446 protein-coding genes, 5 tRNA genes, 5 pseudogenes and 1 riboswitch (1 of these 457 running past the window's edge) are annotated in these 454043 nt (G+C 64.9%); of the genes and pseudogenes, 276 read left to right on the plus strand and 180 right to left on the minus strand.

Translation table 11 applies throughout. The annotated features are described in order from the left end of the window. Positions 1-161 precede the first annotated feature (161 nt). Positions 162-704, plus strand: coding sequence for a hypothetical protein (locus NFC73_RS00005; RefSeq protein ID WP_254746521.1), 543 nt, complete (start codon positions 162-164; stop codon positions 702-704). A 9-nt stretch (positions 705-713) separates the two neighbouring features. Here the strand turns inward: NFC73_RS00005 and NFC73_RS00010 are convergent, their stop codons facing one another. Beyond that, positions 714-1178: an Lrp/AsnC family transcriptional regulator gene (locus NFC73_RS00010; protein ID WP_056345240.1), complete on the minus strand. Its 465-nt coding sequence runs from the start codon at positions 1176-1178 to the stop codon at positions 714-716. 159 nt (positions 1179-1337) lie between these two features. Here NFC73_RS00010 and pdhA point away from each other — a divergent pair, with 159 nt between their 5' ends. The 3 genes from pdhA to NFC73_RS00025 are packed head-to-tail and all read left to right on the plus strand — an operon-like array spanning position 1338 to position 5118. Continuing rightward, positions 1338-2555 carry a pyruvate dehydrogenase (acetyl-transferring) E1 component subunit alpha gene (gene pdhA / locus NFC73_RS00015; protein ID WP_254746524.1) on the plus strand — a complete coding sequence of 406 codons (1218 nt, stop codon included), beginning with the start codon at positions 1338-1340 and terminating at the stop codon, positions 2553-2555. Beyond that, positions 2552-3664, plus strand: a complete 1113-nt coding sequence (locus NFC73_RS00020) for an alpha-ketoacid dehydrogenase subunit beta (protein ID WP_254746527.1) — start codon at positions 2552-2554, stop codon at positions 3662-3664. Before pdhA ends, NFC73_RS00020 begins: the two co-directional genes overlap by 4 nt. Before the next feature lie 2 nt (positions 3665-3666). Further along, positions 3667-5118, plus strand: a complete 1452-nt coding sequence (locus NFC73_RS00025) for a dihydrolipoamide acetyltransferase family protein (RefSeq protein WP_254746530.1) — start codon at positions 3667-3669, stop codon at positions 5116-5118. 12 nt (positions 5119-5130) lie between these two features. On the opposite strand, the gene NFC73_RS00030 is transcribed toward NFC73_RS00025, so the two are convergent. From NFC73_RS00030 to NFC73_RS00040, 3 genes are all read right to left on the minus strand, one after another. Further along, entirely contained in the window at positions 5131-6711 is a 1581-nt protein-coding gene (locus NFC73_RS00030) for a tetratricopeptide repeat protein (protein WP_254746533.1), read from the minus strand. Positions 6712-6775: 64 nt separating this feature from the next. Beyond that, on the minus strand, positions 6776-7078 hold the full coding sequence (locus NFC73_RS00035; RefSeq protein WP_254746535.1) for a hypothetical protein: 303 nt from the start codon (positions 7076-7078) through the stop codon (positions 6776-6778). Beyond that, positions 7075-7383 (minus strand): hypothetical protein, encoded by a 309-nt coding sequence (locus tag NFC73_RS00040; RefSeq protein ID WP_254746537.1) that lies wholly within the window; start codon positions 7381-7383, stop codon positions 7075-7077. The genes NFC73_RS00035 and NFC73_RS00040 overlap by 4 nt, the downstream gene beginning before the upstream one ends. A gap of 151 nt (positions 7384-7534) precedes the next feature. Here NFC73_RS00040 and NFC73_RS00045 point away from each other — a divergent pair. From NFC73_RS00045 to NFC73_RS00055, 3 genes and pseudogenes are all read left to right on the plus strand, one after another. Then, a pseudogene (locus NFC73_RS00045) lies at positions 7535-7975 on the plus strand (2-oxo acid dehydrogenase subunit E2); the annotation flags it as partial. Positions 7976-8138: 163 nt separating this feature from the next. Further along, positions 8139-8612, plus strand: a complete 474-nt coding sequence (locus NFC73_RS00050) for a sensor histidine kinase (RefSeq protein WP_254746539.1) — start codon at positions 8139-8141, stop codon at positions 8610-8612. Between the two features lie 159 nt (positions 8613-8771). Then, complete coding sequence (locus NFC73_RS00055) at positions 8772-9242, plus strand: M23 family metallopeptidase (protein WP_254746541.1); 471 nt, start codon at positions 8772-8774, stop codon at positions 9240-9242. 49 nt (positions 9243-9291) lie between these two features. On the opposite strand, the gene NFC73_RS00060 is transcribed toward NFC73_RS00055, so the two are convergent. After that, positions 9292-9723, minus strand: a complete 432-nt coding sequence (locus NFC73_RS00060) for a hypothetical protein (RefSeq protein ID WP_254746543.1) — start codon at positions 9721-9723, stop codon at positions 9292-9294. Between the two features lie 134 nt (positions 9724-9857). Between NFC73_RS00060 and NFC73_RS00065 the strand changes: the two genes are divergently transcribed. The 5 genes and pseudogenes from NFC73_RS00065 to NFC73_RS00085 form a co-directional block, all read left to right on the plus strand. After that, on the plus strand, positions 9858-10049 hold the full coding sequence (locus NFC73_RS00065; RefSeq protein ID WP_254746545.1) for an ATP-binding protein: 192 nt from the start codon (positions 9858-9860) through the stop codon (positions 10047-10049). 283 nt (positions 10050-10332) lie between these two features. Further along, positions 10333-11307: an EAL domain-containing protein gene (locus NFC73_RS00070; RefSeq protein ID WP_254746547.1), complete on the plus strand. Its 975-nt coding sequence runs from the start codon at positions 10333-10335 to the stop codon at positions 11305-11307. Positions 11308-11390: 83 nt separating this feature from the next. Further along, positions 11391-13865: a sensor domain-containing protein gene (locus tag NFC73_RS00075; RefSeq protein WP_254746549.1), complete on the plus strand. Its 2475-nt coding sequence runs from the start codon at positions 11391-11393 to the stop codon at positions 13863-13865. A gap of 42 nt (positions 13866-13907) precedes the next feature. Beyond that, on the plus strand, positions 13908-14276 hold the full coding sequence (locus tag NFC73_RS00080; RefSeq protein WP_254746551.1) for a DUF7793 family protein: 369 nt from the start codon (positions 13908-13910) through the stop codon (positions 14274-14276). Positions 14277-14682: 406 nt separating this feature from the next. Beyond that, a pseudogene (locus tag NFC73_RS00085) lies at positions 14683-15480 on the plus strand (dihydrolipoamide acetyltransferase family protein); the annotation flags it as partial. 131 nt (positions 15481-15611) lie between these two features. Here the strand turns inward: NFC73_RS00085 and NFC73_RS00090 are convergent. Further along, the gene (locus NFC73_RS00090) at positions 15612-16037 is read right to left on the minus strand and encodes a DUF302 domain-containing protein (protein ID WP_254746554.1); all 426 of its coding nucleotides are present in this window, start codon (positions 16035-16037) and stop codon (positions 15612-15614) included. Between the two features lie 108 nt (positions 16038-16145). After that, positions 16146-16403, minus strand: coding sequence for a metal-sensitive transcriptional regulator (locus NFC73_RS00095; protein ID WP_141141385.1), 258 nt, complete (start codon positions 16401-16403; stop codon positions 16146-16148). Positions 16404-16524: 121 nt separating this feature from the next. Here NFC73_RS00095 and NFC73_RS00100 point away from each other — a divergent pair, with 121 nt between their 5' ends. The 8 genes and pseudogenes from NFC73_RS00100 (at position 16525) to NFC73_RS00135 (ending at position 23087) form a co-directional block, all read left to right on the plus strand. Then, complete coding sequence (locus NFC73_RS00100; RefSeq protein WP_254746557.1) at positions 16525-17142, plus strand: rhodanese-like domain-containing protein; 618 nt, start codon at positions 16525-16527, stop codon at positions 17140-17142. Continuing rightward, positions 17139-17897, plus strand: coding sequence for a sulfite exporter TauE/SafE family protein (locus tag NFC73_RS00105; RefSeq protein WP_254746560.1), 759 nt, complete (start codon positions 17139-17141; stop codon positions 17895-17897). The genes NFC73_RS00100 and NFC73_RS00105 overlap by 4 nt, the downstream gene beginning before the upstream one ends. Before the next feature lie 35 nt (positions 17898-17932). Next, positions 17933-18274, plus strand: a complete 342-nt coding sequence (locus NFC73_RS00110; RefSeq protein WP_254746563.1) for a rhodanese-like domain-containing protein — start codon at positions 17933-17935, stop codon at positions 18272-18274. A gap of 33 nt (positions 18275-18307) precedes the next feature. Further along, positions 18308-18604: a rhodanese-like domain-containing protein gene (locus NFC73_RS00115; RefSeq protein WP_254746566.1), complete on the plus strand. Its 297-nt coding sequence runs from the start codon at positions 18308-18310 to the stop codon at positions 18602-18604. Between the two features lie 57 nt (positions 18605-18661). Next, a complete protein-coding gene (locus tag NFC73_RS00120) occupies positions 18662-19024 on the plus strand; it encodes a thioredoxin family protein (RefSeq protein WP_254746569.1) in 363 nt (120 codons plus the stop codon). Positions 19025-19134: 110 nt separating this feature from the next. Beyond that, positions 19135-20541: an MBL fold metallo-hydrolase gene (locus NFC73_RS00125; RefSeq protein ID WP_254746571.1), complete on the plus strand. Its 1407-nt coding sequence runs from the start codon at positions 19135-19137 to the stop codon at positions 20539-20541. A gap of 51 nt (positions 20542-20592) precedes the next feature. Further along, positions 20593-21769 (plus strand): annotated as a pseudogene (locus tag NFC73_RS00130) (multicopper oxidase family protein). 31 nt (positions 21770-21800) lie between these two features. Beyond that, entirely contained in the window at positions 21801-23087 is a 1287-nt protein-coding gene (locus NFC73_RS00135; protein ID WP_254746573.1) for an MFS transporter, read from the plus strand. Between the two features lie 87 nt (positions 23088-23174). On the opposite strand, the gene NFC73_RS00140 is transcribed toward NFC73_RS00135, so the two are convergent. After that, positions 23175-23315, minus strand: a complete 141-nt coding sequence (locus NFC73_RS00140) for a hypothetical protein (RefSeq protein ID WP_254746576.1) — start codon at positions 23313-23315, stop codon at positions 23175-23177. Between the two features lie 282 nt (positions 23316-23597). Here NFC73_RS00140 and NFC73_RS00145 point away from each other — a divergent pair, with 282 nt between their 5' ends. From NFC73_RS00145 to NFC73_RS00160, 4 genes are all read left to right on the plus strand, one after another. Further along, a complete protein-coding gene (locus NFC73_RS00145; protein WP_254746578.1) occupies positions 23598-24959 on the plus strand; it encodes a hypothetical protein in 1362 nt (453 codons plus the stop codon). 204 nt (positions 24960-25163) lie between these two features. Further along, positions 25164-25238: riboswitch (cyclic di-GMP riboswitch) on the plus strand. A 22-nt stretch (positions 25239-25260) separates the two neighbouring features. Next, the gene (locus tag NFC73_RS00150) at positions 25261-25644 is read left to right on the plus strand and encodes a hypothetical protein (RefSeq protein WP_254746581.1); all 384 of its coding nucleotides are present in this window, start codon (positions 25261-25263) and stop codon (positions 25642-25644) included. Between the two features lie 97 nt (positions 25645-25741). After that, positions 25742-27325, plus strand: coding sequence for a signal peptidase I (locus NFC73_RS00155; RefSeq protein ID WP_254746584.1), 1584 nt, complete (start codon positions 25742-25744; stop codon positions 27323-27325). 195 nt (positions 27326-27520) lie between these two features. Then, complete coding sequence (locus tag NFC73_RS00160; protein ID WP_254746588.1) at positions 27521-27994, plus strand: sensor histidine kinase; 474 nt, start codon at positions 27521-27523, stop codon at positions 27992-27994. A gap of 324 nt (positions 27995-28318) precedes the next feature. On the opposite strand, the gene NFC73_RS00165 is transcribed toward NFC73_RS00160, so the two are convergent. Next, positions 28319-28459: a hypothetical protein gene (locus NFC73_RS00165; RefSeq protein WP_254746591.1), complete on the minus strand. Its 141-nt coding sequence runs from the start codon at positions 28457-28459 to the stop codon at positions 28319-28321. A 166-nt stretch (positions 28460-28625) separates the two neighbouring features. Here NFC73_RS00165 and NFC73_RS00170 point away from each other — a divergent pair, with 166 nt between their 5' ends. From NFC73_RS00170 to NFC73_RS00180, 3 genes are all read left to right on the plus strand, one after another. Continuing rightward, the gene (locus NFC73_RS00170) at positions 28626-29441 is read left to right on the plus strand and encodes an MBL fold metallo-hydrolase (protein WP_254746594.1); all 816 of its coding nucleotides are present in this window, start codon (positions 28626-28628) and stop codon (positions 29439-29441) included. A 72-nt stretch (positions 29442-29513) separates the two neighbouring features. Then, a complete protein-coding gene (locus NFC73_RS00175; RefSeq protein WP_254746596.1) occupies positions 29514-30095 on the plus strand; it encodes a DUF7793 family protein in 582 nt (193 codons plus the stop codon). Between the two features lie 112 nt (positions 30096-30207). Then, the gene (locus NFC73_RS00180) at positions 30208-30993 is read left to right on the plus strand and encodes a response regulator transcription factor (protein ID WP_254746598.1); all 786 of its coding nucleotides are present in this window, start codon (positions 30208-30210) and stop codon (positions 30991-30993) included. Between the two features lie 27 nt (positions 30994-31020). On the opposite strand, the gene NFC73_RS00185 is transcribed toward NFC73_RS00180, so the two are convergent. After that, positions 31021-31317, minus strand: coding sequence for an Hpt domain-containing protein (locus NFC73_RS00185; protein ID WP_254746601.1), 297 nt, complete (start codon positions 31315-31317; stop codon positions 31021-31023). A 584-nt stretch (positions 31318-31901) separates the two neighbouring features. Further along, a complete protein-coding gene (locus NFC73_RS00190; protein WP_254746603.1) occupies positions 31902-32285 on the minus strand; it encodes an ArsR/SmtB family transcription factor in 384 nt (127 codons plus the stop codon). Between the two features lie 394 nt (positions 32286-32679). On the opposite strand from NFC73_RS00190, the gene NFC73_RS00195 reads away from it, so the two are divergent. The 3 genes from NFC73_RS00195 to NFC73_RS00205 all read left to right on the plus strand — a co-directional run bounded on the left by NFC73_RS00195 (position 32680) and on the right by NFC73_RS00205 (position 34605). Beyond that, positions 32680-32928: a hypothetical protein gene (locus NFC73_RS00195; protein WP_372494522.1), complete on the plus strand. Its 249-nt coding sequence runs from the start codon at positions 32680-32682 to the stop codon at positions 32926-32928. Positions 32929-32997: 69 nt separating this feature from the next. Next, positions 32998-34377: an EAL domain-containing protein gene (locus tag NFC73_RS00200; RefSeq protein ID WP_254746607.1), complete on the plus strand. Its 1380-nt coding sequence runs from the start codon at positions 32998-33000 to the stop codon at positions 34375-34377. A gap of 84 nt (positions 34378-34461) precedes the next feature. Further along, a complete protein-coding gene (locus NFC73_RS00205; protein WP_254746609.1) occupies positions 34462-34605 on the plus strand; it encodes a hypothetical protein in 144 nt (47 codons plus the stop codon). A 437-nt stretch (positions 34606-35042) separates the two neighbouring features. Here the strand turns inward: NFC73_RS00205 and NFC73_RS00210 are convergent, their stop codons facing one another. Genes NFC73_RS00210 through NFC73_RS00220 form a run of 3 tightly spaced genes read right to left on the minus strand, consistent with a single transcriptional unit; the run spans position 35043 to position 37131 of the window. Next, positions 35043-35825, minus strand: a complete 783-nt coding sequence (locus NFC73_RS00210) for an ABC transporter permease (RefSeq protein ID WP_254746611.1) — start codon at positions 35823-35825, stop codon at positions 35043-35045. Further along, positions 35822-36562, minus strand: coding sequence for an ABC transporter ATP-binding protein (locus NFC73_RS00215; RefSeq protein WP_254746613.1), 741 nt, complete (start codon positions 36560-36562; stop codon positions 35822-35824). Before NFC73_RS00215 ends, NFC73_RS00210 begins: the two co-directional genes overlap by 4 nt. Next, positions 36559-37131: a TetR family transcriptional regulator gene (locus NFC73_RS00220; protein WP_254746615.1), complete on the minus strand. Its 573-nt coding sequence runs from the start codon at positions 37129-37131 to the stop codon at positions 36559-36561. The genes NFC73_RS00215 and NFC73_RS00220 overlap by 4 nt, the downstream gene beginning before the upstream one ends. 271 nt (positions 37132-37402) lie before the next feature. Here NFC73_RS00220 and NFC73_RS00225 point away from each other — a divergent pair, with 271 nt between their 5' ends. Continuing rightward, the gene (locus tag NFC73_RS00225; protein WP_372494523.1) at positions 37403-38830 is read left to right on the plus strand and encodes a MinD/ParA family protein; all 1428 of its coding nucleotides are present in this window, start codon (positions 37403-37405) and stop codon (positions 38828-38830) included. 295 nt (positions 38831-39125) lie between these two features. Here NFC73_RS00225 and NFC73_RS00230 read toward each other — a convergent pair whose 3' ends face one another. Beyond that, on the minus strand, positions 39126-39878 hold the full coding sequence (locus tag NFC73_RS00230) for an SDR family oxidoreductase (RefSeq protein ID WP_254746620.1): 753 nt from the start codon (positions 39876-39878) through the stop codon (positions 39126-39128). Positions 39879-39888: 10 nt separating this feature from the next. Next, a complete protein-coding gene (locus tag NFC73_RS00235; RefSeq protein WP_254746623.1) occupies positions 39889-40386 on the minus strand; it encodes an SRPBCC family protein in 498 nt (165 codons plus the stop codon). A 153-nt stretch (positions 40387-40539) separates the two neighbouring features. On the opposite strand from NFC73_RS00235, the gene NFC73_RS00240 reads away from it, so the two are divergent. The 3 genes from NFC73_RS00240 to NFC73_RS00250 all read left to right on the plus strand — a co-directional run bounded on the left by NFC73_RS00240 (position 40540) and on the right by NFC73_RS00250 (position 41463). Beyond that, the gene (locus tag NFC73_RS00240; RefSeq protein ID WP_305884497.1) at positions 40540-40695 is read left to right on the plus strand and encodes a type II toxin-antitoxin system Phd/YefM family antitoxin; all 156 of its coding nucleotides are present in this window, start codon (positions 40540-40542) and stop codon (positions 40693-40695) included. Positions 40696-40701: 6 nt separating this feature from the next. Further along, positions 40702-40968 carry a type II toxin-antitoxin system RelE family toxin gene (locus NFC73_RS00245; protein ID WP_254746626.1) on the plus strand — a complete coding sequence of 89 codons (267 nt, stop codon included), beginning with the start codon at positions 40702-40704 and terminating at the stop codon, positions 40966-40968. A 156-nt stretch (positions 40969-41124) separates the two neighbouring features. After that, positions 41125-41463 (plus strand): hypothetical protein, encoded by a 339-nt coding sequence (locus tag NFC73_RS00250; RefSeq protein ID WP_308292632.1) that lies wholly within the window; start codon positions 41125-41127, stop codon positions 41461-41463. 134 nt (positions 41464-41597) lie between these two features. On the opposite strand, the gene NFC73_RS00255 is transcribed toward NFC73_RS00250, so the two are convergent. Beyond that, positions 41598-41939 (minus strand): hypothetical protein, encoded by a 342-nt coding sequence (locus tag NFC73_RS00255; protein ID WP_254746629.1) that lies wholly within the window; start codon positions 41937-41939, stop codon positions 41598-41600. 120 nt (positions 41940-42059) lie between these two features. On the opposite strand from NFC73_RS00255, the gene NFC73_RS00260 reads away from it, so the two are divergent. Beyond that, positions 42060-43277 carry an MFS transporter gene (locus NFC73_RS00260; protein ID WP_254746632.1) on the plus strand — a complete coding sequence of 406 codons (1218 nt, stop codon included), beginning with the start codon at positions 42060-42062 and terminating at the stop codon, positions 43275-43277. Positions 43278-43835: 558 nt separating this feature from the next. On the opposite strand, the gene NFC73_RS00265 is transcribed toward NFC73_RS00260, so the two are convergent. Together NFC73_RS00265 and NFC73_RS00270 are read right to left on the minus strand one after the other, a co-directional pair. Continuing rightward, positions 43836-44492 carry a signal peptidase I gene (locus NFC73_RS00265; RefSeq protein ID WP_254746635.1) on the minus strand — a complete coding sequence of 219 codons (657 nt, stop codon included), beginning with the start codon at positions 44490-44492 and terminating at the stop codon, positions 43836-43838. A gap of 93 nt (positions 44493-44585) precedes the next feature. Beyond that, positions 44586-45188: a TasA family protein gene (locus NFC73_RS00270; RefSeq protein WP_254746638.1), complete on the minus strand. Its 603-nt coding sequence runs from the start codon at positions 45186-45188 to the stop codon at positions 44586-44588. A gap of 353 nt (positions 45189-45541) precedes the next feature. Between NFC73_RS00270 and NFC73_RS00275 the strand changes: the two genes are divergently transcribed. Beyond that, positions 45542-47014 (plus strand): APC family permease, encoded by a 1473-nt coding sequence (locus tag NFC73_RS00275; RefSeq protein WP_254746641.1) that lies wholly within the window; start codon positions 45542-45544, stop codon positions 47012-47014. Here the strand turns inward: NFC73_RS00275 and NFC73_RS00280 are convergent. Both NFC73_RS00280 and NFC73_RS00285 read right to left on the minus strand, forming a co-directional pair. Beyond that, complete coding sequence (locus NFC73_RS00280) at positions 47011-48447, minus strand: TrkH family potassium uptake protein (protein ID WP_254746644.1); 1437 nt, start codon at positions 48445-48447, stop codon at positions 47011-47013. The two genes, NFC73_RS00275 and NFC73_RS00280, sit on opposite strands and share 4 nt — an antisense overlap. 11 nt (positions 48448-48458) lie before the next feature. Next, positions 48459-50441, minus strand: a complete 1983-nt coding sequence (locus NFC73_RS00285; RefSeq protein ID WP_254746647.1) for an APC family permease — start codon at positions 50439-50441, stop codon at positions 48459-48461. Positions 50442-50651: 210 nt separating this feature from the next. Here NFC73_RS00285 and NFC73_RS00290 point away from each other — a divergent pair, with 210 nt between their 5' ends. The 4 genes from NFC73_RS00290 to NFC73_RS00305 are packed head-to-tail and all read left to right on the plus strand — an operon-like array spanning position 50652 to position 52894. Further along, positions 50652-50981, plus strand: coding sequence for a PadR family transcriptional regulator (locus NFC73_RS00290; RefSeq protein WP_058931552.1), 330 nt, complete (start codon positions 50652-50654; stop codon positions 50979-50981). Position 50982: 1 nt separating this feature from the next. Then, a complete protein-coding gene (locus NFC73_RS00295) occupies positions 50983-51348 on the plus strand; it encodes a DUF1048 domain-containing protein (protein WP_254746650.1) in 366 nt (121 codons plus the stop codon). Beyond that, entirely contained in the window at positions 51345-52133 is a 789-nt protein-coding gene (locus tag NFC73_RS00300) for an ABC transporter ATP-binding protein (RefSeq protein ID WP_254746653.1), read from the plus strand. Before NFC73_RS00295 ends, NFC73_RS00300 begins: the two co-directional genes overlap by 4 nt. After that, positions 52130-52894 (plus strand): ABC transporter permease, encoded by a 765-nt coding sequence (locus NFC73_RS00305; RefSeq protein ID WP_254746657.1) that lies wholly within the window; start codon positions 52130-52132, stop codon positions 52892-52894. Before NFC73_RS00300 ends, NFC73_RS00305 begins: the two co-directional genes overlap by 4 nt. Positions 52895-52933: 39 nt before the next feature. Here the strand turns inward: NFC73_RS00305 and NFC73_RS00310 are convergent, their stop codons facing one another. After that, complete coding sequence (locus NFC73_RS00310) at positions 52934-53842, minus strand: phosphatase PAP2 family protein (protein WP_254746660.1); 909 nt, start codon at positions 53840-53842, stop codon at positions 52934-52936. Positions 53843-54034: 192 nt separating this feature from the next. On the opposite strand from NFC73_RS00310, the gene NFC73_RS00315 reads away from it, so the two are divergent. Genes NFC73_RS00315 through NFC73_RS00330 form a run of 4 tightly spaced genes read left to right on the plus strand, consistent with a single transcriptional unit; the run spans position 54035 to position 58807 of the window. Next, the gene (locus tag NFC73_RS00315; protein WP_254746663.1) at positions 54035-55456 is read left to right on the plus strand and encodes an extracellular solute-binding protein; all 1422 of its coding nucleotides are present in this window, start codon (positions 54035-54037) and stop codon (positions 55454-55456) included. Next, positions 55453-56418, plus strand: a complete 966-nt coding sequence (locus NFC73_RS00320) for a carbohydrate ABC transporter permease (protein WP_254746666.1) — start codon at positions 55453-55455, stop codon at positions 56416-56418. Before NFC73_RS00315 ends, NFC73_RS00320 begins: the two co-directional genes overlap by 4 nt. Before the next feature lie 8 nt (positions 56419-56426). Continuing rightward, positions 56427-57308: a carbohydrate ABC transporter permease gene (locus NFC73_RS00325; protein WP_254746669.1), complete on the plus strand. Its 882-nt coding sequence runs from the start codon at positions 56427-56429 to the stop codon at positions 57306-57308. 26 nt (positions 57309-57334) lie between these two features. Then, complete coding sequence (locus NFC73_RS00330; RefSeq protein WP_254746672.1) at positions 57335-58807, plus strand: glycoside hydrolase family 32 protein; 1473 nt, start codon at positions 57335-57337, stop codon at positions 58805-58807. A gap of 96 nt (positions 58808-58903) precedes the next feature. On the opposite strand, the gene NFC73_RS00335 is transcribed toward NFC73_RS00330, so the two are convergent. The 4 genes from NFC73_RS00335 to NFC73_RS00350 all read right to left on the minus strand — a co-directional run bounded on the left by NFC73_RS00335 (position 58904) and on the right by NFC73_RS00350 (position 62286). Beyond that, on the minus strand, positions 58904-59977 hold the full coding sequence (locus NFC73_RS00335) for a LacI family DNA-binding transcriptional regulator (RefSeq protein ID WP_254746675.1): 1074 nt from the start codon (positions 59975-59977) through the stop codon (positions 58904-58906). Between the two features lie 141 nt (positions 59978-60118). After that, on the minus strand, positions 60119-61315 hold the full coding sequence (locus NFC73_RS00340; protein WP_254746677.1) for an MFS transporter: 1197 nt from the start codon (positions 61313-61315) through the stop codon (positions 60119-60121). 118 nt (positions 61316-61433) lie between these two features. After that, positions 61434-61940 carry an SRPBCC family protein gene (locus NFC73_RS00345; protein ID WP_254746679.1) on the minus strand — a complete coding sequence of 169 codons (507 nt, stop codon included), beginning with the start codon at positions 61938-61940 and terminating at the stop codon, positions 61434-61436. A gap of 13 nt (positions 61941-61953) precedes the next feature. After that, positions 61954-62286 carry an ArsR/SmtB family transcription factor gene (locus NFC73_RS00350; RefSeq protein ID WP_254746681.1) on the minus strand — a complete coding sequence of 111 codons (333 nt, stop codon included), beginning with the start codon at positions 62284-62286 and terminating at the stop codon, positions 61954-61956. 188 nt (positions 62287-62474) lie between these two features. On the opposite strand from NFC73_RS00350, the gene NFC73_RS00355 reads away from it, so the two are divergent. From NFC73_RS00355 to NFC73_RS00370, 4 genes are all read left to right on the plus strand, one after another. Next, a complete protein-coding gene (locus NFC73_RS00355) occupies positions 62475-62876 on the plus strand; it encodes an Hpt domain-containing protein (RefSeq protein WP_254746683.1) in 402 nt (133 codons plus the stop codon). A gap of 83 nt (positions 62877-62959) precedes the next feature. After that, entirely contained in the window at positions 62960-63976 is a 1017-nt protein-coding gene (locus NFC73_RS00360) for a magnesium and cobalt transport protein CorA (RefSeq protein ID WP_254746685.1), read from the plus strand. Positions 63977-63997: 21 nt separating this feature from the next. After that, a complete protein-coding gene (locus NFC73_RS00365) occupies positions 63998-64990 on the plus strand; it encodes an o-succinylbenzoate synthase (RefSeq protein WP_254746687.1) in 993 nt (330 codons plus the stop codon). Between the two features lie 184 nt (positions 64991-65174). Beyond that, positions 65175-67256 carry a PhoX family protein gene (locus NFC73_RS00370; RefSeq protein ID WP_254746689.1) on the plus strand — a complete coding sequence of 694 codons (2082 nt, stop codon included), beginning with the start codon at positions 65175-65177 and terminating at the stop codon, positions 67254-67256. A gap of 131 nt (positions 67257-67387) precedes the next feature. Here the strand turns inward: NFC73_RS00370 and NFC73_RS00375 are convergent, their stop codons facing one another. The 6 genes from NFC73_RS00375 to NFC73_RS00400 all read right to left on the minus strand — a co-directional run bounded on the left by NFC73_RS00375 (position 67388) and on the right by NFC73_RS00400 (position 75519). Further along, positions 67388-69028, minus strand: a complete 1641-nt coding sequence (locus tag NFC73_RS00375) for a glucoamylase family protein (RefSeq protein ID WP_254746691.1) — start codon at positions 69026-69028, stop codon at positions 67388-67390. Beyond that, positions 69025-70974, minus strand: a complete 1950-nt coding sequence (locus NFC73_RS00380) for a glycoside hydrolase family 3 protein (protein ID WP_254746694.1) — start codon at positions 70972-70974, stop codon at positions 69025-69027. The genes NFC73_RS00375 and NFC73_RS00380 overlap by 4 nt, the downstream gene beginning before the upstream one ends. A 35-nt stretch (positions 70975-71009) precedes the next feature. Continuing rightward, positions 71010-71948, minus strand: a complete 939-nt coding sequence (locus tag NFC73_RS00385) for a carbohydrate ABC transporter permease (protein WP_254746697.1) — start codon at positions 71946-71948, stop codon at positions 71010-71012. 4 nt (positions 71949-71952) lie between these two features. Beyond that, complete coding sequence (locus tag NFC73_RS00390) at positions 71953-72894, minus strand: carbohydrate ABC transporter permease (protein WP_256548521.1); 942 nt, start codon at positions 72892-72894, stop codon at positions 71953-71955. Positions 72895-72917: 23 nt separating this feature from the next. Then, positions 72918-74192, minus strand: coding sequence for a sugar ABC transporter substrate-binding protein (locus NFC73_RS00395; RefSeq protein ID WP_254746703.1), 1275 nt, complete (start codon positions 74190-74192; stop codon positions 72918-72920). 235 nt (positions 74193-74427) lie between these two features. Beyond that, on the minus strand, positions 74428-75519 hold the full coding sequence (locus tag NFC73_RS00400; RefSeq protein ID WP_254746706.1) for a LacI family DNA-binding transcriptional regulator: 1092 nt from the start codon (positions 75517-75519) through the stop codon (positions 74428-74430). A gap of 94 nt (positions 75520-75613) precedes the next feature. Here NFC73_RS00400 and menD point away from each other — a divergent pair, with 94 nt between their 5' ends. Then, entirely contained in the window at positions 75614-77308 is a 1695-nt protein-coding gene (menD, locus tag NFC73_RS00405) for a 2-succinyl-5-enolpyruvyl-6-hydroxy-3-cyclohexene-1-carboxylic-acid synthase (RefSeq protein ID WP_254746709.1), read from the plus strand. A gap of 124 nt (positions 77309-77432) precedes the next feature. On the opposite strand, the gene NFC73_RS00410 is transcribed toward menD, so the two are convergent. From NFC73_RS00410 to NFC73_RS00430, 5 genes are all read right to left on the minus strand, one after another. After that, a complete protein-coding gene (locus NFC73_RS00410; RefSeq protein WP_254746711.1) occupies positions 77433-78236 on the minus strand; it encodes an amino acid ABC transporter ATP-binding protein in 804 nt (267 codons plus the stop codon). Between the two features lie 11 nt (positions 78237-78247). Then, a complete protein-coding gene (locus NFC73_RS00415) occupies positions 78248-79039 on the minus strand; it encodes an amino acid ABC transporter permease (protein WP_254746713.1) in 792 nt (263 codons plus the stop codon). A gap of 113 nt (positions 79040-79152) precedes the next feature. Further along, the gene (locus tag NFC73_RS00420; RefSeq protein WP_254746715.1) at positions 79153-79953 is read right to left on the minus strand and encodes an ABC transporter substrate-binding protein; all 801 of its coding nucleotides are present in this window, start codon (positions 79951-79953) and stop codon (positions 79153-79155) included. A gap of 225 nt (positions 79954-80178) precedes the next feature. Then, entirely contained in the window at positions 80179-81525 is a 1347-nt protein-coding gene (locus NFC73_RS00425) for an isochorismate synthase (protein WP_254746717.1), read from the minus strand. Positions 81526-81552: 27 nt separating this feature from the next. After that, positions 81553-82266, minus strand: coding sequence for a GntR family transcriptional regulator (locus NFC73_RS00430; protein ID WP_254746719.1), 714 nt, complete (start codon positions 82264-82266; stop codon positions 81553-81555). A 201-nt stretch (positions 82267-82467) separates the two neighbouring features. On the opposite strand from NFC73_RS00430, the gene NFC73_RS00435 reads away from it, so the two are divergent. The 6 genes from NFC73_RS00435 (at position 82468) to NFC73_RS00460 (ending at position 89364) form a co-directional block, all read left to right on the plus strand. Next, positions 82468-83886, plus strand: coding sequence for an MFS transporter (locus NFC73_RS00435; RefSeq protein WP_254746720.1), 1419 nt, complete (start codon positions 82468-82470; stop codon positions 83884-83886). Next, positions 83883-84899 (plus strand): L-idonate 5-dehydrogenase, encoded by a 1017-nt coding sequence (locus NFC73_RS00440; RefSeq protein ID WP_254746721.1) that lies wholly within the window; start codon positions 83883-83885, stop codon positions 84897-84899. Before NFC73_RS00435 ends, NFC73_RS00440 begins: the two co-directional genes overlap by 4 nt. A 12-nt stretch (positions 84900-84911) precedes the next feature. Further along, the gene (locus tag NFC73_RS00445; RefSeq protein ID WP_254746722.1) at positions 84912-85688 is read left to right on the plus strand and encodes a demethylmenaquinone methyltransferase; all 777 of its coding nucleotides are present in this window, start codon (positions 84912-84914) and stop codon (positions 85686-85688) included. Between the two features lie 5 nt (positions 85689-85693). Continuing rightward, positions 85694-87025, plus strand: a complete 1332-nt coding sequence (locus NFC73_RS00450; RefSeq protein ID WP_254746724.1) for a geranylgeranyl reductase family protein — start codon at positions 85694-85696, stop codon at positions 87023-87025. After that, positions 87022-88122 carry a polyprenyl synthetase family protein gene (locus tag NFC73_RS00455; protein ID WP_254746726.1) on the plus strand — a complete coding sequence of 367 codons (1101 nt, stop codon included), beginning with the start codon at positions 87022-87024 and terminating at the stop codon, positions 88120-88122. The genes NFC73_RS00450 and NFC73_RS00455 overlap by 4 nt, the downstream gene beginning before the upstream one ends. 402 nt (positions 88123-88524) lie before the next feature. After that, positions 88525-89364: a type IV toxin-antitoxin system AbiEi family antitoxin domain-containing protein gene (locus NFC73_RS00460; RefSeq protein WP_254746728.1), complete on the plus strand. Its 840-nt coding sequence runs from the start codon at positions 88525-88527 to the stop codon at positions 89362-89364. Positions 89365-89489: 125 nt separating this feature from the next. Here NFC73_RS00460 and NFC73_RS00465 read toward each other — a convergent pair whose 3' ends face one another. Continuing rightward, positions 89490-89918 (minus strand): hypothetical protein, encoded by a 429-nt coding sequence (locus NFC73_RS00465; protein WP_056344779.1) that lies wholly within the window; start codon positions 89916-89918, stop codon positions 89490-89492. A 13-nt stretch (positions 89919-89931) separates the two neighbouring features. Next, a complete protein-coding gene (locus NFC73_RS00470; RefSeq protein WP_254746730.1) occupies positions 89932-90642 on the minus strand; it encodes a trimeric intracellular cation channel family protein in 711 nt (236 codons plus the stop codon). Positions 90643-90703: 61 nt separating this feature from the next. Between NFC73_RS00470 and NFC73_RS00475 the strand changes: the two genes are divergently transcribed. The 10 genes from NFC73_RS00475 (at position 90704) to NFC73_RS00520 (ending at position 101378) form a co-directional block, all read left to right on the plus strand. Next, positions 90704-91438, plus strand: a complete 735-nt coding sequence (locus NFC73_RS00475) for a sirohydrochlorin chelatase (protein ID WP_254746732.1) — start codon at positions 90704-90706, stop codon at positions 91436-91438. Positions 91439-91581: 143 nt separating this feature from the next. After that, positions 91582-93321, plus strand: a complete 1740-nt coding sequence (locus NFC73_RS00480; protein WP_254746735.1) for a nitrite/sulfite reductase — start codon at positions 91582-91584, stop codon at positions 93319-93321. Further along, positions 93318-94055 carry a phosphoadenylyl-sulfate reductase gene (locus NFC73_RS00485; RefSeq protein ID WP_254746738.1) on the plus strand — a complete coding sequence of 246 codons (738 nt, stop codon included), beginning with the start codon at positions 93318-93320 and terminating at the stop codon, positions 94053-94055. Before NFC73_RS00480 ends, NFC73_RS00485 begins: the two co-directional genes overlap by 4 nt. After that, complete coding sequence (gene cysD / locus NFC73_RS00490; RefSeq protein WP_164205638.1) at positions 94052-94999, plus strand: sulfate adenylyltransferase subunit CysD; 948 nt, start codon at positions 94052-94054, stop codon at positions 94997-94999. The genes NFC73_RS00485 and cysD overlap by 4 nt, the downstream gene beginning before the upstream one ends. Continuing rightward, positions 95000-96421: a sulfate adenylyltransferase subunit 1 gene (locus NFC73_RS00495; RefSeq protein WP_254746741.1), complete on the plus strand. Its 1422-nt coding sequence runs from the start codon at positions 95000-95002 to the stop codon at positions 96419-96421. A 110-nt stretch (positions 96422-96531) separates the two neighbouring features. Then, positions 96532-97698 (plus strand): RtcB family protein, encoded by a 1167-nt coding sequence (locus NFC73_RS00500; RefSeq protein ID WP_254746744.1) that lies wholly within the window; start codon positions 96532-96534, stop codon positions 97696-97698. Positions 97699-97810: 112 nt separating this feature from the next. Beyond that, a complete protein-coding gene (locus NFC73_RS00505; RefSeq protein ID WP_254747510.1) occupies positions 97811-98947 on the plus strand; it encodes an ABC transporter substrate-binding protein in 1137 nt (378 codons plus the stop codon). A 37-nt stretch (positions 98948-98984) separates the two neighbouring features. Continuing rightward, complete coding sequence (locus NFC73_RS00510; protein ID WP_254746747.1) at positions 98985-99710, plus strand: ABC transporter ATP-binding protein; 726 nt, start codon at positions 98985-98987, stop codon at positions 99708-99710. Then, the gene (locus NFC73_RS00515) at positions 99700-100665 is read left to right on the plus strand and encodes an ABC transporter permease (RefSeq protein ID WP_254746750.1); all 966 of its coding nucleotides are present in this window, start codon (positions 99700-99702) and stop codon (positions 100663-100665) included. The genes NFC73_RS00510 and NFC73_RS00515 overlap by 11 nt, the downstream gene beginning before the upstream one ends. 263 nt (positions 100666-100928) lie before the next feature. Continuing rightward, positions 100929-101378, plus strand: coding sequence for an SRPBCC family protein (locus NFC73_RS00520; protein WP_254746753.1), 450 nt, complete (start codon positions 100929-100931; stop codon positions 101376-101378). Positions 101379-101385: 7 nt separating this feature from the next. Here the strand turns inward: NFC73_RS00520 and NFC73_RS00525 are convergent, their stop codons facing one another. After that, positions 101386-101880, minus strand: a complete 495-nt coding sequence (locus tag NFC73_RS00525) for a cupin domain-containing protein (protein WP_254746756.1) — start codon at positions 101878-101880, stop codon at positions 101386-101388. A 75-nt stretch (positions 101881-101955) separates the two neighbouring features. Here NFC73_RS00525 and NFC73_RS00530 point away from each other — a divergent pair, with 75 nt between their 5' ends. The 3 genes from NFC73_RS00530 (at position 101956) to NFC73_RS00540 (ending at position 105625) form a co-directional block, all read left to right on the plus strand. Then, positions 101956-102573, plus strand: coding sequence for a TetR/AcrR family transcriptional regulator (locus NFC73_RS00530; RefSeq protein WP_254746759.1), 618 nt, complete (start codon positions 101956-101958; stop codon positions 102571-102573). A 217-nt stretch (positions 102574-102790) separates the two neighbouring features. Further along, positions 102791-104059: a uroporphyrinogen-III C-methyltransferase gene (cobA, locus tag NFC73_RS00535; RefSeq protein WP_254746762.1), complete on the plus strand. Its 1269-nt coding sequence runs from the start codon at positions 102791-102793 to the stop codon at positions 104057-104059. 99 nt (positions 104060-104158) lie between these two features. Continuing rightward, positions 104159-105625 carry an FAD-dependent oxidoreductase gene (locus NFC73_RS00540; protein ID WP_254746765.1) on the plus strand — a complete coding sequence of 489 codons (1467 nt, stop codon included), beginning with the start codon at positions 104159-104161 and terminating at the stop codon, positions 105623-105625. Positions 105626-105717: 92 nt separating this feature from the next. On the opposite strand, the gene NFC73_RS00545 is transcribed toward NFC73_RS00540, so the two are convergent. The 7 genes from NFC73_RS00545 to NFC73_RS00575 all read right to left on the minus strand — a co-directional run bounded on the left by NFC73_RS00545 (position 105718) and on the right by NFC73_RS00575 (position 112554). After that, on the minus strand, positions 105718-107094 hold the full coding sequence (locus NFC73_RS00545) for an MFS transporter (protein ID WP_254746768.1): 1377 nt from the start codon (positions 107092-107094) through the stop codon (positions 105718-105720). Positions 107095-107218: 124 nt separating this feature from the next. Beyond that, entirely contained in the window at positions 107219-107671 is a 453-nt protein-coding gene (locus NFC73_RS00550) for a MaoC family dehydratase (RefSeq protein WP_254746771.1), read from the minus strand. 1 nt (position 107672) lies between these two features. Next, entirely contained in the window at positions 107673-108872 is a 1200-nt protein-coding gene (locus tag NFC73_RS00555) for a thiolase family protein (protein WP_254746774.1), read from the minus strand. Further along, complete coding sequence (gene fabG / locus NFC73_RS00560; RefSeq protein ID WP_254746777.1) at positions 108872-109648, minus strand: 3-oxoacyl-ACP reductase FabG; 777 nt, start codon at positions 109646-109648, stop codon at positions 108872-108874. The genes NFC73_RS00555 and fabG overlap by 1 nt, the downstream gene beginning before the upstream one ends. Positions 109649-109680: 32 nt before the next feature. Beyond that, the gene (locus tag NFC73_RS00565; protein ID WP_254747511.1) at positions 109681-110835 is read right to left on the minus strand and encodes an acyl-CoA dehydrogenase family protein; all 1155 of its coding nucleotides are present in this window, start codon (positions 110833-110835) and stop codon (positions 109681-109683) included. A 41-nt stretch (positions 110836-110876) separates the two neighbouring features. Beyond that, entirely contained in the window at positions 110877-111308 is a 432-nt protein-coding gene (locus NFC73_RS00570; protein ID WP_254746780.1) for an acyl-CoA thioesterase, read from the minus strand. Further along, positions 111301-112554 (minus strand): CaiB/BaiF CoA transferase family protein, encoded by a 1254-nt coding sequence (locus tag NFC73_RS00575; protein ID WP_254746783.1) that lies wholly within the window; start codon positions 112552-112554, stop codon positions 111301-111303. The genes NFC73_RS00570 and NFC73_RS00575 overlap by 8 nt, the downstream gene beginning before the upstream one ends. 174 nt (positions 112555-112728) lie before the next feature. Between NFC73_RS00575 and NFC73_RS00580 the strand changes: the two genes are divergently transcribed. Next, entirely contained in the window at positions 112729-113640 is a 912-nt protein-coding gene (locus NFC73_RS00580) for a LysR substrate-binding domain-containing protein (protein ID WP_254746785.1), read from the plus strand. A gap of 123 nt (positions 113641-113763) precedes the next feature. Next, positions 113764-114945 carry an acyl-CoA dehydrogenase family protein gene (locus NFC73_RS00585; RefSeq protein ID WP_254746787.1) on the plus strand — a complete coding sequence of 394 codons (1182 nt, stop codon included), beginning with the start codon at positions 113764-113766 and terminating at the stop codon, positions 114943-114945. Positions 114946-115029: 84 nt separating this feature from the next. On the opposite strand, the pseudogene NFC73_RS20920 reads toward NFC73_RS00585, so the two are convergent. Beyond that, positions 115030-115128 (minus strand): annotated as a pseudogene (locus NFC73_RS20920) (DUF1206 domain-containing protein); the annotation flags it as partial. A 150-nt stretch (positions 115129-115278) separates the two neighbouring features. Between NFC73_RS20920 and NFC73_RS00590 the strand changes: the two are divergent. After that, positions 115279-115815 (plus strand): hypothetical protein, encoded by a 537-nt coding sequence (locus tag NFC73_RS00590; RefSeq protein ID WP_254746789.1) that lies wholly within the window; start codon positions 115279-115281, stop codon positions 115813-115815. A gap of 179 nt (positions 115816-115994) precedes the next feature. Here the strand turns inward: NFC73_RS00590 and NFC73_RS00595 are convergent, their stop codons facing one another. The 3 genes from NFC73_RS00595 to NFC73_RS00605 all read right to left on the minus strand — a co-directional run bounded on the left by NFC73_RS00595 (position 115995) and on the right by NFC73_RS00605 (position 119301). After that, positions 115995-117179, minus strand: coding sequence for an AI-2E family transporter (locus NFC73_RS00595; RefSeq protein ID WP_254746791.1), 1185 nt, complete (start codon positions 117177-117179; stop codon positions 115995-115997). A 211-nt stretch (positions 117180-117390) separates the two neighbouring features. Beyond that, a complete protein-coding gene (locus NFC73_RS00600) occupies positions 117391-118071 on the minus strand; it encodes a FadR/GntR family transcriptional regulator (protein WP_254746793.1) in 681 nt (226 codons plus the stop codon). Positions 118072-118077: 6 nt separating this feature from the next. After that, positions 118078-119301 (minus strand): MFS transporter, encoded by a 1224-nt coding sequence (locus NFC73_RS00605; RefSeq protein ID WP_254746795.1) that lies wholly within the window; start codon positions 119299-119301, stop codon positions 118078-118080. Between the two features lie 166 nt (positions 119302-119467). On the opposite strand from NFC73_RS00605, the gene NFC73_RS00610 reads away from it, so the two are divergent. Further along, complete coding sequence (locus tag NFC73_RS00610; RefSeq protein ID WP_254746797.1) at positions 119468-121096, plus strand: CYTH and CHAD domain-containing protein; 1629 nt, start codon at positions 119468-119470, stop codon at positions 121094-121096. 10 nt (positions 121097-121106) lie between these two features. Here the strand turns inward: NFC73_RS00610 and NFC73_RS00615 are convergent, their stop codons facing one another. Continuing rightward, a complete protein-coding gene (locus NFC73_RS00615; protein ID WP_254746799.1) occupies positions 121107-122543 on the minus strand; it encodes a PucR family transcriptional regulator in 1437 nt (478 codons plus the stop codon). A gap of 157 nt (positions 122544-122700) precedes the next feature. On the opposite strand from NFC73_RS00615, the gene NFC73_RS00620 reads away from it, so the two are divergent. Beyond that, complete coding sequence (locus NFC73_RS00620) at positions 122701-124131, plus strand: gamma-aminobutyraldehyde dehydrogenase (protein ID WP_254746802.1); 1431 nt, start codon at positions 122701-122703, stop codon at positions 124129-124131. 28 nt (positions 124132-124159) lie between these two features. After that, complete coding sequence (gene gabT / locus NFC73_RS00625; RefSeq protein WP_254746806.1) at positions 124160-125530, plus strand: 4-aminobutyrate--2-oxoglutarate transaminase; 1371 nt, start codon at positions 124160-124162, stop codon at positions 125528-125530. 120 nt (positions 125531-125650) lie between these two features. Here the strand turns inward: gabT and rarD are convergent, their stop codons facing one another. After that, positions 125651-126595 (minus strand): EamA family transporter RarD, encoded by a 945-nt coding sequence (gene rarD / locus NFC73_RS00630; RefSeq protein ID WP_254746808.1) that lies wholly within the window; start codon positions 126593-126595, stop codon positions 125651-125653. A 135-nt stretch (positions 126596-126730) separates the two neighbouring features. Between rarD and NFC73_RS00635 the strand changes: the two genes are divergently transcribed. The 13 genes from NFC73_RS00635 (at position 126731) to NFC73_RS00695 (ending at position 141662) form a co-directional block, all read left to right on the plus strand. Continuing rightward, a complete protein-coding gene (locus NFC73_RS00635; RefSeq protein ID WP_254746810.1) occupies positions 126731-127726 on the plus strand; it encodes a DNA topoisomerase IB in 996 nt (331 codons plus the stop codon). Positions 127727-127806: 80 nt separating this feature from the next. After that, on the plus strand, positions 127807-129261 hold the full coding sequence (locus tag NFC73_RS00640; protein ID WP_254746812.1) for an FAD-dependent oxidoreductase: 1455 nt from the start codon (positions 127807-127809) through the stop codon (positions 129259-129261). Positions 129262-129329: 68 nt separating this feature from the next. Then, a complete protein-coding gene (locus NFC73_RS00645) occupies positions 129330-130721 on the plus strand; it encodes a helix-turn-helix domain-containing protein (RefSeq protein ID WP_254746813.1) in 1392 nt (463 codons plus the stop codon). Positions 130722-130866: 145 nt separating this feature from the next. Beyond that, the gene (gene exaC, locus NFC73_RS00650; RefSeq protein WP_254746814.1) at positions 130867-132390 is read left to right on the plus strand and encodes an acetaldehyde dehydrogenase ExaC; all 1524 of its coding nucleotides are present in this window, start codon (positions 130867-130869) and stop codon (positions 132388-132390) included. A gap of 188 nt (positions 132391-132578) precedes the next feature. Next, entirely contained in the window at positions 132579-133601 is a 1023-nt protein-coding gene (adhP, locus tag NFC73_RS00655) for an alcohol dehydrogenase AdhP (protein WP_254746815.1), read from the plus strand. Next, positions 133601-134008, plus strand: a complete 408-nt coding sequence (locus NFC73_RS00660) for a DUF779 domain-containing protein (protein WP_254746816.1) — start codon at positions 133601-133603, stop codon at positions 134006-134008. Before adhP ends, NFC73_RS00660 begins: the two co-directional genes overlap by 1 nt. A gap of 175 nt (positions 134009-134183) precedes the next feature. Further along, positions 134184-135698, plus strand: coding sequence for an amino acid permease (locus NFC73_RS00665; protein WP_254746817.1), 1515 nt, complete (start codon positions 134184-134186; stop codon positions 135696-135698). Positions 135699-135871: 173 nt separating this feature from the next. Further along, positions 135872-137245, plus strand: a complete 1374-nt coding sequence (locus NFC73_RS00670) for an MFS transporter (protein WP_254746818.1) — start codon at positions 135872-135874, stop codon at positions 137243-137245. After that, the gene (locus tag NFC73_RS00675) at positions 137245-138222 is read left to right on the plus strand and encodes a C-terminal binding protein (protein ID WP_254746820.1); all 978 of its coding nucleotides are present in this window, start codon (positions 137245-137247) and stop codon (positions 138220-138222) included. Before NFC73_RS00670 ends, NFC73_RS00675 begins: the two co-directional genes overlap by 1 nt. Beyond that, the gene (locus tag NFC73_RS00680) at positions 138219-139286 is read left to right on the plus strand and encodes a zinc-dependent alcohol dehydrogenase (protein WP_254746822.1); all 1068 of its coding nucleotides are present in this window, start codon (positions 138219-138221) and stop codon (positions 139284-139286) included. The genes NFC73_RS00675 and NFC73_RS00680 overlap by 4 nt, the downstream gene beginning before the upstream one ends. Next, positions 139283-140053, plus strand: a complete 771-nt coding sequence (locus tag NFC73_RS00685) for an SDR family oxidoreductase (RefSeq protein ID WP_254746824.1) — start codon at positions 139283-139285, stop codon at positions 140051-140053. The genes NFC73_RS00680 and NFC73_RS00685 overlap by 4 nt, the downstream gene beginning before the upstream one ends. Then, entirely contained in the window at positions 140050-140715 is a 666-nt protein-coding gene (locus NFC73_RS00690; protein ID WP_254746827.1) for a bifunctional 4-hydroxy-2-oxoglutarate aldolase/2-dehydro-3-deoxy-phosphogluconate aldolase, read from the plus strand. The genes NFC73_RS00685 and NFC73_RS00690 overlap by 4 nt, the downstream gene beginning before the upstream one ends. Further along, positions 140712-141662: a sugar kinase gene (locus NFC73_RS00695; protein ID WP_254746830.1), complete on the plus strand. Its 951-nt coding sequence runs from the start codon at positions 140712-140714 to the stop codon at positions 141660-141662. Before NFC73_RS00690 ends, NFC73_RS00695 begins: the two co-directional genes overlap by 4 nt. A 49-nt stretch (positions 141663-141711) precedes the next feature. Here NFC73_RS00695 and NFC73_RS00700 read toward each other — a convergent pair whose 3' ends face one another. The 5 genes from NFC73_RS00700 to NFC73_RS00720 all read right to left on the minus strand — a co-directional run bounded on the left by NFC73_RS00700 (position 141712) and on the right by NFC73_RS00720 (position 146098). Beyond that, positions 141712-142485: an IclR family transcriptional regulator gene (locus NFC73_RS00700; RefSeq protein ID WP_254746833.1), complete on the minus strand. Its 774-nt coding sequence runs from the start codon at positions 142483-142485 to the stop codon at positions 141712-141714. Positions 142486-142538: 53 nt separating this feature from the next. Further along, positions 142539-143171 carry a DUF2461 domain-containing protein gene (locus NFC73_RS00705; protein ID WP_254746836.1) on the minus strand — a complete coding sequence of 211 codons (633 nt, stop codon included), beginning with the start codon at positions 143169-143171 and terminating at the stop codon, positions 142539-142541. Between the two features lie 154 nt (positions 143172-143325). After that, complete coding sequence (locus NFC73_RS00710; RefSeq protein ID WP_254746839.1) at positions 143326-144813, minus strand: catalase; 1488 nt, start codon at positions 144811-144813, stop codon at positions 143326-143328. A 7-nt stretch (positions 144814-144820) separates the two neighbouring features. Then, positions 144821-145303, minus strand: coding sequence for a Fur family transcriptional regulator (locus NFC73_RS00715; protein WP_254746842.1), 483 nt, complete (start codon positions 145301-145303; stop codon positions 144821-144823). 30 nt (positions 145304-145333) lie between these two features. Further along, positions 145334-146098, minus strand: a complete 765-nt coding sequence (locus NFC73_RS00720) for a hypothetical protein (RefSeq protein WP_254746845.1) — start codon at positions 146096-146098, stop codon at positions 145334-145336. A 78-nt stretch (positions 146099-146176) separates the two neighbouring features. On the opposite strand from NFC73_RS00720, the gene NFC73_RS00725 reads away from it, so the two are divergent. Together NFC73_RS00725 and htpX are read left to right on the plus strand one after the other, a co-directional pair. Continuing rightward, positions 146177-147448: an MFS transporter gene (locus tag NFC73_RS00725; RefSeq protein WP_254746848.1), complete on the plus strand. Its 1272-nt coding sequence runs from the start codon at positions 146177-146179 to the stop codon at positions 147446-147448. A 75-nt stretch (positions 147449-147523) separates the two neighbouring features. Beyond that, positions 147524-148390: a zinc metalloprotease HtpX gene (gene htpX / locus NFC73_RS00730; protein WP_254746851.1), complete on the plus strand. Its 867-nt coding sequence runs from the start codon at positions 147524-147526 to the stop codon at positions 148388-148390. A gap of 162 nt (positions 148391-148552) precedes the next feature. Here the strand turns inward: htpX and NFC73_RS00735 are convergent, their stop codons facing one another. Further along, entirely contained in the window at positions 148553-149044 is a 492-nt protein-coding gene (locus NFC73_RS00735; protein WP_104061835.1) for a YajQ family cyclic di-GMP-binding protein, read from the minus strand. Between the two features lie 225 nt (positions 149045-149269). Between NFC73_RS00735 and NFC73_RS00740 the strand changes: the two genes are divergently transcribed. Both NFC73_RS00740 and NFC73_RS00745 read left to right on the plus strand, forming a co-directional pair. After that, positions 149270-149524: a hypothetical protein gene (locus NFC73_RS00740; protein ID WP_141141292.1), complete on the plus strand. Its 255-nt coding sequence runs from the start codon at positions 149270-149272 to the stop codon at positions 149522-149524. A 181-nt stretch (positions 149525-149705) separates the two neighbouring features. Next, positions 149706-149787 (plus strand) — tRNA-Tyr (locus tag NFC73_RS00745). A gap of 108 nt (positions 149788-149895) precedes the next feature. On the opposite strand, the gene NFC73_RS00750 is transcribed toward NFC73_RS00745, so the two are convergent. Continuing rightward, entirely contained in the window at positions 149896-151104 is a 1209-nt protein-coding gene (locus NFC73_RS00750) for a tyrosine-type recombinase/integrase (protein WP_254746853.1), read from the minus strand. Further along, entirely contained in the window at positions 151097-151645 is a 549-nt protein-coding gene (locus NFC73_RS00755; RefSeq protein WP_254746855.1) for a hypothetical protein, read from the minus strand. Before NFC73_RS00755 ends, NFC73_RS00750 begins: the two co-directional genes overlap by 8 nt. Positions 151646-152152: 507 nt before the next feature. Between NFC73_RS00755 and NFC73_RS00760 the strand changes: the two genes are divergently transcribed. The 5 genes from NFC73_RS00760 to NFC73_RS00780 all read left to right on the plus strand — a co-directional run bounded on the left by NFC73_RS00760 (position 152153) and on the right by NFC73_RS00780 (position 154782). Next, positions 152153-152353, plus strand: coding sequence for a hypothetical protein (locus NFC73_RS00760; protein ID WP_254746857.1), 201 nt, complete (start codon positions 152153-152155; stop codon positions 152351-152353). A gap of 616 nt (positions 152354-152969) precedes the next feature. Beyond that, positions 152970-153263 (plus strand): hypothetical protein, encoded by a 294-nt coding sequence (locus NFC73_RS00765; protein WP_254746859.1) that lies wholly within the window; start codon positions 152970-152972, stop codon positions 153261-153263. Then, positions 153260-153979 carry a hypothetical protein gene (locus NFC73_RS00770; RefSeq protein ID WP_254746861.1) on the plus strand — a complete coding sequence of 240 codons (720 nt, stop codon included), beginning with the start codon at positions 153260-153262 and terminating at the stop codon, positions 153977-153979. Before NFC73_RS00765 ends, NFC73_RS00770 begins: the two co-directional genes overlap by 4 nt. Before the next feature lie 3 nt (positions 153980-153982). Next, complete coding sequence (locus NFC73_RS00775) at positions 153983-154387, plus strand: hypothetical protein (RefSeq protein WP_254746863.1); 405 nt, start codon at positions 153983-153985, stop codon at positions 154385-154387. After that, positions 154366-154782, plus strand: coding sequence for a hypothetical protein (locus tag NFC73_RS00780; protein WP_254746865.1), 417 nt, complete (start codon positions 154366-154368; stop codon positions 154780-154782). The genes NFC73_RS00775 and NFC73_RS00780 overlap by 22 nt, the downstream gene beginning before the upstream one ends. Before the next feature lie 96 nt (positions 154783-154878). Here NFC73_RS00780 and NFC73_RS00785 read toward each other — a convergent pair whose 3' ends face one another. Next, positions 154879-155424 (minus strand): hypothetical protein, encoded by a 546-nt coding sequence (locus NFC73_RS00785; protein ID WP_254746867.1) that lies wholly within the window; start codon positions 155422-155424, stop codon positions 154879-154881. 134 nt (positions 155425-155558) lie between these two features. After that, positions 155559-156626: a GmrSD restriction endonuclease domain-containing protein gene (locus tag NFC73_RS00790; protein WP_254746869.1), complete on the minus strand. Its 1068-nt coding sequence runs from the start codon at positions 156624-156626 to the stop codon at positions 155559-155561. 653 nt (positions 156627-157279) lie between these two features. On the opposite strand from NFC73_RS00790, the gene NFC73_RS00795 reads away from it, so the two are divergent. Further along, positions 157280-157711, plus strand: a complete 432-nt coding sequence (locus NFC73_RS00795) for a CBS domain-containing protein (RefSeq protein ID WP_104061841.1) — start codon at positions 157280-157282, stop codon at positions 157709-157711. A gap of 98 nt (positions 157712-157809) precedes the next feature. On the opposite strand, the gene NFC73_RS00800 is transcribed toward NFC73_RS00795, so the two are convergent. Together NFC73_RS00800 and NFC73_RS00805 are read right to left on the minus strand one after the other, a co-directional pair. Then, entirely contained in the window at positions 157810-158808 is a 999-nt protein-coding gene (locus NFC73_RS00800; protein WP_254746871.1) for a LysM peptidoglycan-binding domain-containing protein, read from the minus strand. Positions 158809-159210: 402 nt separating this feature from the next. After that, the gene (locus tag NFC73_RS00805) at positions 159211-159945 is read right to left on the minus strand and encodes a potassium channel family protein (RefSeq protein WP_254746873.1); all 735 of its coding nucleotides are present in this window, start codon (positions 159943-159945) and stop codon (positions 159211-159213) included. 70 nt (positions 159946-160015) lie between these two features. On the opposite strand from NFC73_RS00805, the gene NFC73_RS00810 reads away from it, so the two are divergent. Continuing rightward, positions 160016-160585, plus strand: coding sequence for an acyl-CoA thioesterase (locus tag NFC73_RS00810; RefSeq protein ID WP_254746875.1), 570 nt, complete (start codon positions 160016-160018; stop codon positions 160583-160585). Positions 160586-160603: 18 nt separating this feature from the next. Here the strand turns inward: NFC73_RS00810 and NFC73_RS00815 are convergent, their stop codons facing one another. Beyond that, positions 160604-161404, minus strand: a complete 801-nt coding sequence (locus NFC73_RS00815) for an ABC transporter permease subunit (RefSeq protein WP_254746877.1) — start codon at positions 161402-161404, stop codon at positions 160604-160606. Beyond that, positions 161401-162354, minus strand: coding sequence for an ABC transporter ATP-binding protein (locus tag NFC73_RS00820; protein WP_254746879.1), 954 nt, complete (start codon positions 162352-162354; stop codon positions 161401-161403). The genes NFC73_RS00815 and NFC73_RS00820 overlap by 4 nt, the downstream gene beginning before the upstream one ends. Positions 162355-162515: 161 nt before the next feature. Here NFC73_RS00820 and NFC73_RS00825 point away from each other — a divergent pair, with 161 nt between their 5' ends. Next, on the plus strand, positions 162516-162959 hold the full coding sequence (locus NFC73_RS00825; RefSeq protein ID WP_254746881.1) for a thioredoxin family protein: 444 nt from the start codon (positions 162516-162518) through the stop codon (positions 162957-162959). A gap of 90 nt (positions 162960-163049) precedes the next feature. Here the strand turns inward: NFC73_RS00825 and NFC73_RS00830 are convergent, their stop codons facing one another. Continuing rightward, positions 163050-163328, minus strand: coding sequence for a putative quinol monooxygenase (locus NFC73_RS00830; RefSeq protein WP_254746883.1), 279 nt, complete (start codon positions 163326-163328; stop codon positions 163050-163052). Positions 163329-163456: 128 nt separating this feature from the next. Here NFC73_RS00830 and NFC73_RS00835 point away from each other — a divergent pair, with 128 nt between their 5' ends. Then, positions 163457-165133, plus strand: a complete 1677-nt coding sequence (locus NFC73_RS00835) for an AMP-binding protein (protein ID WP_254746885.1) — start codon at positions 163457-163459, stop codon at positions 165131-165133. Between the two features lie 97 nt (positions 165134-165230). On the opposite strand, the gene NFC73_RS00840 is transcribed toward NFC73_RS00835, so the two are convergent. Beyond that, a complete protein-coding gene (locus tag NFC73_RS00840) occupies positions 165231-165653 on the minus strand; it encodes an ester cyclase (protein WP_254746887.1) in 423 nt (140 codons plus the stop codon). A gap of 195 nt (positions 165654-165848) precedes the next feature. Here NFC73_RS00840 and NFC73_RS00845 point away from each other — a divergent pair, with 195 nt between their 5' ends. Further along, complete coding sequence (locus tag NFC73_RS00845) at positions 165849-167531, plus strand: LuxR C-terminal-related transcriptional regulator (protein ID WP_254746888.1); 1683 nt, start codon at positions 165849-165851, stop codon at positions 167529-167531. Here the strand turns inward: NFC73_RS00845 and NFC73_RS00850 are convergent. From NFC73_RS00850 to NFC73_RS00860, 3 genes are all read right to left on the minus strand, one after another. Further along, the gene (locus NFC73_RS00850; RefSeq protein ID WP_254746889.1) at positions 167524-168327 is read right to left on the minus strand and encodes an ABC transporter permease; all 804 of its coding nucleotides are present in this window, start codon (positions 168325-168327) and stop codon (positions 167524-167526) included. The two genes, NFC73_RS00845 and NFC73_RS00850, sit on opposite strands and share 8 nt — an antisense overlap. Beyond that, positions 168327-169295: an ABC transporter ATP-binding protein gene (locus NFC73_RS00855; RefSeq protein ID WP_254746890.1), complete on the minus strand. Its 969-nt coding sequence runs from the start codon at positions 169293-169295 to the stop codon at positions 168327-168329. The genes NFC73_RS00850 and NFC73_RS00855 overlap by 1 nt, the downstream gene beginning before the upstream one ends. A gap of 96 nt (positions 169296-169391) precedes the next feature. Next, positions 169392-170363, minus strand: coding sequence for a DNA-3-methyladenine glycosylase family protein (locus tag NFC73_RS00860; RefSeq protein WP_254746891.1), 972 nt, complete (start codon positions 170361-170363; stop codon positions 169392-169394). Positions 170364-170494: 131 nt separating this feature from the next. On the opposite strand from NFC73_RS00860, the gene NFC73_RS00865 reads away from it, so the two are divergent. The 5 genes from NFC73_RS00865 to NFC73_RS00885 all read left to right on the plus strand — a co-directional run bounded on the left by NFC73_RS00865 (position 170495) and on the right by NFC73_RS00885 (position 175395). Then, positions 170495-170887, plus strand: a complete 393-nt coding sequence (locus tag NFC73_RS00865) for a VOC family protein (protein ID WP_254746892.1) — start codon at positions 170495-170497, stop codon at positions 170885-170887. A gap of 43 nt (positions 170888-170930) precedes the next feature. Further along, positions 170931-172316: a cystathionine beta-synthase gene (locus NFC73_RS00870; protein ID WP_254746893.1), complete on the plus strand. Its 1386-nt coding sequence runs from the start codon at positions 170931-170933 to the stop codon at positions 172314-172316. Positions 172317-172329: 13 nt separating this feature from the next. Continuing rightward, positions 172330-173493: a cystathionine gamma-synthase gene (locus tag NFC73_RS00875; protein WP_254746894.1), complete on the plus strand. Its 1164-nt coding sequence runs from the start codon at positions 172330-172332 to the stop codon at positions 173491-173493. A 97-nt stretch (positions 173494-173590) separates the two neighbouring features. Further along, positions 173591-174079, plus strand: coding sequence for a winged helix-turn-helix transcriptional regulator (locus NFC73_RS00880; protein ID WP_254746895.1), 489 nt, complete (start codon positions 173591-173593; stop codon positions 174077-174079). Then, positions 174076-175395 carry an MFS transporter gene (locus NFC73_RS00885; protein WP_254746896.1) on the plus strand — a complete coding sequence of 440 codons (1320 nt, stop codon included), beginning with the start codon at positions 174076-174078 and terminating at the stop codon, positions 175393-175395. The genes NFC73_RS00880 and NFC73_RS00885 overlap by 4 nt, the downstream gene beginning before the upstream one ends. Positions 175396-175467: 72 nt before the next feature. On the opposite strand, the gene NFC73_RS00890 is transcribed toward NFC73_RS00885, so the two are convergent. Continuing rightward, positions 175468-178680, minus strand: coding sequence for a glycoside hydrolase family 2 TIM barrel-domain containing protein (locus NFC73_RS00890; protein WP_254746898.1), 3213 nt, complete (start codon positions 178678-178680; stop codon positions 175468-175470). Between the two features lie 173 nt (positions 178681-178853). Here NFC73_RS00890 and NFC73_RS00895 point away from each other — a divergent pair, with 173 nt between their 5' ends. Continuing rightward, complete coding sequence (locus NFC73_RS00895) at positions 178854-179465, plus strand: TetR/AcrR family transcriptional regulator (RefSeq protein ID WP_254746900.1); 612 nt, start codon at positions 178854-178856, stop codon at positions 179463-179465. A gap of 102 nt (positions 179466-179567) precedes the next feature. On the opposite strand, the gene NFC73_RS00900 is transcribed toward NFC73_RS00895, so the two are convergent. Genes NFC73_RS00900 through NFC73_RS00915 form a run of 4 tightly spaced genes read right to left on the minus strand, consistent with a single transcriptional unit; the run spans position 179568 to position 184163 of the window. Continuing rightward, on the minus strand, positions 179568-180776 hold the full coding sequence (locus NFC73_RS00900) for an acyl-CoA dehydrogenase family protein (RefSeq protein WP_254746902.1): 1209 nt from the start codon (positions 180774-180776) through the stop codon (positions 179568-179570). A gap of 9 nt (positions 180777-180785) precedes the next feature. After that, complete coding sequence (locus tag NFC73_RS00905; RefSeq protein ID WP_254746904.1) at positions 180786-182336, minus strand: APC family permease; 1551 nt, start codon at positions 182334-182336, stop codon at positions 180786-180788. A gap of 31 nt (positions 182337-182367) precedes the next feature. Beyond that, on the minus strand, positions 182368-183579 hold the full coding sequence (locus tag NFC73_RS00910) for a glutathionylspermidine synthase family protein (RefSeq protein ID WP_254746906.1): 1212 nt from the start codon (positions 183577-183579) through the stop codon (positions 182368-182370). 2 nt (positions 183580-183581) lie between these two features. Then, complete coding sequence (locus NFC73_RS00915) at positions 183582-184163, minus strand: Tat pathway signal protein (protein ID WP_254746908.1); 582 nt, start codon at positions 184161-184163, stop codon at positions 183582-183584. 171 nt (positions 184164-184334) lie between these two features. Between NFC73_RS00915 and NFC73_RS00920 the strand changes: the two genes are divergently transcribed. The 4 genes from NFC73_RS00920 to NFC73_RS00935 all read left to right on the plus strand — a co-directional run bounded on the left by NFC73_RS00920 (position 184335) and on the right by NFC73_RS00935 (position 188054). After that, complete coding sequence (locus tag NFC73_RS00920) at positions 184335-184988, plus strand: MOSC domain-containing protein (RefSeq protein ID WP_254746911.1); 654 nt, start codon at positions 184335-184337, stop codon at positions 184986-184988. Between the two features lie 409 nt (positions 184989-185397). After that, a complete protein-coding gene (locus NFC73_RS00925) occupies positions 185398-187611 on the plus strand; it encodes a DEAD/DEAH box helicase (protein WP_254746914.1) in 2214 nt (737 codons plus the stop codon). A gap of 235 nt (positions 187612-187846) precedes the next feature. After that, positions 187847-187918: transfer RNA gene (locus NFC73_RS00930), tRNA-Thr, on the plus strand. A gap of 62 nt (positions 187919-187980) precedes the next feature. Further along, positions 187981-188054 (plus strand) — tRNA-Met (locus NFC73_RS00935). Between the two features lie 1266 nt (positions 188055-189320). Here NFC73_RS00935 and NFC73_RS00940 read toward each other — a convergent pair. The 4 genes from NFC73_RS00940 to NFC73_RS00955 form a co-directional block, all read right to left on the minus strand. Beyond that, positions 189321-189638 (minus strand): hypothetical protein, encoded by a 318-nt coding sequence (locus tag NFC73_RS00940; protein WP_254746916.1) that lies wholly within the window; start codon positions 189636-189638, stop codon positions 189321-189323. After that, complete coding sequence (locus NFC73_RS00945; RefSeq protein WP_254746918.1) at positions 189631-191052, minus strand: hypothetical protein; 1422 nt, start codon at positions 191050-191052, stop codon at positions 189631-189633. The genes NFC73_RS00940 and NFC73_RS00945 overlap by 8 nt, the downstream gene beginning before the upstream one ends. Beyond that, entirely contained in the window at positions 191039-191770 is a 732-nt protein-coding gene (locus NFC73_RS00950) for an ATP-binding cassette domain-containing protein (RefSeq protein ID WP_254746920.1), read from the minus strand. Before NFC73_RS00950 ends, NFC73_RS00945 begins: the two co-directional genes overlap by 14 nt. A 75-nt stretch (positions 191771-191845) precedes the next feature. Beyond that, a complete protein-coding gene (locus NFC73_RS00955) occupies positions 191846-192091 on the minus strand; it encodes a hypothetical protein (protein ID WP_141141262.1) in 246 nt (81 codons plus the stop codon). Between the two features lie 539 nt (positions 192092-192630). Here NFC73_RS00955 and yidC point away from each other — a divergent pair. The 3 genes from yidC to NFC73_RS00970 are packed head-to-tail and all read left to right on the plus strand — an operon-like array spanning position 192631 to position 194689. Further along, the gene (gene yidC, locus NFC73_RS00960; RefSeq protein ID WP_372494530.1) at positions 192631-193413 is read left to right on the plus strand and encodes a membrane protein insertase YidC; all 783 of its coding nucleotides are present in this window, start codon (positions 192631-192633) and stop codon (positions 193411-193413) included. A 45-nt stretch (positions 193414-193458) separates the two neighbouring features. After that, positions 193459-194016: a dihydrofolate reductase family protein gene (locus NFC73_RS00965; RefSeq protein ID WP_254746922.1), complete on the plus strand. Its 558-nt coding sequence runs from the start codon at positions 193459-193461 to the stop codon at positions 194014-194016. Between the two features lie 16 nt (positions 194017-194032). Beyond that, on the plus strand, positions 194033-194689 hold the full coding sequence (locus tag NFC73_RS00970; RefSeq protein WP_254746924.1) for an SDR family oxidoreductase: 657 nt from the start codon (positions 194033-194035) through the stop codon (positions 194687-194689). Between the two features lie 114 nt (positions 194690-194803). Here the strand turns inward: NFC73_RS00970 and NFC73_RS00975 are convergent, their stop codons facing one another. Next, positions 194804-196006 (minus strand): ROK family transcriptional regulator, encoded by a 1203-nt coding sequence (locus tag NFC73_RS00975; RefSeq protein WP_254746926.1) that lies wholly within the window; start codon positions 196004-196006, stop codon positions 194804-194806. A gap of 233 nt (positions 196007-196239) precedes the next feature. On the opposite strand from NFC73_RS00975, the gene NFC73_RS00980 reads away from it, so the two are divergent. The 5 genes from NFC73_RS00980 (at position 196240) to NFC73_RS01000 (ending at position 202197) form a co-directional block, all read left to right on the plus strand. Further along, entirely contained in the window at positions 196240-197529 is a 1290-nt protein-coding gene (locus NFC73_RS00980) for an ABC transporter substrate-binding protein (RefSeq protein ID WP_254746928.1), read from the plus strand. A gap of 26 nt (positions 197530-197555) precedes the next feature. Further along, complete coding sequence (locus tag NFC73_RS00985; RefSeq protein ID WP_056344559.1) at positions 197556-198494, plus strand: carbohydrate ABC transporter permease; 939 nt, start codon at positions 197556-197558, stop codon at positions 198492-198494. Then, complete coding sequence (locus tag NFC73_RS00990; protein ID WP_305884498.1) at positions 198494-199378, plus strand: carbohydrate ABC transporter permease; 885 nt, start codon at positions 198494-198496, stop codon at positions 199376-199378. Before NFC73_RS00985 ends, NFC73_RS00990 begins: the two co-directional genes overlap by 1 nt. A 53-nt stretch (positions 199379-199431) precedes the next feature. After that, complete coding sequence (locus NFC73_RS00995; RefSeq protein WP_254746930.1) at positions 199432-201144, plus strand: glycoside hydrolase family 13 protein; 1713 nt, start codon at positions 199432-199434, stop codon at positions 201142-201144. Positions 201145-201228: 84 nt separating this feature from the next. Continuing rightward, complete coding sequence (locus tag NFC73_RS01000; protein ID WP_254746932.1) at positions 201229-202197, plus strand: aldo/keto reductase; 969 nt, start codon at positions 201229-201231, stop codon at positions 202195-202197. Positions 202198-202203: 6 nt separating this feature from the next. On the opposite strand, the gene NFC73_RS01005 is transcribed toward NFC73_RS01000, so the two are convergent. Both NFC73_RS01005 and NFC73_RS01010 read right to left on the minus strand, forming a co-directional pair. Further along, entirely contained in the window at positions 202204-202554 is a 351-nt protein-coding gene (locus NFC73_RS01005) for an ArsR/SmtB family transcription factor (RefSeq protein ID WP_254746934.1), read from the minus strand. Positions 202555-202652: 98 nt separating this feature from the next. Next, positions 202653-203393, minus strand: coding sequence for an aquaporin (locus NFC73_RS01010; protein WP_254746936.1), 741 nt, complete (start codon positions 203391-203393; stop codon positions 202653-202655). Between the two features lie 45 nt (positions 203394-203438). Here NFC73_RS01010 and NFC73_RS01015 point away from each other — a divergent pair, with 45 nt between their 5' ends. From NFC73_RS01015 to NFC73_RS01055, 9 genes and pseudogenes are all read left to right on the plus strand, one after another. Further along, entirely contained in the window at positions 203439-204113 is a 675-nt protein-coding gene (locus NFC73_RS01015) for an arsenate reductase/protein-tyrosine-phosphatase family protein (RefSeq protein ID WP_254746938.1), read from the plus strand. Between the two features lie 151 nt (positions 204114-204264). Further along, positions 204265-204687: an arsenate reductase ArsC gene (locus NFC73_RS01020; protein ID WP_252569627.1), complete on the plus strand. Its 423-nt coding sequence runs from the start codon at positions 204265-204267 to the stop codon at positions 204685-204687. Between the two features lie 39 nt (positions 204688-204726). Beyond that, positions 204727-205704: a thioredoxin-disulfide reductase gene (trxB, locus tag NFC73_RS01025; RefSeq protein ID WP_254746940.1), complete on the plus strand. Its 978-nt coding sequence runs from the start codon at positions 204727-204729 to the stop codon at positions 205702-205704. A gap of 48 nt (positions 205705-205752) precedes the next feature. Beyond that, positions 205753-207138, plus strand: coding sequence for an FAD-dependent oxidoreductase (locus NFC73_RS01030; protein WP_254747513.1), 1386 nt, complete (start codon positions 205753-205755; stop codon positions 207136-207138). 52 nt (positions 207139-207190) lie between these two features. Further along, on the plus strand, positions 207191-207862 hold the full coding sequence (locus NFC73_RS01035) for an arsenate reductase ArsC (protein WP_254746942.1): 672 nt from the start codon (positions 207191-207193) through the stop codon (positions 207860-207862). Then, the gene (locus tag NFC73_RS01040; RefSeq protein ID WP_254746944.1) at positions 207859-208281 is read left to right on the plus strand and encodes an arsenate-mycothiol transferase ArsC; all 423 of its coding nucleotides are present in this window, start codon (positions 207859-207861) and stop codon (positions 208279-208281) included. The genes NFC73_RS01035 and NFC73_RS01040 overlap by 4 nt, the downstream gene beginning before the upstream one ends. 90 nt (positions 208282-208371) lie before the next feature. Further along, entirely contained in the window at positions 208372-209235 is an 864-nt protein-coding gene (locus NFC73_RS01045; protein ID WP_254746946.1) for an HpcH/HpaI aldolase/citrate lyase family protein, read from the plus strand. A 97-nt stretch (positions 209236-209332) separates the two neighbouring features. Then, a pseudogene (locus tag NFC73_RS01050) lies at positions 209333-210004 on the plus strand (DUF2797 domain-containing protein); the annotation flags it as partial. 22 nt (positions 210005-210026) lie between these two features. Further along, entirely contained in the window at positions 210027-210251 is a 225-nt protein-coding gene (locus NFC73_RS01055) for a DUF3188 domain-containing protein (RefSeq protein WP_254746950.1), read from the plus strand. On the opposite strand, the gene NFC73_RS01060 is transcribed toward NFC73_RS01055, so the two are convergent. Together NFC73_RS01060 and NFC73_RS01065 are read right to left on the minus strand one after the other, a co-directional pair. Further along, positions 210241-211914, minus strand: coding sequence for a SulP family inorganic anion transporter (locus NFC73_RS01060; protein WP_254746952.1), 1674 nt, complete (start codon positions 211912-211914; stop codon positions 210241-210243). The two genes, NFC73_RS01055 and NFC73_RS01060, sit on opposite strands and share 11 nt — an antisense overlap. Next, complete coding sequence (locus tag NFC73_RS01065; protein WP_254746954.1) at positions 211911-212291, minus strand: ArsR/SmtB family transcription factor; 381 nt, start codon at positions 212289-212291, stop codon at positions 211911-211913. The genes NFC73_RS01060 and NFC73_RS01065 overlap by 4 nt, the downstream gene beginning before the upstream one ends. Positions 212292-212428: 137 nt before the next feature. Here NFC73_RS01065 and NFC73_RS01070 point away from each other — a divergent pair, with 137 nt between their 5' ends. The 4 genes from NFC73_RS01070 to NFC73_RS01085 are packed head-to-tail and all read left to right on the plus strand — an operon-like array spanning position 212429 to position 215701. Further along, positions 212429-212896: an FAS1-like dehydratase domain-containing protein gene (locus tag NFC73_RS01070; protein WP_254746955.1), complete on the plus strand. Its 468-nt coding sequence runs from the start codon at positions 212429-212431 to the stop codon at positions 212894-212896. 2 nt (positions 212897-212898) lie between these two features. After that, positions 212899-213336: a MaoC family dehydratase gene (locus NFC73_RS01075; RefSeq protein WP_254746956.1), complete on the plus strand. Its 438-nt coding sequence runs from the start codon at positions 212899-212901 to the stop codon at positions 213334-213336. Between the two features lie 4 nt (positions 213337-213340). Next, complete coding sequence (locus NFC73_RS01080) at positions 213341-214612, plus strand: MFS transporter (RefSeq protein WP_254746958.1); 1272 nt, start codon at positions 213341-213343, stop codon at positions 214610-214612. Positions 214613-214633: 21 nt separating this feature from the next. After that, a complete protein-coding gene (locus tag NFC73_RS01085) occupies positions 214634-215701 on the plus strand; it encodes a UDP-N-acetylmuramate dehydrogenase (protein WP_254746960.1) in 1068 nt (355 codons plus the stop codon). Between the two features lie 20 nt (positions 215702-215721). On the opposite strand, the gene NFC73_RS01090 is transcribed toward NFC73_RS01085, so the two are convergent. Further along, complete coding sequence (locus NFC73_RS01090; protein ID WP_254746962.1) at positions 215722-216231, minus strand: hypothetical protein; 510 nt, start codon at positions 216229-216231, stop codon at positions 215722-215724. Positions 216232-216268: 37 nt separating this feature from the next. On the opposite strand from NFC73_RS01090, the gene NFC73_RS01095 reads away from it, so the two are divergent. Further along, entirely contained in the window at positions 216269-217366 is a 1098-nt protein-coding gene (locus NFC73_RS01095) for a winged helix DNA-binding domain-containing protein (protein WP_254746964.1), read from the plus strand. 231 nt (positions 217367-217597) lie between these two features. Beyond that, positions 217598-218575 carry a type IV toxin-antitoxin system AbiEi family antitoxin domain-containing protein gene (locus tag NFC73_RS01100; protein WP_254746966.1) on the plus strand — a complete coding sequence of 326 codons (978 nt, stop codon included), beginning with the start codon at positions 217598-217600 and terminating at the stop codon, positions 218573-218575. A 114-nt stretch (positions 218576-218689) separates the two neighbouring features. Here the strand turns inward: NFC73_RS01100 and asd are convergent, their stop codons facing one another. The 8 genes from asd to NFC73_RS01140 all read right to left on the minus strand — a co-directional run bounded on the left by asd (position 218690) and on the right by NFC73_RS01140 (position 226970). Further along, a complete protein-coding gene (gene asd, locus NFC73_RS01105; RefSeq protein ID WP_254746968.1) occupies positions 218690-219832 on the minus strand; it encodes an aspartate-semialdehyde dehydrogenase in 1143 nt (380 codons plus the stop codon). A 92-nt stretch (positions 219833-219924) separates the two neighbouring features. Then, positions 219925-220143 carry an NF038396 family protein gene (locus tag NFC73_RS01110; RefSeq protein ID WP_254746970.1) on the minus strand — a complete coding sequence of 73 codons (219 nt, stop codon included), beginning with the start codon at positions 220141-220143 and terminating at the stop codon, positions 219925-219927. A 1-nt stretch (position 220144) separates the two neighbouring features. Further along, the gene (locus NFC73_RS01115) at positions 220145-220729 is read right to left on the minus strand and encodes a dihydrofolate reductase (protein ID WP_254746972.1); all 585 of its coding nucleotides are present in this window, start codon (positions 220727-220729) and stop codon (positions 220145-220147) included. Beyond that, a complete protein-coding gene (locus NFC73_RS01120; RefSeq protein WP_254746974.1) occupies positions 220726-221529 on the minus strand; it encodes a thymidylate synthase in 804 nt (267 codons plus the stop codon). The genes NFC73_RS01115 and NFC73_RS01120 overlap by 4 nt, the downstream gene beginning before the upstream one ends. 169 nt (positions 221530-221698) lie before the next feature. Next, the gene (locus NFC73_RS01125) at positions 221699-222667 is read right to left on the minus strand and encodes an NUDIX hydrolase (RefSeq protein WP_254746976.1); all 969 of its coding nucleotides are present in this window, start codon (positions 222665-222667) and stop codon (positions 221699-221701) included. A gap of 10 nt (positions 222668-222677) precedes the next feature. After that, the gene (locus NFC73_RS01130; protein WP_254746978.1) at positions 222678-224927 is read right to left on the minus strand and encodes an RNA degradosome polyphosphate kinase; all 2250 of its coding nucleotides are present in this window, start codon (positions 224925-224927) and stop codon (positions 222678-222680) included. Positions 224928-225075: 148 nt separating this feature from the next. Continuing rightward, entirely contained in the window at positions 225076-226047 is a 972-nt protein-coding gene (gene mshD, locus NFC73_RS01135; protein WP_254746980.1) for a mycothiol synthase, read from the minus strand. 224 nt (positions 226048-226271) lie between these two features. Next, positions 226272-226970: a winged helix-turn-helix transcriptional regulator gene (locus tag NFC73_RS01140; protein ID WP_056344481.1), complete on the minus strand. Its 699-nt coding sequence runs from the start codon at positions 226968-226970 to the stop codon at positions 226272-226274. A gap of 348 nt (positions 226971-227318) precedes the next feature. Between NFC73_RS01140 and NFC73_RS01145 the strand changes: the two genes are divergently transcribed. The 6 genes from NFC73_RS01145 (at position 227319) to NFC73_RS01170 (ending at position 232706) form a co-directional block, all read left to right on the plus strand. Then, positions 227319-228086 carry a permease gene (locus NFC73_RS01145; RefSeq protein ID WP_254747514.1) on the plus strand — a complete coding sequence of 256 codons (768 nt, stop codon included), beginning with the start codon at positions 227319-227321 and terminating at the stop codon, positions 228084-228086. Positions 228087-228256: 170 nt separating this feature from the next. Continuing rightward, positions 228257-228871 (plus strand): nitrobindin family protein, encoded by a 615-nt coding sequence (locus NFC73_RS01150; RefSeq protein ID WP_254746985.1) that lies wholly within the window; start codon positions 228257-228259, stop codon positions 228869-228871. Positions 228872-228945: 74 nt separating this feature from the next. Further along, complete coding sequence (locus NFC73_RS01155) at positions 228946-229668, plus strand: flavodoxin family protein (protein ID WP_254746987.1); 723 nt, start codon at positions 228946-228948, stop codon at positions 229666-229668. 36 nt (positions 229669-229704) lie between these two features. Then, complete coding sequence (gene ygfZ / locus NFC73_RS01160; RefSeq protein ID WP_254746989.1) at positions 229705-230790, plus strand: CAF17-like 4Fe-4S cluster assembly/insertion protein YgfZ; 1086 nt, start codon at positions 229705-229707, stop codon at positions 230788-230790. Then, a complete protein-coding gene (locus NFC73_RS01165) occupies positions 230787-231197 on the plus strand; it encodes an ankyrin repeat domain-containing protein (RefSeq protein ID WP_254746991.1) in 411 nt (136 codons plus the stop codon). Before ygfZ ends, NFC73_RS01165 begins: the two co-directional genes overlap by 4 nt. 3 nt (positions 231198-231200) lie before the next feature. Beyond that, positions 231201-232706: a DHA2 family efflux MFS transporter permease subunit gene (locus NFC73_RS01170; protein ID WP_254746993.1), complete on the plus strand. Its 1506-nt coding sequence runs from the start codon at positions 231201-231203 to the stop codon at positions 232704-232706. A 33-nt stretch (positions 232707-232739) separates the two neighbouring features. Here NFC73_RS01170 and NFC73_RS01175 read toward each other — a convergent pair whose 3' ends face one another. From NFC73_RS01175 to NFC73_RS01200, 6 genes are all read right to left on the minus strand, one after another. After that, positions 232740-233456, minus strand: coding sequence for a GNAT family N-acetyltransferase (locus tag NFC73_RS01175; protein WP_254746996.1), 717 nt, complete (start codon positions 233454-233456; stop codon positions 232740-232742). 90 nt (positions 233457-233546) lie between these two features. Then, positions 233547-234572, minus strand: coding sequence for an ATP-dependent 6-phosphofructokinase (locus NFC73_RS01180; protein WP_254746998.1), 1026 nt, complete (start codon positions 234570-234572; stop codon positions 233547-233549). Between the two features lie 97 nt (positions 234573-234669). Continuing rightward, the gene (locus NFC73_RS01185) at positions 234670-234816 is read right to left on the minus strand and encodes a response regulator transcription factor (protein WP_372494532.1); all 147 of its coding nucleotides are present in this window, start codon (positions 234814-234816) and stop codon (positions 234670-234672) included. A gap of 222 nt (positions 234817-235038) precedes the next feature. Then, positions 235039-235290, minus strand: coding sequence for a PspC domain-containing protein (locus NFC73_RS01190; RefSeq protein ID WP_248759554.1), 252 nt, complete (start codon positions 235288-235290; stop codon positions 235039-235041). Positions 235291-235293: 3 nt separating this feature from the next. Further along, positions 235294-235587: a hypothetical protein gene (locus tag NFC73_RS01195; protein ID WP_254747000.1), complete on the minus strand. Its 294-nt coding sequence runs from the start codon at positions 235585-235587 to the stop codon at positions 235294-235296. A 1-nt stretch (position 235588) separates the two neighbouring features. Further along, positions 235589-237163: a PspC domain-containing protein gene (locus tag NFC73_RS01200; protein ID WP_254747003.1), complete on the minus strand. Its 1575-nt coding sequence runs from the start codon at positions 237161-237163 to the stop codon at positions 235589-235591. A gap of 124 nt (positions 237164-237287) precedes the next feature. Here NFC73_RS01200 and NFC73_RS01205 point away from each other — a divergent pair, with 124 nt between their 5' ends. Then, positions 237288-238706: an ATP-binding protein gene (locus NFC73_RS01205; protein ID WP_254747005.1), complete on the plus strand. Its 1419-nt coding sequence runs from the start codon at positions 237288-237290 to the stop codon at positions 238704-238706. Continuing rightward, entirely contained in the window at positions 238703-239386 is a 684-nt protein-coding gene (locus NFC73_RS01210; protein ID WP_254747007.1) for a LuxR C-terminal-related transcriptional regulator, read from the plus strand. The genes NFC73_RS01205 and NFC73_RS01210 overlap by 4 nt, the downstream gene beginning before the upstream one ends. A 153-nt stretch (positions 239387-239539) precedes the next feature. On the opposite strand, the gene NFC73_RS01215 is transcribed toward NFC73_RS01210, so the two are convergent. After that, positions 239540-240757 carry a pyridoxal phosphate-dependent aminotransferase gene (locus NFC73_RS01215; RefSeq protein ID WP_254747009.1) on the minus strand — a complete coding sequence of 406 codons (1218 nt, stop codon included), beginning with the start codon at positions 240755-240757 and terminating at the stop codon, positions 239540-239542. A 274-nt stretch (positions 240758-241031) separates the two neighbouring features. Here NFC73_RS01215 and NFC73_RS01220 point away from each other — a divergent pair. The 9 genes from NFC73_RS01220 to rplL all read left to right on the plus strand — a co-directional run bounded on the left by NFC73_RS01220 (position 241032) and on the right by rplL (position 247599). Further along, positions 241032-241104 (plus strand) — tRNA-Trp (locus NFC73_RS01220). Between the two features lie 81 nt (positions 241105-241185). Continuing rightward, entirely contained in the window at positions 241186-241470 is a 285-nt protein-coding gene (gene secE / locus NFC73_RS01225) for a preprotein translocase subunit SecE (protein ID WP_254747011.1), read from the plus strand. Between the two features lie 116 nt (positions 241471-241586). Next, positions 241587-242438, plus strand: a complete 852-nt coding sequence (nusG, locus tag NFC73_RS01230; protein ID WP_254747013.1) for a transcription termination/antitermination protein NusG — start codon at positions 241587-241589, stop codon at positions 242436-242438. Between the two features lie 130 nt (positions 242439-242568). Then, on the plus strand, positions 242569-243000 hold the full coding sequence (gene rplK / locus NFC73_RS01235; protein ID WP_024365990.1) for a 50S ribosomal protein L11: 432 nt from the start codon (positions 242569-242571) through the stop codon (positions 242998-243000). Positions 243001-243142: 142 nt separating this feature from the next. Further along, the gene (gene rplA, locus NFC73_RS01240; protein ID WP_058931708.1) at positions 243143-243850 is read left to right on the plus strand and encodes a 50S ribosomal protein L1; all 708 of its coding nucleotides are present in this window, start codon (positions 243143-243145) and stop codon (positions 243848-243850) included. Positions 243851-244000: 150 nt separating this feature from the next. Beyond that, the gene (locus NFC73_RS01245; RefSeq protein WP_254747016.1) at positions 244001-245119 is read left to right on the plus strand and encodes a GNAT family N-acetyltransferase; all 1119 of its coding nucleotides are present in this window, start codon (positions 244001-244003) and stop codon (positions 245117-245119) included. A gap of 8 nt (positions 245120-245127) precedes the next feature. After that, positions 245128-246246 (plus strand): GNAT family N-acetyltransferase, encoded by a 1119-nt coding sequence (locus NFC73_RS01250; protein ID WP_254747515.1) that lies wholly within the window; start codon positions 245128-245130, stop codon positions 246244-246246. Between the two features lie 295 nt (positions 246247-246541). Next, positions 246542-247141, plus strand: a complete 600-nt coding sequence (gene rplJ / locus NFC73_RS01255; RefSeq protein WP_254747018.1) for a 50S ribosomal protein L10 — start codon at positions 246542-246544, stop codon at positions 247139-247141. A gap of 80 nt (positions 247142-247221) precedes the next feature. Beyond that, the gene (gene rplL, locus NFC73_RS01260; protein WP_056344416.1) at positions 247222-247599 is read left to right on the plus strand and encodes a 50S ribosomal protein L7/L12; all 378 of its coding nucleotides are present in this window, start codon (positions 247222-247224) and stop codon (positions 247597-247599) included. A 125-nt stretch (positions 247600-247724) separates the two neighbouring features. Here the strand turns inward: rplL and NFC73_RS01265 are convergent, their stop codons facing one another. Both NFC73_RS01265 and NFC73_RS01270 read right to left on the minus strand, forming a co-directional pair. Beyond that, positions 247725-248222, minus strand: a complete 498-nt coding sequence (locus NFC73_RS01265; protein WP_254747020.1) for an aminoacyl-tRNA deacylase — start codon at positions 248220-248222, stop codon at positions 247725-247727. A gap of 16 nt (positions 248223-248238) precedes the next feature. Further along, positions 248239-249438 carry an acetyl-CoA C-acetyltransferase gene (locus NFC73_RS01270; protein WP_254747022.1) on the minus strand — a complete coding sequence of 400 codons (1200 nt, stop codon included), beginning with the start codon at positions 249436-249438 and terminating at the stop codon, positions 248239-248241. Positions 249439-249681: 243 nt separating this feature from the next. On the opposite strand from NFC73_RS01270, the gene NFC73_RS01275 reads away from it, so the two are divergent. From NFC73_RS01275 to NFC73_RS20680, 9 genes are all read left to right on the plus strand, one after another. Then, on the plus strand, positions 249682-250152 hold the full coding sequence (locus tag NFC73_RS01275; protein WP_254747024.1) for a hypothetical protein: 471 nt from the start codon (positions 249682-249684) through the stop codon (positions 250150-250152). A gap of 296 nt (positions 250153-250448) precedes the next feature. Then, positions 250449-253958, plus strand: a complete 3510-nt coding sequence (rpoB, locus tag NFC73_RS01280) for a DNA-directed RNA polymerase subunit beta (RefSeq protein WP_104062650.1) — start codon at positions 250449-250451, stop codon at positions 253956-253958. 119 nt (positions 253959-254077) lie between these two features. Beyond that, positions 254078-257977: a DNA-directed RNA polymerase subunit beta' gene (locus tag NFC73_RS01285; RefSeq protein WP_254747026.1), complete on the plus strand. Its 3900-nt coding sequence runs from the start codon at positions 254078-254080 to the stop codon at positions 257975-257977. A gap of 422 nt (positions 257978-258399) precedes the next feature. Continuing rightward, complete coding sequence (gene rpsL, locus NFC73_RS01290) at positions 258400-258774, plus strand: 30S ribosomal protein S12 (protein WP_011692814.1); 375 nt, start codon at positions 258400-258402, stop codon at positions 258772-258774. A 1-nt stretch (position 258775) separates the two neighbouring features. Next, a complete protein-coding gene (gene rpsG, locus NFC73_RS01295) occupies positions 258776-259246 on the plus strand; it encodes a 30S ribosomal protein S7 (protein ID WP_011692813.1) in 471 nt (156 codons plus the stop codon). A gap of 69 nt (positions 259247-259315) precedes the next feature. Beyond that, positions 259316-261430: an elongation factor G gene (fusA, locus tag NFC73_RS01300; RefSeq protein ID WP_058931715.1), complete on the plus strand. Its 2115-nt coding sequence runs from the start codon at positions 259316-259318 to the stop codon at positions 261428-261430. Positions 261431-261675: 245 nt separating this feature from the next. Next, positions 261676-262866 carry an elongation factor Tu gene (tuf, locus tag NFC73_RS01305; RefSeq protein ID WP_141141214.1) on the plus strand — a complete coding sequence of 397 codons (1191 nt, stop codon included), beginning with the start codon at positions 261676-261678 and terminating at the stop codon, positions 262864-262866. 156 nt (positions 262867-263022) lie between these two features. Next, entirely contained in the window at positions 263023-267258 is a 4236-nt protein-coding gene (locus NFC73_RS01310) for a hypothetical protein (protein ID WP_254747029.1), read from the plus strand. A gap of 30 nt (positions 267259-267288) precedes the next feature. Then, on the plus strand, positions 267289-267414 hold the full coding sequence (locus NFC73_RS20680; RefSeq protein ID WP_256548506.1) for a hypothetical protein: 126 nt from the start codon (positions 267289-267291) through the stop codon (positions 267412-267414). Between the two features lie 42 nt (positions 267415-267456). Here the strand turns inward: NFC73_RS20680 and NFC73_RS01315 are convergent, their stop codons facing one another. Continuing rightward, positions 267457-268908 (minus strand): GH1 family beta-glucosidase, encoded by a 1452-nt coding sequence (locus tag NFC73_RS01315; protein WP_254747031.1) that lies wholly within the window; start codon positions 268906-268908, stop codon positions 267457-267459. 446 nt (positions 268909-269354) lie between these two features. Here NFC73_RS01315 and rpsJ point away from each other — a divergent pair, with 446 nt between their 5' ends. From rpsJ to NFC73_RS01470, 31 genes are all read left to right on the plus strand, one after another. Then, the gene (gene rpsJ / locus NFC73_RS01320; protein ID WP_038464699.1) at positions 269355-269663 is read left to right on the plus strand and encodes a 30S ribosomal protein S10; all 309 of its coding nucleotides are present in this window, start codon (positions 269355-269357) and stop codon (positions 269661-269663) included. A gap of 17 nt (positions 269664-269680) precedes the next feature. After that, positions 269681-270331 (plus strand): 50S ribosomal protein L3, encoded by a 651-nt coding sequence (rplC, locus tag NFC73_RS01325; protein WP_056344391.1) that lies wholly within the window; start codon positions 269681-269683, stop codon positions 270329-270331. A 4-nt stretch (positions 270332-270335) separates the two neighbouring features. Beyond that, a complete protein-coding gene (rplD, locus tag NFC73_RS01330) occupies positions 270336-270959 on the plus strand; it encodes a 50S ribosomal protein L4 (protein WP_056344389.1) in 624 nt (207 codons plus the stop codon). Beyond that, positions 270956-271261 (plus strand): 50S ribosomal protein L23, encoded by a 306-nt coding sequence (gene rplW, locus NFC73_RS01335; RefSeq protein ID WP_018773664.1) that lies wholly within the window; start codon positions 270956-270958, stop codon positions 271259-271261. Before rplD ends, rplW begins: the two co-directional genes overlap by 4 nt. 29 nt (positions 271262-271290) lie before the next feature. Continuing rightward, positions 271291-272130 (plus strand): 50S ribosomal protein L2, encoded by an 840-nt coding sequence (gene rplB / locus NFC73_RS01340; RefSeq protein ID WP_056344386.1) that lies wholly within the window; start codon positions 271291-271293, stop codon positions 272128-272130. A gap of 12 nt (positions 272131-272142) precedes the next feature. Then, positions 272143-272424 (plus strand): 30S ribosomal protein S19, encoded by a 282-nt coding sequence (rpsS, locus tag NFC73_RS01345; protein ID WP_056344384.1) that lies wholly within the window; start codon positions 272143-272145, stop codon positions 272422-272424. Between the two features lie 38 nt (positions 272425-272462). After that, positions 272463-272828: a 50S ribosomal protein L22 gene (gene rplV, locus NFC73_RS01350; protein WP_185261224.1), complete on the plus strand. Its 366-nt coding sequence runs from the start codon at positions 272463-272465 to the stop codon at positions 272826-272828. Beyond that, complete coding sequence (gene rpsC / locus NFC73_RS01355) at positions 272829-273671, plus strand: 30S ribosomal protein S3 (RefSeq protein ID WP_254747034.1); 843 nt, start codon at positions 272829-272831, stop codon at positions 273669-273671. It abuts the gene before it with no gap. Next, entirely contained in the window at positions 273672-274088 is a 417-nt protein-coding gene (gene rplP / locus NFC73_RS01360; protein WP_056344375.1) for a 50S ribosomal protein L16, read from the plus strand. A 2-nt stretch (positions 274089-274090) separates the two neighbouring features. After that, the gene (rpmC, locus tag NFC73_RS01365) at positions 274091-274420 is read left to right on the plus strand and encodes a 50S ribosomal protein L29 (RefSeq protein ID WP_254747036.1); all 330 of its coding nucleotides are present in this window, start codon (positions 274091-274093) and stop codon (positions 274418-274420) included. Continuing rightward, on the plus strand, positions 274417-274725 hold the full coding sequence (gene rpsQ, locus NFC73_RS01370) for a 30S ribosomal protein S17 (protein WP_056344371.1): 309 nt from the start codon (positions 274417-274419) through the stop codon (positions 274723-274725). The genes rpmC and rpsQ overlap by 4 nt, the downstream gene beginning before the upstream one ends. A 730-nt stretch (positions 274726-275455) precedes the next feature. Further along, positions 275456-275824: a 50S ribosomal protein L14 gene (gene rplN / locus NFC73_RS01375; RefSeq protein WP_024366126.1), complete on the plus strand. Its 369-nt coding sequence runs from the start codon at positions 275456-275458 to the stop codon at positions 275822-275824. A gap of 3 nt (positions 275825-275827) precedes the next feature. After that, complete coding sequence (rplX, locus tag NFC73_RS01380; RefSeq protein ID WP_254747037.1) at positions 275828-276187, plus strand: 50S ribosomal protein L24; 360 nt, start codon at positions 275828-275830, stop codon at positions 276185-276187. Then, the gene (rplE, locus tag NFC73_RS01385) at positions 276187-276768 is read left to right on the plus strand and encodes a 50S ribosomal protein L5 (protein ID WP_056344366.1); all 582 of its coding nucleotides are present in this window, start codon (positions 276187-276189) and stop codon (positions 276766-276768) included. Before rplX ends, rplE begins: the two co-directional genes overlap by 1 nt. A gap of 78 nt (positions 276769-276846) precedes the next feature. Then, positions 276847-277245, plus strand: a complete 399-nt coding sequence (gene rpsH, locus NFC73_RS01390; protein ID WP_056344363.1) for a 30S ribosomal protein S8 — start codon at positions 276847-276849, stop codon at positions 277243-277245. An 18-nt stretch (positions 277246-277263) separates the two neighbouring features. Continuing rightward, positions 277264-277800, plus strand: a complete 537-nt coding sequence (gene rplF, locus NFC73_RS01395) for a 50S ribosomal protein L6 (RefSeq protein ID WP_056344361.1) — start codon at positions 277264-277266, stop codon at positions 277798-277800. A gap of 2 nt (positions 277801-277802) precedes the next feature. Beyond that, positions 277803-278186, plus strand: coding sequence for a 50S ribosomal protein L18 (gene rplR / locus NFC73_RS01400; protein ID WP_056344358.1), 384 nt, complete (start codon positions 277803-277805; stop codon positions 278184-278186). Next, positions 278183-278923, plus strand: coding sequence for a 30S ribosomal protein S5 (rpsE, locus tag NFC73_RS01405; RefSeq protein ID WP_056344356.1), 741 nt, complete (start codon positions 278183-278185; stop codon positions 278921-278923). The genes rplR and rpsE overlap by 4 nt, the downstream gene beginning before the upstream one ends. Positions 278924-278926: 3 nt before the next feature. After that, positions 278927-279133, plus strand: coding sequence for a 50S ribosomal protein L30 (gene rpmD / locus NFC73_RS01410; RefSeq protein WP_056344352.1), 207 nt, complete (start codon positions 278927-278929; stop codon positions 279131-279133). Continuing rightward, on the plus strand, positions 279134-279616 hold the full coding sequence (rplO, locus tag NFC73_RS01415) for a 50S ribosomal protein L15 (RefSeq protein ID WP_104062629.1): 483 nt from the start codon (positions 279134-279136) through the stop codon (positions 279614-279616). A gap of 220 nt (positions 279617-279836) precedes the next feature. Further along, on the plus strand, positions 279837-281147 hold the full coding sequence (secY, locus tag NFC73_RS01420; RefSeq protein WP_254747038.1) for a preprotein translocase subunit SecY: 1311 nt from the start codon (positions 279837-279839) through the stop codon (positions 281145-281147). A 5-nt stretch (positions 281148-281152) separates the two neighbouring features. Then, the gene (locus NFC73_RS01425; protein WP_181037244.1) at positions 281153-281722 is read left to right on the plus strand and encodes an adenylate kinase; all 570 of its coding nucleotides are present in this window, start codon (positions 281153-281155) and stop codon (positions 281720-281722) included. Between the two features lie 71 nt (positions 281723-281793). Then, positions 281794-282621: a type I methionyl aminopeptidase gene (gene map, locus NFC73_RS01430; RefSeq protein WP_254747039.1), complete on the plus strand. Its 828-nt coding sequence runs from the start codon at positions 281794-281796 to the stop codon at positions 282619-282621. A 156-nt stretch (positions 282622-282777) separates the two neighbouring features. Next, the gene (locus NFC73_RS01435) at positions 282778-283797 is read left to right on the plus strand and encodes a P1 family peptidase (RefSeq protein ID WP_254747040.1); all 1020 of its coding nucleotides are present in this window, start codon (positions 282778-282780) and stop codon (positions 283795-283797) included. A 179-nt stretch (positions 283798-283976) separates the two neighbouring features. Continuing rightward, entirely contained in the window at positions 283977-284198 is a 222-nt protein-coding gene (gene infA, locus NFC73_RS01440; RefSeq protein ID WP_009358723.1) for a translation initiation factor IF-1, read from the plus strand. A gap of 69 nt (positions 284199-284267) precedes the next feature. Beyond that, positions 284268-284381, plus strand: a complete 114-nt coding sequence (rpmJ, locus tag NFC73_RS01445; RefSeq protein WP_009358722.1) for a 50S ribosomal protein L36 — start codon at positions 284268-284270, stop codon at positions 284379-284381. A gap of 176 nt (positions 284382-284557) precedes the next feature. Then, a complete protein-coding gene (gene rpsM, locus NFC73_RS01450) occupies positions 284558-284932 on the plus strand; it encodes a 30S ribosomal protein S13 (protein WP_028275004.1) in 375 nt (124 codons plus the stop codon). 52 nt (positions 284933-284984) lie between these two features. Then, positions 284985-285386, plus strand: a complete 402-nt coding sequence (gene rpsK, locus NFC73_RS01455; RefSeq protein WP_018769149.1) for a 30S ribosomal protein S11 — start codon at positions 284985-284987, stop codon at positions 285384-285386. Positions 285387-285518: 132 nt separating this feature from the next. Beyond that, positions 285519-286529, plus strand: a complete 1011-nt coding sequence (locus NFC73_RS01460; protein ID WP_056344331.1) for a DNA-directed RNA polymerase subunit alpha — start codon at positions 285519-285521, stop codon at positions 286527-286529. 77 nt (positions 286530-286606) lie between these two features. Beyond that, positions 286607-287299 (plus strand): 50S ribosomal protein L17, sunset domain variant, encoded by a 693-nt coding sequence (gene rplQ, locus NFC73_RS01465; protein WP_254747041.1) that lies wholly within the window; start codon positions 286607-286609, stop codon positions 287297-287299. Positions 287300-287331: 32 nt separating this feature from the next. Next, on the plus strand, positions 287332-288225 hold the full coding sequence (locus NFC73_RS01470) for a tRNA pseudouridine synthase A (RefSeq protein WP_254747042.1): 894 nt from the start codon (positions 287332-287334) through the stop codon (positions 288223-288225). Here the strand turns inward: NFC73_RS01470 and NFC73_RS01475 are convergent. Then, positions 288222-289859, minus strand: a complete 1638-nt coding sequence (locus tag NFC73_RS01475; protein WP_254747043.1) for a sensor histidine kinase — start codon at positions 289857-289859, stop codon at positions 288222-288224. The two genes, NFC73_RS01470 and NFC73_RS01475, sit on opposite strands and share 4 nt — an antisense overlap. A gap of 283 nt (positions 289860-290142) precedes the next feature. On the opposite strand from NFC73_RS01475, the gene NFC73_RS01480 reads away from it, so the two are divergent. Beyond that, positions 290143-290946 carry a response regulator transcription factor gene (locus tag NFC73_RS01480; RefSeq protein ID WP_254747044.1) on the plus strand — a complete coding sequence of 268 codons (804 nt, stop codon included), beginning with the start codon at positions 290143-290145 and terminating at the stop codon, positions 290944-290946. 4 nt (positions 290947-290950) lie between these two features. Here NFC73_RS01480 and NFC73_RS01485 read toward each other — a convergent pair whose 3' ends face one another. The 19 genes from NFC73_RS01485 to NFC73_RS01575 all read right to left on the minus strand — a co-directional run bounded on the left by NFC73_RS01485 (position 290951) and on the right by NFC73_RS01575 (position 307128). Continuing rightward, positions 290951-291415, minus strand: a complete 465-nt coding sequence (locus NFC73_RS01485) for an Hpt domain-containing protein (protein ID WP_254747046.1) — start codon at positions 291413-291415, stop codon at positions 290951-290953. Between the two features lie 92 nt (positions 291416-291507). Further along, positions 291508-292392, minus strand: a complete 885-nt coding sequence (locus tag NFC73_RS01490; RefSeq protein ID WP_254747048.1) for a type II secretion system F family protein — start codon at positions 292390-292392, stop codon at positions 291508-291510. An 8-nt stretch (positions 292393-292400) separates the two neighbouring features. Further along, the gene (locus NFC73_RS01495) at positions 292401-293333 is read right to left on the minus strand and encodes a type II secretion system F family protein (RefSeq protein WP_254747050.1); all 933 of its coding nucleotides are present in this window, start codon (positions 293331-293333) and stop codon (positions 292401-292403) included. Continuing rightward, positions 293330-294895 carry a TadA family conjugal transfer-associated ATPase gene (locus NFC73_RS01500; RefSeq protein WP_254747052.1) on the minus strand — a complete coding sequence of 522 codons (1566 nt, stop codon included), beginning with the start codon at positions 294893-294895 and terminating at the stop codon, positions 293330-293332. Before NFC73_RS01500 ends, NFC73_RS01495 begins: the two co-directional genes overlap by 4 nt. Further along, positions 294895-296097, minus strand: a complete 1203-nt coding sequence (locus tag NFC73_RS01505) for a CpaE/TadZ family protein (protein WP_254747054.1) — start codon at positions 296095-296097, stop codon at positions 294895-294897. The genes NFC73_RS01500 and NFC73_RS01505 overlap by 1 nt, the downstream gene beginning before the upstream one ends. Continuing rightward, complete coding sequence (cpaB, locus tag NFC73_RS01510; RefSeq protein ID WP_254747056.1) at positions 296094-296864, minus strand: Flp pilus assembly protein CpaB; 771 nt, start codon at positions 296862-296864, stop codon at positions 296094-296096. Before cpaB (NFC73_RS01510) ends, NFC73_RS01505 begins: the two co-directional genes overlap by 4 nt. Positions 296865-296905: 41 nt before the next feature. Further along, positions 296906-297934 carry a pilus assembly protein TadG-related protein gene (locus NFC73_RS01515; RefSeq protein ID WP_254747058.1) on the minus strand — a complete coding sequence of 343 codons (1029 nt, stop codon included), beginning with the start codon at positions 297932-297934 and terminating at the stop codon, positions 296906-296908. Next, positions 297922-298296: a TadE/TadG family type IV pilus assembly protein gene (locus NFC73_RS01520; RefSeq protein ID WP_254747061.1), complete on the minus strand. Its 375-nt coding sequence runs from the start codon at positions 298294-298296 to the stop codon at positions 297922-297924. Before NFC73_RS01520 ends, NFC73_RS01515 begins: the two co-directional genes overlap by 13 nt. Before the next feature lie 89 nt (positions 298297-298385). Then, positions 298386-298613, minus strand: coding sequence for a Flp family type IVb pilin (locus NFC73_RS01525; RefSeq protein ID WP_254747063.1), 228 nt, complete (start codon positions 298611-298613; stop codon positions 298386-298388). A gap of 279 nt (positions 298614-298892) precedes the next feature. Next, the gene (locus NFC73_RS01530; protein WP_254747065.1) at positions 298893-299780 is read right to left on the minus strand and encodes a type II secretion system F family protein; all 888 of its coding nucleotides are present in this window, start codon (positions 299778-299780) and stop codon (positions 298893-298895) included. Positions 299781-299789: 9 nt separating this feature from the next. After that, the gene (locus NFC73_RS01535) at positions 299790-300737 is read right to left on the minus strand and encodes a type II secretion system F family protein (protein WP_254747067.1); all 948 of its coding nucleotides are present in this window, start codon (positions 300735-300737) and stop codon (positions 299790-299792) included. Next, entirely contained in the window at positions 300734-302179 is a 1446-nt protein-coding gene (locus NFC73_RS01540; RefSeq protein WP_254747069.1) for a TadA family conjugal transfer-associated ATPase, read from the minus strand. Before NFC73_RS01540 ends, NFC73_RS01535 begins: the two co-directional genes overlap by 4 nt. Next, a complete protein-coding gene (locus tag NFC73_RS01545) occupies positions 302176-303372 on the minus strand; it encodes a CpaE/TadZ family protein (RefSeq protein WP_254747071.1) in 1197 nt (398 codons plus the stop codon). The genes NFC73_RS01540 and NFC73_RS01545 overlap by 4 nt, the downstream gene beginning before the upstream one ends. Then, positions 303369-304127 carry a Flp pilus assembly protein CpaB gene (gene cpaB, locus NFC73_RS01550; RefSeq protein WP_254747073.1) on the minus strand — a complete coding sequence of 253 codons (759 nt, stop codon included), beginning with the start codon at positions 304125-304127 and terminating at the stop codon, positions 303369-303371. Before cpaB (NFC73_RS01550) ends, NFC73_RS01545 begins: the two co-directional genes overlap by 4 nt. Before the next feature lie 49 nt (positions 304128-304176). Beyond that, positions 304177-305229: a pilus assembly protein TadG-related protein gene (locus tag NFC73_RS01555; protein WP_254747075.1), complete on the minus strand. Its 1053-nt coding sequence runs from the start codon at positions 305227-305229 to the stop codon at positions 304177-304179. Further along, complete coding sequence (locus NFC73_RS01560) at positions 305217-305654, minus strand: TadE/TadG family type IV pilus assembly protein (protein ID WP_254747077.1); 438 nt, start codon at positions 305652-305654, stop codon at positions 305217-305219. Before NFC73_RS01560 ends, NFC73_RS01555 begins: the two co-directional genes overlap by 13 nt. Then, positions 305654-305857, minus strand: a complete 204-nt coding sequence (locus NFC73_RS01565) for a Flp family type IVb pilin (RefSeq protein ID WP_254747079.1) — start codon at positions 305855-305857, stop codon at positions 305654-305656. The genes NFC73_RS01560 and NFC73_RS01565 overlap by 1 nt, the downstream gene beginning before the upstream one ends. A gap of 131 nt (positions 305858-305988) precedes the next feature. Then, positions 305989-306183, minus strand: coding sequence for a Flp family type IVb pilin (locus tag NFC73_RS01570; protein ID WP_254747081.1), 195 nt, complete (start codon positions 306181-306183; stop codon positions 305989-305991). 279 nt (positions 306184-306462) lie between these two features. Then, positions 306463-307128, minus strand: a complete 666-nt coding sequence (locus NFC73_RS01575; RefSeq protein WP_254747083.1) for a prepilin peptidase — start codon at positions 307126-307128, stop codon at positions 306463-306465. Between the two features lie 298 nt (positions 307129-307426). On the opposite strand from NFC73_RS01575, the gene rplM reads away from it, so the two are divergent. From rplM to glmM, 3 genes are all read left to right on the plus strand, one after another. Beyond that, on the plus strand, positions 307427-307870 hold the full coding sequence (gene rplM / locus NFC73_RS01580; RefSeq protein ID WP_058931751.1) for a 50S ribosomal protein L13: 444 nt from the start codon (positions 307427-307429) through the stop codon (positions 307868-307870). Between the two features lie 38 nt (positions 307871-307908). Beyond that, positions 307909-308415, plus strand: coding sequence for a 30S ribosomal protein S9 (gene rpsI, locus NFC73_RS01585; RefSeq protein ID WP_056344277.1), 507 nt, complete (start codon positions 307909-307911; stop codon positions 308413-308415). Positions 308416-308553: 138 nt separating this feature from the next. After that, positions 308554-309915, plus strand: coding sequence for a phosphoglucosamine mutase (glmM, locus tag NFC73_RS01590; RefSeq protein WP_254747085.1), 1362 nt, complete (start codon positions 308554-308556; stop codon positions 309913-309915). Between the two features lie 65 nt (positions 309916-309980). Here the strand turns inward: glmM and mscL are convergent, their stop codons facing one another. The 3 genes from mscL to coaA all read right to left on the minus strand — a co-directional run bounded on the left by mscL (position 309981) and on the right by coaA (position 312275). Continuing rightward, positions 309981-310370 carry a large conductance mechanosensitive channel protein MscL gene (mscL, locus tag NFC73_RS01595; RefSeq protein WP_254747087.1) on the minus strand — a complete coding sequence of 130 codons (390 nt, stop codon included), beginning with the start codon at positions 310368-310370 and terminating at the stop codon, positions 309981-309983. A 64-nt stretch (positions 310371-310434) separates the two neighbouring features. Further along, entirely contained in the window at positions 310435-311304 is an 870-nt protein-coding gene (locus NFC73_RS01600) for a M15 family metallopeptidase (protein ID WP_254747089.1), read from the minus strand. 5 nt (positions 311305-311309) lie between these two features. Beyond that, positions 311310-312275, minus strand: coding sequence for a type I pantothenate kinase (coaA, locus tag NFC73_RS01605; RefSeq protein ID WP_254747091.1), 966 nt, complete (start codon positions 312273-312275; stop codon positions 311310-311312). A gap of 88 nt (positions 312276-312363) precedes the next feature. Here coaA and glmS point away from each other — a divergent pair, with 88 nt between their 5' ends. The 10 genes from glmS (at position 312364) to NFC73_RS01655 (ending at position 329039) form a co-directional block, all read left to right on the plus strand. Beyond that, a complete protein-coding gene (glmS, locus tag NFC73_RS01610; protein WP_254747093.1) occupies positions 312364-314256 on the plus strand; it encodes a glutamine--fructose-6-phosphate transaminase (isomerizing) in 1893 nt (630 codons plus the stop codon). Between the two features lie 616 nt (positions 314257-314872). Next, the gene (locus NFC73_RS01615) at positions 314873-315319 is read left to right on the plus strand and encodes a hypothetical protein (RefSeq protein ID WP_254747096.1); all 447 of its coding nucleotides are present in this window, start codon (positions 314873-314875) and stop codon (positions 315317-315319) included. A 71-nt stretch (positions 315320-315390) separates the two neighbouring features. Next, on the plus strand, positions 315391-315738 hold the full coding sequence (locus NFC73_RS01620) for a holo-ACP synthase (protein WP_056344245.1): 348 nt from the start codon (positions 315391-315393) through the stop codon (positions 315736-315738). Between the two features lie 37 nt (positions 315739-315775). Continuing rightward, the gene (locus NFC73_RS01625; protein ID WP_254747098.1) at positions 315776-317389 is read left to right on the plus strand and encodes an NAD(P)H-hydrate epimerase; all 1614 of its coding nucleotides are present in this window, start codon (positions 315776-315778) and stop codon (positions 317387-317389) included. A 72-nt stretch (positions 317390-317461) separates the two neighbouring features. After that, the gene (glgX, locus tag NFC73_RS01630) at positions 317462-319717 is read left to right on the plus strand and encodes a glycogen debranching protein GlgX (protein ID WP_254747100.1); all 2256 of its coding nucleotides are present in this window, start codon (positions 317462-317464) and stop codon (positions 319715-319717) included. Further along, positions 319714-322056, plus strand: coding sequence for a malto-oligosyltrehalose synthase (gene treY / locus NFC73_RS01635; RefSeq protein WP_254747103.1), 2343 nt, complete (start codon positions 319714-319716; stop codon positions 322054-322056). The genes glgX and treY overlap by 4 nt, the downstream gene beginning before the upstream one ends. Further along, positions 322053-323843: a malto-oligosyltrehalose trehalohydrolase gene (gene treZ, locus NFC73_RS01640; protein ID WP_254747105.1), complete on the plus strand. Its 1791-nt coding sequence runs from the start codon at positions 322053-322055 to the stop codon at positions 323841-323843. The genes treY and treZ overlap by 4 nt, the downstream gene beginning before the upstream one ends. 89 nt (positions 323844-323932) lie before the next feature. Next, on the plus strand, positions 323933-326674 hold the full coding sequence (locus NFC73_RS01645) for an alpha/beta hydrolase family protein (protein ID WP_254747107.1): 2742 nt from the start codon (positions 323933-323935) through the stop codon (positions 326672-326674). Between the two features lie 82 nt (positions 326675-326756). Next, entirely contained in the window at positions 326757-327794 is a 1038-nt protein-coding gene (gene mgrA / locus NFC73_RS01650) for an L-glyceraldehyde 3-phosphate reductase (protein WP_254747109.1), read from the plus strand. 159 nt (positions 327795-327953) lie between these two features. Then, the gene (locus NFC73_RS01655; RefSeq protein WP_056344223.1) at positions 327954-329039 is read left to right on the plus strand and encodes an inositol-3-phosphate synthase; all 1086 of its coding nucleotides are present in this window, start codon (positions 327954-327956) and stop codon (positions 329037-329039) included. A gap of 117 nt (positions 329040-329156) precedes the next feature. Here NFC73_RS01655 and NFC73_RS01660 read toward each other — a convergent pair whose 3' ends face one another. After that, complete coding sequence (locus NFC73_RS01660; RefSeq protein WP_254747111.1) at positions 329157-330116, minus strand: DUF559 domain-containing protein; 960 nt, start codon at positions 330114-330116, stop codon at positions 329157-329159. A gap of 341 nt (positions 330117-330457) precedes the next feature. On the opposite strand from NFC73_RS01660, the gene NFC73_RS01665 reads away from it, so the two are divergent. Continuing rightward, the gene (locus NFC73_RS01665; RefSeq protein ID WP_254747114.1) at positions 330458-331702 is read left to right on the plus strand and encodes an IS110-like element ISArsp3 family transposase; all 1245 of its coding nucleotides are present in this window, start codon (positions 330458-330460) and stop codon (positions 331700-331702) included. A 132-nt stretch (positions 331703-331834) separates the two neighbouring features. Here NFC73_RS01665 and NFC73_RS01670 read toward each other — a convergent pair whose 3' ends face one another. Together NFC73_RS01670 and mshA are read right to left on the minus strand one after the other, a co-directional pair. Further along, the gene (locus tag NFC73_RS01670; protein ID WP_254747116.1) at positions 331835-333523 is read right to left on the minus strand and encodes a formate--tetrahydrofolate ligase; all 1689 of its coding nucleotides are present in this window, start codon (positions 333521-333523) and stop codon (positions 331835-331837) included. A gap of 88 nt (positions 333524-333611) precedes the next feature. Further along, positions 333612-334886, minus strand: a complete 1275-nt coding sequence (gene mshA / locus NFC73_RS01675) for a D-inositol-3-phosphate glycosyltransferase (protein WP_254747118.1) — start codon at positions 334884-334886, stop codon at positions 333612-333614. Between the two features lie 119 nt (positions 334887-335005). Between mshA and NFC73_RS01680 the strand changes: the two genes are divergently transcribed. Further along, entirely contained in the window at positions 335006-335530 is a 525-nt protein-coding gene (locus tag NFC73_RS01680) for a GNAT family N-acetyltransferase (protein WP_308292635.1), read from the plus strand. Here NFC73_RS01680 and NFC73_RS01685 read toward each other — a convergent pair. Next, positions 335527-336969: a family 4 glycosyl hydrolase gene (locus NFC73_RS01685; protein WP_254747120.1), complete on the minus strand. Its 1443-nt coding sequence runs from the start codon at positions 336967-336969 to the stop codon at positions 335527-335529. The genes NFC73_RS01680 and NFC73_RS01685 overlap by 4 nt on opposite strands. Before the next feature lie 71 nt (positions 336970-337040). Here NFC73_RS01685 and NFC73_RS01690 point away from each other — a divergent pair, with 71 nt between their 5' ends. From NFC73_RS01690 to tsaD, 6 genes are all read left to right on the plus strand, one after another. Next, positions 337041-338132: a carbohydrate kinase family protein gene (locus NFC73_RS01690; RefSeq protein WP_254747122.1), complete on the plus strand. Its 1092-nt coding sequence runs from the start codon at positions 337041-337043 to the stop codon at positions 338130-338132. A gap of 78 nt (positions 338133-338210) precedes the next feature. Then, a complete protein-coding gene (gene alr, locus NFC73_RS01695; RefSeq protein ID WP_254747124.1) occupies positions 338211-339419 on the plus strand; it encodes an alanine racemase in 1209 nt (402 codons plus the stop codon). A 17-nt stretch (positions 339420-339436) separates the two neighbouring features. Further along, positions 339437-340015, plus strand: a complete 579-nt coding sequence (gene tsaE, locus NFC73_RS01700; protein ID WP_254747519.1) for a tRNA (adenosine(37)-N6)-threonylcarbamoyltransferase complex ATPase subunit type 1 TsaE — start codon at positions 339437-339439, stop codon at positions 340013-340015. Then, positions 340015-340686: a tRNA (adenosine(37)-N6)-threonylcarbamoyltransferase complex dimerization subunit type 1 TsaB gene (gene tsaB / locus NFC73_RS01705; protein ID WP_254747126.1), complete on the plus strand. Its 672-nt coding sequence runs from the start codon at positions 340015-340017 to the stop codon at positions 340684-340686. Before tsaE ends, tsaB begins: the two co-directional genes overlap by 1 nt. Before the next feature lie 2 nt (positions 340687-340688). Beyond that, positions 340689-341225, plus strand: a complete 537-nt coding sequence (gene rimI, locus NFC73_RS01710) for a ribosomal protein S18-alanine N-acetyltransferase (protein ID WP_254747521.1) — start codon at positions 340689-340691, stop codon at positions 341223-341225. Then, entirely contained in the window at positions 341222-342367 is a 1146-nt protein-coding gene (gene tsaD, locus NFC73_RS01715) for a tRNA (adenosine(37)-N6)-threonylcarbamoyltransferase complex transferase subunit TsaD (protein WP_254747129.1), read from the plus strand. The genes rimI and tsaD overlap by 4 nt, the downstream gene beginning before the upstream one ends. A 140-nt stretch (positions 342368-342507) precedes the next feature. On the opposite strand, the gene NFC73_RS01720 is transcribed toward tsaD, so the two are convergent. Further along, positions 342508-343659 carry a glutamate--cysteine ligase gene (locus tag NFC73_RS01720; protein WP_254747131.1) on the minus strand — a complete coding sequence of 384 codons (1152 nt, stop codon included), beginning with the start codon at positions 343657-343659 and terminating at the stop codon, positions 342508-342510. A 341-nt stretch (positions 343660-344000) separates the two neighbouring features. On the opposite strand from NFC73_RS01720, the gene NFC73_RS01725 reads away from it, so the two are divergent. After that, complete coding sequence (locus tag NFC73_RS01725) at positions 344001-345452, plus strand: glycoside hydrolase family 3 N-terminal domain-containing protein (RefSeq protein WP_254747523.1); 1452 nt, start codon at positions 344001-344003, stop codon at positions 345450-345452. Between the two features lie 101 nt (positions 345453-345553). After that, positions 345554-346372 (plus strand): shikimate 5-dehydrogenase, encoded by an 819-nt coding sequence (locus tag NFC73_RS01730; RefSeq protein WP_308292636.1) that lies wholly within the window; start codon positions 345554-345556, stop codon positions 346370-346372. A 27-nt stretch (positions 346373-346399) separates the two neighbouring features. Here NFC73_RS01730 and NFC73_RS01735 read toward each other — a convergent pair whose 3' ends face one another. Continuing rightward, positions 346400-347629 carry a class I SAM-dependent methyltransferase gene (locus NFC73_RS01735; protein ID WP_254747133.1) on the minus strand — a complete coding sequence of 410 codons (1230 nt, stop codon included), beginning with the start codon at positions 347627-347629 and terminating at the stop codon, positions 346400-346402. Between the two features lie 55 nt (positions 347630-347684). Between NFC73_RS01735 and NFC73_RS01740 the strand changes: the two genes are divergently transcribed. From NFC73_RS01740 to groL, 3 genes are all read left to right on the plus strand, one after another. Next, entirely contained in the window at positions 347685-348068 is a 384-nt protein-coding gene (locus NFC73_RS01740; protein WP_254747135.1) for a hypothetical protein, read from the plus strand. A 209-nt stretch (positions 348069-348277) separates the two neighbouring features. Further along, positions 348278-348574 (plus strand): co-chaperone GroES, encoded by a 297-nt coding sequence (gene groES / locus NFC73_RS01745; RefSeq protein WP_018773735.1) that lies wholly within the window; start codon positions 348278-348280, stop codon positions 348572-348574. Between the two features lie 77 nt (positions 348575-348651). Beyond that, positions 348652-350262 carry a chaperonin GroEL gene (groL, locus tag NFC73_RS01750; protein ID WP_254747137.1) on the plus strand — a complete coding sequence of 537 codons (1611 nt, stop codon included), beginning with the start codon at positions 348652-348654 and terminating at the stop codon, positions 350260-350262. Between the two features lie 99 nt (positions 350263-350361). Here the strand turns inward: groL and NFC73_RS01755 are convergent, their stop codons facing one another. After that, entirely contained in the window at positions 350362-350964 is a 603-nt protein-coding gene (locus tag NFC73_RS01755; RefSeq protein ID WP_254747139.1) for a dihydrofolate reductase family protein, read from the minus strand. A 79-nt stretch (positions 350965-351043) separates the two neighbouring features. Here NFC73_RS01755 and NFC73_RS01760 point away from each other — a divergent pair, with 79 nt between their 5' ends. The 4 genes from NFC73_RS01760 (at position 351044) to NFC73_RS01775 (ending at position 355844) form a co-directional block, all read left to right on the plus strand. Beyond that, positions 351044-352567 carry an ATP-dependent DNA ligase gene (locus NFC73_RS01760; RefSeq protein WP_254747141.1) on the plus strand — a complete coding sequence of 508 codons (1524 nt, stop codon included), beginning with the start codon at positions 351044-351046 and terminating at the stop codon, positions 352565-352567. A gap of 103 nt (positions 352568-352670) precedes the next feature. Then, positions 352671-354323 carry a helix-turn-helix transcriptional regulator gene (locus NFC73_RS01765; RefSeq protein ID WP_254747143.1) on the plus strand — a complete coding sequence of 551 codons (1653 nt, stop codon included), beginning with the start codon at positions 352671-352673 and terminating at the stop codon, positions 354321-354323. 79 nt (positions 354324-354402) lie between these two features. Further along, on the plus strand, positions 354403-354741 hold the full coding sequence (locus NFC73_RS01770; RefSeq protein WP_254747145.1) for a hypothetical protein: 339 nt from the start codon (positions 354403-354405) through the stop codon (positions 354739-354741). After that, positions 354738-355844 (plus strand): flavin-containing monooxygenase, encoded by a 1107-nt coding sequence (locus NFC73_RS01775; RefSeq protein WP_254747147.1) that lies wholly within the window; start codon positions 354738-354740, stop codon positions 355842-355844. Before NFC73_RS01770 ends, NFC73_RS01775 begins: the two co-directional genes overlap by 4 nt. Here the strand turns inward: NFC73_RS01775 and NFC73_RS01780 are convergent. Further along, positions 355813-356781, minus strand: coding sequence for a DUF389 domain-containing protein (locus tag NFC73_RS01780; protein WP_254747149.1), 969 nt, complete (start codon positions 356779-356781; stop codon positions 355813-355815). The genes NFC73_RS01775 and NFC73_RS01780 overlap by 32 nt on opposite strands. A 137-nt stretch (positions 356782-356918) precedes the next feature. On the opposite strand from NFC73_RS01780, the gene NFC73_RS01785 reads away from it, so the two are divergent. The 5 genes from NFC73_RS01785 to NFC73_RS01805 all read left to right on the plus strand — a co-directional run bounded on the left by NFC73_RS01785 (position 356919) and on the right by NFC73_RS01805 (position 364561). Next, positions 356919-359000 carry an acyltransferase family protein gene (locus NFC73_RS01785; RefSeq protein WP_254747151.1) on the plus strand — a complete coding sequence of 694 codons (2082 nt, stop codon included), beginning with the start codon at positions 356919-356921 and terminating at the stop codon, positions 358998-359000. A 222-nt stretch (positions 359001-359222) separates the two neighbouring features. Next, positions 359223-360734: an IMP dehydrogenase gene (gene guaB / locus NFC73_RS01790; protein ID WP_254747153.1), complete on the plus strand. Its 1512-nt coding sequence runs from the start codon at positions 359223-359225 to the stop codon at positions 360732-360734. A 74-nt stretch (positions 360735-360808) separates the two neighbouring features. After that, the gene (locus NFC73_RS01795) at positions 360809-362152 is read left to right on the plus strand and encodes a hypothetical protein (RefSeq protein ID WP_254747155.1); all 1344 of its coding nucleotides are present in this window, start codon (positions 360809-360811) and stop codon (positions 362150-362152) included. Between the two features lie 100 nt (positions 362153-362252). Then, complete coding sequence (locus NFC73_RS01800) at positions 362253-362660, plus strand: hypothetical protein (RefSeq protein WP_254747157.1); 408 nt, start codon at positions 362253-362255, stop codon at positions 362658-362660. A gap of 41 nt (positions 362661-362701) precedes the next feature. After that, positions 362702-364561, plus strand: a complete 1860-nt coding sequence (locus NFC73_RS01805) for an ABC transporter ATP-binding protein (RefSeq protein ID WP_254747159.1) — start codon at positions 362702-362704, stop codon at positions 364559-364561. Positions 364562-364655: 94 nt separating this feature from the next. Here the strand turns inward: NFC73_RS01805 and NFC73_RS01810 are convergent, their stop codons facing one another. Beyond that, positions 364656-366575: a S8 family peptidase gene (locus NFC73_RS01810; protein WP_254747161.1), complete on the minus strand. Its 1920-nt coding sequence runs from the start codon at positions 366573-366575 to the stop codon at positions 364656-364658. Positions 366576-366796: 221 nt separating this feature from the next. Between NFC73_RS01810 and NFC73_RS01815 the strand changes: the two genes are divergently transcribed. From NFC73_RS01815 to NFC73_RS01845, 7 genes are all read left to right on the plus strand, one after another. Next, entirely contained in the window at positions 366797-367933 is a 1137-nt protein-coding gene (locus tag NFC73_RS01815) for a GuaB3 family IMP dehydrogenase-related protein (protein ID WP_254747163.1), read from the plus strand. A gap of 128 nt (positions 367934-368061) precedes the next feature. Continuing rightward, a complete protein-coding gene (locus NFC73_RS01820; protein ID WP_254747165.1) occupies positions 368062-369801 on the plus strand; it encodes a glycerol-3-phosphate dehydrogenase/oxidase in 1740 nt (579 codons plus the stop codon). A 45-nt stretch (positions 369802-369846) separates the two neighbouring features. After that, on the plus strand, positions 369847-370335 hold the full coding sequence (locus NFC73_RS01825) for a PTS sugar transporter subunit IIA (RefSeq protein ID WP_254747167.1): 489 nt from the start codon (positions 369847-369849) through the stop codon (positions 370333-370335). A gap of 59 nt (positions 370336-370394) precedes the next feature. Continuing rightward, positions 370395-371246, plus strand: coding sequence for an SURF1 family protein (locus NFC73_RS01830; RefSeq protein ID WP_254747169.1), 852 nt, complete (start codon positions 370395-370397; stop codon positions 371244-371246). After that, the gene (locus NFC73_RS01835) at positions 371243-371743 is read left to right on the plus strand and encodes a DUF3817 domain-containing protein (protein ID WP_254747171.1); all 501 of its coding nucleotides are present in this window, start codon (positions 371243-371245) and stop codon (positions 371741-371743) included. Before NFC73_RS01830 ends, NFC73_RS01835 begins: the two co-directional genes overlap by 4 nt. A 100-nt stretch (positions 371744-371843) precedes the next feature. Further along, complete coding sequence (gene guaA, locus NFC73_RS01840; protein ID WP_254747173.1) at positions 371844-373433, plus strand: glutamine-hydrolyzing GMP synthase; 1590 nt, start codon at positions 371844-371846, stop codon at positions 373431-373433. Between the two features lie 129 nt (positions 373434-373562). After that, entirely contained in the window at positions 373563-377669 is a 4107-nt protein-coding gene (locus NFC73_RS01845; RefSeq protein WP_254747175.1) for an AAA family ATPase, read from the plus strand. Positions 377670-377688: 19 nt separating this feature from the next. Here the strand turns inward: NFC73_RS01845 and cpaB (NFC73_RS01850) are convergent, their stop codons facing one another. From cpaB (NFC73_RS01850) to NFC73_RS01860, 3 genes are all read right to left on the minus strand, one after another. Continuing rightward, positions 377689-378330, minus strand: coding sequence for a Flp pilus assembly protein CpaB (cpaB, locus tag NFC73_RS01850; RefSeq protein ID WP_254747177.1), 642 nt, complete (start codon positions 378328-378330; stop codon positions 377689-377691). A gap of 204 nt (positions 378331-378534) precedes the next feature. Then, a complete protein-coding gene (locus NFC73_RS01855) occupies positions 378535-378801 on the minus strand; it encodes an FmdB family zinc ribbon protein (RefSeq protein WP_254747179.1) in 267 nt (88 codons plus the stop codon). Positions 378802-378917: 116 nt separating this feature from the next. Beyond that, entirely contained in the window at positions 378918-379538 is a 621-nt protein-coding gene (locus NFC73_RS01860) for a 5-formyltetrahydrofolate cyclo-ligase (protein ID WP_254747181.1), read from the minus strand. A 107-nt stretch (positions 379539-379645) separates the two neighbouring features. Between NFC73_RS01860 and galU the strand changes: the two genes are divergently transcribed. The 4 genes from galU to NFC73_RS01880 all read left to right on the plus strand — a co-directional run bounded on the left by galU (position 379646) and on the right by NFC73_RS01880 (position 382438). Further along, a complete protein-coding gene (galU, locus tag NFC73_RS01865) occupies positions 379646-380551 on the plus strand; it encodes a UTP--glucose-1-phosphate uridylyltransferase GalU (RefSeq protein ID WP_254747183.1) in 906 nt (301 codons plus the stop codon). Positions 380552-380556: 5 nt separating this feature from the next. Next, a complete protein-coding gene (locus tag NFC73_RS01870) occupies positions 380557-381174 on the plus strand; it encodes a GNAT family N-acetyltransferase (RefSeq protein WP_254747185.1) in 618 nt (205 codons plus the stop codon). A 148-nt stretch (positions 381175-381322) separates the two neighbouring features. Next, complete coding sequence (locus tag NFC73_RS01875; RefSeq protein WP_254747527.1) at positions 381323-382228, plus strand: hypothetical protein; 906 nt, start codon at positions 381323-381325, stop codon at positions 382226-382228. Positions 382229-382365: 137 nt separating this feature from the next. Then, positions 382366-382438: transfer RNA gene (locus NFC73_RS01880), tRNA-Ala, on the plus strand. A 318-nt stretch (positions 382439-382756) separates the two neighbouring features. On the opposite strand, the gene NFC73_RS01885 is transcribed toward NFC73_RS01880, so the two are convergent. Then, positions 382757-383734, minus strand: a complete 978-nt coding sequence (locus NFC73_RS01885) for a magnesium transporter (protein ID WP_254747187.1) — start codon at positions 383732-383734, stop codon at positions 382757-382759. 537 nt (positions 383735-384271) lie between these two features. Here NFC73_RS01885 and NFC73_RS01890 point away from each other — a divergent pair. Beyond that, positions 384272-384478 (plus strand): SHOCT domain-containing protein, encoded by a 207-nt coding sequence (locus NFC73_RS01890; RefSeq protein WP_254747189.1) that lies wholly within the window; start codon positions 384272-384274, stop codon positions 384476-384478. Between the two features lie 227 nt (positions 384479-384705). Here NFC73_RS01890 and NFC73_RS01895 read toward each other — a convergent pair whose 3' ends face one another. Continuing rightward, positions 384706-385176: a pyridoxamine 5'-phosphate oxidase family protein gene (locus NFC73_RS01895; protein ID WP_254747191.1), complete on the minus strand. Its 471-nt coding sequence runs from the start codon at positions 385174-385176 to the stop codon at positions 384706-384708. Between the two features lie 276 nt (positions 385177-385452). Between NFC73_RS01895 and NFC73_RS01900 the strand changes: the two genes are divergently transcribed. Both NFC73_RS01900 and NFC73_RS01905 read left to right on the plus strand, forming a co-directional pair. Continuing rightward, positions 385453-385716 carry an SHOCT domain-containing protein gene (locus NFC73_RS01900; protein ID WP_254747193.1) on the plus strand — a complete coding sequence of 88 codons (264 nt, stop codon included), beginning with the start codon at positions 385453-385455 and terminating at the stop codon, positions 385714-385716. Continuing rightward, positions 385716-387164 (plus strand): multicopper oxidase family protein, encoded by a 1449-nt coding sequence (locus NFC73_RS01905; protein ID WP_254747195.1) that lies wholly within the window; start codon positions 385716-385718, stop codon positions 387162-387164. Before NFC73_RS01900 ends, NFC73_RS01905 begins: the two co-directional genes overlap by 1 nt. Before the next feature lie 28 nt (positions 387165-387192). On the opposite strand, the gene NFC73_RS01910 is transcribed toward NFC73_RS01905, so the two are convergent. The 5 genes from NFC73_RS01910 to NFC73_RS01925 form a co-directional block, all read right to left on the minus strand. After that, entirely contained in the window at positions 387193-387639 is a 447-nt protein-coding gene (locus NFC73_RS01910; RefSeq protein WP_254747198.1) for a hypothetical protein, read from the minus strand. Positions 387640-387992: 353 nt separating this feature from the next. Next, the gene (locus NFC73_RS01915) at positions 387993-388739 is read right to left on the minus strand and encodes a glucose 1-dehydrogenase (protein WP_254747200.1); all 747 of its coding nucleotides are present in this window, start codon (positions 388737-388739) and stop codon (positions 387993-387995) included. A 277-nt stretch (positions 388740-389016) separates the two neighbouring features. Beyond that, complete coding sequence (locus NFC73_RS01920) at positions 389017-389514, minus strand: universal stress protein (protein WP_254747202.1); 498 nt, start codon at positions 389512-389514, stop codon at positions 389017-389019. 248 nt (positions 389515-389762) lie between these two features. Beyond that, positions 389763-390296, minus strand: coding sequence for a DDE-type integrase/transposase/recombinase (locus NFC73_RS20930; protein WP_372494541.1), 534 nt, complete (start codon positions 390294-390296; stop codon positions 389763-389765). 219 nt (positions 390297-390515) lie between these two features. Next, positions 390516-390827, minus strand: coding sequence for a transposase (locus NFC73_RS01925; protein ID WP_254747204.1), 312 nt, complete (start codon positions 390825-390827; stop codon positions 390516-390518). Positions 390828-391094: 267 nt separating this feature from the next. On the opposite strand from NFC73_RS01925, the gene NFC73_RS01930 reads away from it, so the two are divergent. Beyond that, complete coding sequence (locus NFC73_RS01930) at positions 391095-391517, plus strand: pyridoxamine 5'-phosphate oxidase family protein (protein WP_254747205.1); 423 nt, start codon at positions 391095-391097, stop codon at positions 391515-391517. A gap of 152 nt (positions 391518-391669) precedes the next feature. On the opposite strand, the gene NFC73_RS01935 is transcribed toward NFC73_RS01930, so the two are convergent. The 7 genes from NFC73_RS01935 to NFC73_RS20830 form a co-directional block, all read right to left on the minus strand. Further along, positions 391670-391957 (minus strand): YegP family protein, encoded by a 288-nt coding sequence (locus tag NFC73_RS01935; protein WP_254747529.1) that lies wholly within the window; start codon positions 391955-391957, stop codon positions 391670-391672. 99 nt (positions 391958-392056) lie between these two features. Further along, positions 392057-392350 carry a universal stress protein gene (locus tag NFC73_RS01940; RefSeq protein ID WP_254747567.1) on the minus strand — a complete coding sequence of 98 codons (294 nt, stop codon included), beginning with the start codon at positions 392348-392350 and terminating at the stop codon, positions 392057-392059. Beyond that, positions 392334-392801, minus strand: a complete 468-nt coding sequence (locus tag NFC73_RS01945) for a universal stress protein (RefSeq protein WP_254747206.1) — start codon at positions 392799-392801, stop codon at positions 392334-392336. Before NFC73_RS01945 ends, NFC73_RS01940 begins: the two co-directional genes overlap by 17 nt. A 168-nt stretch (positions 392802-392969) precedes the next feature. Next, a complete protein-coding gene (locus tag NFC73_RS20820) occupies positions 392970-393188 on the minus strand; it encodes an MDR/zinc-dependent alcohol dehydrogenase-like family protein (protein ID WP_308292638.1) in 219 nt (72 codons plus the stop codon). Between the two features lie 18 nt (positions 393189-393206). Then, positions 393207-393539, minus strand: a complete 333-nt coding sequence (locus NFC73_RS20825; protein WP_308292639.1) for an alcohol dehydrogenase catalytic domain-containing protein — start codon at positions 393537-393539, stop codon at positions 393207-393209. A gap of 125 nt (positions 393540-393664) precedes the next feature. Beyond that, a complete protein-coding gene (locus NFC73_RS01955; RefSeq protein ID WP_254747207.1) occupies positions 393665-394132 on the minus strand; it encodes a pyridoxamine 5'-phosphate oxidase family protein in 468 nt (155 codons plus the stop codon). A gap of 168 nt (positions 394133-394300) precedes the next feature. Then, positions 394301-394546 (minus strand): hypothetical protein, encoded by a 246-nt coding sequence (locus NFC73_RS20830; RefSeq protein ID WP_308292643.1) that lies wholly within the window; start codon positions 394544-394546, stop codon positions 394301-394303. Between NFC73_RS20830 and NFC73_RS01960 the strand changes: the two genes are divergently transcribed. Continuing rightward, positions 394478-396001 (plus strand): GAF domain-containing sensor histidine kinase, encoded by a 1524-nt coding sequence (locus tag NFC73_RS01960; RefSeq protein ID WP_308292642.1) that lies wholly within the window; start codon positions 394478-394480, stop codon positions 395999-396001. The two genes, NFC73_RS20830 and NFC73_RS01960, sit on opposite strands and share 69 nt — an antisense overlap. Here the strand turns inward: NFC73_RS01960 and NFC73_RS01965 are convergent. Then, positions 395972-396682, minus strand: coding sequence for a response regulator (locus NFC73_RS01965; protein ID WP_254747209.1), 711 nt, complete (start codon positions 396680-396682; stop codon positions 395972-395974). The two genes, NFC73_RS01960 and NFC73_RS01965, sit on opposite strands and share 30 nt — an antisense overlap. 224 nt (positions 396683-396906) lie before the next feature. On the opposite strand from NFC73_RS01965, the gene NFC73_RS01970 reads away from it, so the two are divergent. Further along, positions 396907-398292, plus strand: coding sequence for an MBL fold metallo-hydrolase RNA specificity domain-containing protein (locus NFC73_RS01970; RefSeq protein WP_254747210.1), 1386 nt, complete (start codon positions 396907-396909; stop codon positions 398290-398292). A 461-nt stretch (positions 398293-398753) separates the two neighbouring features. Here NFC73_RS01970 and NFC73_RS01975 read toward each other — a convergent pair whose 3' ends face one another. From NFC73_RS01975 to NFC73_RS01990, 4 genes are all read right to left on the minus strand, one after another. Next, positions 398754-399212, minus strand: a complete 459-nt coding sequence (locus NFC73_RS01975; RefSeq protein WP_254747211.1) for a pyridoxamine 5'-phosphate oxidase family protein — start codon at positions 399210-399212, stop codon at positions 398754-398756. Positions 399213-399236: 24 nt separating this feature from the next. After that, on the minus strand, positions 399237-400091 hold the full coding sequence (locus tag NFC73_RS01980; protein WP_254747212.1) for a universal stress protein: 855 nt from the start codon (positions 400089-400091) through the stop codon (positions 399237-399239). Next, complete coding sequence (locus tag NFC73_RS01985; protein WP_372494561.1) at positions 400078-400245, minus strand: universal stress protein; 168 nt, start codon at positions 400243-400245, stop codon at positions 400078-400080. Before NFC73_RS01985 ends, NFC73_RS01980 begins: the two co-directional genes overlap by 14 nt. 122 nt (positions 400246-400367) lie before the next feature. Then, entirely contained in the window at positions 400368-400907 is a 540-nt protein-coding gene (locus NFC73_RS01990; RefSeq protein ID WP_254747213.1) for a DUF5129 domain-containing protein, read from the minus strand. Positions 400908-401150: 243 nt separating this feature from the next. On the opposite strand from NFC73_RS01990, the gene NFC73_RS01995 reads away from it, so the two are divergent. Further along, complete coding sequence (locus NFC73_RS01995; protein WP_254747215.1) at positions 401151-402746, plus strand: ABC-F family ATP-binding cassette domain-containing protein; 1596 nt, start codon at positions 401151-401153, stop codon at positions 402744-402746. A gap of 36 nt (positions 402747-402782) precedes the next feature. On the opposite strand, the gene corA is transcribed toward NFC73_RS01995, so the two are convergent. The 3 genes from corA to NFC73_RS02010 are packed head-to-tail and all read right to left on the minus strand — an operon-like array spanning position 402783 to position 404751. Then, the gene (gene corA / locus NFC73_RS02000; protein WP_254747217.1) at positions 402783-403778 is read right to left on the minus strand and encodes a magnesium/cobalt transporter CorA; all 996 of its coding nucleotides are present in this window, start codon (positions 403776-403778) and stop codon (positions 402783-402785) included. A 1-nt stretch (position 403779) separates the two neighbouring features. Continuing rightward, complete coding sequence (locus NFC73_RS02005; protein ID WP_254747219.1) at positions 403780-404205, minus strand: DUF1761 domain-containing protein; 426 nt, start codon at positions 404203-404205, stop codon at positions 403780-403782. Between the two features lie 9 nt (positions 404206-404214). After that, on the minus strand, positions 404215-404751 hold the full coding sequence (locus NFC73_RS02010; protein ID WP_254747221.1) for an Lrp/AsnC family transcriptional regulator: 537 nt from the start codon (positions 404749-404751) through the stop codon (positions 404215-404217). Positions 404752-404918: 167 nt separating this feature from the next. On the opposite strand from NFC73_RS02010, the gene NFC73_RS02015 reads away from it, so the two are divergent. After that, complete coding sequence (locus NFC73_RS02015) at positions 404919-406160, plus strand: MFS transporter (protein ID WP_254747223.1); 1242 nt, start codon at positions 404919-404921, stop codon at positions 406158-406160. On the opposite strand, the gene NFC73_RS02020 is transcribed toward NFC73_RS02015, so the two are convergent. Continuing rightward, the gene (locus NFC73_RS02020; RefSeq protein ID WP_254747225.1) at positions 406157-406660 is read right to left on the minus strand and encodes an Lrp/AsnC family transcriptional regulator; all 504 of its coding nucleotides are present in this window, start codon (positions 406658-406660) and stop codon (positions 406157-406159) included. The two genes, NFC73_RS02015 and NFC73_RS02020, sit on opposite strands and share 4 nt — an antisense overlap. A 121-nt stretch (positions 406661-406781) precedes the next feature. After that, positions 406782-408068 (minus strand): MFS transporter, encoded by a 1287-nt coding sequence (locus NFC73_RS02025; RefSeq protein ID WP_254747227.1) that lies wholly within the window; start codon positions 408066-408068, stop codon positions 406782-406784. 91 nt (positions 408069-408159) lie between these two features. Between NFC73_RS02025 and NFC73_RS02030 the strand changes: the two genes are divergently transcribed. Together NFC73_RS02030 and NFC73_RS02035 are read left to right on the plus strand one after the other, a co-directional pair. Then, positions 408160-409146 (plus strand): LysR substrate-binding domain-containing protein, encoded by a 987-nt coding sequence (locus NFC73_RS02030; RefSeq protein ID WP_254747229.1) that lies wholly within the window; start codon positions 408160-408162, stop codon positions 409144-409146. Positions 409147-409238: 92 nt separating this feature from the next. Further along, positions 409239-410216: an N-acetylglucosamine kinase gene (locus tag NFC73_RS02035; RefSeq protein ID WP_372494543.1), complete on the plus strand. Its 978-nt coding sequence runs from the start codon at positions 409239-409241 to the stop codon at positions 410214-410216. Here NFC73_RS02035 and NFC73_RS02040 read toward each other — a convergent pair. Beyond that, complete coding sequence (locus tag NFC73_RS02040) at positions 410202-411242, minus strand: pirin family protein (RefSeq protein WP_254747231.1); 1041 nt, start codon at positions 411240-411242, stop codon at positions 410202-410204. The two genes, NFC73_RS02035 and NFC73_RS02040, sit on opposite strands and share 15 nt — an antisense overlap. Positions 411243-411470: 228 nt before the next feature. On the opposite strand from NFC73_RS02040, the gene NFC73_RS02045 reads away from it, so the two are divergent. The 6 genes from NFC73_RS02045 to NFC73_RS02070 all read left to right on the plus strand — a co-directional run bounded on the left by NFC73_RS02045 (position 411471) and on the right by NFC73_RS02070 (position 417233). Continuing rightward, positions 411471-412571: an ABC transporter ATP-binding protein gene (locus NFC73_RS02045; protein WP_305884499.1), complete on the plus strand. Its 1101-nt coding sequence runs from the start codon at positions 411471-411473 to the stop codon at positions 412569-412571. Then, positions 412571-413281, plus strand: a complete 711-nt coding sequence (locus tag NFC73_RS02050) for an ABC transporter permease (protein WP_254747236.1) — start codon at positions 412571-412573, stop codon at positions 413279-413281. Before NFC73_RS02045 ends, NFC73_RS02050 begins: the two co-directional genes overlap by 1 nt. Further along, the gene (locus tag NFC73_RS02055) at positions 413278-414024 is read left to right on the plus strand and encodes an ABC transporter permease (protein WP_254747238.1); all 747 of its coding nucleotides are present in this window, start codon (positions 413278-413280) and stop codon (positions 414022-414024) included. The genes NFC73_RS02050 and NFC73_RS02055 overlap by 4 nt, the downstream gene beginning before the upstream one ends. Next, the gene (locus NFC73_RS02060) at positions 414021-414974 is read left to right on the plus strand and encodes an ABC transporter substrate-binding protein (protein ID WP_254747240.1); all 954 of its coding nucleotides are present in this window, start codon (positions 414021-414023) and stop codon (positions 414972-414974) included. The genes NFC73_RS02055 and NFC73_RS02060 overlap by 4 nt, the downstream gene beginning before the upstream one ends. Positions 414975-415108: 134 nt before the next feature. Then, entirely contained in the window at positions 415109-416329 is a 1221-nt protein-coding gene (locus NFC73_RS02065; protein WP_254747242.1) for a pyridoxal phosphate-dependent aminotransferase, read from the plus strand. A 49-nt stretch (positions 416330-416378) separates the two neighbouring features. Beyond that, positions 416379-417233 carry a polyphosphate kinase 2 family protein gene (locus NFC73_RS02070; protein WP_254747244.1) on the plus strand — a complete coding sequence of 285 codons (855 nt, stop codon included), beginning with the start codon at positions 416379-416381 and terminating at the stop codon, positions 417231-417233. 27 nt (positions 417234-417260) lie between these two features. Here NFC73_RS02070 and NFC73_RS02075 read toward each other — a convergent pair whose 3' ends face one another. Beyond that, positions 417261-417479, minus strand: a complete 219-nt coding sequence (locus NFC73_RS02075) for an exodeoxyribonuclease VII small subunit (RefSeq protein WP_058931826.1) — start codon at positions 417477-417479, stop codon at positions 417261-417263. After that, positions 417460-418785: an exodeoxyribonuclease VII large subunit gene (xseA, locus tag NFC73_RS02080; protein ID WP_254747246.1), complete on the minus strand. Its 1326-nt coding sequence runs from the start codon at positions 418783-418785 to the stop codon at positions 417460-417462. The genes NFC73_RS02075 and xseA overlap by 20 nt, the downstream gene beginning before the upstream one ends. A 203-nt stretch (positions 418786-418988) precedes the next feature. On the opposite strand from xseA, the gene NFC73_RS02085 reads away from it, so the two are divergent. Continuing rightward, on the plus strand, positions 418989-419840 hold the full coding sequence (locus tag NFC73_RS02085) for a hypothetical protein (protein ID WP_254747248.1): 852 nt from the start codon (positions 418989-418991) through the stop codon (positions 419838-419840). Positions 419841-419849: 9 nt separating this feature from the next. Next, positions 419850-420929 (plus strand): 4-hydroxy-3-methylbut-2-enyl diphosphate reductase, encoded by a 1080-nt coding sequence (locus NFC73_RS02090; protein ID WP_141141107.1) that lies wholly within the window; start codon positions 419850-419852, stop codon positions 420927-420929. A gap of 14 nt (positions 420930-420943) precedes the next feature. Here NFC73_RS02090 and NFC73_RS02095 read toward each other — a convergent pair whose 3' ends face one another. Then, the gene (locus tag NFC73_RS02095; RefSeq protein WP_254747250.1) at positions 420944-422152 is read right to left on the minus strand and encodes a DNA recombination protein RmuC; all 1209 of its coding nucleotides are present in this window, start codon (positions 422150-422152) and stop codon (positions 420944-420946) included. A gap of 130 nt (positions 422153-422282) precedes the next feature. On the opposite strand from NFC73_RS02095, the gene ychF reads away from it, so the two are divergent. The 6 genes from ychF to NFC73_RS02125 all read left to right on the plus strand — a co-directional run bounded on the left by ychF (position 422283) and on the right by NFC73_RS02125 (position 430822). Continuing rightward, positions 422283-423368 (plus strand): redox-regulated ATPase YchF, encoded by a 1086-nt coding sequence (gene ychF, locus NFC73_RS02100; RefSeq protein ID WP_254747252.1) that lies wholly within the window; start codon positions 422283-422285, stop codon positions 423366-423368. Between the two features lie 24 nt (positions 423369-423392). Beyond that, positions 423393-425156 carry an ABC transporter family substrate-binding protein gene (locus NFC73_RS02105; RefSeq protein WP_254747254.1) on the plus strand — a complete coding sequence of 588 codons (1764 nt, stop codon included), beginning with the start codon at positions 423393-423395 and terminating at the stop codon, positions 425154-425156. 277 nt (positions 425157-425433) lie between these two features. Next, entirely contained in the window at positions 425434-427119 is a 1686-nt protein-coding gene (locus tag NFC73_RS02110; protein ID WP_254747256.1) for a peptide ABC transporter substrate-binding protein, read from the plus strand. Positions 427120-427243: 124 nt separating this feature from the next. After that, on the plus strand, positions 427244-428173 hold the full coding sequence (locus NFC73_RS02115) for an ABC transporter permease (protein WP_254747258.1): 930 nt from the start codon (positions 427244-427246) through the stop codon (positions 428171-428173). Next, entirely contained in the window at positions 428163-429107 is a 945-nt protein-coding gene (locus tag NFC73_RS02120) for an ABC transporter permease (RefSeq protein ID WP_254747260.1), read from the plus strand. The genes NFC73_RS02115 and NFC73_RS02120 overlap by 11 nt, the downstream gene beginning before the upstream one ends. Before the next feature lie 11 nt (positions 429108-429118). Further along, a complete protein-coding gene (locus tag NFC73_RS02125) occupies positions 429119-430822 on the plus strand; it encodes a dipeptide ABC transporter ATP-binding protein (RefSeq protein ID WP_254747262.1) in 1704 nt (567 codons plus the stop codon). Between the two features lie 117 nt (positions 430823-430939). Here NFC73_RS02125 and NFC73_RS02130 read toward each other — a convergent pair whose 3' ends face one another. Beyond that, the gene (locus tag NFC73_RS02130; protein ID WP_254747264.1) at positions 430940-431785 is read right to left on the minus strand and encodes an SGNH/GDSL hydrolase family protein; all 846 of its coding nucleotides are present in this window, start codon (positions 431783-431785) and stop codon (positions 430940-430942) included. A gap of 270 nt (positions 431786-432055) precedes the next feature. Here NFC73_RS02130 and typA point away from each other — a divergent pair, with 270 nt between their 5' ends. Next, positions 432056-433984 carry a translational GTPase TypA gene (gene typA, locus NFC73_RS02135; RefSeq protein ID WP_254747266.1) on the plus strand — a complete coding sequence of 643 codons (1929 nt, stop codon included), beginning with the start codon at positions 432056-432058 and terminating at the stop codon, positions 433982-433984. An 87-nt stretch (positions 433985-434071) separates the two neighbouring features. Here the strand turns inward: typA and NFC73_RS02140 are convergent, their stop codons facing one another. Further along, positions 434072-434317: a putative acetyltransferase gene (locus tag NFC73_RS02140; protein WP_248759736.1), complete on the minus strand. Its 246-nt coding sequence runs from the start codon at positions 434315-434317 to the stop codon at positions 434072-434074. A 134-nt stretch (positions 434318-434451) separates the two neighbouring features. Here NFC73_RS02140 and fdxA point away from each other — a divergent pair, with 134 nt between their 5' ends. The 3 genes from fdxA to NFC73_RS02155 all read left to right on the plus strand — a co-directional run bounded on the left by fdxA (position 434452) and on the right by NFC73_RS02155 (position 437453). Next, positions 434452-434778, plus strand: a complete 327-nt coding sequence (fdxA, locus tag NFC73_RS02145) for a ferredoxin (RefSeq protein WP_026265673.1) — start codon at positions 434452-434454, stop codon at positions 434776-434778. A 13-nt stretch (positions 434779-434791) separates the two neighbouring features. Next, positions 434792-435940 carry a succinyldiaminopimelate transaminase gene (gene dapC, locus NFC73_RS02150; RefSeq protein WP_256548512.1) on the plus strand — a complete coding sequence of 383 codons (1149 nt, stop codon included), beginning with the start codon at positions 434792-434794 and terminating at the stop codon, positions 435938-435940. Positions 435941-436169: 229 nt separating this feature from the next. Then, positions 436170-437453, plus strand: coding sequence for a citrate synthase (locus tag NFC73_RS02155; RefSeq protein WP_104062127.1), 1284 nt, complete (start codon positions 436170-436172; stop codon positions 437451-437453). A 163-nt stretch (positions 437454-437616) separates the two neighbouring features. On the opposite strand, the gene galE is transcribed toward NFC73_RS02155, so the two are convergent. Then, on the minus strand, positions 437617-438630 hold the full coding sequence (galE, locus tag NFC73_RS02160) for a UDP-glucose 4-epimerase GalE (RefSeq protein ID WP_254747268.1): 1014 nt from the start codon (positions 438628-438630) through the stop codon (positions 437617-437619). Between the two features lie 64 nt (positions 438631-438694). On the opposite strand from galE, the gene NFC73_RS02165 reads away from it, so the two are divergent. Both NFC73_RS02165 and NFC73_RS02170 read left to right on the plus strand, forming a co-directional pair. Next, complete coding sequence (locus tag NFC73_RS02165; RefSeq protein WP_254747270.1) at positions 438695-439306, plus strand: TetR/AcrR family transcriptional regulator; 612 nt, start codon at positions 438695-438697, stop codon at positions 439304-439306. Between the two features lie 97 nt (positions 439307-439403). Continuing rightward, positions 439404-440015 carry a hypothetical protein gene (locus NFC73_RS02170; RefSeq protein ID WP_254747272.1) on the plus strand — a complete coding sequence of 204 codons (612 nt, stop codon included), beginning with the start codon at positions 439404-439406 and terminating at the stop codon, positions 440013-440015. 9 nt (positions 440016-440024) lie between these two features. Here the strand turns inward: NFC73_RS02170 and NFC73_RS02175 are convergent, their stop codons facing one another. Together NFC73_RS02175 and dapD are read right to left on the minus strand one after the other, a co-directional pair. After that, positions 440025-440882, minus strand: a complete 858-nt coding sequence (locus NFC73_RS02175; protein ID WP_372494546.1) for a transglycosylase SLT domain-containing protein — start codon at positions 440880-440882, stop codon at positions 440025-440027. A gap of 7 nt (positions 440883-440889) precedes the next feature. After that, on the minus strand, positions 440890-441930 hold the full coding sequence (gene dapD / locus NFC73_RS02180) for a 2,3,4,5-tetrahydropyridine-2,6-dicarboxylate N-succinyltransferase (protein ID WP_254747276.1): 1041 nt from the start codon (positions 441928-441930) through the stop codon (positions 440890-440892). Positions 441931-441980: 50 nt separating this feature from the next. On the opposite strand from dapD, the gene dapE reads away from it, so the two are divergent. After that, entirely contained in the window at positions 441981-443117 is a 1137-nt protein-coding gene (gene dapE, locus NFC73_RS02185; protein WP_254747278.1) for a succinyl-diaminopimelate desuccinylase, read from the plus strand. A gap of 64 nt (positions 443118-443181) precedes the next feature. On the opposite strand, the gene NFC73_RS02190 is transcribed toward dapE, so the two are convergent. The 4 genes from NFC73_RS02190 to NFC73_RS02205 all read right to left on the minus strand — a co-directional run bounded on the left by NFC73_RS02190 (position 443182) and on the right by NFC73_RS02205 (position 446495). After that, positions 443182-444039, minus strand: a complete 858-nt coding sequence (locus tag NFC73_RS02190) for an amino acid ABC transporter permease (protein ID WP_254747279.1) — start codon at positions 444037-444039, stop codon at positions 443182-443184. Then, positions 444036-444686 carry an amino acid ABC transporter permease gene (locus tag NFC73_RS02195; RefSeq protein WP_056343998.1) on the minus strand — a complete coding sequence of 217 codons (651 nt, stop codon included), beginning with the start codon at positions 444684-444686 and terminating at the stop codon, positions 444036-444038. Before NFC73_RS02195 ends, NFC73_RS02190 begins: the two co-directional genes overlap by 4 nt. A gap of 95 nt (positions 444687-444781) precedes the next feature. Continuing rightward, positions 444782-445666, minus strand: coding sequence for a glutamate ABC transporter substrate-binding protein (locus NFC73_RS02200; protein WP_254747280.1), 885 nt, complete (start codon positions 445664-445666; stop codon positions 444782-444784). 73 nt (positions 445667-445739) lie between these two features. Next, the gene (locus tag NFC73_RS02205; protein WP_104062136.1) at positions 445740-446495 is read right to left on the minus strand and encodes an amino acid ABC transporter ATP-binding protein; all 756 of its coding nucleotides are present in this window, start codon (positions 446493-446495) and stop codon (positions 445740-445742) included. A 117-nt stretch (positions 446496-446612) separates the two neighbouring features. Here NFC73_RS02205 and NFC73_RS02210 point away from each other — a divergent pair, with 117 nt between their 5' ends. The 4 genes from NFC73_RS02210 (at position 446613) to NFC73_RS02225 (ending at position 449464) form a co-directional block, all read left to right on the plus strand. Beyond that, complete coding sequence (locus tag NFC73_RS02210; RefSeq protein WP_254747281.1) at positions 446613-447395, plus strand: LOG family protein; 783 nt, start codon at positions 446613-446615, stop codon at positions 447393-447395. A gap of 23 nt (positions 447396-447418) precedes the next feature. Then, a complete protein-coding gene (locus NFC73_RS02215; RefSeq protein ID WP_254747282.1) occupies positions 447419-447817 on the plus strand; it encodes a DivIVA domain-containing protein in 399 nt (132 codons plus the stop codon). A 62-nt stretch (positions 447818-447879) separates the two neighbouring features. Then, positions 447880-449061: a putative hexosyltransferase gene (locus NFC73_RS02220; protein ID WP_254747535.1), complete on the plus strand. Its 1182-nt coding sequence runs from the start codon at positions 447880-447882 to the stop codon at positions 449059-449061. 235 nt (positions 449062-449296) lie between these two features. Next, the gene (locus tag NFC73_RS02225) at positions 449297-449464 is read left to right on the plus strand and encodes a DUF3117 domain-containing protein (protein WP_009357720.1); all 168 of its coding nucleotides are present in this window, start codon (positions 449297-449299) and stop codon (positions 449462-449464) included. Positions 449465-449547: 83 nt separating this feature from the next. Here NFC73_RS02225 and NFC73_RS02230 read toward each other — a convergent pair whose 3' ends face one another. After that, on the minus strand, positions 449548-450180 hold the full coding sequence (locus tag NFC73_RS02230) for an O-methyltransferase (RefSeq protein ID WP_056343985.1): 633 nt from the start codon (positions 450178-450180) through the stop codon (positions 449548-449550). A gap of 228 nt (positions 450181-450408) precedes the next feature. Between NFC73_RS02230 and sigE the strand changes: the two genes are divergently transcribed. From sigE to NFC73_RS02245, 3 genes are all read left to right on the plus strand, one after another. Beyond that, positions 450409-451026, plus strand: coding sequence for an RNA polymerase sigma factor SigE (gene sigE, locus NFC73_RS02235; RefSeq protein WP_056343982.1), 618 nt, complete (start codon positions 450409-450411; stop codon positions 451024-451026). Positions 451027-451034: 8 nt separating this feature from the next. Then, a complete protein-coding gene (locus NFC73_RS02240; protein ID WP_254747283.1) occupies positions 451035-451928 on the plus strand; it encodes an anti-sigma factor in 894 nt (297 codons plus the stop codon). Between the two features lie 69 nt (positions 451929-451997). Continuing rightward, the gene (locus NFC73_RS02245; RefSeq protein WP_058931859.1) at positions 451998-452408 is read left to right on the plus strand and encodes a twin-arginine translocase TatA/TatE family subunit; all 411 of its coding nucleotides are present in this window, start codon (positions 451998-452000) and stop codon (positions 452406-452408) included. Between the two features lie 30 nt (positions 452409-452438). Here NFC73_RS02245 and NFC73_RS02250 read toward each other — a convergent pair whose 3' ends face one another. Both NFC73_RS02250 and NFC73_RS02255 read right to left on the minus strand, forming a co-directional pair. Next, a complete protein-coding gene (locus NFC73_RS02250) occupies positions 452439-453566 on the minus strand; it encodes an Mrp/NBP35 family ATP-binding protein (RefSeq protein ID WP_254747284.1) in 1128 nt (375 codons plus the stop codon). A gap of 11 nt (positions 453567-453577) precedes the next feature. Beyond that, positions 453578-454043, minus strand: partial view of a DUF1003 domain-containing protein gene (locus tag NFC73_RS02255; RefSeq protein WP_254747285.1) — the 3' portion only. 302 nt of this gene lie beyond the right edge of the window; 466 of the gene's 768 nt are visible here — the last part of the coding sequence; the start codon falls outside the window, past its right edge; its stop codon occupies positions 453578-453580.

The following is a 454043-nucleotide window of genomic DNA, read 5'->3' on the forward strand; positions in this document are numbered from 1 at the left end:
GTGGGAGGAGCTTTTCAGGTGGCTCTCAACCACGCCAATCGTGGCTCTGAACGACACGATCCGTGATCTGGCCAGGTGGCTCTGAAGCGCACGGCACGTGGCTCCCTTGGAAGCCAGTATTCATGTGAGTACCGGCGCTGATGTTCGCTGCGGTGGGGGTTGTGTTCATATCCCTGTTCATTCGAAGCCGCGAGAACTGGTGGGCGGCAATCCCCGGCTCGGTTTTCCTGGGCGTGGCCGCCGTCATCACCGTCACTCAACTCACGGCTGGCAGTGCGGGCGGAGCCTACCTGTTCCTGTTCATGGCAGCCGGATTCGCCGCGGTTTACCTGCGCGAACCGGCCAACTGGTGGGCCCTCATCCCATGCGGGGTGATGTTCACGCTGGCCGTCATCGTGGCCCTCCCGCAGGCGCTCCAAGGCACGCCCGTCGCCGCCGTCCTGTTCCTGGGCCTGGCGGCCACGTTCGGCGTGCTGTCCCTTGTCCCGGTCCGAACTTCCGAGAACACCGGCCGGATGAAGTGGCCCTTGATTCCTGCTGCCGTTCTCGGCGGACTGGGAGTGATCTTCGCTCTCCAGGCTATGGCGCTGCTCATCCCCTTGGAATACGCCGTCTCGGCCGTCACGATCCTGGCGGGGATCGCCTTGCTGGTCTACGCCTACCACTCCTACCGCCACGGACAGGACAAGGCGCACGGCCTCTAATCGCGCGCCCTAACGCGTATCAACATCCTCAAACACCAGGAACGTCTGCGTGTCCTGGACGCCCGGCATGGCCTGCAGCTGATCGAAAATCACCCGCCGCAGGTCGGTGTTGTCGATGGCGCGCACCAGCAGGATCACGTCAAAATCGCCGCCCACGAGGGCGATGTGGTGGACCTCCGGGATGGCGCGCAGCTGCTCGCGAAGCTCACGCCATGAATGCTGGCTCACCTTCAGCGTCACGTAGGCGGAGGACTTCAGCCCCGCCTTGATGGGGTCCACCAGAGCCGTGAATTTGGTCAGCACGCCTTCGCCGGTCAGCCTGGCGATGCGGGTGTACGCGTGGGCCCGGGAGATGTGGACGTTCTCGGCCACCTGCGTCACGGACATCCTCCCGTCCCGGGTGAGTTCGGCGATGATCCGGCGGTCGACGTCGTCCAGCGGCACCTCCCCGGAATCTCCTTCAAGTCGTGCCAATTCGTCCACCGCTCCCGCTCGTTGCCCAGATCACATTTCAATTCGTCTTCCAGAGTAGGTCCATCCGGCGGAACCTTCCACGATTTGGCGAACTACTGGATACGAAACTTCCCCGAGGGCCATACTGGAACCGACTAGTGGCTACAGAAGGACGGACCAATGACGATCTCCGCGGACCACCCTGCGCCGGACCAGGCCCAGCGTTTGCCGGCTGAAGATGCAGTATCCGAAGCGGTGCGCAAGTTCGGCATCACGGTGGAGGACTACATGCTGCCCGCCCGGCACCAGATCCAGATGGTGGACCCGGAGGGACGGCTCAAAGCGGAAAGTGAGCAGGGCACAGAACCCGGCCACGAGTACCCCCTGCCCTCCGATGAGGAACTGCTGGCCGCCTACGAGCAGCTCGTCGTCGGACGCCGTGTCAACGACCAGAACTCGGCGCTCGTCCGCCAGGGCCGGATGGCCGTGTACCCGTCCAGCCACGGCCAGGAAGCCTGCCAGGTGGCAGCAGCACTCTGCCTTTCCGACGGCGACTGGCTGTTCCCCACCTACCGGGATGCCGTGGCGGTCATGGCCCGGGGAGTTGATCCGGTGGAGACCATGACCATCTTCCGCGGTGACTGGCACAGCGGCTACGATCCCTCCAAGCACAAGGTGGGCATCCAGTGCACGCCGCTCACCACCCAGCTGCTCCATGGCGTGGGTGTTGCGCACGCGGCCAAGCTCCGCGGCGAGGACACCGTGGTGCTGGCCATGTGCGGGGACGGCGCCACCAGCGAAGGCGACTTCCATGAGGCCCTGAACTTCGCCGCCGTCTTCCACCTGCCGGTGGTCTTCTTCGTCCAGAACAACAAGTACGCCATCTCGGTGCCGCTGGCGCACCAGTCCGTGGCGCCGTCGCTCGCCCACAAGGCCGTGGGCTACGGCATGGCCGGCGAACGGGTGGACGGCAACGACGTGGTGGCCCTCCTCGCCGTCCTGGACCGGGCCGTGAAACTCGCCCGCGAAGGCTCCGGGCCGCTCCTGGTGGAGGCACACACGTACCGGATGCAGGCCCACACCAACGCCGACGACGCCACCCGCTACCGGCAGGACAGCGAGGTGGCCGAGTGGCAGGCCAAGGATCCGATCAGCCGGATGAAGACGTACCTCACCGGGCGCGGACTGCTGGACGACGACGGCGCCGCGCGGATCGCTGCTCACGCTGAGGACGTTGCCACCCAGCTCCGGGACGGCCTGGGCGAGGACGTCCCGGTGGACCCCCAGGAACTCTTCCGGCACGTGTTCTCCGTGCCCACACCGCAGCTGAAGGAACAGTCGGCCATGCTCGCCGACGAACTTGCCCGCGAAGCGTCATCTGAGGAGTCCGCGAAATGAGTCCCACCATCACCACCTCGTCCGAGGCGAACGGCAACGTCAGCGCGGCAACTGCCCGGGCTGCGGCGTCCGCCGCTTCTGTGGCTGAAGCTTCCGGGCCCCAGCCGGTCACCATGGCCAAGGCCCTCAACACGGCTTTGGCGGATGCCATGCACGCTGATCCGTCCGTCCTGGTCTTCGGCGAGGACGTGGGTCTCCTCGGCGGGGTTTTCCGCATCACCGACGGCCTCACCAAGACCTTCGGGGAGCAGCGCTGCTTCGATACGCCGCTGGCCGAGTCCGGCATTGTGGGCATGGCCGTGGGAATGGCCATGAACGGGATGCGGCCGGTGGTGGAGATGCAGTTCGACGCGTTTGCGTATCCGGCGTTCCAGCAGATCGTCAGCCACGTGGCCAAGATGCACAACCGCACCAAGGGCGCCGTGAAGCTGCCCATGGTGATCCGCATTCCCTACGCCGGCGGCATCGGGGGAGTGGAGCACCACTGCGACTCCTCCGAGTCCTACTACGCCCACACCGCGGGCCTGAAGGTGTTCACGCCCGCCACCGTGGCCGACTCGTACCGGATGCTCCGCGAAGCCATCGACTCGGACGACCCCGTCATGTTTATGGAACCGAAGAAGCTCTACTGGTCCAAGGACCAAGTGGACCTTGAGGATCTCCGGGCACAGCACGTCGCCAACGCGGCAGCCGGGACATCCTCGGAAGGCCGGGCCGCCGTCGCCCGTCCCGGCACCGACGCCACGCTCATCGCCTACGGACCGTCCGTGCCCACGGCGCTGGCGGCTGCCGCAGCTGCTGCGGAGGAGGGGCGCTCGCTGGAAGTCATCGACGTCCGCTCCATCGTGCCCTTCGACGACGAGACTGTCTGTGCTTCCGTCCGGAAGACCGGCCGGGCCGTGGTTATCGCGGAAGCGCACGGGTTTGCCTCCGTGTCCTCCGAGATCGTGGCGCGGGTCCAGGAACGCTGCTTCCACTACCTCGCCGCCCCCATCCGCCGCGTGACCGGATTTGACGTCCCGTACCCCGCACCGAAGCTCGAGCACTACTACCTGCCCGGCGTGGACCGCATCCTCGACGCCGTAGACGACCTCCAGTGGGAGAACTGACCATGAGTGAACCGAAAGTATTCCTGCTGCCCGATCTCGGCGAAGGCCTGACCGAAGCCGAACTGGTCAACTGGCTCGTGTCCGTGGGCGATGAGATCCGCGTGGACCAGCCCATCGCCGAAGTGGAGACGGCCAAGTCCATGGTGGAAGTCCCGTCCCCGTACGCCGGCACTGTGACGGTGCTCCACGGCGAGCCCGGCCAGACGCTGGACGTGGGCAAGCCGCTGATTTCGGTGCTTCCGGTGGGCTCGGTGGTTGAGCCCGCCTCGGTGGTGGAGCCTGCCTCAGTGGTTGAGCCTGTCGAAACCAAGCCTGCGGAGACCGGCGCTGCTGAGACCTACCGCGAGGAGGAGAAGGCCGGGTCCGGAAACGTGCTGATCGGCTACGGGACCCCCGGCGGCAGTGGCGCTGCCCGGCGGACCCGGGCCCCGCGGACAGTTGCTTCGGTGATTGAGCCTGTCGAAATCCCGGATGTGGACATCTCGCTCCTCCGCACGCGCGTCCCGGGCAAGCTCGGCGCCGTCATTTCACCGCTCGTCCGGCGCATGGCACGGGAACACGGCGTGGACCTGGGCAACATTCACGGGTCCGGGGACAGCGGGCTGATCATGCGCCGGGATGTTGAGGCTGTCATCCATCCGGCGGTTGAGGCGAGCCCGGAGGCTTCGGTTTCGGCAGGCTCCACCACCGAACGCCCGGTGGTTGAGCCCGTCGAAACCCAGGGGGCTGTCGATTCCCGCACAGGTCTGGGCATTTCCTCCCGGACGCCTGTCAAGGGTGTCCGGAAGGCCGTTGCCGCGAACATGTCCCGCAGCCGTGCGGAGATCCCCGAGGCCACCGTCTGGGTGGACGTTGATGCCACGGCGCTGGTGGAACTCCGTGCAGGCCTCAAGAAGTCTGATCCGCACAATACGCCGGGGCTGCTCGGGTTCATCGCACGTTTTGTCACGGCCGGGTTAAAACGATTCCCGGACCTGAACACCCGCATCGAAACGGCAGCCAACGGCGCCCAGGAGATCGTTGGCTTCGCCGGAATCAACCTGGGCTTCGCGGCCCAGACGGACCGCGGACTGATGGTCCCCTCGATCCGCAACGCGGACAAACTCAGTGCCCGCGAACTGGACGCGGAGATCCGCCGGCTCACCGCCGTCGTCCGCGAGGGCAAGGCGACACCGGAGCAGCTGGGCAGCGGTACTTTCACGCTGAACAACTACGGCGTTTTCGGGGTGGACGGATCCGCAGCCATCATCAACCACCCCGAGGTGGCAATCCTCGGAGTGGGCCGGATCATCGACAAGCCGTGGGTGGTGGCGGGGGACCTCGCGGTCCGCAAGGTCACCGAACTGACGCTCACGTTCGATCACCGCGTGTGCGACGGCAGCACAGCGGCCGGATTCCTGCGGTTCGTTGCCGACGCGATTGAGAACCCGGCGTCGGTGCTGGCTGACATCTGACCTTCCGCGGGTCTAGTTTTCCACCTCACCCATTTCTGCCTCATGTATGCCGCGATCGCAAAGGCGTCTCTGGATATGAGTGACCAAATTTTCTAAATAAAACTGGACGTCTTGTACGAGGTCGGGCGCTCCGGCCTTCCGCGGTGCAGTGTGATTCCATAGCCACGCGGAAGACGGCCACTGCGGAGGCCCTGGAATTTCGCTGGCCAAGACGAGGGAGTCGTCGTCTCGCCCAATGAGGTGGAGGGCCAGCACCTGATTGACGATTCGAATCTGTGTTCCGTCTCGGCTGAACATCGCGGACTTTCCAAAGGAATGCAATGCAGCCGCGGGGTCAAATGCGATTTGGCAGAAGCCTAAGTTATTCCAGACGACGGCATCCGTGGGCCGCAGTTCGGTGACACCTGTGAAGATTTTCGCAGCTCCTTGAGGGTCACCGCATTGTAGGAGTTCGATGGCGCGGTCTACGAAATGATTCGGATCGAAACCTTGGCTGGGAGTCTCGGCGCTGCTGGAGGAGAGTCGTTGCAGCACCGCATTCGAGATGATGGCGGGTTGAATGACTCGTTCCCCAAGGATCCGCCGCGGAAAGCCGCGGGTCTCGTCTCGTGCCTGCCAATCCCATTCGTGAACAAGCGAAGATTCAGACCAGCCATCAAGAGATGTCTGCGTTAGCCGTGTCCAGAGCCAGTTCCCTGGGTCATCTGAATATTGTGAGGGGTCTAATCCCAGAAACAGATGTTGGTCTGGAACCGATGCTCGGAATACTCGACGATGATCATCGGTGAAAAGGCGACCAAACCACTGGCTAAGCCGAAAAACGAAGTCGGGACTGAAGGCTACGCGCAACAAATCATCCGATGCGATGGCAGTGGACAAGCCTTTATCGCTATCGAGATCGGCAAGCCACGTAGGAAGAACTAGCCTGTGGCCACCTGCGTTGCCAGATCTCGGCCGATGTGTATCCGACAGTAACGGTGCTATTTTTCCATGAATAGACGCGAGGAACTCAGCCCATGGATCCGACTCCAAAAGCTCATTCCCAATCCCGGAGCCGATGAGGCCCAACGCCGTCAACCGGCTGAACGTGGCTCGGGAGACAGCTGCTCTCGCCAACTGCAAACTCAGTCCGGCGGCGGCGCATCTCGGTGTCGGGAAGTCGCGGCGATCTAATTCTGCCCAAATGGCAAGCGGAACGCTTGATTGATCGGTGTGTGTTTCATTGAGGACAATGTTGATGCTGTGGTGGCGCAATGCGAGCAACAACGCAGTGGTTGTCTGCTCAGCGACGGGAAGATCTCTCCCCGCAATGTAAAGTCGAGTTGCATCGAATTCTTCAGCCCCAGCAGCCGCAGATCGCGGGATTTCACGTCCGGTGAGGACAAGGCCACCCAACTGGTGCGTTGCCACCTTCCGTGACGTATCACCGAGAGACTCTGCAATTCCGCGGCACTGCTCGTCGCACGTAGGACCGGTGTCGGTCTCCTCGTAGAAGGGGCAAGTCGGTGTCAGCTTTGGGCGGGTACAGGCATCACCAAAAGCGACGGCAGCGTTGAGAAGAAAGTCCTGACCACGAGCATCGTACTGCTCCATCCGTACCCCTAAATTCCGGTACGTCCGAAGTTACACGACGGTGCAGCATTCAAGAAGCATCGGCTCAGGGATGGGGAGTAATCGTCACAACGGTGATCACGCGGGTTCCCGGGCCGTAATGCCAGAAAATACGCCATGCAGAAGGAGTGTTGTTTTCCACATATGAGTCCCAAACCTCTTCGCCGTTGGTGCCGGCCATGGATGAATACTTGTGTGAATTCAGTCCTGGATGGGACGGATTAGTCTGGAGCCGGCCAAGTGCCCTGCGGACCTTCTTCAGCTTCTTTTCCGCGTGGCCATCACCAGTCAATGCTTCCATCTGCTCAGCCGCTACCCGTGTAAAGCGCAGGTCGAACGGTTCGGTCACTCGTCGTCCTGATCGTCTGCGTACTGGCTGAAGTCGCCCAGGCTCGTGGTCTCGCCGGCAGCGGACTGGAGGAGGCCGAGGCTCACGGCCTCGCGGATTTGAGCGTTCTCCCAGATCAACAGTTCCCGTTTCGGGATGGAGACGAGCGGAGTTAAGAGGATTTCGCCGTCGTCGTTTACGGCAACGGCGTAGCGATCGTCCCTGCGCACCCCGGCCTTGCCGACGGCGATCCTTGAGCGTTCGTCGGCGCTGACTTCCCCGACCGGCACAAATTTGGCAGCGCTGTCCACGGTTTCCTCCCACATGGTTCCTGCATGAATTCTTTGATGATCATACGCCCTGCGTGGGGATTTGCCCATATTCCCATTTGTTACATCGCTTCCTTATCCCTTGCAGCCAGGACGAAGTTTGGTCCTTCCGACGCCTGGACAATGTGAAAGCGCTCAAATCCCGGCGGAGATCGTTGGCTTTGCCGGCATCAACCTGGGCTTCGCGGCCCAGACGGACCGGGGGCTGATGGTCCCCTCGATCCGCAACGCGGACAAACTCAGTGCCCGCGAACTGGACGCGGAGATCCGCCGGCTCACCGCCGTCGTCCGCGAGGGCAAGGCGACACCGGAGCAGCTGGGCAGCGGTACTTTCACGCTGAACAACTACGGCGTTTTCGGGGTGGACGGTTCCGCAGCCATCATCAACCACCCCGAGGTGGCGATCCTGGGTGTCGGGCGCATCATTGACAAGCCGTGGGTGGTGAACGGGGAACTCGCGGTCCGCAAGGTCACCGAACTGACGCTCACGTTCGATCACCGCGTGTGCGACGGCGGCACAGCAGCCGGGTTCCTGCGGTTCGTGGCAAATGCCATTGAGAAGCCGGGATCGGTGCTAGCTGATATGTAGTTTGAGCGACCTTGCCCAAACCTGCTGGAAACCTTTTGCGGAGGTGGGGCTAACTGCCGGAATCCTTGAGCGTGGACGCGCACTCTTGGATCAAGGGCATGCAGTTGCAACCAGACCAAGCATGCGAACAGGCAACAAAGCATGTGAGGGAGCAGGGAACGTCATGAGCCAAGCAGCAGTACTGGAGGCAGGCACCACCGGAAGTGTCATCGCCGAGGATGTCGCCCCGGACTTCCACACCTGGGGGCTTGCCGGCTGCATCTACAGGCTGACAGAGCCGCTACGCCAAGAGGGTGCCGGGGTGCGGCTGGAAACCCCCCACCACGGCATCGAAGTCCCGGCAACTTCCGCGGCGCTGCTCTACCGTGCTGGGCAGGAAATACTCACCAACACTTTCAGGCACTCCCGGGCAACCGAGGTCACCGTCCGGCTCGAGGCCGTCTACCACGGCATCCGGCTGACCATCACGGACAACGGCATCGGCTTCAACCCTGAGCACCAGGGCCTGGCCTCGAGGGACCACGGGTACGGGGTGTGCCTGATGACCATGGCCGTGCACGAGGCAGGCGGCACCATCACCACTGATTCCGCTCCCGGCAGGGGAACCCGGGTGTCCATCACCCTTCCCCTGGACTGACCACGCTCCATGATCCCGGCCGCCGGACCGACGACGGCCCCGGCCCAACAGATTGCATCCAAGCGCGGCCTTGATGGGGAGAATCCATTGGGGAAACATCTGGCCCAGACTTGTGTCCCGCGCAGGTTTCGGCACCGCCGCCTGGCTATCCGGTTGTCCATGGGCTCAGGCACAGCGGTCCTTGCTGTCGGCTTTGCGCCACTGGAACTGGTGCCCAGCTCGCCCTACGGGCTCCGGACCAATCCGATGACAGGAGAGGAAGGGGAGTTTCACTGGGGCGTGGACTTCTCCGCATCCTGCGGAACGCGCGTCCACTCGGCGGATGCCGGCGTCGTGCGGGAAGTGGGATGGCACCAGTGGGGCGGAGGCAACCGGGTGGAAGTTGACCACGGCAACGGCCTCATCACCAGCTACGACCACCTCGAGGGCATCGCCGTCAGGAAGGGCCAGCCGGTGCAGGCCGGCGAAGTCATCGCCAACGTGGGGACCACCGGTGCGTCAACAGGGGCTGTGTCAGGAACCGGACCCGGAACCGACGGCCGTGCCATCCGCCGCCGGCTCTGCCGCACCGCCTGCGCCCTGACGAGGTTCCTCGGCGGCGCGCGGTCGACGGCACTGGTCACGAGCTGACCGCGAGAGCGGCTCGCTTGACCGAGGGCTGACCGAACAGCTGCTCTCTTTACGTTCGCAGAATTCCGGCGACTTCGCGGGCGCGCCCCAAGGCCTGCAACGAGACATTTGCGAGACTGGTTCGCCCCATTGTCCGGTACAAGTCGTGAGCCCACTCAAATTCGGCCGCTGCTTCCTGATAGCGCGCCTCGTCGAAGAGCCGACGGCCGATCTGATGGCGAACGAGTGCTTCCCGTGCCCGTGTGTGTGCCAGGCGGAGGGCCTCTTCCTGCAGTCTTGCCGCTTCATGCCATCGGTACTGGCGCTGATAGGCCTGTGCGAGCACGAGGAGGGGGCGGAACCGGCCTGATGCCGATGCAAGTAACGCGTGGCCTTCTTGGATGGACTCCTCCGTCCGTCCAAGAAGGGACAAGATCCATACCCGTTCCAGTGCCGGACAGTCCTCCAGCCGGCCTTGCATCACTTCGGCGTCCAGCACCACATCACGGAGTGTTGCGGGGTCTGTGGTCCAAACGTCGTCCTCACTTTTCACCAGCTGTGCCGTCCCTCCTGTATCCTCGCCGCCAGAACGACTCTACTGCCCCGACGCCACCGGGCGGCTGATGCACCCCTACAGTGCTTGACCAATCTTGCCGGAAACCAACTTCCGCGGCGCTGCTCTCCCGTGCCGGGCAGGAAATACTCACCAATACTTTCAGGCACTCCCGGGCATCCGAGGTCACGGTCCGGCTCGAGGCCGTCGACCACGGCATCCGGCTGACCATCACTACAAAGGCATCGGCTTCAACGGGTACGGGGTGTGCCTGATGACCATGGCCGAAAGTTGGGTGTGAATAGCAGGGGGATTCAACAAAAAGTCGTTGTAGTCTTCTGTCAGGCTGATGCTGCTGCGCTTCAACGCCGGAGCGGTGCAGGTGAGGTCTGGTGCCGGGCTCAGCCGGCACACGCAGCCATAAAGGAATAGCCGATGCCCAAGGACGAGTCCACTGGTCCAGCAGCCACCGGCGCAAGGCAGTCAGCGGGTCCGGGGGGACCTATCCTACCGCCACAGGCGGCGGAGACTGCCACTCTGCGCGGTCAGGTGCTGGCGTTGATCAATGACGTTCTGACCGACCCTGATCCTGAAGGGGAATGGGCGAGATCGCAGTTGCGGAACCACCTTGCGTCCCACCCGGATGAACCGGAACGGGCACTGCTGGAGCATCTGATGGGAACACGGGAACTGAGCGGTCCGAAGCATCGGCTCGCTGCCCCCGCCGGGCCGGTGGTCACGGAGCGACTTTCGGCTCCGGTCCTTCAGCCGGGTGCCCAGGCCGGAGGCATCCGCAAGAGAATCCAATCAGTACTCGGCAACAGGCTGTTGCTGACGGCGCTCCAGCCGGTATACGAATTGCCCGGCGGACGCATCACCGGGTTTGAAGCGCTGACACGCTTCGTCAGCAGCGACGGAAAGGACGCGGATACCTGGTTCCGGGAAGCCGAGGCCGTCGGCCTCGGCCCCGAGCTGGAGATAGCGGCGCTCGAATGCGCCATGTCCGCCGCGCAGGGGATCCCCCCTCATCTGTTCGTCGCGTTCAACCTCAGCCCTGCATCACTTGCGGACATCCGGGTGCAAGGCATGTTGGAGAACTGCGGCCTGGCGATGGACAAGATCATTATTGAACTCATCGGCCGGGCAAGTGATGAAATCTGGAGCTCGCTCATCCAGGCGCTGGTCCCCTTCCGGAAGTGTGGCCTGCGGGTAGCTGTGGATGGCTCCGGTAAGGGCTTCACCCCTGCTGAGCAGGTTCTCAGCCTCCGGCCTGACATCATCAAACTTGACCGTACCGTCATCGACGGCATCCTTCTGGGAACCGAACGGGATGAGCCTGCCGTGATCGGCCTCGCCAACGAGGTTGGGGCGGTGCTGGCGGCCGAAGGAATTGAAACCGAGACGGAGCTTGCTGCGGTCATTGAACTGGGAATGACCGCGGGCCAGGGCTTTCTGCTCGGCAGGCCCTCGGTGGATCCGCTGGAGTGGTCCGCATGGGTCGTGCAGGCCGAGGCGGCCCCGGCCGAGCCATAGGCAGCTATGCCCCGGGACGTCTACACTTCACCCACACGTGCTGGGCACTGCGGTACCGTTTCGGACAGACCTCGGGGGGATCAATGGCGGGAGAGCATCACGATGACCTTCTGACACAGTCGTTACTGCTGGATGAGATCGGCCAGTCGGTGATCGGCATGGACCGCAACTGGCGGGTCACCTACTGGAACCGTGCATCGGAGCGTCTGTACGGTTTCGGTGCGTCCGAGGTGCTGGGGCTGACGCCTGTTGATCTGGGAATCGTCGGCAGTCTCCCCGCGACGGGTCCGGGTCCGACCGGTCAGGAGATAGTCGACAGAATAGCGCAGGACCAGGACTGGTCCGGGGAGCTGTGGATGCGGCACCGGACCGGGCGGGAGTTCCCGGTCCACGGTACGGTCAGCCCGATCAGGGGCAGGCACACTGTGCCCGTGAGCATCGTTGCCATTTCCAAGGACATCACTGACCGGAAGCACACAGAGGCCATCCTGCGCCGGTTCTCGGCCATGGTGGAGTCCTCCGGGGACGCAATCATCGGGGCTGACCTGACCGGGAAGATTACCAGCTGGAATGCAGGTGCAGCCAGGATGTTCGGCTGGACCTCAGCCGAAGCCGTGGGGCAGACCCACCGCCTGCTCACCACCCGGGATGCCGCGGACTTTAGTGACCAGGTCGCTGCGCGCATCAGCAGTGGGACATTCGTCACAGGAGTGGAGGCCCGGTGGAAACACAAGAACGGGTCCTTGATTGACGTTGAACTGACAGTTTCCCCCGTTTATGGCCAAGAGGGCGAGCGGCTCGGGGCTTCCGCCATCGCCAGGGACATTACGGAGATCAAGCGGTTGAAGTCAGAAGCCGCGGCGGAGCGGCGCCGGCTACTTGCCGCACAGGAGATGGCGCATGTGGGAAGCGTCGAGTACACGGTGACTACCGGGGAGATCTGGCATTCGGAGGAATTTGCCCGGATCCTGGGCATGGGCCCGGGCGAGTCCTCATCGCGGGAGTGGATGCTGGAACGTACCCATCCGGAGGACCGTGAGCCTGTCCGCCAGGTCTGGAGGAGCTTGGAGGCCGGCCAGGGAACCGCGGATTTCGAATACCGGTTCATCAGGGCCGACGGCGGAGAACGTTGGCTGCATTCACGGATCCGGAGCATCAACGGCCCCGACGGGAAACCCCATCGGTTCCTTGACACGGTATTGGACATCACGGACCGCAAGAACGCTGAACAGATCCTGGAATGGCAGGCCCGTCACGATGCCCTGACCGGGCTACCGAACAGGTACCTGATCACCGAGGTACTTCAGGGTTTCCTTGACCGGGGCGCCCGGCCGGTAGTGATGTTCGTCGATATCGACCGGTTCAAACTGATCAATGACGGCATCGGCCATGGAGGAGGGGACAAGATTTTGAGGCTCCTGGGGGACCGCCTGCTGAAGGCGGTCCGGGCCGGGGACACCGTTGCCCGGTTCGGCGGCGATGAATTCATCATCGTTTGCGAGAACATGCTGATGCGCGCCGCCAAGCTGCTGGCTGAACGGGTCAGAGACTGCGTCAGGGCCCCGTTCGAGGTCGATGGCCGGCAGGTTTTTCTTAACGTCAGTGTAGGTATTTCGCTGGCCGGCCCGGACGGCACTGCCGAGTCCATGCTGGGCGGGGCGGACACGGCAATGTACCGGGCGAAATCAACCGGTGGCGACGCGTCGGTCATTTACGACGCGCGGATGACCCGGCAGGCCAGCGGGCGGCTGGATCTGGAGTCCGATTTGCGGGTGGCCCTGGACCGGGGAGAACTGTGCCTGGACTACCAGCCGGTAATGGACCTCGATGCCGACGCGCCCATCGGCTTTGAGGCCTTACTGCGGTGGAACCACCGGGAACATGGCCTGATAATGCCGGACACGTTCATCCCCATCGCCGAAGAGACAGGCCTGATCCTCCCCATCGGCGCATGGGTTCTCCGGGAGACCCTGCGCCAGGTGCAGCAGTGGCGCACGGAGGTGCCTGGTGCCGGCGGCCTCACCGCAGCGGTGAACATTTCCGGGCGCCAGCTCGTCGCGAAGGATTTCCCCGACGTCGTGGAAGCCGCAATTCTCGCCGCCGGCATCGACCCGGCCGCTGTGCATCTGGAAATAACCGAAACAGTGCTCATGGGCGAACCGGACCTGCCCAAGGAGAGCCTGCAGCGTCTGCGCCGACTGGGTTTGGGGATCTCGATCGACGACTTCGGCACCGGCTACTCATCCCTGAGCTACCTCAAATGGCTCTCAGCCCGGACCTTGAAAATTGACCGCACGTTCATCTGGGAACTTGGCATCGATTCTCACGGGGGAACAGTGATCGAACTCGTCGTGGGCATGGCCAAAAGCCTGAAAATGGACGTCATCGCAGAAGGTGTCGAAACCAGCGGACAGCTCACCGAACTCCGCCGTCTGGGCATTACCTTGGCCCAGGGCTTCTTATGGAGCGAGCCGTTGACCTCGGAACAGGTTCCGGCTTGGCTCAACACGCAGACCGCACTTTCGCGCACGCAGGAATTCACACCGCGGGAGGCTTAGGCGTATGCCGCCGGTGGTCAGGGAATCGCTTCGGGGAGGCGTGTGAAGAACCAGACAGTAGAAGGGGAGCGGGCTGCCGTGGATCTGCGCGGCGGCGTCGTTCATCTGCGCTGGACCCATGGAGCCGTGGTGACAGAGGCGGACGTCCGTGACGTGATGGCCAAGGTCAGCATCCTGTGTTCCGGACGCCGCCGCCCCCTGCTGGTCGACATGCACTGGATGGAGGGTTTGGGTTCCAAGGCGCGGGATGCCTTCGCCGGTCGCTGGCCGCTGACCCGCGTTGCCGTCGTCGGGACTTCCCCCGTGGACAATGTCATTCTCGTTTTTTACCTGGCCAGGCACCGGCCTGACTGCCCAACCAGATTTTTTACCTCGACTGCCGACGCCATGGCATGGCTGAAGACAGCGTAGCCGGGCATGCTTTCCTAGTGTCCGTCATTGCGAAGATTTAGCGCCGTGTTTGGTCGGCGTGCCGTCCAGGTCCGAGGGTCCCGTATCAGTGGAAGCCCCTCGCCCAGGGAGGTCTGCGTTCAGGCCGCCAGACGCCGGCAGCCCGACTCCGGCCAATCGCCGGCCGGAGAACACGGAACGAAACGCTCCGACGCACGGACATCCTGTCCTTCATCGGAGGCCACCTTCTCCTCTGCGTCCTGTGTGTCCAGGTTGCGTCCACCCTGGCTATCGCCGCCGCGATGCATCCCGGCGGAACGCCCGTCTGGATGGAAGCGTCGGGTAAATCCCGCCGTCGCCCGGACGGAACCCGTCTTGGTTCAGAAGGCATCCGGACGGTCTGGCCTGGCAGCATCCGGCTGATGCCGAACGCCCAGTGGTTGAGCCAGTCGAAACCCGAGGATCTCGACAGACTCGATCAGCAGAGGCCGTTCCCGGAACGGACGGGCGGACAGGTCTGGGCATTTCCGCCCGGACACCTGTCAAGGGTGTCCGCAAGGCCGTGGCCGCCAACATGTCCCGCAGCCGTGCGGAGATCCCCGAGGCCACCGTCTGGGTGGACGTTGATGCCACGGCGCTGGTGGAACTCCGGGCAGGCCTCAAGAAGTCTGATGCGCACAATACGCCGGGGCTGCTCGGGTTCATCGCACGTTTTGTCACGGCCGGGTTAAAACGATTCCCGGACCTGAACACCCGCATCGAAACGGCAGCCAACGGCGCCCAGGAGATCGTTGGCTTCGCCGGAATCAACCTGGGCTTCGCGGCCCAGACGGACCGCGGACTGATGGTCCCCTCGATCCGCAACGCGGACAAACTCAGTGCCCGCGAACTGGACGCGGAGATCCGCCGGCTCACCGCCGTCGTCCGCGAGGGCAAGGCGACACCGGAGCAGCTGGGCAGCGGTACTTTCACGCTGAACAACTACGGCGTTTTCGGGGTGGACGGATCCGCAGCCATCATCAACCACCCCGAGGTGGCAATCCTGGGCGTCGGCCGGATCATCGACAAGCCGTGGGTGGTGAACGGGGAACTCGCGGTCCGCAAGGTCACCGAACTGACGCTCACGTTCGATCACCGCGTGTGCGACGGCGGCGCAGCGGCCGGGTTCCTGCGGTTCGTGGCCGACGCGATTGAGAACCCGACGTCGGTGCTGGCTGACATCTAGGTGGCACTGGGCGACTCGGGAATTTGCCTCGACGCGAAGTTACGAAGGCCAGCGCCCCATCACCTGGCTTATCTGGACAGGCTCAACCCGGGCACAGCCTTCTCTGCATTTTGCAAGTGCCTACACTTTGGTCAGTTGGAGATGTCCTTTGCATCGCTGAGCCCGGCGAGGGCTTTGCGAAGTCGGGCATCGGCTTCGTCCGCGACCTCCCGGACGGCCGGGCTGTCGCTGAGCTGGACCATGGTTTGTGGGTCGATGGCGTCGATGGTGGTTTCGTGCGCGTTCTTGCCTCGTCTGACAACGACATTGCATGGAAGCAGCGCACCGAGTTCCGGCTCGGCTGCGAGGGCGCGGCTCGCCAGGGTGGGGTTGCAGGCGCCGAGGATTACATAGTCGCCGATGGCGTCGGCGGCGGCGGTGCCGAGTTTGGCTTCAAACGTGGAGCGGACGTCGATTTCCGTCAGTATGCCAAAGCCTTGTTCACCGAGCGCCTCGCGGGTGCGCTGGACAGCATCCTCCCAGGACAGCGGGACGGTAACAGTGTGGGTATAGCTCATGAGCCTGCTCCTCATATGTCGTTACAGATACGGCCGGTTCGGGGTGGGGGCCGAGCCGGGGCAGTTTGGGGGAACCTGCCCCGGCACGGGGTCTGAGGTCCCTGCTTTTCAGGCGAGGGAGAGGAAGAGCTTTTCGAGTTCTTTTTTGTCCATGGTGGTGTCTTCACGGACGATGCACTGCTCAAGGCCGCTGGCGATGATGGCGAACCCGGCCCTGTCCAGGGCCTTCGAGACGGCAGCCAACTGCGTGACGATGTCCTTGCAGTCCCTGCCCTCCTCCAGCATGCGCGTGACAGCTGCGAGCTGGCCCTGGGCGCGCTTGAGGCGGTTGACCACCGGGGTCAGTTCGGTCGGATCGAGTTGCATGAAGTCTCCAAAAGAGTGGGCGTCTTGCCACCAACTATATACCCCATGGGGTGTTTTGCATACCCCCATGGGTATCTGTAATACTGGGTGGGGTATCCACCAACCCCTTCGAGAGGCCCCCATGACTTCCCTTTCTCCATCCATCGCCATTACCGCCCTGGCGCCGGAGTCCTTGCGCAGCTGGATCTCCGATCATCAGGACCTTGTGGTTATCGACGTGCGCTCTGCCGCTGAGTTCGAGTCGATGCACATCCGCGGCTCCTACAACGTTCCACTGCCGCTGCTGTCCGAACACACCGATGAGCTGGCCGACCGCCTGGGCAGCCGGGTCGTCCTGGTCTGTCAGTCCGGCGCCCGTGCCGAGCAGGCGCGTCAGCACCTGGCCGGTTCCGGCATCGATACGGCCTACGTCCTGACCGGCGGAGTCCCCGGCTTCGCAGCAAGTGGTGGCGACGTGGTCAAGGGCAAGGACCGTTGGGACCTGGAGCGGCAGGTCCGCCTCGCCGCCGGGTCCCTGGTGGTTCTGGGCCTGGCCGGCGGCAAATTCGTTTCGCCGAGGATCCGGATGCTTGCCGGCATCATCGGCGCAGGCCTGACCTTCTCCGCGGCCACCAACACCTGTGCCATGGGCCAGGCCATCTCGGCGATGCCATGGAACAAGGCCGCCAAGGAACCCACCCGCGAAAGTGCCATCCTGCAGCTCCCGGTGGCCGAAGCCAAGCAGGCTGCGGCAGCATGATCGCCGCCCTGTCGCTGGGGCTCTTTGTCGGGATTGTCCTCGGTGTAGTCGGTGGCGGCGGCTCGATCATCGCCGTCCCGGCTCTGGTCTACGGTGTGGGCATGAGCCCGGCGGAGGCTATCCCCACCTCCCTTCTGGTGGTGGGGATCTCCTCCCTTGCCGCGCTGATTCCGCGGCTGCGCGAGGGCATCAACTGGCCTGTGGTCCTGATTGTCGGTGCCGCGGGCATCCCCGCCGCGTGGGGCGGGGCTGCTGTAGGCCGGCTTCTGGATCCAAACATCCTGATGCTCGTCTTCGCTGTCATCATGGTGATCGCGGGGGGCCGGATGCTCTTGCGGACCACGGAAACGGAGGGTTCGTGCAGCACGGGGCCCAACCGCGCCTTCCGCTCCTGCGCCCCCAAGGCGGTTGGGGTCGGGGCCCTCGTAGGGTTCCTCACGGGGTTGCTCGGTGTGGGTGGGGGTTTCCTGCTCACCCCGGCTCTCACGCTGTTCCTGGGCCTGCGCATGAAGCAGGCCGTTGGTTCATCCCTGGCCATCATTGTGATCAATTCGGCGGCGGGCTTCGGCGCCCACGCCGCGGGATTTACCCTCGACTGGCCTAGCGTCCTGTCCTTCGCGATCCCGGCGATCCTCGGATCCCTCGTTGCTGCCCGCCTCGCCCGCCACCTGAGCGACAAGCACATCCGCATCTCGTTCGCCGTGCTCATTTTTGCCGTCGCAGCCTGGGTCACTGCGGGCACCGTTACCGCCTGAAATCCACCCCTCGTTCCGAAACAAAGGAGAACACCATGGGCCTCATCAGCTCCCTGAAGAAGGCATTCAGCAAGCCCTACAAAACCATCACGGTCGCTGAGGCGAAGGAACTCCTGGCCTCCGGTGCCGCCTTGATCGACGTTCGCACCGTCCAGGAATGGCGCTCCGGACGGGCCCCGCAGGCCAGCCATGTCCCGCTGGACAGGCTCCGGACCAGCACCACCGGAATCCAGAAGACCCGGCCCGTCATCGCCATGTGCCAGTCCGGGATCCGATCCGCTTCAGCCGCCCGCCTGCTTGCTGAAAAGGGCTATGAGGCGTATTCCCTGCGCGGCGGTATGGGCGCCTGGCTCCAGGCCGGCGAACCCGTCCGCTAAGGACAACAGCCCAACTATCCGAAGGAGAAACCGATGACTGAAATCACCGTCAACGAAGCCGACCAGCGCCGATCCACTGACCGGATCCTCGATGTCCGCGAGGACTTTGAAGTCGCCGAAGGCATGATCCCGGGAGCACTGCACATCCCCATGGGGCAGCTGCAGGCACGACTGTCCGAGATGGACCCCAGAGTCCCCGTCATCGCTGTCTGCCGCAGCGGCAACCGGTCCGCCCGCGTCGCAGACGCACTCAACGGTGCCGGCTTCACCGCCGACACCATGGCCGGCGGCATGATCGCCTGGACCCGCGCAGGCCTCCCCACCACCTGACCACCGGTCAGGACCATGCACCCGATTTAGAGGACACCCGAAGGACACGAACTCGTCATGGCAACCATCGACATCACTGAACAGAACTTCGCCGAAACCCTTGAGAACAACGAGATCGTCTTCGTTGATTTCTGGGCAGCCTGGTGTGGCCCCTGCCGCGTGTTCGCACCCACTTACGGCGCCGCCGCCGAACGGCACGCGGACATCACCTTCGCCAAGGTCGACACCGAAGCCGAACAGGCCCTCGCCGCCGCGGCCGGCATCACCTCCATCCCCACCCTGATGGCTTTCAAGGACAAAACCCTGGTCTTCTCCCAGCCCGGAGCGCTCAACGCCACCGGACTCGAAGAAGTCATTCTGGGCGTAAAGAACCTGGACATGGACAAGCTCCGCGCCGACTCAGCGCAGCACCACCCCTAACATCCCCAACAAAAGACAGCTGCTACACCCAGCATGGCGGCATACCCCCAGGGGTATTAGAATTGATGCAGGAACAGACACGAAACTTCCCCTCATGAAGGAGAGAACCAATGCTTATCGAGCGCATTTACGATGAAGACCTCGCCCAGGCCAGCTACCTGATCGGCTGCCAGGCCAACGGAACCGCAGTGGTGGTTGACGGCCGCCGGGACATCGCGGTCTACCAGGATCTGGCGAAGAAGAACGGCATGAAGATCGTGGCGGTCACCGAAACCCACATCCACGCCGACTACCTCTCCGGCACCCGCGAACTCGCCGCCGCCACGGGCGCGAAAATCTACGTCTCCGGTGAAGGCGGTCCGGACTGGCAATACGAATTCGACGGCGAACGCCTTTACGACGGTGACACCATCACCATTGGCAACATCAGCATCCAGGCCCTCCACACCCCCGGGCACACCCCCGAGCACCTGTCGTTCCTGGTGACCGACGGCGCATTCAGCGACCAGCCCGGCTACCTGCTCTCCGGCGACTTCGTCTTCTCCGGTGACCTGGGCCGTCCGGACCTGCTCGACGAGGCAGCCGGCGGCATCGACACCCGCTTCGAGGGCGCCAAGCAGCTGTTCGCCAGCCTGCGGGACAAGTTCCTGACCCTGCCTGACTACGTACAGGTCCACCCTGCCCACGGCGCGGGCAGCGCCTGCGGCAAGGCCCTCGGCGCCATCCCCTCCTCTACCGTCGGCTACGAGCGCCTCTACGCCTGGTGGGGCCCGTACCTGGCCGCCAACGAGGAACAGGGCTTCATCGATGAACTCCTCGACGGCCAGCCCGACGCGCACGCCTACTTCGGCCGCATGAAGCGCGAAAACCGTGAAGGCCCGGCCATCATGGGCGAACGCGCCCCGCTTCAGGAACTGGACCCGGCCGACGTCGCGAAGGACCTCGCCGAGGACACCGTCACCTTCATCGACACCCGCCCCCACGCCGAAGTCCACGAAGGCACGGTCACTCGCTCACTGAACGTTCCCGCCGGCAAGTCCGTGGCCAGCTACGGCTCCTGGGTGGTCAACCCGGAAACCGACAAGAACCCTCTGGTGCTCTTGGCTTCCGACCAGGAAACCGCGCAGGACATGTGGGACCACCTCGTCCGGGTCGGCATCGACAACGTCGCCGGCTACGTCACCACCCTTGAAGGACTCCCCACGTTCACCCCGAAGCTGATCCAATCCGCCGCCCTCGCCGGCTTCGATGCGGCCATGGTGCTGGACGTCCGCAACCGCACCGAGCACACCGCCGGGAACATCCCCGGCTCCCACCAGCTCAGCGGCGGCCGCGTCATGTGGCACCTCGATGAGCTGCCCACCGAAGGCACCATCGTGACCTACTGCCAGTCCGGGGTCCGGAACTCCGTGGCTGCCAGCGCCCTGCGCCGCGCCGGGTACGACGTCGTCGAGCTCGACGGCAGCTACGCCGCCTGGGACGCCTGGCAGAACTCTGGCCAGTCAGCCAGGGCATAGAACCACCGGCACCAGCGCGTCCCGGCGACGGATACTGGAGGAGGACGGCAGGTGAGGCCGCTGACACGCCGCCAGCTGCTGGCACTGGGTGCGGTCGGGGCCGGCGCTACGGCTGCCGGCGTCGCCGGGCTGTGGCTGACCACCGGCAACGGACCCGGATACACCGGGGGTGAGGACCTGACCGAACCCCAGGTGCTGGCCAGCCGCGACCGGGTGCTGGAGCTGGACCTGACCGCCGCGCTGGCACGGGTCCGGGTCGGCGGGCGGGATGCCTCCGTCCAGGCGTTCAACGGCTCACTGCCCGGTCCGACCCTGCGGGTCCGCGCGGGCGACACGATCCGGGTCACACTGCGCAACGGGCTGCAGGCTCCCACGAACCTGCACGTGCACGGACTGCACGTCTCCCCACAGGGCAACAGCGACAACCCGTTCGTAAGCATTGACCCGGGCGGGTCCTTCGACTACGAGTTCACCCTGCCCGGGGACCACCCGCCTGGTACCTACTGGTACCACCCGCACCGCCACGGGCACGCCGCCGACCAGGTCGCCGCCGGCCTCTACGGGGCCATCGTGGTGGAGGACCCCGACCCGGTCCCGGTCACCCGGGAGCGGGTGCTGGTGGTCTCCGACCTGTCCCTCGACGCTGCCCGCAATCTCGCCGAGGTGGACCAGATGCAGCAGATGATGGGACGTGAGGGAGAGATCGTCCTGGTCAACGGGCAACTCCGCCCGCAACTGCGCGCCGCGCCCGGAGAACGGGAGCGGTGGCGGATCATCAACGCCTGCCCCTCCCGGTACCTGCGCCTGGCACTTGACGGACAGCAGGTCCGGCTGCTCAGCAGGGACTTCGGGCGCCTGCCGATTCCCGAGGACGTCACCGAAGTGGTTCTCGCCCCCGGCAACCGCGTAGAGCTTCATCAACGGACGGGAATTCGACCCCGAACGGCTCGACGAGACGGCCGCAGCCGGGACGGTGGAGGAGTGGACCCTGACCAACTCCAGCCCCATGGACCACCCCATCCACCTGCATGTGTGGCCGATGCAGATCGTCCAGGACGGCGACCGCAACGTGACCAGGCCCAAATGGCAGGACGTAGTCAACGTCCCCGCCCGCAGCCAAGTGAAAGTCCGGGTGGCCTTCGACGACTTCGCCGGCCGCACCGTGATCCACTGCCACATTCTGGACCACGAAGACCAAGGCATGATGGCCACCGTCCAAGCCCGCTGACCGGCACCCCTAACACTGACAGGATCCGCCAATGGCCTTAGGCAACACCCAATCCCGCCAGCAGCCTCGGACAACCGACGTCATCACGCTGGGCCTGCGGCAGAACCTGGCGCAGTTCATGCTCCTCGTTGCCGTCAACGCCCTGGTCGGCGGAACCCTCGGCCAGGAGCGCACGGTGCTGCCGCTGCTGGCTGAGCGAGTCTTCCACCTCGATAAGTACACCTCCGCCCTGACCTATATCCTGGCGTTCGGTCTGGCCAAAGCCGCGACCAACTACTTCGCCGGAACCCTCTCGGACCGTTACGGCCGCAAACCGGTCCTCGTCGCCGGCTGGCTCATCGCCCTCCCGGCGCCCCTCCTGCTGATCTTCGGGCCTTCCTGGGGCTGGATCGTGGCAGCCAACGTGGTTCTGGGCATCAGCCAGGGCCTGACCTGGTCCACCACCGTGATGATGAAAATGGACCTCGTCGGTCCCGAACGCCGCGGCCTGGCAATGGGGCTGAACGAAGCAGCCGGCTACCTCGGCGTCGCAGGCACCGCACTGGCCACCGGCTACATCGCTTCCTCCTACGGACTGCGCCCCGGGCCCTTCCTGCTCGGCGCTGCCTTCATCGCCGTCGGCCTCGGCATGTCCGTGCTGACCATCGGCGAAACACACCACCACGCCAAAGCCGAAGCCGCAGTGCACGTCCCGGTCCACGCCGGCAGCCATGCCGGGCTGAGGAACCGTGAGGTGTTCACTCTGACCAGTTTCCGGGACAAGTCCCTGTCCTCCGTCAGCCAGGCCGGGATGGTAAACAACCTCAACGACGGCCTGGCCTGGGGGCTGTTCCCTGTCCTGTTCGCCGCCGCAGGGCTCAGCATCGAACGCATCGGCATCCTCGCCGCCGTCTACCCGGCCGTCTGGGGCGCCGGTCAACTGATCACCGGCGCCCTCTCGGACCGGATCGGGCGCAAACCGCTGATCGCCGGAGGCATGCTCGTCCAAGCCCTGGCGCTCGGTATGGTCGCCCTCGGAAATGACTTCGGAACCTGGCTTGCCGCCGTCGTCCTGCTCGGTGCCGGCACCGCCATGGTCTACCCCACATTGCTTGCAGCGATCGGCGATGTCGCCCACCCCGAATGGCGGGCCAGGTCAGTCGGCATCTACCGGCTGTGGCGCGACGGCGGGTTCGCCGTCGGCGCCCTGCTCTCCGGCATCATCGCCGACGCCTACGGCATCCCGGCAGCCGTCGCCGTCGTCGCCGGCCTGACTGCGCTCTCCGGCATCATCGTGGCCGCACGGATGCGAGGCAGCGACCACCGCGGCCAGGGATGAACGAGTGGAACCACTTCAAGGACGGATGACCGGGATGCCCAGGTCGGTCGGGCTGACCCAGAATCAAGCGGTCCAGCGACCTCAGCGTCAGACGGCTTCCTCCGCATGCTCAGCGCACCGGACCGTCGCGATCAGCTGGCCACCGCCGTCGGCCTTTATATAGTGGGTCACGTGGTTCGTGATCCTGCCGCAGTGATCGCAGAAGGACGCGTGTTGTTTTGTCTGCATAGCGAGATGTTACGCAGTTCGATGGATTTAAGGCGAAATCCCGGCTAGGAATGTGGATCTCCACATGCGGCCCGGACCGCGTCCCGCATCCCGGAAACTCCAAGGGCCTCCGGAAGATGTCCTCACGATGATCGTGGACAGGGGCAGTGGATACCCGGTATACCTCAACTGAGCACGGACCTCTGCAACATCCGGCAGCAACGGAATTTGCTCCTCACTGAGGATGACCTGGCCGGCGGCTTTCCGGAACTGTTTACCAGGACAATGCGAGGACTCTCGCCAGTGGAGCAGAACCTTCTTCAGGCTGCGGCACTCATTCCCGCCTTTAATATCCTGCTGCTGGAGGATCTCGTCCCGCAGGCCCTCCCGACGGAGCTGAAGAAGTTTGTTGAACGTCACTTTATCGAAGAGAACGACTCCCCGTGGCTTGATCTCCGAGTTAGCGAGGGAGTGCGTCACGTGGTGGCCTCGAGCGTCGAACAGGGCACTGCCTGGACTGCCGGCCAGCAAGTATCGCTGCTCACCAAGGCAGCTCGTTGGGTGAGCGAGAATGCCGTTTCCAGGCAGACGGATGTCCTGGGGCGCGCCCGCGTGTTCCAGGCCGTGCGTTTCCTGGAGGAAGTCTCGAGCCTCGGTGCCGCTGTACCGCAGGCCGCGGTTTCCTTGATCTTTGCCGCCAACAGCGCGGGATACGGCCGGCAGCTTGCGATGGAAGCTGGCCGGGCCGCACGCCATGCTGGCTTATCCGGTCTGGTGTACTCGGTGTGCCAGCTGGAGGGTGACGCCCCAGGAAATCTGGGGGAACGCGACCCTTCCTCGGACGAAGGCTCCGACTGGATGGCCGATCTGGCGCGCGTGGCTGCCGGCGGACGCCTGCTCCTGCGAGGTGAGATCAGGGAATGCCTGAACGTTCTCGCGATCGGGCAGACCAGCGATGAGCCTGAAATCCGTCGCCGAAGGAGGAAACTTGAAGTGCTCGCGGCTCTTCGGAGTGGGAAGCTCGAAACCGCCCGGCACGAGCTGGAGGAAATGGAAGTGGACTGGTGCTCCACGGATGAGCAGGCCGATCTCCTCGGCCACCTCTGGTTTTGGAATGGCAGCTTCATGCGCGCCCGAATGTCTTTTGCCCTAGCCACCCAATATTCCCGGGAACATGGCCGGCACTTGGAGCTCGCCCGGGGCTTGCGCCATCTGGCACGGGTGGAGGAGATCATTGGCACGAGCAACTGCCAGGACGTACTCGAGGAGGCGAGGGAGCTGAACGCCGCACTGGATTCCTCCATCGGCATGGCCCAGGTGGAATCCATCGATGCGCTCGTGGCGGCCCGCCAAGGAGATTCTCAGCGCGCCCACGGACTCCTTCAGTCCTCGCTGGAACGAATGCAGGCGCATTCCGCGGTAGACGATGTGCATGAACTGTGTGTCATCGGGGCCCTGGCCTGCCTCCGGCTCGATGAGCCGGGCAAGCTCCTGTCGTGGTCAACCGCCAGTCACGCAGGGGCGGACTCGAAGCGGCTCTCGGCGGTGGTCCTGGCGTTCATGGGGGAAGCGCCCCAGGGGCTTCCCATGGGGCAGGACAGTTGCGAGTTCGCCAGCCTAGGGGAAGCCAGGGCCGCGTGGCGGCACGTGGCTGGGCTCCGGTGAGATGCCCGCGGATGGCCCCGGCCTCTTTAACGCAGGTTTTCCGCCTCAGACGCAGGTTTTCCGCGATAACTCCAATGAATGGATAGAAGGGCCGAAAGGTTCCCGCAGGACCGTCCAAGATCCCGTCCCGCGGGCGTTTTCGCTTGCTACCTTCGTTTCATCGGTGCACGACAAACCGCAAAGTTCTTCTTCTTCACAACGGTTCACTGATAAAGGCAAACCCGGCGGAAGCCGGGGACGCAAAGCCACGGGACCTGCCAGGTCAGCCGGGCCACCCCTAAACCGAAAGAGAAACATCACCATGCGCAAATCCGCCAAGATCATCACCGCCCTGTCCGTCGCCGGCCTCGCCGTAGCCGCGGGTTCCGCTTTCACGGCGGGCAACACGTTCGCTTCGGATGCCACCAAGCCACTCACCGGTTACGCCACCACCACCGTCAGCGGCGCCACGGTGAACTCGCTCCAGTACAACCTCAATGCAGTGGGCGACAGCATCGATTCAGCCACACTGGTCCTGGCCGGTGACACCAGCACTTCTACCGTCAAGATGAACTACAATGGCGGCACGTCATTTGCGTGTGGTACCGGTACGGTAAGCGGAACCACTACGATCATCACTACCTACACCTGCACGCAGAGCCAGTCCACCAGCGGCCTGACCTCAACGGGCGTCGTCGTCAACTAGCAGCATCCTGCGGGCTGAGGCCGGCCAGACACCCTAAGGGATTCTGGCCGGCCCGGCCCGCTGTTTCTTTTCAGGCCGGATAAGGATGAGGAAAACAGTGCGGCGAGCTTTCTGGGTCAGGGCAGTGGCGATCGTCGCGTTCGCCGGCTGGCTGTGGCTGGCATGGCCTGCGGCACTGGGTGGCCAGACTACTTATCTCAGCACCTTCGGCGACAGTATGGAGCCGCAGTTCCGTGCCGGCGATCTCGGGATCCTTCGTCCTGCAGAGCGCTATGACGTCGGTGATGTGGTGGCCTACAGAAGTGATTTGCTCCAAACCATGGTTTTGCACCGCATTGTTTCCATTGAGGATGGCCACTACACCTTCCAAGGTGACAACAATCCCTGGCTCGATCCGGAGCAGCCAACCAGAGACCAGCTCATCGGTGAACTCGCCGTACAGATCCCGCAAGGCGGGTTGTGGCTCGAACGCCTTACCAGCCCACCCGTCCTCGGCGTCATCGCCTTCGCATTAGTCGCCGGAGGCGGCACGGCCGCCACCACACGCAAATTACGCAAGAAGAGGAGAAGCACCGTGTCCCGCCACATCAGCGACCGCCCCGCCATGCGCCTTTCGGCAGGAGGTCTTTCGGCCGGCATCCTCACCCCGTCGCTTCGGATCCCCGCGGCCGTTCTGGGACTCCTCGGGATCGTAGGCACAGCGCTGGGTGCTGCAGCCTGGGCCGGACCCCTCGACGCGCCGTCGTCCGCCGAGGTCAAGAGCGGCACCAGCATGAAGTTCTCCTACACCGCCGACGTCGGGCGGACCGCCGCCTACGACGGCACCACTGCCACCTCCCCGGACCCGATATTCCGCAAACTGGCCAACCGTGTTGACGTCACCTTCACCTATGAAGGCGATCCGGGAACAGTCGCTGTTGCTGCGGAACTGACCAGCCCCAGCGGCTGGCACTCGACCGTGCCACTGGCCGGCCCGGAGTCGTTCACCGGCAACGGCTACGAAGGCACCGTCACGCTGGACCTCAACGCCCTCGAAGACAAGGCCGAGGCGGCTGCTGCCGTGACCGGGGTCAGCGCCGCCCCCGTATCCATCGCCCTCATGCCGCAAGTGACCACTGAGTCCGGCGCTGAGTTTATGCCCAAACTACCCTTGAACCTGACCCCGCTTCAGCTTTCCCTGACAGGCGGGGAACAGGCCCTCACCGTGACAGACAGCGCCACGAGCCAACAGACCATCCTGGCGCCCAGGACCATTGGACTCAACGGCTGGAACATCACCGCCGCCACCGCCCGCGCCGTGTCCGCCGTGCTGCTGCTCGCGGTCATCGTTGCGGGGACTGTGCTGCTGGTACGGGCACGCCGCGCTGCGCCGCTGGATGAAGCCACGGGCATCCGACGCCGTTACTCATCTCTCCTGGTCCGGGTGCATCCCATGACTGCGCCCCAGGGGCGGCCGGTCATCGACGTGACGAGTTTCGCAACGCTCGCAAAGCTGGCCGAACGCTACGGACTCCTGGTCCTGCACTGGAACCGCAGCGGCGTGGAAACCTTTATTGTGCAGGACGAAAGCGCCACCTACCGCTACCGCGCCGCCGGAGGCCGGGCTGCCGGTGCCGAATCTGATCAGGCGAAGGACGAGAACTTCTTCATGGACGCCGACAGCCCGGAACGGAATGCCTAGCCAGGTACGCAGCGGGTCCTGCCCGGAGGTTCCCGGCGTCGGCCCATCCTTGCCGGAACCTGCTGAAACCCTGCATCGGTACTGGGGCTAACTGCCGGAATTCTTATGGCTGGCGGGGCATGCTTGCCGAAAGGGCGCACCGTATAGCCAGCCAGGCGCACAAAGAACAACACATGCAGGGAAGCAGGGGAAGTCATGAGCCGAGCAACAGCACTGGAGAAAGACCACGCCGGAGGCGCCATCACCGATGACCTCACCCTCGACTTCCACACCTGGGGACTTGCCGGCTGCATCGACCGACTGACCGTACCGCTTCGCCAGCAAGGCGTCTGTGTGCGCTTTGAAACGCCGCACCATGGCGTCGAAATCCCGGCACCATGCGCTGCCCTGCTCTACCGTGCCGGGCAGGAGATTCTTACCAACGCGCTCAGGCATTCCAGTGCAACCGAGGTGACCGTCCGGTTGGAGGCCGTCTACCACGGCATCCGCCTGATCATCACGGACGACGGCATCGGATACAGCCCCGAGTGCCAGACCCCCGCCTCCACACATCATGGGTACGGAGTGTGCCTGATGACCATGGCCGTGCACGAAGCACACGGCACCGTCGGTATTGAGTCCACTCCCGGCAGGGGAACCCGGGTCTCCGTCACCATTCCTTTGGACTGACGACGAATCGTACAGATCCACGTGTCGCGGTGTTCCGATGCCAGAAAACACCCGCCACGGCCGGGACCGCGCTGGGTCCTCCTGCCCTCCAGCAGCGGCGGCACCACCAGTCGTAGAGTATCCGGGGAATGTGCTCTTGGCGCAGGCTGGTGGAAAGCTCGCGCGGCCGCACTTCGTCTTGCGGCAGCGGCTTGTCAAGACCGGTTCGCCGGCGCGGTCAACGCGACGACTTGACGTTCGGATTTGCCGGCATTGAGTTCGCAAGGAGCTGGCCGGGCTCCTATGGCAACTACTCCGTGGCTTCCAGGGAAGCGTGCCTAAGCTTCACGCGGCTTCCCCGGCGTGCTCGACGCACTGGACTTTGGCGATCAGCTGGCCACCGCCGTCGGCCTTTACATCGTGGGTCACGTGGTTCGTGATCCTGCCGCAGTGATCACAGAAGCACGCGTGTTGTTTTGTCTGCATAGCGAGATGTTACGCAGTTCGATGGATTTAAGGCGAAATCCCGGCTAGGAATATGGATCTCCACATGCGGCCCGGACCGCGTCCCGCATCCCGGAAACTTCAAGGGCCCGCGGGTAGAATCGGGGCCAAGAAGAACGCAGTCGCTTTCCGGAGGTACGGAGAAACAATGTCAGAATGGCTCGAAGTCGGCGCGGACAACTACGTGCTGGTCACCGAAGGATCACTGCTGAACACCGGCCTGATTGTGGGCTCCGAGCGGGCCATGGTGGTCGACACCGGCTGCGGGCCGCGGCAGGGGCGCGAGATCATGGACGCGGTGCGGGAGAAGACCTCTTTGCCCCTGGTAGTGGTCAACACGCACGCACACTACGACCACTTCTTCGGCAACGCTGTCTTCGCATCGGACGGCGCCACCGAGTTCTGGGCACACGAAAACTGCGCGCAGGAGATCGACGACCACGGGGACCTCCAGCGCCGGTTCGTGGGAACGCTGGAACCGGAGATGTCCACGGGCGAGGGTGAGAACGTGGAACTGGTGGTGCCCAACGCCATCGTCAAGGACCAGCCCGTGCTGGTGGACCTGGGCGGGATCACCGTGACGCTCTTCTACCTGGGCCGAGGCCACACCGACGGCGACCTCCTGGTGGGAACCCCCACCACTCTCTTTGTGGGCGACCTCGTGGAGCAGGGCGCGCACCCGTCCTTCGAGGACTCCTACCCGGAGGAATGGGCCGACTCCCTGCGCCACATCTCGGCCCTGCGCCACCGCTACGAGTTCCTGATCCCCGGCCACGGCCAGCCGTGCAGCGACCAGTTCGTCAAGACCATGGCCAACACCATGACCACTGCCGTCCGCCAGGCCCAGCAGTCCATCCGCGAAACCCCCACCGACGCCACCAAGGCCATCCCCGTGCTGCCGTACGGCCCGGAGCAGTCACGCTGGTTCATCAAGCGCCTGCAGGAGACGCGGCCGCTGCACTGACCACTGCTTTTGCTCCCAACGGAGTATCCGTGGCTTTCACCGCCACGGTCGGGGAACTTTTTTGGAGACTTTGTGGGGATTCAACCATTGGATGGCGACAAGGACGTAGTCGAACTACACGACGGCGTCGTTTACCTTCGCTGGGCCCCTGGCGCAATGGTGACGGCAAAAGACGCGCGCGCCGTGATGGCCAAGGTCAGGGACCTGTGTTCCGGCCGCCATCGTCCTATGCTCGTCGACATGGCCAGAATGGAAGGCGTGGAGCATAGGGCGGGGGAAATATTTGCCGCCCCCTGGCCGCTGACGCGCACTGCCATTGTGGGCACCTCACCGGTGAACCGCGTCATAGTCAGTTTTTACTTGGCCCGACATTCCCCCGTCTGCCCCACGAGGTTCTTCTCATCCTTCGCCGATGCCATGGCCTGGCTCGGGGTGGCGGCCAGCCATGGACACAAGCCGCAGACGTTCCTGTCAGTCAACGATGCCATGAGTGACGGGACCGGCGACGAAGCGCTGAGCACGCTGGACGCGAACGCCATGCTGAACGCTCTGCTGCGGCGGCTGGAAGAGGCGCTTGCGGAATCGCAAGCCACCGCGAACGGAATGCCCACGTGCGGCGGCGGCCCTAAAATGCAGCATCCGACGGATGCCTGATCGATGAAAGTTCATGCACATCAGTGGCGTTCCTTGTAGCTTAGGGACTGTGGTCTGAATACCGCGCCAGCGCTGGGCTGACAGGGATTCTTCAGATTGACGTGGGGGGGCCATGAGCGACCTGGGTGTGGCTGTAGTAATAGAGGATGACCTGGACATGCGGAACCTGTTGGTGGGTGTGCTCCGTCAATCAGGATTTGAGGTCCATACGGCAAGCGACGGTAGAGAAGGCGTAGCGGCGGTCCGGGAAATACGGCCCGATGTGGTGACCCTGGACGTGGGTCTGCCTGATATTGACGGGTTCGAGGTTCTGCGCAGGATCCGGCAGTTCAGCAACGCCTATGTCGTGATCCTTACCGGAAGGACGGAGGAGCCCGATCTGCTGGAAGCACTCCAGGCAGGGGCCGATGACTACATCACCAAACCGTTCCGGCCCCGGGAGCTGCGGGCGCGGATAGCGACGATGCTGCGCCGGCCACGTCCGCAGACGCTGGACACTACTGCGGCTACGTCCCCTTCGGAACCTTTGCCTCCCCAAGCCGGAGTCGGGCAATCGGTCCTCCGGCACAACGGGTTGGCGCTGGATTACCGGAAACGGACGGCCGCAGTGGGCGGGAAAGGTGTGGAACTGACGCGAAGCGAATTTGATCTCCTCCACGAGTTGCTCCGGGCGTCGGGAGCAGTCCTTTCGCGAGCTGAGCTCGTCCGCGCCGCCCGGGGTGAGTACTATCGCGAGGACGCTTGCATCAGTGACTCCGATGAACGGGCTGTCGAGGTACACATCGGCAACCTCCGCCGTAAGCTCGGCGATAATCCGGAGTCGCCGCTGTGGCTGCAGACGGTCCGCGGCGCGGGCTACCGGCTGGCCAGCCCATCTACGCCCGGCGGGTCCGCGTAACCGCAGGCGCCGCTCCGGAACCGTGGCTTAGCCCCGTTGCTGCCGAAGGTACTGGTGCTGGAGTTCGTTCACCGTGGCAGGGCCATGGATCGAAATCAGAGCCAGGACGGACGCTGCGTGACGGAGGTCGCCATGCCGGACGGCTGCCTCCAGCATCTGAGCATGACATGCCAGGCGTAACCCGCCGACCATAGCGGAGGAGACTTTCAGGCTGATGGCCGCGTCAAGCGCGGCGGCCTGATCCTCACGCTCTAGTGAGTCGACGAGACGGCGCTCCCGCTGCCCCCACAGCGCCGAATAATCCTTCGCAAAGTTCCGTGCCATGTCCGGTCGCCCCAGCTGTTCTTCCAAGGTTTGCAGAACGGTCCTGTCCACCAACGGCAACTCCTCATTGCCAGGTAACGGGGTCAACGTTCCGGCCGGCGCGGAAGTCTCGAGGGCACTTGCGGAGTTCGCACCCCCTGCGGTACTGAAGGGGGCGGATGCTGAAAAGACCATCCTTTGAGGCTACGGCCCCGGCGACGATAAAGCCCCGACTTCGGGTGATACTGCGCAAACCTTGGCCCTCCCTTGAGCGCGTGAAGGATCTGCCGTTGCCGATGAATGCACGTCCAGCGAGGGTGCCGAGCTCCAACCAGGATTTCCCCTTTCGACAGTCTCCACGGCGCGGTGCCACTGTTTCCCCGGATTTTTTGCATCTCCTCAAGGGTTTCCGCAGGTTAGTCCAAGGAACGGATTTATGCGGCCTCCGTACTGTTAGCTTCGAGATGTCGATGGAACGCGGACCGCAGTCCGGTCTGTGTCTTCCTTGGCAGCGGCATCCAGTTGTAGCTGGGGTTGCAACCGCCGCGGGGCCCGCTCAGGGGCTGCCGGGCTTCCTAGCCTGCAGCCTGCGCCATGACCGGTTTCTACCGCTGGGCTTCGTCCGTGACGATGGCGTTTCCCTGTGCACCTGCTTCTGTCTTGGACAGGTGCAGGCTGGCCGACTGGAGCGTGCTTCTCAGCAGCGTGCCGGCTACAGCGAGCAACGGCAGAACCTCGGGGCTGCTGAGCCGGTAGTGGATCTGGCCGTCAGCGCGGGAGGAAACGATGAGCTGCTGCCGACGCAGGACACTGAGGTGCTGGGACAGGTTGGAAGCTTCCAAGTCGGTCGACTTCCGCAGCTCGCTCACCCGCACGGGACCGTCCGCCAACAGCTCCAGCACCCGGATGCGGACTGGATGCCCCAGGGACCTGAACAGGTCCGACTTCGCTTCCGGCATCGCGGCCGGCGCGCTGGATACCTCACTCAAGGGGCACCCCTTCCGTTCTTTCTGGTCTTCTTTTCGTCGGCGGCACTGGTGGCCCATGCTGCCGTCAAGGGACAGACCTGTCTGTCCTATTGACGTAGAGCATACGCCTGGATGGCGTTGATTTTTCATATTTCAGACAGAAGTATCCCGTTTTGCACTTGCGTGCGGCGACGGACCTGAGTCAGACTCTTTAGCATTTGATGAATTCGTAAATTACGTTGATACGACCACATGAGCGGGGGAGCGGATGCAGGGATACGTCCCTGATGCTCCGTGGCAAAGGTGCCGCGCAGGACCCGCAGGCGGAAGGACACTTATGGCCGGAATGTTTGTAGTTTTTGTTGATGCCGACTCCTGTTTCAGGTTCCGGCTGACCGCGCCGGATGGAACCGTCATGGCCGTTTCCAAGGCGTTTGAGGGCAAAGCTGCGGCTGTGGCCGGCATCGCCGCCGTGCGTGAGTACGCCGGCATGGGGCTGATCACGGACCTTTCCGCGACCGCCCGCCCGGCACCCCCGCCGGCGGCACATGACGCTTCCCCTGCCCAGGTCCATGAAATCCGGCGCATACCGGCCGACGTCCACCCCCGTGCTCGGGCCATCCAAGGGGCGGCAGCCGGTTCCCGGTGGGCCGGAGGAACCTAAACACCGCCGGGTTCACCGGACTTCCCCGCACCGGCGCGGCCAGCAGGCTAGCATGGTGAAGGGGTACAAATGGCCAAATCGCGCGGATCGAGCATCCTGTCAATCATCGGCAGTCGCCTGCTCCTGTGTGTCCTTTGCGTGCAGGTGGCCTTCGTACTTGCGATGGCCATCTTCGCCGGAGACCTCGGCTTCCTGGACTCCACCGTGGCACAAGGAATTGTTGGCTCCGCCGCCATAGGGCTGATCTTGGTTGCTGTCGGCGCCGTGGCCACGGGCATCCGCAGCCAAAGCAGGCTGCGTGCCCGGGCCCGGGTCATGACAGACCTCATGCAAACGGTACTCAATGCCACTCCGGACTGGCTCTGGGCCGTTGATGACCGCGGGACTTTCACATTCTCCAGCCGGGCCAGCACCATGCTGCTCGGCTACGACCCCTCCGAGTTGGTGGGCCACCCGATCAGCATGGTGATCAGTCCGGATGAGCTTGCCAGTGCGCGCCGGGCAGTGGCCGACTCCCTGGATGGCCAGGGTTCCGGCTGGACCGGCGTGGTCGTAGCACTCAGGCACCGCAGCGGGGCGCCTGTCTGGATGGAAGTCTCAGGGCGGGCCAGCACTGACCTGGACGGGCTGGATGCAGGGTTCTCAGGGTCCGGCCGGCGGCTTCCAGCGCCCACGGTACGGGCGTACCTCAACGAACGCATCACGGAACGCATCGACAAAACTGTCCGGGACGACCTGATCGTCACCGCCTTCCAGCCCATCCAGGAACTCGCTACGGGCCACATGATCGGCGTCGAAGCCTTGGCGCGCTTTCCCAGCGACGACGGCCGGAGCCCGGACCGCTGGTTCAAGGAGGCCGCCAGCGTCGGCATGGGCGGGGAACTTGAGTTCGCCGCCCTGGAGGCGGCGCTCCACAATACGGCCAAGCTGCCCGAGCACCTGTATGTGGCACTGAACCTCTCGCCCGAGACGTGCCTTGATCCCCGGCTGCCCGGATTCCTGGAACGGTCCGGGCTCCCCGTTGACCGGATCGTCCTGGAACTGACCGAACGGCTGGCCGTGGCTGAGTACGCGCCCCTGCTGGCTGCCCTGGCGCCGCTACGCCGGCGCGGCCTGCGGATAGCGGTTGACGACGCCGGATCCGGCTTCGCTTCAATGCGCCACATCCTCCAGCTGAGGCCGGACATCATCAAGCTGGACCGTAGCCTCATCGCAGGTATCGACAGCAACCAGGGCCAGCGGGCCCTGGGTGCGGCGATGGTCGAATTCGCCAGCCAGATCGGCGCCCGCATAGTGGCCGAAGGCATCGAAACCCCGGCGGAACTCGCAGCCGTCACGGAACTCGGCATGACCTCGGGACAGGGCTACTATCTGGGCCGCCCCACCATCCATGCGGCGGACTGGGCCGCGTGGCACGAAGCCCGCGTCGGCGATTCCGGCGCGCATTGATGGGTGCCAGCAACCCGGCGGCCACAGACGTCACATTGGGCGTGACTTGAGCAAACCTTGAGCCTGTGTTCATAGCCTTGAGGCATGGGTAAGTATGGGGGCACACAGTACGCGCGCGACTCCCGGAGTGAGCTCCGCCGTCGCAGATTTCAGGCTATTTCCTACGTTGCGCTGGCTGCCCTGACAGCGGCCACAGCAGCGGTGGTGGTGCTCGCGCTCAACCGGTGACAGATAGCGGCGCGCCGCGCCGTTGACGCGATTTGTCAATCCCGTGACGGACCGATAGCGTGACCTCTGATCGCATGGGGCATCACTCTAAAGTTCGGAGACCGTTGTGGCTCTAATTGACTATGTTCTGGCGCTGTGCGCACTGTTGGGCACACTGCTGATTCCCTTCGCTGCGATGTACCACGTGCTGCGCCGGAAGCGACGCGCAGTGCGGGTGACCGCCACGAGGAGTATTCGCAGCTAGCCATGCCCTATATCGATATCAACCCGCATAAGGGCCGCCCCAAATGGCAGGCCTACGCCATCCTGGCCGTTCTTCTGGTCCTCACCGCCGGCGTGGTGATCGCCGCGCTCACCCGCGGCTGACCGATCGTGTCATCCTGAGCGGAGCCCAACGCGGGACGGTCCGAACGGTACGCACTTGGCTGCGGCCTTTCTCAACCGGAGCTGATCTGCATGTTCTTCCACCATTGACCGGTAACGGCGATGCCGAGCACGGAGACCGGAACGCAGAGGAAAAGTTGGAGTGGGCTGACCGTTTCGGCGGCCGCCGCGCCGCCCATGCCCATCCACAGCCCGGGCGCTGCATAGGGAAACCACGCCCCGGCTCCGAACGCCGTCACCACCTGCGTGAGGACCACAAGCAGCACCAGTGCGCCGACGCCGGGAAGATAGCCGCGGGCAACGCTGGCCACGACTGCGAGCGGACAGGCCAGCAGGGCTGCCAGCGCCCCACCGCACAATGACTTGGCTGCGGCCACCAGATCATCCGGGCCGGGCGCGCCCAGTCCGATGACGGCACCGGCAAGAAAGGCGACCGCAACGCTGACCAGGCAGAGCAGCAGGGCCCAGAGCAGGATCACCGTAAACTTCGCATAGGCGAGCCGGGCCCGGCTGACAGGCAGGGCAAACAGGCAGGCCTGGGTCTTTTCGGTGAACTCGCGGCCGAAGCACCAACACACCACGAAACCGACGCCCATCAGTGCGCCGACGGACAGAAGCATTCCCACCATGGCCAAATACCCGGCCCAGCCGGCACCTGTCAGCATGGCCGCGGCTTTGAGGCCGATCTGGCTGGACCCTTCGGAGGTCGCGGCGACCATAAAGGCCGCTGCGAGGACCGGCAGGGCGACACCGAGCAGGACGGACACCGTCCGCACCACGGGCGCCCGGCGGAATTTCAGGGCCTCGAATTCCCGGGCCTGCCCGGAAGCGCTCATCCTTGCTCCTGCTCGTGCATGTCCGACTGCAGCACCAGGTCAAAGAACCGGCGTTCAAGGTCCACGGTCCCGGGCTGCAGCGACCCGATGATCCTTCCCCGGTGAAGCACACTGATCCTGTCTGCCATCCGTGCGACCTCATCAAGGTGGTGGCTGGAGACCAGGATGGCGGCGCCCCTGTCCCGGCAGGCCTCCTGGAGCAGCCGGCGGAGGACGATGACACCGCGCGGGTCCAGTGAGTTGGTCGGTTCGTCAAGGACGAGCACATCCGGACCATGGACCAGGGCGGCGGCCAGGCCTACGCGCTGCCGGTTTCCCAGTGACAGCGTCCCGGCGCGCCGGGTGGCATATTGCTCCAGGCCAAGATCAGTTAATGCCCGTCCCGCGGCGGACCCGGCGGCGTCCCGGTCCATCCCGTGCAACCGGGCGGAGCAGTACACATTCTCGCGCGCGGTCAGCTCCGGGTAGGCGAACGGGGTCTCCAGCATCTGCCCGACCCGTGACCATACCTGCGCGCCTGCGCCGGATACGGGGAGCCCCGTCAGGTGAGCCCCGCCCAGGTCGGGTTTGAGCATCCCCAGAAGGATCCTCATCAACGTGGTCTTTCCTGCTCCGTTCAGCCCCACCAGGGCGTGGATTTCCGAGGGCCCCACGTCCAGGGACACGTCGTCCAGGACGGGTATTCCGCCCAAGGCCTTCGATACCCGCTCCGCCTTAATTGCCGCTGACGTTTTCATCGGGTACGCCGCCCTGTCCCGCCCGATTCGCGCATCAGGTCCAAGGCCGTATTCATCCGCTCCCGAAGTTCCTGCCCGTCCGGCGCCGATGCCCAATCCAGCAGGGCGGCCGTCAACCCGCCCAGGCACGCTCCTGCGGCAACCCGTGCTTCAATGCGGCCTACGCCGGTTCCGGTCAGGGCTTCAACGATCAGGTCCTCGGTTCTGCGGTTGTTCTCCCAGATGCCGGCAGCAAGCCGCGTATGGCCTGCTATCAGCCTGATCCTGTCTCTGAGCGCATCGTCGATCGGGTCGGGCACCGAGCTCCACGCGGCCAGCAAGCCCAGCCGGACACGCTCCAACGCCGGCAGCCCGGCGTCCTGGGCGGCAACCAAGTCAGCGATCACCGGATCGTAGGGGTCATCAAAGACCACGGCGTCCTTCGTCGGAAAATACCGGAAGAAGGTCATCTGCGAGACACCGGCCGCGTCGGCGATCTGCGCGACAGTGGTCTCGTCGAAACCCTGTTGAACGAACAGCGCCATGGCCCGCTCCTGCAGGAGCGCCCGGGTGGCAGCGGCTTTTCGCATAACGAAAATGTTAGTCTCTAACATTTAAGGCGGTCAAGAGTTGCGCCCGGACTTTCTCACCGTCGCGTGTTCTTCCACCGGTGTTCCGCCCCTGGACAACCAGCAGGCACAAGGCGGGGGACCGCTGGGTCTTCCGCTCCTACGGGGACATCCGATGCCGGCCGATGCAGCCTCCTGACATCGCAATTCCGCCCCAGCGCCTAGACTTACAGATTGAATCAGTCCGTAAAGTGCCGCAGAACCTTGTGCCGAAAGTCCTGGGGGGACAGACATGCCCGATCCGGCGGATCAGAACGCACGCCCTATCGCAGAAGATGCAGGGCTCCCGCAACCGCCCCGGCGACGCCGTGACCTCCGTCGCGCCGACGGTGCGCTGTCGGATGCCCAGACAGGAACCATGCCAGCTGTAACGCCAGATCTTTCGAGCACCCCCGACGCCGGCACCCCGGTACCGCGCCGCAGTTCCTGGGCGGAGGCGGCGGCCGCCGCCGACCAAGGCAGTCCCGCGCCCTCTGCCCCCGTCTCTGCTCCCATCAGCTCTGTCCCGGCGCCCACCCGCCGGCCGGCCAGGCCGCCGGTGACCCCGCTGCCGCAGGCGGCGCCGCAGGACGGGCAGCCGGCCGAACCGGACTATGGCACCCCCGCAGTGGCGTACGACGGCGACGAAGCCGCGCCGCCGTCGTCGTACCTTCCTGAGGAAGCACTGGAGCCGGCACCGGCGTTCCGGCGCATCCGCCCCACCACCGCGGACATCATCGCCGACAGCCCCATGCCCGACTTCATCAGCTCCCCGGGCCTGTTCGTCAAGGAGCAGAAGCCCCGGCCGGTGGGCGGCGTCCGCGGCGCCCTCTACACGCTCACGGGCGGGGCCTGGAACATGGGCCCCAGCGCCAAGCAGCGCGAGGAGGACGAGCTGGGCCGCCGTATCTCCCGCCAGCTGCAGGGCAGCTACAACACGGCGGTGCTGAGCCTCAAGGGCGGCATCGGCAAAACCTCCACCACGGTGGGCGTGGGCCTGACGCTGGCCGAATTCCGCGGCGACCCGCCCTGCGCCATCGACGCCAACCCGGACTCCGGCGACCTCGTGGAGCGCGCCCTCGGCGAGGGCATCTACCAGCAGGCCAGCCCGCGCACCATCACGGACCTGCTGGCGAACATCGAGGGCGTTGACTCGCTCACCGCGCTGGCCCGGTACATGCACCACGCCGGCCGGCTGCACCTGATCGCGGGGGAGCAGGACCCGGAGGTCTCGGACTCGCTGACCGCCGCCGAGTACCTGCGGATCCGCAAGCTGATCTCCAACTACTACTCCGTGGCCCTGACCGACTGCGGCACCGGCGTGACGCACAACGCGATGAGCGGGATCCTGCAGTCGGCGGACAACATCATCATCGCCGCCGGGTATGCGGTGAGCGGGGCCAAGCGTGCCCGCAGCACCCTGCACTGGCTGGCGAGCCACGGGTACGAGGACCTGGCCCGGAACGCCGTGGTGGTCATCACCGACAAGGAAGAGGTCTCCTCCCGCGTGGACAAGGACGCCATCGAGGAACACCTCGCCGGGATCTGCCGCCAGCTGATCGCCGTACCGCACGACCGCGGTGTGGCCGACGGCGACCTGGTCACCCTGGACGTGCTGAAGCCGGAGACGCGCCGGGCGTACAAGGAAATCGCGGCGTCGATCGTGGACGGGTACCGGTAGGGTTTTTCCTGCCCCGCCTCCCCTTCCCCAACTAGGTAGCAGCAGGTGTCGTTTTGAGCCCTCAAAACGACACCTGCTGCTACCTACTTCTGGGTGGGCGACAATCTTGAGTGAACGCACCCGGCGATCCTTCGCTGATCCTGAGCATCGATCATTAGCGTCAGCGCATCAGCCCTATGAAAGGTGCGTCAACGATGACCATTCTTGAATACCTCACTGGCCTGGCAATCATCCTCGGCTCCCTCATGGGCACCATGGGGCTCGCGGCGGCGGTCATGCGCCACAGGCAGCGCCACTAGGCTGCCGGACGCCTGGCTTCCAGCCACTCGTGAAACGTCTGGAGCCCGACGGCGGAGCCTGCCGCCGGGACCAGGTCACCACTGCGCATGGCCTGACCCATGGCGCCGGGAGCCGGGACCTTCACCACCAGCTTCCGCTGCCCGGATTTGCGCAAGTACTCGCGGACCAGGTCCGCGAGCTGCTCCCGACGGGGCCCGCCAAGATCAGCAACCCGTCCGCGGGGTCCCTGTTCTGCCGCGTCCACTAACGCCTCAGCCACTTCCCGCGCCGCGACCGGCTGAGTGATCATCTGGGGAACCAGGACCACCGGCCCAATCGAGGCGGCGCTGATGGCCATGGGCACAAACTCGTGGAACTGAGTGGACCGCAGGATGGTCCACGGCACCTCTCCGTTCCGGACGGCATCCTCCTGCGCGAGCTTCCCGGCGTACAGCCCCGACGCAGCCTTCTCGATGCCCACGATCGAGAGCGCAATATGGTGCCTGGACTGAACCGCTGCCTCCGCTGCGAGCAGGTTCCGGGTGGCGGCGGTGAAAAAGTCCACGGCCTTCCTGGTGGAAAGCGTCTGGATTCCGGAGACATCAATTACGGTGTCCACACCCTGCAGGGCTTCGTGCAGCCCGCGGCCGGTGACCAGGTCCACGCCTTCTGACCGGGTCAGGCTTGTCACGTCATGTCCGCGGTCCCGGGCAAGAGAGACGACATGCTGGCCAACGGTTCCGGTACCTCCTGGAACGGCAATATGCATGCTCCAGATCCTACGGCCGTCCCTCCACGAGCGCGGCCATTTTGTCGAGGCACTGCTCAAGGCCGCTCTGCGACATGTCCCGGGCCTCCTGGGTGCCGTACCCGCGCTCGGTCATGTGCAGCATGGTGCGCCCGTCACCGACGTCGGTCAGCACCACCTCGTGTTCACCGTCGGCGGGAACGCCATCGGCGGGAATGCCCGCCTCTGCGGGCGTGATGCGGTTGCCCTCGGCGTCGGCGAAGTTGAACACGTAGCGGATTAGACGCAAGGGTTCCAGCTCGGTGATATTCCAGGTGCTGTGCTGCTCGAACCCGCCCCACTCCGCGGGCGCGCGCATCGTCACGAGGATCCGGCCGCCGGGGTGGACATCGGCTTCCGCGCGCGGGCATGTGAAACCTGTGGGTCCCCACCACTGGCGCAGGTCGCCGGGTACCGTCCAGGCCGCCCAGACCCGGCTCGGCGGAGCGTTGAACTCCCTGACCACATCGACGTCAAACGTGCCGGACATGCGAATCCCCCTCTGTAGCTGAGATTGGGCCAACGTATCAGACGTCCCGGTCCGGCGTCCCCGTTTCTTTGGAGCTCTGGAGGTCCGCCGAGACCCATGACCAGGTGGTTATCACCAAGAACGGCGTACCCGCTGCCGTGATCATCGGAACCGATGATATGGGAGGCACTGCAGGAATCACTGTTCTGGCTTTCCCAGCCGAACATCCGGGAAGTCCTTGCCCGGGCCCAACAGGACATAGCCGACGGGAAGGGCCTGTCCGAGGAGCAGATCCGGGCAGAGTTCGGCGTGCCCAAGCACCAGGGCTGAGCCCCCGTGGCATATGAGGTCATTTTCTCGCCCACCGCACGCCGGGACCTGCAGTCGGTACCTCCCCGGATACTGCCGGCCATCATCGAATTCGTCTGCGGCGACCTCTCCAGAAACCCTCAGCGCGTAGGCAAGGCCCTGGAGCGGGACCTGGCAGGCTTCCTCTCGGCTAGGCGCGGCCCCTACCGCGTCCTGTACTCCATTGATGAGGAACACAGCAGCATCAGCATCCTGCGGGTCGACCACCGAGCCGAGGTGTACCGGCCCAGGTAGTCCTGAGTACGCGCTGGGGTGTGCGCGACATATCTGGGCTCAAATGTTGCGCACATCACTTTCGTTACCTACTCTGGATGAGGCTGCAGAGGCGCGGCCCTTGGCCGCAGCGTCGCGGCCTCCCCGGCTGCAGCGTCGCAGCCAAGCAAGGAAGGCATGATCATATTGTCCGAAAAGCTCAGCATTCTTGTCCGTGTAGATCTCGACCATGCGAAGGCCCAGGTTCTCGCCAAGGGCCACGTCACCGTCCACAGCATCCAGGCTCTCTACGTGGTGGTGAAACGCGCCAACGCCTTGAAGCACAACCTGGACCTGGAATTGGACGTGCGGAACGCCCGCGTGGATCCCGAAGCCCTGCGTCAGCTTCAGGTCTGTTCCGAGACCCATCACCTGCCCGCCAGGATCGACCCGCAGCAGACCCATTGCACGCTGAGCATCCTCGCGCCCCGCCGTGCCACCACCCATGCGGCCGAGTTCAGCCACGCCGCAGCCTGACCCGCGACCCCATTAGCGCGAACCGGCAGCTAATGACCTCAAACCTCAGGTTTGTCGTCATTTGCTGCCAGTTCGCGCTTAAAGGCGGGGCTTGACTGTCCGTTCGCGCTGTGGTGGAATGCCGCCGTCGGGGGTTATCCGACAGCGGGAATCCCGCCGGCCAGCTCCGCCGCAGCAGCGAGGGCCCAGCGGTCGTTCTCCGGATCGAAGAAGACCACCATGGATGAATCGGCTTCGCGGGCCTCGTCGAGGGCGAACAGCAGCGCATCCTCCAGATGCTGCGCGTGCTCCAGCCGTTCGGGAAGCCTGCCCGGCAGATCGCCGTCGTCAATGACGACGTGGGCCTTGCCGTCCACGATGACCTTCAGCGCAAAACCCTGGTCCTCATGCAGAGACCCCCGGGTAGATGCGATTTCCGTGACTTTGTCGGCCCGGACCAAGCCGTTGTTGATGGTGCGGATCCACACTTCACCCATGAGACCTCCTTGGCTGTGAGGGGCAGGCGGAAGTGCCCCACAAGGCAAACGTTAGTCCTCGCGGGGCCGCTTGTGACCCCCTGAAAGCTGGCGAATTTCCGGCGGCATAAGATAAATCTGATGACTTCGCCCGGAACCCCGCAGCCGTTCAACTTCCGAAGCATCGCCATACCCGCGTTCGGGCCGGCGCTGCTGTTCTGCATCGGCGAAGGCGCGGTCCTCCCGGTGGTGGTCCTCTCCGCCCGTGACCTCGGCGCCTCGGTGGCGGTCTCCGCGCTGATCGTCACCCTGATCGGGCTCGGCTCGTGGTTTTTCAACCTGCCGGCCTCCCTCATCACGCTCAAGTTCGGCGAACGCTGGTCCATCGTCGGCGCCGCGGGGGTGGGCGCCCTGGCGCTCGCGGCCGCCGCCATGTCATCCATGATTCCCAACGGACTGTGGCTGCTCGCGGTGGCGATGGCCGTCGTCGGGATGGCCGCCAGCGTCTTCAGCCTGGCGCGGCAGAAATACCTCACCGAGGCCGTGCCCGTCCAGTTCCGGGCGCGGGCGCTGTCGACGCTGGGCGGGGTCAGCCGGATCGGCGTCTTCATCGGGCCGTTCATTGGTGCCGGCGTGATGCAGTTCGCCGGGATCGCCGGAGCGTACTGGGTGGGGGTGGCGGGCATGGCGGCCGCCGCCGTTCTGGCGGTGACCATCCCGGACCTGGCGGTCCCGCCAGCGCCCGACGGCGGCCACAAGGGTCCGGAGCCGACGCTGCGGAATGTGGCCGTTTCGCATGCCCGTGTGTTCCTGACGCTGGGGGTGGGGGTGCTGCTGCTCAGCGCGCTGCGCGCGTCCCGCCAGGTGGTCATCCCGCTGTGGGCGGACCATCTGGGCATGGATCCGGCCCAGGCTTCCGTGATTTACGGACTGTCCGGGGCGATCGACATGCTGGTGTTTTACCCGGCCGGCAAGGTGATGGACCGCCGCGGCAGGCTGTTCGTGGCCATCCCGTCCACCATCATCATGGGCATCGCGATGCTGCTGATCCCTTTGTCTGCGTCTTTTGGCGGTTTGCTGCTGGCGTCGCTGCTGATCGGCTTCGGCAACGGCATCAGCTCCGGCCTGATCATGACGCTCGGCGCCGACTTCTCGCCCGACCGCGGCCGCGGCCAGTTCCTGGGGCTGTGGCGGTTCATCGCCGATGCGGGATCAACCGGCGGGCCGGTCCTGCTCTCCGGGGTGACGGCGCTTTCTTCTCTGGGTGCGGGTGTCTCGGCGACAGGCTTCCTGGGGTTTGCCGCGGCCGGAGTGTTTGCCCTTGTGCTGCCGCGGCTGAAGCACCGGCGGAATTACTGACGGTCAGTGCCCCCACCTTTTCGCAGCGCACCACTTCTGCGGCGTCGAGCCGCCGGCCGCCGTGGAGGAGCGACCCCGGGTTGTCGAATCCAAGTTGAGGGCGGGCTTGATCAGCTGCAGGTGTACGTGCGAAGCAGCGGCTGACTGGTCCAAGCGTGAGTGGCGTCTACTTTGTAGATTGCTCGGATTTCGAGCTTGAACAAGACTGTCTGACCGCCCGAGTTTGCCGTAAATACTTGATTTCCGTTGTATGCCAGCGCTTGATCCTTCGAGGACACGGTTCCACCGGCGTCCGCCGTGATCTGTAGTGCGTTCGCGTACGGCAGCGAGCCCGTGGCGGCCAAGGTGACAGTGAGCGTCCTCTTGTTCTGGCTGCAGCTGGCATTCAGCGAAATCGTGGAAGTCGTCGGCGTGTTTAGGGTGGCCGTGGAAATGCCTGTTGACGCTTGGCTGGCAGACCTGAAGGAGGCGCTTGCTGCGGGGGCGAGAATCAGGCCCAGAACGACGACGAGCGTAACGCCAGTGGCCCGGGCCACCCTTGCGGCAGCCGAAGTGCGGCTACCCACTGACTGCTGGTTCCGGGTCCTTGCGCCAGATGGACGCCAGCAATCCAATCACCAGCACGGCCGGTGCGCCGTACATAAGGGTGTTCAGGACAACCGGCTGACGCAAAGTGCGAATGACTTGACCCACATAGGGGACGGTCAGGACGTGCCGGTCAACGGTCGCTCCGTTGAGCGTTGCGGTCCATGGATCTACGCCGTTGTTGGCGTCACCTTTGGTCCGGACAGCCGTCGTCCCGTCCGCATTTGTGATTATCTGCGTGACGCGGTGGGTTTCCACTCGATGGTTCTCAACAGGAATGAGATAAGTGATGACGTCGCCCACTACGATTTCACCCACTGCGGTGGGGACCGTGACCACAACGTCGCCCGCATGGATCAGTGGGGACATCGAGCCGGTGAGCATCGTGGACGTCTGATAACCCAGGGCCCGGGGACCAACAGCGAGGAAAAGGAATGCAAACACTGCCACGACGAGCATCGTCGTTGTGAGGACGTTGGCCCCGCGGCGAAAGCCGGTTTTGACGCGCGACGCAGCCCGTGCGGAGATGAAGGTCCCAGCGCCGCCGCGGGGGGTGCGGGGGCGCTGGGACAGCTCAGTTACCTGGGCGGCGCTGCGTGCCGCTGTCGGAATTTCAGTTACTGCGCTCATCGCTATCCAGCCTTGAGGACGGTCTGTTGGTGCTTCTGGCTATGGGTTCGCTGTGCCGGGTTCGTGACTGCCCCCAACGCACAGGACTGTCTGCTACTTGACTTGGCCCGTGCGCTGCGTCGCGTCGAACGTGAAGCCGATGGTGCTGGTCAGGCCCTGGAAGGTGTCGTCTGCCGTAGAAGGCAGGGAGGTCGTGATCTTGAGCTTGTCCTCAGCACCAGACGTAACGGATGACAGGCCGGTAAGTGCCGTGCCCGAGCCGATGATCGCGCTCTTAGCCAAAATGGTGGACTTGACCCCTGAGCAAGTGTCTTCCGCGGCAGCCACGACTGTCCAGGCTACGGTGCAGGACTCGATGGTTAACTGCAAGCCGTCAGTTGTCTCAGTGGTGAGCTTTGAGGCGACGGTGGGCGCCGTGGTGAGCGTCACGGTGTTCAGGTTGGAGTTGCCAGTATTCTTCAGTGTGGCGAACTTTTCGACGGAGTCACCGGGCAGCAGGCCGGTGACGGCGACACTCAGGGTCCCCGGATCGGTCAGGTCGATATCGACGGTACCGGCGGTTACCTGCTCATCGACCCGTGTCGTGGTTCCCGTGAATGCGCCGTAGGTGCCCATGCCTGCGACTGCGGCGGCGGTGCCCACCAGTGCGACGGAAGCCAGAATCTTGCCGGAAGTGGTTTTCAAGCTGATGCCCATGAGGAGAATCCTTTTCGCCGTTGCCCACCCCCAGGCGGGCCAGCCGCCCCCCAGCGGGCCGACTGTGAATGCCAGGCTCACGTGGGCTGGCAAGAACCACTTTTCCCGACGAGGCGCAACTTACACCTGCGTAATTCCTCAAGATTTTGTCAAGGTTTCTTGACGTTTCCGCAGGTCAGAGGCAGATACCATCCATTTGATGGACTAAAGGGCGGGTTTGTCGGGGTCATGAGCAGGGTTCGTCGCCGTAATTTTCCGGAGTTGCTCGCGCCCGGCTTACTCGTTGCCAAACGAACGCGGAAGGATCACCCTGAAGTTGGCCACGTTGATGGATGAGTGTGGAGGTCAGGGCGATGAGCACCACTTCAGATGACCTGTTTCCGGCAACACCGGAAGCGGAGCCCCACGAGCTCAAGCGGGTCCTTGGCCCCAAACTCCTCCTGCTGTTCATCGTTGGCGACATCCTCGGCGCCGGCGTGTACGCAGTCACCGGAACCATGGCCGGGACAGTGGGCGGCATCGTCTGGCTGCCGTTCCTGCTCGCGTTCGTCGTCGCGACGCTGACCGCGTTCTCCTACCTCGAGCTCGTCACGCAGTACCCGCAGGCGGCAGGCGCGGCGCTCTACACTCACAAGGCGTTTGGCATCCACTTCGTCACGTTCCTGGTGGCATTCGCCGTGGTCTGCTCCGGCATCACCAGCGCCTCCACCTCCGCGAACGTCCTCGCACAGAACTTCTTCGGCGGCCTGAGGATCAACGGCTGGATGGAGGTGCCCGCCCAGGGCGTGATCACCGCCGTGGCCATGGGCTTTATGGTCCTGCTGGCCGCGATCAACCTGCGCGGGGTGGGGGAGAGCGTGAAGTTCAACGTGGTCCTCACCCTGGTGGAGGTCATCGCACTGTGCATCGTGATCGGCGTCGGCTTCTATGTCCTGGCGCAGGGCACCGGGAACCTGGGCGAAATCTTCGTCTTCAACGATTACCAGGACAAAGGCCTGTTCCTGGCCGTCACCGCCGCAACGTCCATCGCCTTCTTCGCCATGGTGGGCTTTGAAGACTCGGTGAACATGGTGGAGGAGACCAAGCACCCCGAGAAGATTTTCCCGCGGACCATGCTGACAGGCCTCGGCATCGCCGTGCTCCTCTACATGCTGGTGGCCGTCTCCGTGGTCAGCGTGCTGTCGCCCACCGAGCTGGAGAACATCCGCGAGGCTGAAGGCGCCGCGCTGCTCGAAGTGGTGCACAAGGGCTCGCCTGACTTCCCCATCGACAGGGTCTTCCCGTTCCTCGCCGTGTTCGCCGTTGCCAACACCGCGCTGATCAACATGCTGATGGCGAGCCGGCTGATCTACGGGATGGCACGCCAGAACGTCCTGCCGCCCGCCCTGGGGAAAGTCCTGCCGGGCCGCCGCACCCCGTGGGCCGGCATCCTGTTCTCCACCGTCCTCGCGCTGGGACTGATCTGGTACGTCACGTCCGACCCCAAGAGCAACATCGTGGCCAACCTCTCCGGCACCACGGCGTTCCTGCTGCTGTGCGTCTTCACCGTGGTGAACGTGGCCTGCCTGGTGCTTCGCCGCAAGCGCGACCTCAGCCGCAAGGTGTTCTTCACCTCGCCCGGGCAACTGCCGCTGCTCGCCACCCTGCTGTGCGCCTTCCTCGCCGGGCCGTGGGTGGGCCGCAACGTCATCCAGTACCAGATCGCCGGGGGTCTGATGGCGATCGGGGTGGTGCTCTGGTTTATCACCTGGCTGATCAACAGGCGGACGAACAGGGCGGAAGGCGAGCCGGTAGGGACCCGGAACATCGGCAAGGACGACGCCTAGCCGATGATGGGGCGTTCCTCAGGCAGGCTGTAAAGGCGGGGTCGGGAGGACAAAGCCAGCGCGGACGCGACCGTCACGGTGCCGATTCTGCCGAGGAACATGAGGGCCATGAGTACCCATTCTGCCGACGGCGGGAGGTTGTAGGTGATGCCGGTGCTCATCCCGACGGTGGCGAACGCGGAGATGGATTCGAACAGCACCTTCTCCAGGCTGTAGTCGGTCACCATCAGCAGAGCCAGCGTGCCGGCCACCACTGCGGCCACCCCGAGCAGTGCGACGGACAGCGCCTGGCGCTGGGACGAGGCGCTGATGGAACGGTGGGCGATGGTCACCTCGTCCCGGCCGCGGACCTCGTTCCAGATGGAGAAGCCGAGGACCAGGAACGTGGTGATCTTGATGCCGCCTGCGGTGCCGGCGCTGCCGCCGCCGATGAACATCAGGATGTTGGTGACCATGAGGGTCTCCGGTGCTGCCGCACCGTAGTCGATGCTGTTGAAGCCGGCAGTGCGGGGGAAGACGCCGCCGGCCAGGGAACCCAGCAGCTTCCCGGTCAGGGACAGCCCGCCAAGTGTTTCGTCCCTGTTCCATTCGAACGCGGCGAAAAGCGTGATGCCAACAACGAGCAGCAGCACGGTGCCATAGACGGTCAGGCGGAGGTGGACGCTCCAGTTCCGGGCTTTGACGTTTCCGCGGAGCAGCTGGATGATGACCGGGAACCCGAGGCCGCCGGCGATGATCGCCAGGCAGATGGGGACGATGATCCAGGGATCCTCCGCGAAGCCGATGAGGTTGTCGCTGTACAGCGCGAACCCGGCGTTGTTGAACGACGAGACGGCGTGGAACACACCGTGCCACAGCGCCGTGCCGGGGTTCTGGTCGTAGGCCAGCCAGAAGCGTCCGGTCAGCACCACGGCGGTGGCTGCCTCGATGCCCACCATGAGCCTGGCCACGCGGAGCAGCACGGCGCTGACGTCGCCCAGGTTGAGCGTGTGCGTTTCGGACTGCGCCACGAGCTGGCCGCGGAGGCCGATGCTTTTGCGGACCAGCAGGGCCAGGAGCGTCGCCAGCGTCATGATGCCGAAGCCGCCCACCTGGATCAGTCCCAGAATCACGGTCTGCCCGAAAGTGGTCCAGTAGGTGGCCGTGTCCACGGTGATCAGCCCCGTGACGCACACGGCCGAGACGGACGTGAACAGTGCGGCCAGCAGGGGATCGGCCCCGGGGTCGCTGCCGGTCCGGGCAACGGGCAGCATCAGCAGGGCGGCGCCCAGGACAATGACGGCCAGGAACGCCAGGGGCACCGACCGGACGGGGTGCGAGAGCGCCCGCCGGATGGCATTCTCCTTGCGGGCCCTGGCCGTCTTGCCAGCCTTGCCTGCCCACCGTGCCGGGCCAGGACCCTTCACTCCGGCGGTGTCGCCCCGTGATGTCATCGGACTGCCCGTCAGCCCACGTGGATGCCGGGGCGGCGGACAGGATCAGGTTCGTTTTCCCTGATGATTTCGCGGACCACGGGGGCGGTGTCGCCCCGTCCCAGCAGCAGGTAGCGCATGAGGTGCGCCAGGGGGTTGCCTTCAGCCCACTCGAAGTACGCGTGCGGCCGGACACCGGTGGCGTCGCGGAGGGCCAGCAGGATGGCGGCGATGGCGTTGGGTGCGGCCGGGCTTTCGGCGCGGAGCACGCGGTGTCCGTCCACTTCGATTCCGCGCACCTCAAGGACATCGCTGAATCCCGAGGGGTCGGTGACCTCGATTTCAAGGAAGATCACATCGGCCGTTCCGGGCACGGGGTTGTTCTCCCGCTGCTCTGCTTCCTTCTCACGGTATTCTGCGGCATCGCGGGCCTGCGGGCGGTTCGCGATCAGGTTGATCCGCCCGTCAAAGTCCAGGGTGTCGGTGATGAACCGGCGGGCTTCGTCGTCGAATTCGATGTTGTGGACCCGGAGTTCGGTGGTGCGGCTGACCCGGGAGACGAGCGAGACCACAATGATGCCCAGGATGAAGAAGCCGGATATTGCGATGCCGTCCGGCTTGGCGATGACGTTGGCCCCCAGCGCATAGAGCAGGATCAGCGTCAGGACGGTGAAGCCGACGGCGGCGCGCCGCCTCTTGCTGCGGGCGGCAGAGATGCTGACCGCAACGGCGCCCGAGACCATCATGGCCAGGATGCCGGTGGCGTACGCGCCGGCCTGGGCGTTGACGTCGGCGTTGAAGCCGATGGTGATCAGGATGCTGATGGCGGTGTACACCAGCACCACCGGGCGCACGGCCCGGGACCAGTCCGGGGCCATGCCGTAGGACGGCAGGTAGCGGGGAACGATGTTGATCAGTCCGGCCATGGCGGAGGCGCCGGCGAACCACAGGATCAGGATGCTGCTGACGTCGTAGACGGAGCCGAAGCCGTTGCCGAGCAGCTCGTGGGCCAGGTACGCCAGGGCGCGGCCGTTGGCCTCGCCGCCTGCCTGGAAGGCCTCGGCCGGGATCAGCACCGTCGTCACAAAACTGCTGCCCAGGAGGTACACGCTCATGATCAGGGCGGCTGCAGTGAGGAGTTTCCGGGTGTTGCGGACGCGGGCGGCCAGGCGTTCCTCGGCGGTGGCGCCGTTGGCCGCGACCAGTGGCATCATGCTGACGCCGGTCTCGAAACCCGACAGGCCCAGGACCAGCAGCGGGAAGGCGAGCAGGGCGGGTCCGGCGATATCGCCGAAGCCGGTGCCGGAAGAGGTGAGCGCCGCGGTCCAGTCAGCCAGGGCACCCGGCTGAGTGACGGCGTCGTACAGTCCCACCCCGATGATGACGGCGTTCAGCACCAGGAAGATGGCGACGAGGGGAATGGCGACGGCCACCGCTTCGGAGAAGCCGAGCAGGAACACGCCGCCCAGAATGAGCAGGAGCACCACCGTGATGAGGACCGCCTGGCCTTCGAGGAAGTGCGGCAGGTAGGGGTTCTCCAGCATGTGGACGGTGGCGTCGGCGGCGGAAAGGGTGATGGTGATGATCCAGGACGTGGCAACGAAGCCGAGCAGGATCAGCACAAAGATCTTGCCGCGCCAGAACGGCAGGAGCCTTTCCAGCATGGCCACCGATCCTTGTCCGTGCGGGCTTTCCTGCGCCACCCGTCGGTACATCGGCAGCATGCCCAGCAGGGTGAGGCCGACGATCAGCAGGGTGGCCAGCGGGGAGAGCGCCCCGGCGGCGAGGGCGGCGATGCCGGGCAGGTAGGAGAGGGTGGAAAAGTAGTCCACCCCGGTGAGGCACATGACCTTCCACCAGCTCTGGGTGGGGGCGTGGTCCTCAGCAGTTTCGGGGCCCACCGGCTGGTGGACGGTGTGTTCGAGCAGCCACCGGGTCAGCCGGTTCCCGGGTTCGCCGTCGGGCTCCGGGTTGGGAACGCTGGCGGGAATGGAGAAGCGGGTGGATGCAGTCAACGGGTTACTTTCTGTACCCCACGCAGGCGGGATCGGGGTGAATAACCAACGGAGCGTAGCACCGGGCCGAGGGGACTTTGCGGGAAAACCCGGGATCTTAACGCATCCTTAACGCCTGCCTGCGCTGATGTTTTGAGGGCTTGCGCTTCCACTACTTAGCACTACTATGTACTAGTAGCTAGTAATACTGAGTAGTGGAGGAGGTGTCCGATGGGCAAGCAGATGACGGAGATGCTCAAAGGAACACTGGAGGGCATCGTTCTTGCCCTCCTGACCGGGAATCCGGCGTACGGGTACGAAATCACCACGCTGCTCCGGGCGCAGGGGTTCCCCGACATTGCTGAGGGCACGGTGTACGCGCTGCTCGTCAGGATCGAGCAGAAGGGCCTGGTGGACGTCGAGAAGCGGCCGTCCGAGAAGGGCCCGCCCCGCAAGGTGTACACGCTCAACGCCCAGGGCACGAAGGAGCTGGACGAATTCTGGAACACATGGAGCTTCCTGTCCGAACGGCTTGAAGAGCTCCGCAAGGGAGGAAAGTGATATGGCAGCGAAATGGATCGAGCTGGTGACCGGCTCGCTCGAGCAGAAGAAGCAGTACAAGCAGGCCAAGGCGCGGCTGGATGCGCTGCCTGAGCCCTACCTCACCGTGGCGAAGGCCTTCAACCGGTACTTCATGTACTACGGCGGGGTCACCGAGGGGGACACCATGGTGCAGATGCTCTCGGACCTCGCGGACCTGTGGGAACGCGCGGCCATCGACGGCACGCCCGTGAGCGAGATCGTGGGCGAAGATCCCATCGAGTTCGCCGATAGCTTCGCCCTGGCATACGGCGGAAAGCGGTGGATCGACAAGGAACGGGCCCGTCTCAACGAGGCGGTCGACAAGGCGAAGGAGACGGAATCATGACCGGCGGACCGGCTATCCGGGTGCAGGGCCTGGAGAAGTCCTTCAAGGACCTGCACGTGCTGCGCGGCGTGGACTTCGAGGTGGCGGCGGGCAGCATCTTCGCCCTCCTCGGCTCAAACGGGGCCGGGAAGACCACGCTCGTGCGCATCCTCTCGACGCTGCTGAAGGCGGACGCGGGAACCGCGACGGTGCACGGCTTCGACGTCGCCGCCAACCCCGGCGATGTGCGCGAGTCCATCAGCCTGACCGGGCAGTTCGCCGCCGTTGACGAAGTGCTCACGGGCCGGGAGAACCTCGTGCTGGTCGCGAAGCTCCGGCACCTGAAGAACCCGGGGGCGATCGCGGACGACTTGCTCGGGCGCTTCTCGCTCACCGAGGCCGGCGGCCGCAAGGCAGCCGAATACTCGGGCGGCATGCGCCGCCGGCTCGACATCGCGATGAGCCTGATCGGCGAGCCGAAGGTGATCTTCCTCGACGAGCCGACCACCGGGCTTGACCCGCAGGCGCGCATCGACGTGTGGCAGACCGTCAAGGATCTCGCCCAGAACGGCACGACAGTGCTGCTCACTACTCAGTACCTCGACGAGGCCGAGCACCTCGCCGACCGCATCGCGATCCTGCACAAGGGCACGATCATCCAGAACGGCACGCTCGACGAGCTCAAGCGGCTGTTGCCGCCGGCCGAGATCGAGTACGTCGAGAAGCAGCCCTCACTCGAAGACGTCTTCCTGGCGCTCGTCGGTGAGACGGCTGAAGAGCAGGAAGAGAAGGAGGCATCCCGATGAGCACCCACGTCCTCAGCGATACCGGCGTCCTCACCGGCCGCTCGCTGCGCCACATCCTGCGCAGCCCGGACACGATCATCACCACCGCGGTCACGCCGATCGCGCTGATGCTGCTGTTCGTGTATGTGCTTGGCGGCGCGATCAATACCGGATCCGACGAGTCGTACGTCAACTACATGCTCCCCGGCATCCTGCTGATCACGATTGCCTCCGGCATCGCCTACACCGCCTACCGCCTGTTCCTCGACATGCAGGGCGGCATCTTCGAGCGCTTCCAGTCCATGCCGATCGCGCGGTCGAGCGTGCTCTGGGCGCACGTGCTCACCTCGCTGGTGGCCAACCTTGTCTCGGTCGCGGTGGTCGTCGGCGTGGCCCTCCTCATGGGGTTCCGCACCGGAGCATCCGTGGGCGCCTGGCTTGCAACCGCCGGCATCCTGGTCCTGTTCACGCTCGCCCTGACCTGGCTGGCCGTGATCGCGGGGCTCTCCGCGAAGACCGTCGACGGCGCCAGCGCGTTCAGCTACCCGCTGATCTTCCTGCCGTTCATCAGCTCGGCGTTCGTTCCGACGGCGACCATGCCGGGCCCGGTGGCCTGGTTCGCCGAGAACCAGCCGGTGACCTCGATCGTGAACTCCATCCGCGCGCTGTTCGCGCAGCAGCCGGTTGGGAACGACATCTGGACCGCACTGGCCTGGTGCGTCGGCATCCTCGCACTCGCCTACGTGTTCGCCATGGCCGCCTACCGGCGCAAGATCACCTAAGGCGCCGGCGGCGCCGGTGTCCGACGGCGGCTGGTGCGCTCAGCGCGTTGGTGCGTCCCGCCGTCGTGCGGCATATGCGAACAGTGACGTGGTGGCCACGGTGGCCAGGTACCCGGCGATCACGATGAGCGAGATGCCGGCCCAAAAGTAGTTGGTGGTGCTGTCATCCTGGAGCGGCCCCGGGGCGATCCTGGCCAGCGAATACACGGCCACCCCCGCGGAAGCCAGCCCGATCACCACCGGCAGCGTGAGCCAGATCTTTGCCGAGCCCACGTGACTGTCGAAGCCGTCCCACACGTTCCACGCCGCGCCGTTCCGGATGATCAGCCAGCCGGCGGGGATCATAAACGCGCCCACCAGAAGGAAGGCCGCGACGACGTCGGCCGGGCGGTGCCACTGGTTGATCAGGGTGGAAACCCCGGAGGCGATGGCGAAGGTGCCGCCCACAAAACCGGCCAGCGGACGCCACCGCGGCGAGGCCATCAGGAACACCGCCGCCGCAGCCGACGCGGCCAGCGTGGTGTGACCGGACGGCAGCGAGTTCAGCTCCAGCGTCACCACACCTTTGTCCGGGCGGGCGGGCAGCACTTCCTTCAGGACCTGCGTGGCGATATTCGCACCGATGCACGCGGTGACTGCGATCCCGGCGGCCGACCACCGCCGTCGGATCACCGTAACAAACAGGACCACGACGGCGGCCACCACCAGCGAGATGGTGGGCAGCCAGTCCAGGAACCCGGTGGCTGCCTTGCCCGCGGGCCCGTGGATGTCCACGGCTTCAACCAGCGCGGATTCGTCGATGTACTGGCCCGTGGTGGTCTGGACGAAGTAGTAGTACGTGGCGGTCAGGCCGACGACGCAGGCGAGCCAGGCGAACGCGAACATAAAGCCGGAGCCCGTGGAGGGGCGGGCCGGGGTCCGCGGTGGTGCCTGGCGTGGAATGGTCATCGGTTAAGGGTGTCACAGAAAGCTGGGAGGCGCTTTCAGCCAACTGGGTAGCAGCAGGTGTCGTTACGGACGCTCAGAACGACATCTAGTGCTACCTAGTTGGGCGGGGTCGCGGCAACCCGGATGTGACACTTGACACGTGTTAGGTCGGCGCCATAAGCTACCTGACACGTGTTAGGAAGGAAAATTGAAATGACCGGTGCCACAACTGGCCGTCTGCGTGAATTCTCGCGCCGGACCGCCCTGGGTGCCCTGGGAGCAGGAATTGTGGGAGCGACGGTGGCATCGTGGCCCCGGCTCTCCGGATCCGACATTCCCGGGCGGGGCGACAACAGCCTCAGCATTGCCATCATGGGGACAGCTGCCGATGCCGCAGCGCGCCAGCGCGCCATCGACGCGTTCACCCGCCTCCACCCGGACATCCGGGTCAAGGTCCAGGCCATCCAGGCCGTGGACTGGAAAGACTTCTTCACCAAAATCCTCACCATGGTGGCCGCCGGCACACCGCCCGACGTCGTCTACGTTGCCACCGAGGGCGCGCAGCTGTTCGCGGACAAGCTGGCCCACCCGCTGGACGAATACCTGCGCCGCGACGCCGCGGACATGGCCGAGTTCTTCGCCGACGTCCACCCCAGCCTGGTGGAGGCCTTTATGTACAAGGGCAGCCTCTTCCAGCTCCCCATGGACTGGAACGCCGCCAACATGTACTACAACACCACCGCCTTCGCCCAGGCCGGGCTGGAGCGTCCGGCGGACGACTGGACCCACGTGGACTTCCGCAACAGCCTCGCCGCCATGCGCAAGGCCCGGCCGACCGACTTCACGCCGTATTACTGGACCAACCGGCTCTTCGGCGGCGTGGTGCCGTGGCTCTACGCCAACGACACCAGCTTCCTGAAGGAGACCCGGTCCACCGGCGGGGACTGGCTCTGGGACTCCTTCTACGCCAACGATCCCTCCCGCAACCTGCGCTCCGGCGGCTACCAGTGGCTGGAACCCAACGCCGACGACCCCCGCGTCTTCGAGACCTTCGACTACCTCCGCGGCCTGGTCAAGGACGGCCTCGGCGTCCGGCCCGAGGAAGGCGGCGGCAGCTCCCTGGTGGGGCTCTTCGCCTCCAACCGGATCGGCACCACCCCGGCCGGCGGCTACTGGGTCCAGGGCCTGCACGAGGCCGGCATGAAGGAGAACGACTACGACGTCGCGTTCTTCCCCAAGTGGCGGAGCCAGCGGCACCAGTTCGGCACGGCCGGCTACGCCATCATGAAAACTGCCAAGGACAAGGACGCCGCCTGGGAATGGATCAAGTTCAGTGCCAGCCGCGAGGCCATGGAGCTGATCTTCCCCAACCCGGTCACCACCCCCGCCCGCCGCTCCATGGTCAACGAGGCGCTGTATTCGGGGAAGGGCCCGGCGCACTGGAAGGTCTTCTACGACACGCTGGACAAGTACCCCACCACCGGCCCCATCCCGGCGCCGCCCCAGCAGGCCGCCGTCGAAACGGCCCTGATGAAAAACGTCTCGCTGGCCGTCAGCGGCGACGAGCGCCAGCTCAAGCAGGCCCTCGAGTCCATGCAGCGCGATCTTGAACTGGCCCTGAGGAGGCAGTCATGAGCACCACCATCCCTCGCCGGGAGCGGCCGAAGCAGGCCGCCAAGGCCGCCAAGCCCGGTACGCCCGTCTCCGCGAACACCGCGTACGGCCGGCACAGCCAGCGCTGGCTCGCCTGGATCTTCCTGGCCCCCACCATCCTGGGCATGGGCCTGTTCACCCTGGTGCCCATCGCGGCGTCGGTGGTCCTGGCGTTCTTCCGCTGGGACATCATCTCCGCCCCGACGTTCGTGGGCTTCGACAACTTCGCCGAAGTGGTCCAGGACCCCACGGTCCGGGTGTCCTTCCTGAACACCATCGTGTTTGTGATTGTGGCGGTGGCGTTCCAGCTCGGCCTGGCACTGGCGCTAGCCGTGATGGTGCAGGAGAAAATGCCGGCCTGGCTGCGGACCTTCTTCCGCTCCGCGTTCTTCTTCCCGCTGATCCTCTCCGCCGCCTCGGTGTCCATCTTCATGCGGTACCTCTTCAACGAGCAGTTCGGCGTGGTCAACTGGTTCCTGTCCCTCGCCGGCATCCCCGCGGTGCCGTGGCTGACCACCCCCGGCGGGTCCGCCGCCGTCGTCATCCTGGTCTATGTCTGGCAGAACTTCGGGTTCTCCTTCCTGCTGTTCATCGGCGGGCTGGCGTCGATCCCCGTGGAAACCTATGAGGCCGCCTCGCTGGACGGTGCCACCGGCTGGCGCAAGCACGTCTACGTCACCCTGCCGCTGCTCAGCCCCACCACCCTGCTGGCGTCCGTGATGGCCATCATCAGCGCGCTCCAGGTATTCGACCAGCCGTACGTCCTGACCCGCGGCGGGCCCGGGGACTCCACCCGCACCGCCGTGATGGTGATCTTCGAATCCGCGTTCCAGCGCCTGGAATTCGGCGAGGCCTCGGCCATCGGCGTGATCCTCACGCTGATCATCATGGCCATCACCGCCGCGCAGTTCCGGCTCAGCAAACGATTCGTCTTCTACCAGTAAGGCCCGCCATGACTACCACTACAGAGCGTGTATCCACCCGCACCCCTGCCGTGCCTGCCCGGTCCCGGCGGAAGCCGAACTGGAACCTGGTCCTCCGTATTGTCCTGCTGCTGATCGCGGCCGTCCTGACGCTGGGGCCGGTGATGTGGACCCTGTCCACCTCGCTGCGGTCGCCGTCGGAATCGTTCAAGCTGCCGCCGTCGTTCTTCCCCTGGAATCCGGACTTCACGTCCTACGCGCAGGTCTTCCGGCAGCTGGACATCGTCCTCCTGGTGCTGAACAGCGCCCTGGTCACCGGGCTCATCGCCGTCGGACAGATGGTCACCGCCGCGATGGCCGGCTACGCCTTCGCCAACCTGAAGTTCCGCGGCCGCGGCGCCCTGTTCTCCATCGTGCTGGCCACCATGATGGTGCCGGTGCAGGTGACCATCGTGCCAGTGTTTATGCTGATCCGCGGCATGGGGCTTTCGGACACCCTCCTGGCGCTGATCCTGCCGGCCATCCCGACGGCGTTCGGCACGTTCCTGATGCGGCAGTACTTTATGGGGCTGCCCACCGACCTCGCGGAAGCGGCATCGATCGACGGCGCCTCACCCTGGCGGACCTTCCGCTCGGTCTACGCACCGCTGGCCATTCCCGGGATGGCGATCGTGGGCATCCTCGCCTTCAATTTCCACTGGAACGAGTTTTTCCGGCCGCTCATCATGACCATCTCGGAACAGAACTTCACCCTGCCGCTGGGCCTCGTTTCCCTGCAGGGCAACCTGGGCACGGGCAGCATCTCCGTGGTGCTGGCCGGCGTTGTCCTGTCCATGATCCCCGCCCTGGTGGTCTTCTTCTTCGGCCAGCGCGCGCTGCAGGACGGCCTCACCGCCGGCAGCGGCAAATAGCCCACACCTCTGAAAGGCTTACTTCCATGTCATCCTCGGACCTCGCCGCCACCGACTTCGCCAGCCTGGCCGCCGCGCACCCCGACCCCGCGTTCCCGCACTTCCACCCCCGGCCCGCCCAGGGCTGGATCAACGACCCCAACGGCGTCAGCCACCTCAACGGCCGCTACCACGTCTTCTTCCAGTACAACCCCGCGTCCGCCCGCCACCACAAGATCGCGTGGGGCCACGTCAGCTCCGCGGACCTGGTCCGCTGGGAGGAACACCCCGTGGCTTTGAGGCCGCAGGACGGCGGGCCGGACGAGTACGGCTGCTGGACCGGTGTGGTGACGGACGACGGCGGCATCCCCACCGCCGCGTACTCGGGCGTGCGCGGCGACGGCGGCCACTCCCAGGTGGTCATCTCCCGCGGTTCGGCGGACCTGGTTTCCTGGACGCAGGACGGGCACGTCGCGGCGTCCATGCCGGCCGATCCCCTGGTCACCGCGGTCCGCGACCCCTTCATCTTCCGCCTCAACGGCAAGCGCTACGCCATGCAGGGCGCGGGGCTGGCCTCCGGCCACGCGGCGCTCCTGCTCTACACGGTGGAAGACCTGGCCGACTGGAAGTACCAGGGCATCTGGCTCACGTCGGAGAACCCGGTCGCTGCTGCCCGGACGCCGGCCGAGATCTGGGAGTGCCCGCAGCTGGTGCGGGTGCCGTCCGGGGACGACGGCGACGCGTGGGTCATGATGTTCTCGCTGTGGCTCTCCGGCGACGGCCACGAGCACGCCAACGGCGTAGGCCACCTCATCGGCTCCCTGGCCGAGGACCCTGCCACCGGGCTGCCGGTGTTCTCCCCGGAGACCGGCGGAAAATCCGACCTGGGCCGCGACTTCTACGCGCCGCAGATCGTGCAGCTGCAGGACGGTGCGGGTGCCGGTGCTGCCGGTGCTCCTGCTTCTTCCTCTGCGCTTGCTGCCCTCGCGGAGCCCAAGGCCCTGCTGTGGGGCTGGGCCAACGAAGGACCGGGGCGGGACGGCCGCCGCGGCCGCAGCCAGGAACAGATCGACGCCGCGGGCTGGGCCGGTGTGCTCACGCACCCGCGCCTGCTGTCCGTGGTGGACGGTGCCCTGGCCGTGGCACCGGCGCCGGAGGTGGATGCCTACCGTGGCGCGCAGCTGGCTGCGCAGGCTGCCGGGAGCGTTGAGCTGCCGGCCTACGCCGAAGCTGTGGTGACCGCCCGCTCCGGTGGGCCGGGCGCGCTGGCCGCGGACGCCGTCGTCGAACTTTCCCTGGTGGCCGATGGTTCGCAGGAGGCTGAGCAAGTGGTGTTCAGCGGGGCGCTGGCGGCGGGGGAGGAGCTGCGGGTGTTTGTGGACGCGTCCCTGGTGGAGGTGTACCGGAGCGGTTCGGTGGCCACCACGCTGCGCGCCTATCCCGTTCCCGGCGAGCGCTGGGTGCTGCGGCTTCCCGAGGGCGCGGCCGCGGACGTCTGGCAGCTGGCACAGCCCGCATAACGTACAACGCGGGGTCACATAATGCCCATCCGGAGGCCTCGGACGGGCATTAAGTGACCCCGCGTTGTGCTGCTGTTGCGGGGACCGGGGACCGGGTCAGGAGGGGACCGGGCCGGTTGACTCGCGCACCACGAGCCGGCACGGGACCAGCGTCTGGCCGGGACGGCCGTGTTCGGCGGGGGCGCCGCCGTCGTCGTAATCCTCCGGCTCCTCCGACAGTTCCCGGAGGAGCCCGGTCATGGCGGCGGCCCCCATCTCCCGCAGCGGGAGGGCCATGGTGGTGAGCGCCGGGACCATGGTGGACGCGATGCGGAATTCGTCGTCGTACCCCATGACGGAGACATCCTGAGGCACAGCCAGGCCCAGCCGGTTGGCCGCGAGCACCACGCCGACCGCCAGCCGGTCGTTCGCGCACACGATCGCCGTGGGCCGGTCCGGCGCAGCCACGCCGTCCAGGAGCTTCATGGCGCCATGGAACCCGGCATCGATGTCCCAGCCGGCTTCGAGGATCCGGCCCGGCCGCACCGGCAACCCGGCGGCCTCAAAGGCCTCCCGATGGCCCTGGATCCGGCGCGGCGCGGCGGGCGTGACGCCGTCACCGGCGAGGAACGCGATGTCCCGGTGGCCCAGCTCCAGGAGGTGCGTTGCCGCCTCCCGGCCGCCGCGGACCTCATCCGGAATGACGGCCGGAACGCCTGCCTCGGGACGGTCATCGAAGCAGTTGGCCAGCACCGACGGCACACGCAGCATGTTGAGCGGGACGTGCAGGGGGCGCAGGCCCACGGTGACATACATCAGCCCGTCCACCTGGCGGTCCAGCAGCGTGGCCACCGCACTTTCATCACGGGTCTCGTCCAGCTCCGTATCCATCACCACGGTGACAAAACCCTGGGACCTGGCCACGGCGTCGGCGCCGGCGATGATATTGCCGTCGAACGGGCTGGTGACCACCTGGTCCGAGACGATCCCGATGATCCGCGACCGGCGGTTCCGCAGGCTCAAGGCGATGGCGTTGGGCGTGTAGTTCAGCGTGGCCGCCGCTTCACGGATCCGGACCTGGCTCTCCTTGGCCACATTCCCGTCGCCGCGTCCGTTCAGGACCAGCGACACCGCGCTGCGGGAAACTCCGGCGAGCTTGGCGACGTCGAGCGCTGTGGCTTTGCGGTTCATACTGGGGTTCCTCCCGCGTGCGGTATTTCCTGCAGTCTACCTAACGCGTGTGAGGTGCGCCCGGACCCGGGGTGCCGACGTTTGAGCCTCTCCCACGTGAGCAATGCAACGCGGGGTCACTTCCTGCCCGAAAACCTTCGTTTATCGGGCAGGAAGTGACCCCGCGTTGCTTGGGAGGTGCGCTTCAGGCAGGCGCGGGAGGCTGGCCGCCGCGACCAGCAGCGCCAGGGCTCCGAGGCCAAACGGGAGGGCGGTAAGTGTGGCGATCCCGCCTACCAGCAGCGGCCCGCCGGCGTCGCCGAGTTCCCGGCCAAGTTCCGCCGAACCCATGGTCCGGCCCATCCGCTCCGGCGGCGTGGTGTCGGCCAGGTGCGCGAAGCCGAGCGGCGTGGCGAGGCCGACCCCAGCGCCAATGGCCGCCGCGGCAATGAACAGCGTGACCGGGCCCGGGGTGAGGGCGATGAGTGCGACACCCGCGGCTGTAAGGAGGAGTCCCGCCGTCGTCCCTTTGTTATCGCTGATGCGGTGCGCGTCCCGCAGCCTGCCGATCCAGGGCTGGGTGAGCACCGACGTGATGGCCAGGACGCTGACCGCGGCCGTGCCGGCAACCGGGCCCAGGCCGTGCCGGGTGGCCAGGGCGGGAATGAATCCGATCGCCGCGCCGAGCGCCCCGGTCGAAGCTGCCAGCACCAGGGTCGGCACCAGGAAGCGCCGCTCGGCGACCTGGCGGGCGAGATCGAGCACGGTGTAACGCTGCCGGGGGAGCGTGGCCAGGTGCGGGACGGACACCAGCACCCACACGGCGGTGGCCGCGGCCAGCACCGAGAGGGCCCCGAACAGCAGGGCAAACCCGCCCGCGAGGATCAGGCCCGCCCCCAGCAGCGGACCGATGACGTACCCCAGGCTCTTCCACGAACCATACCGGCCGAAGTAGGTCCCGGCCTTCTTCCCCGCCGCCAGCCGTGCAACCATCGCGGACGACGCCGGCGAGAACGCCGAAGCCGCTGCGCCCTGCCCCAGCCGCGCGAGTCCCAGCATCAGCGGATTCGCCGCCCAGAGGCCGATCAGCGACAGCACCGCGAAGGCAAGGAGGCCGCCGACGATGACGGGTTTGGTTCCGATCCGGTCGCTCAGGGCGCCGAAGACCGGCTTGAGGAAAACCTCGGAAACGTCATAGAGGGCCAGCAGGATGCCCAGGTTGAGCAGCGTCAGGCCGATGTTCTCGCTCTGCGCGCCCATTCCGGCGGCGATGCTGTGGGCGCCGAACGCGGTGACGAAGCCGGCCGCGTACAGGGGGCTTGAAGCGGGGCGCGTGGCGAGGGGGGCTGGAGTTGTCACACCGTGGAGTGTAACAAGGTCCTCCCACTGCAACGCGGGGTCACCTCCGGCCCAATGATCTTCGTTTATCGGGCCGGAAGTGACCCCGCGTTGCGTTAAGAGAGGGGGATGGGGGCGTTTAGGTGAGGGACGCCGCCAGCTCCTCGATGATCTCGAACTGCTCGCGCACGCCGCCTTCCATGCCGGACTGCGCAATCATGTCCCGGACTTCCTTGCTCCCCGCATCGGTGCGGATCCGCACGGTGGTGGCGCCGCCGTCGGCCCCGTCAAAGGTGACCGTATTAAGCACGGCGCCCTCCTCGCTGTCCGGCGCAGTGCCCGGCATCTCCATGACCTCCGTGTGGACGATCCGCTCGTTGGGCACAATCTCCCGGTAGATGCCGTGGAAGGCAACCTCGAATTCGCCGTGCGCCACCATGACGTACCGCCACGCGCCGCCCACGCGGAAGTCCATGGCCGCCACAGTCATCTCACCGCGCCGGCCGGGCCACCATTTCCTGACGAGTTCCGGCGTTGTCCAGGCCCGGTAAACGAGGTGCGGGGGTGCGTTGAGGGTCCGCGTGATCAGGATTTCCGTGTCGCTGGGGAACGTCACATCCATGGTGCTGCTGCCTGCCTGTGCCATTGTCCTGCTCCTTTCAGTGCTCATCTTTGAGATCCCCCAGCACGTCCTCGAGGAGATCGAACCGCTCCTCCCAGAGGTGCTGGTAGCTGGCCACCCAGTCGTGGATGGGCTTGAGTGCCTGCGGATTGAGCCGGTAGAGCCGCTGCCGGCCTTCTTCACGCACGACGACGGCGCCCACCTCGCGCAGCACCCGCAAGTGCCGCGACACGTGCGGCTGTGCCAGGCCCAAAAGGGTCACCAGCTCGTTGACCGGGCGCTCGCCTTGAGTGAGGGCGTCCAGGATTTCCCGCCGGCGGGGCTCAGCCACCGCGTTGAACGCATCTGCCGTTGTTGCTGCCCGGGCCATGCCGCAATTGTATACCCATATGGATATGCATTGGAAGGGCGGACAGCTCATCTGCCACGCAGTGCCGACGAATTGAAAAGTCGAGTACCAACTACTGATGCTTTCGGCATCCCCGGCCGCATAGCGTCGTATGGGGGACCTGCGAGACGTCCATCGGTACACCGCTTCTGGGGGCAGGAAGGACAGCAATGGCGCCGGACGAGGGCAATGCCCTTCCCCTCCTGGATCCGGATGTCCTGGACCGGCTGCGGACAGAGCTCGAGGACGACGACGGCGTGTGGAAAGTCTTCGTGCAGAACTTCATCGAAAACCTGCCCCACAGGACTGAAAAGCTGCGTCTGACCCTGACCACCGGCGACCTGGCCGGTGCGATGGACGCGGTCCTCAGCCTCAAGACCTCCAGCCAGATGGTGGGCGCGGAGCGCCTGGCCGGACTTGCCATGGAGCTGGAACATGCCCTGCGTCACGAGACCCTCCACTCCGAACCCGCCCGGGTCCTGCCGCGGTTGGCGGCGGACCGCCTGCGCCAGATCATTCGCTGCGCCCGGCAGACCACCAACATCCTGCAGAAGTACCTGCACGCCGGGTGAGGCCCGCCTGCCCGCACTCTGGACGAGTGGGAGCGCGAAAGGAACACTGGGGTCAGGCGATGTTCCCACAAGGAGGCCCGGCCATGACCATCATCGATAACGCGGTGTACGTGGACGGGGTCAGGACGGCGGACCCCGTCAGTTTGGACGAGACGTATTTCGTCCTGAGGCAGCGCGAAGGAATGGCGTGGATAGGACTGTACCGCCCGGACGCCAAGGAAATCAGGTCGGTGGCCGAGGAATTCGACCTGAGCCCCCTTGCCGTGGAGGACGCCCTGGCCGGGCACCAGCGGGCCAAGCTGGAGCACTACGGCGAATGCGTCTTCCTGGTGCTCCGCCCCGCCCGCTACCTCGACGACGTGGAGAAAGTAGAATTCGGCGAGATCCACGTTTTTGTCGGCGCCGATTACGTGATCACCGTCCGCCACGCCGAATCTCCGGACCTGGCAAGGGTGCGCCAGCGGATGGAATCCACGCCGGAGTTCCTCGCCTTGGGCCCGGAGGCCGTGCTGTACGGGATCCTGGACCAGGTGGTTGACGAGTACGAACCCGTGGCCGCGGGTTTGGAGAACGATGTGGACGAGATCGAGGATGACCTCTTCGGCGCCGATCCGGACGTGTCGCGCCGGATCTACGAGCTCTCGCGCCAGGTCATCACCTTCCAGCGCGCCACCAGTCCGTTGGTTGGCATCCTCCAGGCCCTTATGGCGGGAACGCCGGAGCGCGAACCCGGACCCGAGCTGCAGGACCACTTCCGCGACGTGCTGGACCATGTGATCCGGCTGAATGAACGGGTGGCGTCCTTCCGCGCACTGCTGCAGAACGCCCTGGCCGTCAACGCTGCGCTGGTGGCGCAGCGGCAGAACGACGAAATGCGCAAGCTCACCGAATCCAGCTTCGCCCAGAGCGAGCAGGTGAAACGCATTTCGTCGTGGGCAGCCATCCTGTTTGCGCCCACGCTGGTGGGCACCATTTACGGCATGAATTTCACCAGCATGCCCGAGCTGAATTGGGTCTTCGGCTACCCGTTTGCCCTGGGCCTGATGGTTGCCATGGGGCTGGGGCTCTACTGGACCTTCAAGCACAACAAGTGGATTTAGGGCTGCCGGTACAGTGAATCCATGCCCGCCGCCTTGCCCTCCCTGGACGAACTGCTCGCCACTGCCCACGTGGTGAGCCTGCCTATGCGGGTGAAGTTCCGCGGCATCATGGAGCGCGAAACGCTGCTGCTGCGCGGCCCGCTCGGCTGGGGCGAGTTCTGCCCGTTCCCCGAATACGCCGACGCCGAAGCTTCCGGCTGGCTCGCCGCCGCCATCGAGGCCGGCTGGAACGGTTTCCCTTCGCCCGTCCGGTCGCTGATCCCCGTCAACGCCACCGTTCCCGCCGTTTCCGCGGACCGGGTGCCGGAGGTCCTGGCCCGGTTCGGCCGGGTGGACGCGGTCAAGGTCAAGGTGGCCGAGCAGGGGCAGACGCTCGACGACGACGCCGCCCGGGTCGCCGCCGTCCGTTCCGCGCTGCCGGACGCCGCCATCCGGGTCGACGCCAACGGGGGCTGGGACGTCGCGGAGGCCGTCGAGGCACTCACCCGGCTCGCCGCCGTCGGGCTTGAATACGCGGAGCAGCCGGTGCCCACCATCGAGGGGCTCGCCGAGGTGCGGCGGCAGTTGCGCGCCGCCGGGACGCCGGTGCTGATCGCCGCCGACGAAAGCGTGCGCAAGGAATCCGATCCGCTTAAGGTGGCCCGGGCCGGCGCGGCGGACCTGCTGGTTGTTAAGGTCGCGCCGCTCGGGGGAGTGCGGCGCGCGCTGGACATCGTGGCGCAGGCCGGGCTCCCCGCCGTCGTCAGTTCCGCGCTGGACACTTCCGTCGGCATCCGCGCCGGGCTGGCGCTGGCCGCTGCCCTGCCCGAGCTGCCGTATGCCTGCGGGCTGGGGACGGTGTCGCTGTTCGAATCGGACATCACGGTGGATCCGTTGGTGGCCGACGACGGCGCCATCCGCCTCCGCGAGGTCGCCGCCGACGCCGGGCTGCTGGAGCAGTATGCGGCTGCCGCGGAACGCCGCGACTGGTGGCTGGCCCGGCTGGGCCGAGTCCACGCCCTCCTCGCCCCCTGACGCTCTCTCACTTAACGCGGGTTTCTTGCGGACGCTCTCTCACTTAACGCGGGTTTTTGGGCAACGCTCTCTCACATCCCTGCAGGTCACGCGGGGTTAACCGGAACTTCACCCGGCGGACGGCTGGGCGTCGGAACCGGCTGACAGGGTGGCCGGGACCCGATCGTAAATTTGGAGGCACCCCTTGTCTGAAACGACAGCCCGCAAGTTCACCCTGCTGCCCATGCTCGGCCACACCAAGGGCAAGCGCAGCGCCGTCACGTGCGCCTTGAAGTGCGACAACGCCTGCGCCGGCGATGTCTGCAACACGAGTTCCAACAGCTATTTCCGGGACATCGCGTCCGCCACCATGTCCCGCCGCGCCGCCCTGGGCTTCGGCGCCGCCGGTGCGCTCGCCGTCGTCCTTGGCAGCGCCATTACCTCCGCGGAACCGGCAGTGGCCGGCGGCCCCGGGCTGGCCCCCGCCGCGAAGGAGGGCTTCGGCACGTCCAAGCTTCAGTTCACCGCCATTCCCTCGATTGATGCAATGGTGGACGCTGTCACCGTGCCGGAAGGCTTCACCTGGAAGCCGGTCATCCGCTGGGGCGACCCCATCTTCAACGACGCGCCGGAGCTGGACCTGAACAACCAGACGGTTGCAGCCCAGGAAAGGCAGTTCGGCTACAACAACGACTACACGGACATCCTCGAGATTCCGGGCAGCAAGGGCCGCCGCGCCGTTCTGTTCTCCAACCACGAGTACACCAACGACGCCATCATGTTCCCGCCCGCCATGCCGGCCGAGCAGCAGCGCAAAGTGGGAGCAGCCGCGCACGGGCTGTCCGTTGTGGAGCTGGAGCGCCACAACAAGAACCAGCCGTGGACCTATGTCAAGGGCGCGGAACTGAACCGCCGCTACCTGAACAGCACGGTCTACGAACTGACCGGCCCCGCTGCGGGATCTGCACTGGTCAAGACCGTCGAGGACAAGGACGGCCGCTTCATCAAGGGCACCCTGGGCAACTGCGCCGGCGGAACCACCCCTTGGGGCACCATCCTCTCCGGTGAGGAAAACTTCCAGGGCTACTTCGTCGGGAACGGCACTTCCCCCGGAGACAAGCGCTACGGCATCACCAGCAAGCCAACCGCCCGCCAGTGGGAACTGGACGAGGACCGCTGGGACACCCGCAAGCCCGGCTACGGGAACGAGGCCAACCGCTTCGGCTGGATCGTGGAAGTCGACCCCTTCGACCCCACCTCCACCCCGAAGAAGCATTCCTCCCTGGGCCGCTTCAAGCACGAGGGTGCCAACGTCATCATCGCCGAGTCCGGCCATGTGGTGGCCTACTCCGGCGACGACGAGCGCTTCGACTACCTGTACAAGTTCGTTTCCAAGGACAAGTACATCGAGGGCGACCGCAAGCACAACATGACGCTGCTCTCCGCCGGCAACCTGTACGTCGCCAAGTTCACCGGCAACTCACCGGCCACTGAAATCACCGGCACCGGGGCCGTCCCCGCCGACGGTGCGTTCGACGGCATCGGCCAGTGGCTGCCGCTGGTGGTGGACGGCAAGTCCGCTGTTGCGGGCATGACCGTCGAAGAGGTCCTGGTCTACACCCGCCTCGCGGCCGACAAGGTTGGCCCCACCAAGATGGACCGCTGCGAAGACGTGCAGCCCAGCCTCCACACGGGCAAGGTCTACGTGGCGTGCACCAACAACTCGGACCGCGGCAAGGTGGGCAAGGAAGGCGCCACCGAGGTCAACCCCCGCAACCAGAACCGCGACGGCCACATCGTCGAAATCACCGAGACCGGCGACCAGACCTCCACCACCTTCACCTGGAACCTGCTCATGGTCTGCGGCGATCCCAAGCAGGGCGACGTCACCTACTTCTCCGGCTTCCCGGTGGACCAGGTCTCGCCCATCTCCTGCCCGGACAACCTCGCCTTCGACTCCGTGGGCAACCTCTGGATCTCCACCGACGGCGCCCCCTCCGGCATCGGCCGTGCGGACGGGCTCTTCAAGGTCACCTTGGAAGGCGCAGAGCGCGGCAAGGTGGAGCAGTTCCTGGCTGTTCCGCGCGATGCCGAGACCTGCGGACCCGTCATCCACGATGAGGAGCGCACCGTGTTCGTCGCCGTGCAGCACCCGGGCGAGGACGGCACGTTCGAGAAGCAGGTTTCCTTCTTCCCGGACTACGTCACGGAAGGCACGACGCCGGCTCCCGGCCAGGTGCGCGCACCCCGCCCGTCAGTGATCCAGGTGTTCCGCACCGACGCCTAGCCTCACCCACGTACCAGGACGCTCTCTCACGTATTGAGGGTTTTTGGCCAACGCTCTATCACTTCCTGCTGCTCAGGCAGCGGGAAGTGATAGAGCGTTTGGCTTAAAGCGACATTACGTGAGAGAGCGTCCTAGCCGATCAGGCCGGCGCCGAACTCCTCTTCGGCGATGAGCGGCCTGATGACCGCTTCCACCTCGCCCTGAACGAAGTTGCGGCGGATCACGTTGTTGCCGAACACATTGCCGATGGCGCCCAGCACCATGGCCTGGTCCAGCGAGAGGTAGCGCCGGGCGATGGTGCCGGACTTTACGGCCACGGCATCGAAGAACCCGCCGGCGCCATAGGCTGCGAGGTCCCGTTCGATCTTCACCAGGTTGTCATACGCCTCGCGGGGCTCGTACTCCATGGCGAGGAACGCCGCGTGCGGAGTGACCACACCGTCTCCCCAGGCCGGCGTCGGGTTCGTGGCCGGCCGGCAGCCCTCAAAGCCCACGTCAACGCTGGTGCGTTCGACGTCGGACGGGTAGCCGTCGCTGCTCATGCCCAGGATGTCCATGCCCCACTCGGAATATCCGCCGTTGGGGTGGCTGGCGGGGGAGAATCCCCAGTAGCCGTACCTGGCGTCGTCCAGGCCGAACTCGCGCTGCGCCCGGACCGTCAGGGGGTGGTTGACGCCCCAGGCCTTCGGCGCCCAGGTGGATTCCGGCACGAACAGATCCGGCATCAGCGACTCAAACATGTCCCCGCCCCAGCTCGGCACGATCCGCATGCCGCGGTAGGTGTAGGCGCCTTCGAACACGTCGATGCCCATGTAGGTCCGGTGCTCGCCCACTGGCTTCTGCTCCTGCCAGGACCAGTCGCACGTGTCCGGGAAGACCCGCATGGTGGCGAAGTAGTGCGCGGGGGGAAGCTGGCCCAGGGCGATGCCGATATAGCTGGCGATGCGCGGCTCGGAGTTGGTGACGTCGTAGTGGTTCATCGTGTAGAAAACGTCGGGGCCCTTGCCAAGGTAGTTGCCCTGGACCGTCTCCACGGATGGTTTGACGTCGTAGAACCCGCCGCGGAGCAGGCCGGCAGCCACCCCGGGCCGGGCGTCCTTGTTGTAGAAGATCCCGAAATCCATCCTGCCAAGGATGGTGTTGGCCAGCCCGGCGAGCTTCGGCTCGGCGTTGCGGACCACCATGAGGGCCGCGGCGAACCAGCCGTTGTCCACGCTGGACATAAACGGCGCTACGGGGTTCCCGTTCTCGGGCCAGATGGTGATGACCCCGCCGGTGGCTTCGTCGTACCAGTTGTAAAGCATGCCGCTTGGTTCGTGGTGCTTGAGTCCTACCAGCGTGGTGAGGGTGCGCGTCAGTCGGTCGCGGCACTCGTCGGCGCTGATGATGTTCAGCTCCCGTGCCACCACCGTGCTCCACATGTAGCCGCCGATGTTGGTGGGCGACGTAAAACCGCTGCGCTTGGGCGCAGTGATGGACTCGCCGATGTAGTCAGCGGGCAGACCGGTTGCGGGATCGGTCATGGCCACCAAAGACTGCCAGGTGTCGTGCGCCCAGCGGTTGATGATTTTCCGGTCGATGCCCTCATTGTTCCGGGGGCGCGACAGCGGCGATGCCCCGCGGGATGCCGTGGATGCTGCGAGCTGGGCGGCGTAGCCGGGAGTCGCCGTTGCCGCTGCGATGCCGGAAACGGCGAAGGCTGCCGCACCGGCCAGGAGCTGGCGGCGGGTAGCGCTGGAGATTCTGGGGTTCGGCTCGACGTGCTGGTTCATGGGGTCTGTCCTAACGTGTCCGTTGTGGAGGTGGCCGTTGCAGACGCGGCAGACGCGGCCGTGGCCGGCTCCGGCAGGCTCAGGCCGTGTCCGAACGGGAAAAGGGGATCGGCGGTATCGCCGGGGACGTCCGGCCGGGAGGCCCGCACGGCATCCATCGACCGCGGGATTTCGAAGGGAAGGCGTCCTTCGGGCCCAATGCGCCCGAACAGCGCGTCCAGGAGCGCCGTGTCCGAAACACCGAACGTGCCCACCAGGGCCGCGGCAAATCCGGCCAGGGGCGTGAGGATCGCCGGCCGGTCCAGCCGCACGTCAATAATCAGCGGAACCTTTTCGGCCAGGGTGCGGAGCCGGGAGACCAGCCCGGGCGGGAAATCCAGGCTTCCCGCATGGAAGTGCTGCTCCAGGAACAGATCGTCCCGGTGGTCCCACGGCGAATGCAGCCGGATCACCGCAACATCCGCCTCCTCCGGGTCCGGCACCACGGTGCCGAAACCGTCGAGGCTCAGCGGGTCCACGCCCTCGAGGTAGACGGCCGGTGAGCCGGACAGGGGAAGGGAGGGCCCGACGTCGGACGTTCCGTTGGTGAGGACCGTGACGGACCGTGACTGGGCGCGGTGTCCTTCGCGCCGGAATTCGGCGTTCCCCACGATGCTGGCGGCGGCGTCCTCATCCACGAAGGGGTTGTCGAACAGGCCCAGCTGGAATTTCACCAGCAGCAGCCGGCGCGCGGATTCGTCCAACCGCGACTCGCTGACCAGCCCGTCCCGGACCAGGCCGATGAGCAGCTCGGTGCATTCCTCGCCGCCGAACTGGTCCACGCCGGCGTTGAGGATCTTCAGCATGCGTTCGGGCGCGGTGAGCTGTTCAACGCCCCATGCACGGGCCGGCAGGACCTGGTCGCCCACGATGTTGTCGTTGACCAGTTCCCAGTCGCTGAGAACCACGCCGTCGTAGCCGAGCTTGTCCCGGAGCAGGTTGGTGATGATCTGTTTGTTGTAGCCGAAGCCGACCTCCTCCACGGGTTCGCCGTCGAGTTCCACGCCCACCGGCATGCCGTAATAGGGCATGATGGCGCTGGTGTTCTCGGCGATCGCCGCCCGGAACGGGGCCAGGTGCTCGTCGAAGCGGCCGCCGGGGTAGACCTGCTCCCGACCGTACGGGAAGTGCGCATCCTCGCCGTCACGCTGCGGACCGCCGCCGGGGAAGTGCTTTGTGGTGCAGGCAACGCTGTCCGGCCCCAGCTCCGCGCCCTGGAACCCCTGGAGATACTCCACCACGTATTTGGAGCTGAGCTCCGAGTCCTGACCGAAGGTTCCCGCCTGCCGGCACCACCGCGGTTCGGTGGCCAGGTCAACGGTCGGGTGCAGCGCAGCGCGGATCCCGACGGCGGTGTATTCCTGCCGTGCGATCCCGGCGAAGCGGCGGATCAGGTCAGCACTGCCCACTGCGGCCAGGCCGATCGGCTCGGGCCACTGCGAAAAGTGGGCGGCGGTGAACGAGACGCCGGAGTTTTCGATGAACGCATGCCGCGGGTCCGTGGAGATGGTCACCGGAATGCCGTGCGGGGTCTGCGCGGCAAGGGCCTGCAGGGCGTTGCTCCAGCGGGCGGCCTCGCGGGCTGGGCCGAGGGCATGGACGTTGAAGTGGTTCATGAACTTGCCCAGGAGCACGGTGCTGGTGGGCGACTTGCTGATGTTGCCCGGTTGCTCGAGGAGTGTGCCGTCCGGACCGGTTTCGATGACCGTGTGGAACATCAGCCCGGCCTTTTCCTCGAGGCTGAGGCGGGCCACCAGGTCGGCGGCGCGCTCCTGCGGGCTGAGGTCCGGGTTTTCGAAGGGATCCATGATCCCGTTTCCGTTGAGGTCCCGGAAGGCTTTTCCGTCGGCGTTTCCGTCGGCGACGGACGTCCCGGGGCGTGCTTGATTCTGGGTTGATGCAGTCATAGTGGCTCTCTCGGGGAGAAGGGGCGGGGGAGCGGCTACTTGATGCCGGTGGCCGCGACGCCCTGGATGAAGTACTTCTGGAGGGCAACGAACAGCAGGATGATGGGCGTGATCACCAGCACCGAGCCGGCCAGGAGCAGGCCGTAGTCCGTGGCGTTCTGGCCGGTGGAGTAGAGGGACAGTGCCACCGGGAGGGTGTACATGTCCTCGCTCTGCGCCACCACCAGCGGCCACAGGAAGTTGTTCCAGGAGCCTAGGAAGGTCAGGATGCCGAGCGTGGCCAGCGGCGGCCCGCACAGCGGCATCACAATCCGCAGGAACGTGCGCAGCTCGCCGGCCCCGTCGATCCGGGCGGCTTCGATGAGCGAATCCGGGATGCCGGCGATGAACTGCCGCATCAGGAACACGCCCATGGGCGCGGCGAGGAACGGCAGGATCAGGGCCGGGTAGGTGCTGACCATTCCCAGCTTGCTGACCAGGACGAACAGCGGCACAAACGTCACCACACCGGGGACCATCAGCATGACCATCACCAGCAGGAACAGGAAACGTTTGCCGGGGAAGTCCATTTTCGCCAGCGCGTAGCCCACCATGGAGCAGAACAGCAGGTTGCCGAGCACCGTGAACACGGCCACCACAACGCTGTTAAGGAAAAACGTGCCGATCTGCAGCTCGGTGAACCAGACCACAAAGTTCTCCAGCGTGGGCTGTTCCGGCCACCAGGTGATGGGCCGGCGGAGCAGCTCGCCCTGGGTCTTGAACGCGCCGAGCAGCATCCAGGCAAACGGCAGCAGCGTGGCGGTCACGGCCACCAAGAGGGCCGCGTAGATCAGCGCCCGGCGTCCGGACACGCGGCGGCCAGTACGACGGCGGCGGGCCGGGGCGGGCGGCGACGCCGGCACCTGGGTGCCTCCCGCCGTCGTGCGTGCCGCTTGTGCGCGGGGGATGGTTGGTGCGGTTTCCGGGATGGTCATGTCCTCAGTCCTTGGATCGCAGGGCTCGGAATTGGATGAGGCTCAACAGCGCGATGGCCACGAAGAGCACGTAGCTGGCGGCGGAGGCGAGCCCGTATTTGCCGAACCCGAACTGGTTGAACGTGAAGTAGCTGACCGACAGGGTGGAGTCCAGCGGGCCGCCCTTGGTCATCACGAACGGCTCCTCGAAGAACTGGAGGAAGCCCACCGAGAGCAGGACCGTGCCCAGGAGCAGGGTGGGGCGGAGCATAGGCAGCGTGATCTTCATGAAGCGCTGCCAGGGACTGGCACCGTCCACTTCGGCGGCCTCCAGGATGTCCGCGGGGACGGTCTGGAGCCCGGCCAGGAAGATGATCATCAGGGTGCCCAGGTTGCGCCACACGGCCAGCAGGATCAGTGCCGGCATGGACCAGGTGGTGCTGTTGAGCCAGTCCGGGCCGGCGATGCCCACCCAGCCGAGGATGAGGTTCAGCAGGCCGTCCGGCTGGAGGATGAAGCGCCACACCACTGCTACGGCCACGATGCTCGTGACCACGGGAGTGTAGAAGCCTACGCGGAAGGCCGTACGGAAGCGGGTGATGCCGTTGTTCAGGGCCACAGCGAGGGCCAGGGCCAGGACGGTGGTGAGGGGGATGCCGGCCAGCACGAAGTAGGCCGTGTTCAGGATCGAGTGCAGGAACTGTGGATTCTTGAACAGGGCAACGTATTGGTCAAGCCCAACGAACCCAACGGCCAGCGGGTTGTCGATGTCGCGGCTGGTGAAATCCGTAAAGGACATCAGGAACGACGACACCAGCGGACCCAGCATAAACACGCCGAAAATGAGGACGAACGGCGCGGCGAACAGCCACGCGGTGATGGCGTTGCGGCGCCGGCGCGAGCCCCCGGGCCTGGCCTTTGCGCGGGCCGGCGGCCTGCCGGCACCCCTTGAGGTGCCGGCAGGCATCGTGTTGGTGGTGGCAGCCACTGTTACTTCCCGGTGCCGATCGAATCTGCGGCCTGCTGCAGCGACTTCAGCGCTTCGGCGGGATCCTTGCCGGCCTTGACGATCTGTTCGATTTCGCTGTCCGCGGCTGCCGCAACCTGGGTCCAGGTGGAAACGGCCGGCGGGTTGTTGGTGGTCTTCAGCTGTTCGCCGAAGATGGAGAGCTTGCTGTCTGACGCAAGCGACGGGTCCTTCCACGCGCTCTGCTGCGAGGGCAGGTCACCGGTGGCCTCGTACCACTTGAGCTGGACCTCGGGCTTGGACAGCCACTGGAGGAGCTTCCAGGACGCATCGCGGTTCTCGGACTTCTTGAAGACCACCATGTTGGAACCGCCCACGAAGGACGTTGAGGTCTTCTCCTTGGGCATCGGGGCCACCTTGTACTTGTCCTCAAAGCCGGGGCCGCCGGCCTTGTTGAGCAGGCCGACATGCCACGGGCCGCTCATCATCATGGGGGCTGAACCGTCCACGAAGGATGCTTCGGCAGTGGTTCCGGTGGACACGGCCTTGGAGGCGAGCGCGTCAGCGAAGAAGCTGGCGTAGTACTTCAGCGCCTCAGCCGCTTCCGGGGTGTCGAGGGTCCACTTGGTGCCGTCGTCGTTCATCAGCTTGGCGCCGTTGGACCACTGGAAGGGGAGGGTGTCCAGGTAGGAGCCGGCGACGCCGGCGGGCAGCTGGACTCCGTATTTTGCCCCGGCCTTCTCTTTGAGTGCCGTCGCGAGGGCTTTGAAGTCGTCCCAGGTTTCGGGCGCCTTGGTGATGCCGGCCTTTTCCGCGAGGTCGCTGCGGTAGTAGACCACGCGGGTGTCAACGTACCAGGGCACGCCGTAGGTGGTTCCCTCAACCTCGGTGGACTTTACGGAGCCCGGGAAGAAGTCGCTGGTGTCGATCTCCTTCGGTGTGGCGTCGAAGGAGTCGGCGAAGTCGCCCATCCAGGTGGTGCCCATCTGGGCCACGTCCGGGGTGGTGCCGCCGGCGATGGCGGTCTGGTACTTGCTGAGGGCGGCGTCCCAGGGGATGGCCGTGACGTTCACCTTGACGCCGGGGTTCTCGGCTTCGAATTCCTTCAACAGGGCGGGCAGTGCCTCGCCTTCGCTGCCCTGCGCCCACAGGGTGATGGTGCCCGACGCCGGCCCGGAGGCTATGGCTTCGGCCGGAGACGATGCGGTGGGGCCGGCGTCGTTCCGCCCGCAGGCGGTGAGGAGCAGGGCGGCGGCGATGCCGACGGCTGCTGCCTTCTTAGCATTCGGATGGATCATCATTGTTCCTTTCGTGGTTCCGCGGGCCGGCAGGTGGCACGGCGCGGAGGGAGCAGGAGAGGTGGAGCCATCCCGCGAGGAAATATCTAAGCGCTTTGATTCGGTTCGTAAGATCAATCTAAGCGCATTGAATGTGATCTTGGCAACAGCTGGCGCTAACTTTTTTTCGACGACTGGGCGCGAGCGGACACTTGGGCCCCGCCGTCGTGCGGTGGCCGTAAGCCTGACCGTGCGTCTAGCTCGGCTGGCAGCCGCAGCTCTCGCGCAGCACCAACCGCACGGGAAGTTTCAGGTCCACCGGGGGCTTCTCCGGGTGGTCCAGCCGGTCCAGGAGCAGCTCCACCATGGTCCGCCCCATCCGTTCCATCGGCTGCCGCACTGTGGTCAGCGAAGGCCGGATGACCCGCCCCGCGGCGATGCCGTCGAAGCCGGTCACGGCCACCTGCTTCGGCACCGCAACCCCGGCCGCGGCCAGCACATCCATAACAACCAGCGCATCCTGGTCGGTGGCGCAGACAAAGGCCTGCGGCAGGGAGCCCTGGTGGCAGATGGTCCGGACTGTTTCCGCGACGGTGAGCTCGCCGCCCGCGGGATACCGGGGCTCGTGCCGCAGCTTCACGCCCGCAGCGGCGAGGGCGCCCCGGAATGCCTCGAGCCGTTCGTCGTTGTCGGTGGACGGCATGGCGCCGATGAACATCAGCTCGGTCAGTCCATGCCCCTTGATCAGGTGCTCGGTGATTGCCCGCGCTCCGGAAGCGTTGTCCACGGTCACATGGTCCATACCCCGGTTACGAAGGCTCTCCGAGACCTCCACCACGGGGATGCGGCGGGCTATGCGGGCCAGGGCCTCGACAGGAACCGAGCGCGGGAACACGGCCAGCCCGTCAACCCTGCCGGCAATGTCCGACAGCACCGCTTCGTTGTTCGCGGGGTTGCCGCCGCCAACCAGCAGCGCCTGCCCCCGGCGCCAGCACTCCAGTTCGACGCCGCGCTGCACCTCGTCCACGTACAGGGGGAACAGGCGGAGGTTCCCCTCCTCGCGGTCGCCCGGTGCGTCCACGTCGTGCGGCAGGCCGCCCTGCACGCCGGGGCCTCCCGACGGATCCAACAGGTAGTCGTAGGCGAACAGGCCCAGGGCGCCGGTCCTGCCTCGCGCGAGTCCGCGGGCGCTGGCACTGGGCACGTAGCCCAGTTCGTCGGCGGCCGCGAGCACCAGTTCGCGGGTAGACGCCTTGACCTTCTCCGGCTGCCGGAACGTAAAAGAGACGGTTGCGATGGAGACGCCCGCGCGTTCGGCGACGTGGTAAACAGTGGGGCCCTTTGCCATGTGATTCTCCTTCTGCCCCCGAGTCTATGCGCTTAGTACGTGCGCGCGGGAGTCCCGGGGCGGGCAAGCGTCCACAGGATGGCAAACTGGTTCGGTGACTTCCCTGAACTCCCTCGCCGCCGCGCGGATCGCCGTCGACGCCCTGATCGACGGCGGCGTCCAGTACGTGGTGGTCTCGCCCGGATCACGTTCCGCCCCCATGGCCTACGCCCTGGCCGAGGCCGAAGCGGCCGGCCGCGTGGACCTGCTGGTCCGCATCGACGAACGTTCCGCCGGCTTCACCGCCCTTGGCCTGGCCCTGTCCACCGGCTCCCCGGCGGCCGTCCTCACCACCTCAGGCACCGCCGTCGGGAATCTTATGCCCGCCGTGATGGAGGCCAACCACGCCGCCGTCCCGCTCGTGGTGGTGTCCGCTGACCGGCCCGAAGAGCTGCAAGGGACCGGCGCCAACCAGACCACCATCCAGCTGGACCTGTTCGGCGAGCACGTGCGCTTCGCCGCCGACGTCCCTGCCGGCAGCAACCCGCTGCGCGCGGTGGAAACGGCGCTCGCCGCGGCCACCGGAGCGTTTTCCGACCTCGCACCCGGGCCCGTCCAGCTGAACCTGGCGTTCCGCGACCCGCTGGTTCCTTCACCGGGGGAGGGGCTTCCGACGGCGGCCGGGCATCCCCGGTTCCGGATCGGCACCGACCCGCTCACCATGAACCTGCCGCCCGCCCCTGCCTCGCTGGAGGAAAGGCGCACCGTGGTGCTGGCAGGGCACGACGCCGGGCCGGTCGCCGAGGCGTTCGCCCGCGCACACGGCCTGCCGCTGCTCGCGGAGCCGTCCTCAAACGCCCGGTTCGGACCCAATGCCGTGGGCCCGTACCGGCTGCTGCTGGAGCATTTCGGAGCGTCGTCCGCGCTGCCTATCGAACGGGTGGTGATGTTCGGCCGGCCCACGTTGTCCCGCCCGGTTGCCGCGCTGTTGGAGCGTGCCGACGTGCCGTCCGCGCTGTACCAGCCGGTTCCCGTGGCCTGGTATCAGCCGGGCCGGCGCACGGAACTTCCGCTGGAGAACCTGGCCGATCTCGCCGATTTCGCCGGCCGCGGCCCGTCCGACTGGCTGGATGCCTGGCTGCTGGCCGGTGCCGCCGCGCAGCACGCGCTCGACGGCGTCCTGGCCGCCGAGCCAGCCGCTTCCGGACCCTCCGTGGGCGCCCAGGTCTGGCAGCACGCCCGCGGCCAGCTGGTGCTGGGATCCTCCAACGGCATCCGCGACGTTGATCTGGCTGGTCTCCCCGCCGCCGCGCCGGCGGCCACGGTGTACGCCAACCGCGGCCTCGCCGGGATCGACGGCACCATCTCCACCGCCACCGGGATTGCCATCGGCGGCCGCCAGGACACCACGCTGCTGCTGGGTGACGTCACCTTCCTGCATGACGCCGGCGGCCTGCTCCTGGGGTCCGGCGAACCCGAACTTGGGCTCCGGATCGTCGTTTTGAACGACTCCGGCGGGGCAATCTTTGATCTGCTGGAGCACGGGGCTGTGCGTGAATCCGGACGCTACACGGACGCCGTCGAACGGCTCTTCGGCACCCCCCACACCGTGGACATCGCGGCACTCGCGGCGGCGTACGGCGTCGGGCATTGCTCGGTAAGTACGACGGCGGGACTCGCCGAGGCGCTCGCCGCACCGCTGAAGGGGCGCAGCATCATCGAAGTCCGCACCGACCGTGTTGGCCTCCGCGCGCTCCACACCCGCATCAAGGCTGCCGTCGCCGCCGCCGTGTCGGCCGTCGGAGCGTAGGATCCTGCTCGCGGCTGGCTGACGCGTGGAAGACCCTATGACGCGCAAATGCCCTGTCGCTACCGGTATTTCAGTGGCGACAGGGCATATGCGCGTCGACAGGGAGGCGCCGCGTCGAAAGCGGCTACTCCTCGATCTCGATGTGCGTCGGGTCCAGTACCCGGCGCAGGAACTCCTTGGTGCGGGCCTGGGTGGGAGCGGAAATGACCCGCTCGGCCACGCCTTCCTCCACCACAACGCCGCCGTCCATAAACACCACGCGGTCGGCAACTTCGCGGGCGAAGCCCATCTCGTGGGTCACCACCAGCATGGTCATGCCCTCCTTGGCGAGGTTCCGCATGACCGAGAGGACATCGCCCACGGTCTCGGGGTCCAGCGCGGAGGTGGGCTCGTCAAACAGCATCAGTTCGGGGTCCATGCTCAGCGCCCGGGCAATCGCTACGCGCTGCTGCTGGCCGCCCGAAAGCTGGTCCGGGAAGCGGTCGGCGAGGTGCCCCAGGCCCACCCGGTCCAGGTTGTGCTGGGCCACCCGATCGGCCTCTTCCTGGGACCGCTTCAGGACCTTCGTCTGCGCGATGGTGCAGTTCCGCTTGGCGTCCAGGTGCGGGAACAGGTTGAACTGCTGGAACACCATGCCCACCTTGCGGCGCATTTTGTCGATGTCCACGTCGGGGTCTGTGGCTTCGAAGCCGCCCACATGGATGGCGCCCTCGTTGGGCTGCTCGAGGAGGTTGACGCAGCGCAGGAGCGTGGATTTGCCGGAGCCGGACGGGCCGATCAGGCACACCACTTCGCCGGGGGCGACGTCCAGGCTGATGCCCTTGAGGACCTCATTGCTGCCGTAGGACTTGCGGAGGTCCTTGATGGACACTCCGGCCGCGTTGATGGTGCCGGTGTTGCCGGCGGAGGAATTTACGACGTCGTTCATGGCTTCCCTGCCTATCGCTTGGTCCGCGCGGAGCGGCTTTCGAACTTCCGGGCCAGGAGGCTCAGCGGGATGGTGATGACCAGGTAGAAGGCGCCGGCTACGAGGAGCGGCGTCAGGCCTGCGCCCAGGCTGGAGATGCCGTCGCGGCCGAACTTGGTGAGCTCGTACTGCGATGCCGTGAGGCCCAGGACGTAGATCAGCGAGGAGTCCTTGGTCAGCAGGATGACCTCGTTGGTCAGCGGCGGGAGGACAATCTTGAACGCCTGCGGAATGACGATGGACACCATGGCCCGCCACTGCGGCATGCCCAGCGACCGTGCGGCTTCGAGCTGTCCCTTGGGGACGGCCTGGAGGCCGGCGCGGAGGGTTTCGGCGATATATGCCGAGGCCACCATACCCAGTGAGATCATGACCACCAGGGTGACGTTCCACTGGACGCCAAACGCGAGCGGGACACCGTAGCCGAACGCGATGAACACCAGCAGCGCCGGGATGCCGCGGAAGAACTCGATGTAGCCGGTGGCGATCCAGCGGTACAGCGGGAAGCTGGACAGCTTCATCAGGGCCAGCAGCAGGCCGCCGGAGAGGCCCACGACGAAGCCGAGGAACGTGTAGATCAGGGTGTTCTTAAGGCCCACCAGGAAGATGTCCGGGAACATCGGGCCGATCTTGCCGAAGTTGAAGACACTGGTGCCGACGGTCTTCCAGTCGGTGGCCAGGACCAGCGCGGCCACGGCCACAACGAAGATGCCGATCTGGACGTACAGGCTCACTTTGGCCCGTTGACGTGCGGTCATTGCCATGGGGTGCTCACATTCATTTGCGTGGCTGAGGCCCCGGACGGGCTGCAGCGCAGTCCGTGCGGGGCCCCAGCGGCGTGGTTCTCAGGGCTGTGAAGGTCAGTCCGGAATGCCGGCTACTTGGCGGTCTCGCCGAACCAGGTGGTTTCGAACTTCTTCAGGCTGCCGTCGTCGGTCAGGCGCTTCAGGGTTCCGTTGACCTTCTCGGCCATGGCGGTGTTGCCCTTCTTGATGGAGATGCCCAGTTTCTCGCCCGTGGCGTAGTCATCGACACGCTCGAACTTGGGATCATCCTTGATGGCGTAGGCCAGGATTGACTGGTTGCCCAGGGCAGCGTCGATGGTGCCGGCCAGGAGAGCCTGGACCAGGAGGCCACTGTCCTCGAACTGCTGGGCGTCGAGGCCGTTCTCCGCCGCGTACTTTGCGCCGGTGGTGGCCTGCTGGACGCCCACCTTCTTGCCCTTGGCGCTGTTGATGTCCGTGATCCCGGACGCCTTGGTGGCCACGAGGGTGAGGTCATCGTCCATGTACGGGTTGGAGAAGTCCATGACCGACTTGCGGACATCCGTGATGGAAATCGAGGAGATGGAGACGTCGCAGCCGGTGAGGGCGGTTCCGGTCTCGATGGCCTCGAAGGAGCTGTCCACAATGCTCAGTTCGGCGCCGAGGTCCTTGGCGACTTCATTGGCGATGTCGATGTCGAAGCCAACGATCTTGCCGTCCTTCTGGAATTCGAAGGGCTCGTAGGGGACGTCGGAGCAGACCGTGAGCTTGCCGGCGTTGATGAGCTGGATGCCGCCCTCGGTCGCAGCCGGGGTGGTGCTGCCGCCGCAGGCAGTGAGGGTGAGCGCGCCGGCGGCCAGGATTGCTGCTGCCTTGGCGGCGAACTTGGCCTGGGCCAGGGACTTGAGCTGCATGTTCTTTACCTTTTGTTGCAGGGGATATGCCGTACTAAATCGGTTCATAGTGTAGCGCCGAATGAGAGATGTGCATCACACGAAACTTAGTTTCACTATTGGATAACTAAATCACAGCCTAAATCAAGACCCGGGAGGCGGCGTGTGTCTGGAATTCCGGACACGGCCCCCAAGTAGGTAGCAGCAGATGTCGTTTTGGGCGCTCAAAACGACATGTCCTGCTACCTAGTTGGAAATCCCCAGCGACTCCAGCATCGGCCGGAACTTCGCCCACGTCTCCGCCAGTTCGGCCGCCGGCTGGGAGCCGTCCACTATGCCGCAACCGGCATATAACCGCACGGTATGCGGATCCTCAATCACGGCCCCGCGCAGCGCGATGCCCCATTCGCCATTGCCGGCGGCGTCGAGCCAGCCCACCGGCCCCGCGTACGGGCCCCGGTCCAGGTGTTCAAGCTTGCGGATCAGGGCGCCGGCCACCAGCGTGGGCGTGCCACAGACCGCGGCCGTGGGATGCAGCGCGTTGATCAGCGCGAGGCATGTTGGCACATGGCCCTCTACCTCGGCGAGCTCCGCTTTTACGTCCGATGCCAGGTGCCATACGTTCGGCAGCTCCAGGATGAACGGCTCGTCGTGCGCGTTCATGGCCTCGGAAAACGGTGCCAGCTGCGATGTCAGCGACTGGATCGCGATCTCGTGCTCGTGCCGCTGCTTCTCCGACCCGGCCAGCACCCGCTCGGCGTAATCCATGGGAATGCCGGCCTCGCCGTGCGCATCGCGGCGGTCCAGCGTCCCGGCCAGCACGCGCGCCTGGGCAGTGCGGCCCTCCACCTGGATCAGCATCTCCGGGGTGGCGCCCACCAGCCCGTCCACGCCATACGTCCAGCATTCGCGGTACCGCACGGCGAGCTCGCGCAACACCTGCGCCGCGTTCACGCCCGACGGCAGCGTGGCCACGATGTCCCGTGCCAGCACCAGTTTCTCCAGTGCGCCGGTCCGGATCTCCGCCACGCCGGCGGCGACGGCGGCCATCCAGTCCTCCTCGCTGAGCGAACCGGTGTGCAGGGTGGCCCCGTTGGCGGAAGGCAAAGGACGCACGACGGCGCCGGCCTCACCACCGGCGGGGACGTCAGCGGCGGTGCTGCCACCGCTCAGCCAGCCGGCGAGGGCGGCGAGGGCGCCCGCCTCCGTGAGTTCGCCGTCGTCGACCGTCAGCTGGGTGAGCCAGTACCGGCCGTCGCGGACGCCCACCACGATCTCCGGCACGATCAGGCGCGATACGTGGGTGGACTTCTTGGAAAACGCGAAGGAGCCGAAAGCCACCGGGCCGGTGCCGGGCAGTTCCACCGAGTCGGTGATGTCCGCTTCGAGGACCAGGTGGCGCCACCAGATATCCGCTTCGAGAAAACGCTCGGGGCCGGTGGCGGTGAAGCGGGCGATCTCGCCGAAGCCCACCAGGCCGGCTTCGCGGCGGGTCCAGCAGAGGACGTCGTCCCGGACCAGAAACTGTGGCAGTCCGCCGGCGGACGCGGTGCCATCCAGGGGGACTGTGAGGGTGCGGAACGTGCTCGTCATGATGAGACAACACTACTCCCGCGCGTGTCAGACCCGGGCCGGACGCCCCGTGCGTCGCTCGGTCACGGCGGGGGCGGAGAACAGGTCCGGCCGTGCGGCGCGCATGCTCGCGACGTCGTCCAGGATGAAGCGCAGGTGGCTGCGCAGCTCGTCTTCCGCGGCCGACAGGTCGCCGGCGAGGATCGCGTCCAGCACGCGTCGGTGGTCGGCCGCGTACTCCGTGATGCCGCGGTAGCCGCTGAGCCCCAGGTAGCGGGCGCGGTCCAGATGGCCTTTGGCGTTGGAGACGGTGGCCCAGGCTGTTTCGTGGCCGGCGATGGCCAGCAGGGTCCGGTGGAAGTCTTCGTCCAGCGGGTAGAACTCCTCCCGGGCGGTGCAGGCGTCCTGCCGGTCCAGGAGTTCGTAGAGCGCAGCTGCGTTTTCAGGGGTGATGTTGCGGGCGCAGTCAGCCAGCGACGCCACTTCAATGGCCTCGCGGATGAACTGGGCCTGCGCCACGATATCCGGGTCGAGGTAGGTCACGTAGGTGCCGCTCTGCGGCCGGATCTCCACGAGCCCTTCCTGGGCGATGAGCAACAGGGCCTCGCGGATGGGCTGGCGGCTGGTGCCCAGGTAGTGCGCCAGTTCGTTCTCGGAGAGGAGGGTCCCGGGCGCGTCCTCGCCGGAGATGATGCGCTCGCGGATCCGCGCATACGCCATCATCCGGGCGGAAATGCGCGGGGTGGTGTCAGGGGCGGCCATAACTCCACAGTAGCTGTGCCGCCTTGCCCGGGGTACTGCCTCCAGGGGAGCAGGGACGGGGCTGCGTCATCTGTTGACATACTGGTATGGCAGTGCTTGAATGGCAGCCGTTGTCCCGATGGAGGGACAAGACCAAGACGTCTGGCCATGCCGCATCGTTGACGCTGTGCATCCGGCTAGGCCCGTAGAACAGAGGGGTTCATGACGGCAACAATCCAGGTAGGCGCCACCCAGCGCACATCCAAAGACCTGATCAGGACGGCAGTATCCGGCTGGCTCGGAACCGCCATGGAATACATGGACTTCCAGCTCTATTCCCTCGCCGCCGCCATCATCTTCCCCAAAATCTTCTTCCCCAACTTCGACCCCGTAGTGGGCCTGCTGGTCGCCTTCATGACCTATGGCGTGGGCTTCCTGGCCCGCCCGGTGGGCGCCTGGTTCTTCGGCCGGATGGGTGACCGCGTGGGCCGCAAGAAGGTCCTGGTCATCACCATCATGATGATGGGCGTGTCCACCATGCTCATCGGCTTCCTGCCCGGCTACGCCCAGATCGGCCTCGCCGCGCCGATCATCCTGGTATTCCTCCGCCTCGCCCAGGGCTTCGGCGCCGGCGCGGAACTTTCCGGCGCATCGGTCATGCTGGCCGAATACGCCCCGCCCAAGAAGCGCGGCCTGATCGCCTCCTTCGTCTGCCTCGGGACCAACTCCGGCACCCTGCTGGCCTCCGGCCTGTGGGTCCTGCTGACGCTCCTGCCCGAGGAAGACCTCATGAGCTGGGGCTGGCGTCTGCCGTTCATCGCCAGCATCGGCATCACGCTGTACGCCCTCTGGATGCGCCGCAACCTCAAGGAAAGCCCCGTCTTCGAGGCCACCCGTAAGCAGGAAATCGCCGACGCCGCTGCTGCCGCCGCCTTCGCCGCTGAGCCCGGCACCGCCGTCGGGCAGTCCACCCCGGCGGCGACCGCCCCGGCCGCCACCGCCCCGGCCGCCACCGCCCCTGCCGTCAAGGCCAAGCGCAAGGGCAAGGCCTTCTTCCTGGCGATGGCCCTGCGGATCGGCGAATCCGGCAACTCGGCCATGATCCAGACGTTCCTCATCGGCTACATCGTCACGGGCTTGAGCATGGACAAGAGCGTGGGCACCTTCGCGCTGCTGATCGGCTCGTTCCTCGGCTTCGCCACGGTTCCGCTGGCCGGCTGGCTCTCCGACAAGCTCGGCCGCCGCAGCATGTACCGCGCCCTGTCCGGCTTCCAGATGATCTTCGCCATCCCGGCCCTTCTGATGATGCAGTCCCGCGATCCGTTCCTCGTCTCGCTGGCCCTGATCATCGGCCTGTCCGTCTCCGTGCTGGGCATGTTCTCGGTCCAGTCCGCCTACGTGAACGAACTCTTCGGCTCCCGCAACCGCTACACCCAGCTGGCTATGGCCAAGGAAATCGGTGGTGTGCTCTCCGGCGGCCTGGCTCCCATCATCGCTGCCGGCCTGCTGGCCCTGTTCACCAATTCCTGGTGGCCGGTGGCCGGGATGATGGTCCTCTACTCCGCCATCGCCTTTGTGGCCACCTTCTTCGCCCCGGAAACCAAGGGACGCGACCTGACCCTCGTGGAGGATGCAGTTTGAAAGCCGTAGTTGTCCATTCCGCCGGAGACCTGCGCCTTGAGGACCGTCCGGACCCGGACTGCCCGGCCGGCTCGGTGATCGTCGACGTCGAATACGGCGGGATCTGCGGCTCGGACCTGCACTACGTCACCCACGGCGCCTCCGGGCTGAGCATCCTGGCCGATCCCATGGTCCTGGGCCATGAGGTGGCCGGCCGGATCTCCCTTCTGGGTGATGGCGTGGAGGGCTTCGCAGTGGGCGACGCCGTGACCGTCCACCCGGCCGTGTACTGCGGCGACTGCACCGACTGTCTCGCCGGTCGCACCAACCTCTGCCCGCAGGTCACCTACTACGGCAGCGCCGCGCACCGGCCGCACACGGACGGCGCCTTCGCCTCCCGCAAGGCCGTCCCGGCGGGCCAGCTCCGGCGCCTGCCCGCAGGCGTCACCACCCGGCAGGCCGCCGTCGCCGAGCCGCTCGCGGTGGCGATCCACGCCGTCGGCCGGGCCGGCAGCCTCGCCGGCAAGGACGTTCTGGTCAACGGCGCCGGGCCCATCGGCGCGCTGCTGGTGGCCGCCGCCCGGCGCGCCGGCGCGGCCAGCGTCGTCGCCAGTGATCTCTCGGAGATTTCGCTGGCGATCGCCCAGCGGATGGGGGCCGACGGCGTTGTGCTGGTGGGGTCCGGCGCGCAGCTTCCCGAGGTGGATGTTGCGTTCGAGGCCTCCGGCGCTGCCCGCGCCCTGGGCGGTGTCCTCGCGGCCGTGCGCCGCGGCGGCACCGTGGTCCAGGTGGGCAACCTGCCGGCCGGGCCCGTGACGGCCGAGCTCGCCGCACTCGTTTTCCGGGAGATCGATTACCGCGGGACCTTCCGTTTCGCGGACGAGCTGGATGACGCCCTGGCGTACCTGGCGGACGGGCTGGATGTGGAGCCGCTGCTGACGCACACGTTCGACGCCGGTGACGTGGCCGAGGCGTTTGCCGTGGCTTCGGACCGAGGCACGGGCTCGTCGAAAGTCCTTCTCAAGTTTGTCTGAGACAATTGCATGGTGAACCGAGCATCCTTGGAAAAGCGTCCGGACGAAGTAGCCACGATGTTTGACGACGTCGCACCTAAGTACGACGTCGTCAACGATGTCCTCTCCATGGGGCAAACCCGCCGCTGGCGCAGGATCGTGGTGGATGCCATGGACATGAAGCGGGGCCAGCGGGTGCTGGACCTGGCCGCGGGAACCGGCACCTCCAGCGAGCCATATGCCGATGCAGGCATAGATGTCATCGCCTGCGATTTCTCCCTCGGCATGCTCAAGGTCGGCAAGCGCCGCCGCCCGGACATCAACTTCGTCGCCGGCGACGCCACCAACCTGCCGTTCGCGGACAACAGCTTCGACGCCAGCACCATTTCGTTCGGGCTGCGCAATGTCAACGAGCCCAAGAAGGCGCTGGCCGAGATGCTCCGCGTCACCAAGCCCGGCGGCAAGCTGGTCATCGCCGAGTTCTCCGCGCCCGTGGTCCCGCTGTGGCGCACCATGTACACGGAATACCTCATGCGTGCGCTGCCGGCCATCGCCGTGAAGGTGGCCTCCAACCCGGACGCCTACGTCTACCTCGCCGAGTCCATCCGCGCCTGGCCGGACCAGGACCACCTGGCCGCCTGGCTGCAGGAATCCGGCTGGGAAAAGGTCACGTACCGCAACCTGACCGGCGGGATCGTGGCCGTGCACCGTGCCACCAAGCCGCTGGAATCCACGCCGGAGGGCGCCGCGGAGGCCATCGCCGCGCACAAGGGCCCCGTGGCCAAGCTTCGCCGCAACATCGTCCGCTGAACGGCGTGAATGTTCTGATTGTCGGCGCGGGGCCAGCCGGCTCCACCGCCGCGTACTACCTTGCCAAGGCCGGCATCAGTGTGACCGTCCTGGAAAAAACCAGCTTCCCGCGCGAGAAGGTCTGCGGCGACGGCCTCACCCCGCGCGCCGTCCGCGAAATCCAGAAGCTCGGCCTGCCGCACCCTGAAGCGGACGGCTGGCGGAGGAACAAAGGCCTGCGCCTGATCGCCGGCGGCCGCACCATTGAGCTGCCCTGGCCCGAGGTTTCCGACTTCCCGCAGTACGGCCTCATCCGTACCCGGCTGGGCTTCGACGAGGAACTGGCCCGCCACGCCCAGGCCGCCGGTGCCGAAATCCTCGAGCGGCACAGCGTCACCGAAGCCCTGCGGTCTGAAGACGGCCGCGTGACCGGTGTCCGCGCAGCGCTCCTGGACGAGTCCGGGCGCAAGACGGGGGAGACACGCGAGTTCAGCGCCGACGTCGTACTCGCCGCGGACGGCAACTCCACCCGAACCGCGGTGTCGCTGGGCATCCACAAGCGCGACGACCGCCCTCTCGGCGTCGCCGTGCGCACCTATTTCACGTCCCCCCGGCACAACGACGACTGGATGGAAGGCTGGCTGGAGCTCCCCGGCCGCGACGGAAAGCTCCTCCCCGGCTACGGCTGGGTGTTCGGCGTCGGCGACGGCACCTCCAACGTGGGCCTGGGCATCCTGAACTCTTCCAAGGAATTCGGCAAGCTGGACTATAAGCAGGTCCTGCGCGAATGGACTGCCGGCATGCCCGCAGACTGGGGCTTCACCCCGGAGAACCAGGTGGGCGAAATCCGCGGCGCTGCTTTGCCCATGGGCTTCAACCGCACGCCGCACTATTCGCCCGGGCTCCTGCTCCTCGGCGACGCCGGCGGCATGGTCTCCCCGTTCAACGGCGAGGGCATCTCCTACGCGATGGAGTCCGCGCGGTTCGCGGCGGAGTTCATCATTGACGCGTCCTCGCGCTCATATGCCGCGGGCGGAATGTACGACGCCGATGCGCACCTTTCCGGCTACGCGGACTATGTTCGGGGCCAGTGGGGATCGCACTTCACGCTGGGCAGGGCATTTGCCGCGCTGATCGGAAAGCCCGCCGTCATGAAGCTCGCGCTGCGGACCGGGATGCCCATTCCCGTGCTGATGCGCTTTGTGGTGCGGCTGCTCGCAAACCTGACCGACCCGGCCGCGAAAGGCTTCGAGGACCGGGCCATCCGCGTCCTGGAGTCGCTGGTTCCGGCCACATCCAATACACCGTCGGCCTCGAATCAGCGGTATCCGCAACCTAAAGTTAGGGTTAACCCGTGACTAACTCCGCAGACCACAGCTGGACGCACGCCGGGCACGGCCTGCCGGACTCCGAACCCAGCCTTAATACCACCGCCATTGCCACGGGACTTCAGCTGCCCGCAGGCTTCGCGGCGATCGCGGAGGACGCCGAACTGGGCCCCGCCATCACCAACAACCTGGCGCGGGTGGAAAAGAAGCTGCGCGAAGCCATTGCCAACTCGGACCCCCTGGCTGACGCAACGTCGCGTCACCTCGTGGAAGCCGGCGGCAAGCGCATCCGCCCCTTGCTGACGTTGCTGTGCGCCCACCTCGGCGACGCCTCACTGCCCGCCGTAGTGCAGGCGGCCGTTGTGGTCGAGCTGACCCACCTCGCAACGCTGTACCACGACGACGTCATGGATTCCGCGCCGTTCCGCCGCGGGGCCCCCACGGCCCACGAGGTCTGGGGAAACTCCGTGGCGGTCCTCACCGGCGACCTCATCTTCGCCCGGGCCTCCATCCTGGTGTCCGAGCTCGGCTCGCGGGCGCTGGGCATCCAGGCCCGGACGTTCGAGCGGCTGTGCCTGGGCCAGCTGCACGAGACAGTAGGCCCGCGCCCGGACGAGGATCCGGTGGAGCACTACCTGTCCGTCATCGCGGACAAGACCGGTTCCCTGGTTGCCGCGTCCGGCCAGCTGGGTGCCATCTTCGCCGGCGCCGATCCCACCTACGAGGACGTCCTGGTGGAATACGGCGAGAAGGTGGGCGTGGCCTTCCAGCTCGCCGACGACGTCATCGATGTCACCGGCGTCAAGGTGAAGTCCGGCAAGTCACCGGGCACCGACCTCCGCGAAGGGGTGCCCACGCTGCCCGTCCTGCTCCTGCGGCGGGCCGCAGTGAATGGAGACCCGTCCGCCGTCGAACTCTTGAAGCTGATTGACGGCGACCTGACGTCCGACGACGCCCTGGCCGCCGCCGTGGCAGGGCTCCGCGAGCACCCCGTCACCGCTGAGTCCTGGGTGGTGGCCCGCCGCTGGGCCGACGAAGCCATTGCCGCACTGGCGCCGCTTCCCGAGGGTGTTGTGAAGTCCTCGCTGTCCAACTTCGCCCTGGCTGTGGTGGACCGCGCCAGCTGATTCTCTTTGTTTTGCAGCGGGGCCTCGGCGGGGCGAACCTTGCCGGGGCCCTCGCTGTTTGCCTGGGGGAGTCCGTTAAATGCAATAGCCCCGGTTCTCAGCAACGAAACGAATCACACGTTGCGTCGAACCGGGGCTATATCTCCGTTCGCATCAGACCCGCCGGAGGCGTTTAGCGGATCCGTGAACAGTCTATGACAGGTTTGTCACAAGATGCAAACCTGCTGTTACTGCGTGTGTCACAGGCTACTTCGTCCTTCGTGGGGCACATTGGTTCGCAGCAAGCGCCTTCCGGGCTGGAGAGACGGCGTGTCCGTGTCGAAGTGCCCCACGACGGCTGAGTTGTCCACATGCGGCACCTTGGGTCTGCCCTTTGCTGCAGTCCACGTGCACCGTGGAACGATGGATATTGAGACTTTTCTCGGCGCGCGGGCAGGCGTAGCCCGGGCCTCGACGCTCCGAGAGGCCGGATTTTCCCGAACTTCCCTCGACAAAGCACTGGCGGCCGGGCGAATTGTGCGGATCCGGCGAGGCATCTACAGCGCGCCCCGTGAGGCAGGCGTGTTAGCCCTGGCGCTGCAGCACAACGCCCTGCTGACGTGCTTGTCGGCCGCCCCCACGTACCGGCTGTGGACGCTTCATGAACCAAGTTCCGTGCACCTCAGTCCAGGGCATAGGAGGACACCGCCGGGGACGCTGACCCACGGCCGATGCCTGCACCCGTCCCACTCATGGCTGCCGGTGGCAGGCCTGGCCGACGTCCTGATTCATGCGCTGCGTTGCTTACCCGAAGTGGAATCGCTGGTCATGGTGCAGTGCGCAGCCCAGAGTGGCGACATCAGCCTGGACTTCCTGCGGCGGAAGCTCCCCGGCAACCGCAACGCCCGCGCCAGGTCCGTTTTGGACTACGTGATCCCTCGGGCGGATTCCATCCTGGAGGTGTTGGCCGACTACCACTTCCGGCGGGCGGGGCTCCATGTCCGCAGGCATGTGGAGCTTCCCGGCGTGGGCGAGGTGGACTTCCTTATCGAGGAGTGTGTCGTGGTGGAAACTGACGGCGACACTCATCTGGAGCCCGGGCAGGTTAAAAGGGACCGCAAGCGCAACAACGCCACCCTCATCGGTGGTCGTCTTGGCCTGAGGTTCGGCTATGACGACGTTGTCTATCACCCTGAGCGGATGGTGGGCCAGGTGTTGGCAGTACTGGAGCAGGCGCGGCAGGGGGCATTCGGTGCGAGGTGAGTCGCGCCGTCGTGGGGCACTTTGGGCGACGTAACCCGAGTAGACCGGCTCAGCGGGCGGCGTGTCTGTGTCGGAGTGCCCCGTTTCGGCCGGACAGGGCCCGCGCGGGCAGGCCGGGGAGGACCCTAGTTTTCTTCCTCGTCGTTGAAGGCCCATTCGAACATGTCGAAGACGAACTCCGAGAAGGTGCCTTCTTCGCTCTTCCACTGGCCACGGGCGTTGTTGCGGCGGTACACGATGGGGTCCGGGATGCCGAGGTCGCCTACACGGAAGCCCCAGGTGAACTGTTCTTCCTCGTCCTCGAGGAACATCAGGAAGCCTTCGTCATCCACTTCCAGCTCTTCGGGATCCCAGAAGTAGTGGTAGGCCTCCATGATGTCCTCACAGCCGCCCACCGCCAGGTAAAACTCTCGCAGGACCAGGGGAACCTGGAACTGGTGTTCGGCGAGGGCCGCGTCCAGTTCGTCCGCAGGCAGGCCGTCCTCTTCCTGCCATTCGTCCTCGAGATAGGTCGGAACAAGCGCGCGGAACTTCTCGAGGAACATGTCAGTCATGCTCATATCCTAGCTAACTGCGGCCTGCTCCCGAGCCGCTGCCGAACCCGCCACCGGGGCTCCCGCCGCCGGAGCCCCTCCGGTGCAGTCCGTGGACGGCGAGCGGAACATACCAGGACCGGCGCCAGGCAACCACGCGGAAAGCGAATACCACGGCCGCCACCACGCACGCCGTCAGCACGTTGAATGCCCCGGTGACCCACAGCAGCGCGGTCAAAGCCGCCCCGCTGAAGGCCGGCAGCGCGTAGAGGTCGCGGGGGTTGAACAGCTGGGGTACCTCGTTCGCGGTGATGTCCCGCAGCAGGCCGCCGCCCACGGCCGTGGTCACGCCGAGCAGTATGGCGGCCACCGGATTCATCCCCAGGGTGAGGGCCTTCAGCGTTCCGGTGATGCAGAACAGGGCCAGCCCGCCGGCGTCGAACAGCACCAGCAGCGAGGTGTACCGCTGCACGCTGGAGTACAGGAAATACACCAGGACGGTGGCCAGCACCGGGGGTACCAGGTAGGCGGGGTTGGAGAAGGCCGCCGGCGTGGTGTTGAGGATGATGTCGCGGATGACGCCGCCGCCGAGGGAAACCAGGGATGCCAGCAGCAGCGACCCCACCAGGTCGAACTGTTTCCGTGCCGCCAACAACGACCCGGAGACGGCGAAGAAGAAGACTCCGGCCAGGTCCAGCCACACCAGGTCGATGCCGAACGGCAACGTGTCGAACGGCAAAGTCATGTGGCGTCCCGGCGGTTTCATGGTGGGCGGACAGGGCGGCTCCAACGTTACGCTAGCCCCTATGAACAACCCGATCATGATCGCCTGCGCCCACGGGACGTCCAGCACTCAAGGCGCCGCGGAGGTCAACGCCCTGCGCGCAGCCATCGCTGCCCTGCGCCCGGGCCTTGACGTTCGCGAGGCCTACGTGGACGTCCAGCAGCCGGACCTCGTGGACGTGGTGGCAGGCCTGCCCGAAGAGGACATGGCCGTCGTCGTGCCGTTGCTGCTGAGCGTCGGATATCACGTCAAGGTGGACATCGCCCGGGCTGTGAAAAGCCGGCCGGGCAGCCTCGCCGCAGCACCGCTCGGCCCTGACCCGCGGCTCGCCGCCCTGCTGGACCAGCGCCTCCGGGAGGCCGGGGTAACGGACCGTGACGCGATTGTCCTCGCCGCCGCAGGGTCCTCCAATCCCAACGCCGCCGTCAGCGTGGAAGAGCTCGCCGACCAGCTCAGGGCGCTGCGCCGCAACCGGATTCTGCCCGCGTATGGTGCCTCTGCGAAGCCGTCCGTGCCCGACGCCGTCGCCATTCTTCGGCTGGAACTGGCCGGGGGCGCCGGGGCGGGGGAGTCCGCGGGGGCAGTGGACGACGGCGGCCGCGTGGTGATTGCCTCCTACCTCCTCGCGCCGGGGTTCTTCCACGACCAGCTGGCCAAAGCCGGTGCCGATCTCGTGACGGAACCACTGCTGCCGTCGCCGGTCCTCGCCGAGATCGCGCTGGAACGGTTCGACGCCGCCGTCGTGCACGGTCAATAGCCGCCCCGCCCGGGAACCCGGAACCAAGCACAGCGGGCGCCCTTCTTCAAGGCTCTCCGGCGGTTCGTGACGAATTGTTTCCCTAGGTGACCTCCCGTTTCCGGACCTTTGTGACGCGCTTCGGCGGCACCTACAGTCGATGCATGACTGATACAGCTCTAGCCGGAGCGTCCGTGGACCCCGCCAAGCGCCCCGCGCGTGCCTCCCGCCCCGCTGCAAAGCCGCACGGGCAGTGGAAAGTGGACGGCAAAACCCCGCTGAACGCCAACGAAACCTGGAAACAGGAAGACGACGGCCTCAATGTGCGTGAGCGTATCGAGACCATCTACTCCAAGGACGGCTTCGACGCCATCCCCAGCCAGGACCTCCACGGCCGCTTCCGCTGGTGGGGCCTGTACACCCAGCGCAAGCCCGGGATCGACGGCGGCAAGACCGCCACGCTCGAGCCGCACGAGCTCGAAGACAAGTACTTCATGCTCCGCGTCAGGATCGACGGCGGTGCCCTGACCACCGAGCAGCTGCGCGTCATCGGCCAGATTTCCGTTGACTTCGGCCGGGATTCCGCCGACCTCACGGACCGCCAGAACATCCAGCTGCACTGGATCCGCGTGGAGGACATCCCCGAGATCTGGACCCGGCTTGAGGGTGTTGGCCTGTCCACCACCGAGGCCTGCGGCGACGTGCCCCGAGTCATTCTGGGCTCGCCCGTGGCCGGCATCGCCAAGGACGAGATCATCGACCCCACCCCGCTCATCGCGGAGCTGGGCGAGCGTTTCATCGGCAACCCGCTGCTGTCCAACCTGCCGCGCAAGTACAAGACCGCCATCACCGGCCACCCCAGCCAGGACGTGGTCCACGAGATCAACGACTTCGCCCTGGTGGGCGTCCGCCACCCCGAGCTGGGTGTCGGCTACGACCTTTGGGCCGGCGGCGCGCTGTCCACCAACCCGATGCTCGGCAAGCGGCTCGGTGCCTTCGTGAAGCCCGAGGAAGCCGCCGAAGTCTGGCTCGGCGTCACCAGCATCTTCCGCGACTACGGCTACCGCCGCATGCGCACCAAGGCCCGCCTGAAGTTCCTGATGGCCGATTGGGGTCCGGAGAAGTTCCGCCAGATCCTCGAGGACGAGTACCTTGGCTACAAGCTGGCCGACGGTCCGGCCGCGCCCAAGCCCACCACCCCGGGCGACCACATCGGCGTGCATGAGCAGAAGGACGGCAAGTTCTTCATCGGCGCCACCCCGCTGGCCGGCCGTCTGTCCGGCGCCCAGCTGATCAAGCTCGCGGACACCCTCGAGGCCCGCGGCTCCTACCGCCTGCGCACTACCCCGCACCAGAAACTCGTGGTGCTGGACGTTGCCAAGGACCACGTGGAACCGCTGGTTGCCGAGCTGGACGCCCTGGGCCTCTCCGCACGCCCGTCCGTGTTCCGCCGCGGCACCATCGCCTGCACCGGCATCGAATACTGCAAGCTGGCCATCGTCGAAACCAAGGTCACGGCCGCCACCGCCGTCGCTGACCTGGAACGCCGCCTCGCGGACCTCGCGGAGTCCGGCGAACTGCCGCACGCGCTGTCCCTGCACATCAACGGCTGCCCCAACTCCTGCGCCCGCATCCAGACCGCGGACATCGGCCTGAAGGGCATGATGCTGCCAACGCCCGACGGCGACCCCTCCCCGGGTTTCCAGGTCCACCTGGGCGGCGGGCTGGCTTCCAACAGCCGGGAAGAGGCTGGTTTAGGACGCACCGTCCGCGGCCTGAAGGTGTACGTCGAGGACCTGCCGGACTACGTGGAACGCGTCGTCCGCACGTTCGTGGCCCAGCGTTCCGAAGGCCAGACCTTCGCCGAATGGGCCCACGCAGCAGACGAGGAGGCCCTCCAGTGAGCAACACTCAGCCGGTGGCGGCGCCTGCCGCCAACCTCCGCACCCACGACGAGCTCAAGGCCATCGCCGAATCCGGCGCCGCCGAGCTCGGCTGGGACGCCCCCGCCCGCGACGTGATCGCCTGGGTGGAGCGCAACTTCGACCTGTCCGCGGTTGCCGTCGCGTGCTCCATGGCCGACGCGGTCCTGCCGGCGCTGGTCGCCGACCAGATGCCCGGCGTCGACGTCCTGTTCCTGGAGACCGGCTACCACTTCCCGGAAACCTACGCCACGCGTGACGAGGTGGCCGCGAACCTCCGCGTCAACGTGGTGGACGTCCTTCCCGAGAACACCGTGGAACAGCAGGACCGGCTCCTGGGCAAGGATCTGTTTGCCCGCGACGCCGCCCAGTGCTGCGCCCTCCGCAAGGTGGCCCCGCTGCGCCGCACCCTGGCCGGTTACGAACTCTGGTTCACCGGCGTCCGCCGCGACGAAGCCCGCACCCGGACGAACACCCCGCTGGTGACCTGGGACGAGGTCAACGGCCTGGTCAAGGTCAACCCGGTGGCCGCGTGGACGTTCGACCAGCTGGTCCAGTACTCCGATGACAACCTCCTGCCCGTCAACCCGCTGCTTTCCCAGGGTTACCCCTCCATCGGCTGCCAGCCCTGCACCCGTAAGGTGGCGCCCGGCGACGACCCCCGCGCCGGCCGCTGGGCAGGCACCGACAAGACAGAATGCGGACTACACGTATGAGCACTTTCCTAACTGAGGAGACCACCCAGGTGACTGAAGCCGCCGTATCCACGCGCCTCTCCAGCCTGGACGCCCTTGAGTCCGAAGCGATCCATATCATCCGCGAAGTCGTGGCCGAGTTCGAGAAGCCCGCGCTGCTGTTCTCCGGCGGCAAGGACTCCGTGGTGATGCTGCACCTGGCCACCAAGGCCTTCTGGCCGGGCAAGGTCCCGTTTCCCGTGCTGCACGTGGATACCGGCCACAACTTCCCCGAGGTCATCGACTTCCGCGACCGCACGGTGGAGCGCCTGGGCCTGAAGCTGGTGGTGGGCTCCGTCCAGGAGTTCATCGACCGCGGCGAACTCGCCGAGCGCGCCGACGGCACCCGCAACCCGCTGCAGACGGTCCCCCTGCTGGACGCCATCCAGCAGAACAAGTTCGACGCCGTCTTCGGCGGCGGCCGCCGCGACGAGGACAAGGCCCGCGCCAAGGAGCGCATCCTGAGCCTCCGCGACGAGTTCGGCCAGTGGGACCCGCGCAACCAGCGCCCCGAACTGTGGAACCTCTACAACGGCCGCCACACTGTGGGCCAGCATGTCCGCGCGTTCCCCATCAGCAACTGGACGGAGCTGGACATCTGGCGCTACATCGAGCGTGAGAACATCGAGCTGCCGGGCCTGTACTACGCCCACGACCGCGAAGTGTTTGCCCGTGACGGCATGTGGCGTGCGGTGGGCGAGGTTTCCCAGCCGCTGCCGCACGAGGAAGTCATCACCAAGACGGTCCGCTACCGCACCGTGGGAGACATGTCCTGCACCGGTGCGGTCGAATCGGCCGCAGCCACCGTGAGCGACGTTGTGATCGAAGTTGCCGCCTCCACCATCACCGAACGTGGTGCCACCCGTGCAGATGACCGCATCTCCGAGGCAGCCATGGAAGACCGCAAGAAGGATGGTTACTTCTAAATGAGCACCGACACCTTGGCCGCCGAGCTGGAAACAGCCCTGCCCACCACCCTTTTCCGTTTCGCCACCGCCGGATCGGTCGACGACGGGAAGTCCACTTTGGTGGGCCGCCTCCTGCACGACTCCAAGGCGATTCTTGCCGACACGCTCGACGCCGTTGCCCGCACCTCCGCGGACCGCGGATTTGGCGGCGCGGCAGGCGGCATCGACCTGGCCCTCCTGACCGACGGCCTGCGCGCCGAGCGCGAGCAAGGCATCACCATCGACGTGGCCTACCGCTACTTCGCCACAGACCAGCGCAGCTTCATCCTGGCCGACTGCCCCGGGCACGTCCAGTACACCAAAAACACGGTGACGGGCGCGTCCACGGCGGATGCCGTCGTCGTACTCATTGACGCCCGCAAGGGTGTCCTGGAGCAGACGCGCCGGCACCTGTCCGTGCTGCAGCTGCTGCGGGTGGCGCACGTGATTGTGGCCGTCAACAAGATCGACCTGGTGGACTTCAGCGAGTCCGTTTTCCGTGAGATCCAGGCCGATGTGCAGCAGGTGGCCCGTGAGCTGGGCATCGGCTCCGCCGAGCTGGGCAGCGCGGACCACATCGATGACCTGCTGGTGATCCCGGTGTCCGCCCTCGACGGCGACAACGTGGTGGACCGGTCCGAACGCACCCCCTGGTACGACGGCCCGGCCCTGCTGGAGGTCCTCGAGACCCTGCCGGCCGCCGACGAGATCGACACTCAGCTGGAGAGCTTCCGTTTCCCCGTACAGCTGGTCATCCGGCCGCAGGGTGCACTGGCTCCCGACGCCGTGGCCGGTGGCCTGGACGTGGAGGCCTACCGTGACTACCGTGCGTATGCGGGCCAGATCACCGAGGGATCCGTGAAGGTGGGGGACAAGGTGTCCGTGCTGACCCCCGGCCAGGCTCCGCGCACCACCACGGTGACCGGTATCGACTTCGCCGGTGAGTCGCTGGAGGAAGCGTTCGCCCCGCAGTCGGTGGCGATCCGGTTGGCAGATGAGTTCGACGTCGCCCGTGGTGACACGATCGCCGCCGCCGGCACTGTCCGCGAGTCCACCGCCGACCTGTACGCCGCGCTGTGCTGGCTGTCGCCGAAGCCGCTGCGTGAAGGTGCCAAGGTGTTGGTCAAACACGGCACCCGCACCGTCCAGGCGCTGGTCCGCAGCGTCAGCGGCAAGCTGGACCTGGCCACGTTCAAGCTCGAGGGCGCGTCCAGCCTGGAGCTCAACGACATCGGCCACGCACAGCTCCGGCTCGCCGCGCCGCTGCCGCTGGAGAACTACCTGCACCACCGCCGCACCGGCGCATTCCTGGTGATCGACCCGCTGGACGGCAACACGCTGGCCGCGGGCCTGGTCAAGGACCACCCGGGCGACCATGAGGATGAGCGCTACTCCATCTGAGTTTCTGCCGAAACCGCGGCTTGTTCGCAGATCCTGGCCTTCACGGGCCGGTTTTGCGAACAAGCCGCGGTTTCGTCGTTTCCGTATCCTTAACAGTGGGAGGCGACGCGGTGGAGACCATGAACAGCAAGCTCATCAGCTGGGCCTCGATCCTTGACGCCAAGACCCGCGAGCAGGCGCTGGCCACGTCCACGCTGCCGTTCATCTACCCGCACCTGGCCCTGATGCCGGACGCGCACCTGGGCAAGGGCGCCACCGTGGGCTCGGTGATTCCCACCCTGCGCGCGATCATCCCGGCCGCGGTCGGTGTGGACATCGGCTGCGGCATGATCGCCGTGCGGACCCAGTACTCGGTCAAGGACCTGCCCAAGGACCGCAAACGGCTGCGCGAGGACATCGAACGGGCCATTCCGTTGTCCGCCGGGCATAACAACAGGAGCATCCAGCACACTGCCGAACCGCGCCTTGCCGAGCTCCGGAAGCTGGCGGCCAAGGCCGGCTTCAACCCGGCCCAGTACGTCGAAAAGTGGGAGCTTCAGCTGGGCTCGCTGGGCTCCGGCAACCACTTCATCGAGATTTCCGCCGACGAGACCGACGCCGTCTGGCTGTTCCTGCACTCGGGCTCGCGGGGCGTGGGCAACAAGATCGCGCAGCACCACATCGGCGTCGCCCAGCAGGTGACCCGGAAGCGCGGGACCAGGCTGCCCGACGCGGACCTCGCCTACCTGGAGGAGGGTACCAGCGAGTTCGTCCGCTACATCAAGGAACTCCGCTGGGCGCAACATTTCGCCCTCCTGAACCGCGAGGAAATGATGGACCGCGTCATTACTCAGTTCGGGCACTGGGTGGGCGGCCATGTCACGGAGCGCGAGCGGATCAACTGCCACCACAACTTCACCCAGCAGGAGACGCATTACGGCAAGTCCGTGTGGGTATCGCGGAAGGGGGCGATCAGAGCCGAGCACGGCGATCCGGGACTTATCCCCGGGTCCATGGGGACGGCGTCGTACGTGGTTGAGGGGCTGGGGAACCCCGTCTCGCTGAACTCTTCCCCGCACGGGGCCGGCCGCGAGTACTCCCGGACGGCTGCCCGCAAAACGTTCTCGCTGGCCGAGCTGAAGACGGCCATGCAGGGCATTGAGTTCCGGGCCACCGAGGCGTTCATCGACGAAATTCCGGCGGCGTACAAGCCCATCGATGTGGTGATGAGGGACGCTGCTGACTTGGTCAGGGTGCGGCACAAACTGCGGCAGCTGATCAACGTCAAGGGGGACTGAGCCGGGCCCGGAATGTGACGTAGCATGAACCCGCGTGACCCCCCGTTTCTGCTTCATTGAATGGGTTTAGGTCACTCCCTATGGTGAAACAATGACTAGTTCCAAGCCCGGGATGACCCGCATCGTGGCAGGCGAAAGCGCCGTACCCAAGCGCAAGCGCGCCATCGAGGCGGCCCTGGCCATCGTGCTGGTCTTCCTGATCGCCGCCGGCGCGGTGGTGGCGTCGTCCATTTCCCGTAATACGGCGGCAGAAGCATCCATACCCGCGCCCACTCCGGCTGCAGAACTGAAGCTGGGCTACTTCGGAAACCTGACCCATGCCCCCGCCCTGGTGGGCGTGAAACAGGGGATCTTCGCCCGGCATCTGGGCAACACCAAGCTCAGCACCGAAACTTTCAACGCCGGGCCTGCCGCGATCGAGGCTCTGAACGCCGGCGCGATCGACGCCGCATACATCGGCCCAAATCCCGCGATCAACTCGTTTGTCAAGAGCGAGGGGGAGTCCGTGAGCGTCATCGCGGGCGCCGCCGCAGGTGGGGCGCAGCTGGTGGTGCGTCCCGAGATCACCTCCGCCGCGGACCTCAAGGGCAAGACCTTGGCCTCGCCGCAGCTCGGCGGCACTCAGGACGTGGCGCTCCGCGCGTGGCTCGGCTCGCAGGGCTACAAAACGAACGTGGACGGCAGCGGCGACGTTTCAATTAACCCCACGGAAAACGCCCAGACACTGAAACTGTTCCAGGACGGAAAGCTCGACGGCGCGTGGTTGCCTGAGCCGTGGGCGTCCCGTTTGGTGCTCCAGGCGGGAGCCAAGGTCCTGGTGGACGAAAAGGACCTCTGGGACGGCTCGCTCTCCGGCAAGGCCGGCGAGTTCCCCACCACCATTCTGATCGTGAACAAGAAATTTGCCGCCGCGCACCCGGACACAGTGAAAGCCTTGCTGCGCGGCCACGTGGAGTCCGTGGCCTGGCTGAATGGCGCGCCTGCAGCAGAGAAAACAAGCGTCATCAACGGCGCCCTGCAGGAATCGGCAGGCGCGGCGCTTCCCGCCGATGTCCTTGACCGTGCCCTGCAGACCGTGGTGTTCACGGTGGATCCGCTCGCGGGAACCTACCCCAAGCTCCTCGAAGACGGTGTGAAAGCCGGCACCACCAAGCAGGCGGACATCACCGGTTTGTTCGACCTCCGTGCCCTGAACGAAGTCACCGGGACCGCCGAGCGGGCCTCAGCGGCTGGCCTTGGCCAGGACTGACCGCCACTTACCGCACCAACTACTTAAGGACGGGACCATGCCAGTCGTACTGGAAAACCTGGGCAAGCGCTTTGGCGACGGCGCCCCGGTGCTGGACGACGTCAACGCCAATATCGGCGCGGGCGAATTCGTAGCCCTCCTCGGTGCGTCCGGCTGCGGCAAATCCACCCTGCTGAACATCATGGCGGGCCTGGAGGTTCCGACGTCGGGCGCCCTCGAAGTGCCCAGCGACGGGGCGGCCTTTATGTTCCAGGACGCCGCCCTTTTCCCCTGGCTGACGGCGCGGGAAAACATCGAGCTGGCCCTGAAGCTGCGCGGTGTTGGAAAGACTGAACGCCGGATCAAGGCCGATGAGCTGCTCGAGCTCGTGCACCTCGGCGAGGCCGGGGACAAGCGCCCGCACGAGCTGTCCGGCGGCATGCGCCAGCGCGTGGCACTGGCCCGTGCCCTGTCGCAGGACCGGCAGCTGCTGCTGATGGATGAGCCGTTTGCCGCCCTGGACGCCATCACCCGCGACCTCCTGCACGACGAGCTGGAACGCATCTGGAAGGAAACCGGGCGCACCATCGTTTTTGTCACCCACAACGTCCGCGAGGCCGTGCGGCTGGGCCAGCGTGTGCTGCTGCTGTCATCCCGCCCCGGCCGCGTGGTCCAGGAGTGGGCCGTCACTGAGGAACACCGAACCGACGCCGGCCTCGCCGGACAGCTGACCGGGGTCATCACCGCCCGGCTGCGGGAGGAGATTCGCCGCCATGCCAAATAACCCCACGCCCCTCGCCGAGACCGAACCGGTGGCCGAGCCTCTTGAGAACAAGCCGGAAACCCGCAAAGTCCACGCTGCCCTGACCCGCACTTCCACCGGGCATGAGGACCTGCGCGAGCTCGAGGCCGGGCTGGATTCGCTCCAGTCCGACGCCGCGCGCAAGAACCGGATCGACTGGAGCCGGGTGCTCCTGCCCGTCGCGGCCCTGGTGGTCCTTGTCCTGGTCTGGCAGTTCTACGTCTCCCTGGGCGTCAAACGCCGCGACCTGGTTCCCGGTCCGCTGGACGTGCTGGGCCAGATCGGTGTGCTTTGGGGCGAGGCCAAGCTGCAGGAAGCGGTGTGGACCTCGCTGCAGCGCGGGCTGGTCGGGTTCCTGATCAGCGTTACCATCGCCACGCCGGTGGGGCTGCTGCTGGCCCAGGTTGCGCCGCTGCGCCGTGCCTTCGGGCCGCTGATTTCCGGCCTTCAGGTGCTGCCGTCCGTAGCCTGGGTGCCCGCAGCCATCATCTGGTTCGGCCTCACTGATGCCACCGTCTACTTCGTGGTGTTCATGGGTGCGATCCCGTCCATCATCAACGGGCTGATCTCCGGCGTGGACCAGATCCCGCCGCAGTACCGCCGCGTCGGCACGGTCCTGGGTGCCAACCGTTTCCAGATGGCCGTGCAAATCATCCTGCCTGCCGCATTGCCTGGCTACCTCAGCGGGCTCAAACAGGGCTGGGCATTCTCCTGGCGGTCGCTCATGGCCGCGGAAATCATCGCCGTGGGCGGCACCATCGGCTTCGGCCTCGGCTCACTGCTTGACCAAGGCCGGGTCCTGTCCGACATGACGGTTGTCATGGCCGCGATCCTGCTGATCCTGGCCGTCGGCATCCTGATCGAACTGCTGGTGTTCGCCCCGATTGAAAAGCGCCTCCTCCGCAGCCGCGGCCTGCTCGCCGGCAGCACCCGCTGACCCTCCCTCCAACGCGGGGTCAGATCCGGCCCAATAACCACCGTCTATTGGGCCGGATCTGACCCCGCGTTGGTTGTTAGTGCCCAGCAGAGCCCGACGGCGAGTCCCGGCGTCGGGCTCTGCTGTCTGTTGGTGCGACCCGCCGAAGTGGGGCACTTTGACACGGACACGCCGCGGTCCGGGATGGTCTGCGCCCAAATCCCGGCCAATGTGCCCCACGACGGCGATCGGCTGGGCTGGACGGACTCTGGCAGACTGGCGCCATGACTGTCAGCTTCGTGTGCCGCACGGCGTCCGCCCTCCCGCGGGAGCGCCTGTTCGATCTCGCACGCAGTATTGAAACGCACCTAGATTCCCAGAAAGTCGCCGGTGAACGCGCCGTAGGCGGGGTCACGTCAGGCCTGATCGGCGAGGGCCAGGAAGTGACCTGGCAGGCCCGGCATTTCGGCGTCCCGCTGAGGATGACCAGCCGCATCACCGCCCTGGACTTCCCCGGCAGCTTCACGGACGAGCAGGTCAGGGGCCCGTTCAAATCCTTCCGCCACGTCCACGAGTTTGAGGCCACGGCCACCGGCAGCATCATGACGGACCGGGTGGAGTTCGCGGCTCCGTTCGGGATCCTGGGCCGGCTGGTGGAGGCACTGGTCCTGCGCCACTACCTGCAGCGGCTGATCATCAACCGCGGCCGGTTCGTGGCCGGCATTGAAGAATAGACCGCAACTAACCAGCAGGGAACGGCGGCGGCCCGACGATCTCGATGCCGCCGTTCAGCTGCCCTGATTCACGGATGCGGTCAAAGTCGACAATTCCAGTTCCTTCGCCGTCATCGAGCGGTTCGCTCGCGCCGAAGTAGAAGGCCTGGGCGCCGCCGGGGGTGTGCAGGCAGAGCACGCGGGTCCCCTCCTGGAGGACTTTGAAAGCGTGCGGGACACCTCGCGGCGCGATGGTCACGCCACCCGCTGCGACGACATGCTCCGTGCCGTCCATATTCATCAGGATCTCGCCGGCCAGGATGTACAGCGTTTCGTCGGAGTCCGGGTGGGTGTGCATCGGCGTCACCTTGTGCAGGGCCATCTCGACTTCGAAAAGCAGGAAGGCCCCCGCGGTGTCTTCCTCCGTGGCCTTCCAGGTCTGCACTCCGCCGCCGAAGAACCAGCGCCTGGCCCCTTCGCCGGGCTGGAGGACAACTGCGGATGCTGAGCTCTTCGTCTTCATGGTGGTTGCCTCGAGTGTGGTCGGAAGACTTATGGGACTGCTGTCCCACAACAAGACTGGAGTACCATGAAGAGCATGTCAAGACCCTACGCAGACGTCGGCCGCACGGGCCAGAAGCGCCGCACCCTTGATGCGCTGGTCGCTGCGGCGCGCCAGCTTGTGGCGGATGGCGCCGCGCCTACAGTGGACGACGCAGCGCTGGTGGCCGGGGTCGCCCGCAGCACCGCGTACCGGTACTTCCCTGGGCAGCGGGAGCTGCTGGCTGCCGCCCATCCGGAAACCGCCGCCACATCGTTGCTGCCCGAAAATCCGCCGGCCGACGTCGCGGAGCGGCTGGACGCCGTCGTTGTGGAGTTCACCCGGATGATCCTCGAAACCGAAGCGCAGCAACGGACCATGCTGCGGCTCTCGCTGGCGCAGACCGCCGACGAGCGCCGCAGCCTGCCCCTGCGCCAGGGCCGGGCCATCACGTGGATCGCCGAGGCACTGTCACCGCTCCAGGGTCAGATGGCGGAGACGGACATACACCGGCTGGTCCTGGCCATCCGCAGCGCCACCGGCATCGAATCACTGGCCTGGCTGACGGACATCGGCGGCCTGAGCCGCGACGAGGCCGTGGCCTCCCAGCGTTGGACCGCCCGAGCCCTTCTCCAACAGGCTTTGCAGCACGGAGCTCCGCCCACTGAGGACTAGCCCCGCCGGCAACCAAACAGGGGCACTTTGACACGGACGCGCCGGTGATCGAGCGGGGTATGGCCTTCATCGCGGCCAATGTGCCCCACGATGGCGCACCGATGGCGCACCGTGGCGGCCCGTGGCGGCCCGAACGTATGTGACGCAGAGTTACCTTACGTGAACTGGTGTTTCCGCTGCCGTTGTTGGTGAAACGGCGCGGCCCTACCGTTGATTCATGGCAATTCAGGATATTTACCCCACAGCACTGCGGCTGCTCGGCCGCCCCGTGCTGGTGGTGGGCGGTGGCCCTGTGGCAGCCCGCCGCGCCAAGGGTCTGCTCGACGCCGGTGCGAGGGTCACCGTCGTGGCTCCCGTTGCCTCCGCCGCGCTCCGGGAACTGGCCGACGCCGGCCTCCTCACCTGGGAGCCGCGCACTTACCTTTCGTCCGACGTCGACGGCGTCTGGTTCGTCCAGACGGCCACCGGCGATCCCGCCGTGGACACCCAGGTGGCGGCCGACGCCGAGGCGCAGCGCATCTGGTGCGTCAACGCCTCCGACCACGAAGCCTCAGCCGCGTGGACGCCCGCCGTCGCTGTGGTTGATGACGTGCAGATCGCCGTGAACGCCGGGGGCGACCCGCGCCGCGCCATGGCCCTGCGCGACGCCGTCGCCACCGCACTGGAGACCGGCGACCTCCCGCTGCGGCGCCGTCGGGCGTCTGCTGGCTCCGTTGCCCTTGTGGGTGGCGGGCCCGGCGACACCGGGCTCATCACCGTCCGCGGTCGCCGGCTGCTCGGCCAGGCCGACGTCGTGGTGGCAGACCGCCTCGGCCCGCGCGAACTGCTCAACGAACTGGCTCCCGACGTCCGCGTCATCGAAGTGGGCAAGACCCCCGGCCACCATCCCGTGCCGCAGGCGGAGATCAACCGCATCCTCGTCGACGAAGCCCTGAAGGGGCACCGCGTGGTCCGGCTCAAGGGCGGCGATCCGTACGTCCTGGGCCGCGGCGGCGAGGAAGCCGAATACTGCCGGCAGCACGGCGTCGAGGTGGAAGTGGTTTCCGGCGTGACGTCCGCGATCTCTGTCCCGGCCGCCGCCGGCATCCCCGTGACGCACCGCGGCCTGGCCAAGGGCTTCAGTGTGGTCACCGGCCACGAGGAGCTGTCCGAGGTCCCCGCCCGTGCAGATCACACCATCATCCTGCTGATGGGCGTGGCCGCACTTCGGGATTCCGCCGCTGCCCTGGCCGGCGCCGGTTTGCCTCAGGACACTCCAGTTGGCATCGTTGAGAACGGCTATCTGCCGGATCAGCGCGTGACGATCGGCACCCTCGGTTCCATCGCCGACCAGGCGGAAGCCACCGGCGTCGCAAATCCTGCCGTGATTGTGATCGGCGACGTGGTCCGCGTCAGCCCGTTCGCGCCGCCGCACTTCAGGACAGCGGACTACAGCACCACCACCCCGAACAGCCCCCGTACCACCGCAAGAGCCCTCACCACCTAGCCACCCACCCAACTAGGTAGCAGCAGATGTCGCTTTGAGCCCTCATAACGACATCTGCTGCTACCTAGTTGGGCCGGAACGAACAAAAGGAACACAGCCGTGTCATCAAGCACCTCCGTAGGATCTGCCGAGCGTCCGCTGCGCGTTGCCGTTGTGGGCTCCGGCCCGGCCGGCGTCTACGCCGCGGACATCCTCACCAAGAGCGAAGCCGTCAAGAGCGGCGAGCTGACCGTGAGCATCGACCTCTTTGACCGCTACCCGGCACCCTACGGCCTGATCCGCTACGGAGTGGCCCCGGACCACCCGCGCATCAAGGGCATCGTCAACGCCCTGCACAAGGTCCTGGACCGCGGCGACATCCGCTTCTTCGGCAACGTGGACTACGGCACCGACATCTCCATCGAGGACCTCCGCACACACTACGACGCCGTCATCTTCGCCACCGGCGCCATCAAGGACGCGGACCTGAACATCCCGGGCATCGAGCTGGACGGCTCCTACGGCGGCGCGGACTTCGTCTCCTGGTACGACGGCCACCCCGACGTCGCCCGCGAATGGCCGCTGGACGCCAAGGAAATCGCCGTGATCGGCAACGGCAACGTGGCCCTGGACGTGGCCCGTGTCCTCTCCAAGCACGCCGACGACCTCCTGGTCTCTGAAATCCCGGACAACGTCTACGCCGGCCTGAAGAACTCGCCCGTCACGGACGTGCACGTCTTCGGCCGCCGCGGCCCGGCCCAGGTGAAGTTCACCCCGCTGGAGCTCCGCGAGCTGTCCCATTCCAAGGACGTGGACATCATCCTCTACGCCGAGGACTTCGAGTTCGACGAGGAATCGGACCGCCTGATCCAGAGCAACAATCAGGTCAAGACCATGGTGGGCACGCTCACCAACTGGATCGCCGAGCAGCCCGAGGACCTCTCCGAGCTCACCGCCTCCCGCCGCCTGCACCTGCACTTCCTGCACAGCCCGGTGGAAATCTACGACGACGCCGCGACGCCGGGCAAGGTGGCCGGCATGAAGTTCGAGCGCACCGAGCTGGACGGCACCGGCAACGCCCGCGGCACCGGCGAGTTCGTGGACTACCCCGTCCAGGCCGTCTACCGCTCGATCGGCTACTTCGGCTCGGCCCTGCCGGAGATCGAGTTCGACCACAAGAAGGGCGTGGTACCGAACGACGGCGGCCGCGTCCTGGACGCCGCCGGCACCCACGTGCCGGGAATCTACGCCACCGGCTGGATCAAGCGTGGACCGGTGGGCCTCATCGGCCACACCAAGGGCGACGCGCTCGAGACCGTGACGTACCTGCTGGAAGACCGCGAAAACCTTCCGGTCGCCGCTGTTCCCGAAGCGGATGCCGTCGTCGAACTCCTCGACGCCCGCGGCGTGAAGTTCACCAGCTGGGAAGGCTGGCTGGCGCTGGACGCGCACGAGCTCGCGCTCGGTGCTGCGGCCACCGAGGCCGGCGGATCCCACGGCGTTGAAGTCAAGCGTGAGCGCATCAAGGTGGTGCCGCGCGAGGACATGGTGGCCATCTCCCGCGACGGCGTGGCCGCAAACGTCTAACCGGCGCCCCCAAAAGCAACGCGGGGTCACTCCCTGCCCAATAAACACGGTTTATTGGGCAGGGAGTGACCCCGCGTTGGTTTTATCTCCCGTCAGCAGGCATCCGCTTCCGAGTTGAGGTCCCGCCCCCTGGTCTCCGGTGCAAAGTACCCGGAAATCCAGCCGATGGCGGCGTAGCTCATGAGGATGGCGGCAACCGGAAGCCAGCCGGGGCCGGTGGCGGCCACCACCGCGGCCGCAATGATGGGGCCAAGCCCGCCGGAGAGCACTGATCCCACTTCCTTGACGGTGGTCATGAAGGAGAACCTGCGCTTGGAACCGAACATTTCCACCAGCCACGTGGACTCAACGCCATACATATTGGGAAGGGGGCCGCCAACGTAGATCACGAACACAAGTGCCACGAGTATGGGGTTCCGGGTTTCAATGAGGAGCATGGCCGGAATCGTGAACGCAAACTGGAACGCCGAGAGCCATAGCCAAACTTTTCTGCGGCCGAACCTGTCCGTGAGTTTGCCTGTCAGCAGGACCGTGGCGATGCCCATTATCGAACCAAGCATGACGCCCGTGGTGACGATGTTGGCATCCATCTTGACCACAGACACGGTCCATCCGATCAGGAAGCCCTTCACCAGATACACCGAGCCGTTCTCACCCAGCTTGATGCCCAAAGACACGAGGAACGGTTTCCGGGCATCGGCCACATCCCGCCACACGCCCTGCTGCTTTTCTTCCGCACGCAGCGCCGCCCTGCGTTCCTTGATTATCTCGAAGACCGGGGATTCGCTGATGGAGCGCCGCAGGTACAGGGCCATCAGCGTAGTGACGATGCTCAGCAGGAACGGAATACGCCAGCCCCAGCTCAGGAACTGGTCTTTGGGCAGTTGTGAAAGTAACAGCCACATGGAGCTGGCCAGCAGGACACCGGTGGCGGTTCCCATGGCCACCACCGCACCGTAAAAGCCACGGCGTCCGTTGGGTGCGGATTCCACCAGCAGCAGCGAAGCGCCGGAGAGCTCCGCGCCCGCACCGAACCCCTGGATCAAGCGCAGCAGCACCAGCATGATCGGCGCCCCGACGCCGATCTGGGCGTACGTTGGCAACAGGCCCATGCCCAGGGTGGCCACCCCCATCATGGCCAGCGTGATGATCAGGACGAACTTCCGGCCGTACCTGTCACCCAGATAGCCAAAGTAAATGCCACCCAGGGGCCGGACCAGGAATCCTGAACCGTAGGCCGCAAAACTGGCCAGCAGCGCCATGGCAGGGTCCGCGTTCGGAAAGAACAGCGGCCCGAAGACCAGGGCAGCCGCCAGCGTGTAGAGCGTGAAATCCATGTACTCCAGCGCCGAGCCAAGCCACGAGGATATGGCGGTGCGGCGAAGTTCAGCCGGAGGCACGTTCGGTTCCTGGACTGTGGTCTGCGGTGGTGAGGCCGCATTTTTTAACTGCAGGTTTTCTGTAGCCACGGAGGTTCTCCTTAGCGACGAGCCAGTTAGCAGGCTCTGCCGTAACGTCATTGTTCGGATGTGGCCCGGGCGAGAGGGAAATCCACCTCGCGGGCAGTGAATGTCTTGCGGTCCTGCCGGCGGGTCAGCTCCTCAGCAGGGCAACGGTCTCCGCGATGCAGGCAGGTTTGGCCGAGCCTTCAAGGTCGATCTCATGCAGGAAGACCAGCTGCCTCCCATGCTCGGTGGCGGTCACGGATTTCAACGTGAGCCGGTCCCGGATGCGCGAATTGACCGTGGCCGGAGCCGGGAACCTGACTTTATTCAGCCCGTAGTTGATCACCATCGCCGCGCCCTGGACCCTGTACACCTGGGCCCCAAGATACGGTAGCATCGACAGGCTCAGGTACCCGTGTGCAACCGTGGCACCGAAGGGTCCGCTGGCTGCCCGGTCCTCATCAACGTGTATCCACTGATGGTCCAGCGTGGCGTCCGCAAACGCCTGGATCTGTTCCTGTTGCAGCTGGTGCCAGCCGCTCACCCCGAGCTCCTGGCCCGCCGCTTCCTCAAGCTCCGCGGCGTTCTCAAAAATCCTCATCTCATACCCTTTCCAGCAGCATGGCCACGCCCTGCCCAAGGCCCACACACATCGTGGCCAGGCCCCGGGACGAGCCTTCGCGTTCCATCCGGCCCAGCAGCGTGACCACGATCCGTGATCCCGAGGAACCCAGCGCGTGCCCCAAAGCGATCGCGCCGCCGTCGTTATTTACGGTTCCTCCATCAAGTCCCAGCAGACGCATGCACGCCAACGACTGGGAGGCGAAAGCCTCATTGAGTTCGACGGCGCCAATACCGTCAAGCGTCCACCCCGCCTTCGCCAATGCCTTCTGCGTTGCCGGTACCGGCCCGATGCCCATCACTTCCGGGGCAACGCCGGCCACCTGGCTGGTGACTATCCTGGCCCGCGGCGTCAGCCCCCACCGCGCAACAGCCTCGCCACTGGCCACCACAATGGCCGACGCGCCATCGTTGAGGGGACTCGAATTCCCGGCCGTCACAATGCCGCCAGGCTTCACAATCGGCCGGAGCGCGGAGAGGGCGTCCAGACCGGAACCGCGCCGCGGCCCCTCATCCGTATCAACCAACGACGGCCCACTCCGGTGGCCAGGTACGGGTACGGGCACAATCTCATCCCGGAACCGGCCGGCGTCGATCGCGGCGAGCGCCCGGTCATGCGAGCGCAACGCAAACGCGTCCGCGTCCGCCCGGGAGATGCCCTCCCGTGCCGCCACTTCCTCAGCTGTTTCCGGCATGGTCATGGTGGCGTTGGGCCACTCCTTCATGCGCGGATTGACGAACCGTGCACCGATGGAGGTATCCGCGAGTTCACCGGGCTTGGCGAAGGGCTTCTCTGGTTTCGCCAGCACCCAGGGCGCCCGGGTCATGGATTCCACACCACCTGCCACCACGATGTCTGCGTCGCCGTTGCGCACAGACTGGGCGGCCATGCTGATGGCGGTCAGTCCGGAGGCGCAGAGACGATTGACGGTCACGGCGGGGACTGTGTCCGGGAATCCGGCCAGCAGCACGGCCATCCGGGCGACGTTCCTGTTGTCCTCTCCCGCCTGGTTCACACAGCCGAGGATGACTTCATCGACGCTCGACGCATCCAATCCAGCCCTGGCGACGGCCGCCCGAAGCACCAGGGCGGCCAGATCGTCCGGCCGGACTGCGGCGAGGGCGCCTCCGTACCGACCGACAGGCGTGCGGGCGCCGCCGACGAGAAAGGCTTCCGTCATCAGCGGGCACCGCCATTGATATAGAGGGTCTGCCCCGAAACGTAGGAGGAGTCGTCGCTGGCAAAGAAGGCGACGGCGGACGCTATCTCCTCGGGCTGGCCGACGCGTCCCAGGGGAGTCCGGGCGGCCACCTCTTCCTGGTGCTGGGCAGGGCTGCTCCCCACACGCTCCGCCGTTGCCGCGGTCATGGACGTGGCAATGTAGCCGGGGGCCACCGAGTTGACATTGATGTTGAACGGGCCCAGCTCAATGGCAAGCGTGGACGTCAGGCCCTGGATGCCGGCCTTGGCGGCGGCATAGTTGGCCTGACCGCGGTTCCCCAGTGCGCTGCGGCTGCTCAGGCAAACGATCTTGCCGTACTTGGCCGGCACCATGTAACGCTGCGCGGCCCGGGAGCAGAGGTAGGCGCTGGTCAGGTTTGTGGTGACCACGGCCTCCCACTCACTGAGGTTCATCTTGAAGAAGAGATTGTCGCGGGTGATGCCGGCATTGTTCACCAGGATGTCCAGGCGGCCGAACTCGTTGTGGATTTCTTCGAAAACACGATCAACGGCGGGCTCATCCGTGACGTCGCAGACGGCGGCAACGGCCTGGCCGCCCGCTGTCACCACCTCGCGGTGGGCGGAAATCTGCTGCGCTGTTGCCTTGGCGCCGTCCGCGTTGAGGTCCAGGACCACCACGGTTGCACCCTCGGTGGCGAGCCTCAGTGCGGTGGCGGCGCCGATTCCCTGCGCGCCGCCGGTGACAACTGCCACCCTGTTCTTGAATCTGCTCATGGCTTTTCCTTCGTTTGCGTTTTGGTCCGGGCCTAGCTGAAGGCTGAGATCCCGGTGATTTCACGGCCCACCAGGAGGGACTGGATGGAATCGGTGCCCTCGTAGGTGGAGACCACTTCCATGTCCGTCATATGCCGCGCCACGTGGTTTTCCAGCAGCACGCCGTTTCCGCCCAGCATGTCCCTTGCTTCCGAGCAGATCCACCGTGCCTTTTGTGCCGTGTGCATCTTGGCCAGCGAGGCCATCGGGCCGGTCATGCGGCCGTCCTCGGCCAGCACCGCCAACCTAAAGCAGATCAGCTGCATGGCGGTGAGCTCAGCCAGCATGTTGGCCAGCTTGTTCTGCACAAGCTGGAAACTGGCAATCGGCCTGCCGAACTGCTGGCGGGATTTTGAATACGCCACGGCCGCCTCGTATGCCGCAATTGCGTGACCAAGCGATTCCCAGGAGGCCCCGCTGCGGGTGGACGTCAGCACCCGGGTCACGTCCTTGAAGGAGTGGCACTCAGTAAGACGGTTCCGCGCGGGCACCCTGACGTTGTCCAGGGTGATGTCCGGCTGCAGGACGGCGCGCTTGCCGATCTTGCCGGTGATCACCTCGGTGCTGTAACCCGCAGGGTACGTGCCGTCGTCGTTCCTTTCCATCACAAAGGCCTTGACCTTTGCGTCGTCCGCATCGCGGGCAAAAATAATCACGACGTCGGCCATACTGGCGTTTCCGATCCAGCGTTTGCGCCCGGAGATGATGTAGCTATCGCCGTCACGCCGGGCGCTCGTTTCCAGGGCCACCGAATCTGACCCGTGGTCCGGCTCTGTCAGCGCGAAGGCGCCGATCTTTCCCAGCGCAGCCATTTCCGGGAGCCAGCGTTCCTTCTGTTCCTGGCTGCCCAGCATGTTGATGGTGCCCATGGCCAGGCCGGACTGGACTCCAAGGAAGGTGTTAACTGACCCGTCACCGCGTGAGATTTCGGTGGCCACCATACCGGCGGCGAGCCGGCTCAGCCCGGGGCAGCCGAAGCCCTGGATGGTGGACCCGATGATTCCGAGCGCCGCCAGTTTGGGGATGAGTTCGAACGGGAACTCTGCCCGTTCCCAGTAGCCATTGATGACAGGCAACAGATCCTTGTCCACAAAATTCCGGACCCTGCCCCTCAGCTCGCGCTCCTCGGCGGTGAGGAACTCGTCCATAAGGTAGAAATCCGTGCCGCTGTCGGCTTGGTCGGGTGTGATCACATCTGCTCCATTGGTTTGCGGGTGGAATGCTGGTGCGCTTCGGTTTGGAAGTCTTCAAGCCAGCGGCGTTCCGGTTCCTCAAGCGGCCGCGGCGCCCCGTTTTCCGGGATGACCGAAACGAGTACCGTCCGTCCGTCGACAGCAAGCAGGCCGTTTTGCCTGGCTTCACAGTTGAGGGTGAAGGAAGACGAACCGATCCTGGTAACCCAAAGGTCCACGGTCAGGTCCTCGCCATGGGTCACAGGTCTGCGGTAGTTCAGCTCGAGCGCGGCCACCACTGTGGGAGCGCCCGCCGGCCACGGATGACCCGACCGCCAGCGAATCCGCGATTCCTCCAGGAGTGTGACGACGGCGGCATGGTTAATGTGGCCGTTGAGGTCCTGGTCGGACCAGCGCGGGGAGACCATCGTTCGGAAGGGTTCAGGCATGGGCCAGGGCTTTCTGCGACTGGAGCCAGCCGCGGACCAGGTCCGAGCCGTTGTTCAGCTCCGGCGGCGCCAGCTCATAGTCGACGGGTGTGCGGGAGTAGGCCACTGGATGCCGGACCGTTGGGATCTTGCGCGATCCCGTACCCGCCAAGACCACCGGCTCCAGGCCGAGCCGCTCGGCAAATTCGATGCCGCCGCGGACGTCCTGGATGGGGGCGCACGGCAGCCCCGCGTCGGAGAGCTGCGTGAACCACTGATCGGCAGACTGGGAGGCCAGCCGGCTGTGGAGCATGTCGCGGAGCTCGTCCCGGTTGGCATTGCGCTGCAGCGTCTTGGCGAACTTCGGGTCCGCGGCCACTTCCGGCATTGCCAACGCTGCACAGAGTCTCGCGAACTGGGCGTCATTGCCGGTGGCGATGATGATCATGCCGTCGCCGGTCTGCATAGGCGCGTACGGGTACATGCTGGGGTGCTCATTTCCCATCCGGGTGGGCACCACGCCTCCTGTGACGTACGCCGCGGACTGGTTCACCATGCCGGAAAGGGCGGAGTTCAGGAGGTTCAGTTCCACGAGTTGGCCTTCGCCTGTCTGGTCCTTGTGGTGCAGGGCGCCCAGGATTCCGATAGCCGCGTGCAGGCCCGTGATGACGTCGAAGAGAGCCACTCCGGCACGAAACGGTTGCGTGTCCCGATCCCCGGTGAGGCTCATCATGCCCGAGGCTGCCTGCACCAGCAGGTCGTAGCCGGGGATGTGGGCTCCGGCACCAGTGCCGAAGCCGGTAATCGACGCGTAGATGATCTCCGGGTTCAGCTCCGCCGCTGTGGCATAGTCCAGCCCAAGCCGTTCCATATTTCCGGGCTTGAAGTTTTCAATCATCACATCGGAGGCACTCACCAGATCCCGGGCAACCTCGAGGTCCTTGGGATCCTTCAGGTCAAGGGCAATGGAGTGCTTGTTGCGGTTCACGGAGAGGAAGAAGGTGGCTTCACCATCGCGAACCGGTGGCATGTAGGAGCGGGTGTCATCACCGTCCGGGCCCTCGACTTTGATCACTGTTGCCCCCATGTCTGCCAGGAGCATGGTGGCGTATGGGCCTGCCAGCACGCGGCTGAAATCCGCAATGACGATCCCGCTGAGCGGACCGGAACCTGAGCGGCCGAAAACCTCATCAACTCCCCGTCTGCTTCGCGAGGCGCCACGGCCCGCACCTTCGCGGCCCGTTGGGTCGGTGATCGGCTGTTTCATCTGTTTCCTCCGGCGTGTGGTCTACGTCACCTAACCCTCGCAAGACTATTGATGCACGTCCAATACGTATTCGGTGTTGGATTGATACCCTAGGGTCATTACGATGACGGCGGACTGTTGGGTATGTTGGGCACATGAACAATGTCGTTTGCCGGGCCCGGAGCTAGCCAGACCGTGGAATTACACCAAATCCGGGCCTTCCTGGCCGTCGCCGAAGAGCTGCATTTTGGCAGAGCCGCAGCGAAACTGCACATGGCGCAGCCGCCCCTGAGCCGCGCAATCCAGCGGCTGGAGCACGAGCTCAAGGCCCCGCTTTTTATCCGCAGCACCCGGACCGTCCATTTGACGGCGGCAGGCGAGGCCCTGCTGGCACCTGCCCGGGACATCCTGGATGCCTGCCGGAGATCCGCCGTTGCGGTGGCATCGGTGGGCAAGGGTGAAACGGGACGCGTGCGGGTGGCGTTCGCAGGAGTTTCATCGCACGTTTTGATTGGCAAGCTCGCCAAGCTCGTCCGGGAGACCCATCCCGGCATCGAGTTTCAGCTCTACAGTTCAAATTTCGCGTTGCCGGCCATGGACAAGGTGATCAGCGGCGCCATGGAAGTTGGACTCGGCCGGTGGAACTTCATTCCGGCAGCCCTGGAATCACGGATTGTGGCCAACGAACGGCTGGTCATTGCCCTGCACGAGGGGCACCCGCTGAGCCACCGTACTTCGCTGCTGATGTCTGACCTGGAGGGACAGCCATTTGTCACGCTGCCCCAGCACCCGGGAGCCATCCTGCACGACTTTCTCCACCGACTGGCCAATGGCGCCGGCTACGCTCCGGCAATAGTGCAAATGGCCCCGGATTCCCAGACGCTGATGGCACTGGTGGCCGCAGAAATCGGAGTGGCGCTGACGGTCTCCTCGGTTCCGGATAATTTCCAATACCCGGGGTTGGTGTTCCTGCCGCTGGAGGACCCCGTGGAACCCATCCAGTTGCGGCTGGTGTGGCGCAAGGACAATAACAGCCCCGCGCTGCGCGAAGTGCTCAGGCTCTCGGAAGAAGTGCTGCCGACGCCCGGGCCGTCACCCGATTCATGACTTCGCGGTATCAGAGGATATCCCATTAAGTATTGGATCTGCAGTAATTCGGCTGGCACAGTGGTGAGCACTCGCTGGCTACCCGGAGTCGACCGGGTTGCGGCCCCACCCCAGGAGAATTCTGTGACCACAGCTGCGACCGTAACGCTGAACGATGACGTCCTCAATCTGGACAGTTTGCTGACCACTGACGAGCTGGCACTGCGCAGGGAAGTCCGCGGTTTTGTGGCAGAGCGCATCCGGCCCAACATCAACGCCTGGTACGAAGACGCCCATTTTCCGCTGGACCTGGTACCGGAGCTGGGGGAGCTGGGTGTCCTGGGCATGCATCTGAAAGGGTACGGATGTCCCGGCCGGACCGCCGTCGAATACGGCCTCGCCGCGATGGAGCTGGAAGCCGGCGATTCCGGCCTGCGAACCTTCGTCAGCGTCCAGGGATCCCTGGCCATGACCGCCATCCATAAGTGGGGTTCCGAGGAGCAGAAGAACGAGTACCTGCCGCCGATGGCGCGCGGTGAAGTGATCGGCTGCTTCGGACTTACCGAACCCACCGCAGGTTCGGATCCTGCCGGCATGGCCACCGTGGCCCGGTCGGACGGTCGCGGCGGATGGATCATCAACGGTGCAAAGCGCTGGATTGGCCTCGCATCCGTGGCTCAGCTTGCCGTCATCTGGGCTAATACCGACGACGGGATCCGCGGGTTCATAGTACCCACCGACACCGCCGGGTTTACCGCCACCCCCATTGGATCGAAGCTCTCCATGCGGGCCTCGATCCAATGCGACATCACCCTCGACGACGTGCGGTTGCCGGGTACGGCAATACTGCCGGCCGCCCGGGGACTCAGGGGGCCCTTTTCCTGCCTCAACGAGGCGCGCTACGGAATCATCTGGGGCGCCATGGGTGCTGCCCGCGATGCCTACGAAGCCGCCTTGGGCTACTCGCAGGAGCGGATGCAGTTCGGCAAGCCGCTGGCCGGGTACCAACTCACGCAGGAGAAGCTGGTGAACATGCTGTTGGAAATCCAGAAGGGCACGCTGCTGGCCATTCACACCGGCCGGCTGAAGGATGCGGGGGCGCTGGAACCGGTCCAGGTCTCCGTAGGCAAGCTGAACAACGTGCGCGAAGCCATTGCCATCTGCCGGGAGGCGCGGACCATTCTTGGTGGCAACGGCATCACCCTGGACTATTCACCGCTGCGGCATGCCAACAATCTCGAATCCGTCCGCACCTACGAGGGAACAGACGAAGTGCACACCCTGATTCTTGGAAACCACATCACCGGCGTGTCAGCGTTCCGCTAGCCACGCGTCGGCAATCGCGCGTTCCAGGCGTCCTCGGCCGGGGAGTTGAACTGTTGACATGGCTTTCTTTTTCCTTGGGGGTTGCATCCTGCCAAACCGGGCCCGGACCAGCGCGAACAGGCCGTAGCAGATGAAGCCCGCCCCGATGGCGAGGCGCAGGTGCGGGCCGAACGGATGGCGACGATGTTACGCGGAGTCCAGCTGAACGTCGGGCTTTCGCAATATTACTAAGTGTGCTTACGATGGCATGACCATGACTTCGATGGGACACAGGCCAGTACAGACCGCACCAGCGGCATCTCGGAAGCAAGTTCGACGTTAGGAAGCCACAACATGGCAGGAAATCTTTTTGCCCGGTCCATTCACGATCTGAGCGCTGCGGCATGGTTCGGCGGCGCGCTGATGGGAGCCATCGGCCTGAACGGGGCGACGGCGGAGGCCAAGGATCCGACGGAGCGCACCCGACTTTCGAGTGCGGGCTGGATGAAATGGGCTCCGGTCCAGACGGCGGCTTTCGCCTCCCACCTCGTGGCTGACCTCGCCATCGCCTGGGAGAACAAGGGGCGCATCGCCAAGCAGGATGGCGTTGCACGCGACACCGCCATCAAGACAGCCGTGACGGTCGCCGGTGCCGCCGTGACGCTCTACGCCGGCATCCTTGGCAAGAAGGTGGAGAAGCTCGCGGACCAGGGCAGCGAGGGCGCCACCGAACCCAGGCCAGGAGCCTCGGACGAGTTGAAATCAGCGCAGGAGCAGCTCAAGGTGCTGCAGTGGGCCATTCCCGCCTTCGCCGCGGCCGTGATTATCCTTGGCGCGAAGCACGGCGAGATGCAGCGGCCCAAGAACGTGTTCCAGGGCCTCCGCCCCTAAGCGGTAGCGGCAGCACTAAGACGCGGCAACGCCCGACGGCGGTCCGGCACCCAGGTGCCGGACCGTCGTCGTACGTTGTGGTTGCGACGCGCACAACGGCTGGCGACGCGCAGAAGAGCTGGCGCACCCGATATTTCCGGTGCGCCACGGAATAGGCGCGTCGATTTTGAAAATCCGGCTCAGGCCAGCTGGCTGTTGGGCGGCCGGAGGTCCGGATTCATGTCCTCAGGGTTTGGATCCTCAGCGGTCCACACCTGAATGACAGCCCAGATGACGGCCGCCATCGGGACGGACAGGACCGCGCCGATGATGCCCGCCAGGATGGTGCCGGCAGTCAGCGCCATCAGGATCACCAGGGCGTGCAGCTGGAGTGACTTGCCCATCACGATCGGCTGCAGCAGGTCGCCTTCCAACTGGTTCACGGCGATCACCACGGCCACCACGATCAGCGCCACCACCGGACCGTTGGCCACGAGGGCCACCAGGGCCGCGAGGATGCCGGCCACTGTGGCTCCCACCAGCGGGATGAAAGCAGTCATGAAGATGATGATGGCCAGCGGGAACGCCAGCGGAACCTGGAGGATCAGGAGCGCCGCGCCGATTGCCACGGCATCCACCAGGGCCACGATGGCGGTGCCGCGGACGTAGCCGCCCAGGACTTCGAGCGTGCGGCTGCCCACCCGGCGGAGTTTTGCTTCCCGCTGCCCGCTGAAGGGACGCAGGAAGAAGTTCCAGATTTTCGCGCCGTCCTTGAGGAAGAAGAACAGGATCACCACCATCAGGGCACTTCCGGCCAGGAACTCCGTCACCACGGACAGTCCGGTGATGGCACCCGAGCGGACCTGGCTGCTGGTGGCAAACTGAATGATCCCCTCCCGGGCCTGGTCCAGCTGCTCCCGGTCGATCGGAACCGGACCGGTGAGCAGGAACTGCTCCAGCTCGTCCAGTCCCGAGGAGGCCTGCTGCGCCAGCTCGGCCCACTGGCTCCGGACGGAGAAGTAGATGACCGTCCCAACGCCTGCCAGCAGGAGCAGGAGCGCCACAAACGCCACTCCCGTGGCCGCGGCGCCCGGCAGGCCGCGGCGGCGGAGCACGTTGACGAACGGGCCGATGGCCGCGGCAAGGATCAGGGCAATCAGGACCGGAATGACCAGAAGCTTGATCTGCATCAGGGCGTACACCGAGGCCACGGCCACTGCCAGGATCAGCAGGACCTGGGCCGAACGGATCCCCACTCTTCCGAGTCCATCGGCCCACAGCGCGCCGGGCGGCTTCCGCTCCCGCGGCTTCGCCGGCGTCACTTCACCCGGGGCTTCTTCGCCCGGCGTCTCTTCGTTCGGGGCCGGGTGGGTTGCTCGTGACATCGAAACTCCTGGTCATCGGCTGGCATCCAGGATGCGGGCGGCACCCGGGGCGTAACTACCTGCGTCAGGTAGTAAGCCTACTGATGGGGCTGGCCTGCGGAGAACCCCGCCTCCGCGCGCCCCCCTGAAACTAGGTCGCAGTAGGTGTCGTTATCAGCGCTCATAACGACACCTACTGCGACCTAGTTGGGCCACCAGGCAGGAACTGGGCCTACGCCCGCAGCCACTCCGCGCAGGTGTTCAGGTTCTGGTTGACGCTGGCCACCGCGGCGTCGGCGTCGTGGGCCTCGATCGCGTCCACCAGGGCGCCGTGGCCTTCGTACGTGAGGCCGTCCAGTCGGCCCTTGCGTTGCTGCTTGAGCAGGTCCTGGTGGAACACGTCGCCGAAACTGACGTAGAGCTCGTGCAGCAGCGGGTTCCCGGTGGCCTGGGCCACGCGCGCGTGGAAGTGCCAGTCGGCCCGCGCCCAACCCTCGACGTCACCGGCGTTCCAGGCGACTTCCCGGGTGGCGAGGACAGCGCGGAGGGCGGCGACGTCGTCGGCCGTTGCGTTCCGGGCGGCCAGGCGCGCGGCCTGGGTGTCCAGGCCCAGCCGGACCTCGAGGATGTGTTCGTCCGAGTGGTCCTGGTACATGCGCCGGGCGGCGCCGGACATCTCGCTGGTGGCGCGGACGTAGGTGCCGTCGCCCCGGCGGACCTCCAGCATCCCGCTGTGGGCCAGGGCCCTGATGGCCTCGCGCAAGGTGCCGCGCGAGACGCCCAGGCCCTGCATCAGTTCCGGCTCGGCGGGGATGCGCTGGTCAAGGGGCCACTCGCCGGAGTGGATCATCTGCCGGAGTTTGGCGGTGACCTCGTCGGCGAGGGGCTGGCGGTGTGAAGTGCTCAGGGTCATGGCGTCCTACTTCTTCAGGCCGGACAAGGGGGCACGCGAGATGAGGTGGGCCACCACCACTTGGACCACGGCGATGACCAGCAGGATTGCCAACGGTAGGGTCCAGCTGCCGGTAGCACCGAACAACAGTCCCGCACCGAAGGGACCTGCTGTTGCCAGCAGGTAGCCGGTGGACTGCGCCAGGGTGGACAGGGCGGTGGTCTCGGCCGTGCTGGTACCGCTCCGGCTGATCATTACCATCACGAGCGGGAAAATTCCCAGGCCGAATCCGAGCAGGACGGCGGGAATGATGGCCAGGTCCACCGGCAGGAACAGCAGCGACGCCATCCCGGCCACCATCATGAGGCTGACCAGATACAGTGCGGGGCGCAGCATTCGGGGCCGGGAGCCAATGGCGATCACCAGCATGCCGGCCGGCACGGAGACCAGCTGCATCAGACCATACAGCAGGCCGCTGTCCGCCGCGTTGAGCCCCATGCTGATCAGGATGGAAGGGAACCAGCTGATCAGTGAGTAGGCGAGCAGCGCCTGGAGGGCGAAGATGGCGGTCAGCAGCTGGCCCTTCCGGGTACGCAGCAGTGGCCACGGGGAAATGCGGGGTGCCGTGCTCCGGACGCTGGTGCGGTGCGCCTGCAGAACGACGGGCAGGAAGCCCAGGAAAGCAGCTACCGCCAGGAATCCGATCGCGCCCACCGCGGCGGACGGCGAGCCGAGCGTCAGTGCCAGCGGGACCACGGCGACGGCGGTGACGGTGGCGCCGGTGGTCATGGTGACGGTGTACAGCGCCGTCATCGCCGACGTCCGGCGGGCAAAATGCTCGCGGATGAACGACGGCATGGCCACGTTGCAGACCGCCAGGCCGGACATCCCCACCACGGTGCCCGCCACCAGCATGCCCGTTGCCGGTATCCCGCGGAGCAGCAGCCCGCCTGCCAGGAATCCAAGTGCCAGCAGGATGGCCTTCTCGACGCCGAGCCGCCCGGTCAGCCACGACGTCGCCGCGCCCGCCACCGCAAAACAGAGCGTCGGGATGGACGGAATGAGCGCCGCCACCAGCGGTCCGTAGCCCAGGACCTGCTGAAAATCATGGAGGAGGGCAGACGCGCCCGCGATCCCCGCCCGCAGGTTCAGCCCAATCAGCACGAGCGCAATGACTCCGAAGACGACTGCGGAGCGCGGTTTGGGCGGCGCGTCGGACAGCGTCGGGGCATCTGAAGGGGCAACAGTCATGTCTTAAGGTTAGACGTTTGACGTTTGATGTCTAGGGTTCTGTGGTGAACCTCTCCCGGCCGTTAATGTTGCGGGCATAGACTCGGGCCACCAGAGTTCAGCCACCGGCTCAAGGGAAATCGCCCGGCAGGATCTGGCGCCCATCAACGTGGAAGGACGGCCGGTCATGGCTTCGCAGGCAGTTGAGGTCGAAAAGAAGTACGACGTCGGTCAGGACGCCGAGGTGCCGTCGCTCGCGGAGATCCCCGGGGTCACCCGGGTGGGGGAGCCCCACGTGGACACCCTGGAAGCGGTGTATTTCGACACGCAAACCCACACGCTCGCCTCCCGTGACATCACGCTTCGCCGCCGCACCGGCGGAGTCGACGCCGGCTGGCACCTGAAGCTGACCGCGGACGGCCCCGGACCCGACGAAGAGTCCGGCGACGCAGCACGCGGCTCCGGCTCTGAACCCCGGCGGCGCCGCGAGCTGCACGCCCCGCTGGGCCAGCCCGGCGTCGTTCCTGACAGCCTGTTGGCGCACGTGCTGGCCTACCTCCGCGGCGAGGACGCCGCCCCGGTGGTCCGGCTGAAAACCCAGCGGACCACCTATGCGTTATATGGCGAGGACGGTGTCCACCTGGCGGACCTGGCGGATGACCGCGTGAGCGCAGAGCTGCTCGGTGCTGCGGGCGCCGCGGCGGGGGACACGGCGGCGCCCGAGGGCGAGGCCCGGACGCGGCACTGGCGTGAATGGGAGCTCGAGCTGGTGCACGGGAGTCCTGAACTGTTCCCGGCCGCTGAGGAAATCCTGGCGGCCGCCGGGGCGCACCCGGCCAGGCACGGCTCCAAGCTGGCAAGAGTCCTGGCACTGCCTGCCAGGGAGTCCGGTAGCGCTGCCGGCCCGGAGAGTCCCGGCCCGAAAAGTCCTGGCAAAAAGGGGCCTGTGTCGGACCTCCTGACCGCCTACCTGGCTGGGCAGACCAGGGAGATCCTGGCGCACGATCCCGGCGTCCGCCTGGAGGAACCCGAGGCTGTGCACGACCTCCGCTCGGCCACCCGTCGGGCCCGTTCGGCGCTGCAAGCCTACCGACGGTTCTACAATGCCCTGGCTGTGCGGCACCTCGGTACCGAGCTCAAATGGCTTGGCCGCGTGCTGGGCGTGCCGCGGGACGCTGAAGTCATGCTGGACCGCCTTCGCGGGCATATGGCGGAGCTGCCCCCGGTACTGGCTTCGGCGGTGAAGGGCCGGCTGGAGGATGACCTGGGAGCGAGCCGGGACGCAGCCCACCGGAAACTCCAGATGGCGATGGTTTCCGCGCGCTATTTCCAACTCCTGGACGGCCTCGAGGCGTTCCTTGACAACCCGCCGGTCCGCCCGGGCGCTTCAGCCCCGGCCCGCAAGGCGGCGGTCAAGCTGGTGGCCAAGGCAGCCAAGAGGCTGGAGCGCGCGGCCAGGACAGCCAAGCGGACACGCAGGGGAGCCGAGCACGAGACGGCGCTGCACCAGGTGCGCAAGGACGCCAAACGGCTGCGGCACGTGGCGGAGTCCGTGGAGCCGGTCCACGGCAAGCACGCCACGAAAATCGCCAAGGCCGCGCACCGCCAGCAGCAGATCCTCGGCGATTTCCACGACAGCGTGGTGGCCCGGGACCTGCTGGCCAAGCTGGCGGCGGCGCCGGACCTGCCCGAGTCCGTCGCATCGGCCTACGTCACGCTCCATACCCGGCAGGTGCAGCTCGCGGCCGACGCCGAAGCTGAATACCTGAAGGAACGCAAGAAGTCCCGCAAGGTCCTGCGGGGGAAGGTCATTTAGGGCAGCGGGCCTACCTGGCCTGCCGCGCTCCGAGCCGCGACACGGCGAGCGCCAGCCACAGCTGCACACGGTCCGCCGTGACTGAAGGATCGTAGCCGGTGAGCTCGGTGATCTGCGCCAGCCGGTACCGCACGGTGTTCCGGTGCAGTGTCAGGGCTTCGGCGACGGCGGCCACGGAACCGTTGTTGTTCAGGTAGCTTTCCAGGGTGGTCACCAGCTCCGCACCGTGGGCGGCGTCGAACGCGCGCAGCGGGTTCAGCGACTCGTGGGCCATGTCGGCCAGGGGAACGTCTTCGCTGGCCAGCAGCAGGGAGGTCAGGCTCAGGCGTTCCGGCTCGTTCACCGGCAGCCCGTGGCTGGCCGCATCGCGGGCCTCGAAGTAGCTCCAGCGCAGGCCGTTGGGCTTGGTGTACGCGCCGCCGATGCCGATCGTGGCGTGGATCCCGGCCTCAGCCAGGTGATCGCTGAGGCGCCTGGCCAGCGCAGGTGCCGCGCCGCCGTCGTCGTTAATCACCACCGCCAGGTCCTTCCCGACGACGGCGGCCACCGCGTTCTCCAGCGGCTGCGGCACCGAGGTGCTCACCAGGGCCTTGTGATGGGCGGCGGACACCGCCAGCAGCACCACGTTTTTGCGTGTGCTGTTCAGGCCCACGCCGGCGAGCCGCCGCTGGGCCTCGCTGGTCTCCAGGGCGCCGTGGATGACGTCCTCGAGCACCTGGCCGCACAGGGCGCGCTGGGCCTGGCGGTGCTTGACCATGTTGTTCAGCTCCACGCTGATCAGGTTCTGGGCGTAGCCGATGATGCCCGAATCCTCGAACGGCTGGCGGACCCACAGCGTGCAGGCATCACGGCGGCCGGTGGGGATGGGGTAGGACGTCCACGTGTCCGCGGAGGGGGGTTCGGCGCCGCTGTTGTACAGGTGGGCGGTGAACTGGGTGAGTGCAATTTCAGTCCGCAGCATCCCGCCCAGATGCTTCAGGAGCTGGGTGAGGCCGCCGCCGGTGAGGAGGGCGCGGGCCAGGATCTGGTGGCCCGCGATCAGGCGCTCCAGCTTGGCGACATGATCAGCGGCCTGCGCTTCCGCCACCAGCTTGCCGATGGCAATGAACGGAGTCTCGTACGGCACCTGGACGATCGGCAGCCCCCAGCGGTTGGCTTCGGCAATCAGGGCCGGCGGGACGGCGTCGTGCGTCAGTCCTGTCCCGAACCCGATGCCCACTGCTCCGGCGCGCTGGACCTGCCGCACGAAGCGCCGCTGCTCGGGCGCGGACCGCAGGCGCATGCCGGTGGTGAGCACCAGTTCGCCGCCGCTGAGGAAACGCTGCGGGTCCTCCAGCTCCGTGACGGCGACCCAGTTGATGTCCTCGTGCCAGGTGGTCTCGGCAAGGCCTGCATTGGACAGGTGGAGGGAGTGCACGCCGAGCAGGGTGGCGAGGGAAATGGCCATGGAACAAGGATAGACGGACGCTGGTCAACCGCACTAAACATTGCGGCCAAAGGTGTGCAGGTGGCTATTCCCCGGGGGGAAGGTGCTGGCATAGGCTCAAGGCAGTCGCAACCATCCGCTTCGCAGCTGATGTTCCCTATGAAAGAGGTTGTACACCGTGGTTCATACCTTGCAGAACTTCATCAATGGTGAGTTCGTCACGCCCGCGGGCACCGCCCTGCTGGACATCGTTAATCCCACCAACGGCGAGGTAGTGGCGCAGTCTGCCGTCTCCATCCAGGCCGACGTCGACGCCGCCATGACCGCGGCCAAGGACGCCTTCAAGACCTGGAAGCACGTCACCCCCGGGCAGCGCCAGCTGATGCTGCTCAAGCTCGCGGACGCCGTTGAAGCCCACAGCGACGAACTTGTGGAGGCGCAGCACCGCAACACCGGGCAGGTCCGCTCCCTCATTGCCTCCGAGGAAATTGCCGCCGGCGCCGACCAACTCCGCTTCTTCGCCGGTGCCGCGCGCATCCTGGAAGGCAAGTCGGCGGGCGAGTACTTCGAAGGCCACACCTCCTACGTGCGCCGCGAACCCATCGGAGTGGTGGCCCAGGTTGCGCCCTGGAACTACCCGTTCCTGATGGCCATCTGGAAGATCGGCCCTGCGCTCGCCGCCGGCAACACCGTGGTCCTCAAGCCCTCCGACACCACCCCCGAATCCACCCTGGTGCTGGCCCGCCTGGCCGGTGACATCCTGCCTGCCGGCGTGCTGAACGTGGTGCTGGGAACCGGCGAAACCGGCGCCATGATGGTGGAACACCGGGTCCCCGGCCTGGTCTCCATCACGGGCTCGGTCCGCGCCGGCATCGCCGTGGCCTCCGGGGCCGCGAAGGGCCTCAAACGCGCCCACCTGGAGCTCGGCGGCAAGGCTCCGGCCATCGTCTTCAAGGACGCCGACATCAAGAAGAGCGCGGCGGCCATCGCCGAGTTCGCCTTCTTCAACGCCGGCCAGGACTGCACCGCCATCACGCGCGTGCTGGTGGAGGACTCGGTCCACGACGACGTCGTGGCAGCCATGGTGGAACACACCAAGACCCTGCACACCGGCTCGCAGAACGACGAAGACAACTACTTCGGCCCGCTGAACAACGTGAACCACTTCAACGCCGTCACCTCTGTGGTGGAGCACCTCCCGGAAAACTGCAAGATTGTCACGGGCGGGCACCGCGCCGGGGACAAGGGCTTCTTCTTCGAACCCACCATCGTCACCGGCGCCAAGCAGACGGACGACATCGTCCAGAAGGAAACCTTCGGCCCGGTCATCACCGTGCAGAAGTTCTCCTCCGAGGCGGAGGCACTCGAGCTGGCGAACGACGTCGAATACGCCCTCGCCTCCAGCGTCTGGACATCCGACCACGGCACCGCCATGCGGATGAGCCGCGACCTGGACTTCGGCGCGGTCTGGATTAACACCCACATCCTCCTCACGGCCGAAATGCCCCACGGCGGCTTCAAGCAGTCCGGCTACGGCAAGGACCTCTCCATGTACGGCGTCGAGGACTACACGCGCATCAAGCACGTTATGTCCGCGCTCGACGCCTAATCCCCACGCTTTCAAGAAAGGCCCTCCCATGAGCACCACAGCAAGTGAAATCACCTTCCGCCTGGAACAGAAGCGCCGTGTCCAGGCCGACTTCCCGGGCCCCAAGTCCATCGCCCTGACCGAGCGCCGCAAGGCAGTGGTCGCCGCTGGTGTCGCGTCCGCCGTTCCGGTCTACGTTGCGGACGCCGACGGCGGCATCATCCACGACGTCGATGGCAACTCCTTCATCGACCTCGGCTCGGGCATCGCGGTGACCAGCGTCGGCGCGTCCGATCCCGCCGTCGTCGGGGCCGTGAAGGAAGCCGTGGAGCACTTCACCCACACCTGCTTTATGGTCACCCCGTACGAAAGCTACGTGGCACTCGCCGAGCAGCTCAACCGCCTGACCCCGGGCGACCACGAGAAGCGGACCGTGCTGTTCAACTCCGGCGCCGAGGCAGTGGAGAACGCCGTCAAGGTGGCACGCCTCGCCACCGGGCGTGACGCCGTCGTCGCCTTTGACCACGCCTACCACGGCCGCACCAACCTGACCATGGCGCTGACCGCGAAGGCCATGCCGTACAAGACCAACTTCGGCCCGTTCGCGCCCGAGGTCTACCGCATGCCCATGAGCTACCCGTACCGCGAGGAGAACCCCTCGATCACCGGTGCCGAGGCCGCCAAGCGCGCCATCACCATGATCGAGAAGCAGATCGGCGGCGACCAGGTTGCCGCGATCATCATCGAACCCATCCAGGGCGAGGGCGGCTTTATCGTCCCCGCCGAGGGCTTCCTGCCCGCGCTGGCCGCCTGGGCCAAGGCCAACGGCGTCGTGTTCATCGCCGACGAGGTCCAGTCCGGCTTCTGCCGCACCGGCGAATGGTTCGCGGTCAACCACGAGGACGTTGTTCCAGACATCATCACCATGGCCAAGGGCATCGCCGGCGGCATGCCGCTCTCCGCGATCACCGGCCGTGCTGACCTGCTCGACGCCGTCCACCCGGGCGGACTGGGCGGCACCTACGGCGGCAACCCGGTGGCGTGCGCTGCCGCATTGGCCGCGATCGGGTCCATGGAGGAGTACAACCTCGCCGGGCGCGCCCGCCACATCGAATCGCTCGCCACGGGACGCCTGCAGGAACTGCAGGCCGAACTGGCCGGCGCCGGGAAGTCCGTGATCGGCGACATCCGCGGCCGCGGCGCGATGCTGGCCGTGGAACTGGTCCAGGCCGGCTCCAAGGAGCCCAACCCGGAGCTGACCAAGGCTGTGGCCGCTGCCTGCCTCAAGGAGGGTGTCATCATCCTCACCTGCGGCACCTACGGCAACGTCATCCGCCTGCTGCCCCCGCTGGTCATCACCGACGACCTGCTGAACGACGGCCTGGACGTCCTGGCCGCGGCCATCAAGGCCAACGCCTAGGACCCGGCCCCGAGCGCCACATACATCCCTGCGCGAACTGGCAGCAGATGACGTCAAATCCCGGATTTGAGGTCATCAGCTGCCAGTTCGCGCTTAATGTTCGGGCCTCAAGTGTTCGTACTATGAGGTGCGGGCCCGCTTCCTTGCCCTTGAGTTCTTGCCTGCCATCCGCAGCATATCGACGGTCAGCACCAGCAGGGCCAGCCACACCACGCCGAAGCCGATCCAGCGGCTGGCGGTCATGGCTTCCTGGAACACCACCAGCGCCACGATGAACTGCAGGAGCGGGGCAACATACTGCAGCAGCCCGATGGTGGTCATGGGAAGCCGGCGGGCCGACGCGCCAAAGAACAGCAGCGGCACCGCGGTGATGACGCCGGAGGCCACCAAGAGCCAGAAGTGCCCGGGGCCCTGGCTCGCCAGGGTGGCCGCGCCGCTGGCGCCGAGAAACACCATGGTGGCCGCGGCGATCGGGGCCAGCACGATGGTTTCCACGCTGAGGCTGGTCACCGCGTCCACCTTCGGGCCAACGCGCTTCTTCACGAACCCGTACAGGCCAAAGCTGACGGCCAGCGTCAGGGCGATCCAGGGCAGTTTGCCGTAGCTCACCGTTAGCACGCCCACTGCTACAAAACCGATTCCGACGGCGGCCCACTGGAGGGGGCGCAGCTTCTCCTTCAGGACGAACACACCCAGGAGGACCGAGACCAGGGGATTGATGAAGTAGCCCAGGGCGGCTTCGACGGCCTGGCCGGTGGTGACGCCGTAGGTATAGGTCAGCCAGTTCACGGCAATGAGCGCGGCCGCGATGGCGAGGGTGCCGAACACGGAACGGTCGCGGAAGGCTGCTGCCAGCGCACGCCAGGACCGGGTGACCGTGATCAGGAGGACGCAGAAGAGCAGCGACCACACCACGCGGTTGGCCACGATCTCCACCGCACCGGCGGGCATCAGCGCAAAGAAGTACAGCGGGAGCAGCCCCCACAGCCCGTACGCGCCGAAACCGAACAGGACTCCCGCCGTCGTCTCCTTGTCCACAGCCTTGGGGCCTGCTGGCGCGGTCACAGCGGTCTTGGGTAAAGAGTCGGTTTCAGGGGGAGTAGGCACGTAACCATTAACACCAGTTGATGGACGCGTATTCCAGTCAAAACTCAGTACGCTTTCCTTCATGGAACCGATGACCCCGCTGGTTGCCGTCCCGTGAGGCTCCGCCGCAGCAACACCAACGGCCGCGGCTACCGTCGCGTGCCCGCCGGGACGGGCTTCAGCTACCGGGACCTGGACGGCTCCACACTGCAGCAGGGGCCTGTCCGGGACCGGCTGGAAAGCATCGGCATCCCGCCGGCCTGGACCGACGTCTGGATTGCGCCGTTCGACAACGGGCACATCCAGGCGACAGGCCTCGATGCGGTGGGCCGGCGCCAGTACATCTACCACCCGGCATGGCGGGAACGGAAAGACCGCGTGAAGTTCAGCCGCGCCCTGCAGCTGGCCGAGTCACTGCCCACTGCCCGCCGGCTGGTCACCCTGGACCTGCGCAGCGACGGCCCCAGCCGCGAACGCGTCCTGGCGGCGGCCTTCCGGATGCTGGACAGCGGGTCCCTGCGCGTGGGGTCCGAGCGCTACACCAACGAGAACGGCAGCCACGGCCTGGCCACGCTCCTGTGTGCGCACGTGCACGTCCGCAAGGAGTGCCTGGTGCTGAAGTTTCCGGCCAAGAGCGGGAAGGACTGGGAGTCGGAAATCCACGACGCCGACCTGGCCGCCCTGGTGCGGACGCTCAAGCGCCGCGGTGGAAACGCCAGGCTGCTGGCGTTCAAGGAGGGCCGGACCTGGCGGCCGGTCACCAGCGCGGACATCAATGCCTACGTCAAGGAGCGGACGGGCCTGGACTTCACCGCCAAGGACTTCCGGACCCTGCACGGGACGGTAGCCGCCGCCGTCAGCCTGGCACGCAGCGGCCCGCAACCGACCGTTACGGCGCGGAAGGGCGCCATCAGCGTGGCCATGCTGGAGGCTGCCGCGGTGCTGGGGAACACGCCGTCGATCGCCCGGAAAAGCTACGTTGATCCCCGGCTGCTGGACCACTTCGCCGCGGGGGAGACCATCGACCCCAAACGCCTGGATTCCGCGGAGGCCGAGCTGCGGGCGCTGCTGTACCGCGAAAGCGACGTGGTGCCGCTGCAACACATTTAGAATGGGACATTGTGCGCAACTGCACTGTGCACTGCACTCAGCGCCTCCGGCGCGAAATCCTCCTTCCAGAAGGGCTCCCGGTGTCCAACCCAGGCGAAACCACCTCCAAACGTCCACTCCGCGTTGCCATTGTGGGTGCGGGACCGGCAGGTGTTTACGCGGCGGATATCCTGACCAAGTCCAGCGGCGTGAAGGACGGCGATTTTGAGGTCAGTATCGACCTTTTTGAGGCTTACCCCGCCCCGTACGGCCTGATCCGCTACGGCGTGGCCCCCGACCACCCGCGCATCAAGGGCATCGTGAACGCCCTGCACAAGGTCCTGGACCGGGGCGACATCCGCTTCCTGGGCAACGTCACGTACGGCCGCGACCTCACCCTCCATGACTTCCGCGCCTTCTACGACGCCGTGATCTTTTCCACCGGCGCCATCAAGGACGCGGACCTGGACATCCCCGGCATCGAGCTGCAGGGCTCGTTCGGCGGCGCCGACTTTGTGTCCTGGTACGACGGCCACCCGGACGTGCCCCGCGAATGGCCGCTGGATGCCAAGGAAATCGCCGTGATAGGTAACGGCAACGTGGCGCTGGACGTGGCCCGGATGCTGGTCAAGCACCCCGATGAACTCCTCACCACCGAAATCCCGGACAACGTCTACCAGGGCCTGAAGAATTCCCCGGTGACGGATGTCCACGTCTTCGGCCGCCGCGGCCCGGCACAGGTCAAGTTCACGCCGCTGGAACTGCGCGAGCTGAGCCACATGAAGGACGTGGACATTGTCCTGTACCCGGAGGACTTCGAGTTCGACGAAGCCTCCGATGACGCCATCCGCAGCAACAACCAGATCAAGACCATGGTGAACACGCTGACCAACTGGCTCGTGGAGGAGCACACCGAAGCGGAAGAGCCGTCCTCCCGCCGCCTGCACCTGCACTTCCTGCACAGCCCGGTGGAGATCTACCAGGACCCCGACGACGGCGGGTCCGGCCGGGTTGCCGGCATCAAGTTTGAGCGGATGGAGCTGGATGGCACCGGCAACGTCAAAGGCACGGGCGAGTTTGTGGACTACCCCGTCCAGGCCGTGTACCGCGCCATCGGCTACCACGGCTCTCCCCTGGACGAACTGGAGTACAACGCCAAACGCGGAGTGATCCCGAACGAGGGCGGCCGCGTGCTCGACGCCGACGGCAACCCCGTCCCCGGAATCTACGCCACCGGCTGGATCAAGCGCGGGCCGGTGGGCCTGATCGGGCACACCAAGGGCGACGCCCTGGAGACCATCGGCTTCCTGCTGGAGGACAGGCTCACCCTGCCACCCGCCCAGAACCCGGACCCGCAGGCCATCATCGACCTCCTGACGGAGCGCGGCATCGAGTTCACCACCTGGGAGGGCTGGATCAAGCTGGACGCGCACGAAGCAGCCCTCGGCGCCGCGTGGACAGCAGGCGAGGTCGGCGCCGACGGGACCGCCGCCGTCGTGCGTGAACGGATCAAAGTAGTCCCGCGCGAGGAAATGATCAACATCTCCCGCGCCTGACCCACGAGGGCGGGCGCTGGAGGCTTCGCGCCGGCGGCCAGTAGACTTGCAGGACCGATGGGAGTTCGATGAGGAACCTGATCCTGCCGCCGACGTCCGGCGGCGAAGCGACTGCACTTGCCCAGCGTCATGCCCTGGCCGCCCATGAGCAGCTCGACGCCCAAGCGTTTCCGAACACGCCGGAAATCCCCGGCCTGCGGCGGCTGATCCGGGAATCCTGGCAACGGTCCGCCCGGTTGAAAGCCAACCCTGACAACCCCGAAGCGCCCCTTGCCCTGGACGCCGACGAGCTCGAGGAATACCGGCGGCAGCACCCCCTGGCCAGCATCATGCCCGTGATCCACAAGCTCCTGGTCCAGCCGAGCCACGACAGCGGCCTGCTCGTTGCCGTGGGTGATGAGGTGGGCCGGCTGCTGTGGGTGGAAGGCGATCCGGCCCTGCAGCGCCGTGCCGAAGGCATGATGTTCGTGCCGGGCGCCGACTGGTCGGAGGCCACCGTGGGCACCAGCGCTCCCGGCACTGCCCTGGCCCTGGGCCGCGGCATCCAGATTTCCGGGGCGGAGCATTACCAGCGGTCCGTGCACGCGTGGAGCTGCACCGCCGTCCCGTTCCACGATCCGGATTCCGGTGCGCTGCTGGGCGTTGTGGACATCACGGGCAAAGCCAGCGCGGTGGCACCCCACACGCTCTCGCTCGTCGAGGCGACCGTCGCCGCCGCCCAGGCGCAGCTCCGTGTGGAGCGGCTGCAGCTGGCGGCCACCCTTGCCAGCCGGCCGGCCCGACGGCGGAACTCCAGCACCGCGTCACGGTCGGCCAGGCCCGGTTCTGCCGGGGGAGCGGGCGGCGCCAAGGAAGGCAGCCTGTACCGCAACAGCCTGCAGTTGCTGGGCCGCGACCAGGCATTGCTCAGCATCGAAGGCAAAACGGTGGCGCTGTCCGCCCGGCACAGTGAAATCCTCGCCTTGCTCAGCACCCACCCGGACGGGCTGAGCGCCGAGGAGCTCAGTGTCCTGCTCTACCCGGGCGACGGCCCCACCATGACGCTCCGCGCGGAAATGGTCCGGCTGCGCAAGATCCTCCAGCAGCTCAACCCGGCCGCCGTCCCCGAATCCAGGCCATACAAACTCACCATGGACCTCGTCCCGGACAGCGGGCAGGTGCTGAACTGCCTGCAGCGCGGCGCCCACCGCATTGCGCTGGAAATCTACCGCGGCGCGGTGCTGCCGCGCTCCGAAGCGCCGGGCATCATCGACCTCCGCGACAGGGTCTCCTCGCTCATGCGTGAAGCGGTCCTGACGGACGGCAGTGCCGAGACGCTGCTCAAGTACGCGGCCCTGCCGGAGGCGAGGGACGACGTCGACGTCCGTACCGTCGCCCTGAAGCTGCTGCCGGCGCGCTCGCCCAAGCGGGCCGCCGTCGTCGCGGACCTTGAACGGCTGGAAGCGGAACTGGGCGCTTAACCGCGACGTCCCCCGGTGGTCGGGCGGGGCCGTGAGCTGGCTCACACCGGCGCAACCTGACTGCAACCTTCACACTCCTACGCTGAAACCAACGGCGGCCGCCATCATCAGGCGCCACCTTTCATGCACAGCAAAGGAGCTAGCAATGACTGTTTACGCCCAGCCCGGTACCGAGGGTTCGAAGGTCACGTTCAAGGACCGTTACGAGAACTGGATCGGCGGCGAGTGGGTTGCCCCCGTCAAGGGCCAGTACTTCGAGAACATCACACCCGTCACCGGCAAGGTCTTCTGCGAAGTTGCCCGCGGCACCGCGGAAGACATCGAGCTGGCACTGGACGCCGCCCACAAGATCGCACCGTCCTGGGGCAAAACCTCCGTCGCCGAGCGCGCCGCCATCCTGAACAAGATCGCCGACCGCATCGACGAGAACCTCGAGATGCTCGCCGTCGCGGAATCCTGGGACAACGGCAAGCCCATCCGCGAAACCCTCAACGCGGACATCCCGCTCGCCGCGGACCACTTCCGCTACTTCGCCTCGGCCGTCCGCGCCCAGGAAGGCCGGCTGTCCCAGCTCGACGACGACACCACCGCCTACCACTATCACGAGCCGCTCGGCGTCGTGGGCCAGATCATCCCGTGGAACTTCCCCATCCTGATGGCCGTCTGGAAGCTTGCCCCGGCCCTCGCCGCCGGCAACGCCGTGGTCCTCAAGCCGGCCGAGCAGACGCCGTCGTCCATCCTTGTGTTGATGGAGCTTATCGGCGAACTCCTGCCGGCCGGTGTCCTCAACGTGGTCAACGGCTTCGGCGTGGAGGCCGGCAAGCCGCTGGCTTCCAGCCCGCGGATCCGCAAGATCGCCTTCACCGGCGAAACCTCCACCGGGCGCCTGATCAGCCAGTACGCCAGCCAGAACCTGATCCCGGTCACCCTGGAACTCGGCGGCAAGAGCCCGAACATCTTCTTCAACGACGTCGCGGACACCAACGACGCGTTCTACGACAAGGCGCAGGAGGGCTTCACGCTCTTCGCCTTCAACCAGGGCGAGGTCTGCACGTGCCCGTCCCGCGCCCTGGTCCAGGAGGACATCTACGATTCCTTCATGGCCGACGCCGTGGCCCGGGTGGAGAAAATCATCCAGGGCAACCCGCTGGACACCGAAACCCAGCTTGGCGCCCAGGCCTCCAATGACCAGCTGGAAAAGATCCTCTCCTACATCGACATCGGCAAGCAGGAAGGCGCCAAGGTGCTCACCGGCGGTGCCCGGGCCGACATGCCCGGCGACCTGGCCGGCGGCTACTATGTCCAGCCGACCATCTTCGAAGGCCACAACAAGATGCGGATCTTCCAGGAGGAGATCTTCGGCCCTGTTGTTTCCGTGACCCGCTTCAGCGACTACAACGACGCCATGGGCATCGCCAACGACACCCTGTACGGCCTCGGCGCCGGCGTCTGGTCCCGCAACGGCAACGTCGCTTACCGTGCGGGCCGCGAGATCCAGGCCGGCCGCGTCTGGGTCAACAACTACCACGCCTACCCGGCCGGCGCCGCGTTCGGCGGGTACAAGTCCTCCGGCATCGGACGTGAAAACCACTCCATGATGCTGGACCACTACCAGCAGACCAAGAACCTCCTGGTCAGCTACAACGAGAACAAGCTCGGCTTCTTCTAAGGGAGTGGGGCGCTCCCGTGGTGTCGACTCCGTCGCCACGACGGGGCCCTCGCGCCCCACTCCGCCCTTAGCCCGGGCGGGGACGGATCAGCACCGGTCCGTCCCCGCCTGCACCGTCCTGGCCACCCCTCAGGAAGGCAGCACCACCTCCACCGCACCATCGCTTTATCTACGCAAGGATTTCGCCAATGACGACGACAATGCAAGCAGCAGTAGTAACCGAATTCGGCAAGGATCTTCAGATCCAGACCCTCCCCATTCCCACCCCGGGCCGGGGTGAGGCGCTGGTCAAGGTCATCACCACCGGCGTCTGCCACACAGACCTCCACGCAGCAGCGGGCGACTGGCCGGTCAAGCCGACACCGCCGTTCATCCCCGGCCACGAAGGCGTGGGCGAAGTGGTTGCCCTGGGCGAAGGTGTCACCGACCTTGCCGTCGGAGACCTCGTCGGCAACGCCTGGCTCTGGTCCGCCTGCGGCGACTGCCAGTACTGCCGCACCGGCTGGGAGACACTCTGCGAGGTACAGAAGAATGCCGGCTACAGTGTGGACGGCTCCTTCGGGGAGTACATGCTCGTGGACACGCGCTTTGCCGCCCGCATCCCGGCGGGCTCGGACCCCGTTGAGGTCGCGCCGGTGCTTTGCGCCGGCGTCACTGTCTACAAAGGCCTGAAGATGACCGAGGCCAAGCCCGGACAGTGGGTCACCATCTCCGGTATCGGCGGACTGGGGCACATTGCCGTCCAGTACGCGGTTGCCATGGGACTGCGGGTTGCTGCCGTTGACATCGCGGACGACAAACTCGCCCTGGCCAAGAAGCACGGCGCCGAGCTCACCGTCAACGCGCTGCACGAAGATCCCGTCGAAGTCATCCAACGTGAAACCGGAGGTTGCCATGGAGTCCTGGTCACCGCAGTACACCCGTCTGCTTTTGGCCAGGCGATCGGCATGGCCCGCCGGGGCGGGACGATTGTGTTCAACGGCCTGCCGCCGGGCGACTTCCCGGCACCGATCTTCGAGATTGTGCTCAAGGGCCTGACCGTCCGCGGCTCGATCGTGGGAACCCGGCAGGACCTGGAGGAAGCCCTCGAGTTCTACGCCGAGGGCAAGATCCACCCCACGGTCTCCACCCGGGAGCTCTCCGAGGTCAACGCCGTTCTTGACGAGATGAAGCACGCCAAGATCGACGGCCGCGTCGTTATCAGGTACTGATGATGGAGGCGGGGCTTAACGCGGCGGTGACGCTGCCCGGGGAGGACATCTCCCGCGTGGCTCTCACCGCCGAGGCCCTGGGACTGCTCAGGAAGTTGTGGGGGCAGCACGGGCCCCTGATGTTCCACCAGTCCGGCGGCTGCTGCGACGGGTCCTCGCCTATGTGTTATCCGGCCGGGGAGTTCATCACCGCGGAAGCGGACGTCCTCCTGGGGCTGTTCGACATCGCCGACGGCCTGGATCCGCAGCCCCTCGAGTTCTGGATGTCCAAGGAGCAGTTCAACTACTGGAGCCACACCCATCTGACCGTGGACGTGGTCGAGGGCCGGGGGAGCGGGTTCTCGGTTGAGTCGCCGGAAGGAAAGCGGTTCCTGATCCGGTCAAAGCTGATGGACTGGCCCGTCTAGTCGGTTCGATGCTTTACCCTTGAGGCCCTCCAATCGGAGGGCCTCAAGGTGTTTTTCGCAATTAACTTCGGCACTATGGGTGTCTCACAATGCGGGACGGTTGGAACCGTCCAGTGGACGGACAGTAAAGTTGGTAAGTCTGTTTCCATCCCCTATCAGGATTGTGGATCTCCTTATGAACCTTCTCCGGACCAAATCCATCGAGCAGTCCATCGCCGACGCCGATGAACCCGGACGCAAGCTCAAGCGGTCGCTCAGCAGCTGGGACCTGATGATCATGGGTGTCGCCGTCGCTGTCGGCGCCGGCATCTTCTCGGTGGGAGCCAAGGCCGCGGCCAACTTCTCCGGCCCCGCCGTGACGTTGTCCTTCGCCATTGCCGCCGTCACGTGCGCCCTGGCCATCATGTGCTACGCCGAGTTCGCCACCGCCATTCCGGTCGCCGGGTCCGCCTACGTCTTTACGTACGCCACCATGGGCGAGCTGCTGGCGTGGATCATCGGCTGGAACCTGATCCTGGAACTTTTCACCGCCGCGGCAGTGATCGCCAAGTACTGGGGCATCTACCTCAGCAAGGTGTTTGCGCTGATGGGGGCCGACGTGCCGCCGGCGCTCTCTCTCGGCGGCGTGGACCTCTACTGGGGCGCGTTCCTGATCGTTGCCGTCTTCACCGTGCTCCTGGTGCTGGGCACCAAGCTCTCCGCCCGCGTGGGCAACATCTTCACCCTGATCAAAATCGCCGTGGTGCTGTTCGTGATCGTGGTGGGCTTCACGTACGTGAAGTTCGAGAACTACACGCCGTTCGTGCCCGCCGCGGAACCCACCGCCGGTGGCGCCGCGGATGTCCTGAAGCAGTCATTCTTTGGCTTCCTCACCGGTGCCGCGCCCGCCCAGTACGGCACGCTCGGCATCTTCGCCGGCGCCGCGCTGGTGTTCTTCGCCTTCATCGGTTTTGACGTCGTGGCCACGTCCGCGGAGGAAGTCAAGAACCCGCAGAAGACCCTGCCGCGCGGCATCTTCGGCGGCCTGGCCGTGGTGACGCTGCTCTACATCCTGGTGTCCCTCGCGCTCACCGGCATGGTGTCCTACACGGACCTCGCGGCAGCAGAAACGCCCACCCTCACCACCGCCTTCGAGGCCGTCGGCAACACCACCGCGGCCAAGGTCATCGCCTTCGGCTCCCTGATCGGCCTCACCACCGTCATCATGGTGCTGCTGATGGGGCTGTCCCGCGTGGTGCTGGCCATGAGCCGCGACGGGCTGCTGCCCCGCGCGCTGTCCAAGACCAGCGTAAAGCGTTCGACGCCGGTCCGCCTCCAGATCATCTGCGGCGCCGCCGTAGCACTGGTGGCCGGCCTGACCAACGTTGACCTGCTGGAGGAAATGATCAACATCGGCACGCTGTCCGCGTTTGTGGTGGTGAGCCTGGGCATCCTGGTGCTGCGCAAGAAGCGCCCGGACCTGAAGCCGTCCTTCCGCGTCCCGTTCGGCAAGGTCCTCCCCGTGGTTTCGGCCGTCCTGTGCCTGTACCTGATGACGAACCTCGCCGTGGAGACGTGGATCTTCTTCGCCGGCTGGCTGGTCATCGGCGTCGTGATCTACTTCGCGTACGGCCAGCGGCACTCCCGCCTGAACGAAAAGTTCGCCGAGGCCAAGTCTGCCGTGGACGCCAAGGAGCCCGCGCTCTCCTAGGCCTGCACGGAAGACAGAGGCACCCGTCCACCCCATTGGTGGCAGGGTGCCTCTGCCGTTTAACCCGCCTTTGTGATCTGGCCGATAACACCTATATAGTCGTGCTTGGAGTTTTCGGGATGTCGTCCCGATAATCGGAAACGTGCTTCGGCACCAAAGAGAAATGGTGAACTGTGGCTGAGAACGATGTTGTTCGCAGTAAGTCGGCGGTCCTGGACCCCGAAGGCAATGAGGTGGCCCCCGGGGCCACTGACAAGGCGCCCGTCCGCAGGGCCGCATGGGCCGGCCTGATCGGCACCGCGCTCGAACAGTACGACTTTGTGATCTACGGAACCGCATCGGCGATCATCTTCAACAAGATCTTCTTCCCGAACATCGACCCCGCCATCGGGATCATCGCCGCGTTCGGTGCCTACGCCGTCGGCTTCGGGGCACGCCCCCTCGGCGGCCTTTTCTTCTCCAAGTACGGTGACCGGCTGGGACGCAAGTGGGTGCTGGTTGCCACGCTCTTCCTGATGGGCATCGCCACGTTCGCCATCGGCCTGCTGCCCACCTACGAGCAGGCGGGCATCTGGGCGCCCGTGCTGCTGGTTGCCTGCCGCTTCCTCCAGGGATTCGGCGCCGGCGCCGAACAGGCGGGCGGCGTGGTCCTGGTGGCGGAAACTGCGCCCAAGGGCAGCCGCGGACGCTACGCCTCACTCGTCTTCGTTGGTGCCGCCGCCGGCACCGCGATGGGCGCCGTCGTCTGGATCCTGGTGCAGATGATGCCCCGCGAGGCCCTGGAAGCCTACGGCTGGCGGCTCGTGTTCTTCTCGTCGATCTTTGTGACCATCGCCGCTTACGTCATCCGCCGCAAGCTGAAGGAATCACCGGTCTTTGAGGAAAAGAAGGAAGAGATCGCCGGCGCCATCCGCGCCACTCCCGTGGCCGACGTCGTCAAGAACGGCCGGGCGGGCCTGTTCCGCGTCTTCTTTATGAACGTGGGCGCCAACGCGCACTCGTACATCTTCCAGGTATTCCTGGGCTCCTACCTGATCACTCAGCTCAAGATTGACGCGACGTTCATTCCCAAGGTCCTGCTGGTGGGCGCTCTGTTCGCCTGCGTCTCGGCCTACGCCTTCGGCACCCTCTCGGACCGCTTCGGCCGCCGCCGGATGTACCTCATCATCACGGCGTTCCTGTTTGTTTTCCCCGTCCCGGCCTTCCTGCTGCTGAACACCGGAAACCTGTTCCTGATCTCGCTGGTGATCGTGCTCGGCTTCATCTTCGCCGCGCAGGGATCCGTGGGCGTCCAGGCAGCGTACTTCCCCGAGCTCTTCGGTTCCCGGTACCGCTACGCCGGCGTCGCGCTTGGCCGGGAATTCTCCTCCGTCTTCGGCGGCGGCATCGCACCGCTCATCTGCTCGGCGCTGGTCACCGCGTTCAGCGGCTCCTGGATCCCGGTCGCCATCTACATGATGGCCATGATGGGCATCAGCCTGGTCACCACCATCAAAGCCCCCGAAACCGTCGATCGTGACCTGCTCACAGAAGAGGACGCCAAGTAATGCCAGCCACGCCCACCCGCATCGTTATCACCGACTGCGACCACGACTCCATCGCCATCGAGCAGGCCGTCGCCGACGCCGCCGGCGTGGAACTGGTCCTTGCCCAGTGCCGGACCGAGGAGGACGTCATTGCCGCGGCTGCCGGGGCCGACGCCATCGTGGTCCAGTACGCCCCCATCACGGACCGCGTCCTGACTGCCCTGCCGCGGCTGAAGGCGATCGGCCGGTACGGCGTGGGCGTGGACACCCTCGACGTCGGGGCGGCCACCGCCCGCGGCGTCGCCGTCTGCAACGTGCCGGACTACGGAACCGAGGATGTCAGCGACCACGCCATTGCCCTGGCCGTCAGCCTGGCCCGCGGAATCACCCGGCTGGACCGCGGCCTGCGGCGCGGGGAACACTCGCTGCTCCCGGTCCAGCCACTGCACCGGATGTCCACCAGGGTCTTCGGTGTGGTGGGCCTGGGCCTGATCGGCGCGGCCACCGCCCGCAAGGCCAAGGGGCTGGGCTACACGGTGATCGGATCCGACCCGCTCGCGGAAATCGGTACGACGACGGCGGAAGGAGTCGCCGTCGTCGGGTTTGAGGAAGTGATTTCCCGCGCAGACGTGGTGTCCCTCCACGTGCCGCTCAACTCCCATACACACCACCTGATCAACGCCGGCGTGCTCGCGCAGATGAAACGCGGCGCCGTGCTGGTCAACACCTGCCGCGGGGGAGTGGTGGACACCGCTGCGGTTGCCGACGCCCTGGCCAGCGGCCAGCTCTACGGCGCCGGGCTGGACGTCTTCGAAGAAGAACCCCTGGCCCTGACCAGCCCGCTGATCGGCTGCGAAAACGCCGTGCTCACACCGCACGCCGCCTGGTACAGCGAGGAATCCTATGCGGAACTGAAACGCCGCACCGTCGAAAACGTCCTCGAAGTCTGCGCCGGACGCATGCCGCGCAACGTGATGAACGCAGGAGTGCTGGTATGAGCGCCGCACTCCTGAACAGCACCATGCGCGCCGCTGTGTGGACTGCGCCGGACACGATCGAACCGCGGCAGCTGCCCGTGCCGGAAATCCCCGCCGGCTGGGCCCTGGTCCGCACGGAAATGACCGGCCTGTGCGGCTCCGACTTTTCCATCCTGCACGGAACGCACCCCCGCGCCGAGGCCCCGCTGGTCATGGGCCACGAGATCACCGGCATCGTGGAGGTCGCGGCGGAGACCGGCCCGGCAGCGGGCACCCGGGTCACCGTGGAGCCCCTCATCCACTGCGGCGAATGCCACCCGTGCAGCGGCGGGGACACCCACGTCTGCCGGGCGCTGAAACTGTACGGGATCGACGTCGCCGGCTCCCTCGCCGAATACGTGGCACTGCCTGCTTCCGCGCTCATCCCGGTCAGCGACGCCGTGCCCCTCCAGGAGGCTGCCCTCGCCGAACCGCTGGCTGTGGCCGTCCACGCGGTATCCCGGGCCTGCCTGGCCGGCGGCGAGCGGGTGGTGATCTTCGGCGCCGGGCCCATCGGCATCCTGACAGCCCTGGTGGCACGCCACCAGGGAGCCGGCAGCGTCCTTATTTCGGAGCCGTCAGAGGCTCGCCGCCAGGTGGCCGAGGAACTGGGTTTCGCCACGGTGGCACCCGGGGACGACCCTATTCAGGCCATCCTTGCCGCCACGGGCGGGGACGGCGCGGACATCGTCTTTGACTCCGCCGCCCACCCCTCGGTCGCGGCGATGCTGCCCCGGGCCGTCCGCGTGCGCGGCACCGTGGTCCTGGTGGGCGTCTATAAGAAGCCCGTCGAACTGGACCTGCAGGCGCTGACGTTTGCCGAGAACACCGTGGTGGGCGTCCGGGTGTACACCCGGGCGGCCGTGGAACGCGCGGTGGAACTCATCGAAAGCCGTGAGCTGGGCCTGGACCGTATTCCCACCCAGGTGTTCGCGCTGGAAGACACCCGCCAGGCCTTTGACCAGGCGATGGCGTCCGGACGCGTCCTCAAAGTCTTTGTCAGCCCAGCAGCGGCGCCCGCCGCGACAACCCAGGAAAGCTCATGAACCACACAGCAGAGAAATCGCCGTTTGACCTCAGCGGTAAAACCGCGGCCGTGACCGGCGCCTCGCGCGGGATCGGCCTGGGCATTGCCCTCGGGCTGGTCAACGCCGGCGCCAGCGTTGTGGCACTGCAGCGCGGCCCCCTGGCCCCGGAACTGGCCGCCGCTGCCGAAAAGGCAGGCGTCACCGCCGCCGCGGTCCATGTGGACCTGGGCAGCGAAGAGTCCGTTGCCGCCGCCGCAGCGGAAACCCTGGCGGGACACCGGATCGACATCCTGGTCAACAACGCCGGAACCCAGATCCGGCACGACGCGACCGAGTTCCCGCTGTCCGACTTCGACCGCGTGATGGCCATCAACACCCGCGCCGTCTTCCAGCTGTGCCAGGGCTTCGGCACCCCGATGGTGGAACGCGGTGGCGGAAAGATCATCAACATGGCCTCCCTGCTCACGTTCCAGGGCGGCCTGCGGGTTCCGGCCTACGCCGCATCGAAGGGCGCCGTGGCGCAGCTGACCAAGGCGTTGTGCAACGAATGGGCGCCCCGCGGCGTGAACGTCAATGCGGTTGCGCCGGGCTATATCGCCACCGACATGAACGAGGCGCTGCTGGCAGACGCCCAGCGCCATGAACAGATTTCCGTCCGGATCCCGGCGGCACGCTGGGGCACCGGCGGCGATCTCGCGGGCGCCGTGGTGTTCCTGGCCTCCCCGGCTGCGGACTACATCCACGGCGTGGTACTGCCGGTCGACGGCGGGTGGCTGGCCCGATGAGCGATCGCCAGAGCCCTCCCGTTTCCGCCATCCTGCAGGCCAATCCTGTGGTGGCGGTCCTCCGCGCCCGGCATGCCCGGGAGTACGCGCCGGTCATCGACGCCCTGGTCACGGGCGGTATCCGGTCCATCGAACTGACCCTCAGCACGGACGGTGTGTTCGACCTCCTGCCCGACATCAAACGGCAGTTCGGCGCTGACGCTGAAATCGGCGTCGGCACCGTCATCTCCGGTGACCAGGCCGCGCAGGCGCTCGACGGCGGCGCGGACTACCTGGTGACGCCCGCCATGGTGACGGAGGTGATCCGCGCTGCGGTTGCGGCCGGTGTTCCGGTGTTCCCCGGCGGGCTGACGCCCACCGAACTGCTGACCGGCATGCAGGCGGGGGCTACGGCCGTGAAGCTGTTCCCTGCCTCCACCGTCGGCCCGGGCTACATCGGGCAGCTGCGTGGGCCGTTCCCGGACATGCGGGTCATTCCGTCCGGTGGCATCGGCATCGATGACGCCGCGGACTGGATCGCCGCAGGGGCGCTTGCCGTCAGCCTGGGCGGGCCGCTGCTCCGTGATGCGTTCTCCGGCGGGGACCTCGCTGCCCTCACGGCCCGTGCCCGGCAGCTCAGCGCTCTGGTGGCGGACGCCGTCCAGGCGAGGGGTGCCCGGTGACCTTTACCGACGTCGTGACCCTCGGGGAAACGATGGGCCTGATGAAGGCCGAGACGCCCGGCCCGCTGGCCCAGGTGTCCTCGCTCAGCCTGGGCATGGGCGGCTCCGAGAGCAACTTTGCCATCGCGCTGCGGCGCCTGGGCACCTCGGTGACCTGGGTGGGACGCGTCGGCAACGACAGCCTCGGTGAACTCGTCCTGCGTGAGCTCGCGGCCGAGGGCATCGTGGTTGACCCGCTGCGTGACGAGTCGGCGCCCACCGGCCTCATGATCAAAGAGCGGCGCACCATGGACCAGCTCAAGGTCTGGTACTACCGGGCCGGCAGCGCCGGCTCCCGGCTGTCTCCGGAGAACATCCCGGCCGAGCGGATTGCCAACGCCCGGCTGCTGCACCTCACGGGCATCACGCCCGCACTTTCGCCGGAGGCAGCCCGGGCGGCGCAACATGCGCTGGACGTTGCCCGTGAAGCAGGCGTCCTGGTCTCGTTCGACCTCAACTACCGCGCCGCGCTGTGGTCCGCCGACGACGCCGCTGACGTCTTCCGGAACTTCATTGCCCAGGCGGACATCGTGTTCGCCGGGGACGACGAAGCCGCCATCGCGGTGGGAAAGTCCGACGACTCCCTGGAGCTTGCCCGCCGGGTCACCGCCCTCGGGCCAAGCCAGACGGTCATCAAGCGCGGTGCCGCAGGCTGTGCCGCGGTGATCGACGGGGTGGAATACGTGCAGGACGCCGTCCGCGTCAACGCCATCGACACCGTGGGGGCCGGCGACGCCTTTGTGGCCGGCTACATCTCGGACCTGCTGGCCGGCGCCTCGGTGCAGGAGCGTTTGCTGACCGCGGTCCGCACGGGCGCTTTCGCCTGCCTGGTGCCGGGCGACTGGGAAGGCATGCCGCGCCGGCATGAGCTGGCCATGCTGGACGCCACGGAACCCGTGGCACGCTGAGCATCCTGTAAAGAGGCCGGCGGAAAGGGCCTGGATCGGCGCGTGGGCGCTAGATCCAGGCCCTTTCAAATCCTGGCGGCAGGCAGCGGCTGAGCTCAGGCTGCACGTCCTGGAGCAGCGCCACGAGCGATTGAATCCGTTCCGGGGTCATGTGGACGCTGGGGGCTGAGATGGAGACAGCGGCCGCGACCCTGCCGAGCAGGTCCGGGATGGCGATGGCAACACAGGTGATGCCGAGTTCGTTCTCCTGGTCATCCAGCGCGTAGCCGTCCGCCCGGACTTGATCCAACACAGTCCGGAACGCGTCAACATCCTGGATGGAGCGGGGTGTGGCGATTGCCGCGGTATCGAAGGCGCGGGCGGCCTCGTCATTTCCATACTGGGCTGCCAGCAGGGCCTTGCCCATGGCGGTGTTCTGCGCCCGCAACCGTGCCCCGGGGCGTGACGCCATTTCGATGCCGCGATGGCCGCGGGCCTTGGCCAGGTACAGGACATCGTCGCCGCTGAGGATGCCCAGGTGCGTGGTGTCCTGCGTGGTCTTGGCGATCCCGGCGAGGATGGTCTGCACGGTGTCGGGGAGGCTGATCTTTGCCTCCGCCTTGGTGCCGAGCTCCAGCAGTTTGATCCCCAGGTGGTAACTGTGGTCCGGCTGCTGGCTGAGGTACCGGCCCGCCACGAGAGTGGTCAGCATGCGGTGGGTCGCCGAGCGGCTGAGTCCCGAGGCCTGAGTGATGTCTTCTAGCCGGTGGGCGCCCGCAGCGACGTGGTCGAGCAGGCTGAGTCCGCGCTCCAGCGTGCGGGCCCCTGCGGGATTAGCTTCCATGCCCCCAATTATCCCATGTATAGGGCGCTATCCCATCTACAGGAAGTCCGGCGTCAAGGGGCCGCATACCGGCCCACCCAGTCCACCAAGGGCCGCAGTTTGTCCCACAGCGCCTCGATTTCCTGCACCGCCGCCGGCGAATCCAGCCACTCCGGCTGGCCCAGCTCGATGCCGGCGGACAGCGACTTGTGCTTGAGCAGCTCCGCCCGGGGATGGTCCTTGTCGAAACCGCGCGGCACGGTCTTGAGTTTTTCGCCCTCTACCGCGAAGCCCGCGGCAGCCACTGTCTCCACGATATGCCGGAGCGATTCGCCGGTGCCGGACGCATCCACGGAGTTCCGGAAGCGGGCCAGCTGGGCCGGCGAACTGGTGTGGCAGCCGCCGCCCACCAGCAGTCCCTCGGCGCTCACCTGGACGTAATACCCCACGCCTTCCTGGGACGACGCGAACGCTCCCTGGGCAGTCTTGTAGGGCGATTTGTCCTGGGAGAACCTGATGTCCCGGTTAGGCCGGAAGATCTTGCCCGGCCCGAACCGCGGCTCCAGTTCGGCCAGCAGGGCGGTGACCGGATCCCGCACCAGGGTGTTGTAGCTGTCCTTGTGCTCCAGCCACCACTCCCGGTTGTTGTGCTCAAGTTCGGCATAGAACGCGAATGCCCCTGCAGGGATGCCCTGGAATGTACTCATGCAGTGATCCTAGGGACCACCGGGCAGCCCGGCCAGAGCGGCAGGCTCCTATGTGGAAACCAGAGCTAAGTGGAAACAAGAGCCGTGTGGAAACACGACCGCCCCGCCACGGAAACCGTGACGGGGCGGGCGTTGCACCACAGGGGCGGAGGAACTAACCGATCTTGTTGGCAGCCTCGGCGTCGGAGTCAGTGGAGCCCGCGCCCAGGTTGGCGCGGAGCTTGGCGCCGAGTTCGGCGTCCACGTTGGTCCAGTACTGGATGGCGCGTTCCTTGATCTCGGCGTTCTTCACGCCGCCCACCGCACCGGTGATGGTGTCCAGCAGGCGGGCCTTGGCGCCGTCGTCGAACACATCGCGGTACAGAGTACCGGCCTGGACGAAGTCGCCGTCCTCGGCGTGCAGGGAGTGTGCGGAGAGCGTGAGCTCGCCGTCGTTCTCCCAGCCGCCGGCCGGGGAAGCCGGCTCAACGGCTGCGGGGCCGTTGAAGGAGTTGGGGGCGTAAACCGGCACGGAGGGGGCGTTGAAGTGGTAACGCCCGGCGCCGTCCTGGCTGTAGTTGTTGACCTGGTTCTTCGGCTGGTTCACCGGGATCTGCGCGTGGTTGGTGCCCACGCGGTAGCGGTGTGCGTCGGCGTAGGAGAAGATGCGGGCCTGCAGCATCTTGTCCGGGGAAGAAGCGATGCCCGGCACGAAGTTCGACGGCGCGAAGGTGGCCTGCTCGATCTGCGCGAAGTAGTTCTCCGGGTTCTTGTTCAGCTCCATGGTGCCCACGTGGATGAGCGGGTAGTCCGAGTGCGGCCACACCTTGGTGAGGTCGAACGGGTTGAATCGGTAGCCCTTGGCGTCCTCGTACGGCATGACCTGGACGTGCAGTTCCCAGGACGGGAAGTTGCCCTCGGCGATGTTGTCCTGCAGGTCGCGGATGTAGAAGTCCGCGTCCGAGCCGGCCAGCTCTTCAGCCTGGTCACCGGACATGGTCTTCACGCCCTGGTTGGACTTGAAGTGGTACTTGACCCAGAAGCGCTCGCCCTCAGCATTGATCCACTGGTAGGTGTGCGAGCCGTAGCCCTGCATTTCACGCCAGGAGGCCGGCAGGCCACGGTCGCCCATGAGCCAGGTCACCTGGTGTGCGGATTCCGGGGACAGGGTCCAGAAGTCCCACTGCATGTCGGCATCGCGCAGGTGCGTGCCCGGGAGGCGCTTCTGGGAGTGGATGAAGTCCGGGAATTTGATGCCGTCGCGGATGAAGAAGACGGGGGTGTTGTTGCCCACGAGGTCGTAGTTGCCCTCGGAGGTGTAGAACTTGACGGCGAAACCGCGGGGGTCACGCCAGGTGTCCGGGGAGCCTGCTTCGCCGGCGACGGAGGAGAAACGGATCAGCATCTCGGTCTCAACACCGGGCTGCAGGAACGCGGCCTTCGTGTACTTGGAGATGTCCGAGGTGGCTTTGAATGTACCGAACGCGCCGCCGCCCTTGGCGTGCACTACGCGCTCCGGCACGCGCTCGCGGTTGAACTGGGCGAGCTTTTCGATCAGGTAGTGGTCCGTGAGGATGATGGCGCCGTCGGCGCCGACGGACTGTGCGTGCGCGTCGGAAGTGACGGGCGCGCCGGACTGGGTTGTAGAGATGTTCGCAGTCATTTTTCTCCTATTTCTCGATTACTTGGGACGTATTAGAAGGAAGTTTTTGGGACGCTTGGCAGTCCTGGCAGATGCCCTGATACATCACATCGGCGATCTGGATGGTCATCGGCTTGGAGTTCTCATCCCAGTGCGGGGTGAGGCAGGGCGCGTGCCCGACGGCGCATTCGACGTCCTCCACGCGGCCGCAGCTGACGCAGATGGCGTGGTGGTGGTTGTCACCGACGCGGGTCTCGTACAGGGCGGGCGAATGCGGCGGCTCGAAGCGGCGCAGCATGTGCAGATCGGTCAGGTCTCCGAGGACCACGTACACCGATTGCGCGGTCAGCTCCGGAAGTTCGGTGCGTGCGGCGGCCAGGATGCTCTCCGCGGGGGAGTGCGGATGGTGTTCGACGGCGGCCAGCACGGCGAGCCGCTGTTTGGTCACCCGGCGGCCGTGGGCACGCAGGGCCGCAGCCCATGCGTCGTGGCCGCCAAAGTGTTCCGTCATGCTTCTATTGAAGCACTTATTATGAGTCGATCACAATAAGGCTTGGCTTACCTCCGGCAGGTCCAGGAATTCCTGCATGGGGTTGCGGAATTCTCCTGCCGAGCGGCCCATGGCATGGACTTCCAGGCCGCCGGGTCCGGGTTCGGGCGCCACACAGCTCAGCCCGGTCACGCCGGGGCGGGCTGCCAGGCCCTCGACGGCGGCGGCCAGCGCCAGCAGGTGGCCGGGTGTCAGGCCGGGACCGCCCGGCGCCGGCGGCAACGCCGGCGCGAGCACCGTGTGGTGCGCGCCGGCCTTGAAATTCGGAGTCCTGGCAGTGAGTTCCGGGAGAGTGCCTTCCACCGGCGGGACGGGCTCCGCCGGGCGCGCAACAGCCAGCCGGCGCAGGGCGGTGCGGAGGCCGCCGTCGTACTCGCTAAGTTCTTCCGCTGCGGCCGGCACGCGGCGCTGAACTGGCAGACGCAGCTGTTCGCCGGGCGTGACCGGCTCGGCGTCCCAGCGCCCGAAGACGTGGAACGTGGGCGTGGAGGATTCCGCTTCCGGTTCGCCGATGGCCGCTCCGATGGGGTGCCACTGGTGCGCAAACATCACGATGCAGCGGCCGGCGCCCAGAACTTCGGCGAGGGCCTGCCGGGCGGTGTTGTGGCAGTGCAGCCAGTCGGTGGCGGAGCGGAGATCGAACGCCATGGCCGGATTCGTGAGCCTGATCAGGAGATGGCCGGCATTCAGGGCGGTCCGGGGCCGGGCAACCTCCCAGCAAGCCGAGGCAAAAAGCAGCCGCCTGGACACATGCATATGCCGACTCCTTTCCCCCGCCTGAGGATACCAAGCGTGTGACAGAGCAGGACACTGCTGCGCCATTAGGGTTGCAGGGTGGGGAAACTGCTGGCCGATATCACACCGCTCCGGGAGAGCCCGGCCTTCCGCCGGCTCTGGCTGGGTTCCGCCGTCTCGGCCGTGGGGAGCCAGCTCACGCTGGTGGCCGTGAGCCTGGAGGTGTACCGGCTCACGCAGGACAGTTTCTATGTGGGACTGCTGGGTGTGTTTGCGCTGGTGCCGCTGGTGTTCGGCGGCCTGCTGGGCGGCTCCATCGCCGACTCCCATAACCGCCGCACGGTGGCCCTCCTGGCTACGTCCGTCCTGTGGCTGACCACCGGCCTGATCGCGCTGCAGTCCTGGCTGCAGCTGGGAAACGTCTGGATTCTCTACCTCCTGGTGGCGCTCCAAAGCGGTGCCCAGGCCATCAACCAGCCGGCCCGCAGTGCCATCATCCCCACGCTTATCCGCAAGGAACTGCTTCCCGCGGCCAACGCGCTCAGCATGATGTCGTTCGGGCTGGCGTTGACGGTGGGACCCCTGCTGGCGGGGGTGCTGGTGGCGTGGGTCGGCTTCGGCTGGACCTATACCATCGACTTCATCAGCTTCGCTTTTGTGCTCTGGGCGGTCTTCAGGCTCCCGTCCATGCCGGCTTCGGGAAGTGCCGGGCGGGCCGGGATCCGGTCTGTCATCGAGGGGTTCCGGTTCCTGGGCACCCGGCCCAACCTGCGGATGACCTTCATCATCGACCTTGTGGCCATGATCCTGGCCCAGCCGCGCGCACTGATGCCCGCCATCGGCGCGCTGATGATCGGCGGCGGCGAAACCACGGTGGGCATCCTGCTGGCCTCCAGCGCGGTGGGCGCGTTCCTGGCCGGCCTGTTTTCGGGGCCGCTGGGCCATGTCCGGTGGCAGGGGAGTGCCGTGGTGTGGTCGGTGATGGGCTGGGGCGCCTCGATTGCGGGCTTCGGTGTGGTGGTGCTCCTGGCAGGACGGACGGACGACGGCGGGGCCACAGTTTGGCTGGTCCCGGCGGCTTTGTGCTGCGCCCTGGCCGGAATCGCAGATTCCATCAGTGCCGTCTTCCGCAACACCATCCTGCAGGCCGCTGCGCCGGACCACCTGCGCGGCCGGCTGCAGGGGGTCTTCATTGTGGTGGTGGCCGGTGGGCCGCGCGTGGGTGACCTGCTGGCAGGCGGCGGGACTAAGATTCTCAGTGAGGGCTGGGTCCTGCTTCTGGGCGGGGTCTTGTGCATCGCGGTGGCCTGGCTGGCGGCACAGCTGCAGCCGGGCTTTCGGAAGTACGATGCACGCGACCCGGTGCCTTAGGGCCAGGCCTTGTTGGGGCAGCTTGTCGAGGCAACCTGTCGGGGCAACCTGTCAGGGCGACGTGGAGGAGTGGACGTGCACAAGCATTACAACGGCCTGAAAACTGCGGCGCTCTTCGGCGTCCTGTGGGCGGTGCTCCTGGGCCTGGGCGGACTGATCGGGATCAATACCCGCAGTTCAGCGCCCATCTGGATCATGGCCCTGATCGGCGTGGCCACCACCGCGTACGGCTACTGGAACAGCGACAAGATCGCCATCCGTTCCATGCAGGCCTACCCCGTCACGGAGGCCCAGGCTCCACAGCTCTACCAGATTGTCCGGGAGCTCTCCGTCCGGGCCAACCAGCCGATGCCGCGCATCTACCTCTCACCCACCATGAACCCGAACGCGTTCGCCACCGGACGGAATCCCCAAAACGCCGCCGTGTGCTGCACTGAAGGGATCCTGCAGCTGCTGGATGCCCGCGAACTGCGCGGGGTCCTGGGGCACGAGCTGATGCACGTGTACAACCGGGACATCCTCACGTCCTCGGTGGCAGCCGCGGTGGCCGGCGTCATCACGTCCGTGGGCCAGATGCTGCTGTTCTTCGGCGGCGACCGGCGCAACTCCAACCCGCTGGCCATGCTGGCGATGGCCCTTTTGGCACCGTTTGCCGCCTCGCTCATCCAGCTGGCCATCTCCCGGACCAGGGAGTACGACGCCGACGAGGACGGTTCGCAGCTCACTGGCGATCCGCTGGCGCTTGCCTCAGCCCTGCGCAAGATTGAGCAGGGGGTGCGGATCGCGCCGCTGCCGCAGGAGCAGAAGCTGGTCAACACCTCGCACCTGATGATCGCCAACCCGTTCCGCGGCGGGGCGATGACCAAACTGTTCGCCACGCACCCGCCGATGAAGGAGCGGATCGCCCGGCTGGAACGGATTGCCGGCCGGCCGCTGAACTGAGGCTGACTGACCGACCCGCGCGCCGCCGTCGTACTTTCCCCCCGCGACACGCAGATTCACCCTCGATGCGCAAAATGGCTGACGCACCCGATATTTCGGGCGCGCCAGCCTTTCTGCGTGTCGATCTAGTTTTTGCGCCTCGAAAACGAGGGGCTTGATCCGCTAGCTGCGGAAGTTGACGAACTGCAGGTCCGCCTCGTCAAAGTCCTTCAGCAGGGCCATGACGGACTGCAGGTCATCGCGGGACTTGGAGGAGACGCGGAGTTCGTCGCCCTGGATCTGGGATTTGACGCCCTTGGGGCCCTCGTCGCGGATCAGCTTGTTGATCTTCTTGGCCAGGTCCTGCTCGATGCCTTCCTTGATGGAGGCTTCGAGGCGGAATTCCTTGCCGGAGGGGTACGGCTCGCCGGTGTCCAGGGACTTCAGGGAGATGCCGCGGCGGATCAGCTTGGACTGGAGGACATCCAGCACGGCCAGGACGCGTTCTTCCGAGTTCGCCTTCATCAGGATCTTCTCGCCGCTGAACTCGACCTCGGCGCCGACGCCCTTGAAGTCGTAGCGCTGGACGAGTTCCTTCTGGGCCTGGTTCAGCGCGTTGGCCACTTCCTGCTTGTCCACTTTGCTTACGACGTCGAACGTTGACTCGCCTGCCATGATTCTCCTTGTGCCGGTGGTTGCCCTGGCATTGGCTCTGCAGGGCGTGGATCTCTGCATTCCAGCCTAATACGGATCGCCCGCGTGTGGCGCTGGTGCGCGTGCGGCGCTGGTGTGGATTCGGCGCTGTTCGTGATTCACAGTTCCCTCATAGCGGACGCACTGCGGGAACGAAGCCGGGCAGGCGAGAGTTGAACGAGTTGGAAACAGGTCGAAGGGAAAGCCATGCAACACAAAGCCGTCCGTTACGTCACCCGAACCACCGCCGCAGCTGCGGGCGCTGTCGCCACTGCTGCCACATCAGTCGCCGCTGCAGCCCTGGCAGGCTCCATTATTTTCAGCCCGGTCCCGGACGCCTCTGCCCGCATGGAGGGTGTGAGCGAGGACCTGCTGCGGGCGGTCCAGCTGAACCAGATCACCGAGGAGCAGGCCGTGAAGTTCGAGGCGCGGCTGGCCGGACGGATTCTCGGCGACGCCTGAGTTGGCGGTTTTCCCGCGGAATTCCGGGGCTTCTGGCGGCATTTCCAGGGGTCTGCAGCCTCGATTCGATGTTTCGGCAGAAGTTCTGTAAAGTTGTCTTGCCCGCGGTTACTGGAAGCGGAACGGCCCGGAAACGGACGTTCTGACCACTGCAGCCGGGGGTGATCTTCTTTTGAAGTTCGGCAGATTACCCGAGCGGCCAAAGGGGGCTGACTGTAAATCAGCTGGCAACGCCTACGGGGGTTCGAATCCCTCATCTGCCACAATCCCGGATTCTAGGGAAATTTTGACCCGTTCGGATCTCTTCGGAGGTCCGGGCGGGTCTCTTTTTTGCCGGTTTGTTGGGGAAGTTGTGGGGGAAGCGTCCAGAATCAGGCGCTGAAGGCCCGCGCATAGGCCGCGCTGACGTCATCCTTCAGCCGCTGATCCTTCACCACATCGAAATACAGGTCCGCTGTGACCGTGATGGTGGAGTGCCCAAGGATTCGGGACACCACGGGCAGCGGCAGACCGTTCTGCAGCATGATGGTTGCGGCCAAGTGCCTGAGGCTGTGGAAAACGACCTTGGAAAGCCCCGCGCGTTCCGCCATGCGCCCGAAGGTCTTGGACACGTTGTTGGGGATCAGCGGGGCTCCCAGCGCGTCTGTGAAGACCAGCCCGCGGTCATTCGCCCATGCTTCCCCTGAGATCAGGCGTTCCCGGCCTTGCTGGACCTTCCACGTCTTCAGCGCGTCCGGCACCCAGCCAGCCAGCGGCACCCAGCGATCCTGTCCGGCCTTGGTCTTGACCGGCTGAAACACGACTTCCTTGCCCTGTAGTTGGGCTTGTTGCCTGACCGTCAGATACCCGGCCTCCATGTCCACGTCTGCCCAGCGGAGCCCGCAGACTTCCCCCAGACGCATACCCGTGCCAACGGCAAATAGGATCAGCGGGGCGAGGTGTTCCGCGTGGCCTTCCTGGCCTTCCATCCACGCCCGGAACTGGCCGAACTCTTCCGGCGTCCACACGTCCCGCCGTTCCGCGGATTCCTTGGATACATGGGCTCCGATGGTCGGGTCACGGTGGATCTGACCAGCCCTGAGGGCGTCACGGAGGGCAGAGCGCAGCGTTGCAATGATCCGCCGCTCCGTGGACGCGCTGACCTGCTGATTCCGTGGCTTCCCGTCGTTGGCCTTCCGGATCCTGACCAGCATGGCGTCTATCTGGGACGCCTTCAGGTCAGACAGGCGCACCCTGCCGAGGTCCGGCATCAGGTAGTTGTCCAAGTGGCCACGGTATGAGCGGATTGTTGCCGCGCGGATGGTCTTCGCCGATTCCTTGGCCGTCAGCCAGCGCTCCAGATACTCGCCCACGGTTTCCTTGCGGCGGTCAGCCTCCAGTGTGCCTTCCTTGTGTGCCCGGATGGCCTCTGTCCGGGCTTCCTTGGCTGTCTCCTGATCCGGGAAACCGGATTCGGCTATGCGGAGCCGCTTACCGTCCTGACCGGGAGGAAATTCGACGCTGAAAGCCCATTTGTGCCGCTTGCACCGTGTCGTGCATTCGTTGGTGCAGCGCTGGTAGACGCCTGTTGCTTTAGCCATTTTCTTTGTTCCTTTCGCCGGGGATGAGTCCCATTTTCTTTGCTCGATTGACCCAGGTGTTGACCCTGTTTCGCCAAGACTTCAGGTTCTCGGCTCTTCGTTTATTCGTGAGTTTGGGATCAGCAACGGCAGTCGCGTATTCCCGGTAGCCGTCATGGTTGAGGAGAAAGTCAGCAACGGCCTGCACTGGGCGGGAGACGTTTTCCTGGTCTCGGAACTTCACGTAGAGGGCCGCAATCAACTCAAAGTGGCCTTCCGGAAGAGTCGGCTTCCTCCCGGGGCCCTTGGGAATTTGCTTCCTCACCTTTGCGGCAGGCCGAACATGGCCGTGTGATTCCCAGAACGACGCCACGTCGTCATACAACCCGGCGAGCTGTACTCGGGAATCCTCGATTACGGTTGCCATCTTCCGGAAAGTGTCAGACGGATCAATGGGTTGACCGTCTCGTCCTCGCACGTCGAATCGGACTGGGCGGGAGGTGCCGTCCTCCATCTCCCACGTGATCTGGACAATCCATGGGTCTACGTCGTCTACGTCCATCACCACACTCTGTAGAAACCACTTTGCTAAGTCGTGGCTAGCCCAATCAGGTGGGTGTGTACTGCTTCGATAGCGCCGTCCGGACTGCCCTTTAGCAGCACCGAACGATGTTGTGATCGTGAATGTGTCCATCGCCCCTGCCGTACATCTCGCGTCGAAAACGTTTGTACGTCCTAATTGTACGTCGAATCTGGATTGGAAGGTACACAATAAAGCCATACGGATCCAAGAGACAGTAAAGGGATGAAGCAATGACAACGGATGAAGTAATGGGGCTGCCGCCTTCAATGGGCCTCGATATCGCATGCAAAGCGCTCGGCATTAGCGCAGGAACCGGCTATCGGCTTGTAAAGGCCAACGCCTTCCCGTGCCCGGTAGTTCGACTTGGGCGGGCAATCCGCGTTCCTAAGACTGGACTCTTGCGGGTGCTGGGGCTCGAAGCCGCAGAAGACCGCCGCCCTACCGGAGCCTGAGACTGTGCCCCGTACCGGCGGGGGTGGACCACAGTTGAACCGCGCAGAGCGCAGGAAACAGGCACAAGCTAAACGCCGCTGGCTGTCCTCTATCGCGCAGACTCCCGGGAAGGATCCGGAAACGGTCACGGTCGCCGCGTGGATCGCGTCCCGCACCAACCCGGACGGAACCATAACGGACCCACTGGTCGTGCGGCTGCTGCACGAGGTAGATGCGGCGGCCCGCCGTGACTGAGTCGCTGAAATTCGCGTGGCCCCGGCTCCTGATGGATTCAGCGCTGCATGACACAACCAAGCTTGTCGGGCTAAAGCTTTGGACCTACACAGACAGCACGTGCGGCAAGGCGCGCCCGGGTCACAAGCGACTGGCCGAAGACCTCGGCAAATCGGAACGGACAGTCAAAACCCATATGGGCATCCTCCGGGATGAAGGCTGGATAGTGCGGACCAGCAAGCCGAACAACAATCCGAACCGGGGGTGGGCTGATGTGTACGCCCTGCAATTGCCCGTAGGAGTGCAATCTGGGTTGCACTCTAACGGCGGCATGGGCAGCCCGGATGCCGTAGGAGTGCAATTTGACGCTAATCAAGTGCAACTTGAGGCCGATCAAGTGCAGCCTGAGCTGCACTCCAACAAACCCTTTACCTCAAACCCATTACAACAAGGGGCCGGACCGCCTACCCGCGGCCGGAGTCCGGCCAATTCTTCAAGGCGAAACCGAAAGGCCCGGGCCGCTCCGGCGTCCCGGGATCAATTCCCGCAGGAAAGCTCAGCCGAACTCAGCGGCTGGTAGTCCGAGGATTTCCGGCCCGCCCGGGCAGGAATCCACCACCGAAAGGAAATCACCATCATGACCTCTCCAGAAACCGCCGTAGAAATCGCCTTGGACGTACTGGCAGACCTGACTAGCACCGGAGCAGACCCGCGAGGGCCGCTCGGAAGCGGAGCCGCCTGGACTATCAATGAGCACGGCACGCAGGCGCAGAAAGCAAGGCTGCAGCGGATAGAAGCCGCCGCCCAGCGGAAGCACGGCGCGGAACCGTCACGGACGGCCGGGATGGCCAGGACGGGGGCAGCTGATTCGCAGGGGATGGACGCGCTGGACCGGGCCATCGCCAAGGATCTCGGATTGGACGAAGCATGAGCCCGAAAGCGGCGGTGCTGACCGCGGATCAGGTCCGGGCCGACATGCTGGCCCCCGTGATTGAGGAACAGGCACGGATCAAGGCGGGGGAGCGGGCCGCACGGGCCGCCATCGAAGAAGCGCAGGCCAAGCGCGAGGAGGAAATGACCGCATGGCGGGCCGTGGCCGATAAATGCCGACGCTTATTCCAGCCGGAGCCGCCGCCGCCGGAACCGTTGCAGATGCTGCAGCATCATGCGGTGCTGCACCGGGCGATAACGGCCCGCAACGCGTGCAGCGAATGGCAGAACCGGCTGCTGGCAGAACAGCGGGGGCAAGCGGAAACAGCGTACCGGCAGGCCCTCCCGGAACTGATCGAACGCACCCGGGCAACCCCGCTCGGGGACGCTGACGGGCTCCTGCCGGAATGGCAGAGCTGGCTACGGCTGGTCAAAGACTGCCGGACAGCGGCGGAGCGCTCCGGCGGCCGGATACCCCAGAACCCCGCCACAGCCCGGATGCGGACCACGATCACCGCCGCGGACCTGCTGGAAGCCCTGAACGGGGTGGACGTCCTCGAACCGCTCCCGGCAGCCTCCGACTGGATCAGCGGCGGACCCCGGGACGGCTTTCACCAGCCGCTGTACGGGGCACCGGACGGGCCAACAGGCAAGACCCGGGGACAGGCCGCTGCGGAACGGCGGGCACGGGCCAACGGCGGACGGCCTGGATGGTGACGATTGAGCACGAATGAGAGCTTCAGCCGGGGACAGCGGGCCGCACTCACGGCCCTGATGGTCACGCCCAGCGTCCGCACAGCCGCCCGGACGGCCGGGATCGGAGTTTCCACCCTGAGGCGCTGGCTCACTCAGCCGGACTTTCAGCAGGAATACCGCCGCCTTTCACGGGAAACACACCAACAGGCGGTCAGCGCCGTGCTCTCGGCCCAGCAGGAGGCCGTGTCGGTTCTGGTCCGGCTCATGGGCAGCGCGTCCTCAGACGCACGATTGCGGGCCGCGTCGAAGCTGCTGGACGTCGGGCACCGGATAGCGGAAGACGATCTGGACCAGCGACTGACCAGACTCGAAGAAATGGCCGAACAACAGAATCTAGGGGCAGGGCCATGGGCCGAAGCACACGGGTAAGCCGACTTGAAACCAAGATTCATCGGCCCGAACGCCCGCAGCCGTTTGACTGGGAGGCGTTCGGGGAAATCGGGGTACTCACCCGGGACTGTATTGCCTTGTTCCTGACGAGCAGGGTGCTGGGGGAGCGGCTGGAGGGGCACTCGCACCAGTTGATGCGGATCGGATCCTTTGCGCTGGACAATCTGGTCGAGGGCCGCACGGTAACCAGCAGGCAGCGCGAGTCTGTCCGGCAGCTGATGGCGGATCCGGACTACCGCGGCTTCGGATGGACCGAGGTGAAGCACCCGAAGGCCCTGCAGCTGTACCGTATGTGCGCCGCGCGAGGATGGCTGAACGCTGACAACAGGCCGCCGGAATCAGGACAGCTTGACGCGGCGCCCTGCGGAATTTGAGAAGTTTCTGCTCACCGGGGTAATAGAGCTGGGCAGGTGCGCCTTCGGCGCCGCTGCCCAGCCTCTACCAGCGGCTCACCACTAATACAGCTGCTATCAGCGCGGGAGCCTATAAAAGTCCCGACTGCTTCCGAGCTTCTCTACGTGGGATAAGAAGTAGATCCAGTCCTGTCGCCAGTCCTCGATAAGGGTGCGGATCTCCGATTCCGAGTATTCGCGCCCAACCTCATCGGGAGTCTGTGCGCCATGGGCAATATTGTTCCTCTGCGTAACAATCGTGTCGACAGAAGCCCAAGTGCGCTGCAACAGTTGCGGAGGTGGACCGACATCAAAAATCTGGCACCAGAGTTTTATCTGGCTTGTTTTCATGAAAGATCCATCGCTTGGAAATGCCCCAGGATCGATAGTGCATTCCCTCCCGCGGGAGTCGACCTGATCCAGAAGTTTCGGCAGGCTGTGCGAGTACAGCTTTTTCTCAGACATAGCCCTCATCGATGTGACCGATGATTTTAGGGCGAACATTCTGAAGCCGGGACGCAATCGTCGGTTGCCGACCCTGCACTTTACCGCCCCTTCCAGCAGCGTCCTAGTGAGCGAAGTGAGCAGATTTTCATAGGCAGCAAACAGCAGTACTACTGCCAATCCACGCGCTTCTTTAGCTATAGGCCCCGACCCCGAAGTCATCGAGCTAGACGCACTCTGATGCGTCTCGTCAATCAATTTGACGGCAGTGTCGAGTCGAGAATTTAGCTCCATCAAATGCAGTTTGAGACTAATCATTGTGCGCGGAGGAAGCGTCTCTTGCTAATTTCAACTCGGCCACTGACACGGGATCGGTTGTTCGTAGCGCCGGTGGTCAGCTTCTTCATCTCGTCTGAACTTATCCAAGAGGTGTCGACCAGTGGTTGCAGGAGAGGCTCCTCAAGGAGGGCCAGTGCTGCACCAGCCGCTACCCCTTCAAACAGGTTCACAGGTGTAGTTCCCTTGCGAGACCTCAGACCGTCCGGGAAGGTTGCGGCCAGTAACGCAAAAGTCCTATGGAACAACTCCGCACGCTCCTCTCGCCGAGGATTTCTCGCGGCCTCTCCACAGAAGTCATTTAGAAAGTCCTTGACCGAATGGTCGAACGATTGGTACCTCTCGACAAACGCGAAGAACCTCAGGACGTAATCCTGAGCTGTGCCGTCCTGTTGGCTTGACTTCGGCAGTAGAACCACGCGCTTGAACTCTTCGGACTGAGACAGCTCGCTAACTAAGTCAATGAAATCGCCCATGAAGACGCACTCTCGAACTTCATGATCCGTAAGCCGGACGCCGCCGGTGTTTAGGCGCTCGAACAGGTCAAAGCGTACCTGCAGATCACTTTTGTCGTTTAGGACAATGACCTTAATAGGCCGGTCTTCAAGGCCAGTGCGTATATCTGCAGGAAGCTCGCCAAACGTTGAACCCTGCATGGAGTCGAGCTTTTCGAGTTCCGTTAGCCGCAGCGCTTTACCCCCGAGACGAGCCACCTCGCGGGCTGTGTCGTCACCGAGGAAGTTCGTCAGAGAGAGTAGGCGCTGTAAGCCATCAACGACTTCCCATGTGGTGCCGCGGTCTGTATCGACATTCGTCGCCATGAACAAGGGTGGGACAGGAATGCCAAGCAATAGCGACTCAATCAATCGGGATTGACGCTGTTCATCCCACCGGAATTGCCGCTGGTAGGCCGGAGCTATTTCAATACGCTTTTTAGATACCCGGCGGACTAACTCATCGACTGTGATGTCATATGAATCGAAGTCTACTTTGCGGCGTTGCTCCTGTAATTGGAGGCGCTGAGTCGCCGCATCAATTTTTCCCATGGGTTTGACTATACCGATCACACCACCGGCAGCTAGAGCCAAGCGTGTCTCTCTGCAGCCCCCTCGATAGGGAGTGCCCTAACAATGTCCTGCTTTGGGCAGGTGGACGGATCCGCCGTTCCAGATGCGGAGCTGGCCGCTTTCGCCTCCGGCGGGCGTGCAGAGGTTTTTGCTGGGGAAATGTTGGGGAAGAGGCGCTTGTTGGGGATAACAGCTGACAATCAGAGCGGCCTGTATCCGGGAGAATCCCTGAATGCAAGCCGCTCCAGACCACTTCTGATAACTGCTGCCCACCTAGCCGTGACAACTGTAAATCAGCTGGCAACGCCTACGGGGGTTCGAATCCCTCATCTGCCACCCAAGGAAAAGCCTCCGGAACCACCAGGTTCCGGAGGTTTTTTTGTGCCCGAAAGCCGGAGGCCCCTGCAGCCTGGCACGTCCGCAGCTTCCGTCGGGCTTCGGGTTTTCCCCGCCGTATGGTCTGTTCCCCGCGGCGTTACACGGGGATTTGACCACGAAGAGGGGAAAAGCAGCGTCGGAAATCAGCTAAGAAACCGTCGTCGACAGCAGCGTTGGCCCCGGCGTAGGCTGGCAGCATCGGCGCATGTGACCCCGATGCCCTGCGTCGATACATCCATCGATGAAGGAGAACCATGAGCGTTGTACGTGAATTTATGACCACGGATGCACAGTGTATTAAGGAGCATCAGTCCCTCGCAGATGCCGCTCGGATGATGTTGGATCTGGATTGTGGATCGCTGCCGATCTGCGGCGACGATGGCAAGTTGAAGGGCATGATCACCGACCGCGACATCGTGCTCAGGTGCGTTGCTGCCGATCGTGATCCCCGCGAGATGTTGGCCAGCGAGCTAGCCACCGGCAAGCCCTACTGGGTGGACGCCGATGCCAGCGTTGACGCAGCCATCGAAATCATGGAAAGGCACCAGGTCCGGCGCCTCCCGGTTATCGTCGACCACAAGATGGTCGGCATCATCAGCCAGGGTGACATTGCGCGCAACTACACCGAGGAGCGCGTGGGCGAACTGGTGGAGCACATTTCGGAACGCCACCCGATGTCTGCATAGTCTGACTAATTCCCGCATGGCCTTGTTCGCGGCTCCTTGCCTTGAAGGTTCGGAACCGCGAACAAGCTTTGGACCGCGAAACCCGGCCGGACCAGAGCCTAGTTCAGGGCGATCAGCAGCATCTGGTTGGTTCCCGGGATGCACGTCTGCAGGATGGCCCGCGGGAATCCGCCGAATACCGCGATGACATCGTTGGTGGTTCCCGGGTTGGGGACCTGGCCCCGGCCCGTCGCCGTGTATGTCCCGTAGCCCGGAATGCTGACGGTCTCGCCCACGCCGATGCCGGAGAAGCGCGCCCAGCCGCCGCAGAAGTCGTGCTCCGTGATGAACAGCGAGTAGCCGTCGTTGGGTGTGTAGTGGATCGGCCCGATGCACGCGTCCACCATGGCCTGTCCGCCAGCGCCCGCAACATAGATGGTGCGGACAGCTGGCGCGGCCTGGACCGGCGCCGGCGCGGGGATGTAGGCCGGAGAAGCGGCAGCGGGTGCCGCCGCAACCGCGGCCGGCGCCGGGGAGGAAACCTCGACGGCGGGCCCCGTCAGCTTCAGCGTCTGGCCCGGCACGATGATGCTGTAAAGGCCCAGCCCGTTGGCGGCCAGCATCGCGTTCGTGTCGACGCCGTACCGGCCGGCGATCCCGCCCACGGTATCGCCGGGGACAACCGTGTAGAGGTTGGGGTCGCCGGCGGGTGCCGGAGCAGGTTCGGGCGCTGGCGCTGGTGGGGGAGCCTCCGCAGGCGCCGCAGGCACCGCAGCTTCTGCGACTTCCGGCTGCGCAGTGCCAGCTCCCGCACTGCCAAACTCAACGGACCCAACATAGGGCGCATCCAAGGGCACCGCGGCCAAAGGCCGGGCAACGCGCACAACTGGCGACGCCGCCGTCGTGATGGCCTCCGGTGGCGCGGATATCTCCGCCGTGGGGACGGGGCCAGCCAACGCGCCGACTCCGAAGGCGGAAATCACGGCGGCGGTGGCCATGCCGGCCCACAGCTTGTTGCTGACCGGCCGGCGCACCGGTGACAGCAGATCGGCCCGCGGGACATCGGTTTCGAAGTTTCGGCGGGGTGGTTCGGGAATAGGTGCGGTCAACTGGAACATGGGTGGCCCATCGCAGGTCGGCCCGGCAATAGGGCGGCAGTGGTGCCGCGAGTTCCAATGCAGGACGGATCGAGGAGTGATGCGCTGCGCGGTGCCGGTATATGGCGGAACCGCGCACGGAAAGCGCGCATGATGGGAGCGCCCGCATACCCAGAAGATACGGATGCCCCGCTATGAAGCGGCATCATCCACCCCAGCTCGGAGGATGCGCCGGCAACTTGTTTGGCCCTAGGAATTTCGAGTCTAGGAAGCTGCCCCAAGCACTGCACGAGTAGGCATTACCTGAATTTTTCCGCCGAATACTTGGCCCCGCGACGGCTACTACTCGGTGTCCGGCCGCCTGCCCCGCTGGACATTTCTACCGGGGCATTCCTACCGGGACATTTCCTACCGGGACATTTCCTACAACGAGGGGCGGCCCTTGAGCTCGGCCACTTCGCGCCGCAGCGCAGCGATCTCCGTGGCCAGGCCGGCGAGCTCTGCCCGCAAGGGTTCCTCCACGGACTCCGCGGCAGCTTCCGTGGACTCCTCTACACGCTGGACAAGCCAGGAGGCGATGGACGCGGTGACCACACCCAGCACGGCGATCCCGCTCATCATCAGCGTCGAGGCCACCAGCCGGCCGATCGGCGTCACGGGGTACATGTCGCCGTAACCCACCGTGGTGACGGTGGTGACGGCCCACCAGAGAGCGTCGCCGAACGTCAGGATCTTGGCGTCCGGGGCCGACTGTTCAACGTCGAGTACCGCCAGCGCACCCACAAAGACCAGGAGCGCCGCCGATCCTGCCACGTACGTGACCACCCGGCCCCTGAGGGTCTCGCCGATGGTCCTGTGCAGCACTGAAAGCAGCGTGACCAGCCGGAGCAGGCGCAGCGGCCGGAAGAACGGAAGGGCAACGATCAGGAGTTCGTGCAGGTTCCAGAGGAACCAGCGGCGGCGGTCCGTGGCCAGCCACAGGTTCGCGGCGTAATCGACGGCGAAAATACTCCACGTCAGCCACATCAGGGTCTCAAGCCATTCCGCGCCGCTGCCGTCGACGCGGCCAATCACCTGCCACGCATACGCCGCCAGGAAAACCAGTGCAGTCCCCATCAGGGGCCACTCGGCCAGGTCCCGGTAGCGTTGTTGCGTCATGCGCCACATCCTACGTGGCGGGAAGGACTTACGGACTTGCCAGCAAGTTACTGATGGGTAACATTGGAGGATGCACCTGCTTCTGCGAACCCTCCTGATGCTGTTCACGTCCGCCCGCCGCTCCGCCCTGACCATCTGGGACAGCTCGTCACTGCCGCTGCGCGTTCTGCCCACCGACATCGACATCGCCATGCACGTCAACAACGGCATGTACTTTTCCCTCATGGACCTGGGCCGGTTCGACCTCATGGTCCGCAGCGGCGTATGGAAGACAATGCGCCGGCGCGGCTGGAGCCCTGTGGCGGCGGGGGAGACCATCGCCTTCCGGAAGTCGCTGCAGCTGTGGCAGCAGTACACCATCGAAACAAAGATCATCGGCCTGGACGCCAAGGCCATCTACTTTGAGCAGCGTATGGTGTCCGACGGCGAGATTTACGCGCGTGCCTACATCGCCACCCGCCTGGTCAACAAGGGCAGGCCGGTCAGCCAGGAGGAGATCCTGCGCGAGTTCGGCCAGCCCCCGGCGGACCTGGTGCTGCCCGAGTGGATCCACGAATGGCGTGAGACCAACGCCCTGCCCGGCAGCCGGACGCCGGCGCCGCACGTTTGGGACAGCCTCACCCGGGAACGCAAGTCCTGAGCGCCGGTCACCCGGAAGCTACGCGCCGACGTCGCGCCTGTTCACGGCGAACGCGGCCACGGCCACCAGCGCAGCCGAAATTCCCCAGAGCCACCCTGCCGCGGCCCAGTCCGCACCGTTGGCCACCGGGGAATTTCCATAAGCCCAGTGGTAAGGGCTCAGGTCCAGCAGCCACTCCACGTCCTCGCTCTGCCGGCCGACGGCGTTGAAGACGTAACCGAAAACGCCGACGGCGGCGCCTGCGGCAAGCCCGTATGTCCGCCTTCCGGACACTGCCCCGGCGCATAACGCGGCCGTTCCGCTCAGCAGTGCCAGCCCGGCAAACAGCACCGCTGCGCCGAAGAGGTTCTCGGGCCGGATATTCAGCTGGGCCGAATCATTGAGCAGCCGGACCAGCACGAAAACGAGCGCCGCGAGCAGCACTACCCGCAGGAACAGGGACAGGGCTCGTTCCAGCACCACCTGGACGCGGGTCACTCCGTGCGCGAGAGTCAGTTCCAGCTGGCCGGATTCCTCGTCCCCGCCCACCGCGGCGGCGCCCCACCCCACCGAAGCGATGGTCATCAGCAGGAATCCGATCAACCCGAACAGCGTGGCCTGGGTGTAGCCGGGGCCGGTGGCAATCTGGTCGTAGTTCAGAGCCTTGGTCATCTCGGCCGGGAGGGCGTCGATCATGTCCTGCATCTGCGCGCTCCCGCCGAGGGACGGGTACAGCGGCAGGTAGAGGAAGGTGGCGGCGGCCAGGCCCGCGGCCCAGGCGAGGGTGGAGCGCCAGGAATCAAAGAAGGCCCGGCGGAACAGCGGCAGGGTGGTGCTCATCGCGCGGCCTCCGCCGTGCCGGGCAATGCCGGGTCCGTGCCTGCCGGACTTGAGTACATCTTCAGCACCGACTCCTCAAGATCGGGCTCCTCCAGCACCAGGTCGGTCAGCTCCAGGGCACCCAGGGCCCTGACCAGCGGCTGGATGGCCCCCGCCACGGTGGCCGAAAGCGTGATGCTGCCGTCGGACTCCATCACCTCGACGTGTCCGACGCCGGGCACCCCGCCCAGCAGCGCGCCGGCGTCGTGCGCTGTTATTCCGTTCGCGGTGAACCGGACCCGGCGCACCGCACCTTCCCGAAGCCCGCTCACGGACTCCACGGCGATGATGCGGCCGTCCCGGAGGATGGCCACGGTGTCGGCGGTCTGCTGGACCTCACTGAGGACATGGGAGCTGAGGAAGATGGTCTGGCCGTTGTGCTGCGCTTCCCGCATCATGGCGTGGAATTCCTGCTGCACCAGGGGGTCCAGGCCGCTGGTGGGCTCATCGAGGACCAGGAGCTCGGGATCGTGCATAAACGCCTGGACCAGGCCGAGCTTCTGCTTGTTGCCCTTGGACAGTTTGCGCGTGTGGCGGTCCAGGTCCAGGCCAAGCCGTTCGGCAAGGCCATCGATCCTGCCCGGAGCCACCGGACCACTGATGGCCTGGTAGTGCGCCAGGAGTGTCCGGCCCGTGACACGGCCCTCGAGGAACAGCTCGCCGGGAAGATAACCGATCCGCCGGCGGAGCTCCGGGCCGCCGGCGCGGGGGTCCTTGCCCAGGACGCGGACCTCCCCGGACGTGGGGCGGATGATGTCCAGCAGGCAGCGCATGGTGGTGGTCTTGCCCGCGCCGTTGGGGCCGATCACGCCGAACACGGAGCCTGCTTCGACGCTGAAATCCACTCCGTGGAGCACTTCGCTCCGGCCGAACTTCTTGGTGAGGGACCGGGTGGAGATAGCCTGGGCCATGAACCCTCCTGTGTGCAGCAGTCAGCGGCTGATGACCCCAAGGGTAGGCCCCTCCGTGCCCGGTGTACACGGTCCCGCCACGGATATTCCCGGTGACGCGGGGAGCGAACAGGGCGCCCCCGGCTGGGACATCGGCCCGCGCCTCGCGTACCGTTGAAGGCATGGCTACCGTAGACATCACAGGTGAACAGTTCGCATCGACCATCGAAGGCAACGACATTGTCCTGGTGGACTTCTGGGCTGAATGGTGCGGTCCCTGCAAGCAGTTTGGGCCCACGTACAGCGCCGTGTCGGAGAAGCACTCCGACGTCCTGTTCACGAAGGTGGACACCGAAGCCCAGCAGCAGCTCGCCGCCGAGGCCGGCATCACGTCCATCCCAACCCTGATGGCCTTCCGCGAAAAAGTCCTGGTCTTCTCCCAGCCCGGCGCCCTGAACGCCCAGCAGCTGGAGCAGGTTGTTGACGCGGTCAAGGCCCTGGACATGGACGAGGTTCACGCCCATGTGGCGCGCTCACAGGCGGAAGCCGCAGCAGCCGCGGAAAGCAACCCGGCCGTGACCAAGAGCTCGGGTCCCCAGGACGGCTCGCAGATCCCCGAGGCGTGACCCCTTCTTAAGGCAACGCGGGGTCACATTTCGCCCAATAACTTCGGTTCTTTGGGCGAAATGTGACCCCGCGTTGTGGTGTGCGGAGGGTTACAAGCGTTCCAGCAGCACGGGCTCGGCCAGCAGCGCGCTGAGGGATTCGTTCAGGTCCTGGACCGCGGTGCCCTTGGAGTGCTTCGCAAGCAGTTCCTCGGATTCCCACTGTTCCGTGAGGACCAGCTTCTCTTCGGTGGCTTCCGTCAGCTCGTAGCGGATGCAGCCGGGTTCGTTCACCACCTCGTCGATGGCGATTTCCAGGGCGAGCTTCACACGGAAGAACTCGCCGTCGTTGGGGATGAACGTTGCCTGCAGGTCGATGGGTGCACTCATGGATTTCACAATACCGGGACTCGGGATGCACGCCCGCCCTGTTTACGCGCGGACACCCTCCTGTTGCGCTTCTCTTGCGCTTTCATTGCCGGGGGCCAGACGGTAGCGTGCCAGCATGCGCGCTTACCATGCGCGCTTACACAGCCGGGGACACTGACGTCCCGCTCCTCGAGGAAACCATCGGCCAGAACTTTGAACGGATGGTGGCCCGGTTCCCCTTCCACGACGCACTGATCGAGGCCGCGCCGATGCCGGGCGCTGACGCCCGCCGCTGGAGCTACACGAAAATGAACGACGACGTCGATCGCCTCGCGCGTGCACTGCTCGCCTCGGGGGTGGCCAAGGGGGACCGGGTGGGCATCTGGAGCCCGAACTGCGCTGAGTGGACGCTGCTGCAGTACGCCACGGCCAAAGCCGGCGCCATCCTGGTCAACGTGAACCCGGCCTACCGGAGCCACGAGCTGGAGTTTGTGGTGAAGCAGAACGGCATGCGGATGCTGGTGGCGGCACCGTCGGACCGGAACAGCGACTACGTGGGGATGGCGCGCCAGGCGCTCGCCGGCTGCCCGGACCTCCGGGAACTGGTGTTCCTGCCGGATTACGCCATGGACGGGCTCGACGCCGGCGACCCCCAAAGTGACGGGGAGCTGACGTACGCCGAGCTGCTCAAGCGGGCAGACGCCGTAGGCCATTCCTCCCTGTTGGCCCGCATGGCGGAACTGGACCCGAACGATCCCATCAACCTGCAGTACACCTCGGGGACCACGGGCTTCCCCAAGGGCGCAACGCTGACGCACCACAACATCCTGAACAACGGCTACTCCATCGGTGAGCTGCTGGGCTACACCGAGCACGACCGCGTGGTGATTCCGGTGCCGTTCTACCACTGCTTCGGGATGGTGATCGGCAACCTGGCAGCCCTCAGCCACGGTGCGGCCACCATCATCCCCGGGCGCGGCTTCACGCCGGCGGCCGCGCTGGAGGCGGTCCAGGACTTCGGCGGGACATCGCTGTACGGCGTGCCCACCATGTTCATCGCCGAGCTGGCGCTGCCGGACTTTTCCTCCTACGACCTGGCCACGCTCCGCACCGGCGTCATGGCGGGATCGGTGTGCCCCATCGATGTGATGAACCGGGTGATCGCGGAGATGCACATGGTGGATGTGGCCATTTGCTACGGCATGACCGAGACCTCCCCGGTGTCCACCATGACCCGGAACGGTGACACGCTGCAGCATCGCACCGAGACCGTGGGCCGCACCATGCCGAGGCTGGAAAACCAGATCGTGGACCCTGGCACCGGCGAGGTGCTGGAGCGCGGCGAGATCGGCGAGCTGTGCACCCGGGGCTATGCCGTCATGGCCGGGTACTGGGACCAGCCGGAGAAGACCGCGGAGGCCATCGACGCCGATCGCTGGATGCACACCGGCGACCTCGCCCGGATGGACGACGAGGGCTACGTGGTCATCGAAGGCCGCATCAAGGACCTGGTGATCCGCGGCGGCGAAAACATCTACCCGCGTGAGATCGAGGAGTTCCTGTACAGCCACCCGTCCATCCAGGATGTGCAGGTGATCGGGGTGCCCGATGCCAAGTACGGCGAGGAACTCATGGCCTGCATCATCCTCACGCCCGGCGCGGAACCGCTGGACGCGGCCGCCGTCGCCGACTTCTGCCGCGGGAAGCTGGCCCACTACAAGATCCCGCGCTACGTGGATGTCCGCGAAAGTTTCCCCATGACCGTTTCCGGGAAGATCCGCAAAGTGGAGATGCGCGAGGAAGCCGTGGCCCGGCTGGGCCTCTGACGCGCGGCGTCCCACAATCGGGGCCGCAAGTGTCCGTTCGCGTTGTCTGAGCCCCCTCGTTGAGCGCGAACGGACAGTTAAGCCCCCGCTCCGCGGCTCAGGTTGCCGGGGTCACCCCAAGCTGCGCCATGATGCCGGCTACATCGTAGTAGCGGCGTTCCTCCGTGACTTCCCCGTCAGCATTGAACGTCGAGAAGACAGCCGCGTGATTGATGAAGGATTTTCCGGTGGCGGCAATTTCGCCATCGGGCGATGCCAGCGGTCCCTGATGCGTCCCGCGCAGGGTGTACTCGGCTGCGAACGTCTCGCCGTCCTGGAACAGGGGCCCCACGGTGAGACTTACGTCCGGGAAGGCCCGCAGGAGTTCCACCATGTCCTGCTCAACGGCATCCCGCCCCTTCAACGGCTGCGGGTAGAGCGGGTCGTGGACAACCGCGTCCGCGGCATAGGTTGCGGCAAAGGCCTTCGCATCATGAGAGTTCATGGCGTCTACTGACTTGGCAATTGCGTCTGCACTCATCGTTTGCTCCTTTATCGGTCCTGTTGTCCGTTATTCGGGACAACTTCAGACTGCCCGGCTCCAAGGCCGGGCGGATGGGTCAACTGACCCATTTTGTGGCCGATGCCGTCGGAGCCCACCAGTCGGATCCGGGGGCGGCCCGCGCGCGTAGTTCCGTCCCTAGAGAACGGCAGGGTCAAGTGCTCTAATTGAATCGTGGCGCTGGAGGAAGTGACAGCGAGAGGCTACGCGGCACTGGAAGCGGGGCGGTGGGCGGATGCGCGCGCCGCGTTTGAGGAGGTCCTCTCGGGCACCGGATCGCCGGGCGCGCTCGCGGGCTTGGGCGATGCCCTCTTTTTTCTCGGCGACCTTGGTGAAAGCGTCCGCTGCCGTGAGCGGGCCTACGCTGCCAGCCGCCGTGCCGGCAATGTCCCGGAAGCCATCGATTCCGCTGTATGGCTGTGCCTGGTCTACGGGATGTCCCTCGGCAACGAGGCTGCGGCGCGGGGCTGGCTTGCCCGGGCGGAGAGCATGGCCGGGCCCGACGACGGACTGTCCCGGGCTTGGGTTGCTTACTGTGCGGCGCTGCTGGCGACGGATGCCCATCACTGTCGCGACCTGATCGAGCGCGCGCTGGCCATGTCGCATGAATTGGGCGACCCCGACCTGGCAGTCTGCGCGCTAGCGGAGCGCGGGGTGGTCCTGGTCAAGGGTGGGGAGGTCCAGGCCGGGCTTCGCTGTGTGGACGAGGCCATGGCCAGCGCCCTGGGTGGCGATGGAACGACGTTCTACACAGTGGTCATGGCGAGTTGCTCGATGCTGACGGTCTGCGACCTGCTCAGCGACCTCGGGCGGGCTACCCAGTGGTCGCTGGCGGCAGATGACTACATGAGTGCCTACGGCTGTCCATACCTTTACGCTCAGTGCCGCATGGTCCACGGGCGCGTGCTCCTGCTGACGGGTCATTGGGCCGAAGCCGAGGACGAGCTGCGGCATGCGGCGGCGAGTACAAAGGACGTGTTCCCCGGCATGTACCACAGGGCCGTCGCGAGCCTCGCCGAGCTCCGGGTGCGCCAAGGACACTTCGACGAGGCCAAGGCCTTGATCGAGAGGATCGGCGCTCCGGTCGAGACCAGCCTGGTGGCGGCAGGACTGGCCCTCGGAAGCAACGAACCGGCCGCGGCCGTGGCCCTGGCAGAGCGCTGGCTCCGTTCGGAAATTGAGGGCACCGGTGACGTCGTTCCTCCGCTGCACGCCTGCGGGCACCGGACCTCCCTGGAGACGGCGGGCGCACGCAGCCTGCTGGTGGAGGCACAGTTGGCAGCAGGCAATCCTGCCGCTGCTGCAGTGGTCGCCGAGCACCTTGGCGACCTTGACGCCAGCGCCGGAGGAATACGCCTGGTCTCCGCGCATGCCGCCCTGGCCAGGGGCCGGGTTGCTGCCGCCGAGGGCCGGCTGGAACCTGCCACGGGTTACTTTGAAGACGCCCTCAAATGGTTCGGCCACCTGGAACTTCCGCTGGAAGCCGCTCGCACGCGACTGGAACTTGCGCGTCTTTTAGCCCAAGGCCAGCCCACGCTCGCCATCTCCGAAGCCCGCGCCGCACTGTCAGCGCTGGACAAGCTGGGGGCGTCCCATGATGCCGATACGGCAGCGGCACTGTTGCGATCGTGGGGCGCCGGGGGCCGGTCCGTTCCCCGCGAGGCAGGCATTCTCACCCGGCGAGAGCATGAAATCCTGGGGCTGCTGGTGGAGGGCTATTCAAATCCTGAAATTGCGGTGCAGCTGTTCATCAGCCACAAAACGGTGGCCCACCACGTAAGCAGCGTGCTGGAGAAGCTCGGCCTTCGCAACCGTGCTGAAGCCGCCGCTTACGCCGCCCGCCGGGGCCCTAATTGATGTTGCGGTTGATGGCCCGCACGCCCACTACAAGCCCGACGGCGGCCGTCACCGATGCGGCGAGGAGGCCCAGGAGCGTGTCGGTCCCGACGCTGCCGGCAAACAGTTCCCGTTCGGCGTTGACCAGGTAGGTCAGGGGGTTGAAGAGGCTGGCGGTCTTCATCCAGTCCGGCCCGGCCTCGATGGGCAGCATGATGCCGGACAGGATCATCAGCGGGAAGAGGAGCGTCTGCTGCACACCCCAGAAGATCCACTCCTTGTTCTGCGATACCAGGGCCAGCGAGTAGGAGAGGGCGCCGAGCCCGATTCCGAAGATCCCCAGGATGACCAGGCCGAACAGCACGTGCAGCGGGTGGAACACAAAGCCGAACGGGATGCAGACCAGGGCGATCAGCAGGCCCTGCGCCACCAGCGGCGCCCATTCCTTCAGGGCCCGGCCGATCATCAGCGATGAGCGGGAGAGCGGCGTGGCCAGGATCCGCTCGTACGAACCCGTCATCAGCTCGTACTGCAGGTTGGAACCGGTCATGGACGTGCCGAACAGGGCAATCATGACCACGACGCCGGGCAGGAACCACTGCAGCGTGGACTGGCCGCCGAACGCCGGTGCGCCAACGGCCGCCCCGAGCAGGGGTCCGAAAAGGCCCAGGAACACGAGCGGCTGGAGCAGCGAGAAGACCAGCGAAAACGGGTCACGCAGCGGCAGCAGCATCTCGCGCCAAAAGACGAATTTGGTGTCATGCAGGATCTGGACCAGTCCCGGCTTTTCCAGGACGTCGGTGCTTTGCACAGCCATCAGCGGTTTGCTCCTTCCCGCAGATTGCGGCCTGTCAGCTCCAGGAACACGTCGTCCAGGGTGGGCGGTTTCAGCTCCAGGGACTGGGCGGGAGCGCCGGCGTCGTTCATTTCTTGCAGCAGCGCCGGCGCCAGCCGGGCGCCTTCGGTGAGCCGGAGGCGGAAGCGGACCACGCCGTCGTACGAGTTTTCGTTGACTTCACCGCCCGCGGCGGCCCGGCCCAGCAGCCCGCGCACGCCCGCGGCGGACTCCGCCGCCACCTCGACGGCGAGCAGGTCGCCGGCGAGGTTGGCCTTCAGCCGGGCGGCTGTGTCATCGGCGATGATCTGCCCGTGGTCGATCACGATCACTCGCTCGGACATCAGATCGGCCTCGTCCATGTAATGCGTGGTCAGGACGATGGTGGTGCCGTGCTCGGCGCGCATCCGCATGATGTGCTCCCAGAGGTTGGCCCGGTTCTGCGGGTCCATGCCGGTGGACGGTTCATCGAGGAACAGCAGCCGCGGGGAGTGCATCAACCCGAGGGCCACGTCCATCCGCCGCCGCTGCCCGCCGGACAGTTTGATGACGGTGCGTTTGGCGAGGTCGGCCAGGTCCAGGGATTTCAGCAGCTCGTGTGCCCGGGCGGCGGCATCCGTGGAGTTCATACCGTAGAAGCGGCCCTGCATGATCAGTTCGTCGATGACCCGGAAGCTGTGGCCGCCGCCGTTGCCCTGGCCGATGTAGCCGATCCGGGCGCGTACGCCGGCCGGGTCCGCTGCGACGTCCACACCCGCGACGGTGGCCGTGCCGGACGTGGGCCGGAGCAGCGTGGTGAGCATGCGGAGGGTGGTGGATTTGCCCGCACCGTTCGGGCCAAGGAACGCCACAAGCTCGCCCGGGGCAACATCGATGTCGACCCCCTTGACGGCTTCTACCGTTTCCTTCTTGACGGTGAATGTCTTGGTTAGCTTGTCAGTGTGGATCATGGCTGACTCCCAGAGAATTCGGAATTCCGGGGCTCTGGTGCGGGCTCCATGGCGCCACGCTATACCCATCCGCGGCCCGAGTCCACGGCGGAACCGTCAGTGCCGGCGGTGGTCCTGGATGGTCATGCGCGGTCCGAACGTGGGTTTGCGGAAGCCGCTCAGGCCGATCATCCGGACCACCCGCTGCCGGTGCCCTGTCCACGGCTCAAGCAAGGCCAGCATGCCGGCGTCGTCCGTCCGGCGGCCGGTGAGCGCGGCGCCCACATAGGCGGCGAGGTGGTAGTCGCCCACTGCGATGGAGTCCGGGCAGCCGTGCGTGCGCTGCACCACTTCGGCCGCGGTCCACACCCCGATGCCGGGAATCACCTGCAGCTTTGCCGCCGCCTCCGCGGACGGAAGGCCGGCCAGCCGTTCAAGCGCGACGGCGGATCGCAGCGCCCGCATAACGGTCGCCGAACGCTGGGGTCCTACGCCGGCCTGGTGCCATTCCCACGAGGGGATGCGCAGCCACTGCTCAGGGGTGGGCTGGAGGCGGAGCCCGTCCGGCGCGGCGCTTCCGGCCGCCGGAGCCGGCGAGCCGAACCGGTACATCAGGTACCGGTAGCCGCGGCGGGCCTCAATAACGGTGACCTTCTGCTCGAGGATGGTGGGCACGAGGCAATCAACCACCCGCCCGGTGGAGGGCAGTCGGACAGCCAGGTTCCGGCGTCGGGCGTCCCGGACCATCCGGGGGAGGGTGGCGTGGAAGGCGGGCTCGTCAAACGCCGACCAGTCGTCCCCGGCGCCCAGGAGCCGGGGCACCCCGGCGAGCCCGGCGGCGGAACCGGGACCCCAGGCCTGGGCGTCAACGGCCCCATCCGCAGCAGTGGTGAGGCGCAGCGTGACCGGGCCGTCCGGCGTCGTAAACGCCGTCCATAACCCGTCAGACCCGAACGAAAACGACGGATCTCCGGTACCCCGCAGGAGCGTTCCCAGCGTCTGGTGCAGGCTGTACGGGCCGTCCGGATGCCACCGCAGGGACGCATCCGCGGCGGCTGCAAGCCGGGCCGGAGCGTCAAGGATGGTCATGTATTCATCGTCCCACGATGGGCTGACAACGCAGCTTCCGGAGCCCCTTACAGTCCGAAGATGCCAGGACTAGACTCCATCGTGTGGCGCGGGGCGTCCGCGACTTTCCCTCGCATTCAAAGGAGCATGCTGTGGCTGGAGTTGTGCATTTCGAGATCCCCGCCGATGACAAGGAACGCGCCAACACGTTCTACCAGAGCGCGTTCGGCTGGACCCTGACCCCCATGCAGGAGATGGACTACACGATCGCCATCACCACGCCGTCGGACGAACAGACAGGCATGCCGAGTGCGCCCGGGGCCATCAACGGGGCACTGACCCCGCGCACGGACAACCTCAAGACGCCCGTCATCACCATCGATGTGGAGGACGTCGACGCCGCGCTGGCGCAGGTCGAATCCGCCGGCGGCACCATCACCCAGGCAAAGGACGCCGTTCCCGGCATGGGCTATTACGCCTATTTCAAGGACACCGAAGGCAACACCCTGGGCCTCTGGCACACAGATTCCTCGGCAGGGAGCTGAGCCACGGGCAGGACCCGTGGCGGCAGGCGGTAACTTTGTACCTATGAAGTACGCGCAGTCCGTCCTGGACCTCATCGGAAACACGCCGCTCATCAAACTCAACCACGTGACGGAAGGCGTTAAAGCCACAGTCCTGGTCAAACTGGAGTACATCAATCCCGGCGGTTCCATCAAGGACCGCATCGCGGTGAAAATGATCGAAGAGGCCGAACGGACCGGCAAACTCCTGCCCGGCGGGACCATCGTTGAGCCGACGTCGGGCAACACCGGCGTAGGTCTGGCGCTCGTGGCCCAGCAAAAAGGCTACAAATGCATCTTCGTTGTGCCGGACAAGGTGGGTGAGGACAAGCGCGCCGTGCTTCAGGCTTACGGCGCCGAAGTGGTGGTCACCCCCACGTCCGTGGCCCCGGACAGCCCGCAGAGCTACTACAGCGTCTCGGACCGCCTGGTCACGGAAATTCCGGGCGCCTACAAGCCGGACCAGTTCTCCAACCCGGCCGCCCCCGGCAGCCACTACGAGACCACGGGGCCGGAAATCTGGCGGGACACGGACGGCACGGTGACGCACTGCGTGATCGGCGCCGGCACCGGCGGCACCATCACCGGCACCGGCCGCTTCCTCAAGGAGATCTCGGCGGACCGTCCGGAGGCCGACGGCGGCCGGGTCAGGATCATCGGGGCGGATCCCGAAGGCTCGGTCTACTCCGGCGGCACCGGGCGCCCGTACTTCGTCGAGGGCGTGGGCGAGGACATGTGGCCGGCGAACTACGACAAGTCCGTCCCGGACGCCGTCATCGCCGTCACCGACGCCGATTCCTTCGCCATGACGCGGCGGCTGGCCCGCGAGGAAGGGCTGCTGGTGGGCGGCTCGTCCGGCATGGCGGTGGTGGCTGCGCTGCAGGTCGCCCGCGACCTCCCGGAAAGCGCCGTGGTGGTGGTCATTCTCCCGGACTCCGGCCGCGGCTACCTCGCCAAGATCTTCAACGACCAGTGGATGCGTTCCTATGGCTTCCTCTCCGGCGGCGAGGAGACGTCAGTGGGCGAGGTCATCAAGTCCAAGACCGGCGAGCTGCCGGACCTGGTCCACATCCACCCCAACGAGACCGTCCGCGACGTCATCAACATCATGAACGAGTTCGGCGTCAGCCACATCCCGGTCCTCTCGCAGGAACCGCCGGTGGTGATGGGCGAGGTCCTCGGCGCCGTGGATGAGCGCAGCCTGACCTCCAAGCTGTTCCGCGGCGAGGCCAAGCTGACGGACAAGATCTCAGAGCACATGGGCCCCCGCCTGCCGGTCATCGGTTCGCTGGAAACCATCTCCGCAGCCCGCGAGCTGCTCTCCGACGTGGACACCGTGATGGTGACATTCGTCGGCGCACCCGTGGGAATCCTCACCCGCCACGATCTCCTCGCCTACCTCAGCAACTAGCTAAAGGAACTCCATGTCTGTTTCTGAAAACCAGGGTTTCAACACGCGCGCAGTCCACGCCGGCCAGGCCTTCGAGCCCCGCACCGGCGCCGTGGTCCCGCCGGTGCACTTCAGCTCCACGTACGCCCAGGACGGTATCGGCGGGCTCCGCGACGGCTACGAATACGGCCGCGGCACCAACCCCACCCGTGATGCCCTCCAGGAGCAGCTCGCTGCGCTCGAAGGCGGAAGCCACGCGTACTCCTTCAGCTCCGGCCTCGCGGCGGAGGACTCCCTGATCCGGGCGCTGACCCGGCCCGGCGACCACATTGTGCTCGGCAACGACGCCTACGGCGGCACGTACCGGCTGATCAACCGCGTGCTCGGCGATTGGGGGATCGGCAACACGCCTGTGGACATGGCTGACCTGGACACGGTGCGCAAAGCCGTGGCCGCGAACAAGACCCGCTTCGTCTGGGTGGAAACCCCCTCCAACCCGCTGATGAAGATCACCGACATCGAGGCGCTTGCCGCGATAGCGCACGACGCCGGGGCCCTCCTCGTGGTGGACAACACCTTCGCGTCGCCCTACCTGCAGACCCCGCTTGCCCTGGGTGCCGACGTCGTGGTCCACTCCACCACCAAGTACATCGGCGGACACTCCGATGTGGTGGGCGGCGCCGTTGTGGTCAACGACGCGGAGCTCGCCGAGAAGATCGGCTTTGTGCAGTTCGCGGTGGGTGCGGTGTCCGGGCCGATGGACGCGTTCCTGACCACCCGCGGCCTGAAGACCCTCGGCGTGCGCATGGACCGGCACAGCGACAACGGCCAGACCGTGGCCGAATGGCTGCTTGAGCGCCCCGAGGTGGAGGCCGTCCTGTACCCGGGCCTGCCCTCCCACCCCGGCCACGCGCTGGCGAAGAAGCAGATGAAGAAGTTCGGCGGCATGGTGTCCGTCCAGTTCAAGGGCGGCGAGGCGGCGGCCCGCACGGTCGCGGAAAACACGTCGGTGTTCACCCTGGCGGAATCACTGGGAGGCATCGAATCGCTGATGAACTACCCCTCGGAGATGACCCACGCCTCGGTCAAGGGTACGGAACTGGCGGTTCCCGTCAACCTGATCCGGCTCTCCTGCGGCATCGAGGACGTGGAAGACCTCATCGCGGACCTCGAGCGCGCATTCACGTTCCTCAAGTAGCAGCGCGCCTCAGGTAGCAGCGCGCCTCAGGTAGCACCGCGCTCGCCAATCAAAAGGCACCCTGGCTTTCTTCAAGAAAGTTAGCTAGGGTGCCTTTATGGTTCTCCGCTCCGACTGGTCCCAGCGCAGCTGCAGCATGGCACGAGGTCTCGACATTTTGGGTGACCCCTGGAGCATGCTGGTGCTCCGCGAAGTCTTTTTCGGCAACGGGCGCTTCGACGCCATGAAGTCCCGGCTCGCCGTCGCGGACTCGGTGCTCACCAGGCGCCTGGCGGGCCTGGTGGAGTCGGGGCTCCTCGAGAAGAAGGCGTACGACGACGGCGGCCGCCCCCGCCAGGAGTACGTCCTGACCCCGAAGGGTGAGGACGCCCTCCCGGTCCTGAACGCCGTGGTCATGTGGGCGGAAAAGCATCTCCCGGCGCCGTCTGACCAGGCCCATATGTACGTCATCCACTCCGGATGCGGCCAGCGGACCAGCTCCGCGGACACCTGCACCGGCTGCGGGGAACGGCTCACGGCAGCCAACACGAGCTGGCACAGCCTCACCCGGACGGACGCGCCGGTGCAGCTGGCCACCGCCGCATGAGCGGCACCGAAACCACCCGCCGCCTGCATCCCGCGTGGATCGTCGCGGCCGTCGCCTTCCTGGCCCTGGTGGGAGCCGCCGGATTCCGGGCCGCCCCGGGTGTCCTCATGGTGCCGCTGCAGCAGGAGTTCGGCTGGTCCACCACCGTGCTGTCCGCAGCCGTCAGCATCAACCTGGTGCTGTTTGGCCTGACCGCCCCGTTCGCCGCGGCCCTGATGGAACGGTTCGGGATCCGGGCCGTCACCGCCACCGCCCTGGTGATGATCGGCGCCGGCAGTGCGCTCACGGTCCTGGTCACCGAGTCCTGGCAGATCCTCCTGACGTGGGGCCTGCTGATCGGGCTGGGCACAGGTTCCATGGCCCTCGTCTTCGCCGCCACCATCGCCAACACCTGGTTCTCCAAGAGCCGGGGCCTGGTGATCGGCATCCTGACCGCCGGCAGCGCCGCGGGCCAGCTGGTGTTCCTGCCGTTCATTGCCATGCTGGCCCAGGATCCGGGCTGGCGGCAGGCCTCGCTGCTGATCGCCGCCGGCGCGCTGGCGGTGGTGCCGCTGGTGCTGAAGTTCCTCAAAAACTCACCGGCCGACGTCGGCGCCTTGCCTTACGGTGACACGGCACCTGAGGAGGGGGCGGCTGAGGCTGCCGCTGCCACAGCGGAGCCCGCGGACAGCGAGCGGAGCAGCAACGCCGCCGTGCGCGCCCTCCAAGTGCTCAGGCGTGCCAGCAAGGTGCGGACATTCTGGGCGCTGGTGGCCGGTTTTGCGATCTGCGGGGCCACCACGAACGGCCTGATCGGCACCCACTTCATCCCGTCCGCCCACGACCACGGCATGCCCGAAACCACCGCGGCCGGCCTGCTCGCCGTCGTCGGGGTCTTCGACATCCTGGGGACCATCGCGTCCGGCTGGCTGACCGACCGGTACAACCCCAAAATCCTGCTGGCCGTCTACTACCAGTTCCGGGGGATCGGCCTGCTGGTGCTGCCGCTGCTCCTGAGCGCCACCGTCCAGCCGAGCATGATCGTTTTTGTGGTGATCTACGGCCTGGACTGGGTGGCGACGGTGCCGCCCACCGCGGCAATCTGCCGGAAAACGTTCGGCGCGGACGGCAGCGTGGTGTTCGGCTGGGTGTTCGCGGCCCACCAGCTGGGCGCGGCGGCCGCTGCCCTCGGTGCCGGCGCCATCCGGGACGCCACCGGCCAGTACACCTACGCCTGGTTCGGCGCGGCCGCCATGTGCACCATCGCCGCCGTGATCAGCGCGACGATCCGCAAGGACGCAGGCCAGAAAGAGCCGGTCCCGGTCGGAGCTGCGTAGCCCCGGTCCGGAACGCAGACCCAACTAGGTCGCAGCAGATGTCGTTATGAGCCCTCAATACGACATCTGCTGTTACCTAGTTGGGAATTTGTCCGAGCTCCTGGACGCTACCCCGGCGGTCCCGATGCGCAGCGTCAGCGTGCGGGCCTCCGGACGAAGCGCGAAGTCCGGCCAGACATCCGGGCCGCAGGCCCGTGAACCCAAACCATGCTGGGCGGCGTCCAGGTAGAGGTAGCTGTGCTCACTCCGGGGCAACTCGTGGGGATGGGCCGCGGCGCTGACCTCCTGTGCGGTGTGACGGGCCAAGGTGAAACCGGGCCGGCGTCCGCGGGCATCGGCCACGGTCTCGATCCTCAGCCAGGGCGCGCCCGCGTTGTTCAGCTCGAGCGAACGTACGGCACTGCGGTGCCCGCTCTCCTGGGGCTTCGCGTACGGCACCGTGAGCTCGTCGATGGCTGCCGAATACCGCCCGATCAGCGCCGCGTGCATGCTGTCCGGATATGATTCGCGGGGCCCGGCACCGAACCAGGACGCGCCGTCCACGGTGCCGGGCAGATCGAACCGGACCCCGATACGCGGCCAGATAATGCCCCAACCGGCACTGGGAACGATGTCCAGGCGCAGCCACAGCTCCCCATCCGCCAGCTGCCACTGCTCTTCGACCGTCACGGAGTCAGCGCTGTCCGCAGGCGCGTACCGTGTCCGGACCGCCACGCCTGAATCGTTCGCCGCGACCTTTTCCACGCGGGCCGTCAGCCGATCCAAGCCGGCATTGCGCCACACCTCGGCCAACGGCGGGGCGGGCACGCCGTTTCCGCTGTCCAGCCAGGGGTCGGCGAGATCGTAACTGCCGTGGCCCGCTCCGCCGTCGTTATCCGTCGGTGCGCGCCAGAGCTCCAAGCGGGGACCGGCCACCGGCAGTCCGCCCAGCGACACGAGCCGGCCGTCCTCGAAGACCGCCTGTCCGAGGCTTAGTCTTCCGGTTCCCAGGGATCCGGCACCCGCAGACTCGGCCCCCAGGGAGCCGGTCCGGCCGACTGAAGCCAGCGGGCGCGGCCCCGGAACCGGTGCCGCAGGCCCCGAGAGATACAGCTGGGCGGCTGACATCACATGCCCGGCCGGAGCCCAGTCCGTGTCCTTGCGGAGCACGGCTTCAACGGTGAGCCAGTGTTCTCCTTCACCTGAGACAGCCAACGCCGGCAGCTCCAGGGTCACTGATTCTCCGGCCGCCAGAGCCTTGCCCGATGCGTCGGCCACTGCCAGTTCGCCCGAGTCACTGCGGATGCCGTCCACTTCGGTCCGCCACTGGAGCACAACGTCGGAGGCGTCCGCCGTGTGCCGCAGATTGGCGACCGTGATGAACCGCGGCGTACCGCCGTCGGACGCTGTTCCATCGGGCACCCCGGTGCCGAAGCGCAGACGGATCGGCGCGACGATCTGCTTGTATTCGAACAGCCCCGGACTCGGCGTCGAATCGGAGAGGACCATTCCGTCCATCACGAAGTTGCCATCGTGGATGACCTCGTTGAAATCGCCGCCGTAGGCGAAGAATTCGGTGCCGTCCTCCGCGCGTGTGCGGATGCCGTGGTCCCGCCATTCCCAGACGAAGCCGCCGTGCAGCCGCGGGAAGCGGTCAACGAGGTCCTCATATTGGTCGATGGCGCCGGGGCCGTTGCCCATCGCGTGAACGTACTCGCACAGGATGAAGGGCTTGGTCCGTTGCCGTGCCGACTCGGCGGCGGAACAGCCGAGCAAGAGGGAGCCGGAGTCGTTGCGTCCGATCGCCTCGGTCTCGGGGACGGAGGAGTACATCCGCGAATAGACGTCCGTGTAGGCGCCGCTGTAATCGCCCTCATAGTGGACGGGGCGTCCCGTGTCGCGGGCATGGGCCCACGCGGCCATTGCGGCGAGGTTGGCGCCCGTGCCGGCCTCGTTGCCGAGGGACCACATCACGATGGAGGGGTGGTTTTTGTCGCGCTCGATGGTGCGCTCGATGCGGTCCACGAAGGCTTCGCGCCAGGCGGGATCGTCGCTGGGATTGCCGGCCCACTGCTGGGCATGGAAGCCATGGGTTTCGAGGTCGCACTCAAGCACTACCCAGAACCCCATTTCATCGGCCAGGTCCAGAAGCCGTGGATGCGGGGGATAGTGGCTGGTGCGGATCGCATTGACGTTGAACTGCTTCATAAGGGCCAGATCGGCGCGGGCAGACTCTTCGTCAAAGACGCGGCCCCGGTCGGGATGGGTCTCGTGCCGGTTCATGCCGTGGAACACCACACGCCGGCCGTTGACCAGGAAGCGGTCGCCCACGATGTCCACCGTGCGGAAACCCAGGCGGAGGGAGAGCGTTTCGGCAGCGCTGCTTACCGTTGCGTCGTACAGCCGCGGGACCTCGGCAGACCACGGTTCGACGGCGGCGATCATCACCGAGGCAACGTCTGCCGCGGAGTTCCACGTGACGTCCACGCCCAGCTCCGGAACGGATAGCGTCACCGGGAAGGCGTCACCGTTCGCGGTGATTTCAGGATCAATGGTGCCGGCGCCGGTATCACGAGTCCCAGGATCACGGGGGCCGCTGAACGAGGTGCGCAGCCAGACGTCGTCGATGCCGCCCGCCGGCCGTGCCTGGAGCGTCACGTCGCGGAAGATGCCAGGCAGCCACCACTGGTCCTGGTCTTCGAGGTAGCTCGACGCCGACCACTGGTGCACTCGGACCGCCACCACATTCGTCCCCGGGCGCACCGCGTCCGTGACATCGAACTCCTGGGCCAGCCGGCTCCCGACGCCGACGCCGATAGGCACCCCGTTGACCCATACCTTGTACCGCGACTCGACGCCGTCGAACCTCAGCAGGATCCGTTCGGCTTCGGTCCATGACTCCGGGAGTTCGAACGTGCGCCGGTAGTCGCCGGTGGGATTCTCGTCCGGGACGTTGGGTGCATCGGTGGGGAAGGGAAAGCGGACATTCGTGTAGATGGGCCGCCCATAGCGGCCGTCGCCTTCCAGCACCCAGTGGGCCGGGACGGCGATTTCGTCCCAGGACGAGTCATCGAAGGCTTCCTCGGCGACGCCCTCGGGAGCCTCGCCGGCGGGCAGGACACCGCGGCCCCCCGGGGTTCCGGGCGCGCCGGGCAGGTGCCGGAAGCGCCAGTTGCCGTTGAGTGACTGGGTGGGAGCCGACGTGTGCAGCCAGGACCGGGCGGCTGTCCGCCTGCCCGAACCCGGTCCGCGGTCCGTGATGTAGGAAACCTCGGCGGTGCGCGCGGATGCTGTGGGTTGGGACATTTCTTGACTGCTCCTTCTGTAAGCCCGCCGCGCCAGAAGCGCTGCAGGACCACCATGGCAAGACTGTGAGGTCCGACACGTCCGGGACCGATACGAAAAAGGCTAACACAAAATTCGAGTAGTCACTCGAGTTTTGAATTTGTCCCGCATATCCGCCTGTACACTGGCTTGCCATGACCACAAACGAGGCGGGCCGGCCCTCCCGGCGGGGACCGTACGCGAAGTCAACGGAGCGCAGGAACGCGATCCTTGCTGCCGCGCACGCCGTTTTTGCGGCCCACGGGTACCGCGGGGGCTCCCTGCAGGGTGTCGCCGACCGCGTCGGCATGAGCCAGACGAGCCTCCTGCATTACTTCCCGTCGAAAAGCGATCTGCTGCTGGCTGTGCTCAACTGGCGCGACTCGCATGCCGGCGATGGCACCATACCTCCCGATCCGGAGGAAGCGCTGGTTGACGCCGTGATCCGCCAGGCACGCTTCAACGAGGAGATCCCGGGCGTCATTGAGTTGTACACCGTGCTGTGCGCGGAATCCGTCACGGACGGCCATCCGGGGCGCGAATTCTTCACGGAACGATTTGAACGGCTGCGGCGGAGCTACGCCCGTCGATTCAGGCAGCTTGCCGAGGAAGGGCGGCTGCGCCCCGGCGTGGAGCCGGAAGCCGCGGCGGCATCATTGATTGCGCTGTGGGACGGCATCCAGACGCAGTGGCTGCTGTCGCCCGAGAGCGTCGACATGGCAGGGTGCCTGCGGGGCTACCTCGAACTGGTCATCCTCCCCGAATAACAGCCCTAGGATCCCAACTAGGTAGCAGCAGATGTCGTTATGAGCCCTCAAAACGACATCTGCTGCTACCTAGTTGTGAGGGAGGGGCGGGGGCGGGCGGGCTTACCGGAACGCGCCGAGGCCGGTGATGTGCTGACCAAGGACGAGCAGGTGGACCTCGTCGGTGCCCTCGTACGTGCGGACTGACTCCAGGTTGGCAGCGTGCCGGAGCGGCGAGTAGTCCAGCGTGATGCCGTTGCCACCGAGGATGGAACGGGCCTCGCGGGCGATCTTGATGGCCTCGCGCACGTTGTTCAGCTTGCCCAGCGAGATCTGCTCGGGCCGCAGCTTCCTTTCGTCTTTGAGGCGCCCCAGGTAAAAGGCCAGCATGGTGCCCTTCTGGATCTCCAGCAGCATGTTCACCAGCTTCTCCTGCGTCAGTTGGTACCCGGCCAGCGGCTTGCCGAACTGCAGCCGGTCCTGGGAATACGCCAGGGCGGCCTCGTACGAATCACGCGCGGCACCCATGGCACCCCAGATGATCCCGTACCGCGCCTCGTTCAGGCACGTCAACGGCCCCCGCAGGCCCAGCGCAGCCGGGAGTATGGCCTCCGGTCCCAGCCGGACGCCGTCGAACACCACACCGCACTGGATGGAAGCGCGCATGGACAGTTTCTGGGTGATGGGCGTGGCGGTCACGCCCGGCGTACCGGCCGGCACCAGGAAGCCCCGGACGCCGTCGTCGGTTTGGGCCCACACCACCATCACCCCGGCCACGGAGGCCAGCCCGATCCAGCGCTTGGCACCGTCGAGGACCCAGCCGGCGCGGTCCCCGGTGCCGTCCAGGCGGGCGAAAGTGGTTATGGAGGACGGGTCGGAGCCTGCCGTGGGCTCAGTCAGGGCGAAGCAGCCGATGACCTCGCCGGCGGCCATCCGGGGGAGCCACTCTTGTTTCTGATCCTCCGAACCCCACTTATGGATGGCCGTCATGGCCAGGGACCCCTGCACCGACACGAAAGTCCGGATCCCGGAATCGCCGGCCTCGAGTTCCATTGCGGCCAGGCCGTATTCGACGGCGGAGCGGCCGGGGCAGCCATAGCCTTCCAGGTGCATCCCCAGGACGCCCAGCTCGCCGAGTTCGGGAGCGAGCTCCAGCGGAAAGACGGCGTCGTCATACCAGCGGGCGATGTTCGGCTTGATCCGCTGATCGGTGAAGTCGCGGATCCGCTGCCGGAGCGCACGCTCGTCAGCGCTCAGCAGCGCATCAAGGGCCAGGATGTCCGATGGGTCCGGTGAGGCAAGTACTTCGGCGGTGACGTCAGCGTCGCTCATCTGAGTATCTTAGGCCGACGTCGGTGTGGCGGCCTCCGCCGTCGGCTTCCCGGTGAAGTATTCCCGCGTTGACGGCAGGAACCGGCAGGCAACGGCCAGGACGACACCCAGGGCCAGGAGCACCACGCCGCTGACAAACGCCCCGCCGACGCCGAAGATCTGGGTGTCGCCGTAGGCCGGATCCCACATCTGGACAGCGGAAATGAAGAACGCCGCCGTGAGGATCAGCGCCCCGAGCACCGGAAGGATGCCCCGGAACCAGAGGTTGCGGGCAGACTCCCGGAAAGTGCCCCGGAAATACCAGAAGCACGCGAAGCCCGTCAGCGCGTAGTAGAAGGCGATGAACAGGCTGATGGCGCTGATGGAATCGGAGAGCAGGTTTTCGCTGAGGAAACTCATGGCCACGTAGTACACCACGGCCGCTGCGCCCATGACCTGGGTGGAGAACCCAGGGGTCTGGTTGCGCGTATGGACTTCGCCGAATTTCGGCGGCAGCGCACCGTGCACGCCCATGGAGAGCGCGCCGCGGGCCGTGGGCAGGATGGTGGTCTGCGTGGACGACAGGACCGAGGCCAGCACGGCCACCACAATCAGCCAGCCCCACGGGCCCAGGACCACGTCCTTCATCGCCAGGAAGACGTCGCTTTGGTTGGCTTCGTTGCCCAGGCCAATGCCCTCGGTGCCCACGGAGGCGTACATCATCACCAGCAAGGCCACCGAGACGTAGATGGCCACCAGGACAAAGGCCGAAATGACGGCGCCGCGCCCCGGCGTGGTGGACGGGTTTTCGGTCTCCTCATTCACGGCCAGGCAGGTATCCCAGCCCCAATAGATGAACAGGGCAAGCAGCGAACCGTGCACCACGGCGAAGGGGTCGGCGAAGGCGCCGGCCGGGTTGAACCACTCAAAATCGAACGCCTGGCCTGTTGTGGCTCCGCCAGGCACCCCACCTACGATCCGCACAATGATGGCCAGCGCGAAGATGCCCAGCGACACATACTGAACGTACGTCAGCACCCGCTGGACGTGCTCGCCCAGCCGGATGCCCCGGTAGTTCACCAGGGTCATGAACACGATGAACAGCACGCCGGTGGCGGTGACCACCACCTTGTTTTCCGCCAGTGACCCGTCGCCGATCAGCAGCCACAGGTACTGGCCGGCCACCTGCGCGAGATTGGCCAGGACCACGACGCCGGCCAGGGCAACACCCCAGCCGCCCAGCCAGCCGGCCCAGGGGCCGAACGCCCGGCGGGACCACGTGAACGTGGTGCCGCAGTCCGGCATGGCGCTGTTCAGCTCCCGGAAGGCGTAGGCGATGAACAGGACAGGGATGAAGCCGAGGAGCAGGATCAGGGGAGTGTAGTTCCCGTTGACGGCCACGATCAGCCCCAGCGTGGCGGCCAGCGAATACACGGGCGCCGTGGATGCGAGGCCCAGCATGACCGAGTCGCCGAGGTCCAGGATCCCCGCACGGAGCCCCTTGTCGGGGACGGCACCACCGGCACCGCCGCCTGAATCGCCGCCTGAATCGCCACCCGCCGTCGTCGTCTCCGCACTCATACGGTCACCGGGCTCTGGAGTGTCAGGGTGCTCATAGTGCGATACCTGCCTTGCTGGAGTGGGCCTGCGCTGACAGCGGGGCCGGGGCGTCAATGGTGTTGGGCACAAAACGGCAGAAGTAATCGGTGATGGGGCCGTCCGATTCGCGGATCCCGCAGCCCACGGACTCGCCGTCCACCACCCAGAGGCCGAGGACGGGGTGGTTGCCGTCGAAGTCGGGCAACGCATGGAACTGCTGGTAGCACCAGCCCTCTCGGCCGTACCCGCCCGGCTGCTCCAGGCTGATGCCGGGCGCATGGATCCTGATGTTGTCGCCTTCACGCCCGTGCAGCGGCTTGGCCACCCATTCCGTCAGGGGCCCGGGCTCGTTGAGGTAGGCCGGCAGCAGGTTGGGGTGGTCCGGGTACAGGTGCCACAGCGCGGCGAGGAGGGCCTTGTTGGAGAGCAGCATTTTCCACGCAGGCTCCACCCAGCGGGGATTCTGTGCGCGCTGCAGCAGCCGGTGCCCGAACGGCTCCTTCATCATCAGCTCCCAGGGATACAGCTTGAATATGGTGCTGATCATGAAGTTGTCCAGGTCCACAAAGCGGTTCAGGCGGGGATCCCAACCGATATCGGACATATTGATGCCGATGGTGGTCCAGCCCGCCTGGCTGGCCACGTCCCGCATGTACGCGGCCGTCATCCAGTCCTCGCCGGACTCCTCAGCCTCGGAATGGGCTATGTGGAGTGTGCTCATGCCGGTGCGGTACTGCATTTTCTTCCACTGCCGGATCAGGGCCTCGTGGATGCCGTTCCACTGGTCCTTCTCCGGGAACACGTCCTGCAGCCAGAACCATTGCGCGACGGCGGCCTCGATCAGGCCGGTGGGCGTGTCGGCGTTGTACTCCAGCATCTTGGCCGGTCCCCCCTGGCCGTCATAGATAAAGTCGAAGCGCCCATAGACATCCATGTCCGCGGCCTGCAACGACTCAGCCGCGAGCTCCAGTGCCTGCGGGCCGATGCCGATGTTCCCCATCGCGCCCGTCGCCAGGAACCTGGCTGCCTCCAGGCACATCTTGTGCATGTCCTCGGCCGTGACCTCCAGGGTCTCCACCTCGTCCATGGTGAATTCGTAGTAGGCGGCTTCGTTCCAGTATTCAATCTTCCGGCCGTTGGGCATGGTGGTGGTGGAGAAGACCAGGCCCTGCTCTTCGATCTTCTGCTTCCAGTCAGGCCTGGGCTCCGATAACAACCGCTTCACGCCTAGCCCCCCGTGCTTCCGCCCTTGGAGCTGCTGCCAAAGCCACCCCTGCTGACCGTTCCGCCCTTGGTGCTGTACCCGGTGGAGGCCTTGGCGCCGCTGGGGATGGTGCTGGTGTAGCTCGGGTAGGCAGAGCGGTTCTGGCCCACCGCGGGCACGCTGGCGCCGCGGGAGTAGAAGTACCACGCGTAGAGTGCGCCGCTGCGTCCGGCGGAGCTGTTGCACTGCGCATCTTCCACGCGCTCGCCGGTTTCGTCGTTGAAGCAGACCTGGGCGTAGTCCGCCTCGTCCTGGTTGCTGGCCACGACGGCGGTGATGGTGCCGGCGAGGAGGGCCGTGACTCCCAACCCCACCACAACGGTCCGCCGCTGGGAACGCTTCTTGCGCGCGGCCGCCTCATGGGTCTGGCGCTCCTGGTCCCGGGCGAAGGGATCCACCGTGGGAATGGGTTCCTTCAGGAGTTCGGGGCGCAGCTCCGGCTTGGGAACCTGCCACGGCGGCGGCTTCGGCGCCCCCTGGTCCTTGTCCGGACCGTTGCCTTGGTCCTTGTCCGGACCGTTGCCTTGGTCCTTTTCCGGGTCCATGACGTCCCCCTTGGTAGTCCATGCTGAATGTGGGCGCAGACGTGCGCCGGAAGCTCAATCCTGAAATCAGCGTAGTCTCTGCCCGGTCCGGCTGCGAGCACGAAACGGGAGAGAACTGCCAATCTCCGGTTCCAACGGTTACTGTAACGCCGGGAACCCTACACTGGAGCCATGGAAACCGCATCAGTGCTAGCCGTCTGCCGTGTCCACCAGCTCCTTCCCGATGAAGGCAGCGTGGGAGTCACCGCCATCGACAAGCGGCCCGTGGAAGGACCCGTCAAAGTCCATAAACTCGGACTCCACGGTGACGTCCAGGCAAGCCGGATCCACCATGGCGGCGAAGACCAGGCCATCTATGCCTACTCCCAGGGTGATGCCGACTACTGGGCGAAGGAGCTTCAGCGCGAGCTCACGCCCGGGATCTTCGGCGAGAACCTTCGCGTGTCCGGCATCGAGACCACCGGGGCAGTGATCGGCGAACGCTGGAAGATCGGGCTCGACGTCGAAGTTGAAGTCACTTCGCCCCGCGTCCCGTGCGCCGCCTTCCAGCGTCGGATGGGGGAGCCGCAATGGGTCAAGCGCTTCACGGAAGCGGGTCGGATTGGTACCTACCTGCGCGTGATCCGCACAGGCACCGTCCAGGCCGGCGACCATATCCACCGGCTTTTCGTGCCGACCCACGGCATCACCATCGGAAAGTGGTTCAGCGAACCTGACCTTGAGTCCATGGAGGCGTTGCGGGATGCCGACGCCGACGGCGAGATCCGCCTGCAGTCCGAGTACCACGACGCCTTTGAAGCGCTGCTGCTGCGGCTGGGACGGTAGTGTCACGGCCTTAGCCGGATGGAACCGACGGCCATGTGCGCAAGCTCACCGCCGCCGTCGTACGTTCAATTAGCCGCAAAGCGGATCCATACCTTACACTTGAAACATCCCCCACTCCGGAAATCCCTTATTCCTGCCCAATTTTTGAGGCAGGACTGGCAAGTGTTGGGGCCCGCGATTGTGATGCGGGCATTTTCATAGGGAGAGCCGGCTAAAGAAAACGCTGTACAGACTGCTGGGATAGCAGCCAAGAGATGCAGCGGGAAGTCCTGCCACGGGATTGCGAAAGCGCCGGACTTCTAAGTGACCGGCCGGTCAACGTATGCCCGGCACCCACGGCACATTGTACTGCGGCTCCGCTCACCTCGGGTTGTGCCGCCTGGCCCCCTATGGATGAGGAAATTTCCCTATGCCTGAAAATCAGACCAACGACGACACAGCTATCGCCGCCGAAGCAGTAACTGCCGAAACCGTCGCTGTCGAGTTCACCGAGGCCGTTGCCCCCGCAGCAGCGCCCGCCGCCACCGAAGCTGAAGCGCCCGCCGCTCCCGCTGAAGAAGCCCCCGCCACGTTTGAAGAAGCTCCCGTAGCTAAGACCGAAGAAGCACCCGCCAAGGCTGAGGAAGCCGAAGAAGAGGGCGTGAAGTTCGCCGATCTCGGCATCGACGGCCGCGTCCTCGCCGCCCTGATGGACGTCGGCTACGAAAAGCCTTCCCCCATCCAGGCAGCAACCATCCCGCTGCTGCTCGAAGGCCGCGACGTTGTGGGCCTCGCCCAGACCGGCACCGGTAAGACTGCAGCATTCGCAGTACCGGCACTGTCCCGCCTGGCCGAGCTCCACGACCTCAACGGCCCGTCACGCAAGACCCAGGCCCTGGTCCTGGCTCCGACCCGCGAGCTCGCGCTCCAGGTTGCCGAGGCCTTCACCTCGTACGCCAAGCACATCGATGACTTCACCGTCCTCCCCGTCTACGGCGGCTCCGCTTACGGCCCCCAGCTCGCCGGCCTGCGCCGCGGTGCCCAGGTTGTCGTCGGTACTCCCGGCCGTGTGATCGACCACATCTCCAAGGGTTCCCTGGACCTGTCCGAGCTCCAGTACCTGGTGCTGGACGAGGCCGACGAAATGCTGCGCATGGGCTTCGCCGAAGACGTGGAGCAGATCTTCCAGCAGACCCCGTCGGACCGCCAGGTGGCACTGTTCTCGGCCACCATGCCGAGCCAGATCCGCCGCATGTCCAAGCAGTACCTGAACAACCCGGCCGAGATCTCGGTCAAGTCCAAGACCACCACCGGCGCCAACACCCGCCAGCGGTACCTGCAGGTCATGGGCCCGCACAAGCTTGACGCCCTGACCCGCATCCTCGAGGTTGAAGAGTTCGACGGCGTTATCGCCTTCGTGCGCACCAAGATGGCCACCGAGGACCTGGCTGACAAGCTGAAGTCCCGCGGCTTCCAGGCTGCCGCCATCAACGGCGACATCCCGCAGCAGCAGCGCGAACGCACGGTCGAGGCGCTGAAGGAAGGCCGCATCGATATCCTGGTGGCCACCGATGTCGCGGCCCGCGGCCTGGACGTTGAGCGCATCAGCCACGTGGTCAACTACGACATCCCGCACGACACCGAGTCCTACGTCCACCGCATCGGCCGCACCGGCCGTGCAGGCCGTTCCGGCGACGCCATCCTGTTCATGACGCCGCGGGAGAAGTACCTGCTGCGTTCCATCGAAAAGGCGACGCGCCAGCCGGTGGAGCAGATGCACCTGCCCACGGCCGAGACCGTGAACACGCTGCGCCTGGGCAAGTTCGCCGAGCGCATCACGGAGACCCTCGAGTCCGAGGACGTTGCCGCGTTCCGCGACCTCATCTCCTCCTACGAGGAAGAGCACAACGTGCCGGCTTCGGAGATCGCTGCCGCGCTGGCCGTGATGGCCCAGGGCGGTCAGCCTCTGCTGGTCAAGGAACTGGCCGCAGCTCCCGATTTCCAGAAGCGCGAGCGCTCCAAGGACGGCTTCGGCTCACGTGGCCCGACCCGGACGCTCACCGAGGGCAACGCCACCTACCGGATCGCCGTCGGACGCCGCCAGCGCGTTATGCCGGGTTCCATCGTGGGCGCCATTGCCAACGAAGGCGGCATTTCCTCGGCCCAGATCGGCGGCATCGACATCCGTGCGGACCACTCCCTCGTGGAGCTCCCGGCGGACCTCAGTGCCGACCAGCTGAAGGCGCTGTCCCGCACCCGGATCGGCGGCGAGCTGATCCACCTCGAGCTGGACAACGGCCGCAAGCCCTCCGGTGACGGCGAGCGTGGCGGTTACCAGGGCAACCGTGGCGGCGGCGAGCGTGGCGGTTACCAGGGCAACCGTGGCGGCGGCGATCGCGGCGGTTACTCCGGCGGTGGCGACCGTGGTGGTTACTCCGGCGGCGGCGCCGGCGGCGGCGACCGTGGCGGCAACTTCAAGGGCAACGGCGGGTTCAAGAAGGAATTCCGCAAGACCGACGGCGAGCGTAGCTCCGCTGACCGCGGCGGCCGCTCCTTCAGCGACCGCAACGAGCGCAGCGTGGGCACCGACGCGGCACGCAAGCCGCGCACCGAAGGCGGCTTCAAGCCCCGCAACAAGTGGTAACCACAGCTTCCTAAATTGAACTGGGAACGGGCCGGCTTCTTGCCGGCCCGTTCTGCTTTAAGGTTGCTGCTTAAGTTGGCTTGGTCACATCCCCTCAGGGATCCGTCTCCGGGCCGGTTCCAGGGCCGTCCGGAGGGCGCCGAAAGCCCGGATTTCCGGCACTTTTGGCGCCGCGGGCGTCGTTCTGGAGCCGATTTGTTGGTGGCCAAATCTTCCGGTAGAGTATTTACTCGTTGCCCCCCTAGCTCAGTGGTAGAGCGCGTTCTTGGTAAGAACGAGGTCACCGGATCGATTCCGGTGGGGGGCTCTGGATGAGGGCCTGTGTCAAGGCGGTTTTTGACCGGCTTGGCGCAGGTTTTTCTCATTCGTGGCGGTGTAGCTCAGTTGGTTAGAGCGCACGACTCATAATCGTGAGGTCGGGAGATCGAGCCTCCCCACCGCTACAGGCTAAGCCCCCGGAATCCCCGAGATTCCGGGGGTTTTTCTGTCTTGAATGACGACTCACGTAACAGAGGCGTCTCCCAGATTCTCTGAGGGGTGGCTGTAAATGGCCTGTTCCCGGGAGGGGGCTGGGCTGTCGTGGCCACGGGTAGCCCCTCGGTGGCCCTCTACGGCCCCATCGTCTTGGTGTGCCGCGGATCGTACCGTCCGTCGAATTATGGCCTTTAGATCGCCTAAAGCGCCCAGGTCGGCTGCCACCAGCTAGAACCCTCAGCCATCTGGACGGGGACTACAACCGCAACATGGTTGCAGTGGCCCACACCAACCGCGGTGAGCAGTCGACGGCCGACGCGGCATCCCACGACCTGCCGCTGGTCCGGCAGCCGCCAGCCGGGCCGTCGACACTTGCGGATGCCTTCAAGGTCGGCATCGACGGCAAACCCTCGACAACCGGGGCGTCCCTGAGTCCACAGAACGGGTCCGGACCCGAACGGAATGACCAGATGGTCTATGGAGGTCGACTGAATCAGCCCGCGGTCCAAGGGCGGCCGCGGTTCCCGGAGGGCCGGCGCTCGGTGGTGGGCGCAGCTGCCTATCCTTGCGGCGTTGATTCTGACGGACCGCCAACAGGGCTCGTGGATCTATGCGGCAATTGCCTCTACGTCTACCTGGTGCAGGTGCCGCTGAGACGAAGGATGGCTTGGCGTGGGCCGGGGAAGACCCCCGTTTGCCTCGCGCCGTTGCCCGGCATAGCAAGAACGGTCAGGCCGTTTGCAAGCTACAGCACGGCCCGCATCTTAGTAAGGGACAAGAGGACAGCCCTGCCATCGCCAAAAATAGGGAGCAGGAAGATGATGTGACCCATGTACCAGAATGCCAGATTAGAACCGAGCAGCCATAAGCCGGCGCCTATCACGAAGCAACCGACGGGGCCGATTAATCCGACGGCTATCACTTGGAGCGGGCTGAGACTACCACGGGGATGAACGGAGAAACGAGTCCACGACGCTGTTACATCTATTCCCTCAACAGACGGGTACCTAGACAACAAGACAATATGTCCCGCCTCATGCAGAAGATAGGAACCACCAAAGCCAAAGACCACATGGACGGCCAACTCTGCAGACAGCCCCACCAAGATGGAATCATTAGCTGATAAGCCAAGGATTATGCCTACAACAGGAAAGAACGCTGCGACCGCAGCCCACAAGCCCACATGTAGTCCAAGTATCCTGACTGCGCGCGCCGTCGGCATATAAGCCGAGTCGCTACGAACTCGACTGTGCAATAAGCGACGCACGGTACCGACGGAGTCTGGCAACGACAAGAATAACGGCAAAAATGAAAAGGCTGCATATAAGCCAAACCGTCGCAATGCTAGTCCACGAACTTATCCCCAGCGACATGCCGATGCTGCCGCTGGGTGACGTCGTGGAGCTGAAGAAAACGCCACCAAATAGACCTTCTTTACGAACCCCCGCTTCCGGAGTCGTCGCCATTAGTAGCAAGAGTGCACCAGCGGCAAGAATCATGGTGAGGATCGCCCCACCAAACAAAGCGTTAACGCCCAAAGATAATTTACGCATAGCGCGCCTTCCGTGTTGCAGTCCGAATACCCAAAAGAGAATAGTACAAGCCCGCGGCATGGAATACGCCAATAAGTACAGCGCTAACTGTCGCCGGCAGATCAATGACTCCAAAAACCACAACCAACGTGGCAACAATAAGGAGACAGACGAGGTAGCTCACTATCGCTGAAAAAGGGTTGTCGCGGTCCTGCGGAAACAATATTCCGAGGAGATTTAGCAAGATTACACCGCTGATGCATGAACCCAACGTAAGCAGAATCTGCATTAGAGTAGTGCCAGTCAAAATGGCGACTACCACAATCGGCAGCGATACTACGACCAAGCCAATCACCTGAGAACTTAGCAGCAGGAGCAGCGTTCGACCCGCCGATCCTGCGGTTCCAGGAAGGCGCCTGAGTGACCGAGTTGCAGAAAAATGATAGAGCGCTTGGGTAGTCAGGATACCAACTGAATATACAAGGTTATTAGGTGCTTGCACTAACAGTACTGCCGCAACGGCATACGTCCCCACTATTGCCAACCATGTATCCGCCCGCCGAATCCATGCCAGGACGTACCAGCCAAGTTCTGTGGACGTCCATGTATGACGGAAGTTGATTCCAAAGAACTTCCGTCCCGTCGTATATGAGTCTGGGATTGTTAGCCAAGCGATAATCCCGGTCGAAATAGCTATAACGAAAAAGGCAATGACAGCCGCAAAGTCTCCGTAGGTCCTACCCAAAGTAACGAAGCTGTCGGTGAAGTGATAGCCAGGGCGCTGCTCTAGAAAATCGACGGACATAACATTCGCGAGTGTCTGCGTTATTGCAGCGAACGTTCCCAACAACGTGGCGCATACGACCAAGCTAACAAGAGTCGCAATGCGAGACAGTCTTAGAGCGTTCAGGATCCTCATAACAAGGTTGTTTATGATCAGAAGCACAGTGAAAGCACATACCGCAGGAAATGCAATACCTTCTAGAATGAAGATTAACCCTGTAAATCCGGTCAGAATGACTACCGCGATACTAGCAGGAACGAATACGAGTCCGATGATTCCGAGAATTATAAGAGCTTCAAACGTTGTCAAGGCAGCCGACCGCTGCCGGTTCGTCAAAGGAAGCTGCCATGTGAAAGCCATCATGTCAGACGACCGACCGAAAAGGACTCGAACGAAGAGGAAGGCGAGGATGGTCCAATTGACCGTTGAAATGCTCGCTATGCGGACGAGAAACTCCAGAGTGCCTGCGTTGCCCATCACCGGCGACAGGAAGAGGAAAGCAAACAGGGTTAGAGCCGCCAGTGTGAGGATTGCAGCAGCCGCAATGCCCAGCCTGAAAAATGAATCCCGCAAGAGGCCATGTGAAAGGACACGCCGACGCATGTACGTCGACAGCAGGCGAACAAGTAGGAGGGTATTAGACGCTTTCATGCTCACTTCCGAACAGCATCTCATCAACCCATGACTTGAGCGTTGTCCCCTCTTCTTGCAGCTCCTCAATGGAAATCCGATCCAATATCAGCGCTTTCTTCATCACAACAACATCGTCGGCAAGCTCCTCAAGTATTGAAAAGTCGTGCGTGCACAGCAAAACAGCCCTGCCACGTTCTCTCATTTCAGCAAGGCGCCGCGCGCAATAGCGCTGTGCGTCCAGGTCGATCCCGTTGAAGGTCTCATCGATAACCGTTAGGGGTCGATCCAGGAGGAATGCGGCTAGGAATTGCACCTTCTTCCTCATTCCGTGTGAGTAGTCTTCGATTAGGTGCTCCTCCCGTCCGTCCATGCCTAACGCTTGGAATACAGCGCTGACCTCATCAGCACTGACCTCGGGCGTTCCATACATTTGCTCGACTGCCCGGTAGTACTCGCGTCCGGTGAGAAAGTCAGGAAGAAAGTCTTCGCTGGGCAAGTAAATAGCTGACTTCTTCGCATCCAACTGCTGGTGATCCTGCCCGGACAGCTGGATTCGTCCCCTCTTAAGTTGGTAGTTATCAAAAATTAAATTGATCAACGTTGATTTCCCCGAGCCATTGGGACCTACGAGTCCAACAATCTGGCCCTCGCCAACGACTAAGTCTGTTTCGAACAGGACGATCGGCCCGGATCCGTACGAAAATGAAACCTTGCTAACGTCGAGTAAAGTCTTCACAAATTTTGCCTTAATTCCCAAGTGAAGGGGAGCCTGCCAAGCAGACCTCCACAGGCTCCCCTAGTACCTAACTAGTTACACACACTCCATGAAGACCTCAAAGCCATTATTGAAGTAGAACCGGCCGCTGAAGCGCTTATTCTGGAAGATGACACACCACGCAGCCATGCCGAGCAGCACAGCGCCTCCGACCACAATCAAGATAGCAACTGCCACGAGATACCAGGCATCAAACCGAACAAGAGATTCGTCAAAGCGACGTTTGATGTCTGCTTCAATAACGGCTCCCCCAGGAATCATGAGCTGAAGTGCTGTTCCCATTTAGATTTTCCCCCTTATTTGAGCGAGCCGGCGGAAAGTTATTCCCTCCTTTAACCGGCACCCCCGCATGAGCGTAGCTAGTGTCGATGAGTTAGTCAAAACGATGGAGTAATGGTTTACTGAACGACATAGAGGGCTTTTCCTAGTTTCAAGCCCATCAGGAATCCCGCCGCGCGGACGGTTGCACAGCTCCCGGCATTCGCCGAACAAGCTGCAAATGGTGGACGGTACGTGGACGCAGCCCACGACGTGTACAGACTTCTGATCCTTTCGCCGGCACAACAGGCCTCAGGCGGTCGGAAATCTCCGGCCTCTATCCCGATGCTCTGACATTCGGTGGGAGGCCGCAGGTCGTCGTCCTGACAACGCTGGTACGCGTAGACGCGTGTCCACAGTTCAGGGACGCGACCATCTCCCGGAGGCCGCGAACAGTTCCGACCCCAAAAACCCAGCAGGACCTGGTGTTTGCGGTGGCGCGAGGCCGTGACAAGTGCTCCTTTTCGCCGTAGCTTTGCTGCACGTGGCGATGGGGGATTGTTGTGGACTTCTTCGGAACCATCATGGGTCCGTTCAATTGGCTTGTATCCGCCGTCATGGTCGGAATCCATGACGTCCTGAGCAGCATGGGCATGCCTGCGGCAAGCGGCTGGACGTGGACTGTGTCCATCATCGGCCTGGTGCTGATCATCCGTGCCGCCCTGATTCCGGTGTTCCTGCAGCAGGTCAAGGCCCAGCGCCGGATGCGGCTCCTGCAGCCGGACCTGAAGAGGCTGCAGGAAAAGTACAAGGGCAAGACCGATCAGCTGTCCCGGCAGGCCATGGCCCAGGAACAGATGGCCCTCTACAAGAAACACGGGACCAACCCGCTGTCCGCCTGCCTGCCGATGCTCATCCAGGTGCCGTTCTTCTTCGCGCTCTTCCAAGTACTCTCCGGCATCCCAGCCGCAGCCAGGGAAGCCCACGGCATCGGAGCGATGACCCACGAACAGGCTGTGCAGTTCGACGAATCAAGCATTTTCGGCGCTCCGCTGTCAGCGTCCGTACTGCACGGCAGCGGTGGCGACCCCGCGGCGGTCGCAGTGCTGACCATCCTGATGATCCTGGCCATGACGGCCGCACAGTTCATCACGCAACGACGCATCGTGGCCCGGACCGTGCCTGACGATGCCGCAGACAATCCCCTCGCGCGCCAGCAGAAGTTGATCATGTACATCTTGCCGTTCGTCTTCGGTGTGGGCGGCGTACTCTTCCCGATCGGCGTCCTGATCTACTGGACCACCACCAACCTCTGGACCATGGCGCAGCAGTTCACCATCAAATGAAGGGTGCGCCTACCCATCCACTGCCGACGACGGCACAATGGGCGGATGGGCCAGCTCATCTACTCAGGCATTATGTCCCTGGACGGCTACGTCGCGGACCGCGACGGCAACTTCAGCTGGAGCGAGCCGGACGAGGAAGTCCATACGTTCGTCAATGATCTCGAACGCGATGTGGGCACCTACCTTTTCGGCCGCCGCATGTACCAGGTCATGTCTGCGTGGGAAACCTTCGATACCCCCGATCAGCCGGACTACATCCGGGACTTCGCGCGGATCTGGCAAGGAGCGGACAAGGTTGTCTACTCCACCACCCTCACCGCCGCATCCACGGCCAAAACCAGGATCGAGCGGACGTTTGTTCCCGCCGCCGTCCGGGACCTCAAGAACGCCACGGACGCGCACATCAGCATCAGTGGCCCCACGCTGGCCGCTGCCGCGCTCCGGGCCGGGCTGGTGGAGGAATGCCGCGTGTTCCTCAATCCGGTGGCCGTGGGAGGGGGCCTTCGCTTCCTGCCGGACGGGCAGGGCCTGCGGCTGGAACTCCTCGAAGAGCACACCTTTGGAAACGGCGTGGTCTACCTCCGCTACCGCACACAGGCATAAGGGGCAGAATGGGGGCATGACCAGCATCGTTATCATCGGCGGCCACGGCAAAGTGGCCCTCCACCTGTCCACGCTTCTTACAACCGAAGGTCACAGGGTCACATCGATCATCCGCAACCCGGACCACGCCGCTGACGTCGCGGCTACCGGCGCTACGCCGTCGGTCCTGGACGTTGAAAATTCGACGACGACGGCAATCGCCGAAGCCCTCAGGGGCCATGACGCCGTGGTCTGGTCTGCCGGGGCCGGGGGAGGGAGCCCGGAACGCACGTATGCGGTGGACCGTGACGCGGCGATCCGGTCGATGGACGCGGCGGCGGAGGCCGGCGTCGGGCGTTATGTGATGGTGTCCTACCTGGGCGCGGGGCCGGACCATGGCATTCCGGCCGAGAACAGCTTCTTTGCCTACGCGGACGCCAAAGCTGCGGCGGATGAGTACCTGCGCGGCACCTCACTGGCCTGGACCATCCTGGGTCCGGGGACGCTGACTGACCAGCCGGGAACAGGACTCATCGAAGTGGACCCCGGAACGGACGGCAGCCGGGCAACCTCCCGCAGCAACACGGCCAGCGTGGCCGCCGCGGTGCTTGACCTGCCCGAAACGGCGGGGAGGACCATCGAATTCCGTGACGGCACACTCCCGATTGCCGCCGCCCTGGAGCCGCAGCCGTAGCCGAGAGGGACCGCCGCGACGCTGGAACAGCACAGCGCGAAGGACAGTTGAGGCCCTGGAACCGATGCCGCTCCGGGGCCCCAAGTGTCCACTCGCGTCGGTGGAGCACGCGGCTTAGTCCGGGACCGCGAGCTCCAGGTCCAGGGTGTTCTTCTCCACATAATCGAGGGCGCACCGTACGGCGCCGACTGTCACGATCGAATCGCCCAAGGGCGAGACCGCCACCCGCGGGGGAGTGGCGGTGTACTTGGTCAGGTGCCTGGCGATCGGCTCGAGCAGCACGCCGGCGGAGTTCGCCACGGCCCCGCCGATGACCACGAGTTCGGGGTTGATCATGGTGGCGACGGCCCCGATGATCCGGGCCATCCTGTCGGCCAGCCGTTCAAGGATCTTCAGCGCCACGGCGTCGCCGTCCGCGGCGGCCGCAAAGACGTGCTCAGCTTCCGCGCCTTTGGCGGCGTAGTCCCGGAGCGATGTCTTGGCCTTGCCCGCAAGCGCCTCGGCGGCCCATCTCCTGGCCAGGGACGCTATTCCGTAGGTGTCTCCCACTCCCTCAAGCATGTCGAGGAAGGCAAGCTCGCCGGCGCCTCCGCCGCGGCCGTGCAGCAGCCGTCCGCCGTCGATCACGCCCGACCCGAGGCGCTCACTCGCGAGGATGACGACGACGTCGTCCACGCCGGCAGCGGCGCCGCGCCAGCGGTCGCCCAGGGCGGCCAGGTTCGCGTCGTTTTCCAGCAGCACCGTCCAGCCTCGCCGGTCCCGCAGGGCGGCCTTCAGGCCGACGTCGAACAGTCCCCAGAAGTGCTGCGTCACCAGCACCTCGCCGTTACGGTCCACCGGCGCCGCAATACCGGCGCAGACCGCCAGGACGGAATCGGGGGAGGCTCCAACGCTGTGGAGGGCCATCATGGCGGTGCGGTCAATGACGGCGATGCGTTCCTCGGCCGGGATGTCTGCTTCCGCGAAGGGCTGGCTGGACCTGTCGAGGGCCTTTCCGCGAAGGTCGGACACCACCACGGTGGCCTTGGAGACACCCACGTCCATGCCCAGCACGTAGCCTGCGCGTTCGTTGAGTTCGAACCGCCGTGCCGGCCGGCCTTTCTGGTAGCCGCCAAAGGCCCGCTGGTTTTCCAGCTCCCGGATCCAGCCTCGGTGCATGAGGTCCTCGCACACGGATATGGCCGTGGCCCGGGTCAGTCCGGTGGCTTCCATAACGTCGGTGACCGTTACGGCCTGCGACGCGCGCATAAAATCCAGGACGGCTCCGGCACTCACGCGCCTGAGCAACTGGGGCGTTGCGACGGAAATTTCGGACATGGTGTTGACCCCCTGTGTTCTGCACCACATAATACTTGAGAAACTAAATTTAGATTCCAAATAAACAATGCTTGGCCAGGTGGGTCGGACGTCCGCCGAGCCACCGGTCTTCTCCAAAATCCTTCATTCAGCCTTTGCAAAGGAGCAACAGTGAACCGCATCCCGAAGCACTGCCCGCCTTCACCACAGTCCTCTCCCAGCCGTCCGTCTGCCCCCGCCCTGTGAGCGGCACCGTGCGCGCAACACTGCCCAGCAGGCGCTCGCTGTTCCGGGCGGCCGGCCTGGCCGGAGCAGCCGCCTTCCTTCCCCTCACCGGCTGCGCCGCCGGCGCAGGGCAGCAGGCCGGCGTCACCACCCTGCGGTTTATGCAGAACAAGCCCGAGGTGGTGGGCTACTTCAACCAGGTGATTAAGGACTTCGAAGCCCTGAACCCGGATCTCCGGGTCATCCAGGACTTCAATGAGGGCAACTTCGTCCCCGGCCTGGTCCGCAACGATCCGCCCGACGTCGTGACCCGGGGATTCGCGACCGAAACGGCTGAGTTCGTCCGGAAGGGAATCTTCGCAGACCTGTCCGGCCTTCCCGTGGCCAAGACTGTCGATCCGAAGTTCCAGGACCTCATCAGTTCGTGGGGACAATACAAGGGGAACGAAACCAGTGCCCTGCCGTTCTCCATTGCTGCGGCCGGGGTCATCTACAACCGCGACATCTTCGCAGCCCACGGTGTGGCTGTTCCAACCACATGGGACGCCTTCATCGCCGCGTGTGAGACCTTCAAAGCCGCAGGCATCACGCCGATCTACGGGACATTCAAGGACGCCTGGACCCTCCGCCAGGGTGCCTTCGACTACGTCACCGGCGGAATGCTCGACGTCGGGGGATTCTTCAGGGACCTGATGGCCAAGGGGGCCAACATCCCGCAGTCCGCCCCCGAGTCATTCAGCAATCACTACCGCTCCTCGCTGCCAAAGATTCTGCAGCTTGCGTCCTACTCACAGAACGGGGCGGCCAGCAAGAACTACTCTGACGGAAATGCCGCCTTCGGAAAGGGCCAGGCCGCCATGTACCTTCAGGGGCCGTGGGCGCTCTCCCAGCTGGTTCAGGCCAACAAGGACATCAAGCTGGGCACCTTTCCGCTGCCGGTTACCAACGACCCGGACCAGACCAAGGTGCGCGTCAACGTGGATATGGCACTCTCCATCACCCGGAACACGCGGAAAAGGGCCGCTGCGGAGAGGTTCCTCAACTACCTGCTGGAACCGTCCGTGGTCAACACGTACAACGAGAAGAACGCGGCGTTCTCTCCGCTGATAGGCGCCCCTGCCGTGAGCAACCCCCATCTCCGCGGTGTTGCCGCCCACGTGGCCGAAGGCCGTTACTACCAGGGCGCCGGAACATACTTCCCGCCGTCGGTCCCCATGAACAACTACATCCAGTCCTTTGTCTTCAACAAGAACGGTGAACAGTTCCTGACCGCGGTCGACGACGAATGGCGCCGCGTCGCCGAGCGGACAGCGGTCTGATGCCCACTACGATTCCAGGAGCCCCGATGACCGCAACTGCCCTGCCGGCCGAGACAGCCACGGCCGCGCACAACGACCCCGCCCGTGCGCTCGCAGTCCGGTCCAAACGCCGGATCGACCCCACGTACTACTGGATGGTGGTGCCGGTCCTCTCACTCTTCGCCTTCTTCATCACCCTGCCAGCGCTGGTTGGTGTGTTCTTCAGCCTCACCAACTACGCAGGCTACGGTGACTGGAAGTTCATCGGCCTGTCCAACTACGTCAACATCTTCAAGGACCCGGCAATCCTGCAGTCCTACATCTTCACGTTCGTCTTTGCCTTGACCACCACCGTGGTGGTGAACGTCGTGGCACTGGCCATCGCCCTTGGACTGAATGCGAAAATCAAGTGGCGAACCGGCATCCGCACCGTGTTTTTCATCCCCATGGTGCTGTCCGCCCTGGTGGTGTCCTTCGTGTTCAACTACCTGTTCTCCAACACCCTTCCGGTGCTGGCCGAGCGGTTCGGCTTAACGCCGCTTGCCACCAGCATCCTGGCCAACGAAAACCTCGCCTGGCTGGCCATTGTGCTGGTCACCGTGTGGCAGGCCGCGCCCGGAGCCACCATCATCTACCTCGCCGGGCTCCAGAGCGTGCCAGCGGAGGTCTACGAAGCCGCGGACCTGGACGGGGCCGGCAGCTTCCGCCAGTTCCTCAGCCTCACACTGCCCCTCATCCTCGGATATCTCGTCATCAATGTGATCCTCGGGTTCAAGGGATTCCTGGGAACCTACGAGATCATCGTGGGCCTCACCGGCGGCGGACCCGGCATGGCGACGCAGTCAGTGGCCATGCGCATCTTCTCCGGCTTCACGGGTGGCGACTATTCCTACCAGATGGCCAATGCGGTCATCTACTTCCTGATCACTTTGCTGATCTCCGTCATCCAGCTGCGCCTCATCCAGCGCCGGGGGGTATCTCTCTAATGACCACATCACTACTTCCACGGCGCAGCGCCCGCGTCCGCACAAAACGAGTCTCCAGCCGCGAAGGCTTCAAGATCAACTGGTGGCTCACCGCCCTGATGCTGGTGGCCTCGCTGACTGTCCTGCTGCCGCTGTACTTCACCGTTGCCATGGCGCTGAAAACCCCGGACCAGATCGGCACCGGGACCGGGCTTGCCTGGCCGAGCCCGCTGAACTGGGAAAACTTCGCAGCCGCCTACGTGGCCACGAACTTCCCGCGGGCCTTTATGTCCACGGCATTCGTCACCGTCTTCAGTGTCCTCGGCTCGCTGGCCTGCAGCTCGCTGGTTGCCTACGCCATCGCGCGGAACTGGAACCACCGGTTCTTCCGGGGCTCCTTTGTGTACCTTCTGTCCGCCATGTTCATTCCGTTCCCGGTGATCATCCTGCCGCTGATCAAGCAGACGGCATTGCTCGGCCTGGACAACCCGGCCGGCGTCGTCTTCCTGCACGTGCTGGGCGGAATCTCGTTCAACGCGCTGCTGTACATCGCCTTCGTCCGCTCCATCCCGGTGGAGCTGGAGGAATCCGCCAGGATAGACGGCGCCACCACCTGGCAGGTGTTCCGCAAGATCATTTTCCCGCTGCTGGCCCCCATGAACGCCACGGTAGGCATCTTCGCCTTCCTGGGTTCGTGGAACGACTTCCTGCTGCCGCAGATGATGATCGCCGACCCGGCCCTGCAGACCCTCCCCGTGGTCCAAATGCTGTTCCAGGGCGAGTTCAACACCAACTACAGCCTCGCATTCGCGTCGTACCTGATGGCCATGGCCCCCACACTGGTGGTTTACATCCTGGCCCAACGTTGGGTACTGTCCGGAGTCATGCGCGGGGCCGTTAAATAGCCAGACCTATCCACCCAGCAAGAACAAACGACACAAGAGAAAAGGATCATCCTTTGTCCACCACTGCCACGCTGGCAACCCTGTCCGATTCCGACCGTCTGGCCGATCCCAACTGGTGGCGCCAGGCCGCGGTGTACCAGATCTATCCGCGCAGCTTCGCCGATTCAAACGGTGACGGCATGGGTGACATCAAGGGCATCACGGCCAAGGTCCCGTACCTGAAGGCACTGGGGATCGACGCCGTATGGCTCAGCCCGTTCTACCCGTCGGCCCTGGCCGACGGCGGCTACGATGTGGACGACTACCGCGACGTGGACCCCAAGCTGGGCACGCTGGCGGACTTCGACGAGATGGCCAAGGCGCTGCACGCCGCCGGCATCAAGCTGATCGCCGACATCGTCCCCAACCACTCCTCGAACCGGCACGAATGGTTCAAGGAGGCGCTCGCCGCGCCGAGGGGTTCCGCCGCGCGTGAGCGCTACATTTTCCGTGACGGCAAAGGACCCAACGGCGAATTCCCGCCGTCGGACTGGGACTCCGTCTTCGGCGGACCGGCCTGGGAACGCATCACCGAGCCGGACGGCACCCCCGGCCAGTGGTACATGCACATCTTTGCCAAGGAGCAGCCGGACCTGAACTGGTCCAGCCGGGAGGTCCGCGACGACTTCCTCAAGACCCTGCGCTTCTGGTCCGACCGCGGCGTCGACGGTTTCCGCGTCGACGTGGCCCATGCCCTCACCAAGGATCTCACCGAGCCGCTGCTCTCCAAGCTGGAACTGACCGAGGCCAACTCGGGGACGGACGGGTTCGACGACGGTTCGCACCCCTTCTGGGACCGGGACGACGTCCACGACATCTACCTCGAATGGCGCGAAGTCTTCAACGAATACAACCCGCCGCGCACTGCCGTCGCCGAAGCATGGGTGCACGCTACCCGCCGTGCCCGCTATGCCAGCCCGGAGGGCCTGGGCCAGGCCTTCAACTTCGACCTGCTGCAGGCCGATTTTGATGCCGAGGATTTCCGCGAAATCATCACGCGCAACCTCGCCGAAGCCGCCACGACCGGCGCGTCCTCCACCTGGGTTTTCTCCAACCACGACGTCGTCCGGCATGCCACGCGCTATGGCCTGCCCAAGGCGTCCAAGGGCAAGAAGCACGCCAAGGGCCAGGACGGGAAAGGCTGGCTGCTGGCCGGCGGCCCCAAGGAAGAACTCGACGTGGACCTTGGCGAGCGCCGTGCCCGCGCCGCCACCCTGCTGATGCTTGCTGTGCCCGGCTCGGCCTACCTGTACCAGGGCGAGGAACTGGGCCTGCAGGAAGTGGCCGAGATTCCGGACTCCGACCGCCAGGATCCCGCGTTCTTCCGGAACAGGGGCGTTGAAGTGGGCCGTGATGGCTGCCGGGTGCCCCTGCCCTGGAAGGTTGAAGGGACCTCCTTCGGCTTTGGCGACGGCGGCGCGCACCTGCCGCAGCCGGACTGGTTCAGCAAGTACGCGGTGGAGGCGCAGGACGGCACCGAAAACTCCACACTGGAGCTCTACCGCAAGGCCCTGAAGCTGCGCCGCGAACTTCAGGCCGGCGAGGAGCTGGAGTGGGTGGAAACCGGAAACCCGGAGGTCCTGCACTTCCGCCGCCCCGGTAGCTGGCAGTCCGTGACCAACTTCGGGGACACCGCCGTCGACCTGCCGGCAGGGACCGTCCTGGTCAGCAGCGCCCCGCTGGTGGACGGCAAACTGGGCGCCAACAGCACTGCCTGGCTGCGCTGACATAACCCAAGATCGATCAGGTGGCGGGACCCGGCCGGGCCCCGCCACCTGTGCGTCTGCCACGGCTCATGAAAGAGTGAAGCAATGACCGAACACAACGTTCCATCCTCCGCGCAGGAACTCATCTACGGCTGCATGGGCCTGGGCGGCAGCTGGACCGACGAGCCGCATCAGGTGCAGCATGTGGACGAGGCCGCTGCCGCCGTCGAGGCCGCGCTGGACACCGGCATCACGCTGTTCGATCACGCGGACATCTATCGTGGCGGCAAGTCCGAGGCGGTGTTCGGCGAGGTCCTCGCGGCAATGCCGGGCCTGCGTGACCGGATCCGGCTGCAGACCAAGTGCGGGATCCGGCTCCGCGAACGCGGGCTGGCCACACACTATGACCTCAGCCGGGAATCCATCCTGGAACGCGTGGACGGCAGCCTGAAGAGGCTGCAGACGGACTACGTGGACGTCCTCCTGCTGCACCGCCCGGATCCCCTGACGGACCTGGCGGAGGTGGCGGCCGCCGTCGGGCAACTGCTGGCAGACGGCAGGGTACGGGCGATTGGGGTGTCCAACATGTCCGGCGCGCAGATCAAGGCGCTGCAGGAGCGGCTGGAGGTGCCAGTGGTGGCCAACCAGCTGGAGATGAGCCTGCTGAAGCGGGCCTGGCTGGAGAGCCAGGTCCTGGTGAATCATCCGGAGTCGCTGGACTACAGCTTCCCGCACGGGACCCTGGAGTACTGCAGCAGCAACGGTGTTACCGTGCAGGCTTACGGTGCGCTGGCCCAAGGGTTGTACACGGGGGCAGTTCCGGAAAATCCGACGGCGGCGGAGACTGCCGCGGCCGCGATGGTTGCGGAGCTTGCCGGTCAGTACGGCACCACGGGGGAGGCCGTCCTCCTGGGGTGGCTGATGAAGCACCCGGCCGGCATTGCGCCCGTGATCGGCACTGTGAATCCGGCGAGAATCGCCGCCTGCGCTGACGCCGCCCGCGTGGCGGAGGCCATGACCCGGGCCGACTGGTACGGGCTGTGGATTGCGGCACGGGGCAGCACCCTCCCCTGAGGCCGGTCAGAGGGTTGCCAGAAGCCCGGCGACGTCGTCAAGTGCACCCGGAACCAGGGAGTAATAGGCCCAGGTTCCGCGCTTTTCGCGGTGCAGCAGACCGGCGTCCACCAGGATTTTCAGGTGGTGGGAGACCGTGGGCTGGCCCAGGTCCAGCGGGTCGGTCAGATCGCAGACGCAGGATTCACCGGAGGATTCGGCCTTGACAATCGACAGCAGCCGCAGCCGGTTGGGGTCGGCCAGGGCTTTGAAAACCAGGGCCTTCTGCTTGGCCTCTTCTGCGCCAAGCGCAGGCGCCGATGCCGGGGCGCAGCAGGCGTCGTCCGAGGCCTGATCGATGACGGGCAGCGAGTTCATGTACCTATTATGCTGGAATATTGACCATCATCAATATATCAAGCCTGCCGCTCGACCCGGCCGTGGCCACACTACGGAGACGGACCTGCCGGCCTGGTCTAGGCGCTGGTCTTTTCCGCCGAGTGCGGAAGAACGATGTCGCCTGTGTTGCGGGCCGCAGACGGGAACAGGATGAGCAGAAGCCCCAGGCCTACTGCCGCTCCGAGCAGTTGCGCCACGACGAACGCGGGAACTGAAACGGGTGCGATGCCGGCGAAGGTGTCACTGAAAATGCGGCCGACCGTCACGGCGGGGTTCGCAAACGACGTCGAGGACGTGAACCAGTACGCGGCGCCAATGTAGGCGCCCACGGCCGGAGCCGCGAGGACGCCACGTTTCGTGGCGGCCAGGGCGAAGATCAGCAGGACGAGTCCTGCGGTGGCGACGACTTCACCCAGCAGGTGTCCAGTGGTGGCACGGTCCTTGACCGAGATGGACGTTCCCACTTCAAACATGGCGTTCGCGAGCACGCTGCCGCCTATTGCACCAACTGTTTGGGCAACCACGTATGTACCGAGGTCCGGCAGGGTCAGTCCGGTTCCGCTGCGCCTGCCCAGGGCCCAGTCCACGAGCGAGATTACTGGGTTGAGGTGCGCGCCGCTGACGGGTCCCAGCATCAGGATCAGTACCGTCAAGCCCAGGACGGTGGCCGTGCTGTTCTGGAGCAACTGCAGGCCGACGTCGTTCGGAGAGAGTTGCTGTGCCGCGATCCCGGAGCCGACGACGATGGATACGAGCAGGCCGGTGCCGAGGAGTTCGGCGACGGCGCGGCGCCACAGCGGCGGCTGATGTGAAGTCATGCCTACAGCTTGACGCAAGAAATTAACTCAGTCAAAATTGAACCAATGAACACTGACCTAGTTGAGGATCTCCAGGCGCGAGTCGCAAAACATGCCGCCCTCGCGGATCCCGCCCGGCTGCGCATTGTGGACCTGCTGACGCTGGGGGATCTTGCCCCTACAGAGCTTCAGGCTGAGCTCGGGATGCCCTCCAACCTGCTGTCCCACCACCTGCGCGTGTTGGAGCGTGCCGGGCTGACGATCCGTCACCACTCAGAAGCGGACAGGCGGCGCAGCTACTTCAGGCTTGCCGCCGGGGCGCTCGAAGGGCTGGTGCCGGGGGCTGAGCATGGGGCCAGTCGTGTCCTCTTCGTTTGCACGCGGAACAGCGCCCGGTCGCAACTGGCCGCCGCGCTTTGGAATGAGATCAGCGGAATCCCCTCGATCTCGGCGGGAACTCATCCCGCGGACAGTATCGCCCGGGGGGCCATTGATGTAGCCCGCCGCCACGGCGTCGCTCTCGCGGACGTTTCCCCGCGCCGGCTGGATGACGTGGGGCGCGATGAGGACTTCGTCGTGACTGTGTGCGACAACGCCCACGAGGAACTCGCCGGACTTCGGGGGATCCACTGGTCTGTCCCGGATCCCCTGAGGCTGAACACCAGGGAGGCCTTTGAGGGCGCCTTTACTGACATCTTCCATCGCGTCAAAGACCTCGCGCCCCGACTGCGCGCTGCCTGATATTCCGCCGGATTCAAATATTGACAATCATCAATCTTTCGCTCGATACTGCATGCATCGATAATCATCAATGTACTAGCCGGAAAAAGCGGTGCAGGCGCAACAACCTCAAACAGACCGATCCGCACCTAACTGATTCCAGGAGAAACACGTGAGCACCGAAACCGCCAAGAAGCCGTCCGTCCTCTTTGTCTGCGTCCACAATGCCGGCCGTTCGCAGATGGCCGCTGCCTTCCTCACCACGCTTTCCAGGGGTGGGATCGAGGTGCGTTCCGCCGGTTCCCAGCCGGCGGATAAGGTCAACCCGGCGGCCGTCGAGGCCATGGCCGAGCTCGGCATTGACATGTCTGCCGAGATCCCCAAGGTCCTCACCACCGAAGCCGTGAAGGAGTCCGACGTCGTGATCACCATGGGCTGCGGCGACGAATGCCCGTACTTCCCCGGCAAGCGCTACGAGGACTGGGTCCTGGAGGATCCGGCCGGGCAGGGCGTGGAGTCCGTCCGCCCCATCCGTGACGAGATCAAGACCCGCATCGAAGGACTCATCGAGTCCCTGATCCCGGCCGCCAAGTAACCACACCCCGCGCATTTCCAAGCACCAGGAGAGACCAACGTGAGCACCGAACAGTTGATCATCATCGGCTCCGGCCCTGCCGGCTATACGGCCGCCATTTATGCCGCCCGCGCGGGTCTCAACCCGTTGGTCCTGGCCGGCTCGGTCACGGCCGGTGGCGCCCTGATGAACACCACCGAGGTGGAGAACTTCCCGGGCTTCCCGGGCGGTATCCAGGGTCCGGAGCTCATGGAGGGACTTCAGGAACAGGCCGAGAAGTTCGGCGCCCGCATAGTGTTCGACGACGTCACTGAAGTAGATCTGAAAGGTCACCTCAAACGCGTGGTCACCGGAGCCGGCGAGACCCACGAGGCACCCGCCGTCATCCTTGCCACCGGCTCCGCCTACAAGGAGTTGGGCCTGCCGGAGGAGAAAAGGCTCAGCGGCCATGGCGTGTCCTGGTGCGCCACCTGCGACGGCTTCTTCTTCCGCGAACAGGACATCATCGTGGTGGGCGGCGGCGATTCGGCCATGGAGGAAGCCACCTTCCTGACCCGCTTCGCAAAGTCCGTGACCGTCGTCGTCCGCAAGGGCGAACTCCGGGCCTCCCGCATCATGGCCCAGCGCGCCAAGGACAACCCCAAGATCAGCTTCGCGTGGAACTCCGCCATCACGGCCATCCACGGCGATACCAAGGTCACCGGCGTCACCCTCACCGACACCCGCACCGGGGAGACCCGCGAACAGGCCGCCACCGGGATCTTCGTTGCCATCGGTCACCTGCCGCGCACGGAACTCGTCGCTGGGCAGGTTGACCTTGATGACGAGGGCTATATCAGGGTCGACTCGCCCACCACCGTCACGAACCTCACCGGTGTGTTCGCGTGCGGCGACGCCGTCGACCACCGCTACCGGCAGGCGATCACCGCAGCCGGCACCGGCTGCGCGGCAGCCCTCGACGCCGAACGCTACCTCGCCGCGCTGGCAGATGCCGACAGTATCGCCACAGCGCTGGTGGAAGAGCCGATCCACGCCTGACCACCGGGAAACCCGAACCACACACCGATGCATGAATCAGAGGCCACCATGGATCCGCTAAAGACCCTTCCCGTCGCCGTCATCGGCGCCGGGCCCGTCGGTCTTGCTACCGCAGCCCACCTGCTCGAGCGCGGCCTCGAGCCCCTGATCTTCGAGGCAGGCCCGACGGCGGGATCCGCCATCGAACAGTGGCGCCACATCCGGCTGTTCTCACCCTGGCGGTTCAACCTCGATGCCGCAGCCGTGCGTTTGCTGGAGGACGCCGGCTGGGAAACCCCTCGCCTGACTGCACTGCCTTACGGCGGGGAACTGATCGATAATTACCTCGCCCCGCTGGCCGCAACCCCGGAGATCTCCTCCCGGCTCCTGACCAGCGCACGCGTCATTGCCGTTACACGCCAGGGCATGGACAAAACCCACGTCCGGGACCGCGACGCCACACCCTTCACCGTCCGGGTCGTACACGACGGCGGAGAAGTGCGCGACCACACCGTGGCGGCCGTCATTGACGCGTCCGGCACGTGGTCCACCCGCAACCCGCTCGGAACCTCCGGGCTGCCCGCCATCGGCGAAGACACGGCCGCCGCCCGGATCTCCTCGCCCCTGCCGGACGTCACCGGACGGGACCGCACCTCCTTCGCGGGCCGCCGCGTCCTGGTTGTGGGTGCCGGGCACTCGGCCGCGAACACACTGATCAATCTGGCAGACCTCGCCAAGGAGGAACCCGGAACCACCGTCCTGTGGGCCGTGCGCGGAGCATCCGCTGACAAGGCCTACGGAGGCGGCGACGCCGACGGCCTGCCCGCCCGCGGCCAACTCGGAGCCCGGCTCCGCCGACTCGTGGAGGCCGCAACCATCGAGCTGCACACCGGCTTCGGGATCTCCTCACTGAAGACCCTGGAGACCCAGGTGAGCGTCGAAGCAGTCGACGGACGCACTCTGGAAGCGGACATCATCGTCCCCTGCACAGGCTTCCGGCCGGACCTGGACATCCTGCACGAACTCCGGCTCAACCTGGACCCCGCTGTCGAAGCACCCGTCGAGCTGGGCCCCTTGATCGACCCCGAATTCCATTCCTGCGGCACGGTCCAGCCCCATGGCGCCAAGCTTCTCGCCCACCCGGAGAAGGACTTCTACATCGTCGGCATGAAGTCCTATGGCCGTGCTCCGACCTTCCTGCTGGCCACCGGCTACGAACAGGTCCGATCCGTTGCCGCGGCCCTCGCCGGCGACCAGGCCGCGGCGGACACCGTCCACCTGGAACTGCCCGAAACCGGAGTATGCTCCACCGACGCCGGCACCACCTGCGACGTCCCCGCGGCCTCAACAGCAGACACTGACGGATCGGCGGAGAGCGGATGTTGCGCAGCCCCGGAACCGGTCCTCGTTGGATTCCCCACCGGGCTGGCTCACGGCCGCTCCGGAGAACACTGACCACAACCAACCACGACGCACCGTTCCGGACGCAGGCCAAGGGAGTATTGCCATGACCGAACACCAGAAAACGACGCTGGGATTGCAGGACAATACTGAAATCCTGCACCGGATCAGCGAACGCCTCGCCGAGCGTTTCACTGGGGTGTTCGCCGTCGAGACGGTCGAACGCTACGTCTTCGAGTCCTACACGGCCTTGGCCCGGACAGCGAAGATCAGCGCCTACCTGTCTGCCACCACGGAACACTTCGCCAACGACCGGCTGACCGCCCTGGCCAAATCCAAAGGGTCGGTTGTCTCCGAGGTCCCGGAGGTCCTGTTCGTTTGCGTGCAGAACGCCGGCAGGTCACAAATGGCTGCCGCGCTGCTCAACGTTGAAGCCAAGGGCAGGATCCGCGTCCGGTCGGCAGGCTCCATGCCGGCAGCTGAGCTGGATCCAACCGTTGTGACTGTCATGTCCGAAATGGGCTTGGACCTGGGCAAGGACTACCCGAAGCCACTCACGGACGACGTCGTGCGGGCATCCGACGTCGTCATCACCATGGGCTGCGGTGACTCCTGCCCCATCTACCCCGGCAAGCGCTATGAAGACTGGGACCTCACCGACCCCGCCGGCCAGTCCCTTGAGACGGTCCGAGCCATTCGCGACGAAATCCAGGCGCGCATCAGAACCCTCGTCGGCTCACTCCTGGCCGCAGAACAGAAAGAAGACACCCACTCATGACCGAAAGCACCAGGACTCCCCGCATACTGTTCGTCTGCAGCAAGAACGGCGGGAAGTCCCAACTCGCGGCCGGTCTCATGCGGGACCTCGCCGGCGACCATGTCACCGTTTATTCGGCAGGCACCAAGCCCGGCAGCTGCCTGAACAACGAGGCCGTGGAATCCCTGAACGAACTAGGCATCGACATCACCGGGGAACACCCAAAACCCGTCACCGACGACGTGCTTGACGCCGTCGACGTCGTTATCGTCCTGGGCACTGAAGCAAAGCTCGAACCCCGCGAAGGCACCCGCTTCGAAACCTGGGAAACCGACGAACCTTCCACCCGGGGCATCGAAGGCACGGAGCGCATGCGCCTCGTCCGCGACGACATCAACGCCCGCGTCCGAAAGCTCCATGCGGAACTCACAGGCAACTAAGCCTGGCAAAACCCGGTCGCATCTGTATTGTTCGGCACGTCCGGCGCCATGGCTTAGCGCTGGCGGTGCCCGGGCAGATACGGTAGTAGCATGACGTCACCCACCGCCACCGAGACATTACGCCCCAAGCGCAACATCCCAGCAGAAATCGCCCGTTCGTGGCTTCTGGTCAACGCGATGAAAACCGACCTGTTTGACCAGTCGGCTGTTTCGCGCGCTGACTCGATCATCCTGGACATCGAGGACGCCGTGGACCCGTCGCAAAAGGACGAGGCGCGTGGACACGTCATTGACTGGCTCAGCGGCGGCGGCCAGGCCTGGGTCCGCATCAACGATGCCACCAGCCCGTTCTGGGCCGATGACCTGGCCGGGCTGCGCGGTACGCCCGGGCTGCTCGGCGTGATGCTCGCCAAGACCGAATCAGCCGACCAGGTGACCGAAAGCTTCCACCGGATGGACGGCAAGACGCCCGTCATCCCGCTCGTGGAATCCGCTCTGGGTATCGAGGAAGCCAACAACATTGCCAAGGCCCAGGGTGCTTTCCGCCTGGCGTTCGGCTCCGGCGACTTCCGCCGCGACACCGGCATGGCCGCCACCCCGGAGGCCATGGCCTACCCGCGCGCCAAGCTGGTGGTCGCCAGCCGCGTCGGCAACCTCCCCGGCCCCATCGACGGCCCCACCGTCGGCACCAACCACCCCATCCTGCGCGAGCAGACCGGCATCACCGTGATGATGGGCATGACCGGCAAGTTGTGCCTGGCCATCGACCAGACGAACGTCATCAACGAGGTCATCAGCCCCACGCCGTCGGACGTCGCCTGGGCCACGGACTTTATGTCCGACTTCGAGGCCAACGGCCGCGTCATCCGCGACGGCTCGGACCTGCCCCGCCTGGGCCGCGCCGAAAAGATCATGAAGCTCGCGGTCGCGTTCGGCGTGCAGCCGGCGCTGTAGCGCCACCCGTCTACCAAGAGACAGGAGACCCCGTGACCGATACCCGCTATCTGGCTCACGGGGTTTTTTGGGACGGCGCCCCGGCGCAGACGGTAAGCTGGACGATTCCCGCCTCATCCACGATTTCCACCGCGGCGGCCGCGTTCCGGACGGGCTGCGCACGTACCTCCTGCAGGATCACTGGCTCTACGTTGCCACGTTCGCCGGCGGCGCCAGCAAGGTGGGCACGGCTTCCCACCTGCGGAAATGGAACCGGCTCGCGGAACAGGGCGCGGTGGTGGCGCGGTACGTTGCCAGAGCGGAGGACGGCCGGGTGGTACGGCTCCTCGAGGACATGGTGACGCGGGAGGCCGGCCTCGCCCAGCAGGTCCGCTCCGCCGCCAAAGCCGAAGCCCTTGCGGGGCCCATGCCCGCGGCCGCCCTGGACGGCATCAATGAGCGGCACGCGGCCGCTGTCCGCACGCTGCTGGGCCAGGCCGCCGTCGACGGGTCCAGCCCGGAAGGTTTCAGCATCGTAGACGACGTGTGGGTGCGGCCGGCGCAGGCGGCGGGGCTCTGTGCCCCCACACCGCGCCACGCCTACCCGCATCCGTTGGAGCAGGGACAGCACGGCTTTGAGATCACCGCGCTGAGCGGGACCAGCGCCCTGGCCAGCCTGGCCGGAACGGACGCGGCGTTTGTGGTGAACCTTGGCCGGCTGGCTGCCCGGAGCATCGTCCTGGGGGACTTCGCCTCGGAGGTGCCGGCCGTGCAGGAAGCCCTGTTCTGAACCTGCTCGGTAGACTGTCACGGTGCTCAAAGAATTCTGGGAGTCAGCGCCCACCTCGTACAAAGTCCTGGTCTTCGGCGCCATGGGCCTCATCGGCGTCGGGATCATCCTGAACCTGATCGGCAACACCTCCGGAAACCAGGGCCTCGCCACTGCGTCACTGCCGCTGATTGGGCTAGGCCTCCTGCTGCATATCGCCGGGATTGTGGTGCGCGGCCAGACCATCCGGAAGAACCTCAAGCGTTAGCGGCAGCGTTCCTGCGGACATGGCTGCGGGCGTGTTCCACGGCCGCAGCAAGGTCCTCGAACAGGTGCTTGTGGTGGCGGAGCGAACGGATCACTCCAACGTTCGTCACCAGTGCAAGATGGTCCGGCCTGACGCCCTTGAGCAGCACCGTGATGCCGCGCAGCTCCAAGGCAGCAATGACTTCCACGAGGGCATGGGCGCCTGTGGCGTCAAGCATCCGCAGCTGGGAGAGCCTGATAATGGCCACCTGGACGTCCTTCACCTGGCTGAGCTCCTGGAGTATCCGTTCCGCCGCGCCGAAGAACATGGCACCATCCAGCCGGAAGATGGCAATATGCTCATCACCGTCGCTGCGCGGCCCCGAAATCTCTTCACGCTGCACACTGCTCAGCGAGGCGAACTTGCGCAGGGTGAAGAGCGCTGCTGCGGCCAGGCCGATCTGGATCGCGACGATCAGGTCGAAAGCCACGGTGACGACTGCCGTGAGGATAAAAACCGCCGCGTCCGATCGCGTTGAGCGGAGGATCGCGGCAACGGTGCGGCGGGACACCATCCGCGCCGCGGTAACCATCAGGACCCCGCCCAAGGCTGCCAGCGGGATCCGGCTGACCATTCCCGAAGCCAGGTAAACAATCCCCAGAAGCACGACGGCATGGACCGCGGCGGCCATCCGGGTTTTGGCTCCTGACCGCACATTGACGGCCGTTCGTGCGATCGCGCCGGTGGCCGGCATTCCGCCGAACAGGCCCGCGGTGATGGAAGCCAGGCCCTGTCCCGTGAGCTCCCGGTCGGGGCTGTAGGCCCCGCTTGGTGTGCCGTCCGGCCCGGTCATGCCAGCGGCCACCCGGGCGGAGAGCAGGGATTCGATCGCGGCCAGGACCGCTATTGTCACGGCGGGCATGGCCAGGCTGCCCAGCGAAGCCGGATCGAAGACGGGGAAGGTGGGGGATGGCAGGGAGTGCGGCAGTGGGCCGATCCGCGGGATCTCCAGCTGAAGGAGTTCGGCGGCCGTGGTCGCCAGGAGCACCGCGAGCAGGCTCGCAGGTAGGGCCCGGAACAGCCGCTGCACCAGGACCATCACGACGGCGACGCCCGCCACGAGTGCGAGTGTCAGCAGGACTGTGGGAGCCATAGCGCCGGACGCCGCCTCGATGGCTGCCAGCAGGGTGTTGTGCCCCGGGATGCCCGACGTACCGGTGGCGAGCGGAACCTGCTGGAGGAAGATGATGGCGGCGATGCCCAGCGTGAAACCTTCCACCACCGGCCAGGGGATGAACGCCACGGCCCGGCCCAGGCCGCTGATTCCCAGGATGCAGATCAGCAGTCCGGCCATCAGCGACAGCAGCGCCACGCTGCCGGTGCCGTGGACCGCCACTACCGGGGCGAGGACCACCACCATGGCGCCCGTGGGTCCCGATACCTGGACAGGGGACCCACCCATAACCGCCGCCACCAGCCCGGCCACGATCGCTGTGATCAGCCCGGCCTCGGCGCCCACTCCGGAGCTGACGCCGAACGCCAGGGCCAGCGGCAGCGCCACGATGCCCACGGTAATGCCCGCGAGCAGGTCCGCCCGCCAGGACTGCCTGATGCCGGTGTAGTCGATCCGGGATGGCAGGAGCCGGGTGAATCCCCGCGTCACCGCGCGCTGGTCGTAACTCACGGGGCGGATCCCTCGGGCAGGTGCCCCGCCGGCAGCTGCTGCGCCAGCCGGAGCTGTTCGTTGGAGTCGGTGAGGCTGTCCAGCAGGAAGGTCCTCGCGATGGCGAGAAGTTCCGAAACTCCCGGATGTGCCAGGCGGTAGGTCACGGAGTTGGCGGACCGCACCGAGGTGACCACCTTGTGCTTGCGCAGCGTGGCCAGATGCTGGGAGAGGTGGGAGGCCTCGAGCCCGGTTTCGGCGAGCAGGTAGCTCACGGCTGCCGTGTTTTCCGGAGCGGCAGCCAGCAGTTCCAGGATCCGAATCCGTGCCGGGTGGGCAAGGGCCTTGAACAGGTTGGCTTTGATCTCATAGAGCGGGGCCTGGGCGGGAGACAACATGGGTGGCGCTCCTGTGCGGAATAGCGGTCCAGGCAAGCGCCGCTAAACAACGGCCGCGGCTTGATGGAATGATGAATTCATCATATCAAGGTGGTGCAAGACCCTCCCGGACGCCTGGCAACGATAGGCTTGAGGCCATGACTATCAATCCGGACCTGCAGGGCCGCAGCTACCCTGCCGCAGAGGTTTACGACGTCGGCCGCGAGAAGATCCGCGAGTTCGCCCGCGCGGTCAAGGCCACGCACCCAGCCCACTTCGACGTCGAGGCCGCCAAGGCCCTCGGGCACAAAGACCTGGTGGCGCCGCCCACGTTTGCCATCATCATCGCCCAGCGCGCCGATGCCCAGCTGATCGAGGATCCAGACGCCGGCATCGACTTCTCCCGCGTGGTCCACGCCGACCAGCGTTTCATCCACCACCGCCCCATTATTGCCGGCGACCGCCTGGTTGCCGAACTGCACGTTGATGGTGTCCGTGCCATGGGTGGCGGGGCCATGATCACCACTCGGCAGGAAATTTTCGCCCTGACCGACGGCGGCAACGGGCCGCGCGAGGCAGTCGCCACCACCACCTCATCCATCCTCGTCCGCGGAGAGGGACAGTAACCATGAGCCCCAGCTTCCACGAACTCAGCGCCGGCCAGGACATCGGCAGCCGCACCATCGAGGTCACCCGCACGGACCTGGTCAAGTACGCCGGCGCCTCCGGCGACTTCAACCCCATCCACTGGAACGAAGCCTTCGCCACCGGCGTGGAACTGCCCGGCGTCATTGCCCACGGCATGTTCACCATGGGTGCCGCCGTTCAGCTGGTGACCGACTGGGCAGGCGACCCCGCCGCCGTCGTCGACTTCCAGACCCGCTTCACCAAGCCGGTCCTGGTTACGGACACCACCGGAACCACGGATGCCGGGGCCACCATCGAGGTCAGCGGCGCCATTGGAAAGCTCGACGCCGAGGCCGGCACCGCCCGCGTTGACCTCACCGTGGTTGCTGCCGGCCAGAAAGTGCTGATGAAGGCCCAGGCCGTCGTCAGGCTTTCATGATCCTTTGACCGTCAACACTGCCGCCGCCGAGGTCACAGCCTGGCGCAATGCCGTGGTGGTTGCCTACGCCGGCAGCGGCCTGGCCTTCGCGTCCTGGGTTTCCAGGCTTCCGGCGATCCGCGACGGGCTGGACCTGACCCCCGGCACGGTCGGTTTGCTGTTGCTGTGCATGACCCTGGGATCGTTCGTCTCGGTGTCCGCATCGGGGCTGATCGTGCTGCGCCTGGGCTCCAAACGGACCATCCGCACCGGCGCCATCATGGTGGCCTGCGGCATGGCCATCACCGGATTCGGAACGTCGGTCCTGGCCACGCCGGTCGCGGTGGCCGTGGGGCTTGCCGTCATCGGGCTCGGCTCCGCCAGCTGGAGTACGGCCGCCAACGTCGAGGGCGCCTCGGTGGAGCGCGCGGTTGGCCGGCACATCATGCCCCGGCTCCACGGTGCATTCAGCCTCGGCACGGTGGCAGGTGCAGGCCTTGGGGCGTGGGCCGCAGCCGCTTCCGTCCCGGTGTTTTGGCACCTGGCCGCGGCCGGCGTCGTGGTTGCCGTCTCGGTGACGACGGCGGCAGCCTGGTTCCGTGCGGATGCCACCCCGGTCGCGGGGGAACGGACCTATGTGCCGGACAACTTCGAGGACCCGTTCACGGGCCCGATCCCCATTGTCACCGCCGGGGCGCCCGCTGACAGCGCCGGTGTCCCGCTGGACAACAAGCGCAAGATTGCGGAGGCCTGGCGGGACCGGCGCACCCTGCTGCTCGGAGTCATGGTCCTGGGGCTTGCCTTGGCCGAAGGTGCAGCAGGGGACTGGGTGGCACTGGCCCTCGCCGACGGGCACGGCCAGACCGACGCCGCCGGAGCCGCCGGCTACGGGCTCTTCGTGACCTTCATGACCATCGGACGCTTCGCCGGCACGGTGGTCCTGGACCGCTTCGGCCGCGTTCCGGTGATGCGCTGGTGCGCCGCGCTGGCAGTGTTCGGACTCGGACTGTTTGTGTTTGCCCCCGTTCCCTGGCTCGCCTTTGTGGCCCTGGCCATCTGGGGACTCGGCGCCTCGCTGGGCTTCCCTGTGGGCATGTCGGCCGCCGCGGACGATCCCGCCAAGGCTGCGGCCCGCGTCTCGGTGGTCTCCACCATCGGCTACGGCGCGTTCCTGTGCGGGCCGCCGCTGCTGGGCCTGCTGGCTGAACACGTGGGCATCCTGCACTCGCTGCTGGCCGTGATGGTGATGCTCGTGGCCACCTTCCTGCTCTCACCGGTGGCCCGGAAGATTCCCTAGGTTTCCCTATAGTGTTATCTGGTGACTTCCACTTTGCTCTCCCAGTTGACCACCGCCGCCGTCGGAGGACCCGCCGGCAAGTACATTGAGGCCACAACCGAGGCGGAGATCATCGATGCCGTTCGCACGGCGGACGCCGCGGGGGAGCAGGTCCTCATCATCGGCGGCGGCTCCAACCTCCTGATTTCCGACGACGGGTTCCCCGGCACGGTGGTCAGGATCGCCTCGCAGGGGTTCACCGTCGACGCCGAGGATTCCTGCGGCGGCGTGGCGGTGGTGGTCCAGGCAGGCCACAACTGGGATGCCCTCGTGGAACACGCCGTGCTGCATGCCTGGTCCGGCATCGAAGCACTCTCCGGTATCCCGGGGGCCACAGGCGCCACGCCCGTGCAGAACGTCGGGGCCTACGGATCTGACGTCTCCCAGACCATCGCGGCGGTCCGCACGTGGGACCGGAGCCGGAATGCGGTCCAGACTTTCAGCAACTCCGAGCTGAAGTTCGGCTACCGCGATTCCATCCTGAAGCAGACCACCGTCGAGGGATCACCCCGCTACGTCGTGCTGACCGTGGAATTCCAGCTCCCGCTGGGCCGGATGAGCGCGCCCATCCGCTACGCCGAGCTGGCCCGCTCACTTGGCGTGGAGGCAGGCAAACGCGCGTACTCCAACGATGTCCGCCGGGAGGTCCTGCGGTTGCGTGCCTCCAAGGGCATGGTGCTGGATCCCGAGGACCGGGACACTTATTCCACGGGCTCCTTCTTTACCAACCCGGTAGTGCCCGTGGACGTGGCGGCAACGCTGCCGGAGTCCGCACCGAAGTACCCCGCCGGGGCGGACGGGCTGGTGAAGCTGTCCGCCGCGTGGCTGATCGACCAGGCAGGGTTCGGCAAGGGCTACGGCCTGGAGGAGGCCAGCGCCTCCGGCGGGCGGGCGTCACTGTCCACAAAACACACACTGGCCATCACCAACCGCGGCTCCGCCAGCGCCAAGGACATGCTGGCGATCGCGCGCGAGGTGCGCGCCGGCGTCGTCGAACGCTTTGGCATTGAACTGCACCCGGAACCGTTGCTCATCGGCGTCACGCTCTAGCGTTCAGTTCGTTGAAGGCATCAGCCTGCTTGCGTGACCGGCGCCGGGCGCCCGTCAACGGTGCCGATCAGCCGGACGTTCATGGCCATGCCCAGCAGGGCTGCGGCCCAGCCGGTCAGCGCCAAATACGAACCCATAAACAGCCAGACCATAAGTCCCGGAACCGCCGGGTGGGTCGCGGCTGCAAGAATGCATACCACCAAACCGATCACGGCGGTGGCCTGGGCCAGGATCCAGAGCAGCCGGCCGCTGACGGGATAGAGCTTCCAGTCACGGACAATGCGGACCTTGCCGCGGCCCACCCGGATACCGGGAAAAAGGACGGCGTACCCTCCGCCGAGCGACAGGAACAGGGAGGGCAAGAGGAGTTCCAGGGGTGCCTCGCCGCCGCCTCCCGGGAATCCCAGGGGCTGGAAACCAATGGCCGGGGCCAGCCCGATGGCCACGCCGGCGAGGACGGATACGGTCCCTGCCACCAGCCATGCCTGTGTTCCGCGCGCGAACAATTGCCACAAACTCCCCAAAGTCATGCTTACACCCTATCGGGCCAGGTCCTACCATGAGGACATGGCAGTGAACCGCGTAAGCCCCAAGGTGATGGGCAGGTTACGCCTTGCCTCTCAAGGACTGCTCGGTCCGGGGCTCGGCTCCGTAGAGGCCGCGGTCCGCTGGATGACGGCCACGCAGGCTCAGGACCTGCCGGCCGCGCTCTGGGCCGTCGGTCTCCGAGTTCCGGGCGCAGGATTGGCTGACGTGCGCGCCGCGCTGGACAGCGGAGGGGTGGTCCGGTCCTGGCCGATGCGCGGCACCCTGCACCTGGTGGCTCCGGAGGACCTGCGCTGGATGCTGGATCTCACCACCGAGCGTCTTAGCCGCGTCATTGCCGGCCGGCATCGGGAACTGGACATCACCTGGGCGGACATCGAGAAGTGCCGCGATGTTGCCCTGGAGCGGATTGCGGCCGGCGGTCCCGTGAGCCGGACCGAGCTCTTCGAGGTGTTTGAGGCAGCCGGGCAGCCCACCACCGGGCAGCGGGGGATCCACCTCCTGGGGACGCTGTGCCGGCACGCCTGGCTGGTTCAAGGCCCCTTGGCCGGGAACCAGCAGCTCCTGATGGCGTTCGATGACTGGATCCAGGTGTCGCGCGGGCTTGAGCGGCAGGAAGCGATCGCCGAGTTTATGTTGCGCTACTTCCGCAGCCACGGCCCTGCCACCGTCCGCGACTTCGCCTGGTGGACCCAGATTCCCCTGACCGACGCGCGCGCGGCGTTTGAGCTGGTCAGCGGGCAGCTGGCGGAGCTGGAATTCGGGGGCGTCCACTACTGGATGTCACCGGAGACTGCGTCAATGCTCGACGACGGTGTGCCCGGCCAGCGGTCCGTCCTCCTCTTGCCGGGCTTCGACGAGTTTGTGCTGGGCTACATGGACCGGAGCCTTGTGCTGGCCCCCGAGCACGCCAACAAGATCGTCCCGGGCGGCAACGGAGTGTTCAAGAAGACCGTCGTGGCAGGGGGCGAAGTGATCGGCACGTGGGCGCGGGCCGGCACCGGCCGCAGCGCCGCCGTCGTGCCTGAACTGTTTGACGACGCCAAGCCACTTGGACCCGCCGCGCAGGCCGTGTTCAGCAAGGCCGCCGGGCAGTACCTCGCATTCCTGGACAGGTAAGCCGGGCCCCATGCGCCGCCCCGCCGAACAGGAGCGGTGCTGCCGAACACGAGCGGCCCTGCCCCGCAAAAGCGGTGCGGGGCAGCACCGTTCCTGCGGAGCAGGGCCGTTCCTGCGGGGCAGGGCAGCGAATGATGCCGGAAGAGGCGGATGCGTGTATTTCTGCCGGGGTTGTCCACATAATGTGGCCGCGATCTACCAGGGTCAGCCGGGGTCCGAGAACGTTGGACCATGAATGGCGATAAAGTCCGTGTGCTCCTGGATGGGCGCTGGCCGGCCTTCCCCATTGCCTCTACGCAACAGTTGGGCGCGGCAGGGCTGGACGAGCGGGTCCTGACCGCGGCAGTCCGCGCCGGAACCATCCTGCGCCTTCGACGCGGAGCGTACGTCCGGAACGCTGACTGGAAGGGAGCGGAGCCGTGGACCAGGGACGCCCTGCGGATCCAGGCGCACTTCCTGTCCACCGGCGGGGCCTGCCGCTACAGCCATATCAGTGCCGCCAGACTGCATGAGTGTCACGTCTGGGATGCCGGGCCCATGATCCACGTCACCACGGCCTACGCCAACTCGACGAAAAGTGCCGGCACGGACGTCCGCACCCACCGGATGGACCTGCAACCCGTAGACGTGACAACACGGTGGAGCATGGATGGCAAAGAGATTCTGACTACCGGCATTGAACGGACCGTCCTGGACTGCGCCCGTATCCTGCCGCTGGAGCAGGCAGCTGTGATCGGCGACCACGCGCTGCGCAAGGGAGCCGGGATCGACAGCATGCGGCAACTTCTGGACGTGGGACCCGTCAAACGCGGGAACCGGCGGGCGCTGGATCTGTTGGCTGCCCTGGATGGGCGGTCGGAATCAGTGGGGGAGACCCGGACCAGGCTGCTGCTGCGATCATTCGATCTGCACATGTTCATTCCGCAGTTAGAGATTCAGACGCCGAGTGGTCATTTCAGGGCAGACTTCGCGGATCCGATGACCCGCATAGTGATTGAGTTTGATGGCAGCGGCAAATACACCGACTACAGGCCCACGGAGGAGGTGCTGCTCGCAGAGCGTCGCCGGGAGAACGCACTGATCGAAGATGGCTGGCTGGTCCTTCGACTTGAGTGGAAGCACTTGGCGTATCCGGCAGAAGTGCGGCGCCGGCTGTTGGCCATGATGGACCGGTCCAGGAACATGCGTGCGTCAGGCCTGGCGTGCTGAACGCAAGGACGCGTGCTGAACGCAAAGACGGCTCTGCCCCGCACGAGCGGTGCGGGGCAGCACCGTTCCTGCGGGGCAGGGCCGTTCGAGTTGCGGGGGAACCGCGGAAGGGAGTTACAGGTTCCCGGTGGCGATGTTGAGCATGCGGCGCAGCGGCTCGGCGGCGCCCCAGAGCAGCTGGTCACCCACGGTGAAGGCGCTGATGTACTCCGGGCCCATTTCCATCTTGCGGATGCGGCCCACGGGGATGTCCAGGGTGCCGGACGCGGCCACGGGGGTCAGCCCCGCCATGGAGTCTTCCTTGGTGTTCGGGATGACCTTGGCCCACTCGTTGTCCTCGGCGAGGAGCTTCTCGATCTCGGCCACGGAGAGGTCCTCGCGGAGCTTGAGCGTCAGCGCCTGCGAGTGTGAACGCATGGCCCCGATCCGGATGCAGAGGCCGTCCATGATCACGCGGTTCTCTTCCGAGGTGCCCAGGATCTTGTTGGTCTCAACCCCGGCCTTCCACTCTTCCTTGGACTGTCCGTTGCCGAGGTCCGCGTCGATCCACGGGATGAGGGAGCCGGCCAGCGGCACGCCGAACTGGGTGGCGTCGATGTCGGTGCGCTGGTGGGCCAGGACCTTGCGGTCAATTTCCAGGATGGCCGACGCCGGGTCGTCCAGTTCCGAGCTCACTTCGGCGTTGAGCGTGCCGAACTGGCTGAGCAGCTCACGCATGTGCCGGGCGCCGCCGCCGGAGGCAGCCTGGTAGGTCATGGACGTGCCCCATTCGACGAGGCCGTTCTTGAACAGCCCGCCGAGACCCATGAGCATGCAGGAAACGGTGCAGTTGCCGCCGATGAAGTCCTTGGTCCCGTTGACCAGGCCCTTGTCGATGACGTCGCGGTTGATCGGGTCCAGCACGATGATCGAGTCGTCGTTCATGCGCAGCGTGGAGGCTGCGTCGATCCAGAGGCCGTCCCAGCCGCGGCCACGCAGCTCGGTGTGCACGCGCTTGGTGTAGTCCCCGCCCTGGGCGGTGACAATAATGGGCAGCTTAGCCAGCGTGTCGACGTCGAACGCGTCCTCAAGCTTGCCGGCGGCGTCAGCGGCGGCACCGGCAATCGACGGAGCGGCACCTCCCGCGTTTGACGTGGAGAAGAACACCGGGTTGATGTTGGCGAAGTCGCCCTCGTCCTGCATGCGCTGCATCAGGACGGAGCCGACCATGCCGCGCCATCCGACCAGGCCGACGGAGGGGGTAGCTGCTGTAGTCATTCGTCCAGTTTAGACGCCGGATCGAGCAGGTCGCAGTCGGTTACGTCACTCGCGCGGGGATGCGTACGAGCGTGTGCGGCCGGAAACTGGCGTCAGCTGCGGTTGGTTTCCTCCAGCACCGCGGCTTTGCGGAGTCGCAACGCGTAGAAGGCGCCGAAGGCAAACACCTGCGTCACCACCACCAGCACGATGGCCCCCGCGATCTTGTTGCCGCCCAGGATCATGGTCAGGCCAACTATCGCAGAGAGCAGCGCGAACAGCGGCAGCAGCATGTAGCCCAGCACAAACAGTGTTTCCGGTTTCTTCAACATCTCAGCCCTGCGTCCTCATCCATTTGGTAAACCTGTAGCGCGTTCCGTTGGCTGCCGTCAGCCATCCGTCTGGCGGGACGGACGCGGCCGCCTCCCAGGTCTCATCGAGATCGGGGGCGAACGTGTCGCCGTCGGCCTCCACATCGATGGTGGTGACCACCGCAACGTTGGCGAGTTCGGTGGACTGGCGGAAGACTTCCCCGCCGCCCAGGATCCACACGGTCCCGCCGCCGTCGACGAACTGCGACTCAAGGAGGGCGTCATCCAGGGACGGGACCACGACGGCGCCCTCTGCCTCAGGCGAATCGCCCCAGTTTTTCTGCCGCGTGATCACAATGTTCGTCCGGCCCGGCAGGGGGCGGTACTTGTCCGGGAAGGACAGCCACGTCTTGCGGCCCATGATCACGGGGTGCCCCATGGTGAGCCGGTTGAAGTGCTTCAGGTCCTCAGGGAGGTGCCAGGGCATGTCGCCGTCCTTGCCGATCACACCGCCGGACGTCTGCGCCCAGACAAGGCCGACGCCGGTCACGGAACCGGCGAGTTCCTGCGTGAAGTCCTGGGGGTCTGCTGCGTTCTCGGTGCTCATACGGCGATCGGGGCCTTGATCGTGGGGTGGTGCTGGTAGCCCACCACTTCGAAGTCCTCGAGCGTGTAGTCGAAGATCGAGGCCGGCTTCCGGGTGATCCTCAGCTGCGGGTATTCATACGGCTCGCGGTCCAGCTGCTTCAGGACCTGGTCCATGTGGTTCTCGTAGATGTGGACGTCGCCGCCTGTCCAGACAAACTCGCCAGGCTCCAGCCCCACCTGCTGCGCAATCATGCACGTCAGCAGGGCGTAGGAGGCGATGTTGAAGGGCACGCCCAGGAACATGTCCGCCGAGCGCTGGTACAGCTGGCAGGACAGCTTGCCGTCCGCCACGTAGAACTGGAAGAACGCGTGGCACGGGGGCAGTGCCATGTCCTTGAGCTCTGAGACGTTCCAGGCAGACACGATGTGCCGACGCGAGTCCGGGTTGGTCTTGAGGTTCTCCACGAGCTCGGCGATCTGGTCAACATGGCCGCCGTCAGGGGTAGGCCAGCTGCGCCACTGGACGCCATAGACGGGACCCAATTCGCCTTCCGCGTCGGCCCACTCGTTCCAGATGCTCACGCCCTGGTCCTGCATCCATTTGACGTTCGATTCACCGCGCAGGAACCACAGCAGTTCCACCGCCACGGACTTGAAATGGACGCGTTTAGTGGTGATCAGCGGGAAGCTCCGGCCAAGGTCAAAGCGCAGTTGACGGCCGAAAACGCTGGTGGTTCCGGTGCCCGTCCGGTCGGATTTATGCGTGCCATGGGCCAGGACATCGCGCAGGAGGTCTTCATAAGGCGTCGGGATGCTCACGGCTAAAGTCTACCGGGCCAAGCCCTGCCGACCCCGCAAGGGTCCCGCGGCCGGGCCCAGCGCTGGCCGCCGGTTGCGCATCGGATCAGCCTTTCCTCAGCTTGCCGCGGACCAGATCGAGCAGCAGCTCATCGGTGAGCCGGGCGGCGCGCCCGGGCGTGCCGAAAACCTAGTCGTCGAAGGGCTTGAACTGCTCCACTGCCACGATGCGGCGCCTGTTGTCGATGGCCACGTGGCACACCACCAGCTCACCGGGGGACAGATACGGGTCGGCGTCCGGCAGGAGCGAGCGCACGCGGCCTGGCATGTGCTTGGCCAGCTGACCCAGGATGGTGGGCAGTGCGGGACGGTGCGTGCAGACGGCGACCGGCTGCGCCTTCTCCAGGAGCGACTCAATGGCGGCAGCGGTTTTTTTGGGGGTCCTGGCGTGCCGGTGTTCCGTCAGAGATTCCACCAGTTTGACCTTGGCCCCCGTTGCCCTCAGGTATGGCGCCACGGTTGACACGCAGCGCTGCCAGGGACTCGTCACCACGCGCGGTGGCTTCCAGGCCTGCAGCAGCCGGCTGACGGCCTGCGCCTGCCTGATTCCCGTGGCGGCCAGCGGGCGTTCACCCTCGGCTTTGGACCAGGACGAGCGGGGCTTGGCTTTTGCATGCCGCACCACTATCAGCGGCCACGTGTTGAGGTCACCCCGGCCATGGGCTGCCCGCAGATACTCCAAGGGGACGACGTCGGTCGGATTGGACAGCAGCCCTGCGGCCGTTTCAGGGGCGCACCACACGACGCGGTCCACCTCCTTGCCGTCGGGAACGAGGCGGACCCCGTTGACGTGGACCGCCCAATAGTGGACCACCTTCAGTCCACTCGCCACCCGGTAGTGGATCGGCGGCAGCGGAATGCCCAGGGGCGCATCAAGTCCGATCTCCTCCTGCACCTCACGGGCCGCGCATTCGGGAAGGGTCTCGCCGGCGTCGATCTTGCCCTTGGGCCAGGACCAGTCGTCATACCGCGGACGGTGGATCAGCAGGACTTCGAGACCTTCGGAGTTGATGCGCCAGGGCAGTGCCCCGGCCGCGACGACGGCGACTGCCTCGCCGGGATGGTCTGTTTGGTCTGCTACGAGGATGTCGCTCGCCAACGCCGCAGCCCTACCGACGGCTCAGGCTGCGCTGGCGGGCGCGCGACGCCAGCAGCCAGGACTGGATGTCGTCGAGGTGGCTGCCGTCGTCGGCAATGTGGTGCCGGTTCCACAGGCCCTGGCTATCAAGATGCCAGCTGGCCGTCTCCGGATCCATGTAGCGGCGCAGCAGGTCAAGGACGTAGCGGATGTCGTCCGGGTTGGACAGCTGGACAAGGGCCTCGACCCTGCGGTCCAGGTTCCGGTGCATCATGTCCGCCGATCCGATGTAAACAATAGGATCGCCGCCGTTGGCAAAGGCGAACACCCGGGAGTGTTCCAGGAATCGGCCCAGCACGGAGCGCACCGTGATGTTGTCGCTGAGGCCCGGAACGCCGGGACGCAGCGAGCAGATGCCGCGCACAACGACGTCCACCATCACGCCGGCCTGGGACGCGCGGTAAAGGGAGTCGATGATGGCTTCATCCACCATGGAGTTGACCTTGATCTGCACCCTGGCGGCCAGCCCGGCCCTGGCGTTGCGGATCTCGGTCTCGATGCGGTCGATCAGCCCGGAGCGGACGGAGCGCGGAGCCACCAGGAGCCGCTTGAACGTGGACTTCGGAGCATAGCCGGAGAGCTGGTTGAACAGTTTGGAAAGGTCCTCGCCCACCTGGTCATTGGCGGTCAGCAGGCCAAGGTCCTCGTAGTAGCGGGCCGTGCGGGGATGGTAGTTGCCGGTGCCGATGTGGCAGTAGCGGCGCAGCCCGTCCACTTCCTGGCGGACCACCAGCGAGAGCTTGCAGTGGGTTTTCAGGCCCACGATGCCGTAGACCACGTGGACGCCCGCCTGCTCCAGCTTGCGGGCCCAGGAGATATTGGCCTGCTCGTCGAACCGGGCCTTGATCTCCACGAGGGCCAGCACCTGCTTGCCGGCCTCGGCGGCATCGATCAGGGCGTCAACGATGGGGGAGTCGCCCGAGGTCCGGTACAGGGTCTGCTTGATGGCCTGGACCTTGGGGTCCGCGGCCGCCTGCTCCAGGAACGCCTGCACGGAGGTAGAGAAGGAATCGTATGGGTGGTGAAGCAGGATGTCGCGGCGGCGCATGGCCGAGAAAACATTGGCGGCCTTGGACGTCTCGGACTCGTTGAGGAACCGGGACGTGTGGGGCATGTGCTTGGGGTAGTGAAGGTCGGCACGGTCAATCCCGGCAATGACGGACAGGCCGCGGAGGTCCAACGGAGCCGGGAGCGAGTACACCTCGGACTCGTCCACTCCGAGCTCACGGATGAGCAGGGCCCGGATGTTCGGGTTGATGTCGTGGGTGACTTCAAGGCGGACGGGCGGGCCGAACCGGCGGCGCAGCAGTTCCTTCTCCAGCGCCTGCAGGAGGTTCTCGGCGTCGTCCTCTTCCACTTCGAGGTCCTCGTTGCGGGTGACGCGGAAGATGTGGTGCTCCAGGACTTCCATGCCGGCGAAGAGCTTGTCCAGGTGGACGGCGATGACTTCCTCCAACGCGATGAAACGCGCCACGCGTCCCGCCACGGCCCCTGCCCGCGGACCGTCGATGGAGATCAGGCGGGGAAGCTGGTCCGGAACCTTGAGGCGGGCGAAAAGTTCCTTGTCACTCACGGGGTTGCGGACCACCACGGCCAGGTTGAGGGAAAGGCCCGAAATGTAGGGGAACGGGTGTGCCGGATCCACGGCCAGCGGCGTCAGGATCGGGAAGACCTTTTCGGCGAACATGGCGCTGAGCTGCTGCTTGGCGGTGTCGTCCAGTTCGTCCCAGTGCATCAGGTGGATGTGCTCATAGGCCAGGGCGGGGCGGATCTGTTCGGCGTAGACCTGGGCATGGCGCTGCTGGAGGCGGTGGGCTTCGTCCCCGATCTTCTCCAGGACCTCGACAGGGCTGAGGCCGGCAGGGGAGGGCACTGCGAGGTTGGTGGCGATGCGCCGCTTCAGGCCCGCCACCCGGACCATAAAGAACTCGTCCAGGTTGGACGCGAAGATGGACAGGAAGGCCACGCGTTCCAGGAGGTGGAGCGTAGGATCTTCGGCGAGCTCGAGGACACGGGAATTGAAAGCCAGCCAGCTGAGCTCGCGGTCCAGGAAACGGTCCGGCCGGATGTCCCCTTCGGGCACAAGGTTAGGTGCAAACTCGGGAATGTCGATCCGGTCCTGCGTTGCTCGCGAGGCAGGGACTTCGGATGAGCCGAAGCGCGCGCGCACCGGCGCTGAAGCGCCCTCGGACGTGACTGTTCCGGCGGGTTCCGGTTTCATGGTCTCTCCTCTTACCTGGCGCTTGATGCTGGCCCTCGGCCGGCGCGGTTCTTTACCAACCTTACAATCAATCAGCGTCCCCAAGCCCTAGATTTCGGGCCACCTGAAGTCGTTAGTCACACGAGTGGGATAACTCACCCGGGTGCCACTAAACGGAGGCCAGCGGGCCGTACATCACGTCCATATCCCAGCGTGTGAAGCCCAGGCCCCGGTAGAGGGAAACGGCAGCGGCGTTGCCGGCATCCGTGTAGAGCATGACGGCGTGAAGCCCCAGGCCCTGCAGATGCCTGATGCCAGCCACCGTGAGGGCTTTGCCCAGGCCCATGCCCTGCGCGGCCGGTGTGACACCCACCGCGTAGACCTCGCCAATCGCCGGGTGGGCGCCGTGGCGCGGATGCACCTTGGTCCAGTGGAATCCCAGCAACCGGTCTTCGGCGTCCACGGCCAACAGGAAGCCGGCGGGATCAAACCAGTCCTCGGCCATGCGGGCATCCAGGTCCGCGCGGGACATCGAGCCCTGCTCGGGGTGGTGGGCAAATGCGGCGCGGTTCGCAGCCAGCCAGCGGTCCTCGTCCTTGCCCGGCACAAAGGGGCGGAGCGTGACGCCATCCGGCAGGCCGACGTCGGGCAGCTCTGCCGTGGCGGTGGTCAGCCTCATCTTCCAGAGTTCGCGCACCGGGCCGTAGCCGTAGCGGGCGGCGAGGTCCGCGGCCGCCTCGTGGTTGCCGTGGGACCAGGCCTTCAGCCCATCCAGGCCTCGCCCGGACTGGAGTGCGCCGACAAGCCGGTCCGCCACGCCCTGGTTGCGGTAGCTGGGGTGGACGGCAATTTCCAGCACTCCGCTGCCGTCCGGCTCCTCCACAACAACGGCAAACCCGGCCAGGTCCTGGCCGGAAGAGGGATCGGAGTCCTCGTCCGGCGCGTAGAGTGCCAGGGTCAGGAGGGAATGCTCTGCAGAGTCCCCGGCGCGGAGCGTCACCACCGTTTGCTCGGAAAGCGAGGGGTTGCCGTCAGACTCCTCGGCAGCTGCCAGGAGCGCCACGCAGTCCTTCAGCAGCTGTTCTTCCAGACCGCCGTGGACGATAAGGACGGGCCATTTTTCCGGGTGCGCAGGACTCATGAGGCTAGGCTATACGCCCCGGCCGGAAGGCGCTCCGATTTGATGGGCCCGGGGCGGGCACGTATAGTCGATATCTCACCCGCCGGTAACGGCGGGAAACGAGGGGGATCCACCAGTGGGGTGGCCTCGATACGTTCGACCCGTATGTCCTCCACAAATACAGCATCACCAACACAGAACAGCCCCGGACCAGCGGTCCGGGGCTGTTCTGTGTCTGAACGGTGTCAGGCTTCCGTCAGTTCGTCTTCCTGCTGCCGCACCAGGGTCAGGCGGTAGCCGACGTTCCGGACCGTGCTGATCAGGTTTTCGTGGTCCGCACCGAGTTTGGCCCGCAGCCGCCGGACGTGGACATCCACGGTGCGCGTGCCGCCGTAGTAGTCATAGCCCCACACCTCGGTGAGCAGTTGCTGGCGGGTGAAGACGCGGCCGGGGTGCTGGGCCAGGTATTTGAGGAGTTCGAACTCCTTGAACGTCAGGTTCAGCGGGGCGCCGTTGACGCGGGCAGTGTAGCTTGCTTCATCGATGACCACGCCTGCCGCCCGGATCTCCGTGGGGGCGTCATCCTTGTCCGGCACTGCACGCGCCACGGAGAGCCTGATGCGGGCTTCCACTTCGGCGGGACCGGCTGAATCGAGCACGATGTCATCCACGGCCCAGGCCGAAGAAACAGCGGCCATGCCGCCCTCGGTCAGGATCAGGACCAGGGGTGCGCTAAGACCTGTGGCCTTGAGCAGCTGGGTGAGGGAGCGGGCGCCCACCAAGTCCTTGCGGGCGTCGAGAAGCACAATATCGCAGGGATCGGTCTCCAGCAGGGCTGTGGGTTCCGCGGCGAGGATATGCACGCGGTGGTTCAGCAATTCCAGGGCAGGCAGAATGTCTACCGAAGAACCGGTGCTGTTCGTCAATAGCAGGATGTGCGACATTGTTCCTCCAAGGGGCGTCCGCGCATCTTTGGGCGACTGAACCGGGTTTTCACCGGCCGGTACTATCTCACTGCAGTGGACTTGGCCGACTAGGAATCTATCCGGCCGGCATCCGTAGCAGTAAGCGTAGCTGAACTCTGAGTATACCCACCGCCCTGCACGACAGCACGGATTCCGCCCCCTCAAACCTTCGTTTTGCGACATATCCGGGTCACATAAGGCAGGATTGAACCGTCGGGCAGAACGCCCTGACACCGAAGGCAGAGCCGCCGGGTCCACAGCCAGAATGGGATGCCACGAATTGAGTGCAGAGTCGAAGCCGCAGCGATCCGGCCGGCCGGGTTCCCGATGACCGCCGAGGTGCAGGCCCCGGCAAAGTCACTGGGCTCGTGGGTCATCGGTGTTGTCGGAGTGGCGGGACTCGTAGCGATCATCGCCGGCGTCTACATCTCACGTGAGGTACTCGTCGGCGTCGCAGTAGTGATCGCCGTGGCAGTGGGCATCGGCTGGCCCCATTTCCTGCGCATCCCCGCGAAAAAGACCCTCGCAGCCGTCATTGCGCTGCCCGGCGTCGGATCGGCGCTCGCTGCCGGTTTTATCCCCGCCCCGGGTTTCCTCGACTGGACGCCGGCGTTCATCGCGTTGGGAATGATGGCGGTGTTTGTGGTGCAGCTCATCCGAGGCACGGGCCAGGCCCAACGGCTTGAGTCCACCCTGGGCTGCTGCGCCGGGGTGCTCCTCTCGTGCCTGGGGGCAGGCTGGATTGCCGGCGCCCGCTTCAACGGCGTGCGGGAGATGCTCCTGGTGGCAGCCATCAGCGCTGCCGTGGCTCTGCTGGCCGGCCTGATCCGCTGGCCGGACAGCATCGTGGCCCCCCTCGGCATTGTGATGGCAGGACTTGCCGGACCGCTCGCCGGACTTGTCTTCTCCGACATCACCGTTCTGCCGGCGGCGATCTTCGGTGTTGTGGTGGGCGCCGTACTGGTCAGCTTCCGCCGACTCGTAACACTCCGCGGCGGCCCGCTGAATCTTTTGGCTGCGGTTAGCATGGGCCTTGCGCCGGTTTCGGCCGTGGGCTCCCTGGCTTACTTCATAGACAAACTACTCATCTACTAACCGGTTAGGATGGCATCATGTCCGTACTTGCATTTGAAATCTTCTTCCTCGTCCTGCTCGGCATCGCCAGCCTGTCCATGGCCTGGTTCGCCGGCTTTGTGGTTTACCGCCTCTTCAAAGGCCAGAAGTAAACCCGTTCAACGAATTAGCATTTTCCTGAGGTAATTGCCGTGCCGATAGAAATCCCGACAGACCTGACACCGGAACTTGTTCCGCTTTCCTGGCTCATTGGTGAGTGGGAAGGCAGCGGCCGTCTCGGCAGCGGGGACGAGGACTCGGAGCACTTCCTCCAGCATGTCTCGTTCACGCACAACGGCCTGCCGTATCTTCAGTACCGCGCGGAGAGCTGGCTAACCGACGACGACGGCACGCGCCTGCGGCCGCTGACGGTTGAGACCGGTTTTTGGGCGCTGGAGCGCAAACAACTTGATGCCGACGGCGGTCCGGGCCTGATTCCGGCCGATATTGTTCCCGCACTCAAGAGCGCCGATGAAGTCGAAGCGCTCCGCAATAAAGACGGCGGATTCGACATCTCGGTGTCCATCGGCCATCCCGGCGGGATCTCCGAGCTCTACTACGGGCAGATCAAGGGCCCGCAGATCCAGCTGACCACCGACATGGTGATGCGCGGCAGCCATTCCAAGGACTACAGCGCGGCCACGCGGATCTTCGGACTGGTGGACGGCAACCTGCTCTGGCGCTGGGACGTGGCCACCGGCGGAACATCGCAGCCCGGCAAGGGCCTCGAAGCGCACGCCTCTGCCTTCCTGAAAAAGGTTTCCTGACGCCCTCCCGTGTCACCGGTCATCAGTAGACTTGGCATCCTGGGCTTCACGCACGAGTGAATCAAGGGAGCATCATGGCTACACAGAAGGACTCCACGGATTACAGCGACCTGAAGGCTGTGTTCTTCAACGGCACTCTGAAACGGTCGCCGGAGACCAGCAACACCGAGGGCCTGATCAACGTCAGCCGCCTCATCATGGAGAAGCAGGGCGTGAGCACCCGCTTGATCAGGACTGTCGATCACGACATCGCCAGCGGTGTTTACCCGGACATGACCGAGCACGGCTGGCCGTCCGATGAGTGGCCGGAACTGTACCCGGCTGTTGAAGAAGCCGACATTGTGGTGGTTGCCGGTCCCATCTGGCTCGGCGACAACTCCTCACAGACCAAAAAGCTCATCGAACGGCTGTACGCCCACTCCGGGCAGCTCAACCACAAGGGCCAATGGGTGTTCTACCCCAAGGTAGGCGGCTGCCTGATCACCGGCAACGAGGACGGCATCAAGCACTGTTCCATGAATGTGCTGTACAGCCTGCAGCACATCGGCTTCACCATCCCTCCCCAGGCCGACGCCGGCTGGATCGGCCCGGTGGGCCCGGGCCCGAGCTACCTGGACGAGGGCTCCGGCGGCCCCGAATCCGACTTCACCAACCGCAACACGACGTTCATGACGTGGAACCTGCTGCATTTCGCCCGGATGCTCAAGGACGCCGGCGGGATTCCCGCCTATGGCAATCTTCCTGAAGAATGGAAAGCCGGAACCCGCTTCGACTTCGAAAACCCGGAATACCGCTGACCGGAATACCCACAGACCAAAGGACGTTCCCCCAGTATGACTACTCCCAGCCCCCTACTGTCGCGCCCCGGCGCCGTCGAGGCCACCGGTGCGGACGCCGGCGTCGCATCCCACTACGGTGAGCCGCTGCGTGAGCAGCGCGCCCTCGCGGCCGGTACCGCCGTCGTCGATCTCTCCCACCGCGGCGTCGTGACGGTCAGCGGTCCGGACCGGCTGACCTGGCTGAACACCCTGTCTTCCCAGCAGGTCACCGGCCTGCAGCCGGGGGAGTCAAGTGAGCTGCTGCTGTTGAGTATCCAGGGCCGGATCGAGTTTGACGCCCGTGTAGTGGACGACGGCGGGACCACCTGGCTGATAGTTGAGGCCGCCGAGGCTGCACCGCTGGCTGAGTGGCTGAACAAAATGAAGTTCATGCTGCGCGTGGAGGTCACCGACGTCTCCGCCGACTGGGCCGTGCTCGGGTCCACCAAGACTGTGGAGGAATGGTCCGGACTGCTGGCCTGGCGGGATCCGTGGCCGCACGTCGGCGCCGGCGGCTACTCCTACGCTGTGGTCCCGGAAGAAGGGCACCCCGGGCTGGAGCGCCCCTGGATCGAGTACCTCGTCCCGGCCGCTGCACTTGAAGACACTTTGGCGGACCGCCCGCTCGCCGGTGTTATGGCGGCCGAAGCCCTCCGCATAGCCGCGTGGCGCCCCCGGCTGGGCGCGGAAACCGACGACAAGACCATTCCGCACGAACTGGACCTCCTCCGCACCGCCGTGCACCTGTCCAAGGGCTGCTACAAAGGCCAGGAGACCATTGCCCGCGTGCACAACCTGGGCCATCCGCCGCGGCGGCTGGTGTTCCTGCAGCTGGACGGATCGCAGCACACCATGCCCGCGCCCGGCAGCCAGGTCATGCTCGGCGAGCGGAAGGTCGGGACAGTGACCTCCGTTGCCCAGCACTACGAAATGGGCCCGGTGGCGCTGGCCGTCATCAAACGGTCCGTTGCGCCTGAGGAAATCCTGACCGTGCTGGACGGCGAGGAACCTTACATCGCTGCCCAGGAAATAATCGTTGCACCCGACGCAGGCCAGGTAGTGGGGCGCCAGACCGGATTCCTGAGGGGGACCCACCGATGACCGAGAACACCTCAACCGACGCCTCAACGCCCGACGACGAGGCCGTGGCGTTGGCGCACCGGCTCTTCCAGGCTGCCCGGGAGGGGGACACCGGTCTGCTGCGGAGTTATCTCGACGCCGGCGCCCCGGCCACCATGACCAACGCGGCCGGCGATTCCCTGCTGATGCTGGCCGCCTACCACGGCCACGCTGAGACGGTACAGCTGATCCTGGAGCACGGCGGAGAGGCCAACGCCGCCAACGACCGCGGCCAGACACCCTTGGCCGGTGCAGCATTCAAAGGCTATACGGACGTGTCCCGCGTGTTGCTGGACGCCGGTGCAGATCCCGACGCCGGCAGCCCCTCCGCCCGGGCTGCCGCACAGATGTTCGCCCGCACCGACATCCTCGATCTGCTGGGCAACTGACGTTTGGAGAATGTAGCGCGGCCCTGGCCAGCCCTCTGGTCGCTGGTCATCGGGTTCTTTATGATCCTGATCGACACGACCATCGTTTCGGTGGCCAACCCCAGCATCATGGAGGGACTGGGAACGGACATCAACGCCGTGATCTGGGTGACCAGCGCCTACCTGCTGGCCTACGCCGTGCCGCTGCTGATCACTGGCCGGCTCGGCGACCGCTTCGGACCCAAGAAGCTCTACCTCTCCGGCCTCGTGGTCTTCACGCTCGCCTCCCTCTGGTGCGGGCTGGCCGGTGACGTCCAGACGCTGATCACGGCCCGGATCTTCCAGGGCCTGGGCGCCGCCATCATGACGCCGCAGACCATGGCGGTGATCACCAGGATCTTCCCGCCGGACCGCAGGGGCGCCGCCATGGGCCTGTGGGGCGCCACCGCGGGCCTGGCAACGCTGGTGGGACCAATCCTGGGCGGCCTGCTCGTGGACAGCCTCGGCTGGGAATGGATCTTCTTCATCAACGTGCCCGTCGGCATCGTTGGATTTATCCTCGCCTGGCGGTTCGTCCCCACCCTCAGCACGCACCCCCATAAGTTCGACATCCCCGGCGTGCTGCTCAGCGCCGTCGGACTCTTCCTGCTGGTGTTCGGCATCCAGGAAGGCGAGACGTACAACTGGGGGACCATCGTTGGCCCCATCAGCGTCTGGGGTCTCATCATTGCCGGCGTACTGGTGCTTGGGGCGTTCATTCTCTGGCAGCGCTTCAACAAGGGCGAGCCGCTCCTGCCGCTGGGCCTGTTCCGGGACCGCAATTTCTCCCTGGCAAACATCGGCATCACTGCCGTTGGCTTCACCGTCACCGCCTTCGCACTGCCACTCATTTTCTACTACCAGCTGGTGCGCGGCATGACTCCCACCGAATCGGCGCTCATGATGGTTCCGATGGCACTCATCTCCGGTGGCCTGGCGCCCGTGGTGGGCAAAATCATCGACCGCGTTAATCCGAAGTACATCACCGCCGGCGGACTGGTCCTGATGGCCGTGGCGCTGTTCTGGAATTCCGCCATGATGCACCCGGATACCCCCATCCTGCTCTTCCTCCTGCCCAGCGCCGTCCTGGGGTTCGCGAATGCCGGCATCTGGGCGCCGCTGAGCTCCACGGCCACACGCAACCTGCCGCCGCGACAGGCCGGGGCAGGTTCCGGGGTTTACAACACCACCCGCCAGATTGGCGCGGTACTGGGCAGCGCGGCCATCGCCGTGCTCATCCAGGCGCGCCTGGCCGAGGAGCTTCCCGCACAGAGTCCCGGGGCGGACGGAATGGAATTCTCCGGCCAGTTGCCCGAGGCGCTCCATGAGGGATTCTCGACGGCGATGGGCCAGTCCATCCTGCTTCCTGCCGGTGTGATCCTGGTGGGCGCTGCCGTGGCACTGTTCTTCGCGAAGCCCAAAGCGGTGGCGGGCTGGGGAAGTCAGCCGGCAGCTGCTGCGGCAGCAGAGGGCCCCACGAAGGCGTTGTAGGTCTCGGTCTTAGGTCGCAGGTGCAGGTCGGCGTCAGCCCAGGTGCACGCTGGTCTGGATGCCGCCGGCGGACAGGCCCAGCTGCCGTGCAAGGGCCACTGCCCCGGAGTTGCTGACCTCGGCGCGCCACTGGACGGTGAGGCCTGCGGCGAGGGCCTCGTGGGCAGCGATGGAGGCGGCCACGGACCCCAGCCCGCGGCGCCGCCACTCGGGATCCACCAGGACTCCCATCTGCGCGAGAAGTCCTTCCCATTCCCCGTAGGCGCCGCACGCCACCGGAACACGCCGCCCGTCCACCTCGTGGAGGATGGTGTACCGGTTCTCGAGTTCTGACAGGTGCACTTCGTTGACGTCGTCCGGCGGGCACAGGCCTTCAAGCTCGATGGCCTCCGGGTTTCCGTGGGACACGGTCAGCCCTTCGGAAGGCTGGCGCAGGGGGAGGTCGTCGGCGAAGAACAACGCCGCCGAGCCCAGCCCGTGGCCCCCGTGGGACCGCGTCAGGGTCAGGAGGGTCACGTGATGCGCCATCTCCTCGTCCGGGATGCCGGCGGCGGCGTCAATGACCCGTTGCGGACCCACCAGCGCCGAGCTGCCGAACAGCCTGACGAACTCGACGGTCTCTGCGGCGTCGTCGGCCCTGACGATCCGCTCGCCGGAACTCAGCGACGCAGCGAAAGCGCCGTCGTCGAGCCCCAAATGCCGGGCCCAAGCGAGCTGGATGATGGCGGCGGAACCGGGGTCAAGAGTCATGTCCCCAGCCTACCCAGCGCCGGGAAGCGCGAACGGACACCTGAGGCCCCACAGCGGAGGGCCTCAAGCGTCCGTTCGCGCCCATAAGGCTTAGCCGAACAGGACCGCAGCCTCGTCGTAGCGGTTCTGCGGGACGGTCTTCAGCTGGCCCAGGGCCTTGTCGAAGCTCACGTGTTCAATGTCGGTGCCCTTGAGCGCCACCATGGTGCCCCAGTAGCCCTCCACCACGGAGTCGATGGCCGCCATGCCCAGGCGGGTGGCGAGCACACGGTCGAACGCGGACGGGACGCCGCCGCGCTGGATGTGCCCCAGGATCGTGGCGCGGGTCTCGATGCCGGTGCGGGCTTCGATCTCAGGGGCGAGCCGGTCCGCGATGCCGCCCAGGCGGGGCCGGCCGAACGTGTCCAGGCCGCGCTCGGAGTGCGGGGATTCCATGTGGTCCGGAACAAAGCCCTCGGCAACAACAATCAACGGGGCGCGGCCACGGTCATGTGCTTCCTGGACCCATTCGGTGATCTGCTCAATGCTGACCTTCTGCTCGGGGATCAGGATGGCGTGGGCGCCGGCGGCCATGCCGGCGTGCAGGGCAATCCAGCCCACATGGCGGCCCATGACCTCGGCGATCATGCAGCGGTGGTGGGACTCGCCCGTGGTCCGGAGCCGGTCGATGGCCTCGGTGGCGATCTGGACGGCCGTATCAAACCCGAAGGTGTAGTCGGTGGCGTCAAGATCGTTGTCCACGGTCTTGGGGACACCAACAATCTTGAGGCCGACATCCGTGAGGCGCTTCGCGGCCGCGAGGGTCCCTTCGCCGCCTATAGCGATGATGGCATCGATGCCGAGGCGGTCCATGTGGGCCTTGATGACCTCCGGCCCGCCGCCGTTTTCAAAGGGGTTGGTGCGGGAGGTGCCAAGGATGGTTCCGCCCTGCTTCGCAATACCCCGGACCAAAGTGCGGGGAATATCGATGATGTCGCCTTCGACGACGCCGCGCCAGCCGTCCAGGAACCCTACGAATTCGTGGCCGTGGATGGCGATGCCCTTGAGGACGGCTCCGCGGATGACAGCGTTCAGTCCGGGGCAGTCGCCACCGCTGGTAAGAATTCCAATTTTCATGTCTCGGCTCAAATCCTGGTGTGAAGGTTTACAGGCAGAGCGCCACGCTGAGCTCACCTAGATTGTAGTCGGCAGTGTGCGTTACGACACAAACCGGTTACAAAAGGCCCCGCTCCATGGCAAGCACCACGGCATGGGTCCTGTCGTCCACGTCCAGCTTGTTGAAGATCCGCAGCAGGTGCGTCTTGACCGTCGCCTCGGCGATAGGGAGACGCCGTGAGGGTCCCGCCTTTGGGCAGTCCATACGTTTTGGTGAGGCTGCACGCCGTGATGGCATCAGGGGTCTGCCGCCGCCCGGGGCTGAGGGAAGTGTTCATGCTTCCAGCGTTGCAGTCCCGGAGTGCCGGTTAACAGGCTCGGCCGGTTGAATCTGTTGTCCACCGGCCGGTGGACACGGACAGCGGAAAGGCCCCCACTCCGGGAAGGATTCTCCGGGGAACGGGGGCCTCGCGGTTCTGATCTGAGGTCAGCTGATGGAGCGGCGGTCCAGGAAGTTCTGCAGCGGGATGGAGTTCTGCTGGTCGGGAAGGACCAGCCACGCTGCGATGTAGAGGACGACGGCGGGGCCGGGGAGGAGGCAGAAGACCAGGAAAGCGATCCGGACGAATGCCACATCCACGTTGAGCTTTGCCGCAATGCCGCCGCACACACCTCCCAGCCAGCGTTGGGGTCCACGTTTCAGGCCGAAGCCCCTGACGATGCTGAAGAACTTGTCCATGGTTCAAGACTTCCCTGTTGTGGGTTCGTTGTCACGTTTCCGGGCCGAGAGCAGCCCGCCAATCACCAGCGCGGCGCCGGCGCCGATCATGAGGCCGATCAGTACGTAGGTGCCGTTCAGGGTCACCACGCCCAGCTGGGCGATGATGATCAGGGCGGCCAGTGCCATCACGATGAGGCCCCAGACTATGGTGCCCACGCGGGCGGATGGCTGCTGGGGTGCGTCGGCTCCGGGCTGGCCGGCCGTCGTCGGGGTCTGCGGGGTAGATGAATCCGGTGCCGGATCGAAGCTGCTCATGTCAGTTCCCTTCCTGGATGGTGACGTTGCTGACGGTGCCGTCGATCCGGATGATCAGGTGGCCGCCTGGCTTGTCGGTGTTGTAGCTGGATTCCCGGGAGGTAATGCCGCCCCGGTGGTTGGTGCCTTCGTTGAGGTTTCCCAGCGTCATGTCTGCCCTCACGTCCACGGGAATGTTGCTGGGGAGGATCACGGTGACGTTGCTGGCCGTGATGTCCAGGGGAACCACGACGTCTGAGTCCAGCGGGGCCTGAGCGGCCAACTGGGTGAGGTCAACGGTTCCCCGGCCGCCGGTGACGCTGAAGCCATCGGCCGCCTGCTGCTGGCTCGTCGGTGCCCAGTCGACCTGGCTGAAGCGGACCCTGTCGCCGTTGCCCACCACGTTGAAGATGCCGCCGATCACCAAGGCAACAACGGCGAAGAAACCGAGGATTCCGGACGTCCTGCCGCGCAGGCCCGCGATGAGGATGCCCAGGCCCAGGACGGCTGCACCGCTGGCCCAGACGATCGCGTTGGCGGCGTCACCGAGGTTGATCACGTTGCCGGCGTCCAGGGCCTTGAGCCCGCCACCCACCAGGAGTGCTGTTCCGGCTGTGATGGCTACCGCCGGGGCGCCGGGGCCGGAGGGGCGGACCTTGGGTGCGCGTGCCGGGCCCTGCGGTGGCTGGTAGCCGCCGTAGGCACCGCCGTCGTTGCCGCCGCCGTAGCTGCCGCCGCCGTATGCGCCGCCGCCGTATGCGCCGCCGCCGTAGGGCGGGTTGACGCCCGACGGCGGGACCGGAAGGTAAGGTGCGCTGCCGGACGCGCCGGACGTGTTCGACGTGCGGGTAGAGGCGGAATCCGTGGCCGCAAACGGCGAGGCATAGGGGGCGGTGGGGTCGGCCGGGTAACCGGAGTTTGCGCCGGCCGGCTGCGGTGCGGCGTTCATGGGAGCTCCATTCCGGGCCTTGTTGCGTTGGGTCAGGTAGTAGATGAAGTAGATGGCGCCGCCCACCCAGAAGACGGTCCAGAGGAATCCGCCGAAGCCGTTGCGGCTCCAGCCCCAGAATCCGCCGCCCAGCCCGGTGAGCCCCACCACGGTGGTGATCAGGGCCCCCGTCATGCCGCTGGACCAGCGGCCGGCGCCGGCTTCCTGGACGTGGATGCGCCCGTCGGGTTCGGGAAGGAATGCCCAGGCCAGGCCGTAGAGCAGGACGCCGATTCCGGCGAAGAGGGTGAGGACAATGAAGATGCCGCGGACAATCAGCGGATCGATGCCCATCCGGTGCGCGATGCCGCTGGAGACACCGCCGATCCACCGGTCGCGTCCGCGCTGGATGCCGTGGCTCCGGACCCAGGTGAAGAAGTCACCGGACTGCCCCGGCGCTTTGGCGCTGGAGTACGGGCCGGCGTACTGGCCTGCAGACGGGTTGGCGTACGGACCTGAATACGGGCCGTCATAGGGGCCGGCCGCCGGGGCTGTGTCCTGCGAAGCAGCCGGGGGTGGCAGCAGGGGTTCGGTTGGCTGGTCCGGGTCGCGTGGGGGGAGCGGTTCCGTTGGCTGGCCGTCATCGGGGGTGGGGGTGTGGGAGTTCATACTTCGATCCTGCCGTCCGGGGCGGCGCAGCTCTACTGGGGAACACCCTGACTCGCCCCTGAGTTACCCCCGGTTCAGGCCGGAATCGGGTCCGGGGAACCCTGATCCGTGCTTGGATTGACACATGACCACCGCCCTCACCCGCCCACCGCTTGTCCGCAGCAGCGACCGCGTCATCGCGGGCGTATGCGCCGGACTCGCGGCGCATCTGGGCTGGCCGGTGAAAAGCGTGCGGATCGGCATGGCACTCGCGACGCTCGCCGGCGGCGCCGGGTTGGCCTTCTATGCGTGGCTGTGGATCATGGTCCCCACCGCCGACGAAAGTGCCCGGCGCAATGCCAGGCGTCCGGCGTCGCCCATCGCCCCGACCGTCAGCCTTGACCCGGCATTCAGCGCCGGGCCGCACTCGGCGGCGCCGTCGCAGGGCTCGCCCGCTGCCGCACCATGGTGGGGAAATCCCGACGCCGGTGCTTTCGCCCCGGGGGTTTCCCCCGGCGGGCGCGCTGCCGGCGACGGGTCGAGCTACGTGGCAGCCGTGCGGCCACCGTGGTTCCGGGTCCGCAGCATGCGCTACGGCAAGGAGATTCTGCTGGGCGCCGGCCTCCTCCTCGTGGCAGGCATCTTGATTGCCCGGCTCCTGGGCGTCGACGTGCCCCTGGAGACGCTTATCCCCGCCGCCGCCGTGCTGGGCGGGGCAGCCATCGCCTGGATGCAGCTCGACGAAACCCGCCGCGCGGGGCTCGTGGACAAAACCAAGGCCGATCAGGCAGGCGGCTGGGCGCGCCTGGCCGCCGGATTGGCACTGGTGGTTGCCGGCGTGCTGGTGATGGTGTCCGGTTCCGGATCCTGGGAACAGACCTGGCTGGCGCTGCTGGCATCGGTGGCGGTGCTGGGCGGCGTGGTGCTGGTGCTCCTTCCGTGGGCCCTCAAATTCTGGCGCGACCTGGAAACGGAGCGTGCGGGCCGCATCCGTGAAACGGAGCGGGCCGAGATCGCGGCCCACCTGCACGACTCCGTCCTCCAGACCCTCGCCCTGATCCAGCGGCGGGCAGGAAACGAGCACGACGTCGTCCGGCTCGCCCGGGCCCAGGAACGCGAGCTCAGGAGCTGGCTGTTCCAGGACCCCGGCAAGGAGGCGGGCCAGCTTTCGGACCGCATCAAGGCCGTGGGTGCCGAGGTGGAAGACTCCCTCGGCAACGCCGTGGAGGTGGTGAGCGTGGGGGACACCGCCATGACCGAATCCCATGAAGCCCTGGTCCAGGCAAGCCGTGAGGCGATGCTCAATGCCTCCCGGCACGGCGGCGGGACCGTTTCCGTTTACCTCGAAGTCTCCGATGGTCGCACCGAAATCTTCATCAAGGACAGGGGCCCGGGCTTCGACCTGCAGGAGGTGCCCGAAGACCGTCTCGGTGTCCGCGAATCGATCATCGGACGCATGAAACGCCACGGCGGGTCCGCCTCCATCACCAGCACACCGGACGGCACCGAGGTGCGCCTGGCAATGCCGGCGCTCCACACGGACAACGCGGAAGGGAAATCATGAACAACGCACACGGGACCGGGCCCATCCGCCCCGCAACGCCTGTCAGGGTGGTGATCGTGGACGACCACGCCATCTTCCGCTCGGGACTCAAAGCCGACCTCGACCAGAGCATCCAGGTCGTCGGGGAAGCAGCCACGGTTGAGCAGGCCATCGCCGTGATCGCGCAGGCGCGTCCGGAAGTGGTGCTCCTGGACGTGCACCTGCCCGGCGGCCTCGGCGGCGGCGGACGGGAAGTCATCGCGGGTTCCGCGGCACTGCTGGCCACCACCAAATTCCTGGCCCTGAGCGTCTCCGACGCCGCCGAGGACGTGGTGTCGGTCATCCGCGCCGGCGCCCGCGGGTATGTCACCAAGACCATCTCCGGGGCCGAAATCACCGACGCCGTGTTCCGCGTGGCTGGCGGAGACGCCGTATTCTCGCCCCGGCTGGCCGGCTTCGTGCTGGACGCCTTCGGCACCGCTCCAGCCGACATCGCCGACGACGAGCTGGACCGGCTTTCCGCCCGCGAACTCGAAGTGATGCGGCTCATCGCCCGCGGCTACAGCTACAAGGAGGTGGCCAAGGAGCTGTTCATCAGCATCAAAACCGTCGAAACCCACGTGTCAGCGGTGCTGCGCAAGCTGCAGCTCTCCAGCCGGCACGAGCTGACCAAGTGGGCCGCAGAACGCCGCCTCCTCTAGCTAACCGGCCCCGCCCGGACGCTCTCTCACATATTGTGTCTTTTCCCCCAACGCTCTCTCACTTGCTGCGACTTAAGCACAAACGCTCTATCACTCTCCTAAAGAGAGTGATAGAGCGTTTGCGTATTTCCTGCGTTAAGTGAGAGAGCGTTCCTACTTGGCCTTGCCCAGGAAGTCCTGGAGCCGGGCGACGCCGGTGGCCAGGTCCTCGTCGCCCAGGGCGTAAGAGAGCCGCAGATAGCCTGAAGGGCCGAACGCCTCACCCGGCACCACGGCCACTTCAACCTCATCCAGGATCAAAGCAGCCAGTTCGGCGGAGGTCGACGGCGTTGCGGTGCCTGCCGCCGTCGGGAATTCCTTCCCCAGCAGCGCACGGACGTCCGCGTAGACGTAGAACGCACCCTTCGGCGTCGGGCATTCAACACCGTCGATCGCGTTCAGGCCGGCAACGATCGCCTTGCGGCGGCGGTCAAAAGCCACCTTCATTTCGTCGACGGCGGTCAGCGGTCCGGAGACGGCGGCGAGGGCTGCAATCTGCATGATGTTCGAAACGTTGGAGGTGGCGTGTGACTGCAGGTTGGTGGCGGCCTTGATGACGTCGGCCGGGCCGATCATCCAGCCGACCCGCCAGCCGGTCATCGCATAGGTCTTGGCGACGCCGTTGAGGATGACCACTTTGTCGCCGAGTTCCGGGGCTGCCGTGGCGATGGAGGTGAACGGGACGCCGTCGTAAGTCAGGTGCTCGTAGATCTCGTCGGTGACCACCCAGAGCCCCTTGGCGGCGGCCCACTTGCCGATCTCGGCCACCTGCTCCGGGCTGTACACCGAGCCCGTGGGGTTGGACGGCGAGACAAACAGCAGGATCTTGCTCTTGTCCGTCACAGCGGCCTCAAGCTGCTCAACGGTGACCAGGTAGTCCTGTTCTGGACCGGCGAACACCTCGACAGGGACACCGCCGGCGAGCCTGATGGCCTCCGGGTAGGTGGTCCAGAACGGCGTGGGAACAATCACTTCGTCGCCCGGATCCACCAGCGTGGCGAAAGTGTTGTACACGGCCTGCTTGCCGCCGTTCGTCACCAGGACTTGGGACGGATCCACGGCGTAGCCGGAGTCGCGCAGGGTCTTCTCGGCGATGGCTTTTTTGAGCTCCGGCAGGCCGGCGGCGGGGGAGTAGCGGTGGTACTTGGGCTGGCTGGCGGCCTCAATGGATGCCTTGACGATGTAGTCCGGAGTGGGGAAATCCGGTTCCCCTGCCCCGAAGCCAATCACCGGCCGGCCAGCTGCCTTCAACGCCTTGGCCTTGGCATCAACAGCCAGGGTTGCGGATTCGGCAATTGCGGAAATGCGCTGGGAAACGCGGGCGGCAGACATGGCAGGGTCCGTTCTTCGCTTGCAGCCGAGAGGCTGAATGGTGGAATTCGACGTGATCTACTCTATGCTGTTCAGCGGATCGTTCGGGCTGCCGGCGTGGATGTGACTGCAGGTCAACCCACCCACGAGGGCGGATTGGACGGTCCTGAATGAGGCTGGTTCGACGTAGACGAAGTTGTTGCGTAGACTGGTTCTCCGGTGTTGAAAACACGGATGATGACGTGCGCCCCAGTGGAAACTGCGGAAGTTTGTCGGGATGCTGTTTTCGATCCATAGGGTAGTGGCGCAATTGGTAGCGCAGCGGTCTCCAAAACCGCAGGTTGCAGGTTCGAGTCCTGTCTGCCCTGCGCAAGCTGTTCCGGCGAAATGCCGGAGCACGCGCAGCAACCATGGTTCTGATCAGGACCGGGTAATCCAACATTGCAAAGATGAGCGAGGACCAGGTGACCGAAACAGCTGCCAGCAGCTCCAAGGGCCGCCCAGCTAAGAAGGACGCCAAGGCCAACTTCTTCGCTCGTATTGCACTCTTCATGCGCCAGGTCATCGGCGAACTGAAGAAGGTTGTTGCACCAACCCGCAAGGAACTGATCAATTACACGCTCGTGGTGCTGGTGTTCGTGGCCATCATGATGGTGATCGTCAGCCTGTTGGACATCGGTTTTGGAACCGTGGTCAGCTGGGTCTTCGGCGGGATAGCTCCCGGGGACCGCTAAGGCATATCGTCCGCAGGCCGCGTGGCCTTGTCCGGGAAAACCGGAAGAATCCACGCGGTGTGCGGAATTGAGCCATTTAAATAGGCATGTTAGGCAATGAGGAAGCAGGAGACCAAGTGTCTGAGCAGGAGCTCGAGGTAACCGAGACTGAGCTGGAAGAGTCCACGGACAACACGGCGGACGCCACGGTTGAAGCCGGTGAAGAGTCCGAGGTTGAGTCCGCTGCGCCCGATTCCGCCGACGCCGATTCCGCCGACGATTCAGACGATTCAGAGGGTGACGCCGTAGAAGGCGAACTTGCTGAGGGCGACTCAGAGGGCGACGACGCTGATGCAGACGCACTGGCAGCCGCGGCCGCCAAGGCCGAAGTTGACCCCGCCGACGAATTCAAAGCCAAGCTGCGCCGCCAGGAGGGTGACTGGTATGTCATCCACTCCTACGCCGGCTACGAAAACCGCGTCAAGGCCAACCTTGAGACCCGCATCCAGACCCTGGACATGGAAGATTACATCTTCGAAATCCAGGTGCCCATGGAAGAGGTCGTTGAGATCAAAAACGCTCAGCGCAAGGTCATCAACCGTGTCCGGATCCCCGGCTACGTCCTGGTGCGCATGGACCTGACGGATGCCTCCTGGGGCGCCGTCCGCCACACTCCCGGTGTTACCGGCTTCGTGGGCAACGCCCATAACCCGGTGCCGCTGCGCCTTGACGAAGTCTTCTCCATGCTCGCGCCGGTCTTCGAAGAAGAGCAGGCCGAAAAGGGTAAGCCCGTCAAGCACGCTGCCGCCCAGATCGACGTCGACTTCGAGGTCGGCGAATCGGTCATCGTGAAGGAAGGTCCGTTCGAGACCCTTCCCGCCACGATCTCCGAGATCAAGGTGGAATCCCAGACCCTCGTGGTGCTCGTATCGATCTTCGAACGCGAGACCCCGGTCACGCTGGCATTCAACCAGGTCAGCAAAATCTAGTTACCCGCACAGAATTCGTTCCGGACTGCCCGCTTAGCAGCCCCGGAACGGCCGGTCGCCTCGCCATGGCGGCCAACAACCTGAGGCACGCTCCTGTGTCCCAGGAAGATATTGAGAGAAGGACCTTACATTGGCTCCCAAGAAGAAGGTCACCGGCCTCATCAAGCTGCAGATCCAGGCAGGCGCCGCTAACCCGGCCCCGCCGATCGGTCCTGCGCTTGGCCAGCACGGTGTCAACATCATGGAATTCTGCAAGGCGTACAACGCTGCCACAGAAGCCCAGCGCGGAAACGTTATCCCCGTGGAAATCACGGTCTACGAAGACCGTTCCTTCACGTTCATCACCAAGACCCCGCCGGCTGCGGAGCTCATCAAGAAGGCTGCAGGCGTTGCCAAGGGTTCACCCACCCCGCACACCGTCAAGGTTGCCAAGCTGACCCAGGCCCAGGTCAACGAGATCGCCACCACCAAGATGGAAGATCTCAACGCCACCAGCCTCGAAGGCGCAGCGAAGATCATCGCCGGTACCGCCCGCTCCATGGGTATCACCGTAGAAGGCTAATAGCCTTCACCGTCGGGAAACCGGCACCACTGCCGGACAACCGGCACAAACCGAAATGCCGCAGGATCCTTCCGGGATCCTCGGCTGTGGCAGGGCCCAGCGCGGTCCGCAGACCACAACTGCACAAGGAGAAATAAGCAGCATGGCAAAGCGCAGCAAAGCATATGAGGCAGCAGCCGCCAAGATCGACGCGGAGAACTTCTACGCGCCGTTCGAGGCAGTAACGCTCGCCAAGGACACCAACCCGTCCAAGTTCGACGCCACCGTTGAGGTTGCCTTCCGCCTGGGCGTAGACCCTCGCAAGGCTGACCAGATGGTCCGCGGCACTGTTATCCTGCCCCACGGCACCGGTAAGGTCTCCCGCGTCCTGGTCTTCGCAACAGGCGACAAGGCTGAGGCAGCAATCGCTGCCGGCGCCGACTTCGTTGGTTCCGATGACCTGATCGAAAAGATCGCAGCCGGCTGGACCGACTTCGATGCAGCAGTTGCCACCCCTGACCTCATGGGCAAGGTTGGCCGTCTTGGTAAGGTCCTGGGTCCGCGTAACCTGATGCCGAACCCGAAGACCGGCACCGTGACCGCAGACGTGGCCAAGGCTGTCAACGACATCAAGGGTGGCAAGATCGACTTCCGCGTCGACAAGCACTCGAACCTGCACTTCATCATCGGCAAGGTTTCCTTCGACGCCATCAAGCTGGCCGAGAACTACGCAGCAGCACTGGAAGAGGTGCTTCGTTTGAAGCCGTCCGCTTCCAAGGGCCGTTACATCCAGAAGGCCACCGTGGCCACCACGTTCGGTCCCGGCATCTCTGTCGACCCTAACGTTACGAAGGTCCTGACCGAGGTCTAGTCCTCAACAGCACTTCGGCCGGGTTATTCCGGCACAACAATGGACCGTCCGGCACTGCGCCGGGCGGTCCTTTGTTTTAACCCCAACAACCCTGGACCAAACGGCCTCCGCCTGCCCGCGACCAAACCGAACGGATGGTTAGGATGGGTCATGACCGGTCAGCAGCTGATGATCACCGCAGTGGCCGTTACTTCAGCGCTCGACGCCGGGACGGACCACAGTGCCGCCGGCACCGGCGGTGTGACGGACTTCCACGAGTGCCACGCCCTGCGCGAGAAGCATGAGCTGGAGAAATGGGGCGACCTGGACCGCTGCCCCACGCCACTGGAGAGCCTGGAATACTGGCGCGGCAATGAGTATGAGGAACGCCGGCTCTTCATAGCACGGCTGGGCCAGGAAACAGTGGGAACCTGCTCCGTCACGCTGCCCCTTCGTGAGAACACGTCAACGGCAGGGATCATGGTGGACGTAGCGGCAGCATTCCGGCGCCAGGGTTGGGGCCGCCGGCTGCTGGAGCACGCCGAGGCTGTGGCCGCGGACAGCGGCCGCACTTCCTTGGATGCCTACTGTGAACTGCCCGCCGGGCCGGTGGAGACCGCGGCCAGGCTGATCCCGGCCAAGTCGGGCGCGGGCGGGCTCCCCGCCGATGATCCCGCCGTGGCCTTTGCGGCCGGTGCAGGCTACGAACTAGAGCAGGTGGAGAGGGCCAGCCGGCTCACGCTGCCGGTCCCGGCGAATCAACTCGACACACTGGAGATGGAGGCGTCCGTACGGGCAGCCGGCTACGTCCTGGTGGGCTGGTCTGATATCTGTCCTGACGAACTCGTGACTGAATATGCAGTCCTCAAGAACCGGATGAGCACGGATGTCCCCATTGCCGGGATGGACTGGGAAGCCGAGGACTGGGACCCTGCCAGGATCCGGCAGGAGGAGCAGTCGAATGGCCGCAGCGGCCTGCAGAGCCAGGTGGCAGCGGCGCTGCACAGGCCTACCGGCAAGCTCGTGGCCTATACGGTCCTGAACTGGCGGCCGGGCATTCCTGCCAGTATTGCCCAGCAGGACACCCTGGTTTCTTCCCGGCACCGCGGGAAGAGGCTGGGATTGCTGATCAAGACTGCGAACCTCCGAGCCGCCCAGCACAGATGGCCCGCGGCGCGATCGGTGCTGACATGGAACGCGGTGGAAAACCGGCATATGCTGGCGATAAATAATTTGCTTGGATTCAAACCTGCTGGTTATGAGGGCGAATGGCAGAAACGGCTGGGATGACGCACCTTATGGCAGAAGACGTACGGATCGAGCAGTTGTGGATCCCGGACACCCTGGACGCACCTGACGCGGCGGATTTCCTGGCTGCCGTGGAGGTGGGTCGCAAGGTCCGGATGCAGACCTGGGGCAGCGATGACCTCGCGTACACGCCGCTGGAGAAGCTCCTTGAGCTGGCCGATCCCTATGAGCGCCAGATCATCCTGGTGGCCAAGGCCGGAGACCAGATCATCGGCACGGTGGACATCGCACTGCCGCTGACAGACAACCTGGACATGGCGGAGTTCACGCTGGACATCCTGCCGGAATTCCAGCGCCAAGGGGTGGGCCGCAAACTGCTGCTCGCGGCAGAACACCTGGCGCGCAGCGAGGGCCGCACGCTCATCCTTGTTGACACCAACCATCCCGGCGCGTCCCTGCACGAGTTCGAGACGGCCCAGCTGGTGCCGGGTTCAGGCCAGGGCTTTGTGCCCTTGGACAGCCGGGAAGTCGAATTCGCGCGCCGGACTGGCTACACACTTCAGCACATCGAACAGTTCAGTTCCTGTGCACTGCCGCTGGACACCAAACTTGTGGCCGATCTCCAGGCCGAGGCGGATGAAGCCAACAACGGGCGGTATCGGCTCCATCATTGGACGGACCGCTGCCCGGATGAGTGGCTGGAAGCCGTGGCCGTGCTCGAGAACCAGGCGGGCGCCGACGTCGATCCTTCCCTTGAGACTCCCGTTGAGCAGGACATGGTGTTCGACGGCGGCATCCTCCGCGAGGCCGAAGAGGTCACCATCGCGCAGGGGCGGCGGACGGTGGTCACCGCCGTGGAGCATCTGGCCACCGGGGCCCTGGTGGGCCTGACCACCATCAGCGTCCTGGCCCACAGGCCCGATGTGGTGTTCCAGGACGACACCCTGGTCCTGCAGGAGCACCGCGGGAACAAGCTGGGGCTGCTCATCAAGGTGGCAAACATGGAGCGGCTCACCGAGCAGTTCCCCGATGCGCGTGTCATCTACACCTGGAATGCGCCGGAGAACCGGTACCTGCTGACCGTTAACCAGCAGCTCGGTTTCACCACCGCTGGCGTGACCGGCATCTGGCAGAAGGAACTCCCGAACCTGGGGACCAGCAAGAGCTAAGGCCGATTTGGTGGTCCGGCGGCCGGTCCCGTAAGCTTGCAGTACCAAAGACCGTCGGTTGTTGGAAATCCATTCTCCTGAACGCAGCTCAACTCTGCAGTTGCGTGCGGGAGGCAAAATGTATTTCTGGACGAAGGACCCTGAACATAGGGCGGCCGGCGCAGGTGAACGAAGCAACGCTCCACAGTGAAAGCCGTGTTGAGCCAAGCCCCGTGCATCTGCGCGGGGCGTTTTTAGTTTTAGCTCATCTGAGCGGGGACCGTCGCATACCGGCACTATCCCCGGAAGGAGGGTTATGGCAACGCCTACAAAGGTTTCAGCAGTAGCTGAGATCACTAACGATTTCAAGGAATCGAACGCCGCTGTCCTGACCGAATACCGCGGGCTCACCGTTGCACAGCTCAAGCAGCTGCGTGTTTCTCTCGGCCAGGACACCAAGTTCTCGGTCGTCAAGAACACCCTGACCGCCATTGCAGCCAAGGAAGCTGGTGTCGAAGCATTCAACGACCAGCTCTCCGGCCCCACTGCAATCGCGTTCATCAAGGGTGACGCAGTTGCCGCTGCCAAGAGCCTGACGGATTTTGCCAAGGCCAACAAGCAGCTGGTCATCAAGACCGGTTACTTCGAGGGCAAGGCACTGAACGCGAGCGAAGTCGCTGCCCTGGCAGCACTCGAGTCCCGCGAGCTGCAGCTCGCCAAGGTTGCAGGCATCCTCAAGGCTCCTGCTGCCGCCGCTGCACGCACCATTGACGCACTGCGCATCAAGCTCGAAGAAGCGAACGGTTCACCGGCAGCTGCCGAGGCACCGGCCGCGGAAGAAGCTCCGGCCGCAGACGAAGCCCCCGAAGCAGCTGCAGAGGCACCCGCCGAAGCACCCGCTGCCGAAGAGAACTAGTTTCTCTTCACCCACCAGACTCCGGTGTGAAGGCAATGGCCCAGGCCACCAAGCACCACCTATAGGAAGGACGCCACACCATGGCGAAGCTCACCAACGAAGAGCTCATTGAAGCTTTCAAGGAACTGACCATCATCGAGCTCTCCGAGTTCGTCAAGCTCTTCGAAGAGACCTTCGAAGTTACTGCGGCTGCAGTTGCTGTTGCTGGCCCCGCCGGTGGCGGCGCAGCTGAAGAAGCGGAAGAGCAGACTGAATTCGACGTTATCCTCGAATCAGCCGGCGAAAAGAAGATCGCAGTGATCAAGGAAGTTCGCGCAATCACTTCCCTGGGTCTGAAGGAAGCTAAGGACGTTGTTGACAGCGCCCCCAAGGCTGTCCTCGAAGGCGTCACCAAGGAAGCTGCCGAAAAGGCAGTGGAGCAGCTCCAGGCTGCCGGCGCGACCGTTACCCTCAAGTAACTCACGCCGCTTCACGGAAAACCCTGTCCACTTCGGTGGGCGGGGTTTTCCTGCATTTAACCCAACGCGGGGTCACATATGGCCCCTCAGGATCCCACTATTGGTCCGTAAGTGACCCCGCGTTGCTAGTTCGGTTCGGAGATGTCGGCGACGACGGCGCCCAACGCTGCGGTGAGCGCATCAGCGTCCACAAACGCGCTGTAGCCGTGTTCGCCTGCGCCCATGGAGATCCGGCGGCCGGCAATGGTGGCGTCCGCGTACACCGGCCAGGCGATGGTGCTGCCGAGCGGCGTGATGGTCCCGCGTTCGTAGCCGGTCGCACCAAGCGCCACGTCCGCGGGCGGCAACGAGAGTTTGTTGACGCCCACCAGAGTCCGCAGTTTTGGCCAGGAGATCTGCCGGTCACCCGGAATCAGCGCGAACAGGAACGTCCCGTCCTTGTGCTTGACCACCAGCGACTTCACGATGTCCGCGGGCGTGATCCCCAGGATCCCGGCAGCCTCCTCGAGGCTCCGCGCGGCCAGGCGCTCCACCACCTGCACGTCCAAGCCGCGCGCGGCCGCGTCAGCAAGGAAGCGCTGACGTCCGACGGCGGCGCCCCCGTTGTCCGCCTGCCCCGCCATCAGTCCGTGCCCGCCATCAGTCCCGGTACAGCAGGAGCGCTTCGCCCTGACCGCCGCCGCCGCAGAGGGAGACCGCGGCCTTGCCGCTGCCCCGCCGTTTGAGTTCATGGGCCGCGTGCAGCGCCAACCGCGCACCCGACGCCCCGATCGGGTGGCCCAGGGCAATGGCGCCGCCGTGGATGTTGCACTTCTCCAGGGGGTAGTCCAGGTCTTTCAGCGACTGCACCGCGACCGAACCGAAGGCTTCGTTAATTTCGATGAAGTCCAGGTCCGCTGTGGTCCAGCCAGCCCGGTCAAGGGCGCTCTTGATGGCATGTGACGGCTGGGAGTGAAGCGAATTGTCCGGTCCGGCGACCTGTCCCGGCTTACCCACGACGGCGAGGTAGTCCAGACCGTTGTCTTCGGCGAACTGCCGCGACGTGAGCACCAGTGCGGAAGCGCCGTCGGACAGGGGGGAGGAGTTGCCGGCGGTGATGGTTCCGTCCGTGACGAACGCGGCCTTGAGGCCGGCCAGCGTTTCGATCGACGTGTTGGGCCGTACCCCTTCATCGGTGGAGACAACGACGGGGTCTCCCTTGCGCTGCTTGACGCTGATGGGCGCGATCTCGTCGTCGAAGACGCCGTTCTTGGCCGCCAGCGCCGCACGCTGGTGCGAGTGGGCGGCCACGTTATCCTGCGACGTCCGGTCAATGCCCAGGGTCAGGTTCTTGGTCTCGGTGGACAGGCCCATGGACTGGCCGTCGAACGCATCCGTGAGGCCGTCGTGCGCCGCAACATCCAGCGCCTGGATGGCGCCATACGTCCAGCCCTGGCGGGAACCCGGCAGCACGTGGGGCGCACGGGTCATGGATTCCTGGCCGCCGGCCACCACAACGGTGGCGTCGCCGCTGCGGATCATCCTGGCGGCGTCGATCACCGCGGTCAGCCCGGACAGGCACACCTTGTTGATGGTGACCGTCGGGACGTTCCAGCCGATTCCCGCGCCGATGGCGCTCTGGCGTGCGGGGTTCTGCCCGGCGCCGGCCTGCAGTACCTGGCCCATGATGACGGCGTCCACCTGACCGGCCTCCACGCCGCTCGCTTCAATCGCGGACCTGATCGCGTGCGCTCCCAGTTCGACGGCAGTGAAGCTCGCCAGTTGCCCGTTGAGCCGGCCCTGCGGGGTGCGCGCACCGGCCAGGATGACCACGTCAGTGTTGTCGTTGGAGTTGCCCATTGTGATCTCTTCCGCTCTGAATCGATGTACTTCCAAGGCTACCGTGAGGCATGTCACCTACTTATCCAAACGCCGCAGGGGTGCCGATGATTCCAGGCGCGCCGGCCGTGGCCACCAGGGGAGAACTACCCATCCGCAGGTTGTGCGCGAGGTCGCGGCGGTGCGTAGGGTGGACGGCGAAGACGAAAGCATCAGATCGACGCAACAACAACAGAGCAACGCAAAACAGGGAGCAGCAGCATCTTGAAGAAAATCCTCGCCGCGATAGCCATGGCCAGCCTCGCCGGACTCACCGCCTGCAGCGTTGCCACTCCTGCGCCGGACAGCCCTTCATCCGCAGCAGCCCCCACTGCGTCCACGTCCGCACCTTCCACGGCATCGCCGTCGCGCTCTTCCAGTCCGTCGGCAGCGCCCCAGGCCGAAGGTGTTAAGGGAGCCTGCGAGGCGTTCAACTCGCTCTACGCCGACTACAAGGCCATCCAGGATGATTCCAGCGCCTACGAGGACATCTACTTTGCCGCGCAGGACGCCAAGGACACGGTGTCGGGGAACCTGGTGGGACTGTTTACCTCCCTCAGCGTCCTCGCGCTTGACCACTCCACGGCCGCGAAAAGCGGCGGCGATCCCGAGCAGGCGTCCAAGGATGGTGTGCGTGATGCGGTCTTCGCCAACGCCAACGAGTGCACCGCTGAGGGTGTTACGCTCCGGCTTTGATGCCGGCTCCGGTATCAGAAAATCAGTGCTTGCAATAAGTCCGGTTGTGGGGTAGACACGTAATTGGTTTTGCCGTATCGTAGATATTTGCGTCTTCCCTGTTTACCTTCAGCCTTCATATAGCGGTGGGCTTTGCCTGGCAGCTGACCATCAACGTGCCGTCAACAACGTCATTGTATGGAAAGCCCCGGCCCGGGTCATATAGCGGAACCGGATGGTAGCACTGCGGAGTCATTCCGCAGGGTGCACAGCGGGGGAGATCTGAAAACGCCTGAAGGTCTGTGGAAGGATCCCTCTTGGTCGCCTCGAGCACCTCTAATAACGAAACCGCTAACACCGCCGACAGCACTGATGGTGCCACTCGCCGGCTCTCATTCGCAAAGATTCACGAACCGCTGGACGTTCCGAATCTCCTTGCCCTGCAGACGGACAGCTTCGACTGGCTGGTCGGAAACGAACGCTGGCAGGCGCGCGTAGCGAAGGCCGTCGAAGAAAACGATCTCAGCGTCGCCACCTCGTCCGGACTCTCGGACATCTTTGAAGAGATCTCCCCGATCGAGGACTTCCAGGGCACCATGTCCCTGAGCTTCTCCGATCCGGAGTTCGCTGACCCGAAGTACACCATGGCCGAGTGCAAGGACCGGGACGCAACGTACTCGGCACCGCTGTACGTCAAGGCCGAGTTCATGAACAACAACACGGGCGAAATCAAGCAGCAGACCGTGTTCATGGGCGACTTCCCCCTCATGACGGAGAAGGGCACCTTCGTCGTCAACGGCACCGAGCGTGTGGTCGTCTCCCAGCTGGTCCGTTCACCGGGCGCCTACTTTGAGCGCACCGCCGACAAGACCAGTGACAAGGACATCTTCACTGCCAAGATCATCCCGTCCCGCGGTGCATGGTTTGAACTCGAAATCGACAAGCGCGACCAGGTCGGCGTTCGCCTCGACCGCAAGCGCAAGCAGTCCGTCACCGTTCTGCTGAAGGCCCTTGGCTGGACCGAAGGCCAGATCCTCGAAGAGTTCGGCCAGTACGACTCCATGCGCGCAACGCTGGAGAAGGACGCCACCGAGACGCGCGAAGACGCGTTGCTGGACATCTACCGGAAGCTGCGACCGGGCGAGCCGCCCACAGTCGAGGCTGCCCAGTCACTCCTGGACAACCTGTACTTCAACTCCAAGCGCTACGATCTGGCCAAGGTTGGCCGTTACAAGATCAACCGCAAGCTTGGCATCGACCGCTCCCTTGGCGACAAGGAAGCGTCGGTCCTGCACGTTGAAGACATCGTGGCCATGATCAAGTTCCTGGTTGCCCTGCACGCCGGCGAGAAGACCCTCACGGGCAAGCGCGACGGCCAGGACCACGAGCTGCGCGTTGAGATCGATGACATCGACCACTTCGGCAACCGTCGTATCCGCGCCGTCGGCGAGCTCATCGAGAACCAGGTCCGCACCGGCCTTTCCCGTATGGAGCGCGTTGTCCGCGAGCGGATGACCACCCAGGACGTCGAGGCCATCACGCCGCAGACACTGATCAACATCCGCCCTGTCGTCGCAGCCATCAAGGAGTTCTTCGGAACTTCCCAGCTGTCGCAGTTCATGGACCAGAACAACCCGCTCTCGGGTCTGACCCACAAGCGCCGTCTGTCCGCGCTTGGCCCGGGTGGTCTGTCCCGTGACCGCGCAGGCATGGAAGTTCGAGACGTTCACCCGTCCCACTACGGACGTATGTGCCCCATCGAAACCCCTGAAGGCCCGAACATTGGTCTGATCGGTTCGCTGGCATCCTACGGCCGCATCAACCCGTTCGGCTTCATCGAGACTCCTTACCGTCTTGTCGCTGAAGGCGTTGTCTCCGATGAGGTCCAGTACCTCACGGCCGACGACGAAGCAGAGGTCCTGATCGCACAGGCCAACGCTCCGCTGGATGAGAACAAGAAGTTCGCCGAAGAGACCGTCCTGGTCCGCGCCCGTGGTGGTGGAGGCGAGCCTGTGCTTGTTCCCGCCGGCGAGGTCGAGTTCATGGACGTTTCCCCGCGCCAGATGGTGTCCGTGGCTACGGCCCTGATCCCGTTCCTCGAGCATGACGATGCTAACCGCGCACTCATGGGTGCCAACATGCAGCGCCAGGCCGTGCCGCTGGTCCGTTCCGAGGCCCCGTTCGTGGGTACCGGCATGGAGCGCGCCGCAGCCGTCGACGCCGGTGATGTCACCATCGCGAAGAAGGCCGGTGTGGTTACCGAGGTCTCCGCTGAGCTGGTCATCATGCTCAACGACGACGGTACGGAAACCAACTACCGCATCAACAAGTTCGCACGCTCCAACCAGGGCAACTGCTACAACAACCGTGTCCTGGTGAACGAAGGCCAGCGCCTCGAGGTCGGCGGCATCATCGCCGACGGCCCGGCAACGGACCAGGGCGAACTCGCCCTCGGTAAGAACCTGCTCGTGGCATTCATGTCATGGGAAGGCCACAACTTCGAGGACGCCATCATCCTCTCGCAGCGCATTGTTGCCGAGGATGTTCTTTCCTCCATCCACATCGAGGAGCACGAGATCGATGCCCGCGACACCAAGCTTGGTGCCGAGGAAATCACCCGTGACATCCCCAACGTGTCCGAGGAAGTCCTGGCAGGCCTGGACGAGCGCGGCATTATCCACATCGGTGCCGAAGTTGAAGCCGGCGACATCCTGGTCGGAAAGGTCACCCCGAAGGGTGAAACCGAGCTGACCCCGGAAGAGCGCCTGCTGCGCGCCATCTTCGGTGAGAAGTCCCGCGAAGTGCGCGACACCTCCCTGAAGGTTCCGCACGGCGAGTCCGGCACCGTCATCGGCGTCCGCGTCTTCGACCGCGACAACGACGACGAACTGCCCCCGGGCGTGAACCAGCTGGTGCGCGTCTACGTGGCCGCCAAGCGCAAGATCACCGACGGCGACAAGCTCGCCGGCCGTCACGGCAACAAGGGCGTTATCTCCAAGATCCTCCCGATCGAGGACATGCCCTTCCTTGCCGACGGTACCCCCGTTGATATTGTCCTGAACCCGCTGGGTGTTCCGGGCCGTATGAACGTCGGCCAGGTGCTGGAAACGCACCTCGGCTGGGTTGCCAAGACCGGTTGGAAGATCGAAGGCGAGCCCGAGTGGATGAAGCAGCTGCCGAACCTGCCGCGCGAGAGTGGCTCCACCACTGTTGCAACGCCGGTGTTCGATGGCGCCCGTGAAGAGGAAATCACGGGTCTGCTGGACTCCACCAACGTCACCCGCGACGGCGACCGCCTGATCAACTCCTCAGGCAAGACCCGCCTCTTCGACGGCCGCTCCGGCGAGCCGTTCCCGGATCCGATCTCGGTCGGCTACATGTACATCCTGAAGCTCCACCACCTGGTGGACGACAAGATCCACGCCCGTTCCACTGGCCCGTACTCCATGATCACGCAGCAGCCGCTGGGTGGTAAGGCACAGTTCGGTGGCCAGCGCTTCGGTGAGATGGAAGTGTGGGCGCTGGAAGCTTATGGCGCCGCGTACACGCTCCAGGAACTCCTCACCATCAAGTCGGATGATATCCACGGTCGTGTCAAGGTCTACGAAGCAATCGTCAAGGGCGAGAACATCCCCGAGCCGGGCGTTCCTGAGTCCTTCAAGGTCTTGATCAAGGAAATGCAGTCGCTGTGCCTGAACGTGGAAGTACTCTCCACGGACGGAACCACAATTGAAATGCGTGACTCTGATGACGCAGTCTTCACGGCTGCGGAAGAACTGGGCATCGATCTGTCTCGTGCAGAGCCCAGTTCCGTAGAAGAGGTTTAGCAGGGGACTTACCGGGAAAAGCAAGCGGCCCCGCCGCGCTGACTTTTCCCGGTAAGTCACCTCCCTCTTCCCGTAACCAAGACTTCAGAATTTAGAGAACAAGAGAGAACAGGGACCATATGTCCAGCGAATCCTCCTTCGGCCTCATGCAGATCGGCCTCGCCACCGCGGATGACATCCGTGGCTGGTCTTACGGCGAGGTTAAGAAGCCGGAAACCATCAACTACCGCACGCTCAAGCCCGAGAAGGACGGCCTCTTCTGCGAGAAGATCTTCGGCCCTTCCCGCGACTGGGAATGCTACTGCGGTAAGTACAAGCGCGTGCGCTTCAAGGGCATCATCTGCGAGCGGTGTGGCGTTGAAGTCACCCGTGCGAAGGTCCGCCGTGAGCGCATGGGCCACATCGAGCTGGCCGCCCCGGTCACGCACATCTGGTACTTCAAGGGTGTTCCGTCCCGCCTGGGCTACCTCCTTGACCTGGCACCGAAGGACCTCGAAAAGGTCATCTACTTCGCTGCCTACATGATCACCAGCGTCGACGCCGACAGCCGCCACGAGGAACTGCCCAACCTGCAGGTTGAGCACGACATCGAGAAGAAGCAGCTGATCGACAACCGCGACTCCGACATCGCCACGATCGCCCGTGACCTCGAAAACGAGATCGCGCGCCTCGAAGGTGAAGGTGCCAAGGCTGCCGACAAGAAGAAGGCCCGCGACTCCGCGGACCGTCAGATGGCCAACGTGCGTAAGCGTGCCGACGCCGAGATCGAGCGCCTCGAGCAGGTCTGGGACCGTTTCAAGAACCTGAAGGTCGCAGACCTCGAAGGCGACGAAGGCCTCTACCGCGAGCTGCGCGACCGCTACGGCATGTACTTCGAAGGCTCCATGGGTGCCGAAGCCATCAAGAAGCGTCTTGAGAACTTCGACATGCAGGCCGAATCTGACCTGCTGCGCGACATCATCGCCAACGGCAAGGGCCAGCGCAAGACCCGTGCCCTGAAGCGCCTGAAGGTGGTCAACGCGTTCCTGACCACCAACAACAGCCCGCTCGGCATGGTGCTGGACGCCGTCCCGGTGATCCCGCCGGAACTGCGCCCGATGGTCCAGCTGGACGGTGGCCGCTTCGCGACCTCCGACCTCAACGACCTCTACCGTCGTGTGATCAACCGCAACAACCGCCTCAAGCGCCTGCTTGACCTCGGTGCCCCGGAGATCATCGTCAACAACGAGAAGCGCATGCTGCAGGAAGCTGTTGACAGCCTCTTCGACAACGGCCGTCGCGGCCGTCCGGTCACCGGTCCTGGCAACCGTCCGCTGAAGTCCCTGAGCGACATGCTCAAGGGCAAGCAGGGTCGTTTCCGCCAGAACCTCCTCGGCAAGCGTGTTGACTACTCCGGCCGTTCGGTCATCGTCGTTGGCCCGCAGCTGAAGCTGCACCAGTGTGGTCTGCCCAAGCAGATGGCGCTGGAGCTCTTCAAGCCGTTCGTGATGAAGCGCCTGGTTGACCTCAACCACGCCCAGAACATCAAGTCGGCCAAGCGCATGGTGGAGCGTTACCGTCCGCAGGTCTGGGACGTGCTGGAAGAGATCATCACCGAACACCCGGTGCTGCTCAACCGTGCACCTACCCTGCACCGCCTTGGCATCCAGGCGTTCGAACCGCAGCTTGTTGAAGGTAAGGCAATCCAGCTCCACCCGCTGGTTTGTGGCGCCTTCAACGCTGACTTCGACGGCGACCAGATGGCAGTCCACCTGCCGCTGAGCCCGGAAGCCCAGGCTGAGGCACGCATCCTGATGCTGTCCTCGAACAACATCCTGAAGCCGTCTGACGGCCGCCCGGTCACCCTGCCTTCGCAGGATATGATCATCGGCCTTTACCACCTGACCACCAAGCGTGTCGGTTCAGCTGGCGAAGGACGCGTCTTCTCCTCGGTTGCCGAAGCCATCATGGCCTACGACCTCCGCGAACTGCACTTGAACTCGCAGGTCCGGATCCGCCTCGAAGGCTTCGTTCCGTACGCTGGCTGGGAAGCTCCGGAAGGCTACGAAGCCGGCCAGCCGGTGCTCGTCCAGACCTCCCTGGGACAGGTCATCTTCAACCAGACGCTGCCGGCGGATTACCCGTGGGTTGAGAACGTTGCGGACAAGGGCGAACTGTCCACGATCGTCAACGATCTCGCCGAGCGCTACCCGAAGGTGGTTACGGCGGCAACGCTGGACAACCTGAAGGACGCCGGTTTCTACTGGGCCACCCGCTCAGGTGTTACCGTCGCCATCTCGGACATCGAGGTACCCAAGGACAAGCCGCGGATCCTCGCCGGCTACGAAACCATGGCTGCCAAGATCCAGGGCCAGTACGACAAGGGCCTGATCGACGACGACGAGCGTCGCCAGGAACTGATCGAGATCTGGAACAAGGCAACCAACGAGATCGCCCAGGTCATGCGTGACAACCTGTCGCCGATGAACACCATCAACCGCATGGTGTCCTCGGGCGCACGTGGTAACTGGATGCAGGTCCGTCAGATCGCGGGTATCCGTGGCCTGGTGGCCAACCCTAAGGGTGAAATCATCCCGCGTCCCATCAAGTCCTCCTACCGCGAGGGCCTGTCGGTGCTGGAATACTTCATCGCCACGCACGGTGCCCGTAAGGGTCTGGCTGACACCGCGCTGCGTACCGCCAACTCGGGTTACCTGACCCGTCGTCTGGTGGACGTGTCGCAGGACGTCATCGTTCGCGAAGAGGACTGCGGCACCGAGCGCGGCCTGGTCACGGCAATCGCCGTGCCGGACGCCAACGGCGAGCTGGTCCTGGACGAGAACGTCGAGAACAGCGCCTACGCCCGTACGCTCGCTGTTGATGTTGTGGACTCCAAGGGCAATGTCCTTGCGGCCGGCGGCACCGACTGCGGCGACGTCGTTATCGCTGAGCTGTTCGCCGCCGGCATCACCGAGGTCAAGGTCCGCTCCGTACTCACTTGTGAGTCCAGCGTCGGCACCTGCGCCCTGTGCTACGGCCGTTCACTGGCCACCGGCAAGACCGTGGACATCGGCGAGGCCGTCGGCATCATCGCCGCACAGTCCATCGGTGAGCCCGGTACCCAGCTGACCATGCGTACGTTCCACACCGGTGGTGCTGTTTCCGCCAGCGGTGGCGACGACATCACCCAGGGTCTGCCCCGTATCCAGGAGCTCTTCGAAGCCCGTACTCCGAAGGGTGTCGCACCGATTGCTGAAGCAGCCGGCCGCATCGCCATCGAAGAGTCCGAGCGCCAGATGCGCCTGGTCATCACCCCGGATGACGGCTCTGAAGAGATCGCCTACCCGGTACTGCGCCGTTCACGCCTCCTTATTGAGGACGGCGAGCACGTCACAGTGGGCCAGAAGCTCATCAACGGTCCGGTGGATCCCAAGCAGGTTCTGCGCATCATGGGTCCCCGTGCCGCGCAGAAGTTCCTGGTGGACGAGGTCCAGGGCGTGTACCGCAGCCAGGGCATCGGTATCCACGACAAGCACGTCGAGGTTATCGTCCGCCAGATGCTGCGCCGCGTCACGGTCATCGAGTCCGGCGAATCGGATCTGCTCCCCGGCGAGCTCGCCGAGCGCAGCCGCTTCGAGGAGGCCAACCGCCGCGTTGTGTCCGAGGGCAAGACTCCGGCTTCCGGACGTCCTGAGCTCATGGGCATCACGAAGGCGTCCCTGGCCACCGAATCCTGGCTGTCGGCAGCTTCCTTCCAGGAGACCACCCGCGTCCTGACGCAGGCGGCCATGGAAGGCAAGAGCGACCCGCTGCTCGGCCTCAAGGAGAACGTCATCATCGGTAAGCTGATCCCGGCCGGCACGGGTCTCCCGCGCTACACCGAGGTCACCGTGGAGCCCACTGAGGAAGCGAAGGCCAACCTGTTCACCGGCCCCAGCGCATTCAGTGACTTCTCGTATGACTCCCTGGGCGGCGACGGAGCTCCTGAGTTCCACGCCATCCCGCTGGATGACTACGATCTCGGCAACGACTTCCGCTAACGCCTAAAGCAACGCGGGGTCACGTACGGCCCAATCTGCACCTCGGATTGGGCTCAAAGTGACCCCGCGTTGCTGTTTAAGTGCTGAAGGAACTTTGAGTGGAGGACGACGGCGGCACCCGGGGTCCGCCGTCGTGCGCTATACACCCGATTAAGGCGCGGGATCAAGCCGTGCTAGAATTTTGGTAATTGTTCTGTGTGGCAGTGGATGAAGGCCGCCGCAGCATCATTTTGGTTTTGTTCTCATGATGCTGGGTGGAGCTTGTTTCCGGGTTGCGGGTAAGGTGCGCAACGAATGCCACGCTTTTGCACGCCTACGCAAGTTTCCAGAGGCCGCAGCTGCAAGGAGCAACGCCAAAACCATCATATTCAGGCTGGCGCCTGAGCGTGAAGGTAGAGATCAAACCAACGGAGAACACGAGAGTGCCTACGATTAACCAGCTGGTCCGCAAGGGCCGCACGCCTAAGGTCAAAAAGACCAAGGCTCCCGCGCTTAACGGCAGCCCGATGCGCCGCGGTGTTTGCACCCGCGTTTACACCACCACCCCCAAGAAGCCGAACTCGGCTCTTCGTAAGGTTGCACGTGTGCGCCTCAACGGTGGCGTTGAAGTTACCGCCTACATCCCCGGTGTAGGCCACAACCTGCAGGAGCACTCCATTGTGCTCGTTCGCGGCGGTCGCGTGAAGGACCTCCCCGGCGTTCGCTACAAGATCGTCCGTGGCGCCCTCGATACCCAGGGTGTGAAGAACCGTAAGCAGGCACGCAGCCGTTACGGCGCAAAGATGGAGAAGAAGTAATATGCCTCGCAAGGGTCCGGCCCCCAAGCGGCCGCTCGTACTAGATCCCGTTTACGGCTCCCCGCTGGTTACCCAGCTGATCAACAAGGTGCTGGTTGACGGTAAGAAGTCCACCGCAGAGCGCATTGTTTACGGTGCCCTCGAAGGCGCCCGCGCCAAGTCCGGCGGCGACCCCGTAGCAGCCCTCAAGAAGGCCATGGAGAACGTCAAGCCTTCCCTCGAGGTCCGCTCACGCCGCGTTGGTGGCGCTACCTACCAGGTTCCGGTTGAGGTCAAGCCGGGCCGCTCCACCGCCCTCGCCCTGCGTTGGCTGGTTGGTTACTCCAAGGCCCGCCGTGAAAAGACCATGACCGAGCGCCTCCAGAACGAAATCCTGGATGCCTCCAACGGTCTCGGTGCCGCTGTGAAGCGTCGCGAAGACACCCACAAGATGGCCGAGTCCAACAAGGCCTTCGCACACTACCGCTGGTAATACTTCCCGGACGCCGCCGGCTCGACTGAGCCGGCGGCGAACGCGTAGTCCATCCGAAAGGGAGACACCGTGGCACAGGACGTGCTTACAGACCTTAGTAAGGTCCGCAACATCGGCATCATGGCCCACATCGATGCTGGCAAGACCACCACCACCGAGCGCATTCTGTTCTACACAGGTGTGAACCACAAGATCGGCGAAACGCACGACGGCGCTTCGACGACTGACTGGATGGAACAGGAGAAGGAACGCGGCATCACCATCACGTCTGCCGCCGTGACCTGCTTCTGGGACAACAACCAGATCAACATCATTGACACCCCCGGCCACGTTGACTTCACCGTCGAGGTTGAGCGCTCACTGCGCGTCCTCGACGGCGCCGTTGCCGTGTTCGATGGTAAAGAAGGCGTTGAGCCCCAGTCTGAGACCGTTTGGCGCCAGGCTGACAAGTACAACGTTCCGCGTATCTGCTTCGTCAACAAGATGGACAAGCTCGGCGCTGACTTCTACTACACGGTAGACACCATCATCAGCCGCCTCGGTGCCAAGCCGCTCGTTATGCAGCTGCCGATCGGTGCCGAGAACGACTTCGTCGGCGTTGTCGACATCCTGGAAATGCGCGCGCTGGTCTGGCCGGGCGACTCCAAGGGTGACGTCACCATGGGTGCCAAGTACGAGGTCCAGGAGATCCCCGCGGATCTGCTGGAGAAGGCCAAGGAATACCGGGCTGCCCTCGTTGAGACGGTGGCTGACGCTACCGAAGAGCTCATGGAGAAGTACCTCGAGGGTGAAGAACTCACCGTCGAGGAGCTCAAGGCCGGCATCCGTAAGATGACGATCAACTCCGAGCTCTACCCGGTCTTCTGTGGCTCCGCGTTCAAGAACCGCGGCGTCCAGCCGATGCTTGACGCCGTGGTTGACTACCTGCCCAACCCGCTCGACGTCCCGCCGATGATCGGTCACGATCCTCGCGACGAAGAGAAGGAACTCACACGCGCGCCTTCCTCAGAGGAGCCGTTCTCGGCTCTGGCGTTCAAGATTGCTGCGCACCCCTTCTTCGGCCAGCTCACCTTCATCCGCGTGTACTCCGGTCACGTCGAAGCGGGTGCTCAGGTGGTCAACTCCACCAAGGGCAAGAAGGAGCGCATCGGCAAGCTGTTCCAGATGCACGCCAACAAGGAAATGCCCGTCGAGGGCGCTACCGCCGGCCACATCTACGCAGCGATCGGGCTGAAGGACACCACCACGGGCGACACCCTGTGTGACTCCAGCAACCAGATCGTCCTCGAGTCCATGAGCTTCCCGGAGCCCGTGATCTCGGTTGCCATCGAACCGAACACCAAGGGTGACCAGGAGAAGCTCTCACTCGCTATCCAGAAGCTCTCCGCTGAGGACCCGACCTTCCAGGTCTCCCTCAACGAGGACACCGGTCAGACCATCATCGCCGGCATGGGCGAGCTCCACCTGGACATCCTGGTGGACCGCATGCGCCGCGAATTCAAGGTCGAGGCCAACGTTGGCAAGCCGCAGGTCGCTTACCGCGAAACCATCAAGAATGTTGTTGCGCGTCACGACTACACGCACAAGAAGCAGACCGGTGGTTCGGGTCAGTTCGCAAAGATCCAGATCGCCATCGGGCCGCTGGACACTTCCGAGGGCGAGCTGTACGAGTTCGAGAACAAGGTCACCGGTGGCCGTATTCCGCGCGAATACATCCCGTCGGTTGACGCCGGTATCCAGGATGCACTGAATGACGGCGTCCTGGCCGGTTACCCGGTTGTTGGCATCAAGGCGACGCTGATTGACGGCGCTTACCACGATGTTGACTCTTCGGAAATGGCGTTCAAGATCGCCGGCCGTATGGCTTTCAAGGAAGCCGCACGCAAGGCGAACCCCATCCTGCTCGAACCGCTGATGGATGTAGAGGTCCGCACCCCTGAGGAATACATGGGTGAAGTAATCGGTGACCTCAACTCCCGCCGTGGCCAGATGCAGTCCATGGAAGATGCACAGGGTGTCAAGGTCATCCGTGCGCACGTCCCGCTGTCCGGCATGTTCGGCTACATCGGTGACCTGCGTTCCAAGACCCAGGGCCGCGCTGTTTATTCCATGACGTTCCACAGCTACGCCGAGGTCCCGAAGGCATTTGCCGACGAGATCATCCAGAAGAACCGCGGCGAGTAGTCTTCCGACTTTCGCAGCAAAAACTCGGGTGCGTTTCCGGTTGACGGAAGCTCGCCTGGTGCAGGTGGCCGGGTCCGGTCAAGCCGGGCCCCGGCCATCTGCGCGAACAGGCTCGAGGGACTAGTATTAGTTCCTGAATCTGCAATTTCACCAATCCAAAGCCCCCCAAGTAGACTTGCCTGAGTTTCTGCCGCGATAAGCGCGGTCGAAGGGTAAGTCATTTGAAAACGTTCTAGGAGGAACCTGTGGCAAAGGCAAAGTTCGAGCGGACTAAGCCGCACGTCAACATCGGCACCATTGGTCACGTTGACCACGGTAAGACGACGCTGACTGCCGCCATTTCCAAGGTGCTGTACGACAAGTACCCGACTCTCAACGAGCAGCGCGACTTCGCGTCGATTGACTCTGCTCCGGAAGAGCGCCAGCGTGGCATCACGATCAACATTTCCCACGTTGAGTACCAGACCGAGAAGCGCCACTACGCACACGTAGACGCTCCGGGTCACGCTGACTACATCAAGAACATGATCACCGGTGCTGCACAGATGGACGGTGCAATCCTCGTGGTTGCCGCCACTGACGGCCCGATGGCTCAGACCCGCGAGCACGTTCTGCTTGCCCGCCAGGTTGGCGTTCCCTACCTGCTGGTTGCGCTGAACAAGTCGGACATGGTCGACGACGAAGAGCTGCTGGACCTCGTTGAAATGGAAGTTCGTGAGCTGCTTTCGGCTCAGGGCTTCGATGGCGATGAAGCTCCGGTTGTTCGCGTTTCCGGCCTGAAGGCTCTCGAAGGCGACCCGGTTTGGGTCAAGTCCGTCGAGGACCTCATGGCAGCTGTCGACGAGTCTGTTCCGGACCCCGTACGTGACCGTGACAAGCCGTTCCTGATGCCGATCGAAGATGTCTTCACGATCACCGGCCGTGGCACCGTTGTAACGGGCCGCGCCGAGCGTGGAACTCTCGCCATCAACTCCGAGGTCGAGATCGTCGGCATCCGCCCGGTCCAGAAGACCACGGTTACCGGTATCGAGATGTTCCACAAGCAGCTCGACGAAGCATGGGCCGGCGAGAACTGTGGCCTCCTGCTCCGCGGTCTGAAGCGCGATGACGTAGAGCGTGGCCAGGTTGTCGTCAAGCCGGGTTCCATCACCCCGCACACCGACTTCGAGGCCAACGTCTACATCCTCTCCAAGGACGAAGGCGGACGTCACAACCCGTTCTACTCCAACTACCGCCCGCAGTTCTACTTCCGCACCACGGACGTAACCGGCGTTATCACCCTGCCGGAAGGCACGGAAATGGTTATGCCTGGCGACAACACTGAGATGACCGTTGCGCTCATCCAGCCCATCGCCATGGAAGAGGGCCTCGGCTTCGCTATCCGCGAAGGCGGCCGCACCGTTGGTTCAGGACGCGTTACCAAGATCATCAAGTAATTTACTTGCTGATTACGGAGCTGATCGCCGTCTGACGGCCTGACGCGAAGTTTGGAACAGCCCCGCTGCTAGTGCAGCGGGGCTGTTCTTTGCTACAATTAATCCAATCACTGGATTAATTGTGCAGGCAGGCCTGCCCTCTGGAAAGGGACCGCCGTGAGGGACGAATCATATGAAGCGGGGTACCGCGCCGGTCACCTCCAGGGGTGGCTTGACGCCGTGGCCAAGCTTCAGGCGTCCGGCCAGCCACGTCAGGGGGCAACACCATCGCCAAGTTCAGCCGATGCGGACTCACAGCCGGGGGAGGGCCTGCACCTGGGGCAGCGTACGACGGCGGCAGCCGGCAGTGTGCCCACGCCAGCCACATCAGCGCCCGCCGATGTCAACATCTCTCTGGTGCCAGCGTCGCCTTCGGCGCCCTTATCGTCGCCGTCGCCCACCGCGCCGGTGCCACCGAGGATTCCGCCGCAGTCTCCGGCTGAGCGCCAGGCTCGCCGTGAAAAGCGGGACCGGCAGAACATCAACATCACGCTGTACGTGGCCAGCCTGCTGCTGGTGGCTGCAGCAGCACTCTTCATCGGCACCAGCCTTCCGCCCATGTTGCGCTTTGCCGGCGTCTGCGCAGTCACGGCGCTGTTCTATGGCGCGGGATTTGTACTGCACGCCCGGGTCCCGCGGCTGAAGCCTGCTGCCGTGGCGTTCACCGGCACCGGGCTTGCCCTGGTTCCTGTGACCGGGCTGGCACTGTACAACTTCGCATTGCATCACGGCCCGTCTGCCTGGCTGATCACGTCGCTGATCGGTACTGCGGCTTATGTCGCGGCGGCGGTCCGGCTGGAGAGCAGGGTTCTCGTGTACCTTTCCTTCACCTTTGTGGCATCCACAGCGTTCTCCGGCGTTTCAATCCTGGGTGGCGCACTCGTCTGGTATTTCGCTGCGCTCATTGCCGTCGCCGTGCTGCTAACCGGGATTGCCCTGACCCGGCCGCGATGGCTTCCGCCGGTGTATGTCAGGCCTCTGCTGGTCCTGCACCCGTTGGTGGTTCCGGCCGTTGCCGTCGCCGCGACCTGCGTGCCGTTGCAGGTGGACAAAGCTGAGTACGCGCTGGTCATCGGGATGTGCGGAGTCTATTTTGCCCTCATGGCGGCTGTTCCGGGGCGGTTCCGGCTGATCAACTTCTATGCGGCACGTGCCGCCCTGACGGTGGCTGCCGCCGTCGAGATTTGGCACCTAACCGGCCGCGGGACCGATGCGCTGCTCGCCGCCGGCGTGCTGTTCGCCGCCCAGGCAGTGGGGCTGGCGTTCCTGTCGGCCAGGCTGACGGGCTGGTTTCACCAGCAGCAGCCAGGCTCGTCCGGCGCCGGGAACAGCCCGAACGCCGCTGGAGGACGCTGGCAGGTTGATGCCTGGGCGACGTTTGCTCTGCAACTCGCTGCCACCACGGCGTTCAGCATTCAAGAGACCGCTGTCGGCGTCTTCCGCGCTATGGGCGGCAACGGTTCGGTCGCCGCCGCTACTACGGTGCCGCTGTGGGTGCCGGTGGCCTTATCGTTGGTCACGGGCATGGTGCTGGCAGCCAAGTGGGCCGGCCGGGCCGAATGGGCGCCAGTGGCCGCACTGGTTTTGGCCGGCATGGTTTCACCTTCGATGGGCGCGTGGCCGCTCGCCGGAATGCTGCTCGCCGCAGCCGGCTTCTGGGCGATCCGGGGGGTTTTCGCGGCAGGTGATTTCCGCGGCCGGTTGGTTCTGGGGTCCCGGTTGGCCCTCACCTGGGCGGTCCCCGTAGCTGCCGCGGCCGTGATGGATGACGGCCCCGGGCGGGCCGAGGCGTCCGTGTTCGCACTGTTGCTGGCACTCGTGTGCCAGCAACTCCTGACGGCGTTCCTGGAACGCGCGGGCGTGCGGACGTTGGCGCCGGAGGCAACCTTGGGCGTCTTCGGTGCGGGGGGTGCACTGGTTCTGGTGGGGATGCCGTTCATTGAGACCTCGCCGGACCACGGCCTGACAGCCGTCTGCGTGATGATCCAGCTTTCTGCCGCTTTTGTCATCGGAGCCCTGGTGGTTCCACGGCCGGCTACGGAACCGGACTGGGTTGCTACGGTGTGGGAGGCCTTGCCGCTGGGTATGTCCGTGGTCGCCGCCACGGTCGCGTTCCGAGCCGTTTCACAAGGCGCCGGGAACGCGGCGTTGTTGTTGGTGGCGGCATACCTGCTCATCACTGCGGTTCGTCTGCCTCTGCGCCAACACCGCTGGGCCTACTGGTGGTTCGCCAGGGCGGCAGCCACCGTACTTGCCCTCACAGCTTTTCACCAGCTGCAGCGGGACGGCGGCCCGGTGGTCATCGCGGACGAAGTGGTCCACCCGGCAACGCTCCTGGTGACGGTGCTGGCACTCCAGCTGTGCTTTCCGCTGGTTGCTGCCGTCCGCCGTCGTGCTCCCCGCGGGATTCTTGCTGACGCGGGCGCAGTGCTCCTTCTCCAGTTGGCCGGCATTGCCAGCCTCTTGCAGTCAGGTTCGGCAGACTGGCAGGAAACGTTCGCTGCAGGACTCGTTGCCCTAGGCGCGGCGGCCTCTGGGTACTTCCTTCGCAGAGCGGCGGGTGCAGTCTGGTTGGCCCCGTTTGCATTTGTTGTGCTGCTGGTCTTCAGCGATGGCGATCTGCTTCGGGTGGAACTGATCCTGGGTATCTTCGCCGTCTACTCCACGCTGATGGTGGTAGCCGCGCAACAGCGGGCCAGGAAGGGCTGGTACTTTGTGGCGGCCCGCGTGCTGACGGCAGGCCTCGCCGTGGTCCTCAGCTACGACATCACCGCCTCGCCCACTGTGGTTTCGGTGGCCTTTGCCCTCGTGCTCGCGGCCCAGCATGCCGTCCGCTGGGTGATGCGCTCACGGCTGGCTGACATCCCCTTCCAACAGGCTGCAGTCTGGATCACCCTGGCCGGGCAGGCAATGCTGCCGCTGGTCTACGTGACCAGGCCTGGCGACGTCGCGCTGCTGGCGCAGGACGACGACGGCGGCCGCTGGGTGGTGCTGCTGGAACTGCTGTTGCTGCTGGTCTCTGCTGTGGTGGCCAGGAGACTCTTCAGTGCCAACGGAGCCCGCTACTTCGCTGTGTATGGTGCCCTGTTCGGCGTGCTCGCCCTGGGCCCGCTGTTCATGTTCGGCGGGACGTTCCTTGTGACCGCGGTCCTGAGCCACACCGGCACTGCCGCAACCCTGCTGGGTGGTGCGCTGCTTGCAACCGCTGCCGGCATCCTGCGGCACCGGCAGAACAGGCTTACTCAGAACGGGCACGAGCAGGATAGTCACCAACAGGCCGCTGGCGACGCGGACGTCGAGCACTGGCTCTGGCTGGTTACCGCCGGCTCGTTTGCCGGTGTTGGGCTGCTGATCTCGCCGTTGGCGGCCGACTGGGTGACGGGAGCGGCTGTCCTGGCCGTGTCAGCCGTGTGCTTTACGGCGTCGCATATCGAGGATCTGCCGGTCCTGTATCCGCCGGCAGCCGTGGCCGCGCTCGGCGGGTCCGTCGCATTGGCGGCGGAGGCGTATCAGGATGTCGCCGGCGTCTGGGACGGATTCCTGCCATGGCTGACCGGCGCGGGCATGGCTTCGGCCGCCCTCTACACTGTGCGGCTCATGCGCAGCGGCCCGTTGCAGGCCGATCCGGTGCGTCGTTGGTCGCTTGCCGGTGCGGCGTTCCTCGGCCTCGTGCTGGTGGTCCTCGACGGAATCCGGCACGATGCAACGTCCTGGACGGCGGCCACCGTGCTGGCCGCCGCCGTCGGGGTGTCCTACCGGGAGGCACCCGCAAGGGCGCGACGGATCGCCCTTGAAGTGGGTGCGTTGGTCCTCACAGTTGCCATCCAGCGCACTGCCATCTTCGAACTGGACCCGGCGGGTGGTCGCATAGGCCGGCTATTGACCGACCTTCCCAGTCCCTTTTGGGTTGTCCAGTGGTACGTGGTCCTGGCCGCTGTCCTCGGTGGCTTGCGCTACTTCGCCGGCAACCAAGCTGCCGGCCGTCTGCTGGTGGGCGCGGCCTCGGTTTTGCTCTCGCTGAGCGGCCTGGGCATAGTGTTCGGCGGGAACGCTGGGCAGCAGCTGTGGGTCCTGGTGCTCCTCGCCCTGCTGCTCGTGGCAGGCCTTGGACTGGGGGAACGGCCCTTCGTCTGGTGGGGCGCGGCGGGGGTGGCGGCCTGCCTTCTGTGGGCCATGTGGCAGTACACGTTCCTGCTGTTGGCCTTCATTGCTGTGGGGCTGATCGTGTTTGCGGTCTGGCGGCTGAACCGTGGAACGGCCGGTGAGGCGCCGGAGGCGGGACCAGAGGCGACCCCGGGTCCTGAGTCCCACCCGCCGTCCAGCGACCGCAGGGAAGCGTCCCGCCGGCACTGATACTGTTGCTGACAGCGAGAGGAGTACATCATGGAATGGCTGATTTTTCTGATCATCGCGGTCGCCGTGGTCGCCGGAGTTTTCTGGGCCAAGAAGCATTTCCGCGCCGAGATTGACCGCGCCAAGCGCATCAACCGGGCAAACAAGGATAAGTAGCAGGGCCACCGGACCCCGGCCGGCCGGGGTGTTCGCCGGTGTTCAGCCGGGCTGCCCTTCGTCGGCCAGTGATGTCCGGGCCTGGCTGAGCGCCCGGTACCAGTAGAACGATTCCTTGGGTGTGCGCTCCAGGGTGTCGAAATCCACGTGCACCAGGCCGAAGCGCTGGGAGTACCCCGCGGCCCATTCGAAGTTGTCCATCAGCGTCCAGACGTAGTACCCGCGGAGGTCCACGTCGTGGGCGATTCCGCCCGGTGCCGTCGCCTCCAGCGCATGCCGCAGGTGGTCCGCGATGTAATTGATCCGCCCCAGGTCCTGAATGGGGCCGCTGACGTGGTCGGGCTCCGGGAAGCTGGCGCCGCTTTCGGTGATGTACAGCGGGGGCAGGTCCCCTTTATAGCGGTCCTTTAGTTCGCGCAGCAGGATGCCAAGGTGCTCCGGGGCTACCGGCCAGCCGAAACCCGTAGTGCCGTATTCGGGGAACGGCTCCTGATGGAACGGCACGCGCACCATCGCCTCGGCAGGACCCGTGGGGCTTTCGGCCGGGCCCCGTCCGGCTGCCACCTTCGTGGGGTAGTAATAGTTCACGCCGTAGAAGTCCAGGGGCTGGTGGATGGTGCGGAGGTCGGCGTCGGGGATTCTGCCGAACGACCGGAACCAGGGCTTGGCGATGAGCGGCGGGCGGGGGTATTGGCCCAAGAGGACCGGATCGGCATAGATGCGGTTGAGCATGAGGTCGAAAACCAGCGCGATGTATTTGTCCGTGATTTTTCGGGTGGCTGGCCGGACGGGGGAGTGGAGGTTGGTCACGCCGATTCCGCCGCGGACCCCTGCTGCGCGCAGCGCCTGGACGGCCATGCCGTGGGCAAGGAGCTGGTTGTGGACAGCAGGAAAGGCATCAAAGAGGAGATCCCGTCCGGGGGCATGGACGCCCAGCGCGTAGCCGTTGAGGACCACCGAGGCTGGTTCGTTGAGGGTTACCCACTGGTCTACGCGGTCACCAAATCGCCGGCCGGCCTCGCCTGCGTACTCAGCGAAGCGTTCGGCGGTGGCCCTGCTCATCCAGCCGCCACGGTGCTCCAAGGGCAGGGGCGTATCCCAGTGGTAGAGGGTGGCCATGGGGGAGATGCCGGCCTCGAGCAGCTGGTCGATCAGGCGGTCGTAGAAGTCCAGGCCCTGCTTGTTGAACGCGCCGCGGCCATCCGGCTGGATCCGCGGCCAGGAGATGGAAAAGCGGTAGGAATCCACGCCGAGGTCCCGCATCAGAGCCACATCTTCGGGCGAACGGTTGTAGTGGTCGCAGGCCACTGCCGGGGAGTGTCCATCGATGATGGCGCCGGGTTTCTCCGCGAAGGCGTCCCAGCCGGAGGGACCACGTCCGTCAGCGGAGAGGGAGCCTTCGATCTGGAAGGCGGCCGCGGCAACACCGAGGGTGAACGATCTGGGCAGCCGGTCGGCCAGGTCCTGGACGGAAACGTCATTTTCGACGGTCATTCCCCCATCATCCATTCGGATGTTGCCGAAGGCAATGACCACAAGCCGCGCAGGGCCCGAATGCGCAGTGTGCTGGCACATCTGCTGTCAGGGGAGGTGCCAGCCTGCAGATTCGCTTCTGGGCATAATATCCGGCATACTAGATGAGTTGTTCAAGCGCTTCTTCGTGTCCCGATCCGGATAATGCCGGGTGTCAGGGTCCAAGTGGAAGCCCAAACATAACCCACTCCCCATGGAACTGCGGATTTGTATGCGTGCTAAGCGCGACACGCCCGACCGCGGGGGTCGGTTACGTCGGCAGGTTGAGGAACCCGGATTCATCCGGATTCAGCTTGTGCGGCGGGTGGTAGTTCAGACTTCAAATGCTTCGGCAGCCACATGCAACAAGAAAGTGAACAGAGCAGCCCTCACCGGGAGCAGCACTAACTGAAAGAGAGTCAGGCGACATGGCGGGACAAAAAATCCGCATCCGGCTGAAGTCATATGACCACGAGGTCATTGACGTTTCAGCACGGAAGATCGTTGAGACGGTCACGCGCGCAGGCGCAACGGTAGTTGGCCCCGTGCCGCTGCCGACGGAGAAGAACATTTACTGTGTTATCCGCTCTCCGCACAAGTACAAGGACAGCCGCGAGCACTTTGAAATGCGCACGCACAAGCGTCTTATCGACATCATCGATCCCACGCCGAAGGCTGTTGATTCGCTTATGCGTCTCGACCTGCCGGCCGACGTGAACATCGAAATCAAGCTGTAGGGAGGTGCTGAGAGACTATGACCGCAACCCGTAACGTAAAGGGCCTGCTGGGCACGAAGCTCGGCATGACCCAGGTCTGGGACGAGAACAACAAGCTCATTCCCGTCACTGTGGTCCAGGCAGATTCGAACGTCATCACGCAGCTGCGCAACGCAGACACTGATGGCTACGTAGCTGTTCAGATCGGCTACGGCCAGATCGATCCCCGCAAGGTCACCAAGCCGCTGGCTGGTCACTTTGAAAAGGCAGGCGTCACGCCTCGCCGCCACGTCGTCGAACTGCGCACTGCAGATGCTGACACTTACGAGCTGGGCCAGGAGCTTTCTGTTGAGCTCTTCGAAGCCGGCCAGAAGATCGACGTTATCGGCACCACCAAGGGTAAGGGCTTCGCCGGTGTTATGAAGCGTCACGGCTTCCACGGTGCTCCCGCCTCACACGGTGCTCACAAGAACCACCGTAAGCCCGGTTCAATCGGTGGCGCATCCACCCCGAGCCGCGTCTTCAAGGGCATGAAAATGGCCGGCCGCATGGGCGCCGTTCGTCACACCACGCTGAACCTCACGGTTCACGCAGTTGACGTCGAGAAGTCGCTGCTCCTGATCAAGGGCGCCGTCCCCGGCGCCCGCGGCCAGGTCGTACTCGTACGCACCGCCGTGAAGGGAGCCTAGTTCAATGACTAGCACTGTCAAGGTTGACCTGCCTGCAGAGATCTTCGACGTTCAGACCAACGTGCCGCTGCTGCACCAGGTCGTCGTAGCCCAGCTCGCTGCTGCTCGCCAGGGTACCCACAAAACCAAGACCCGCGCCGAAGTTTCCGGTGCAGGTCGCAAGCCGTTCAAGCAGAAGGGCACCGGCCGCGCCCGTCAGGGTTCAATCCGTGCTCCTCACATGACCGGTGGTGGCGTAGTCCACGGTCCCACACCGCGTGACTACAGCCAGCGCACCCCCAAGAAGATGATTGCTGCTGCACTGCGCGGCGCACTCTCTGACCGGGCACGCAACGGACGCATCCACGTTGTTGCCGAACTGGTGGAGGGCACCAAGCCGTCCGTCAAGAACGCACTGGCAACGCTGCGCGGAGTTTCCGAGCGCAAGAACCTGCTGGTTGTCATCGAGCGCGCCAACGATGTTGCAGCACTTTCCGTGCGCAACCTCGCCGGTGTTCACGTTCTGTACGCAGACCAGCTGAACACCTACGACGTACTCGTCTCTGACGACGTTGTCTTCACCAAGGCTGCCTACGAAGCATTCGTTGCTGACCGGGCAGTAGCAAAGAACGAGGAGGATGCCAAGTGAGTGCAGCCACCATCAAAGACCCGCGCGACGTCGTGCTTGCACCCGTCGTATCGGAAAAAAGCTACGGCCTGATCGATGAGGGCAAGTACACCTTCCTGGTGGACCCCCGCTCGAACAAGACCGAGATCAAGCTGGCCGTGGAGAAGATTTTCTCCGTCAAGGTCGAATCGATCAACACCATCAACCGTGCCGGTAAGCGCAAGCGCACCAAATTCGGATGGGGTACCCGCAAAAACACCAAGCGTGCAATTGTGAGCCTCAAAGAAGGCACCATCGACATCTTCGGCGGTCCGCTCTCGTAGCGGAGACCACTTTAACGAGGAAATAAATTATGGGAATCCGTAAATACAAGCCGACTACCCCGGGCCGTCGTGGCTCGAGCGTAGCGGACTTCACCGAAATCACGCGGTCGACGCCGGAAAAGTCGTTGGTACGTCCGCTGCCCAAAAAGGGCGGCCGTAACAACTCCGGTAAGATCACGACCCGTCACAAGGGTGGTGGCCACAAGCGCCAGTACCGTCTGATCGACTTCCGTCGCCACGACAAAGACGGCGTCAACGCCCGCGTTGCCGAAATCGAGTACGATCCGAACCGCACGGCTCGCATCGCCCTCCTGCACTACGTTGATGGCACCAAGCGTTACATCATCGCCCCGAACAAGCTCTCCCAGGGTGACGTCGTTGAGGCAGGTTCCGGTGCTGACATCAAGCCCGGTAACAACCTGCCGCTGCTCAACATCCCGGTTGGTACCGTAATCCACGCAGTTGAACTGCGTCCGGGTGGCGGCGCCAAGATGGGCCGCTCCGCCGGCGCATCGATCCAGCTTGTAGCCAAGGAAGGCCGCTTCGCCCAGCTGCGTCTGCCTTCCGGCGAAATCCGCAACGTTGACGTGCGCTGCCGCGCAACCGTCGGCGAGGTCGGCAACGCCGAGCAGTCGAACATCAACTGGGGTAAGGCCGGCCGCATGCGCTGGAAGGGCGTTCGCCCGACCGTCCGTGGTGTCGCAATGAACCCGGTTGACCACCCGCACGGTGGTGGCGAGGGTAAGACGTCCGGTGGACGTCACCCCGTCAACCCGAACGGTAAGCGGGAAGGCCGCACCCGGCGTCCCAACAAAGAGAGCGACAAGCTTATTGTTCGTCGCCGTCGTACTGGCAAGAACAAGCGATAGGAGCCTGGACACATGCCACGCAGCCTGAAAAAAGGTCCTTTCGTTGACCAGCACCTCTTTGTAAAGGTGGACAGGGAAAACGAAAAGGGCACCAAGAACGTCATCAAGACCTGGTCCCGCCGTTCGATGATCATCCCCAACATGCTTGGGCACACGATCGCCGTACACGACGGACGCAAGCACATTCCGGTGTTTGTCACTGAGTCGATGGTCGGGCACAAGCTCGGCGAATTCGCTCCCACGCGGACATTCCGCGGCCATGTCAAGGACGACCGTAAGGGCAAGCGCCGCTAGGCGCCTGCACTTACGTCAAAGACGAGAGAAGGAAAGCAATGGAAGCCAAGGCAATTGCGCGTCACATCCGCGTAACGCCTATGAAGGCCCGGCGCGTCGTCAACCTTGTTCGTGGTAAGCAAGCGAATGAGGCTCTGGCAATTCTGAAGTTTGCCCCCCAGGCAGCTTCGGAGCCGGTATTCAAGGTAGTACAGTCGGCAATCGCAAACGCCCGGTCCCTCGCGGACCGCGACGGTGTTGCGTTTGACGAAAGCGACCTCATCATCAGCGAAATGTTCGTTGATGAAGGCCCGACCATGAAGCGGTTCCAGCCGCGTGCTCAGGGTCGTGCATTTCAGATCAAGAAGCGCACCAGCCACATCACTGTGGTAGTCGCTACACCTGAGAAAGAGGAGGCTCGCTAAGTGGGACAGAAAGTTAACCCGCACGGGTTCCGACTCGGCATCACCACCGATCACGTATCGCACTGGTTCGCTGACAGCACCAAGCCCGGACAGCGGTACAAGGACTTCGTTCGCGAAGACATCCGTATCCGCCAGCTCATGTCTGTTGGCATGGAGCGCGCCGGTATCGCCAAGGTTGAGATCGAGCGCACCCGTGACCGTGTCCGCGTGGATATCCACACGGCACGTCCCGGTATCGTTATCGGCCGCCGCGGCGCTGAAGCAGACCGCATCCGCGGCGAGCTTGAGAAGCTGACGGGCAAGCAGGTCCAGCTGAACATCCTCGAGGTCAAGAACCCCGAGATGGAAGCTCAGCTTGTTGCCCAGGGCGTTGCTGAGCAGCTGACTTCCCGTGTGGCTTTCCGCCGTGCGATGAAGAAGGCCATGCAGTCCGCTCAGCGTGCAGGTGCCAAGGGCATCCGTATCGCCTGCTCCGGCCGACTGGGTGGCGCAGAAATGTCCCGCTCGGAGTTCTACCGCGAAGGCCGTGTGCCCCTGCACACCCTCCGTGCGAACATCGACTACGGCTTCTACGAGGCCAAGACCACTTTCGGCCGCATCGGCGTGAAGGTCTGGATCTACAAGGGTGACGTCACCGCCAAGGAACTGGCTCAGCAGGCAGCTGCTGCTCCGTCCCGTGGCCGCGGTGCCAGCGACCGTCCGGGCCGCCCGGGTGGCGCCGGCGGCGCTGACCGTGGTGACCGCCGTCGTCGTACCGACCGTCCGGCAGCAGAGGCAGCTCCGGCTGCCGAGGCTCCGGCAGTTGAGGCTGCACCTGCTGCAGTAGAAGGAGGACAGGCTTAAATGCTTATCCCACGTCGAGTCAAGCACCGTAAGCAGCACCACCCGGGTCGTTCCGGCGCTGCTACGGGCGGCACCAAGGTCTCCTTCGGTGAGTGGGGTATCCAGGCTCTGAGCCCGGCATACGTCACCAACCGTCAGATCGAGTCTGCCCGTATCGCGATGACCCGCCACATCAAGCGTGGCGGTAAGGTCTGGATCAACATTTACCCGGACCGTCCGATCACCAAGAAGCCTGCCGAAACCCGCATGGGTTCCGGTAAGGGTTCACCGGAATGGTGGGTCTCAAACGTCAAGCCGGGCCGGGTTCTCTTTGAGATCTCCGGCGTCGAGGAATCGGTAGCTCGCGAGGCCCTGCGCCTGGCAATCCACAAGCTCCCGTTGAAGGCACGCATTTTGCGTCGCGAAGGTGGTGAATAGAAATGGCAGTAGGATCCAAGGAACTTGTCTCCGCACAGCTGGACACGTTCGACAACGAGCGCCTCGTTGAAGAACTCCGGAAGGCTAAGGAAGAGCTGTTCAACCTGCGTTTCCAGTCCGCCACCGGTCAGCTGGAGAACCACGGTCGTCTGCGCGCGGTAAAGAAGGACATCGCACGCATCTACACCGTTCTCCGTGAGCGCGAGCTGGGCATTCGTGCCGAGGTTGCCGCACCGGTTGTGGAAGCCAAGGAAGAGAAGAAATCCAAGAAGGCTGCAACCAAGAAGGCCGAAACGGCTGAAACGGTTGAGGCCGAGGAGGATGCCAAGTGAGTGAAAAGGACGAGAACGTGACGGAAACTGTTTCCGCAGCAGCTACGGCTGGCGAACGCGGTGACCGTAAGACGAAGCGTGGCTACGTAGTCTCGGACAAGATGGAAAAGACCATCGTTGTCCAGGTAGAAGACCGCGTAAAGCACGCTTTGTACGGCAAAGTCATCCGCCGCAACACGAAGATCAAGGCTCACGACGAAGAGAACAGCGCCGGCATCGGCGACCTCGTTCTCCTCGCCGAGACCCGCCCGCTGTCCGCTACCAAGCGGTGGCGTCTGGTCGAGATCCTCGAAAAGGCCAAGTAACACCCCGCAGCCTGCTTGCAGGTACTGCACCGGAAACCCCCGTTCCCTTGTGGGAGCGGGGGTTTTCCGTATTAACCGGCGGGTGGGCTGGCTGGGTGTGTCACGCGGAGCAGGTTTTTGCGGGACATCCGACGGCGGAACGCCGGGCTTCCGGCGGAGTGGCACGGCTGGTGGGCCGAAAGGGTGGCCGTGCGTGACGCCGTCGTCCGCGTCTCCATTAGGACGCTCTCTCACCTAATGCGGGAAATCCCCGGACGCTCTCTCACTCTTGTTAGGAAAGTGAGAGAGCGTCCGCCGAAAAGGCGCATTATGTGAGAGAGCGTCCGACGGCGGAACGCCGGGTTTCCGGGGGAGTGGCACCGCCGGTGGACCGAGAGCGTGCCGTGCGTGACGCCGTCGTGCGTTGCCGGCTCTGGAGGACAGCGGTTGTGCTGTGGCTGCCGCCGTGTGATATGGGAGATTGCCTTTACTGTGCTAGGATATTGAGTTTGTATGGCGCCCTCTGTGCGCCGTCATCAACCTCGTAAACAATCGTGCCACGGCATAGTGCCCCCTCGTGCTTCGGACCTGTCCGGATCCGCCTGGGAAGCAAATGTTTTTGGCACGGGCGTTTAGGCTTGGTCTGGCAAAATCCAGGCAGGTCAAGAGACACCCCGATCAACCGTTCCGCAAGGCTCATTCCGTAGGAAGATTTTCGGTCTGAGAACCGGCGCGACGCAAGGAGTAAATAGTGATTCAGCAGGAGTCGCGACTCAAGGTCGCCGACAACACGGGTGCTAAGGAAATCCTTACCATTCGCGTTCTCGGGGGATCTGGCCGTCGCTACGCAGGCATTGGCGACGTCATCGTCGCTACCGTCAAGGATGCAATTCCGGGCGGCAACGTAAAGAAGGGCGATGTTGTTAAGGCAGTCATCGTCCGTACCAAGAAGGAACGCCGCCGTGCGGATGGTTCCTATATCAAGTTTGACGAGAACGCAGCTGTGATCCTGAAGGCTGACGGTGACCCCCGCGGTACCCGTATCTTCGGACCGGTTGGTCGTGAACTTCGTGACAAGAAGTTCATGAAGATCGTTTCTCTGGCTCCGGAGGTGCTCTAGTCCATGGCTAAGATCAAAAAGGGTGACCTCGTTCAGGTCATCACTGGCGCCAAGGCTGAGCGCGGCGGCGACAAAGGCAAGCAGGGCAAGGTTCTGCGCGTATTCCCGGAGACCAACCGCGTGTTGGTCGAAGGCATTAACCGCGTAACCAAGCACACGAAGGCCGGTCAGTCGCAGCGCGGCACCAAGACTGGTGGCATCGAGGTCGTAGAAGCTTCGATCCACATCTCCAACGTGGCTCTGGTTGACCCGTCCACCAAGAAGCCCACCCGCGTTGGTTTCCGCACCGAGACCGTGGAGCGCAATGGCGTGAAGCGCGACGTGCGTGTCCGCGTGGCCAAGAGCTCCGGGAAGGACATCTAATGACTGAGACTCTCGAGACTCCGGCAGCGAAGATCGTTCCTCGTCTGAAGACCAAGTACGCCGATTCCATCAAGAGCACGCTCGTTGAGGAATTCAAGTACAGCAACGTTAACCAGGTTCCCCGCCTGGTGAAGGTCGTTGTGAACATGGGTGTTGGAGATGCCGCTAAGGACTCCAAGCTGATCGACGGCGCTGTCCGCGATCTGACCCTGATCACCGGCCAGAAGCCGCAGGTAACCAAGGCCCGCAAGTCGATCGCACAGTTCAAACTGCGCGAAGGCATGCCCATCGGCGCACACGCAACTCTGCGTGGAGACCGCATGTGGGAATTCCTGGATCGTCTGGTCACGCTGGCTCTGCCCCGTATCCGCGACTTCCGCGGCCTCAGTGGCAAGCAGTTCGACGGCAACGGCAACTACACCTTCGGTCTGACCGAACAGGTTATGTTCCACGAAATCGACCAGGATTCCATTGACCGCGTACGCGGCATGGACATCACGGTTGTAACCACCGCCAAGACCGATGACGAAGGCCGCGCGCTGCTCAAGGCGCTTGGTTTCCCGTTCAAGGCCGAAGACTAATCTAACTACGTAACAGGTCCTTCGCTGATGCTTCATGCAGCAGCGAGGAAACCGTTATGAGGAAGGGCAAGAGCCCAAATGACAATGACTGATCCGGTCGCAGACATGCTTACGCGTCTGCGCAATGCAAACTCGGCGTACCACGATTCCGTGTCCATGCCGTACAGCAAGCTCAAGGCACGCGTTGCCGACATCCTGAAGGCTGAAGGTTACATCGCCTCCTGGAAAGAAGAAGACGCTGAGGTTGGCAAGAAGCTGACCCTGGACCTTAAGTTCGGACCGAACCGCGAGCGTTCAATCGCTGGCGTTCGCCGTATTTCCAAGCCGGGCCTGCGTGTTTACGCAAAGTCCACCAACCTCCCGCACGTGCTCGGTGGCCTGGGTGTCGCAATCCTGTCCACCTCTTCCGGCCTCTTGACTGATAAGCAAGCCGGCAAGAAGGGCGTGGGCGGCGAAGTCCTCGCCTACGTCTGGTAACGGGAAAGGAAGAGAATAATGTCACGTATTGGACGTCTCCCCATCACCGTTCCTGCCGGCGTTGAGGTCAAGGTTGACGGCTCTGTCGTCAGCGTCAAGGGTGCCAAAGGCGAGCTGAACCACACTGTGGCCAGCCCGATCGAGGTTTCCCTGGAAGCAGAGACCCTGACTGTCGCCCGCCCGAACGACGAGCGCGCCTCCCGTTCACTCCACGGCCTGACCCGCACCCTGATCTCCAACATGATCGAGGGCGTTACCAAGGGCTACGAGAAGAAGCTTGAAATCGTTGGTACTGGTTACCGCGTTCAGGCCAAGGGATCTGACCTTGAGTTCGCTCTCGGCTACAGCCACCCGGTAAATGTCACCGCACCGGACGGCATCACCTTTGCAGTTGAGACCCCGACCAAGCTCTCTGTTTCAGGTATCAACAAGCAGCAGGTCGGCGAGGTTGCTGCCAACATTCGCAAGCTGCGGAAGCCGGACCCCTACAAGGGCAAGGGCATTCGCTACGCAGGCGAAGTCATCCGCCGCAAGGTCGGAAAGGCTGGTAAGTAACCATGGCCATCTCAATTAACAAGAAGCGTACGAACAAGAGCAAGTCTGCTTCGCGCAGCCGCCGCCAGCTTCGTATCCGCAAGCGCATCTCCGGCACGGCTGTACGTCCTCGTCTGGTCGTCAACCGCTCCGCACGCCACGTATTCGTCCAGGTTGTCGATGACACCAAGGGCCTGACCGTGGCAAGCGCCTCCACGCTGGAAGCCGACCTTCGTGCATTCGAAGGCGACAAGACCGCCAAGGCCAAGCGCGTTGGCGAGCTCGTTGCCGCTCGTGCCAAGGCTGCCGGTATCGAAGCAGTTGTCTTCGACCGCGGTGGTAACAAGTACCACGGCCGAATTGCTGCTGTCGCTGACGGCGCACGTGAAGGTGGGCTGTCACTGTGACGGAAGCAAACAAGGAAAAGGACACTGTGTCTGCAGATCAGAAGGCTACTGAAGCCGTAGCTGCTCCGGCCACTGAGACCACTGCGCCCGCAGCTGCTGCCGATGACCGCCGTGGTGGCGCTCGTCGTGGCGGCGAGCGTGGCGACCGTGCTCAGGGCGGTCGCGATGGCGGCCGTGGTGGCCGTGGTGGCCGCGACGGCGGCCGCGAAGCCGAGAAGAGCCAGTTCATTGAACGCGTTGTCACCATCAACCGCGTTTCCAAGGTGGTCAAGGGTGGTCGTCGCTTCAGCTTCACCGCTCTGGTCGTCGTTGGTGACGGTAACGGCATGGTCGGCGTGGGCTACGGCAAGGCTAAGGAAGTTCCCGCCGCAATCGCGAAGGGCGTTGAAGAGGCCAAGAAGTCCTTCTTCCGCGTTCCCCGCATTGGGAACACCATCCCGCACCGCGTTCAGGGTGAGGCCGCTGCCGGCGTCGTAATGCTGCGTCCGGCTTCCGCCGGTACCGGTGTAATTGCCGGTGGTCCGGTCCGCGCCATCCTGGAGTGCGTGGGCATCCACGACATCCTCTCCAAGTCGCTGGGTTCCTCCAACGCCATCAACATCGTTCACGCGACTGTTGCTGCGCTGAAGCAGCTCGAAGAGCCGGCAGCAGTGGCAGCACGCCGCGGCCTGCCGCTGGACGAGGTTGCTCCGCCGGCAATGGTGAAGGCAATCCTGAACCAGAAGGCGGGTGTCTAAGCCATGGCTAAGAACCTGATTCCCTCCGACCTTCAGTTGGAGATCACTCAGATCAAGTCCGCCATTGGCGGCAAGCAGAACCAGCGCGACACCCTTCGGTCCCTCGGCCTGAAGCGGATTGGACACACTGTTGTCCGCACCGCCGACGCCGTGACTGTTGGAATGCTCAACACGGTTCCGCACCTGGTAAAGGTAGAGGAGGCGAAGTAAATGGCAGAGAAAAAGATCGCCGCAGAGACTGCTGAGAAGCAGAACACACTGAAGGTTCACCACCTGCGTCCCGCCCCGGGTGCCAAGACCGCCAAGACCCGAGTTGGTCGTGGTGAAGGTTCCAAGGGTAAGACCGCTGGTCGCGGTACCAAGGGTACGAAGGCGCGCTACCAGATCAAGGCTGGCTTTGCCGGCGGCCAGTTGCCGCTGCACATGCGCCTGCCGAAGCTGCGCGGCTTCAAGAACCCGTTCCGGGTTGAGTTCCAGGTTGTAAACCTGGACAAGCTCAACGAGCTGTTCCCGGAAGGTGGCACAGTCACCGTGGAGAACCTGGTCGAAAAGGGTGCCGTTCGCAAGAACCAGCCCGTCAAGGTGCTTGGCACCGGCGACATCACCGTCAAGGTTGACGTCACCGTCCACGCATTCTCGGCCAGCGCCGCAGAAAAGATTGCAGCAGCAGGCGGAAGCACCACCGCTCTCTAGTAGACGGTGGGTGAACGCCCGTTGTGAACTCCCGGTGTGCAGGGCCCCCAGGGCCCTTGCACACCGGGAGTTTTTTCGCATCCGCCTGCCGAGTATTTCCGCCCGTTCACCGCAATCGCGGGTTTGCGGATTATTCGCATGGCCGATCCACCCGTTAGACTCGGTTGTTGGGATTATTGTCCCCCATCACACCACGCTCATAAACAACACAGGAGGACGCTTGCTTAGCGCATTTGGCCGGGCCTTTCGCACGCCTGATCTGCGACGCAAGTTGTTGTTCACGCTGGCAATCATCACAATCTTCCGCTTGGGTGCATTCATCCCCTCGCCTGGTGTGAACTACCAGAATGTCCAGCAATGCTTGCAGAACGGTCAGACCGCTGGCGGGCTCTATCAGCTCGTCAACCTGTTCAGCGGCGGTGCCTTGCTTCAGGTGTCCATCTTCGCGCTGGGCATCATGCCGTACATCACGGCCAGCATCATTGTGCAGCTGCTCCGGGTGGTCATTCCCCGGTTCCAGGAGCTGTACGAGGAGGGCGCCTCCGGGCAGTCCAAACTCACCCAGTACACGCGGTACCTCACCATTGCCCTGGGCCTGCTGAACGCCACGACGCTGGTGTCGCTGGCTCGTTCAGGCCAGTTGCTTCCGGGCTGTGCCCTGCCGATCATTCCTGACGACGGCATCATCACCACCATCCTGCTGATCATCACACTGACCGCCGGTACCGGGCTCATCATGTGGATGGGCGAACTCGTCACCGAAAAGGGTGTGGGCAACGGCATGTCGCTGCTCATCTTCACATCCATCGCAGCGACGTTCCCCACGTCCCTTGGAGCCATCTGGAGCTCACAGGGCCCGGGTACGTTCTTTATGGTCCTGGTCATCGGTCTGGTGACGGTTGCCCTGGTGGTCTTCGTGGAGCAGTCCCAGCGCCGTGTCCCGGTGCAGTACGCGAAGCGGATGATCGGACGCCGGACCGTCGGCGGCACGAGCACCTACATCCCCATCAAGGTGAACATGGCAGGCGTGATCCCCGTGATCTTCGCATCGTCCATGCTCTACCTGCCGGGACTGATCTCACAGTTCAACCAGCCCAAAGCCGGCGAGGCTCTCGCGCCGTGGGTTGAGTGGATCAACAACAACCTGACCCGAGGCGACCACCCGATCTATATGGCGCTGTACTTCGCCATGATCGTGTTCTTCACTTACTTCTACGTCGCGATCACCTTCAACCCTGAAGAGGTCTCGGACAACATGAAGAAGTACGGCGGTTTCATCCCGGGTATCCGTGCCGGAAAACCGACCGCGGATTACCTGCAGTACGTGCTCTCCCGGATCACGCTGCCCGGCGCCCTGTACTTGGGCTTCGTGGCGCTGATTCCGCTGGTGGCATTGGTACTGATCAACGCGAACCAGAACTTCCCGTTCGGTGGCACCTCGATCCTGATCATGGTGGGCGTTGGCCTTGAAACCGTCAAGCAAATAGATGCGCAGCTACAGCAACGTCACTACGAAGGGCTTTTGCGATGACGAAAATGTTGATTATTGGACCCCCCGGTTCCGGAAAAGGAACGCAAGCGGAACGTATTTCCGAGCGCCTCGGCGTCGTGGCGATTTCCACCGGTGATATCTTCCGCGCCAACGTGAAGGGCGAAACTCCTCTTGGCATCGAGGCCAAGAAGTACATGGACGCCGGGGACTTCGTTCCGGACAGCGTCACCAACAAGATGGTCCGCGACCGCCTCAGCGAGTCCGACGTCGAAAACGGCTTCCTGCTGGACGGCTACCCGCGCACCACGGCGCAAGTGGACTACCTTGACGGGATCCTCGCGAACAGCGAAGAAAAGCTCGACGTCGTCCTGCAGCTCACGGCCGACGACGAGGAACTCGTCTCGCGCCTGTTGGGCCGGGCCAAGGAAACCGGCCGGAGCGACGACAACGAAGCCGTGATCCGCCACCGCCTTGACCTGTACCACGAGCAGACCGAGGCCGTTGTGGCCAAGTATGCCGAACGCGGCATCCTGACCCAGGTTGACGGCATCGGCGGCATCGACGAGGTCACCGACCGCGTGATGCAGGCCATCAAGGCAGCCCAGGCCGCCTAAGCCCCGCAACATGCTTTTCCGAGGCTCCTCCCGGCATCCGGGAGGAGCCTCAGCCATTGAGAGGACACACCATGGCCTTCGGCCAGCCCCGTATCGAATACAAGACCAACGCCCAGATGCGCATCATGCGCGACGCCGGGCTGGTGCTGAACCGTGCGCTGGACGCAGCGGTGGCAGCCGCAGTTCCCGGCGTCACCACCAAGCAGCTGGACGACGTCTTCGCCGCAGTGCTGAACGAGGCCGGCGCCAAATCGAACTTCCTCGGTTACCACGGCTTCCCCGCCACCATCTGCACGTCAGTGAACGAGGAAGTGGTGCACGGTATCCCCGGCGGCAAAGTCCTCAACGACGGCGACATCATCTCGATCGACGGCGGCGCGATTGTCGACGGCTGGCATTCCGACTCTGCACGGACCGTCATTGTGGGCCAGGCCGACCCCGAGGACCAGCGGCTTTCCGACGTCACCCAGGCAGCCATGTGGCGAGGCATCGCCGCCTTGGCCACGGGAAGCCATGTGGGCGACATCGGCGCAGCCATCGACGACTACGTCTCCTCCGTGCCGGGCAAGCCGCTGGGCATCCTGGAGGACTACGTGGGCCACGGCATCGGCTCCGAGATGCACATGGCCCCGGATGTCCTGAACTACCGCACCAGCCACCGCGGCCCCAAGATCAAGCCCGGACTGTGCCTGGCCATCGAGCCCATGCTGGTCCGCGGCAGCATCGACACCGCCGTGCTCGAGGATGACTGGACAGTTGTGACCACCGACGGCCAGCGCTCCTGCCAATGGGAGCACTCTGTAGCTGTCCACGAAAAGGGGATCTGGGTACTCTCAGCCCCCGACGGCGGAGCGGAGCACCTGGTGCCGCTCGGCGTCGTACCCGTCCCGATCCCGTAGGTTTCGACGCGCTAATGCGCTACCGACGCACAAAATCCCTGTCGCTACCGAAATAACGGTGGCGGCAGGGATTTTGCGTGTCGCGGGGCACGCAGCGCATCGTGAGCGTACCCGCCGCCGATGTCCGGCAAATGATGCGCAGGGCAGAATGGAGCGATGGGAGCAATCACGGATGTGCCTGGAATCAGGGTTGGCCATGAGCAGAAGACCGGCGACGGCTGGCTGACGGGAGTCACCGTGGTGCTGCCGCCGCAGGGCACTGTCGGGTCGGTGGACGTCCGTGGCGGTGGCCCGGGCACGCATGAGACTGACGCGCTGGATCCCACCACGCTCGTGGCCACGGTGGACGCCGTGGTCCTCACCGGCGGCAGCGCGTACGGGCTCGTCTCGGCCCACGGTGCACAGCGCTGGTGCGAGGAGAACGGCCGGGGCTTCGCCGTCACCGGGGGAGTGGTACCGATCGTTCCCGCCGCCGCCATCTTCGATCTGGGCCGGGGAGGAGACTTCTCAGCACGCCCGACGGCGGACATGGGCTACGCGGCCACCGTTGCGGCCGCTGCCGAAAAGGACGGGCACGACGTCGGACGCGGCAGCGTGGGCGCCGGCACCGGAGCTCTCATTGGGCGGGGACAGTTCAAGGGCGGAGTGGGGACGGCTTCGGTCACGCTTGAGAACGGCGTGGTAGTGGGGGCGCTGGCCGTGGTGAACGCACTGGGGTTTCCGATCGTCGACGGGCGGCAGGAGCCGCAGCCCTCCGCGCGCTCGGGCGTTCCTCCCCACGAGCCCCCTAACCTCGCAAGCTCGGCCAGGGAACCCGGCTCGCGTGGGCCCACCTTAGACGCGCGCTTCCGGGCTCCGGAACCTGCCGACCGTGATGGCGGCCCACCGCCGCTCAATACGACTCTCGTTGTTGTTGCTACGAATGCTGTCTTGGACGTGGCCGAATGTAAGCGGACTGCTTCTGCTGCGCATGCTGGATTGGCTCGCGCGCTCAATCCTTCGCACACGTTGGCTGATGGGGATACTGTCTTTTGCCTTGCCACTGGTGAGGTGGCTTTGGACCGGAGCACTGAAACTGCCCGGCAGGTGAGTCTCATTACCCTGCAGAGTGCGGCAGCCGACGTCGTACGCCTGGCGATCCTCGAAGGTATATCTGCAAGCTCGATTTCCGGGTAGGGTGTGTGCTTTCATAATTAGTTTGGACTTTCCACACACTTACAGTAAAGTGGTTTGTTGGTTGTCTGCCCAGCTGTGCCCTGTTTGGGGCCGGAGGTGATGACCGATCCAACAAAAACGTTCGTGGCCATGTCCGGTGCAATCCGGCAGGGCTGCGGCAACAACAGTTAGCGGAGGGTATGGCCAAGAAGGACGGGGTCATTGAGATCGAAGGCGTTGTGACTGAGGCGCTGCCTAACGCGATGTTTCGCGTTGAGCTGACCAACAAGCACATCGTACTCGCGCACATCTCAGGCAAGATGCGCCAGCACTACATCAGGATTCTCCCTGAGGACCGGGTAGTGGTGGAACTGAGCCCTTATGACCTCACTCGGGGTCGTATCGTCTACCGCTACAAGTAAATTCTGGGCGGCATCAGCGTGAGCTGACGGCTGCACCAGTTGACCAACTGCCACACGCAAAGGAACGCCATGAAGGTCAAGCCGAGCGTCAAGCAGATCTGCGAAAAGTGCAAAGTGATCCGCCGTAATGGCCGGGTCATGGTGATCTGCGAGAACCCGCGCCACAAGCAGCGCCAGGGCTAATTTCCCTCCCGAGGGAAATCCTGGGTTGCTAACCCACGCAAGTAAATAGAAGGCAGCACAAGCTGAACTGGGACGTATGAGCCCGGACAGCTAACCCCCGGTCGGAGGCTGGGGCCGCACAGAACGTGCGGGTGTACTGCCTACGACCTCCGGTTTATTCAAGGAGCACTGCCACTATGGCTCGTCTCGCTGGCGTAGACATTCCCCGCGAAAAGCGGTTGGAAATTGCGCTTACTTACATCTACGGCGTGGGCAAGACCCGTGCACACGAAACCCTGGCTGCCACTGGCATCAGCGCTGACGTCCGCGTTAAGGACCTCACCGATGCCCAGCTGGTAGAACTTCGTGACTACATTGAAGGCAACTACAAGGTTGAGGGTGACCTTCGCCGCGAAGTAGCAGCTGATATCCGCCGCAAGGTTGAAATCGGCAGCTACGAAGGTATTCGCCACCGCAAGGGCCTGCCAGTGCGCGGACAGCGTACGAAGACGAACGCACGTACCCGTAAGGGTCCGAAGCGCACCGTTGCAGGCAAGAAGAAGGCTCGTTAAATCCCTCGGGATTGACTCGTCTTCCCCCAAATAACTTTCTGTAGGAGAAAAAATGCCCCCGAAGACTCGTGGCGCGGTTCGCAAGCCGCGTAAGAAGGACAAAAAGAATATCGCGCTGGGCCAGGCGCACATCAAGAGCACTTTTAACAACACCATCGTGTCCATCACGGACCCGAACGGCGCTGTTATCTCTTGGGCTTCCTCAGGTGAGGTTGGCTTCAAGGGCTCACGCAAGTCCACCCCGTTCGCAGCCCAGATGGCTGCTGAAGCTGCTGCCAAGCGTGCGCAGGAGCACGGCATGCGCAAGGTTGACGTTTTCGTCAAGGGCCCGGGTTCAGGCCGCGAAACCGCAATCCGCTCGCTGCAGGCCGCTGGCCTGGAGGTTGGCTCCATCCAGGACGTCACCCCCGCAGCGCACAACGGCTGCCGTCCGCCGAAGCGCCGCCGCGTCTAAGGCTTTTCCAGCAGCTTGAGCTTGCCCGGACCGTCAATGGTCCGGGCAAGCCCAGCCGCGTTAAGTCTTCAGACCGAATTTCCACCACCTGTGTTGCGTCATATAGCGGATGCTCGCCGAAAGGAAACCTAAGTGCTCATTGCACAGCGCCCCACCCTCTCCGAAGAGGTAGTCTCCGATAACCGCTCGCGTTTCATCATTGAACCGCTGGAACCGGGCTTCGGCTACACCCTCGGAAACTCCCTCCGCCGTACCCTGCTCTCCTCCATCCCCGGTGCCGCTGTAACCAGCATCCGGATCGATGGCGTGCTGCACGAGTTCACCACGGTTCCGGGTGTCAAGGAAGATGTCACCGAGATCATCCTGAACATCAAGAGCCTGTCGGTTTCCTCCGAGCACGACGAGCCGGTTGTGGCTTACCTGCGCAAGCAGGGCCCCGGAGTCGTCACCGCCGCGGACATCGCTCCGCCGGCCGGCGTCGAATTCCACAACCCGGATCTGCACATTGCCACGCTGAACTCGAAGGGCAAGTTCGAACTCGAACTGACCATCGAGCGCGGCCGCGGCTACGTTTCGGCAGCTCAGAACAAGTCCGGCGACTCCGAGATCGGCCGTATCCCGGTCGACTCGATCTACTCGCCGGTCCTGAAGGTTACTTTCCGCGTGGAAGCAACCCGTGTTGAGCAGCGCACCGACTTCGACAAGCTCATTGTCGACGTCGAGACCAAGCAGGCCATCGCCCCGCGCGATGCTGTTGCTTCCGCAGGTACCACCCTGGTGGAACTCTTCGGTCTGGCCCGCGAGCTGAACACCGCAGCTGAAGGTATCGAGATTGGCCCGTCGCCGACGGATGCTGCCCTGGCAGCAGACATGGCACTGCCGATCGAGGATCTGGACCTCACCGTCCGTTCCTACAACTGCCTCAAGCGTGAGGGCATCCACACCGTGGGTGAACTCGTTGCACGCTCCGAGGCTGACCTCATGGACATCCGTAACTTCGGTGCGAAGTCCATTGACGAGGTCAAGGCAAAGCTGGTTGAACTGGGCCTGTCCCTCAAGGACTCGCCTCCCGGTTTTGACCTCGCAGCACGCGCCGCAGCAATTGAAGAGGACGACGCCGCTTTCGGCGACGACGAACTCTAACAAACAGATCTTGGCCGGCTGGCTGGATGCACCACGGTGTGCACAGCCCACTGGCTTCCATATGAGGAGAAACTATTATGCCTACCCCCGCTAAGGGTCCGCGCCTCGGAGGCGGAGCGGCTCACGAGCGTCTTATGCTCGCGAACCTGTCCGCCGCACTGTTCGAGCACAAGCGGATCACCACCACGGTGACCAAGGCCAAGCGACTGAAGCCGTACGCCGAGCGTCTGGTGACTTTCGCCAAGCGTGGCGACCTGGCTTCCCGCCGCCGTGTACTCGGCCTGATCAGCAACAAGGGCATCGTCCACGAGCTGTTCACCGACATTGCACAGGCAGTGGAGAACCGCGACGGCGGCTACACCCGCATCACCAAGATCGGCAACCGCAAGGGCGACAACGCTCCCATGGCTGTCATCGAACTGGTTCTCGAGCCGGTTTCCGCCAAGCAGGCCGTTGTGGCCGAGGCTACCCAGGCTGCCGCCAAGGCTGCTCCGGTTGCCGAAGAAGCTCCGGTTGCTGAAACCGAAGCCGCTGAGACCGAAGCTGCTGAAGCCAAGTACGCCGGCTCCAAGCCCGCTACGGCTGACAACGTTGCCCCTGAGGGCTTCGAGGTCAAGGGCAACGAGGACTCCATGAAGTACCACGTTCCCGGCTCCCGCTGGTACGACGCCACGACTGCTGAAGTCTGGTTCGACTCTGCGGAGTCCGCCGCAGCCGCAGGCTTCGTGCCTGCCGGTGGCGACGCTGCTCAGGCCGTCGAAGCTGAGTAATCAGGCGCTGACGCTCCAGTAGACTTATGTCTATGAACGACCAAAAACCCGCTGCCCCCGTTTTGGGGGGCGGCGGGTTTTTGCGTGTCCGGCTTGATTTATCGTACGACGGCGGCCCCTTCAACGGGTGGGCAGTGCAGCCGGGATTGCGCACTGTCCAGGGCATCTTGGAAGAGGCGCTGGCGCTGTTGATCCGCCGGCCCATCCGGGTGACCGTGGCGGGACGTACCGACGCCGGCGTGCACGCCCGCGGCCAGGTGGTCCACCTGGACCTGACCGAGGCCGAGTGGCTGAAGCTGCCGCGCGGGCACGAACTGGATCCCGCCGTCGCGCTCTTGCGGCGGATTCGTGGCGCCCTCAGCCGGGGGCTGGGCGACCTGACCGGGGCTATCGAGGTCCATCTGGTGTCCTTGGCGCCCGTGGGGTTCGACGCGCGGTTCTCAGCGCTGTGGAGGCGATACAGCTACCGCATCGCGGATGGACCCGCCCTGTGGGATCCGCTCGAACGGTACTTCACGCTCTGGCACCCAAACCCGCTGGACGTGGACCTGTTGAACGCCGGAGCCGTGCAGCTGCTGGGGCTGCAGAACTTCCTGTCCTACTGCAAGCCGCGGGAGGGTGCCACCACCGTCCGCGAGCTGCAGCGCTTCGAGTTCCACCGCGGTGAGGACGGCGTTATTGTGGCCACCGTGCAGGCCGACGCCTTCTGCCACAACATGGTGCGTTCCCTGGTGGGCTCGGCCCTGTTCGTAGGGGAAGGCATCGAGGAGCCGGGGTGGCTGCATGATCGCCTGCTGGCGAAAAAGCGGGACGCCAAGTCCGTTCTGGCCGCCCCGCACCCGCTGGTCCTGGAGGAAGTGGCCTACCCGTCCGACGACGAGATGCTGGCGAGGGCCGAGCTGACAAGGGCAGTCCGCAAGCACTAGACGCGACCACCGGATTCGACGGGCAGGGTCATGGTGAAGGTGCTGCCGCCGCCTAAGTCGCTGGCGCAGGCGATGGCCCCGCCGTGGCGTTCCAGGATGGTCTTGGTGATGGACAGGCCCAGCCCGGCTCCCGGGATGGCTGCGTTCCGGGCCGATTCGGCGCGGAAGAACCGGCGGAAAACCTTGGCCGCGTCCTCCGGGGCCATGCCCATGCCGGTGTCCTGTACAACAAGCTTGACCCACGTCTCGGTGCCGGCGGCGCTGATGGTCACAGTGCCGCCGTCGGGCGAGTATTTGATGGCATTCGACACCAGGTTGTCCAGTGCCTGGCCGATCCGCAGCGGATCGGCATAGGCCCAGAGCGGCGAGGGCACGTGGGCAACCAGGGCCACGGCTGACCGCTCCGCCTGTGCTTGGGCGGAGCCGATGCTTGTCTCCACCAGGCCGGAAATGTCGGTCCGCTTCGGGTGGACCTTCAGGGCGGAAGAAGCCTCCAGCGTCAGGTCCGCGACCAGGGCGAGCAGCCGTTCGGAGTTGCGCTGCACCACCTCCAGCCGCTGGACCGCCAGATCGGAGAGTCCCTCGCTGTCCTCCAGCACCAGGTCGATGTTGCCCAGGATGGAATTGAGCGGGGACCTGAACTCGTGGGAGACGTTCGAGACCAGTTCCTCGTTCGCTGCTATGGCTTCAACCAGCCCGGTGACATCGCTGAAGACGACCACCGCTCCGGTGAGGCGGCCGCCGTCGTCCATCAGCGGTCTCGCGGCGGTGGATACCGCGCGCTGCTGCGGGCCCTCGCCGATCCACACCAGATAGTCAGCGAACGATTCGCCTTCGATGGCGCGCCGGATGGGACGCTTGTCCGGCGGCAGGGGAGTGACTTTGTCGTGGGCGAAGACCAGATGCTGGTCTTCGTTGGCCGCTCCGTCGGCCGGGGTGGCGATCTGCTGCAATCGCCTCATCATGTTGTTGGCCAGCAGCTGGTCGCCGTTTGAATCGACCGCGACAATGCCGACGTCGGTAGCGTCCAGAATGGTCGTCAGCAGTCTTTCGCGCTCCCTGCTCGCGGCGAGCAGCTCCCGGAGTTCCTCTCCCATGGCCTGCAACTGCCGCTGCTGTACCCGCATATTGACGCTGGCGAACCGGATTGCAAAAGCAACGGCGAGCATCATGAGCGGGAAGAGGATCAGAGATGTGATGTCCGCTGCCGTGAGATTTGGGAATCTTCCGGCCAGCGACGGGAGCATGATCAACAGCGGCCCCAGAGCGCTGAGCACCAGGCTGGTCCGGATCAGCATGCCGGAAGCGGCGAGCCAAATAACGGGAAATATGACCAGGATCGCCAATCCTGAGAGGAGCGGTGCGGCGCCGTTTCGCAGGATTCCGATGGCGAGAAGGTCAAGAATCGGAATCACCAGGTAGGCGCTACGGCGCAGACGCTCCCACGGAGTCAGGAAACATGCCAGGAAGAGAATGACATGGATGGCGATTCCAGCCAGATAGAGGGGACTGCCCACCAGCGAAGGCCAGGCAAAGGGCGTCATCACGGCAATGACGATGACAATGAGGGCCAGCGGAAGCTGGCACAGGGCGACCTGGGTGCGTGGACCCAGATTCTTGAATTTAAGGGCCATTCCCCGAGGTGATGGACGTACGGCCATACCGGCTCTCCAACTTTCTTGACGGCCCCAATTCCGTCCCCAACTAGTTTATGCGCCCAAATGCTCATTGGACGCAGCACAACACCCTTCGAATCCTAATGCGGATTTGCTGTCATGATAATTGACTTTACAAAAACTAAACGCGGGAAGACGTGTCATCCGCCGTTCATACTTGTACCGTATAGAGAGTTGGAGTGGTTGAGGGGATTGGCGCTGGGCTAATGGGGGCCTCTTCCGCCTGGCAACAGGGATAGACATGGACGATCTTGGCGTAGCTGTAGTAATTGAAGACGACGTGGACATCAGGAACCTCCTCGAAGGGGTCCTGACCCAGGCTGGTTTTGAGGTCCATACTGCCGCCGAAGGGCGGGAGGGCGTAGAAGTGGTACGACATAACAAGGCCCAGGTAGTCACGCTGGACATCGGCCTTCCGGACATTGACGGGTTTGAGGTCCTGCGGCGGATCAGGAATTTCAGCGATGCCTACGTGGTGATGCTGACCGGCCGGACCGATGAGCCGGATCTGCTCTCGGCCCTGAACGCCGGTGCGGACGACTACATCGCGAAGCCCTTCAGGCCGCGTGAGCTCCGGGCCAGGGTAGCGGCCATGATGCGCAGGCCGCGCCATGAAGTCACCGGTCCACCCCAGGCGGCTACATGGGTCGAGCCTCCGGCCGCGCCGGCAACCTTCACCCACGCGGGAGTTCTGCAGCACAACGGGCTCATTCTGAACTACCGGACGCGCACGGTGGTGATTGGTGAGGTCAACCTCGGACTCACGCGCAGCGAGTTCGACCTCCTGCATACTTTGCTCCGCGGCGAGGGTGCGGTGTGTACTCGGTCCGATCTGGTGCGAGCGGTCCGGGGTGACCTTTATGAGCCCGATGCGTATATCAGCGAGGCTGACGAGCGGGCCGTGGAAGTCCATGTCGGGAACCTGCGGCGCAAGCTGCGGGAAGACCCAGTGTCACCGCGCTGGCTTCAGACGGTGCGCGGAGTGGGCTACCGGCTCGCACCAACAAGGACCGACCTGCAGGGCTGGCCGGGGGCTGATCACTGAAGGGTTAGTCGTTTTTCAGGATGTAGTTCGCCTGGAGTTCTGAGACTGTACGCACTCCGTGCTCGGCGAGGGTTGCCAGCAGTGCCTGGCTTTGGACGAAGTCGCTACGGCGGATGGCATCCTCCAGCGCTTGAGCCAGGACTGACAAACGGATCCCGCCTACCATTGCTGAAGCGATCCGCAGGCTGATGACGGCGTCCAAGGCAATGGGGCGGTCCTCGGTGTGGACCGCTGCCGACAGCCGGCTGAAGCGCTGGTCCCACAAAGACGCGTAATCGCGGGCGAATCCAACGGCAAGTTCCGGGCCGTCCAGTTCCGCTTCCAGCTCTGCCAAGATGTCGGGTTCAACCCAGCGCATGGCGTCATTGCCGGCCTGCTGCACGCCAGCGCCCACGCCTGCAGCAGTCCCCGCAGCTGACAATTCGGCAGGGACACCCCCGCTGCTGGAGGTGAGTGGTGGACTATCCATGCTTCAAGGCTACTTCCTCTAGTTACTTCGAAGTCCGTTTTCGGTCTATCCTGTGGAAACCTTGAGTGATCCTTGACTTTGAGTATCCGCCGTCATTGGCTGCTGAAAGTGACAACCGTGTTGATAACGGCTGGCCCCAGAATGGCAATGAAGAGCACGGGAAAAATAAAGAACAGCAGGGGAAAGAGGATCATCACGGGGAGTTTCATGGCCTTTTCCTCGGCCCGCTGGCGGCGTTTTACCCGCATGACTTTGGCTTGGATCCGCAGGACCCGGCTGATGGCGATGCCGTACTTGTCTGCCTGGACAATGGCCTGGACGAAGCTGCGGAGCTCCGGGAGACTGGTCCGTTCGGCGAGGGCCAGATAGGATTCCCGGCGGCTACGCCCAACTTGCATGTCCTGCAGAGTCCGGACCAATTCCTCCGCCAGCGGTCCCTTGCCGTTTGCCCCCGCGCGTGCCATTGCTCCCTCGAATCCAAGCCCGGCTTCCACAGAGATGAGCATCTGGTCCAGGGTGTTCGCCAGTTCCAGCTGCATGACCTTTTGGCGTTCCGTGCCTTTGCTGTACAGCATCAGGTCGGGGATAAAATACCCTAGGAACAGGATAAACAAACCCGTGAGCTTGATGAGCGGTGCCGGACTGCTGGTGCTGATCAACAGACCCAGCACGGCCCCAACCAGCCCTAGGACGGGTTTTGCTGCAAGGATTCGGCCCAGCGGCCAGGCGACGGGTCGGCCTGCGAGTGACAGCAGGCGGTCGAGTTTGCGGACATAGGCTGCCGGCGTCAGCCGGTAGCCGATGCCGGAGAGGAATCCGCTGCCGTTTTTTTCCGGGGCGTGGGCATCCTGCCTGCCCCGCGTGAGGATCTCCACTGTGGCGGTGCGGCCCTTGCGGTCCACAGCGAGGAGGGACCAAGTGAGGTAACCAACCGGCAGGGCCACCATGACGAGCGAGGAAAATACCAAGGCATTCATGATTCAGCTCAGAACTTCAGGTCGATGATTTTGCGCATCCACAAGCTGCCGATCGTCATTAGGATGACGGAGAGCCCGATCATTCCCCAGCCCAGGGGATGCGTGAACATTGAATTCATGTACCCCGGGTTTACCCCCATGAGCATGACCACGATTCCAAACGGCATCGCGATGAGGATATACGCGGAGAATTTACCCTCTGCTGCCAGCGACTTGATGTGGCCTTTGATTTCAGACCGCTCCCGGATGGTTTCATTGACCTGGTCGAGGACCTCCGCGAGGTTGCCACCCACTTCCCGGTTGATCTGGATGGCTTGGGCCACCCAAACGAAGTCTTCATTCTTCATCCGCTCGGCAGTATCGGTCAGTGACGCGAGGAGATCGCGACCCAAGCTGGTCTCCGTGATGACGCGGCGCATTTCTTCCGACGTGGGGGCCTGCGATTCTTCAGCCGCGGCATCGATGGCACGGAGGATGCTGTGGCCCGCACGGAGGCCTCCAGCCAGCAACTGCAGCGTGTCACCAAGCTGCTGATCGAACCTGGTGCGTCTCTTGCCTGCCAGGAAATTCAGGACAACTTGCCCCACGAAGGGTGCCGCGGCGAACAGGAGGATCGCGAGGATGGGGCCGAGCACGATCAGCCCCACCAGGGCTCCCACCACGGCCCCGGCTGCCATCAGAACGAGGAACTCAGCCTGCGTCATGCGGACTCCGGCATTCTCCAACGCGTCCCGGCTGAAGAGGCGCAGGCTTCCGCCGTCAAGGGTTTTGTCAAGAATCCGTACTGTCGAACCAGTGATGCGGGTCAGCTGGGAAGCCGGTTTGGATTCATAGGGACGCCGTCTGTCGAGGGGGACCTCAGGAGCAGGCCGGAGGATGAACGCAACACCCAGCAGGACTGCAGCAGCCAGGACGAGGACCGCTCCGGCTGTCAGCATCATGGCCGGTCCATAGCGGGAGCTGAGGGTGCAGCCGGAGTGGCGAACACTCCCGGCGAGACGTGGATTCCAAGGTCTTCAAAACGGTCGATGAAACGGGGGCGGATCCCCGTGGCAACCGGACTGCCCAGGAAGCGGCCGTGTGCGTCCATACCCGCTGAGTAGTCGAATACAAAAGCGTCCTGAAGGGTGACGATATCGCCCTCCATGCCCTGGACTTCGGTGACATGGGTAATCCGCCGGGTGCCGTCGCGCAGTCGTGAGATTTGGACGATCAGGTTCACGGCTGATGCAATCTGCTCCCTGATGGCCCGCAGCGGCAGGTCCATGCCCGCCATCAGGACAAGCGTCTCCAAACGGGCCACGGCGTCGCGGGGCGAGTTGGAATGAACGGTGGACAGGGAACCGTCGTGGCCAGTATTCATGGCCTGGAGCATGTCCAGCGATTCGCCCCCACGGACCTCACCCACAACAATGCGGTCAGGGCGCATACGGAGCGAGTTTCGGAGCAGCTCGCGGATAGTCACTTCGCCCTTGCCCTCGGTGTTAGGTGGGCGGCTTTCCAGACGCACCACGTGGTCCTGCTGGATCTGGAGTTCGACGGCGTCCTCGATAGTGACGATCCGTTCGTTCGCCGGCAGGAAGGATGACAGCACATTCAGCAGGGTGGTCTTTCCCGTGCCCGTTCCGCCAGAGACGATGATGTTCAGCTTCGCCTTCACACAGGCGTTGAGCAGCTCCGCCATTTCCGGGGTGAGCGTTCCATAGTCGATAAGATTCCGGACCGTCAGGGGTACTTTGCTGAACTTACGGATGGTGAGTGAGGACCCGCCGACGGCCAGCGGCGGGATCACCGCGTTGACACGTGAGCCGTCCTCGAGCCGGGCATCAACCAGGGGCGAAGATTCGTCGATGCGACGCCCCACCTTGGAAACGATGCGTTCGATCACTTTCCTGAGATGGGCTTCGGAACTGAAACGGGAGTCCGTCAGCGTCAGCTGGCCCTTACGTTCAACATAGATCTGGTCCATGCGGTTCACCATGATCTCGGTGACTTCGGGATCGTCAAGCAGCCGTTGAAGCGGTCCGTATCCCAGGACGTCGTCGGCGACGTCGCGAACAAGCCGCGTTCGCTCGTCGGCTGACAACGGGACCTGTTCCGTGTCGATGATCCGGGTCAGCTCTTCGCGGGCCGTGGTCCTGAGTTCGTCTTCGGTAACAGCCGAATCGTTGAAACGGGTTCCCATGCGCTCGAACAACGCGGTGGCAGCGCGTTCCTTGAGCGCAGCGAAAACGTCAACGGGTTGTTGGGTTTTCGCTTTGGGTGGTTCAAGGTGGTCGGAGAAGCTCTCGCTCACGGGCGCCGGACGGGGGGTGGGCAAACCGCCGGGCGAGGTTTTGGCGTCAGACCGCTTGACCTCCGCCCTCTTGGGCTCGACGGCGCTGATGCGCGCTGAGGCAGTCTCCGGAGCGGCCTTGGTCTGCCGGGCGGGAGCCAGGGCGACGGCCGACTGCTGGGGCTGACCCTTGAGCTGCGCAGCTTGGATACGCTCTGAGAGTTTCATTAAACAACCACCCTTCGATGCACCTTCCGTTGGGCCTGGGCGCGCCAGGTCGGATTAAATCTGTCCACCAGTTGCCGCAGCCCTTTGGTGGCCGGGTCTTTCACCGGCTCCTGAAGGACAGGGATGCCGCGGTTGGTGGAAAGGGCGACAGCACGGGAACGGGGGATGCTGACGTCGACAGGAGCCCCGATGGTGGACTCCACGTCTTGGACTGTCAGCCCTGCTTTCGCGTCCGCCATGTTGAGGACCACATGGCGGGTCTCGGGCAGGATGTTGAGCTGGCGCAGGACACCCAGCCCGGAACGCAGCCCACGGACACTCGGGATGTCCATGGCGCTGACCCACACCACGTCGGTGCACCGTTCCATGGCAGCGAGGCCGATCTCAGGTAGGCCCGGCGCTGTGTCCACCACGACGTACTGAAATTCCTCCGCCAACTGTTCAAGCAGGCGGCTGATCTGTTCCGGAGCGATTTCGTCAGCTTCCACCGGAGTCGGGGGGGCACACAGGGCATAGATGCTCCCAGGGTGCACAGTCAGGAACGCTTTCAAGACCAGGGAATCCTGGGCCGCGGCCGGGGAGACCGCATCCGTCACGGTGTGCTCGGGGTTGAGATAGAGCCCTGAGGCGACGTCGCCAAACTGCAGGTCAAGGTCCACAATAACCACGCTCATCGGTGCGATCTTCCCAAGGCCGATAGCAAGGTTAGTAGCGATGGTCGTTTTGCCGACGCCTCCCTTGGGCGAAAAGACGCCGATCACGAGGCCCTTGGGGGTGTCCGGGGAGCCGGACTGCTTTGGCTCCTGGGACCTGTGCCGGCTGGCGAAGGACTGGCAGGCACGCTCAAGGAGCACGCGGATCTGGGCCGGGTCCGATGCCGGGCTAATGATGTCCCGAATCCCGGCGCGCATGGCCTGGAGCAGGAATGCCGGATCCGGTTCGCTGACGAGGATGACGCTCAACTCCGGAAAGCTCACGTCCAGCACAGTGGCCAGGCGGAGCGCGTCGTCAACGGGAACCTCTGGGCCAAGGATGAGTACTTCGGGAAAGTCCTGGTCCAGTGGGGCAAACAGCTCATGCGGATCCGCAGGCAGGACACTCGTGAAGAACGTCTCGACGCCTCCCTGGAGGCCCCCTTCCACGGCCTGTCGCAGGCGGCCGTCAAAGTTGACGTCGGGAGTCACCAGGACAAAGCGGCTCACTTGTATACCTCCGGCCGCTGCATGACCCGCGGACCGTTGTCCTGGGCGTCAAGCGGCTCACGGGTGAGCCAAATGGTGGCAAATTCTGAGGCGAAGATGATTTTGGCGGCGTCAACGTCGTTTACTGCTACCGTGAGCATCAGCGATCCTGAGGGGAGGGTTGTTTCACGGGGATCTGCTGCCGGCTCTGCGCTCGCAGAGGATTCAGGTGCTGCGGCAGCTGCTTCGGGTGCCCGTTGGACTGCCGTCACGAGTGCCTTGTGGACGGACAGCTGGGTTGTTTCCTTGTCGGCCTTCGCCTCCAGCCCGCCTTGCTTCATGGAGATGAAGACCCCCACATGGTCGCCCGGAGCAAGCCGCCCGCCGACGACGCGCTGGGGTTCCAGCTGGAAGGACACCTCCTGGAGGCCGGCGGGCACTTTGACGGATCCGGACATCTTGAGGTCCTCCGGTGCCACCAGGCGCTCGGCCACCAACTGTTCACCGGGCACGAGGTCCACGGCAGCTACTTTTCCGGCTTCATTGTCGAGGGTGGTGAGGGAAGTTTTTGCAACTGAAGCACCAGGAAGCTGCTCGGTGGCGATCGACGCCCTGATGGCTTCCACCGGAGTGCCCGCAGGGATTGCCTGTTTCACCACAAGCACGGTTACAGGCTCCAACTTCTGCACGGCGCGCTGGTCAGCTCCCTGGGCGTAGGTGAACATCAGCACAGCGCCGATAATGGCCAACACCACTGCTGCGACTCCTGCCAACAAGCGTGACTTCACTTACTTCTCCTGTGTGGTTCGGGATCTTGGTGTTTCAAGGATTAACCGCTGATTTCGACGACGGTGACGCCGTCCGGGTCGACCGCACCCAAGGTGTAGCCGTCTGCCAATGAAACGTACTTGACGAAAGTGCCTATGATTCCTTTGCATTGGAGTGCTTCCCGGCACTCAAATGCGAGGGGAACATCCGGATACCTGTTGTGGAAGGTATAGGGCAAGGTGTTTCCGCCGCTGAACTTCCAGCCGGCGACTTTGAAAGCTGCAAAAGTCTTCATGCGGTAGATGGCTGTCGAGCCCGTCCCGGAGACGCCATCGAACACCGGAAGCAGTAAAATCACGTCCTTGCCGGCGTTTATGTCTGCAGCCCAGGAATAGAAGGTTGCGTCGCAGTTTTGCGGCGGGTTGCTGCCCGTTTCACTGCCACCTTCGTTCACGAGAATGTCGATGTACGCGCCACAGCCGGAATCCTGAACGAGGCCGCCAAACCCGCCGGATACAGGTGCCCCGGAAGGACCGTAGTTGCAGATCCCGTTTGCTAGTTTTCCATGGAGCTGCAGCAGCACCATCTCGTCGGTATGGCCTCTGACCTGGCAGATGGAAACGGTTATGGGGAACGGGGCTGTTCCTTTCACGGGGCTGCCCCACTGGACACTTGCGTTCGCGTTCACTTCGGCGCTGGAGAATCCCAAGGCGTTGGCAAAGAACAGCGTTATCTTGTTTGGTTCCTGGCCCTCTTCCTGGGCCCCGGCGGTGACATTGACCGTGCGGTTCGGCAAGTCGAGGGCGAGGGACTTTACATTGCTTCGGCCGTCAAGGGCGTTGCCGTTCAAAACGGAGGCAGCGAGGGTGGAGGTAGCGGCGCAGTTTGGGTCGGCATTGCTAGTAGCGCATTTCTGGGCCACGAGCAGGGCCGCAGCGTCGGCGCCGTTCTGGAGCTGTGCCCTCTCGGAATAGAGCATCCCGACGTCCACAGCAATGGCCGCGAATCCCAAGAGCACCACCATGAGAAGGGCCACAATAACGCTGATGCCGCCGCGTTCCCTTTTCTGCTCCACGTTCAGCCGCCGCACAGCATTACCCCCTTGCCCTTCATGGTGAACGGACCGGCGATTCCGGTCAATGTGCTGAGCGTGTAATTGACGGTCACAGTCATCTGCGCAGTGGGGGTGCAGCTGGCTGTGCTGAATATGATGTTTGCGTCAGCAAGGCCTGGGCTGAGAGAAACGGCAGCGTTCTTGGCCGCTGTCCGGGCTGAGGTCTGGTTGTTGGAAACTGCCATGACCCGCACGCCCTCTCGGGCGGCATTGGTCAGGGAGATCTGGGCGTTGTAGGCCCGGCCGAACTCCATGATGCCCAGCAGGATCATGACCAAGAGGGGTGCCACGATCGCAAATTCAACCGCCACGGCTCCACGCTCGGATGCCCTGGACATGGGTGAGCCTTTCGTGGTCGTTCCGGGTCGGCACGGAAGGGGTGGCAGAGGATTATGTCCTCCGCCACCCCGTTGTCGGTAGAAGGAGACTAAGCGGTGCAGCGAGTAGCGACCGACGTACCAGCCGGAACCCATGTCTTGCCGCTGACGGTGCACTGTACCTGCTCAAACATGAGGTTCAAAGTGTCGCCGAGCAGGGCGACTGCAACGATGATGACGACGGCGATGAGGCCAACCATAATGCCGTATTCCACGGCAGTGGCGCCCTTTTCGCTGCGCTGGAGGCGGACTGCGACGTTCGTGTAGAGAGAAAGCATGGGGACTCCTGAGCGAGTTTTGGGTGGCTGGTCCTGCACCAGCTCAAACACGAAACTAGCAACGCTTGATGCGATGTTGATGAGAACTTGCAGCATCCTGCGCCAAGTCTTCATCTGCTGCGCGTCTCATGCGCTTTCCCTACGGAAATCCTGTGCTGACGCTGCGAAACCTTGATTGTCTGGGCACACAAACGGACCCCCTCGGTTCTGGGTTCCGAGAGGGTCCGGTCTTTGGGGCGCCGGTGGGCGCGCTAAGGCATGCCGTGTAGGGAATCGATGCTAAAGCGACGAAAAGTTATTCATCACGTTAATGACGGCAGGACCTATTATCACGATGAACAGGACGGGAAGGATGCAGAACATCAGCGGAAAGAGCACCTTAACCGGTAGTTTCATTGCTTTCTCTTCAGCTCTTTGGCGCCTCTTTACCCGCATCTGTTTGGCCTGGGTTCGCAGGACGTTGGCAATGGCTATGCCATAGATGTCGGCCTGGACCACAGCCCGAACGAAACTCCGGAGGTCGGGAACATCGGTGCGCGTAGCCATCGCCAAGTAAGCGTCGCGACGGCTCCGGCCCACCTGCATATCTTGAAGGGTTCGAATCAGTTCTTCTGCAAGGGGGCCCTTGCCATTTTGTCCCGCTCTTGTCATCGCGGTTTCAAATCCCAGCCCGGCTTCAACTGAGATCAGCATTTGATCCAAAGTGTTAGGCAGTTCAAGTTCAATCGCGGATTGGCGCTTTGCACCTCGGCCGTGAATGAGAATGTCGGGAACAAAGTACGCGAGCAATGTCAAAGCCAAGGCCATCAATACGGTAGTTCCAGCCGGCGACCGCAGAATCAGAAGGATTCCCAGCACGCCCACTACTAGTGCCAACGCCGGTTTTGCGATGAGCAAGCGCTCCAATGGCAGATTGGTCGGGCGCCCCGCCCGTGCCAGGAGCTTATCGAGCCAGGCCACGTAGCCCTTGGGCGTCAGTCGTGTACCAAGGGCCATAGTCGATTTCGTATCGACAGGGGAATCCCTGCCTTCTGCAGCCCTTAAGCCTCGTCCAAGATTGCTTTGAACAGCGGCAAAACCCCGGCGATCGACTGAGACGAACGACCACACCATGAACGAACTTGGAAGAATTACTAGTGCAATAATTACCCACGCCATTGCGCTCACAACGACCTCCTAGAACTTGATCTTGATGACACGGCTGAGCCAGAAGCCACCGAGTATCAGTAATAAGACGGACGCCCCGATCATGGCCCAACCGAGAAGACTGGTGTATAGCGTGCCAATGTACCCAGGGCTTGCCACGCTGAGATACAGGAACATCCCTATCGGGAGGGCCATCAGAATGTAAGCAGAGATCCTTCCCTCTGCGCTCAGTGCTTGAACCTGTCCCTTAATTTGGGAGCGTTCACGGATTGTCTCGCCCACGTGATCTAACACGTCCGCGAGGTCGCCTCCGACCTCACGGTGAATTTCAATGGCCTGGCTGGTCCAGTCGAAGTCCTCACTCCGTAATCGACGAGCCGCGTCCAACATGGATTCCCGCAAATCGCGACCGAGACGGGTCTCGTTGACTAAACGTGCGAACTCTTCTGATGTGGGAGCATCCGCCTCCTTGGAAACCGCGTCAACTGATCTCAAAAGACTATGGCCCGCCCGCAGGCCGCCAGCGAGCATTTGTAACGTGTCACCAAGCTGGTCCTCGAATTTGGCTCTTCGTCGACTTGTCAAAATATTGAGGAAAACCAACGCGCCCAAGGGCGTGGCAAGAAGTAAGAGAACACCCAATACCGGACCTCCCAAGATGAATCCCACCGCACCCATTGCGACGCCGACGCAGGCGATGAGTAAGATGAAATCTGCTTGCCGCATCTTCAGCCCGGCCTGTTCAAGTGACTCTCGACTTCCGAATCGCGCATTGCCGCTGACATTGCGCTCAACGAAGGTGGCAGCCGAAGTGGTGACCCGAGTCAGGACTGATGGCTGGCTCGTGGCACCCGGCCGTCGACGCGATAAGGCGATCTCTCGGTGACCGCCACCTAGCGTTGCCAGGAACAGAACGGCAATTGCTAACACGCAGAGGACGATCCCGACCGCGAGAAAGATAGGGTTGTCGACCGTCACCGGAATCCCCCCCCGATGGGCGAACTGCCAAAGACTGCCGGGGACAGCGGGATGCCTAGTTCCGCAAAGTGATCTACAAACCGCGGCCGCACGCCGGTGGGAATTGGGCGGCCTAGGAATTTGCCCTCGGCGTCCACACCTGCACTGTAGTCAAATGCGAAAGCATCCTGGAGCGTGACAATGTCGCCTTCCATACCCTGCACTTCCGTGACGTGCGTAACGCGGCGCGTGCCATCGCGCAGCCGAGAAATGTGCACGATCAGGTTGACCGCCGAAGCTATCTGTTCCCTTATGGCGCGGAGCGGCAGGTCCATACCCGCCATCAGTACCAAGGTTTCCAGCCGGGAGATGGCATCCCGGGGCGAGTTTGCATGAACGGTGGATATTGAACCATCATGACCAGTGTTCATGGCTTGAAGCATGTCCAGCGACTCACCACCGCGGACCTCACCGATCACGATGCGATCCGGGCGCATTCGGAGCGAGTTGCGAACTAACTCGCGGATGCTGACCTCGCCCTTGCCCTCAATATTCCGAGGCCGACTCTCGAGCCGGACCACGTGCTCTTGCTGCAACTGCAACTCGACGGCGTCCTCTATGGTTACAATGCGCTCGTCCGCGGGCAAAAACGATGAGAGCACGTTCAGAAGTGTGGTCTTTCCGGTACCGGTACCCCCTGAAACAATGATGTTGAGTCGAGCCTGGACACAGGCATGTAGCAACTCGGCGATTTCTGGGGAAAGGGTCCCGAAGGAGATCAGGTTATTGACCGTGAGCGGCACATGTCCAAACTTGCGGATTGTAAGGGTGGATCCGCTCACTGCCAACGGCGGGATAATTGCGTTTACTCGGGATCCGTCTGAAAGACGGGCATCAACAAGGGGGGATGATTCGTCAATTCGCCGGCCCACTTTCGTGACGATCCGCTCAATTATGCGGCGGAGATGCTCTTCACTATTGAACTTGGCCCCGGTGAGGAAAAGCTTTCCCCGGCTTTCGACGTATACCTTGCTGGGCCCGTTGACCATGATCTCAGTCACGTCAATGTCGTTGAGGAACTTCTCCAGAGGCCCAAGACCCAGCACGTCATCGATGATGTCCTGAACTAGGCGCTGACGTTCGGAAGGACTGAGGGGGATTTCGTCTTCCTCAATGATCGCGCGCAACTCGTCCTTGACATACTGCTGGAGCTCGGCGTCGTCCATGGAAGAATCGGTGATCCGGCTACCCATACGCTCGTAAAGTGCGGTTCCGGCACGTTCCTTGACGGCGCTAAGGGCTTCATTTGTTTCGGAGCCCATAATTTTCGGTTCTGGGTTGCCCCCTGGCAGGTCAGATGTGCCTCCGGCTTGCCCGGCCCATGGCCCGTTCTGAACGGTGGTCGTCGCTGTGGTGGGTTTGTCGAAACCGCGAGCGGCTTCCAGACGCTGGGACAGGCTCATTGGACTATCGCCCTTCTGTGAAGTTTCTTGTGTGGTCTTTGTTCCCAATCTGGCTTGAAACGCTCCACGAGCTGTCCCAAGCCCTTCCCTGCGCCATCTCTCGATCCGTCCTGCAGCAGCGGAACTCCCTTGTTCGTGGAAAAGGGCACCGCCCTGGAACGAGGAAGGACTACATCGACTGGACACCCGATGGTGGCCTCAACATCTCCCAAGGAGAGACCTGTCCGACGATCAGCGAAGTTGAGGACAACATGCCGTTGCTCCGGCAGGAGGTTGAGCTCCCGGAGAATGCCGAATCCTGTTCGCAGTCCCCGGATGCTGGGAATGTCCATGCCACAGACCCAGACTGCATCAGTTCCTAGCTCCAGTGTTGCGAGGACATGTTCACCGAGCCCAGGAGCAGTATCGACCACCACGTACTGGAATTCATTGGCCAACTGACTGATCAGATGGCCAACTTGCTCCCCGCTGATGCGGTCCGCATCAGCGGGGTTTAGAGGAGCACAGAGGGCGTATATCCCGGCCGGGTGGACGGTGAGGTAGGACTTAAGGACCATGCTGTCTTGGACGGCAGCCCCGGTAACCGCGTCCGTCAGCGTTCGTTCGGGTTCCAGCATTAGCCCTGATGCCACGTCTCCGAACTGCAGATCCAAGTCGAGTACCACGACGCTCATCGGTGCTATCTTTCCTAACCCGACGGCCAGATTTGTTGCGACGGTTGTCTTGCCAACTCCACCCTTAGGGGACATCACTGCTATCACGCGGCCCCCGGTCGGCTGGCCTTCTACACTGCTGCCCAGGCCCCGCCGACGGCCGGCCGCGGCTAGGCTGGCCCTTTCCAGCATCATGCGAATAGCGTCCACGTTGGCTGTTGGATGCAGCAGATCGCGGATGCCAGCACGCATAGCGGGCAATGCCACCTCCGAGTCGTTGCCCGTAACCAAAACGATGCTAATTTCCGGATACTGCAGATCGAAGAGACTGGCCAGCTGGATTGAATCTTCCTGGGGCAAACCGGGACCCAACAGGATTACTTCAACCAGCTCCCCCGAAAGGACCCCCAGAATGTGATCTGGACTCGGCGGGAGATAGTCGGCGGTGATGGAGTGGAGGTTTCCGTGAAGTCCTGAGACCGCCTTCTCTGTGCGTTGCGAAAACTCATGATCAGCCGTGACCAACACGAATCTGCTCATCGGTACAGCTCCAGCTTCTTGATGACCCCTCCGGCGCTCTCCACGGAAGTGTCTGGCTCCTTCGTCAGCCAGACTGAACCGAACTCGGCCCCAAACGCAATCTTGGTTGAGTCAACGTCGTTCCTGGCTAGGGTGACAAGAAGCTGGCCCGAAGGGAGTTCTGTATTTGCCTGCTCCGCGGGGTCCGTCTCACTCGGCTTGGTGGTGGATTTCGCGACTGACCTTTGGACGCTGGTCACAAGCACTTTGTGGAATACCTGTTGGGCTGTCTCAGCGTCAGGCGCTTCCCTGTTGGCACCCTTGTCAAAGAGAACTATTACCCCTACCGTGTCGCCGGCAGCTATCCGGCCACCGACTACACGCTGCGCCTCCAGCTGGACTGAAATCTCCTGCATTCCAGCCGGAACAGGAACCGATCCGGGAGCGGAGAGACTTTGGGGATCGACCAGCCGGGCTCCGAGGAGGGCTTCCCCAGGCAAGATTTCAACCGACGCCACTTTTCCTTCGATGCCGTCCAAGCTTTTCAAAGCCCCGTTAGGGACCGAAGCGGAGGGCATGGAAGTCAGTTTGACGGAGGCCTTGATCTTCTCAAGATCTGATCCTTCCGGAATCTGTGACTGGACGACTAGAACTTCGATGGGTTGCAGGTCTTTTTGAGCTCGGGCTTCAGTGCCCTGAACATATGCGACTAGTAGCAAAGTGCCGACTATTGCTAACACAAGTGCGACAATGCCTCCCAGTAGGCGAGTTTTCACTTTTCGATCTCCTCTTCAATCATTGATTGTGTCGTACTGACTTTTCGGTCTAGTTAGAGAGTTTGGCCCCAAGAGCCCCATAGGTTGTGGGACCTCCGAGTGTGCCCAATTCCGCTAGCGAAACTTTCTTTATGAATTCTCCGTAGATTCCGTTATCGCTGTTTTTGAGCTTTATGTCTTTGTCAGCGACGAGCTGATCGTGGAGGACCGTGGCGTCCGGTGTCATATAGTCCTTAGGCAACTTGGTTCCGCCGCCGAAGTTCCATCCTCGTAGCGAAATTTGTGCGAACGCTTCAATGTGAAATTCTGCATTGGCACCAGTACCCCGTACGTCGTCGAAGATCGGAATAAGAATGTCGACCGTTCCACCGGGTTGGGATAGAATCGCACCCCATTTGTTCAGCAGAGTTGCGCAGTCGCTGTCATAGTTGTGTCCGGTGTTCGTTCCGACCCAGGGATCTGCGATGTTTACTGATGCAGTGCATGACCCTGCCGGATGATCGAGCCAGCCGAAGCCTCCAGGAACTTCAAGACCGGACGAGGACGGAGTGACGCACTCATAGCCGGGCATATCGGCAATGGCGTTGCCATGCTCTGGAAAGAACTGAAGGGCTTTTGTGAATCCCGGATCGGATTCGCATTTCGAGAACGAAAGCGGAAAGACGTTGCCGGCCATAAAACCGCCGAACTTCGCCTGAGCCGACGCATGGATGACCGTGGTGTCGATTCCTAGCACTCGCGCGAACACCAGGGACAGGTGATTGTTGCCTGCGTCGTCGCGGGACTCAGTGGTCACATCGACCGTGCCCGCATTTACGGTAGCCGTCACGACGTTGCTGTGTTCGTCGACGGCGTTCCCGTTAGCGTAAACAGACGCCGACGAGAGGGGCGTGCTGCAGGCGGCAGCCGGCGGGCTGGCGGCACACGCCTGGGCAATGGCCAGAGCAGATGAATCGGCACCGTTTTGCAATTGGGCGTGCTCCGAATACATCATCCCGACGTCTACTGCCAGCGCAGTCATTCCCAAAAGAAAGACCAGCAGGATCGCAGTTAGTGGGGCAACTACACCCCGTTCAGATTCATCCGTCTTTATCCTGCGCATCGCATTACACCTCTGCTTGAAACGGTGAGGTTCGGTGACATGCCTGGGACCAAGTTCGGCAGGCCCGTCATGTAAGGAACTGAATAGGTTATGGTCACGATCACGTTGCTGTCAGCCGCGCACGCAGAACCCGGCGAATAGGCTATGGCTATATCAGCAGGGACGAGCGGAACCGAAGGTGCCGCGGCGATGCCAGCTGAGCGGGCATCTGCTGGCGTATACCCCGTATCAGACGAATGAATGGCGGCGTAGCGGGACGCTTCTCGTGCCGCTTCACTCAACGAAACTTGGATGTTGAAAGCACGCCCGTACTCGGCGATGCCAAATACGAGCAGGACAAATATGGGAAGTACGAGTGCGAACTCGACCGCTACTGCGCCTCGCTCGGGTGAACGGCTGTCGCGAAATCTCTGAAGGAAACGCATCAGAAACCAGCCTCAACTATCTGAAATCCAGGCAAGAGATGCTGGCCAATGAGCCCAACAACTGTGACGATGATGGCCGCGATTAATACGACTAAGAAGCTGTATTCAATGGATGTGGCGCCGCCTTCGCTCAAAAAGGCTTGACGCATGCTGGTGGCCAAGCGCGCCGCGAGTGTTCGAAGCTGAATCCTGAAACCGTGCATAACCCCTCCTTGTGGAATTGAGAAAAGAGGACGGATGGACAAAATAGGGAGCCCAGCGGCGGAACCGAAATCGTAGAGCAGACGCTCGATCTATCCGGCCGCACCACTGGGCTCCCTAATAAAGGCTGCTATTACGGCAGTGCAGTCTCGATGGTGGTGAAGGCTGTCAGGACGTCCTGGCCTACCAGGCCGACCATGACAACGATCACAGCCGCGATCAGAGCTACAAGAAGTCCGTATTCAACTGCGGTCGCACCCTTTTCGGACGCGAGGCGATCCCGGAGGCCGGCGATGTAAGCAGTCATTGAGACCATGAGAGAAGTCATTTTAGGTTCCTTAATTCGATGAAATTGATTGGATATTACTTTCAACGAATTTCCAGCTGCCCCCATGATTCTTAGCGGCTGGACTTCGCTAAGGAAAGATTGGCACCGGCGTTCCGGGCCAACAATGCGTAGTGGTACTCGACTTTCTGAGGTGTGTTTTGCGGGCGTACTCGAACCACCGCGGGCGAGTACTCACACGACAGGAGTCCTTTAGGAAACCACTACTTGGATTGCCGAGCGCGGCATCTCGACGGGAGTGGCCTGCCAGGGCCCCACAGGCTAGAGCATGAAGAGGGCAACGCCCGCGGCTGCGGCGAGCATGGAGGGTCCGTGGGCCACTTCTGAGGCGCGCCCAACACGGTTCCTGCGCACTACATACAAGGTGACAAGGCCATTCAGAATGAAGCCCAGCAGGCCGCCGTACAGGAGCTGGCTCCATCCTAGGTACCCCAGGTAGAGGCCGACCGGTCCCGCGAGCTTGACGTCGCCCATTCCGATGGCGCCGGGGGAAATTAACGCCATGATCAGGTACATGACGAACAGGATTGCGGCTCCGGCCAAGGCTCGAAGGAGGCTAGCCCACTGCGGTTCTGCAAAAACCGACGCGAGAAACAAGGAACAGCCACCCAAGAACACGAAAAGGACCAGGGGGTTCGGCAGCAAATGCAGCGAGAAATCAATTCTTGCCAGCTGCACACCCATGACAGCAAGAAGAATAAAAGCCGGGAGTGCGGTATCCGGCCCAAAGCGATACGCAAAGGCGGTGCACAGCACAAACGTGATGATCGCCGTCGTAACCCGGACCCGGGTGGCAGGCAGCCCGCCAAGCCGGGGGAGGAGCCTGGCGATGGCCATCTCGGCCAGAGGTGCAAGAATGAATCCCAGGAGTCCGATGACCGCCACAAACAGTGGTTCGGAGGTGGCGGCGTTGCCCAACGAAATCACTAGAGTCCCCCTGCATGCATCGGGCCGGCTGGTGGCGACGGAGCGTCCGGCTACCCCATTTTGACCCTGAGGCCTGGTTCAAGCTAACATTGGTAGTCGTTGTGCGTGTCCTTTCTCGATGATGCGTGCCCGCTTGAGAATCCGGTTGCAGGATAACTACTCAACGAGCACATTCGGGACTTCAGGATCACTGGTTACATAGAGCCCTCACCTCTGTTCCGGTAGCGCATAGATAGTAGGTGCACACGCTTGAGTGACACCTAAACAAGAACGCCAGAACAAGAACGAGGCAAAAACCGTGCGTACGTACACCCCGAAGCCCGGCGATATCAACCGCCAGTGGCACGTCATTGACGCCACAGACGTTGTCCTTGGTCGTCTCGCGAGCCAGACCGCAATCCTGCTGCGCGGCAAGCACAAGGCCACCTTTGCGTCCCACATGGACATGGGCGACTTCGTCATCATCATCAACGCCGAGAAGGTTGCCCTGACCGGCGCCAAGCTGGAGCAGAAGCGCGCATACCGCCACTCCGGCTACCCGGGCGGCCTGACCTCCGTCAACTACGCGGAACTCCTGGAATCCAACCCGGTCCGCGCCGTTGAGAAGGCCATCAAGGGCATGCTCCCCAAGAACTCCCTCGCTGCACAGCAGCTGGGCAAGCTGAAGGTGTACCGCGGTGCAGAGCACCCGCACGCCGCGCAGCAGCCCAAGACGTTCGAAATTTCCCAGGTCGCCCAGTAGTCCTGGCCACCAAACAACTTATCTATACAAGGAGAATCGTGGCTCAGAACGAAGAGACCACCGAGGCCGTTGTGGCTGAGGAAAACCCGACCAGCTACACCTCGGAGAGCGGTCCTGCGGAAGCAGAAGCGCCGAAGAAGGAACGCCCGGCACTGACCGTTGCCGGCGCCGCAGTTGGCCGTCGCAAGGAAGCTGTAGCCCGCGTGCGCATCGTGCCCGGCACCGGCAAGTGGACCATCAACGGCCGCGCGCTGGACAACTACTTCCCGAACAAGCTGCACCAGCAGGACGTCAACGAGCCCTTCAAGATCCTCGATCTTGATGGCGCCTACGACGTTATCGCCCGCATCCACGGTGGCGGCATCTCCGGCCAGGCCGGTGCCCTGCGCCTCGGCATCGCCCGTTCACTGAACGAGATCGACACCGAGAACAACCGCGCCACCCTGAAGAAGGCTGGTTACCTTCGCCGTGACGCACGCGTCATCGAGCGTAAGAAGGCCGGTCTCAAGAAGGCCCGTAAGGCTCAGCAGTACTCCAAGCGCTAAACCCGCTTGCACAGAAGCCCGTCCCGCCATTGGCGGGGCGGGCTTCTGCCGTTAAGCGGCGCTTCGCCCAGTGACTCCGGCGTCACTCTGACCAGCCCGTTCAAAGCCCCGCGCCGCCGTCCTCTAGACTTGTCCACGATGTCTAGATTATTTGGAACAGATGGTGTCCGGGGCCTGGCTAACGGCCTGTTGACTGCCGAGCTGGCGATGAACGTGGCCCAGGCGGCCGCCGTCGTGCTTGGTCATGACCGCAATACCAAGGGCACCCGGCCCCGCGCCGTGGTGGCGCGCGACCCCCGCGCCAGCGGGGAATTCATCGCCGCCGCCGTTGAGGCTGGGCTCTCAAGCTCCGGTATTGATGTCTACGACGCCGGCGTACTCCCGACGCCGGCCGCGGCCTACCTCGTGGCAGACCTCGACGCCGACTTCGGCGTCATGATCTCGGCCTCGCATAATCCGGCCCCTGATAACGGCATCAAGTTCTTCGCGCGCGGCGGGCAGAAGCTTCCTGATGACGTGGAGAACGCCATCGAGGAGCAGATGGGCAAGGAGCCGCAGCGGCCCGTCGGCAGCGACGTCGGCCGGATCCAGCGCTTCTCCGACGCCGAAGACCGCTACATCGTCCACCTCCTGCAGACGCTCCCGCACCGCCTCGACGGGCTGAAGGTAGTCCTGGACTGCGCCCACGGCGCCGCCAGCGGCTGCTCACCCCAGGTCTTCAAGGACGCCGGCGCCGACGTTATCGTGATCGGCGCCGAGCCGGACGGCCACAACATCAATGAAGGCGTGGGCTCCACCCATCTCGGTCCGCTCAAAGCCGCCGTGCTGAAGCACGGAGCCGACCTCGGCATCGCCCACGACGGCGACGCCGACCGCTGCCTCGCTGTGGACCACGAAGGCACAGTGGTGGACGGTGACCAGATCATGGCGATCCTGGCCGTCGCCCTCAAAGCCTCAGGCAAGCTCATCGACGACGTCCTGGTGGCCACCGTGATGAGCAACCTCGGCCTCAAGATCGCACTGCGCCAAGCAGGCATCACGATCCGCGAAACAGGCGTCGGGGACCGCTACGTCCTTGAGGAGATGCGGGACGGCGGATACAACCTCGGCGGCGAGCAGTCCGGCCACGTGATCTTCGCTGACTACGCCACCACAGGCGACGGCGTCCTCACAGGGCTCCAGATTGCCGCGCAGGTCGCCCTGACCGGCCGGCCGCTCAAGCAGCTCGCCACTGTGATGACCAAGCTCCCGCAGGTACTCATCAACGTCAGGGGCGTTGACCGCACCCGGGTGGCTAGTTCCGACGCGCTGGCGCAGGCCGTGGTCCTGGCCGAAGCCGAGCTGGGCGATAACGGACGTGTCCTGCTCCGCCCCTCAGGCACTGAGCCCGTAGTGCGGGTCATGGTGGAAGCAGGGGATGAGGCAACAGCCCACTCCATCGCTGAACGCCTGGCCCAGGTTGTCCGCAACGAGCTCGCGCTCGAGCTGGTCACCGACTGATCCACGACACAACCAGGTGCGGCCCGCCTCCGTCAGGAAGCGGGCCACACTTGTCTGCGGTGAGGTTACGGGGTGCGCTGCTGCAGCGAGTCCCGGATTTCGGTCAGCAGGGCGATCTGCGGATCCTCTGCAGCCTCTTCCTTGACATCCTTGTTGATTCCCAGCTTGCGGTTACGGAGCTCGATCATGTGGTTCATGGGAAGTACCACCACGAAGTAGATGGAGGCGGCCACCAGCACGAAAGAAATGATGGAGGAGATGACGGACCCGTACATGAATCCCTCCCACTGCATCTCTTCAACGCCCTTGGCACTGAACAGACGTCCGATCAGAGGCGTCAGCAGGCCCTGGACGATAGAGGTCACGACGGAGCTGAATGCGGCACCCATCACAACGGCTACGGCAAGGTCAACGACATTGCCCTTCATAATGAAATTCTTGAATCCTGTCAGCATGAGTACCAAGCTAGCGCATTGCCGTTAACAGGGGATGACGCCCTGCAACACATCAGCACGGTGTTCAGGCGTACCCCGGCGCCGCGTCCACCCCGAAGTAATCCTCCACGGTGCTGATGCCCCGGGTCGCCATGTCCGTGGCGGCTTCGACGCCGATGTACCGCAGGTGCCACGGCTCGTAGTAGTAGCCGGTGACCGGGTGGAACATCCACGGATACCGCACCACAAATCCGAAGCGATGGCCGTTCGCCTTCGCCCACACAGCCGCCGGCTGGTCGGCGAAGCATGGCTGGAAGCCGCACGCCCCGCCGCCGTCTCCGATGTCAAAGGACCAGCCGGTCTGGTGCTCCGAGTAGCCGGGCCGGGCGCTTGCCGTGTCGGCATCGGCCTGGCCGCGGGCTGCCACATAGCCGTTGTACGTGGCCACCTGCGTGCCGTAGGAGCGGTAACCGCTGGCCAGCGTCATGATGACGCCGTCCTGCGCGGCCGCGGCGAACATTGCTTCCGCGGCCGCCGCCGTCGTCCTGTTCAGCAGGGCCGCCTCGCCGGATACGGCCAGCATGACGTTCGGCTGGACCAGGTCCGCCGGAACGTAGTCCGCCGGCGCCAGCGGACGGTGTTTGTTGACCACCAGCCACGGGCTGGCCGGATCCGTCAGCGAAAACTGTCGGGGCAGCGCTGCCGACGGCGGTACGGGAGCCTGCGGCGGCGGCTCAGCTGCCGCCGTCGTGCTTTCCACTGAAGGGACCGCGACGGCGGACGGGGATGCGGAGGTCACCCCAGGTACAGGGGAGGAGGACGACGGCGTCACCGCGGCGGGTGCCTCCGGCGTGCACGCTGCCAGGACCGTCAGCCCGGCTCCGGCGGCAAGGAAGCGGGCGAAGGAGCGGCGGCTGGCTCCCGAGCGGCCGCCTGCCACGCAGTCGTGGCACACGCGTGTTAAACCTTCCGCAGCAGCATGCGGCGGATGGAGTGGTCCGCGTCCTTGGTCAGAACCAGTTGGGCGCGGCCCCGGGTGGGAAGGACGTTTTCCTCCAGGTTTGGCTCGTTGATGCGCTTCCAGATGTCCCTGGCGGTGCGCTCGGCTTCGGCAGGGGACAGCGTGGCATACCGGTGGAAGTAAGACTCAGGCTGCGCGAACGCGGTGCTCTGGAGCCTGCGGAACCGCTCCACATACCATTCCTCGATGTAGGCGGTCTTGGCGTCGACATAGATGGAGAAGTCGAAGAAATCACTCACCGCCAGGCCCTGCTTGCCGTCGTGGCGCGGGCGGGCCGGGGCCAGCACATTCAGGCCCTCCACAATCAGCACGTCCGGGCGGCGGACCACCACTTCCTTGTCCGGCACGATGTCGTACGTAACGTGGGAGTACCAGGGCGCCCGGACTTCCTCGGCGCCGCCCTTGACCTCGCTCACAAAGCGCAGCAGCGCGCGGCGGTCGTAGGACTCGGGGAAGCCTTTGCGTTCCAGCAGCTGGCGGCGCTTGAGCTCCGCCAGGGGGTAGAGGAAGCCGTCCGTGGTGATCAGCTCAACGTTGGGGGTGCCGGGCCAGCGCCGCAGCATCTCCCGGAGCACGCGGGCGATGGTGGACTTGCCCACGGCCACCGAGCCGGCCACGCCAATGACAAACGGAGTGCGCTGGGTCTGCTCACCCAGGAAGGTGGTGGTGGCCGAATGAAGCTGGCCCGCGGCTTCCACATAAAGGTGCAGGAGCCGTGACAGGGGCAGGTAGACCTCGCGGATCTCCTTCATGTCCAGGGGATCGCCGAGGCCACGCAGACGGACAATGTCCTCTTCGTTAAGGGGCTGCTCCATCTGGGCGGCGAGCCGGGACCAGGTCTGGCGGTCCAGCTCAACGAACGGGGAGACACCCTCACCGTTCGCTTCATTGCGTTGCAAAGTCACTATAGAGATTCTGCCCTTCGCGCGGCTGAGAGCGAAATGGAGCACCCTAAGTTTAGATCTCAACGCCGCTGCCGATAAGCTGGAGCCCATGTGTGGAATCGTTGGATATGTGGGCCATTCTGCTGGCCGTGTGAATGCCGGTCACAGTGCGTTGGATGTAGTCCTTGAGGGATTGCGCCGTCTGGAGTACCGGGGTTACGACTCCGCAGGTGTCGCGGTGGTCTCGCAAGGTGCCATCGAGTCCCGGAAGAAGTCCGGCAAGCTGAGCAACCTCCTCGCCGAGCTGGAGGAGCGTCCGCTGCCGGAAACGTTCACCGGCATCGGCCACACCCGCTGGGCCACGCACGGCGGGCCCACGGACCAGAACGCGCACCCGCACCTGTCCGACGGCGGCAAGCTGGCCCTGATCCACAACGGCATCATCGAGAACTTCGCCGAGCTCAAACGTGAGCTGGTGGGCAAGGGCTACGCGTTCGAGTCCGAGACGGACACCGAGGTCGCGGCCGTGCTGCTGGGCGATATCTTCCGCCACAAGCTCGGTGGTGTTGCGTCCGACGGCGGCCTGACGCTGGCGATGCAGTACGCCTGCCAGCGCCTGGAAGGTGCGTTCACGCTGCTGGCGGTCCACGCGGACCAGCCCGATGTTGTGGTTGCCGCCCGCCGCAACTCACCTTTGGTGGTGGGCCTGGGGGAGGGCGAGAACTTCCTGGGCTCGGACGTGTCCGGGTTCATTGACTACACCCGCCGCGCGGTGGAGCTGGGCCAGGACCAGATTGTCACCATCACCGCGGACACGGTGGAGATCACCGATTTCTATGGCGCCCCGGCCGAGGGCAAGGAATACCACGTTGACTGGGACCCGGAATCGGCGGAAAAGGGCGGGTTCCCGTCCTTCATGGAGAAGGAAATCCATGACCAGCCCGACGCCGTGCTGCAGACCCTGCTGGGCCGTTCAGACGTCAACGGCAAACTGACCCTGGATGAGCTCCGCATTGACCCGCAGCTGCTCAAGAACGTCGACAAGATCATTGTGCTGGCCTGCGGCACGTCGGCGTATGCCGGGCAGGTGGCCAAGTACGCCATCGAGCACTGGTGCCGGATCGCCACCGAGGTGGAACTCTCCCACGAGTTCCGGTACCGGGACCCGATCGTGGACGAGAACACCCTGATCGTTTCGATCTCCCAGTCAGGGGAGACGATGGATACCCTGATGGCTGTCCGGTACGCCAAGGAACAGGGCGCCAAGACGGTTTCGATCTGCAACACCAACGGCTCCACCATCCCGCGCGAATCCGACGCCGTGCTCTACACCCACGCCGGCCCGGAAATCGCCGTCGCCTCCACCAAGGCGTTCCTGGCCCAGATCACCGCCGCGTACCTGCTGGGCCTGTACCTGGCGCAGCTGCGCGGGAACAAGTTCCAGGGCGAGATCAAGGACATCCTGGCGGATCTGAACAAGATCCCGGCCAAGATCCAGCGGATCCTGGACAACGAGGCGCAGATCAAGGAACTCGGCGTGTCCATGGCGGATGCGAAGTCGGTGCTGTTCCTGGGTCGCCATGTCGGCTTCCCGGTGGCCATGGAAGGTGCGCTGAAGCTCAAGGAGCTCGCGTACATCCACGCTGAGGGCTTCGCCGCCGGTGAGCTCAAGCACGGCCCGATCGCGCTGATCGAGGAGGGCCAGCCCGTGTTCGTGGTGGTCCCGTCCCCGCGCGGCCGCGACTCGCTGCACGCCAAGGTGGTCTCGAACATCCAGGAAGTCCGGGCGCGCGGCGCCAAGACCATTGTGATCGCCGAAGAGGGCGACGAAGCAGTCAAGGCCTACGCCGAGCACGTCTTCTACATCCCGGAAACCCCCGTGCTGCTGGCCCCACTGCTCAGCACCGTCCCGCTGCAGATCTTCGCCCTGGCCCTCGCCTCGGCCAAGGGCTACGACGTGGACCAGCCCCGCAACCTCGCCAAGAGCGTCACCGTCGAGTAACCGCAGACCGGCCGGCCAAGAGCCGGTCGGTGCCAAGCGAAATGGAAGCCCCGAGCCTTAGGCTCGGGGCTTCCGTTTATTACCCGGCCCGCCCTCTTAGGGCAGCCCGTCCACCGGTCCGCGGCTGCGCCCGGCAACGACGTAGACCCCGAATAGCAGGGCGTGTGGACGGGTACCTCGCCAGCTCAACGAGGCAGAAGCGCCACTTCGCTCGACGACGGTAGCTCGCCAGCGACGCCGCACCAGCCCGGGGGCGGAGCAGCCCGACGTCGCTGAGGGAGGAATAGGGGATCCATCTCCCTGCATGGCGCTTTGCAAGTTCGGACGCACGAGCTGACGTAACGATGGCGCGCTGAAAGTGTGGGTTCTCGCTGTGGTCCAGGGGGCCGTGCGGGATGGTGCCGGCGGGCAGGATGAGGATGCCGTTCCGGTTGACCCATATTTGAACTCTCTGGCCGTCACTGGCGGCGTCTCCGGAGACCAGCCGGCACAGGTCGTCGTCCTCGGGAGGTTCCATGGTCTGTGCCGGCCGTGTTGTCTGAGCCGTGGCGCCTGGGTCGGGCGGGGCGAGGCCGTCTCCGGCCGGGGCGCCCGGCTGACCCGCCGGATGCGGGTTATGGGCCCTGCTGTTGGCAGCAGCGACGGCCTGTATAACGGCTGCGCGCAGTCCATCGGCACACAACCGGGGCGCTTCGACGGCGAACACTTCGCGATCGAGCTGGACAACCGAGCGGACACCGACCTGCTCTCCCAACAGGTCCGCCAGATCGTCGTGATCGGGGCGAACGAGCAGACCGACCCCGTCGTCCAGTTCCACCAGCCAGCCGTGTTTGGCGATCTCGGGTTCGTCCTCGGCCTCGATGGAGATCCAGTCCGCCAACTCGGCCGGCCGAACCGGTTCGACCTCCTCCTCCGCGATGCATGGCACGAGGAGTCCCAGGCGCTCGACAACATCAGCGGTGTGAAGAGTACAGTCATGCTTCTTCAGTCGGTGGTGCACCATTCCCGTCCGTCCTCACACGAGCTCGACAGTCCTTGGGCACACGCGAGTCTACGGCACTAGCGTCCGGGGCAAGGGGGCCTATGTCGCAGGTTGTGCACGGCAGGCTGTGAACGTCCCCGTAGAATAGCGCCATGATCGTTGGCATTGGCGTAGACGTTGTAGACATCGAGCGGTTCGGCCGCCAGCTTGAACGCACCCCGGGGCTCCGGGACCGGCTGTTCGTGCCCGCGGAACGCGAACTGAACACCCGTTCCCTGGCCGCGCGGTTCGCCGCCAAGGAGGCCGTGGCCAAGGTCCTCGGCGCGCCGGCCGGCATGAACTGGCAGGACTGCTGGATCGGCCTGGACCAGCACGGACCCACCATCCAGGTCAAGGGAACTGTGCTGGCGGTGGCCGAGTCCAAGGGCGTCAAGCGCTGGCACGTCTCCATGAGCCACGATGGCGGGATCGCCACGGCCACGGTCCTGGCCGAAGGCTGAGCCACTTACTACTCAGCCCAACGACGGACCTGACACCATGATCAGCGCCTATACCGGAACCCAGATCAGGGCGGCAGAACAGCCGTTCCTGGCTGCCGGCATGGGCGGTGTTCTGATGCAGCGGGCCTCCCATGGGCTCGCCAACGCCGTGGTCCGCGAGCTTCAGGCACGCAGCCGGCGGCTTTACGGCGCCAGCGTGGCCGTCCTCGCAGGCAAGGGCAACAACGGGGGAGATGGCCTCTTCGCCGCCTCGTTCCTGGCCGCCAGGGGAATGCGTACGACGGCGGTACTCACCGCCGGAACGGCCCACGCCGAGGCGCTGGCTGCCTTTGAGCGCGCCGGCGGGCGCGTGCATCTCCTCACCGAATCCAACGCCAGCCAGCTGGCCGCACACGTGGCGGATGCCGACGTCGTAATTGACGCAATCCTGGGGACGGGCGCCCGCGGCGGCCTTCGCGGAGCTGCAGCCGATCTCGTGAGCGGCCTCTCGGATTTGCGGCTAGCGTCCATGGCACAGGGGATTGTGGTTGCCTGCGATATCCCCAGCGGCGTTGATGCCGACACCGGGGAAGCCCATGCGCCGGTGCTGTCCGCGGATGTGACCGTAACTTTCGCCGCCGCCAAGGTGGGGCTGCTGGCGGACCCGGGTGCCGATCACGCCGGCCGCATTCACGTGGTGCCTATCGGCATCGAAGAGGAACTGGCCTGGCCTGCACTGCGCAGGTTTGAGCCGGTGGACCTGGCCCGGCTCCTGCCGCAGCCCGGGAGGCGCTCGCACAAGTATTCGCGCGGCGTCCTGGGCGTCGTGGCCGGATCCGCCGACTATCCGGGCGCCGCCGTGCTGGCCTGCCGGGGTGCGCTGGCGGCCGGCGCAGGGATGGTCCGCTACCTGGGCCCGCCCGAGGTGGCCGACCTGGTGCGGCAGTCGTGCCCGGAGGTGGTGTGCAGCACGGGCACCGTGGCGGAGACGCACGTCCAGGCGTGGCTGGTGGGTTCAGGCATGGGACCCGCCAATACAGAACAGCTCCAGCGCGCCCGTGACGCCGTGGAATCCGGCCTGCCCGTGATCGCCGACGCCGGGGCGCTTCCCGCCCTGCCCGCGATCCTGGCGCCACAGGTGGTTCTCACGCCGCACGCCGGCGAACTGGCGGCCCTCCTGCAGCGGCTCGCCTCGTCCCCGGACAGCCCGGACTTTGATCCCGCCCCGGACCGTACCGCCGTCGAGTCCTCCACCCTTGGCGCGGCCCGGCACGCGGCCGTGCTGACCGAGGCCACTGTGCTGCTGAAGGGCGCCACCACGGTGGTCGCGTCGCCCTTCCAGGATTTCTACAGCCAGGCGGACGGCACGGCGTGGCTCGCCACCGCCGGAAGCGGCGACGTACTGGCCGGGATCATCGGTGCGCTGCTCGCCCAAATGGGGCCCGACGTCGGGCGCTTCCGTGCTGCGGGCATCGATCCGGACGAGCGCTGGGCAGCGATTGCCGCCCTCGGGGCCAGCCTCCACGGCTTGGCGGGAGCGGCCGCCTCCGCCGGCGGACCGCTGACGGCCGGCCGGATTGCGGACGCCGTACCAGACGTCTGGTATAAAGTCAGTCTGCTTAGTAAACCGGCGGGCCAGAAACGTAATAGTCACACCCACCCGCTACCGTAGGCATAGGTTTTGTACCGGCAGGGGCGGTTTTGTGTCCACACACCCGCTGTCGAACAACGATGAGGAGCACGTATGGAAATCTGGCCCGGAACGGCTTATCCGCTTGGCGCCACTTTTGACGGGACCGGCACGAACTTCGCTTTGTTCAGCGAACGCGCCGAAAAGATCGAGCTGTGCCTCTTCGATGACGACGGCGTCGAAACGCGGTTCACGCTTGATGAAGTGGACGGCTACGTGTGGCACGGCTACATCCCGCAGGTCCAGCCGGGCCAGAAATACGGTTACCGCGTCCACGGGCCCTACGACCCTGACTCCGGCAACCGCTTCAACCCCAACAAACTGCTCCTGGACCCCTATGCCAAGGCCGTACACGGGCAGATGGACTGGGAGCCGGCGCTCTTCTCCTACAACCTGGGCGAGCCGGACTCCATCAACAATGAGGACTCCGCGCCGCACATGATGATGGGCGTGGTGATCAACCCGTTCTTCGACTGGGACGGCGACCATAACCTGCGCATTCCGTACCACAAGTCGGTCATTTACGAGGCCCACGTCAAGGGCCTGACCCAGCTCCACCCCGAGATCCCCGAGGAGCAGCGGGGCACCTATGCCGGCGTTGCGCACCCGTCGGTCATCTCGCACCTCCAGAAGCTGGGCGTCACCGCCATCGAACTGATGCCGGTCCACCAGTTCGTCAACGAGGGCACCTTGAAAGACAAGGGCCTGAACAACTACTGGGGCTACAACACCATCGGCTTCTTCGCGCCGCAGAACACCTACAGTTCCACCGGCGACACCGGCCAGCAGGTCCAGGACTTCAAGGCGATGGTCCGCACCCTGCACCGGGCGGGCATCGAGGTCATCCTGGACGTGGTCTACAACCACACCGCCGAGGGCAACCACCTGGGCCCCACGCTGTCCTTCAAGGGCATCGACAACGCCTCCTATTACCGGCTCATGGAGGGCGACGAGAAGCACTACATGGACTACACGGGCACGGGCAACTCGCTCAATGTCCGCCAGCCGCACTCGCTGCAGTTGCTCATGGATTCCCTGCGGTACTGGGTCACGGAAATGCATGTCGACGGCTTCCGCTTCGACCTCGCGTCCACCCTGGCCCGCGAGTTCTACGATGTGGACAAACTCTCCACCTTCTTCGAACTCATCCAGCAGGACCCCGTGGTTTCCCAGGTCAAGCTCATCGCCGAGCCCTGGGATGTGGGTCCCGGCGGCTACCAGGTGGGCAACTTCCCGCCGCAGTGGACGGAGTGGAACGGCCAGTACCGCGACACCGTCCGCGACTTCTGGCGCGGTGAACCGGCCACACTGGGCGAATTCGCCTCCCGCATTACCGGGTCCGCTGACCTGTACGAGCACTCGGGCCGCCGGCCCGTTGCATCGATCAACTTTGTCACCGCCCATGACGGCTTCACACTGGCGGACCTGGTGTCCTACAACGAGAAGCACAACGACGCCAACGGCGAGGACAACAACGACGGCGAATCCCACAACCGGTCCTGGAACTGCGGCGCCGAAGGCCCCACCGACGATCCTGCCGTTCTGGGGCTGCGCGCCCGCCAGCAGCGGAACTTCATCGCCTCGCTGCTGCTGTCCCAGGGTGTGCCCATGCTGCTGCACGGTGACGAACTGGGCCGCACACAGCAGGGCAACAACAACGGCTACTGCCAGGATTCCGAACTGACCTGGATCAACTGGGAGAACATCGACCAGCCCCTCGTCGAATTCACTGCCGCCGTCAACGCGCTCCGCGCCAAGCACCCCACGTTCCGCCGGAGCAGGTTCTTCGACGGCCGCCCCGTCCGCAGAGGCGAAGGCGAGCGGCTGCCGGACATCGTATGGCTGGACCTCGACGGCGATACCATGAAGCCGGAGGACTGGGACAGCGGTTTCGGCCGCTCGGTCGGTGTATTTCTTAACGGCGACGGCATCCAGGGCAAGGACGCCCGCGGCCGCCGGATTACCGACGTGAACTTCGTGCTGTACTTCAACGCACACGATGACATGGTGAACTTCACCCTTCCAAACGACGAGTATGCACCGGCGTGGGACATCATCATCGACACCGCCGGACATAACGCGGACACTGCCCCCGTGAAAGCGGGCCAGATCCTTCCTGTGGATGCCAAGTCACTGGTGGTCCTCAGGGCGCACATGGTGGAGGAAGCGGAGCCGGACCACTCAGTAGCTGCGTCGCTGGCTGCCCTGACGCAGACCAGCACCAGCGAGACCGAAGCGCTCAGCACGCCTACCGTGCCCGAGCCCAAGAAAACGAAAAAGGTCAGCAAACCGAAAGACCAGGCAAAGTGAAGGTTCCGGCGTCCACCTACCGGCTCCAGATCCGCAGCAGCTTCACGCTCTTTGATGCTGCCGCGACCGTTCCGTACCTGAAATCACTGGGCGTTGACTGGGTCTACCTGTCGCCGATCCTGACGGCGGAACACGGTTCCGATCACGGCTATGACGTGACGGACCCGTCGTTGGTGGACCCGGAGCGGGGCGGCCCGGAGGGGCTGCGGGCACTCTCCGAGGCTGCCCGCGCCCAGGGCATGGGCGTGCTGGTGGACATCGTTCCCAACCATGTGGGCGTGGCCTCGCCGGCGCAGAACCCGTGGTGGTGGTCGCTGTTGCAGGAAGGGCGCGGCTCGCCTTACGCGGAAGCGTTCGACGTCGACTGGGACTTTGGTGCCGGCCGGATCCGGATCCCGGTCCTGGGCAGCGATGACGACCTTGATGTGCTGGAAGTCGCCGATGGCGAGCTTCGTTACTATGACCACCGCTTTCCGTTGGCCGAAGGTTCATGTTCCGACGGCGACTCGGCACGTGCTGTCCATGACCGGCAGCACTACGAACTCGTTTCCTGGCGCCGGGCGGACAGCGAGCTGAACTACCGGCGCTTCTTCGCGGTCAACACCCTGGCGGGCATCCGCGTGGAGGACCCTTGGGTCTTCGACCAAGCCCATGCCGAGGTCAAGCGCTGGTTCGACGACGGCCTGGCCGACGGGCTGCGCGTGGACCATCCGGACGGCCTGGCGGATCCTTCCGGGTACCTTCGCAGGCTCAAGGACATCAGCGGCGGAGCCTACGTCCTGGTGGAGAAGATCCTGGAGCCGGGGGAGGAGCTCCCGCCGGAAATGTCCTGCGAGGGAACCACTGGTTACGACGCCCTGGCCGATCTGGACCGCCTGTTCGTGGATCCGGCCGGCGAGGCCGGTTTGGACGCGTTGGATGCACGGCTCCGCTCCGGGGAACCTGCGGACTATGCGGCCATGATCCTGGGGACGAAGCGTGCCGTGGCTGATGGCATGCTGCGGTCCGAGATCCTGCGGCTGGCACGCCTGGTGCCGGCTTCCGCGAATTTGTCCGAGCTTGTGGCGGCGGATGCCTTGGCCCAGGTCATCGCGGCATTCCCCGTGTACCGGACCTATCTGCCCACGGGTGAGGACGTGCTGCGCGAGGCCTGCGCGGCCGCGGCCCGCCAGCGCCCTGACCTGGCCGACGTGTTGGACGTGCTGCTGCCCCTGCTCTTGAAGCCCGAGACCGAACTGGGCCAGCGCTTCCAGCAGACGTCCGGCATGGTGATGGCCAAGGGTGTTGAGGACACGGCCTTCTACCGGTACACCCGGCTGGGGACACTGACGGAAGTGGGAGCGGACCCTTCCCATTTCTCCCTCGACCCGGAAGAGTTCCACCGGCGGTTGGCCGAGCGCCAGGCATCCCTGCCACTGTCCATGACCACGCTGACCACGCACGACACCAAGCGCAGCGAGGACACCCGGGCCCGGATCTCCGTGATCGCCGAGCTGCCGGACGAGTGGGCAGCAACCCTGGACGCGCTTCGCGGGCTCGCCCCTGTGCCCGACGGCCCGTTCGAGAACCTGCTGTGGCAGGCGGTCATCGGTGCGTGGCCGGCGTCGCGGGAGCGGCTGCAGACCTATGCGGAGAAGGCGGCCCGGGAAGCAGCCAATTCCACCACCTGGACGGATCCGGACGAAAAGTTCGAAGCACGGGTCAAGGCAGCGGTGGACGCAGCGTTCGACGACGCCCGGGTCACCACGGCGATCGAGGACTTCGTCGCCAGGACGAATGCCTTTGCCGCTTCCAACTCGCTGTCCCTGAAGCTGCTCCAGCTGACCATGCCGGGAGTGCCGGATGTCTACCAGGGCACCGAATTCCGGGACCGCTCGCTGGCCGACCCGGACAACCGGCGGGCAGTGGACTTCCAGCGCCGCGAAACGGCCCTTGCCGTGCTGGATGCCGGCACGCTTCCGGCAGACTTCCGGGACGAGGCTGCGAAACTGCTGGCGACCTCCCGGGCGCTGCGCCTCCGCCGGGACCGGCCCGAACTCTTCCAGGGCTACCGGCCCGTTTTTGCTTCCGGCCCCGCCTCTGATCATCTGGTGGCGTTCGACCGCGGGGAGGACAGCACCGGCGCTGGCGGCACACCCGGCGCCTTGACCCTGGCCACTCGGCTTCCCTCCGGGCTGGAACGCGCCGGCGGATGGCGGGACACCGCCGTCGAACTTTCCACCTCCATGCGGGACGAACTCACGGGACGGACGCACGGCCCCGGCCCGGTGCCGGTAGCCGGCATCTTCCAGCAATACCCTGTGGCGCTGCTCGCGCCCGTGATCGGAGACAACGCATGAGCCTCACGCACCGCGGTTCCGGCCGGTTCGATGTCTGGGCCCCGGACGCCTCGGCCGTCTCGCTGCTCGCCAACGGGCAGCAGTACACCATGAAGCAGGTGGCGGGAGTCCCCGGCGCAAATGGCTGGTGGTCCGCGCCGGACGCGCCGGCGGACGCAGACGTGGATTACGGCTACCTGCTCGACGGCGATACGAACCCGCTGCCGGACCCGCGGTCCCGCCGCCTCCCGGACGGTGTCCACGCGCTGTCCCGCACGTACGATCCCGGCTCCTACGCCTGGCAGGACGCGGGCTGGCAGGGCAAGGAACTGCGCGGTTCGGTCATCTACGAACTCCATGTGGGAACCTTCACCCCCGAAGGAACCTTGGACGCGGCCGGGGACAAGCTCGGCTACCTCGCGGACCTCGGCATCGATTTTGTCGAGCTGCTCCCGGTCAACGGGTTCAACGGAACCCACAACTGGGGCTACGACGGTGTGCAGTGGTTCGCGGTCCACGAAGGCTACGGCGGTCCTGCGGCCTACCAGCGTTTTGTGGATGCCGCCCACGCTGCCGGGCTGGGGGTCATCCAGGATGTGGTTTACAACCACCTGGGACCCAGCGGCAACTACCTGCCCAGGTTCGGCCCCTACCTCAACCAGGGCGACGCCAACACATGGGGCGATTCGGTCAACCTCGACGGCCCGGGGTCCGACGTCGTGCGTGAATACATCCTGGACAATGCCGCGCTGTGGCTGCGCGACTATCACGTGGACGGCCTGCGCCTGGATGCCGTCCACGCGCTGCGCGACGAGCGGGCCGTGCACCTCCTGGAAGAGTTCGGCGCGCTGGGCGATGCGGTATCCGCGGAGACCGGGCTTCCCAAGACCCTCATCGCCGAATCGGACCTGAACAATCCGCGGCTGATCTACCCCCGCGACGCCAACGGCTACGGCCTCGCCGGGCAGTGGAGCGACGACTTCCACCACGCGGTGCACGTCAACGTCAGCGGCGAGACTGCAGGGTATTACGGCGACTTCGCGTCGCTCGGCGTGCTGGCCAAGGTCCTGAAGGACGGCTTCCTGCACGACGGCAGCTACTCCAGCTTCCGCGGACGCCATCACGGCCGGCCCATCAACACCTCGCTGATCCACCCCGCTGCCCTGGTGGTGTGCAGCCAGAACCACGACCAGATCGGCAACCGGGCCATCGGGGACAGGCTGTCCCAGTCCCTGCCGTACGGTCCGCTGGCTGTGGCCGCAGTGCTGACGCTGACCTCGCCGTTTACGCCGATGCTGTTTATGGGCGAGGAATTCGGTGCCTCCACGCCCTGGCAGTTTTTCACGTCGCATCCCGAGCCGGAGCTGGGCAAGGCGACGGCGGAGGGCAGGATCCGCGAGTTCGAGCGCATGGGGTGGGATCCCGCCGTCGTCCCCGATCCGCAGGATCCCGAAACGTTCCGGCGCTCCAAGCTCAACTGGGCGGAGGCTGCTGACGGTGACCATGCGCGCCTCCTCTCGCTCTACCGCTCGCTGACCGCGCTGCGGCGCGCGTACCCCGAACTGGCCGGCCTGGGGTTCGCGGAAACGGACGTGACGTTCGACGACGACGCCCGCTGGTTGCGCTTCCGGCGCGGGTCCGTGGAAGTGCTGCTGAACTTCTCGGCGTCGCCTGTTCGGCTGGACAGTGCGCGGGGCACGGTGCTGCTTTCGACGGACGAAGGCTCATTGCCGGACGGCGAATCGTTCCTGTTGGCGGCGTACAGTGGGGCGGTTCTGACTGCTGGGACGGAAGTAACCTCAAGTTAACGTAGACACTGGAGTGACCCGGGCGTACTATTCGCGTACTGACCAGCCGTGATGGGCGGCTCGGAGGTGTACGGGCGATGGAGGCCGTCATGGGTGACCCAGCGGATAATGCGGTTCCTCCCACGCTTGAACTCCGCATCCATGGCATCCGCAACACCCCGCCCCACGAGCTCCTCCTTTGCGAAGTCGCCGACGTTACGAGGGTTCAGGGCGACGAACTCGGCGGGTTCTTTACGACAAAATCTCCCTCTGCGGGGCCAACCTATGTGGAAGCCTACAGCTGGGGAAAGCTGGCACGGACGGCGCCGGTCGCCAGTACTTTTGGCAAGATCGGAGCTGTTGCAAGCAATCTGGCCTGGTTTTTGCTGCTGCCCTTCGGTCTGGCTAATGCGGCCTACTGGGCGCGCCGACTGCAAAAGGACGGGCCAAAGGGAGGCAGCCAACTCGCGGCAGGCAACGGAGCGGGAACGGTGCGACTGTTTGCCTTGCTTCTGAGTGTGTTCTACACCGCGGCGCTGTGCACGGTGGCCTTCGACCTGCTGGCGGTGCAATGCTTCCGCCGCCTCGAGGGTGTGCCGGGCATGTCGGTCTGCAACCAACTTCCTGGTCCTGCTGACATGCTTCGGAACATGACACGAGGGCAGCGACTTACAGTTATGGCGTCAGCGCCGTTGCTGGGTATGGGGCTACTGTTCGCAATTTCCCTTTTGTCCAACGCCAAATACCGACGGCGTACACTGCGTGACGAAGCTCGCGGCTCGAAGGAAACTAAAGCTGGCGCCGTCAAACCGCCCATTCTTGCCGCTTCCGGATTCTGGGATCGAAGGTTCGTTTCCTCGTCTACAGGAGTGGTTCACATCGCGGCGTGCTTTTCGTTCGTAGCGCTACTGATTAACGCAGACTCCGTCGCCGCTGTGCGGTCACCCGAATGCACCGGTGCAGGCCAGTGGTTCAACCCCGGCTGCATTTCTGAAATCCTGAGCCGCACTGGTGAACGTGCGCTGGAAATGGCGCTCCTCGTGTCAGGCGGTCTTTTGCTGCTCATGGTGGTCGTTTTGGTCGTGGCGTGGTCATCGGAAGTCCGTGCACCGGTCGAAACGGCGCTCAAGCGCAAGCAAGCCGCGGGCTTAATCATGGTGGCTGTGGTGCTGCATCTGGCTGCAACACTCGGCATCGCCTGCTTCGCGACGCCGGACGACACCGTCACCCGAGCCTTCGCCGGCACCCGCGTGGCGCCTCTAGTACTCCTCGCGCTGTTGACCATCCTGAGTTTGTCGGCTGCTGTGACGCGCTCAGGGGTGCGGGCGAGCAGGGCGTTCGTACTGATCTCGATTTCCACCGCAGCCTTGCTGGCCTGGTCGCTCATCCCCGGAAACGACCTCATTCTTCTAGTTCCAGCTGTGGCTGGGCTGGTGCTGGCCGTGGACCTCCTCAGAATGCGCCGGCGCAGCATTGCCGTTTTCGAGCACGAAGGTTGGTTCGGTTTTGGGCCTGGGGTATTCATGCTCCTGGCGGTCATGTTTGCCTCGTTCCTTAGCGGGAGCCTTGTGGTGGGCGTCGCCGAATTTCTGCGGAGTCCCCGAACTGTGGGTCAGGTCCTCGCGCCAAATCCGGTGTGGCGATCTGTCACCGAGAGCACCGCGCTGGGAGAAATCACTGTGCCCACGGCGTACCGGGTGTTTGCGGGTGTCCTGCTGGTGGCCATCGTGGTTGCTGTGGCGGTCGTTGCCTTTTGGGCCGTGGTGCATCTGTTCAAGCGCCGCATCATTGCGTACCCGAGCGCCTATGATTCCGGCGTCGGGATGCCCCCCGGCGAGCCCGGGGAATTCAGGCCCCGCAAGATGCCGGAATCGCTTGAACCGCGCCTACAAAGGGTGGCAGACAGGCAGCGCTGGTCCTCCTTGGCGCAGCGCGGTGAGCCTGCCGTCTGGATTGTGGCCCTCCTGGTGTGGTTGGCAGTGACAGTCAGCCTGGCCGCCAGCGCGGCGCGAGGCCGCACGCCCAACGATTCCGCGCTACAGGCGTGGTTCAACGAGGTTGCCGTATTCGTGAACCTGAATCTCGCCGGCTGGGGAGTCGTGGCCGGTGCTGTCTTGGTGCTGGGTCTCGCCATCGGAAACGCCGCGTCCTCCAAGGACCGGCCGCTATCGCTCATTTGGGACATCATCTGTTTCCTTCCCCGGGCGGCGCATCCCTTTGCACCCCCTTGCTATGGCGAACGGGTGGTACCGGAACTCAGCGACAGGATGGCCGCATGGTTACAGCCGGCAAACCGGAAAAACGCCCAGATTGTGGTTTCGGCACATAGCCTGGGTGCCGTCCTGGCCATCGCTGCTTTGTTTCATCTGAAAGCGACGTCGCCGGAAACGGACTTCACGAGGATCCGCCTGCTCACGTACGGGGTCCAGCTCCGGTCCTACTTCGGGCGGTTCTTTCCCGAATTGCTGGGACCAGCCGTTGTCAGCACAGCGCCTTCGGCAGGTCCCGCCTTACGTTGGGCAGATCCGTGGATCACGCAGGTTTCACGGGATTTCGTCCTGGCCAACCAAATGCACGTGACTGAGCATGGAAAATACACATTGGCGTCCCTGCTCAACGGGGACTGGGGCAATGCAGAACCCGGCCCGCCACGAAATCACTGGATCAATATCTGGCGCCGCACCGACTATCTGGGTTTTCCCATCGATTCCTTCTGCACCGGCCCGGGGCAGCGGGACTGCATTGCCGAGGAGTTTGAGCCCGCCGGTTACATGGAGGAAGTTGCGACTCACGGGAATTACCTGTCGACGGCTGCGTACACCACGGCCAGGAACGCCTTGATTTCCACCTGATCTGCCGGCACCGCCGGCTCCGGAGACGTAACCCGGGGCCTTGCGGTCTGTAGCGCGCGTCACAGATGGCAGGATGGTATGTATGACTTATTCAGCCGCGGAAGACCGCTATGAATCCATGCCCTACCGCCGCGTCGGACGCAGCGGACTGAAACTGCCGGCCATTTCCCTGGGACTGTGGCACAACTTCGGCGACGACAAGCCCTTCGAAGTGCAGCGGGCCATCCTGCGCCGCGCCTTCGATCTGGGCGTCACCCACTTCGACCTCGCGAACAACTACGGTCCGCCCTACGGTGCCGCCGAAACCAACTTCGGCCGCCACTTCCAGGACGACTTCAGGCCGTACCGCGACGAACTCATCATCTCCAGCAAGGCCGGCTACGACATGTGGCCGGGCCCGTACGGCAACTTCGGCTCCCGCAAGTACCTGCTGGCCAGCCTCGACCAGTCCCTGGAGCGCATGGGCCTGGATTACGTGGACATCTTCTACAGCCACCGTCCGGATCCGGAAACGCCGATGGAAGAGACCATGGGCGCGCTGGATCACGCAGTCCGCTCGGGCAAGGCCCTGTACGCGGGCATCTCGTCCTACACCCCGGCCCAGACCCTCGAGGCAGCCCGGATCCTGAAGGAACTCGGTACGCCGCTGCTGATCCACCAGCCGAGCTACTCCATGCTGAACCGTTGGACCGAGAACGGCAGCCCCAACCTCTACGAGGCCCTGGAGCAGGTGGGTGCCGGCTGCATCGCCTTCTCGCCGCTGGCCCAGGGAATGCTCACGGGCCGCTACCTCAACGGCGTGCCCGCGGATTCCCGGGCAGCGCAGCACAAGTCGCTGGACGAAGCCATGATCACGGACGAAAATCTGGACCGCGTCCGCGGGCTCAACCGGATCGCCGAGGGCCGGGGCCAGACCCTCGCGCAAATGGCGATCGCCTGGATCCTCCGCGAGCAGGGCAAGGGCTCCTCCGTGACATCCGCACTCGTCGGCGCTTCCAGCGTGCGGCAACTGGAAGACACCCTGTCCGCCATCAACAACCTGGACTTCACCGCAGACGAGGTCAATGCCATCGACGAGTTCGCCGTCGAGTCGGACATCAACCTGTGGAAGCAGAAATAACCACGTAATGCTTCAACTGGCGGGGGCAGGGAACAATCCCGGCCCCCGCTGGGTTGGGTAAGATGAAAAGGCGCCGAATGGCGCACTGCCAGCGTGCCGCCGTCGTACTTTTCCGGTACTGACCGTCCTGGCGGCTGAAGTTGTCTTCAAAGGAGCTCCGTGTCTGCAAATCCGATTCGTGTTGCCATCGTTGGTGTGGGTAACTGCGCCGCCTCGCTCGTCCAGGGCGTGCAGTATTACCGTGACGCCGATCCCCAGGCCACGATCCCGGGTCTGATGCACGTGGAGTTCGGCAAGTACCACGTCAACGATGTCCAGTTTGTTGCCGCATTTGATGTTGACGGCAAGAAGGTGGGCGTGGATCTCGCCGACGCCATCCTGGCCAGCGAAAACAACACCATCAAAATCGCCGACGTGCCCCCCACCGGCGTGACCGTCCAGCGCGGCCACACCCTCGACGGGCTCGGCAAGTACTACCTCGAGACCATCGAACAGTCCGCCGAAGAGCCCGTTGACATTGTCGCTGCGCTCCGCGAATCCAAGGCCGACGTTATGGTCTGCTACCTCCCGGTTGGTTCCGAGGATGCAGCGCACTTCTACGCGCAGGCTGCCATCGACGCCGGCGTGGCGTTCGTCAACGCCCTCCCCGTGTTCATCGCTGGCACCAAGGAATGGGCCGACAAGTTCACCGCCGCCGGCGTCCCGATCGTGGGCGACGACATCAAGAGCCAGATCGGTGCCACCATCACGCACCGGGTTATGGCCAAGCTCTTCGAAGACCGCGGCGTCACGCTGGACCGCACGTACCAGCTGAACGTCGGCGGCAACATGGACTTCAAGAACATGCTGGAACGCGACCGCCTCGAGTCCAAGAAGATCTCCAAGACCCAGGCCGTGACGTCCAACGTTGAAGCCGACATTGCACCGCGCAACGTCCACATCGGCCCGTCCGACTACGTCCAGTGGCTCGACGACCGCAAATGGGCCTTCGTCCGCCTCGAGGGCCGCAACTTCGGTGACGCCCCCGTGTCCCTCGAATACAAGCTCGAAGTCTGGGACTCACCGAACTCCGCCGGCGTCATCATCGACGCCATCCGCGCCGCCAAGATCGGCCTGGATCGCGGCATCGGCGGCCCGCTGCTCTCCGCCTCCAGCTACTTCATGAAGTCCCCGCCGGAGCAGTTCAACGACGACCTCGCCCGTGAAAAGGTCGAGGCCTTCATCCGCGGCGACCTCGAGCGCTAAACGCTCTCTCACCTTTGGTGAGTTCTTGGCGGACGCTCTCTCACTTTGAGGTGGGAGAGCGTCCGGCGTTTAAGACGCTCTCCCACGTTTGGGGCGTTTATGACGGACGCTCTCTCACTACCTTGACCGCGAAAAACCAGACACGACGGCGGGATCCACCCAGGCGGACCGCAGTTCCCTCTTGATCATGCTGACGGCGCGTTCGAATCCGTCGGCCAGGTCCTCCTTGCCGAAAAGGAGGACCGTCCAGCCGGCAGCCTCGAAGGCCTTGTCGCGTCGCCTATCGCTGAGCTGCTGCTTGGGCATGAGGTGATGGCCGCCGTCGTACTGGATGGCCACGCGCCGATGGCGGTATCCCAGATCCGCCGACGGCGACAGCGGGTCTGCCTCCCGCAGCGTGAGCTGAAGCTGGGGCTCGGGGACCCCGGCGTCGAGCATTGCCAGCCGGAGCAGGGTCTCCGGGCCGGAATCCGCTCCCACTCGCATGAGTTCCAGGGCTTCGCGGGCGCGGACGATTCCCTGGAGGTTTTTGTGCCGATCCGTCAGAATGCGCAATTCCTCAACGGTGGTGAACGGTACGTCGCGGTCTTCAAACGCCAGCCGGGGCACCCGGATCAACTCGTCACCGAGGCAGACGAGGTCCTTCAACGGCAGCATGCGGGCCATGTCCAGCCACGTACGCGACCGCGTGCTGATGCGGATTCCGTCAACCGATTCGACCTCGTCCTCAGCCGCCGTCACTGTATGCCCAATTACGCCTTTGCGGCGAACGCTCGGCAGGGACCGCGGTTTGCTCAGATGCAGTTCCGTGGAGTCGGAGAGCCACGGCGGAAGGCACGAGGCGCGAAGGCGTGCCGCGGTCACGTGCGATATCCAGGCACCCGGAGTGGCTGCCGAGAGCGCGCGGGCGGCAGCCTCAAGTTCGAAATCCCAGTCTGCGGGACGGTACAGTCCGCGGCTGACATGCGCGACGTCCGGCCGAAGGAGACGATTCCGAGGGACGCCTTGGGCTGTTGCGTCCGTGAGCGTGAACGGGCCGGATGCGAACGTGGCGGGAAGCGCAGTCTGCTTATGCATACCGGCATTGTTCCTTAGAGTCGCCGGTGCCCGCAGAAGTTATCCACAAGTGAGTTTCTCAGGGGCGCTTCGCTCCGCCGTGGGGGCCGAAAATGTACTGCTGTGGGGAACCTTTGCGGTGTCTGGGCTGCCGGAGCAGACTGAAGAGTGTGTTCCGGTCGACCCCGGTCTCTCTTTAGTGCCGGTGAGCCTGTAAGTGAGTTTGGTGGTGGAGGGCGCAGCTTTTGTCCGCGGGACCGTGGAATGTTGCCGTTGAGCACGAATGTCAGATTTGTTGTTTATCCGCCTTCCCCGGGACACAGACGCCATCTGTTGGACTGTTCGAGGAAGGGTGAGCTCTCATGGAGGTCATTCACCCGCGCTGCGCGGGTGTCGATATTTCAAAGAAGGATGCGAAGGTCTGTGTCCGCATCCAGGGCCGCGGCGGCCGGTCCACCACATCCATCGTCACGACTTGGGGTTCGATGACGGGGCAGATCCTGGGGCTGAAGGAACACCTGCTGGACGAGCACGTGGATCTGGTGGTCATGGAGGCCACCGGTGATTACTGGCGCCCCTTCTACTACCTGCTTGAAGACGACGGACTGAACATCATCCTGGTCAATGCCCATGACGCCAGGAACGTCCCGGGCCGCAAAACCGACGTTTCCGACGCTGCCTGGCTTGCCGACCTGGGCGCCCACGGGCTGGTCCGGGCCTCCTTCGTGCCCCCGCCTCCGATCCGTGAACTGCGGGACCTGACCCGGGCCCGGACCATCATCACTCAGGAACGGACCCGGGAAATCCAGCGCCTGGAGAAACTCCTCGAGGACGCCTGCATCAAACTGTCCTCGGTAGCTTCGAACATCACCGGGGTCTCCGGACGACTGATCCTCCAAGCACTCATCGACGGGCAGACCGACCCCGCGGCCCTGGCGGAGATGGCCCAACGCCGGCTGCGGTCCAAAATCCCTGAACTCACCCAAGCCCTCAACGGCCGGTTCACCGAACACCACCGCTACATGACCGGACTCTATCTGCACCGGATTGATGCCCACACCGCCGATATCAACGACCTCAGCGCCAGGATCGAGGCGGCGATGGAGCCCTTTCGTTTCGCCCGGGAGCTCCTGATCAGCATCCCGGGGTTCAGCACCACCATCGCGGAAATCTTCATCGCCGAAACCGGCGCCGACATGAGCGCATTCGCCACCGCAGGGCAGCTGGCATCCTGGGCCGGTACTTCCCCGGGATCCAACGAATCCGCCGGACGGGTCAAATCCACCAAAATACGGCCCGGCAACCGGTACCTCAAAGGTGCCCTGGGCATCGCTGCTCTGTCCTGCGCGAAATCGAAGAACACCTACCTCGGTGCCAGATACCGGCGCATTGCCTCCCGGCGCGGACCCGCCAAAGCCCTCGTCGCCGTCGAACACTCCATCCTCACTGCAGCGTGGCACATGCTCACCACCGGTGAACTCTACAACGACCCCGGCGCCGACTACTTCACCCGGCAGACACCCGTTAAAACCATGGCCCGGGCCGTCAGACAACTAGAATCCCTCGGCTATCAAGTCATTCTCGAACCCCTGCAACAGACCGGATAACACCGCTCACCCCACCGCACTCACCTAATTTTCATGTCAGAGAGCGTTGCCTGGAAAGGCCCCAAAGGTGAGAGAGGGTTCGTTGGAAAGGCCTCAAAGGTGAGAGAGCGTCGGGGGCGGGAGCGGGATAGGTCAGAAGAGGCCGACCGGGTTGCCGTGCGCGTCAACGTCCATGCGCATCGCGGCGGGCTCCTTAGGCAGGCCGGGCATGGTCATAACGGCACCGGTCAGGGCCACGATGAAGCCGGCGCCGGTCTTCGGGATAAGGTCGCGGACGTGGATGGTGAAGCCCTTGGGTGCGCCCAGTTGCGAGGCGTCGTCGGTGAAGGAATACTGCGTCTTCGCCATGCACACGGGCATTCCGCCCCAGCCGTTCTTCTCAATGTCGGCCAGCCTTTTGAGTGCCGGCACCGAGAATTCCACGCCGTCTGCCCCGTAGATCTCCTGCACGATCGTCCGGATCTTGTCCTCCACCGACAGGTTCAGCGGATACAGATGCCGGAAATCCGACGGCGCTGCCACCGCCGCGGCGACCTTCGCCGCGAGTTCATCGCCACCGTCGCCACCTCCGCCCCGGCCCCAGACGTCGGCGACCGCGGCCTGCACACCCTCCCGGGCGCACCAGGCGAGCAGCCACTCCAGCTCCTCGGGCGTGTCAGTCGCGAATTTGTTGATGGCCACCACCGGCGTGATACCGAACTTCTCGACATTGTGCACGTGCCGCTTCAGGTTCCCAACGCCGGCGGCCAGCGCCTCGACGTTCGGCTGCTTGAGCTGGTCCTTTGGGACGCCGCCGTGCATCTTGAGCGCCCGGACCGTCGCCACCACCACGACGGCGGACGGTGCCACGTCTGCAATGCGCGCCTTGATGTCCATGTATTTCTCAGCGCCGAGGTCGGCGCCGAAGCCGGCTTCCGTGACCACGATGTCGGCCAGCTGCTGCGCTGTGCGGGTGGCGATGAGGGAGTTGCAGCCGTGCGCGATGTTCGCGAACGGGCCGCCGTGGACAATGGCGGGCGTTCCGGCGATGGACTGGACAAGGTTGGGCTTGAGGGCATCCTTGAGCAGCATGGTCAGCGCGCCCTGGACACCCAAATCCGCCACCGTGACAGGCCGGCGGTCGTGGCTGTAGCCCACAGTGATGCGGCCCACGCGGTCGCGAAGATCGTCCACGTCCGTGGCCAGGCAGAAGACGGCCATGATCTCGGAGGCCGCTGTGATGTCGAAACTGTCCTGGCGGGGCACGCCCTGCGCCGGTCCGCCGAGGCCGATGATCACCTCGCGCAGCGAGCGATCGTTCATGTCCAGGACGCGCTTGAACGTCATGCGCCGGGGATCGATGTTCAGCTCATTCCCCTGAAAAATGTGGTTGTCCACGAGGGCCATAAGCGCGTTGTTGGCCGAGGTGATCGCGTGGAAGTCACCGGTGAAATGCAGGTTGATCTCGTCCATGGGCAGGACCTGGGAATAGCCGCCGCCCGTCGCGCCCCCCTTCATGCCCAGGATGGGGCCCAAGGACGGTTCGCGCAGCGCGATCATGACCTTGTGGCCCGCCCGTGCCAGCGAATCGGCCAGACCCACCGTAGTGGTGGACTTTCCCTCACCGGCCGGGGTGGGGGACATGGCCGAGACGAGGACCACTTTCCCGGCGGTCTTATCCGTGGGGAGCCGCAGTCGGGCGGGGTCGATTTTCGCCTTGTACCGCCCATACGGCTCCACGGCATCGGCATTGATACCGGCCCGCTCCGCGATCTCCCCGATGGGCAGGATGGCGGCCTTCTGCGCGATCTCAAGATCGGTGAGGACCTTGTTTTCAGACATCGATGTCCTTTGGCTCTGTGCGGAACACTGTGCGCGACAATCTATCAGCCGACGATTCAAAGGTGAGAGAGGGTTGGGGGGAAACGGCTTAAAGGTGAGAGAGGGTTGGGGGAGTTGGGGTCAGCCGGCTGGCCAGCTGCTGTTCGACGGCGGCGTGGTACGTTTCCAGCGTGATGGCGGCAGTGCGGTTCCACCCGAGGTTCTCCGCGCGGATGGCCGCGGCCCGCCCCATATCGGCGCGGGTGTCCGGATCGTCGTACATCGCTTCGAGTGCGTCCGCCCAGTCCCTGGCATGGTGCCCGTCCACCAGCAGCCCGGTCCGGCCATGGCAGATGGCGCGGGACAGCCCGCCCACCCGGGTGCCCACCACTGGGGTCCCGCAGGCCTGCGCTTCGATGGCCACCAGCCCGAACGATTCACTGTAGGACGGCATCACCACAACATCCGCCGCCCGGAACCAGGACGCCAGGTCAGCCGCGCTGACCGGGGGAAGGTGCGTGACGACGTCGTCCATTCCGGACTCAGCGATCAGGTGCCGGAGATTGAAGTCCTTGTTCCCGCTGAGGGCACCCAAAATGGTGAGCCGCATAGCGATCTCTGGCCGCCGGGCCCGCAGCAACGCGGCGGCCTTGAGCAGGACCTGCGGGCCCTTCAGCCGCTGGATCCGGCCGGCGAAGACCAGATGGAACGTCTCCGGCGAAACTCCCCGTTCGGCCCGGGACCGCGCCCGGAAGGCGGGAGTGAAGGTGCTGAGGTCCACGCCCGGCGGTGCGACGTCGATCCGGTCGTAATCGGCACCGTAGTGGGACACCAGCTCTCCGGCTTCGGCGGTGGTGTTGGCGATCAGGCGGGCGGCGCCGTCGACGATCCGGTGCTCGCCCTCTTCGCGCCGCCGCGGCTCGGGCTGTTCGCCGGACTCCAGCAGGAGGTTTTTAACCTTGGCCATGGTGTGCATGGTGTGCACCAGCGGCACACCCCAGAGCTCCGAGAGCTCCAGGCCGGCGATCCCGGACACCCAATAGTGCGAATGGATGACGTCGTAGCGGCCGTGCGGCTGGCGCTGGCGGATCTGCTCGATCTCGGCCACCATGTGGTGCAGCAGCCCCGGCAGCTCTTCCTTGGGGATCTTCCGCGGCGGCCCCGCCAGCACGTTGTGGACGCACACGCCGGGGGCCGGATGTTCGACGGCGGCCTGGTTGGCTGACGTGGAGCGGGTGAAGATCTCCACCTCTACGCCGGTCTCGGCGAGCGCGGACGCCAGTTCCCGGATGTAGACGTTCATGCCGCCGGCGTCGCCGGAGCCCGGCTGCTCCATCGGGGAGGTGTGGAGGGAGAGTAACGCGACCCTGCGGATCAATGCCATGGCTTCTCCTTCCCACCGCTGGCGCGGCGTGGGCCCCGCTGTTGCCCACTCGGTAAAACACTACTCCAGCCGCTCCCGGGCGGCCTCCCGGCACGTGACCGGCTGCTAACGTGGCGCGTGTGAATGAAGCCACAGCACCGCACAGTTCGGCGGAATATTCGATCCGCCCCGCCACCGACGCCGACTGGCCCGGCATGTGGGCGGTGCTGGAGCCCGTCATCCGGTCCGGTGAGACGTTCACCTGGGACCGGGACACCACAGAGGCCGACGCCCGGGCCCGCTGGTTCAAGGATGCGCCAGGCCAGGCGTTTGTGGCCGTGACGGCCGACGGCGGCGTGATCGGCACCGGCGAGCTGCACCCCAATCAGGGCGGCGCGGGCAGCCACGTGGCCAACGCCGGCTACATGGTCCACAGTGCGCACGGGGGCAAAGGCGTGGCGCGGGCCCTGTGCGCCTACTCCCTGGAGGCGGCACGGGACGCGGGCTTCCGGGCCATGCAGTTCAACGCCGTGGTGGAAAGCAATGTCCGCGCGGTGGCCGCCTGGCAGGGGATGGGCTTCCAAATCCTCGCCACCATTCCCGAGGCGTTCAACCACCCCACGCTCGGATACGTGGGCCTGCACGTGATGCACCGGAAGCTCTAGCCGCGCCAAAGTTCCAGCAGCGAAGGGAAGGCGTGCTCGTAGCCGGCCATGAGCTGTGCCCCGAGGGCGGGGGAATCCACCAGGGGATGCCGGCTGAAGGCGTTGACGGCGGCCGCCCGGTCTCCGTGCGTCGCTGCCCGGACAGTGAGCCGCTCCACCTCCTTGACACGCTGGAGGAGGGTGAGTTGCTCCGGTCCCGGGGCTGACTGCGGAAGCGGCACCGCGCCGTCGGGCGTTACCGTGCAGGGGACCTCGACGACGGCGTCCGCGGGCAGTCCCGGAAGGGCCGGTTCCGGGGTAGTGCTTCCGGGGGCGGTCGCCCCGCCAGGACCGGACGCAAGCGTGTTGGGGGTGTTGAGGATGAGCTGGGCGTCCCCGGCCCCCGCCAACGCGCGCATCACGGCCAGGGCGACGCGTTCGTAGCCGCCACCGGCGAGGTCGTCCTCGTCGCGCTGCTCGCCGTGGGTCCGTGCCTCGGCGAGGTAGCCCTCCTCCCGTGAGCGCCGGGCCGCGTCCCACAGTGTGAAGGCGTCCGCCCCGGCCGAGGCGAGCCGCGGGTACAGCTCCGCCTGCTGGTGGTGGATTGATTCCCCGCGGGTGACGGCCATGGAGCGCATGGCCGCGACGGCGCCGTCCCGCTGGTAGTAGTAATAGAGGTACTCGTTGGGCAGGGCGCCGAGGTCCTTGAGGAACGGCTGCGGGAAGAGCCTGCCTTCCTCGAAGGTGCCGAGGGCCGCCGTGTCCGACAGTAGGCCGGGCAGCAGATCCCGGCCGCCGGACTCCAGCCGGTAGAGCCAGCCCAGGTGGTTCAGACCGTAGTAGCCCACGCCGTCGAGCGTTCCCTCCGGCAGCGGCAGGCCGGCGGCGCGGGCCGCCCGGTGCACCAGCCCGCCCGCGGAATCGCAGATCCCGATGACCCGCCGGCCAAGGACCGGCAGCAGGGCTTCGGTGACCATGCCGGCCGGGTTGGTGAAGTTGATCAGCCAGGCGTCCGGGCAGAACTCCTGCATCTGCCGCGCCAGGTGCAGCATCTCGGGGATGGTGCGCAGCGCGTAGGAGATCCCGCCCGCGCCGGTGGTTTCCTGGCCGAGCAGGCCAAGGTCCTGGGCCACGCGTTCGTCGTTGATCCGGCCGGCCGTGCCGCCGGGACGGATGGCCGCGAACACCAGGTCCGTACCTGCCAGGGCCTCCGGCAGGGACGTCGTGGTGTGGACGGCGGGGGCTTTGGCACCTGCGTTCGGGGCGGAGGTGGGGCCGCCGGCAGCTCCTCCGCCGGACTCCGGCATGGCACGCAGCACCGCTCTGATGGCGCTGAGGCGGGCGGGGTCGACGTCGAACAGCACCAGTTCGCTGACCAGCCCTGCAAACGCGCCGGACGCCAGCGCCCGGTACACAAGCGGCACACGGAATCCGCCGCCGCCGGCAATCATAAGCCGCATAGTCAGCAGTCTAGGGGCGCCGCCGGGCGCGCCCCTACCGTGGGACCGCGGCAGGGCGTAGTCTGCCGGACATGGACGCCATCCCGGACCGCCGCTTCGATCCGCTCTCAACCGTCCGCGCACCGTCCGACGGCGGGTTCGACCTGCTGCTGGCCGGCACGGTTTTCCAGGACATCATCTTCACCGGACTGCCGCACGCGCCCGAGCCGGGCACGGAAATCTGGAGCGAAGGCATGGGCAGCTGCCCCGGCGGCGTCGCGAACCAGGCCATTGCGGCGGCGAGGCTGGGACTGCGCACTGGACTCGCAGCCGCCTTCGGCGACGACGGCTACGGCGACTACAACTGGAAAATCCTGGCCGGACAGGAACACGTGGACCTGAGCCTGTCGCGCCGCATTCCTGGATGGCATTCCCCGGTCACCGTCTCGCTCAGCGTCCACAACGACCGTTCCCTGGTGACGCATGGGCACCCGGCCCCCGTGACGTCGTCGGAACTGATCGGTTCGCCGCCGCAGGCGCTCGCCGGCATTGCCGCGTTGGACGCCGAGATCGAGCCGTGGGCGGTGGCCGCGCACCAGGCGGGGGTCAAGCTGTTCGGGGATGTGGGCTGGGATCCCAGCGGCGAGTGGGCTCCGGTGCGCCTGGAGAACCTGCAGTATTTCCATGCTTTCCTGCCCAACCAGCGTGAGGCCATGGCGTTCACGGGGAAGGACAATCCGTGGTCGGCGCTGTACGCGCTGGCGGACCGTGTGCCTGTGGCCGTGGTGACGCTCGGCGCGCAGGGTGCCATGGCCGTGGACTCGGAAACCGGGGAGGAAGAGTGGGTGCCGTCGTTGCCGGTGGCCGCCTATGATCCCACCGGGGCCGGCGATTGCTTTGACGCGGCCTTCATCGTGGGCAGCCTGGCCGGCTGGCCGCTGGGCAACCGGCTCCGCTTTGCCAACCTCTGCGCGTCCCTGGCCGTGCAGGAGGTGGGCGGATCGCTGGCGGCGCCTGGCTGGGGTGACATCGCCGACTGGTGGAAGCGGGCCAACTCCCGGCCGGAACGCCAGAGCAGCCAGTGGCTTCGGCGCTTCGGTTTCCTGGAAGACATTGTCAGCGACGTCCCGCTGGCGGCCCAGCGCCGGGCCACCGCCACCATCGCGCACCTGTCCGACGCCTGAGGCCGTGGCGCCCCGAACAGCGCGCCCGGAACGCGGCGCGATTATCCCGCCCTGAGCGCCCGCACTAGAATCACTAACGTGACTTATCCCGTAACAGCCGGTGACTTCAGCGCGGCCTCAGGACGTGATCCTCTGTACGAGCGGTCCGCCGTCATTGACCTGGACGCCATCCGCCACAACGTTCGCCGGCTGGCAGACGCGGCCTCACCCGCCAAGGTCATGGCCGTGGTGAAGGCCGACGCCTACGGACACGGCGCGGTTCCGGTGGCCCGGGCCGCCCTCGAAGCCGGCGCCTCCTGGCTGGGCGTCGCACATATCTCCGAGGCGCTGGCACTGCGGGCCGCGGGAATCGACGCCCCCCTGCTGGCCTGGCTTCACACGGCGGAAAGCAACTTCGCCGCAGCGGTGGCTGCCGGCGTCGACATCGGCTGCTCCGGCTGGGAACTTGACCGGATCGTGGCCGCCGCACGTGACCAGGAACGTCCCGCACGGATCCACCTGAAAGTGGACACGGGCCTGGGCCGGAACGGCGTAGCGCTCGATGCCTGGGACCGGCTGCTGGGCGAAGCCATGGAGTACCAGGACCAGGGCCTCCTGCGCGTGGTGGGCATCTTCTCCCACCTGTCCGTGGCAGATGAACCCGAACGGCCGGAAACCGATGAACAATTGGCGGCCTTCCGCGAGGTGCTGGCTGTGGCCGAGGACGCCGGCGTGGACGCTGAAGTCCGCCACCTGGCCAACACCCCCGCCACGCTGTCCCGCCCCGATACACACTTTGACCTGGTCCGCGTGGGACTGGGCATCTATGGCCTCTCGCCCTTCGAAGGCCAGACGTCCGCCGAGCTGGGCCTCCGGCCCGCGATGACGCTGCGGACCCTGGTGTCCCAGTGCAAGCAGGTCCCCGACGGGCAGGGCGTCTCCTACGGCCTGCGCTACCGGACCAGCGGCCCCAGCACCCTGGCGCTGATCCCGCTGGGCTACGCGGACGGTGTGCCCCGCGTTGCCACCGGCGGTCCCGTCCGGGTGGCCGGCCGGACCTACCCCGTGGTGGGCCGCATCGCCATGGACCAGATGGTCATCGACCTCGGCAACATCGGCCCCGTCGGCGCGGAGCTCTTCGGCGCCGAGGCGGTGCTGTTCGGCGACGGGGACGACGGCGGGCCCACCGCAGATGACTGGGCGGCCGCCGCCGGCACCAACAACTACGAGATCGTGACCCGGATCAGCCCGCGAGTGCCGCGCCGGGTCATTAACGAAAGTCGCGACATCGGACAGGCAACGCCGTGAGCGTGCTCCCGGCAGAGATGCCCACCTGGGAACAGACGCTGAGAGTCACGACGGCGGATGAGACGCACGCGCTCGGTGCCGCTTTGGGGGCGGAGCTGCAGCCCGGGGATCTGTTGGTCCTGACCGGCGAGCTGGGTGCCGGGAAGACCACCTTCACACAGGGGCTCGGCGAAGGCCTGGGCGTGCGGGCGGGAATCATCTCGCCCACGTTTGTCCTGGTCCGCATCCATCCCAACCTGCCCGACGGCCCGCGGCCCGGTGGCCCGGACCTGGTGCACGTGGACGCGTACCGGCTGGGATCGGCGTCGGAAATTGACGATATTGACCTGGAGAACACGCTGGACTCGTCCGTGACCGTGGTGGAGTGGGGGCGCGGACGGGTGGAGCACCTGAGCGAGAGCCGGCTGGAAGTGGACCTGCACCGGGCGATCGGGCTGGACGCCATAGGCGCCGCGGAACCAATTCCCGGCCACACCGAAATCCTCGACTTCGACACCGAGGACTTCGACGAACCCCGCACCATCGTGCTGCGCGGGTTTGGTCCCCGCTGGAGCACCAGGCCTGCCCTGGGCGGCGCCATCGAAGGGACACCCTGATGCTGATTCTCGCCATCGACACCTCCGCCGTGGCCAGTGCGGCACTCGTCTCGGACGACGCCCTCGAAGGCGTGGTGGCCAGCTTCTCCACCGAGGACACGCGCAGCCACGCCGAAGTGCTTGCACCCGGCATCGAGGACCTGCTGGCCTCTGCCGGCGTCACCGGCCAGGACCTTGACGCGATCGTGACAGGCGTGGGCCCCGGCCCGTTCACCGGCCTGCGCTCGGGGATCGCAACCGCCCGGACATTGGCCTTCGTCTGGGACAAACCGCTGTACGGGCTGATGAGCCTGGACGCCGTGGCGCTGGAAGTCGCAGAGTCCACCGATGCCGCGGCCGAATTCCTGGTGGTCACGGATGCCCGGCGCAAGGAGGTCTACTGGGCGCGGTACAGCCTCGCCGACGGCCAGTTGCCGCAGCTTGAGGACGGCCCGCACGTCAGCTTCGCGGCCGACCTGCCTGAACTCCCGGCCTACGGCGCCGGCGCCGGCCTCTACAGTGACGTGCTGCGCGCAGACCCGGGCTTCAGCAACGAACAACCGGACGCCCTCTACCTCGGACAGTTCGCCTTGGCCCGGCTGGCAGCCGGCGGGCAGTTGCTCGACTCCACACCCCTGTACCTCCGGGAATCGGATGCCCAGGTCCCTGGCCCACGGAAGCGGGCCCTGTGAGCATGCCGACCAACGCTGACGGAGTGGTGTTCCGAGACATGACCCTGGAGGACGTGCCCGCCGTGGACGCCCTCGAACAGCGGCTGTTCCCTACGGACGCGTGGCCGCTGCACATGTTCCTGGCCGAACTGTCCCAGCCGGAAACGCGCCGTTACCTGGTGGCGGAAAGCGGCGGGGAGATCGTGGGCTACGCCGGCCTGATGTGCATCGAGCCCATCGCGGATGTCCAGACCATCGCCGTCGTGCCTGAATTCGAAGGCCGGGGCATCGGCTCTACGCTCCTGACCAGGCTGATCACGGAAGCCGGTCTCCGCGGGGCAGCGGACGTCCTCCTGGAGGTCCGCGCGGACAACCCCCGGGCGCAGCAGCTGTACGTGCGGTTCGGCTTCGAACAGATCCACGTCCGCCGGGGGTATTACCGCGACGGGGTTGACGCCCTGATCATGCGGCTGCAGCTGGTCCCCGAAGCCACTGCCGACCCAGCGTCAGCCGACCCCGCACCAGCCCACGATCCCACAACAGAAGCAGGCAAGGCATGAACCGCTCGCAGCCCCTGGTACTGGGCATCGAATCCTCCTGCGACGAAACCGGCGTCGGCATCGTCCGCGGCACCACGCTGCTCACCAACACGGTGTCCTCCTCGATGGACGAGCACGTCCGCTTCGGCGGAGTGATCCCCGAGATCGCCTCCCGCGCACACCTGGACGCCTTTGTGCCCACCCTGCGGCAGGCACTGGCCGACGCCGACGTGACCCTTGAAGAGGTGGACGCCCTTGCCGTCACCTCCGGACCTGGGCTCGCAGGCGCCCTGATGGTCGGGGTCTGCGCCGCGAAGGCACTGGCCGTGGCCACCGGCAAGCCGCTGTATGCCATCAACCACCTTGTGGCGCATGTCGGCGTCGGGCTGCTGGACGGAAACCCCGACGGCGGTGCTGCCGGCGGCACCGCCGGCCGTTCCGCCAGCCTCGCGGGTGGGCTCGGCCACGAAGGCCGTCTCCCGGAGAACCTGGGTGCCCTGCTGGTCTCCGGCGGGCACACCGAGATCCTGAAGATCAACAGCATCACCAGCGACGTCCGGCTCCTCGGCTCCACGATCGACGACGCCGCCGGCGAGGCCTACGACAAGGTGGCCCGCATCCTGGGCCTCGGCTACCCGGGCGGCCCGGCCATCGACAAGCTGGCCCGCACCGGCAACACCAAAGCCATCCGCTTCCCGCGCGGCCTCAGCCAGCCCAAGTACATGGGCACTGCCGAGGAACCGGGAAAACACCGCTACGACTGGTCCTTCAGCGGCCTGAAGACGGCAGTGGCGCGGTGCGTCGAGCAGTTCGAGGCCCGCGGCGAAGACGTGCCTGTCGCCGACATCGCCGCAGCTTTCCAGGAAGCAGTGGTGGATGTGATCACGTCCAAGGCCGTCCTGGCCTGCCGCGAACATGGCATCAAAGACGTTCTTTTGGGAGGGGGCGTGGCGGCCAACTCCAGGCTGCGCGAACTCACTGGCCAACGCTGTGCGTCCGCCGGAATCCGACTCCACGTGCCGCCGCTGGACCTGTGCACGGACAACGGCGCCATGGTGGCGGCCCTCGGTGCGCAGCTGGTGATGGCGGGGATCGGGCCCAGCGGAATCCGCTTCGCCCCGGATTCCTCGATGCCCGTCACCGCGGTGTCACTCCCCGCCTGACCGGCCCGCAAAAGCTTCCGGTGGCTGAGCCTGTCGAAACCCCCGCCGTACCGTCGCGGGGCACTTTGGGCGCGTCGTCGTCGTAATCGACGACGGCGGCCGGCGTGTTCGTGTCAACGTGCCCCGTTTCTGCGGCGGGACTAGCCCGTCGGGCCGTTCCGCATCTGCTTGACCAGGTCCAACACCACGGCCTGCAGGTCGCCACCGTGCTCGGCAGCGACGCGGCGCTGGCGCTGGTAGCCGGCGCCGCGGCGGATAATCTTCTCGACGTCGGCCAGTTCGTCGGGGCAGCCGAGCTTCGCCGCCACCGGCTCAAGCCGGTTCAGGGTCTCCAGCAGGTGCTCGGTGACCAGCTGTTCCCTGCCGGCGGCGTCGAGGATGATGATGGCCTCCATGCCGTAGCGGGCGGCACGCCACTTGTTCTCCTGGATGTGCCACGGCGGCATGGTGGGGATACTGCCGCCGTTGTCCAGCGTGGTGGAGAATTCATCCACCAGGCACTGGGTGAGGGCGGCAATCGCGCCCACCTCCTCCAGGGTGGCGAGGCCGTCGCAGATGCGCATTTCGATGGTGCCGAGGTTGGGGACCGGGCGGATGTCCCAGCGGATCTCGGAGAGGGTGTCGATCACGCCGGTGGTGAACATGTCCTGGACGTAGGACTCGTATTCGTCCCAGGACCGGAACTGGAAGGGCAGGCCCGCCGTCGGGAGCTGCTGGAACATCAGGGCCCGGTGAGACGCGTAGCCGGTGTCCTCGCCGCCCCAGAACGGGCTCGACGCGGAGAGCGCCTGGAAATGCGGGAAGTAGTTGACCAGGCCGTCCAGCACGGGGAGTGCCTTTTCGCGCCGGTCCAGGCCCACGTGGACGTGCACGCCGTAGATGACCATCTGCCGGCCCCACCACTGGGTGCGGTCGATCAGCTTGGCATACCGGGCCTTGTCCGTCACGGGCTGCAGCTGCGGCGGGCTGAACGGGTGGCTGCCGGCGCAGAAAACCTCCACGCCCATGGGGTCAGTGATTTCGCGGACCGCGGCCAGGGACCGGCTGAGGTCTTCCTTGGCGTCGGCGGCGGTCTCGCAGATGCCGGTGACAAGCTCCACGGTGTTGAGCAGGAGTTCCTGCTTGATGTGCGGGTGTTCGTCGTCTTCGTTGAGTTCTGGGTGCTTGGCAACCACGCCGCTGAGTACTTCGTTGGCCACTGATGCCAGTTCGCCGGTCTGGCCGTCCACCAGGGCCAGCTCCCATTCCACACCAAGAGTTGATTGCTTCGATGAAGCGAAATCAATCTTCATGCGTTCCCCTAACTGTTCAGACATCCCTGGGCACGCGCCGCATTCAAGTCTAATGCAGGGGTAGCATCGTCTTGATGGCCTTGTTCCTTTGGACCCGTGACAGTATTCACAAAACCACCCTCCCAATAGTGGCCGCTGCCGTGGCCGCCCTGACTGCCTGCACGGCAGTTCCCGCCACCGCCCCGGCGACCTCCGGCCCTGCGCCGGCCTCAACCCCGGAATCAGAGCGGCCGACGACGGCCTCTCCGTCCGCTTCTCCCTCACCTGACCCCGGGCTGCTGCCGCTGGGCTGGGGTCCCGAACAGCGGGACCAGGATGTCGCCGCGGCCGCCGTGGCGGCGATGTCGGTCGAGGAGAAGGCCGGCCAGGTGCTGATGCCCGTGTACGCCGGTACCGACGCCGAAGCCCAGGCCGCCGCCATTGAGCGCCTCCATCTGGCCGGGTCCATCATCATGGGCGACAACATCCCGCTCGACGCGCGCGGTCAGGCGGATCCGGCTGCCATGACTGCTGTCAACGCCCGGCTGGCCAAGGCCGCCAAGGCCGACGGCAGGCCCTGGCCCGGGCTCATCGGCGTGGACCAGGAGGGCGGGATTGTGACGCGGCTGGGTGCGCCCCTGACCGAATGGCCGACGGCCCTGAGCTACGGAGCCGCCGGCAGTGCACCACTCGCCAAGGACGCCGGCCGCGCCCTGGCCGCGGAGATCGCGTCCCTGGGCTTCACCGTTGACTTCGCCCCCGATGCGGACGTGACCATCGGCCCGGCAGATCCCACCATCGGTGCCCGGTCAATGTCCGGCAACCCCGACGCAGCAGGAACACTGGCAGTGGCGTTTTCCCAGGGCATGCAGGAGGCCGGCGTCCTGCCCGCCGTCAAGCATTTCCCCGGCCACGGCTCCGTCACCGTTGACTCGCACCAGGACCTCCCTGTCCAGCCCGCGGGCATCGCGGAACTCGAAGCCCGGGACTGGAAGCCGTTCCGGGCGGCCATCGCCGTCGGTATGCCCATGGTCATGACCGGGCACATCGCCGTACCGGCCCTGCAACCCGGCGTCCCGGCGTCGTTGTCCGGCCCCACCTATGCTGCGCTGCGCGGCATGGGCTTCAAGGGTGTGGCGGTGACCGATGCCCTCAACATGGGCGCAGTCCAGCAGCAATACCCGGGCGGCTCCGCAGCAACGGCGGCGCTCGCCGCGGGCGCGGACCTGCTCCTGATGCCCACGGACGTGGGGGAGGCCCACACAGCCATCGTTAGCGCTGTCGCGGCCGGAACACTGCCGGCGGCCCGCCTGGACGAAGCAGCTGTCCGCGTCGCCACCATGATGACCTGGCGCGGCCGCGCCACGTCGCCGCCTGCCGGGTCGGCCCCCGCCGGCGCAGCCCCCGGCAGCGGTGCCGACACCTCGGCGCGGGTCTCCGCGGCCGCCGTCACAGTGCTGTCCGGACACTGCGACGCGCCGATCGTCGAGGGAAGCATCCGGATTGCCGGCGGATCAGCGCAGGACCGGGCACGGTTTGAGGCTGCCGCAGCGAAGGCAGGGCTCGGCACCGGGGCGGGCCCCCTGGTCAGCCTCATCGGCTACGCCGGTCGGCCTGTTGGGGGCGATATTGCCGTGGCCCTGGATGCGCCATGGCCGCTGCAGGATTCCACTGCCCCGGTGAAGATTGCGCTCTACGGCCGCACACCTGGCGCTTTTGACGCCCTCGTTGCCGTGCTGGCAGGCAAGGCGACCGCCCCGGGAAAGCTGCCCGCCGCCGTCGGAAGCTATCCGGCAGGGACAGGCTGCCCGTAACCAAAGGCACCCACCCCAACTAGGTCGCAGTAGATGTCGTTATGAGCGCTCAAAACGACATCTACTGCGACCTAGTTGGGCGGAACGCGTTTAATGGGCAGGTGCCCATTCTCAATAAAGACATGACCTTGTGTATTTCGCTGTCGGCCCGGCCCAGCAACAACGGGACGCGGTTCCACAACCACCTCTACGACCAGCTGGGCCTGAACTGGATCTACAAGGCCTTCGCCCCCACAGACCTGGCCCAGGCGATCGCCGGCGTCAGGGGCCTGGGAATCCGCGGCTGCGCGGTGTCCATGCCGTACAAGGAGGACGTGATGGCCCTCGTGGATGAACTGGATCCTTCCGCCAAGGCCATCGATTCGGTCAACACGATCGTGAACACCAACGGGCACCTGAAGGCCTACAACACCGACTACACCGCCATCGAGCAGCTCCTCGCAAGCAACGCCGTGCCCACGGACTATTCGGTGCTGGTCCAGGGCGCCGGCGGCATGGCCAAGGCCACCGTCGCGGCCCTGCGTGACGCCGGCTTCACAGACGTCACCGTCATCGCCCGGAACGAAGACACCGGCCGGGCGCTCGCTGAGCAGTACGGGTTCCAATGGAGGGCAACGCTCGACGGCGGCACGGCGGACCTGATCATCAACGTCACCCCCATCGGTATGGCGGGCGGGCCGGACGTGGACTCGCTGTCCTTCCCGGAAGATGCCATCGCGGCAGCCAAAGTAGTGTTCGACGTCGTGGCGCTGCCCGCGGAGACACCGCTGATCAAGGCGGCCCGCTCCGCCGGGAAACAGGTGATCACTGGAGCCGAGGTGGCCACCATCCAGGCGCTCGAGCAGTTTGTGCTCTACACCGGTGTCAGGCCCACCGACGAGCAGGTCCGGGCCGCCGAGGACTTCATGCGCGCCCAGTAAGGCCGGGTCTCAGGACGGTTCGCTGCCTTAGACAGGTTCCACCGAGATGGCCACCCGGTCCTCCCCAATGCGGGTCAGGACCAGGGTGGCTGTTTTTTGTCCGGCCTTCTTCCCGGCCACCTTGCTTCCGGCGAACAGCTGCTTGCGCAGTTCCTCCGGGGTTACCGAGGTGCCGCGTTTCTTGATGTCCAGCACCGTGATGCCATTTTCCTTCACCCAGGCCTTGAGCGCCTTGACGCTGTACGGCATCACTTCCAGGACCCTGTAGGCGCGGGCGAACGGCGTGTCCACCAGCTCCGGAGCGCAGATGTAGGCGATGTGCTCGTCCAGCAGGTGTCCGCCCAGTTGAAGCGCGACGTCGGCCACCAGTCCGGCGCGGATCACCGCGCCATCGGGCTCATACAGGTAACCCGCCGCCGGACCCACCGGCGCGGCGGGACCGCCGTCGAAGTCTTCAGCGCTGGTCAGCTCGGCGGCACCCTGCGGGCCCAGCAGCAGCGCCGCGCGGCGGATTCCGGGCCGGCGCACGGAGTTGAACCACAGGGCCACCTCGGTGACGTCGCCTCCCACCGATACCCACTGCGCCTCGCAGCCGGCGGGAACTGATTCGTGCGGCATGCCGGGGCCCATTTTGACGCCAACGGCGCGCCCGGTGGCGGCGAGTGCTTCCACAAAGGACAGCGGCGGCGAAAACGCCTCAGGATCCCAGATCCTCTTGGTACCCGAGGTGGAGGTGACCCGGCGTGCGGGATCCAGCCAGACGCCGTCGACCCCGTCCAACGGGACGGTGGTGGCGTCCGAGTGCACCACGGTGGCGTTGGGGAAGGGGATCAGGTTGACCGTGGCGCAGGCGGCGGTGGTTTCGTCCATTTCCACGGCCGTGACCGTAATGTCCATCGATGCCAGCGCCAAGGAGTCCGCGGCAAGGCCGCAGCCGAGGTCGGCCACGTGGCGGACACCGGCCTGCGCAAACCGCTCGGCATGCCGGGCGGCAACCGTGAGACGCGTGGCCTGTTCCAGCCCGGCCTGCGTGAAGAGCATGCTCCGGGCGAACTCGCCGAACTTCAGCTCGGCTTTAGTGCGCAGCCGGGACTGGGTGAGGACGGCGGAGACCAGTGCGGGGGAGTGCCCGGCCTTGCGGAGGGCCGCATTGAGCTCAAAGGACTTGTCCTCGCGATACGGGCCCAGGGACGCCAGGAGCTCCCAGCCTTCGCTCGTGAGCAGTGGGGCGATCTGGTCCTGCGGTGCTTGAGCCATGGGTTCAAGCCTAGTGGAGGTAGCCCGGAGGCCAGTTCCCGCTAGGGTTGAAGGCATGGAAGACAGCGCAGGCACCCAGCCGTCCGGACTACCCGAAGCAAGAAAGCCGGACCTGGTGAAGTTTGCCCGCCCCGCGCTGATTGCAGGATCCGCAGTGGCCGTGGTCTGCGTCGCGCTGCTGGTGATCATCCTCTTCCTGGACACGTTCAACGCCACCGTCTACTCCGTGGGCGGCAAGAACATCCAGGACGCCACGGACGAGGCACAGGACATCCGCAGCCTCTACGCCGGGGCGCGCATAGGCGGCATCATCCTGCTGGTGGTCTCGCTGCTGGCTGCCGTGGGCGGCGCCGTGGTGCTGTACCTGCGGCGGGGCACCGTTGAGGTAGGGGACGACGGCGACGAGGACGTCGATCTCGAGGACCTCACCGGCCGGTAGCAGCTGTTCGCCGGCGACATAATTCTGGCACTCGCCTTGACCGAGTGCTAACCAATACATAGAGTCGTCATTAGCACTCTCCCTAGGAGGGTGCTAACACATGAAGAGCTGCCAGCCAGGCTGCTGCCGGCACCGCGACGACGGTTTGCCAGCCACGGCGAAGCAGCTCAACTGTCCATGAATTTGCTGACGTAGAAGGAGAGGTCCGAGTGTCGGTCTCTATTAAGCCTCTTGAGGATCGTATTGTTGTCCGCCCGCTCGAAGCCGAGCAGACCACGGCTTCCGGCCTGGTTATCCCGGACTCCGCACAGGAGAAGCCGCAGGAAGGCGAAGTTGTTGCAGTAGGCCCCGGCCGCTTTGACGACAACGGCAACCGCGTTCCGATCGATGTTGCCGTTGGCGACGTTGTTATCTACTCCAAGTACGGCGGAACTGAAGTCAAGACCGGTGGCACCGAGTACCTCGTGCTCTCCGCCCGCGACGTTCTGGCGATCGTCGTAAAGTAACTCTTTGGATCCCCGTGCTGCTGTTCCGTCCCTGACTGAACAACAGTGCGGGGTTCTGTCTTTGAAAGGACAAAACCATGGCAAAGCAGCTTGCGTTTAACGACGCTGCACGCCGGTCGCTTGAAGCCGGCATCGATAAGCTCGCCAACACTGTCAAGGTGACGCTCGGCCCCCGCGGCCGCAACGTTGTCCTCGACAAAAAGTGGGGGGCACCCACCATCACCAATGACGGCGTCACCATCGCCCGCGAAATTGAGCTTGATGACCCGTATGAGAACCTTGGCGCGCAGCTGGCCAAGGAAGTAGCCACGAAGACGAACGATGTTGCCGGCGACGGCACCACCACGGCCACCGTGCTCGCCCAGGCCCTGGTCAAGGAAGGCCTGCGCAACGTTGCGGCTGGCGCCGCTCCGGGCCAGATCAAGCGCGGCATCGAGGTTTCCGTGGAAGCCATTGCGGCCCGCCTGCTCGAGAACGCACGCCCGGTTGAAGGCACGCAGGTTGCCAGCGTGGCAGCAATCTCGGCCCAGAGCGACGAAATCGGCGAGCTCCTCGCCGAGGCATTCGGCAAGGTCGGCAAGGATGGTGTGATCACCATCGAGGAGTCCTCCACCACGCAGACCGAGCTGGTCCTCACCGAAGGCATGCAGTTCGACAAGGGCTACCTTTCCCCGTACTTCGTGACCGACTCCGAACGCCAGGAAGCCGTCCTCGAAGACGCCCTTATCCTGATCAACCAGGGCAAAATCTCCTCCGTGCAGGACTTCCTGCCGCTGCTGGAGAAGGCTCTGGCGAGCTCCAAGCCGCTCTTCATCATTGCCGAAGACGTTGAGGGCGAGGCCCTGTCCACGCTGATCGTCAACCGCATCCGCGGCACGCTGAACGTTGTTGCCGTCAAGGCTCCGGGCTTCGGCGACCGCCGTAAGGCCATGCTGCAGGACATCGCCACCCTCACCGGTGCGCAGGTCATCTCCGCGGAACTGGGCCTCAGCCTGGATTCGGTTGGCCTCGAGGTGCTGGGTACCGCCCGCCGCATCACGGTCACCAAGGACAACACCACCATCGTTGACGGCGCCGGTTCCGCAGAAGACGTCGCAGCCCGGGTTTCCCAGCTGCGCGCCGAGCTGACCCGCACCGACTCCGACTGGGACCGTGAAAAGCTCCAGGAGCGCCTGGCCAAGCTGGCCGGCGGCATCGGTGTCATCAAGGTCGGCGCAGCCACCGAAGTTGAGCTGAAGGAAAAGAAGCACCGCATCGAAGATGCAGTGTCCTCCACCCGTGCCGCCCTCGAAGAGGGCATTGTGGCCGGTGGCGGTTCAGCACTGATCCACGCACTGAAGGCCCTCGATGAGGACCCTGCAGTCAAGGCCCTCGAAGGCGACGCCGCCGCTGCTGTGGGCATCGTCCGCCGCGCGCTGGTCCAGCCGCTTCGCTGGATCGCCCAGAACGCCGGATTCGACGGCTACGTTGTCACCGCCAAGGTGGCCGAGCTCGAAACCAACAACGGCTTCAACGCCAAGACGGGCGAGTACGAGGACCTGATCGCCGCCGGTGTCATCGACCCGGTCAAGGTCACCCGTGCAGCCCTGCGCAACGCGGCATCCATCGCTGCGCTGGTTCTCACCACCGAGACCCTCGTCGTGGAGAAGCCGGCCAACGAAGACGAGCACGCAGGCCACAGCCACTAATCCCCACCGTCTCCCTGACGGCGTGGGCCCAGGCCTCTGCATCAAGTCTCTGACGCACAAAAAACCGGTCCAGCTTCGGCTGGGCCGGTTCTTTGTGTCCTATGTGCCCGGCATGTCCTGTGTTTCAACGTTGCCGGCACGCTCGTAGACCAGCGACACAGCCCCCTTCGGGAAGGTGCGCGCGGGCTCGGCGAGACGGAATGAGGCGGGGATGGTCCCGTCGTCGAAGAGGCGCTTGCCCTGCCCGAGAGTGATCGGATAGAGCCAGAGGTGGAGGCGGTCGATCACGTCTGCGGCCAGCAGGGAACGGATGAGGACCCCGCTGCCGAACATATGCACCTGGTTGTACTCCTCGCGGAGCCGTCCCGCGGCGGCGGCATCCGGCAGCACCGTGGTGCCTGCCCAGCTCGGATCTGTCAGGGTGCTGGAGACAACGAACTTGGGCACCCGGTTGAGTGTCCCGCCGATGTCATCAGACTGGTGCGGCCAGTACGACGCGAAGATGTCGTAGGTCTTCCGGCCCAGAAGCAGGGCGTCGATGAGGGGGATCTCGGCGCCAATGGCCGCGTCGGCTTCGTCATCGGTCACCGGCATCTGCCAGCCACCGAAGGCAAAGCTGCCCTCGGTGTCCTCCTTGCTACCGCCGGGCGCCTGGTAGACGCCGTCGAGAGTGATGAACAGGTTCGCGACGATGATGCCCACGCGTCCATTCTGGAACGGCCCCCCGGTGCTGTCCAGCGTTCTTCACTGCCCGGCGTCGCCGGCGTGGCAGACTGATGCCATGCTGCTGGACGAGCTCGTGAAAACCACGGATGCCGTCGCGTCGACCCGCTCCCGACTCGCGAAGGTCGACGCACTGGCCGATCTGCTGCGCCGGCTCGAGCCCGCGGACATCGCAGCCGTCGTCGGCTTGCTCATCGCCAGGCCGCGACAGGGCCGTGTCGGGATCGGCTGGCGCGGCATGACAGCCGCCATGGGGGAGCCGGCCGCCGAGCCGAGCCTGACTGTCGCCGACCTCGACGCCGCGCTGGAGCGGCTGCTCGTTACCGCAGGCGCTGGATCAACCGCGGAGCGCGCCGCGACACTCCGCTTGCTCACAGCGGCAGCCACCGAGCGCGAGCAGGCCTTCATCGCCGGCGTGCTGCTCGGTGAACTGCGTACCGGTGCGCTTGAGGACGTGCTGACGGATGCCGTTGCCCGCGCCGCCGACCGGCCTGTCGACGCCGTACGCCGCGCGGCGATGCTCTCCGGCGATCTCGGCCGGACCGCCCTGCTGGCGATCACGGGAACGGCAGCCGAGCTCGACGCCGTCGGCCTCGTCGTCGGCCGTCCCGTGCAGCCCATGCTCGCCGCGACCGCGGCCAGTGCCAGCGCGGCACTGGAGGTGACGGGGGAAGCCTCCGTGGAATACAAGCTCGACGGCGCGCGCATCCAGGTGCACCGCGTCGGGGACGAAGTTCGCATCTACACCCGCACCCTGGCCGAGGTGACCCACCGGCTGCCCGAGGTGGTGGAGGTGGTGCGAGGGCTGCCGGTGCGCGATGTGATCCTCGACGGCGAGACCCTCGCCCTCGATGAGGACGGCGGCCCGCGACCGTTCCAGGAGACCATGTCGCGGTTCGGGGCGGACGCGGCGCGCGCTACCGTGCTGCATCCGTGGTTCTTCGACGTGCTGCACATCGACGGGCGCGACCTGCTCGACGAACCGCTGGCGACGCGTATCGGCGTGCTGGAGCGCATCGCCCCCGGGCATCGGATCCCGGGGGAGATCACGGCGGATGCGGCCGTTGCCGAGAGAGTGTCGCGCGATGCGCTCGCCGCAGGCCATGAGGGTGTGGTGGTGAAGGCGGTCGGATCGGCCTACGCGGCTGGCCGGCGTGGTTCCAACTGGATCAAGGTAAAGCCGGTGCTCACTTACGACCTGGTGGTGCTCGCGTGCGAGTGGGGGTCAGGACGGCGGACCGGGTTCCTGTCGAACCTGCACCTGGGAGCCCTCGACCCGGCCGGCGAGTTCGGCGAACCCGGCGGCTACGTGATGGTGGGCAAGACTTTCAAAGGCATCACCGATGTGCTGCTGCGCTGGCAGACCGAGAGGTTCCAGGAGCTGGAGGTGCGGAGAACGGCGGGCACCGTCTGGGTCGAGCCCGTCACCGTGGTGGAGATCGCGATCGACGGCGTGCAGCAGTCCTCGCGCTATCCCGGCGGAATCGCCCTTCGGTTCGCCCGGGTCAAGCGCTACCGCGACGACAAGACGGCGGCCGAGGCAGACACGATTCAGACGCTGCGCGCCCTGCTGCGTCCGTAGCTTGTGCCGCTTCTCCACCGGGCGTACCGTGGCGATTATGTACTGGCGCGCCCGGCGTGCGGCGGGCCAACAGGTTGGGCGGTTGGTATCCGGAAGGGGCCAGATGTCAGCTGATACAGGCATTGACCGGGGCAGGTCAGCTTTCAAGGAACATCGCTGGACCGAGGCGTACCAGACCTTCCGTGATGCCGATAAGCGAGGCGGGTTGCCGGCCGGCGACCTTGAGCGGCTGGCTACGGCCGAGATCCTGACTGGCAAAAGCACCCCCGGGCTGGAGACCCTCACCCGTGCCCACGAGGAATACCTCCTGGTGGGCGACGTCGAGGGTGCCGCACGGTGCGCCGGCTGGATGGGCATGCAACTGATGTTCTTCGGGGAGCAGGCCAGGGCCGGAGGGTGGTTTGCCCGCGGCCAGCGGCTCGTGGATGAACTGGCCGAGCCGAGCGCCGTGCAGGGTCTGCTGCTCCTCCCGGAGGGCCTGGGCAAACTTTACGGTGGTGATCCGGCGGGCGCCCTGCAGGCTTTTTCCCGCGTAACCGAATTCGGCCGGCGGTTCCGAGACAATGACCTGTCTGCGCTGGGCCTACTCGGCACCGGCCAGGCCACCTTGATGCTTGGCCACCCTGACGAGGGACTCCGGATGTTCGACGAGGTCATGGTGGCCGTCACGGCAGGTGAACTCTCCCCGATCCCCTCAGGGATCATCTACTGCGCAGTAATCGGCAACTGCCATCTGGCCTTCGACCTTGAGAGGGCCCTGGAATGGACGGCTGCACTGGACCACTGGTGTGCTGAACGCCCTGACATGATGTCGTTCAGCGGCCAGTGCCAGGCCCACCGCGCCGAACTTTTTATGCTCCACGGAGCCTGGGCCGAGGCGATGACGGCAGCTGCCGCTGCCCAAGGTCTTTCCGAAAAGGGCGATCCCCAGGCACTCTTCGGAGGCTACTACCATCAGGGCGAGGTGGAACGGCTGAAGGGAAAACTGGACGACGCCGAAGCCTCCTACCGGAAGGCTGCCCGATCCGGCTATGAGCCACAGCCCGGCCTCGCGCTGCTCTGGCTGGCCCGTGGCAATGCGCAACAGGCACAGGCGATGATCCGGAGGGCAGCTGGCGCGGCAGACGTCGCTACCCGCCGGAACATGTTGCCCGCCCTGGTAGAGATCGAGCTCGCCGCCGCCGACCTGGATGCCGCGCGGCGAGGTTTTCAGGAGCTGGAAGCCCTGGCCCGTGAATTGCCCATGCCCATGCTCCGGGCCGTTGCCGGCCAGGCCGACGGTGCCGTCCGGCTCGCCGACGGCGACCCCCTTGCTGCCCTGAAACCGCTCCGGGAAGCATGGAGGCTGTGGCAGGAGCTCGGGGTGCCGTACGAAGCGGCGCGCTGCCAGGCGTTGGCCGGCAGCGCCTGCCGCGCAGTTGGCGATGAGGCTTCGGCACTGATGTGTCTCGAGGCGGCCCACGCCGCGCTCCTGGACCTGGGCGCGGCGACCGCGGCAACCTGGGTGGCGACGCTGCTGCACGAAGGCAACCCGGACGCAGGACCCGAACCGGACACAGCGGGCCTCCTGACCCGCCGCGAACTTGAAATACTCCAGCTGGTGGCAACCGGAAAGGGCAACCGGGCCATCGCCGCCGAGCTCTACCTCAGCGAAAAGACGGTTGCGCGGCACATCAGCAACATTTTCCTGAAACTGGGCCTGTCGTCCCGGGCAGCCGCCACCAGCTACGCCTATGAGCACGGGCTGACTACATAGATATACCCAGCCGCGCCGCGACCGACGTTGCATAATTCGGCCGACGCGGCCACCAGGGGCGCGGCCATAACCTCAAAGCATGAACCTTCCAGTCCTCGCGGGCACCCTTTCGACGGTGCTGTTCGCCGCCGGAATGCTGCCGATGCTGGTCAAGGCGGCAAGGACAAAGGACCTGGCCTCCTACAGCCTCGGGAACCTCTTGCTGACCAACGTTGCCAACGCCGTCCATTCCGTCTACGTCTTCAACCTCCCGGCCGGACCCATCTGGGTGCTGCACCTGGCCTACCTCCTGGCCTCCGCGCTGATGCTTGCATGGTGGCTCCGGTACCGGGACGACGGACAGGACAGTCCGACGGGTCAGCGAAGCGAAGGTTCAGCCATCACCATTCCCTCGGATACCAAAGGAGAGCTGCCATGAACAACAACCGCGTGACCGGCACGCTGGACACCCTGATCATCGGTGGCGGGCAAGCCGGCCTAGCCCTTGGCCACTACCTGAAAGAGCAAAACCGGACGTTCCTCATCCTGGACGCACATCCACGAACCGGCGACGCCTGGCGCCAGCGGTGGGATTCGCTGCGGGTCTTTACGCCCGCAAAATACGACGGACTGCCGGGAATGCCGTTCCCGGCGGACCCGCTGTCCTTCCCCGGCAAGGATGACGTTGCCGGATACCTTGAGGGCTACGCCGCAAGGTTCGACCTGCCCGTCCTCAACGGTGTCCGGATCGAACACCTGTGGCGGGACGGGAACCGGTTCGTCGCCGCTTCCAACGGCCGGCGCTGGGAGGCGCACAACGTGGTGGTGGCCACCGGCTGCAGCCAAGCGCCGAACACACCGGACTTCGCGGCGGAACTGAACGCCGCCGTCGTCCAGTTCCATTCCAGTGAATACCGCAACCTGGGGCAATTGCAGGAGGGCCCCGTCCTGGTAGTAGGGCTGGGGAACTCGGGAGCGGAGATTGGCCTGGAAGTGTCCCGGACGCATCCCACCGTCGTGGCCGGCAATCCCGGCGGTGAGATTCCGGTCAAGCACGGACGCGCGGCGGCCCGGTACTTCCTGCCGGTGGTGCGGTTCGTCGGACTCCATGTCCTGACCCTTAGCAACCCGATCGGCCGCAAAGCGGCACCGTCCTTCAAAGCTCACGCGGCGCCGCTGATCAGGACGAAGTCCAAGGACCTGGCCGCCGCAGGCGTCCGGCTCGTACCGCGGGTTGCCGGGGTGGAGAACGGGCTGCCGGTCCTCGCGGACGGGACCCGGCTGGAGGTTTCAAACGTGATCTGGTGCACCGGGTTCCGGGATGACTTCGGCTGGATGGATCCGGAAATGCTCGACGGCGGCGCGCTGCCCAGACAGCGGCGCGGCGTGGCACTTGATACCCCTGGACTGTTCTTCCTGGGCCAGGAATTCATGTACGCGGCGGCATCGGCGACGCTGCCCGGGGCATGCCGTGATGCCCGCTACCTGGCCGGCAGGATCCCCGTTCCGGTCACCCGCGAGTCCGCGTCAGCTGCCATCTGAGTCGCCGGGCGGCGGCTTCGGGCAAGCGCCGGGAAACCAGCCGGTAGAAGACCAGCACCAGAACTGCCGCCGCCACGATGCCCATCAGGTTGAGCGCCAGCTGCAGGGCCGACCCCGTTGCTTTCTCGAACTCGCCCAGCACGAGTGCCACGGCCACAAACCCGGCAGCAGGAACGGTGGTCACGGAGATGAAGACACCGATGAGTGCCGCTGACCGCCGGCTGATGACGGACAGCATGCCCGCCGTGCCGGCCAGAACGGCCACGATCAGGGAATAGGGTCCCGGGTGGTAAATGAACTCCACCGCAGACCCTGTGTCCAGGGTGTTGTCCGCGAAGAGGCCCAGTGCCGCGGAGACCCACGTGGTCAAGGCAGCCAGCAGCATGGCCAGCGGGAATCCCACACCAAGCGCCAGGGCAGCACGCCGGCCGAGTGCCCACTGGCGCCGGGCCAAGGCCACTGCCAGCGCCGCCATGGGGCCGAACTCCGGCCCCACGGCCATCGCCCCCACGATAGCAATGGTGGAGTTCGTCACGATGCCGATGGCGGCGAGCTGTGTGGCCAGTATCAGGAAGGCAAGGTAGCTCCACGTGAGCCGGGAGTCCTCGCCCGTCTGGCGGGTGACCTCGTCCCAGATCAAGGCGTCTGCGCCGTCTCCGGGGGCAGACGCCTCCGCCTTGTCCGCGCGCCGGGACAGGACGAGTTCCGGCATGGAGATGGCAATGGATCCCACTTCCTGCGCCTTCAGGACGTGGAGTTTCTCAAGCAGTTCCTCCACCGCTTCCCTGGCAACCTGGACGTCGATGACATCGCCCCGCGGCGACACGGATGCCCCCGGAAAGAGCGCTACCTCGGCGGTTCCCGTGTGCGCCCTGCAAGCGTCCAGTGTCACTGCCGACAGCTCACCGGGCACACAGATCCGCAGCTGGACAATCACTTGGTCTCCCTTCGCTGGCCTGTGGCCAGCATAGTTTGTGCCACGCTCCGACGGGGCTCGAAGGCCGCCGTTGATTGGCCATCGGCCGTGCGGCTCCGTAGGCTTGATGCTTTGCTTACCCGCTTGGAGAGGTCCCTGTGTCCAGTGCACCAGCCGAGGCTGCCCCGTGCACTGCGTGCGACCCAAAGACCGGTGAGCGGAAGCCTGCCCGGAAACCAACCTTCCGACCCGAAGTCCAAGGCCTCCGCGCGCTCGCCGTCCTGATGGTGGTGACCTACCATGTGTGGCTTGGCCGGGTGTCCGGCGGGGTGGATATCTTCCTCCTGATCTCGGCCTTCCTGCTGACAATGTCGTTCGTCCGGAAGGTGGAGGCAGGCGCCTCCCTCAATCTGCTCCGGCACTGGCTGCACCTCTTCAAGCGGCTGCTGCCGGCCGCCGTCGTGGTGATCCTCGGGGTCCTGGCAGGCACCTGGCTGGTCCTCCCGCAAGGCCGCTGGCCTGTCATCCTGGACCAGGCCTGGGCGGCATTGCTGTACCGTCAGAACTGGTTGCTGGCGGATACCGCCGTGGATTACTACGCCCAGCAGCATGCCGCGGCCAGCCCCTTGCAGCACTTCTGGTCCCTGTCCATCCAAGGACAGGTCTTTATCCTGTGGCCTCTCGTCTTCGCCGCTTCCGCTGTTGTGTGGCGGCTCCTCCGGCACGGGTACAACGCCAGCTACCGCGCCGTGGTGGCAGCCGCGTTTGGCGGTATCCTCGTTGCCTCGCTCGCGTTCTCGGTTGACCAGACGGCCACAAACCAGGCCTACGCCTACTTCGACACCCGGACGCGGCTCTGGGAATTCGCGCTGGGCTCGCTGCTGGCCCTTGCCATGCCGTACTTGAAACCCGGGAAACTCCTGCGTGTGGTGCTCGGCTGGGCCGGCCTGGCGGCCATGGTCTCCTGTGGCCTGCTGCTGACCGTGGACCGGGCGTTCCCCGGATTCGTGGCACTGTGGCCCACGCTGGCCGTCGCGGCGATCATTGTGGCCGGGCAGAGCGGGAGCCGGTTTGGTGTGGACCGCCTCCTGGGCTGGAAGCCGCTGGTTTCGCTGGGGGACAACTCCTACGCCCTCTATTTGTGGCACTGGCCGGTCCTGGTGCTTGCGCTGGCCGCCACCGGCGTTGAGGCCCCCACCCTCATCCAGGGCGCCGCGATCATCGCCGCCTCGGTGGTGCTGGCCGTCCTCACCACCCGCTTTGTGGAAAAACCCCTCCGGGAATGGCGCTGGCCGCAGGTGCGCACCTGGCGCACCGCCGTCGTCGTGGCTGCCTGCTGCGCCTTGCTGGCCGGACCCGTGGCGGTCTTGCAGACGAGCCTCACCGCCGAGGAAGCCGCCACCGCCGCCCAGCCCCGCGAGCTGGCGCCGGGAGCGGCCCTGCTGACCCCGGGTAACGCCGGATCACCGGCACCGCAGGGCAGGTTCATTCCCGGTCCCACCGCCCTGGACAACGACTGGGCCGGAATCCACCAGGCCTGTACGGGCGCGAATGCCACCGGGGACCCTGTCCTTGAAGGCTGCCGGCAGGCGCTCCCCGAAGGCGAACCCACCAAACGGATCGTTGTGCTGGGCGATTCCCATGCCCAGCAGTATCTGGCCGCCTTGGCACCCATCGCGGAAGCCCGCGGCTGGGAGCTGGTCACCCTGCTGATGCCGGCCTGCCGGTTCGGGGCCGAATCCGAGACCCGGACTGCCGAATGCAACGCGTACAACCGGGCCAGCGCAGCGTACGTGCTGGAGCACCGTCCGGATGCCGTCTTCAGCGTGGCCACCCTGACCCATGAGGAAGCCCCGTTCGAGACCGAGGTGCCGGCCTACCTCGAAGGCATCCGGCCCCTCGCGGATGCCGGCATCGAGATCGTCGGCATCCGGGACAACCCGCGCTTCACCATCAGCATGCCCGAGTGCGTCCAGCGACACACGGCGGACGCCCCGGCGTGCAACCCGCCACTGAACGAATCCCTGGTGGAGCCCTCACCGCTGGAGAGCTACCGCGGGAAAGTGGACGGGCTGCACCTGATGGACCTGAGCGACTTCATCTGCGCCGGCGGCATCTGCCCGGCCGTGGTAGGCAACGTCTACGTGTACAAGGACGACAACCACCTGAGCCGGACGTACGTGGAAAGCATGATTCCCATGTTTGAAGAGCGGCTGCTGGCGGCGACGGGCTGGAACTGACACGCGGCTTTCGGTTATCGGGTGCCGTTGCTCACAATGTGCTCCCGGAATAGGGGGATCGCCGTGGAGGTTCTAATATTTACTCAAAGCTTTCTGCGCGGTGACCGCGCATGAGGCACCCGAATGTACTAAGGCCCTGCACGGACCAGTCCCGTAATGACGGGCTGGTCATTAGCTGCAACCCCTACCCGTGAACCCGTAACCAAGGTAAGAGGCGCACTCATGACCCAGCCCGAGCACAATCCTTTCGGCTTTATCGGCCTGACCTACGACGACGTCCTGCTCCTCCCGGGCCACACGGACGTCATCCCGTCTGAGGCTGACACGTCTTCGCGGATTTCCAAAAGGATCACCGTTCACACGCCGCTGCTGTCCGCCGCCATGGACACGGTCACCGAATCCCGGATGGCGATTGCCATGGCACGCCAGGGCGGGCTGGGTGTCATCCACCGCAACCTGTCCATCCAGGACCAGGCCGACCAGGTGGACCGCGTGAAGCGCAGCGAATCCGGGATGATCACCAACCCGCTGACCATCGGCCCTGAGGCCACGCTGGCGGAACTCGATGAGATCTGCTCGCAGTACCGGGTCTCCGGCCTCCCCGTTGTGGACGAGGGAATGCGGCTCCTCGGCATTGTCACCAACCGCGACACGCGCTTTGTGCCCGAAGCCGACTTCCCGCTGCGGCTGGTCAGCGACGTGATGACCAAGATGCCGCTGATTACCGGTCACGTAGGCATCAGCCGTGAGGAAGCCTCCCACAAGCTGGCCACGAACAAGATTGAAAAGCTTCCGCTCGTTGACGAGCAGGGCAGGCTCAAGGGCCTCATCACCACCAAGGACTTCACCAAGGCCGAGCAGTACCCGCTGGCCACGAAGGACGATGAGGGCCGGCTCCGCGTCGGCGCAGCCATCGGCTTCTTCGGTGACGGCTGGGAACGCGCCATGGCACTGGTGGACGCCGGCGTCGACGCACTGTTCGTTGACACGGCCAACGGCCACTCCCAGGGTGTGCTGGACATGATCCGCCGCCTGAAGTCCGATCCCGTAGCAGCGCACGTGGACATCATCGGCGGCCAGGCCGCCACCCGCGAAGGCGCCCAGGCCTTGATCGACGCCGGTGCCGACGGCATCAAGGTGGGCGTGGGCCCCGGCTCCATCTGCACCACCCGCGTGGTGGCCGGCGTGGGCGTCCCGCAGATCACCGCCATTTACGAGTCCGCCAAGGCATCCATCCCGGCCGGCGTACCGTTGATCGCCGACGGCGGCCTGCAGTACTCGGGCGACATCGGCAAGGCGCTGGTTGCCGGCGCCGACACCGTCATGCTGGGTTCCCTCCTCGCGGGTTGCGATGAATCCCCGGGCGAGCTGATCTTCGTGAACGGCAAGCAGTTCAAGAGCTACCGCGGCATGGGGTCGCTGGGCGCCATGCAGTCCCGCGGCAAGAACACGTCCTACTCCAAGGACCGTTACTTCCAGGCGGATGTCTCCGGTGATGACAAGCTCATCCCCGAGGGCATCGAAGGCCGCGTCGCCTACCGCGGTCCGCTCGCCTCGGTGGCGTACCAGCTGGTCGGCGGCCTCCGCCAGACCATGTTCTACACCGGCGCCCCCACCATCCCGGAGCTCAAGGCCCGCGGCAAGTTCGTCCGCATCACGCCGGCCGGCCTCAAGGAATCGCACCCCCACGACATCCAGATGACCGTGGAGGCCCCGAACTACGGTTCGCGCTAGTCCCCACCGGCCTGCCAGGCGCAGGCATTGTATATTCGATGGAGTAAATACTCGATCGAATATGGGGGCGCAACATGTCGGACGGGTTTTATGGCGCAGACGTCGCCCAGCTCAGGCATCTGGCGACGGCGATGCGGTCAGCAGGAACCACGTTGCAGATGCAGCTCAGCAATTTCAACGCTGGCGTCGCGTCCACACGGTGGCCCGGGCCGGATGCAGAGCACTTCCGGCAGGACTGGAAGTCGGGCCACAGCCGTGTCCTCCGGGATGCCGTGGCGTTTCTCAACAGCGCGGCCGCAGAGCTGGGCAGGAACGCCAACGAGCAGGACGCGGCGAGTTCGGCTGACGGCTTAGGCTCCGTCTGGAGTCCGTCCGGTACTTCTCCCGGGGCGCCCCGGCCAGCGGACCTTAACGGTAAGTCCGCAGCACAGATCCAGGCTTGGTGGTCCGGCCTGACGGCTGATCAGCGGCAGTCGCTCATCCGTGACTACCCGGCCGAAGCCGGCAACACGAATGGCATCCCGTTTGATGCGCGGGTGGAGGCGAACCGCGCAAACGCCCAGGACCGGATCGATTGGCTGAACGAGAATGATCCAGAGCCGGTTTTCAACCCCATGGTGATGAGCCTGGGCTATCCGCAAAGTTTCGCCAAAGACCACGAAGCGTGGGAAAAGCGCCAGTCCTACCTGCAAAAAGTGGTGGACGGAGACATCAAGCTGGCCGCATACGACCCGGGCAAAAACTCCATAGTGGAGATGATCGGAGACTTCGACAGCGGCACGACCACGGCCGTGACGTACGTGCCGGGTACCTTGACGAACGAGGCCTCGTTCTACGGCGGCGGTCCCCAGGAGGTTCCCCACAGGCTGGAACAGTCGGACCAAACAGGCGGGACAGTTGTCTTCGTTTACAAGGGGACAGAGTTTCCGGACGGCGACCCGGCAGAAGCCTTCCTGATAGAAGCCAAAAGCGATGAATTCGTTGCCGACAAGTCTCCCGTTCTCCGGGACTTTCAGGCAGCCGTGGACCTGGAGAAGCCGTCATCCTCACGGACCGCGGCGATGGGCCACAGCTGGGGGTTCCGGCTGATAGCGGGCTCGGAGAATGACGGGGCACGTTATGACAAGGTCATCGCCTTGTCGGGCGCCGCGATGCCTCCGGGCTGGACCGCGGACCCGGAGAGCGCATACTCCAGCTTTACCTATCCTGACATCCTGCTTACGGCAGAACGTAGCGGCGTGGTTGGCGAAAACTATCCCATGAAAGAGCCAGCCTTTGATAAGCACGCCTACGCCCCTCCCGGCGGCATGGACCAGCTGGACATGTACAGCATGGAAAATCATTCCCTTATCGCAACCACGGATGCGGGCAACGAGGAGGCGCTGGAAGATGTTCTTGAGGAAATCCGTCGCAGGTAACGGAAACAGGCGCACGGCGGCATTCGCCGGGCGCATCACAGCCACTATTGCCTTGTCGCTCGCGCTCGCAGGGTGCGGCCCGGCAGAGAGCGGAGGAACGATGACAACAACTCTGGAATCAGCAAAATCGAAGGTCATGTCCTTGGAACAGGAAATCGTTGCGATGGTCCCGGCGAGCCTGGTCATCTCCAGTTCGGCCAGCGACACCTCGAACCTGATGCGGTGCAAGGGCGAGCAAAAGAAGTGGACGGGAGACGCTGAAGTCACAGTCGACCCCGGGATTGAGCGCGAACAATTCCTGGACAGTGTGCGGGACTCGATGGCGGCCCGTGACGGCTGGAAGGTCACCGACAAGAGTGACCAGGGCGGGGACCGGCGCGTCGACATACTTCACGACGACGGGACGCACCTGCTCGTTTCGTTCTACGATTCACCAGTGACCCTTCGGGTGGCCGGCTACAGTGCCTGTTTCGATTTCCCCGAATACGAGTATGGGGAAAAGTACTAGCCGCAAGAGTCTGTAGCCAGGCATGGAACTAGGCTGAAGCCATGTCCCAACCACGCCATCCCGCCGAACTGAACCCAAAAAAGGACCCTCAGCGGCGGTTGGCTCTCAGGCCCTACGCGCGGGCTGTGGCGCAGGTGCTGCGCGTCAGCTTCCGGGCCTCGCCGGCCGCCGTCGTCATGAAAGTAGTCGGTTCGCTCATTTCGGCGACGCTGCCGTTGGTGACCACGTACTTCGCAGCGCTGACCACCACGGCGTTGACGGCCGCCTACGCCGGTGATTCCGCAGCAGGCCAACAGGCCATTGTGTACGTCATCATCACGGCGGCCCTGGGGCTCTTCTGGGGCGGTTTCAGCAGCGTGGACCGCTACATCCAGCAGCTTATGAGCTTCAAGGTGGGCGCCATCGTGGGCGACCAGATGTACGAGCGCTTCCTGGCGCTGGAGTTCTGGCGCTATGACGATAAGCAAACCGTGGACCTCTACGACCGGGCCAAACGGTTTTCCGATTCGTATGCCCGCGTGCTGGACCGGATCGCGGCCATCTTTACCCAGTTGGTCTCCGTGATCCTGGCCGTGGGGGCCCTGCTGCTGGTCAGCTGGTGGATCGCCGTGATTGTCCTGGTGGCGATTGTGCCCAGCGTGTACCTGCAGTTCAAGCTTTCGCGCGAACAGATCGCCCACTGGAACACCCAGGTGGACTCCCGCCGGCAACGGCGGATGATCGAAACCAACCTGCTCCGCCCCCAGCACATCGCCGAAATGCGGCTCTACGGGATCGTGGGCTACCTGATGGACTTCCGTTCCAGGCTGCGCGATGCTGATGAGCGGCGCCGCCTGGACTTCCAGAAGCGCTACATCCCCAAGCAGCTCGCCGCCGACGCCCTGCAGTACGGCGCCGAGGTGATCTCCCTGATCTGGGTGGTGGGCCAGATCATCGCCCGCGCCCAGCCCGTTGGCCAGTTCCTCTATGTCCAGCAGATCGTCAGCCGCGCACTGTCCACAGCCAACAGCCTGGTGTCCTCCCTCAGCTCGATCGACGAGGATCTCGCCAACCTCAAGGACTACGAGCTGTTCATGGCAATGCCGGTACATTCGGACCATTCACCGCCGCTGCTCCAGGCGCCCAAGACCGTGGAACTGCGGGACATCCGCTTCACCTACACGGGCGGCGACACCGAGGTGATCCGCGGCATCAGCATGACCATCCGCGAAGGCCAGCACATCGCCGTCGTAGGTGAGAACGGGGCGGGGAAGTCCACGCTGATCCGGATCCTCGCCGGCCTCTACCGTCCGGATTCGGGGCAGGTAATGCTCGACGGCGTCGACCTCGCCGCCGTCGACGTTAAGTCCTGGCACCGCCACCTGGCCGTCCTGAGCCAGGAATTCCTCAAGTACGAATTCGCCACGGCTGCCGACAACATCCGCTTTGGCGACGTGGACCCGCCCCGTGACGACGAACGGATCCGCCAGGCGGCCAGCGACGCCGAAGCGCTGGAGTTCATCAACAAGCTGCCCAACGGCCTGGACAACTACGTCAGCAACTGGATGGAGGATCCGCGCGGCCGGAAGGGGAGCGGGCTCTCCGGCGGCCAGTGGCAGCGGCTCGCGATGGCCCGGAATTTCTACCGCAACGCCACCTTCATGGTCATGGACGAGCCGACGTCCGCTATCGACGCACTGGCCGAGCACCGGATCTTCACCCGGCTTTTCGCGGACCGCAGCAGCACCATCATTGCCATCAGCCACCGGCTTGCCACCATTGAGAAGGCCGATATTGTCTACATGCTCGAGGACGGGCGGATTGTGGAACAGGGCACCCACAAGGAACTGGTGGCGCTGCGGGGCCGCTACTTCAGGATGTTCGAATCCCAGCTGACGGTGGAGGAGGCCGAGGGCGTCTGACGGCGGCGGGACGTAGTGTCACCCACTCCACGCAGGAACCGCCGGCCGCGCTGCAAGGCGTGGCCGGCGGTCCCGGATTCGTGCGGCCCCGAGGCTAAGAGGTGGTCACCGCTGTGTCGTCGAGGTAGAAGTACGTCCCCAGCGACGAGTCCTCAACACCCAGGAAGCGCAGCGTCACGCTCTTGCCCTTGTAGGCGGAGAGGTCCAGCTGCTTCTGCAGATAGCCGGCGGACTCGTTGAGATTGGAGTAAGTGGCCAGCGTGGTGGTCACACCGTTGCTGACCGCCTGAACCCTCAGGGTGTCATAGGCCGCGCTGGATGTGGTCTCGTCCGACTGCACCTTCAGGTAGAAGGACAGCGATGCGGTGGCCACCGTGGACGGGACTGCAAACGCCTGGTCGAGCGTGTAGGACGTTGCCTGGCCCCAGCCGTTGAGGCCGGCGAAGCCGGAACCGGTCCGGGCGCTCGTTCCGGTCTCAAACGTGTCGGCGTGGTCAGAGGTCCAGGAGGCTGCGCCCGATTCGAAGCCCGGATTCAGCAGCAGGTTGCCGGACGGCGGGGGAGTGGCCCCGCCCAACAGGCCCATGGTCTTGGTGGCGTCTGAGAGCCCGGTGCCGCAGCCTGTCGTGCAGCCGCCCGGCAGTGCCCGGGTTCCCTGTTTGAGCGTGGACTCCATCTGGGCCGGCGTAAGCGTGGACGATTTGGACTTCATGAGTGCGGCCAGCCCGGCCACGTGCGGAGCTGCCATGGACGTTCCCTGGTAGCTGGCGTAGCCGGCGGAGCCCGGTGTGGAGGTGCCGGTGTTGATCGTGGACAGGATTCCGCCGCCTGCTACGCGGACGTCGCCGCCGGGTGCGGTCAGGTCAACCGTGGAGCCGTAGTTGGAGTAGTAGGAGAGGCTGCCGCTCGGGTTGCTGGCGGCCACGCTCACAACGCTGCTGCAGTTGGCCGGGCGGAATCCGGAAGCATCCTGGTTGCTGTTGCCGGCCGCCACCACCACGGTGGCCCCCCGCGAAACTGCGGAGTTGATGGCTGCCTGGTACGTGCTGCCGCAGGCACCGGAGCCGCCCAGGCTCATGTTGATGACTGTGGCGGGATGGGCGTTGGCCGGGATGCCCGGGACGGTGCCGCCGGCTGACCAGATGATCGCATCGGCAATGTCGGACAGTGACCCGCCGCATTTGGCCAGGACGCGTACCGGAACCACTTTGGCGTTGGGTGCGACGCCCGCCACGCCGGTGGCATTGCCGGTCACGGCTGCAACGGTGCCGGCGACGTGCGTGCCGTGCCAAGAGCTGTTGCCGGCTGTCGCCTGGCCGCACTCGCCGGCGGCGTACCAGTCGCCCTGGTCCTGCGCATTCGCGTCCCGTCCGTTGCCGTCACGCGCTGCCGTGGCGTCGGAGACGAAGTCGTAGCCCGGAAGCACATTCGCATCGAGGTCCGGATGGGCCGTGAATCCAGTGTCGATCACGGCCACCGTCACGCCGGTGCCGGTGGCAACGTCCCAAGCCCCGGGGACCCGCATGCCGTTGGTGCCAGTGAAATCCCACTGCTCGCCATAGCGGGGGTCGTTGGGCGTCAGAGCCATGGTCATGCGGGCGTCAGGTTCCACGTAGTCGACCGATCCGGACGCTGCAATCTCGGCCATGAAGTCTTCGGCAGCCTGCCCGGACAGGGCCCTGTCCGATTCGATCAGCGTTCCGCCGGTGGCCAGGGTGCGGAGTTCCTGCACCTTCACGCCCTGTGACTTTGCTGCTTTGCCCCAGGCATTGGCGCGGCCGTTCGGGGCGGCGTTCGCGGTGGTCTCCTTGAATTCGACGATGAACTTCGTGTAGGCCTCTCCGGCGGCCACGTCGTGCACCGCAGTGCCTTGCACAGCTGCCGGCCCGGCTGCAGTGCCGTCACCGTCTTCCGGCGTGGCGAACACCGGCGAACTGGCGAAGGCCAGCGTGCCGATTGCTGCGGCGAGCGACAGGGCCAGGATGCGGTGGCGCCTCAGTGATGAACGTCCCATGGGGCTTCTTTCTCGGAACGGGCACAGGTGTGGCCCGTATGAAGGGGAGTGATGGGTGGTCACGTAGTGGATCAGGTGGTAACCGAGAGTAAACATAAAGGTATTTTCAAAACTTGTAAATGGTTGACAAAACGTGTCAATAAAGTGTGGACTATCAGTTTCAGGATGGGCCCAAGAGGAGGCGCCCCACCTCATCCCGCGTGGTCAAGTAAAGTGGTCACGTGACTTACGAGATCGAGATTGGCCGTGGCAAGCGTGGGCGTCGTGCCTACTCCCTGGATGACATTGCGATTGTCCCTAACCGTCGTACCCGCGACCCCAAGGACGTGTCGGTCTCCTGGCAGATCGATGCCTACAAGTTCGACATGCCCGTGATTGCAGCCCCGATGGATTCGGCCATGTCTCCGGAGACGGCCATCGCCTTGGGCCGGCTGGGCGGGCTCGGCGTGCTGGACCTCGAGGGCCTCTGGACCCGCTACGAGGACCCGCAGCCCATCCTTGACGAGATCGGCGCCCTCCAGGATGAGGTCAACAGCCCCGCCGTGACCGGCCGCATGCAGGAGCTCTACCGTGCTCCCATCCAGCCGGAACTGATCACGTCCCGCCTGGCCGAGATCCGCGCCGCAGGCGTGACGGTGGCCGGCTCGCTGACCCCGCAACGCACCCAGGAACACTACAAAACTGTGGTGGCTGCCGGCGTCGACATCTTTGTGATCCGCGGGACCACCGTGTCAGCCGAGCACGTCTCGAAGGACCATGAACCCCTGAACCTCAAGCAGTTCATCTACGAACTGGACGTCCCCGTGATTGTGGGCGGCGCGGCCGGCTACACGCCCGCCCTGCACCTGATGCGCACCGGAGCCGCCGGCGTCCTGGTCGGCTTCGGTGGCGGTGCCACCGCCACCACGCGGCGCGCCCTGGGGATCCACTCGCCCATGGCCTCAGCCATCTCCGACGTCGCGGCCGCCCGCCGTGACTACATGGATGAATCCGGCGGACGGTACGTCCATGTAATTGCCGACGGCGGCATGGGCACCTCGGGTGACATCGTCAAGGCAATTGCCATGGGCGCCGACGCCGTGATGCTGGGCAGCGCCCTCGCCCGGGCCCAAGAGGCACCCGGCAAGGGCTGGCACTGGGGCCAGGAGGCCCACCACCTGGAGCTTCCCCGCGGTGACCGCGCCAACGTCGGCACCGTCGGACCGCTCGAAGAAGTGCTTTTCGGGCCCGGCCACCACACCAACGGCACGTCCAACCTGATCGGCGCACTCCGCCGTTCGATGGCGACCACCGGCTACTCGGACCTGAAGGAATTCCAGCGCGTCGACGTCGTAGTTTCTCCGTACACGGGTAACTGACCACCTCGTACTGACAGGCGGCCGGCGGCCCCTGACAGGATGCCTCCCGCTGAACCCGCCCTGCACAACTGTGCGGCAAGGAAGTAGTGTGGTTTTACGACCGGCAGCAGCGGCAAGGGAGGCGTTCAGTGAACACTGTTCCAAACGAAGGCGGGGTCCTGGGGCCTGCGGCCAGGGAAACATCGATTGCTCGGCTCAGGGCCACCTCGGAACCCGGCAACGAACTGGACATCCTGATCGTCGGCGGCGGCATCGTGGGCGCCGGCGCGGCGCTGGATGCCGTGACCCGCGGCCTCAGTGTGGGGATCGTGGAGGCCAGCGACTGGGCGGCCGGCACGTCGTCACGGTCATCCAAGCTGATCCACGGTGGCCTGCGCTACCTGGAGATGCTGGATTTTGGGCTGGTTAAGGAAGCGCTGCACGAGCGTGGCCTGATTCTTTCGGTCCTGGCCCCGCACCTGGCCCGGCCGGTGCCGTTCCTGTATCCGCTGACCAAACCGTTCCTCGAACGGCCCTACGTGGGCGCCGGGATCGCCCTTTATGACGCCATGTCCATTACGGGCGGGCACAGCCGCGGTGTGCCGTTCCACAAACACCTCACCAGGCGGGGCACGCTGAGGGCCGCCCCCAGCCTGAAAAAAGACGCCTTTGTGGGCTCCATCCGCTACTACGACGGCCAGGTGGATGACGCCAAGTACGTGGCAAACCTCGTCCGGACGGCGGTGCACTACGGCGCCCATGCGGTGAACCAGATGGCGGTGGTTGACTTCCTGCGTGAAGGTGAGCGCGTGGTGGGGGCCAAGGTGGTCAACCACGAAGACGGCTCGAAATTCAACGTCAAAGCCAAGCAGGTCATCAACGCCACCGGGGTGTGGACCGATGAAACCCAGGCCATGGTCACCGACCGCGGGCAGTTGAAGGTCCGGGCGTCCAAGGGCATCCACCTCGTAGTGCCCCGCGACCGGTTCCAGTCCACGGTGGGTCTGATTCTCCGCACCGAAAAGTCCGTGCTGTTCGTCATTCCGTGGGGACGGCACTGGATCATTGGCACCACAGACACCGACTGGAACCTCGACAAGGCCCACCCGGCGGCCTCCAGCAAGGACATCGACTACATCCTCGAGCACGTCAACCGGGTCCTGAAACGCCCGCTGACCAGGGAGGACGTTGAAGGCGTCTACGCCGGCCTGCGCCCGCTCCTGGCAGGGGAGAACGATTCCACGGCGAAACTGTCCCGTGAACACATCGTGGCCCACCCCGTACCGGGCCTGGTGGTGGTGGCAGGCGGCAAATGGACCACCTACCGGGTTATGGCCAAGGACGCCGTGGACGAGGCCACCCGCACCATGGATGAGCGGGTCCCGGCGAGCTGCACCGAAACCATCCCGCTGCTCGGCGCCAGTGGCTTCAAGGCGGCCTGGAACCGCCGGAGCCGGACCGCTGAAGAGTCCGGCGTGCACGTGGCCCGGGTAGAGCACCTGCTCAACCGTTACGGGTCCATGACTCCGGAGGTGCTGGACATCATCGCCCGGAATCCTGAATTGGCGGAGCCGTTGCCCGGTGCTGACGACTACCTGCAGGCCGAAGCCGTCTACGCCGCAACCCACGAGGGTGCCCGGCATGTCCATGACGTCCTGACCCGGCGGACCCGCATCTCCATCGAGGCGTGGGACCGTGGCGTGTCGGCGGTGCCGGTTGTCGCTAAACTGATGGGCGAAGTCCTTGGCTGGAGCGATGTGCAGCGCGAAAGCGAAATAAAGCACTACATAGCACGCGTTGAAGCTGAACGGCTGAGCCAGCAGCAGCCGGATGACGAATCCGCCGACGCCGCACGGCTGGGTGTGGAGGACATCGTCCCTTTGCGCTGAGGCGGCACCGCACACCAGCAATTCTCCTGACTGAAGGGACACGCCTTGGCGGAACCACTTGACCGGTACGACGCCGATCTCACCACCTCCGAAATGGTGATTCTGGAGTTGGAGGCAGCGGACAAGTCGGACGCCGCGGCGCAACTGGCGGAACGCCTCTTCGCCTCCGGGCGGGTCACGGACCTGCCGCGGTTCCTGGAACACGTCAACGCCCGCGAACACCAGCTCGCCACCGGCCTGCCTGGCGGGATCGGCCTCCCGCACGCCCGCAGCGAATTCGTCTCGCGGACCTCCATCGCCGTGGGAATCACCAAGTACGGCCACTCGCTGGACTTCGGAGCCGCCGACGGTCCGGCCACCGTTATCCTGCTGATTGCCACGCCCGCCAGCTCGTTTTCCGACCACCTGGAAGTCCTGGCCACCCTGGCCCGCTCCCTGTCCAAGGAGTCCTTCCGGGAGTCGCTGCGCCGGGCCTACGATGCCGAAGTCATCGCGGAGCTCATCAACTCCAGCCTTGTGTTCTTCGACCATTAGGAACCTCCGCGCGCCCGGTCGTTTAGTTGTTCTACGGAGGAACGAAGTACGGTTAACACGTGTGGAAAACAGCCCTTAAGCCCCGATGGATCGCAGGCCTGGTCTTCGCGATCGCCGTCTCCGGGGTGTTTGTCCTGCTCAGCCAGTGGCAGTTCGGTCGGTCCACGCAGCCCGAAGTTGTGGTCAGTCCCGCCACCGAGGACGTCAGGATACTGACGGAGACGCTCGAGCCCGGAACCTTCTTCCCCGGTTCAGTGTCAGACCAGATGGTCTCCGCCGAGGGAACCTACGACCCCGCCAAACAGGTCCTGGTGCCAGGCCGCCTGAAGAATGGCGAGAACGGCTACTGGGTGGTTTCCGCCTTCGCCGTGACCGGAGCGCCCGCGCTCACCGGCGTCGCTGCTTCACCCCAGACCTGGATTCCAGTAGCCCGCGGCTGGGTGGCGGATCCCGACGACGCCGGCGCACCGCCGTCGGGCATTGTTAACCTGACCGGACGGCTGCTGCCGTCAGAATCGCCGCTGCCGTCCACGGCACCGGAACCCGGACGCGCCTCCGCCGTGTCTGTTGCCGAACTCATCAACTACTGGAACGTCAGCATGTACCCGGGATTCGTGGCCGCAGCTTCCGAACTGGCGGCCGGGTCCGACCTGTCCGCCGCGGCGGTTGATGGTGCCCTGAAACCCCTGGAAATAGGCCCCCAGCCGCCCGCGCAGCAGGTCAACTGGCTCAATCTCTTCTACTCGCTCGAATGGGTGGTGTTCGCCGGCTTCGCCCTGTTTATCTGGTGGCGCCTGGTCAAGGACGACTACCGGCGGGACCTCGAAGGGGAACACGACGACGATCCTCACCACGATGTTCCGCCCACCGAACCAACCTCTGAACAGCTCCAACAAAGGGTAAAGCCATGATCGAACCGAAACCGGCCGTCCAGCAGGGTCCTGCGCAGGGCAAGGGCAAGAAGCGCCGCTTCGGCGGTACCGAGCGGCAGATCCGTTCCGCCCTGAAGTTCTACAAGGTGCTGGCGTACCTCACCGGCGGCATGCTGCTGCTGCTCTGCGCCGAACTCATTGCACGTTACGCCTTCGGCCAGTACCTGTTTGCCGGCGGCACCAACGCCGTCACCGGCCAGCCGTTCGGCCTTGGATTCGCCGAGGCGGAACCCAAGGGGGTGGTGGGCGGCGCGAACATCTCCGTCGCCGTGCTGATCGTCCACGGCTGGATGTACGTGGTGTACCTGATCTCCAACTTCCGCCTATGGTCGCTGATGCGGTGGCCGTTCATGAAGCTCATCCTCTTGGCGCTGGGCGGTGTGGTGCCGTTCCTGTCCTTCGTGGTGGAGAAAAAGTTGCACGCCGAGGTGGAGGCCGAACTGGCCGCGAACCCGCAGGCCGCACAGCGGTACTGAACGCCGCAGCGGTGGGGGAGTCCCGCCGTCGGACGTTCACTGCGTCACACCCGAGGTCCTGAATGTGCGGCGGGGCAACCGCGCAAAGTAGGCTAGTGCGGTGACTACTCCCACTGCATCCCAGACTTCCCAGAAGCCGGTGCTGGTTGTTGACTACGGTGCCCAGTACGCGCAGCTGATTGCCCGCCGCGTCCGGGAAGCGAATGTGTATTCGGAAGTGGTTCCGCATACCTTCACCACCGAGCAGCTCCTGGCCAAGGACCCCGCCGCCATCATCCTTTCCGGTGGTCCCTCCAGCGTTTACGCGGACGGGGCGCCCTCCGTCGGCGCCGACCTCTTTGAGGCCGGAATCCCGGTCTTCGGCATCTGTTATGGCTTCCAGGCCATGGCCAATGCCCTGGGCGGAAAGGTCGACAAGACCGGCCTGCGCGAGTACGGCTCCACCCGGACCACCATCCTCGGCGAGGGCCGCTCTGTCCTCGCGGGGATGCCGCAGCACCAGAACACCTGGATGAGCCACGGCGACTCCGTGCACGAGGCGCCGGAAGGCTTCGAAGTGCTGGCGACGACGGCGGGCGCTGAAGTGGCTGCCTTCGCCAACGAAGAGAAGGCCCTCTACGGCGTGCAGTGGCACCCCGAGGTCAAGCACTCGGCCTATGGCCAGCAGGTGCTGGAAAACTTCCTGTTCAAGGGCGCAAAGCTGGAGCCCAACTGGACCACGGGGAACATCCTTGAGGAGCAGGTGGACCGGATCCGTCAGCAGATCGGCGACGCCCGGGTTATCTGCGGGCTTTCCGGCGGCGTTGACTCGGCCGTTGCAGCGGCACTCGTCCAGCGGGCCGTCGGCGACCAGCTGACCTGTGTGTTCGTGGACCACGGCCTGCTGCGCGAAGGCGAAGCCGAGCAGGTGGAACGCGACTTCGTGGCTGCCACCGGCGTCAAGTTGTATGTAGCCAACGAGCAGGAGCGCTTCCTGGCCGCCCTGGCCGGCGTCAGCGATCCGGAAACCAAGCGCAAGATCATCGGCCGCGAGTTCATCCGCGCGTTCGAAGAGGCCGAGCTGGCCATCATCGCCGAGGCCGCGGCCCATGGCGAGAAGATCAAGTTCCTGGTCCAGGGCACGCTGTACCCGGACGTCGTCGAATCCGGCGGCGGCGAAGGTGCTGCGAACATCAAGAGCCACCACAACGTCGGTGGCCTTCCCGAGGACCTGCAGTTCGAACTGGTGGAACCGCTCCGGGCACTGTTCAAGGACGAGGTCCGCGCCGTGGGTGCCCAGCTGGGCCTGCCGCAGGAAATCGTCGGCCGCCAGCCGTTCCCCGGCCCCGGCCTGGGAATCCGCATCGTAGGCGACATCACCCAGGAGCGTCTGGATCTGCTCCGCAAGGCGGACGCCATCGCGCGTGCCGAGCTGACCGCGGCCGGGCTGGACAACGAGGTGTGGCAGATGCCTGTGGTCCTGCTGGCCGACGTACGCAGTGTGGGCGTCATGGGTGACGGCCGCACCTACGGACACCCGATTGTGCTCCGCCCAGTTTCGTCCGAGGACGCCATGACGGCGGACTGGTCCCGCCTGCCGTACGATCTCCTGGCCCGGATTTCGAACCGGATCACCAACGAGGTGGAAGGCGTCAACCGCGTGGTGCTGGACGTGACCAGCAAGCCGCCGGGAACCATCGAGTGGGAATAACAGTGTGAGTGGCCGGTCTCCGTCAGCGGAGGCCGGCCATTGCTGTCATCCGTTGAAATCCGCCGCAATTTGGCCTGATCCAGTGTTGCGGTCTCTCATCCCGGCTCCTTTGCGGCTACGCTCGAAAGTATGCCGGTATGGTCCAGGGCGTCACGTGCAAACGCAGAAAAGAAGGCAGTAGTGTCAGTTGGTCAAGGCCACTCGGAGGGTTCTGAGGAGCTCGGAAAATGGCTGTCCGGGCTTAAACCCGTCACCGGGGCAGACACCATGCTGCGTTTCACCAAGACCCCCGAAGGTTCCATTGACCTGACCCATGCGCACCCGTCAGGTCTGGCCCAGCTCATGGCAGGCCGCCGCACACGGTTGTCCACACTCATCCGCGACCACCAGCAGTACGTCGTCGCGGCCCGGGCATCGCGGAACATCCGCTCGAAAATCTTCGAACTCGGTAATGACCGTGGCATAGATGCCGGTTACCTTTCCGCAGGCACCGTTGTGTGGACCTCCGCCGTTGGCGGCAAACCCCAGCGGGTTTCCGCGCCGGTGATGCTCACCGCAATCTCGCTCACGGTCCGCCCGGGTGAGGACGACTACGAACTGCAGCTCACCGAGCAGGCCAACATCAACCCGGCCCTGGTCCGGCACCTGAAAACCATCCATGGCATTGTTTTTGACGTCAACGCCGTGACTCGCCTCGCGTACAGCACCGCACGCTTCGATCCCCAGCCTGTCCTGGACAGGCTCGCAACCCTCATCCGGCCCATCCATGGCGCCGAGGCCCAGCACAATCTGCTGGTGTCCACTTTTGCGGACCTCTCCGGCAACCTGGATGATCCCTGGATCAACGAGGGAAACCCGCTGGTCGCCGCCCTGGCCAAGGCGGCCAGCGGTGAAGTCATTGATGTACCCGCGCCGGACCCCTCCCGGTTCCCGAGCGTGGACGCGCGCCACCCTGACGACGAACTCCTCCTCCTCGATGCCGATCCGGACCAGCAGTACGTCATTGATGCCGCCCGCGCAGGAGACTCGCTGGTGGTCAGCAGCCCGCCGGGCACGGGACAGACCCAGACGGCCATCAACACCATCGGTGCACTGGTGGACGCCGGGCGGTCGGTCCTGGTGGTGGGTGACCGCCGGGCCAGCCTGAATGAGGTTTCGGCACAACTGGAATCGCTGGGACTTGAATCCATCCTGTTCCAGCTCTCCGGCACAGCCACACCACAGCAGCTCAAGGCCCAGCTGGTGCGGGCCATCGTCCGGAACGAAAAGTCACTCGAACCGCAGCTGGGGAACCTCCACCGGACCCTCACCGAGCACCGGCACGCCCTGATGGACCACGTGGCGTCCCTGCATAACGTGCGCCAGCGCTGGGGCTGCTCGCCGTATCAGGCCATGCAGTCACTGGCTGAGCTGACCTCCATCCACCCCGCCCCCGCCACCACCGTGCGGCTCAAGCGCAGTGTGCTGGACAGCATCCGCGACCGCAACGAGCTCGCTGGCAGGCTTCGCCGTGCTGCCGAGCTTGGCAGCTTCAGCCGCGCCTCCACTACCAGCCCGTGGCACGGCGCCCGGCTGCTCACCCGGAAGGAGACCGAGGAGGCCCAGGAACTCGCCCGGTCAGTGGCCAGGAACCTGCCTGTCCTGCGCGACCGGATGAACAGCGTGGCCGAACATGCCGAAATCCGGCTTGGCACGTCCTTCTCGGAGTGGGGGGAGCAGCTCGAACTCCTGATGGCCGTCCGCGAAAGCCTCGACAAGTTCACACCGGACATCTTCGACAGGCCGGTCAACGACCTCATCTCCGCCACGGCGTCCTCCGCCTGGCGCCGGGAGAGGAATGTCGACATGGCCTCCATGCAGCGTTCCCGCCTGCGCCGCGTCGCGAAGGAGTACGTCCGTCCGGGCGTCCACATCACCGATCTCCACAGCTCGCTGGTGCTGGTGCAGGACCAGCGTGCCCTCTGGTCCGGCTACGCCACCTCGCAGCGCCATCCGGCCGTCCCTTCGGGCCTTGCCGAAATGAACGTGATGTACCGGTCCCTGGACCGGGAGCTGACCCAGTTGGGGGAAGCCCTCCGGTACACGCAGGCCGGCGGTTCGCTGGCCACGGCCCGCTATGAGGAACTCATGGAGCGGCTGGAGCGGCTCGTGGCCGACACGCACACGCTGAAAACGCTGCCCGAGCGCACGCTGCTTGTCGAAAACATGCGCGAGCACGGCCTGGGGGAGCTCCTGGCCGATCTTGCGGAGCGGGAGGTTCCCGCAGAGTCCGTCGCAGCCGAGCTTGAGCTGGCCTGGTGGCAGTCCGCGCTGGAAGCGATGATCAGCGGCGACGATTACCTGGCCATGTCTGACGGGGACGCACTCCGGCAGCTTGAGGCAGAATACCGGCTCGCGGACAACGCCCATATTGCCAGCGGCGCGGCGCGCCTGCGCTGGGAACTGTCCGAACGGTGGCGTGCCGCGCTTGCGGAACATCCGCGCCAGGCCCAGCTCCTCAGGAGCCTGCTCAAGGACGGCCGGGTTACCCTCGCCGCGCTGACGGCCCAGGCAGCCGAGCTGGTCCCCATGCTGGTGCCGGTCTGGTCGGTCAGCCCGTACCTCATGACCGGGCTCCTGCCGGCAGAACAGCGCTTCGACGCCGTGGTCATCCTGGACGCCGAAGCGACGTCGCTGCAGGCCGTCCTGCCCGCCATCGCCCGCGCCAGGCAGGTCATTGCTTTCGGTGATGCCAAGATTGCCAGCCCCCGGACATTCACCGTGGGTGTTGAGCGGCTGGCCGCCGGTGAAGCGGCCCACCAGTGCGTCGAAAGCGCGTTCTCGGCGCTGTCTGCCATCCTGCCTGTCTGGCGGTTGAATTTTGTCTACCGCGCGGTTGACGAGGACCTGGTCCTGCAGCTGAGCAAGAACTCTTACGACGGCGCCCTCCGGCGGCTCCCCGAGGGACAGTCTGCCACGGGCTTGGACAGGGCGCTCCTGGTGGAGTATCTTCCCGACGGCACCGGGCTGCCCAGCGCCGACCACGAAGGCGTCGAATCCGTGGTGGCCGAGGTCAACCGGGTGGTGCAGCTGGTCTTTGAGCACGCCCGGACACGGCCGCGCACGTCGCTGGCAGTGGTCACCGCCAGCCTTCGCCATGCCGCCCGGATCGGTGAGTCCATCCGTCTTCAGCTGCCGAACCACCCGGGCCTGGCCAGCTTCTTCAGCGCAGGATCCGAGTCGTTCCGGGTGGTTGACCTTGAGCGGGCGCAGGGCCTGGTCCGTGACCACGTGATCTTCTCACCCGGGTTCGGCCGCACTCCGCACGGCCGGGCGCTGCACAACTTCGGACCCCTGTCCGCTGAGGGCGGGCGGGAAAAGTTCGCTTTGGCCATGACACGTGCCCGGCGTTCACTCCACGTCCTTACGTGTTTCCAGCCCGAAGACCTCGATCACACGCGACTGTCCTACGGCGCGGTGGACTTCTACGAGCTCCTGAACCGTGAGATTGCGGGAAAGACCGATCTCGGAACTCCGGCCTCGCGTGCCGCCGCCAGTGAGCAGGCGCTTGGGGCCGATCCCCTCGTCGCCGACCTTGGTGACCGGCTGCGTGCCCGCGGCGCCCGCGTCTGGCACCAGTACGACGGAGTGATTGACGTGGTGGCCGCAGCAGACCCGCTCAGCACCATGGGTCAGGACGACGCCGAGATTCCGCGGCCGGTGGCCATCGAATCGGACGGCACGGAGCAGTACCGCACCATGAGTGTCCGTGAGCGGAGCCGGCTGCGTCCGCAGCTGCTGGAACGGATGGGCTGGCGGTACATGCCGCTGTGGACCATCGAAGTCTTCACGGACCCGTCCGCCTGCGCGGACCGGATCGCGGGTTACCTGGGCCTTGAGAATGTGCTGCCGCCCGGACGGGGCACGGCCTCGGGTGGGTTCTTTGACGAAGACATGGACCCGCTCGCGCTGGCGAGCGAAGGAAACGACAGGAACGATGACCAGGCCGGACACCTGGCCAGTGAGGAGGCGGTTGTTGTGACCCCACGGAACGCCGATCAGGCAGATACGCACGGTAACGACCACCCGGACGACGCACAAAACGGGAACGCTGCTGTGCAGGAGCGCCAGCTGCCTGGGGCCGCGGGCATCCTGCCCAACAAGGCTGCGGAGGATGATCCGAAGCGCTGGGGCGATGGCCCCGACAACGATCACGACGCATGGCTGAAGGAAAACAAGCCGCCGCACTGGGGCTGATCTCCAGGCTGCAGCCGCATCACCCGGCACCGCCCTCGGGTCCCACCAGGACGAAAAACAGCTTGCCCTGTGTGGAGGCCCCCGCCAGCCGGGCAGCCTGCTCCGGCGCGGCTGCCACGACGATCAGCCCGTCGGTTTCGCCGGTGCCCAACCATTGGCCCGTCTTGCCGCCTTGTCCTGACGTCCACAGGACGGGAACGGCTGAAGCCAGCACCTCCGAGGGGGATTGCTGGTCGTAGCCGTTCGCCCCGGTCAGGACCACGTTGACCAGTTGCCCGGGCGATACCAGCTGGATGGAGGAGGGATCGGCCATCCTCAAGGGCACAGCTGCGGAGCCCGGCGGCGTTCCGGTCAGGAGGCCGGGACCCAGCAGCAGGGAGTCCGTCACCAGTTGGCCCTTCCGCAAAGGGGCTGCCAGTTGCTTGCCCGCGGCGTCACCGGCGTCGGACATGGACCCGGCAGTGACCATCCCAGGCGGGATCTTCGTTGCCGACAGGTCTGTGGCCGTCAAGGCCGTGCCTGCGGGGAGATCCCGCGTCGCCGCCAACACCGAGACCGTATCGGCGGGCGGGGGAGTGAGCTGATGGACCGTGATCCCGGCAGCAAGGCAGAGCAGGAGCGCTATTGCCAGGCGCCGGTTCCGGCCCAGCCAGGACAACAACCTGTGGCTCCCCGCGCCCCGGAGTCGTGCTGACGGGAGCGGACGGCGAGCCGGGCGTCCCGGCGGGGCGGATCCACGGCTGGAACGAAAGAGGGTAGCGGGCATGGGAACCACGCTACGTATCGGCAACCGAGCCCGACAGAAGCAAAGGTGGCTATGTGGACAACCGTGCTGCCGGCGTCGTACGTCTTGTTGGACCGGAGGTCAGCTGGCGGCAGCGGCAACCGTGGCAGGTGCCGGCACCGGTGCGGCCGCGGGGGCGGAGGGGGCAGCCGAAACGGTGCTTCCCTTGGCATCCCGGGAGTCGGTCCGGTAGAAACCGGAGCCCTTGAAGACCACACCCACGCTGTTGAACTTTTTGCGTAAGGCGCCCTGGCACTCCGGGCATGCAGTCAGGGTGCTGTCGGTAAACGACTGGAAAACGTCGAAGGCGTGGCCGCAATCCTTGCAGGCGTAAGCATAAGTGGGCACTGGTGATCCTCCTCGGGGGCAAACGAGAGGTCCCGAACTGCGCTGAACGGAAACCGTCCATTAGCAGTCGCAGGGCCTGAGTGCTAATTCTATCACCCCCCGAAAGCAGCCCTCGGTCAGGCGGGGTCCGGCAGCCGAATCAAACCGGAGGGCGTGAGCGCGGCCGGAACCCTCCGGTCAAAGTCTTCGGCGGGAATGCTTCCGGCCGGGAGCAGCTCGGCGTCGAAGACGATGGCCGCAAACGGGATCTCCAGGCCATCCCCGGCGAGGGAGCCGAGCAGGACGTCGTAGTAGCCGCCGCCCTGGCCGATGCGGTTGCCGTCCCTGTCCACCGCTGTGGCGGGGATGAAGAGTGCAGCAACGGACGCCATGATGCCGAGGTCAAGTCGCGGTCCGGCCGGTTCGAGTACCGGCGCATAGCGGCTGCGGACAAACTCGACGCCCGGAGTCCAGTACGTCCAGCTCAGCCGGCGGCCGGGCTCGCAGACAGGGAGCAGGACCCTGTGGCCATGCCGGTGGAGTTCGATGATCAGGGGCAGCGTGGGCGGCTCTGGGGCCACGCCCAGATAGGCGCAAAAGGTCGACGGCGTCCCACCGGTGAGCCGTTCAGCCCAAGCAACGCCGTGGACCGCCAAGGAGGCGCCTGCCGCGTCGCGTAGCGTGGGGTCCGTCGCGGCGCGGCGCGCACGATGCTGTGCGCGGATGTCCGCCTTGGCTTCACTGCTGCCTGGGGACATGCCGCTCCTTCGTTGCCGTTCGGGTGGCCGTTGCAGCGTCAGCGCCGCGCCGGCTCAGGAGCCACCACTAATTACTGAATGATCAGCCCCTCCGTTAGATTAGTCCAGTGACTACCACTCAGCAGACAGTACGCAAGGCCGTTATTCCAGCTGCCGGCCTCGGCACCAGGTTCCTGCCGGCCACAAAAGCCATGCCCAAGGAAATGCTCCCGGTGGTGGACAAGCCTGCCATCCAGTACGTGGTTGAAGAGGCCGTCAACGTTGGCCTTAACGACATCCTGATGATCACGGGACGCAACAAGCGTGCCCTGGAGGACCACTTCGACAGGGTACCTTCGTTGGAGGACACTCTGGAAGCCAAGGGCGACCTGGCGAAGCTTGAGTCCATCCAGGCAGCCAGCAACCTTGGCGACATCCACTACGTCCGCCAGGGTGACCCCAACGGCCTGGGCCACGCGGTACTCCGCGCAAAGCAGCACGTCGGCAACGAACCGTTCGCCGTCCTCCTCGGCGACGACCTGATCGATGCCCGGGACGAACTCCTCAGCACCATGATCGAAGTGCAGTCCAAGACCGGCGGATCCGTGGTGGCCCTCATCGAGGTGGAACCCTCCCAGATCAGTGCCTACGGATGTGCCGATGTGGAGGAGATCGACGGTGAAGGCTACGTCAGGATCAACAAACTCGTCGAAAAGCCCAGCGTGGACGAGGCGCCCTCCAATCTTGCCGTCATCGGCCGCTACGTCCTCCACCCGGCAGTTTTTGACGTGCTCGAGCACACCGGCCCGGGCCGGGGCGGGGAAATCCAGCTCACCGACGCCCTGCAGGAACTGGCAGCCGGCGACGGCGATGGCTACGGAGTTTACGGAGTGGTCTTCCGCGGCCGCCGCTACGACACCGGTGACAAGCTCAGCTACCTCAAGGCCTGCGTCCAGCTCGCCATCGACAGCGACGACCTTGGCCCCGGACTGCGGGAGTGGCTGCCGGGCTTCACGGCCGGCCTCGCTAAATAACTGCCGTGCGCCCCGGACCCATCTGGCCCGTGACACTCGAATGCGGCGACCTGATCCTGCGCCCCATCCGGTACCGGGACAAGAAGGAATGGACCCAGGTCCGTGGGCGCAACAGCGAGTGGCTGGCGCCCTGGGAAGCGTCCAACCCGGCACCAGGCGGTGCACTGCCTGACTACCGGCAGATGGTGCGGTCCTTGAAGATCCAGGCCGCCCAAGGGACGGCCCTGCCGTTCCTGATCACTGAGCGCACACCCCGGTTGGCTGCCCCGGTCATTGTTGGCCAGCTGACTGTGTCCTCGATTGTGTGGGGTTCGGCCATGATGGCGACACTGGGGTACTGGGTTGACCAGGCGCGCGCGGGCCACGGCATCGCACCCACGGCGGTGGCCATGGCCACCGACCATTGTTTCCAAACACTGGGCCTGCACCGGATGGAAATCAATATCCGGCCCGAGAATGGCCCCAGCCTGCGCGTGGTTGAGAAGCTGGGATTCCGCGACGAAGGCTACCGTCCACGCTTCCTTCACATCAACGGGGAGTGGGCGGACCACCGGTCCTTCGCGCTGACCGCTGACGAGGTCCCGGAGGGGCTGCTCGCCCGGTGGCTCGCGTCCCGGTCCTGACCCGCCGGACCTGAACCCGGCAGGGGTACTTCCAAGGTCATAAATCCAATGAATTGCCACGTTGCCGGCGACACACCGTGGCTAATGCGGGGGCGGCTGCCCTAATGCTCATACGGTTTTGATTGTGGACTTCCCCCTAAGCAGCTCAGTGATCCTTGTGGTTGCCGTTGTGCTCTGGATCGTATGGGTTGCGCCCTACGTTCTGCGGAACCGCCGGCACCAGGCCCAGGCCGCTGGTGACTTCCTGGCGGAAGTGCCAGCCATTGAATCATCGGACCCGAGAGCCGGGACGGTATGGAACATCGCCGCCCAGCAGGAGAAAGCCATGGAGATCAGGAAGAGCCCCGAAACCGCCAGGGAAACGTCCGGCAACGCGACGACGCGCGGCGCATTCCGGATCCGCTATGGCAGGACAGGGATCGCCCTCGTTGGTGTTCTGGCGTTGCTGACCGCCTTTATTTCGGGCGTTCTCCTGCCGTTCGGGATCGGAAGCGCGCTGCTGCCGGTCACCGGCGTTGCCACCACCGTCGTAGCTGTGGCCTTGCTCCGCTTCCTGGCTGTGCGGGACCGCAAAGCGAAGGTGAACGCCGCGTTCCGCTCAGCGATGAGCGCTCCCGTGCGGCGTCAGGGTTCTTCCGCCCCGGACACCGCAGCTCGTCCCGCCGCCCGGCCGGAAAGCCGTCTCTTTGACGCAGAGGCCCACCAGCCCAAGCCGAAGCCTAAGCCCCTGACCGCGATGGAGCTCCGGGAAGCGGCACTGGCTGTTGCGGTAGCCGCCGGAGATGCCAGCGCCGCCGGCGCTTCGCTGGCGCCGGCCGTCACAACCTGGGAACCTGTGGACGTGCCAAAGCCGGTGTACGTTGAGGCCGCCAAGGCCGAGCGTCCGGCGCCCCAGCCGCTTGACCTTCCCGAGGCGCCCAAAGCCGTCGGTAAGCCGTCCCTGAAGCAGGGCGTTCCCGCAGCCACGCCCGGCGCGCCCGCCGCCAAGCCCCTCACCAAGGCGCAGAGCGCCCTAAGCAACCTCGACGACGTCCTGCAGCGCCGCCGCGCCTGATACCCACCGGAGTTGCCCGAAGCAGACCCAACCGCCCATCAGCACGGGCGCGGAGTGTCAATTCGCAATGCGGGACGAAAATTTGTAGCCTAAGGTCACCGGGTACCGCCGTTCCTTCCGGGGACGCGGACTGTTCCGGGGCTATAGCTCAGTTGGTAGAGCGCTTCGTTCGCATCGAAGAGGTCAGGGGTTCGAATCCCCTTAGCTCCACTGCAAGAGCCTTCTGACCTGCGGAAACGTTGGGTTGGAGGGCTTTTTCTCTTGCCAGTTTTCGGGCCAACCACACGGAAACCACGCGCTTTGGGAAGAGTCCCCGTTCACACGGACCTTCGTTCCGGATGGATCGGCCGGGGCAGGGCGGCCGACATGCCCGCGCTGAACAAGCCACACGGTGTGCCGGCGAGCACGGGGGATGGGCGTGCAGGAACGCGACAGCTTCCGGCAGCGGGGCGGGAACAGCATGCGTCCTGTGCGGACAGGCCGCCCGGAAGAGGCGCCATGGCACGAGACGATCGCAGTGGCGGGACGTCACACCACGAGGGCTGAGGCGGTAATGAGGTAGATCATCACGGTCAGGAGGTCCTGTGTCACCGTGGCGAGGGGCCCAGAGCCGAAGGCCGGGTCCTTGCCCAGTTTGCTGATACCCCAAGGCAAAACTAGGGCAATAACGGTAGCGATCGAAGCGGCAGCCAGCAGTGAGAGCGCGACGGCCAACGCGACATGCCAGTCCCGCCAGATTGATCCCACAAGGAGCAGTGATACCCCTCCGAGGATCAGACCCAGAAGCGCACCGGTGGCGATCTCGCGCCCGACGATCCGCCGCACGCCTATCCCAAGCGAAAGGCCACGTATGACGAGCGCTTCCGTCTGCGTTCCGATCGCGTCGGCGAGATAGACCACGCCGGGGACGAAGAAAGCGATGAGGACATGCTCAGCCAGATCGGCTTCAAAGTTGCCCACGATCCCGGCCGCCAGCAACGCGCCGACGAGCCCAACACCCAGCCATGGGAGGCGATGCCAAAGGCGACGCAGCACCGGCTCCACCGTGGTCATCTGAGCAGGTGATGCAGATCGCAGGAATCCGCCCAGACGGACCAAGTCCTCGTTATGCTCCGTCAACAGCACCTCAAGAAGGGCGGTGGCGGGTACGAGACCGGCAAACCGACCCTCGTCAATGACGGCGAGGGTGGGCTCGTTGTGGTGGACGGCTTTCCAAGCCGCCTGCTCCTGAACGGTTGAGGACGCGACAACGGGAGGATTGGCGTCCATCAGCAGGCTAATCGGAGCGGTGGGTTGGGCGGCGAGCAGCCGCTCGATGGTGACCAGGCCGACCAGCCGGTCACCATCGAGGACCGCGACCGCTGCAGCACTTTCGTAGTGTTGGCCACGCATGGCGTCCAGGACGTGGCTGGCCAGCTCGTCGCGTTGCGCGATAGGCACCCGGCGCGAAGCGTGCTGGGCCGCTGTGCGGAACTGACCGGACCTGGCAGGGTCGAGAACCGTCATCGGACATCCTTCGACAGTTTGAGGCGCGATACGTACGCAGGAGCCTGGAGCCACGCCAGCCGCCGTCGTGAACATCGTACAGAGCTTCCAGACTATACCGCGGTTGCCGTCGCGCAATGTTTGTTGGCACGGATGCTGCTCGGGATCATCGCCGGATTCGCTGGCCTGCCCTGCTCGCCGCCGGTATAGCGATCAACTGGACCCCAGTTCATCACGTTCCCGCTGTTTCCTCTCGCTCGTCGGGACGGCGGCAGCATTCCTGGCCTGGTTCACAGCCCGTCATTGGCATCGGCGTCTCCCTGTTCTTCCCCGGGGAACGGCCGCCCCGGCCTGGTCCTGACCTCTCCCTGGTTTGTGCTCCGCCAGCCCGCCGCAGGACATGGAAGGGCGGGGACCAAAGACTCTGACGCCGCGCACCGGCCGGGATGATAGTGAACGCAGAGGCGCGGGTCCATCTGTGCGCGGGGGAGCAAACGGCGATGATGTATTGGGACGGGAATATGAGTGTCTGGGGCTACATACTGATGGGGGTGAGCCTTGTCCTGTTCTGGGGCGCCGTCATCACCGCCGTCATTTTCCTCGCCCGCACCATGGGAGCCGGAGGCCGCCGGTTCGAGGGCGGCGCCCCGGAACCGGGGCATCGCGGAGAATCTGCTCGCCGAACGGTTTGCCCGCGGCGAAATCGACGAGAACGAATACACCGCCCGGCTCACCGCCCTCCGACGCGCCCGCGGAGAACGGTGAACCGCCGCTCTGCACCCACCCTGACATATACCTCTAGGGGTATTTGTTCGGGGTAACCGGAAATCGTCGTCGCGGGCGGCTCCGTCTGGACGCCACCGCACCATGAAGGAGACTGTCGCCGCGCTGAACCGCTTCCTAAGTATTGGCCGAAGCGCTGGGCGGCTGCCGCTCATCCATGACGTGCCCGCCGGGGTGTGCGTTCTTCCGGGCCTGGGATTACTGGTTCATTATTCACTGGCCGTGGGTTTGGTCCCTTGAATGGGCGTCCACCACGTTTTGGGGGCCGCGACGCTAAACCGGCGCCCGGAGATTGAATCGGGCATTACCCGTACGAAGTGGTCTTTCTTGCCTGCTTGCCAGGGAAACAGCGGCAGGGAGAACGTGTCGAGAACGTCCTTGGTTTCTGTCAGAAGTTCTGCCTTGCCGCGGATCACAACGCTCCAAGCCACTCCTGTTTCCGGATTAACCCCATCGGCTTCCATAGCTACGGGATAATCACCCAAGGCGCCTTCGAGCTTCGTCCCCGAGCCTGTCCGGAAGACTATCGTGCCGTGATCGGTCGTGTAGTTAATGGGAAAAATATCGGGGCCGTCTCCGACCCATACCGCCAAGCGGCCCACAGATACCAGCCGTAATAGACTCCAGCACTCGTGAACAGCCAACCGCTCTGTCGTAGTTTCACTCGGTTTGTTCTCCATATGCCGATCCTAGGCACAAGTGCTTCCAATGCACAGAGCCCAGGTTCTCCTCCGTGGCGGGCGGAGGACCTGGGTCAACTTCCTGATCCGTACTGTGTGTATCTTTTGGATCTCCTGGCCTATCTCCTTGTAATGGCGCTATTGGACCGGCCGTCGACGGCAGCGACGGCGATGAGGAACCAGTAACGTGCGGTCCAGGTCTTCGGACTCTGGCGGAGGGCCGGCATCGGGTTCAGAATCGGAATAGCAACTGGCTCAGTCCGAAAGGTGCCGGTCATGATGTGGGGTTACGGGAACATGGGCTGGATATGGGTCTGGGGTTTTCTCATGCTCGCGGGGACCGCGGTATTGGTTCTGCTTGCCGTCCGGATGTTTGGCAGCGGTAACGGATATGGAAAGAGCGGCCGGCAGGAGCCGGGCGGGCCCCCACCGGGTAGTAGGAGCAGGGCGCGCCAAATCCTGGATGAACGCTTCGCGAAGGGAGAGCTGACCGCGGAGCAGTACCGCGCCCAGCTCCGGGTGCTGGGTGAGGGGCCGTAGTGCAGCCCATCAGCCGGCGCAACGCTCTGCTGCTGGGCGGACTTGGCGTAGCGGGCACCGTCGCGGGCGGGGCAGGCTTGCTCTGGACACTGACATCCCGGCCCGCCCCCGTCACGGGAGGTGAGCTGACCCAGCCACCGGATCTGCGCAGCGAAGGCGGCCGGCTGGACGTCCGTCTCGACGCGGGGCCGGGGCGCATACCGCTCGCAGGGCTGCAGGCCTTGGCCCTTGCCTATAACGGTGGGATCCCGGGCCCAACTCTTCGCTTGCGGCCGGGAGATGTCCTGAACGTCCGGCTTGTCAACAACCTGGATCGGCCAACCAACCTGCATATGCACGGGCTTCATGTCTCCCCGCAGGGCAACGGCGACAATGTCTTCGTAACCGTGGATCCCGGCAGCACCTTCGACTACGAGCACAGGCTTCCTGCCGAGCACCCGCCGGGCGTGTACTGGTACCACCCGCACCGTCACGGCATGGTCGCCGATCAGATTTTCGCCGGCCTCTTCGGAGCGATCATCGTGGAGGACCCCCAGCCCGTTGCCGCCAGCCGGGAACGTGTGCTGCTGGTGTCCGATATCACCTTGGACGGGCTGGGCAACATCCCGCCGGTCTCAGCGATGGAGCGGATGATGGGCCGCCAAGGCGAATTAATCCTCGTCAACGGTCAAAGCAACCCGCAGGTCAGCGTCCGCCCAGGAGAGCGCGAAAGGTGGCGGATCGTCAATGCGTGCGTGTCTCGCTATCTCCGGCTGCGCCTCGATGGTCAGCAGTTGCAGCTCCTGGGCCTCGACTCCGGCCGCTTCCAGAAGCCGGTAGACGTGGAAGAGCTGCTGCTGACACCAGGAAACCGGGCAGACCTACTGGTCACCACGGCCGCCGGTGACTCTGTCCTGCGCGCGACATACTACGACCGCGGTACTATGCCGGGGATGATGGGAAATGGCGGATCCGGCGGGCCGCGCCCGGAGGATCCAAACCGAGCCACCTTGGCGACACTGCACGTAGCAGGTGAACCCGTTGAACCATTGAATGCCTTGGCCGCCCGGGCAGAACCCTATGACCTGAGATCCTCCCCCGCGGCAGCCCACAGGCAGCTGACTCTCGGCACGGGAATGGGCATGATGCGCTTCACCATCAACGGACGGGAGTTCAACGAGGCCAGAACAGACACAACCGTTGCGGCCGGCAGCGTAGAGGAATGGACGCTGGTCAACACCAGTCCCATGGATCACCCGTTCCACCTCCATGTGTGGCCGATGCAGCTCATCGAGGAAAACGGTCAGCTCCTGGATTCCGTTGTTCGACTGGACGTTGTCAACGTCCCGTCGAACGGGCAGGTAAAGGTCAGAGTGGCTTTCGAGGACTTCAGGGGCCGTTCCGTATACCACTGCCACATCCTCGACCACGAAGACCAGGGAATGATGGGCGTCATCGAAGTTCGTTGAGCAGCTTCACGGTCGCTTTCGGCCCCCATCAGTGCCTGAGCGGACTTATTTCTGCGACGGTTTTCTTACGGGCGGCTCTTTCAGTCTGTCCTCCCAGCCTGCCGAAACCCAGGATGTCCATAAAGCCGGTGAGGACCCGAACTCCGGCGTGGAAGATCAGTGACTGGCCGGTGAAACTGACCGGCAGGGACGGAAAACAGCGTACGGACTGCATGAAGCCCACCGGCCCGCACAGGTAGTACTCCGCGTACTCTGACAGGTCGACTTCACAGACGTCCATGAAACGCGAGAATGCGTCGCGGTGGCTGGCTTCCGTTTCGATCGGCCCGGGCGTCCGGACCCCCTTGACGGCGAACTGCCGGTGGCGGCCGTCGTCGGCTTGGGTGAGGCCGTACTGGCGGGGCTGGTGGACGCCGTCGGGCATCTTCATCTTGATGGTCACGTGCTGGCCCGGCAAGTGAAGGTCTGGCTTCACGTTCGTCCGTGGGCTCAACTCTGAAGGTGGCCACATCGGGACAGAGGTCGGGGTGAAGCTGAAGAGCATCTTCAGAGCCGGTCAGAACCCTCGAATTCGGAGCAGGAACTCCTGCCGCGTCAGAAGCGCTCGGGCTGTTCGCCCTGAACGCTCCTCCTTCGAATAGCGCACAGGAAGCCCTCGACAAGTCCGCTGACTGGGCTGGTGTCGCTGATTTGAGGGAGGCATTCGAGGGCTACCGGTGGCGGCGAATGCGGCCATACGCGTGCAACCGATGGTGACGGACACACCTGGGAAAGCTGCCGCGTGTGAAGGCATATTGAGACAAGGGAGATATCGGCTGCCGCGTGGGACTAGCCTTCCTCGCGCGGGGTTACTGTCCCTGCTGTGTCACCACCGTCGATGACGAATTCTGCTCCGGTAACGAACGACGATTCGTTCGAGGACAAGTAAAGGACGAGGTCCGCAACTTCCCCGGGATGGCCTATTCGGTTCAGCGCTACATGGCTCATGTCAAACGTCATGCCGGCCGTCATCGGAGTAGAGATAACACCGGGATGGACTGAGTTCACCCTGATGCCGTGGCGCCCCAAGTCGAGCGCAGCACTCTTGGTGAGTCCGCGCACGCCGAACTTCGAGGCCGTGTACCCCGGGATCTGCTCATATCCCCGTATGCCGGCAATCGAGGAAATGTTGATAATGGTCCCACCCGTGGACAGCTTAAGTGCCGGTATGGCCGCCTTGATCCCGTTGAAGGTGCCGGTCAGGTTGACGGCGATGACGGTGTTCCATTGCTCTAGGGTATAGTCCTCAATCGAGGCGAAGTTCACGATGCCAGCATTGTTCACCAGAATGTGAAGACCTCCGAACGTCTCGACGGCGGCCGTAACTGCGGCCTCCCAGTCCTGCGGACTGGTCACATCGAGGTGAACGTAGAGGACGCCCGAGCCCATCCGCTCCGCGGCTTCCTTTCCCTCTTCGTCCAGAACGTCGCCTATAACGACCCTTGCGCCTTCACCGTGCAACCTTGAGGCCACAGCGGCGCCGATGCCGCGTGCGCCCCCGCTGATCAGGGCTACTTTGTCAATGACGCGTTCCATGTGATGTTCCTTCCTTGGTGGCGGCGGATAGTGGTGATTTTGGTTTGCAACACTGTTCCGGGGAAAGCAACGGCACCGCTCTCATCCTTTGTGGGCATCCAAGTGTGCGGCCACAAATGCCCAATGACTGCAGATATGCCCCGTGATAATGAAGCCCAGGGCTCCAGAGCGGAACCTAGTCCACCCGTAGTGGTGCGCCGCGTCAGGGCAGATTCCAAGGAGGTTGGAAAGAGCTTCGCGGCGAGGCGTGGATCGTCTTTCAGCAACGGTTCCGCGGTCATGATGTCAGACCCTGGGTTTTGCGGACTGGAGGGGAGGGCTGTGAGCCGTCATGTTGGCCCTTTTCCGGGGTATGAACCACCAGCACTGGGCAGTGTGCGTGGGCGACGCAGGCAGAACTGACCGAGCCCAGCAGTTGTCCCTTGAAGCCGCCGTGTCCCCGTCGGCCGACTACAAGTAGAAGCGCCTTCCTGCTGGCTTCAATCAGTGAAGAGCGTGCAGGGCCGTGCACCAGCCGGGGGACCACGTTTCGAGGTTGCTCGGGGCCGAAGGCCTTTCTGACGGCTACTTCGAGGGACTCCTCCGCGGTGCGGGCGAATCCGTCAACTCCCATCGCGAGATAGGCCTCATAGCCGATGGGAAACTCCCAGCAGGTCCATGCCTCGACCGTGGCGCCCAATGGCATGGCCAGTTCTTGCGCCTCCCGAAGAGCCTCAATGGAGGCTCGGGAACCGTCAACTCCAACAATGATCCGTGGGGGCTGTTTCCTGGCCATGGTGTTCTCCGGCTCGTCCGTTGGTGGCTGTGATCTAAGACTGGTCCGGTTGATCGGTCGTCGTTAGGGCCAAAGGTCACTGACCGGATGAGCACCGATTGCCGGGTTGGAGCCGCAGTTCCTCATGCCTCGGGTCCAAAGCCTCTAACTAACTGCTCCTGACGCCAGCCGTATGACCGCCCTTGAGTCGAGGCTGGGGTTACCCGCAGATCCTGGACAGTTGGTCAGGCGGCTGTGCCGGCTGAGGTTTATTCGTACTGAGGAGTCGTTCGTGTCCTCGGGTGTGGCGTAGCAGGGCTGAGTGGAGCGGGGCGCGGTTGTAGAACTCCTCGATCCAGCGACCGGTTGCCCGGATCGCCTCGTGCCTGGTTGCCCGGCGGCGCCGGTCGTAGAACTCGGTCTTCAGGGTGGACCAGAAGAATTCCTGCATGGCGTTCCCAGCACACCCCGGCCCGCCCCCCCGACTGTCGGATGCCGAATCCGGTGCCGACATCGTTGAGCTGCGCGGAGGTGTACTGGGTGCCCCGGTCGGCGTGGAACACGACGCCGGCCGGGCCTCCGCCTCGGAGGATGTAGGCCGTACGCAGTGCCCGCTCCACCAGGGAACTGGTCTGGACCGGGTCCATCGCCCACCCGATCACCCGCCGGGAGCAGTCGTCTCGGACACCACGCAGATACACCCAGCCTTCATCGGCGCGCAGGTAGGTGATGTCCGAGATCCAGACTGCGTCCAGGGCCCCGGTGTCCCAAGTCCTGGCCACAAGATCCGGGATGGAATGCACCCGGGCCTCACCGATCGGCGCTACCGGCCGGAAACGCCGTGGGAGATCCCTTCGAGGCCTTGCCGCGCATCGAGGAGGCCACGGTCTTCCGGTCGACGCCGGTGCCTTTCCGTACCAGCGCGGCCCGGATCCGCGGCGCCCCCGTAGATCCCGGTCCAGCGGATACCCCCAGAAGCCGGGCCATCCGCTGGACCGGGTGGTTAGCCTTCTCGGCTTCCATCAGCTCGAAGCATTCCGATTCGGCTGCTTGGAAGCGAAGAAGGCTGCGGCTTTTCGCAGGAACTCGTTATCCATCCGCAACTGCTCGTTCTCCCGCCGCAAACGCTCCAGTTCAGAGTTCCCCGCCTCAGCTGCCGCGGACTCCTCAGGAGCCGCCAGCCGCGCGCGTTCCTGGGCAACCCACCGGCCCAGCAACTGCTCGCCCAAGCCCAGTTCACGGGCCACCGGCGCGACCGTCCTGCCCCTATCAGTCACAAGGCGCGCAGCCTCGCGCCGATCCTCCGGAGCGAATTTACCTCGTGTCGTGCTCACAAGAACACCTTCGCGCAGAATCCAAGGATCCCGCTGCTTCAGGTGTCCACCATCAGAGGTTAACCCCATGCTGATATCGCTTGGGCTGGTGGACGCCCTGCATCAGGATGGGTTCTACGTCGGCTGAACACTGCGCCTCGTTGCAAGAATCAGATGTGACTTCGGACCCTGTCGATGGCAGCGGATCACGGGAAGACTAGTCCACGAGATGGCATGCTTCCTCCGACAGGGCAGGGCAGCCATCGCAGAACGCAGGAGGATCAGGCTATGGAAAGTGATGAACGTCCTGGAGTGGTACTGTCCGACGAACAGTCGTGGAAGGTACTCAAGCGATGCCAACACGGCCGCCTGGCCGTCTGCGCTTTGGGCAAGCCCGACATCTACCCGATAAATTTCCTCGCGCACGCCGGGGTATTGCTGATGCGAACAAATCCAGGAACTAAGCTCGCCGAACTGACGGTGAACGAAAGAGTCGCCTTTGAAGTGGACGAAGTGATCGACGAGGAGGCTTGGAGTGTGGTGGTGGTGGGAACCGCCAGAGTCATCGAGTCACAGTCTGAGATCGATGAGGCTGACAAGCTCCCGCTCAAACCGTGGATTCCGACGCGCAAATACACCTATGTGGAGATCACCCCGACCGTCATTCACGGCCGCCATTTTGAACTGGGAGACGAACCGGAGCGGTACTGAGAACTGATCACCGCGCGGAGGAAGCCCCTCATGCAAGGGGCTTCCGATGAAGCGTCGTCAGCAGCTGCTTGGTCCAGCCGGCCGCGTTGTCTTCTTCCGACCTCCAATTTCTAGGGGACCACTGTACGAGAACTTCGCGGCAAGCCCACTTTTCAGGATCCCGTGAGGTCCACGACCGGAGCAGAAGCGGCGCTGTTCTTCACTGATTCAAGGTTCTCCAGAGCTTCGTCTTTACCAAAGTACGCTTCACTTGTGACAATGACCTCCCCGTTGCCACTCATGATCCTGAACCTGAAGAAACCAGCGTTGTCGGTATATAGCTCAATTTTGTCTTTCATGGCAAAACCAAGTCTGCGGTCCCCATGCGCATGAGAAAGCCCCAGAGCCAAATCCAGCCCATGTTTGTCCCGCAGCCCCACATCACGACCGCCACCCTTCATCCCCACTTACTACTCCGATTCTGAACGCATTGCCTTCCCGCCGACAGAGTCCAAGGACCTACGCGGGTCTGCCAAGATTTCGGTGTAACTGTTTTGATGTTATTTCTTGCCGGCGGACAGGCGTCCGTCGAAGGTGACTTCGAAGGCGTTCAGGGCGGCCTTCCAGCGGTTGGACCAGCGTTGTCGGCCTGTCCCGGTGGGGTCAAGACTCATAACGTCCAAGACAACCGGGGTGAAAGTGCCGAAAGCGATCGGGGACTGCCAGGAGGAAACGGCCCGGAAACTGGAGTTGAACAGCGGCGCCAACGCAACCGCCCAGCGCAGAGCGGGTAGGGACGGAACGCTTCCGTCCACGCCCACCACGATTGGCGTCAGTTCAGCCGCCGGTGGCATCGTGTCCCTCGGCCTCCTGGCTGACCACCAGCACAGGGCAGTGCGCGTGGGCTGTACAGGCTGCGCTGACGGAGCCCATGAGTTGGCCAAAGAGGCCGCCGTGGCCGCGTCGCCCGACAACGAGCATTTGGGCGTTCCGGCTTTCTTCAACCAGGACCTTCGCAGGCGATCCCACTTTCACAGCTGTCGTGAGATGTTCTGGGCGCTCCGCGCCATAGGCCCTGTCGATGGCCTGTTCCATGAGGCGTTTGGCGATCGCCTCAAGCTCAGCCGTGGTATCGATGTAACCCGGTGGCAGGTGCGCGGGCAGGTAGAAGTCGGAGAAGCCCAAGCAGGTGACTACGTCTAACGGTGCGGCCAGTGCAGAAGCCAGGCGCCCGGCGAGGCGCAGCGCCGCGGGGGAGTATTCGGAACCGTCAATTCCGACAACTATGCGTTCGCTGTCAGCCATGTCAGTACGTTCCCCCAGGATCCGGGGGTCGCCTAGGGCCGAAGGTCACTGAAGGGCACGTGGTGTGGTGGGGCGGAGCGGTATTTGCCCCGTCAGTGCGAGGAATTCCCGCCCGGGGGCTCTGGTGTTGGCCGTGACACTGCGGAGGTGGCGCTCCTGAAAAAGGTCCTATTGATAGTCCAAGACAGGGATGTCGCTCAAGTGGATGCCGGCGACGGCGAAGGCATCTCCGCGGTTCAGAGCGCGAAGCGCGATGCGTACAAGCCTGCCCGCCGGAGCGAAGAGGATGGCTGCGCCCAGCAGAGCGGGTGGCTCGGCTTCAGCGGGTCCGGCGAATTCCGCCCCAAGCCTGAGGGCCAGGCTCTGCGCGGCTGACGATCGGGTCATGACGTAGACGCGTGCACCTTAGTAGCCAAAGCCGTAAATGCCGAGTTTGCCTCCCGGTGGAAGGCCGGACGAACGAAGCGCCCTGTATCCGATGATCCCCGCGCACAGCAAGGGCGCCGCTTGCTCATCGGCATAGGCTTCGGGGATCCGGTACACGTAGTCCTCGTGGACGGTCATCATGCCGCCGTCGGTGTCCCATCCGGTAAATGTCGGTGCCAGGCAGAGATACTCGGACTCGCGCTGACAGAACCTGCAGGCGCCGCACGCGCGGGCCAGCCAGGCTGCTCCCGCACGCTCGCCGGGCCGAAACCTGGAGCTTCCGGCTCCCAGCCCCACCACCTCGGCGACCACGTCGTGACCTGGGATCCGGCGGGAGCCCTGGTGGGCATGTCTCCTTCAGCCAGGTGGAGATCTGTGCAACAGACTCCACAAGCGAGTACAGAGAGCAGCGTCTCGCCCGGCCCCGCTTGAGCCGGCTATTCCAATCCAGCGCGGGTGGCGTCATCTAACGGACCGCCCCAGGTAAGCGGGGCTGCGATCCTGAAGCGCCTTCCACTGACAGATTCCGGGGCAATACGGAGGAAATGGTCTTTGCGGCCGGTTTCCCAGGGGAGCAGCAAGCGTCCGATGTGGTCCAGGACCTCGGGGGTACGGTCAAGTGCTGTCGCCGGCCCTCGTACGACGACGCTCCAGGCCACGCCGCCGTCATTGTCGGACCCGTCGGCTTCAAATGCCACCTGCTTGCCCAATGCCGATGCAAGCTTCGTGCCCGCACCTGTCCGGAAGACGAGTGAATCGTTGTGGACCTTGTAGTTGATAGGAAAGATCTCGGGGTGGTCGTTCACCCAGACTGCAAGGCGGCCCACCGAATCGCCTTGCAGCAACCGCCAGCACTCCTCAGCCGGCAGCACGGCGGACTCCGGTATCGATGCATCTGTGGTCATGGCCAAAATGATAAGGAAGAGGCACTCCCCTCTGTAGGGCACAAAGACCCCCAATCAATCCGTCGAGCCTAGAGGGTGGTTCCTTGTGGGGAGTATTCTGTGTGCATCGGCAGGCCGGTCCATCTGGAGGTATCCATCGAACAAGGCGGTCTCATTGAACCAGCCAAATCAACCGACCGGGGCAGGTGACTGGCCGGCTCCTCCGGTTCCCGGATGGACGAACTGCTTACCGACTTTGTCGACCGTGCCGGGGAGTTGGTGAACGCCCAGCAGCGGCTGCGAGGACTTCTGAGCGCCGTTGTTGCCCTGGCCGAGGACCTCAGCCTGGAGGCCGTACTGCACCGGGTGGTCAGTTCGGCCTGTCGTCTCCTCCAGGCTGAGTATGGAGCCCTGGGCGTTATAGGCAGCGACCATGCACTGAGCCATTTCATCACCGTGGGGATAGATGAGGAACTCACTCGTCAGATTGGTCCCCTCCCCACAGGGCATGGAGTGCTGGGCCTATTGATCCGTGATCCGAAGCCGCTCCGGTTACATGATCTACGGCAGCATTCGGACGCTTACGGATTCCCCAAGAATCATCCGCCGATGAAGACTTTCCTTGGCGTCCCTATCCGGGTGAGGGACGTTGTGTTTGGCAACCTTTACCTGACGCAAAAAACGGGCGGCGGCGACTTTACGGACGAGGACGAGGAGCTGGCCGAGGCACTAGCCGCAGCCGCCGGTGTCGCCATTGAAAACGCCAGGCTCTATGAGGATGCCCGGCGTCGAGCGTCATGGCTGCAGGCGTGCATGGATGTGACCGGCAGAATGTTGGGCGAAGGGGAGACTCCGGAGGGCCAAGACGAAGGACTGGGTATGATCGCCGCGCGGGCACTCCTGGAGTCCAGTTCGGACCTTGCCCTCATCCTGGTCCAGGAGGACAGTTCCAACTTGTACCGCATCGCGGGAGCTGCAGGAGCCCTCGCTGCGGAGTGGGTGGGACGTTTTCTGCCGTTTGATTCTGTCGAAATAGGCTCCGTCGTCGCTGGTGGCGGGGCCGCTCCAATGGAACACGCATCCGCCGCTATAGGCGGTGAGGGTCTGGCTTCGGGCCGGCTGCTGGTCATCGACCTCAGCGCCCGCGGTACCCACCTCGGGCTGCTCGTCCTTCAGCGTGAACACGCTTCCGGGACATTCAACAGGACCGACACGGAGATGGGTCCCGTGTTCGGGTCGCACGTGGCCCTGGCGCTCGAACTGGGCCGGGCGCATCGGATGCGGGAACAGATTGCCGTGTTCAGCGACAGGGACAGGATCGCGCGCGACCTCCACGACCTCGTCATTCAGCGCCTTTTTGCTGCCGGGCTCAGCATCCAAAGCCTCCGGAGATTCATCGCCAGTGACTCCGCGGCCACCACGATCCAAACGGTGACCTCCGAACTGGACGACACTATCCGGGAGCTTCGCAACACCATCTATTCACTGAGTGATGCAGAGACCGAGAAGGAACTCCTCAGCAGCCGTGTCCTCCAGGCGGTACGCAGCGGTGCGCAGTCCCTGCCTTTCGTTCCGCACCTGACGCTGATGGGGCCAATCGACGGGATCCGGGACGAGGAAACTGCCCTGAATATTGTGGCCGTCGTCACCGAAGGAATGAGCAACGCCGTTCGGCATTCGGGAGCGGATTCGATCCGCGTTTCGGTCTCAGTGGACGACGGATTCGTCTGCGTCGTGGTCCAGGACAACGGCACAGGACTCATCGCGCCAGCGACCGGCAACGGACTCTCGAACATGGAACACAGGGCGCGCACTCTGGGCGGCACTTTCAGAGTCTCCAGTTCACCGGAAACGGGAACATCATTTACCTGGAGAGTTCCATTTTTCTGACTGCTGCGGGTCGGGCGGGGGATGCTGCGCCATATGGACTGCGGCCTGCGTTCGCCGCTCGAAACCCAGCTTCGCAAGCAGGGACGACACGTAGTTCTTCACTGTTTTCTCGGCCAGTTGGAGGCGTTCGCCGATCTGGCGGTTTGTGAGGCCTTCCCCGACGAGTTCCAGCACCCTGCGCTCCTGCCTGGTCAAAGACGCGACCCTTGGGTCCACGCGCTCCGGTTCTGCCAGGCCCTGGATGATCCTCGCTTTTAGGTCCACATCAAACAACGATTCACCCCTGGCAGCGCGGCGCAGGGCACCGATCAGGTCCGAGCCGCCTACTTCCTTGAGAACGTACCCTGAAGCCCCTGCCAGGACGGCACCTCGGAGCGCCTGCTCGTCATCGTAGCTAGTCAGGATCAGGCAATTGATCGTTTCGTCAACTGAATGGACGTCGCGGCAGACTTCGATGCCGGTCCCGTCGGGCAACCGCGCATCAAGGATGGCCACGTCCGGACGCAACGCCGGAATCCGCCGCGCTGCTTCAGCAGCGGAGCCGGACATGCCGACGACGACGAATCCCTCGGTTTCCACGAGCTCCTGGAGTCCCCGGCGGACCAGTTCATGATCGTCCAGGATGAAAACCCGTATGCGGGTGTCGGCAGCCTCTTGCCGCGATGTTGCAGAGGCGTTCATTCGTGTCCCTTTCGCGGTGCCGTTCCAAGGGCAACAAAGGTTCCCCGCCTGCGCCTGACTCATTCTTTAGGAACAGCCAGAATGCCACAAGGGTCGAAGGACCCGAACCGATAGCCAGCACGGTGTGACCAATGGCCCTAGCCCAGCCGCTGGAAGCAGGGGAACGTTGTGCAATCGGCCGGTTCAGGTGTGCGGCCCATCCGTTTTCTCGGAGAAGAGCAGGAATGAAGGATAGCAACGAGTCCACTCTCCGCTTCCTGGGGGCTACCGACACCGTGACGGGATCGCGGTACCTCGTGGATTCGGGTGGACAGCGAATTCTTATCGACTGTGGGTTGTTCCAGGGATTTAAGCGCATCCGTGTCCGCAACCGTGCGCCCTTCCCTGTACCCCCGGCATCCATCGATGCAGTCCTGCTGACTCACGCCCACCTGGACCATACAGGGTACGTCCCTGCCCTGGTCAGGGACGGATTCCGCGGGCGGGTCCACGCTACGGCGGCTACTACGGAACTGTGCACGCTCCTTCTGCCTGACAGCGGGCATCTCCAGGAGGAGGAGGCGCGCTACGCAGACCTGCACGAATATTCGTCCCATCACCCCGCCGTCCCGGTTTACACGGCCGCCGATGCCGTGCGGTCGCTGAACAGCTTCGAGCCGCACGGTTTTGAATCACCCCTCGACCTTGGGGGAGGCATCCAGGCCACTTTTGTTCCGGCAGGGCACATCCTGGGCGCCTCGCAGATACGACTGACGGTCCAGGGCACGCGGGTGCACTTCACCGGGGACCTCGGCCGGCCCCATGATCCACTGATGCACCGCCCGCGGGCGCTTGGAGCCGCCGACGTCCTGGTGGCCGAATCCACGTACGGCAACCGGGTCCACCCGGAGACAAATCCCGAGGACGAACTTGGCGAAGTTATAGGCAGGGCAGCCAACAGGGGCGGGGTTGTCCTCGTTGCCGCCTTCGCGGTGGGCCGGGCGGAGACCCTTATGCTGCATCTCTCGCGCCTCCGGCGGCGCGGGGCGATCCCGGACATCCCCATTTACCTCAATAGCCCGATGGCCATCGACGCGTCGGGAATGTACCAGAGGCACCCCGAAGAACACCGGCTGCAGGAACGCGAGTACAAAGAGATGTACCGGGTGGCCATTATGACCCGGAGCGTTGATGACTCCAAACTGCTGAACCTGCGCGGCGGCCCCATGGTGATCATCTCGGCGAGCGGCATGCTCACCGGAGGCCGAATCCTGCATCATCTGCAGGCCTACGGGTCGGACCCCAAGAATGTGGTGGTGCTCAGCGGATACCAGGCCGCGGGAACCCGTGGCGCCGCCCTCGCGGGCGGGGCAAGGCAGCTACGGATCTTCGGTGAGGACGTTCCCATCAAAGCCGAAATCGTTATGTTGGACAGCCTGTCGGCGCATGCTGATTCCAACGAAATCATCGAATGGATGCGCGCAGCCCCACAAGCTCCGCGTATGACTTACGTCACTCACGGTGAGCCGGACGCGTCTGACGCTTTGAGGGTCCGCATCAGACGTGAACTGGGCTGGAACGTCCGGGTCCCTGAGTATCTGGAAGCAGTGCCGCTGAAAGACCCGCGCTAGAGTGCCTGAAGGCGGGATCACCGGGCGCACCCTTATCTATGGAAGCATCTTGAGCGTGGTGTCTCAGTTGAGAAGCAACCGGTCCGAAGTGCCCTGTCGGTGACCGGCCGGCGGCATTGGCGTCCATGGCATGGCCCTGTCCGCCCTCACAAATTCGGTGGTGCGTTTTCCGCTGGTGGCCGCTACTTTGGCGCACACGGGCGCGCGACCCGGGAACTCAGGTCCCTGCTTGAGGTTCCAGGCAAGTTGCCTGCCGGCGGACAAAGTTCCTTTGTCGCGGACCCGCGGGCCCGCGGGAACGCCCGGTCATGATGGTGGGTGACGGCGTCAACAACGCCCCGGTCCTGGCCGCCCCGATATTGGTGTCGCCATGGGTGACGGCGGCGGTGGGCGGCACGCCGGCGGGCGTTGCAGTGCGGAGATAACGGCCGACGTCGAGACTTCACCTTTCGGTGGGACGCTCAGGTCCCTTGTGAGTCCAGCGGAGGCCACCACCGGGACGGGGGATTGATGACAAAGCGCCGGCCGCTGACTTCCGACGGTGTCACCCGGACCAGGTTGTCCTTGCTGCCAGGCTCCCACGGCGACAGGCCGGCGTCTGCCGCTTCCTGAACGTCTTGCGCGCTATCCACTACTTCGGCAGTTCCTTTGACGATGACGCTCCACGCAATGGTGCCGTATGCATTCAGGCCGTCCGCTTCCAGAACGATCGTGGCCCCGCCGAGCACCGCGTCCAGTTTGGTTCCGGGTCCGGTGCGGAAGACTACGGTCCCGTAGTCGGGGACGTAGTTCACCGGGAAGATCTCCGGCCCGCTTGCCGTTGATACGGCAACCCGGCCGACCGAAGCTGATCGGAGGTATTTCCAGCAGTCATGAACGTTGAGGACTTCCGTCTGGCGTCCTGAAGTGTCGTTTTGCATGCTCGCAGGCTACTACGTCTGGTGCTATTTACGGTGGATTGGCGTTAGCACTGTGGGGCATGGAAGGTGCGTCAGAACTGCGTGAGCTGTGGAACCGAGCAGCAGCCGTTTGAAACCGCCCCTTCCACGGCTCCCCACCACCAGCAGCTGGGCGTTGGCGGCGGCTCTTACCAGCGCCCCAGCCGGTTCCATCTCCGTGTCCAGGACCTTGTGCACTACAAGGTCGGGGTAATCCTCGCCGAGGCCAGAGACCGTTTCGGACAACACCATCTGTTCCTCATCCCTAATTCGCTGGGCCAGCGTCCCGGTGAGAGCACCGCTGTCGACCCATTTGTCAGGTTCCCAGATGGCATAAACCACCGTAAGCTCTTGGCCCTCCCGGTCTGCCTCCGCGGCAGCGAACGCAACGGCCTGGGTGGCGTCTTCCGATCCGTCAACGCCCACAACCACTCCCTGTCGGCCTTCGACGTCCCGGTCTCCGATGACCGCGACCGGGCACTTCGCTGCAGCGGCGACCTGTAGAGCCCGGTCCGTCAGCGAACCACCCAAATGCGGAGCGCCGGACCCGACTACCAGCATCGATACCTGGGTAGAGTACTTTCGCAGCGAGCCCGCGATTCCTCCCTCCAAGACTTCGGTGGTGATCTCAACCGGAAGCGTGCCCCTCACGCGCCCGGCAGCGGTCTCCAGCAGCTGTTCACCCTTCTCCAGCAGCGCTCCGGTCCACGGGATCGGTTCGGCCACCCATCGGTCGTCAACAACGTACAGAATGATCAGCGGAAGGCCAGCCTTGGCAGCCCGGCTGGCAGCCCACGTCACGGCTGCCTGGCTTTGCGGAGAATCGTTGGTGGCGACGGCGATTGGTTTAGACGTTCTCACGGCTGGCCTCCTTCTTCTTGTCGGGGCTATGGACAACTAATACGGGGCAGTGCGCATGGGCAACACATGCTGAACTGACAGATCCCAGGTGCGGGCCGCCGAATCCTCCATGCCCACGCCTGCCAACAACGATCAACGAAGCCTTGGTTTCCATCGCCACGTATCCGGCGTAAACCTGCGGATCCCTGAATCCTCCATGAACGTTCCCTTCCGTACGCGCCTGCTGCCTCTCCAGCGTGGGGCGCAAAACTACGGACCTGTAGGGCCGAAAGTCACCTAGAAACGCGACGAACTGGTGCTCCAGCGGTTCAACAACCGCATTGCTGTCGGCGATGACGTCATCCAGGGCATCCTGGTCACAGGCCTTTGGGGGGCGTTCTGGATGTCATCGCGCTGTTCAAGCGAAACCTTCCGGTCCTCGCCCATGCAGGAGCCCACATGCCGGCCCACAGGATCGAAGGCAAGATCGAAATGCGCTACTCCGCCCATTACATTCACTTGATTTCTGGTGGGGACGCCGCCGCTTCCCGGCGCCAATACCGGGAAGGTTCTTGGGTTTCCAGGGGGAATTGCCTCGACCCGGGCTGCCTGGCGGGCGGCCGGACCGATTACCAGCAGGACGCTGGCGGCAGTGACGCCGGAAAGGGCACTTACTGCCCGCTCCACCAGCCCTGGTTCCGAGGGGAGGGCCGCTTCCGCCGGCAGTGGTCCGTTGCCGGCATCGGTCCGTCGCCACACAGTGACTTTGGCGCCGGTCGCGGCGGTGGTCGCGGTGGACAACGCCTCCGGATCCGACGCCGTCACCAAGGTGACCATCTCAATGGTGTGCGCGCCGGATGGGCCCGCGGACACCAGGTGGGCGCATGGCACTGCTGGGTTCGCCGGTTGCCAGTGCCGCGACGGCGTCGGCAGATGCGGCGAAGGGATGGCCTACCACCATCTCGGAGTTTTCGGCCCAGCGGGGCGCAACGCCATGTCTGCACAGGATGCTTGATTCGAATAGGCTTGCAGGACCCCCACCGCTTCCAAGCGTTACCATGACTGGATTGGACACCATCAATGAGTTTGATCCGGCTGAACGACGTCAATGTGAGCTTTGACAAAACCCAGGTGCTCCGTGAAGCCTTTTTCAAGCTTGAAGCCGGGGACAGGGTCGGCCTGATCGGCAAGAACGGTTCGGGCAAGTCCACCATCCTGAAGCTGATCCAGGGGCAGATGGCTCCCGATTCGGGGACCGTCGCCGTCGAGCTCGGAACCAAGGCTGCCTACTTCTCCCAGTTCTCCGAGCTGAACGGCGAAGCCACCATCGCGGAGGTCCTGAACGGACTGTTCGCCCACGTCAAGGAGATCGAAGCCGATCTCGCAGGCATTGACGCGGCCATCGCCGCCGACTCCTCGGACGCAGCTCGGCTGGATGAACTGATCCACCGCCAGTCGGAACTCTTTGAGGCGATGGACCGGCTGGATGGCTGGGACTACCAGCGCAGCATCGACAAAGTCCTTACCACCCTCGGCTTCAGCCATCACCACCGCACCTGCGCCATCGACGAGCTCTCCGGCGGCTGGCGGAACCGGGCAGCGCTGGCAAAGATCCTGCTGGAAGCCCCGGACGTCCTCCTGCTTGACGAACCCACCAACTACCTTGACGTGGACGGCGTCGAATGGCTCGAAGGCTGGTTCCGGACGTTCAAAGGCGCTGCGATCATCGTCTCGCACGACCGGAAGTTCCTGGACTCCGTTGTCACCCGGATCATCGAAGTGGAGAACTTCCACCTCCACGAGTACCCGGGAAACTTCGCCGAATACGTGGTGGCGAAGCAGTTCAAGCTCAAGAGCCTGGAGAGCCAGTTCGTTCACGAGTCCGAACTGCTGGCCTTCGAGGCCGAAGGCATCTCCGACCGGCGGGAAGCGGCCAAGGCGGCCGGCAAGGGAGTGGCAAACCAGCTGGCCAGGATCAAGAAGTCCCGGGCGCCCCGGCCGGTGGACCAGATCATCACGGAGATTTACGGCGGTCTGTACGTCAAGGATGTCCTGTGCCGGGTGGAGTCCCTGAGCAAGGCCTACGGCGGCCGGACGCTGTTCAGCGGCCTCAGTTTCGAGATCGGGCGCGGTAACCGCATCGCCGTCGTCGGGTCCAACGGCAGCGGCAAGACCACGTTGCTCCGGGCGCTCACCGGCGAAGAACCGGCCGATTCAGGCAGCGTGGCCTGGGCCAAGGGCGCCGGAATGGTCTCCTACAACCAGGTCCTGGAAGAACTGGACGACGACGACACGGTTACCCATGCGGTCAACGCGATGCCTGACAGCCTTGCCCTGACAGCGACGAAGAAGTCGGTGAACAGGTTCCTTGCCATGTTCCAGTTCTCCGAAGCTGATCTCAAGCAAAAGATCGGCAACCTCTCAGGCGGCCAGCGCGCCCGTGTGGCCATGGCCCAGTGCCTGCTCTCGGGTGCTTCGGTGCTGCTGCTCGATGAGCCGACCAACCACCTGGACCTCTCCAGTACCCAGGTTATGGAACGCGCCCTGCTGCATTTCCCGGGAGCAGTGGTGGTGGTCAGCCACGACCGCTTTTTCACCGACAAGGTTGCCAACCGCCGGCTGGTATTCAGTGCTGCAGACTCAGGCCATGGGAGTGTGGAACTCCACGTCGCCTGAGGCTCGGCGGAGCCCTGGGCCCCGCAACCGCCGGCCCTACAGCCAGCCTTTCCTCTTGAAAATGGCGTACATCAGGCCTGCGGTGCCGGCCATCAGGGCGATGGCCATCGGGTAGCCAATGACCCAGTGGAGTTCGGGCATGTGATCGAAGTTCATTCCGTAGACCCCTGCTACGAAGGACGGTGCAAAGAAGATCGCCGCCCAGGAGGAGATCTTCTTCACCTGTTCGTTCTGTTTGGCGCTGGCCTCATTCTGCCGGTTGGCGGTCAGCGTTCCGTCCAGCGTGAGGGCGTTCTGCAACAGGTCACGGAATGAATCTGCGCGCGAGATGACCCGCTCCACATGGTCCTCGACGTCCCGCAGGCTGTGCTGCAGTTCAGAGTCCACGCCGTACTTTTCAAAGCCACGCTTGAGCTGCTGCATCATGTCCGGCAGGGGATGGATGGCGCGCTGGAACTGGATGACTTCGCGGGCCAGTTCGTAGATGCGGCGGGAGACGGTGCTGTCCCCGCCGAAGAGCTGGTCCTCGATCTCGTCAATGTCGTTTTCCAGCCCGGCCACCACCGGTGCGTAGTCGTCCACCACCAGGTCCAGCAGCGCGTAGAGGACGGCTTCCGGGCCGTGTCGGAGCAGGTCAGGCCGGCCCTCCAGGCGGCGTCTCACCCGGGCGACGCCGGCCATTTCGGCATGGCGGATGGTGACCACAAAATTCCGGCCGGTGAAGATGTGCAGCTCGCCGAACTCCACGGTCTCGGTGGCGTCCAGGTACCGCGCCGGGCGGAGCACCGTAAAGAGGTTGTCCTCGTAGCGTTCAAGCTTGGGGCGCTGGTGCGCCGAGATGGCGTCCTCCACCGCCAGGGCGTGCAGCCCGAATTCGGTGGCAACGGCCGTCATTTCGGCCGCCGTGGGCCGGTACAGCCCGATCCAGGCCATGCCCCCGTGCTCGGCGAGCGTTTCGAAGGTCTGTTCCAGGCTCTCCGGTTCCGCGCTGCGGACGCCGTCCACGTAGACGGCATTGTCGATGATGGTCACGTCAGGACATGGCCCCGATGATCGCGCCGGCCACCGTCATGGCGAGCAGGTCGTGTCCGGAATCGATCAGGGTGACAGTTGTCGGGCGGCCGGCAAACCCGTTGTGGATGACGTGCCCGCCGGCGCGGAACACCAGCGCGAGCACCAGGGCGAACATACCGCCCGCCGCTGCATTGTCCAGGCCCAGCTTGCTGATCAGGACAGCCAGCAGGACAGCGGTCAGGGCTGCGGTGACCATCATGGGAACCCAGATCCCTGCGCCGCCGCTGATGTTCTTGAGGTCCTCTTCAGTCTTTCCGATGGCGGCCATCCACCGCTTGCCCAGCACGGCCGGCAGGTACCAGACAAAGCCGATGGCCATGCTCGAGACGAAGGCCAGCGCCACGGCGAGCCAGTTGATCTGTGAAATATGCGATAGCCAATCCATGTTCGAATCCTAACTGCCGTCGGCGGGCCCGCCGACGCGCCCGGTCAATTGCCCGGGCCGTGTTGGGGTGCCGGGCGCGGCCTGTGCGAGGCGCCTGATCAGGGGTTCGGTCCGGTACGGAATATGGGTGTGGAGAGCCAGGACAGTTTCGGTCCGGATGACGCCCTTGATGCGGAGGATCTGGCGGAGGGCGGACTGCAGGTTGTGCGTATCGGTGGCCACCACACGGCACCACACGTCACCTCGCCCCGAGATCTCATGGACCTCCAGGACCTGGGGGAGCAGCCGGAGGGCGCCGACGACTCCGTCCAGTTCCCGGTGCGTCACTTCGATCGTGACGAAGGCGACGACGTCGTACCCCACGGCCTCGAGGTCGATCTCGCGGCCGCCGTCGTGCAGCACGCCGGCCCGGAGCAGGCGCCGGACCCGTGACTGTGCGGTGTTGCGCGCAATCCCCAGCGCTTCGGCTAACTCGCCGATCTGGATGCGGGGATCGTGGATGAGTTCCAGGAGGATCTTCAGGTCAGTGGGATCAAGGGTGGGCAAACTGTCACTTTCAGTTATTAGAGACACCATAAATTGCGTATTTTGCTCAATTATTCCACGAACAAGCGCCGAAACGGTCACCTTTGAAGCAGTCTTTAGGTATCAATTTCCCCCGGGGCGGCCTCCCACAAGGACCTCCCTCCCCGGTCGACGCCAAGGCAGCGCCAATGACAGTCTTTAATGAACTCCGCATGCGTCCGGCCACCGCCGGGCGTCAGGGCTGGGATGCATCCACCACCGCACGGCTGGTGATGGCCGGCGCCGTCATCTTCACTTTGCTGGTCGGTGCGAACCTGGCCACGCCTCTGTATCCGCTGCTCCAGGCAAACCTTGGCCTCTCGGCACTCGGCGTCACGGCGGCCTTTGCCAGCTATGTCCTGGCCCTGGTGGCAACGCTGATGCTGGCCGGGCACTGGTCGGACCACATCGGCCGGCGGGCGGCGCTCATCCTGGCTGTACTCGCTGGACTGGCGGGCAGTTGGGTCTTCTCGCAGGCCGGAAACCTCGTGGTGCTCTCTGCCGGACGGGCCCTTCAGGGTGTGGCCGTTGCCCTGGCCACGGGTGCCAGCGCAGCCGCGCTGCGGGAACTGCTCCCGACCCGGCCTGAGTGGGCCACCCGTTTCACCCTGCTGGCGACGGCGGGAGGGGTGGCAGCCGGTCCGGTCATCGGAGGCCTGCTGTCGCTGCTGCCCGGGCCCACAACCGCCCCGTACTATGTTCACTCGCTCGCCCTGGCGGCAATGCTGGTGCCGCTGTACCTGCTCCAGGCCCGGCCGGCCATCAAGCCTCCGGTCGGCCGTCGACCCGTCCTGGTCCTGGCTCCCCGACGGCCTTCGGTATCCACCCAGGCGAGGGGCGCTTTCTGGCTGGCGGCCGCCGTCGGCTTCCTCAGCTTCTCCGTCTTTGGATTTTGCCTGTCGCTGGCACCGGGCTATTTCGCCCCTATCGTTCAGACCGATTCACGGCCGTTGACCGGCGCCCTGGCCGGGATGACGCTGGCCGCCTCCGCCCTGAGCCAGGTGCTGTCCGTGCGGGGCCGCTTTGTGGTGCCCGCAGGGCTGGCGGTCCTGGGCGCCTCGGTGCTGCTCCTGGCTGCAGCGGCCGCCTGGAGCAGCCCGCTGCTGCTCGCCGCCGCCAGCGTTTGTGCGGGGCTGGGCCAGGGGGTTGCCTTCCGGACGGTCTTCAATGATGTGGCCGCCAAGGTGGAATCGTCACAGCACGCCCAGGTCATCAGCACCGTTTATGTCATCACGTACCTGGGCAGCGCTGTACCGGTCATCGGGCTGGGCTGGGCCACGGCGGTGTTCGGGCTGCCGACGGCGGTCGCGGGCTTCGTGGTGCTGTGCAGCGCCGCCGCACTGGCGCTGTCCGCCGTCACGCTTCGGACGGCCCTGCAGCGGACAGCCTAGGCCGGCAGCGGGCCGTGGTTTCCCTGGATGTGCTCAAAGACGAGGGTGGTCTCGGTGTGGCCTACCACGGGATCGGTGGCGAGATTGTCCAGTACCCAGTCCCGCAGGTCCTCGGTGCTGGCAACGGCGATGTGCAACAGGTAATCCACGGAGCCTGACGTGTGGAAGGTGGAGAGGACTGCGGGCAGGTGCGGAACGCGGGCTGTAAAGCGGTCGATCTGGTCCCTGTCGTGGGCCCGCAACCGGACGGCCACAAGCGCCTGGACGGACCTGCCGATGGCCGTGAGGCTGAGTTTCGCCTCAAATCCCTTCACAATGCCACGTTCGGATAATGCGCGGGTCCGCATGAGCGCGGTGGACGGTGCAATGCCCACCAGTTCTGCCAACTGCTTATTGGAGATCCGTGCATCGTCCACCAAGGCGGCCAGAAGCCGTTCATCGATGGCATCCAGCGGCTCAAAGTGGCTGGCCGGCCGGATGCTTTTTGGGTTGCTGCTCATGGAATCTCCTTGAATGTCCGTCAGTTCATCCTAGACGCCGGATTCCTGTTGATCACCCCGGAACGCAACCATCCCTGCCGAATAATCGCCAGACGGACGTGCCATTTAATGGCGGATCGTTCTACGGCCGCGCGGCTTGCGCCTGCCCTTGCGTGGCGGCCCGTGCGGTTTCGTCGTTCCCCCGGGGATGTACGACGGCGACTGTCACCGCCGTGATGCACGCCAGGGCCATGATTGCCGCGGCAAGCGCCGTCCAGCCCAGGGACTGGAACACCAGTCCGCCCGCCCAGCCGATGACGCTCGACCCCAGGTAATAGGCCAGGTTGTAGAGCGACGATGCCTGGGCGCGACCGGTGGTGGCGATGCTTCCGGTCCAGCCTGCGCCGATGCTGTGGGCCGCAAAGAAGCCGCCGGTGAATATCACCAGGCCGGCAAGGATCACGGCGAGCAGCTGCGTAAGCGTCAGCGCCAGCCCTGCCACCATCAGGACGACGCCACCCAGGAGCACATTCCTGCGGCCAAACCTGGCCGTCAACCCGCCGGCCCAGCGGGAAGAGAACGTTCCGGAAAGGTACGCCAGGAAGATCAGGCTGATCAGGGTGGCAGGCAGGGTGAAAGGCTCAGCGGACAGCCGGAAGCCGAGGTAGTTGTAGACGGCCACAAACCCGCCCATCATCAGGAAGGCCTGGATGTAGAGCGCCAGCAGCCGGGGATTGCGCACGTGCCCGCCGAGCGTCGCCATGGCACCGCTCAGCCCGGCGGCCTTGGCGGCGGTGAATCCCTTCGCCCGTGGTACCAGAGCCAGGAACAGCACCGCGGCCACCGTTGCCAGCAGGGAAACGGCCAGGGCGGCCGTGCGCCAGCCCCATAGCTCCCCTGCAGGTCCTGCCACGAGCCGTCCGGCCAGCCCGCCCAGCGTGGTGCCGGCAACATAGCTGCCCGCGGCCATGGCCGCATGGGCCCTGTTCACTTCCTCGTTCAGGTAGGCGATGGCGATGGCCGGGATCCCGCCCAGCGCCATGCCTTCCAGCAGCCGCAAGGCCAGCAGGGCGCCAAAAGTGGGGGCGAGCGGTACCAGCAGGCCCAGGACAGTGGCGGCGGAGATGCCCCATGCCATGGCCTTGACCCTGCCGATCCTGTCCGCGAGAAAGGACCACGGAATGACGGTGATGGCCAGGCCCACTGTGGCCAGCGAAATGGTCAACGCGGCCTCTGCCGCGGTCACCTTCAGGTCTGCCGCCAGGAGCGGCAAGACCGCCTGGGTGGAGTAGAGCTGGGCGAACGTTGCCACGCCTGCGAAGGCCAGGCCGGCCAGAATCTTGTTGTAGGCGGCGGAGCCTTTGGGATGTCCCGCCCAGTGATCCTGCGCTGGACTGAACGTTCCCGGGGCTGCGGCATTCTGTGGCATAGCTCAAGGGTAGGCTTCGGCAACGTATGCTTCCAATGCATCTTTTAGGCATAATTCATGTCTAGAATGGAACGTTTGAAAGGCGGAGCCCATGCACGCGGACCACAAACAGCTGGTAAAGCTCCTGCCACTGCTCCCCATCCTGGCCGAGCTGGGCCGGACCCAGCACGTCACGGAAACGGCCGAACTCCTTGGAGTACCCCAGTCCACGGTGAGCCGGGCACTGTCCCGGGCCAGCGCCGTCGTCGGAACTGAACTGCTGATCCGGGACGGACGGGGCATCCGCCTCACGGCGGCCGCCCGGACGCTGCTGCCGTACATCGAGTCGGCCCTGACCGAGTTCCAGGCCGGACTGGACCTGGTCCGTCACGAGTCGGACGTGGTGCGGGGGAAGGTGTCGCTGTCCTTTCAGCACACGTTCGGGGAGGCCACCCTGCCCGTGCTCATCAGTGCCTTCCGCAGCCGCCACCCGGAGGCAGGCTTCATCCTCAGCCAGGGGGCGCGGGACACCTGCCTGGCGGAGCTGGCCTCGGGCCAGGCGGACCTGGCACTGACCGCCCCTGTTCCGGCGGCAAGCAGCACCATCTCTTCGGCGTCGCTCTACCGTGAGCCCCTCCGGCTGGTGGTTCACCACGGGCACCCGCTGGCTGGACGGGACGCCGTCCGGATGCAGGACATCCGCCGGGACCCCTTCGTCGCCCTGGAGCCGGGGTACGGCATGCGGTCACTGACGGATGCCTTGTTCCGCGAGGCAGGCTTCCGGCCGCGGATCGCCTTCGAAAGCCAGGACACCCACACCGCACGTGGATTGGTCGCCGCGGGACTTGGCGTCAGCATCCTGCCGCCCGGCGGCAATGCCCCGGGGCGCCGCATCAGCCCGGAAACCGGCAACCTGGGCTGGGTTGAACTTGCGTTGGAATCCGGCCTGGCGTTCCGCGAAATCGGGCTGGGCTGGCGCCGGCGGAAACCCGGCCCCGACGCCGAGCCCGATCCTGTGCGCTTCTTCCGGGAGATGGTCCTGGAGGAAGGCCCTCAATTGCTGGCGGGCCTCGTGGCCGCCCGTTCAGGCAGGGGATAGGCGGCGCGGTGTTGAATAGGACGTGTTGAGACACGACGGCGTCCCGCGGCGTGGCAGTGATTCGCCGGCAGCGTTTCAGTAGGCTGGGGGACGTGACTGACACCGAACACCCCCAGACCACAACTTCCGGACTCCACCCGTTGGGCGGCGCCGCGTCCGCGGCCGCCCCGGGTCCCCTCGCGGGTGTCATCATCGGCCTGGACATCGGCGGGACGAAGACCCGCGGCGTCAGGTTTGAGGACGGGGTTGCCGTGGCAGACGAGTCCGCCGGCAGCTCCAACGTCCAGAACGTCAGCCGCGAACAGGCGGCACTGAACCTCGCGGATCTCTTCGCGCGGATCGGCGGCGGCCAGGTGGCCCAGGTGTATGCCGGGGCCGGTGGCATAGACACCGACGACGACGCCGCAGCCCTTGCCGCGCTGATCGAGCCCCATGTTCCGGGAGCCAAAGTCACAGTGGTCCACGATTCACGGCTGCTGCTGGCCGCGGGCGGCGCCAGTACCGGAGTGGCCGTGATTGCGGGAACCGGCTCTGCAGCCTGGGGAAGGAATGCCGCAGGCGACGAGGCCCGTGCCGGCGGCTGGGGCTACCTGCTTGGGGATGAAGGCAGCGGCTACTGGCTGGGCCGTGAGGCGGTCCGGCACAGCCTGCGCCGGATGAACCAGGGTCTACCGGCGGACCAGCTGACCGAAGCGCTGCTTGCAGCCTGCGGAGTGGACCACCCCAACAAGCTGATTGCGCTCTTCCATTCCCCGGACACCGGCCGCCGGTACTGGGCCCAGCAGGCACGCCTGGTGGTGGACGCGGCAGCGGCGGGCCACACGGTCAGCCAGGAGCTGCTGGACCAGGCCGGCAAGGACCTTGCCGGCCTGGCGACGCAGGCCCTGCGGAAGCTTGGAATCGACGGCCCGGTAATTCTCGGCAGCGGACTCGGCATGAACGTGATTCCGCTGCAGGACTCCTTCCGGAGCCACCTGGCCGCAGCCGGCGTCTCCGATGTCCGTGTCCTGGACCAGGACCCTGTGTTTGGCGTCCTGAAGCTGGTCTCGGAAGCGTCAGGGGCCCACTGACCGCTTCCGGGGTGTCAGCCTGACGGCCGGCATGATGGGGGCGGGGATGCGTCCGGCTTCGGTGCCCGCATCCGGGCCGTGCCCTTCAACCAGCCCGTAGCGGGCTCCGCGGGCAGCAGCGTCTGGCAGTGCGGCCTGGGCTTCCCAGTCCGCACGCGCCTGCTCCACTTCGTCGTGCGTGCGGCCCACGAAGTTCCACCACATCAGCAGTTCCTCCTGGAACGGTTCCCCGCCGATCAGGAGCAATCGCGTGCCGGGGAGGGCCTGGAACTCCAGCGTCGTACGTCCCGCACCCAGGTAGCCCAGCGGCCCGCGCGGGACCTCCTGCCCGTCCAGCATCAGCCCGCCGTCGAGCACCAGGACGGCGTGCTCAAAGTGAGCGTTCAGCGGCAGGACGGCAAGGCCGTCGCAGGAGATGTCCGCTCCGATGATGGGGGAGTACATCGTGGCCGGTGACACCGCCCCGGCGAATTCGCCCACCATCACCGTCGCAGTGAAACCCGGCCCCGTCACGGAAGGCAGTTCGCGGTGCTGCTCGAACGCCGGTTCGCGATGGCGTTCCGTATCCGGCAACGCTACCCAGAGCTGCAGGCCGCGCTGCACGGGCAGCGGCGCGCCGGCGTCGGGACCTGCATCGGAATCTGGAAGCACGGCGAACTCGGAGTGGGACACCCCGTGCCCGGCGGTCATGATGTTCAGCTCACCTGGCCGGACCACAACGTCGCTGCCCACGCTGTCCCGGTGCCGGATGTTCCCAGCAAGCGGCCAGGTGACCGTCTGCAGGCCCGTGTGCGGGTGGGGGAGTACGGACATGGCGATGCGGTCCGGACCGAAACTGTCCAGGAAGCACCAGGCTCCGATGGTGGGCAGGCCGCGCTGGGGGAGTGTGCGCCGGACGTTCATGGCCCGCACGCCGCCCAGCGGAACCTCCCGTTCGGGCCAGACCTGCAGGCAAGGGCCGGATGTCCCTTCAGGGCCTGCGGGTGGACAAAGTTCCTGTTGCGGAGCCACTTCCAAGTTGGTCACAGACCAACTCTAGGCGCGGGCAGGGCCGGGCGTAAGCGCAGCACGGGCACCTGTGGTCGAAAGACCCATCCGCGGGCGGCTGTCCAACGAATGGTTACAGTAGGGATTCGCTTGCCCGGATTGACTTCGGATCCGGTTACGCTGTGAACGGATTGCGTTACCGTAAATATCAGTGAGCTTATGCCCAACACTGTCCGATGCCGTCCAACAGAACAGGTAAGTCCGGGAATGGACCAAGCCATGATTGAGTTCCAGAGCGTCACCAAGCAGTATCAGGGCGGGCAGCCCGCGGTGGACCAGCTCACCATGTCCATCGACAGGGGCTCCATCACCGTTTTTGTAGGGCCGTCCGGCTGCGGCAAGACCACCTCGCTGCGGATGATCAACCGCATGGTGGAACCGACGTCCGGCGTGATCACCGTGGACGGGCGGGACGTGACCTCGGTTCCTGCGGCGGAGCTGAGACGGTCCATGGGCTACGTCATGCAGTCCTCCGGGCTGATGCCGCACCGTTCCGTGCTGGACAACATCGCCACGGTGCCCCGGCTCAACGGCGTTTCCAAGGCCGAGGCCCGCAAGCGCGCCACGGAACTGCTCGACGTCGTCGGGCTGGCTTCCGCGCTCGGGAAACGGTACCCCTCCCAGCTCTCGGGCGGCCAGCAGCAGCGCGTCGGTGTGGCCCGGGCGCTGGCCGCCGATCCGCCAGTCCTGCTGATGGATGAACCGTTCAGCGCCGTTGACCCCGTAGTGCGTGACGAACTGCAGCAGGAACTCCTGAGGCTGCAGAAGGACCTCGCTAAAACCATCGTTTTCGTCACGCACGATATCGACGAGGCAACTATTCTCGGCGACAAGGTGGCTGTTTTCGCGGTCGGCGGCCGGCTGGCCCAGTACGCCACCCCTGAGGAAATCCTCCGGGCACCGGCCAATGATTTTGTGGCGTCCTTCGTGGGGCGGGACCGCGGCTTCCGCCACCTCGGGTTCACCACGTCCGACGCCGTGACCATCCACCCGGTGCCCACGCTCGTGATGAGTGGTGGCCAGTTCGCCGGCGATCCCGCTGCGGTGACCGACTGGCAGCTCGTGGTGGATCCGGACCTGCACCCGTTGGGCTGGGCGAGGCCGGGGACGGACTCGGATCTCATCCCGGGAGGGTCGCTCTTCCGCCCCGGCGAGACGCTGCGGCGGGCGCTGGACTCGGCCCTTTCGTCCCCGTCCGGCCAAGGTGTGGCGGTGGACGGCGACGGCAAGGTCCTGGGGACCGTCAGGGCACAGGAGGTCCTCGGCGTCATTGAGGAAGCCCGCCAGGTCAGGCAGGCTGCGCTCTGATGGAGTGGTTCCTGGCAAACAGCGGCATGGTCATGGGACTGGCGGGCCAGCACCTCGTCCTGGCCCTCATCCCGATGGTCCTGGGGCTGGTTATTTCCATTCCGCTGGCGCAGCTGGCGCGGACCCACCCTGCGCTTCGGTCGGTGGTGGTGACCGCCAGCTCACTGCTGTACACCGTCCCGTCGCTGGCGCTGTTCATCATCCTGCCCTCGATTCTCGGAACCCGGATCCTGGACCCGCTCAACGTCATTGTTGCCCTGACCATCTATGCGGTGGCGCTGCTGGTCCGGGCCGCCCTGGATGCCTTTGACTCCGTGGAGGAGGATCTCCGGCAGGCTGCGATCGCCATGGGGTACAAGCCGTGGCTCCGCTTTGTCCAGATCGACCTGCCGCTCTCCCTTCCGGTGATGTTCGCCGGGCTGCGGGTGGTCTCCGTCAGCAACATCTCCCTGGTGAGCGTCGCGGCACTCCTGGGCGTGGGGAACCTGGGCATGCTGTTTACCGACGGACTGCAACGGAACTTCGTCACCGAAGTGGTGGTGGGAATCATCGCCATCCTGGTGCTCGCGCTGCTGATGGATGCTGTACTGGTCGTCCTGGAAAGGCTGCTGACGCCGTGGACCCGTGCCGCAAAGGCGTCCGGCCCCTCGGCGCCTTCGGCCGCCCGCTACCTGGCCGATGCGAACGTCCATGCTGGGGCCGCGCCATGAGCAACATTTTTGCGGACACCCTTGCCTGGATTGCCGATCCCCTGCACTGGACCGGCAGTTCCGGCATCCCCGTGCGGCTCCTCGAACATCTTCAGTACAGCGGGCTGGTCCTCGTGATTGCCGCTGCCATCGCGGTCCCGGCAGGGCTCTACATCGGGCACACCGGCCGCGGACGCGTGGTGGCTGTAGCGGTGGCGGGTGCGCTGCGGGCTCTGCCTACCCTGGGCCTGCTGGTCCTCTTCGCCCTCGTGGCGGGAAGCAGCCTGATGCCGCCGGTATGGGCGCTCGTCATCCTGACCGTGCCGCCGCTCCTTGCCGGAACGTACGCAGGTATTTCAAGTGTGGACAGGACCGTGGTGGATGCGGCCCGGGCCATGGGCATGACCGAACGTCAGATCCTGTTCCGGGTTGAGCTGCCCAACGGACTGCAGGTGATGTTCGGCGGCGTCCGAACCGCCGTTCTGCAGGTCATCGCCACGGTTTCCGTCGTTGCGTACCTGCCTTTGGGCGGTCTGGGCCGCTACCTATTTGATGGCCTGGCGCTGCAGGACTTCCCGCGGATGCTTGCCGGCTCCTTGCTGATTGCCGGCTTGGCCATCGCGGTTGACCTCATCCTGGCCGCGGTGCAAGGAGTCCTTCTTTCGCCCGGCCTCAAAACCGATCTGCACGGTGGCCAGAAGGCCGCCGCTGATCTCCCAGCTGCCGCGCCTGCGCCAGCTGCTCTTCAAGGAGGTACCCCATGAAAGAAAACACCAGGACAATCCTTACCCGCCGGGGACTGGCTGGTATGGCTGCCGGCGTCGGTCTGGCCGTCGCGTTGACGGCCTGCGGCGGGAGTGATCCGTTGAAGACCCCCAGCACCAGCGCCGGAAGCGCCGGCGGCGGCTCGTTGGTGGTCGGCTCGGCTGACTTCCCGGAGAGCCAGATCGTGGCTGAGATCTATGCCGGTGCACTTACTGCGGCAGGAGTCACGGCAACCACCAAGCCCAACATCGGTGCCCGCGAAATCTACTTCAAAGCGGTCCAGGACGGCTCGGTTGACCTTGTTCCGGATTACTCCGGCAACCTGCTCTCGCACGTGGATCCTGAAGCTGCCGAGGTCTCGGCCGACGACATCTACAAGGCCCTGCCGGGCAAGCTCCCCGAGGGTTTGGCAGTCCTGGAGGCAGCCAAGGCCGAGTCCAAGGACGCCATGGTGGTCACCAAGGCCACACAAGAGAAGTACCAGCTGAAGTCCATTGAGGACCTCGCCAAGGTCTGCAAGGACCTGACCATGGCGGCGCCGGCCACGTTCGAAACCCGCGCCTATGGCTTCCCGGGACTCAAAAAGAACTACGGCTGCGAACTCAAGGCCCTGAAGCCCTTCAGCGACGGCGGCGGCAACCTGACCCTGCAGGCCCTGCTGACCGACGACGTCCAGGTGGCTGACATCTACACCACCACACCGTCCATCGCGGACAACGACCTGGTGGTGCTGGAGGATCCCAAGAACAACTTCAAGGCCCAGCAGGTCCTGCCGCTGTACAACAAGGCAAAAATGACCGACAAGGCCAAGGACGCGCTCAATGCCGTATCGAAGGTCCTCACCACTGAGGACCTGGTCAACCTCAACCGCGCAGTCAGCGGCAGCCAGAAGCAAAATGCCAAAGACGCCGCCGCCACCTGGCTCAAGGACAAGGGCATCGTCAAGTAACACCTGACTCCACAACGCCATCACGACGGCGGCTGCCGGACCCGCACGGGCCGGCAGCCGCCGTCGTCTGCTCTCTGCGCGTCTGTGTCTGAGGTCTCAACGGAAGTACATCCGTCATATGGCATATTTGATGGATGGCAGAATTCAAGCAGTCCACCAAGCTTCACAACGTCCTTTACGACATCCGTGGACCGATTCTTCAGGCCGCCCAGCAGATGGAGGCCGAGGGTCACCGGATCCTCAAACTGAACATCGGAAACCCTGCGCCGTTTGGATTTGAAGCCCCGGACGCGATCTTGGTGGACATGATCCGCCATCTGCCCCATGCCCAGGGTTACAGCGACTCCCGGGGCATCTTCTCGGCCCGGACCGCGGTCTCCCAGTACTACCAGACCCGCGGAATCCAGAACATCCATGTGGACGACATCTACCTGGGCAATGGCGTCAGCGAACTGATCACCATGTCCCTCATGGCGCTCCTCAACGACGGCGACGAGGTGCTGATCCCCACACCTGACTACCCGCTGTGGACCGCTTCCGTTGCCCTGGCGAGCGGGAAGCCCGTGCACTACCTCTGCGATGAGGAATCAGGCTGGCAGCCGGACCTTGAGGATCTTGAAGCCAAGATCACTCCCCGTACCAAGGGCATCGTGGTGATCAACCCCAACAACCCCACGGGCGCGGTCTATCCGGAAGAGACGCTGAAGAAGATCGTGGCGCTGGCCGAGAAGCACGGCCTGATCCTTTTCGCCGATGAAATCTACGAAAAGATCCTGTACGAGGACGCCGTGCACATCAACATGGCCGCGCTGACGGGCGACGACGTCCTTTGCCTCACTTTCAGTGGGCTGTCCAAGGCCTATCGCGTCTGCGGCTACCGCGCCGGCTGGATGGCCATCTCGGGCCCCAAGAAGGATGCCTCGGATTACCTGGAGGGCATCAGCCTCCTGGCCAACATGCGCCTCTGTGCCAACGTGCCCGCCCAGCATGCCATCCAGACCGCGCTCGGCGGCTACCAGAGCATCAAGGACCTCATCCTCCCCGGTGGCAGGCTGCTGGAACAGCGGAACAAGGCCTACGACATGCTCAACGCGATCCCGGGTGTGAGCACACAGCAGGCCCGTGGCGCGCTGTACCTGTTCCCGCGCCTGGATCCGGAAGTCTTCCACATCCGTGATGACGAGAAATTTGTCCTGGACCTGCTGAAGGAGCAGAAGATCCTGGTGTCACACGGCCGGGCGTTCAACTGGGTCCGGCCTGACCACTTCCGCATGGTCACGTTGCCGAACGTCAAGGATATTGAAGAAGCGATCGGGCGCATGGGGGACTTCCTTAGCCGGTACCAAGGGAACTAGCCTGTGGTGACGCGTCTTTCGGCGCGTGGAACCTTGGGAAAGGACCCCAATGGCCGACGTCGTTGAGTTCGATAAGCACCCCGTCGATACGCTGAGGGTGGGGAAAGGGTTCTCGCTGGCCGGCGCCGACCCTGACGCGACGCCCGGTTACAAGGGCAGCAAAGCCGATGGACAGGCAATTCTGGCTGAACTGGACGGCGCCTTGGCCGAGCTTCAGGAAAAGCTGTTCGCGGAGTCGCGCTTCGGCGGGAGAAAACGGCTTCTGTTGATCCTGCAGGCCATGGACACCGCGGGCAAGGGCGGAATAGTCAAGCACGTCATGGCCGCCATGGATCCGCAGGGCGTCCAGTTCAAGGCTTTCAAGGCACCCACCGAGGAGGAGAAGTCCTATGACTTCCTCTGGCGGATCCAGAAGGAGGTGCCAGGAGCGGGCATGGTGGGCATCTTCGACCGCTCCCACTATGAGGACGTCCTGATCCACCGGGTCCACAACTGGGCGACGCCGGACGAAATCAAGCGCCGCTACCGGGCCATCAATGAGTTCGAGGCGCGCCAGGCCGATGCCGGAACCAAAATCATCAAGGTGATGCTCAATATCAGCAAGGATGAACAGAAGGCCCGGCTCCTTGCCCGGCTGGACAACCCCGCCAAGCACTGGAAATACAGCAGCGGTGACCTCAAGGAGCGGGCGTTCTGGGGCGACTACATGGACGCCTACCAGGCTGCCTTCGACGAGACCAACACGGACGCGGCACCCTGGCATGTGGTTCCGGCCAACAAAAAATGGTACGCCAGGATCGCGGTGCAGCAGTTGGTGCTGGGCGCGCTGTCTGACATGAAGCTGGAATGGCCAAAGGCGGAGTTCGACGTCGGGGTGGAACGCGAGCTCATCGAAAGGTCCTAGGCTGCCGCCTGGCGGGGCCGTGACTGGTCAGAGCGGCTGGTCGCGGGCGGCAGCGAGCCGCTTGCGGGCGCCCTCCAGCCACTCTTCGCAGCGCTTTGCCAGGGCTTCGCCGCGCTCCCAGAGTGCCAGGGATTCCTCGAGGCTGGCGCCGCCTGCCTCAAGCTTCCCCACCACCTGCACCAGTTGTTCGCGGGCTTCCTCATAGCTCAGTGCTTGGATTTCCGGGTCAGGCTTTGTTTCGGGCATGTGCTTCTCCTTGTTGAAGTTCCCCAGTGGAAGTGGCGCCGAACAGGCCATGGGCGACGCGTACGGACAACGCAGTTCCCGACGGCGCCTCCGACGGGTCTCGGACCACCGCATGGCCGGCAGCTTCGGTGGCACGGGCCGGCCGGCCGTTGGCCAGTTCGACCACGGCGTAGCCGCGGTCCAGCGTTTTTTGTGGTGACAGGGCACGGACCTGGGCCTGCAGGTGAACCAGCTGGTCAGCCGCCCGTACCACCGTTGAACTGACAGCGGCCGATGATCTCCGCAGGAGGCGTTCGATTTCCTCCGCTCGTCCGGTGACCATGGCTTCCGGGGTGGCCAGAACAGGCCGGGAATGGAGTGCGGACAACCGGTCCGATTCCCTGTCCACGAGCCTGCCGATGCTCCTGCGAAGGTGCTCCCGTGCCTGGCGCACGCCCGCCAGTTCCTCGGCAACGTCAGGCACGATCCTCTTGGCCGCATCAGTGGGCGTCGACGCACGCAGGTCCGCCACGTCGTCGAGAAGGGGACGGTCCGCCTCATGTCCGATGGCGCTGACCACCGGGGTGGCCGTGGCCGCGACAGCACGGATCAGTTCCTCGCTGTTGAAAGGCAGCAGGTCCTCCAAGGCTCCGCCGCCCCGGGCGATGACAATGACGTCCACGTCGGGGCGGTTGTCCAGTTCCTGCAGGGCGCGGATTATTTGCGAGACCGCGGTGTTGCCCTGGACCGCCACTTCCCGGATCTCGAATTCAACTGCGGGCCAGCGCAGTGCCGCGTTTTGGACGACGTCTTTTTTGGCATCGGAGTCCCGTCCGGTAATCAGGCCGATACGGTGCGGGAGCAACGGCAGTGGTTTCTTCCGTGAATCGGCAAACAGCCCCTCGGCGGAGAGGGCCTGGCGCAACCGTTCGATCCGCGCCAGCAGGTCGCCAAGCCCTACGGGCCTGATATCCCGAACCTGCATGTTGAGCCGCCCGGTCTTCAGCCAGAACTCCGGTTTGAGCAAGGCCACCACGCGGGAGCCACGCTCCAGGGGCATGTTCTGCCGGTCCAGAACCTTGGTCCAGACCGACGCCGGCAGGGAAACTTCCGCGTCCACGTCCCGGAGGGTGAGGTACGCGTTACCCCCGCGGCGGTTCATTTCGATGACCTGGCCTTCGACCCATGCGGACGGGGTGCGATCGATATGGGCCTTGAGCTTCTGTGACAGCAACTGCAGAGGCCATGGATTGTCCGGGCTGGTCTCAGCGGCCGTGGCAGGCAACGTGGTGGCAGCTGTGCCCGGCAGGGCAGCCTGTTCAGACATGTCCGCTGCCCCGGGAAGCTGTGGGTGGCGGCATGGTGGTCCTTTGTTCGGCAGGTAGCGGTTCGTGCTTGAATGGCGGCCGCCAGTGCACTGGCGGTTGCCATTCAACCTTATCCATAAGCTCTATCACCCGAGACTGACATTCCTTGTCCAGACACCCGCCCTATGATGGCTGTGCAGCCGCCAACCCGTAAGGACCCGTTTTGCGCACCTTCATTTCAGCCATCGCCGTCGTCGTAGGCGTTTTGCTGTCCGCCCTGGCCGTACCCGCCATTTGGCTTGACCGCAACGTGGTTCAGGCGGATGGCTTTGTGGCTCTGGCCGCTCCCTTGGGGCGGGACGCAGAATTCCAGCAGCGGCTCGCCACGGCCGCTGTGGGCACCATCGATGCAGGGGCCATCCCGGACGCCCTGGCAGGTCTGGTCACGCCAGTGCTTGAAGCGGCCGCCGGTTCCCTCACAGCTTTGCCCGGCTACCCGGCGGCTTGGGAGGAAACACTGCGGAAGAGCCACCGGCTCAGCTTCGCCGCACCCGAATCGGCTCCCGCCGCACCTGACTCTCCGTCGTCGCTTACGTTGGACGTGGCACCCCTGGTGGCACTGGCGACGGAGGAGCTCGCACACACCACGGGACTCCCGCTGACTGCGCCGGAGCAGACGCTGGTCAACGTTGGCGAGCCTGAGCAGCGCCAAATGGTCGAGAGAGCGTCCGCCTACGCGCCGCTTGGCTACTCCCTTGCCATTGGAGCGGGAATCGCCTTTGCGCTAGCGCTGGTGTCCGCGCGCCGTCGCTGGACCGTGGTTCTCGCTGTGGGACTGGGGGCGCTGGCACTGGCGGGCCTGTGGGCTGCCGGCTCGCAGTTCGCCAGGGATGCCGTTGTGGGGACGGCCAGCGGCAACGGGCTTTCGGACATGTTCAAGAATGCGTTTGTGGCGGCCGCGTCCAGCAGCTTCCAATTCTGGGTCGGTGCTGCCGCGATAACCGGCGCTGTGCTTGTCACTGCGGCCGTTGTGATCCGGATCGCTTCGCCGGGGCGGCGGGCCCCCACCCGGTAGCATGGAGGGATGACTTCCTCAGCTGTGTCCCTCTCGATGCCAACTGTCCCGCGCAGGCGGCGCTCGCCTGAGGAGGTAGCCGCCGCGGCTCCGGTGACCGGTCCCAAGAAGGTCCTCCTGGCTGCGCCGCGCGGCTACTGCGCCGGTGTGGACCGGGCCGTGATCGCCGTCGAGAAGGCCCTGGAGCACTACGGTCCGCCGGTATACGTCCGGAAGCAGATCGTGCACAACGTCCACGTGGTGAGCTCGCTTGAGGCGCAGGGCGCCATCTTCGTTGACGAGACGGACGAGGTCCCCGAGGGCGCCCTGGTGATCTTTTCCGCCCACGGCGTATCCCCGGCCGTCGTCCAGTCCGCCGAAGACCGCGGGCTGCGCACCATCGACGCCACCTGCCCGTTGGTGACCAAGGTTCACAAGGAAGCCGTGCGGTTCGCCAAAGACGACTTCGACATCCTGCTGATCGGCCACGACGGTCACGAAGAAGTCGAGGGCACCGCCGGCGAAGCTCCGGAACACATCCAGATCATCAACGGTCCCCATGAAGTGGACAAGGTAACCGTCAGGGATCCGGAAAAGGTCATCTGGCTGTCCCAGACCACCCTCAGCGTGGACGAGACCATGGAAACGGTCCGCCTGCTGAAGGATCGGTTCCCCACCCTGCAGGATCCTCCCAGCGACGACATCTGCTACGCCACCACCAACCGCCAGGTGGCCATCAAGAAGATCTCCCCCCAGGCTGACCTTGTCATTGTGGTGGGATCGGCCAACTCCTCGAACTCCGTCCGCCTGGTGGAAGTCGCCCTGGAGTACGGTGCCAAGGCCTCCTACCGCGTGGACTTCGCCAACGAAGTGGACGAGGCATGGTTTGAAGGCGTGGCTACCGTCGGCGTCACCTCAGGGGCTTCAGTGCCGGAGCTCCTGGTCACGGACGTCCTGCGACTGCTGGCCGACTACGGTTATGGTTCCGTGGAAGAAGTTGTCACGGCCGAAGAAGACCTCCTTTTCTCGTTGCCGAAGGAACTCCGCGCAACCCTGAAGGAAGCCGGAGACGTCAGTCGGGCGCTCGGCGGCCGCCGGTCCCGCGACTGACATCTCCGGCAACGTCAGGCGGCGGCTTCGTCCTGCTGAAACTCCGGGGCCGCCAGCGAACGCGGCGTGACCTCGAGTGCCGGGGGAGTGAGCAGCCCGGATTCATCCATGGCGTTGAGCTTCCGTGCTGTGGGCAGGATCCGCGCTTCCAGGGTGCCGATCAGGGCGTTGTACCGGTCCACTGAGGACTTCAGGGACGAACCCAGCTTGCCCACGTTGTCGCCGAGCGTTCCCATGCGTTCGTAGAGCTGACGGGCGAGATCGAACAGTTCGCGCGCACTGTCCGTCAGCACATCCTGGCGCCACGTGAACGCCACTGATTTCAGCACTGCGAGCAGCGTGCTTGGCGAGGCGAGAACAACGTTCCTCGACAGCGCGTGGTCCAACAGCGTCGCGTCGGCTGTCAAGGCGGCGGCCAGGATGGATTCGGCCGGCAGGAAGCAGATCACCAGCTCGGGTGAGTTCCCGGGGATGTCCCAGTACTTCTTGTTGCTGAGCGAGTCGACGTGGGCCCGCAGCGCCTTGGCGTGGGCAGCCAGCAGGGATTGCTGGCTGCCGGGATTCCCGGTTGTACCCGAGTCCTGGCGAGCACCCAGCTCCTGGGCCTCCAGGTAGGAGGACAACGGAACCTTCGCGTCCACCACCAGCTGCTTCTGGCCCGGTAGCTGGACGACGAGGTCGGGACGGACCGCTGAATCGGCCCCGGCGCTGTGGACCTGCTCCAGGAAATCCACGTGCTTGAGCATGCCCGATGCCTCAACCACGCGGCGCAATTGGACTTCGCCCCACTGTCCACGAGCGCTATTGGAGCGCAACGCTGACTCGAGGGCGTGCGTGGACCGGATCAGCTGGGCATCGGAAAGCCTGGCCTCCTGAAGTTGTTGCGCCAGCTGGCCGTACTGTTCCAGGCGGTCGCGTTCCAGCAGTGCCACCTGCTGCTGCACCGCGGTCAGCTTTTCCGCCACGGGGGAGAGTGCCCGGAGGACGCTTTCGTCCTGGTTGCGGGACTCGCCGAGTTCCCGGTTCTGCATCGAGAGCAGGCGGCGCTCCGCGTCCGCGGCGGCGAACTGGGCGCTGACCTCGGACAGCCGCGACGAGACGGCGTCGAAGTCCTCCTCCAGGGCACGACTGTGCCGGCGGAGGGAAAAGTAGGTGGCGGCGGCGCCGGCGAGGGCACCCACCAGCAGCATCAACAGGGCAAGAATCAGGGCTAAAGCATCCATATCCACACTGTGGCATGACCCTGTGACAATTTACGGAACCGACATATTCGGCCAGGCGTTCCACCATGTGCCGACACTGCGGGGGACCGCCTGGGCCCCATGCGTCCGGCAACCGGTAGAATCAATGCTCGTGGCTCTTACTATTGGCATCGTCGGACTGCCCAACGTCGGCAAATCAACTCTTTTCAACGCACTGACCCGGAACCAGGTGCTGGCTGCGAACTATCCGTTCGCTACCATCGAACCCAATGTCGGCGTCGTGAACCTGCCGGATCCCCGGCTGCAGCAGCTCGCTGACATCTTTGGATCGCAGCGACTCCTGCCCGCTCCGGTGTCTTTCGTGGACATCGCCGGCATCGTGAAGGGCGCATCGGAGGGCGAAGGCCTGGGCAACAAGTTCCTTGCCAACATCCGTGAGGCCGAGGCCATCGCCCAGGTGGTCCGGGTGTTTGATGATCCCGACGTCATCCACGTCGATGGCAAAGTGGATCCCCGCTCGGACATGGAAACCATCAACACCGAGCTGATCCTGGCTGACCTTCAGACCATCGAAAATGCCATTCCCCGGATCGAAAAAGAAGTTAAGATCAAGAAGCGGGACGCCGCCGAACTGGCAGCCATCAAGGCCGCCCAGGCGGTCCTGGAACGCGGCGACACGGTCTTCTCCTCGATCAAGAGCGACAAGCTGGAGATGGAGCACCTCAAGGAGCTCAGCCTCCTGACCGCCAAGCCGTTCATCTACGTCTTCAACGCCGACGAAGGCATCCTGGGCAGCCCGGAGAAGCAGGACGAACTGCGGGCCATGGTGGCCCCGGCGGACGCCATCTTCCTGGACGCGAAGCTCGAATCCGACCTCGTGGAGCTGGATGAGGAGGAAGCGCGCGAAATGCTGGAAATGAACGGCCAGGACGAGTCCGGCCTCGACCAGCTGGCACGCGTCGGCTTCCACACCCTGGGCCTCCAGACCTACCTCACGGCCGGTCCGAAGGAAACACGCGCCTGGACCATCCACCAGGGCGACACCGCCCCGCAGGCAGCAGGCGTCATCCACAGCGACTTCCAGCGTGGCTTCATCAAGGCTGAAGTGGTTTCCTTCCATGACCTCATCGAGGCCGGTTCCATGGCGGAAGCCAAGTCCCGTGGCAAGGTACGCATTGAAGGCAAAGAGTACGTGATGGCTGACGGCGATGTAGTGGAGTTCCGCTTCAACGTCTGATTCCGGACAGGCAAAGGAGATGGAATGCCCCTGAAGCGTCTGATTCAGGTCATCACCGGGACCGTCGTTGCGGCGCTGGTTACCTCGGGGTGCTCCGCTTCCGGCGGTGCACCGCCGGTGGTGGTCGGTGAGACGACGCGCGGCGGCAGCGCCACCGTGGCCGAAGTGAACGCCTTCACGTCCTTCAACCCGTTCAGTGCCGACGGAAACACGGACATCAACACCAAGATCGGCCATATCACCCACACCGGGTTCTACTACGTGGATGACACCGAAAAAGTGGTCCGGAACGAGAAATTCGGCCGTATCGAGAAAATCTCCGACAAGCCGCTGAAGGTGAAGTACACCGTCAGTGAGGGTGTGAAATGGTCCGACGGTGAAGCCATCGACGCCGGCGACCTCCTCCTCTCCTGGGCCGCCGGCTCGGGCTACTTCGACGACGCGGAACCCCTGGCGGGGACCGGCACCAGGTACTTTTCGGCCGCGGCGGACAAGAGCGGCCTGGCGGCCACCGCTCTTCCGGAGATCGGCAGTGACGGGCGTTCCATCACGCTGGAATACGCCGCGCCGTACGCTGATTGGGAAGTAGCGTTCGACGTCGGGCTCCCCGCCCATGTTGTCGCCGCCAAAAGCGGCCTCAATGACGAAGGCGATCTGGTTGACCTGATCAGGGACTCGCCCCGCGGCGACACCGAACAGCCTGCGGTCAACGCCCCGCTGAAACGGGTCAGCGACTTCTGGAACTCAGGTTTCGACACCAAAACGCTTCCTGATGACCCGGCCATGTACCTTTCCAGCGGCCCCTACATCGTCCGGGACATCGTTCCGGACGCCTCGATCCGGCTGGTCAGGAACAGGGACTATGTCTGGGGACCTGAGCCTTACCTCGATGACATCACCGTGCGGTTCGCCGGTGCCGCCTCTACCGCCATTGCCGCCCTCAGGAACGGCCAGGCCGACATCATCGCCCCGCAGCCCAATGCCGGTACCGAAAGCCTCTTCGACGGGCTGGCGGAGCAGGGAAATACCGTCCAGCGCTTCAGCCAGACCGGCTACGACCACCTCGATCTCAACTTTTCGGGACCCTTCGCGGACAAGGCCGTCCGGGAAGCGTTTTTGAAGACCGTTCCACGGCAGGAGATCGTGGATGACGTGGTGGGTGGATTCGTCGCCGACGCGAAACCCCTGGACTCACACGTCTTCCTGCCACCCCATCCGAAGTATCAGGACACCGTGAAGAACAACGGTTCGGCCGAATACTCCGACCTGGACATCCAAGGCGCGAAGTCGCAATTGCGGGATGCTGCTCCGACGGTCCGCATCTTGTACAACAAGGACAACCCCAACCGTGTGCGGGCCTTTTCCCTGATCCGCGACTCCGCCCGCCGCGCCGGATTCACCGTTGAAGACGCGGGCCTCGGCAGCCCGGACTGGGCGAAAGCGCTCGGCGGCGGCAGCTACGACGCCGCCATCCTCGGCTCCATCGGACCCGGGGTCGGCGTCAGCCGCGTCCCGCAGATCTTTAAGACCGGTGGCGGCAGCAACTTCAACGGATTTTCCGACGGCGATGCTGACAAAGCCATGGAGCAACTGTCCGGCACCACGGACCTTGCAAAGCAGGACGAACTGTTGGCTGACATCGACAAACGCGTGTGGGAAAGCGCCTACGGCCTGCCGCTGTACCAGACCACTGGAACGGTGGCTTTCAGCAGCCGCGTGACTGGTATCAAGCCCAGCTCAGGCGCCCTGGGCGTTTGGTGGAATGTGTGGGAGTGGCGCCTGAAATAGGTCCTCCAGGGGGCTTACCGCCCTGTGGGAGCCCGCCCCCATCCTCGATTCGCAGCATCCCCTACCAGCGAGTAGCATGTGACTTGCGCAACTTCCGGGTGCCGGCTAGTTATTGGCGATTAACTGGTTACGGTTTAGCAACGGAGTACCAGTATTTGGACTTTGTGCGGTTAGGCTACTCGTATATGTAGGCCACGTCACAGTGAGAACCTGTGACGAGCCTGCCGGGGAGCAAAAGATTTCCCCTGACTATCTCCCACAACTCATAGGAGGCGGAATGCGTTTCACGCGCACTTCCAAAGCACTCGGCATGGTGGCGATCGCTGCCCTCGCCCTGACAGGCTGCGGCGCTGGAGGCGGCAGCAATGATGGTGCCAGCCAGTCGGCCGGCGATCCCAACAAGGTGATCACCGCGTACAGCAACGAACCACAGAACCCCCTGCTGCCGGCCAACACGGGCGAAGTCTACGGTGGCCGCGTGGTCGAACTCCTCTTCGAAGGACTTCGGACCTACGACGCCGACGGTAAGCCCGTCAATGCACTGGCAGAGTCCATTGAATCCTCGGACGCCCAGAACTGGACCATCAAGGTCAAGCAGGGCCAGAAGTTCACCAACGGCGAAGCGATCACTGCCAAGACGTTCGTTGATTCCTGGAACTTCGCCGCGAACTCAAAGAACCTGCAGCAAAATGGCTTCTTCTTTGAGTCCATCGCCGGATACGCAGATGTCTCAGCCGTGATCACTGAAAAATCGGCTGACGGTAAAGAGACCACCACCCCGGCTCCCACCGCCGAGACGATGTCGGGCCTGACGGCTACAGACGATTCCACCCTCACGGTCAAACTGGCACAGCCGGAAGCTGACTGGTCGCTCCGCCTGGGCTACTCGGCGTTCTTCCCGATCCCGTCCGCAGCAATGACCGACCCGAAGGCCTTCGGTGAGAATCCGATCGGAAACGGTCCTTACAAGATGGAAAAGACCGGCGCGTGGGTCCACGACCAGTCCATCTCACTCGTCAAGAACGCTGATTATAGCGGTCCCCGCGCTTCGAAAAACGGTGGCGTGACCTTCAAGTTCTACACCGATCCGGGCCCCGCATACACAGACCTGCAGGCCAACAACCTGGACGTTTCGGATGTTCTGCCCTCCAACGCGCTGAAGACTTACGTCACGGACTTCCAGGACCGCAACTCCACCAAGCCGGTTGCCACCAACTCCACCCTGAACATCCCGGGTTACAACCCGAACTTCCAGGGTGAAGCGGGGCTGCTGCGCCGCCAGGCACTGTCCTACGCCATCAACCGCGAAGAGATCACCAAGGTGATCTTCAACGGAACCCGCACGCCGGCCAAGGCATTCGCTCCGCCGGTCATCGACGGCTTCAAGGAAAACATCCCGGGCAGCGAAGTTCTCAAGTTCGACGCCGCCAAGGCTAAGGATCTGTGGGCACAGGCTGAGAAGATCAAGCCGTACGATAACTCGAAGCCGCTCCAGATTGCCTCCAACACCGATGGTGGCAACAAGGAATGGATCGACGCCGTAGCCAACGGTTTCAAGAACAACCTGGGCATCCAGGCCGAAATCCAGCCCTTCGCCAAGTTCGCGGAAGTACTGAACCTGCGCAAGTCCCAGATGCTCCCCGGCCTGTCACGCGCCGGCTGGCAGGGCGACTACCCGTCGCTCTACAACTTCCTGGGACCGGTCTGGGCCTCGGGTGCTCCGTCCAACTACGAGAAGTACACGAACCCTGAGTTCGACAAGCTGCTTCAGGAAGGCCTCGCTGCCAAGTCCACCGAGGAGGCCAACGAGAAGTTCAACGAGGCACAGGAGGTCCTGTTCAAGGATCTTCCGGGTCTGCCCCTCTGGGACCAGGCCAAGCCGATCGTCTGGAGCGAGAACGTCATCAAGGCCGAAACCGGCTGGAATGGCGGAGTTCTCTACTACAACATCACGGCCAAGTAGTCTCCACGATCTAACTTGCCGCAGGCGTATGGGGGTCCGGCGTTATGCCGGGCCCCCATTGTCCTGTACGGCAGGAAGGCACCCATGAAATTCCCTTCTTCGCTCCCCGAAGGCCGGTGATCCGGTGGTCCGCTTTATCCTTCGCAGGCTCCTTCAGGCAATCCCCGTCTTCCTCGGCACCACCCTTCTGGTGTACTACATGGTTTTCGCCCTGCCGGGTGACCCCATTGCCGCCCTCTTCGGCGACCGCCAGCCCCCGCAGGCAGTTATCGACACACTGCGCACCCAGTACCATTTGGACGAACCGTTCTGGGTCCAGTACGGCCTGTTCCTGCAGAACATTTTCACTTTCAACCTCGGCAACGACTTCACTGGACAGCCGATCGCTGCCTCGTTGGCGAGGGTCTTTCCTGTGACGGCGATGCTGGCAGTGGAAGCTCTAATTATTCAGACCGTGTTCGGTGTGGGGTTCGGTGTCTTTGCCGGCCTTCGTCGTGGTGGCTGGTTTGACTCCACCGTGCTGGTGGCCTCACTCGTGGTCATCGCTGTTCCCACATTCGTTCTTGGCTTTGTTTTCCAGTTGGTCTTCGGAGTCCAGCTGGGTTGGGCGAAACCGACGGTCGGCGCCAACGCCGATTGGGGCAGCCTGTTGCTGCCGGCCACCGTGCTGGGCCTGGTGTCGTTTGCCTATGTCCTCCGCCTGACGCGTGCTTCGGTCAGCGAGAGCATGAATGCCGATTACGTGCGGACTGCCACAGCAAAGGGCCTGTCCCGGCCCCGGGTTGTGATTGCACACATCCTGCGCAACTCCCTGATCCCCGTCGTCACCTTCCTGGGCGCCGACCTGGGCGGTCTGATGGGCGGCGCGATTGTCACCGAAGCCATCTTCAATGTGCCAGGTGTGGGCAACAAGCTCTATCAGGCCACATTGCGCACGGAGGGGCCCACCATTGTCTCCATAGTCAGCGTGCTGGTTCTGGTGTTTGTGGTTGCCAACCTGCTCGTTGATCTCCTGTACGCCTGGCTGGACCCAAGGATTCGTTATGACCAGTAAAAACAGCCACTTTGTGGCGCCCATCGACGAAACGCCGTTGCTCGCGACCGACACGCTCAAAACTGAGCAGGCGCCGCTGAGCCTGTGGGCCGACGCCTGGCGCAAGCTCCGCCGTCGTCCGCTGTTCATCATTTCGTCGCTGTTGATCCTGGCCTTGATTATCATCGCGCTGTTCCCGGGCCTGCTCTCGACGGTGCCGCCGAACGATGACTGCCAGCTCGGAAACTCCGAAGCAGGACCCGCTCCCGGGCATCCCTTCGGATTCACCTTCCAGGGGTGCGACATCTATTCGAGGGTTGTCCACGGAACACAGGCTTCGCTCTCAGTGGGCCTCCTGTCTGTTATCTGCGTGGTGATCATCGGAGTGACGATTGGCGCGATAGCCGGCTACTACGGTGGCTGGGTTGACTCGGTCCTTGCACGTCTCGGTGACATTTTCTTTGCTTTGCCGTTGGTGCTGGGCGCCCTGGTGATCACCCAGCTGCCTTTTTTCCGCGACAACAAGAGCGTGTGGACGGTGGTGGCGATCATTGCGCTGCTGACCTGGCCGCAAATGGCACGCATTGCCCGTGGCGCTGTCATCGAGGTCCGAAACGCCGATTTTGTGACTGCCGCCCGAGCTCTGGGTGTTTCGAGGGTCGGAGCGCTCCTGCGTCACGTCCTGCCGAATGCACTGGCGCCGATCATTGTCATGGCGACCTTGAACCTGGGCATCTTCATCGTCCTGGAGGCCACCCTGTCATTCCTGGGCATTGGGTTGCCGCAAAGCATCATGTCCTGGGGCAACGATATTGCCGGCGCGCAGTCGTCCATCCGGACGAGGCCGGAGATCATGCTTTTCCCCGCCGCAGCCCTGTCCATTACGGTCCTGAGCTTCATCATGTTGGGCGACGCCGTTCGTGACGCCCTCGACCCGAAGAGCAGGCAGCGATGAGAGACAAAAACATGACCATTCCCGATGTTCACGTCGAGGAGGCAGGTAATTCCGGAGTCAAACCCCTCCTGGAAATCCGTGACCTCGCCATCACGTTCAAGACCAGCGGCGGCGACGTCCAGGCAGTCCGTAACGCCCACCTGACCATCATGCCCGGTGAGACCGTGGCGATTGTGGGGGAGTCCGGCTCGGGCAAATCCACCACGGCTTTGGCCGCGATCGGGCTCCTGCCGAACAACGGTGCGGTGTCCGGCGGGCAGATCCTTCTGGATGGCGAGGACATTGCCCATGCCAGCGAGAAGCGGATGATCGAACTCCGCGGCAACACCATCGGCATGGTGCCGCAGGACCCGATGTCCAACCTGAACCCGGTCTGGAAGATTGGCTACCAGGTCAAGGAAACCCTCCGCGCGAACGGCCGGCCCAGCGGTCCGGACGACATCGCCAAGGTCCTTGAGCAGGCCGGACTCCCGGATGCACATCGGCGCGCAAACCAGTACCCCCACGAGTTCTCCGGCGGTATGCGCCAGCGCGCACTGATCGCCATCGGGCTCTCCTGCCAGCCGCGGCTTCTGATAGCTGACGAGCCGACGTCGGCCCTGGACGTGACCGTCCAGCGGCAGATCCTGGATCATCTGGACACCATGACCACTGAACTGGGCACCGCAGTCCTGCTCATCACCCATGACCTGGGTCTGGCTGCAGAGCGCGCGGACAAAGTCGTGGTCATGTACCGGGGACAGGTTGTGGAGTCCGGTCCGTCCCTGGAACTGCTCCAGAATCCGCGCCACCCGTACACCAAGCGGCTGGTTGAGTCCGCTCCGTCCCTGGCAAGCCGGCGGATCCAGGTGGCCAAGGAACTGGGCGTGGAAGCGATCGACCTCCTTGCGCCCACAGAAGAGCCGGCCGCAGACCATGTCCTGAAGATCCAGGACCTGCGGAAGGTCTACAAGCTCCGTCAGGGGCTGGGTAAGGCAACCGACTTCGCTGCGGTGGACGGCGTCAGCTTTGACGTCACCAGGGGAACCACCACGGCGATTGTGGGGGAGTCCGGCTCCGGAAAGTCCACCGTGGCCAAAATGGTCCTCCAGCTGGAAAAGCCAACGGAGGGGAAGATCCTGTTCGACGGCGTCGATACAGCCGCGCTGAAGCCGGCGGAACTCTTTAAGTTCCGGCGGCGCGTGCAGCCGATCTTCCAGGACCCCTACGGGTCGCTGGACCCCATGTACAACATCTTCAGGACCATCGAGGAGCCGTTGCGGGTCCACAAGATCGGGAACAAAGCGAGCAGAGTGAAAAAGGTGCGCGAACTGCTGGACCAGGTGTCCCTGCCGCAGTCGAGTATGCAGCGGTTCCCGAACGAGCTCTCCGGCGGCCAGCGCCAGCGCGTTGCAATCGCGCGTGCGCTGGCTCTGGATCCCGAGGTGATCATCTGTGACGAAGCGGTGTCCGCCCTGGATGTGCTGGTTCAGGCACAGGTCCTTAACCTGCTCGCTGACCTGCAGGCCAACCTCGGGCTGACTTACCTCTTCATCACCCATGACCTGGCGGTGGTGCGGCAGATTGCCGACCACGTCTGTGTGATGGAAAAGGGCAAGCTGGTGGAGACCGGTTCCACGGACGATGTCTTCGAGTCCCCCCAGCAGGAGTACACCAAGGCACTGCTCAACGCCATCCCCGGTGCGAAGCTGATGCTTCCGCCCGAAGTGGCCTGATCAGACCGCTGGATCCCGGGGCTAAAGATGGAGCCGGTGCCTTCAGGGCGCCGGCTCCATTGCTTTTAAGGGTCTGTCCAGCGTGCCAAGGGCGAGTTCCGCCCGCTGGGAGTCTGTTCACTCCGCGGGGGTGGCTGCCACCGGGACAGTGCCGTCCAGGCGTGGGCCTTCGAGCCCCAGCTGCCTGAGCCTGGATCCAAGCAGCCCGCCCAGTGACCTGCGGCCGGCGGCATCCATGTGGACGGCATCTGCCAGGTTCTTCGCGAGGTTGTACTTCGACAGCCAGTCTCCCACGCCCACAAAGGGTATGCCGTTCCTTGCGGACACCGTGCCCAGCAGCGCGTCCACCTGGGTCCTGCGCCCGCCACCGTAGTTGGCGCCGCGGGCCAGGGTGCCGATCATGGCCATCCTGGCGCCTGGATAGCGTTCCCGGAGTGCCCCGATCAGGCGGTCGGCGTTGGCCACGATCTGGGCATCGGTGGCGCCGTGCGCGGCATCGTTGCCGCCGCCCTGGATGACGATCAGCGCGGGCGTCCCGTACGGCAGCTTCCAGTCGCCGCGCTGCAAGGCGTCGATGTAGTTGCCGGTCTTGCCGTTGGATGCCACGAATCCCGTGCCGCCGAGCCCGCAGAAGTGGACCTTGTATCCAACGGCGGCAAGGCCCAGGCGTGGCCACCCGTCAGCAGGTTCGGATTGGGAATCCCCGATCAGGAGGGCAGTGTGCCGCATGTCCGGCACCACCACCTCGTCACGCCCGCTGGCTGGGTTGCGGTACACAGAACCGGCAGGCAGGCTGAGCGGATCGCCGCCGCGGGCCTGGTATGCGCCGGCCGCGGCCGCCTGCGCCGGGGATGGCACGCCGGAGTCCGGTGTTGCTGCTGGGGTCTGTCCGCAGCCGCCCAGAAGCGCGGCTACCGCGATTCCAGAGGCGACAAAGCGGGTCAGAGCCGAGGCTTTTCGCATCAGGGATTCTCCGGGCTTGCTGTGGCTATCACAGCAATGATGGTGCATCAAGTCACAGAAATCCAGTGAGCTTGGTCACTCTTTGGGCCGCGGCGCGCCGGAATTACCCACCGACCGGACTGGGCCGATCCGAGATTTTTAGGCCAACAATAGGCTCAGCGCTTAGAATGAGGGAAGGAGCCCTGTGTTATTGGGCTAATCCGTCGTGCGTTCCGGTTGGAAATGTCGCGAAACAACAGCTGACTTCACCACTGAATCGAGCAATCACGCATGTCTGAAACCACCACCAACACCGCGGTAGCCACTGCATCGCGCAGTGACCTCCGCAACGTCGCGATCGTGGCCCACGTTGACCACGGCAAGACCACTCTGGTCGACGCCATGCTCAAGCAGACCAACTCCTTTGCCGAACACAACCACCTCGAAGACCGCGTCATGGACTCCGGTGACCTGGAACGCGAAAAGGGCATCACCATCCTGGCCAAGAACACCACCGTGGCCTACAACGGACCGTCCTCCAACGGTGAAACCATCACCATCAACGTCATCGACACCCCAGGCCACGCCGACTTCGGCGGCGAAGTAGAGCGCGGCCTGTCCATGGTGGACGGCGTTGTACTCCTCGTGGACGCTTCCGAGGGCCCGCTGCCCCAGACCCGCTTCGTGCTGCGCAAGGCCCTGGCCGCGCACCTGCCGGTGATCCTCCTCGTCAACAAGACCGACCGCCCCGACGCCCGCATCGAGGAAGTTGTCCACGAGTCGATGGACCTCCTGCTGGGCCTCGCCTCGGACCTCGCCGACGAAGTTCCGGACCTGGACCTCGACAAGATCCTTGAAGTTCCGGTTGTCTACGCAGCAGCGAGGGTGGGCCGCGCCTCCCTGGACCAGCCCGCCGACGGCTCCGCTCCGGACAACGAAGACCTTGAGCCGCTGTTCAAGACCATCATCGAGCACATCCCGGCTCCGACGTACAACCCGAACGGTGTCCTCCAGGCACACGTGACCAACCTGGACGCCTCCCCGTTCCTGGGCCGCCTCGCGTTGCTGCGCATCTACAACGGCACCCTGCGCAAGGGCCAGACCGTTGCCTGGGCCCGCGCCAACGGAGAGCTCAAGAACGTCAAGATCACCGAACTGCTGGCCACCAAAGCACTGGACCGTGTTCCCACCGAGTCTGCAGGTCCGGGCGAAATCGTCGCCGTTGCCGGTATCGAGGAAATCACCATTGGTGAGACCCTGACCGACGTCGACAACCCGCAGCCGCTGCCGCTGATCACCGTTGACGATCCCGCCATCTCCATGACCATCGGTATCAACACCTCGCCGCTGGCCGGCCGGGTCAAGGGCGCCAAGGTCACGGCCCGCCAGGTCAAGGACCGCCTGGACAAGGAACTGATCGGTAACGTCTCCATCAAGGTTCTCCCCACCGAGCGTCCCGACGCCTGGGAAGTCCAGGGCCGTGGCGAGCTGGCGCTGGCCATCCTGGTTGAGCAGATGCGCCGTGAAGGCTTCGAACTGACTGTCGGCAAGCCGCAGGTTGTCACCAAGACCGTCGACGGCAAGATCCACGAGCCGATGGAACACATGACCATCGACGTGCCGGAAGAGTACCTCGGTGCCGTCACCCAGCTGATGGCAGCCCGCAAGGGCCGCATGACCAACATGGCCAACCACGGCACCGGCTGGTGCCGCATGGAGTTCATCGTTCCGGCCCGTGGCCTGATCGGCTTCCGCACCAAGTTCCTCACCGACACCCGCGGTGCCGGCATTGCTTCCTCCATCGCCGAGGGCTACGAGCCGTGGGCCGGCACCATCGAGTACCGCACCAACGGTTCGATCGTGGCTGACCGCTCTGGCGTGGTCACCCCGTTCGCGATGATCAAGCTCCAGGAACGCATGTCATTCTTCGTGCAGCCCACCTCCGAGGTCTACGAAGGCATGATCGTTGGCGAGAACTCACGCGCCGATGACATGGACGTGAACATCACCAGGGAAAAGCAGCTCACCAACATGCGTGCAGCGTCCTCGGACACCTTCGAGAACATGACGCCGCCGCGCAACCTGACTCTGGAAGAATCCTTGGAATTCGCCCGCGAAGACGAGTGCGTTGAGGTGACCCCGGAGTCCATCCGTATCCGGAAGCTCATCCTGGACGCCAGCGAACGCGCCAAGTCCACACGGGCACGCGCCAAGGCCTAGTCCTAAATAGCACATCACAGAAACTGCCGGCACGGCAGGCGGGAACCCCGCCGTCGTGCCGGCAGTTTCTTTTGTGTCTGGGGAGTGTCAGTTGCGGACGCGGGCTGGGCGGCGCTCGGGCGCCGGCGGCACTTCCTTGGCAGCCACCACGAGGTCCAGGGGGATCACGACGTCGGCTTTCCGCGTGCGGACTGTGCAGCCGCCGTCGTCAGTGGCCACCAGATGCCCCAGGGCGTCGGTCAGGCCGCCGTCGATCCGGTAACGGACGACAACCCGGGTTCCGGGCGCGGCGGTGGCCAGAAATTCTCGGGGCGTAGGCTGGGCGGGACTCACCAGTTCATACTAGGGCGGCCGGCTAGGTTCGCGTGGACGGGCTGGGAGATAATAAGCTCAGAAGTCAACAGTCCGGCCGGTGCCGGATTCAAGTGCCGGCCACTGCCGGGAAATATCGTGGAGAGGCAAGGGACGTGACGTACGTAATCGCGCAGCCGTGTGTAGATGTCAAGGACAAGGCATGTATCGAGGAATGCCCCGTTGACTGCATCTATGAGGGTGAGCGTTCCTTGTACATCCACCCCGATGAGTGTGTCGACTGTGGTGCCTGCGAGCCGGTATGCCCGGTGGAAGCCATCTACTACGAGGATGACACCCCCGAAGAATGGGCCGACTACTACAAGGCCAACGTCGAATTCTTCGATGACCTGGGCTCGCCCGGTGGCGCCGCCAAGGTGGGCAACACGGGCAAGGATCACCCGATGATCGCCGCCCTGCCGCCGCAGAACCAAGACCACTGAGCCGGGCATTGCGTTGACCGCTGCCGTGAACGGCTTTGGCCTGAGCCTGCCCGACTACCCGTGGGAGGCCATGGCACCGTACCTTGCCAAAGCCTCTGGGCACCCTGGCGGGGCCGTGAACCTGTCGATCGGCACGCCTGTCGACCCCACTCCCGCTGTGATCCAGGATGCCCTCAGGGCCGCCGCGGACGCCCCGGGATACCCCACGGTCCATGGCACCGTTCCGTTGCGGGAAGCCATTGCGGCGTGGTTCGAGCGGCGCCGCGGCGTCCCCGGCCTGGACCCTAAGAACGTTATGCCCACCGTCGGCTCCAAGGAACTGGTGGCGTGGCTGCCGCTCCTGCTCGGGCTGAAGCCGGGCGACGTCGTCGTCCGCCCCAAGGTTGCCTACCCCACCTATGACATTGGGGCTACTTTCGCCGGCGTCACCTCCGTCGCTACCGACCACCTCGACGAGTTGGACAATGCCACCCGCGCACGCGTGCGGCTGATCTGGGTAAACTCCCCGGGCAACCCCACCGGAAGCGTCAGGGATGTTGAGTCCCTCAAAGCGCTTGTGGCGCAGGCCCGCGAATTGGGCGCCGTGGTGGCCTCGGACGAGTGCTACGCCGAACTCGGGTGGGGCGCCTGGGACGCACAGCGCGGCGGCGAGCCCGTGCCCAGCATCCTGGATGCGCGCGTTTCCGGAGGGTCCCACGAGGGCCTCCTGGCCGTGTACTCGCTGAGCAAGCAGTCCAACGTGGCAGGTTACCGCGCAGCGTTTGTGGCTGGTGACCCGGGCATCATGGCCAACCTCGTCAACAGCCGCAAGCATGCCGGCATGATCGTCCCCTACCCGGTGCAGGAAGCAATGCGCGTTGCGGTGGGCGAGGACACCCACGTCCAGGCCCAGAAGGACCTTTACCGCGGACGCCGGGAGCGCCTGGTCCCGGCTTTGCAGGGCTTCGGGCTGGAGATCAAGGATTCCGACGCCGGACTGTACCTTTGGTCCACCGCCGGAGAGAGCACCTGGGACACCGTGGCCCGGCTTGCTGAGCGAGGCATCGTGGTGGGGCCAGGCGTATTTTACGGCGAAGCCGGCAACGGGTTTGTGCGTGTCGCATTGACGGGCACTGATGAACGGATTGACGCCGCAGTGGCCAGACTGGCCACGACGCCGTAACAATCATGTGACTCGCGCCACAAAGGCGGCATTTTACGGGGGTTTCGCACGCCTCCGATTAGTGACACCCGCAATCGGGCGGTACTTTTTAAGTGACTATCAATGGTGGCTTTCTACAAGAAGGCAGCCCGGGTGTTGGATTCCTGGATGAACAGGGTCACTGCCACGGCTCACCGGATGTTGGATCAAGCTTTCGACAGAGGCCCACGCGCCTCATGAAGGGGACTCCATGACTGAGACCAACAGCGCAACCCTGCACCATGCAGGAGGCGAGCTCAAGCTCCCGCGCATCCAGGTTGTTGAAGGAAACGAAGGCTACGACGTTTCCAAGCTGCTCAAGCAGACGGGCGCAGTCACCTTTGACCCCGGCTTCATGAACACCGCAGCAACCACGTCCGCAATTACCTACATCGACGGCGATGCCGGCATCCTGCGTTACCGCGGGTACCCCATCGAACAGCTGGCTCAGCACTCCAGCTTCCTTGAGGTGTCCTACCTGCTGATCTACGGCAACCTGCCGACACCCACGGAACTGGAAGCCTTCGACCAGCGGATCCGTCACCACACGCTGCTGCACGAAGAGCTCAAGGGCTTCTTCAGCGGCTTCCCGCGTGATGCCCACCCGATGCCCGTGCTCTCTTCGGCCGTGTCGGCGCTGTCCACGTTCTACCAGGACTCGCTGGATCCGTTCAACGCCGAGCAGGTAGAGGTTTCCACGTACCGGCTGCTGGCCAAGATGCCGGTCATCGCCGCCTACGCCCTGAAGAAGAGCATCGGCCAGCCCATGCTGTACCCCGACAACTCCCACAACCTCGTGGAGAACTTCCTCCGCCTCAGCTTCGGCCTGCCGGCCGAGCAGTACGAAGTGGACCCGGTCATTGCCAAGGCGTTGGACCTTCTCCTCATCCTGCACGCTGACCACGAGCAGAACTGTTCCACCTCCACGGTGCGCCTGGTGGGCTCCTCCAACGCCAACCTCTTCGCCTCGGTGTCAGCCGGCATCAACGCACTCTTCGGTCCCGCCCACGGCGGCGCCAACGAGGCAGTGCTCAAGATGCTCCGCCAGATCCAGGCCGACGGCACCAAGCCGGAGGACTACATGGAGAAGGTCAAGAACAAGGAAGACGGCGTCCGCCTGATGGGCTTCGGACACCGCGTCTACAAGAACTACGATCCGCGCGCCAAGATCGTCAAGGCCACGGCCCACGAAATCCTGACCAAGCTCGGCGGCAACGACGAACTGCTTGAGATCGCGATGCGTCTCGAAGAGAAGGCGCTGAACGACGACTACTTCATCCAGCGCAAGCTCTACCCGAACGTGGACTTCTACACCGGCCTGATCTACAAGGCGATGGGCTTCCCCGAGAAGATGTTCACCGTACTGTTCGCGATCGGCCGACTGCCGGGCTGGATCGCCCAGTGGCGTGAAATGATCAGCGACCCGAACACCAAGATCGGCCGCCCGCGCCAGCTGTACATCGGCGAGCCCGAGCGCGACTACCCGGTCCGCTAGATCCCACCACCGGCTTAAGTATGACGGCGGCCGGTCACCTTCTCCACGAAGGTGACCGGCCGCCGTCGTACGTTCCCGGCAACTGCAACGCGGGGTCACTTATTGCCGGAATTTCCCTTCGGATCGGGCAGTAAGTGACCCCGCGTTGCTGTTCAGTTGTTGTTTATGACGTGTAGCCGAGGGGGTTGTTCTTCTGCCAGCGCCAGTGGTCCTCGCACATCTGGTCCACGGTCTTGGTGGTGGACCAGCTCAGGTCGGCCAGGGCGGAGGTGGCGTCGGCCCAGAAGGCCGGGAGGTCGCCCGCGCGCCGTCCGGTGATCTCGTAGGGGATGGGCTGGCCCACGGCCTTCTCGAAGGACCGCAGGACCTCCAGCACGGAGGACCCCTTCCCGGAGCCCAGGTTCCAGCGGTAGACGCCTGAGCGGTCCGCGACGTGGTTGAGGGCTGCCACGTGGCCTTCGGCGAGGTCGACGACGTGGATGTAGTCCCGCAGGCAGGTGCCGTCAGGGGTGTCGTAGTCGCCGCCGAACACCATCAGCTTGTCGCGGCGTCCCACGGCCACCTGGGCGATGAAGGGCACCAGGTTGTTGGGGATGCCCTGGGGATCCTCACCGATGCGGCCTGACGGGTGTGCGCCCACCGGGTTGAAGTAGCGCAGCAGGGCTATGTGCCAGCGGCTGTCAGCGGCGCCCAGGTCGGCGAGGATGTCCTCGATCTGTTCCTTGGTACGGCCGTACGGGTTGTTGGCGCCGATCTCCATCTTTTCCACGTAGGGGATGGGATTGTGCTCGCCGTACACCGTGGCGGAGGAGCTGAAGACGATGGAGCGGACGTCGTGGCGATCCATCACCCGGATCAGGTTCAGCGTGCCCACAAGGTTGTTGTAGTAGTACTTGAGCGGTTCGCGGACCGACTCGCCCACGGCCTTGAGCCCGGCAAAGTGGATCACGGCGTCGATGGTGTTGGCGGCAAAGACGCCTTCCACCGCGGCTTCGTCCACCAGGTCCACGTTGTGGAATTCGGCGGTCTTGCCGCTCAGTTCGGCTACCCGGCGCAGTGACTCCTCGCTGGAGTTCACCAGGTTATCGATCACCACCACATCGTGGCCGGCTTCCTGCAGGGACAAGACTGTGTGCGAACCGATGTACCCGGTGCCACCTGTGACCAGAATTTTCATGCCCCCACGCTATCCCAATTCCGCGGATGCGTGGATTTAAGCACGGGTGTGCTAAATAATAGGAGTGCCCAAAATTGTTGATGCCGAAGCCCGGCGTGCAGAAATCGTTGACGCGGTCTTCAGGATCATCGCCGTCGACGGCCTCGAGCGGGCGTCACTGCGGGAGGTGGCGGACGAAGCAGGCCTCGCCGTGGGCTCCGTCCGGCACTACTTCGCGGGCAGTGAAGAACTGCTCAGCCATTCCTTTGCCGCCGTTGTGGACCGGATCACGGGCCGGCTCACCGCGGCATTGCCGGCAATGGCCGCCAGTAAACCCGGGACCGGCACGCATCGTGAGGCGGTTTTAACCCTGCTGGGTGAATTTCTGCCGCTCGACGAGGAACGGGCCGTGGACGCCTGTGTGTGGATGGCTTTCAAGAACGCCGCCAGGATCCGTCCCTTCCTCGCGGCGGAGGCCGATCGGAGCCACCGGGAGGTGGCCGCCGTCGTCGGGCAGGTCATCACGGCCCTGGTACCGGACGACGGCGGCGGGCAGCAGTCGCTGGCGGTCGAGGCGGAGAGGCTGCTGGCTACGCTGGACGGGTTGTGCATGCACGCCCTCCTGCAGCCCGCCTGGATGACGGCACAGATGTGCCATGACGTCCTGGACCGGCACCTGCAGAGCCTGGCCGCCTGACATTACCGTCCGGTGGCATCGGGAATAGACTGGGAGCCGGGGGAGCGGAACCGGCTGGTCAGGCCGGTAAAGTCAGGCCACAGGAGGAGTATTAGGGATGCATCACACAGGTGGTTCCGGCTGGCAGATTACTACGGATACGTCCGGGCCTCTGATGATCGCGCTCTTTATCCGTGATGCGGCAGGACTCGACGGCGCCGGCCACCCCGCGTTGTCGCATGCCTCGCCGAAGATCCGCCATGCCGACCACTCGCATCTCACCTCCGACGTCGGCGGGCTGAGCGCACTCAAGACCGAATGGGAAGCCTGGTGGGAGCAGCTGCTGAAGGCGCACCCCAAGACGTCACCGGAGCTGTCCCCACCGGATTTTGAAGAGTTCGGAAATTCCCCGGCCCTCCAGCGCGTCCTGCAGGCGCATTTCGGGTCCGCCCTGACCTGGGCACGGGAGCGCCGCAGTGAGTACGTCCGGCTGGAAGCAGAACGGGTAGCCAGCGGTTCCGACCAGCTGTTGGGCGACATGGTGAATGACCGCCTGCTGGAGGTGGGCCGGAGGTCACGGGACTTCACCCTGACCATCATCGAACTGCCGCTGAACGAACAGCGGGCGTGGTATGTGGAGCCGGACAAGATCATCATGAGCCATAACCTCATGTCTGCGCCGGAGCTCTTCCGCAGCTACGTCCAGCCCGTGGTGGACATCCTGGTCTGAGGCGGGCCGTCAGGTGCCGGTGCCGGCCGGTGCCACTGCAATGCGGACCTCGCCGGCGGGCGCGTCGGATTCCTGCCAGCCGCCCTGATCCTCACGGTCCCAGCTCCGGCCTGCAACATCCACGCGCGTCACCGCCAGTCCCTTGGCGTTGGCAACTGCCCACTGCGCCACGGACCAGGCCTGGGTGCCGTCAGCTGCCACCACGAGCGAATCATTCTCCGTGGTGATGGCGAGCGGCCCGTACGCCTGGGCCAGCTCGGACTCGACGGCGGCGGGGATGCCAGGTTCCTGCGGGGCACGCAAAGTGCATAGCACGGAGGCGGGCGCCTGACCGGTCAGGCCGGACGCGAAGGACCGGCCCATATCTTCGTGTTGGGCGTACGCGAGGGGGTAGGCCGAGCGCTGGACACGCTGGGCGGCGTCGGTGATTTCCAGGGACTCGTAGCCGGGAACCTTGACCAGGGCATCGTAGAAAGCATTGGCAGCGTAGTACGGGTCCATCACCTGGGCCTCGGTTCCCCACCCCTGCGAGGGACGTTGCTGGAAGAGTCCGCGGGAGTCAGGGCCGGCCTGGTCGCCATGGGCGATGTTGCGCAGCTTGGATTCCTGCATGGCGGTGGCAAGGGCGATGCTGGCTGCCCGGGGAGGCAGCCCGCGCTGCACCGCCACCGCTGTAATCAGTGAGGCATTAACCGCCTGGTCCGTTGCAAGCTCTGCGCTCTGGGTCCCGACGTCGGCCGTGCAGCGCTCCGTGACCAGGGTTTCGGAGCGCTGCAGGAAGGAGACCGCTGTGTAGATGCCGGCGCCCGCCAGCGCCAGGGTAAGCAGCAGCACGGTGGGACGAACGAAACTGCGTCCACGTGCCACCGCCGGGTCAGTTGGCGTGGAGGGCGTCGTTGAGTTCCACCGTCTGGCCCTTGCGCGGCAGCGCCTCGACGGCGCCGGTGGTGGAGTTGCGCCGGAACAGGAGGTTGGGGACGCCGGACAGCTCGGCCGCCTTTACGATCTTGGCGGTGTCCTCGCCATCCTCGTCCTTGGGCCCGGGAACAAGCACACGGGTTCCAGCGGTGACGTAGAGGCCTGCCTCCACCACGGAGTCATCGCCGACACTGATGCCGACGCCGGAGTTGGCGCCCAGCAGAACGCGCTCACCGATGACGATCTTTTCCTTGCCGCCCCCGGAGAGGGTGCCCATGATCGACGCGCCGCCTCCCACGTCGCTACCGTCTCCGGCGACGACGCCGGCGGAGATGCGGCCTTCCACCATGGAGGCGCCCAGGGTGCCGGCGTTGAAGTTCACGAAGCCTTCGTGCATCACGGTGGTGCCTTCGGCGAGGTGGGCACCGAGACGGACACGGTCGGCGTCGGCGATCCGGACGCCGGCGGGCACCACGTAGTCCACCATGCGGGGGAACTTGTCCACGCCGTAGACGGTGACGGCACCACGGCGGCGAAGCTTGGCGCGGGTCAGTTCGAAGCCTTCCACCGCGGCGGGGCCGAAGTTGGTCCACACCACGTTGGGCAGCTTGCCGAAGATACCGTCCAGGTTGATCGTGTTGGGCCGGACCAGCCGGTGGGAGAGCAGGTGCAGCCGGAGGTACGCGTCTGCGGTGTCAGCCGGAGCTTCGTCAAGGTTGATCTGGACGAAGACCACTTTCTGCTCGGTCCCGCGGTCAGCGTCTGTGCCGCTCTCGGCGAGCTGGACCAGGGTTTCGTCCGCATTCTCCACGGCACGCAGGTTATCGGCTGCGATGCCCAGCGCCGGCGCCGGGAACCAGACGTCCAGGACGGTGGCTTCGGCATGATCCCCGCCCGTGCCACTGGCGATGGTTGCCAACCCGAAGCCGTAGGCGGAGCGGGCTTCGGAAGTTGCGTTCTGGTCTTTGGGCGCGGCGGAGGTAGCGGTCTCAGTCATGGCCCCAGTGTACCGAGAGGCGGGCACCGGGTTCGAACTAGACTGGCAACGTGACTGCCGAAACCGCCCCTGAATCGATCACCGTGCCTTTGGACCTCCGCCAGGACGTCTCCGTGCTGACCGCCGCCCTGATGGACATCAACAGTGTCTCCGGGAATGAGACGGAACTGGCGGACGCTGTCGAAGTGGCGCTGCGGGCCATCCCGGAACTCCAGGTGCTCCGCGACGGTGACGCCATCATCGCGCGCACGGAACTCGGCAGGGCGGAACGCGTCATCCTCGCCGGACACCTGGACACAGTGCCGCTGCCGGTTACTGAAGGCGCGCGCGGAACCGTCCCGTCCACCTGGGATTCAGGCATCCCGGGGGAGGGAGTGCTCTACGGACGCGGGGCCACGGACATGAAGGGCGGTGTCGCCGTACAGCTCGCGCTGGCGGCCACAATGTTCGACGGCGGCACGGCGCCCCAGCGGGACGTCACCTTCGTCTTCTACGACCACGAGGAAGTGGAAGCGGTCAAGAGCGGACTGGGCCGCCTGGTCCGCAACCACGGCAGCCTCCTGGGTGGCGATTTTGCGATCCTCCTGGAGCCGACCCATGGCACCGTCGAGGGTGGCTGCAACGGCACCAGCCGCTTTGAGGCCACGACGGTGGGCGAGGCAGCACACTCTGCCCGGGCGTGGATGGGCCGCAACGCCATCCACGCAGCGGCGCCCATCCTGGCCCGGCTGGCAGCCTACGAGCCGAGGACCGTCAACGTGGACGGCCTGTACTACCGCGAGAGCCTCAACGCCGTGAAGATCAATGGCGGCACGGCCGGCAACGTCATCCCGGACCGCTGCGTCGTCGAAATCAACTACCGCTTCGCGCCCGACAAGACCCCGGACCAGGCGGAGGCGCATGTCCGGGAACTGTTGGAGGGCTTCGCCGTGGTCCGCACGGACGCCGCCGCCGGCGCGCGGCCCGGGCTGAACCACCCGGCCGCCGCGTCCTTCGTGGCCGCCGTCGGAGCCGAGCCGAAACCGAAATACGGCTGGACCGACGTCGCGCGTTTCAGCGAACTGGGGATCCCCGCTGTGAACTTCGGCCCCGGCGATCCGCTGCTGGCCCACAAGGACAACGAGCACGTCGACGCCGACGCCATCCGGGAATGCCTGCGGGCGCTTCGGAGTTGGCTCGCGGCGTAAGCCTGCAAGCAGAAGGGTCCGCAGCCTGCAGGCTGCGGACCCTTCTGCTTGTGCGCGCGTGCTGCTATTTGTGTCCCGGCAAGTCCGGTAGTTCCGGTGCGACCACGGCGGTTGGCGCTTTGGCAACGCCGCCTGCCGTCTTCGTGGAACCCCGGCGCTCGATCCAGATTGCGAGCCGGGAAACGCAGATGTTGATCACAATGTAGATGGCGGCAGCCACAAAGAAGATGGGGAACAGGAACGCGTTCCCGAGGAAGTCCGCCATGACCTGCACTGCGCGCAGAAGTTCGCCGTACGCCACGATGTAGCCCAGGGAGGTGTCCTTCAGGAGCACCACGAGTTGGGCAACCAGCGACGGCATCATACGGCGGACGGCCTGCGGCAGCTCGATGAGCATCCGGGACTGGAAGCTGGTCAGGCCGATGGTCAGGCCCGCCTCCCGCTGTCCCTTCGGCAGGGATTGGATGCCGGCCCGGATGATCTCCGCGAAGATAGCGGTGTTGTAGAGGACGAGCCCGGCCACCACGGCGACGAAGGAACTCGTCCCGAACACCAGCAGGACGAAGAGCATCATCAGCACAACCGGCATGCCGCGCAGGAACTCCAGGACCACCCGGGCGGGGATCCGGATCCAGGCGACCAGGGAGATGCGCAGCAGGCAGAACATCAGGCCGAGGGGAAACGCGATCACTGCGGCGAGGGCGGCGGCGGTGAGCGTTGCGCCGAGGCCATTGGCGAGCAGCGTCCAGACGTCGCCCCGGGTGAAGATCGCCCAGCGGCGACCTTCAAAAATGCCCTGCTGCGCGAGTGTCATGCCAATCCACGCCAGAAGTCCCAGGATCAGCACGGTTCCAACCACGGAACCGATCAGCGAGACCCGGCGCGCTTTGGGGCCGGGAACGTCGTAGAGGACTGAAGTCATCGGGCAATCGCCACCTTTCGTTCCACCGTGCTGGCAAGGATGCCCAGCGGAATGGTGAGGAGCAGATAGAAAAACGCAACGCCGAGCAGTACTGCCATGACCTGGTCACCGTTGGCGTTGGCCATTTGGCGGCCGTAGCCGAACAGTTCCAGGACAAAGAATGCGCCGGCGACGGAGGAGTTCTTGACGAGGGCAATCAGGATGTTGATCAGCGGCGGGATCACGGTCCGAAGCGCCTGCGGCAGGATGATGAGATTCAGGACCTGGCCGAAGTTCATGCCGATGCTGCGCGCGGCCTCAGCCTGGCCGAGCGGGACGCTGTTCACGCCTGAGCGGACGGCTTCAGCGATGAAGGCCGCTGTATAGGCGCTGAGGGCGATGATCGCTGCGACCTCAAACTGCTGGAATGTCACGCCGAGGCGCGGCAGGACGATCGCCGCGAAGAAGAAAGCAATGGTCAGTGGCGTGTTCCGGAGGATTTCCACGTAGACGGTGCTGAATCCGCGGAGCGCTGCAACGGGGGAAACGCGGGCTGCCGCCAGGAGTGTTCCGAGGATAAGCGCGATGATCCCGGAGACGACGGACAGGAAAAGAGTGCGGAGAAGGCCTTCCCAATAGAGGGGGAGGTTTTCAATGATGACTTCCATAGGATCCTTCGGCTCTGGGCGTAGGGGGTCAAAAAGCAGGCGGGCGGCCTCCGGGGAACGCGTTCAACGAATTCCCCGGAAGCCGCCGTGGCTACCTAGTAGCGGTTGATGGCGGGAAGTTCAGGGGCGGTCTTGATGACCGAACCTGCCGTTGCTTCCCAGGCCTTCTTGTAGGACCCGTCCTTGCCAAACGCCTCGAGCTGGTCGTTGATCCAGTTGCGGAATTCGGTGTCGTCCTTCTTCAGGCCAATGCCGTAGGGCTCCTTGGTGAAGGTTTGATCCGAGGCCAGCTTGAAGGCATCCGGTTCCTTGTCCACAAAGCCGGCCAGGATCACGTTGTCCGTGGTGATCGCTTCGACCTGCTTGTTGCGCAGCGGCTCAAGGCAAGCGGAGTAGGTGGCTGCCGGCACGAGCTCGGCCTTGTACTTGTCCACGATTGTCGCGGCAGGGGTGGAACCGGTGACGGAGCAGACCTTCTTGCCTGCGACGTCCTCAGGCTTGGTGATGGACGTGTTGTCCTTGTTCACCATCAGCGCCTGGCCGGCCTCGTAGTACGGGCCCGCGAAGCTGACAACCTGCTTGCGCTTGTCATTGATGGTGTACGTGGCAATAACAAGGTCCACCTTGCCCTGCTCGATGAAGGGCTCGCGGTTGGCGGAGACAGTCTCCGACCATTCGATCTTGTCCGCAGCGATGCCCAGCTTCGCTGCGATCAGCTTGCCCATCTCGACGTCGAAGCCCACCGGCTTGCCGTCCAGGCCCACCTGGCCGAACAGCGGCTGGTCGTACTTGGTGCCGATCTTGATGGTGCCTGCGGCGGACAGCTTGGCCATGGTGGTGCCGGCGGCAAACGTCGGCTTGTCGGCAACAGTGGGATTGGTGGTTCCGGGGGTGGTGCCGCCGCATGCGCTCAGGGACAACGCCAGGGCAGCCGTGGCCGCCACGAAGAACGACTTCCGGCGGGTCATAAATGCCTTCATGACATTCCTTTCATTGGTCGGCCGTGGGTCACGGCCTAAGTGCGAACTGGAGTGTGTGTTCGTTGATGGAGAATCAGTGGGTCAGCAGCTTGGACAGGAAGTCCTTCGCGCGGTCACTCTTCGGGTTGGTGAAGAATTCTTCCGGCTTGGCATCCTCCACGATCTGGCCATCCGCCATGAAAACCACGCGGTCGGCGGCTTTCCGGGCGAAGCCCATTTCGTGCGTGACCACAACCATGGTCATGCCTTCCTTGGCCAGCTGGATCATGACGTCAAGGACCTCGTTGATCATCTCGGGGTCCAGCGCAGAGGTGGGCTCATCAAAGAGCATGACCTTGGGCTTCATGGCCAGGGCCCGCGCGATGGCGACGCGCTGCTGCTGGCCGCCGGAGAGCTGCGCCGGGAGTTTGGGGGCCTGGTGACCCACGCCCACGCGCTCAAGCAACGCCATGGCTTCCTTGTCCGCCTGGGCCTTTGCAACGCCTTTGACCTTTATGGGACCAAGCGTCACGTTCTCAAGGATGGTCTTGTGCGCGAAGAGGTTGAAGGACTGAAAGACCATGCCGACGTCGGCGCGGAGCTGAGCGAGCTCCTTCCCCTCCTCCGGCAGTACCTTTCCATCAATACTGATGGTGCCGCCCTCGATGGTTTCGAGACGGTTGATGGCACGGCACAACGTGGACTTACCTGAGCCTGACGGGCCAATGACCACCACCACTTCGCCCTTGCGGACGTGGAGATTGATGTCCTTCAAAACGTGCAACTGACCGTAATGCTTATTCACACCATTCAGGGAGACGAGCGCATCGCCGGGCACATGAGTAGTCATAAAGAAGAATCTAGCGAACATTGGCTGGTTATGAGGTGAATCACGCCAAGTTCGCGCGGATCGTGATTCAAGAGATACCTGCCACTGGCACGCCGGCCTTGGCATTAGCCTTGGGGGATGAGCATCAACGCAGATCCGGCCAAAACCACCCAGCCGCGCCGTAAGGGGCCCCTTGAACTCCGCCGCAAGCAGGCGGCTGTGGAAATGTCCGACCAGCATCTGCTTGATACCAAGGGCGCCGGACAGTTCGTCCACTCAGACCCGTGGCGGGTCCTCCGCATCCAGAGCGAGTTCGTCGAAGGGTTCGGCGCGCTGGCCGATCTGGGGCCCGCTGTCAGCGTCTTCGGCTCGGCGCGCACCAAGCCTGGCAGCCAATACTACGAAATGGGCATGGAAGTCGGCCGGAAGCTGGCAGCAGCGGGCGTGGCCGTCATTACCGGCGGTGGCCCCGGCTCCATGGAGGCCGCCAACCGCGGGACCGTGGAAGGCAACGGCGTCTCCGTCGGCCTGGGCATTGAATTGCCCTTCGAACAGGGCCTCAACCAGTGGGTGGACCTCGGTATTAACTTCCGCTATTTTTTCGCCCGGAAGACCATGTTCGTCAAATATGCCCAGGGCTTCATCGTTCTGCCCGGCGGACTGGGGACGCTGGATGAACTCTTCGAAGCCATGGTCCTGGTCCAGACCCGGAAGGTGACGTCCTTCCCGATTGTGCTCCTGGGCGTGGACTTCTGGGGGCCGATGATCGAATGGATCAAGGGCACCCTTGTGGCCGAAGGTATGGTCTCCGCGAAAGACCTGGACCTCATCCAAGTGGTGGACGATCCCGCCGAAGCGGTGCAGCTGGTGCTGCACTGGACGCCCCCGGTTTCCACCAACGGCGAGCAAAGGCCCGAATAGGCCGTCGGCCCATATCTGGCACGATGGGTGCTGTGAGTTTTTTCCTGGTCTACCTCGCCATCGTGCTGATCGCCGCCACCCTGTGGGCAGGCGCCGGTGGCCGCCGCGGCATTCTGCGCAGCCTCCGCCGGGGCAGTGAACCGGCCACGGGCTCCGAGGCCCCGGAGAATCCGATTCTCTACCCGGGGTTCGGGCAGCCGCCTGCCAACCTTCCGCCGGTACTGCTGCCCGCGGACGCTGCACCTGCGGACGTCGACCGGGTCCGCTTCTCCCTCGGCCTGCGGGGGTACCGGATGGATCAGGTGGACCAGGTCCTCGACGAACTGCGGGACCAGATCGCGGCCAAAGACGAAGAAATGGTCAGGCTCCGGGCCCGGCTGCTGGAAGCGGAACGGGCAGCGCGCCCGGAGGCCGGCGCTTGAGCACTGACACGGGGGACCGGACGGGCCCGACGGCATTGATCACCGCATTCGGCGCCCGCGCCATGTGGGCGGTCCAACGCTGGCCCTGGTGGCTGCAGGTTGCCGCCCTCTACGCCACTTCCCGGCTGGTCAGCGCCTGCATCTTTATGGCAGCAGCTCTGCACCAAGGACCCAACCCGTGGTTTCCGGCCGGCCCTGACTACTGGAACTTCATCAATATCTGGGACGCGCGATGGTACGGCCGGATCATCACCGACGGGTATCCCTCACCGCTTCCAACGGATGCCGCCGGCAACGTACAGGAAAATGCGTGGGCCTTCTATCCGCTCTTCCCGGCCGTGGGCCGTGCGCTCGCAGGCCTGACCGGAATCAGCCCTGCCGCGGCGCTGACGGTCGTCGCAATGCTGGCAGGGTTGGGTGCGGCGCTGGTTTTGTACTGCCTGTTCAGGCACAAGGCTTCGCACACTGCGGCGCTTTGGGGCGTGGCATTCTTCGCGACCTTTCCGGTGTCCGCCATTCTCCAGGTCCCGTACGCGGAGCCACTGACCGTTTTCCTGCTGGCCACCGCCCTGCTGCTGGTCATCAGGCGTCATTATTTCGTTGCCATGCCGGTGGTCCTGCTGCTGTCCCTCTCCCGACCCGTGGGCGTTCCCTTTGCCGCCACGGTGGGGCTTCTCTTCCTCTGGCGACTGGTCGAACGGGGGCGCGGGGAGCGGCCGGGCACCCACAGCCCCGGGGAGCTGGCATCCCTGGCGGGCCTCACCGTGGTGTGCGGTGCCTCGGCACTGCTGTGGCCGGCAGCGGCCTGGGCCGCGACCGGAGACATTGAGGCGTATACCAAAACCGAAACAGTGTGGCGCGGCCATGACCTGGTGCCCTTCAAGCCCTGGTTCGACGCCGGCGTCGACCTCTTTGGCCCCGTTCTGGGGATCGTGGCGCCATTCGTGTTTGCGGGCCTCTTTGCGCTCTTGCTGTTCTCCCCGCCGGTGGTCCGGCTTGGTGTGGAACTGCGCTTGTGGTGCGCCTGCTACATGGGCTACCTCCTGGTGTTCCTCCACCCCCAGACCAGTACTTTCCGGATGCTGCTCCCGCTGTTCCCGTTGGCCCTGGCCGCCGCGCTCTTGTCCCGGTCAAAGGCGTACCGCGGCACGGTCCTGACAATGTTTGTCCTGCTCCAGATCGTGTGGATCGTCTGGCTGTGGGCATGGGCGCAGCTTCCGGGCGGCGGCGATTATCCGCCGTGATCGCGCGCGGCGCCTGGCCGGCGGATTGGGGAATCCGACGCGGCCGTAAATGTCCATCGATTAGCTACGTGCGGGTCATTACGGGATAATAGTAAGTAAGCAGGGACAAAAAGCATTCAGAAATGTTCAGCCATGGCGGCATCAGTACGGGCCGCCATAGCGGCTTGATTTGACCATGCGGACACAGCCCATCCGGGCTGATATGTCCTGGGACTAAATGGAGGGGAAATTCCTCATGGCGGCTATGAAACCACGCACCGGCGACGGCCCTATGGAAGTCACCAAAGAGGGCCGTAGCCTGATCATGCGCGTACCGCTCGAAGGCGGCGGACGGCTTGTGGTGGAACTGAACGCTGCGGAGGCGGCCAACCTTAAGGAATGCCTCGTCGGCGTGACTGAATAGGCCTGTTCGGTGTTGCCGAATAATCCCGCGGGGCCAAGGTCCGCAGCCAACCGGCTGCGGACCTTGGCTTATTTGCTGTGGATCTACTTCTTAACCGCGACGAGCAGGCCGTCACCCGTGGGAAGCATCGCGGATGCCAGGCGGTCGTCGTCGCGGATTGCCTTGCCCACCTGGCGGAGCACCACCGTGTTGGACTCCCGGACAGCCGGGTTAGCCACGCGGTCCTTGTCCAGTGCGTCATTGATGATGAGCAGCCCGCCGGCCTTGAGGAGCCGGACGGCCTGTTCCACGTAGCCGGGCAGGCCGGGCTTGTCGGCATCAACAAACACCAGGTCATAGGCGGAGTCCGTCAGACGCGGGAGGACATCACCGGCGCGGCCGGAAATGGTACGGGTGCGGTTGGCCGGACTGCCGGCCTCCGAAAAGGCTTCCCGTGCCGCCTTCAGATGCTCGACGTCCACGTCGATGGTGGTCAGCACGGCCTGCGGTCCGAGCCCCCGCAGGATGCATACCCCCGAGACACCCGCGCCTGTACCGATTTCGACGGCGGTCTGGGCCTTCGAGCCCGCAGCCAACACTGTCAGTACCGCACCAACACCTGCGCCGATCGGCGTCACGCCCAGTTCGAAAGAGCGCTCCCTGGCACGAAGCATAACCTCATCCTCTGCGGGCAGATCTTCTGCATAGGACCAGCTCGTGGATTTGTCGGCGCTCATGTGATTCGCTTTCTGGGCGGCAGGGGAGTGTTTAGTACAGCCTACTGTGTGCGGGGGTGCCAGCCGCGGAAGGGAATCGTTGTGCCTCTGGCTGAAGAACCGCCCCGGTCAGGAAATTCCCAGCCAACTTTGAAATGATGGATATCCGGTCATCCGTGAGGTGACCGGCGCCGAACAAAGAGATGTCAACAGTATCCGGGCGATAGCAATCCACGATGGGAGTGGACGATGTCAGCATCAGGTATGGCGCCTGTCCCTGCGACGCAAGATTCCGCCGCTGTATGGGTCAGGCCCACTTGGGAGGAAGTGGTGGCCAACCACTCCGCCAAGGTCTACCGGCTGGCGTACCGCCTGACGGGGAACAAGTTCGACGCCGAGGACCTCACCCAGGAAGTGTTCGTCCGCGTCTTCCGGTCACTGGAGAATTTCAAGCCAGGGACACTGGATGGCTGGCTGCACCGCATCACCACCAACCTGTTCCTGGACCAGGCCCGCCGGAAAACCCGCATCCGGTTTGACGCACTGGCCGAAGACGCCGAGTCGCGGATCCCCGGGCGTGAACCCGGACCGGAACAGAGCTTCGAACACAACAACCTGGACCTCGATGTGCAGGCTGCCTTGGAGGAGCTGCCCCCGGACTTCCGCGCCGCCGTCGTGCTTTGCGACCTGGAAGGCCTGTCCTACGACGAAGTGGCCGCTGCACTCGGCGTCAAACTGGGTACTGTCCGTTCCCGTATCCACCGGGGCCGGACCATGCTGCGCGAAAAGCTGGCCCACCGCGATCCCAGGCCACAGCAAGGACGCACGCCGAAGCTTTCGCTGCCGCGCATCGCCGGCATCCTCTGATCGGCACCATGACGCCCCAGAACCCCTTCGGCCGCCGGCATCACCGCGGCGCCGAGCACGTGCGGACCTGCGCAGAATGTGCAGCGGCGCTGAAGCGTGAACGCCAGTACATCGAGCGGCTCCGTGACGCTGCCGTGCCGCCTGCCAGCGAGGACCTGACGGCCCGGTTGCTGGTCAGGACGCAGCTGCTCGCGGCCGCGGCCGAGCCAGCCCCGAGCCCGCACCGGGCCGCGCGAGCAGTGGCACTTGCCGCCGGCGGGACAGCAGCAGCCGCTGGAATTCTTGCCGTCAGCGCGTTTGCGCTGGCGGGGGACAGCCTGCCCGTCGCCCAATCCGCCATCAAAGGGAACCTGGTGCAGCATACGGCCCAGCTACCGGCCGACGGCAGGGAGATCAGTGCTCCGCAGTTGTTGGCCCTACGCTCTGAAGGCTGGGTCTGTCCGGACCTGGCATCACTCGGCTTCCACGTCCGGAGCGCCAATGCCATAACGCTGAATGGGCGGCCGGCGGTGGAAATGCACCTGACTGATGGGCAGCACTATGCCACCATCGTGGAACAGCATCCCGTGGACGCCCGGCAGCAGTCGGGTCAGGACGCTGAGCAGAACTCCGAACAGAACTCCGGTGAGAACGAGGGGAAGCTGCTGGTCAGCAGCTCGGCGCCCTGGACCGCCACCGTGGAGACCACTGCAGGAACTTTTACTGTTGAGTCCGACCTCCCGGCGGAGCAGGCTGATGACGCCGTTCCAGTGCTCCAACGGCTCAGCGTCCTCGCCGCAGAAGGAATTAACGCGGGTGTCAGCACCGCGCCTGCCAACTCCCCGGTGACCGCAGCGGACGACTCTCCCGCTGCCCGGTTGGAGCGGGGAATCCGCAAACTCGGGGAGGTGCTGGCTCCGTGATGCAGGCACTGTGCGACGCTGGCGGGCAGGAATCGTCAGCGGGGCTCCGGAGAGGGTAATCTTCCTAAAGTGTTTGGAATCAACGGCCCGGAGTTCTTCCTCCTGCTGATCATCGGCATCCTGGTGATCGGTCCCCAGCGCCTGCCCGAATACACCCAGAAACTTGCGAACCTGGTGAAGGAAGTCCGCCGGATGGCCTCCGGTGCCCGGGAGCAGATCAAGGAAGAAGTCGGCATCGACATCGACGATGTCGACTGGAAGAAATACGATCCCCGCCAGTACGATCCGCGGCGCATCATCAAGGAAGCACTCCTGGACGACGACACGAAGTCCGTCAGTGCCGGAGCGCCGGCAGCGGTGGCTGCCGTCGCCGGTGCAGGGGCGGTTGCCGCGGGCGGGACGGCTCCCTCCCGTCCGGAACGTGTGGTCCAGTCACTGCCGCCGGGTGAACCCGCGCCGTTCGACACCGAAGCAACCTAGACCGCGTCGCCCCTGGTGGGCAGCGCTGCGTTAACGCGGCTGCAGGCCCAGTTTCATCCCCGTCAGGCCCCTGGGCCTGGCAGCAAGTTTTCCGGCGATGCCGGTCAAAGCAATGGCCGCCGGAGTGTCTGGCCGGCCAAGCACGATGGGCGTGCCGGCGTCGCCGCCTTCCCGCAGCAGGATGTCCAGCGGAATCTGTCCCAGGAGCGGCACATCGGTGCCCACCGTCGTTGTGAGCCGTTCGGCGAGGACCGCCCCACCGCCGCTTCCGAACAGCTCCATCCTCCCGCCGTCGGGCATTTCCAGGTATGACATGTTCTCGATGACGCCGGCCACAGTCTGACCTGTCTGGGTGGCGATGGCACCGGCGCGCTCGGCGACGTCGGCAGCTGCGGCCTGGGGTGTGGTGACCACCAGGATCTCAGCCTTCGGCAGCAACTGGGCCACCGAAATCGCGATGTCACCGGTGCCGGGCGGCAGGTCGAGGAACAAGGCGTCGAGGTCGCCGAAGTAGACGTCCGTCAGGAACTGTTCCAGGGCCCGGTGGAGCATCGGCCCACGCCAGGCAACCGGCTGGTTTCCGGCGACGAACATACCGATGGAAATCACTTTTACGCCGTAGGCCACCGGAGGCAGGATCATGTCGTCCACCCGGGTGGGCGCCTGCGTGATGCCCATAAGGGCCGGAACCGAGAAGCCATGGACGTCGGCGTCCACAATGCCCACACGGAGGCCCTGGGCGGCCAGGGCGCAGGCAAGGTTGACGGTCACCGATGACTTGCCCACACCACCCTTGCCGCTTGCCACCGCGAACACCTTGGTCAGGGACCCCGGCTCGTTGAACGGAATCCCGCGCTGCCCGGAGGCGCCGCGGAGCTGTTCCTTCAGGGCGTCCCGCTGGGCCTGGTTCATCACTTTCAGTTCAACCTCGACGGCGGTCACGCCCGGAACTGAGGACAGCGCCTTCTCAGAGTCTGCGGTAATGGTCCCGCGCAGGGGGCAGCCCGCGATGGTGAGCAGGACAGCCAGCCTGACCCGGCCGTCCGCAGCGACATCCACGGACTCCACCATGCCCAGTTCCGTGATGGGACGGCGGAGCTCAGGATCGATCACGGTGGCCAGCGCAGCGTGGACTGCCTGCTCCAGGGAGGCGCTCATGCGGGCGGGGCTCAGCTTTCGGTGGTGGGGATGTGCTTGGGGACGGCCGTGTCCTGGATTGCGGGGTCGGTAGCGGCGTCCTTGGTGGCGGCGTCCTGGGGGACGGTGTCGTTGGCGACATGGCTGGGTTTGACCTTGGGAATCTGCTGCGTGCGGGGGTTCCGCTGTTTGTCGCGCTTTTCCTTCAGCTTTTCCTTGACCTTCTCACGGGGGGACTCGTGGCTGCCGGATCCGGCGGGATCGTGGGTCCGCAGTTCCTCCTGCGCTTCCAGCATGTCCTCGAGGAGTGTCCGCAGTTCGGCCCGGACGTAGTCGCGGGTGGCAACCTCGCGCAGCGCGATCCTCAGCGACGCCAGTTCCCGGGTGAGGTACTCGGTGTCGGCCAGGTTGCGTGCCGCCTGTTGGCGATCCTGCTGGAGGGAGACCCGGTCCCGGTCGTCCTGCCGGTTCTGGGCCAGCAGCAGCAGCGGGGCCGCG

The sequence above is a fragment of the Pseudarthrobacter humi genome, assembly GCF_024294965.1.
Taxonomy (GTDB): Bacteria; Actinomycetota; Actinomycetes; order Actinomycetales; family Micrococcaceae; genus Arthrobacter; species Arthrobacter humi.

Excerpts from the sequence above, each read along its gene's own strand:
- pdhA (WP_254746524.1), top strand. The coding sequence starts at position 1,338 with ATGACGATCTCCGCGGACCACCCTGCGCCGGACCAGGCCCAGCGTTTG.
- NFC73_RS00020 (WP_254746527.1), top strand. The coding sequence starts at position 2,552 with ATGAGTCCCACCATCACCACCTCGTCCGAGGCGAACGGCAACGTCAGC.
- NFC73_RS00025 (WP_254746530.1), top strand. The coding sequence starts at position 3,667 with ATGAGTGAACCGAAAGTATTCCTGCTGCCCGATCTCGGCGAAGGCCTG.
- NFC73_RS00030 (WP_254746533.1), bottom strand. The coding sequence starts at position 6,711 with ATGGAGCAGTACGATGCTCGTGGTCAGGACTTTCTTCTCAACGCTGCC.
- NFC73_RS00040 (WP_254746537.1), bottom strand. The coding sequence starts at position 7,383 with ATGTGGGAGGAAACCGTGGACAGCGCTGCCAAATTTGTGCCGGTCGGG.
- NFC73_RS00050 (WP_254746539.1), top strand. The coding sequence starts at position 8,139 with ATGAGCCAAGCAGCAGTACTGGAGGCAGGCACCACCGGAAGTGTCATC.
- NFC73_RS00055 (WP_254746541.1), top strand. The coding sequence starts at position 8,772 with ATGGGCTCAGGCACAGCGGTCCTTGCTGTCGGCTTTGCGCCACTGGAA.
- NFC73_RS00075 (WP_254746549.1), top strand. The coding sequence starts at position 11,391 with ATGGCGGGAGAGCATCACGATGACCTTCTGACACAGTCGTTACTGCTG.
- NFC73_RS00090 (WP_254746554.1), bottom strand. The coding sequence starts at position 16,037 with ATGAGCTATACCCACACTGTTACCGTCCCGCTGTCCTGGGAGGATGCT.
- NFC73_RS00095 (WP_141141385.1), bottom strand. The coding sequence starts at position 16,403 with ATGCAACTCGATCCGACCGAACTGACCCCGGTGGTCAACCGCCTCAAG.
- NFC73_RS00100 (WP_254746557.1), top strand. The coding sequence starts at position 16,525 with ATGACTTCCCTTTCTCCATCCATCGCCATTACCGCCCTGGCGCCGGAG.
- NFC73_RS00105 (WP_254746560.1), top strand. The coding sequence starts at position 17,139 with ATGATCGCCGCCCTGTCGCTGGGGCTCTTTGTCGGGATTGTCCTCGGT.
- NFC73_RS00110 (WP_254746563.1), top strand. The coding sequence starts at position 17,933 with ATGGGCCTCATCAGCTCCCTGAAGAAGGCATTCAGCAAGCCCTACAAA.
- NFC73_RS00115 (WP_254746566.1), top strand. The coding sequence starts at position 18,308 with ATGACTGAAATCACCGTCAACGAAGCCGACCAGCGCCGATCCACTGAC.
- NFC73_RS00120 (WP_254746569.1), top strand. The coding sequence starts at position 18,662 with ATGGCAACCATCGACATCACTGAACAGAACTTCGCCGAAACCCTTGAG.
- NFC73_RS00125 (WP_254746571.1), top strand. The coding sequence starts at position 19,135 with ATGCTTATCGAGCGCATTTACGATGAAGACCTCGCCCAGGCCAGCTAC.
- NFC73_RS00135 (WP_254746573.1), top strand. The coding sequence starts at position 21,801 with ATGGCCTTAGGCAACACCCAATCCCGCCAGCAGCCTCGGACAACCGAC.
- NFC73_RS00140 (WP_254746576.1), bottom strand. The coding sequence starts at position 23,315 with ATGCAGACAAAACAACACGCGTCCTTCTGCGATCACTGCGGCAGGATC.
- NFC73_RS00150 (WP_254746581.1), top strand. The coding sequence starts at position 25,261 with ATGCGCAAATCCGCCAAGATCATCACCGCCCTGTCCGTCGCCGGCCTC.
- NFC73_RS00160 (WP_254746588.1), top strand. The coding sequence starts at position 27,521 with ATGAGCCGAGCAACAGCACTGGAGAAAGACCACGCCGGAGGCGCCATC.
- NFC73_RS00165 (WP_254746591.1), bottom strand. The coding sequence starts at position 28,459 with ATGCAGACAAAACAACACGCGTGCTTCTGTGATCACTGCGGCAGGATC.
- NFC73_RS00170 (WP_254746594.1), top strand. The coding sequence starts at position 28,626 with ATGTCAGAATGGCTCGAAGTCGGCGCGGACAACTACGTGCTGGTCACC.
- NFC73_RS00180 (WP_254746598.1), top strand. The coding sequence starts at position 30,208 with ATGAGCGACCTGGGTGTGGCTGTAGTAATAGAGGATGACCTGGACATG.
- NFC73_RS00185 (WP_254746601.1), bottom strand. The coding sequence starts at position 31,317 with ATGGCACGGAACTTTGCGAAGGATTATTCGGCGCTGTGGGGGCAGCGG.
- NFC73_RS00195 (WP_372494522.1), top strand. The coding sequence starts at position 32,680 with ATGGCCGTTTCCAAGGCGTTTGAGGGCAAAGCTGCGGCTGTGGCCGGC.
- NFC73_RS00200 (WP_254746607.1), top strand. The coding sequence starts at position 32,998 with ATGGCCAAATCGCGCGGATCGAGCATCCTGTCAATCATCGGCAGTCGC.
- NFC73_RS00205 (WP_254746609.1), top strand. The coding sequence starts at position 34,462 with ATGGGTAAGTATGGGGGCACACAGTACGCGCGCGACTCCCGGAGTGAG.
- NFC73_RS00210 (WP_254746611.1), bottom strand. The coding sequence starts at position 35,825 with ATGAGCGCTTCCGGGCAGGCCCGGGAATTCGAGGCCCTGAAATTCCGC.
- NFC73_RS00215 (WP_254746613.1), bottom strand. The coding sequence starts at position 36,562 with ATGAAAACGTCAGCGGCAATTAAGGCGGAGCGGGTATCGAAGGCCTTG.
- NFC73_RS00220 (WP_254746615.1), bottom strand. The coding sequence starts at position 37,131 with ATGCGAAAAGCCGCTGCCACCCGGGCGCTCCTGCAGGAGCGGGCCATG.
- NFC73_RS00225 (WP_372494523.1), top strand. The coding sequence starts at position 37,403 with ATGCCCGATCCGGCGGATCAGAACGCACGCCCTATCGCAGAAGATGCA.
- NFC73_RS00230 (WP_254746620.1), bottom strand. The coding sequence starts at position 39,878 with ATGCATATTGCCGTTCCAGGAGGTACCGGAACCGTTGGCCAGCATGTC.
- NFC73_RS00235 (WP_254746623.1), bottom strand. The coding sequence starts at position 40,386 with ATGTCCGGCACGTTTGACGTCGATGTGGTCAGGGAGTTCAACGCTCCG.
- NFC73_RS00240 (WP_305884497.1), top strand. The coding sequence starts at position 40,540 with ATGATATGGGAGGCACTGCAGGAATCACTGTTCTGGCTTTCCCAGCCG.
- NFC73_RS00250 (WP_308292632.1), top strand. The coding sequence starts at position 41,125 with ATGATCATATTGTCCGAAAAGCTCAGCATTCTTGTCCGTGTAGATCTC.
- NFC73_RS00255 (WP_254746629.1), bottom strand. The coding sequence starts at position 41,939 with ATGGGTGAAGTGTGGATCCGCACCATCAACAACGGCTTGGTCCGGGCC.
- NFC73_RS00260 (WP_254746632.1), top strand. The coding sequence starts at position 42,060 with ATGACTTCGCCCGGAACCCCGCAGCCGTTCAACTTCCGAAGCATCGCC.
- NFC73_RS00265 (WP_254746635.1), bottom strand. The coding sequence starts at position 44,492 with ATGAGCGCAGTAACTGAAATTCCGACAGCGGCACGCAGCGCCGCCCAG.
- NFC73_RS00270 (WP_254746638.1), bottom strand. The coding sequence starts at position 45,188 with ATGGGCATCAGCTTGAAAACCACTTCCGGCAAGATTCTGGCTTCCGTC.
- NFC73_RS00275 (WP_254746641.1), top strand. The coding sequence starts at position 45,542 with ATGAGCACCACTTCAGATGACCTGTTTCCGGCAACACCGGAAGCGGAG.
- NFC73_RS00280 (WP_254746644.1), bottom strand. The coding sequence starts at position 48,447 with ATGACATCACGGGGCGACACCGCCGGAGTGAAGGGTCCTGGCCCGGCA.
- NFC73_RS00290 (WP_058931552.1), top strand. The coding sequence starts at position 50,652 with ATGGGCAAGCAGATGACGGAGATGCTCAAAGGAACACTGGAGGGCATC.
- NFC73_RS00295 (WP_254746650.1), top strand. The coding sequence starts at position 50,983 with ATGGCAGCGAAATGGATCGAGCTGGTGACCGGCTCGCTCGAGCAGAAG.
- NFC73_RS00300 (WP_254746653.1), top strand. The coding sequence starts at position 51,345 with ATGACCGGCGGACCGGCTATCCGGGTGCAGGGCCTGGAGAAGTCCTTC.
- NFC73_RS00305 (WP_254746657.1), top strand. The coding sequence starts at position 52,130 with ATGAGCACCCACGTCCTCAGCGATACCGGCGTCCTCACCGGCCGCTCG.
- NFC73_RS00310 (WP_254746660.1), bottom strand. The coding sequence starts at position 53,842 with ATGACCATTCCACGCCAGGCACCACCGCGGACCCCGGCCCGCCCCTCC.
- NFC73_RS00315 (WP_254746663.1), top strand. The coding sequence starts at position 54,035 with ATGACCGGTGCCACAACTGGCCGTCTGCGTGAATTCTCGCGCCGGACC.
- NFC73_RS00320 (WP_254746666.1), top strand. The coding sequence starts at position 55,453 with ATGAGCACCACCATCCCTCGCCGGGAGCGGCCGAAGCAGGCCGCCAAG.
- NFC73_RS00325 (WP_254746669.1), top strand. The coding sequence starts at position 56,427 with ATGACTACCACTACAGAGCGTGTATCCACCCGCACCCCTGCCGTGCCT.
- NFC73_RS00330 (WP_254746672.1), top strand. The coding sequence starts at position 57,335 with ATGTCATCCTCGGACCTCGCCGCCACCGACTTCGCCAGCCTGGCCGCC.
- NFC73_RS00335 (WP_254746675.1), bottom strand. The coding sequence starts at position 59,977 with ATGAACCGCAAAGCCACAGCGCTCGACGTCGCCAAGCTCGCCGGAGTT.
- NFC73_RS00345 (WP_254746679.1), bottom strand. The coding sequence starts at position 61,940 with ATGGCACAGGCAGGCAGCAGCACCATGGATGTGACGTTCCCCAGCGAC.
- NFC73_RS00350 (WP_254746681.1), bottom strand. The coding sequence starts at position 62,286 with ATGGCCCGGGCAGCAACAACGGCAGATGCGTTCAACGCGGTGGCTGAG.
- NFC73_RS00355 (WP_254746683.1), top strand. The coding sequence starts at position 62,475 with ATGGCGCCGGACGAGGGCAATGCCCTTCCCCTCCTGGATCCGGATGTC.
- NFC73_RS00360 (WP_254746685.1), top strand. The coding sequence starts at position 62,960 with ATGACCATCATCGATAACGCGGTGTACGTGGACGGGGTCAGGACGGCG.
- NFC73_RS00365 (WP_254746687.1), top strand. The coding sequence starts at position 63,998 with ATGCCCGCCGCCTTGCCCTCCCTGGACGAACTGCTCGCCACTGCCCAC.
- NFC73_RS00375 (WP_254746691.1), bottom strand. The coding sequence starts at position 69,028 with ATGAACCAGCACGTCGAGCCGAACCCCAGAATCTCCAGCGCTACCCGC.
- NFC73_RS00380 (WP_254746694.1), bottom strand. The coding sequence starts at position 70,974 with ATGACTGCATCAACCCAGAATCAAGCACGCCCCGGGACGTCCGTCGCC.
- NFC73_RS00385 (WP_254746697.1), bottom strand. The coding sequence starts at position 71,948 with ATGACCATCCCGGAAACCGCACCAACCATCCCCCGCGCACAAGCGGCA.
- NFC73_RS00390 (WP_256548521.1), bottom strand. The coding sequence starts at position 72,894 with ATGCCTGCCGGCACCTCAAGGGGTGCCGGCAGGCCGCCGGCCCGCGCA.
- NFC73_RS00395 (WP_254746703.1), bottom strand. The coding sequence starts at position 74,192 with ATGATCCATCCGAATGCTAAGAAGGCAGCAGCCGTCGGCATCGCCGCC.
- NFC73_RS00400 (WP_254746706.1), bottom strand. The coding sequence starts at position 75,519 with ATGGCAAAGGGCCCCACTGTTTACCACGTCGCCGAACGCGCGGGCGTC.
- NFC73_RS00410 (WP_254746711.1), bottom strand. The coding sequence starts at position 78,236 with ATGAACGACGTCGTAAATTCCTCCGCCGGCAACACCGGCACCATCAAC.
- NFC73_RS00415 (WP_254746713.1), bottom strand. The coding sequence starts at position 79,039 with ATGGCAATGACCGCACGTCAACGGGCCAAAGTGAGCCTGTACGTCCAG.
- NFC73_RS00420 (WP_254746715.1), bottom strand. The coding sequence starts at position 79,953 with ATGCAGCTCAAGTCCCTGGCCCAGGCCAAGTTCGCCGCCAAGGCAGCA.
- NFC73_RS00425 (WP_254746717.1), bottom strand. The coding sequence starts at position 81,525 with ATGACGAGCACGTTCCGCACCCTCACAGTCCCCCTGGATGGCACCGCG.
- NFC73_RS00430 (WP_254746719.1), bottom strand. The coding sequence starts at position 82,266 with ATGGCCGCCCCTGACACCACCCCGCGCATTTCCGCCCGGATGATGGCG.
- NFC73_RS00435 (WP_254746720.1), top strand. The coding sequence starts at position 82,468 with ATGACGGCAACAATCCAGGTAGGCGCCACCCAGCGCACATCCAAAGAC.
- NFC73_RS00460 (WP_254746728.1), top strand. The coding sequence starts at position 88,525 with ATGGATATTGAGACTTTTCTCGGCGCGCGGGCAGGCGTAGCCCGGGCC.
- NFC73_RS00465 (WP_056344779.1), bottom strand. The coding sequence starts at position 89,918 with ATGACTGACATGTTCCTCGAGAAGTTCCGCGCGCTTGTTCCGACCTAT.
- NFC73_RS00470 (WP_254746730.1), bottom strand. The coding sequence starts at position 90,642 with ATGACTTTGCCGTTCGACACGTTGCCGTTCGGCATCGACCTGGTGTGG.
- NFC73_RS00475 (WP_254746732.1), top strand. The coding sequence starts at position 90,704 with ATGAACAACCCGATCATGATCGCCTGCGCCCACGGGACGTCCAGCACT.
- NFC73_RS00480 (WP_254746735.1), top strand. The coding sequence starts at position 91,582 with ATGACTGATACAGCTCTAGCCGGAGCGTCCGTGGACCCCGCCAAGCGC.
- cysD (WP_164205638.1), top strand. The coding sequence starts at position 94,052 with ATGAGCACTTTCCTAACTGAGGAGACCACCCAGGTGACTGAAGCCGCC.
- NFC73_RS00495 (WP_254746741.1), top strand. The coding sequence starts at position 95,000 with ATGAGCACCGACACCTTGGCCGCCGAGCTGGAAACAGCCCTGCCCACC.
- NFC73_RS00505 (WP_254747510.1), top strand. The coding sequence starts at position 97,811 with ATGACCCGCATCGTGGCAGGCGAAAGCGCCGTACCCAAGCGCAAGCGC.
- NFC73_RS00510 (WP_254746747.1), top strand. The coding sequence starts at position 98,985 with ATGCCAGTCGTACTGGAAAACCTGGGCAAGCGCTTTGGCGACGGCGCC.
- NFC73_RS00515 (WP_254746750.1), top strand. The coding sequence starts at position 99,700 with ATGCCAAATAACCCCACGCCCCTCGCCGAGACCGAACCGGTGGCCGAG.
- NFC73_RS00520 (WP_254746753.1), top strand. The coding sequence starts at position 100,929 with ATGACTGTCAGCTTCGTGTGCCGCACGGCGTCCGCCCTCCCGCGGGAG.
- NFC73_RS00525 (WP_254746756.1), bottom strand. The coding sequence starts at position 101,880 with ATGAAGACGAAGAGCTCAGCATCCGCAGTTGTCCTCCAGCCCGGCGAA.
- NFC73_RS00530 (WP_254746759.1), top strand. The coding sequence starts at position 101,956 with ATGTCAAGACCCTACGCAGACGTCGGCCGCACGGGCCAGAAGCGCCGC.
- cobA (WP_254746762.1), top strand. The coding sequence starts at position 102,791 with ATGGCAATTCAGGATATTTACCCCACAGCACTGCGGCTGCTCGGCCGC.
- NFC73_RS00550 (WP_254746771.1), bottom strand. The coding sequence starts at position 107,671 with ATGAGGATTTTTGAGAACGCCGCGGAGCTTGAGGAAGCGGCGGGCCAG.
- NFC73_RS00555 (WP_254746774.1), bottom strand. The coding sequence starts at position 108,872 with ATGACGGAAGCCTTTCTCGTCGGCGGCGCCCGCACGCCTGTCGGTCGG.
- fabG (WP_254746777.1), bottom strand. The coding sequence starts at position 109,648 with ATGAGCAGATTCAAGAACAGGGTGGCAGTTGTCACCGGCGGCGCGCAG.
- NFC73_RS00565 (WP_254747511.1), bottom strand. The coding sequence starts at position 110,835 with ATGGACGAGTTCCTCACCGCCGAGGAGCGCGAGCTGAGGGGCAGGGTC.
- NFC73_RS00570 (WP_254746780.1), bottom strand. The coding sequence starts at position 111,308 with ATGCCTGAACCCTTCCGAACGATGGTCTCCCCGCGCTGGTCCGACCAG.
- NFC73_RS00575 (WP_254746783.1), bottom strand. The coding sequence starts at position 112,554 with ATGAAACAGCCGATCACCGACCCAACGGGCCGCGAAGGTGCGGGCCGT.
- NFC73_RS00590 (WP_254746789.1), top strand. The coding sequence starts at position 115,279 with ATGGCAGGAAATCTTTTTGCCCGGTCCATTCACGATCTGAGCGCTGCG.
- NFC73_RS00595 (WP_254746791.1), bottom strand. The coding sequence starts at position 117,179 with ATGTCACGAGCAACCCACCCGGCCCCGAACGAAGAGACGCCGGGCGAA.
- NFC73_RS00600 (WP_254746793.1), bottom strand. The coding sequence starts at position 118,071 with ATGACCCTGAGCACTTCACACCGCCAGCCCCTCGCCGACGAGGTCACC.
- NFC73_RS00605 (WP_254746795.1), bottom strand. The coding sequence starts at position 119,301 with ATGACTGTTGCCCCTTCAGATGCCCCGACGCTGTCCGACGCGCCGCCC.
- NFC73_RS00610 (WP_254746797.1), top strand. The coding sequence starts at position 119,468 with ATGGCTTCGCAGGCAGTTGAGGTCGAAAAGAAGTACGACGTCGGTCAG.
- NFC73_RS00615 (WP_254746799.1), bottom strand. The coding sequence starts at position 122,543 with ATGGCCATTTCCCTCGCCACCCTGCTCGGCGTGCACTCCCTCCACCTG.
- gabT (WP_254746806.1), top strand. The coding sequence starts at position 124,160 with ATGAGCACCACAGCAAGTGAAATCACCTTCCGCCTGGAACAGAAGCGC.
- NFC73_RS00645 (WP_254746813.1), top strand. The coding sequence starts at position 129,330 with ATGAGGAACCTGATCCTGCCGCCGACGTCCGGCGGCGAAGCGACTGCA.
- exaC (WP_254746814.1), top strand. The coding sequence starts at position 130,867 with ATGACTGTTTACGCCCAGCCCGGTACCGAGGGTTCGAAGGTCACGTTC.
- adhP (WP_254746815.1), top strand. The coding sequence starts at position 132,579 with ATGACGACGACAATGCAAGCAGCAGTAGTAACCGAATTCGGCAAGGAT.
- NFC73_RS00660 (WP_254746816.1), top strand. The coding sequence starts at position 133,601 with ATGATGGAGGCGGGGCTTAACGCGGCGGTGACGCTGCCCGGGGAGGAC.
- NFC73_RS00665 (WP_254746817.1), top strand. The coding sequence starts at position 134,184 with ATGAACCTTCTCCGGACCAAATCCATCGAGCAGTCCATCGCCGACGCC.
- NFC73_RS00675 (WP_254746820.1), top strand. The coding sequence starts at position 137,245 with ATGCCAGCCACGCCCACCCGCATCGTTATCACCGACTGCGACCACGAC.
- NFC73_RS00680 (WP_254746822.1), top strand. The coding sequence starts at position 138,219 with ATGAGCGCCGCACTCCTGAACAGCACCATGCGCGCCGCTGTGTGGACT.
- NFC73_RS00685 (WP_254746824.1), top strand. The coding sequence starts at position 139,283 with ATGAACCACACAGCAGAGAAATCGCCGTTTGACCTCAGCGGTAAAACC.
- NFC73_RS00690 (WP_254746827.1), top strand. The coding sequence starts at position 140,050 with ATGAGCGATCGCCAGAGCCCTCCCGTTTCCGCCATCCTGCAGGCCAAT.
- NFC73_RS00700 (WP_254746833.1), bottom strand. The coding sequence starts at position 142,485 with ATGGAAGCTAATCCCGCAGGGGCCCGCACGCTGGAGCGCGGACTCAGC.
- NFC73_RS00705 (WP_254746836.1), bottom strand. The coding sequence starts at position 143,171 with ATGAGTACATTCCAGGGCATCCCTGCAGGGGCATTCGCGTTCTATGCC.
- NFC73_RS00710 (WP_254746839.1), bottom strand. The coding sequence starts at position 144,813 with ATGACTGCGAACATCTCTACAACCCAGTCCGGCGCGCCCGTCACTTCC.
- NFC73_RS00715 (WP_254746842.1), bottom strand. The coding sequence starts at position 145,303 with ATGACGGAACACTTTGGCGGCCACGACGCATGGGCTGCGGCCCTGCGT.
- NFC73_RS00720 (WP_254746845.1), bottom strand. The coding sequence starts at position 146,098 with ATGCATGTGTCCAGGCGGCTGCTTTTTGCCTCGGCTTGCTGGGAGGTT.
- NFC73_RS00735 (WP_104061835.1), bottom strand. The coding sequence starts at position 149,044 with ATGGCAGGCGAGTCAACGTTCGACGTCGTAAGCAAAGTGGACAAGCAG.
- NFC73_RS00740 (WP_141141292.1), top strand. The coding sequence starts at position 149,270 with ATGCAACACAAAGCCGTCCGTTACGTCACCCGAACCACCGCCGCAGCT.
- NFC73_RS00750 (WP_254746853.1), bottom strand. The coding sequence starts at position 151,104 with ATGGCTAAAGCAACAGGCGTCTACCAGCGCTGCACCAACGAATGCACG.
- NFC73_RS00755 (WP_254746855.1), bottom strand. The coding sequence starts at position 151,645 with ATGGACGTAGACGACGTAGACCCATGGATTGTCCAGATCACGTGGGAG.
- NFC73_RS00765 (WP_254746859.1), top strand. The coding sequence starts at position 152,970 with ATGACCTCTCCAGAAACCGCCGTAGAAATCGCCTTGGACGTACTGGCA.
- NFC73_RS00770 (WP_254746861.1), top strand. The coding sequence starts at position 153,260 with ATGAGCCCGAAAGCGGCGGTGCTGACCGCGGATCAGGTCCGGGCCGAC.
- NFC73_RS00780 (WP_254746865.1), top strand. The coding sequence starts at position 154,366 with ATGGGCCGAAGCACACGGGTAAGCCGACTTGAAACCAAGATTCATCGG.
- NFC73_RS00790 (WP_254746869.1), bottom strand. The coding sequence starts at position 156,626 with ATGGGAAAAATTGATGCGGCGACTCAGCGCCTCCAATTACAGGAGCAA.
- NFC73_RS00795 (WP_104061841.1), top strand. The coding sequence starts at position 157,280 with ATGAGCGTTGTACGTGAATTTATGACCACGGATGCACAGTGTATTAAG.
- NFC73_RS00800 (WP_254746871.1), bottom strand. The coding sequence starts at position 158,808 with ATGTTCCAGTTGACCGCACCTATTCCCGAACCACCCCGCCGAAACTTC.
- NFC73_RS00805 (WP_254746873.1), bottom strand. The coding sequence starts at position 159,945 with ATGACGCAACAACGCTACCGGGACCTGGCCGAGTGGCCCCTGATGGGG.
- NFC73_RS00810 (WP_254746875.1), top strand. The coding sequence starts at position 160,016 with ATGCACCTGCTTCTGCGAACCCTCCTGATGCTGTTCACGTCCGCCCGC.
- NFC73_RS00815 (WP_254746877.1), bottom strand. The coding sequence starts at position 161,404 with ATGAGCACCACCCTGCCGCTGTTCCGCCGGGCCTTCTTTGATTCCTGG.
- NFC73_RS00820 (WP_254746879.1), bottom strand. The coding sequence starts at position 162,354 with ATGGCCCAGGCTATCTCCACCCGGTCCCTCACCAAGAAGTTCGGCCGG.
- NFC73_RS00825 (WP_254746881.1), top strand. The coding sequence starts at position 162,516 with ATGGCTACCGTAGACATCACAGGTGAACAGTTCGCATCGACCATCGAA.
- NFC73_RS00830 (WP_254746883.1), bottom strand. The coding sequence starts at position 163,328 with ATGAGTGCACCCATCGACCTGCAGGCAACGTTCATCCCCAACGACGGC.
- NFC73_RS00835 (WP_254746885.1), top strand. The coding sequence starts at position 163,457 with ATGCGCGCTTACACAGCCGGGGACACTGACGTCCCGCTCCTCGAGGAA.
- NFC73_RS00840 (WP_254746887.1), bottom strand. The coding sequence starts at position 165,653 with ATGAGTGCAGACGCAATTGCCAAGTCAGTAGACGCCATGAACTCTCAT.
- NFC73_RS00850 (WP_254746889.1), bottom strand. The coding sequence starts at position 168,327 with ATGGCTGTGCAAAGCACCGACGTCCTGGAAAAGCCGGGACTGGTCCAG.
- NFC73_RS00855 (WP_254746890.1), bottom strand. The coding sequence starts at position 169,295 with ATGATCCACACTGACAAGCTAACCAAGACATTCACCGTCAAGAAGGAA.
- NFC73_RS00860 (WP_254746891.1), bottom strand. The coding sequence starts at position 170,363 with ATGACCATCCTTGACGCTCCGGCCCGGCTTGCAGCCGCCGCGGATGCG.
- NFC73_RS00870 (WP_254746893.1), top strand. The coding sequence starts at position 170,931 with ATGAAGTACGCGCAGTCCGTCCTGGACCTCATCGGAAACACGCCGCTC.
- NFC73_RS00875 (WP_254746894.1), top strand. The coding sequence starts at position 172,330 with ATGTCTGTTTCTGAAAACCAGGGTTTCAACACGCGCGCAGTCCACGCC.
- NFC73_RS00880 (WP_254746895.1), top strand. The coding sequence starts at position 173,591 with ATGGTTCTCCGCTCCGACTGGTCCCAGCGCAGCTGCAGCATGGCACGA.
- NFC73_RS00885 (WP_254746896.1), top strand. The coding sequence starts at position 174,076 with ATGAGCGGCACCGAAACCACCCGCCGCCTGCATCCCGCGTGGATCGTC.
- NFC73_RS00890 (WP_254746898.1), bottom strand. The coding sequence starts at position 178,680 with ATGTCCCAACCCACAGCATCCGCGCGCACCGCCGAGGTTTCCTACATC.
- NFC73_RS00895 (WP_254746900.1), top strand. The coding sequence starts at position 178,854 with ATGACCACAAACGAGGCGGGCCGGCCCTCCCGGCGGGGACCGTACGCG.
- NFC73_RS00900 (WP_254746902.1), bottom strand. The coding sequence starts at position 180,776 with ATGAGCGACGCTGACGTCACCGCCGAAGTACTTGCCTCACCGGACCCA.
- NFC73_RS00905 (WP_254746904.1), bottom strand. The coding sequence starts at position 182,336 with ATGAGTGCGGAGACGACGACGGCGGGTGGCGATTCAGGCGGCGATTCA.
- NFC73_RS00915 (WP_254746908.1), bottom strand. The coding sequence starts at position 184,163 with ATGGACCCGGAAAAGGACCAAGGCAACGGTCCGGACAAGGACCAAGGC.
- NFC73_RS00920 (WP_254746911.1), top strand. The coding sequence starts at position 184,335 with ATGGAAACCGCATCAGTGCTAGCCGTCTGCCGTGTCCACCAGCTCCTT.
- NFC73_RS00925 (WP_254746914.1), top strand. The coding sequence starts at position 185,398 with ATGCCTGAAAATCAGACCAACGACGACACAGCTATCGCCGCCGAAGCA.
- NFC73_RS00940 (WP_254746916.1), bottom strand. The coding sequence starts at position 189,638 with ATGCGTAAATTATCTTTGGGCGTTAACGCTTTGTTTGGTGGGGCGATC.
- NFC73_RS00945 (WP_254746918.1), bottom strand. The coding sequence starts at position 191,052 with ATGAAAGCGTCTAATACCCTCCTACTTGTTCGCCTGCTGTCGACGTAC.
- NFC73_RS00955 (WP_141141262.1), bottom strand. The coding sequence starts at position 192,091 with ATGGGAACAGCACTTCAGCTCATGATTCCTGGGGGAGCCGTTATTGAA.
- NFC73_RS00965 (WP_254746922.1), top strand. The coding sequence starts at position 193,459 with ATGGGCCAGCTCATCTACTCAGGCATTATGTCCCTGGACGGCTACGTC.
- NFC73_RS00970 (WP_254746924.1), top strand. The coding sequence starts at position 194,033 with ATGACCAGCATCGTTATCATCGGCGGCCACGGCAAAGTGGCCCTCCAC.
- NFC73_RS00975 (WP_254746926.1), bottom strand. The coding sequence starts at position 196,006 with ATGTCCGAAATTTCCGTCGCAACGCCCCAGTTGCTCAGGCGCGTGAGT.
- NFC73_RS00985 (WP_056344559.1), top strand. The coding sequence starts at position 197,556 with ATGACCGCAACTGCCCTGCCGGCCGAGACAGCCACGGCCGCGCACAAC.
- NFC73_RS00990 (WP_305884498.1), top strand. The coding sequence starts at position 198,494 with ATGACCACATCACTACTTCCACGGCGCAGCGCCCGCGTCCGCACAAAA.
- NFC73_RS01000 (WP_254746932.1), top strand. The coding sequence starts at position 201,229 with ATGACCGAACACAACGTTCCATCCTCCGCGCAGGAACTCATCTACGGC.
- NFC73_RS01005 (WP_254746934.1), bottom strand. The coding sequence starts at position 202,554 with ATGAACTCGCTGCCCGTCATCGATCAGGCCTCGGACGACGCCTGCTGC.
- NFC73_RS01010 (WP_254746936.1), bottom strand. The coding sequence starts at position 203,393 with ATGACTTCACATCAGCCGCCGCTGTGGCGCCGCGCCGTCGCCGAACTC.
- NFC73_RS01015 (WP_254746938.1), top strand. The coding sequence starts at position 203,439 with ATGAACACTGACCTAGTTGAGGATCTCCAGGCGCGAGTCGCAAAACAT.
- NFC73_RS01030 (WP_254747513.1), top strand. The coding sequence starts at position 205,753 with ATGGATCCGCTAAAGACCCTTCCCGTCGCCGTCATCGGCGCCGGGCCC.
- NFC73_RS01035 (WP_254746942.1), top strand. The coding sequence starts at position 207,191 with ATGACCGAACACCAGAAAACGACGCTGGGATTGCAGGACAATACTGAA.
- NFC73_RS01040 (WP_254746944.1), top strand. The coding sequence starts at position 207,859 with ATGACCGAAAGCACCAGGACTCCCCGCATACTGTTCGTCTGCAGCAAG.
- NFC73_RS01045 (WP_254746946.1), top strand. The coding sequence starts at position 208,372 with ATGACGTCACCCACCGCCACCGAGACATTACGCCCCAAGCGCAACATC.
- NFC73_RS01065 (WP_254746954.1), bottom strand. The coding sequence starts at position 212,291 with ATGTTGTCTCCCGCCCAGGCCCCGCTCTATGAGATCAAAGCCAACCTG.
- NFC73_RS01070 (WP_254746955.1), top strand. The coding sequence starts at position 212,429 with ATGACTATCAATCCGGACCTGCAGGGCCGCAGCTACCCTGCCGCAGAG.
- NFC73_RS01075 (WP_254746956.1), top strand. The coding sequence starts at position 212,899 with ATGAGCCCCAGCTTCCACGAACTCAGCGCCGGCCAGGACATCGGCAGC.
- NFC73_RS01090 (WP_254746962.1), bottom strand. The coding sequence starts at position 216,231 with ATGACTTTGGGGAGTTTGTGGCAATTGTTCGCGCGCGGAACACAGGCA.
- NFC73_RS01095 (WP_254746964.1), top strand. The coding sequence starts at position 216,269 with ATGGCAGTGAACCGCGTAAGCCCCAAGGTGATGGGCAGGTTACGCCTT.
- NFC73_RS01100 (WP_254746966.1), top strand. The coding sequence starts at position 217,598 with ATGAATGGCGATAAAGTCCGTGTGCTCCTGGATGGGCGCTGGCCGGCC.
- asd (WP_254746968.1), bottom strand. The coding sequence starts at position 219,832 with ATGACTACAGCAGCTACCCCCTCCGTCGGCCTGGTCGGATGGCGCGGC.
- NFC73_RS01110 (WP_254746970.1), bottom strand. The coding sequence starts at position 220,143 with ATGTTGAAGAAACCGGAAACACTGTTTGTGCTGGGCTACATGCTGCTG.
- NFC73_RS01115 (WP_254746972.1), bottom strand. The coding sequence starts at position 220,729 with ATGAGCACCGAGAACGCAGCAGACCCCCAGGACTTCACGCAGGAACTC.
- NFC73_RS01130 (WP_254746978.1), bottom strand. The coding sequence starts at position 224,927 with ATGAAACCGGAACCCGCCGGAACAGTCACGTCCGAGGGCGCTTCAGCG.
- mshD (WP_254746980.1), bottom strand. The coding sequence starts at position 226,047 with ATGAGTCCTGCGCACCCGGAAAAATGGCCCGTCCTTATCGTCCACGGC.
- NFC73_RS01140 (WP_056344481.1), bottom strand. The coding sequence starts at position 226,970 with ATGTCGCACATCCTGCTATTGACGAACAGCACCGGTTCTTCGGTAGAC.
- NFC73_RS01145 (WP_254747514.1), top strand. The coding sequence starts at position 227,319 with ATGACCGCCGAGGTGCAGGCCCCGGCAAAGTCACTGGGCTCGTGGGTC.
- NFC73_RS01155 (WP_254746987.1), top strand. The coding sequence starts at position 228,946 with ATGGCTACACAGAAGGACTCCACGGATTACAGCGACCTGAAGGCTGTG.
- ygfZ (WP_254746989.1), top strand. The coding sequence starts at position 229,705 with ATGACTACTCCCAGCCCCCTACTGTCGCGCCCCGGCGCCGTCGAGGCC.
- NFC73_RS01165 (WP_254746991.1), top strand. The coding sequence starts at position 230,787 with ATGACCGAGAACACCTCAACCGACGCCTCAACGCCCGACGACGAGGCC.
- NFC73_RS01175 (WP_254746996.1), bottom strand. The coding sequence starts at position 233,456 with ATGACTCTTGACCCCGGTTCCGCCGCCATCATCCAGCTCGCTTGGGCC.
- NFC73_RS01180 (WP_254746998.1), bottom strand. The coding sequence starts at position 234,572 with ATGAAAATTGGAATTCTTACCAGCGGTGGCGACTGCCCCGGACTGAAC.
- NFC73_RS01185 (WP_372494532.1), bottom strand. The coding sequence starts at position 234,816 with ATGGACTGCCCAAAGGCGGGACCCTCACGGCGTCTCCCTATCGCCGAG.
- NFC73_RS01190 (WP_248759554.1), bottom strand. The coding sequence starts at position 235,290 with ATGGACAAGTTCTTCAGCATCGTCAGGGGCTTCGGCCTGAAACGTGGA.
- NFC73_RS01195 (WP_254747000.1), bottom strand. The coding sequence starts at position 235,587 with ATGAGCAGCTTCGATCCGGCACCGGATTCATCTACCCCGCAGACCCCG.
- NFC73_RS01200 (WP_254747003.1), bottom strand. The coding sequence starts at position 237,163 with ATGAACTCCCACACCCCCACCCCCGATGACGGCCAGCCAACGGAACCG.
- NFC73_RS01205 (WP_254747005.1), top strand. The coding sequence starts at position 237,288 with ATGACCACCGCCCTCACCCGCCCACCGCTTGTCCGCAGCAGCGACCGC.
- NFC73_RS01210 (WP_254747007.1), top strand. The coding sequence starts at position 238,703 with ATGAACAACGCACACGGGACCGGGCCCATCCGCCCCGCAACGCCTGTC.
- NFC73_RS01215 (WP_254747009.1), bottom strand. The coding sequence starts at position 240,757 with ATGTCTGCCGCCCGCGTTTCCCAGCGCATTTCCGCAATTGCCGAATCC.
- secE (WP_254747011.1), top strand. The coding sequence starts at position 241,186 with ATGAGCGAGGACCAGGTGACCGAAACAGCTGCCAGCAGCTCCAAGGGC.
- rplA (WP_058931708.1), top strand. The coding sequence starts at position 243,143 with ATGGCAAAGCGCAGCAAAGCATATGAGGCAGCAGCCGCCAAGATCGAC.
- NFC73_RS01245 (WP_254747016.1), top strand. The coding sequence starts at position 244,001 with ATGACCGGTCAGCAGCTGATGATCACCGCAGTGGCCGTTACTTCAGCG.
- NFC73_RS01250 (WP_254747515.1), top strand. The coding sequence starts at position 245,128 with ATGGCAGAAGACGTACGGATCGAGCAGTTGTGGATCCCGGACACCCTG.
- rplJ (WP_254747018.1), top strand. The coding sequence starts at position 246,542 with ATGGCAACGCCTACAAAGGTTTCAGCAGTAGCTGAGATCACTAACGAT.
- rplL (WP_056344416.1), top strand. The coding sequence starts at position 247,222 with ATGGCGAAGCTCACCAACGAAGAGCTCATTGAAGCTTTCAAGGAACTG.
- NFC73_RS01265 (WP_254747020.1), bottom strand. The coding sequence starts at position 248,222 with ATGGCGGGGCAGGCGGACAACGGGGGCGCCGCCGTCGGACGTCAGCGC.
- NFC73_RS01270 (WP_254747022.1), bottom strand. The coding sequence starts at position 249,438 with ATGGGCAACTCCAACGACAACACTGACGTGGTCATCCTGGCCGGTGCG.
- NFC73_RS01285 (WP_254747026.1), top strand. The coding sequence starts at position 254,078 with ATGTCCAGCGAATCCTCCTTCGGCCTCATGCAGATCGGCCTCGCCACC.
- rpsG (WP_011692813.1), top strand. The coding sequence starts at position 258,776 with ATGCCTCGCAAGGGTCCGGCCCCCAAGCGGCCGCTCGTACTAGATCCC.
- NFC73_RS20680 (WP_256548506.1), top strand. The coding sequence starts at position 267,289 with ATGGAATGGCTGATTTTTCTGATCATCGCGGTCGCCGTGGTCGCCGGA.
- NFC73_RS01315 (WP_254747031.1), bottom strand. The coding sequence starts at position 268,908 with ATGACCGTCGAAAATGACGTTTCCGTCCAGGACCTGGCCGACCGGCTG.
- rpsJ (WP_038464699.1), top strand. The coding sequence starts at position 269,355 with ATGGCGGGACAAAAAATCCGCATCCGGCTGAAGTCATATGACCACGAG.
- rplC (WP_056344391.1), top strand. The coding sequence starts at position 269,681 with ATGACCGCAACCCGTAACGTAAAGGGCCTGCTGGGCACGAAGCTCGGC.
- rplD (WP_056344389.1), top strand. The coding sequence starts at position 270,336 with ATGACTAGCACTGTCAAGGTTGACCTGCCTGCAGAGATCTTCGACGTT.
- rplB (WP_056344386.1), top strand. The coding sequence starts at position 271,291 with ATGGGAATCCGTAAATACAAGCCGACTACCCCGGGCCGTCGTGGCTCG.
- rpsS (WP_056344384.1), top strand. The coding sequence starts at position 272,143 with ATGCCACGCAGCCTGAAAAAAGGTCCTTTCGTTGACCAGCACCTCTTT.
- rplV (WP_185261224.1), top strand. The coding sequence starts at position 272,463 with ATGGAAGCCAAGGCAATTGCGCGTCACATCCGCGTAACGCCTATGAAG.
- rplP (WP_056344375.1), top strand. The coding sequence starts at position 273,672 with ATGCTTATCCCACGTCGAGTCAAGCACCGTAAGCAGCACCACCCGGGT.
- rpmC (WP_254747036.1), top strand. The coding sequence starts at position 274,091 with ATGGCAGTAGGATCCAAGGAACTTGTCTCCGCACAGCTGGACACGTTC.
- rplX (WP_254747037.1), top strand. The coding sequence starts at position 275,828 with ATGGCTAAGATCAAAAAGGGTGACCTCGTTCAGGTCATCACTGGCGCC.
- rplE (WP_056344366.1), top strand. The coding sequence starts at position 276,187 with ATGACTGAGACTCTCGAGACTCCGGCAGCGAAGATCGTTCCTCGTCTG.
- rpsH (WP_056344363.1), top strand. The coding sequence starts at position 276,847 with ATGACAATGACTGATCCGGTCGCAGACATGCTTACGCGTCTGCGCAAT.
- rplF (WP_056344361.1), top strand. The coding sequence starts at position 277,264 with ATGTCACGTATTGGACGTCTCCCCATCACCGTTCCTGCCGGCGTTGAG.
- rplR (WP_056344358.1), top strand. The coding sequence starts at position 277,803 with ATGGCCATCTCAATTAACAAGAAGCGTACGAACAAGAGCAAGTCTGCT.
- rpmD (WP_056344352.1), top strand. The coding sequence starts at position 278,927 with ATGGCTAAGAACCTGATTCCCTCCGACCTTCAGTTGGAGATCACTCAG.
- rplO (WP_104062629.1), top strand. The coding sequence starts at position 279,134 with ATGGCAGAGAAAAAGATCGCCGCAGAGACTGCTGAGAAGCAGAACACA.
- NFC73_RS01425 (WP_181037244.1), top strand. The coding sequence starts at position 281,153 with ATGTTGATTATTGGACCCCCCGGTTCCGGAAAAGGAACGCAAGCGGAA.
- map (WP_254747039.1), top strand. The coding sequence starts at position 281,794 with ATGGCCTTCGGCCAGCCCCGTATCGAATACAAGACCAACGCCCAGATG.
- NFC73_RS01435 (WP_254747040.1), top strand. The coding sequence starts at position 282,778 with ATGGGAGCAATCACGGATGTGCCTGGAATCAGGGTTGGCCATGAGCAG.
- infA (WP_009358723.1), top strand. The coding sequence starts at position 283,977 with ATGGCCAAGAAGGACGGGGTCATTGAGATCGAAGGCGTTGTGACTGAG.
- rpmJ (WP_009358722.1), top strand. The coding sequence starts at position 284,268 with ATGAAGGTCAAGCCGAGCGTCAAGCAGATCTGCGAAAAGTGCAAAGTG.
- rpsM (WP_028275004.1), top strand. The coding sequence starts at position 284,558 with ATGGCTCGTCTCGCTGGCGTAGACATTCCCCGCGAAAAGCGGTTGGAA.
- rpsK (WP_018769149.1), top strand. The coding sequence starts at position 284,985 with ATGCCCCCGAAGACTCGTGGCGCGGTTCGCAAGCCGCGTAAGAAGGAC.
- rplQ (WP_254747041.1), top strand. The coding sequence starts at position 286,607 with ATGCCTACCCCCGCTAAGGGTCCGCGCCTCGGAGGCGGAGCGGCTCAC.
- NFC73_RS01470 (WP_254747042.1), top strand. The coding sequence starts at position 287,332 with ATGAACGACCAAAAACCCGCTGCCCCCGTTTTGGGGGGCGGCGGGTTT.
- NFC73_RS01475 (WP_254747043.1), bottom strand. The coding sequence starts at position 289,859 with ATGGCCCTTAAATTCAAGAATCTGGGTCCACGCACCCAGGTCGCCCTG.
- NFC73_RS01480 (WP_254747044.1), top strand. The coding sequence starts at position 290,143 with ATGGACGATCTTGGCGTAGCTGTAGTAATTGAAGACGACGTGGACATC.
- NFC73_RS01485 (WP_254747046.1), bottom strand. The coding sequence starts at position 291,415 with ATGGATAGTCCACCACTCACCTCCAGCAGCGGGGGTGTCCCTGCCGAA.
- NFC73_RS01490 (WP_254747048.1), bottom strand. The coding sequence starts at position 292,392 with ATGAATGCCTTGGTATTTTCCTCGCTCGTCATGGTGGCCCTGCCGGTT.
- NFC73_RS01495 (WP_254747050.1), bottom strand. The coding sequence starts at position 293,333 with ATGATGCTGACAGCCGGAGCGGTCCTCGTCCTGGCTGCTGCAGTCCTG.
- NFC73_RS01500 (WP_254747052.1), bottom strand. The coding sequence starts at position 294,895 with ATGAAACTCTCAGAGCGTATCCAAGCTGCGCAGCTCAAGGGTCAGCCC.
- NFC73_RS01520 (WP_254747061.1), bottom strand. The coding sequence starts at position 298,296 with ATGTCCAGGGCATCCGAGCGTGGAGCCGTGGCGGTTGAATTTGCGATC.
- NFC73_RS01525 (WP_254747063.1), bottom strand. The coding sequence starts at position 298,613 with ATGCTTTCTCTCTACACGAACGTCGCAGTCCGCCTCCAGCGCAGCGAA.
- NFC73_RS01540 (WP_254747069.1), bottom strand. The coding sequence starts at position 302,179 with ATGAGCCTGTCCCAGCGTCTGGAAGCCGCTCGCGGTTTCGACAAACCC.
- NFC73_RS01545 (WP_254747071.1), bottom strand. The coding sequence starts at position 303,372 with ATGAGCAGATTCGTGTTGGTCACGGCTGATCATGAGTTTTCGCAACGC.
- NFC73_RS01555 (WP_254747075.1), bottom strand. The coding sequence starts at position 305,229 with ATGCGCAGGATAAAGACGGATGAATCTGAACGGGGTGTAGTTGCCCCA.
- NFC73_RS01560 (WP_254747077.1), bottom strand. The coding sequence starts at position 305,654 with ATGCGTTTCCTTCAGAGATTTCGCGACAGCCGTTCACCCGAGCGAGGC.
- NFC73_RS01565 (WP_254747079.1), bottom strand. The coding sequence starts at position 305,857 with ATGCACGGTTTCAGGATTCAGCTTCGAACACTCGCGGCGCGCTTGGCC.
- NFC73_RS01570 (WP_254747081.1), bottom strand. The coding sequence starts at position 306,183 with ATGACTTCTCTCATGGTCTCAATGACTGCTTACATCGCCGGCCTCCGG.
- glmM (WP_254747085.1), top strand. The coding sequence starts at position 308,554 with ATGTCTAGATTATTTGGAACAGATGGTGTCCGGGGCCTGGCTAACGGC.
- mscL (WP_254747087.1), bottom strand. The coding sequence starts at position 310,370 with ATGCTGACAGGATTCAAGAATTTCATTATGAAGGGCAATGTCGTTGAC.
- glmS (WP_254747093.1), top strand. The coding sequence starts at position 312,364 with ATGTGTGGAATCGTTGGATATGTGGGCCATTCTGCTGGCCGTGTGAAT.
- NFC73_RS01615 (WP_254747096.1), top strand. The coding sequence starts at position 314,873 with ATGGGCCCTGCTGTTGGCAGCAGCGACGGCCTGTATAACGGCTGCGCG.
- NFC73_RS01620 (WP_056344245.1), top strand. The coding sequence starts at position 315,391 with ATGATCGTTGGCATTGGCGTAGACGTTGTAGACATCGAGCGGTTCGGC.
- NFC73_RS01625 (WP_254747098.1), top strand. The coding sequence starts at position 315,776 with ATGATCAGCGCCTATACCGGAACCCAGATCAGGGCGGCAGAACAGCCG.
- glgX (WP_254747100.1), top strand. The coding sequence starts at position 317,462 with ATGGAAATCTGGCCCGGAACGGCTTATCCGCTTGGCGCCACTTTTGAC.
- treZ (WP_254747105.1), top strand. The coding sequence starts at position 322,053 with ATGAGCCTCACGCACCGCGGTTCCGGCCGGTTCGATGTCTGGGCCCCG.
- NFC73_RS01645 (WP_254747107.1), top strand. The coding sequence starts at position 323,933 with ATGGGTGACCCAGCGGATAATGCGGTTCCTCCCACGCTTGAACTCCGC.
- mgrA (WP_254747109.1), top strand. The coding sequence starts at position 326,757 with ATGACTTATTCAGCCGCGGAAGACCGCTATGAATCCATGCCCTACCGC.
- NFC73_RS01660 (WP_254747111.1), bottom strand. The coding sequence starts at position 330,116 with ATGCATAAGCAGACTGCGCTTCCCGCCACGTTCGCATCCGGCCCGTTC.
- NFC73_RS01665 (WP_254747114.1), top strand. The coding sequence starts at position 330,458 with ATGGAGGTCATTCACCCGCGCTGCGCGGGTGTCGATATTTCAAAGAAG.
- NFC73_RS01670 (WP_254747116.1), bottom strand. The coding sequence starts at position 333,523 with ATGTCTGAAAACAAGGTCCTCACCGATCTTGAGATCGCGCAGAAGGCC.
- mshA (WP_254747118.1), bottom strand. The coding sequence starts at position 334,886 with ATGGCATTGATCCGCAGGGTCGCGTTACTCTCCCTCCACACCTCCCCG.
- NFC73_RS01685 (WP_254747120.1), bottom strand. The coding sequence starts at position 336,969 with ATGCGGCTTATGATTGCCGGCGGCGGCGGATTCCGTGTGCCGCTTGTG.
- NFC73_RS01690 (WP_254747122.1), top strand. The coding sequence starts at position 337,041 with ATGGACGCCATCCCGGACCGCCGCTTCGATCCGCTCTCAACCGTCCGC.
- tsaE (WP_254747519.1), top strand. The coding sequence starts at position 339,437 with ATGCCCACCTGGGAACAGACGCTGAGAGTCACGACGGCGGATGAGACG.
- tsaB (WP_254747126.1), top strand. The coding sequence starts at position 340,015 with ATGCTGATTCTCGCCATCGACACCTCCGCCGTGGCCAGTGCGGCACTC.
- rimI (WP_254747521.1), top strand. The coding sequence starts at position 340,689 with ATGCCGACCAACGCTGACGGAGTGGTGTTCCGAGACATGACCCTGGAG.
- tsaD (WP_254747129.1), top strand. The coding sequence starts at position 341,222 with ATGAACCGCTCGCAGCCCCTGGTACTGGGCATCGAATCCTCCTGCGAC.
- NFC73_RS01720 (WP_254747131.1), bottom strand. The coding sequence starts at position 343,659 with ATGAAGATTGATTTCGCTTCATCGAAGCAATCAACTCTTGGTGTGGAA.
- NFC73_RS01725 (WP_254747523.1), top strand. The coding sequence starts at position 344,001 with ATGTCGGTCGAGGAGAAGGCCGGCCAGGTGCTGATGCCCGTGTACGCC.
- NFC73_RS01735 (WP_254747133.1), bottom strand. The coding sequence starts at position 347,629 with ATGGCTCAAGCACCGCAGGACCAGATCGCCCCACTGCTCACGAGCGAA.
- NFC73_RS01740 (WP_254747135.1), top strand. The coding sequence starts at position 347,685 with ATGGAAGACAGCGCAGGCACCCAGCCGTCCGGACTACCCGAAGCAAGA.
- groL (WP_254747137.1), top strand. The coding sequence starts at position 348,652 with ATGGCAAAGCAGCTTGCGTTTAACGACGCTGCACGCCGGTCGCTTGAA.
- NFC73_RS01760 (WP_254747141.1), top strand. The coding sequence starts at position 351,044 with ATGCTGCTGGACGAGCTCGTGAAAACCACGGATGCCGTCGCGTCGACC.
- NFC73_RS01765 (WP_254747143.1), top strand. The coding sequence starts at position 352,671 with ATGTCAGCTGATACAGGCATTGACCGGGGCAGGTCAGCTTTCAAGGAA.
- NFC73_RS01770 (WP_254747145.1), top strand. The coding sequence starts at position 354,403 with ATGAACCTTCCAGTCCTCGCGGGCACCCTTTCGACGGTGCTGTTCGCC.
- NFC73_RS01775 (WP_254747147.1), top strand. The coding sequence starts at position 354,738 with ATGAACAACAACCGCGTGACCGGCACGCTGGACACCCTGATCATCGGT.
- guaB (WP_254747153.1), top strand. The coding sequence starts at position 359,223 with ATGACCCAGCCCGAGCACAATCCTTTCGGCTTTATCGGCCTGACCTAC.
- NFC73_RS01795 (WP_254747155.1), top strand. The coding sequence starts at position 360,809 with ATGTCGGACGGGTTTTATGGCGCAGACGTCGCCCAGCTCAGGCATCTG.
- NFC73_RS01800 (WP_254747157.1), top strand. The coding sequence starts at position 362,253 with ATGACAACAACTCTGGAATCAGCAAAATCGAAGGTCATGTCCTTGGAA.
- NFC73_RS01805 (WP_254747159.1), top strand. The coding sequence starts at position 362,702 with ATGTCCCAACCACGCCATCCCGCCGAACTGAACCCAAAAAAGGACCCT.
- NFC73_RS01810 (WP_254747161.1), bottom strand. The coding sequence starts at position 366,575 with ATGGGACGTTCATCACTGAGGCGCCACCGCATCCTGGCCCTGTCGCTC.
- NFC73_RS01835 (WP_254747171.1), top strand. The coding sequence starts at position 371,243 with ATGATCGAACCGAAACCGGCCGTCCAGCAGGGTCCTGCGCAGGGCAAG.
- NFC73_RS01845 (WP_254747175.1), top strand. The coding sequence starts at position 373,563 with ATGCCGGTATGGTCCAGGGCGTCACGTGCAAACGCAGAAAAGAAGGCA.
- NFC73_RS01860 (WP_254747181.1), bottom strand. The coding sequence starts at position 379,538 with ATGTCCCCAGGCAGCAGTGAAGCCAAGGCGGACATCCGCGCACAGCAT.
- NFC73_RS01885 (WP_254747187.1), bottom strand. The coding sequence starts at position 383,734 with ATGACGGTTCTCGACCCTGCCAGGTCCGGTCAGTTCCGCACAGCGGCC.
- NFC73_RS01895 (WP_254747191.1), bottom strand. The coding sequence starts at position 385,176 with ATGGAGAACAAACCGAGTGAAACTACGACAGAGCGGTTGGCTGTTCAC.
- NFC73_RS01900 (WP_254747193.1), top strand. The coding sequence starts at position 385,453 with ATGATGTGGGGTTACGGGAACATGGGCTGGATATGGGTCTGGGGTTTT.
- NFC73_RS01915 (WP_254747200.1), bottom strand. The coding sequence starts at position 388,739 with ATGGAACGCGTCATTGACAAAGTAGCCCTGATCAGCGGGGGCGCACGC.
- NFC73_RS01920 (WP_254747202.1), bottom strand. The coding sequence starts at position 389,514 with ATGGCCAGGAAACAGCCCCCACGGATCATTGTTGGAGTTGACGGTTCC.
- NFC73_RS01930 (WP_254747205.1), top strand. The coding sequence starts at position 391,095 with ATGGAAAGTGATGAACGTCCTGGAGTGGTACTGTCCGACGAACAGTCG.
- NFC73_RS01935 (WP_254747529.1), bottom strand. The coding sequence starts at position 391,957 with ATGAAGGGTGGCGGTCGTGATGTGGGGCTGCGGGACAAACATGGGCTG.
- NFC73_RS01940 (WP_254747567.1), bottom strand. The coding sequence starts at position 392,350 with ATGCCACCGGCGGCTGAACTGACGCCAATCGTGGTGGGCGTGGACGGA.
- NFC73_RS01945 (WP_254747206.1), bottom strand. The coding sequence starts at position 392,801 with ATGGCTGACAGCGAACGCATAGTTGTCGGAATTGACGGTTCCGAATAC.
- NFC73_RS20820 (WP_308292638.1), bottom strand. The coding sequence starts at position 393,188 with ATGACCCGATCGTCAGCCGCGCAGAGCCTGGCCCTCAGGCTTGGGGCG.
- NFC73_RS01955 (WP_254747207.1), bottom strand. The coding sequence starts at position 394,132 with ATGACCACAGATGCATCGATACCGGAGTCCGCCGTGCTGCCGGCTGAG.
- NFC73_RS20830 (WP_308292643.1), bottom strand. The coding sequence starts at position 394,546 with ATGGTCGCTGCCTATAACGCCCAGGGCTCCATACTCAGCCTGGAGGAG.
- NFC73_RS01965 (WP_254747209.1), bottom strand. The coding sequence starts at position 396,682 with ATGAACGCCTCTGCAACATCGCGGCAAGAGGCTGCCGACACCCGCATA.
- NFC73_RS01970 (WP_254747210.1), top strand. The coding sequence starts at position 396,907 with ATGAAGGATAGCAACGAGTCCACTCTCCGCTTCCTGGGGGCTACCGAC.
- NFC73_RS01975 (WP_254747211.1), bottom strand. The coding sequence starts at position 399,212 with ATGCAAAACGACACTTCAGGACGCCAGACGGAAGTCCTCAACGTTCAT.
- NFC73_RS01985 (WP_372494561.1), bottom strand. The coding sequence starts at position 400,245 with ATGGAAACCAAGGCTTCGTTGATCGTTGTTGGCAGGCGTGGGCATGGA.
- NFC73_RS01990 (WP_254747213.1), bottom strand. The coding sequence starts at position 400,907 with ATGGTCACCTTGGTGACGGCGTCGGATCCGGAGGCGTTGTCCACCGCG.
- NFC73_RS01995 (WP_254747215.1), top strand. The coding sequence starts at position 401,151 with ATGAGTTTGATCCGGCTGAACGACGTCAATGTGAGCTTTGACAAAACC.
- NFC73_RS02005 (WP_254747219.1), bottom strand. The coding sequence starts at position 404,205 with ATGGATTGGCTATCGCATATTTCACAGATCAACTGGCTCGCCGTGGCG.
- NFC73_RS02015 (WP_254747223.1), top strand. The coding sequence starts at position 404,919 with ATGACAGTCTTTAATGAACTCCGCATGCGTCCGGCCACCGCCGGGCGT.
- NFC73_RS02020 (WP_254747225.1), bottom strand. The coding sequence starts at position 406,660 with ATGAGCAGCAACCCAAAAAGCATCCGGCCGGCCAGCCACTTTGAGCCG.
- NFC73_RS02025 (WP_254747227.1), bottom strand. The coding sequence starts at position 408,068 with ATGCCACAGAATGCCGCAGCCCCGGGAACGTTCAGTCCAGCGCAGGAT.
- NFC73_RS02030 (WP_254747229.1), top strand. The coding sequence starts at position 408,160 with ATGCACGCGGACCACAAACAGCTGGTAAAGCTCCTGCCACTGCTCCCC.
- NFC73_RS02045 (WP_305884499.1), top strand. The coding sequence starts at position 411,471 with ATGGACCAAGCCATGATTGAGTTCCAGAGCGTCACCAAGCAGTATCAG.
- NFC73_RS02050 (WP_254747236.1), top strand. The coding sequence starts at position 412,571 with ATGGAGTGGTTCCTGGCAAACAGCGGCATGGTCATGGGACTGGCGGGC.
- NFC73_RS02055 (WP_254747238.1), top strand. The coding sequence starts at position 413,278 with ATGAGCAACATTTTTGCGGACACCCTTGCCTGGATTGCCGATCCCCTG.
- NFC73_RS02060 (WP_254747240.1), top strand. The coding sequence starts at position 414,021 with ATGAAAGAAAACACCAGGACAATCCTTACCCGCCGGGGACTGGCTGGT.
- NFC73_RS02065 (WP_254747242.1), top strand. The coding sequence starts at position 415,109 with ATGGCAGAATTCAAGCAGTCCACCAAGCTTCACAACGTCCTTTACGAC.
- NFC73_RS02070 (WP_254747244.1), top strand. The coding sequence starts at position 416,379 with ATGGCCGACGTCGTTGAGTTCGATAAGCACCCCGTCGATACGCTGAGG.
- NFC73_RS02075 (WP_058931826.1), bottom strand. The coding sequence starts at position 417,479 with ATGCCCGAAACAAAGCCTGACCCGGAAATCCAAGCACTGAGCTATGAG.
- xseA (WP_254747246.1), bottom strand. The coding sequence starts at position 418,785 with ATGTCTGAACAGGCTGCCCTGCCGGGCACAGCTGCCACCACGTTGCCT.
- NFC73_RS02090 (WP_141141107.1), top strand. The coding sequence starts at position 419,850 with ATGACTTCCTCAGCTGTGTCCCTCTCGATGCCAACTGTCCCGCGCAGG.
- NFC73_RS02095 (WP_254747250.1), bottom strand. The coding sequence starts at position 422,152 with ATGGATGCTTTAGCCCTGATTCTTGCCCTGTTGATGCTGCTGGTGGGT.
- NFC73_RS02105 (WP_254747254.1), top strand. The coding sequence starts at position 423,393 with ATGCCCCTGAAGCGTCTGATTCAGGTCATCACCGGGACCGTCGTTGCG.
- NFC73_RS02110 (WP_254747256.1), top strand. The coding sequence starts at position 425,434 with ATGCGTTTCACGCGCACTTCCAAAGCACTCGGCATGGTGGCGATCGCT.
- NFC73_RS02120 (WP_254747260.1), top strand. The coding sequence starts at position 428,163 with ATGACCAGTAAAAACAGCCACTTTGTGGCGCCCATCGACGAAACGCCG.
- NFC73_RS02125 (WP_254747262.1), top strand. The coding sequence starts at position 429,119 with ATGACCATTCCCGATGTTCACGTCGAGGAGGCAGGTAATTCCGGAGTC.
- NFC73_RS02130 (WP_254747264.1), bottom strand. The coding sequence starts at position 431,785 with ATGCGAAAAGCCTCGGCTCTGACCCGCTTTGTCGCCTCTGGAATCGCG.
- typA (WP_254747266.1), top strand. The coding sequence starts at position 432,056 with ATGTCTGAAACCACCACCAACACCGCGGTAGCCACTGCATCGCGCAGT.
- NFC73_RS02155 (WP_104062127.1), top strand. The coding sequence starts at position 436,170 with ATGACTGAGACCAACAGCGCAACCCTGCACCATGCAGGAGGCGAGCTC.
- galE (WP_254747268.1), bottom strand. The coding sequence starts at position 438,630 with ATGAAAATTCTGGTCACAGGTGGCACCGGGTACATCGGTTCGCACACA.
- NFC73_RS02170 (WP_254747272.1), top strand. The coding sequence starts at position 439,404 with ATGCATCACACAGGTGGTTCCGGCTGGCAGATTACTACGGATACGTCC.
- dapD (WP_254747276.1), bottom strand. The coding sequence starts at position 441,930 with ATGACTGAGACCGCTACCTCCGCCGCGCCCAAAGACCAGAACGCAACT.
- NFC73_RS02190 (WP_254747279.1), bottom strand. The coding sequence starts at position 444,039 with ATGACTTCAGTCCTCTACGACGTTCCCGGCCCCAAAGCGCGCCGGGTC.
- NFC73_RS02195 (WP_056343998.1), bottom strand. The coding sequence starts at position 444,686 with ATGGAAGTCATCATTGAAAACCTCCCCCTCTATTGGGAAGGCCTTCTC.
- NFC73_RS02200 (WP_254747280.1), bottom strand. The coding sequence starts at position 445,666 with ATGAAGGCATTTATGACCCGCCGGAAGTCGTTCTTCGTGGCGGCCACG.
- NFC73_RS02205 (WP_104062136.1), bottom strand. The coding sequence starts at position 446,495 with ATGACTACTCATGTGCCCGGCGATGCGCTCGTCTCCCTGAATGGTGTG.
- NFC73_RS02210 (WP_254747281.1), top strand. The coding sequence starts at position 446,613 with ATGAGCATCAACGCAGATCCGGCCAAAACCACCCAGCCGCGCCGTAAG.
- NFC73_RS02215 (WP_254747282.1), top strand. The coding sequence starts at position 447,419 with ATGGGTGCTGTGAGTTTTTTCCTGGTCTACCTCGCCATCGTGCTGATC.
- NFC73_RS02220 (WP_254747535.1), top strand. The coding sequence starts at position 447,880 with ATGTGGGCGGTCCAACGCTGGCCCTGGTGGCTGCAGGTTGCCGCCCTC.
- NFC73_RS02225 (WP_009357720.1), top strand. The coding sequence starts at position 449,297 with ATGGCGGCTATGAAACCACGCACCGGCGACGGCCCTATGGAAGTCACC.
- NFC73_RS02230 (WP_056343985.1), bottom strand. The coding sequence starts at position 450,180 with ATGAGCGCCGACAAATCCACGAGCTGGTCCTATGCAGAAGATCTGCCC.
- sigE (WP_056343982.1), top strand. The coding sequence starts at position 450,409 with ATGTCAGCATCAGGTATGGCGCCTGTCCCTGCGACGCAAGATTCCGCC.
- NFC73_RS02240 (WP_254747283.1), top strand. The coding sequence starts at position 451,035 with ATGACGCCCCAGAACCCCTTCGGCCGCCGGCATCACCGCGGCGCCGAG.
- NFC73_RS02250 (WP_254747284.1), bottom strand. The coding sequence starts at position 453,566 with ATGAGCGCCTCCCTGGAGCAGGCAGTCCACGCTGCGCTGGCCACCGTG.